The sequence below is a fragment of the Bradyrhizobium sp. CCGB12 genome, from assembly GCF_024199845.1.
Taxonomy (GTDB): domain Bacteria; phylum Pseudomonadota; class Alphaproteobacteria; order Rhizobiales; family Xanthobacteraceae; genus Bradyrhizobium.
The window spans coordinates 1649264-2094993 of record NZ_JANADO010000001.1 but is presented as its reverse complement, the minus strand read 5'-3'; the positions used below and the strand labels follow the sequence as shown (position 1 = coordinate 2094993).

Genomic DNA, 445730 nt, shown 5'->3' with positions numbered 1-445730 from the left:
TGGCGGGCGATCTCGACCTTGGCGTCAAGGTGATCGGCTCCCGCACCGTGCGCGAGCGCGATGGGCTCGCGATGTCCTCGCGCAACGTCTACCTCTCAGCGGAGGAGCGGCAGACCGCGACCATCCTCTACCGCGCCATGAAGGAGAGCGCGCGGCGGATCAAGGCCGGCAATGCCATCGCAGCGGCGATGGCGGGCGGCGCCGAGATGATCCAGGCAGCCGGCTTCGTGCTCGACTATTTCGAGGCACGCCATGCGGCGACGCTGGCGCCGGTCACTTCGCGCAAAGACGGCCCCTTGCGGATCCTGGTCGCGGCCAAGCTCGGCAGCACCCGGCTGATCGACAATATCGCGGTTTAGAGCAGCCCCAGATCGCGCAGCTCGCGCCGCATCGGCTCCGGCATCGCCGCGATCGAGCCGGCGGCGGACTTGCCGAGATCGGCCGGCACCGAATCCTCGGTGAGATAGCGCCAGCCCTGGAACGGGCGCATCGGCCGCGGCGATACCGAGATCACCTTCGGCTGCATCACGATCCGGCAGCGCCCGATGCCGTCCTTGTCGCGGAACGGCTCGATGCCGATGATCTTCTCCCGCGCGGCGATCTCGCCTTTGATCACCCAATAGAGCGAGCCGCCCGCCAGGATCTCGGCGTCGCGCTTGGGCACCATGCGGGTGATGTGGATGTGATGTTGCGGCAGACCCTTCTTCTTGGCGGTCTGCATCCGTTCGGCGATCCACTCCTTCAATTCCTTGACGGAGTCGCAGCCGACGGCGAGCTTGATCAGATGTAGCGGCATGCCCCAGCATTAGCCGGGCAGCCGCGCATTTGGAATGCCGATCTACTCGTTATCCGCAGCCGCGGGCGCAGCCGCCGAGGCCGGCGGCGGTGCGAGCGGAACCGGCGCGGCCGGTGCATGCGCAGCCTTTGGCGCCGGGGGCCGCTTCGCGGCCGGTGCCGCGGGAGCTGCGCCCTGAGCCGAGCTCGCGGCCGGCGCGCGCGGTGCTGCATTTGCGGCGGGCGCCGTCTGGCGTGTCGTCGCCGTAGGCTCCGGATTCATGATGCTCACCGGCGGCGTCGACGAGGCGCTCGGGAACTCGGCATTGGTCGGCTTGCCCGTCGGCATCGATGGCGGCAAGCCGGCAAGCGCACCGGTGGCCGGCATCGCCGGCGCCGTAGCGGGCGCGTTCCAGATCGGCGCATAGCGCGCAACCAGCGTGTCGTAGAGGTGGGAATCCATGTTGGCGGCGACCTGCTGCTGGTCGGTCAACGAGCGGAACGCAGCGCAATCGAACTGCGTGCAGCCGTCGCGCGCGACCAGCACATGCGCGACCAAGCCGTAGCGATCGCGCTCCAGCGATTTGCGCAGCACCTTCGTGTCGAGCGTGAGGTTCTTGTCGACGGTGGCGACGTCGCCGAGCGCGGTCAGCCGGTCGATCCTCGCCGCGGTATAGGAGACAGCCGCAGCCGCCGCGTCAGGCGCGCCGAACAGCGCCTTCTCGCAACCAACGGCGACGGCATCGCCGGCGAGATCGTCGAGACAGGACAGAGCCGGCAGACTCGCCGTCACTTGCGCCCGCACCTCGGCCGGGCCGCCCTGCCCCTCCGGTCCATAGACGCGCACGGTGGCCGCCCCGGCGATCGCGATGGATAGCAGCGTAATGACGGTCAGCGCGCCGTTGGCGACCGATCTGTCGGCGCGCAGCAGCGTGATCAGGAGGATCAGCCCGAAGAATCCGGCAGCCGTCAGCGTCATCCACATCGGGAAGGCCGGCGAGCGCCAGATTTGGTCGAGCGAAGTGGCCGATGCCCAGTTCATGCGCGACGTCCCTCACGCGAGCAAAGCGCGAATGGTCAAAGCGAGCACCGCGTGTCGGCAACTGCCCCCGGGCCCACCTTGTGAAGGTGAAGCGGGCCTTTTGACGGCGAGAGGATACAATTCACCGGGAGGCGCCAATACGCAGACGGCGTCAGTCTTCAAGAGAGCGCGAGCTGGCTTTCCTTGGCGACACGCTCGAAGGCTTCGGTCGAGCTCTTGATCCGGTACTGACAGTCGTCGCCTTCGGTCGGCAGTAGACGGATGACCTCATACGAGCCGCTGGCAGCCGGGCGCGCGATGTTGCTGGCCGTGAACAAGACGCGCGTTCCCACGGGGAATTTGTGCTTCAACACCCTCTCCATTACTCAAACAACGCCTGCCTCGCCCATGGTCCCACTGCGACGGCCGGCCGGAAACCCGGGCGCTGTATAGCACGCGGCCGGCCGTTTTGGCCAGCGTCATACCCGCATGGCAAGTACGTAATTCTTGCAGTCTTTTCAGAACGATAGACCCAGAACCGGCGGGCCGCCGGGGTCGCCCCTCCAGCGACGTGTCGCAGCTTCTGTCGCAGGGGTGGGAATCGACCGTAGCGGCCGGCTTGCAGCCCGAGCGCCGCCAACCGGACCGCGGACCGGCGCCCCCGGGTCAGAGCAGCGATCAGGCGTCCTCGAACTTCTCGATGCGAAGCGTTTCGGCGAGCCCGTCCCGGGTCCATTCCTGGAACGCCGGCAGCGCCAGCATCGTCTCCATGTAGGCCTTGGTCTCGGGCGTGACCTCGATCGCGTAGGTGCGGAAGCGGTGCACGACCGGGGCGTACATCGCATCCGCCGCACTGAAGCGGCCGAACAGGAACGGTCCATTGGTACCATACCGGGCCCGGCACTCGCGCCAGATCTCCTGCACGCGCGCGATATTGGCCTTGGCGTCCGCCGATAGCGCCACGGGACGCACCGGGCGGTGCAGGTTCATGCCGCATTCGTTGCGCAAGGCCATGAAGCCGGAATGCATCTCGGCGCACACCGAACGGGCATGGGCGCGCGCGGCGACGTCATCGGGCCACAGCTTCTTCTCGGGATAGCGCTCGGCGATGTACTCGATGATGCTGAGCGAATCCCACACGGTGACGTCACCGTCGACCAGCACCGGCACCTTGCCGGCGCGGCTGAAGGACAGGATCTGCTCCTTGTCGGCGGGATTGTCGGTGTAGAGCGGGATGAGGGTCTCCACGAACGGGATGTCGTTGGCGCGCAGTGCGAGCCAGGGCCGCATCGACCATGACGAGTAGTTCTTGTTGCCGATCGCGAGTTTCAGTGCAGCCATGTCAGCAGTCCTTCTCGAGACGTCCTAGAGCGAGCTGCTTTTAACGCCATCGCCTGCCGCCAATCAATCGTTGCTGCGCCTCGCCATGCGTGGCAATCGTTGCGGCCCGCAAGGAGACGGACATGAGCAGGCACTGGGTCGACATCACCGCCGTCGGCTTCTTCATCATCGAATGGCTGGTCTACGCGCTGACGCTTGAGCATTCGGCCTATGGCCGCGACAGCCTGTCGGCGCGGATGAACCGCTATCGGGAAGTCTGGGTGCGCCGGATGCTCGACCGGGACACCCGCATGGTCGACATGCAGATCATGGCCTCGCTCCAGAACGGTACCGCCTTCTTCGCTTCCACCAGCCTGTTCGCGCTCGGCGGCGCACTGGCGCTGCTGCACGCCACCAACGACGCCATCATGATCCTCAGCAAGCTGCCGATCGACCTCAGCACGTCGCCGGCAATGTGGGAGCTGAAATGTGTCGGCCTCGTGCTGATCTGCGTCTACGCCTTCTTCAAGTTCGCCTGGGCCTATCGCCTGTTCAACTATGTCGCGATCCTGTTCGGCGGCATGCCGCCTGCTGACAAGCGCGACACGCCGGAGGCCGAAGCCCATGTCATCCGCACCTCGCGCCTGTTCGAATCCGCCGGCCGCCACTTCAACCGCGGCCAGCGCGCCTTCTTCTTCGCGCTCGGCTATCTCGGCTGGTTCGTCAGCCCGTGGCTGCTGTTCGTGACCACGGCGGCGGTGGTGGTCGTGACATGGCGACGGCAGTTCGCGTCCAGTGCTTGGGCGGCGATGGCGCCGGAGCTGATGGATGGCGAGGAGATGCGGAAGCGCGGTCATTGATGCGCGTGTCCAAGGCCCGTCGGGCCGCGAACCTCCGGCCGCGTGCGACACCTCCGCTTACTTCCTGTGCATCGTCCCCGACCGGGAATCGAATCTGGCCACAGGCCGGTCCATCTGCCAGAGCTCGACGTCGCGGCCGTCGACGAGCCGCTCTGCAGAGCTGATCGCGGATTCATCGTCGATGCAATCCATCTGGATCAACCTTATTGGACGGTCGTGTCGACCCATGATCAATGCACGATAGGCGGACATCTTGATCTCCCGACAATGCGCGATGGCGCGCGTTCGTCCACAAGGTGACGCCGATGGCATTTGAATTCGATGGGGATCGTAGCGCCTGTTTGTAGGCGGAACATAAGTTGGGAGAAGCTCGCAGTGGAGGCTATGCCACTCCTATGAAACTGCGACCGCGCCAGTCTCGAAATCCTACCGGCTCCGGCGCCATATCCGCTCCGTCGCGCAAGCTCGCGCGGCATAGCGAACTGGGGGAAAACGATGTCTACCTCTGTGGTCGGCGACCGGATCATCGATCCAATGATGGCCATCGCAAACTGCTCGACGCGGCAACGCATCGTCGTGGTCGGCGCAAAGAGCATGGAATTGATGATGGAATTGCATCGCCGCGGATATCTGCTGGCGGCGGCGGCAGGCAATTGCGGCCTCCCCGCAGGTCAATATGAAGTCGCGCTCGTGGACTGGCGGCGGCGCACGCTCCACGCGCTCGATGCGACGATGGATTGGCTCGACGACTTCCTCGGCCCCCGCGCCGAGCTGGTGATCTGGCTCGATGCGCAGAAGACCGCCGCGAAGGAAGCCCTGCGTGCCGCAGTGATGAAGCGCGGCTTCGTCGTCCTGCAAGGCGCCGAGCACCCCTGCGGCAGCGTGGTTCTAGCGCGGCGCTCGCAAGCCGTTCCCGTTCAGCAGGCCGCCTGAGCACGCGCATCCACCGGAACTTCAAGGATTGATCGGATGCCGACATCAAAGATACGACGCGCCGTCATTCGCGAGTGGATGGCGCTTTCAGCAGCGGAGCGACGGTCCGCCGAACAGGCAGGCGCCTTTGCCCGGCGCGTCATCGAAAGGCACCGCCTGCCACGCAGCCGGCGAGCTCCGCACGCCGTGATCATGGCATGGCTGAAGCCACGTATCGGAAGGCCCTAGGAAACATCATGGGCTTCGCCGCACCCGCCCCATCCCGCCGGCCTACGACCCGCCGAAATCCTTTGGGCTGAACGGCAAATCCAACACCTTCCATTCCCCGTATTTGTCCGCCGGCAGCATCTTGTAGGGCTGACAGCTCTGGAGCGCGCTCATTGCGGACTTCACCAGGGCCACGCCCTTCGCGGACGGCGGAGCCGCCATGAGGATCGGCTCGCGCGCCAGCGTTCCGTCGGTCGCGAATACCGTGCGCAGCTTGATCTGCACGTTGTCAGCTGGGTCGACCCCGGCCGGCAGCTTGGCGCAGCTTCTCAGGTGGCGACGAAACTCGGCGATGATCTCGGGCGGCAGCTTGGCTCCGATCGAATCCCGGGCGTCGCCGCCATCGTCCTTGGAAGCGCCCTTCGGCAGCTCCGGCGGCAATGCGGGCGGCAGCCCGAGCATGACGCCGTATCTGACGGTGACGTCGGGTGCCGGCGCCTGATAGGCCGGCGGCGGCGCGGTCTGGGGCTGCTGCATCGCTTGTGACGGCGGCGGCTGTTTCGGTGGCTGCGGCATCGCCTGTAGCGGTGGTTGCGCCATCGGCTGAGGCTGGGCTTGCGGCGGAGGCTGCTGCGGCTGTGCATCGGCCTCGCGCGGTTTCGGCGGCGAAGGTTGCTGCTGCACCTCTTGCTGCGCAGAACGTTGCGGCTCGGGCGAAGCCTGCGGTGACGGCGACGGCGCGCCCTGCTGCTTGGCCGCAGGCTTGCCCGCCGCTTCGGACTTGTCGGTGAAATCCAGCTTGGGCAGTTTCAGATCGGGCGTCGGCTCCGGCGGCTTCTCCTTTGCCGTCTCCTTCGCCTCCTGCTCCTTGATCTCCTCCTGCACTTGCTCCGGCGTGACGATGTCGACGGCGACGGTCTCGGGCGGCGCGGCGTGGAACGGATGGACCTCGCTGATCAGGATGATCAGCCCCACCAGCGTCAGATGCGCGATCGCCGACGCCGCAATGTCCGTCCGTATGATCTTCCGCGGTTCCATCGACTGACTTCGGGTTGCCGCGCTGGTCCTAGCATAATGGAAGCCCCCCTCAATCCCATTTCGGCGCGAAGCCGAAGTCGGTCAGGCGTCCTCTGGGATTGGCGAGCGCGGCAATCCGGCCCATCTCGTCCTCCGACAGTTCGAAATCGAAGATCTCGATGTTTTCCGACAGGCGCTCGATGCGGGAGGTGCGCGGGATCGCAGCGACATTCTGCTGCACAAGCCAGCGCAGGCACACCTGGGCCGGCGTCTTGCGATGGGCGCGGCCGATCTCTGCGAGCGTCTGGTCGGTCTTGATGCGCCCCTTGGCGACAGGACTGTAGGCGACGAGGGCAAGCCCGTGCTGGTCGCAGGCCGCCCTCACCTTGGCCTGGCCCAGATAAGGATGATATTCGACCTGGTTGCAGGCGAGCGGCTCGGGCGACAGTGCAACCGCCTGCTCGATCAGCGCCACGGTGAAATTGGAGACGCCGATGTGGCGGGTCAGGCCCATGGTCTTGGCGTGCGAGAGCGCTCCAAGTGTCTCCGCCAGCGGCACGTGCGAATTGGGCCAGTGCAACAGCAGCAGGTCGACGGAGGGAAGCCGCAGGCGGGCGAGGCTCTCCTTGACCGAGCGCTCGAGATCGTGGGGCGCGAAATGGTTGGTCCAGACTTTCGTCGTGAGGAAGATGTCGTCGCGGCGCACGCCCGAAGCACGCACGCCGTCGCCGACTTCGCGCTCGTTGTCATAGACCTGCGCGGTGTCGATGTGGCGATAGCCGAGCCGCAGCGCCTGCTCGACCACGCGGGCGCAAAGCCGGCCGTCCAATTCCCAGGTCCCGAGCCCGATCGCCGGGATCCTGGCACCGTTGGCCTCGACGAACAGCATGAGGAATCCTCTCTGTTGCGGCAGCCCCAAATGTCATTATGGACCGGGCCAATAATGCTGCCAACGGGAGCCGCAGCGGTCGGACCGGATATTCACTGCAAGACTCACGGGAGGTGCGCGTCAGACCTTGGCGAGCGCCTGGAATACGGTCTCCGGCGCATGCGCGATCACGGCGAGCAACGCGCGAGCCGGTCCCCGCGGGGCACGCTTGCCCTGCTCCCAGTTGCGGATGGTCTCGACGGGGACGCCGAGCTTTGCGGCGAACTCCATCTGGGTCAGGCAGGCGCGGCGGCGCAGATCGCGCACCGCGAACGGGCCAGCCTCGCCTGGCGCGGCAGTGGCCGCAGGCTGGACCGGAAATTCCCGTCCGTCCCGCAATTCGACGATCCGTCCGTCCGCCTTCAGCCGCAACCGCATGCCCATTTCCCCAAGCGAAGGCGATGATGCGGCAGGTCGCTTAAGTTCGGATTAAAGATGATTGGCGGAGCCGTCATAATGACAATGGTGGTGAGAGCTACCTCAACCCGAACCAGAGCGTCGCAATGCCGAGGAAGGAGAAGAAGCCGACGACGTCGGTCACGGTCGTGACAAACGTGCCGGAAGCCACCGCCGGGTCTGCCCTGACACGGTCGAGCGCCATCGGGATCAGGATGCCGCCGAGCGCGCCGGCGATGAGGTTGCAGACCATCGCAAGCCCGATGACGATGCCGAGGCCGGGGATCTTGAACCAGGCCACGGCGGCGATGCCCGTGATGACCGCAAAGGCGAGACCGTTGACGAGGCCGACCAGGGTCTCGCGCATCACCACGCGCCAGGCGTTGAAGGAGCCGAGCTCGCGGGTCGCGAGCGCCCGCACCGCAACCGTCATGGTCTGGGTGGCGGCATTGCCGCCCTGGCTCGCGACGATCGGCGCCAGCACGGCGAGCGCGACCATCTTCTCGAGCTGCCCCTCGAACAGGCCGAGCACGGAGGACGCGAGGAACGCGGTGGCGAGATTGACCAGCAGCCAATTGAAGCGGCCGCGCGCGATGGTCAGAAACGTGTCCGACAGCTCTTCGTCGCTGGTGACGCCGCCGAGCGCCTTGAGGTCCTCGTCCGCCTCCTCCTCGATGACGTCGACGACGTCGTCGACGGTGATGACGCCGACCAGGCGGTCCTGGGTGTCGAGCACGGGCGCGGCCACGAGATTGTACTTGCCGAACATGCGCGCCACCTCCTCCTGGTCCTCCAGGACGGAGACACGGCGACGATCCTCGTCGGTGAGCTCGGTGAGCGGCACCGGGCGGCGGGCGCGCAGAAGCACGTCGAGCGGCACGGCACCCTGCCAGTGCTGATCCTTGTCGACGACGTAGATCTCGTAGAAGCGGTCGGGCAGATCCGGCGTCTCGCGCATGTAATCGATCGCCTGGCCCACGGTGAAATCCTGGGGCACTGCGATGAACTCGGTCTGCATCCGGCGGCCGGCGGAATTCTCCGGATATAGCAGGCTGCGCTCGAGCGCGACGCGCTCGCGCAGCGGCAGCTTCTCGAGGATTTCCTCCTGTTCCTCGGCGTCGAGGGTTTCCAGCAGCTCGACCGCATCGTCGGATTCGAGCTCGCGGACACCTTCTGCGACCGTCTCCGGCGGCAGCTCCTCGAGGATCTCCTCGCGCACGGCCTCGTCGACCTCGTTCAGTGCGGAGAAGTCGAAATCGCGCCCGGTCAGCTCGACCAGGCGGACACGGTCGTCAGGCTCCAATGCGCCGATCAGGTCGCCGAGATCGGCCTCGTGCAGTTCGGCCACGATCGCGCGCAGCTGCGCCGAGTCCCCAGCCTCGATCGCATGGGCGATTTCCTCGACGAATTCGTGACGAATTTCGCCGTCCTCGTTGCGCATCGGCACGTGGTCGAGTACCGAATCCGCGGCGGGAGGGGCACCGTCCATATGTTCATCCATGGCGCGCCTCGCCGGTTGACAGGTGGGATCAGATGGTCTGGGCTGACGGTCAGGCAATACCCACAAGGGAACTGCGAGCGCAATGACAAAGATGCGTCGGCCGGAATGGACATCCATGACCCTGGGCGCGCTGCTGGCGGGCCTCGTTGGCGCCACATCGCTTGAAGCCGCCGAGTGCCCGCGCAAGGACGCGCTCGGCACCGCGCGCGTGCTGGCCGTCGATGCCAAGACGACCCCGCGCGTGGGCCTGAAGAGTTTCCCTCAGACGCTGCCGCTCGCCGATCGCGAGGTCGTGCTGACCTTCGACGACGGGCCGAACCCGCCGACGACGTCGAAGGTGCTGGCGGCGCTGGCGCAGGAATGCGTGCGCGCGACCTTCTTCCTGGTCGGCCAGTCCGCCTCCCGGCATCCTGACATGGTCAAGCGCATCGCCCGCGAGGGCCACACCATCGGCCACCACACCTTCTCGCACCCGTACATGGCGCGGATTCCGTTCGAGAAGGCTAAGAGCGACATCGAGCGCGGCATCGCGGCCGACGAGAAGGCGCTGAATGGCGTGTCAACGACGACGCCTTCAACGCCGTTCTTCCGCTTCCCCTATTTCGAGTCGACGCCCGCGCAGCTCGACCTGCTCCAGGACCGCGGTATCGTCGTGTTCGGGGCCGACCTGTGGGCCAACGACTGGGAAGGGATCACGCCGGAGCAGGAATTGAAGCTCGTCACCGAGCGCCTGGCCGCGAGCGGCAAGGGTATCATCCTCTTCCACGACGCCCAGGCGCGCACGGCGGCGATGCTGCCGGCCTTTCTGCGGTATCTGAAGCAGAACGGCTATCGGGTGGTTCACGTCGTGCCGGGGGGTGCGACGCATAAGAGTGCCGACGCGCATTGATGCCGGAATGTCACGCCGGCGCAAAATGGGGTGATTTTGGCCCTATTAACACTCTGTTCATGCTACCCCGTGCAAATGAAGGGGGACTTTGCTTGGGAAAGGGTTCGTTGCACCTGAACCGTTTCCTGATGTCTCCGACCTATTAAGGCGGTAATCGCATATGGGGGCAGACGAAGGTTCATGATCGGAAGTAGCGTTGTTTTGCGGACGCGACCGTGGACCGTCCTTGGCCTGTTGTTGGGATTGCTGACCGCTTCGCCGGCGGCGCTCGCGGCCGACTGTCCCGGCCATCCGGATGCGCTCGGCACCTCCCGCACCCTCGTGGTCGATCCGCGCGAACATCCGCTGATCGGCACCATGCAGTATCGCGAGACGCTGCCGCTGAAGGACCACGAAGTGGTCCTGACCTTCGACGACGGTCCGCTGCCGAAATATTCCAACCAGGTGCTCCAGATCCTCGCCGACGAGTGCATCAAGGCCACCTTCTTCATCATCGGCCAGCAGGCCAAGGCCAACCCGGAAGGCGTGCGCAAGCTGGTGGCGGCGGGTCACACTGTCGGCACGCATAGCATGGACCATCCGCTGACATTCGACCGGATGCCGATCGAGAAGGCCGAGGCCGAGATCAACGGCGGCATCGCGTGGACTTCGGCCGCGATGACCGATCCGTCCAAGCTCGCACCGTTCTTCCGCATTCCCGGCCTGATGCGCGCCGAAGGCGTAGAGAACCTCCTGATCTCGCGCGGCATCCAGGTCTGGAGCGCCGATTTCCCGGCCGACGACTGGCGCCATGTGTCGTCCGATCGCGTCTATCAGCTCGCGATGCAGCGGCTGGAGGCCAAGGGCAAGGGCATCCTGCTGCTGCACGACATCCAGGCTCGCACGGTGGCGGCGCTGCCGAGGATCATCCGCGATCTCAAGGCGCGCGGCTACCGCATCGTCCATGTGGTGCCTGCGACCGCCGACCGGCCGGCAACGCCGACCACGCCGGTGGAATGGCTGCTGCATCCGCCAACGGAGACGACGCCGATCGCGCGCTGGCCGCGCGTGCCGAATTTCGTGTTCGCGCAGACCCGGATGCTGCCGGCGCCATCTCTTGCGGATCTCAATGCGCAGACCGAGCATCAGCCGCTGCTGCCACGCCGGACCATGGCGCAGGCGAATGTCGCGGCCACCCTGCCCGTCCCCGGCCACGACCTCTTTGCGATTCCCGAGGGTTCGGTCGAGGTGCTGCTGTCGACGACATTGTCGCGGCGCGCCGCGACGCGGATGGCGATGGCTGCCGAGAGGCCTCATCCGGCCAAGGACAAGGCAGCAAAGGGCAAGGCAGTGAGGTCACAGGTCAAGCCGCAGGGACACCGGACGGCGCACGCCGCGCATGGCACGCCGAAGCACGCTGCTGCGATCAATAGTGCCGTGCCGAAGAGCGCCGCGCCGCGTCCAACCCGCGTCGCCGGCGTGAAGAAGCGCGCTTAGAGCATGATCGGTTCTGATTGAATCAGAACCGATGCTGCAGATTTCTTATCTTGACGCGTTGTTCACGCGACCGCCAGGCACTTCGCCCGGATACGGCTCCTACTGCCGCATGATCGCGGCGACGCAGAGCAGCACGATCAGCGCCAGGAAGAACAGATCCATATAGGACTTCAGCTCGCCGTCGCGCCGCAGCCGCCCAACGTCGGCAACGACCTGCTTGCGTGCCGCGGTTCCGCCCGAGCCATCATTGATCGGGGCCTGAAGGCGCCGCGTCTCGGCCTCCAGCTTCTCGATCTTCTGGAAAAAGTAGAACGCGCGCAGCGTCGAGGCCGCGCGCATGGCGGCATAGACCAGCACCAGGATCGCCAGGATCGCGCGGTTCGGATACTTCTCCATGAAGTTCAGGCTGAAATAGACCACCGCCAGGAACGCGAAATTGGTGACGAAGCGGTAGACGAAGCTGAGAAAAACCATGCTGGCTCGAGCCTTGAAGGGTAGCGCGGGTCGTTGCGCATAGGAATCGGGGGCCCAGACCGGAACAGAACAGCGGCCTGGATGCCGTTCGGGCCCGTCTACGCGAAACTTATTTCGAGAAAGATACTATCGCGCCGCAACTTGCCGCCATTTAGCCACACGCGGCCATAATGCAGTCAGGCGCGCGCCGTCGGCCCATTTCCACCCGCAAGCCGCGACGGCTCAATGGCGATCTGGCGGAAGTCGCGATAGACTATCGAGCGTCGCCACATGTGGGGTCTGCCGATGCCGAAGAAGGGAATCACGGGCCACGACGACTGGGTTCTGACCGAGGCCCTCGCGACCGCGCTGGTCGCGCTGGAGCAGCTCGATGCAAAGCACCGGCCGAACGCGCATATGGACGACATCCGCAAGCTGCTCTCGAACGGCAAGGAGCCGGCGGCGGTGAGCCTGCACCTCGCCCAGGCCAAATGCCGCCTGTTTCCCGACCGCGATCCACTGGAGATCTACCGGGAATACGGCATCGGCGAGGAATATGGCTAAAGGAACGAGCTAGGGCCCGCCCGCGACCGATCCCGCGATCACCATGACCAGCGCGCCAAGATCGACCTTGCCGTTGACGGTCAGCTCCTCCGAGCGCTTCACATCGTCTGCGCCTTGGATCTTGAGCGCTTGCGGCCGGTCTGCGGCCTGCCGCTTCAGCTCGTCGACGATGGCGTCCTTGAGTTTCTCTTCCAGCATGGGCCTTGTCCTTCGCGGCATCGCGTCGATGTTGAGCGTTCCACGCAACCAAGACCACGTCGCGCACTTCGTTCCCAGTTCCGATCGATTGTGATGCGCTGGTCACTTCGGGTTCGGATCCGCAAGACCCGCGCCAGGCTCCTCGAGCCGCCCGCTCCGCGCGAGCCGGACGGCGTTACCCAGCGACCGCGCCGCGTTCATGATCTCCTGCTGGAATTCGCTGTCATCATCGAGGGCGCGATGCGAGGTCGCGTATGGCTCCATGTAGCCGACATAGCCGTCGAGCTCGGCGAAGCGGCCTGCCGAGATCAGCTGCATGTCGGTGAGCCAGTCGGACAAGGCGCGGCGCACGCCCTCGGCTCCGACCGCATCGCCATGGACGACGACGCCGAAATGACGGCCGGCGAGATGGCGCGGATAAGACCAGCCCTTCAGCTCCATCGCCTTGGCCTCCGTGGCCTTCTTGCCGTGGGTCGAGCTCGGATCGGGATTGCCGCCGTCGGCGCAGACCATGCGGTCGATCATCGCCTTGAGGCCGGTGGGCACTTGATACCAGTTCACCGGCGTCAGGATCAGGATGCCGTGGGCGGCGACCCACAGCGGGTAGATCTCGTTCATCCAGTCGCCGGTCTGTCCCAGCGAATAGTTCGGGTAGCAGCTGCACGGCCAGTGGCACAGCGGCATCGCGGTTCCGACGCAGGATTTGCAGGGGTGGATGTTCTTGCCGAACTCCGAGGCGAGCCGCGACAGATCGAGGATGTCGACGGCAAATCCCATCTCGATGAAAACAGGCTCGGCCAGCTTGACCATGCGCCAGGTCTTCGACATCTCGCCGGGACAGGTGTGCTCGCTTCGGGCCGAGCCGTTGATGATCAGGATGCGCGGCGTCTCGTTCGCATCGTCATGCCGTCGCTGCGCTTCCAGGATTTTCGCGCGCGCATCGAGCCAGTCGATGGCGATGTCGTAGTCGGGGTCGGAGAAACCTGCGCCCGCCTTGCGCGTCAGCGGCGCCTTGCGCGAATGGCTGTAGGCGTCCCAGGCGGCGCCGACGATGGCATCGAGCTCGCGTTGCAGCGATGCAAAGGCGGGATCGACAAATTGAGCTTTGTAACGCCGCTCGAACTCCTCACGCGACAGCTTGACGGGCGGCATCCCCTTGCGAACGTCGGCTTCCGTCATGCTGGCTCCTGCCGAGATCGGTACAGTCCGACCAACCCGGGGCGCTGCGCGCGGTTCCCATAGCTCTATTGCCGAGCCACCTCCTGCGGCAGATCGAAGCGCGCAATGCGCTGGTCGAGCCGCCACAGCTCGATGCGGTGGACCAGCACGAGCGCAGCGGCCTCGCGCTTGGCCTGCTCGTCGTTGTCGCATACGAGATTGATGCATCCGAACACGTGACCGTCCGGATCGATCTGGAACGCGCGATAGTGCTTCATGCTCCGCATCGTCATCCTCCTCGTCTTGGGTAGACGGGTGTGCTCAGCCAGTCCGTCAGGTTCGAGGTCACCTCGTTCTGCTTGGCGCGGCGCAGCAGCATCTCGCGCTCCTTGCCGGGCGGCAGGCTGAGCGCGCGCTCTCGGGCGTTCTCGGCGAAGGCCGTCAACCGCTCCTGGAGCGATCGGGTCTGTTTCCTGCGGTTACGTTTGGCGGTCATAGGACTTTCACGGCGGATTTCGAATGGAAGAAAGTGGGCCCCGGTGGGAGGTTGGCACCGGGACCCCAGTTCCTTGGGAGTCGCTTACCGGTCGGAACGGCCCAGGCCGGCAATGTCTGCAGCTTCCGCCGCAACTTGCGGTTCCAGCATTTCAAAAAGTTAAGAAGGATGATTTTGGGCCGCGTCTGCGTGGTGTCGCAGATGATTGGCTGGATACGCGATCGCGATCTCGCGGTGCAAAAGCACCCGAGCTGTGGCAGCGAGTTGCCCTCTTTGTGAAAGGGCGCAGGGAAGACCGGGAGCCGGCTGGCTCCCATGGACCGCTATGCCAAGAGCAGACTGCGTATGCTTCATGCACAGCGGAGAACAGGGCAACCGGAGCATCCCGGCCTTCCCTGCGCAGTGGTTGGAACGGCTTATGTCGCGCTCTCCCCGGGGAGCGATGCACTATTGCCCCCGTCGCCTTGCGGATGGCTGATGCTCGTACCCGGTCGGGCCGCTACATCACCGCAAGACTTGGCGCACAGACCCCGGGCGCCAGGACGACACGATTTGGCCGTACGCGGATCACACCGTTCGTGTGCGCGACGCCTTCGCTCACGGCTCTCCGCCCTGCGAAGTCCTTCGCGCCGATGTGGTCCACGTCCACCGCCGCCCGGCCCGCGTTCGTGACGATCGCGATACGCCCCTTTACCTTGGGCCGGAGTGAGTACAACATGCGCGATTTCCGAATTTCTGTAAAGGCGAATATTTTTGACGATAGGTCTTGACCGAGGGCTCGCCTGTTTTGCCCGTCGGGCAACGCAAGTTATTGTGGCGACGGCTACAGGCCAGCCATCCCAACAATTCCGCAGGAACCGAATTGCTGATTCGCTTGTTCATGACAGACTTGAAGGAGGATCATCATGGCGAAAGCAGCAAGGAAACGACCGGGCTCACCAATCGGCCGCAAAGGACCGCGCAAGGCAAATCCCGCGTATAAGCGCCGCGCGCGCCAGCCGTGGACGCCTGCCGACGTCAACAAGCTGAAGCAGCTCGCTAAAGGAAACACGCCAACCGGCGTCATGAGCCTCAAGCTCCAGCGCCCGGTCACAGCCATTCGCAGCAAGGCACAGCGCGAAGGGATTTCGCTCCGGCCGGTCAACCGCTCCCCCTACAACCGGAGAACCAAAGCCGCGAAGCGGCGTTGAAGGAAGGCACCGCCGGGTGACAACCGGACGCAACGGGGACGATGGACGTGGCGCTCATTTTTCCGGTTTCTGCCCACGACACCAGCGCATCGGTACGCGCCGACATCTAACCCGTTCCCGGCGCGTGCAGCCTGACGTGCTGCACTTACTTCATCTATTGCGGCGGCTGTAGCCCGGTGAGCGCAGCCACTCACTCATCTGAGAACCGTGTTCGCGAAGCCGCTCGGCTTCTGCCGCAATGCGCGTTTCCGGCGCATCCTTTTGTCCGACACGATGTCGCGTCAACGTGAGGAATTCTCCCTGTTCATGGCAGGGCGCGCCGTTGCGTTCTTCTCGGCTGGCTCGATCGCCAGTCCGGCATGATGCGAACAGTTTCTCGGCGTCGGGAAAAAGCGCGCTGCGAAAAGGCCTCGGCGCGCGGAACAATGGGAATGGTCGGCCTCACGAGGCCCTATTCTTCTCGATTGTCGCGAAGGGCCTTGATCTCCGAGCGCAACATCGCGCTTTCCATCACCACGCGGCGCGCCTCGCGCTTGGCATCATCAAGCTGATCTGCAGCCATTCTGTGCTGCACACGGAGGGTACGGCTCGCTTCGATCGCGCGTGCAGCGCGTGCAAACAGGGTGTCGCTCATTGACTGACGATACAGACTCCGGAGCACCCGCGCGTTTAAGTAAGTTACTCAAGACGAGCTATCTGCTCCAAATCATCTGCAACGACGCGACCCGGAAATCGTCGCCCGCACGAGCAGATTAAGGTCGACGCCGCCGATCACACCTGGTTTCCCATAGGCGAAGCATGCGGAAAGATGTATTCTCTCCTCATCACCGGCTGAGAGGCCATGCCGTAGGCGCTGGTGGCTGAGAGACCGATTGCGCTCCCGCCTGCATCGTCAGGGAGCGTTCCATGGCGCAATCCGTCTACTATTCACTGCAATCCGACGCGAAGCATACGCAACAGATGCGTGAGGACATCCGTGAAGCGAAGAAGGTGCTGACACTTCCGCAACCGGATACGTTCCTCGGCCGAAAGACCCACGAGCCCTTCCCAAGGCAAGGCCTTGTCAGCCCCGCCGATAAAGTTGCAGATAGCTCGGCGAGAACAACGCTGCGTCCTTGAGTGCATCGAGATCGGGAATGGTCAGCGCGCGGTCACGCAGCACGATCAGCCCCGAGGCACGCAGCTCCTGGATGGTGCGGTTGAGATGGACCACCGACAGACCGGTGGCATCGGCGAGGTCCATCTGGGTGATGGGCATGATGCAGGAATTGCCGTCGACCATCCCGACGGGACGAAGCCGCTCGAAGATCTCGCAGAACAGATGCGCGGCGCGCTCCAGAGCTGTACGGCGGCCGAGATTGATGGCCCATTCGCGCTGGACGGCGTTGTTGACCAAAGTCTCGCACCAGAGCGCTTCCGCAAGCGAGCGGTCGGCCGCCACGAGACTCTCGAAACGCGCCCGCTTGATCTCAGCGTAGACCGCCGGCGTCAGCGTCGCGATGGAATGGTCCATCACCGGGAGCAGAAATGCATGCGCGTCGCAGCTCTCCCCCGGAAAGATGAAATTGACGATCTGGCGCCGGCCGTCCTCGAGCGTCTTGTAGCGGCAGAGCCAGCCCGACAGCACGATGCGGACACTGTCGATCGGATCCCCCTCCGTGATGAGGTCCTCGCCTGAACCCGCGCGCTGCAGGCCTTCAAGCATGGCATATTCGAGTGATGCACGGGCCTCGGCCGACAAAGGCCTCAGCACGTTCAGCCGGCGAACGACCGGCTCCACAAGGCTGCGGTCGGTCAGCGACAACGACATCAGTCAGCCACCATCGGCGTATGGAACGTGCGCTTGCTCAAGGGGATGACGATCGTGCATTGCAACCCCGCGGGGCCGAATGCCAAATTGGTCTGCCCCTTGAACTCGAACGCCAGCGTGCGCTCGAGAAGCTCGGTGCCAAAGCCTTTTCGCGGCGGCGGCCGCACCTGCGGCCCACCCCGTTCGCGCCATTCGAACACCAGCTCCGCAGGGGCCGTGCTCTCGTCGAGGCGCCAGGAGGTATCGATGCGCCCGCTCGGTTGACTCAAGGCGCCGTATTTAAGCGCGTTGGTCGCGAGCTCGTGGATCGCGAGCGCGAAGGTCTCCGCGGCCTTGGGCTGAAAGCGAACCTTGGGGCCGGAGACCCGTATCTGCTCGCCTTCGTGGGCGTTGTAGGCCAGGAGCTCCTCGACCACGAGATATTCGAGATCGACGCCGCCTTCGGGATCGCGGGTCACCAGGGCCTGGGTGCGGGCGAAGGCGTTGAGCCGGCCGTCGAGATGAGCGGCGTATTCCTCGACGGTGGAGCTGGATTCCGCCGAACGGCGGGCGATCGACCGGACAACGCCGAGCGTGTTGCGGACGCGGTGCTGGAGCTCGGCCAGCAGCAGGCGCTGCCGCTCCTCGGCGCGGGTGATCGCGGTGACGTCGATGAAGGTCATGACGACGCCGGCGATGAAATTGTCGACGCTGCGATAGGGCAGGATGCGCACGATGTAGCGTGTGCCGCTGTCCGGTGCACTCAGCTCGCGCTCGACGCTTGCGAGCGTGCGAAGCACGCTGCGGACGTCATCATAGAGCTCCTCGATCGGGATGCGTGCCTTGATATGGGCGATGGGGCGCCCCGTATCGGTCTCGACGAGGTGCAGGACCTGCGTGATCGCCGGCGTGAAATTCATCACGCGCAAATCATTGTCGAGGAACACCGTGGCGATCTGCGTGCTCTCGAGGAAGTTCTTGAGATCGCTGGTGGCGCGCGTCAATTCCTGGACGCGGTGTGCCAGCTCACCGTTGACGGTTGTCAGCTCCTCGTTGACCGACTGTAATTCCTCGCGCGAGGTTTCGAGCTCCTCGTTCGCGGACTGAAGCTCCTCATTGAGCGACTGGTATTCCTCGTTGGAGGACTTCAGCTCCTCGTTGGTGCTTTCGAGCTCCTCGATGGTGGCCTGGAGGCGCTCGCGCGTAGCGCGTAGCTCACTTTCCAGACGCTCGACGTGCTCGGTGCGTACCAGCGCGTTGGGATTGCCCTGATCGACCTCGACCGCGCGAACGGGCCCGTCCTTGAACAGCACGACGAAATTGCGGTGGCCGCCGGCGCCTTCCTGGATCGGCTCGACAGTGATGTCTACGAGGACACGGTGGCCGTTCACCCCGAGCTGGACCTGTTCGGCATGGGCGGGCTCGTTGGTTTCCGCGGCGCGGCTGAGCGCTGTGCGCAATTCTAGTCTGAGGTCGCGGTGCACGAGCTGGAGCAGATCGAGCGTGGCCGTGCCCGCCGTGGGCTCGATGTAGCGGCCGGTCCTCCCGGAGAAATGCAGGATCTGGAAGTTGTCGTCGGTAATGACATAGGCCGGGGCGTAACGCTCCGCGATGCGCTGGGCGCGGCGCTCCAGCCCGACATCAGGGCCGAAGGAGCGCATCGGCGGCACTTCGACCGGCGCCCTGCCCGCCGAAGTCGTGATCGGAAATTCCGGCGGCAGTCGCGTTCCGGTCTCCAGCTTCTTGAAGATGCGGGCGCGGCGGTCGACCGGCGCGAACAGTTTCGGGTGCCGCGTCACGTTCTCGGAATTGCCGAGGAACAGATAGCGCTCCTGCAGCAACGCGAAATGGAACAGGGGGATCACCCGGTTCTGCAACTCGGCATTGAGATAGATGAGCAGGTTGCGGCAGGAGACGAGGTCGAGCTTGGAGAACGGCGCGTCCTTGATGACGTTGTGCTGCGAGAAGATGCACATCTCGCGCAGCTCCTTCACCACGCAATAGGTGTCGCCCTCGCGCACGAACCAGCGCGCCAGGCGCTCGCTGGTCATGTCAGCCTCGATGTTGGTGCGATAGCGACCGACGCGCGCGGTCGCCAGCGCCCGGCCGTCGATGTCGGTAGCGAAGATCTGCACCTGCGGCGGGGAGTCCATCCGCGTCATGTGCTCGCGCAGGAGAATGCCAATCGAATAGGCCTCCTCGCCGGTGGCGCAACCAAGCACCCAGACGCGCACCTGCTGGCCGGCGCCCTTGTTTTCGAAGATCTTCGGGACGATCTGCGTCTCCAACACGTCGAATTCGCGCTTGTCACGGAAGAACTCGGTGACACCGATCAGGAGGTCGTTGAAGAGAAGCTGCGCTTCGTCCTTGTCGTTGCGCAGGAAATCGACATAGGCGGGAATGTCGTCGATCTGGACCACTTGCATGCGCCGCTGCACACGGCGCAGGAAGGTGTTCTGCTTGTAGCCGTGGAAATCGTTGCCGGTCTTGTTGCGCAGGATGTCCGCGATGCGCGACAGCGAGGTCGCGGCGGCCGCCAGCACCTCGTCGAAGCCCTGCTTCTCGTCCAGCCGCCTGAGATGACGGGCATAGACCTGGATGTGTTCGGGAATATCTTCAGGCGCCAGCACGTAATCGGCGATCGCCGCCGGCGTGTTGGCGTCCTTGAGATGATCGGTCTCGTCGGCAGCGACCTTCTCGGCGATGGCGAGACCACCGTGATCCTTGAGCGTTGCGGTGCCCAGCGTGCCGTCGCCGCCGGTGCCGGACAGGATCACGCCGATCGACTGCTCGGCGCGCTCTTCCGCCAGCGACACCAGGAAGCTGTCGATGGTGGCGCGCTCGCCGGGCGCCTGCTCGGCCTTGCGGATCGCAAAACGGCCGCCCTGGATGGTGGTGATCATCGCCGGCGGACACAGATAGACGGTGCCGCCCTCGATCGCCTGCCCGTTGCCCGGGTCGGAGACTTCTCCTCCGTGGGCGTTTTGCACGATCCGGCGCAGCCGCGGCTCATCGAGGGCCTCGTGGTGTTGAAGCGCGAGCACGATGGCCTGATCGGCTCCCACGGTCAGCTTCGCAAAGAAGCGTTCGATACTGTCCAGAGCTCCGGGGGAAGCGCCCACGCCGATGACCAGCGGGGTCTTGGTCTGGCGTTCTCCTTCAACCGCTTGGTCGCCGACTTCATTCATGGCTCTGGTGGCTCTCGTTCGCTGGCCGGGAGCGACGGGCACCCCGGTCCCTGCAGATAGCAGAATTGGATATTACCCCAACAGATCAAAGGCAAAAATGTCACCAGGCGTCCTTTGATTTCCGCCATGACCGTTGTCAGTCCCTGCCGGGAGGTCCATACTCGGCCCGTAACGCTGGAACCCGCGATGCAGATCTCCGAAGAGCTCGCGGCTCTGATCAGCCGGGCCGAGGTCGCCACCGCGACCGCCCGCCGGCTACTCGACGAGAACGACCGCTGGCGCCGCAGCGCCGAGTGGCAGCTCGACTATCTGTTCGAGCTCAGCGCGGAGTTCAGGCGGCCGGTCAGCCGGCTTCGAGCTTTCCCGCCGCGACCTGCTGCTGGAGGTAATTGACGCGCTGCGCAATCAGGACGCGGTGACGTTCCCATTCGATCAGGGTCTGCTTGAGCAGGTCAACTAGCCGCTGCGCCTGGCGCGTGTCGTGGCCGCCGACCTGAAGTTCGCGCACACGATCTTCCTGGTCGCGGATGCGCTGCCAGCCCTCCTCGATATCCTGATCGGCCTTCACCAGAAGGCGCTGCTCTGCATCGAGCAGCCGGGCATTTTCGGCAACGGAGATGGCCATGGCGCAGCCTTCAAGCCTCCCGCTTGCGAACCGGAGGATCGAGCGACTGTAGCACGACGCGCCGGATCATGTCGGCATATTCGCGGTATTCAGCCGCACGCGCCTGGTACATCTCGGCAACCGCGAGGCGGCCGCTGCGCCGGCCATCGCTGGCCATGCGATGCACCAGCTCGGCCCGCTCCTCGATGATGCGCAGCGCGACCCGCAAGGCTTCATCCACCCGTCCTTCCTGCTCCTTGGCGAGCGCATCCGCCGTGTAGGCGTGTCCAACCTGACAGCGGAAGCGCAGCGGGCGCGCTTCCTTAACCTCGGACATGACGCCGCCGCATGCCGGGCAGGTCAGCGCGACGGGATCGGCGATCGAGACGAGTTTGTCGCTTCCGATCCGGTCGCCGGCTGCAATTTCGACCTCGAGCCTGATCTCGGGCGGGATCGGCAGAACGGCTCCGGCCTGCTCCCTGACGAGCTCGGACAGGACGTCGCCCATCGAGGCGCCGCGAACGCAGAGGTCGATGGTGGTCGCCTCCATCGCCCGCCGTGGCATCTCGTCGGAAATGGCGTCCGTGGGGTCCTGGACCACGGTCATCCCACCGCAGCGCTTGATCGCGTTGAGGCCGGCCGCGCCGTCGGACAACAGGCCACTCAGGAGGACGCCGATCACGCGCGGCCCGTGATAAAGGGCCGCCGAGCGGAACAAGGCGTCGATCGCTGGCCGCGCCAGGTTTTCGCGCGGGCCGCGCCCGAGAAAGATGCGATCTTCGGCCAGCAACAGATGGTGGTCCGGCGCGGCCAGATAGACCCGGCCCGGCTCGATCTTCATGCCGTTTTCGGCCTGCCGGACCGGAAGCGGGCCGGCATTGCTGGCAACCGTCGAGAGAATGCCGATGCCCTGCGCGGGAATGTGCAGGACGATGAAGACCGCAGCCGGCAGGTCTGCCGGCAGGCCGCCCAAAATCTGCTTCAGGGGCTGAGTGGCCCCGGCGGAGCCCCCGATGACGATGATGTCGCGGTTGCTCATGGAACCCGCCTTCGCTTGTATCGTTTGAACCAAGGCGGACCCCCGTTTTATGTTCCTACGGGGAAGGCTGGAGACACACCATGGCGATATCGCAGGCGTCGCGTCAGCAGACGCCTCTGACCGGGCGCCGCATTTTCGTGGTCGAGGACGAATATTACCTGGCCGACGACATCGGGAGGACCTTTCGCTCGCTCGGCGCGGAGATCGCAGGCCCCGTCGGCCATCTCGATGACGCGTTCAAAATCCTGCACGACGGCAGCATCCTGGATGCCGCCGTGCTCGACGTAAACATCCGCAGCGAGATGATCTTCCCGGTTGCCCGCGAACTGAAGGCGCGCGGCGTACCTTTCGTATTCACGACTGGATATGACAGGATCACCGTCGGTCCGGAATTTCAGGACGTACCGATGCTGGAGAAACCAATCGATTTGGCGGCCATGGCACAGAAGCTGGCCGCGCTTATCGCCGACCGTAGGAACTGACGCGCAGTGAGGCGTGTTCCTTCCCCGAGGACGGACCGAGGAACGCTCAATGATCTACACGCCGAATTCCGCGGCTGATGCGCAGTTGCTGGCCCATTCACACGAAATCGTTCGCGAGTCGATGGCCCTGTTGCGCAACAGCGATCATCTCGTGAGCGGGCAGCGCCTGCGCGATGAGCTGGAGCAGGAACGTCGCAAGCCGCGGCGCCGGAACATCGAGAGAGTCGGCCCGGCCACCAAGTTGCAGGCTCACAACTGATCGACGATCAAAACAAATGCGCAATAGCAAGCCAGGCGGTCACCGCCAGGCAGAGCACAACCGCGGCGTAAGGCAGCGCGACGCGCAATATTGCAGGCCTCCCCGCCTCAACTGATCATCATCCAGACGATTGCCACAGTCATCACCACGAATCCCGTGATCGCGGTCGCGACAAAGGCCTGTTCGATGCGGTCCATCGCCATCAGCCCCTTTTCCAGCCCACACAGTGTGACCGCGTCGGGGGCGCAGCGCATTAGGCTATGTGAATCGACCGCCACTTGGTCGGAAATATCTGGCAGCCGGCCGCGCACCTCAGAGATTGCGATACCGCAGCGCTTACGTCTTTGCCGTGCCGGGCTCGGCCATCTTGCGATGCTGCCTCGCCAGCATCTCGTTCGGCGTGACGTTCGCGACCGTGGTCTGGATCTTGTTCTTCAGCCCGGTGACGACGTCGGCCTCTCCGCGCAGCATCGCATCGAAGCCGGCCTTGGCGACATCATATGCGCCATCCTTCGGCTCGGTGCCGACCTTGGTGTCCATCATCCCGGCGCGGCGGAAGAATTCGGTCTCGGTGGCGCCCGGCATCAGGCAGGTGACGGTGACGCTGCTGTCACGCAGCTCTTCACGCAGCGCAAACGAGAATGAATCGAGGAACGCCTTGGAAGCATTGTAGACCGCCTGGAAGCTGCCGGGCGTGAAGCCGGCAATCGAGCCCGTGATCAGGATGCGTCCGGAATTGCGCCGGAGCATCTCGTTACCGGCGCGGTGGAGCAGATAGAGCGTGCCGGTGATGTTGGTGTCGACGACGCGCCTGATCCTCGCAAGATCCTGATCGAGGAAGGCCTTGCCGAGGCCTACGCCGGCATTGGCCAGCAGCGCGTCGATGGGCCGGTCGCCGACCGCGGTGCAGAGCTTGTCCACGCCCTCGGTGGTGGCGAGATCGGCCTCGACAGCCTCCACGCTGACGCCGAGCCGGCGTAGGTCGACGGCCACCCTCTCGATCGCGGGCTCGTCAGCCGCGATGACAAGGTTGAAACCTGCCTGGGCGCAGCATCTGGCGAGCTCCAGGCCGATACCGGTGGAGGCACCGGTGACGACGGCGAGTTGATTGGCGGGCATGGCACATGTCCTCGAGGGAAGATGATGACGCCCAATCGCTCGCCGGCTCTCTCGTTCCTATCTGCGAGGGCCGGTGCAATGCGAAGAATCTGCGCCCGGCGATAGCAACCATCGTTCATTCCTGGACTTACATGCCACGTGGTCGAGCCCGGAGGACGAAAGATGAAGGCGCTGGTTTGGCATGGGAAGGAGGACATCAGGTGCGACACCGTCACTGATCCCGAAATCCAGGACCCGCGCGACGCCATCATCAAGGTCACGAGCTGCGCCATTTGCGGATCCGACCTGCACCTCTTCCACAACTTCATCCCGGGCATGCTGCCCGGTGACATCATGGGCCACGAGACCATGGGCGAAGTGGTCGAGGTCGGCTCCGGCGTCGACGGCAAGCTGAAGAAGGGCGACCGCATCGTGGTGCCGTTCACGATCATTTGCGGCGAATGCGACCAGTGCAAGCGCGGCAATTTTTCCGTGTGTGAAACGACCAACCGCAAGCGGCATCTCGCGGACAAGGTGTTCGGACACGCGACCGCCGGTCTGTTCGGCTATACGCATCTGACCGGCGGCTATCCCGGCGGACAGGCCGAATATCTGCGCGTGCCCTATGCCGACGCCACCCACATCAAGGTGCCACCCGGCATCCCCGACGAGCAATTGCTGTTCCTCAGCGACATCTTCCCGACCGGCTGGCAGGCCGCCGTCCAATGCGACATCGAGCCGACCGACACGGTCGCGATCTGGGGCTGCGGACCCGTGGGACAGATGGCGATCCGCAGCGCCATCCTGCTTGGCGCCAACCAGGTGATCGCAATCGACTGCCTGCCCGAACGGCTCAGCATGGCTGAAGCCGGCGGCGCCACCACGATCAATTTCGAGGCCGAGAGTGTCCTCGAGCGATTGAAGGAGCTGACCGACGGCAAAGGCCCCGAAAAATGCATCGATTGCGTCGGCATGGAAGCGCACGTGATGGCGTCCCTGCCCGACACCCTGCTCGACCGCGCCAAGCAGATGGTGATGCTGGAAAGCGACCGGCCGCATGTGCTGCGCGAGATGATCTATGTCTGCCGGCCCGGCGGCATCATTTCCGTGCCGGGCGTCTATAGCGGCCTCTCCGACATGCTCCCGATGGGCGCCTTCATGAACAAGGGGCTGACGATGCGCACCGGCCAGACCCACGTCAACCGCTGGACCGACGACCTGCTCCGCCGCGTCGAGGACGGCGAGATCGACCCGTCCTTCGTCATCACCCACACCGTCCCGCTCGAACAGGGACCGGAGATGTACCAGGTGTTTCGCGACAAGCGCGATTCCTGCGTCAAGGTCGTGCTGAGGCCCTGAAGGAGCAAGCCATGTTTCATTTCTCCAACATCGTGCGCACCAAGGGCGATCCGAAAATCATCGAGGGCGGGCCGAGCCTGAAGCGGCCGGAAGACCAGCTCGCGCGCGCGCTCGGCTGGTTCAGCATCGGTGTCGGCGTCGTCGAGTTGTTCGCGCCGCGACGGGTCACGGAAACGCTGGGCATGGAAGGCCACGAGACGCTGGTCCGTGCCTTCGGCGTGCGCGAGATCCTCGCCGGGATCATGTCGCTTTCGGTCGACAAGAATGCCGGCCTGTGGGCCCGCGTCGGCGGGGACGGCCTCGATGCCGCCGCGCTGCTGTCAGGGCTGACGGCCGACAATCCCAAGAAGGGCAATATCGCGTTGGCGCTGCTGATGGTCGGGGGCATCGCCATGCTCGACTATCGCGCCGCGCAGGACACAAAACCACGGCGGCCGCCGCGCGAGGCCCGCCGCAAGCTGTATCCGAACCGCAGCGGTTTCCCCAAGGGCATCGAGAGCGCCAGAACTGCGGCAAGGCAGATCGCATCGCACGCCACGGGGGGACAATCCTGAAGGGGTGATCATCACGCTGGATCCCCGGTCATCACCCGAGGAACCATCCGCGCGTCAGGGAGTCTCATCAACGCTTCCGGCGCCCCCCTGCTGCCGGAGGCAAGTGCGCCCCGGCGCTTGTCCCCATCAGGCGTCGGGGTCGCAGTGTCAGCATGGAGGCTGACCATGGGCAAGATGAAGGGACTTCAGCAGCGGATCGTCGGCAAGGCGAAGCAAGCCGTCGGCGAGATCGTCGGTGACCAGGACCTCCACGAGGATGGCAAGGCCGAGGCGGAGCGAGGCCGCGAAGAGCAAGGCAAGCCGAGCGAGCTCAATCCGCTGAAGAAGCTCAACCAACTCACGTGAACGACGGCACACGATCAACGCTTGCCGATGCAGGCCCGTGCGTTGGCAGACGCGTCCCGCCGCCGACCAAGTCGCGGCGACGTTCGCGCTGGATTGCCGCGGCCGGCCTCGGCCTGATCAGCAGCACCTTCTCCACCATCGTCAGCCAGCTCTTCGCCGCGCGCATCGGCCGCGACGCGGCGGTCGACTGGATGACGGTTGCCACCATTCCCGCACGCGATTGGGCCATCAGCGCGGAGCCGTCGTGGAGCGCGATCCTTGCCGGAATCGCCTTCCACCAATGGGCCGATTTTTCCTGGACGCTGGTTTTCTTCGGCGTGCTCGGGCGCTGGACTGCCGACTTGCGGCCGCTGACGATCCTGCTGCTCGCGTTGCCCTGGGCCGTGTTCTCCTCAAGCATGGAATGGTTCGTGCTGGTGCCGCTGTTTCCGTTCTGGCAACCGCTGTTCACGCTACAGCAGCCTTACTGGATCGGGCTGCTCGTGCACGCCACGTCTGCGATGATGTATCCGCTGTTCGCCCGGCTGCGCTGGAAGAGCGGCGCTGCACCGGATCGCGACGTCCGTTTCACCAATGCGTGGATCAGCGGCGCGTTCGCGGCGATCGCCCTGATCGGGACGATCGCACTGTTCGGCGGCCACGGCTATGAACCGAGATGGGTGGGCCGCGACAGGAACGCGGACCAGACCTATATCCGCCATATGACCGCGCATCACGTTCAGGGCATCGAGCTTGCGCGCATTGGTGCGGAGCGCGCGCAGGATCCGCATCTGCGCAAGCTCGCCACGCTGATGATTGCAAGCCAGACCGGAGAAAGCCGGATCTTCGAGAACTGGTGGCTGAGCTGGTTCGATACCGAGATGCCGGATTGCAGCGCCGAGGAGCGCACCACCATGCCGGGCATGCTGACGCCGGTCGAGATGCGCCAGATCAGGACCGTCTCATCCGAACGGTTCGACGCGATCTTCGTCGAAGCGATGACGAGACATCACAAGGGTGCGGTCAAGATGGCCGACGGCATGTGGCACAGCCGCGGCGATCCACGTCTGCGCATCATGGCTCACGCCATTCGCCATGGGCAGCAGGGCGAGATCGCCCTCATGCAAGGCATGGTTGGCGCTGTCGCGGTGCGCACGGCTTTCCGCAACATGCTGAGCGACAACGTTAACTGACCGCCGATTGATGCTGTCGCGCCCCGCTCCTACTCCCGCCAGAACTCCGTCAACTCCTCTGCGGTCACCAGGTCGACCTGACCGTGAAAGCGGGTCCGGTACATCGTCATGAGCGCATCGTGCCCGACGTCGGACGAACTGCACAGCGCGTCCTCGACGATGACGACCCTGAAGCCGAGATCGACCGCGCTCAGAACCGTCGACAGCACGCAGACATCGGTCTCTGCGCCTGTGATCACGATTGTGCCGACGTTCTTTTTCGATCAGCAGGCTCGCGAGTGCGGGATTGCTGAACGCGGAATAGGCGGGCTTGTCGACGACGGCAGCCGGAGGAACGAACCGGCCCAGGGCTGGCACGAGGTCGAGACCGGAGGGCGGAAGATGCCTGCGGGTCGCCTGGCGCCAGCGATGGAAATAGCTCTGCCACTGTCCGGGACGATCTTCCGGATCCTGCGGCGTGATGAAGCGCGTGAAGATCGTTCTGGCCGGGTGGCATGACGCAATCGAAGCGATCGTCGGTAGCACCCGCTCCATCCAAGGCGTCGCCCAGAGACCGCCAGGGGCAAAGATGTTCTGCATGTCGATGCAGAGGTGAACGGCATCTCTGATTTCGGCAATCTCCGAGGCACTATCCCTCATCGTCCTCCACCGTCGGTTGCTTGGCCGCACGCCGTCAGCCGCGGCCGGCCCTCACCGACTGCAAATGCGTCCCGACGATCGCCGTTCCCGGAGGCCGGACGGAGCTGCAGCGTCGAATCGGAAGTCGCCTGGCGCCTGCGGAAAAGGAACGAACGTCGCGCGAGCTCCTGCACCGGAGCGGAGTCGACACATTCCGGCTCAACATCAAGAAAGCTGAGGGATTTCAATGCCAATGAGGCTTTGGTGCGCTCGGAGGGACTCGAACCCCCACGGTGTTACCCACTGCCACCTCAAGGCAGCGCGTCTACCAGTTCCGCCACGAGCGCTAGGAGATACCGGCCTGAGGTCGTTAGGCTGGCCGGATCAGCGGCCGCCGATCTAACAAATCCATCAGGGGGATACAAGCCTGCAAAGGCCCCGAATTCCACAAGCTTGGCAGGAAATCCCACTCACCCCGGATCGGCCCTATCGCGCGCCCGGGTCGCGACCGCGTACCCGGGTCGCTACCGCGTACCCGGCGTGCGCGGCAGCATCTGCTTGACCTCGACCGCGATCCGATTGCGGTCGACCAGCACGACTCCGGAGGCGACGGGCAGATTGTTGGCCAAAACCTTGACCTCGTCGGCCTCGGTTGCGTCCAACTCGATGATGGCGCCGCGTGAAAGACGTAATACCTGATGGATCGGCATGGTGGTCGTCCCGAGGACGACCATGAGATCCACGGTGACTTTATCGAGAGTGGGCACTGTCAGGACCGCCGCAACATGAGACTTGAGCCAAAGGACTTGGCATTTGCGCCTGCGATCATCACCACGTTATGGTTAGCCAATGGTTAATTCGTCTGAAAACCCCCGCCAAAACAGTCGCCAAGAGCTCGATTTGACGTCGTTTTCCGCGGCAGGCGGCGAGCCCGTCGAGTGGCGAATCTCGGACGCTCCGGTGCCCTATCCGGAAGCGGTTGCCGCCATGGAGGCACGCGTCGCCGCGATCGCCGCGGGCGAGGCGCCCGAGCTGGTCTGGCTGCTCGAACACCCCCCGCTCTACACCTCCGGCACCTCGGGCAAGGAAACCGACCTGCTCGATCCCCGCTTGCCGACCTTTGCCACGGGGCGCGGCGGGCAGCTCACCTATCACGGGCCGGGCCAGCGGGTGGCCTACATCATGCTCGACCTCAAGCGGCGCCGGCCCGATGTCCGCGCCTATGTCGCCAGCCTGGAGGAATTGATCATGCGCACGCTCGCCGCCTTCAACGTCCGCGGCGAGCGGCGCGAGGATCGCGTCGGCGTCTGGGTCAAGCGGCCTGACAAGGGACCGGACCACGAGGACAAGATCGCGGCGATCGGCGTGCGGCTGAAGCGCTGGGTCTCGTTCCACGGCATCGCCATCAATGTCGAGCCGGAGCTGTCACACTTCGCCGGCATCGTGCCCTGCGGCGTTGCCGATCCCCGCTACGGCGTCACCTCGCTGGTCGATCTCGGCCAGCTCGCGACCATGGCCGATGTCGACATCGCGCTCCGGCAGGCCTTTGAGGAGCTGTTCGGGCCGACCCGCGCGCTGCTGCCGGAAGCGGCCGTCTAGCACTTTTCTGTTCGAGGCCGACCGCGCGAGTTCTCCGCTCGCGACGGAATCGGCTATGCTTGTTTAGGTGCCGCCCACGCCTCCCCCCTCCGCCGGGAAAGCAGACCTCATGCCGGGTGATTGACCATCGGACCGACTGTTCGAGCGCCAGGCATAAGGAGGGATTGCGCTTTCTGCTCGCAATGGGAGGTTTTGACGATGAAGCTTTCTGCGCCGATCTATCATCTCAAGCGCAAGGCGAAGCGCCTGTCCCGCGAGGCAGGTATTCCACTCCACGATGCGCTGGACCGTATCGCCACGACGGAAGGGTATTCCGCCTGGAGTCTGCTCGCAGCGAAGGCTGCCGCAGTGACGCCGGCAAACAGGCTGTTTCCGCAACTCAAGCCGGGCGACATGGTGCTGGTCGGGGCGCGCCCCGGTCAGGGCAAGACGCTGATGAGCCTCGAACTCGCGGTGGAGGCGATGAAGTCGGGCCATCGCGCCGCGTTCTTCTCGCTCGAATATACCGAGAAGGACGTATTGGACCGTTTGCGCGTGATCGGCATCGATTCGGCGCAGTTCGACGAGCTGTTCGAGATCGATTGCTCCGACGCCATCAACGCCGATTACGTCGTCAAGCAGATGGCGGCGTCTCCCCGCGGCACATTCGTGGTGATTGACTATCTGCAACTGCTCGACCAGAGGCGGGAAAACCCCGATCTGACCGTTCAGGTCCGCGCGCTGAAATCCTTTGCGCGCGACAAGGGGCTGATCGTCGTCTTCATCTCGCAGATCGACCGGTCCTACGATCCCTCGATCAAGCCCTGCCCCGATCTCAGCGATGTCAGGTTGCCGAACCCGCTGGACCTGACGCTGTTCGACAGGACCTGCTTCATCAACAACGCCGAAGTTCAGTTCCGCGCGGCGAGCTGATGGCTTCAGGCCGCGGGTGAAATCATTCACCCGCGGCCTGCAACATCACGCCGCCTGCAGCGATACCTCGAGCTTGCCGGCGATATAGCGCCGCTCCTGGGTCAGGCCGCCAAAGCCGTAAGCGTCGCCCTTGACCTCGTCGACATGCAGGTAGGTCTCGGGATGCAGCGGGCCCAGGATTTCGGCCATGCGCCTGAACATCGCGGCGAGATAGGCGGCCTTCTCGTCCTTGGTGTTGGTGCCTTCGGTGACGTGGATGTCGATCCAGTAGCTGGCGAGCTTCTGCTCGGCGAGCGACTTGCCGCCCGCGAACCAATCGCCCGCATCGACCGATTTCACGATGATGGCGGTGACCTCCGGATCCTTGTGCAGGATTTTTGCGGTGAGCTCGGACACGGCGCTCGCGATGTCCGCCTTCAGCGAGGGCGACTGGCGCGAGGTGGTGTAGGACACGGTGATCAGGGGCATGGTGGTCCTCCTCAACATGCCGCGCGATCTGCGCGGCGTTGGTGAAAAGCTAGACCTCTCCGCTTCATTTTTGTATCTTATCATTGTTGATATCAGTGATAACCATTCATAATGACAGCGACACTCGACATCGCCACCATCAAAGCCTTCCTGCTGGTCGCCGACCTCCAGAGCTTTACCCGTGCCGCCGAGGCGCTCGGCACGACGCAGGCCGCCGTCAGCCTGAAACTTCAGCGGCTGGAGACCCTGCTGGGAAAGCGCCTCTTCGAGCGCTCGCCGCGCGCGGTCCGGCTCACCGCCGACGGCGCAAGCTTCCTCGATCGCGCCCGCGCCCTGATCGCGGCGCACGACCGCGCGCTGTCGGGCGAGGCCTCCGTTGCGCAGTCCCTCTCCCTCGGCATCTCCGATCACGCCGCCGGCCCTGAACTCGTGCCGCTGCTCGAACGCCTGCATGCGATGTCTGCGAATCTCACCCTCGCCGTCACCATCGGCTTCTCGCGCGAGATGCAGGATGCCTATGACGCGGGCGAGCTGGATGCGGTCATCGTCCGCCAGGAAGGCAGCCGCCGCGGCGGCGAGAAATTGGCCGAGGACGAGTTCGGCTGGTTCGCGGCAAGGCGCCTCACCCTGCCGAAGGGCGAGCCGCTGCCGCTCGCAACGCTCGCTCCGCCCTGCGGCGTCCGCGCCGTCGCCGTCCGCGCGCTCGACAAGGCCGGCATCGCCTGGCGCGAGCGTTTTGTCGGCGGCGGCGTGACAGCGGTGGTTGCGGCTACACTGGCCGGGCTGGCTGTTGCGCCACTGGCGCGACGGATTGCACCTCCGGGCCTGATGGATGTGGGACCTGCACACAAGCTGCCAAAACTCGGCAGCTCGAAGGTGATGCTGCATTCGAAGGTCAGTGACCCCACAAAACTCGCCGCACTGCGCACAATCGCAGCGACGTTCCGGAGCACGCCAGCCAGTTGAGACGTCGATCTGTCGGATCATCGCCCCGCCGATGACCCGCAGACCTCCCCGCTGACAACCAGTAGACGATTCCTGCCAGACAGCCTGCGGTGGCGAAGATGACAATTGGGGGAAGAACCCTCGGGAAGATGAGCGCCCCAATCAGGGCGCCGATCGAAGCTCCAGCACTGGCATAGAACACGACCGAACGTATGGCGAGCCATTCGCCAAACCATATGGCCATAGCAGCCGGAAGCCCAGACAGCAGACAGGTCAAGACCATGGTCAGCGGCAATCCGAACATGAGCATCATCACGACGAGTATCATGAGTTCGGCTGGGCCTCCGCCGAACAGGGCCACGCTTACGAGCACGAACGCGTCCAATGTGACGGTCGCGGCCATGCAGCCGCGAAGCCAGCCTTATATCACGCGAGACAGGGTATCATGAGCCATGACATCACCTCACAGGATCGCCTCGAACGCGCTGCGCAGCGTCTCGTGCCTGAACACAAAGTCGCGGCTCAGCGCCTTGTTCGGCAGCACGCGCTGGCCGCCGAGCAGAAGCTCGTCGGCGAAGCCGCCGCCGATCCGGCGCAAGAGGCCACCGGGAATACGGAACACGGCGGGCCGGTGCAGCCGGCGACCGAGCTCTTCCGTGAACTTTGCGTTGGTGACCGGGATCGGCGCGGTGGCGTTGACGGGCCCAGTGAGATCGGGCGTTGCCATCACGTAGGCGATCAGCCGGATCAGGTCGTCGCGCTCGATCCAGGACATCCACTGCCGTCCGGTGCCGATGGGACCACCGAGCCCGAACTCGAACGGCGTCAGCATGCGCGTGATGAAGCCGCCCTCCGTGCCGAGCACGAGGCCGATGCGCAAATAGACCACGCGCACGCCCAGCTCCTCCGCCGGCCGCGCCGCCTTCTCCCAGGCCGCGCAGAGCTCGTGACTGAAGCAGGTATGCGATTTGGCCGATTCCGTCAGCACCTGGTCGGCCCACAATCCGTACCAGCCGATGGCGGAGCCGCTGACGAGCACGTCGGGCTTGCGCTTGAGCCGCGCGATCAACTTGACGACCTCGCCGGTCATGTCGATGCGCGAGTCGATGATCTTTGCGCGCTTCGCCTCGGTCCACAGGCCGTTGCCGATCGGCTCGCCCGCGAGATTGACGATGGCGTCGATCTGCGTGTCCGCGGCAAGCTGATCGAGGCTGGTGATCAGCGTCACCGGCGGCGGCAACATCTCGGCCTTGGCGGGGTTGCGGATCAGCGCGATGACGTGATGCCCTGCCCCACTGAGGCTTGCGGCGAGGCGAGTGCCGATGAAGCCGGTGGCGCCTGATATCAGCACGGTCTTGCGGCCAGTGAGCTTGTCGACAAGCCCGGGCGCGGGAACGCTTCGCATGCGGCCGAGCCGGCGCATCGCCGCAAAATCCCTGACGCCGCAGAGCGCCGCCCCGACCGCGCAGGCGCTCGCGGCGATGCTGAGCGGGCCTTGATTGACGACGCTCACACCGAACGGCTGCATCGCCCAATCGATCAGCACCGGCAGCAGCAGGACCAGGATCGCGCCGTAGTTGATCGCGAGCAGCGTGTGATTGATGCGCTCGCTCGCGGGCAGCTTTCGGCTCAGATCCTCCTCGACGAAATCCATCAGCGTGATGACGATCTCGGCGACCAGCACCGCGACAATCAGCAGCGCCAGCACGCCATGAACCTCAAGCCAGCCGAGCACGAGGAACAGCAACGCATACAGCATGTTGCGGATCCCGTGCAGCTTCAGCTCGAAGCGCTGCGACGGACGCCAGGCCAGACGCTCGGTGAATTCGTGGTGATAGAAGGTGTCGAACACGCCCATCGCGATCTGGATGGCGATGAGCGTCCACAATAGCGGCGTCATGACACGGCCTCCCTGAACACGGCGGACTGGTGGATCAGCGCGCCGTAACGCGGATGAATGACATCGAGGGTGAAGCGGAAGGCGCCCTCGCCGAGATCGCGATGCGTCACCGTAAGATCGCCCGGCGTGAGCCATGGCGGCAGCGGGATCCACAGGCGTCCGAGCTGGAGCCCGTAGCCAGCGCTGCGAAAGGTCAGCGTCTGGTCCTCGACCGCGATGCGGAGCGCCATCGAGACGCCGAAGCCGACATATTCTTCGAGGCCGGTCGGGCCGGCGAAGCGTTTTGCAGAATGGATGACTTGCGGAAAGCCGCGCTTGCGCGCGCAGATGCGGGTCCAGGTCTGGCCGCCGGTCGCCCCGTCCTCGGTAACAGTCACGATCATCGGCACGCCGGTGTCGCGGCCGGTCGGCAATGGCCCGCCGATCAGCTTTGCTGCTTGCGCGAGCCACCAGCCGATGTCGCTGAAAGAGACCTCGTCGACGATTCCGACATAGACGACGCTGTCGCCGTCGGCGACGCGTTTGGAGAAGCGCCGCCAGGTCGCGAGCGGCAAGCGGCCCCAATCCTCGTCCGACAGCAGCGCGCGGAAACGGCGATCGTCGAGCAATCTTGTGTGAGTGGAGGTCGATGCGTTGGAGCCTGATAATCGAGCCGACGTCATCGCACCCTCCTCAATACTATTTGGCCTTGCCCAGCGGCAGCAGGTTGGCGATCTTCTCGCCAAGCCGCATCAAGGCAACCAGCCGCGGCCGCGGCACCTTCAGCATCTGCATGAACCAGTGGTCGGCGAGCTCGGTGAAGGCGAGCATCTCCTTCAGCCGTTTGCTCGCGACCGGATTGATGGTGGGATCGTCGGTAGCATCGGACACGCACGCCCTGAGCGCCACGATCGCCGGATCGATCTCCCGCTCCTTGCGCCGCGCCGCGATCCTGGCCGCAACCTCCCAGATGTCGGTCTCGGCTTCGTAATGGTCGCGGCGATCACCGAGGATCGGCACCCGCCGGATCAGGTTCCAGGCGAGCAGCTCCTTCAGCGAGTTGGAGACATTGGAGCGCGCCATACCGAGCGTGTCGGCGATGTCCTCGGCCGTCATCGGCGCCTCGGCCAGATAGAGCAGCCCGTGGATCTGGCTGACCGAGCGGTTGACGCCCCACCCGTCCCCCATATCGCCCCAATGCAGGATGAAGCGCTCGACGGCGGCCGGGAGTTTCTTCTTTCCGGTTATTTCTGTCATAACAGAAATATCTGACGATACTGCTTTCCTGTCAAGTGCGGACGGTTGATTTGCATACGGGCCAGCGATGTTTGCCTAAAAATGTCCCAGATCGGGGAACAATCCCGACCCTGCGACGTTTGTCCCCGTCGAGGCGGGGTTCGGAATGGTAAAAAAGTCCAGTCAGCAGAGAGACTTGTTCGAGAGCGAACGCAGTTTCCGGCTGTTGGTTGAAGGGGTGGCCGACTACGCCCTGTATATGCTCGATCCCACCGGGATCATCACGAGCTGGAACATCGGCGGCGAGCGCATCAAGGGTTATTCGCCCGGGGAGATCCTCGGCCAGCATTTTTCCCGTTTCTACACCGAGACCGACCGCGCCAATGGCAAGCCCGCACGGGCGCTGGGCATCGCGCGGGAAAAGGGCCGCTACGAGGAGGACGGCTGGCGCGTCCGCAAGGACGGCACGTTCTTCTGGGCCAGCGTGGTGATTGATCCGATCTATGAGGACGGCGAGCTGGTCGGTTTCGCCAAGATCACGCGCGACATCACCGAACGCCGCAATACGCAGATCAAGCTCGAGGCGATGCAGAAGCAGCTCGCCGAGTCCCAGAAGTTCGATGCGCTCGGCCAGCTCACCGGCGGGGTCGCCCACGACTTCAACAACCTGCTGATGATCATCAGCGGCAGCCTTCACATGCTGAAGAGAGGGGCCCACGACGAGGCCAAGCTTCAGCGTGCGATCTCCGCCATCGAGACCGCCACCAAGCGCGGCGCAGCACTGACCAACCAGCTCCTCACCTTCGCGCGGCGGCAGAGCGTCAATCCGCAGGCGGTCGACTTCGCCGAGCGCATCACGGCGATCCGCGAAGTGCTCGATGCCGGCGTCGGCAGCTCCGTGCGTCTGGCCTTCGACATCGGCCGCGACCTCTGGCCGATCAAGACGGACGTCTCCGAACTCGAGACCGCCCTGCTTAACCTCGTCATCAATGCCCGCGATGCGATGCCCGATGGGGGCACGGTGACGATCGGAGCGCACAACATCGCGCTCGACGAGCCCCCCCTCGCCGGCGACTTCATCGCGATCGACGTCACCGATACCGGGATCGGCATTCCCGACGACGTCCTCGACAAGATCTTCGAGCCGTTCTTCACGACCAAGCCGATCGGAAAAGGCACCGGCCTCGGCCTCTCCCAGGTGCATGGCTTTGCCCATCAGGCGGGCGGCACAATCAAGGTCACAAGCAGACTCGGCAAAGGGACCACCTTCACCATCCTCCTGCCGCGCGCAGACGAAGCGCCATCGCGCGAGACGGCGGGAGCATCGCCGTTCCGTGGCAGCGGCACGGTGCTGCTGGTCGAGGACAATCCCGACGTCGCATCCGTCAGCGTCGGCCTGCTGGAACAGCTCGGCTACAGCGTACGCAGGGTCGCCGATGCCGAAGCCGCGTTGCGCGAGATCGAGACGAACGGCGTCGACTTCGTGTTCTCGGACATCGTCATGCCCGGCAAGATGGACGGGCTCAGCCTCGCCCAGCACCTGCGCCAGATCCGCCCCGGTCTGCCGATCCTGCTCGCCACCGGCTACAGCGAGGTCGCCGCCGGCGTGCGCGGCGATTTCCCGATCCTGCGCAAGCCCTACGAGATTCACGAGCTCAGCGAAGCCATCGCCAAGCTGCCGCGGTGACTCACCTCTCCCGTAAGAACGGGGCGAGGGAGCGCACCTCCCGCGCGTAGAGGAGTTCGGCTCTCACACCGTCGGCAACACTGAAAACGCCTCCCCTGCCCGGCGCAGGTCCAGCTCATCGGCACCGGCGGTCTCGCTGGTGACGCTGTCCACACGCGAGGACGGCGGGCCGTGGCGGCACAGCGCCACCATGCCGGCAACGTGCTTTGGCATGCCTGCGAACAGCGCTTCGACGCTGCCGTCGCGGCGGTTGCGGACCCAGCCTTCCAAACCGCTGGCGGTCGCCTGGTACTCGACCCAGGCGCGGTAGCCGACGCCCTGCACGCGGCCGCGGATCACGACCTGGAGGATCGCCCGGCTCATGTCTTCAGCCCAAGAAAGTCGGCGCTGCGCGCCTTCACGTCGGCCTCGCGCATGACGCGGCCAGTCAGTTCTGCCGTGGGCAATCCCTTCAGCGCTTTCGGCGCCACGCCCTCACGCAAGGCCTTCTGAGTCTCGTATACGGCCTGCGTTGCAGCCGCGATCGGTGCATGACCCTGGAGTGCGATGCGCACGCGCTGGCCCTTGAGATAATCGATCGCGTTCAATTCGTCCGGCGCGCCACCGAGCACGATCGGCAGCTGCGTGGCGGATGAAATCGCTTCGAGCTCCGCGCGCGACTTGATGCCGGTGAAGAACAGCGCATCGACACCAGTCGCCTCATAAGCCCTGGCGCGGCGGATCGCGTCTTCGATCGATGTGATCGAGGCAGCGCCCGTGCGGCCCATGATGACCAGCGAGGGATCGCTGCGGCCGTCGAGCGCCGCCTTCATCTTACCTATGCCTTCCTCGAGCGGGATCAGCTGCGTCTTCGCCTCGCCGAACGACGCCGGCAGCAGCGTATCCTCGATGGTGAGGCCGGCGGCACCCGCCGTCTCCAGCTCCTGCACCGTTCGGCGCACGTTCAGCGCATTACCGTAGCCGTGATCGGCATCGACGAGGACGGGGAGCGCGGAGGCGCGCGACATCCGCCGCATCTGCTCGGCAAGCTCGGTGAGCGTGATCAGCGTGACGTCGGGGTCGCCGAGCACCGCGAGCGAGGCCACCGAACCGCCGAACATGCCGAGCGGAAAACCGAGATCCTCGGCAATGCGGATCGAGATGGCGTCGTAGACCGACCCCGGGTGAACGCAGGCCGCGCCCGACAGGATGGAACGCAGTTTCTCGCGGCGGGAACGAAAGGCCATGGTGTCCTCTCAACTGTTGCGACGCAGCCGCAACATACTCCGTCATTGCGAGCGCAGCGAAGCAATCCAGAATCTTTCCGCAGAGGCAGTCTGGATTGCTTCGCTGCGCTCGCAATGACGGTGTGTGTAGGGCCCGGCGAGAGCCCCACTCACACGCTCTACGCAAACTCCAAAATCAGCGCGTCCACCGCGAGCGTCGCGCCGGCGCTGGCGTGAATCTTCTTCACGGTGCCGTCCTGCTCGGCACGCAGCACGTTCTGCATTTTCATGGCTTCGACGACGGCGAGTGTTTCGCCGGCCTTGACCTCCTGCCCTTCGCTCACCGCGATCGAGACCACGAGGCCCGGCATCGGACAGAGCAGCTTCTTGCCGGTGTCGGAGGCCGTCGTAACCGGCATCAGCCGCGCGGATGTCGCTTCCGTTTCGGTCCAGACGTAGACCGGCACCTCGACACCCTGATGCGCGAGGCGGATGCCGTTCGCAATCGGCCGCGCCTGCACCGCGACGAAATGGCCGTCGATGGTGCCCTGCCAGACCGGATCGCCCGGCTTCCACGGCGACTGCAACAGATGCGAATTGCCGGCCTTGCCGTCGGCATCGATGAAGCGGATCGCGATCGCATCGCCCTCGCGGCCGACCTCGAGCAAAATCTCCTGGCGGTCGAGCCAGACCGCGCGGCGGCGCTCGCGCTGCACGACGCGCCCGCCCATCTGCCCCGAGATCTGCCGCTTGCGCTCACCGAGCACATGATCGATGGCGGCGCCGACCGCGGCGATGCGCCGCGCGACCTCGCCCTCGGGCACGCGCACCGCAAAACCCTTGGGAAATTCTTCGGCGATGAAGCCGGTCGACAGCCGGCCCTCGCGCCAGCGCGGATGATGCATCAGCGCCGACAGGAACGGGATGTTGTGCCTGATGCCGTCGACATAGAACGAATCCAGCGCGGTCGCCTGCGCCTCGATGGCGGCTGCGCGCGAGGGCGCATGCGTGACGAGCTTCGCGATCATCGGATCGTAGTGGATCGATATCTCGCCACCCTCCTGCACGCCGGTATCGTTGCGCACGGTGATGCCGTCCTGGCTCACTTCCGCCGGCGGGCGGTATTTCACCAGGCGCCCGATCGAGGGCAGGAAGTTGCGGAAGGGATCTTCCGCATAGAGGCGCGACTCCACCGCCCAGCCCGTCAGCGTGACGTCCTTCTGCGCGATGGCGAGCTTCTCGCCGGCGGCAACGCGGATCATCTGCTCGACGAGATCGATGCCGGTGACGAGTTCGGTGACGGGATGCTCGACCTGGAGGCGCGTGTTCATCTCCAGGAAGAAAAAGCTCTTGTCCTGCCCTGCGACGAACTCGACGGTGCCGGCGGAATCGTAATTCACCGCCTTGGCCAGCGCGACGGCCTGCTCGCCCATCTTGCGGCGGGTGGCCTCATCGAGCAGCGGCGATGGCGCCTCCTCGATGACTTTCTGATTGCGGCGCTGGATCGAGCATTCGCGCTCACCGAGATAGATCACGTTGCCGTGCTTGTCGCCCAGCACCTGGATCTCGATGTGGCGGGGATCGACGATGAATTTCTCAACGAAGACACGGTCGTCGCCGAACGAGGCCTTGGCCTCCGCCTTGGCGAGATTGAAGCCTTCGGCGACCTCGGCCTTGGAATGCGCGATGCGCATGCCCTTGCCGCCGCCACCGGCGGAGGCCTTGATCATCACGGGATAGCCGATCTCGTTGGCGATGCGGACCGCGTGCTTGTCGTCCTCGATGACGCCGAGATAGCCGGGCACGGTCGAGACGTTGGCCTTGGCGGCTGCCTTCTTGGATTCGATCTTGTCGCCCATCGCCGCGATCGCGCCCGGGTTCGGGCCGATGAAGACGATGCCGGCCGCCTCCAGCGCGCGCGGAAACGCCTCGCGCTCGGACAGGAAGCCGTAGCCGGGATGCACGGCCTCGGCGCCGGTCTTGCGGCAGGCTTCAACAATCTTCTCGATCACCAGATAGCTCTCGGCCGCAGCAGGCGGACCGATCAGCACGGCCTCGTCGGCCATCTCGACATGGAGGGCGTCGCGGTCGGCCTCGGAATAGACCGCGACCGTCTGAATTCCCATCCGGCGGGCAGTCTTGATGACCCGGCAGGCGATTTCGCCGCGATTGGCGATCAGAATGCGTTTGAACATGCTTTTCTTGAGTCTCGACCTTGGGCGGGACCCTTCCCTGGCCGTTGGGGCGTATGGGACGGGCCGTGTGGCTCCCGTGGTACATCAAAATGGGCCGGAGGCAACGGTCTAAATCCGGCCCACTCTGGCGTACCAGCGCAAGACCGAAACGGGCTTTGGAAAGGCGGCTGGCGGGCCCTGGGACCACCTACGGCTTCCGGGCCTTGACCACGTCCCGCACGAGGCCATGAACAAAGCCCAGTTTGGCGATCACCGCCGGCGACAGGATGAAGGGATAGAGATCGCGCAGGCCCATGGCGCGGTTGACGCTGTTCATGGCGAAGGTGAAGGGCAGCCATGCGTTGACCAGCGCCTCCACATCCCGCGCCTCGTACGGGCTGAAACGGATGCGCGCCGTCAATTCCCCGTCGCGGTCGACCTTGGGGCGGACCTCCATGCCGAACTCTGCAGCCATTTCCAACGTATCGACGATGTGGAGATAGTGCGCCCAGGTCTCGGCGAAATCCTCCCACGGATGCGTTGTCGCGTATGCTGAGACGTAATTTTGCTGCCAGTCCGGCGGCGCGCCCTCGGCATAGTGGCGCTGCAAGGCCTGGCCGTAATCGGCGGAATCGTCGCCGAACACGGCGCGGCATTCGTCCAGCTTGCCGCCCTCGCGCACCAGTACGTCCCAGAAATAATGTCCGACCTCGTGGCGGAAATGCCCGAGCAGCGTGCGATACGGCTCGCCCATCTCCAGCCTCCGCCGCTCGCGCTCGATGTCGTCGGTCTCGGTGAGCGCGATCGTGATCAGGCCGTTGTCATGGCCGGTCATGACCTTCTGCCCGCTGTGCGGATCATCGGCGAGGAAATTGAAGATCAGCCCATGCTCAACGTTTTCCTGCCGGGTCTGGAGCGGCAGCTTCCAGCGGATCAGGGAATAGAACAGCCGGTGCTTTGCCACCTCCAGCTCGCGCCAGCCGGCGAGCTGCGCCGGATCCGACAGATCCGGCACGATGCCGTTGTGGCGGCAGGCGCGGCAATAGCCGGTGCTGTCGTCCGCATCCGTCAGCCAGTTGCAGGCATCGTATTCGGCATTGCGGCAGAACATGCGGTCCTTGCCCTTGTCGGCCAGCGCCGCCCAGCCTTCCCCGTCGGGCTCGATCGCCGACATCGTCTCCCTCTCGGGGAGGAAGGCGACCCGATGGCCGCAGCGTTCGCAGGCGCGGTTCTCGAAATACAGAACGTTGCCGCAGGCCTGGCAGACAAAGAGCTTCAAGATTTAACCTCTTCGGAAAGGTACCAAATGAGCAAAGCGTCTGGTGCCTCGCAAAGACGCCTCCACAGCCTCATCGTTCCAATGTCAGGAACAAATTGCCAGACCCGGCGTTTCGTTCATACCCGCCGTGATGCGTTCGGCGGGCCTTTCCCTGCATATTCCCCTCTAAGCGATGGCCATCCCGCTCCGTCTGTGTGAATATTGGTCCGGCACGTGCGCAACCGCATCACAACGGCCGACGCCTTGAACGATCCCTTGCCCGAAACCATCGCCGCCGAAAGGCTGCGTCAGCACCTCGAAGACGTCGCGCGCGAACGCGATAACGCCTACCGCGCGCTTCAGGAGCGCGAGGCCGAGCTCGCACGCATCCAGCGCATCGGCAAGGTCGGCGGCGTCGAGGTCGACTTCCGCGAAGGATTCAAGAACCGCCGTTCGCCCGAATATCTGATGATCCACGGCCTTCCGCCCGAGGCCGCAGACGAGACGCATGAGGACTGGGTCAACCGCATCCATCCCGTGGATCGCGATGCGACCGTCAAACATTTCTTCGGGGCTCTCGCCGGAACGAGCGAGGACTACGCCGCCGAATACCGCATCATCCGTCCCAATGACGGTGATATCCGCTGGATCCGGGTCGTTGCCAAGATCGAGCGCGACGGGGACGGCCGCGCCCTACGGCTCGTCGGTGCCCACATCGACATCACCGACCAGGCGCTCGCGCGCGAGACGCTGCGCGAGAGCGAGGAGCGCTTCCGGCTGATCGCCGACAGCGCGCCGGTGCCGATCTGGGTGACCAAGCTCGATCGCAAGCGGTCCTTCGCCAACCGGGCCTATGTCGACTTCGTCGGCCTGCCCTATGACCAGGCCATCGACTTCGACTGGCGCAAGATCCTGCATCCGGACGACCTGCCGCATGTGCTGCAGCAATCCGTTCAGGGCGAAGCTTCGCTGAAGCCGTTCGTGCTGGAAGCGCGCTACAAGAACGCCAGCGGCGAATGGCGCTGGCTACGCTCGGAATCGCAGCCACGCTGGGATCCGACCGGCAAGCATATCGGCTTCATCGGCGTCGCCCATGACATCACTGTCGCCAAGCAGGCCGAGATCGAGCTCCGGCGGCTCAACGAGACGCTGGAGGAGCGCATCGCCGAGCGCACCGCCGAGCTCGAATCCAACGAGGCACGGCTGCGCGCGATCCTGGAGACCAGCAACCAGTATCAGGGCCTGGTCAATCTCAAGGGCGAATTGCTTTACGCCAACAAGACCGCGCTGGACGGCATCAGGGCGAGCTCTTCGGATGTGATCGGAAAACCGTTCTGGGAGACCCCCTGGTTCAGCGCGACGGAGGGCATCGGCGCGCTGGTGCGCGAAGCCTTCGATGCCGTGCTCAAGGGCGAAGCGGTGCGGCTGGAGATGCGGCTGCGGCTTCCCATCGGCGAGCGCGATTTCGACTTCGGCATGCGCCCCGTGCTCGACCGCCACGGCAACATCACCGGCGCCGTGCCCGAGGCGGTCGACATCACCGAGCGTCGGCGCGGCGAGGAAGCGCTGCGGCAGTCGCAGAAGATGGAGGCGATCGGCCAGCTCACCGGTGGTGTCGCGCACGATTTCAACAATCTCCTCACCATCATCCGGTCTGCCACCGACTTCCTGCGCCGCCGCGAGCTGCCCGAGGAGCGCCGCCGCCGCTACGTCGACGCCATCTCCGAGACCGTTGAGCGCGCCTCGAAGCTGACGGCACAGCTTCTGGCGTTCGCGCGGCGGCAGCCGCTCAAGCCGCAGATCTTCAATGTCGGCAGTCAGGTCGAGGGCGTCGCGCAACTGATCCGGCCGCTGGTCGGCGGCCGCATCGAGATCGCGGTCGAAGTTCATGATGCCGGCTGCTTCACCGTCGCCGACATCGCCCAGTTCGAGACCGCGCTGATCAACCTCGCCGTCAACGCCCGCGACGCCATGGAGGGCGAAGGCCGCCTCATCATCGCTGTGCGCAAGGTCCAGGGCATTCCGAGTCTGCGCGCACAATCGGCGCGCGGCGGCGACTACGTCGCCATCTCGGTCTCCGACACCGGCGGCGGCATCGCGCCGGAACATCTGGAGTCGATCTTCGAGCCGTTCTTCACCACCAAGGAGGTCGGCAAGGGCACCGGCCTCGGCCTCAGTCAGGCCTTCGGCTTTGCAAAGCAGTCCGAGGGCGACATCGCGGTGACCAGCGCGCGAGGCAATGGCGCGAGCTTCACCATCTATCTGCCGCAGGCGCAAAGCCCCGCGACAGACAAGGACGCCGCCGCGCTGACCTACGAGGCCGCGGCCACCGGGCGCGGCTATCGCGTGCTCGTGGTTGAGGACGACGACGAGGTCGGCCGCTTCTCCACCGAGCTTTTGGAGGATCTCGGCTACGTCGTGCGCCGCGTCGCCAACGCCAGTGCAGCGCTGACCATTCTCGGCGAGAACGAATTCGCCGTTGATCTCGTGTTCTCCGACGTCATCATGCCCGGCATGAACGGCGTCGAGCTCGCCGGCATCGTCCGCGAGCGCTATCCCGGCCTGCCGGTCGTGCTCACCAGCGGCTACAGCAACGTGCTCGCGGAGAACGCCCATCGCGGCTTCGAGCTGATTCAGAAGCCGTACTCCGTCGAGTCGCTCTCACGCATCCTGCGCAAGGCGATCACGGAGAAGCTGTCGGTGGCGCGGTGAATGTTCCTCCGCTGTCGTCCCGGCCAAGCGCCGATCAGGCAAAGCAGGCCGGCCACGCGCTGGATGCAGCCAACTTCTTCCTCGCCGACGTCCGCGACGGGCTCGGCCCGTATCTGGCCGTCTATCTTCTCACCGAGCAGCACTGGAACGAGGCGCGCATCGGCATCGTGATGTCCATCGCGACCATCGCCGGGATCGTGGCGCAGACGCCGGCCGGAGCGCTGGTCGACGTCACGCGGGCGAAGCGGCTCGTGATGGTCGTTTCTGCGGTTCTGGTGACACTCGCTTCGCTCTCATTGCCGCTGTTTCCGAACTTCCTGCCGGTCGCAATCTCGCAAGGCATCGCGCAAGCCGCCACCGTGGTCTTCCCGCCGGCGATCGCGGCCATCTCGCTTGGCATCTTCGGCCATGCCGCGTTTACCCGGCGCATCGGCCGCAACGAGACTTTCAACCACGCCGGCAACGCCGTCGCGGCGGCCATTGCCGGCATCTCCGCCTATTGGTTCGGACCGACCGTCGTGTTCTACCTGCTGGGCGCCATGGCGATCGCGAGCCTCGTCAGCATCCTGGCAATCCCCGAACGCGCCATCGATCACGATCTCGCGCGCGGGCTGCACGATGCCGATGGCGACGTCCAGCGCGACCGGCCTTCGGGCCTTGGCATGCTCCTGACCTGCCGCCCCCTGCTCGTCTTCGCGATCTGCGTGCTGCTCTTCCACCTCTCCAACGCGGCGATGCTGCCGCTGGTCGGGCAGAAGCTCGCGCTCCAGGACAAGAACATCGGGACGAGCCTGATGTCGGCCTGCATCGTCGCCGCGCAAGTGGTGATGGTGCCGTTCGCGATGCTGGTCGGCGCACGGGCGGACAGCTGGGGCCACAAGCGCTTCTTCCTGGCCGCATTGCTGATCCTGCCGATCCGCGGCGCGCTCTATACCCTCTCGGACAATCCGTTCTGGCTGGTCGGCGTGCAGCTTCTCGACGGCGTCGGCGCCGGTATTTTCGGGGCCATCTTTCCCGTCATCGTCGCCGACCTCATGCGCAACACCGGCCGCTTCAACGTCGCGCAGGGCGCGGTCATCACCGCCCAGAGCATCGGCGCGGCGCTGTCGACGACACTGGCGGGCCTCGTCGTGGTCAACGCCGGTTACAGCGCGGCATTCATCACGCTAGGCGTCATGGCGGCGATCGGTGCGGTCATCTGCCTTCTCGCCCTTCCCGAGACGCGTCAAAACGGAGATGGCGATCCGCGCCCCCAGGGGAAGACAGCGGCGTCCGCATCGGCTATCGCTGCCGAGTGAACCCATCCCTTTCCGAGACCTGAACCGTGCCGTCTGAAGCCATCTGGGCCTGGAGCATTGTCGTAGCCGCGACCTCAGGCGTCATCATCCGCCCGTGGTCCCTGCCTGAAGCGATCTGGGCCGTCCTCGGCGCTGGTTCTCTCGTGCTGCTCGGCTTTCTGCCGTGGCAGGACGCGCTGACAGGCATCGAAAAAGGCGTCGACGTCTACCTCTTCCTGATCGGTATGATGCTGATCGCCGAGCTGGCGCGGCTCGAAGGCCTGTTCGATTATCTCGCCGCGCTCGCGGTGGAATATGCGCGCGGCTCGCCGCAGCGGCTGTTCCTGCTGATCTATCTGGTCGGCACGCTCGTCACCGTGCTGCTCTCCAACGATGCCACCGCGATCGTGCTGACGCCGGCCGTCTATGCCGCGACGCGCGCGGCCGGCGCCAAGCCGCTGCCCTATCTGTTCGTCTGCGCCTTCATCGCCAATGCCGCGAGCTTCGTGCTGCCGATCTCCAACCCGGCCAATCTGGTCGTGTTCGGCGCGCGCATGCCCGCGCTCACCGAATGGCTCCGCCTGTTCGCCCTGCCCTCGGCGGCTTCAATCCTACTGACCTATGTCGTGCTGCGCCTGACCCAGCACAACGCGCTGAAGGAAGAGACGATTGCGCGTAGCGTGCCGCATCCGAAGCTTGGACGCGGCGGCAAGCTCACGGCAATAGGCATCGTGGCGATCGGCATCGTGCTGGTCACGGCATCGGCGCTGGACAAGCAATTGGGCCTGCCGACCTTCGTCTGCGGCGTGGTGACGGCGGCGATCGTGCTGCTGATCAACCGGCAATCGCCTTTGCCCGTGCTGAGGGGCGTCTCCTGGAGCGTGCTGCCGCTGGTCGGCGGCCTCTTTGTCATGGTGGAAGCGCTGGTGAAGACGGGCGTGATCGCGCAGCTGAGCGCGCTGCTGCACCAGGCTGTGGCGCAGTCCGTGACCAAGGCCGCCTGGAGCGTCGGCATTGCCACTGCGCTTGCCGACAACATCGCCAACAACCTTCCGGTCGGCCTTGTCGCCGGCTCAGTCGCCGCCAGCGATCATCTGCCCGCCGAGGTCGTCAGCGCGATCCTGATCGGCGTCGACCTCGGGCCCAATCTGTCGGTGACCGGCTCGCTCGCCACCATCCTCTGGCTGGTCGCGCTCCGCCGCGAGAGGATCAATGTGGGCGCCTGGCCGTTCCTCAAGCTCGGCATGCTGGTGACGCCGCCAGCCCTGATCGCGGCACTCGCCGCCGCGATCAGGTAGTGCGGGTTCAGTCGTTCTCGTAGCCGTAGACTTCCGGCAGGATGAAGATTGCGGCGAGCAATCCGATCAGCGGGAAGATCGCGACCATCAGCGTGGCATTGGCCTGTCCGATCGCGGCGAACACCGTCGGAAACAGGAAGATCGCCAGGAACGACGGCAGCTTCACGAACATGTAGGCGAAGCCGCTGGCGGTGCCGCGATACTTGGGCTTGGCGACCATGGTCGGGATCGTCATGCAATTCGACGCATCCCAGTAGTGGCCCCACAACATCGCGGCGGCCGCAAACGGCAGCAGGATCTTGTTGTCGGTGTAGAGCGCGAAAGCCGCGACCAGCAGCGCGGCCAGCACGATCGAGAAGCCCGCGATCGAGATGCCGCGGTGGCCGATCTTCGGCGTCAGCAGCGGACCGACCCAGCCCGACAAGGCGGCGAAGGAGAACAGCGCCATCGTCACCAGATTGATGCCGAGCACGCTCGACACGCCGACCATGACAAAGAGTACCGGCAGATAGAACGCGAAGGTCGAGAATTCGCTGGCTTGCACGAAGCAGGCGATCCAGCCGTAGATCGTCGCACGCCAGCGGATCGGATCCTTCTTGAGATCGGCGAGGAACGCGCGGGTCGAGACCTTCGGCACTTCGACGTCCCGGTCCGGCAGCATGTCGAGATTGTCGTTGAACATCTCGCGTGCGACCTGCTTGGCCTCGCGGTAGCGGCCCTTCTGCACCAGCCACACCGCCGTCTCCGGCACGTCGTGCCGCATGATCAGGATGATCAGCGCCGGCAGCGCGCCGAGGCCGAGCGTCACGCGCCACAGCATTTCGTGATTCATGTCGATCAGGAGGAAGATCACGATGACGCCGATGGTGAGGACCTCGCCGACCGCGAACATGAACTGCCAGCGGTTGCCCATGACCTCGCGCTCACCCCTGGCCATGGATTCCATGATGTAGGTGTAGCCGGTCGAGATATCAGAGCCGAGCGGAATGCCGAGCAGGAAGCGGATCACGATGAGCCAGGTGATATCAGGCACGAACGCCTGCGCCAGCGCCAGCACGATGAACAGCACCATCGTGGCCAGGAACATGACGCGGCGGCCGATCTTGTCGGACAGCCAGCCGCCGAGCAGCGCGCCGATCAGGGCGCCGCCCTGCGTGCCGGCCGCGGCCAGGCCCAGCATCAGCGGATCCGGATTGTACTGCTCCTTGATGAAGATCAGAACGAAGGCGATCGAATAGAGATCCCAGGCTTCGACCAGGATCGAGGCCATCATCAGCCAGCCGACCTTGTTGCCCTTGGGACTGTAGTTCGTGATGAGGTAGCGGACCGCGGCTTCGCTCGCGGTCGGTTGTGGCATCGCCATCGTCGACATGTGTGGTCCTCTCTTCAAAACTCTCTACGCGCCGAGCAGCGGCTCGATACTGCAATCGAGCAGGCGCGGGTCGATCCCCGCCTCCATCCCCGAGAACATCTCGCCCATGTAGTCGATCAGGGCATCGCTCGCCTTCACGGCCTCATCGACGCGGCGGTTGGCGACCGCTGCGAGGATGGCAAGATGATGATCGATCGTGCCTGACAAATCGGCCTGCCCCGGCATGAAGCGGTGATGGATGTATCCGATGCGGCGGTACAGCGTGTGCAGCGGCCGCAGCGTGTGCACCAGAAACGGCTCACCCGCCGCCTCCAACACCAGCGCGTCGATACGGCGGTCAATGCTGTTGAATTGGTCGAGGGTCAGGCTGGCGCGGCGCTCGCGCAGCAGCCGCTCGATGTGAAGCGCCTGGTTACGGTGCGACAGGCTGGCACGATCGGCCGCGAGGCGGATCACGAAGCGCTCCATGTCGCGGCGCAGGCCCAGCAGCATGCGCTCGCGCGCCAGATCGATCGGCGCGATGTGCAAGCCGTGGCGCGGACGGATGATGATGAGCGTATCGGCGGAGAGACGATTGACGGCATGATGCACCGGCGTGCGGCCGAAGCCGGTGATCTGCTGCAACTCCAGCATGGTCATGAACTGGCCGGGCTTGAGCTCGCAATGGACGAGGAGCTCCTCGATCCGCTGATAGGCCAGCTCGAAGAAGTTGAGGCGGTTGCGCCTGGCGGGCCTGCCCTCGCCGTCGCTTCTCACCACCTCGAGCGCGCGTTTGCGCCGTGCCATGTCGTCCTCCCATCCGCCGCGCTTTCGTTTGCGAGGCGGCGCCTTGTTTGTGGTATCCTTAAAACATGTTGTGATATATTACAAGCAGGCGTAAGACTGCCGCCAGTCCCGCCGGCAATGGCGGGCGCAGAAACGACAAACAAAGCGGGCGCTATGGGCCCGACGGGAGGATTGTTGCCGTGAAGATCACGTCGATCGAGACCCTGCGCACCGAGGAGTTCTCCAACGTCATCTGGGTGCGCATCCACACCGATAGCGGCGTGATTGGTCTCGGCGAAACCTTCTATGGCGCGGGCGCGGTCGAGGCGCAAATCCACGACACCTTTGCCGGTCGGCTGCTCGGGCGCAATCCCCTGCACATCGAAGCCATTCACCGCGACATGCTGAACCTGCCGATGGCGCAGTCATCCACCGGCGTCGAATATCGCGCGGCTTCCGCGATCGACATCGCGCTGTGGGACCTGTTCGGCAAGGTCTGCGGGCAGCCGGTGCACCAGATGCTCGGCGGCCTCTGCCGCGACAAGCAGCGCATCTACAACACCTGCGCCGGCACCCAATATGTCCGCTCGACCAATATCAGCCCGGTCGCCAACTGGAATCTCGGCGCCTCGAAAGGCCCCTATGAAGATCTCGACGGCTTCATGCATCGGGCCGACGCGCTCGCAGAAAACCTCCTGGAAAGCGGCATCTCCGCGATGAAGATCTGGCCGTTCGATCCGGCGGCGCAGGAGAACAAGGGCCTCTATATCACCGCCGCCCAGATGAAGCAGGCGATCGAGCCGTTCGAGAAGATCCGCAAGGCGGTCGGCGACAAGATGGAGATCATGGTCGAGCTCCACTCGCTCTGGAACCTGCCGACCGCCAAGCAGATCGCGCGCGCGCTCGAGCCGTACAAGCCGACCTGGTACGAAGACCCGATCCGGATGAACTCGCCGCAGGCGCTGGCCGAATACGCGCGCTCGACCGACGTCTGGGTCTGCGCCAGCGAGACGCTCGGCTCGCGCTTCCCCTACAAGGACATGCTCGACCGCGACGCCATGCACGTGGTGATGGCGGATCTGTGCTGGACCGGCGGCCTCACCGAGGGCCGCAAGATCGCGGCGATGGCCGAAACCTATCACCGCCCCTTTGCGCCGCATGATTGCATCGGCCCGATCGGCTTCATCGCCGCCATCCACATGTCGTTCAGCCAGCCCAACACGCTGATCCAGGAATCGGTGCGCGCCTTCTACAAAGGCTGGTACAATGAGCTCGTCACCACGATGCCAGTGATCAAGGACGGTTTTGTCTACCCGATGGAAGGCCCCGGCCTTGGCGTCGACCTTCTGCCTGATGTATTCGACCGATCCGATCTCACCGTGCGCCGCTCCAACGTTTGAGGATATTTTGAGATGAGCACCGCCCTTTTCGACCTTTCCGGCCGCACCGCGCTCGTGACCGGCTCCTCCCGCGGCCTCGGTCGCGCCATCGCCGAGGGCATGGCCAAGGCCGGCGCCAGGATCATCGTCAACGGCGTCGACCCCAAGCGCGTCGAGCAGGCCGTCGCCGAGTTCCGCGCTGCCGGGCACCAGGCCGAAGGTGCCGCCTTCAACGTCACCGACGAGCCCGCGATCGTCGCGGCCTTCAACGACTTCGACAAAAAGGGCATTGCCGTCGACATCGTCGTCAACAATGCCGGCATCCAGCACCGCAAGCCGCTGGTGGAATTCAGCACCGACGAATGGCGCAAGGTAATCGAGACCAACCTCACCAGCGCCTTCGTCATCGGCCGAGAGGCGGCCAAGCGCATGATCCCGCGCAAGCATGGCAAGATCATCAATATCGGCTCGCTCGGCAGCGAGCTCGCCCGCCCCACCATCGCGCCTTACACCGCCGCCAAGGGTGGCATCAAGAATCTGACCCGCTCGATGGCGGTGGAATGGGCCCAGCACGGCATCCAGGCCAATGCGATCGGCCCCGGCTACATGCTGACCGACATGAACGAGGCGCTGGTCAACAACACCGATTTCAACAACTGGCTGATGGGACGCATCCCGTCGAAGCGCTGGGGCAAGCCGGACGAGCTGGTGGGTGCCGCGATCTTCCTGGCCTCGGACGCCTCCACCTACGTCAATGGCCAGATCATCTATGTCGACGGCGGCATGATCGCCGCGATGTGACCCGCGAAACTCTGAGGAGCAGACCATGCGCGCCGTCGTCATTCACGCCCCGAAGGACCTGCGGATCGACAATTATCCCGACCCGGCGCCTGGTCCGGGCGAAGTCCGCGTCAAGATCGCCAATGGCGGCATCTGCGGCTCGGACCTGCACTATTACCATCACGGCGGCTTCGGCGTCGTTCGCATCCAGCAGCCGATGGCGCTGGGGCATGAGATCGCCGGCGTGGTCGCCGATGTCGGTGACGGCGTCACCAGCGTCAAACCCGGCACTCGCGTGGCCGTCAATCCGAGCAAGCCGTGCGGCCAATGCCTGCATTGCCAGGAAGGCATGCGCAACCAGTGCCTCGACATGCGCTTCCTCGGCAGCGCAATGCGCTTTCCCCATGTTCAAGGCGGTTTTCGCGAATTCATCACGGTCGATACGACGCAGGCCGTGCCGATCGCGGACAAGCTGTCGCTGGCGGAAGCCGCGGTCGCCGAGCCGCTGGCAGTCTGCCTGCATGCCGGCAAGCAGGCCGGCCCCCTCCTCGGCAAGCGCGTGCTGATCACCGGCTGCGGCCCGATCGGCGCGCTGATGATTTTGGTCTCGCGTTTCGGCGGTGCATCTGAGATCGTGGTGACCGATGTCGCCGAGGCGCCGCTCGCGGTCGCCAAAAAGCTCGGCGCCAGTCACGCCATCAATGTCGCGGCCAATGCCACCGCGCTCGATCCCTGGCGCGTCGGCAAGGGCGTGTTCGACACGCTGTTCGAAGCCTCCGGAAACCAGGCGGCACTCCGCACCGCGCTCGACGTCTTGCGGCCCGGCGCCACACTCGTGCAGCTCGGCCTCGGCGGTGAGATGACGCTGCCGATCAACTCGATCGTCGCAAAGGAATTGCAGCTCCGCGGCACCTTCCGCTTCGATCCCGAGTTCGAGCTCGCGGTGCGGCTGATGGGCGAAGGCCTGATCGACGTCAAGCCGCTGATCACAGCCACCATGCCGTTCGAGAACGCGGTCTCCGCCTTCGAGCTCGCCAGCGACCGCTCGCAGTCGATGAAGGTGCAGCTTACCTTTTGAGAGCGTCGGTGGCCTGCTGGCTCTCGATCAGCCGGTCCCTGACCAGTCGCACCGCGCCTCGTTTCCACGAATAGTCCGCGCCGAGGCGCAGGCCGCTGTCTCCGCGCGCCAGCACCGCACCGGTGCTGGCATCGCGCACCTGGAAACCGAGCGTATACTCGGTGCGGCTGACCCGCCGCACCACGCCGATCAGCGACTGATCCGCACCGAGCTTTTGTGCGATCGCCGCCTCGCAGCCGCCGCAATCCCGTAAGGCCCCCGCTTTCGCCGCCTCTCCGCCGACATCCACGATGCGATAGCGGCCGGATTGGCCGAGCATCTCGCGCACGCCGCCGGTGACCTCGGCCAGGTACGACGCATCTGACGCGGCCGAAGCGCCCGCTGAAGCGGCCGTCATGTCCTCGAGCTCGAAGTCGAACACGGCAAGCCCGACCGGCGCGGGCGTGCCGAGCGCAGCCATGACCTCGCGGGAGACAAAAATCTCGGCGCGCTCCCATGATTCATCATTGTCGCCGCGGAAGCTGTAGAGCTTGTCCATCACCAGCTTCTTGGCGCCGACGTCGATCACGGCGACCTTGGCCCATTGCACCAGCGTGCTCGTCTTCTGGATGCCGCCGATCACCTTGAACGTTGCACCGTCCTGGGCAGAGGGCACCAGCCGGAAGCGCTGGTCCGCCCCGATGTCCCGTCTGAGCGCGGCCATGAACGCCGACAGCCGCCGCTCGTGGGCCGCGGTCTGGTTGGCCGGCTCGGCCGACGTATCGGTATAGCTGAAATCGTCCATGGCAACGCCAATGGCGGCCTCGGCGTTGGCCGGCGAATAAACCAGGATAGAGAGGAGAAAAACAGAGAGAGCCAACCGGGAGCGGCGCATGAAATGGACCTCGTGGGATGGACGGTCTGACACATCTGGACGGACGGCCTGAGGCCAGGCAACCGTGACCTTCCCGACGAATGCCGGGAAAATTTCACGACGTTGCATTGCGGTAAGGCGGGAACGCTTCCCGCCGCTGGCGTTCTGCCCTTTAATGCGGGAGCAACAAACCCGTTCGCACCAGGTGCCCGCCGATGTGGAATCGCCCGAGGTTCGATCTCAAGGTCCGTCTGACGCTGCTCGTGGCCGCAATATCGGCCGCCTGCTTCGCGGTGATCTCCGCCTATTTCCTTGTTACGGCCGACCGCGCCGCGTATGCGCGCATCGACGGTATCGCCGCCATCGTGGCGAAGTCGCTGGAGCTGCAACAAGGCAAGGTGCCGTGGGCGGCCAGCCCGCGCTCGGACTTTCCGAACCTCGATCCCGTGTCGGCCTATGTGATGACGCCCGGCCTGTGTCTGGCGTTCCGTGGCGCGAGCGGCGACATCCTCCAGCGCTTTTGTAGCGGCGCGCCGCCGCCGGCAAGCCCGCCGCCGCAGCTCTTTGCAGCGTTCTTTCGCAGCCTGTTCGACCCCGGGCGCAAGGCAGCACGGCCCGTGATCGTGCGCGGTACGAAGCTCGGCGACGTCGTGGTCTCGGTCGATCCGGCCGTGCAGACGGCGGAGGCATGGCACGAGGCCGGCCGCCTGATGATCGCGCTTGCGATCGCGCTGCCGTTGTTGTGCGCCCTGGTCTACGCCGCGCTGGCGCGCGCGCTGCGTCCGACGCAGCTCGTGCGCGCCGGCCTCGAGCGCATCGCCGCTGGCGACCTCTCGACGCGGCTGCCGCCGTTCGACCTCGCCGAGCTGTCGGCCATCCGCGACGTCTTCAACCACCTCGCCGAAAGCCTCGACATCGCGCTCGCCGAGCGCAGCGAGCTGACGCGGAAATTGATCGCGCTCCAGGACGAGGAGCGCCGCCATCTCGCGCGCGAGCTGCATGACGAGTTCGGCCAGTCGCTCGCCGCAATCCGCGCGCTCGCCGCCTCCGCCCGCCAGACTGCGGCGCAGGACTGCCCCGAATTGCTGGGAGAATGCGACGGCATTTCCCGGACCGCGACCAGCATGATGGAGACGCTGCGCGGCGCGCTGTTCCGGTTGCGGCCGCCCGACGTCGACGAGCTCGGCCTCGTTGCGAGCCTCGAAGGCCTGGTCTCGGGATGGAACGGCCGCAGCCGCGGCCAGACCCGTTTCGATATCCGGTTCGAGGGCGCCTTCGAGAACGTACCCGCCTCCGTCAGCGCCAACCTCTATCGCATCGTGCAGGAGGCGCTCACCAACGCCGCCAAGCACGCGGGTGCGACGAAGGTCAGGCTGTATCTGACGATGGCCGAAAGTGAGATCGCGCTTGCGATCGAGGACGACGGCCGGCCGAGCGACGCGGCAGGCAAATCCGGCATGGGCCTGCTTGGCATGCGCGAGCGCGTCGCCGCGCTTCGCGGCCGGCTGAGCTTCGAGACCCGTCCCAACGGCTCGGCGCTCCGCGTGTTCATTCCGCTCACGGCCGCCGATCGGCAGGCGCTGGAGCACGCGGCATGAGCGCGGCCGACGCGACCATCTTGCTGGTCGACGATCATTCCGTCGTCCGCGAGGGCTATCGCTCCGTGCTCCAGAAGCAGCCGGGCTTGCGCGTCGTCGCCGAGGCGGCCGACGGCGCGGAGGCCTATCGTCTGTACAAATCCGAGGCGCCGGACCTCGTCATCATGGACCTCAGCATGCCCGGCATCGGCGGCATCGAGGCGGTCAGACGCATCCGGCAATGGGACAAGGCCGCGCGGATCCTGGTCTTCACCATGCACGAGAATGCAGGCTTTGCCGTGCAGGCGATCCGCGCCGGTGCGAGAGGTTACGTCACCAAGACCAGTCCGCCCGAAACGCTGGTGCGGGCGGTGAAGGACGTGCTGGCCGGCAAGATCGCCATCAGCCCCGACATCGACCACGAGCTTGCGCTCAGCCGCATCAGCGGCGAGAGCTCGGCCGCCGACGTGCTGACGCCGCGCGAATTCGAGGTGCTGCGGCTGCTGCTCGCCGAGAACACGACGGAAGAGATCGCCGAGACGCTGCATGTCAGCCCGAAGACGGTGGCGAACCTGCACTCGCTGATCAAGGACAAGCTCGGCGTCGGCTCCGACATCGAGCTGGTGCGGCTGGCGCTGCGCCAGGGAATCTTGACCGAGGTCGATCTTGGCGAGGCCTGATCGTCGTTCGCGTTACGGATCGAGTTTCGCGCCATCCGGCCCAAACGCTTCGACTGTGTCGCCGATCTTGAACGACATCATGTCACGTCCGACGAGCAACGGCCCCTTGTAGGCCGAGCGGGTGCGCAGGATAAGCGGCTCCTCGGGAATGTCGGGCGCCGGCTTTGCGGTGCCGAACACGATATGGGAATAGACGGCGAGCTTGGGCTTGGCCGAGGCAAAGATGCGGCCGGCCTCCTCCGGCGAGGTGTGGTGCGCCTGGATGTCCTTGTAGACGGGATTCTTGATCAGCAGCTCCGGCTCGATGACCGCGACCTCGTGGATCAGCAGGTCGGCGTCCTCGGCCGCTTTCGCGATGCGCTCATCGTACTTGGTGTCGCCCGACAGCACGACCTTGTGGCCACCATACTCGACGACGTAACCGAACGACGGCTTGATCTTCTCGCCGTGATTGACTTCGATGGCGGTGACCTTCACACCGTTGTTGTCGTACACAATTCCGGCCTCGATATCCCTAGCGTTGAATTCGATGGCCTTTGGGTCGAGGTGCTCGTCGTCGATGCGAATGCGGATGTCGGCGGCGAATGCCTTGGTCAGGTTTTCCGTCATCGCCACGGTGCCCTTGGGGCCATAGAGCTTCATCGGGCCCTTGCGCGAGGCCCATGGCGTGGCGAGCCAGCCGGTCAGCCACATGTCGGGAAGGCCCACGATGTGGTCGGAATGCAGATGCGTGATGAAATTCGCGGTGATCGCGCCGAGCGGGATCTTCAGCTTGTAGAGTTGCATCGTCGAGCCACGCCCGAGATCGAACAGCAATTTCTCGCTCCCCGCCTCCACCAGCGTCGACGCGCTGAAGCTGGTCGGCCGCGGCGTCGGCACGCCGGTACCGAGCAGCGTCACCTTGATCGGTTCGGCCGAGGCTGCCGCCGTGAACGCGAGCAGCACGAGGCTTGCCCGCAAAAGGGTCTTGAGCATGTCGTCCTTCCCTAGGGTATTGGATCGTTGCGGCGTGGCCGCGGTCGTTCGCGCGCGACCACGGAGTCCAGCCACGCGCAATTGAGCGGCGGCACACGCGGATCGGCGACGCGGACGCCGCGGGCGGCCGCATCGAGCCGCATGTCGCGCATGCGCTTGCGCTGCTCTTCCGGCATATGGAGCCGTTCGTGGCCCCACAGCGAGGGCCCATCAAAGGTCTCGTGCGGCTGCCAGGTCTCGGGATCGATGACGCGCCCGCCCCAGCCATATTCGATGAAGAAGCCGGAGGGCGTATTTACATAGAACGAGGTCATGTGGTCGTTGGTGTGCCTGCCCAGCGTGTAGGCGATGCGCCCCTCATCCATCTGCGCGAGATCATAGCCCTGCCCGACATCGTCGAGGCTGCCGAGCTCGACCATGAAATGATGCAGCGCCTTGCGCCCAGAGCCGACCATGGCAAAGGAGTGGTGGCGGCCGTTGACGTGAAAGAAATAAAGCCCGTAAGGCTTCAGTCCGAAATCGGAGACGTGGAAGCCGAGCACGTCGCGATAGAACGGCAGCAGCGGCTCGACGTCCTCAACATTGAGCACGACATGTCCCATGCCCATCGCGCCGGTGCGGAAACCCGAGATCGGGCGGCCCGGCCTGAAAGGCTCGCTCGCAAGCTCCGGCTTGCAAAAAGCCTCCAGCCGATTGCCGGCGGGGTCAGTGAACGCGATCAGCTCGGCAACATGCCGCTCGTCAGCGAGCGCGCGTGATCCACGGACCGCCTTGACGCCATGGCTTTCCAGGCGTCCGGCCAATTGGTCCAGTTCGGCGATCGCCGGAACTTCCCACCCCATCACCGCGAGCCCGGCATCGCTGCTGCCGTCGACGATCAGGCGCTGCTTGCGATCGTCCATGCGGAAGGCGCGCATCTTGCCGCCGCGATCGACCTGCTCCATCCCGAGCAGCCCGGTCGCCATCTGGCTCCACTGGTCGATCTGGGATGAGTTGATTCCGATATAGCCGAGCGCGGTGATTTCCATCAACGTCCTCCCAAAGGCATCGCAGCGCCGCACTGCGGCGAACTTGATACCGGCCGCGCGCGATCCTACGGTGGCGTCGCGCAATCGCTTCGCGTTCACAACGACGATAATCGCGAGGCTGTCGGTCGCAAGGGAGGAAATACGAAGTGTCCAAGGAGCGGACGCGGAACGGACAGCCCCGGCAGTCGGAGGGCGTGCGCGCCATCAAGCGCGGGCTGGACGTGCTGCATGAGGTCAACCGCTCCGGCGGCATCCGCGCCGGCGACGTCGCCCGCGCGCTCGACCTGCCCCGCCCGACCGTCTACCGCCTGCTCGAAACGCTGGAGGAACTCGGCTACGTCGCCCGCAGCGCCAGTGACGACCGCTTTCGCGTGACCCGGCTCGCGCTGAGCCTCGGCGATGGCTACGACCCCAGCGTGGTGATCTGTCAGGCGGCGGCGCCTTTTCTCGCCGAATTGAGCAAGACCCTGGTCTGGCCGGTCGATCTCTCCACTTACGAGAACGCCGCGATGGTGGTTCAGGAGACCACTCACTCTCGCAGCCCGCTCTCGATCGATCGCGGCATGATCGGCAAGCGCCTGCCGATGCTGCGGACCTCCGCGGGCCGGGCCTATCTCGCCGCCTGCCCCGCGCGCGAGCGCGACCTCATCGTCAGTCATCTCCGCCGCATCGACGAGGCCGACGACCGACCGTTCCTTGCTGAAGGTTATCTCGATCGCATGATCGAAGAGACTGCTGCGCGGGGTTACGCCATCCGCAGCGAGGGCGAATACAATCCCAAGACGGCGTCGATTGCGGTGCCGATCGTGCGGAATGGCGCCGTGTTCGGCTGCATCTCGATCATCTGGATCCGGTCAGCGCTCGGGATTGATGAGGCGGTGGCGCAGTTCGTGGGCCAGCTTCAGGAGACGGCCGCGGTCATTCCGGTTGAGGTGTAGGGGCCGTCCGCAGGGCGGACACTTGGCGCGGCGGCGTTGAAGCGGCGGCGTGGCTTGGGGAAGAGATATCCCCATGCAAGGTAAATTCGTCCCCGAAGAGTTTGACGTCGTGATCGTCGGCCGCGGCCCGGTCGGCGCCACGCTGGCCAACCTGCTCGGCCTTTGCGGTGTGCGGACCCTGGTGCTGGAGCGCGAGGCGCGGACCTATCATCTGCCGCGCGCGGTGCATTTCGACGACGAGTGCATGCGCGTGTTTCAGACCATCGGCCTTGCCGACGCGATCCTGCCGCAAAGCATCCTCAGCCCCGGGATGCTCTTTCTCGACGCCAATGGCCGCATGCTGCTGGACTGGTCGCGCCCGCAGACGGTTACGCCGATGGGCTGGAATCTCAGCTACCGCTTCCACCAGCCCGACCTGGAGGATGTGCTAATCGGCGGCCTAGCGCGTTGGCCGCACGTCACCTTGCGCAACCGCTGCGATGTGTTCGCGCTCGATCAGGACGAGGCCGGGGTCCGTGTGCGCTACGAGGACCTCTCGAACGGGAAGCTGACTGAAGTTCGCGCCGGTTACGTGATCGGCTGCGATGGCGCGCGGTCCCTCGTTCGCCGCTTCATCGGCTCCGGCATGGACGATCTCGGCTTCCACGAGCGCTGGCTAGTGATCGACGTGATGCTCAAGCGCGACCGCGACGACCTCGGCGATTACAGCCTTCAACATTGCGATCCACGCCGGCCGGCGACCTATGTCCGCGGCACCGGCACGCGCCGCCGCTGGGAGATCACGGTACTCCCCCACGAAGATTCGCAAGCTGTCGCTCAGCCGGCAAAGGTCTGGGAGCTGCTGTCGCGATGGATCACGCCCGAGGATGCCGAGATCGAGCGCGCGGCGGTCTACACTTTTCATTCCGTGATCGCGCAGCAATGGCGGAACGGTCGGCTGCTGCTGGCGGGCGACTCCGCGCACCAAACCCCGCCCTTCCTCGGCCAGGGCATGTGCGCCGGCATCCGCGATGCCGCCAATCTTGCCTGGAAGCTCGGCGCCATCATCCGCGACGGGGCTGCGCCCGATCTGCTCGACACCTATCAGAGCGAGCGGCTGCCGCATGTGCGCGAATTCATCGAGCTCGCCATTCGCCTCGGCGGCGTGATCAACACCAAGGCGATCGAAGCTGGCCTTGCCGCCGGCGAAGCCCGCGAGAACGCGCCGGTGAAGCTGGAGGTGAAAAAGCCCCTGCTCGGCCCTGGGCTCGCGCTGGGCGATCTGCCCCTCGCCGGACATCTCGCACCGCAATTCGAGCTGAAGGACGGCCGCCGCAGTGACGACCGGATCGGCTACAGCCATGTGCTGCTGGTCGAGAACACGGAGATGCTCTCGTCGCGTCCGGCTCACTCAGAGGCGGAGATCGAGATCCTGACCAGCGAGGACGCCGAAGGCATCGGCGACTGGCTCCACGAGCACGGCATCACCGCCGCGCTGGTTCGCCCCGACCGTTATGTCCTCGGCACCGCCCGCGACGACGCAGAGCTTGATCGGCTCGTTGCCGCCATCACGCCTCCAACCCACGTGCCGTCCGCGGCCTGACCGAACAATCTCTAAGGATATCTCCATGAAGCTGCTCTCTTTCATCGCCAACGGCCGCGCATCCTTCGGGGCCGTCAAGGACAACGGCGTCGTCGATCTCGGCACGCGCATGGGAGTCTGCACCACGCTGCGGCAGTTGCTCGAAACGGATCGCGTTGCCGAGGCGGCAAAGCTCATCGCGTCCGCAGCGCCGGATCATCCGCTCGACAAGATCATTTTTGCACCCGTCATCCCCGATCCCGGCAAGATCATCTGCGTCGGCCTGAACTACCGCGATCATGTCGCCGAGACCGGCCGCACAGTCACCGAGAAGCCGGCCCTGTTCGTGCGCTTCCCGTGCAGTCAGGTCGGCCATCTCCAACCCATCGTGAAGCCTGGGGTCAGCGACGATTTCGACTATGAGGGCGAGCTCGCGCTCGTCATTGGCAAGGAAGGCCGCCACATTCGGGCCGGCCGCGCGCTCGACCACATCGCGGGCTACTCCTGCTACAACGAAGGCAGCATCCGCGACTGGCAGCGCCACACCAGCCAGTTCCTCTCCGGCAAAACCTTTGCGGAAAGCGGCAGCTTCGGCCCATGGCTGGTGACCGTGGACGAAATACCCGATCCGTCAAAGCTCACCTTGCAGACACGTCTCAACGGCGCCGTCGTACAGGATACCACTACCGATCTCCTGATCACCGCCATTCCCGATCTGATCGCCTACATCTCGACGATCTGCCCGCTCGTCCCGGGCGACGTCATCGTCACGGGCACGCCGGGCGGCGTCGGCGCCAAGCGAACGCCGCCGCTGTGGATGCGCCCCGGCGACACCGTCGAGGTCGAGATCTCCCGCATTGGAACTTTGCGCAACAAGGTCATCGCCGAAGCGGCCTGACCGCGAGCACAAATCAATCAACGATAAACCAGGAAACGCCATGGCCTCGATCCCTAAGACATCCACCGCCATCCTTCTGATCACGCTGGCACTCGCAGGCTCCGCTGTGCGCGCCGAGATCAAGGGCGATGCGATCCGCATCGGCGTCCTCACCGACATGAACGGCATTTTTGCAACCGCCATGGGCCCGGGCTCATTCGAGGCAGCGCGGATGGCGGCGGAGGAGTTCGGCGGCAAGATCAACGGTAAGCCGATCGAGATTTTGCAGGCCGATCACCAGAACAAGCCGGACCTCGCGGCCTCGCTCGCCCGCAAATGGTTCAGCGACGGTGTGCAGGCGATCGCAGACGGCGGCAGCTCCGGCGCCGCGCTGGCGGTGCAGGAGCTGGTGCGCGGCAATGGCAAGATCTTCCTCGTCTCCGGCGCCGGCGCAAACCAGCTCACTGATGAAGCGTGCGCACCGAGCAGCGTACAATGGACCCAGGACGCCTACTCCACAGCGACTGCGGTGGTCTCCGGCATCATGCAGACAAGCAAGGATCCGTGGTTCTTCATCACCGGCGACTACGCCTTCGGCCATTCGATCGAGGCGACCGCGCGCGCTCGCATCACCGAGCTTGGCGGCAAGGTCGCCGGCAGCGTCAAGGCGCAGCTCGGCACGCCCGATTACAGCTCGTTCCTGCTTCAGGCGCAGTCGTCGGGCGCCAAGATCCTGGCCATCAACGTCGCCGGCGACAACGCGACCGCAATCAAGCAGGCGGAGGAATTCGGGCTCGCCGATCAGGGCATGAAGATCGTGCCGATGTCGTTCCAGAATGTCGATATCGAGGCGGTCGGGCTCAAGGCGACGCGCGGCGACCTCATCGTCACCTCGTTCTTCGAGGACGTCTCGCCTGCAGCGCGGAAATTCTCCGATGCCTTCTATGCCCGCCGCAAGGCGATGCCCTCGCAAATCCAGGCCGGCGTCTATTCCGCCGTGCGTCACTATCTGCAAGCCGTGAAGGACACCGACTCGGACGACAGCGCGGCCGTCATGGCCAAGATGAAGGCGACGCCGGTATCGGATGCCTATACGCCCAACGGTCGCATCCGCGAGGACCAGCGCATGGTACACGATCTCTATCTGGTGCAGGTCAAGACGCCCGAGGAATCCAAGGGACCGTGGGACTTCGTCAAGCTGGTCGCGACGATCCCGCCCGACCAGGCCTTTCGTCCGCTCGACCGCAGCAAGTGCAGCCTGGTCGGCAAGTAGAGCGCTTTCAAGCGAAGTGGATACCGGTTCGCGTCAAGAAAACGCGTCAAATAAGAATCCAGAGCCCCGTTCCGATCGGAACGGGGCTCTAGCCTTCAGGCGAGATAGCGCGTGAGATAGCCTTCCATGGCGTAGAGCGCGCAGAGCGCGAGGCTCGACCACACCGCGGCGCTGAAATACAAGAACATCCAGGTCAGCTCGCCCTTCCAGTGCGTGATGTCGTGGGTCACGACCCAGCGCGTCGAGACGTCATGCAGGCCTTCGAGGAAGCCCAAGAACTTGCCGCCCTCGGCGTGCCCCGCCCGCCAGCGGCTGAGATACATCGGCACGTCGACGGTGACGAGGAAGGCGAGGAAACAGGCGATGCCCACGATTCCGGCGATCAGCGCCCAGCGCACCACGCCCTGGAATTCCGGCATCAGCCGGCACAACGCGATGCCGGCGAGGAAGAAGGTCACCGCCCACAGCGAGTTCTCGATCGCATTGAAGAGGAAGTTGGTGGTCACCACCGCGTACCAGGAGAAGCACTCCGCGATGATGATGATCGGCACGATCACGAGCGCGATGTTCACCGCGGTCTCCGCACCCGTCATGTGACCTAGCTGATGCAGGATGATCGCCCATTGCGCGGCGAAGCAGACTTCGGCCACGGTTGCGACGGTGCGGCCGACGAAAACGCTCGACAGCCAGGTATCGAACAGACAGATGCGCTGCACGTCGGCGCGCGGCAGCACCGAGCGGAAGGCGCAGCCGAACACATAGGCGGCGCAGAGCAGGAACATCAGGCCGATATCCGAGCCGCCGCCGACGCTACCCGCAACCGTCGGGTAGAACTCGCGGTACAGCATGAACCAGACGAGGATGTTGGCAGCGCTGACCAGCGTCAGGGACCCCCACCACCACGCGAGGGGATTTGACCGTGCCTGCCACTGCAACATGAATCACTCCGCCGTAATCGATGTGACATTTAGCGGTAGCAATTCTGTCATAATTTGGTAGCACGGCGCGACAAAAATCTACGTTATGGCGCTGTCATAATTGCGCTGCGCGCTATCATAAACGCGAAGGCGACTGCTCTCCCCCACTCGTTTCCAAGCATATTCCGGGGCGCCTCTTGGAGGCCCCCGAAATAATGCGGAAAGCTTATTTCTTCATCCCGCCCACATAGGCCGCGAGCTTGTCCAGCGTCTGGTAGCCGTATTCGACGGCGCCAAAGCCGATCATGCCGTCGCGCTGCTCGGTGCTCGAGGCCAGCTGCCGCATCATCAGAACGGTCTTGCCGTTGCTCTGCTCGGCAAAGGTAACGGTGAAGCGGAACATGCCGGGATCCTCGTCCTGGTCGACGCCGTGATCCATCTCCATCAGCGAGGGCCGCTCGATGCGGCGGAAGCGCATGCGGTTCGGATAGACCGTGCCATCGGGGCCGATCATGTTGAAGCGCCAGACGCCGCCGACGCGCACGTCGATCTCGAAGGTCTCGACCTTGAACCCCTTCGGCCCGAACCATTGCGGCAGGTGTTTCGGGTCGGACCAGGCCTCGAACACGAGATCGCGCGGCGCGTCGATCACCCGCGACATCACGATCTCGCGGTCGAGCGACCATTGCGACAAGGCGGCATTGGCAGAATTCGTCATCACTCAGCACCTTTCCGTTTGGTTGTGCGGGACGACCGCCTGGCGGCCGCCCTCTCCTTCTCTTTCTTGAGCTTCATCACATAGGCTTCGAACCGGTCGAGCCGCGCCTCCCAGATCGCGCGCTGCTGCTGGAACCAGTCTTCGGCACCGAGCAGCGCATCCGGGCTGAGGCGGCAGGTGCGCACGCGGCCCGATTTCTCCGACAGCACGAGCCCGCTCGTCTCCAGCACGTTGATGTGTTTCATGAAGCTCGGCAGCGCCATGTCGAAAGGATCGGCGAGCTCGCCGACCGACGCCTCGCCCGCGCAAAGCCGCATCACGATCGCCCGCCGCGTGGGATCGGCGAGCGCGGAGAAGACCTGGTCGAGCCGGGATAATTGGTTAGCCATGAAGCTAACTATAGGACCACCGGCATCGCACGTCAATGATTGTTAGCTCATTAGCTAAGTTTAATTTGTGGCGCGTAGCCCGGATGAAGCGAAGCGCAATCCGGGACCTTTCGTGCTCTCGGCAGAAACCCCGGATTACGCTTCGAGGCTGGGCAAGTATTTGTTTGGGCGCGGCTTACGCGGCATATCGGAAAATTGGACGGATTTGGGCTCGGATTGGCGCTGGAGCGGGCCGTATCCGGGTGATGATGTCGGTGATGTCGGTGATGGCGTTGAGCAGCAAGAGTGCCAAATGCGGAAGCCGGCTTGCCAGATAGGCCATGAAGGCGTCGAGGCCGAGAATGCTGAGGACTCGGGAGAAATTGTAGCAAAGCGCCATCAGGCTCCATTCGCCACAGACTTTGTCGAAGCCGCGGACGAGGAAGTGGCGGTAGCCGGCCCGGCATTTGATGGTGCCGAAGGGGTGTTCGGCGAGTTCGGCGCGGCGGCGCATCTGGGCCTCGGCGCCCTGCATCCGCGCGCGATGCCGATCCAGCACCGCTTCATGCTCCCAGCGCTGGACGGTGCGCGTCGGGATCTTGACGGTGACACAGCGCGCGCGCAGCGGGCAGGCGTCGCAATCTGACTTGCGGCTGACATACCTGATCTCGATCCGGTTGCCGTTGGTCTTGCGACCGTCCGTGGGACGCAGCTGCTTGCCGGCGGGACAGCGATAGACATCCGCTTCGGCGTCGTAGGCGAACGCCTCATGGCTGATGCGATCCTGCGCTTCGAGCCGCGTGGTTCGCTTGGCCAGCGGAACGTAGGCGGCAATGCCGTTCTCCTCGCAGTCCTTGAGCGTATGGCCGTTGTAGTAGCCGGTATCGGCGAGAACCGTCAGCGTCTCGACGCCAAGCTCGTCCTTTGCGGCCTTGGCCATGTCGTAAAGCTGGCCGCTATCGTTGCCGTCGTTGACGACCTCGCTCGCCGCGATCAGAGCGTGCTTGTCGTCGACGCCGATCTGAACGTTATAGCCTGCCACCACCTGGCCGTTCTTCGACAACAGGCGGGCATCCGGATCGGTTCGCGACAGCTGCGTCTGCCCGCTCTCCTCCAGTCGTGCCAGATCGGCCTGCAAGCTGGCGCGCTTGGCCATCAACGCCGCCACCTCTTGTGCGAGGTCTCCGCCGCGACTGCCATCGCCTCCGCCATCCCGCCCCGCGGGTGGACGTTCCACCTCGGCGCTGTCGTTGGCCTCGAGCGTGGCACCATAGGCTTCAATATCCTGCTCGATCTCCGCCAGCCGCTTGGCGAGCTTGCGCTGCGTTTTGATGCTCGCCTTGCTGGCGTTGCCATCAAAAAACGCACCGTCGATCGCCACAACCTCTCCGCCAATCAGACCGAGTTCGCGCAGCATCAGCACAAACTCCCGGTTCACCGCCTTGAGCGTCTTCCAGTTCTCCTGGCGGAACTTGGCGATGGTGCGATAGCCCGGCACCAGGCGCTTCATCAGCCAGATCAGTTCCAGATTGCGCCGGGCTTCGCGCTCCAGGTTGCGCGACGACCGGATCCGGTTCAGGTAGCCATAAAGATAAAGCTTCAGCAGGTCGGCCGGGTCATAAGGTGGCTGTCCAGCCCCGCCGCTCGATCCGGCATGGCGGAAGCCAAGCTTCCCGAGGTCAAGCGCTGCAACAAAAGCCTCGATCACCCGAACCGGATTGTCGCCGGCCACATAATCTTCCACCCGCGCCGGCAGAAGGCTCGGCTGATCCCGCCTGACGCCGGTTTTGAAGGTACGATTCGTCATGCCGAATCCTACCTTCACTCGATGTTAGAATCTTGCCCAGTCTCGAAGCGCAATCCGGGCTACGAAACTACGAACAGCGATCCGCAAGGCGGGACCCACAACGCGCAATCGTGAATTGGGACGTCCGCCCCTTCACGCTAAGAAGGGCGTGAATCACATCATGCGTCAGAGCCGTGCCGTCTGTTGTTACCTCATCGCACCTCACCCGGCGGGCGCTCGCCCGGGCAGCGCTCGTTCCGCTCGCCCTTGCCTGGCCGCGCCGCGCCGCGGCGGATTCCGACATGATCGCGCAGATGCGCGACATCGTTGCCAACGAGCTCGCGCCGACCGCGACGCCGGAACATGCGGGCGGCCTTGCCGCCGCGCTCTATGCCGGCGGCCACGTCGAGTTCTTCAACTACGGTTTCGCCGATGATGCCGCCAAACGGCCGGTGACGTCGGACACGCTGTTCAATCTTGCCTCCCTGCGAAAGCCGTTCGAGGCAACCCTCGTGGCACTCGGCACGCTGCGCGGCGAGCTGCGGCTTGACGATCGCCTGCCGAAATACCTGCCCGAGCTGAACGGCGAGTACATCCGCCGCGTCACCGTCGGCGAGCTGGTCACGCACACCTCGGGGCTGCTGCTGCCGACCGACCATCCGCCCTGGCCGGACGAGCAGTTCAAGCGCGACCAGTTCATCGCCATGCTGAACGCCTTCGCGCCGGCCGCCGGCGTCGCACCCGGCCGGCAGCGAATCTACACCCATGCCGGCTACGTGCTGCTTCAGCTCGTGCTCGAGCGCCGCTACGGCACGCCGATCCGCGAGCTGATCCAGCACCGCATTCTCCGCCCGCTGGCCATGAATGCCACCTTCATCCCCGAGCGCGGCGAAGACAACCGCGCCGTCATGGACGAAGCCTGGATGCGGCGCGCGGTCCAGGGTTATTCGGATCAAGGCACGGCGATCGGCCCGATCGGCAACCAGCAGAGCTATTTTGACTTTCCCGGCACCGGCCAGATGTTTTCTTCGGCGCGAGACCTCGCGACTTTCGTTGCGGCCGCGGTCGACGGACGGGCGATCGATCCGCATCTGCGCGAAGCCCTACGGATGACGCAGCGCGAGGTCTTCCGTGTCGACGAGAAGTTCGGACAGGGCATGGCCTGGGAGAGCGTGCATCTTTCCGGCGTCACCGTCGTCGACAAGCCGGGCGGCCTCAACAACGCCTCCGGCTATCTCGGCCTCGTGCCGGCGCAGCGGCTCGGCATCGTCCTGCTCGCCAACCGCGGCGAGTATCCGCATGAGATGGCGCGCTACAAGATCCTGCCAAAGCTGGCGCGGCTCGTCGCTTCCTAGGACGCGGCTTCAAACCGAGCGCGTCAGCCCGCCGTCGACGCGGATGTTCTGGCCGGTAATGTAAGCCGCGCCGTCGGACGCGAGGAACGAGACCGTCGCCGCAACCTCCTCGACCTTGCCGTAGCGCTTCATCGGCACGCTGTCGCGGCGCGCATCCAGCTGCGGCAGGCTGTCGATCCAGCCCGGCAGCACGTTGTTCATGCGGACATTGTCGGCGGCGTATATATCGGTGAAGATCTTCGTGAAGGCGGCGAGCCCTGCCCGGAACACCGCCGACGTCGGAAACATCGCGCTGGGCTCGAACGCCCAGGCGGTCGAGATGTTGATGATGGCGCCGCTCTTCTGCGCCTGCATCACCGGCGTCACCAGCCGGGTGGGACGGATCACGTTGAGCAGATACGTATCGAGACCGGCATGCCACTGCTCGTCGGTGATCTCCGTGATCGGCGCGCGCGGGCCGTGGCCGGCGCTGTTGACGAGCACGTCGATCCGCCCCCATCTGGCCAGTGCGCCGTCGACGAGGCGCTTCAGGTCGTCATTGGACTTGTTCGAGCCGGTGACGCCGAAGCCGCCGAGTTCGGCAGCCAGGGCCTCGCCCTTGCCGGAGGACGACAGGATCGCGACGCCAAACCCGTCCGCTGCCAGCCGCCGCGCGGCCCCCGCGCCCATGCCGCTGCCGCCCGCGGTGACGAGTGCAACCTTCTCCGCCATGACCGATCATCCTCTGTGATACCGTTGAGGCGAGCCGCAGGCCCGGCCTATCATGAGGCCTTCTACCGCCGGACCCGCCGCCAGGTCCACCGCCGAGAGCATCCGTCATGAGCGATTTGCAGATCCGCAATTTACGCCCCGAGGAGATTGCCGTCGCCATCGACTGGGCCGCGGCCGAGGGCTGGAATCCGGGCCTTGCCGATGCCGCCTGCTTCGCGATCCCCGATGGGCAAGGCTTCTTCGTCGGCGAGATCGACGGCGAGCCGGTCGCGACCGTCTCCTGCGTCAATTACGACGACCGCTTCGCCTTCCTCGGCTTCTACATCGTACGCGCAGGTTTTCGCGGCAGAGGCCATGGCCTGCGCATCTGGAACGCGGCGATCGCGCATGCGGGCGCGCGGGTGATCGGGCTCGATGGCGTCGTCGCGCAGCAGGATAATTACAAAAGATCCGGCTTCCAGCTCGCCTACGCCAATATCCGCTATGGCGGCATCGTGGCCGCACCACCGAAATCGCCCGCCGAAATCGTCGCCCTCGACAAGATCCCGTTTGCAATTGTTGAAGCCGATGACGCCACCGTCTTCCCTGCCGCGCGCAGCGCCTTCCTGCGCGCCTGGATCAACACGTCAGGACATATCGGTCGCGCGTTGCTGCGCGACGGCAAGCTCGCCGCATGGGGCGTGATCCGGCCGTGCCGGACCGGCCACAAGATCGGCCCGCTCGTCGCCGACAATCGCGCGGCCGCGGAAGCGATCATGCAGGCGTTGCTGGCGAGCGCAGACGGCGGCGAGATCTTCCTCGATGTCCCCGCCGTCAATCGCGAGGCCATCGCGCTCGCGGGCGGGCTCGGGCTCAAGCCGGTGTTCGAGACGGCGCGGATGTACACGGGGCCGATCCCGCCGCTGCGTATCGACCGCGTCTTCGGCGTGACCAGCTTCGAGCTGGGCTAGCTCAGTAGCAGCGCATGATGTTGACGGTGTGCTCGATGCCGCCGCGGCCGGGCACCGTAACCTGCTCCGTCGGGCAGCTCGGCACATAAGGCCGGTCGGACGGCACGACGTTCGGCGGGAAGCGATGCGCCCAGTCCCAGGGAACGTCATAGGTGTAGGTGTAGCGCACATCGTTGGAGAGCGGCTGCGCCGCCTCGCCAAAGGGCTGGCTGTACGTCGCGCCGTCGTAGAAGAACCCGCCGCCACCGGGCCAGTAGACAAAGGCATTGTTGCGACGGTGGAACCGGGCCCCCGGCCCGATCGGCGCACGCGCCATTGCACCTGGAGGCGCGGCGGCCATTCCATGCGGCGCGCCGCCGCCGGGTCTGGCAAAACTGTCGCTGGGGCTAAGGAGCAGCGCGGCTGCGCCGAGGGAGGCGAATAGCGCCCCAAATGATCTGCCATGTGATCTGGACATCATGATACGCACCAACTCGTTTGGCTTCGCAGATAGCGGCTCCCCACCGCACGCTAGGCCGGGCTCTCGCCCGCCCGCAAACGTATAATTAATTATTGGTTAAGACACGCGATTAACGGGGAACATGGTGCGGCAGAACGCCCGGGATTCCCGTCGCATTCAGCCGTTTCGTTCCACAGCACGCGATTCATATCCAGTTGATCGGAGTTGATCGCGGGCCGGCCAACCCGTCCGGAACGCTCCCGCATTGCAACCGTTGGCCCCCGACACAAGCAAGGAGCATCTCCAATGCAGAACAAGTCAAAACTCCTCTGCCTGATCACGGCATCGCTCGTCGCGGGCACTGCGGCCGCCTCGGCACAGGGTTACGATTGGAACGGCCCGCGCGTGGGTTGGGACCGCACCGCGCCCGCCTACGAACCGGTTCAGCCTCGCGCGTATTATCCTGATGTCGCCGGGTCCTATGGCGCGCTCAACGGCAGCAACCATCCGACCCCGAGTTCGTCGCAGGGCGATGTCGGCCCTGAAGGCAACAACAACGGCACGCTGACCGGCATCTATCGCTGGTAAGGCCGCACGACACGAGGCCCACGGTCCCGCAACGGACGGTGGGCCTTCGTGCGTCAGCGGCCTTGCTGCTTGCGCAGCCAGTCGAGCATGTCCTGCGGATTGCCGGTGCCTTGCGACACGATCGCGGTGTTTCCGCCGCTGCGGCGGTAGACCGTCGTGCGTCCCGGCTCTTTCTCAATTCTGACTTCGGCCTGCGCGGGATCGCCGCTCTGCGTGATCACGGACGTGCCGTTCTCGTCCTGAACCACCGTGGTGTGACCGTCGCCGGCCCCGGCCGGCGCTGCCGCAACCACGCTCATGATCCCTATTCCGGATGCCAGCAGAAGCAACTTCATGTCACACCTCCATCATCGGCCGAACTGGAAGATCACCAGCCAGTTGAAACGCCCGAACTGCCTCACCGCTCCCGTGTTCATGTCTCCGATCTGGAGCAGGAGCGCGTTGGTGGAATTGCCGATCTGGGTGATCTCGGCGATGTTGCTCACGCCGGACTGACCGATCGCCGCATTGGTGGGGCCGCCGACCTGGGTCACGTTGGCATAGTTGCGCGTGCCGTTCTGGATGATGGTCGCGTCCACCGTCCCGGTCCCGCCGATCTGGATCACCCGCGCGATGTTGATGCGGCTGTTCTCCTCGATCGTAACAGGCTGAACGTTGTCGCCGAATTGCACGACCGTCTCGATGCTGACGTTCCGGTTGGTCACGCTGCGCTGGACGGATCCGGCCGACGCCTGCGTCGCCGCGCCGACGGCGCCAATCAACACGGCCAGCGCGAAGCTCCGCCACAACACCTGTCTGCCGCATCGCATCGCGCTTCCCCGTTCGTTGTCGACGCCGACGAGATCGCTCGCCCGTCACGGGCTGGTCTGGACGATGGTCGAGCCGTTGACCGCACCGAACTGCTTGACCACACCCGTATTCATGGAGCCGAGCTGCGCGACGAGGCTGGTCGCCGACTGGCCGGCCTGACCGACGAACGCGAAATTGTTCGTCCCGGCCTGACCGATCGATGTCGAATTGGTCCCGCCGAATTGCAGGACGCCGGTGGCGTTGTTGGTGCCGTTCTGGACCACGGTCGCGCTGGTGCTGCCACCGATCATGAACACGCCCGCCATGTTGAGCTGACTATTCTGGTTCAACACGACGGGCGGTCCACCGACCGACACGATGGTCTTGATGTCGGCCGTCTGGGCACCGGCCGAGCCTGCACCGGCCGAGCACAGGGCGAGCATTGCGGCAAATGCACTTCCCAAAGGATGTTTCATGACATGCCTCGCAACTTCAGACTTGCTCACGGAGCCTGCTGCAGAATCGTCGATCCGTTCAGGATCCCGAGCTGTCCGACACCGGCCACATTGTTGGCGCCGATCTGGCCGATCAGGCTCGAATTGGAGCCGCCGACCTGGCCGGCCACCGCGGTGTTGGACGCGGTCGCGGTGGTACCGCCCTGCCCGATCACCGAGGTGTTGACAGTGAGCAGCGATCCCGTCTGCAACGTCGTCGCCTGGTTGGTCGCGCCGAACTGCATCGTGGTGGCGCTGTTGCTGGTGGACCCGCTCTGCGAGATGAAGGAGCTGTTGATCGTGCCGAATTGCAGCACGCTGGCCGAGTTGGCGGCCCTTGCATCGACGGAGGTCAGCGCGCCGAGCGCCACGACCGTCGCAACGAGATAGGTGATCCGCATGTGATTTCCTCCGCGGGAATAGGCGGGCGATCGCGACTGCTCGACCGGCCCGATTGCGCTCTTGTCGGGAATGGCCCGAACGCACCGACCTGAGTGCGTCCGGGCAAACGGTCCGTGCTTCAGTGCGCCGTCTGCGAGACGGTGCTGCCGTTGGTGCCGAACACGCTGAGCTGGCCGACGCCGGCGGAGTTGTTCTGGAGCGCGGCAGGCCCGAACGAGTTCTGGGTGATTGCGCTGGTGTTGTTGCCGAACGCCACCTGGCCGGTGTTCGCCGTGTTCTGCACGCCGACCTGGTTCACCGTGCTGCCGTTGTTGAGCGAGGCCGCACTTGTTCCCTGCATCGTGGTCGCAGTGTTCACGAGGCCGAGCTGGCTGGTCGACGAGGTGGAGTTGGTGAGGCCGTTCTGCGAAACGCTCGAACCGTTCACGAGGCCGACCTGCACGGTCGTCGACGTGTTGGCGGCCTGCGCCGCGGAGGACAAAGCGAGCACGGCAACGGAAGCAAAAATAAATTTACGCATGGAGTATCCCTTTCTGGCGAAGTTGTCCGACTTGGTTCGGATGTCGTCTCGAAGGAGGCCGACATCGCAGGGATGACTTTGAACCGATCGTGCTCCATGCGACAGACTGTAGTTCATGCTAGTCGGTACGGACTAGACGTTGCGCGGTGTCTCGCCACACGACGAGCTAGATGAGCGATTGTCGGACGCCGGGGCGCGACGTCTCCGCTTCGCGCTCCATGCTGTCGATCAGTCGCACCACTTCGATCGGCGATCGCAGCTCCAGCTTTCGCATCATCCTGGCGCGATGCACCTTCACGGTCACCTCGCTCACGCCGAGCTTCGCCGCGATCTGCTTGGCGACGAGCCCCTCGGCCATCAGCAGCATGATCTCGCGCTCCCTCGCCGTCAGCGTCTCGACGCGCTGCCGAGCGTCGCGCACGGCGTCTTCGCGCTCCATTCGTCTGCGGTCACGCTCGATGCCATGTCTGATCGCGTCGAGGATCTCCTGCTCGCGAAACGGTTTCGGCAGAAACTCGACCGCGCCGCGCTTCATGGCTTCGACCGAGACACGGACGTCGGAATGGCCGCTGATGAAAACGATCGGAATGGCGACGCCCGTCTCGGCCAGCCGGCGCTGCAGCTCGAGGCCGGTCGGCGACGTGCCGGGGAAACGGACGTCGAGCACGAGGCACGAAGGTCCGCCTGAAATACTCTCCGCGAGGAACTCCTCGGTCGACGCGAACAGCTTCACCTGATGCCCGGTCTCCTCGCAGAGACTTCCTATCGCGGTTCGAATCTGCACTTCGTCGTCAACGACGTAAACTGTGGCTTGACCTGGCCTCATGGCAACGGACTCCCCGGCTTGGGCTCGATGAACAAGCAACGAGCAATCCATTCTTCTTGCAAACGAGATCAAGGTGCTTGGATGAATTCGCGGAATCGAACGAACAACGTCGGTCCGCCGGTCAACGTCTTACGGCCAACACACGCCGGAGACGAGTGAAGGCGTTCACACATCCGGCTTCGTGATTGCGGTGATTGGGCGACTTCGGGCTCGCCGGCGGAGGAACCATGGCGCGGCGAAATCGAGAATGCGGTCGATCGGTGCCGTCGCCGTGGTCTCGCCAATCGCGTCATGGCATTGCCGCCCATGCGCCGATACGAACGCCAGCTGATGCCGCTTCGGCCAGACCAGACGGAACGTTCAGCCAGCTTGTCGAGTTCGATACCGCGCGCATCATATCGATACGCTCGGTATGCGTTCCCTTCAAATCACGAAAGCGTCGCACCCACCGACTTTACTTCTGGATCGTCAGGCGCACCCGACCGTCGCCCCGGCAACGGCGACATAATGACAATCGATATTACTTTGGAAGATTTACAACATAGCGCGATCTTTGTCCGTGCCGCCAGCGAAGCCATTTTTCAAGAGGCGGGGTTTTTGATATGCGATTTGTGCCATTTATTGCCTTGCTCGGAACGTCATGCGGTCTCGCTGCGGTCTACGCCGCGGGGCCGGCCGTCATCACCGGCGCAGCGGAGAGCGCGGCAGGCAGGGCCGCCCGCGCCTTTGACTCGACCAGGCGGCTGCTCGTGCCGGTGGGGCGCGAGGCCGCTACCTTCGGGGCGGATGCGCCGATGTTCCGCTATGCCTCGATCCAGCGCGGCAGCATCGAGCAGACCGTCACCGTCACCGGCGCCCTCCAGCCGGTCAAGACGATCGAGGTGGGCTCTCAGTTATCCGGGCAGCTCGCCAGGGTCTATGTCGACTTCAACGACACCGTCGCTAAGGATCAGCCGCTCGCTTTGATCGATCCGCGCAGCTTTGCGGCCAAGGTCGACGAAGCCAGGGCTTCGCTTGCCGTCGCTAACTCGCTGGTCGACGTCGCGCGGGCCAAGCTCGATCGCGCCAGGATCGATCTGCAAAACGCCAGGGGCAGCCGCGATGTGCTCGCCGCCAAGCTCGAGAGCGCGCAGGCGGTCAAGTCCTCGGCGCAGAAGACCCTCCAGCGCAAGCTGGCGCTCCAGTCGCAAAACGTGGTGGCGACGACGACGGTCGACGACGCGCAGACGGAGTTCACGGCGCGTCTCGCCCAGGAACGCGAAGCCGAGGTGCTGATGTCCCTCAACTCCTACTCGGTCGATGGCGCGCAGGCCGACGTCCGCCGGATCGAGGCGGAACTGCAACAGGTACGCATGGCGGTGCCGGAGAAAGCGGCCGTTCTCGCCGCAGCGCAGGCCGATCTCGACCGCACCGTGATCCGTTCGCCGATCGACGGCGTCGTCGTCGGCAGGTTCGTGAACGAGGGCCAGACGCTCGCGGTCGGACTTGAATCGCGCACCACCTTCGTGGTCGCGCACCGCTTGGAGGACATGGAGATTCATGCGCAGGTCGACGAAGCCGATATCGGGCGCATCGCCCCCGGCCAGCGCGCCCATTTCACCGTCGACGCCTATCCGGACCGCCGCTTCGAGGCGGTGGTGCGGCAGGTGCGCAAGGCGCCGCAGACTCAGCAGCACGTCGTCACCTACACCGTCGTTCTCGCCACCTCCAATCTCGACGGCGCGCTGCTGCCGGGCATGACGGCCCTGGTGAAGATCGTGATCGAGCGGCAGGACGACGTGCTGAAGGTGCCGCTCGCGGCGCTGCGCTTCCAGCCTGCCGGCACGCGTCCGGACACCGCTGCACGCAGCAGCGTGTGGGTGCGCACGACAAGCGGCGCGCTCCAGCGTGTTGCCGTGACGGTCGGCGCGGCCGGCACCGAACAGGTCGCGCTCAGGAGCGGAGATCTGGTCGAGGGCAGCCAGGTCGCCGTCGGCCAGGCCATCCGTCCGGCAGGCATGGAATTTCTCGGGATCAGGTTCGGGTCATGACCGCCTCTCCGCCCCTTATCAGCCTCCAATCAGTCAGCAGGATCTATCGCACCGACGGCGTAGCCGTGGCCGCCGTGCGCAATGTCAGCTTCGACATCGCGCAAGGCGAGATCGTCGCCGTGATGGGACCGTCCGGCTCCGGCAAGTCGACGCTGATGAACATGATCGGCCTGCTCGACCTGCCGAGCGAGGGCGCAATCCATCTCGAAGGGACTAACGTCGCCGATCTCTCGGAAGATCGCCGATCAGCCTTGCGCGCCCGCAGCATCGGCTTCGTGTTCCAGTCCTACAATCTGCTCGCCCGCCACGATGCGATCGAGAACGTCGCGCTGCCCCTGGTCTATTGCGGCATCGGTCGCAGGGAACGTCTGGCGCGCGCCGAGCAGAGTTTGGAGGCCGTCGGCATGCTGCACCGGGCCCATCACTTCCCGCGGCAGCTCTCGGGCGGCGAGCAGCAGCGCGTTGCGATTGCGCGCGCATTGATCGCCTCTCCGCTGATCGTGCTCGCCGACGAGCCGACCGGCGCACTCGACAGCCGAACCGGCGCCGAGATCCTGGCGCTGTTCGCCGCACTCAACCGGACGGGCCAGACCGTGGTGATGATCACCCATGATCCCGGCATCGCGACACGGTGCCGGCGCACGATCCGCCTGCATGATGGCGAGCTCGTCAGCGACGAGACCCTGGTCCCGGTCCTGCCGAAACGGAGCGCTGCGTCATGACGATGCTTCAGGGCTTTCAGATCGCTCTGCATGCCTTGCGCCTCAATCCGCTGCGCAGCTTCCTTACCATGCTCGGCATCGTGATCGGCGTTGCCTCGATCGTGACTGTGTTCGCGATCGGATCCGGCGCGCAGCTTCGCCTCCAGGAGCAGATCCGCTCGATCGGCGCCAACGTGCTGATGATCACGCCCGGCGCGGTCTACCAGGGCGGCGTGCGGCTCAAGGACGGCAGCAAGCTGACGATGACCGAGAGCGACGTGCAGGCGATCCTCGAGCAAATTCCGGAGATCCAGGCTGCGGCCGGCTCGATCGCCGGAACGGCGCAGGTGATCCACGAGGGCAAGAACTGGAATACGACCATCAACGGCACGACAACAGGACATTTCATGGTACGCGACTGGCAGCTTGCGAGCGGGCGCTATTTTTCCGCGACCGAGGAGGCCGGCGCCGGCAAGGTCGTGATGCTCGGAAGCACGGTGGCCCGCGAGCTGTTCGCGCCCGGCGACGATCCGATCGGCGCGCAGATCAGGATCATGAAGGTGCCACTCGAAGTGGTCGGCGTCCTCGATCGCAAGGGACCGGCGCAGGACGACGTCGCTTTCGTGCCGCTCACCACGGCCAAGCTGCGCTTCCTCGGCAGCGCAAGCAACATCAACCGGGACTCGGTCGCCTACATCATCGCCAAGGTCGCTGCGGACGGCCAGATGGCGGGCGCGCGATCGGAGATCGAGAACCTGCTGCGGCAGCGCCACCGTGTTCCCTCCGGCCAGGAGGACGACTTCAAGGTCCAGGATCCCGCCGCCGCCATGGAGGCGCAGCAGGGAGCGATCCGCACCGTCGCGCTGCTGCTCGTCGCCATAGCCTCGGTCTCGCTGCTCGTCGGCGGCATCAGCATCATGAACGTCATGATCGTCTCGGTCACCGAGCGCACGCGGGAGATCGGAATCCGCCGCGCGCTTGGCGGGCGGATGCGCGATATCCGTCTTCAGTTTCTCTGCGAGGCACTCGTTCTCTGTCTGCTCGGCGGCGCCATCGGCGTCGCCGCCGGCGTCACGCTCTCGATGACGGTCGCCCGCATGGCCGGGTGGATCACCTCGATCGACGGTCAGGCGATCGGCCTTGCCCTCGTCTTCTCGATCGTGACCGGCCTCATCTTCGGTTTCTATCCCGCCCACAAGGCATCCAAGCTCAGCCCGATCGAGGCACTCAAGACGGAGTGAAACACATGCTGGGAGTGACCACATCCAACCCAAGATCAGGGAGGAGCCAGCCATGAGTCGGGATCCAAAGGACTCGATTGCACCGACACCGCGCGAGCGCGAGCTCATGATGCTGATCGCCCGGGGGATGCAGAACAAGAACATCGCCTACGAGCTCAAGATCTCCGAGAACACGGTGCGGGCGCACATCGGCAACATCATGCGCAAGTACCGTCTCCAGAACCGGACTCAGATCGCGATCATCTTCGCCCTGCACGCGGCGCCGCCATCGCTCCGGCGCGACCTCGCCAATGGTCGCGGCTATGCGAAGACGACAGCGCCGGCGTAGGCGCTCACGCAGGCGACGCTGGTGCCGACCGCGCCGGATTGACCGTTCCGGCCACAATCCCTTGCGTACGGGACGAGCGGGAGCCGGCCGGCTCCCGGTCTTCGCTGCGCCCTCTTCCATCGTGAGGCATTGAAGCAAGGCTAGGGCGAACAAGCCGCGAGGATACGGAGGCGTTTCTGCAATAGAAATGCCAGCTACAGAAGCATGTCGGGGCCACTTGCTCCGTCATTGCGAGGAGCCCTTGCGACGAAGCAATCCAGACTACCTCCGCGGTGGGATTCTGGATTGCTTCGCTGCGCTCGCAATGACGAGGAGGATGCAGTTGTGCGCTGAAACGACAATCTCGTGCCCCGGACGCTGTGCAGTGCATACCTCTCCGCCCTTGTAACAAAACTGTCATCCAGCGAAACTAAACGAAGCCGGGGGCCGCCGCCGCGGCCATTCGCCTCACCGCAGGGAGAGATTTGATGCGCCATTCACTGGTGTTGCTGTCCGCCGGACTGACAGTGTTGTCCACCGGACTTGCCTCCGCCCAGAACAACACGCCCCGCAACCTGATCCTGTTCATTCCAGACGGTCTTCGCGCGCTGAAGGTCACGCCGGAGACGGCGCCGGCGATGGCCGAGGTTCGCGACAAGGGCGTCAACTTCAAGAACCCGCATTCGCTCTTCCCGACCTTCACCATGGCCAACGGCTCGGCGATGTCGACCGGCCATTATCTCGGCGACACCGGCGTGTTCTCCAACACGATCTGGACCAACTACACCTCGGTGCCCGCAGGCGACACCGTGGTCCCCTTCATCGAGAACGACGCCGTGCTCGGCGACATCGACGAGCATTTCAAGGGCGACTATCTCAACGAAGAGACGATTCTGAAGATGGCCCGCGACAAGGGCCTGAGCACCGCGGCGATCGGCAAGGTCGGCCCGACCTACCAGTTCGACCACACCGACAAGCCCGAGAAAGCCGGCCTGCACTCGGTCGTGTTCGACGACTCCACCGGCGGCAAGAACGGCGTGGCGCTGTCGGACGAGATAAAGGACGCTTTGACGAAAGCCGGCTTGCCCCTCGCCACGCCGCCGCGCGGCGACAATTCCAAGGCCGGCGATGCCAAGACGCCCGGCACGACCGTGGCCAACGTCGCGCAGCAGGCCTATTTCGCCGACGTCGCCACCAAGGTGGTGCTGCCGATGTTCAAGGCCCGCAACAAGCCGTTCGTGCTGGTGTTCTGGTCGCGCGACCCTGACGGCAGCCAGCACAATACCGGCGACAGCCTCAACCAGATCAAGCCCGGCATCAACGGCCCGACCTCGATGGCCGGCATCAAGAACGCCGACGACAATCTCGCCCAGATCCGCAAGGCGCTGGACGAGCTCGGGCTTGCCGCCAACACCAACATCATGGTCCAGGCCGACCACGGCTTCTCGACCATCTCCAAGGAGAGCAAGACCAGCCCCTCGGCCAAGGTCAGCTATGACGACACGCCCAAGGATTTCCTGCCGATGGGCTTCCTCGCAATCGACCTTGCCAAAGCTCTCGACATGCCGCTGTTCGACCCCAACGACAAGAACGCGAAAGTCGACGGTAACAAGCATCCCAAGGCCGGCAACGGCGTGCTCGGCAAGGATCCGACCAAGCCCGATCTCGTCGTCGCCACCAACGGCGGCTCCGACCTGATCTATCTGCCGAACAAGGACAAGAAGCTGGCGGCGAAGACCATCAAGGCGCTGCTCGAGCAGGACTACGTCTCCGGCCTGTTCGTCGAGGACTCGCTCGGCCGCTTCCCTGGTACCCTCCCCCTGTCGAGCATCAATCTGCGCGGCAAGGCGGCGACGCCGACGCCGTCGATCGTCGTCAATTTCCGCTCCTATGCCAGCGATTGCGGCGAAGCGCCGACCAACTGCTCGGTGCAGGTGGCCGATACCGTGCTGCGCCAGGGCCAGGGCATGCATGGCAGCTTCAGCCGCGGCGACACCATGAACTTCATGGCCGCCATCGGGCCGGACTTCAAAGCCGGCTTTGTCGACGAGATTCCGGTCAGCAACGCCGACGTCGGCATGACCGCCGCCCAGCTCATGGGCCTGCGCAGCTCGCAGAATGGCGGCCTGGTCGGCCGCGTGATGTCGGAGGCCATGCCCAACGGTATCGTGCCGAAGGCCTATGCTGGCACGGTGAAGTCCAAGCCCGCCGAGGGCGGCCTGATGACCGTGCTGAACTTCCAGCGCGTCGGCAGCCAGCGCTATTTCGATGCCGCCGGCTTCCCCGGCCGCACGCTCGGGCTCGAGCCTGACGCCGGCAAACAAAAAACGGCGGGGAAATGACCCCGCCGCTTCATCGCGTCCTCGATTGAGGCGCGGAGATTCACATGCGCAAATCTTACATGCCGATGTCGAACACGTTCGGCAATTGGCCCGCCAGAGGCAGTGCGGTGGCGCCGAGGAAGGTCGCCACCATCGCCATCAGGCGGCGGTTGTTCTGGCGCTTGCCGCGCATCTGGCCGGCGATCCACTCCAGCATCTCGCTATTGACCTTGGAGGCATAGGACGGCGCCCAGCTCTCGATCTCGGTGTCGGCCGACAGCGCGACGCTGCGCGGCGGCACCTTCAGGCCCGAAGCGCTCGCGGCATAATGGGCGACCGCCTTGGCCAGCAGGTCGTCGAACCGGCCATTGTCGCTGCGTTCGGTCGCGGCCTCGTTGATCTCGAACAGCACTTCGGCCTCGGCGCGGCTGACCGGCTGATCGTTGACGGCAGTGGCGGTGAGGATGCGCGAGCACCAGGCGGTGTCATCGGCATCGAGCGAACGGGAGAAATGCACCCTTCCCTTGGTGGTCGGGCCTTCGCCCGTGATTACGCCGTCGCGCACGATGCTCAGCGCATGGGCCGCGGTATCGCGGCAGGACGGTTCGAGGGACGGCGACTCGGTAGGCTTAGGCGCAGCGGCAGACATAGTTCACTTCCAGATTTCTTCTGATCGGCCAGCATTTTCATGCCGACGTAAAGGGGTGGTTAACGATTCGATACGGGGATCGTGACTTTTCTAGATGGTTGCCAATTGGTCGCTGTCAGCACCGTTTCGGTTCTAGGATGCGACGGGCCGGCGTGATGGAAGTCATAAAAGGCTTTATCGGGGCGAGCGAGACCGTGTGACCCCGGGTGGAGATGTTTCGCCGCAGGTGCCGCTGTAACAAAAAGTTGCTAGGAAATCGGCCCTTCAAGGAAGGAATTCACATTTTACTTGAGCCGGTTCAGTCGCCGTTCACTTGACCTCGCCAAGCGCCTATACTGAGGCTGACGGCCAGAGATGAATTCCCTCGTAAATTCAACGCGATGAGGTAGAACCATGACACTTCCGATCGGTACCACTGCCCCCGACTTCGAAGCCGAGACCACCGAAGGGAAGATCAAGTTCCACGACTGGATTGGCAACAGCTGGGCCCTGCTGTTCTCGCACCCCAAGGACTTCACGCCGGTTTGCACGACCGAGCTCGGCGCTCTCGCGAAGTTGAAGCCGGAATTCGACAAGCGCGGCGTCAAGCTGATGGGCCTGTCGGTCGATCCGGTCGACCGCCATTCAAAATGGTCCGAGGACATCAAGGAGACGCAAGGCGCGGCTCCGAACTATCCGATGATCGGCGACACCGATTTCAACGTCTCGAAGCTGTACGAAATGCTGCCGGCTTCGACCTCGGGCGATCCCCTCACCCGCACGCCGGCCGACAACCAGACCGTCCGCAACGTCTTCATCATCGGACCGGACAAGAAGATCAAGCTGGTGCTGGTCTACCCGATGACGACGGGGCGGAACTTCCAGGAGATCCTGCGCGTCATCGACTCGCTCCAGCTCACCGCCAAGCATCGCGTCGCAACGCCGGCCGACTGGTCGCAGGGCGAGGACGTCATCATCGCGGGCTCGGTCTCCAACGACGAGGCCAAGACGATCTACCCGCAAGGCTGGAAGGAGCCGAAGCCCTACATCCGCATTGTTCCGCAGCCGAAGTGACTTTTTGCGAATAGCAACCACAGAAAGTCATCCCGGGGCGCGCGAAGCGCGAACCCGGGATCTCGAGAATCCGGGTTCGGTGCTTACGCACCGCCCCGGAATGACGACGTCAGCTCACACTACGCCGCGCGGACGCGGTCGAGGAAGCCGTCGACCTCGGCTTTGAGGTGCAGGCTCTCTCCCGACAGCACCTGGGCGGAGGCAAACATCCGGCTTGAGGTCTCGCCCGTCTCGCTGGCGCCCTTGGCGGCGTGACGGACGTTGACGGCAACATCGGCCGTGCCCGACACCGCGGCGCGAACGCTGGCCACGATGTTGTGGGTCGCGCTCTTCTGCTGCTCGACCGCAGCCGAGATCGAGCCCGCGATGCCGCTGATGCGCTCGATGGTCTGGCTGATCGCCTTGATGGCGGCGACCGATTCTTCGGTCGCGAGCTGCATGCTCTCGATCTGGTTCGAGATCTCATCGGTCGCCTTGGCGGTCTGGCCGGCGAGCGTCTTGACCTCCTGGGCCACCACCGCGAAGCCGCGACCGGCATCGCCGGCGCGCGCGGCCTCGATGGTGGCATTCAGCGCGAGGAGGTTGGTCTGCTCGGCGATCGAGGTGATCAGCTTGACAACGTCGCCGATGCGCGCGCCCGCCTCGGACAGCTGCGCGATGCGCTGGTCGGTCGCCTCGGCCTGCCGCACCGCCTCGGCTGAAATCTGGTTCGATTCCTGTACCCGGCGGGCGATCTCGGCGATGGATTGAGACAGCTCGTCCGAGGCCGACGCCGCCGAACGCACGTGCTCGGAGGCATTTTCGGAGGCCCCGGCCGACTGGGCCGACAGATCGGCGGTGGAACGTGCGACGTCGGTGAGTTGCCGCGCCGCGCGCTCGAACTCGCCTGACGATGTCAGCACCTTGTCGAGGATGCCGCCGACGCTGCCGCGAAACTCCTCGACGAAGCCGCGCAGCTCCGCCTTGCGCTGCTCGGCCGCAGCAGTCGTTGTCGCCGCCTGTTCGCTGCGCAGGCGCGCCCGCTCCTGCGAATTGCTCTTGAACACCGCGACCGTTCGGGCGATCTCGCCGATCTCGTCGGCGCGGTCCTCGCACTCGATCGCGACGTCACTCTGGCCGTTGGCAAGCGCCGTGAGCGAGCGCGTGACCGAAGTGAGCGGCCGGGTGATGCGGCGGACAACCAGCAGGGTCACGACCAGAACCAGAAGCGCGGCGAGCCCGGCAGCGGCGGCCATGCTCTCGATCGCGTGGGACAGCATGCTCTCGAACTGGGTCATCGGGATGCCGACATAGAGAATGCCGGCGACCTTGCCGGCCGCGTCCACGATGGGAAAATAAGCGGTCATGAACGACTTGCCGAACAGCGTGGCAGGCCCCTTATAAGCCTCGCCGCGACGCAGCGGCGCCTGCCCCGGATGATCGGCGGCAAGCTGGGTGCCGACGGCGCGGTCGCCATTCTCCTTCTTCACGTTGGTCGAGCGTCGCACGAACTGTCCGCTTGCATCGTCGAATACGAACAGGGTCGCATTGCCGCCGACATAGGACACCGCGCGATCGACGATGGCGTGATCCTTCAATTCGGGCATCTTGGGGATCTCGGCGCGCACAACCGCGCCATCCCTCATCGTGATCTTGATGTCTGGAACGGTCTCGGCAAAGGCCAGCGCCAGCGTGCGCAAATTGACATCGATGTCGCGCAATGCGCGATCATTGAAGGCTGATGTCAGCGACCAGTAGCCGGCGCCGACCACGAGCGCCGTATTCATCGCGATCAGCAGCACGGCACACAGGACCGCCTTGGTGCCGAGCTTGAATTGCGGCAGGAATTTCGCCGTTGGAAGATTGGACATGAATGGAATGACCCCCGTAATTCCTGCATATTCGTGCAATCGGCTTAGCGCCGCATTAACGACCGTTCGCATCGCCGCCCGCGGCTTGCTTTCCAATTGGTAAACGAGGCCCCTCTGACCACACCAACCGCGCCGCCCATCATCGTCTGGTTCCGCGATGATCTCCGCCTGTCCGACCACCCCGCCCTCCACGCCGCCGCCAGGTCCGGCGCGCCGGTCCTCTGCCTCTATGTGCTGGACGACGCGGCGGGGCGGACACCGGGTGGCGCGGCACGCTGGTGGCTGGCGCAGTCGCTGCGGGCGCTCGGAGCCGAGATCGCCGCGCGCGGTGGATCGCTGGTCCTGCGCAGGGGACCGGCGGCCAGGGTGATCCCCGAGGTGGCGCGGGAGAGTGGCGCTCGTGCCGTCTATTGGAACGGGATCGCGCAGGCACAGCATCAGGCAGTTGAGCGACAGCTCGAAGCGGCGCTGGCAAAGCTCGGAACGGATTCGCAAAACTTTCCCGGCGATCTGCTCGTCCCGCCCTCGGCGATCCGCAACAAGGAAGGCCGGGGCCTGCGCGTGTTCACGCCGTTCTGGCGACGCGTGCAGGCGCTCGGCGATCCACCGAAGCCCCTGCCCGCACCGAAGGGGCTACGTCCGGCTGCGAAGGTTGCGACCGATGCGCTGGAGACCTGGAAGCTCGAGCCGACCAAGCCCGATTGGGCGGGCGGCCTGCGGGAGAGCTGGACGCCGGGCGAGGCCGCAGCCCGCGCGCGCCTGCGCCATTTCCTCAAGCACGCCGCGTGCGGTTATGTCGGCGACCGCGACCGCCCGGACCGGGAGGGCACCTCACGGCTGTCGCCGCATTTGAGGTTCGGCGAGCTCAGCCCTCGCCAGGTCTGGCACGCCGCGCGGTTCGCCGCGGCGGAAGATCCGGCACTCGGGCGTGGGGTCGAAAAATTCCTGAGCGAGCTCGGCTGGCGCGAATTCTGCCGTCATCTCCTCCACGATCACCCCGACCTCGCCACCGAAAACCTGCAAGCGAACTTCGATGGCTTCCCCTGGGCGCCCGACAAAAAGGCACTCGCCGCCTGGCAGCGCGGCCGCACCGGCTACCCCATCGTCGATGCCGGCCTGCGCGAGCTCTGGCACACCGGCGTGATGCACAACCGGGTGCGGATGGTGGTGGCCTCCTTCCTGGTCAAGCACCTCCTGATCGACTGGCGCGACGGCGAGCGCTGGTTCTGGGACACGCTGGTCGATGCGGACGCCGGCAGCAATCCAGCCAACTGGCAGTGGGTTGCCGGCTGCGGCGCCGACGCCGCGCCGTACTTTCGCGTGTTCAATCCGCAGCTCCAGGGCGAGAAGTTCGATCCGGATGGAACCTACGTTCGGCGCTGGGTGCCCGAGCTGAAGGACCTGCCGGCGAAGCTGATCCACCAGCCGTGGCAGGCGACGCCGATCGAGCTTGCGAGCGCCGGCATCTTGCCCGGCAAGACCTATCCGCGACCGATCATCGATCATGCCAGGGCGCGCGAGCGCGCGCTCGCCGCTTACGCGAAGATCCGCAAAGGTTGAGCGTTGCTTTGACACAATTTCGAAACCCGCTATCGTCATCGCTCCGTTCAAACAATGGGGGACGATATGGACGACGAGAAGCCGATCACCGAGCAGGCGATGGACACGATCACCAGCGCCGTTGAAGCGACCAAGGACGCCGCAGTCATCGCCGTCAAGCAGGTGAAGAAGGCCGCCAAGAAGGTCGCGAAGAAGGTTGCGCCGAAGAAGGCGGCCAAGAAGAAAGCCAAGAAGGCTGCGAAGAAGTCCACGAAGAAGGCTGCAAAGAAGTCGTCCAAGAAGGCCGCGAAAAAGGCCACGAAGACGTCTGCGAAGAAGGCCGCCAAGAAGGCCACCAAGTCGAAGAAGAAGGCCAAAAAGGCCAAGCGCTGATCGCAACGCTCGGAGCTGTCTCCGGGTGCAGGCGCGCCCGGAGACCGTGCCGCCCTACCCTCACCGCTTGGCTGCGCGCCGGCCCGGATAATGCTTGCCCTTGGGGTCGCGGAATTCGCTGCGATGGCCGCGCCGGTCCTCGGCGTGGAAGCGCTTCCGCTTTTCCGGTGAGCCGAACTGCTTGATCACCCGCCGGCCGTTGACCTTCTTGATCACGTAGCCGCCCTCGGTCATCGAGAACGGCGCCTTCAGCGAACCCATGTGATCGAACTTGGTGCCGCGGGGATGTTCGAACGGCTCGAACCAGGACGGATAGACGAAGTTCGACATCGGAAAGCCGTTGACGAGGAATGCCTCCTCCTCCACGGCGTCGCAAACCTCATAGGCATATTGGGTGTGCCGGGTCTTTTCGGCCCACAGATTGGCCATGGGATCGAGCACCATCTCGAACAGCTCGTGCGATGCGGCGAGGCTGACCGGATCATCCTCACCCAGCGTCTTCAGGAATATCTTCGAGATCGGCTGTCCCCGATGTGTCAGTTCGTGTCGCCCGAGGAAGTTCTCGTGGGTGGCGTCGTCGAAATAAACCAATTGCCAATCGGTAGGTTTCGGCTTGCGGGTGACGTCGAGATCGATGGGGTAGCCCCAGACAGGGAGGAAATGCTCATCGTAGCATTTCTGGAGCGCGGCGGTGAGCCTTCCCATCATCCGCTCGCTCATCATCTCCTCTGCGTAATTGATGCAGGCAATCCGCACCGGCTTCATCGACCGGTGGAGCAGTGCACGCCTCGCCTTCTTCATGGATATCACCGCGCTGAAAAGAAATGGGCTCGAATACTCCATCCTAACACGGAACGGCCAACACACGTCACGGCTGTGCTCGCTGGAAACCGCTACGAGCGCCGATTGACTACGAAGACCGCCGCCGCGCACATCGCCATGCCGGCAATGGCAATTGCGTCCAGCTTTTCTCCGAACAGCAGATAGGCCATCAGTGCCGTGACCGCCGGCACCAGGTAGAACAGGCTCGCGACCGAGGTTGCCGCGGCGTGGCGGATCAGCCAGTACAATAGCCCGATCGATCCGATCGAGAGCGCCACGGCGAGCCAGGCGAGCGCGAGCACGAATTCGCGCGTCCAGTGCACCACGCGGTCTTCGAACAGGAAGGCGCCGATCGCAAAGAAAATGGTAACGGATACGTATTGCACGAGATTGCCGGCGCGCCAGTCGATGTGGTTGCAGTAGCGGCGCTGATAGAGCGTGCCGAGCGTGATGCTGATCAGCGACACCACCGAGGCGAGCCAGCCGAGCCCGGCTTCGCCGGTCATCGGGCGGTTGTGCAGGATCAGCACGACGCCGCCGAGGCCGAGTACGAGGCCGGCCCATTGCAGCGGCGTCACCTTCTCGCCGAGCCAGCGGTTGGCAATGGTCGAGGTCAGGATCGGCTGCAGGCCCGGAATCAGCGCGGACAGGCCGGCCGGAATCGAATGCGCGATCGCGATCGCGGTACCGCCGAGATAGAAACCGTGGACCAGGATTCCGGCGACCGCGCTATGGGCAATGCCGGTGGAATCAGGCCATTTCGGGCGCGTGACGCCAGCGATGATCGCCATCAGGCCGACCACGATCGCCATGCGAATGGCGAGATAGGTCAAGGGATCGGCGTTGTTGACGACGTATTTCGTGCCGATGAACCCGGTGCTCCAGAGCAGGACGAACAGGATCGGCGCAGCGCGGGCGGTCAGGGCTTCTTGATTGTGGTTCATTGCCGCCCTCCTTGCCCCATGGGGCCCTATGCGGCAATACGAATTTCCGGACGAGCAATGGTGCGCTGCGACGGGCAGCTGGAGCCGCAGCTCAGCCGCTCACCATTCTTCCGGACAGGGGTCGATGATCTTCCAGAGCTCGACCCCGTTCTTGATCTTCTTCATGTCGGTGGTGAGCCCGCCATTGCGGCGGATCCAGTCCTTCACCTTGTCAGGATAATAGGACATGAGGTCGGAGGTGCCCTCGGTGCTGGTGACCTTGATGCCGAAGGTGAAGGCCTTGTCGTAGTAGGCCTGGTGGAAGCCGAGGCTGGCGCGCGGCGTCACGCAGATCTTGTTCATCGGCACCATGCCGAGCACGAGCGTGCAGGCTGAATTGCAGATGCCGTCGATGATGACGCGCTCGCCCTTCTCGCGCACGCGCTTGTACTTGGTCTTGTACTCCTCGACATAGCCGCCGTGGTCGCGGGTGATACGCAGTTCGGCGCGCGCCGGCGTGGCGGCGGCGAGGCAAAGCAACAGCAGGCTCAGAAGCGTGATGCGCATGGCGACGTAGCGGCGAAAGCCTTCAGGAATGGACCGGCCTCGAAGGACCCTAAAATGATCCCTTGGGGCCCGCGACAGGATTCTTAACCGAATAGTCTTTGGTCATACTTGTGTGGGGAATTCGTTAAGCATCCCGAAAAGGCCAAAAATGGGCAGCTTTCGACCGCATATCCGGCAATTCCGTCACACCTACCCGGAAATCTGCGGGAATGGCCGTGATTTCGAGCCTCCAGACGATGCCTGACCGCCCGAAATTGCTATAAATGGCGTGACCTATTCGAGTGGGGTTCCGGAGAATCGAGATGAGCAAGTTGACGCTTGTAGCCGCGGTTGCGGCCCTGACGGCTGCAATCCTAGCCCCTGGCCTCGCGGAGGCGCGCGGACACCACCGGTACCACCGCTCCTACGCCAACCCGCTGCCCTATCCGATCAGCTATCTGCACAATTACGGACCCGGCATCACCCCCGGCACCTTCGCCTATTACGACGGCCCGTCGACCAACCACTGCTACCGCGGCGCGGCTGCCTATATCGGCCAGGACGGTCGCCGGCACCCCTGCTACTAAGACGCCGCGCACCCTGTGCGGGCGCGTCCCTAACTCGCGGCGCCCGACAGCAGCAATTGCTTCTCGATCTCGTAGACCGGCAGCTTAACGAGGTCCTTGCCGACCTCCCGCTGCAGCGCCTTGCGCACGACGCCGGAATAATCGGCGTGGATCATGCCCATCGCGCGCGGCAAGGCCACCATGGTCAAGGCCGAGGTCTCGCCAGCGCTAACGGCGGTACGCGATCAACGACGGCGGCGATGGCGTGCTGGCAGCTGCGAGCGCAAGAGCAGCATTGGTCAAACGCTCGAACCCGGGATCGTCTGGCGTCGTCAAGGTCACGCCCTGCGGCGGGCTCGCTGAAGATTTGTTCATCAGCATTACATTTCGGCTCCGCCACAATTTGATCAGAACATCATCGATACTCTGCGCCGCGTCAGCAGAGGAAGACATTATGAATCTCAAGTTCGGCCTCGTCGCCGCGTCCTTGTTCGGTGCCATCGCGGCATCGCCGGCGGCGTTCGCCATGCCCATCGCGCCCGCGCCTGCAACACCGCAGGTCTCCGACGTCGAGCAGGTCCGCATGGTCTGCGACGCCTGGGGACGCTGCTGGTGGCGCCCGAACTATTATGGGTATTACGCACCGCGGCCGTACTACGGCCCCCGGTATTACGGGCCGCGCTACTACGGCCCACGCTATCGCTACGGCTACCGCCGCTGGTAATGTCGAAGGGGCCCTCGGGGCCCCTTCGCTTTTGCAAGACCTTGGATCGCCCTGACCGCCTGTGCGGCCGGGCTGGAGCAACTCCAAAACTGATCTGGATCAAAGATGAAATCCTTCACTCCGTTATTGTACGGGGATGGCGGATTTGATCGTTTTCCGATGCCCTCAGACGGGCATGAATGTGCAGACGCATTTGGAGAAGGAGCGACAGGAGGGCCGGAGCTTTGCGTCCGTCGCCTGTCCCGCCTGCACGCGCCTCCATTTCATCGATCCCGCCTCCGGCCAACCGATGAGCCGGGAACGTTGACGGCACATTGATCTGCCGTGCCTCGTAGCATGATGTCCGCAATACTACGGCACGAAATCCGGTTTACTGACGCGGGATGTTTCGCCATTGATGGCGATATACCGATTTTCATTTGATTGTCACATTTCAGCAGCCGGCCAACACCCATGTTTTTCGACGACCTCACCCCGTCCTCCGTGCTCCAACTGATCGGCTTTGCCGACGTCGATGCGTTTCGGCCGATTGAGTCGATGGAGGACGCGAGAAGCATTCCGCTCGATGTTGCGAACTTCAAGGCGGCCCGCGCCGTCGTCTCCCTGCCGGCATGCCTCATCGTCGTGATGCGGTCGTTCGCGCGCATCCTCGATACCGCCTATCGGATGCCGGGCGGGATGGTGATCCTGTCGATGACCGACGACCTCAAGGCCAACTTCAAAGGTGTCGATCTCGACGCCCGCTTTTTCGTTGCGCTCCGCGGCAACGATGAGTGCCATTTCGTCGAACCCAAGACCAATCACTATGCGATGCTCATGTTCTCGCCCAACCTGAGAGACCGGGGCTGGTTCGATCACGCCGACGACTTGCGGGCTTATGTCGCGAACCGGCCCGCCCTGCTCCACGCACGGCAACTCCTGCTCGACATTTTGCGGACGGCATCGGTGCAGCCGCACCTGTTCGAAACCACCGAGGTCGCAGCCCATCTCCAGGAAGGCCTGCTGCTCGCACTCGACGATTTGTTTCGGATCGATCCACTCTCAGATCGGAGCGCCTCGGTCGGGAGCCAGCGGTCGATCAAGCTCGTGCAACGGATTGACGATTACGTCGCAGCCCATCCGACCGCTCCGATCTATACGGCCGATCTTGCTGGTGAGTTTGGCGTCTCGACCCGGACGCTCGGCGGCGCCGTCAGCAAGGTGCGCGGCATGAGCCTGCATCAGTACATTCGCCTCAAAAGGCTGTGGGCGACCCGCGCCCGCCTGCTCAAGGGCGGCGGCGCCACCGTCGCCACATGCGCGCGCGCCCAGGGCTTTCGGCATCTCGGCGAGTTCGCCGCGGCCTACCGCGCCACGTTCCACGAAGCGCCGTCCGACACGCTCGCACGGGGCCGACGAACCAGTTTTCCGGCGGGCTGATACCGCAAGCTCTTGCGACGGTTGCCGGCAGCGGCACCGCTTCGGAACGCATATGGGCTTAAGGGTCTCCGCGTCGCCGTGAGGAGCTGGAACCGTCGATCGGAACCCTATTTCTTGACCGGCTGCGTGAGCGGTTTGCCCTTTTCGACGACGAACACGTTGAAGGTCTTCGCAGGCGCGCTTGCCTTGTTGTAGGCCTCGTGAACGACGCCCGGCTCGTTGTGGTAGGATTGGCCGGCGGTGTAGGTTTTGGGTTCAGCGCCCTCTTTGCGACCGACCACTTCGCCTTCAAGAACGGTTGTGTATTCATCGCCAGGATGCGTGTGAACTCCTGTAGCAGACCCGGGAGGCCACTCGACCATGACTGACACCACTTCCTTGTCGGGCTGACCGGTCAGCGGCTCCTTTTGAAGGGGTGTCAGCTTGAGCGTGGGCGCCTCTCGCCCGTGTAGAAGGGTCGCCGGCGCGCAGAGGCCCGCGACCAGTACAAACGATAACAGCAAGTCAGATCGTTTCATTGGTGCCCCCGAAGAAAACTGGAGCGAAGCGTTTGCTCGCACGAGGTCAAGCGAAGCGTACCAAGTTTTGCGCTTCAGGTGGCACCACGGAATGCCGCCATGATGCCGCCGGACCCCGACGGACACCCGCCCTAATGCATTAGCCGCTGGTAGGGGCCGACTTGAGCGCCGGTGCAAACCGTTCAGAGAATGTTGCGGCCTTCGCATCCCGAGCTGCAGAAAGGGAGGCCGAGATGAACGCTGAACACCCCACGAATGCGACCGCCAGCAGAGCCGCGCCGAAAACCAGCTTGCGCATTTTACCCTCCATGGGACGTGAACACCGTCGACTATCGGAGGGCTTTGTTTCAGCGTCATTTCATATGGTGATCGAAATGACTTCGTGGCTGCGTTTCTCGGCCTAGCCGGGCCGGTGCGGCAGCCGCATTGGAACAGATTGCGGCCGATCTCACCTCGCTCGCATCTCGAGAGCAGACGCGATCGGGAGGCCAGGTCCGGCTTGCTTCGCAGTCACGTCCCAGAACCAAAAATCCGGGAAGCAACCTTTCGGAAGGCGCAGCCTAAGTCATTGATTTTACTGGCGCGCTCGGAAGGATTCGAACCTCCGACCCTCGGAATCGAAATCCGATGCTCTATCCAGCTGAGCTACGAGCGCCCTGGCCCAGCATTGGGCCACAACCGAGACGCACCGGACCGCTGCTGGCAGGTCAGCACATCGGGTGACGTTCGGATCGGTTCGAATTAGCAGAGAGGCTGGCCAATAAAAAGCCCCACCCGTCACATCGATGCAGGTCGAAGGTACCTCACCAGGTCGTGTTGAAGAGACCGAAGTGGGGCTGCTGCGCGACCATCATAGGCCGGCCCCACTGCTGCCCCCACTGCGGCGCCGGGTGCGCTCTGGCGACCTTGCGCTTGGGCTGAGCCGGCGCCTGCGGAAGCTGAGCCTGGGCTGGAGACGCCACGGGCGCCTGAGCCTGCTGGGCCTGACCCTTGGCATCGGCCTTCCTGGCCGCGGCGGTATCGGCCTTCGAGGCCGGCGTGAACTGGGCGAACGTCTCGCGCACCCGCGCCTTGGCCGACATGTCGGCGAGAGCGGCCGACGCGTTGTCCGCCACAGGCGGCTGGGGAGCCGCAACAGCGGCCGTCTTGACGGCGGGCGTGGCAATCGTCGGCTGGTTGGTATCGAGCACCACACGCTCAGGCAGATGGCGATCGGATCGGATCCGGATCAGTGGCTGGTCGTTGCTTGCGGTCGCAACAGCTTGCGCCACGGGCTCGGTCGGCAGCAAGAAATTCGCCGCGAACAACAGTGCGAGCAAAGCTCCACCGACAAAGATGAAATACCGAAAGATGGGCATTGGCCGCACTCCACCCCCCGCATCCCCGCGTGGGCTCTTCGCCTTAACAGGCGGTCATCTAATTGGTTCCTGGCCCAGCCGTTCGGTTCAAATGGCAACGCCAGGTTTTTTGGCCAAGACCCGCGTACAGTAACTTTTCTGCTACCGGAGAATGCGGGCCTTTATGCGCGGCGTGCTGCAACCAGCGTGCACTTGGCCTGATCGGCATTCACATTGACGACGCCGACGGGGATGCGCGCATAGGTCTTGCGGCTCTTCATGCTGACGGGGTCCGCCAGCACACGGCTGCGGTCGGTGAGATGACTGCCGTCGCGCCGCGCGAACGCGCAGACGATCTCGATATCCTTTACGGCATAGTCATTGTCGTTTCGCAGCGTGAACGTCACCAGCGCCTTAGAGCCGAGGCCGCCGCGGCGCCAGGTCTGCGATGAGATCCTGAGACGACCGAGGTCTGCCATTGCCGGCACTTGAGCTTCAGAAGCTAGCGAGGCTGCCCCCGCCGGATCGCCCGAAGGAGCCGTCTCGACCGCTGCCAGCTCCGACTTCACCTGCTCGGCGCTGTTGCCTTTGGAGAGAGGCAGCAGCATCCAGACGCCGCAGCCGACGATGATGGCCGCCAACAGCCACAACAGGCTTCGGCCAAATGAGACGCTCGCAATGGTCACGGCCCGCGCCAGTCGCTCGCCGCTTCCGGCGAAACGTCCCAACCCGATCCGGCCACGCCTAGCGTTCATGGTTGCATCACTGATAGCGGGCAACGCCCGTCCGATGATGGGTTGCGCCGCTGTTTACCTTAATCCGGAACACGAACTAAGGTTCCCGCGCAGTGGCGAATCGGCAAGGACGGTGGCGATCACCGGCCCATGCCGCTAACATGCGCTGCCATATCGAAAGACCGCGTTGGGAGAGAATGCAATGCCAGTCGTCACTTGGGATCACGTCCATCTGCGCAGCCCCGATCCGGAGGCCACGGCGGCCTGGCTGCGGGACATCCTGGGTGGAGAGGTCGTGCGGGCGCCCGGACGGATCGACGTGAACCTTGGCGGTGCCAGGATCTTCATCGCGCCGCTCGAGGGCGAAAGCCCTGTCAGCCCGCCGCCCCCGCATCCGCATCAGGGCCTCGACCATTTCGGCCTGACGGTGAAGGACATCGACGCCGTCGCCGCCGAGATCAAGGCCAAGGGCGTCACCTTCACGCGCGAGCCCACGACGATCCGGCCCGGCGTCCGCATTTGCTTCATCAGGGGTCCCGAAGGCATCTCCATCGAGCTGCTCGAGCGCGACAAGAAATACACCTGACGCGGTGCGAGCGGCATCAGGCATCGGCGCTCCAGCCGGACAAGGTCCCTTGTCTCTTCGCAAAGTCGTCGAACCAAGCCTTCAAATGGGTTTTGGCGAACTGACCGGGGGGACGAGATCGTCATGACAGCGTCACAGACAAGGTGGGACGATTGCTGTCCGCGGGACTTGGCAATCGGCAAACTGCCGCGTTGCGCCGGCGGACGCGCTTTGGCATAAAAGCTTTACCGGCTGCACCATTGGGCGAATGGTGGTCGGCCCACGGGGCGTAATGAAGAACGGCCTCTATTCAATTCACGTGAGCCTGCTCGATGGTCGAGTCGGCAAGGGCAGCGGCGTGATTCTTTTTCGCGACGGCCAGGTTCTTGGCGGCGATGCCTACCTTTATTACACCGGCAGCTACACGGTGAAGGACAACAGCTTCAAGGGCGAAGTGCTGGTCCAGCGCCATACCTCGCCGCGGGGCAACGACAATCCGCTGTTCGGCGGTCCCGCCCCGGTCGGCATCGGCGTCACCGGCACCTTCACGGAGACGCGCGGGGAAATGACGGGGACGGCGCTGGTCGGCAAGGCCAGCCTGATCTTCGGCGCGACGCTGCACAGGCTCGCCGACGTTGACTGATTACTCCGCCGCCTGCTCCAGCGGCGCTACACGCGGCAGGATCATCTGGATGCGCGTGCCGCCGCCCGGCTCGGAATCGAGGTCAAGCCGGCCGCCAAGCCGGTTGGTGACGATGCTGTAGACGATGTGCAGGCCGAGGCCTGTGCCGCCCTGGTCGCGCCGCGTCGTGAAGAACGGATCGAAGGCGCGACGACGGACGTCGAGCGACATGCCGCAGCCATTGTCGGAGAAGATGATCTCGACATTGTCCTTGCCGGACTCGCGCACCTGGATGTCGATGGTCCCCGGCCGTCCGTCCGGAAATGCGTGCGCCACCGAATTGAGAAACAGGTTGGTCAGCACCTGTCCGTACGGTCCGGGGTAGCTGTTCATGGTCAGATCCGGCTGACACTCGACGTTGAGCGTCAGATTGTGCTTGCGCAAGCCTGGCCGCAGACTCATCACCACCTGCTCGGTGAGGTCGCCGAGGTCGAAGCTGCGCTGGTCCGAATAGTTGCGGTCGGCTGCGACCTGCTTGAACGACTGAATCAGCTCGGCGGCCCGATTGAGGTTGGACACGAGCTGCGAGGACGCGTCGCGGCTGGTGTTGAGGAAATCGTTCAGCGTGGAACGACGCAGCTCGCCGCGCTCGACCTCGGACGTGAACATCGCGGTCTTGCGCTCCAGGGCGGATGCGACCGTGAGGCTGATGCCGACCGGGTTGTTAACCTCGTGCGCGACGCCGGCGACCAGGCGTCCGAGCGCGGCGAGCTTCTCCGCCTCGATCAGCGAGGCCTGGGTCTCGCGCAGATTGCGCAGGGCCGTCTCGGCGGATTCCTTGGCCTTGCGCATCTCCTGCTCGCCGCGCTTGCGCTCGCCGATGTCGAGCGCCACGGTGACGATGCGCTCGATCTCGCCTTCGGCATCGAGCAGCGGCAGCTTGTTGACGAGCCATTGCCGCATGTTGCCGGAGGCGTCCTTGTACTCCTCCTCGTAGAAGCCGAGGCCCTTGCGGAGCTTGAGCACCCTCTTGTCGCTCTCGTCGGACTTGGCCGCGCCGTAGCGCGACATCAGGTCGGCCGTGGTGCGGCCTAGCGCGTCGACCGGCTCGATGCCGAAAATGCCGGCCATGTAGCGGTTCATCAGCACGTAGCGCAGGTCGCGGTCCTTGACGTTGATCACCGCGGGCACGGTGTCGATGACCTGCTGGAGCAGGCGCCGGCCTTCGGCGATGGCGTCTTCCGCCCGCTTCTGGTCGGTGATGTCGCGCAGTGTGCCCTCGTAGCGAACGATGTTGCCCTGCTCGTCCCGCACCCCCGTGGCGCTGTCCGAGAGCCACAGGATGTCGCCGCTGCGCTGGCGCACCTGGTACTCGAACTCGCGCACCATACCGTCGCGCGCCATCAGCCGCTGATATTCGACGCGCGCCTCAGCATGGACGTAGATGGTATGGGCGATATCGTTGATGCTGTCGATCAGATGCTGCGGGCTGTCATAGCCCATCATCCGCGCCAATGCCGGATTGGCGTTGAGGAGGTCGCCGGCCGGCGTCGTGACGTAGATGCCGTCGACCGATCCCTCGAACAGTTTTCGGTAGCTCTCCTCGGCGAGGCGCTGCTCGGTGAGCGCCCGCACCGCCGCCTCGCGCGCCGTGTCGGCCTCCTCGAGCGCGCGGCGGAACACCTCGGCCGCCCGTGCGATGTCGCCGATCTCGTTGTCGAGATCGGCGGACGGGATCGACGCGTCTTTATGGCCCGCCGCAAGGGCGCGAATGGAGCGTGCGATCTGGGCCAGCGGACGGACCGTCCTGCGCACCACGAACAGCGCGGCGGCGATGCCGATCAGCACGCCGACCGTCCCGAGCGCGATGCTCTGCCACCGCGCTTCGGTCAGCGTGCGGGCAAAATCGCGCGACAGCACGTGGCCGCGCCGGTCGCTGACTTCGCGCAGCAATTCGGTGACCCGGCCGATCAGCCGGCCCTCGGTGCCCAGCACCTCGCGGTCGATGTCGGCGATCTGCCGCTCGCGGACGGCGACCGCCATGATGGCCTCGGCGTAATCGTTGACGGCCGCCCTCAGCTTGCCATCGGCGATGTCCATCGCCCGCATTCCCTCGGCGGCCTGCTCGGCCGCGGAGGGGTTGCGCGCGAGTAGCCCGAGCGCGATCCGGCTCTGCGCCTCGGACAGGCGGGAGGCCAGCTCGCGGTCCGCGGTGCCGGCGACGGCCGCATCGAACCGATCGCGCAGCGGCGGCAGGCCGGCAAGCAGCTGGGCGCGGCGGTCGATCAGGGTCGAGATCCGCTCCAGGCCGCTGCGATAGGTCGCAAGCCGCTCGGTGACCCCGTCGATCATGTCCTGCTGCTCAGGCGCGAGCTCGATGCGGGTCTTCTTCAGGATGTCGCTCAGCGTCGAGGCCGCCTCGCCGACCTGCTGGAACTGGGTGCCGGCGCCGGGATCGGTGACGAAGTCGCGCGCGGCAAGCCGCAGCTCGTTCATGCGGCGGTCGATGTCCTCGGCGAGGTCCCCGACGCTCTGGAGCCGCTGCAGCTCGGCGAAGGTGGTGTCGATATGCCGGATCGCGATCACGCTCGCGGTCGAGGTGACGATGATCACCGCCAGCACAAGCAGGAAGCTGCCGAAGGTGAGCTGGCCGATGGAGAGCGAGAATATTCGCTTTTTCTCAGGGGTCGGCGTCGATTCGGCGGACATTGGTGTTTGGGGGACCGGGCTGCTGGAAGCCCAATATACGACGTATTGCGCCCCCGGGGGAACATGCCTCGGACCGCCGAATATCGTTAATATCGGAGCCTGCCGCCCTGCTTCCATCTTGGACTATGAGCTTTTGACGCTGGCTGGCCGCCGGGCCGGGATCGTCATGGCGGCAACGCCGAGGACGACGCAGGCCAGCCCGAGCCAGGCGGTCCGGCTCAAGGTCTCGCCGAGGAAGGCGACGCTGATGGCAACCCCGATCGGGACGCGCAAGTAAGCCTGCGCGGTGGTCCCGACCGACCCCAGGGTCTGGATCAGGCGGAAATAGATCGCGAACGCTGCCGCAGTCGAGAACAGGGCGAGCGCCAGCAGCGCTAGTACGGAAGCCAGCGAGGGCGACAGCGTCCAGGGTTGCTCGAACACGAACGAGGCCGGGATCAGGACCGCCGCGCCCGCCAGCAGCGAGCCGGCGGCCGGTGCCATTGGATCGAGGCCCTTGAAGCTGCGGCCGAAGATCGCGGCGCAGGCATAGCAGATCGTCGCGGCCACGATCGCCGCCTCCGCGACGAGACCACTGCCGATGTCATGGAGGGCGTCGACGCCGACGATCAGCAGGATGCCGGCCATGCCGGCGATCACGCCGAGCAGCTTTCGCGGCGTCGTCGCCTCGTGGCGGGTGACGATTGCCGTGAGCAGGAAGGTGAAGATCGGTCCGGCCGAGTTGAGGATTGTGGCGAGCGCGGCATCGACATGGCGTTCGCCCCAGGCGATCAGCGTCCAGGGGATCACGCTGTTGAGCACGGCCTGGAAGGCGAAGCGCTGCCAGGTCACGGCGTCCGTCGGAATTCTGATGCCCCGCGCCCACATGACGGCCAGCAGCAAGAGGCCTGCGATCGTGGTGCGCGCCGCGATCAGCGTCATCGGCGGAATGGTGGCGACGCCGAGCTTGATGAAGGTGTAGGAGCCGCCCCACAGCGTCGCGAGCGCGAGCAGCAGCGCCAGCTCGACGGCGATGCTGGTGTCCTGCCGGTGGTCCATGCGTCGTGCCCCGTCCATTCGCGATGGACGGAACCTAGCGCGGACGCGACCGCCAATACTTCGTTAGATATCGAAGTGTCCTAGCCGACCGCGCCGACCTCGAACACCTCGCCATCGTAGCCGGCCTCGCGGGGAATGCGGAGCTGGCGGCCGGTTTCGGTCTTGGTCATCACAGGCATCACCGTGACGATGGACAGGCCGCGGGCATGCTCCAGCGCCGCGCTCACGCTGCCTTGCCTTGCAAGGCGGATCAGATTGCGCGTGGTCGGGAACGGCAGCTTGAAGCGGCCGCTCTCCCCGCCCTCCACCGCCTCGTGCGGCGAGACCCAAATCGAATCGGTGGACTCTCGGCCATCGTGGGCGCCGAGCTGATCGGGCGGTGCAGCGGCGAGGAAGAACCAGGTGTCGAACCGCTTCGGCATGCCCTCGGGCGTGATCCAGTGCGCGTAAGGGACCAGCGTATCAAGCGCGAGCTGGAGGCCGTTGTCGGCGAGAATGCTGAGGAAGCTGATCTTGTGCTCGTTCAGCGCAACGCGATGCGCTTCGGCGATCTCGCCGGCGCGCTTGGCATCAACAGGCGCGCCCGTCTCCTTCGACCGCGCCAGCAGGATGCCGCTCTCCTCGAAGGTTTCGCGGATGGCGGCTATCCGAAAACCGCGGTCGGCCTCGCTCAAGGCCTCGCCGCCCGAATAAAGGTCGGCGCGGGCGACGATCTCCTTGTCGCCGGCATCGACGCTGCCGCCGGGAAACACCAGCGCGCCCGAGTTGAACTCGATCTGATGATGGCGAACCATCATGAAGACTTCGACTTCCTGTGCGCCATCGCGCAGCAGGAGGATCGTCGACGCCGGGCGTGATGCTGATGTCTCGGCCATTCAATTAACCTGCGGCGCTGGATTGCGGGCCAAGGTTGGCGCGCTTGTCGAAACGGGCGACGCGCGACAGCAGATAATCGACCTCCGCCTTCGCAGCCGGCGTGATGATCGCGCCGGGCTTGCGCTGAGCGCTGGAGGCGATGATGCCGCGCTTCTGCAGCACGTATTTGCGCACGGTCAGGCCGACGCCGGGCTGCTGCTCGTAGCGGATCAGCGGCAGATGCGCGTCGAACAGATCATGCGCGGCATCGCGCTTGCCGGCCTTGGACAGGTTCACGACGTCGATCAGAAGCTCCGGGAAGGCGTAGCCGGTCATGGCACCGTCGGCACCGCGCTCCATCTCGAAGTCCAGGAACGTGCCGCCATTGCCGCAGAGGATCGAGAGCGGGCGGAGTGAGCCGTCTTTCTGGAAGCCGCGCAGGGTCGTGATCTTCTCGAGGCCCGGCCAGTCCTCGTGCTTGAGCATCACGCAATTCGCATTGTCCATGACGATCTTGCGGATCACGGCGGGGGTGAACACCACCGAGAGCGTCAGCGGATAGTCCTGCAGCACCCAGGGCACATCGGGGCCGATCGCCTCGGCCGCCTGCTTGAAATAGCCGACGATTTGATCGTCGGTGCGAAGCGACGGCGGCGGCGCGATCATCACGCCGGCGGCGCCCGCGTCCATCGAGGCCTTCGCCAGCGAGCGCATGGTAGCAAAGCCCGGCGCGGAGACGCCGACGATCACTTGCATCTTCTTGGCGCGCTTGACGTAGCGCACCGCCACCTGCTCGGCCTCGGCGGCATCGAGCTTGGGTGCCTCACCGAGGATACCGAGCACTGTGACGCCGTCGCAGCCGACCTCCTCGTAGAAATCGGTCAGGCGGTCGATCGAGCGCTCGTCGATCCGACCGTCATCGTGGAACGGCGTCGGCGCGATTGCGAAGGTGCCCTTGGCGTCGGCGGTGAGTTTCATAAGTCCCATATCCCTTTGTTCGTCATTCCGGGGCAGCTCGCAGAGCCGAACCCTGGTGCGCAATTGCGCACCTAGGAATCTCGAGATTCCGGGTTCACGCTTCGCGTGCCCCGGAACGACAGTGAATCAAAACCGCCGCGCGCCCATCTTGATCTGCTCCTCGGAGAAGAAGATCTCCTTGGCGTGATCGACGATGTCCTGGGCGTTCCAGCCCGTATGCGGCGGTTTCCAGCCTTCCATTTCCATCATCCGCATCTCGCGCACGCCGCGGGGCCCGGACACGCCCAGCACCTTGCCGGTCTGGTCGCCCGACAAATCGCTGACCATGTATAGCACGGCCGGCGCGATGCCGTCCGGCTCCAGCGCCGCGCCGGGGTTCTCCTTATAGCGGGGCAGGTCTGCGGTCATGCGGGTCAGCGCGCCCGGGGCCAGCGTCCAGATCCGGATGTTGTACTTCCGGCCCTCAATGGCCAGCACGTTGGAGAGGCCCCAGATGCCGCCCTTGGCCGCGCCGTAATTGGTCTGGCCGAAATTGCCGATCAGCCCTGATGTCGAGGAGGTGTTGACGATGACGCCGCCGCCGTTTTCCCGCATCCAGCGAAATACCGGCATGGTGCAACAAAAGGTGCCCTTCAAATGCACCTTGATCACCTTGTCCCAGTCGGACTCGGAGGCTTTTGCGAAGGTCTGGTCTCGCAAAATGCCGGCATTGTTGACGAGGATGTCGGCCCGGCCGAAATGCTTGATGGCATCGTCGAACACCGATTGGCCGCCCTCCATCGTGGAGATGTCGGCGCCGTTGGCAACCGCCTTGCCGCCCGCGGCCTTGATCGCATCCACGACTTGTTGCGCCATGGACTTGTCGGCGCCGGAGCCGTCGCGGGGACCGCCGAGGTCGTTGACGACAACGGAAGCTCCTTCCCGCGCGAACAGTTTTGCGTAGGCCTCACCGAGGCCCCCACCCGCGCCGGTGATCAGCGCAACCTTGCCGTCGAGTAGTCCCATGGTGGCTTCTCCCTGTTTGTTTTTCTTTCGCCTCTCCCCGCGTGCGGGGAGAGGCCTGAAATCAAGCGCAGCTTGATTTCAGGGTGAGGGGGAGCCTCCGCGCACTCAACTCTCACCGTCCCCGGGGAGACTCCCCCTCACCCCACCCTCTCCCCGCAAGCGGGGCGAGGGAGACCACGGCCCGTGCCCGCCTAACCCAGCACCGTCTTGCCGTTCTTGATCACAGTGACGCCGCGCGACTTCACCTTGGCTTCGAACGAGATCACGTTGCCGTCCTTCCAGAGATCCATGGTCACGGTCTCGCCGGGATAGACCGGCGAGGAGAACCGCGCGACGTGCTGGCGGAACGCGCTGGCGTCGTAGTCGGCATAGGTCTGGAGCACGCCGCGGCAGGTGATGCCGTAGGTGCACATGCCGTGCAGGATCGGACGCGGGAAGCCGGCCTTCTTGGCGAATTCGGGATCGGAGTGCAGCGGGTTGCGGTCGCCACAGAGGCGATAGACCAGCGCCTGGTCGGGGCGCGTGACGATGTCGATGGTCCTGTCGGGCGAACGCGAGGGAATCTTGTGCGGATCGGGCTGGGTCAGGTTCGGACCGCCGAAGCCGCCGTCGCCGCGGGCGAAGCGCGAGGCGACCAGCGTTGCCAGCTTCTCGCCCTTCTCGTTCTTCAGCACGGTCTGATGCGCGATGACGACGCCCTTGTCTTTGCCCTTGTCGTAGACCTCGAGCACGGAGGAATCGGCGGTGATGTTGGCGGCCACCGGCAACGGCTGATGGAAGGTGATGTCTCGCTCGCCGTCAACGACCATGACGCGGTTGAGATTCATCTCGCCCGGCCCCGAGCCCCACGCGGCGACGGAGGCGAAGGTTGGCACCACCTTCAGCGGCCGTGGCGTGAACGTGCCCTCGTTGACGAAGGCCAGCTCGTTCTCGTCCATGGGATCGGCGCCGAGGCCGATGCCGTAGGCGTAGAGCATGACTTCGCGATCGCTGTAGGAATATTTCTGGCCGATGTTCTTCAGGCCTTTGAGCTCTTCGTATCTGGCGGACATGTTATTTGTCTTCCTCCCCGAGTTTCTAATCCGCAAGCGGCGATGCTCGTTAATGTGCCCTCTCCCCTTGTGGGAGAGGGCGGCACCGCTCTTGCAACAAACTCACTCGGGTGAGGGGTTGGCCCCGCAGTGACACTTTCCGTGTGGAGAGAAACCCCTCACCCGGCAGCCTTCGGCTGCCACCCTCTCCCACAAGGGGAGAGGGTTACATCTGGCTTCGCGTCAGGCCGGCGTGAAGAACGGCAGCGGTGCGCCGTCGGTCGGCTTGAACACCACCTTCACCTTCTGGCCAATCTTGAGCTTCTCGAGATCGCAATCGACGAAATTGGTCTGCACCGACGGCCCCTCCTTCAGCGTGACATAGCCGATCGCGTAAGGACCGGTCGGCGACTTACGCATCAGGCTGTAGGTGTAGATCGTGCCTTCGCCCGACGCCTCCTCCCACACCGTCTTGTCGGAGTAGCAGAACGGGCAGATCGAGCGCGGGAAGTAGTGCGCCTCGCCGCACGCCGTGCAGCGCTTGATCATGAACTTGCCCTGCTTGGCCGCGTCCCAGAACGCTGCGGTCTCGGGGTTCGTCACTGGTGCCAGATACCTTTTCGCTTCGCTCATCACACGCGCTCCAGAATGGCCGTCGAGGCGGCGTGGCGAACACCCAGCAGTCCACCGGTGCCGTGGGCGATGGCGAGATCACAATTCTTGACCTGCACCTTCGGATGCGCCTCGCCGCGCAACTGCCTGACGGCCTCGATGATCTTGGTCATGCCGCCGCGGTTGACCGGATGGTTGCTGCACAGACCACCGCCATCGGTGTTGAACGGCAATTTGCCGACGCCGGAGATCAGATTGCCGTCGGCGACGAACTTGCCGCCCTCGCCCTTCTTGCAGAAGCCGAGGTCTTCGAGCTGCATCAGCACGGTGATGGTGAAGCTGTCATAGATCGAGGCGTATTTGATGTCCTTCGGCGTAATGCCGGCCTCCTCGAACGCGCGCGGGCCGGACCAGACGCCGGCGGAGTATGTGAGATCGAGATCCTTGCCGCCGCGCGGACCCTTCATCGCTTCGCCATGGCCGATCAGCTTGACCAACGGCTTCTTCAGGCTCTTGGCGATCTCGGGCGTCGTCACGATCAGTGCGCCGCCACCGTCGGAGACGACGCAGCAATCCATGCGATGCAAGGGATCGGAGATCATCGGCGAGTTCAAGACGTCCTCGACGGTGACGACGTCCTTGAGCATCGCATGCGGATTGTACTGCGCATGATGCGAGGCTGCGACTTTGATCCACGCGAGTTGCTCCGAGGTGGTGCCATAGTCGTGCATGTGGCGCATGGCACACATGCCGTAGGCATTGTGCGTGGTCGCACCGTAAGCGGACTCGAAATCGACCTCGGCGCCGGCCGCACGCGGCGGCATCACCCCGGTGCGCGGCTTGCCGGCCAGCGTGATCAGCGCGATTGAGCACTTGCCCGCTGCGATCGCCTCTGCCGCGTGGCCGAGATGGATGATGTAGGAACAGCCGCCGGTCTCGGTGGAATCGACGTGTCGGAGCTTCTTGGTGTTCAGGCCGAGATAATCGACCATCGGCCAGGCGCCGCCGGGCGCATCGCCCGCGCAAAAATAGCCGTCGACATCGTCCTTGCTGATCCCGGCATCGTCGATCGCGCCCTTGGCGACCTCGGCGTGGAGCTGGGCGGTGGATTTGTCCGGCGCATGCCGGGTCGGGTGCTCGTAGATCCCGGCAATGTAGGCCTTGCCCTTGATGGTCAAAACAGAGGTCTCCGCTCGCGTTTCTTCTTGCTCCGTTTTTCTGAACCGCGGTGGCCTGATTGGCAAGCGCGGAAATATTCCGTCGGGCGAGAGGGCAGCGGGTTGGCGCAAGTGGGGTTCATCGCTCTCCCGTCATTGCGAGCGGAGCGAAGCAATCCAGGAGTCTTTCCGCAGACACATTTCTGGATTGCTTCGCTCCGCTCGCAATGACGGGAGCGGCAGACAGCACCCTAACGGTGTTTTGCCCGACGGCACAAGTTCTTTTCTTTTTTTACGAAACAACCCCATGCACAGTAGGACGGTGGCTGATTTCAAAGAGAAAATCTTAGGGTGGGTTATGTTTCCCCAGCCCACAAATTTGCCGCCGCGGCTTCGTGACGGAATCGTAATATTCGAAAGCTATGCGCCCGCCCGCTACACGTTTATGTTGCAGGACAGAAGCTGCTCCGTTCATCCGGGCGCCCCGGAGACGTGGAGCGATCGGTGGAGCTGAGAATGCCCGACAACAAGCCGGCCGCCCCTCTCGACCTCTCCATCTTTGACAATCTTAATTCTCCAGCGGGACACGTGCCCACGGTCGCGCCGGCCCTGCAGTCCTTGGCGACGGCCGACCCTAGGCTGATGCCCGAACCGGCACCGGAGCGCCTGGTCGAGATTGCCAATCTCAGCGCGGCGGATTTGACGGCCGCCCAGACTTCGGCCGCGAAGGTGGATTTCCGCAACACCACGACGTTGCTGGCGCATGGTGACGGCGCGCTGGCGGCGATTGCCCAGACATCGCGGCAATTGTTGACCGGCGTCCGGCTCGAGGATGCCGGCGAGGTCGGACGAATTGCAGCAAGCGTCATCGACGGCGTCAACATCCTGCGAATTCAGGACCTGCAGGCCGAAGCGAGAGGCGACCAGCCAGTCGGCCGCAAAGGGCTGATCGGCAGACTGATCGGCGTCGTGGCCGATGCCCGCACCGCATTCGGCGGATTTTTGGAGAACCGCAAGAAGTTCCTTGACCTGATGGATGCCGAACAGGCCAAAGCGCGCAAGACCAAGGCGGATCTGACGGTTGCGGTCCAGCTGCTCGACCAGCAGGCACTGGCGGTGCGGCAAAGTCTCAACGATCTGAAGATCGAAATCGCGGCCGGCCAGCTCGCGCTCGACCGCGGTCAGTCCGAGCTGGAAGCGCTGCGGCAACATGCGGTCGGGACCGGCGACCCCACGGACGCCGCGGACGTGATGGAGTTTCGCTCGGCGGTCGCGAACTTCCGCGGCAAGATCGCCGAGATGCGCGAAAATCTCGTGGCCTCCGCGATGCTGATTCCGATCATCGGACAGAACAAAAAGGCCGCCGAGACCCGGATCATGAAAATATCCAACGGGATGCTGGTGGTGATTCCGCGCCTGATGGCGGTGGCAAGCCAGGCGGTGGTGCAAGTCGATATCGCCAAAGCCGCTTCCGAATCCGAGAAGCTGGACGAAGCGGCGCGGCAGATCACCATCCTGGCCTCGAAGGGCGCGCATGACGCCGCGACCAGCGCGGCGCGCAGCCTCGGCGGCGATCAGCGCAACATCGACGTGCTGGCGCAGGTCGCGGACGAAGCGATCCAGACCATGCACGAGGTCATCGAGATCGAGCGCGAAGTCGCCTCCGGCGACCGCGAACGCGAGGCAAAGCTGACCGCGATCCGCGACCGCCTCGTGCAGGGCATGCAGGGCGTGAACGCCGCGGCGGTGCGGCGGTGACCGAGAACATCAATTTCGACATCCACGCCGCGTGGCTGCGCCGGTTCAAGTCGGACGCCGAAAGCAATCTCCACGCCTTCGCGCTCAGACTCAAGGAAGCTCTGCCGGAGCTGGTGACGATCCACGAAAGCCGCGGCCTCTTTTCCCGTAGCGTGAAGACCAAAGGCGTCTCGGTCGAGCTCGGCGAGAAACGATACAATCTGGAGATTGACGGCGGCCGGCTGAAGGCCAGCATCGCCATGGTGGTCCATGGCGTCGTGCTCAACACCAAAAGCGTCGATCCGGCCGAATGGTTCGCGCGGCTCGCCGAGGAAACCAAGAAGGCCAGCGACTATGCGCGGGCGCTCAGCGGATCGCTCAGCGACTTCATGGTGAGCTGAAGTGGGCATTTTCGACATCTTCAAAAAGCCGGATGCCGAAACCATCGCACGGCGCGCCGCCCATGACGAACGCGTTGCCGACATCCAGGACTCGCTGCGCAGGCGCGACGTACCGAAGGCCATCAAGGTGCGGCTGGAAGGCGCGCGCAGCGGGCGCCGGCCCTGGACCGCCACGCTGACGCCGGCCGAGCTGCTGATTACGCGATCCCACGGCTTGCGGCCGATCGCGGCGATCTCGGCAACCTGCTGGCTGCATTACGGCTGGTCGTGGACCGAGGGCCACGCCGAAGGCTGGCACACGGCGTTGCGCCGGTTGAAGGAGGAAGCATGGACCGCCGGCGCCAACGCGGTCCTCGACGTCAAGATGCGCACGATCCCGCTCGGCATCGCGAACAGCATGGATTTCACGCTGGCCGGCACTGCGGTCCGCGTCGAGGGATTGCCGCAAAGCGATGACCCGATCGTCGCCACCGTCCCTGCCCTGGAGTTCGTCAAATTGCTGGAGGCCGACGTGGTGCCGACAGGCATTGCGATCGGCGCCTATTACGAATGGATGAACGACTGGCTCAACAACACGGACTTGACATGGATGGGCAACATCGAGTCCACGCGCCTAAGCGAGCTCTGGCAGCACGTTCGGCAGAGAGCTCATCAGGAGCTGCGGACCAATGCGTGCGCCCAGGGCAACGGCGTGCTGGCGCATCTCAATTTCAGCGAGATGTTCGAACGCGAAGGCCAGAACAAGCAGAAGCAATACCTCGCCCGCCACATCGTCGTAGCGACCACGGTCGACGCCCGGCGCGGCGCCACGATTCCGCACCAGGTGAGAATGGTCGTCGACATGCATGACGACCGCACGCCGCTGGTCGGCACCAGGCCACATCACCAATCTTACCGGTCCAATGAATCCGAGGGAGCCATTTGACATGACCGACGAGATGCCGGCGCACGCCAGGGAGCGCCTGAAGGGTTTGCGCAGCTCGGCGCATTCGACTGGCGTGTTCACCTCCGATTTTTCGGTCAACGAATTTCTACTGGTGCGCAAGGCCGGCTTCGAGCCGATCGGCCTATGCGTCGGCAGCTGCGTGTATCACGTCGGAATTCAGTACCGCAGCTGGAGCAAGAATCAGGAGCTCGATGTTCTCTCCAAGGCGATGTATCACGCGCGCGAGCTGGCGATGAGCCGCATGCGGGCGGAAGCGACCGCGATGGGGGCGGACGGCATCGTCGGCGTGAAGCTGACGATCAAGCGGCTGGAATGGGACGAGCAACTGCTCGAGTTCATCGCCATCGGCACCGGCGTGGTCCATGGCGAAGGCCATTCCGGATTCCGCGCGCATGACGGCGGTCCCTTCACCTCCGACCTGTCGGGACAGGATTTCTGGTCGCTGCTGCATTCCGGATATCGTCCGGTCGAGATGGTGATGGGAAGCTGCGTCTATCACGTCGCGCATCGCGGCATGCTGGCGGGCCTATCGAGCGTCGGCCAAAACGTCGAGCTCGAGAACTACACCTCCGCCATGTACGAAGCGCGGGAGATCGCCATCGACCGGATGCAGTACGAAGCCGAGGCCGCGCATGCCGAAGGTGTCGTCGGGGTCGATATCCACGAAGGCAGCCATGGCTGGCAGACCCATGTGATCGAGTTCTTCGCGATCGGGACGGCCGTGCTGCCGCTCGATCGGGAGATCGCCCCGGAGGCGATCCCCAATCCGGTCATGGTGCTGTCGGTGAACGATTGACCGCGCTCGCTCGCGCGCGATACGGAACGCGATCCGTCGCGTGGGCAAAGTGAAGTGTGCCCACGCCTTCCGGCATGATTTCGACGAGATGGTGGGCACGGCGCTTTGCGCCTTTGCCCACCCTACGAGACCGCTACTCCGCTGCGATCTGCCGCGGTGCCGGCGGCGGGTTCGCCAAGTCCGCAGCGAGCTGGGCGTAGCGGGTCTTGGCGTCGGCAACTGCCTTCTCCTTGACCGGGCCGTAGCCGCGGATGCGGTCGGGCAGCGAAAGCAGTTCGACGGCCGTATCGGCCGTCACCGGCGACAGCAGGCCGAGCACGGTCGAAACGTCCTTCTCGTAGCCGGCAATCAAATCGCGTTCGAGCTTGCGGTCGGCGCTGCGACCGAAGATATCGAACGGCGTGCCGCGCAGGAATTTGAATTTTGCGAGCACGCGGAAGGTCTTCAGCATCCACGGGCCGAAGGCGCGCTTCTTCGGGCGGCCGAGCGCGTCAACGCCGGATGCCAGGATTGGCGGAGCGAGGTTGAAACTGAACTTGAAGTCGCCCTCGAACTGGTCGCGGAGCTGCTGCTCGAAGGCGGCGTCGGTGTAGAGGCGCGCGACTTCGTATTCGTCCTTGTAGGCCAGCAGCTTGGCGTAGTTGACCGCGACCGCACGCGGCAGCGCCTCGCCATAGCCGCCCTTCACCGCGGCATCGCGGACCTGATCGATCAGCTTGCGATAGCGCTTGGCGAGACGAGTGTTCTGGTAGGCCGTCAGGTGCTTGGCACGATGCTCGATGACCTCGTCGAGCGTCATTGCGTCCAAGGTCTTCGGCGCAACAGCTTCATCCGTCCCCTTCAGCATGTCGGCGAGACGCTGGGGATCGGCGACGGCGAGGCGGCCGAGGCGGAAGGCTTCCTTGTTCATCTTGATCGAGACGCCGTTGACCTCGATCGCCTGCTCGATCGACTCTGCCGACAGCGGGAACAGGCCCTTCTGATAGGCGTAGCCCATCATCATCATGTTGGTGGCGATGGCATCGCCGAGCAGCTGCTCGGCCGGCTTGGTGAAGTCGAAGAACACTGAGTCCTTGTGCAGCGCCGTCTCCAGCACCGCGTTGAGCTTGCGGGTCTGGAAGTTGAAGTCGCGGTTGAGGATGAAATCGGCGGTGGGAATGACGTGGCTGTTGATGATGCCGCGGGTGCGGCTGGAGTCGCAGAGCGAGATCGTGTCCTTGGCGACCGCGACGACCTCGTCGGCGGCGAGCACGAGATCGGCTGTGCCGGTGACGATGCGCGAACAGGTCACCTCGGCCGGATGATCCGACAGGCGGACATGGCTGAGCACCGCGCCGCCCTTCTGCGCGAGGCCGGACATATCGAGGATCATCGAGGCCTTGCCCTCGATATGAGCGGCCATGCCGAGCAGTGCGCCGATGGTAAGCACGCCGGTGCCACCGACACCGCCGACCGCAATATTGTAGGGCTTGTCGAGTGTCGGGCGCGAGGCCGGTTCCGGCAGTGCGCCAATATCAGCAAGCTCCGCCGGCGCGCGGTGGCGCGGCTTGCCGCCATCGACAGTGACAAAGGATGGGCAGAAGCCCTTCAGGCAGGAATAGTCCTTGTTGCAGGAGGACTGGTTGATGGCGCGCTTGCGGCCGAACTCGGTCTCGAGCGGCTCGACCGAAATGCAATTCGACTGCACCGAGCAATCGCCGCAGCCTTCGCAGACCGCCGGGTTGATCATGACGCGGCGGGCCGGATCCTCCATCGTACCGCGCTTGCGGCGGCGGCGCTTTTCGGCGGCGCAGGTCTGCACGAAGACGATCGCGGATGCGCCCTTCACCTTGCGCAGCGTCTTCTGAACCGTATCGAGCTCGTCGCGATGCGCGGTCTTGACGCCGGGGGCGATCTCGCTCGCCGGATAGGCGTCGGGATTTTCGGAGACCAGATAGATCTCGCGGAGACCTTCGGCGTGGAGCTGGAAGGTGATCTGCTGCGGCGACAACTCGCCGTCGACATGCTGGCCGCCGGTCATCGCGGTCGCATCGTTGTAGAGGATCTTGTAGGTGACATTGGCGCCCGAGGCGATCGCCTGGCGGATCGCAAGGCTTCCGGAGTGGAAGTAGGTGCCATCGCCGAGATTGGCGAACACATGCTCTTCATTGGTGAAGGGCGCAACGCCGACCCACGGTACGCCCTCGCCGCCCATTTGGGTAAACGTCTCGGTGGAGCGGTCCATCCACAGCGCCATGAAGTGGCAGCCGATGCCAGCCATGGCGCGGCTTCCTTCGGGGACCTTGGTCGAAGTGTTGTGGGGGCAGCCGGAGCAGAAATACGGGGTGCGGGAGACAGGTGCGACCGCCTGCATCTGGGTCGCCTGGCGGCCGTTGAACCAGTCGGCCTTGACGCGGAGCATCTCCGCAATTTCAGGGTTGAGATTAAGTCGAAGCAGCCGCTCGGTCAGCGAGGTCGCGAGCGAGGCGACGCTGAGCTCGGCGGCGAAGGTGAGGAACCGCTTGTCGTGCTCATCCATCTTGCCGACGATGCGTGGGCGGACGTCGTCGCGCCAGTTGAACAGCTCCTGCTTGACCTGGTTCTCGACGATCTCGCGGCGTTCCTCGACGATGAAGATCTCTTCGAGTCCGACGGCGAACTGCCGTACCCCCTCCGGCTCCAGCGGCCAGGGCATGCCGATCTTATAGAGGCGCAAGCCGATCTTGGCGGCGACCTCCTCGGTGATCCCGAGCTCGCGCAATGCCTGGCGGACGTCCTCATAGCTCTTGCCTGATGCCATGATGCCGAAGCGCGCGTTCGGCGAATCCATGGTGACGCGGTTGACCTTGTTGGCGCGCGCAAAGGCGATCGCGGCAAAGCCCTTGTAGTCCTGGAGGCGGCGGTCCTGCTCGAAGCGGTCGTCGGGCCAGCGCAGATTGAGGCCGCCGGGCGGCAGCTCGAAATCGGCAGGGATGATGAAGGGCTTCATCTCGTCGGTGAGATCGATCTCGGCGGTGGTCTCCACCGTCTCCGTGATCACCTTCATGCCGACCCAGCAGCCGGAGTAGCGCGACATCGCGATGCCGAGCAGACCCATCTCGATCATCTCGTGGATGCTGGACGGATAGAGATAGGGCATCAGCGCCGACATGAAGGCATGGTCGGATTGATGCGGGACAGTCGAGGATTTTGCGCCGTGGTCGTCGCCGGCAAGACAGAGCACGCCACCGTTCTTCGCCGAGCCCGCGGCATTGCCGTGGCGGAACACGTCCCCGCAGCGGTCGACGCCGGGGCCCTTGCCGTACCAGATGCCGACGACGCCGTCATATTTGGCGCCGGGCGAGAGATTGAGCTGCTGCGAGCCCCAGACGGCGGTCGCCGCCAGATCCTCGTTCACGCCGGGTTGGAACTTGATGTTGTATTGTTCGAGATGTTTTCGCGCGGCGAAGAGCTGCTGGTCATAGCCGCCAAGCGGCGAGCCGCGATAGCCGGAGATGAAGCCGGCGGTGTTGAGGCCGTTGGCGCGGTCGCGCCGGATCTGGGCCATGGGCAGGCGGACCAGAGCCTGGATGCCCGTGGTGAAGACGTGTCCGGTGCCTTGCGTGTATTTTTGATCGAGACTGATCGGACCCTGGTTGATTCCCATGCTGTCCTCTTTCCAACGCCCTGTTCAGGTCTTGCCGCTTAAGTCGTTGCCTGCCCGTTGTTTTTAGCTAGGGCGCGCCGACCACCTCCGCCACTCTATGTCGGATATTTAACGCTCCGCATCACAATTCTGGACCAAAGGGAGCGCCGGGTAAAAATCGCAATTTCGTGGCCTGAAACACGCTGGGCATTTTCAATTTGTGTCACCATACCCCCGCCGTCGCGAAATGACGTGACGTCCCGCTGATGCGGCATGATGGCGATTGGTCGCAGGAGAGGCCTTCGATGCGGACGATTCTGGTGGTGATCGCGTTGTGCAGTGCGGTTGCGAACGCGGCCGTTGCCGCAGAGCCGTCGCCGGAGTTGATCGCCCATGGCAAGGCGCTGGTCGAGTCCGGCGACTGCGCGGGCTGCCACACCGCCGATCCGGCAAAGCCGTTCGCGGGCGGAAAGCGCATCGATACGTCCTTCGGTGCGATCTATACGCCGAACCTGACCCCGGACCGTGACTCCGGAATCGGCGCCTGGTCGGACGCCGACTTCACACGCGCCTTGCGCTATGGCGTCGCGCCTGATGGTTCGAACTATTATCCGGCGTTTCCCTATCCCTATTTCACGCGGATGACGAAGGACGACACGCTGGCGATCCGGGCTTATCTGGGGACGCTGGCGCCCGTCACCAGCCGCAACAAGCCGCCGGAGCTGCGCTGGCCGTTCGGCTATCGCGGCTTGATGCGGGTCTGGAACTATCTGTACTTCAAGCCGGGCCTGTTCGAGCCCGACCAGAGTCAGAGCGCCGCGTGGAACAGAGGCGGCTATCTCGTCACCGGTCTCGGCCATTGCGGCGCCTGCCATACGCCGAAAAACTATTTTGGCGCGGACAAGCAGGCGCAGGCTCTGTCCGGCAGCGAGGTCGGCGACTGGTATGCGCCAAGGCTCGATGGCGCTGCCCGCACCGGGCTGAAATCGTGGAGTGCCCAGGACATCACCGAATATCTGCAAAGCGGGCGCAACGCCAAGAGCCATGCCGGCGGGCCGATGGCGGAGGTGATCGTCAATTCGACCTCGAAGATGAGCGATGCCGACGTGCGCGCGATCGCGGTCTATTTGAAGGGCCTGCCTCCGGCGCGGCGCGAGACGATCGTCACGCCGCCCGATGATGCCGAGATGAAGGCCGGCCAGGCGGTCTACGCAAAGCTCTGCGTCGCCTGCCATGAGGCCGATGGCACCGGCAGCCCGCGGATCTACCCACCGCTGCCCGGCAATGCGCTGCTGCAATCGATCAATCCGTCCTCCACCTTGCGCATCATCCTCGACGGCGCCCACACCGTGACGACGCCGCGCGCGCCCAATACCGGCGAGATGCCGGCCTATGCCAAGCAATTGTCCGACGACGAGATCGCGGCGGTGACGAACTACATCCGCAACTCCTGGGGCAATGCAGGCCCGCTGGTGACACCGGCGCAGGTGGCGAAGGCGAGAAAGCAGGAGTAGTCCCCGTCATTGCGAGGAGCGCAGCGACGAAGCAATCTAGACACTCTCCGCGGAGCATCCCTGGATTGCTTCGCTCCGCTCGCAATGACGACGCTGATAGAGCGAGGCGAAAAAATAAGCCCTACTTCTCCTCATCTCCCGTGAAGACGAATTTCGGCATCTCCCATTTGTAGCGCACCGCGAGCAGGCGGAAGCTGAGGCCAAGCACGAAGGTCAGGATCGTCCAGAGCTCGGCGTTGAGCTGCAATCCAAACGCCGTCGCGTAGAACAGTCCCGTCACCACCGAGACGCTGGCGTACAGTTCGGAGCGAAACAGCAGCGGCACGTCGTTGCAGAGCACGTCGCGCAACACGCCGCCGGCGCAGCCGGTCACCATGCCGGAGACGATGACGATCGGCAGCGTCGCATCCATCTGCCAGGCAACGTCACAGCCGATCATGGTGAAGACGACGAGGCCGATGGCATCGAGCACGATGAAGGCGACCTTCAGCCGGTGCACGAGACGCGCGATCAGGATGGTGACCAAAGCCGCGCCGCCCGCCAGCGCGAGATAGATCGGCTTCTGCACCCAAGCCAGCGGATAATGTCCGAGAAAGAGATCGCGCAGCGTGCCGCCACCGAGCGCGGTGATGCAGCCGAGGAAGCAGACCCCTAGCCAGTCCATGCTGCGGCGTCCGGCAGCGAGCGCAGCCGTCATGCCCTGCGCGGCCACCGCAACCAGCGACAGGAAATGCAACACGCTATCAGTTGGTGGCAGGCTCCACATCGGCTTGTTCCCTCCTCCTGCCATGGAACTCCCGCGCGGGGTTCCCTGAGGAACAAGTTCCCGATTCCCGACGCGGAGGCAACATGCGACGAAAGCATTGGGGAACGCGGAACAGAATCTCGCATCCACGGGTTGTCCAGCCGCAATAAACGAGGAGACTAATGATGGCTGACGAGCGTTTTCCCAACGATCCGTATCGCCCGAACCTCGCCGACGATGAGTATGTCCGTGCGGCGCGCCGGGATGCCGAGCTTCAGGCCGATCCCGAGCTTGGCGAAGGCCCCGCCTCCAGCGGCAAGGTTGCATTGTTCGCCGTTGCGATCGCGTTGGTGCTAGGTGCCGTGTTCTACGGCTTGAACAATACCAGCACGACCAACCAGGCCAGCAACACGCCGGCCTCGCAGACCGCGCAGACGCAGCCGACCAATCCGGCGGCGCCTCCGGCCATGCGCGACGTGACGCCGCGCACCAACACCGAGCCGGGCGTGACCACGGGCGCGGCGCCGAGCAAGCCGGCTGCCCCGGCTCCGGATACCCCTGCTGCAAAGCCGGCGCCGGATGCACAGACTCCGTCTGACGGCGCGAAGTAACAGTTCGCAATGAGACGTGAGCGCGGCGGGACAATGTCCCGCCGCTCTTCGTTCGCCTAGCTGAACATCTTGTTGAGCTCGCCGCCGGAATAGCCGTTGCCGAGCTCGGCGAAGGTCCCCTGCTCTGCCATCTCCTTCGCCGCGCGCATGAAGCCGCCCCAGGCGGCGCGGGCGAGCGAGCCGCCGACGCTGATCCGGCGGACGCCGAGATCGGCGGCTTCCTGAAGCGACAGACCGGAACCGCCGATCAGGAGGTTGAACGGCTTCGGATGCACCGCCTTCACCACCGCGGCGATGTCCTCGCGGCTCTTCAGACCCGGCGCATAGAGGCAGTCGGCGCCGGCGTCCGCGTAGGCGCTGAGCCTGTCGATGACGAGCTTGAGGTCGGTGACACCCCACAGATAAGCTTCACACCGGCCGACCAGCAGCGTGCCGCTATCGCCGATCGCCTTGCGCGAAGCCTCGATCCGCTCGACCGCGAGCGCGCGGTCGTAGAGCGGCTTGGCCTTGTCGCCAGTGGAATCCTCGATCGACAGGCCGGCCACGCCGGTACGCACACAGCGCTCGACATTGTCGGCGACCTTGTCGGGCTCGACTGCAAAGCCACCCTCGAAATCCGCGTTCACGGGAATGTCGACCGCCGAGCTCAATGCTGCCAGATGCTGACAGACGTCCTCGACGGTGACACGGTTGTCGGCCTTGCCGATGGTCCAGGCAAAGCCCGCACTCGATGACGCGATCGCCTTGAAGCCGAGATGCTGCAACGCTTTCGCGCTGCCGACGTCGACCGGATTGGGCAGGATGAAACAGCCGCTCTCGTGCATCTTCCTGAATGTCGCGCGCTTGTCCGCGGTCGTGACGTGCATGTTTTTCTCCCCATGACGATGGCTCGCCGCAGAAATGGGGATGCGCAGCGACGACCGCCAGTGCGCCGCAGCTCGTGTGTTTCTTCGTCCACCAAAGATGGCGGCGGACTACGCTCGACGAACCGACCGCGTCAGGCCGGCTCGGGGACGTCCTCTCGTGAGGCCATATGTTGCTGGGCCGGCGAGAGGAAGCTTGCAAACACGTAACCGTCGAGAAGGCCGTCGCCTTCCAGGTCCACCCGCACCCAGGTCGAATCCAGGCTGCTGGTCTCGACGACGTCCAATTCGCTGCCGAGCGGAAGGGTCTTTTCCGAGGCAAAGTTCGTCCCCGGGCCGCCACGCAGCTTCAGGCCGCCGCGGGCCATCACGACGTAACGTCCCGGCGCCAACACCTCAGCGCCGTCGACCGTCCGCGACAACGTCAGAAAGTCGAAGATCTGCTCGCCGTAATATTTCCCGCTGTCATCCTTGTGGCCTTGCTTCAAACCTTTCGCCGGATTGAAGCCACCGGTGTTGTAGGCGATGGCGACCGCGCAGAATTCGAGATCAGTCAGGCTCGTCCTCGACTGAAAGCCGAGCTTCTTCAGCCCGCGCCTCAATTCCCCAAGGCATTGCGCGAGCGTATCGGCGAAATTCTCGTAGCGCCGTTCGAGAAAGTAGTCCGGATCGTCCTTGAAGAACTGAAGATCGCGCTGAAACACTCCAAATCCGTGGCAGAACTTGTCAGGATTGGCGACGGCACGCTCGTAGCCACGGACGAAGGCTGACATCTGCTCCAGGGCATCGCGTGCGATGTCGAACATCCCCTGCCCATTGGTCTCGGCCAGCAGGAGCGCCTTGTTGCGCGGGAAGGCTTGCCGTCCCCTGCCCGGCCCCTGGAAATCGATGGTGTCGCCGACGCAGAGCGCGAGGACACGATCGAGCGGAAGGTTCTTCTTGCGGAGCACGGACCAGATGTAGCCCGTTTCCTGGCACGCGATCGCAACGATCATGTCGACGTCCAGGGGCGTGCCCGGCAAGGCTGCCTCGATCTGCGTGCGAAAATGCTGCTTGAACCACCTGATATCGTCGACGCTCACCATGATGAACTCCGTCGCTGAACATGGAATCGATGGGCCTCGTCAGTCGTCTCAAGCCGGCGCAGCTTCGACCGCGGCGAGAAAGGCTGCAAAGACGTAACCGTCGAGCAGACCGTCATCCTCGAGATCGACGCGGACCCAGGCGGGATCGACGTTGGAGACGGCGACGACCTTCAGCTCGGTCCCAGCGGGCAGCGTTCTGTCCGACCCGAAATTCGTGCCCGGGCCACCACGCAGCTTCAGGCCGTCGCGCGCCATCACCGCGTAACGCCCGGGATGAATGGCTTCGTCAGCCGACGCCGGCGGCAACATGGGCCCTCCTCCATCCCAGCCATCCTGCGCCGCATCGCGCAACCATTGCGGGGCGGTGGCCGATCGGCCTCCGACCCCCCAGGTCAGCCTGTTGTGGTCGTTGACGGAGGTGCCGAAGCCGACGTGGATCGTCCGGTTGCCCATGTAGCCGACGCCTGCGCCGATGCCGATGGCGCCAGCTGCAGCCGCGGCCATCACGAAACGCAAGATGCCCGGCGGAGCCGCTTCGTCGGTGAACGTCAGCGCCTGACCACCGACGACGCATTGCAAATCGGCCGCGCGTCCGAGGTCGTGGCGGGTGGATCCGGTGCGGCGGGTGCCGTGACCGAGCGCATCCTGTCCGCCCGACGTAATCCGGATTGTGTCGACACCTGCAGCTTCAGCGGCGGTGTTCAACACGCTTCTCAGTTCATTCGTGATCGGCTTGTTTCGAATGGCAAGGGACGGAGGCCCAACAAAAATGGTCATATCAAACACCTCGCTCTGACGCTCGGCGCATTTTGACCGCCCATCAAAAGGGGCGGATTGAAATCAATTTCAAACTATCAACTGCACGCGCTCCAAATAAAATGACGAGCGCGGCATAGACATCTCACAACCTGTGCAAGATGTCCACCATAGATTGAATAGTGCTGGCGGCTAACCGGCGTCGTGCACCGCACGGCTGTCCTTCGGCGCCTCGTCTCGATCCGTCATGCCGTAGTCTCGGATGACGCTGGCGATGCGCAGATGATAGTCGGCGAATATCTTCGCCCTGCCCTTGGCCTGGGTGCGCCGATGTTCCATCGTGTTGCGCCAGGCCTCGACCGCCGTCTCGTCGCGCCAGAACGACACCGACAGGATCTTGCCCTTCTCGGTCAGGCTTTCGAAGCGCTCGACCGAGATGAAGCCGTCGATGGTTTGCAGCAGTGGCTTCAGGTCGGCCGCGAGGTCGAAATAGTCCTGGCGGTGCTCCGGCTTCGGCCAGACTTCGAAGATCACGGCGATCATGGGCGGTCTCCTGCGAACGATGTCGTGGCCTACAATACCACCTTACGCAGGAAGGTGCGCTCTTCTGCGAGAATGAACTTGTTTTCCTCGGCGAAATGAAAGTTCGCTATGCCTTCCGCGTCCTGCCGCAGCCGCGCACGATAGGCTTCATACGCCGCCAGACTCTCGAAGGTGATCAGCGCAAACGCAATGTTGTTGGTGCCCTCATGCGGCATGAAATAGCCGATCAGGTCACCGCCGCATTTCGGGATGATGGTGAGCCAGCGTTTCGAGTATTCCTCGAACTGCGCGCGCTTGAACGGATCGAGCTGGTAGCGGATGAAGACGGTGACGGACATGATGGCTCCTGTGTTTCCGCATCGTCGTTGCACAAACGCAATCACCGAAACCAGATCCTCACCCTGAGGAGCGCGGAACGCGCGCCTCGAAGGGCGAGGCCACCGGCCAGGCCTTCATCCTTCGAGACGCGCGCAAGGGCGCGCTCCTCAGGATGAGGAATCCGCGGTGGATTTTGCTTCGGCGTTCGTTCGCAACGACGATGTGGCAACACGCTACGCGCTTGCCCGACCGCGATGCTTCGGCTACCATCGAAGCATGAAATCAGGTCCCGACATCGCCATGGTCGCTTCGCTGGTCGGCGATCCCGCCCGCGCCAACATGCTCACCGCGCTGATGAACGGCCGCGCGCTGACCGCGAGCGAGCTGGCGCAGGAGGCCGGCATTACGCCGCAGACCGCGAGCTCCCACCTTTCGAAGCTCGAGGCCGGCGGCCTCGTCGAGCCGGAGAAGCAGGGCCGGCATCGTTATTATCGCCTCACCGATGACGACGTCGCCGGTGTGCTCGAGGGCCTGGCGGGGCTTGCCGCGCGGACCGGCCACATGCGGGTGCGCACCGGCCCGAAGGATCCGGCGCTGCGGCGCGCGCGGATCTGCTACGACCATCTCGCCGGCGATCTCGGCGTGCAGATGCTCGACACCATGCGGGCGCGGCAGTTGGTCAGGCAGAAGAAGCAGGAGATCGAGCTCACGGCCGAGGGCGAGCGCTTCCTCGCCAAGCATTTGCAGATCTCGCCTGATATGCTCACCCATCCTCGCCGGCCGGTATGCAAGGCCTGCCTCGACTGGAGTGAGCGGCGGCACCATCTCGCCGGCACGCTGGGCGCCGCGATGATGCAGCGCTTCGCCGAACTCAAATGGGCCGCGCGCGATGCCACCCCCGGCAGCCGCGTCGTGAATTTCACCCGCGCCGGCGAGAAGCAGTTCGCCGCGCTGTTCGGCGACGGGAAGGATTGATCACGCAAGCTGCGTGAAATCGCACGTTTGCGTGTGAATGGATGGTCTCGTCATGGTCGGGCTTGACCCGGCCATCCGCGCGTTTATGGCCTCCCTCATTCCGGGGCGGCTCGGCAGAGCCGAACCCGGAATCTCGAGGTTCCGGGCTCGCGCTGCGCGCGCCCCGGAATGACGGCTCCAAACACGAGACCCCCATGAACCGCATCCTCCCGGCCGCGCTCGCCGCAGTCCTCCTCACCGCCCCGCTCTCCTTCGCCAACGCTGCCGACACCGCGCCGCGCGAACCCTATGGCATCGCGCTCGAAGGCTTTGCCTATCCCTATCCCGTACACCTCCTGCCGCTGGTCAACGACGGCGAGCAGCTCAGCATGGCCTATATGGACGTGGCACCCGCGCTGCCGAACGGCCGCACCGTGGTGCTGTTGCACGGGCGCAATTTCCCGTCGAGCTACTGGGCGCCCGTGATCAAGATGCTGGGCGAGGCCGGCTTTCGCGTCGTCGTGCCGGACCAGATCGGCTTCGGCAAATCATCCAAGCCGGCCGGCGAGCTCCACTTCGACAATCTGGCGCGCAACACCATCGCGCTGCTCGATCACCTCAAGATCGACAGGGCCGAGATCGTCGCCCATTCGCTCGGCGGCATGCTGGGCGTGCGCATCGCCCGCGCCTACCCCGACCGCGTCGCCCATCTGGTGCTGACTGCACCGATCGGACTCGAGGACTACCGCCTCTACGTGCCGCCGACGCCGACGGAAAAGATGATCGAGACCGAGGACAAGCTCACCGCGGAGGGCTATCGCAAGCAGCTCCAGACCAACTACGCGATCAAGCTGCCGCCGGAGGCGATCACCCCGTTCATCGATGCCCGTTTCAACATCAAGGGCAGCCCTGACTATCCGCGCTGGCTGCGCGCCTTCGTCAACTCCGGCCAGATGATCTATCGCGAACCGGTGGCGCACGAGATCCCGCTCATCACCCTGCCCACGCTGTTCGTGATGGGCGCCGACGACCACAACGCGCCAGGACGACCGAACGCGCCGGAGGCGCTGCGCGCCAAGATGGGGCAGAACGCCGAACTGGCGAAGGCACTGGCCGCGAAGATGCCGAACGCGCGAGCCGAGGTGATACCGGACACCGGCCATCTCGTCTTCCTGGAGGCGCCGGAGAAGTACAGGGAGCTGGTGCTGGGCTTTCTTGGCCGCTAGAGCGTTTTCGAGCGAAGTGGATACCGGTTCGCGACAAGAAAACGCGTCAAAGCCAAAGAATCTAGAGACCATTCAGATTCATCTGAACGGTCTCTAGCGCCATCGCCGTCGCCTGAGGCCGTATGCGGGGAACGTTCATGCCGCATTCAGGTCATGATTGGCAGGTTTGGATCGCGACGTGTCGGCATGTTTCTCCAATTTTAACGTGTCGAATCGTATCTCTTGATTCATTGTGCGCCGCAAGCGCCATCCCCCTAAGCCTGCCCCAAGGACGAGAAGGAAGATCAAATGAAATATCTGTTCGCTGCCGTCATGCTCGCCAGCGCGGTCGTCGGTTTCAGCGAGGCGGCCAGCGCCGCCGGCGGCTGCGGCCCGGGCTGGTATCGCGGCGCCTATGGCGGTTGCCGTCCGATGCGCGGCGCGGTCGTCGTGCGTCCCGCCCCGGTGGTGGTCGCTCCGGCTCCGGTCGTCGTGGTGCCCCGCGCGCGCGTGTGCCCCTACGGCTTCCGCTGGTACGCCGGCCGCTGCCGTCCGATCTGACCCTTTCACATAGCAAAATGGCCGCGCGGCATGAGCTTGCGCGGCCATTTTCGTTTGGCGCCCCCGCCGACGATTCGTCCGCCATGGAAGGCGGAGCCTCCTCCAGAAACGAAACAGGGACCGCCAGCGGCGATCCCCGTCCCATCCGCGAACTGTCGCGACCTTACCAGTGATGACGGCGGTGCCAGCGCCGGCGATGCCGGCGCCAATGACGGTGGCCCCAGCCGCGATGGCGCCCATGCCAATGAACCTGCTCGGGCGTCAACTTGGCGGCTTCCTCGCTGGTGGTGACCGCGGGATGAGCGTCGGAATTGCCTTGCGGCATGCGGGCGGGATCACCGACCGGCTGCGGGGACAGCGGCGCGGCCTGCGCAGTCGCGGCAAAGGCAGCGGCTCCCGCCGTCACTCCCAATGCAAGTTTCAAAAAGTTCCGGCGCTCCATGATTTCTTCCTTCTTGGATCAGCGTGCCTGTGATGCAGAGGAAGTTTCGCGGTCGCGACATGAACCGAAGCTGAATCGCGCGTTCAGATTCCCGGACAATTCTTCGTAGCCCGGATGAAGCGAAGAGACTGGGCAAGATTCTAACATCGAGTGAAGGTAGGATTCGGCATGACGAATCGTACCTTCAAAACCGGCGTCAGGCGGGATCAGCCGAGCCTTCTGCCGGCGCGGGTGGAAGATTATGTGGCCGGCGACAATCCGGTTCGGGTGATCGAGGCTTTTGTTGCAGCGCTTGACCTCGGGAAGCTTGGCTTCCGCCATGCCGGATCGAGCGGCGGGGCTGGACAGCCACCTTATGACCCGGCCGACCTGCTGAAGCTTTATCTTTATGGCTACCTGAACCGGATCCGGTCGTCGCGCAACCTGGAGCGCGAAGCCCGGCGCAATCTGGAACTGATCTGGCTGATGAAGCGCCTGGTGCCGGGCTATCGCACCATCGCCAAGTTCCGCCAGGAGAACTGGAAGACGCTCAAGGCGGTGAACCGGGAGTTTGTGCTGATGCTGCGCGAACTCGGTCTGATTGGCGGAGAGGTTGTGGCGATCGACGGTGCGTTTTTTGATGGCAACGCCAGCAAGGCGAGCATCAAAACGCAGCGCAAGCTCGCCAAGCGGCTGGCGGAGATCGAGCAGGATATTGAAGCCTATGGTGCCACGCTCGAGGCCAACGACAGCGCCGAGGTGGAACGTCCACCCGCGGGGCGGGATGGCGGAGGCGATGGCAGTCGCGGCGGAGACCTCGCACAAGAGGTGGCGGCGTTGATGGCCAAGCGCGCCAGCTTGCAGGCCGATCTGGCACGACTGGAGGAGAGCGGGCAGACGCAGCTGTCGCGAACCGATCCGGATGCCCGCCTGTTGTCGAAGAACGGCCAGGTGGTGGCAGGCTATAACGTTCAGATCGGCGTCGACGACAAGCACGCTCTGATCGCGGCGAGCGAGGTCGTCAACGACGGCAACGATAGCGGCCAGCTTTACGACATGGCCAAGGCCGCAAAGGACGAGCTTGGCGTCGAGACGCTGACGGTTCTCGCCGATACCGGCTACTACAACGGCCATACGCTCAAGGACTGCGAGGAGAACGGCATTGCCGCCTACGTTCCGCTGGCCAAGCGAACCACGCGGCTCGAAGCGCAGGATCGCATCAGCCATGAGGCGTTCGCCTACGACGCCGAAGCGGATGTCTATCGCTGTCCCGCCGGCAAGCAGCTGCGTCCCACGGACGGTCGCAAGACCAACGGCAACCGGATCGAGATCAGGTATGTCAGCCGCAAGTCAGATTGCGACGCCTGCCCGCTGCGCGCGCGCTGTGTCACCGTCAAGATCCCGACGCGCACCGTCCAGCGCTGGGAGCATGAAGCGGTGCTGGATCGGCATCGCGCGCGGATGCAGGGCGCCGAGGCCCAGATGCGCCGCCGCGCCGAACTCGCCGAACACCCCTTCGGCACCATCAAATGCCGGGCCGGCTACCGCCACTTCCTCGTCCGCGGCTTCGACAAAGTCTGTGGCGAATGGAGCCTGATGGCGCTTTGCTACAATTTCTCCCGAGTCCTCAGCATTCTCGGCCTCGACGCCTTCATGGCCTATCTGGCAAGCCGGCTTCCGCATTTGGCACTCTTGCTGCTCAACGCCATCACCGACATCACCGACATCATCACCCGGATACGGCCCGCTCCAGCGCCAATCCGAGCCCAAATCCGTCCAATTTTCCGATATGCCGCGTAAGCCGCGCCCAAACAAATACTTGCCCAGCCTCGAAGCGCAATCCGGGGCCGACGTAGCGTCATGCAAGAATCCCGGATTACGCTTGCGCTCCATCCGGGCTACGATCGCAGCTACGTTCCGAACTCCTGCGCGAGCACCAGCGTCTCGCGCGTGCGCGTCACGTCGGGCCAGTCGCGGTTGAAGTCGGCCGTCAGGCGCTTCAACGCATCACCCTTCAGCATCGCAGCCAGCCTCGCCTCGTCATCGAACTGATACATGGCCTGGTGCAGCGAGGGATCGTCCAAGCTCCAGAACCGCCAGGCCTTGACTACACCGAACGCCTTCACCGCATCCGGCAGATGTTCCGTCTCGTACCATCTGTCGAACGCGGCGCGCTTGTTGGGATCGGCCACGGTGGCGCGGACGACGAAGTACGCTGATGGCATCGGATTTCCTCCTGTTGTTTGGCCTCAGCATACCCGGTTATAGTGGCAGCAACAAAAAGCCCGCGAGACGGATTTTTCCGTCACGCCAATAGGGAAGGAACGGCCATGCGCAGGATCATCTCAGGTCTCGTTGCGATCACCTGCTTGTGGCCTGCGGCCTCGCCCGCCGAAATCGTCCGCTTCGACATCCTGGAACGCGTGCCCGCCTTTGCCGGCCGCAGCTTCGGCAATGTCGGAACCTATGAGCGCATCACCGCGCGCGCGACCCTCGCGCTCAACCCGTCCGACGACCGCAACGCCGTCATCACCGATCTCGCACTGGCGCCACGTGGCGCCGACGGCAAGGTCGAGGCCACCGCTGACGTCGTGATCCTGCGGCCGAGCGATCCCGCGCATGGCAACGGCACGCTGCTGCTGGAGGTGCCCAATCGCGGCCGCAAGCTCGCACCGCAACTGTTCGACGATTCCGCGCAGCCCGGCGCCAACAATGCGGACAAGGCCGAGGACGCCGGCATCGGCTTCCTGCACCGCCAAGGCTACACCATGGTCTGGGTCGGCTGGCAGGGCGACATCTCCTCCAAGCCGGGACAGCTCGCGCTTGCCGCGCCGGTGCTGAAGGGCGTCACCGGCCCCGCGCGCGAAGAGGCAATCTTCGACAACACGACTAATCCGGCGCGCGCGACGCTGACCTGGCCGGCCGCCGATGCCGCCAGTCTCAACGTCACCGTGCGAGCGGCCTGGGCCGATGCGCGGCAGATGCCGCCCGGTCTCTCGGCAAAGCTCGTCGATCCCGTGACGGTGGAAATCGCCCGGCCCGAAGGTTTTGACGCCGGCGCGCTCTACGAGATCACCTACACCGCGCGCGATCCGGTGCCGCTCGGCATGGGCTTTGCCGCCGTGCGCGACGTCGTCAGTTTTCTGCGCCACGACGAGTCGCAAGCGAACCCGCTGTTGAGCGGCCTGCATCCGTCGGTCAGCCGCACCATCGGCTTCGGCGTCTCGCAATCCGGCCGCTTCTTGCGCGACTTCCTCTATCTCGGCTTCAACGAGGACCTCCAGGGGCGCATGGTTTTCGACGGATTGATGCCGCACGTCGCCGGCACGCGGCGCATGGCAACCAACGTCCGCTTCGGCCAGCCCGGCCGTAACCCGCGCCATCCGCAGGATCCGGCGTGGCAGGCCGATCTCTTCCCCTTCACCTATGCGAGCCTGAGCGATCCCTATTCCGGCAAGACCGACGGCCTCTTGCGCCGCTGCGCGCTCTCGGCGACCTGCCCCAAGGTGATGCAGACCGACAGCGAGCACGAATGGTGGGCTTCGCACGCCTCGCTGCTCGTCACCGATCTCGCCGGCAACCACCTCGACCTCCCCGACAACGTCCGCGCCTACATGATCGCAGGCACGCCGCATTTCGCCGAAGCTGCGGACGTGATGCGCAAGGGCGTGCCCGCGATGTCGCTGCCGCAGAACCCGATGCATGCGGGCATGCCGATGCGCGCGCTGCTCACCGACCTCAACGCCTGGATCAGCGACGGCACGAAGCCGCCGGCAAGCCGCATCCCGATGCGCGCTCACGGCACGCTGGTATCGGCGCAACGCGCGGTGCCGGCAGACATTCCCGGGCTGCCCTACGCCTGCATCCACACACTCGCCGCCTTCTCCGACCAGAGCGTGCTGCCGCCCAAGGAAATCGGCCGCTATCCCGTGTTCGTCCCGAAGGCGGATGACGACGGCATGGCCATATCAGGCGTTCGCCAGCTTGCGCTCGCCGTGCCGCGCGCGACCTACACCGGATGGAATCCGCGCGCGCAGGGCTTTGGGCCGACGGCTCTCTATCCCCTGCAGGGCACCGTGGTGCCGTTCGCGCCGACCGAGGCCGCACGAAAGGAAGTGCACGATCCCAGGCTGTCGATTGCGGAGCGCTATGCGGATGACGGAGCGTATGTGGCGGCGGTCCGACGCGAGGCCGCGCGGCAGGTGGCGGAGCGATTGCTGCTGCGGGAGGACGCGGAGCGCGCGGTTGAAGCGGCAAAGGAGGGCAAGCTGGCGAAGCTAGGCCAATAAGCGAAACCTGCCGGCCCCGTAGGTTGGGCAAAGCGAAGCGTGCTCACGTATTCTGTCGCAAGCCAAGAGATGGTGGGCACGGCGCAAACCCGCCTTTGCCCACCCTACGGCCTCTGCGCTTGGAGAAAAAACATCTCCTCCTGTCGGAATGCCCGCCCTTCATCCGTCCTCTGCCCAGACAGCACGGAGACACCGCATGCCTGACCTCACCCTGACCACCTTCGACTGGGTTCCCCCACCCCCGCGCGGCTTCGTGCGCGACCTCCGTGTGCGCTGGGCGCTCGAAGAAGCTGCCTTGCCCTATCGCGTCGCGAGCGTGCCGTTCGACGACCGGGGGCCTGCGCATCTCGCGCACCAGCCGTTCGGCCAGGTGCCGTGGCTGACCGATGGCGGGCTCTCGATCTTCGAGACCGGCGCAATCCTGCTGCATCTCGGCGAGCGCAGCGACAGGCTGATGCCACCAGATCCGCGCGGTCGCAGCGAAACGACGGAATGGGTGTTCGCGGCGCTCAATTCGGTGGAGATGGCCAGCCTGCCCTGGGCGCTGTCGAAGTTCATGGGCCATCCGACCGACACGGCGGCGTGGAAATTCGTGGACGATTTCGTCAAGCTTCGGCTCAAGCACATGGAGCCGGTGCTGGCGGGGCGCGAATGGCTGGCAAGCTCGTTCTCCGTCGCCGACATCCTGATGGCGGACGTGCTGCGCCTGGTCGATCGCTTCGACGGATTGGCGGAACATCCGGCCTGCCGCGACTACGTCGCGCGCGCCACGGCCCGTCCATCGTTCGCAAAAGCCCACCAGGACCAGATGGCGCATTTCGCCGCGGCCGATGCGGCACGCAATAGCCGACCATAGGTGGGTCGGGCGCCCCGCGACAAGCAGCGGACAGGCAGTGATGCGTCGGAGCGGGGCGCACCGGCTGTCATACTTTGTTCAAAGACCGGGCCGAAGATTTCGGACGCACTACGAGGCGGGCTGGGTCGTCCTGCATGGATCAAATCCATCAAACCAGAGGAGACAGCCATGGCAACCAAAGTAAAACCGGTTCCCGAGGGATACCACACCGTCACGCCCTATCTCGTCGTCGATGGTGCGGAGAAGATCATCCACTTCATGAAAGACGCTTTTGGAGCCCAACCGGTCTTCGAGCCGCTGATGCGGCCGGATGGCAAGGTTGGACATGCGGAGTTCAAGATCGGAAATTCCATCGTCATGATTTCCGATTCCTCGGAGCGCGCACAAGCAACATCCACGATGCTTTATCTCTACGTACCGAACGTGGATGCAGTCTATCAGCAGGCGCTCAAGGCCGGCGGCACATCGGTGATGGAGCCCGCCGATCAATTTTACGGCGACCGCAGCGGCGGCGTGACGGATCCGGCGGGCAACCGGTGGCACATCGGCACCCGTATCGAGGATGTATCTCCGGCCGAGCTTAAGAAGCGTGCGACGGAGGCCATGAAGCAGCAGAACAAGGCTGCTTAAGTGAAGTCACGCGCCGCGCAGGATGGGTTTCGATCAACCCATCCTGCGCGAACTCGACCGTTGCGCGCATCTAGTTCTGTGAACGCGTAAAGGGAACGAATCGCACGAGGGCAACGGCGCGCGTCGTCGTCTTGCCGGGTGCAATTTTTTCGACGATCGTGAGCTGCTGACTGGCGTAACCAGCTCCCACCGGCATAACGAGTCGACCACCCACGTTGAGCTGCTCGATCAACGGCGGCGGCGCATGCCCGAGCGCGGCCGTCACGATGATGGCGTCAAACGCACCGCATTCGGGCCAGCCATCGTAGCCGTCGCCGAGCCTGACGCTGACGTTGTTATACGCGAGATCTCTCAGTGTTTTCGTGGCGGTCTCGGCCAATTGCGGGATGATCTCGATGGTGCAGACCTTTCGCGCCAGGCGCGCAAGGATGGCGGCCTGGTAGCCCGAACCCGTGCCGACTTCGAGCACAACGTGATCGGGCGCGACCTCGGCCAACGCTGTCATCAGGGCCACGATGTAGGGCTGCGATATGGTCTGGCCTAGGCCTATCGGTACCGGGCTGTCGGCGTATGCGATCGAGCAGGATCGCTCAGGTATGAACAGATGGCGTTTGGTTTGTGCCATCGCCTCAAGCACCCTCTCCGGCAGGCCTTGCATACCCAAGCTACTTCCGGCGAACCGGGCATAGGCCCGGATGGTTTCGACCATGGCGGCGCGTTCGCGGACGCATTGGTCGTCCTGCGGGGTGCCCTGCGCGACCGCCTCCCACGCCGCGACAACCATGGCAAGCACGTGCAGCAAGACCTTCATGATCTCCTCCACGAGGTACGCAAATTTGCGGCGACCGCTTGCCCGCAACGAACGGAATCGATCGATGACCGGTATCCGGTCGCTACAGCTTGTAGCCGATGGTTCGCAGCAGGTCTTTCCGCCACGCAATGTCCGCGTCGGCCTCGACACCCAGCGGTGAGGCGCCATCCACCACGCCGAGCACGCCGCGGCCGACGTCGGTTTGAGCGACAATGACCTGTGTCGGATTGGCGGTCGCACAAAAGATGCGGCAGACCTCCGGCACCGCGCGCACGGCAGCCAGCACGTTGACCGGAAAGAATCCGTCACCCAGGAAGATCAGGAAAGTGTGTCCGGCGCCGATGGCCAATGCGTTGTCGCGCGCCAGCGTGAGAGCGGCTTCGTCGTTGCCCGACCAACGCACGAGCCGCTTGCCGGAGGCCTCGCAGAAGGCCAGTCCGAAGCGGATGCCCGGTACCGCGCCGACCAGCGCTTCGTGGAGGTCTTCCACGGTCTTGATGAAATGCGACTGGCCGAAGATGAAGTTGGTGGCGTCCGGCTTGACGATGGGCACCACGGTGAGTTCCATGGCTGCGCTCCTTCAAGGGTCCAACGCCAGTCATGGTAGGCCTGCGGCAGGCGATTGCAAGCCGCTTCACATCAGCTTCATGGGCGTATCAGCGACCAGACGAAGATCGATCCTGCCGATCAACTCCAGGCGGCGCACCTCCGCCGCGCTGATCGCGGAGTCGGTCTGCCGCAAGGTACTGACGTTCGAGCCCAGCGACACGATCCCGCCCAGCACCAGCGCGATCGACCCGAGCGCGGCGGTCTGACCTGTCCCGAGCAGGCCGAGCATCGTGACCACGAGCAGCGCCGCGCCGCCGCCGATCGCGATCTTGGACGCCAGGATGTATTTCCGGCATCGCTCGGCGATCTCGGCGAGCGCCTCGATCCGATCTTCGATGTCGGAGATTTCGTCGGTCGGATCGTCTTCGGTCATTGGATCAAGGATGCCAAATCAGAAGAAACCAGTAGCCCGCATGAGCGAAGCGAAATGCGGGACCAGGGACAAGACCCGGTGTCGCTACGCTCATCTCCATCTCACAACGGCAAATTGTCGTGCTTCTTCGCCGGCATTTCCGTCTTCTTGTCCTTCAGCATCGCCATCGCCCGCGCGATGCGCTTCCGCGTCGAGTGCGGCATGATGACGTCGTCGATATAGCCGCGCTCGGCTGCGATGAATGGCGACAGGAAGCGGTCCTCGTATTCCTTGGTTCTCGCGGCGATTTTGTCGGGGTCGCCGATGTCGCTGCGGAAGATGATCTCGACCGCGCCCTTGGCGCCCATCACCGCGATCTGGGCGGTCGGCCAGGCGTAGTTCATGTCGGCGCCGATTTCCTTGGAAGCCATGACGTCGAAGGCGCCGCCATAGGCCTTGCGGGTGATGATGGTGACCAGCGGCACGGTGCACTGCGAGTAGGCGAACAAGAGTTTCGCGCCGTGCTTGATCAGGCCGCCATATTCCTGCGCGGTGCCCGGCAGGAAGCCCGGCACGTCGACGAAGGTGACGATCGGGATGTTGAAGGCATCGCAGAAACGGACGAAGCGCGCCGCTTTCCGCGACGCATCGCTGTCGAGCACGCCGGCAAGCACCATCGGCTGGTTGGCGACGAAGCCGACGGTGCGGCCCGCGATGCGGCCAAAGCCGGTGACGATGTTCTTGGCGAAGGCGTCCGCGATCTCGAAGAAGTCGCCCTCGTCCACGACCTTGAGGATCAATTCCTTCATGTCATAGGGCTTGTTCGGATTGTCGGGGATCAGCGTATCCAAGGACATGTCGACGCGGCCGATGTCGTCGAAGCTCGGCCATTCCGGCACGCCATCGGTGTTGTTCGACGGCAGGAAGTCGATCAGGCGCCGCATCTGCAGCAGCGTCTCGACGTCGTTCTCGAAGGCGCCGTCCGCGATCGAGGAGCGCGTGGCGTGCACCGAGGCGCCGCCGAGCTCCTCGGCGGTGACCACCTCGTTGGTGACGGTCTTCACCACGTCGGGGCCGGTGACGAACATGTAGCTGGTGTTCTTCACCATGAAGATGAAGTCGGTCATCGCAGGCGAATAGACGTCGCCGCCGGCGCAGGGGCCCATGATGACGGAGATCTGCGGGATCACGCCCGAGGCGAGCACGTTGCGGCGGAACACGTAGGAGTAACCGGCGAGCGCGGCGACGCCCTCCTGGATGCGGGCGCCGCCGGCATCATAGAGGCCGATGATGGGCGCCCTCGCCTTCATCGCCATATCCTGGAGCTTTGTGATCTTCAGCGCGTGCGTCTCCGAGAGCGAGCCGCCGAACACCGTAAAATCCTTGGCGAAGACAAACGTCTTGCGGCCGTTGACGGTGCCCCACCCCGTGACGACGCCGTCGCCCGGCACCTTGGTCTTCTCCATGCCGAACTCGGTGGAGCGGTGCTCGACGAACATGTCGAACTCCTCGAACGATCCCTTGTCGAGCAACAGCTCGATGCGCTCGCGCGCGGTCAGCTTGCCGCGGGCATGCTGCGCCTCGATGCGCTTCTCCCCGCCGCCGAGCTTTGCGCCGGCACGACGATCTTCAAGGGCGTCCAGGATATGTTTCATTTGCTCCCGCCAGTTCTTAGCCTAAATGCGATTGCCGGGGTTCTAACACGGCATTTTGCGAGCCGGGAAGCGGCTTTCAGCGCCGCAGGGCTGCCCTGCCGCAGCGTGAAAGCGCAAGGAATTACAACGTTTTGCCTGGGAGACGACCATGGACGAGGAAGCTGCCGAGACCGGAGCTGCGACAGGCGGCGTCAACATCGTGCTGCGGCTGGAGGGCCTGACCCTGTTCTTGAGCATGGTGATGCTCTACGCGGCCTGGGGCGGCTCCTGGCTGGTGTTTGCCCTGCTCTTCTTCGCCCCCGATCTGAGCTTCCTGGCGTACCTCTCCGACGCGCGGTTTGGCGCGCTGGTGTACAACGCCGCCCACAGCTACATGGCCCCGGTGATGCTGCTGACGCTAGGCTTCGGCCTCGCCTCGCCCCTCACTCTGTCCATCGCCTTGATCTGGCTCGCCCATATCGGCATCGACCGGGCGCTCGGCTATGGCCTGAAATATTCGGCAGGATTCGGCTTCACCCATCTCGGCCGGATCGGCCGGCAGAGAAGCGCCTGATCCCCGCGCGCTGCCCAAAATTTGGTGACCCGGCCCGGTTGACCGGGCCAGCCGATTCAGGCTTGCTCCTAGCTCACGATCAGGCGCCGAATGTTGCGTGAGCCCAGTCGGTACGGCGGTGGTCATTGGCTCAAGCATCACGCAATCATCACTCAGATGTCCGCGACGGTCGTCCCCCTGCCGCCGAACTCATCGTCCGCAACCATCGACTTCCTGCGGCGCATGGCCAGCATGGTGTCGGGGCGGAACGGCGAGATGCTGCTGCGTGCAGCACGCCTTATCGAGTCGCTGGCACAGCGGGCGATGTCGGCCGAGCGGCTCTATCACGAGCAGCAGGACGAGAACACGCGCAGCACCGAGCTGCGCAAGGCCGCCGAACTCGCCTCCGACGCCATGGTCGGGCAGATCGAGGCGCTACGGGCGCAACTGGCCGAGGTCACCTCGGCCGCCGCCGCCGAACGTGCCGCCTTCGATGCCGAGCGCGGCAAGCTACTCATGATCATGCAGGATGCCGAAAGCCATATCGGCAAGCTAACGAATGAGCTCGATACGCTGCGCACTTCCGTCGACGGTTTCAACGAGACCGTGGTCTCCGTGCCGATCGAGGTGCTGCGGCTGGCGCGGACGCAGTTTGATTATCTGTCGAGCGGTTTTGCGAGACGTGGCGACGTGATCTCGCAGGCGATGAGCGAGATCGGCGGCTTTGCGATCGACCAGGCGCTGGCGCCGAAGAAGACGGCCGACAAGGCGTGAGGCATTCGAGGTCGTCATGCCCGGGCTTGTCCCGGGCATCCACGTTCTTTGCAGCAACTAAAGAATGTCGTGGATGGCCGGGACAAGCCCGGCCATGACGCTGAAGCCGATCGCCGCGTGTCAAATTGACAGCACGTAGGCCGGTTGGTCTACTCCATGAAAATCATAAGGGAGTATCCGATGCGAATGGCATTCCACGTCGCTGCCGCGTTGATCGCACTTTGCGTCTCAACCGTGCTCGCCAACGCACAATCCCTCCCCAAGGAGGTCGCCACGCGCGCCGAGATCTATCCGATCCCCTCGCTCACCCTCTCCGACCAGCAATTTCTCAGCGGCGATGCGGCGGCCGGCAAGCCGGTGACGGTCGCGGGCGAATTCCGGGTGGCCCAGGGCACCGGCAAGCTTCCCGTGGTGGTGCTGATGCACGGCTCCAGCGGAGTCGGCGCCACCACCGAAGCCTGGGTGCACGCGTTCAATGCCATGGGCATCTCGACCTTCGTGATCGACGGGTTTACCGGCCGCGGGCTGACGATGGTGGGACCGAACCAGGCGCTGCTCGGCCGGCTCAATCTGATCGTCGATATCTACCGCTCGCTGGAGATTTTGGCGAAGCATCCGCGCGTCGATCCTGATCGCATCGTGCTGATGGGCTTTTCACGCGGCGGACAGGCGACACTCTATGCAAGCCTCGCGCGCTTCAACAAGCTCTGGAACAAGTCCGGTATCCAGTTCGCGGCCTACATCCCCTTTTATCCGGATTGTTCGACGACATACCAAAGCGACGCCGAGGTCTCCGCGCGCCCGATCCGCATCTTCCACGGCGCGCCCGACGACTACAATCCCGTGAAGAGCTGCGAGGCCTTCGTCGAGCGGCTCAAGGCCGCCGGGCGCGACGTCGTGCTGACCGAATACCCCGACAGCGCACACGGGTTCGACAGCGGCCTGCTCGGTGTCAACGCCATCGCTGTATCCGCCAATGCGCAAACTGTGCGCAACTGCCACATCAGGGAAGGCGACGGCGGCGTGCTGATGAATGGCGATACCAACGCGCCCTTCTCCTACAAGGACGCGTGTGTCGAGCTCAACCCGCATGTCGGCGGCAATCCGAAGACTGCCGCCGAAGCGCGCAAGGCCGTGGAGGAGTTTTTGCAGGCGCTGTTCAAGCTGGGCTAGGCCGGAGCGACGGCTCGGCCTTCATGGTTCGAGACGCCCCGCATTGCCGGCTCCTCCCCATGAGGGGCAGGACGAAGCAATCCAGCGGAGATGTCTGGATTGCTTCGTCGCAAGAGCTCCTCGCAATGACGTTGGAGAGAGCAGCGCCGGCGCGGTAACGCTAGATCGCGCCGATCTCGGCAAGGCAGGCTTGCGTCAGCGGCATGCGCTCGCCGACGAGGCGCGGCTCCTTGCAATCCATGTTGAGGGCGAAAACGGTGTGGGCCTCACCCTTCTCGGCCCAGCCCACCATCCAGCCGAGCGACGGCTCGCCGCGCTCGGCACCGAGCAGCCCGGACTTGGCGCGAATGACGCTATCACCGACCTTGGTCACCGGCAGGATGTCGGCGACGAGGTCCTGGCTGCGCTTGCTGATCGGCAGCGCGCGGCGGCGCAGCCGGTCGACGAAGTCGATCTGCTCGACCGGATCGATGCGCAAGGCCCCGGTGAGCCAGAATTGGTCGATGCCGCCGCCGATGTCACGGTTGCCGTAGTCTAACAGGTCGACATACTTTTGCATGCGCTCCTGACCGACACGTCGCGCGATCTCCTGATAGACCGGCACCGCGCTGACCGCGATCGCACTGCGCAGCGTGTGATCCTTGTTCCAGGCCTCGATCGGGCGCTTGACGCCATCCCAGGGAAACACGTCCTTGTCGGGATCCGTGACCACACCGGTCTCCAGCGCAATCAGCGAGTTCGGAATCTTGAAAGTCGAGGCCGGCAGCTTCGCCTCGCCCGAGCGCTCCTTGTCGCTGGCGACGATCAGATAGTCCTCGACCTTGTAGCCGACGAACGTGCCTGACGTGCCGAGGTCGGTGAAGCGCTTTGCGAGGCTTTCGCGGATCTCGTTGCGCGGCGGGGCAACGTGGGCGAACGCACGTGCCGGCAGGGTGGCGGATGCGGCGAGAAGGCCGAGGGTGGAACGGCGGGTGAGCACAGGCGGAGTCCGTTGAACGATGAAAGTGACGGCTACAATGCCACCCATATCTGGTCAAACGATGACAGCGTGCTAGCGCCCCCGGCCTGACAATCGCAGCACGAATACCAGCACTTCGGCGACGGCCTTGTAGAGGTCCGGCGGGATCTCCTCGCCGAGCTCGACCTTGGAGAGCGCTCCGGCCAAAACCTCGTTCTCCTCGATCGGGATGTCATGGGCCTTGGCGATCTCGACGATCCTTTCGCCGATCGTGCCCTTGCCCTTGGCGACGACGACCGGGGCGCCAGAACCCTTCTCATAGTGCAGGGCAATCGCAAGCTTGGATGGGTCGCTCATGTGGCGCGATCCAGGAAATGGCCGGCGCGGGCCGGTGCCGGTTGCGGCGGCAGGCCGTCGCGGACCACGATGTCGCCGGGCTTGAGCTCGGCTCTCGTCAGTGCCTGGTTGAGTTCACCGATTCCGGCGCGGAGCTGCTGCGCCGTCGCCGGCCGCTCCGCCCACATCCGCACAAAAGTCTTGTCGCCGTTCAGCGTGATCAAAGCGTGCACAGGACCGGCCGGCTCGACATTGAGCGAGAAGCGCGCACGCCAGGCGCGCGTGGCGGGATCGGCGGATTCATTGCCGCCATCGCGCGAGATCTCGAACTGTGCCATCGCGGTGCCCTGCGGGGTTGCGAAGGGGATTTCGAAATTCCACTGCGGCACGGTCGGGTCGATGCGGTGGCCACTGGCATCGACGCGATCGGGGAGCGAGGCGACCTGGAGCAAGGTCTGCCGGGCGATCGCGGCATCGGTGTCGTCGAGCAGGCGGTGCACCGTGGTGGCCAGCGGCGTATCGGGCGCCAGCGACGGCGCGGCGATGGTCTGCGGCGCCGGCAATGCGCCGCGGAACGGCGGCGGCGTGGTCGCATGGGTGGCCGCCTCGAAGATGTGGCCATCCGGCACGGCCTTGTTGGAGCCGGGCACGTTGCCGATCATGCGCGGCAGGTTTTGCGTCATCTCCTGCAAGAGGCTGGCGGCAAGGCCTGCGGTCACGGTCCTGGGCATCGCGGCCTGCGAAGCGCCGGCGGCGGTATCAGCCAGTACGGCGGCCGCGAGCGTGGCACTGCGTGGCACTTGCTGCGGTTGGGCGATTTCAGCTTCGGTTGACGGCATTGCGGCCGGCACGGCACCGCCTGTTGCTGGAGCAGGCGCAGCGGCTTGCGCTGTGCCCGTGGCACTGGCCTGAGGCGTGGCGCCTTGTGCCTGGGGCGCGGTCCCTTCGAGCGTAGCCAGCGTCTGGCGCAACACCAGCAGCGCAGCTTTCAAATCGGGCATTGCCCCCGACGATGGCAGCGCGCCCGTGGCCAGCGAGGCCTCGAGGAACAGGCCGGATTTCTGAAAGGCAGTCTCGATATCGCCGCCATCGAGCCCGGCGTTGAGTGGCGTCTGCTGCGCCAGCACGTCCAGCACGGCCTGCTTCAGACCCGCCGGCAAATCGCTGCCGGTGACCACCGCGGCGAGATTGGCAAACAGCGGCGCCTGGCTGCCCTGCCTGGTCACGGCCTCGGCGGATGCCACGGTGACGGCAACCTGCTCCGACGGCGTCAGCGTATTGCGTATCGCGCTCGCGGACGGCGCCAACGGCGGGCTCTCCATCAGCAAGGCGGCGCGGGCCGTCAGCGTGACCTGATCGGGAATTGCCTCGCCTGCCCCGCCCATAACCGCGAGCCGGATGGCGCCGTTGTTCTGCGACACCGCGAGCTGGAGATTTTGCCCGGGCGACAGCGCCACTTCCGACATCACGTCCATCGAAAGGTTGGCGATTGCGATCCGCACCAGATTGTCGGCGAGCACACTCACGACTTTTGCGTCCACGACGCTGCCAGCCTGAAGCACGAGATCGGGCGTCGTCGCATCAGCCACGGGGCTGGCGGCACTAACCGGAAGGATCGAGTTGATCGGCGTCGGCATCTTGGAGGCCCAGGGACTACTGGTCCCACCCTAAGGCCGCCGTCGTAAACCTCTCGTTAAGGACCTTTGGCCACGAGCGGCTTTACCGCGGCCAGGACCGCCACGGCGGCGTCGAAATCCCGCGCGCGGACGGCCCGGCGGCTAGCTGCCTCCTCGTCCACGCCCCATTGGTCGGTGTTCCAGTCCTCATCGACATGGGCGGCGGCCCAGACCTGGCCGGCCTCCCGCGCGCCATGGACCAGGGCCAGCGCCAGCAACGCCGAGCCAGTCAGGGTGGTGATCATATGGAGCGCCGCGACCGACCAGGCATCCCCCGGCAGTGCGGCGCGCGCGGCCCTGACCGCCTCCTCCGGCTGCTTCACATGCATGATGCCCTCGGACAGGATGAAGTGTGCGCCCAGCGTCTGCGCGGCCCAGAACAGCACGGGGTCCCAATGCGCGGCCTCGCGGGCAACCAGCCCTTCGGGGTGCCCGGCACGATAGAACAGAAGATCGGTCTCGAAGTATTTTGCGAGATCGTCGACGACATCGTCGACGCGGTCGATCACGCCTTCGACCACGCTGTTGGCGATCCGCGTCAGCGGCATGGTCACGGGATCGATCGTCTCGCCCTGGGCCGCCCATTCGGCGGCCACCGCAACGGCGAGCTCGCGCGAGGGGATCACAACCTGGCGGCCGGAGGGCGTGCGGATCGGCTTACCGTCGAGGGTGATGGCGAAGCCGCCCTCGGCCTCCGTGACATCAGCCGCCTTGTAGAAGCGCTTGCGCAGCGGCGCGCGCGCGGACTGCCGGGCCGCCTCGCGTGGGTCGGGCGGGGACTGCCCCGCAGCTTCATCGAACAGTTCGCGCATGTCGGTTCTTCGATCCTGCTCTGCTAACCAAACTACGTGTGCCGTCCTGACGAAGCCAGGACGAGGATGCATGCTGCTAGTTCGCGCAACTGCGCGCATAAGTACCGCGATCGGCTGGGCCCAGTCCTGCGGCCGCCGCGTCGTCGAGGCACTTCGAGACGCGATCGCTGAACGAATTGCGCGGGAGCGGCTGATAGTTGTAGCGCGGCGGCGCGTCGAATTGCGGAATCTTCGGCACCTCGATCCTCGGCGGCGGTGGTGGTTGAGACAGCGGTGGAGCGAGCCGCGAGGCACCCGGCAGCACATATTGCGCGTGGGCGGCCTGCCCCACGAACAGCGCGGCCGCCAGCAAAAGACAGATCGAGAGCCGTGTCATGGGGGGACATGTCGTGGGTCTGTCGCCCCCATTCAACCCGACTATTCTTCAGGTGCGTTCTCGATCGGATCAAATCTGGCTGCATCGAGACCGAGCAGGTTCCACGACTGCTGCATGTGCGGCGGCAGTGGCGCGGTGGCATCGATTACGCCGCCGCGCGGATGCGGGATAACGATCCGGCGCGCCAGGAGATGCAGCCGGTTCTGCAGCCCGCCCGGCAGCTGCCAGTTCTCGATATTGAAATATTTGGGGTCGCCGACGATGGGATGGCCGATATGTTCCATGTGAGCGCGCAGTTGGTGGGTGCGGCCCGTGACAGGCTTCAGCGACACCCAGGTCAGCTTGTTGCCGGCGGTCTCGACCACCGCATAGTACGTCACCGCGTGGCTTGCGCCCTCGTCGCCGTGCTGGGCGATGCGCATGATGGTGTCGTCCTCGCTCTCCTCCTTCGCGAGGAAGGTCGAGATGCGGCCCTGCTTCGGCTTCGGCAGGCCCGGCACTAACGCCCAATAGACCTTTCGCGCCGACCGCGAGCGGAACGCGCCGGTCAGATGCGAGGCGGCAAAGCGCGTCTTGGCGATCAAGAGACAGCCCGAGGTCTCCCTGTCAATGCGGTGCACGAGGCGCGGCTTCTGGCCCTTGGAATCGCGCATCACCTCCAGCATCTGGTCGATGTGCCGCGTCATGCCGGAGCCGCCCTGCACGGCGAGGCCGGCCGGCTTGTTCAGGACGAGGACGTCATCGTCCTCGTAGATCGTCATCTCCTTCAGCGCCTTGAGTGTCTTCTGCGCAGCTTCCGAGAGCTCGCCGACGGCCTTCGGTGCGTCGAGCTTCAGCGGCGGAATGCGGACGCTCTGGCCCTCCTCCAGACGGTCCTTGCTGTCGACGCGCTTGCCGTCGACGCGCAGCTCGCCTTTGCGGACGACGCGCTGGATGTGGGAGAACGACAGGCCGGGAAAGCGCGCCTCGAGAAAGCGGTCGACGCGCATGTTGTTCTCGTCAGCCGTCACCGTGACGGTCTGCACCTTGGTCGGCAGCAGTGTCTCGACGGGCTTTTCCCGCGCAGGCTTTTCCACCGTAGCTTTGGGCGGACGCCGCTCGGCGCGCTCGCCCGCAAAGCGCGGCGGCTTGCTGCCGCCGGGCTTGCCACCCGGACGCAGGCCTGCGGTCTTCGCGCCGCGCGCCTGTTGCGGGCGCGCCTCCTTGCGCTCATCGCGCTCGCGGGGCTTGGGGTTCATTCTCTTGATGCGGCGGCTCATGGTTGACTGCCTAGCCCAAAAGCGCGCTTTCGTCACGACGAAATGGCAATTTGGCCTCAGCCACCTCGCTCCTTACGTAGCTTGGCCCAGTAATCCAGCCGCTTGCGGATCTCGCGCTCGAAACCGCGCTCGGGCGGGTCGTAGAAGGTCTGGCGTCCGAGGGCTTCTGGAAAGTAGTCCTGGCCGGAGAAGGCATCCGGTGCGTCATGGTCGTATTCGTAGCCGGAGCCGTACCCTTCCGACTTCATCAGCTTGGTCGGGGAATTGAGGATATGCTTGGGCGGCAGCAGCGAGCCGGCCTGTTTTGCCACCTGCATCGCCGTGCCAAAGGCGGTGTAGACCGCGTTCGATTTCGGCGCGGTGGCGAGGTAGACCACGGCCTGCGCGATCGCGAGCTCGCCCTCGGGATGGCCGAGGAAGTCGAAGGCATCTTTCGCCGCATTCGCGACGACGAGCGCCTGCGGATCGGCAAGGCCGATGTCCTCCACCGCCATGCGCACGACGCGGCGCGCGAGGAACAGCGGGTCCTCGCCGGCATCGAGCATGCGCGCGAGATAATACAGCGCGGCATCGGGATCGGAGCCGCGCACCGACTTATGCAGTGCGGAGATCAAATTGTAATGGCCGTCGGCGGACTTGTCGTAGATCGGCGCGCGGCGCTGCAAGATCTCCTGCAGCTGCGCGGCATTGAAAACCTCATCCGCCCGCGCCGAACGCCAGACCTCTTCGGCGAGCGTCAGCGATGCGCGGCCATCGCCGTCGGCCATGCGCACGAGCACGGCGCGAGCCTCCGCGTCGAGCGGCAGCTTGCGGCCCTCGACCGCCTCCGCATGCGCGAACAGTTTTTCGATCGCGGCGGCATCGAGCGAGCGAAACACCAGCACGCGCGCGCGCGAGAGCAACGCCGCGTTGAGCTCGAAGGAAGGGTTCTCGGTGGTGGCGCCGACCATGACCACCGTGCCGTCTTCCATCACAGGCAGAAACGAATCCTGCTGGGCGCGGTTGAAGCGGTGGACCTCGTCGACGAACAGCAGCGTGCCCTTGCCCATCTCGCGGCGGGCGCGCGCCGCATCGAAGGCCTTCTTCAGGTCGGCGACGCCGGAGAACACCGCGGAAATCTGCTCGAAATGCAGATCGGTCGCATCCGCCAGCAGCCGCGCCACCGTGGTCTTGCCGGTGCCGGGCGGCCCCCAGAACACCAGCGAACCGAGCGTGCGCGTCTCCAACATGCGCGTCAGCGCGCCGTCGGGGCCGAGGATGTGATCCTGGCCGACGACCTCCGATAATGCGCGCGGGCGCAGCCGGTCCGGCAGCGGATGCGGAGCCTCGTGGTCGAGCCCCGCCGCGGCAAAGAGGGTTGGCGTCTCCTGTGGTCGCTTCGGACTCATCCGCCCAGCGTGACGTTGATCTGCTGGCCGCCGCGCACCAGCGTGATGCGCCACACCCGTGGTCGTTCACCGGCGGCCTTCTCGAGGTCGCCGGTCTTGCCGATCTTCTGGTTGTTGACGGCCTGGATGATGTCGCCCTTCTGGAAGCCGACATTTGCGGCCGCGGTATCGCCGCCGACATCGGTGATCACGACGCCCTCGGTGTCGGCGTCCAGATGCAGCTCGTCGGCGACGGCCGGCGTAATGGTCGAGACCTTCGCGCCCTGGAATGGCGAGCGCGCGGTGACGACGAGCTCGTTGCGGCCGGAGTCGGGTGCGCTCTCAAGTGCCACGGTCAGCTTCACCGGCTTGCCGCCGCGCTGTAAGTCGATCTGCGCGGTGCCGCCGAGCGGACGGGTCGCGAAGCGGTAGTCGAAGGCGTTGGGATCATCGACGGTCTGGCCGTCGATTCCGGTGATGAGGTCGGAGGATTTCAGACCGGCCTTCGCCGCCGGGCCATTCGACACCACGCTTGCGACCAGCGCACCGGTCGGCGAGCGCAGACCGAGGCTCTCCGCGATCTCTGGCGTCACCGCCTGCAATTTTGCCCCCAACCACGGCCGCTTCACCGCCTTGCCGCCGCTCTTGGCGGAGGCAACGACGACGCGCACCATGTTGGCGGGGATCGCAAAGCCGATTCCCTGCGAGCCGCCGGAGCGCGAATAGATCGCCGTGTTGATGCCGGCGAGCCTGCCGCTCATGTCGACCAGCGCGCCGCCGGAATTACCGGGATTGATCGCCGCATCGGTCTGGATGAAGAACTGGTAGTCGGTGATGCCGACCTGCGTGCGCGCGAGCGCCGAGATGATGCCGTGGGTCACGGTCTGGCCGACGCCGAAGGGATTGCCGATCGCCAGCACGACGTCGCCGACCAGCAATTCGTCGGAATTGGTGAAGTCGAGGGTCGGGAATTTCTCCTTGGTGTCCTTCAGTCGCAGCACCGCGAGATCGGTGCGGGAATCCTTGAGCAGGATCTCCGCCTCGAACTCGCGCTTGTCCGACAGCGATACTTTCACCTGGTCTGCGCCCTCGATGACGTGCACGTTGGTGACGACGAGGCCGGAGGCATCGACGATGACGCCGGAGCCGAGCGAACGCTGCATCTGCTCGGGCTGCTGGCCGGGCACGCCGAAGAAGCGGCGGAAGATCGGATCGTCCAGCAGCGGATTACGGTTCTGCACCACCTTGGCGGCATAGACGTTGACGACCGCCGGCTGCACCCGCTGCACGATCGGCGCATAGGACAGCCGCAGCTCGGCCGGCGACGACGGGACGCGGCGGTCCTGCGCAGCGGCCGGATTGAAGTGGGCTGAAAACGCTATGCACAATGCCGTGATGACGGCGGCACGGATCGATCGAAACATTCCTACCTCTCGGAAAAGACGCCGGAATATAGGCGCGTTCGCCCCTCAATAGAAGGCCGCCCGGCGGCAATATTCACCCCTTCCGGGTGTCACCGGAATGCAGCCTCCGTGCGAAATCGCAAATCCGTCCGGCGCGACAGATTGGCATGACGCACATCATCCAGCATTCTACCCAATGGTGGATTCGGTTGCGGCGAATTTGCACCAGTGGGAACCGCGCAACCGCAGTGCAGCGTCGCGGGGCAGTCATCGATCATACCTAGGCTCTCCCGTTACGACTTGGGGAAGTTCGTCAAAGGATGGAGTCATGACATGAGCAGGACAAGATTTGCGGCCACGGCGATTGGACTCGCCGGTGCGCTGGCGGCCTCGCAGGCCCAGGCCCAATCGGCAAGCAGCAGCGAGCAGGAGATCGCGCTGCTGAAGCAGCAGTTGAAGATGCTGGAGCAGAAGCTCGACAAGCTCCAGAGCCAGACCGCGGCGAACACGGCAGCCACGGCGAAAACCAGGGCCGAAGCGAAAGCCGAGGCCAAGGCCGAGGCGCGCTCGGAGGCAAAGGCCGTGGTTGCCAACGCCAATGCGGCGATCCCGGTGAAGGGCCCGGCGCCCGCCTCCGGCGTGGTCGTGACCATGCCGAACAACCGGCCGACCATTTGCACCGCCGACCAGGCGAACTGCGTCGCCATCACCAGTCGCCTGCACTGGGATGTCGGCGGCTATGACTATCGTCCCAACACCGCGGGCACCGTGCCGCAGAAGCTCGACAGCGGCCAGAACGTTCGCCGCGCGCGCATCGGCGTCACCGGCAAGTTCTTCCACGACTGGAACTTCGCGCTGGTCTACGACTTCGGCGGTTCGTCCGACGGATTTGGCGGCACCGCACCGGGATCACTTCCGGGCGGCGGCGTCTCCGGCGTCGAGAACGCCTATCTCAGCTATACGGGGTTGAAGCCGTTCGGCGGCAAGATGGCCATCGAAGGCGGCATCATGGACCTGCCCTACACGCTCGATGAGGCCACGAGCTCCAATGACATTATGTTCATGGAGCGAGCCTCGGCCGGCATCGTCGCTACCAGCATCGCCGCAGGCGACTTCCGCTCGGCCATCGGCACACGCTGGTACAACGACGTGTTCTGGGCCGGCGCCTACGTCACCGGTCCAACCACGGGCGCGATCCATTCCGCCTCCAGCGTTGCGCCGAACGGCACCACCGAGCAGTATGGCGCGGTCGCCCGCGTCGCGGGCCAGATCGTCAGCGGCAAAGACTATTCGGTCCATCTTGGCGGCAATGCCGAATGGCTGATCCAGCCGACGCGCAATCTGGTGACGGGAGCGCAGACGGTCACGCTGAACGATCGTCCGGAACTGCGCATCGACCCGACGGTCCTGGCGACGACCGGCGCGATCGCCAATGCGTCGGGGGCGCAGGTCTACAGCGTCGAAGCAGCGGCGACCTACGGGCCGCTGATCCTGCAAGGCGAGTATTTCTGGTACAACGTGGACCGCGGCGCCAATACCGGCCTGCCGCCGCTGGGCGCGCCGAGCCTCAAATTCCAGGGCGGCTACGCGCAGGCCGGCTACGTGCTGACGGGCGAAGGCCGGACCTATAACGCGGCGAATGCGGCCTATGGCGGCGTCAAGCCGGCGCATCCGTTCTCGCTCGACGGCGGAGGTTGGGGCGCTTGGGAGATCGCGGGACGCTTCTCCACGATCGACCTCAATGATCAGCTCGGGACCGCCACCGGCATCGCCGGCGGCCGCCAGACTGTCTATACGCTCGCGCTCAACTGGTACGTCAACGGCAATGTCCGCTTCATGCTCGACTATCTGCATGGCGACATCTCCAGGCAGGCTTCAGCGGTCTCGAGTGCCAACGTCGGCTCGAAGTTCGATGCCGTCGCGATGCGCACGCAGTTCGCGTTCTGACACGATCGCTTCCGGGAGCGGCGAGGTCCGCTCCCGGACACTTACGCCGCGCGTTTCGGCTTCTTCACGACCACCGGCGGCGGCGCACAGGACAGCCGCTGCTGATGGCTCTCGCCCCAGGCCTTCAGGATATCGATCACGGGCCTGAGGCTCTCGCCGAGCTCGGAAAGGCAGTACTCCACCCGCGGCGGCACTTCAGCATAGACCTTGCGGATGACCAGCTTGTCCTCCTCCAGCGCGCGAAGCTGCTTTGTGAGCATGCGCTGGGTGATGCCGGGCATCCGGCGGCGCAATTCGCCGAAGCGCTGGGTGCCGCTCTGGAGGTGGTAGAGGATCACGCCCTTCCATTTGCCGTCGATCAGGTCCAGCGTCGCCTCGACCGAGCAGCCCGGGCGCCGGGCAAAATTGCGCCGTTTCATGCGTATTTTTCCCAATAGTATCCAAACAGGGACTATATCCCCGAATTTACAGTACTTGCCAAATCGGAGCCAGAGCGACAGTTAGGGCGGCGGGCGAACAAAGCCATCTGATGGAGACAAGCCATGAAGGCCGTCGGCTACAAGAAATCGCTTCCGATCGAGGACGCGGATTCACTGATCGATTTCGAGACCGCAAAACCAGAACCTGGCGGGCGCGACATCCGCGTCGCCGTGAAGGCGATCTCAGCCAATCCGGTCGATTACAAGGTGCGCAAGCGCGCAGCTCCGCCCCAGGGCGAGACGAAGATCCTCGGCTATGACGCGGCCGGCGTGGTCGACGCCGTCGGCCCCGACGTGACGCTGTTCAAACCGGGTGATGAAGTGTTCTACGCAGGTTCTATCCTGCGCCAGGGCACCAACTCGGAATACCATTTGGTCGACGAACGCATCGTCGGCAACAAGCCGAGGAGCCTGTCGTTCGCGCAAGCAGCGGCTCTTCCCCTCACCTCCATCACCGCCTGGGAATTGCTGCTCGACCGGCTCGGCGCAGTGCCGGGCAAGAGCGTCGATCCGCGCACGCTGCTGATCACCGGCGGCGCAGGCGGCGTCGGTTCGATCCTGATCCAGCTCGCGCGTCGCCTCACCGGGCTGACGGTGCTCGCCACCGCAACGCGGCCGGAGTCGCAAAAATGGTGCCTCGATCTCGGCGCGCACGCCGTAATCGACCACGGCAAGCCCATGAAGGAGCAGATCGAGAGCCTGAAGCTGCCGCCGGTAGCGCTGGTGGCGAGCCTCACCTTCACAGACCAGCACTACAAATCGATCGCCGAGTTCATGGCGCCGCAGGGCCGGTTCGGCCTGATCGACGATCCGCCAGAGTTCACCATGAGCACGTTCAAGGGCAAGGCGATTTCGGTGCACTGGGAATCGATGTTCACGCGCTCCTCGTTCCAGACACCTGACATGATCGCGCAGCATCAGCTGCTCAACGACGTCGCCGACCTCATCGACAAGGGCGTCCTGCGCACCACGCTCGACCAGACCTTCGGCACGATCAATGCGGCCAACCTCAAACGCGCCCACGCGCTGCTCGAAAGCGGCAAGTCGCGCGGCAAGATCGTGCTGGAGGGGTGGTAGCAGAGACTTCGTAGGGTGGGCAAAGGCGCACTCGCGCCGTGCCCACCATCTTTCCGACGCACGCAATCAAAATGGTGGGCACGCTTTCGCTTTGCCCTACGGCATCTTATCCTGCGGACGCGCCGCCCGCTCGATGAAGCCCTTGGCGAGCGCGTGATAGATGCCCTCCTCGCAGATCATTCGCGAGGTCGCATGCGCGATCAGCGCGGCCGCCATCAACGGCACGACCATGCCGTGATTATCGGTCATCTCGGTCACGATCACGAAGGCGGTGATCGGCGCCTGCACCACGCCGGCGAAATACGAAACCATGCCGAGCAGCATGATCGCGCCGAGCGGCGCATCGTGGAAGAAGGCGGCGACGTTGCTGCCGATGCCGGCACCGACCGCGAGCGACGGCGAGAAAATGCCGCCGGGAATGCCGCTGATCGCCGCAAAGGTGGTGGCAAGAAATTTGAGGGCGCCGAAGTCCTGCGGCAGCGGCGCGCTGTGTTCCAGCGCCGCCTTCACCTGCTCATAACCTGTGCCATAGATCGTATCGCCGGATACCAGACCGCAGATCGCGACGGCAAGGCCGCAAGCGAATGCGAACCACAGCGGATGGGCCTTGATCGCGCGTCCCACAGGATTCCTAGAACCGCGCGCCATGGCAATGACAATGCGGCTGAACAAGCCGCCCGCGAGGCCACCGGCCACACCGCAGATCGGAACGGCCAGCCAGTCGGCGCCACGCGCCAGCGACATCGCGCTGCTGCCGAAATAGGAGTAATTGCCGGCGAGAGCGAGCGAGGTCAGGCCAGCCGCGATGACGGCCGCAATGATCAGGCTGGATGTGCGGGTCTCGAAGGCGCGGCTCATCTCCTCGATGCCGAAGACGATGCCGGCCAGCGGCGTGTTGAAGGCTGCGGCGACGCCAGCGGCAGCGCCAGCCAGGATCAGCCCGGGCTGGCGACGCGGCGAGACGCGGCCCAGCGCGAACATGATGGAAGCACCGACCTGCACGGTCGGCCCTTCCCGCCCAACGGAGCCGCCGCACAACAGCCCGAACAGAGTGAGGAGCACCTTTCCGATCGCGATTCGGATCGAAACGAGGCTCTCTCGCGCATTCTGGTCGGTCAGATGCCGCGCCGCGATCGCCTGCGGGATGCCGCTGCCCTGCGCGTTCGGGAACAGACGGATGGTCAGATAGGCCGACAGCATGAAGCCGAGCGGCGTCACCGCCAGCACGGCATAGCGCGACTTCGAGAGCAGCAGCGCAAAGGCGTGCTGAGCGAGGTCGGCAACTTGCGCCAGCGCCACCGCTGTGGCGCCGACCCCGATCCCGCCGAGCAGAAAGATCGCTTGCCGCTGCCATCGCGCGGATGTCAGCCTGAACAGACGTTTATGGCGGGTCGAAAGGGGCCAGAGCATGGAGACCCTGTTTTAGCCGGTCCCACGCTGAATTGAAGGGGCAAGTGGGTAGATCAGCTAGGCCGGAACCACTCCCTCCACGAACAGCAGCCGCCGCTCCAGCGCCGTCTGCCGCAACTTCAGCGCCTCGGCATATTCCGGCGAAGCGTACCATTCTTTCAGCCTCGCCATCGACGGGAATTCGACGATGACGATGGCCCTCGGCGGCAGATTGCCTTCGGCGAGTTCGGCCTTGCCGCCGCGAACGAGATAACGGCCGCCATACTGCGCGATCGTCTTCGCGGCGAGCGCGCGATAAGCTTCGAATCCATCGGGATCGCGCATCTCGACTTCGGAGATCACGTAGGCTGCCATTTTCGCTGCCTCAAGCAATCGTATTGACGATGCCGCCCTCGGCCCGCAACGCCGCGCCGTTGGTCGCGGACGCCTGCTTGGACGCGACATAGACCACCATGTTGGCGATCTCGTCGACGCTGGCGAAGCGTTGCAGCAGAGAGCTCGGGCGGTGCTGCTTGACGAAATTGGCGGCGGCCTCGTCGACCGACTGGCCGTTCTGCCTGGCGAGATCCTTCACGAAGGTCTCGACGCCCTCCGACATCGTCGGCCCAGGCAGCACGGAATTGACGGTGACACCAGTACCGCCCGTGAGCTGCGCGAGGCCGCGCGCGACCGAGAGCTGGGCCGTCTTGGTCATGCCGTAGTGGATCATCTCGACGGGAATGTTGAGCCCGGACTCCGACGAGATGAAGACGATGCGGCCCCAATTGCGCTTCAGCATACCTTTCATGTACGCGCGCGACAGCCGCACGCCGCTCATCACGTTGACCTCGAAGAAGCGGGTCCAATCCTCGTCAGAGATGTCGAAATAATCCTTCGGCTCGAAGATACCGGCATTGTTGATAAGGATATCGACCTCGGGAAGCGCCGCCACGAGCGCCTTGCAACCAGCCGAGGTCGAGACGTCGGCGGCGATACCGCGGACTTTGGCGCCAGCCCCTTCCAGCTTCCGGACGGCGGCATCGACCTTGTCCTGGCCGCGGCCATTGATCACGACGCTGGCGCCGGAGGCAGCGAGGCCCTTGGCGATGGCCTGGCCGATGCCGGCGGTGGAGCCGGTCACCAGGGCGGATTTACCGGAAAGGTCGATGTTCATGTAGTATCTCCATCTGATCTATGACGGGGATATCGGACGCGGCGGATCGGGGCGCAATCGGTGCTCACCAATCAGTGAGACGGGGAGAACTGCTCCGGCGCCCTGGCCTCGCCCAGCCCTGTCCCGATCGCTGCTGGAACGATTATTGCTAAGTCAGATCGCCCTCCTATTGCTCATTTGAACAAGGAAGATCCATGCGATGAAAAGAACGGCCCTCACTGTTGCGCTCGGGTTGCTCGGTCTGATCGGCGGCCACTCGCTTGCGCATGCCCAAGCGGTCTATCCCGAAAAATCGTTGCAATTGATCGTCCCCTTCCCGCCCGGCGGCGCCTCCGACGTGGTTGCACGCATCATCGGCAGCGAACTGGAGACGCGGCTCGGCAAGCCCGTGATCATCATAAACCGTCCCGGGGGCGGCACCACGATCGCAGCAAAGGAGGTCGCACGCGCGGCGCCTGACGGATACACCCTGTTCTTCAGCTCGAACTCGAGCTTCACGCTGCCGGCGGCCGTGAAGGAAAGCGTGCCTTACGACGCAGCCAAGGATTTCGAGCCGCTCGGCCAGGTCGGCAAGATCACGCTTGCGCTGGTTACCTACAAGGACAACCCGATCAAAGACGTGGCTGCGCTCGTCACTGAGGCGAAGGCCAATCCCGACAAGCTGTCGCTGGCGTCATTCGGCGTTGCGACCGTCTCGCATTTTGCGGGCGAGCTGTTCAAATCGGACGCCGGGATCAGGATGGTCCACCTGCCCTACAAGGGCAGCGCGCCGGCGATGAACGACCTCATTGGCAAGCATATCCAATATCACGTCGACACGGTCATTGCCGTCAAGCCGCAGATCGAGGCCGGCACCGTCACAGTGCTCGCCGTGTTCTCGGCCAAACGCACGCCCTTCCTGCCCGACGTGCCGACGCTCGCCGAGCTCGGCTATGGCAACATCGACTTCGCATCCTGGGGCGCGGTGGTCGCTCCCAAGGGCCTGCCGCCGGCCGTTCGTGACAAGCTGACGGCAACCTTGGAGGAGGCGATCAACAGCCCATCCGTGGCCGAACGCTTCGCCGCGGTCGGCTTCGAGCCCGGTTTCAAGCGATACAGCGACTGGACCAGCGCCATCGGCAAGGAGACCGCCGAAATGAAGGAGATCGCGCAAAAGGCGGGGATCAAGGAGGAATAATCCTCTCGACGCGTCCCACTCCAGGAAACAAAAACGGCGCCCAAGGGCGCCGTTTTCAATTCATTTCTGCTCGGTGGCTTACGCCGCCTCGGCTTCCTTTTCCTGCACCGGACCGGAATCCTGGCCCTTGGCATCGACGTCGCGATCGACGAACTCGATCACGGCCATCGCGGCGTTGTCGCCGTAGCGGAAGCCGGCCTTGATGATCCGGGTGTAGCCGCCCTGGCGGTCCTTGTAGCGGGTCGCGAGCGTGTCGAAGAGCTTCTTGACCATGTCGACGTCGCGCAGCTCCGCGATCGCCTGGCGGCGCAGCGACAGGCCGCCCTTCTTGCCGAGGGTGACGAGCTTCTCGACGATCGGCCGAAGCTCCTTGGCCTTGGGCAGCGTGGTGACGATCTGCTCGTGCTTGATCAGCGCGGCCGCCATGTTGGCGAACATCGCCTTGCGGTGCTCGGCCGTGCGGTTGAGCTTCCGATGAACCTTGCCGTGACGCATGTGTGTAGTCCTTACGTTAAAACTGCCGCGACGGTTCGTCGGACATGTTGCTCAGGTGGGCTGCCTGCGTTCGCCCAGATAGCGAGTAGCAAATGGCGAGTAGCATTCGCTATTCGCCATTCCCCATTCGCCAAACTCAGTAATGATCCTCGAAGCGCTTGGCGAGCTCGTCGATGTTCTCCGGCGGCCAGCCCGGCACTTCCATGCCGAGGTGCAGACCCATCTGGGCCAGCACTTCCTTGATCTCGTTCAGCGACTTGCGGCCGAAGTTCGGAGTGCGGAGCATTTCGGCTTCGCTCTTCTGCACGAGGTCGCCGATGTAGACGATGTTGTCGTTCTTCAGGCAGTTGGCCGAACGCACCGACAGCTCGAGCTCGTCCACCTTCTTGAGGAAGGCCGGGTTGAAGGCGAGGTCCGGGATGATCTCCTGGGCGACTTCCTTGCGCGGCTCTTCGAAGTTGACGAACACGTTGAGCTGATCCTGCAGGATGCGGGCGGCGTAAGCCACGGAATCATCCGGCGAGATCGCGCCGTTGGTCTCGATCGTCATGGTCAGCTTGTCGTAGTCGAGGATCTGGCCCTCGCGGGTGTTCTCGACCTTGTAGGAGACCTTGCGGACCGGCGAGTACAGGCTGTCGACCGGGATCAGGCCGATCGGCGCGTCCTCGGGACGGTTGCGCTCGGCGGGCACGTAGCCCTTGCCGGTCGAGACCGTGAACTCCATGCGGATCTCGGCGCCCTCGTCGAGCGTGCAGATCTGGAGGTCCGGGTTGAGCACGGTGACGTCGCCGACGGTCTGGATGTCGCCGGCGGTGACGACACCCGGGCCCTGCTTCTTCACGACCATGCGCTTGGGGCCTTCGCCCTGCATCTTGATCGAGATGTCCTTGATGTTGAGCACGATGTCGGTGACGTCCTCACGGACGCCCGCGATCGAGGAGAACTCGTGCAGCACGCCGTCGATGTGCACCGACTGCACCGCCGCGCCCTGGAGCGAGGAAAGCAGGATGCGGCGCAGCGCGTTGCCGAGGGTCTGGCCGAAGCCGCGCTCGAGCGGCTCGGCGACGATGGTCGCGAAACGGTTCGAGTCGCTGCCGGGCGTGACCTGGAGCTTGTTCGGTCGAATCAGTTCTTGCCAATTTTTCTGGATCGTCACTGTTTCACCCATACAGGCCAGTCAATTTGAAAACTCAAATACTGGCGTTGGAGAAAGGCCGCAGATCATTCCCGCGGCTTCGCAAAAAAACATCGCGGGCGCCGATGCGCCCGCAACTTCGTATCAAACGCGACGACGCTTGCGCGGACGGCAACCGTTGTGCGGGATCGTGGTCACGTCACGGATCGAGGTGACGGTGAAGCCTGCGGCCTGGAGCGCGCGGAGTGCCGACTCACGGCCCGAACCCGGACCGGCGACTTCGACTTCCAGCGTGCGCATGCCGTGCTCCTGCGCCTTCTTCGAGACGTCTTCCGCGGCAACCTGCGCGGCATACGGGGTCGACTTGCGCGAGCCCTTGAAGCCCATCGTGCCGGCGGAGGACCAGGCAATCGTGTTGCCCTGCGCGTCGGTGATGGTGATGGTCGTGTTGTTGAACGACGAGTTCACGTGCGCGACGCCGGAGGCGATGTTCTTGCGCTCACGACGACGAACGCGGGTGGCTTCCTTGCCCATTGAGTACCTTTCCTGGAGATCTCAAACGCCGCCGTAATGCCAGCGGCTACACCTGTGGAAGCGAATGGTGAGTAGCGAATGGCGAATAGGGAAAATCCTACTCGCCATTCGCCATTCCCTATTCGCGAGTTTACTTCTTCTTGCCGGCGATGGCCTTGGCCGGACCCTTGCGCGTACGCGCATTGGTGTGGGTACGCTGACCGCGCACCGGCAGACCGCGACGATGACGCAGGCCGCGGTAGCAGCCGAGGTCCATCAGACGCTTGATGTTGATGCCGACCTCACGACGCAGGTCGCCCTCGACGAGATAGTCGCGGTCGATCACTTCGCGGATCTGGAGCACTTCGGCATCGCTGAGCTGATTGACGCGACGATCCACGGGGATCTTCACCTTTTCGAGGATCTCACCAGCGATCTTCTGGCCGATGCCATGGATGTACTGGAGCGCGATCAGCACGCGCTTGTTGGTCGGAATGTTCACGCCGGCAATACGGGCCACGGCCTTCTCTCCTGTTGCCGATCCCTCGTCAGGAATCGGGCTTTAAGTGCTTATGTTTCTCGGGCAGGTGTTCACAAACGCGAACACGACGCCCACCCCTGGTCTTCCTGGGGCCCGGCATCGTTTGAAACTATCCGACTTGGATGCGGGGCTTATTAGGGGATTCAGGGGGCTTTCGTCAACCGCTGCTAGCGTTTGGCTCGCTTTTTCGTGACCTTTTTTGCGGCCTTTTTGGCACCCTTTTTGACAGCCTTCTTGGCGGTCTTTTTCGCTGCTTTCCTGACGGTCTTCTTGGTCGCCTTCGTCGCCCCCTTCACGGCCTTCTTCGCCGGCTTTTTGGCGGTCTTGGCCGATTTAGCTGCCTTTCTAGCCGATTTCGCCGGCTTTTTGGCCGATTTCTTGGCTGCTTTGGCCTTCTTGGACGGCGCGGCCTTGGCCGCGCTGCGGGCATGCGTCTTGGGCTCGACCGCCCCCAGCGCCAGGAGCTGGCGGTGAATGGCGCGGGTAACCTCGTCGATGGCCATCATGCCGTCGATGGTGGAAAGCTTCCGCCGCTCGGAATAGTAGTGAATCAGGGGTTCCGTCTGGCTGCGGTAGCTGGCGAGGCGCTTGGTCAGGACCTCCGGGGTGTCGTCGACCCGGACCTCCTCCCCGCGCTCGCGCATCTGAGCGACGCGGGTCTCGACGCGGTTCAGGAGCGCGCTCTCGTTGACGCGGAGCTCGATCACCGCATCGAGCTTGAGGTGCTTGTGCCTCAGCAGCTCATCCAGCGCCTCGGCCTGCGGTACCGTGCGCGGGAAGCCGTCCAGGATGAAACCCTGCTTGGCGTCCGGCTGGTCGATCCGGTCGGAGATGATCCCCACCACCACATCGTCGGGCACGAGGGCGCCGCTGGCCATGATCTCCTTGGCCTTCAGCCCAACCGGCGTTCCCGCCGCAACGGCGGCGCGCAGCATCTCGCCGGTCGAGAGCTGGACGATGCCATAGCGCTGCACCAAGAGTTGCGCCTGGGTCCCCTTGCCCGACCCCGGCGGTCCCAGCAGTATAATTCTCATCGGCGTACGCCCCCCGGATTGGTGAGCGATACGTCGCGCACCTGTGTTTGAAGATCAAGAACAGTGCAAACCATAATCGACGCCGCACCGCTACCCATATCATAGGGGAGCGAATGGCCGGACGCCAAGAAAGCCTTTGAAATCAGAGATTGCGTCGACGTGGGAGCAGCTCTCCCGATGCGACCAAGCGATCGGCTGATCGCCTCTTCGGACGCCGCGCGTTGCTTGCGCGGCGAATCGGCGGCGCAGTCGCGCCGCCTTTGGCGGACGCCGCGTTCAGCGGCGGCGACCGCGCAGCTTCGACTTCCGGATCAGGCCTTCATACTGATGCGCCAGCAGATAGCCCTGCACCTGCGCCACCGTGTCCATGGTGACGCTGACGACGATCAGCAGCGAAGTGCCGCCGAAGTAGAACGGCACCGAGGCGTAGGAGATCAGGATTTCCGGGATCAAGCAGACGATCGCGAGATAAATCGCACCTAATACGGTGATGCGCGACAGCACGTAGTCGATATATTCGGCGGTGCGCTCGCCCGGACGGATGCCCGGAATGAAGCCGCCATGCTTCTTCAGATTGTCGGCGGTCTCGGTCGGGTTGAAGACGATCGCGGTATAGAAAAAGGCGAAGAACACGATCAGCGCCAGATACATGATCAGGAACAGCGGGCGGCCGTGGCCGAGCTGGGTGGTGATCCACTGGAACCATTCCGGCCCGCTGCCCGCATTGAAGTTCGCAACCGTGGTCGGCAGCAGCAGCAACGAGGATGCGAAGATCGGCGGGATCACGCCCGAAGTGTTGAGCTTGAGCGGCAGATGCGAGGACTGGCCCTCGAACATCTTGTTGCCGACCTGGCGCTTCGGATACTGGATCAGCAGACGACGCTGCGCGCGCTCCATGAACACGATGAAGGCGATCACGGCGACGGCCATGATGATGACGACCAGGATCAGACCGGTCGACATTGCGCCCTGACGGCCGAGCTCGAGCATGTTGGCGAGCGCCGCGGGCAGCTCGGCGACGATGCCGGCGAGAATGATCAGCGAGATGCCGTTGCCAATGCCGCGCGAGGTGATCTGCTCGCCCAGCCACATCAGGAACATGGTGCCGCCGGTCAGCGTGATCGCCGTGGACAGGCGGAAGAACATGCCGGGGTCGCTGACGACATTGCCGGCGCCTTCGAGGCCAACCGCGATGCCATAGGACTGGAACGCCGCCAGGATGACGGTGAGGTAACGGGTGTACTGGTTCAGCGTCTTGCGGCCGGCCTCGCCTTCCTTCTTCAGCGCCTCGAGCTGCGGCGAGACGGTGGTCAGGAGCTGGATGATGATCGAGGCCGAGATGTACGGCATGATGTTCAGCGCGAAGATCGCCATGCGGTGGATGCCGCCGCCGGCGAACATGTTGAACATGCCGAGGATGCCGCCCGCCTGGGAGCGGAACACCTGCTCCCAGATGTTGGGATCGATGCCGGGCAGCGGGATGTAGGTCCCGAGCCGATAAACCAGCAGCGCACCCAGGGTGAACCAGATGCGCTTCTTCAGTTCGTCGGCCTTGGCGAACGCACCGAAATTGAGATTGGCTGCCAGTTGTTCCGCTGCAGAAACCATCTTGGACTTTCTCCCGCCGCCTATTGCGCCGTCATGCCCGCGGCCGGGCTACTTTAGCGGACGCCGGACATTATCTGGGGCTCGGCTTCGATAAGTCCATCGTCCCGCGTGCGTAAAGGCCCGCGGGGCGCGGGCCAATGACGCAGTTGTTACGCCGCCTCGCCTTCTTCCTTGGCAGGGGCGAGGATCTTCACCGAACCGCCGGCCTTCTCGACCGCCGCGATCGCGGTCTTGGAGGCGCCGTGCACTTCGATGTTGAGCTTGGACTTGAGCTCGCCGCGGCCGAGCAACCGCAGGCCGCCCTTGGCGCGGCGCAGCACGCCGCCCTTCACCAGGGCCTCGACGTTCACGACGCTGCCGGCGTCGATCTTCTTGGCATCGACCGCTTCCTGGAGCCGGTCGAGATTGATCTCGGCGAACTCGACGCGGAAGATATTGTTGAAGCCGCGCTTGGGCAGACGGCGATGCATCGGCATCTGGCCGCCTTCGAAACCCTTGATGCGCACGCCCGAACGCGCGGTCTGGCCCTTGCCGCCGCGGCCGGACTGCTTGCCCTTGCCCGAACCGATGCCGCGGCCGACGCGCATGCGCTTCTTGCGCGAGCCGGCGTTGTCGGCGATATCGCTGAGCTTCATCGCCCTTCTCCTTGTGTATTGCGCACGATCTTCACCGAAAACCGGGATCGTGCGCCGCTTCTTACTTCTCGTCGACGATGCGGACGAGATGGTGAACCTTCTCGATCATGCCGCGGACGGCCGGGGTGTCCGGCAGTTCGCTAGTGCGGCCGATCTTGTTGAGCTTGAGCCCGATCAGCGTCGAACGCTGCGAGTGATGGCGGCGGATCGCGCTGCCAGTCTGCTCGAGCTTGATCGTCTTTGCGGCCTTGGCCATGGGAGTCTACTCCGAAAAGCTTCCGTTAGTCGGCAGCCGCCTCGGCGTCACCGCCGATACGACGGGACTGGAGGGTGGACACCTTGATGTTGCGGCGGGCAGCGACCGAGCGCGGCGAGTCCTGATGCTTCAGCGCGTCGAAGGTCGCGCGAACCATGTTGTACGGGTTCGACGAGCCGATCGACTTCGCCACCACGTCCTGGACGCCGAGCGTCTCGAACACGGCGCGCATCGGGCCACCGGCGATGATGCCGGTACCGGCCGGGGCGGCACGCAGGTAGACACGGCCCGCGCCGTGACGGCCGGCGATGTCGTGATGGAGCGTACGGCCCTCGCGCAGCGACACGCGGGTCAGGTTGCGCTTGGCGGATTCGGTCGCCTTGCGGATCGCCTCAGGCACTTCGCGCGCCTTGCCGTGACCGAAGCCGGCGCGGCCCTTCTGATCGCCGATCACGACCAGCGCCGCGAAACCGAAGCGCTTGCCGCCCTTGACGACCTTGGCCACGCGGTTGATGTGAACGAGCTTGTCGACGAACTCGCTGTCGCGCTCCTCGCGCTCCCTGCGTTCACGTCCGCCGCCGCGTTGATCGCGTCCACCACGTTGTTCGCGTTCAGCTGCCATGGTTTTTCCAATCCTTCAGAGGCTTGCGCCTCAATCCTCAAATTCTGTTAGAAGCTCAGCCCGCTCTCACGCGCTGCATCGGCAAGAGCCTTGACGCGCCCGTGATAGAGATAGCTGCCGCGATCGAACACGACTTCCTTGACGCCCTTCTCGGCGGCGCGCTCCGCCAGCAGCTTGCCGACCGCCTTCGCCGCATCGATATCGGCGCCGGTCTTGCCTCCGTCGCGCATCGACTTCTCGAGCGAAGAGGCAGAGGCCAGCGTCTCGCCCTTCAGGTCGTCGATGACCTGGGCGTAGATGTGCTTGGACGAGCGGAACACCGACAGACGCGGACGGCCGCCACCGGAGCGGCGCAGCTTCAGCCGCACACTCCGCTTGCGCCGGGCATTCGTAACCTTGGCTTTGGACATGACCGGCTCCGTTACTTCTTCTTGCCTTCCTTGCGGAAGATGAATTCGCCAACATACTTCACGCCCTTGCCCTTGTAGGGCTCCGGCGGGCGATAGGCGCGGATCTCGGCCGCAACCTGGCCGACGCGCTGGATGTCGCTGCCGGTCACCGTGATCTCGGTCGGCTTCGGCACGGCGATCGTGATCCCTTCCGGGATCTGGTAGATCACGTCGTGGCTGTAGCCGAGCGCGAGCTGCAGGTTCTTACCCTGCATCGCGGCGCGGTAACCGACGCCGGTGATCTCGAGCTTCTTCTCGAAGCCCTTGGTGACGCCTTCGACCAGATTCGCGACCTGGGCGCGAGCGGTACCGTACAGCGCGCGAGCGCGGTTGGTCTCAGCCCGCGGCTTGACCTTGATCTGGCCGCTCTCGAGCTTCACCTCGACGTCGTCATGGACGACGAACTGAAGCTGGCCCTTCGGCCCCTTCATCTTGACGGTCTGCCCATCGACGGTCGCGGTCACACCCGACGGAACCGCCACAGGCCTTTTGCCAACACGTGACATGGATCAAAAATCCTTCTCAGAACACCGTGAAGAGGACTTCACCGCCCACATTCGCGTCGCGCGCGCTGTGGTCGGCCATGATCCCCTTCGGCGTCGACAACACCGAAATGCCGAGCCCGTTGTTGACCCGCGGCAGGTTCTTCACCGAGGCGTAGACGCGACGCCCGGGCTTGGAGACACGTTCGATCTCGCGGATGACGGGCTCGCCGTCGAAATACTTCAGCTCGATCTCGATCTCGCTGCGGCCCGAGGAGTGCTCGAGCGTGGCGTAGCCGCGGATGTAGCCCTCGGACTTGAGGACCTCGAGCACGTTCTCGCGCATCTTCGAGCCAGGCGTGGAGACCTTGGTCTTGGAGCGCATCTGCGCGTTGCGGATACGGGTGATCAGATCGCTGATTGGATCGTGCGTAGACATCTAAACGACCCTCCTTACCAGCTCGACTTCACGAGGCCCGGGACCATGCCCTTGGAGCCAAGGTCGCGCAGAGCGATACGGGACAGCTTGTTCTTGCGATAGTTCGAGCGCGGGCGGCCCGACAGCTCGCAGCGCAGGCGGATGCGGGTCGCCGACGAGTTGCGCGGCATTTCGGCCAGCTTCAACGTCGCAGCGAAACGCTCCTCCATCGGCAGCTTCTTGTCGGCGATGATCGCCTTCAACCGCTCACGCTTGGCGGCGGCGTTCTTCACCATCCGCTTGCGCCGGTTGTTCTTCTCGACTGAACTCTTCTTTGCCATGCTTGGCTCCTGGGTATCCGCGTTTGAGAGGCTTTAGGTCAGCGTCTCACTGCCGGAACGGGAAATTGAAAGCGGTCAACAAGGCCCTCGCCTCTTCGTCGGTCTTGGCCGTGGTGCAGACGGTGATGTCCATACCGCGGGCTTCCGTGACCTTGTCGAAGTCGATCTCGGGGAAAATGATGTGCTCCTTGATGCCGAGCGAGTAATTGCCGCGGCCGTCGAAGCTCTTCGGGTTCAGGCCGCGGAAGTCGCGGACGCGCGGCAGCGCGACCGTCACCAGGCGATCGATGAACTCGTACATGCGGGCTTTGCGCAGCGTGACCTTGCAGCCGATCGGCTGGTTCTCACGCAGCTTGAAGGTCGCGATCGCGATGCGCGAATAGGTCACGATCGCCTTCTGGCCGGCGATCTGGGTCAATTCGGCAGCGGCGGTCTCGGCCTTCTTGCGGTCGTTGACGGAATCGCCAACGCCCATGTTCAGCACGACCTTGTCCAGACGCGGAACCTGCATCACGTTCTCATAACCGAACTTCTCGGTCATGGCCGTGCGGATCTTCGCATCGTATTCCGCGCGCAGGCGCGGCGTGTAAGCGGCCTCAGCCATCGATCTCAGCTCCCGAGCTCTTGGCGATGCGGACCTTCTTGCCGTCCGCCAGAATCTTGAATCCGACGCGGGTCGGCTTTCCGTCCTTGCCGACATACGCGATGTTGGACAGTTGGATCGGCGACTCCTTCGAGATGATGCCGCCCTCCTGGGCCTGCGTCTGCTTCTGGTGACGCTTGACCATGTTGATGCCGCGCACGAGCGCCGTGCCGGCGTCGGGGCGCACCTCGAACACCTCGCCGGTGCGACCCTTGTCGCGACCGGTCAGCACGACGACCTTGTCGCCCTTGCGGATCTTCGCAGCCATCACAGCACCTCCGGCGCGAGCGAAATGATCTTCATGTGGTTCTTGGCGCGCAGCTCGCGCGGCACGGGCCCGAAGATACGGGTCCCGACCGGCTCGGCCTGGTTGTTGATCAGGACGGCGGCGTTGCGGTCGAAGCGGATGACCGAACCGTCGGCGCGGCGAATGTCCTTGCGGACGCGCACCACGACGGCCTTCATCACGTCGCCCTTCTTCACCTTGCCACGCGGAATCGCTTCCTTGATCGAGACGACGATGATGTCGCCGATCGTGGCGTAGCGGCGCTTGGAGCCCCCGAGCACCTTGATACACATGACACGGCGTGCGCCAGAATTGTCGGCCACGTCGAGGTTGGTCTGCATCTGAATCATTGATGCACCTCGTCCTCTTTCTCTTTGCGCCAGCCCAGCCGGCGCTCAACATTTCCCTGAAGTCAGTCGGCTAAAGCCAACAGATCAGGCGCTTTTCTTGTGCTCGCCCCGGATCACGACCCAGCGCTTCAACTTCGAAATCGGCTTCGATTCCTCGATCCACACCACATCGCCCGGCTTGAACTGGTTGCTCTCGTCGTGCGCGTGATAGTTCTTCGAACGGCGGATCGTCTTCTTGTAGATCGGGTGCGTGAAGCGGCGGTCGACGCGCACCACGATGGTCTTGGCTTGCTTGTCGCTGACGACCACGCCCTGCAAAGTACGTTTCGGCATCTTCGTAAGCCTCTTACTTCTTCTTCGCGCGCGTCTGCGCGGCGACGGTCTTGATCCGGGCGATGTCACGGCGGGCCTCGCGCAGGCGCGAGGTGTTCTCGAGCTGCCCGGTGGCGCGCTGGAAGCGCAGGTTGAAGCGCTCCTTCTTCAGATTCAGGATGGCGTCATCCTGCTGGTCGGGGCTCATCGCACGGATGTCTTCGATCTTCATCTGGGCCATGGCCATTACTCCGCAATGCGCTCGACGAAGCGCGTCTTGATCGGCAGCTTGGCGGCCGCCAGGGTCAGCGCCTCACGTGCCGTCTGGGTGTTGACGCCGTCGATCTCGAACAGCACCCGGCCCGGCTTGACGCGCGCGACCCACAGTTCCGGCGAACCCTTGCCGGAGCCCATGCGGACTTCGGCCGGCTTCTTCGAGACCGGAACGTCGGGGAACACGCGGATCCAGACGCGGCCGGCGCGCTTCATGTGGCGGGTCAGCGCGCGGCGGGCGGCTTCGATCTGGCGCGCGGTGACGCGCTCAGGCTCGGTCGCCTTCAGGCCGTACTGGCCGAACGCCAACGTCGCGCCCGAAGACGCAACGCCGTGGATGCGGCCCTTATGCGCCTTCCGGAACTTCGTTTTCTTAGGTTGCATCATGGCTTTAAGCCCTCAAATTCCTGTGCTGGCTTAGGCTGCAGCCGCGTCGCGGCGCTGACGGCCACCACGATCACCACTGCCGCCCGTCTCGCCCTCGGCCATTCTCTTGTCCTGGGCCATCGGATCGTGCTCGAGGATCTCGCCCTTGAAGATCCAGACCTTGACGCCGCAGGTGCCGAAGGTCGTGAACGCGGTCGCAACGCCGTAGTCGATGTCGGCGCGCAGCGTGTGCAGCGGCACGCGACCTTCGCGGTACCACTCCATGCGCGCGATTTCCGCACCGCCCAGACGTCCCGAGCAGTTGATGCGGATACCTTCCGCGCCGAGACGCATCGCCGACTGCACGGCGCGCTTCATGGCCCGGCGGAACGCCACGCGGCGCTCGAGCTGCTGCGCGATCGACTCGGCCACCAGCGTCGCATCGAGCTCCGGCTTGCGGATCTCGACGATGTTGATGACGACGTCGGACGAGGTGATGTCAGCAACCTTCTTGCGCAGCTTGTCGATGTCCGCGCCCTTCTTGCCGATCACCACGCCCGGGCGGGCCGAGTGGATGGTGACGCGGCACTTCTTGTGCGGACGCTCGATCACGATGCGGGCAACGGCCGCCTGCTTGAGCTCCTTGTGCAGGATCTCGCGGATCTTGACGTCCTCGTGCAGCAGCTTGCCGTATTCCTGCTTGCCGGCGAACCAGCGGGAATCCCAAGTCCGGTTGATGCCGAGACGCAGACCGATCGGATTGATCTTTTGACCCATCGTGTTCTCCTGCGCCCTTAAGCCGCTGCTTCGGCTTCGACCTGACGAACGATGATCGTCAGCTGCGAAAATGGTTTGTAGACACGGCCCGAACGGCCACGGCCGCGGGCGGCAAAGCGCTTCATCACGAGGCCGTTGCCGACGAAGGCCTGCGCCACGACGAGATCGTCCACGTCGAGGTCGTGGTTGTTCTCGGCATTGGCGATAGCCGATTCCAGGCACTTCTTCACGTCGACCGCAATCCGCTTGCGCGAAAACTGCAGGTCGGCGAGCGCAGCAGCCGCCTTCCGGCCGCGAATGAGCTGGGCGACCAGGTTGAGCTTCTGCGGGCTCACCCGCAGCATCCGGGCGACCGCCTTGGCCTCGTTGTCGGCGAGGCTCCGTTCGCGCTTAGGTTTGCTCATCGTTTAATCCTCAAGCCTTCTTGGCTTTCTTGTCGCCGGAGTGGCCATGGAAGGTCCGGGTCGGCGAGAACTCGCCGAACTTGTGACCGACCATTTCCTCGTTGACGGCCACCGGCACGTGCTTCTGACCGTTGTAGACGCCGAAGGTCAGACCGACGAACTGCGGCAGGATCGTCGAGCGACGGCTCCAGATCTTGATGACGTCGTGACGGCCGGACGCACGCGCGGCATCTGCCTTCTTGAGCAGAGAACCCTCGACGAACGGGCCTTTCCAGACTGAACGAACCATGTCCGGCGTTCCTTACTTCTTCCGCTTGTGGCGGCTTAGGAGAATGAATTTGTTAGTCGACTTGTTGGTGCGGGTCTTCTTGCCCTTGGTCGGCTTGCCCCACGGGGTGACCGGGTGGCGACCGCCCGAGGTACGACCTTCACCACCGCCGTGCGGATGGTCGATCGGGTTCATCGAAACGCCGCGGTTATGCGGCTTGCGGCCCAGCCAACGGTTGCGGCCGGCCTTGCCGATCGAGGTGTTCATGTGATCCGGGTTCGACACCGCGCCGATCGTGCCGCGGCAACGGCCATGCACGAGACGCTGCTCGCCCGAGTTCAGGCGGATGATCACGTAGTCCTGGTCGCGACCGACGAGCTGGGCGTAGGTGCCGGCGGAACGAGCGAGCTGGCCGCCCTTCCCGATCTTGACCTCGATGTTGTGGATGATCGTGCCGACCGGCATGTTGCCGAGCGGCATGACATTGCCCGGCTTCACGTCGACGTAGTTGCCGGCGATGATGGTGTCACCCACGGCCAAGCGCTGCGGCGCCAGGATGTAGGCCTGCTCGCCGTCCTGATACTTGATCAGCGCGATGAAGCCGGTGCGGTTCGGATCGTACTCGAGCCGTTCGACGGTCGCGGGGACGTCGATCTTCTCGCGCTTGAAATCCACGGTGCGCAGCGTCTTCTTGTGACCACCGCCGCGGAAGCGCACGGTGATGCGACCGGTGTTGTTGCGACCGCCCGAGGAGTGCTTGCCCTCGGTGAGCGCCTTGACCGGCTTGCCCTTGTAGAGGGCCGAACGATCGACCATGACCAGCTGGCGCTGGCCCGGCGTCGTGGGATTGAATTTCTTCAGTGCCATCGTCGTACGACCTTACAGACCGGTGGTGACGTCGATCCGGTGGCCCTCTTCGAGGGTCACGATCGCGCGCTTGGTGTTCGACTGCGAGCCGAGATTGCCGCGGAAGATCTTGGTCTTGCCCTTGCGGACCAGCGTGTTGACGCTCTTGACCTTGACGTCGAACAGCTTCTCGATCGCTTCCTTGATCTGCGGCTTGGTCGCCTTCGCGGCCACCTTGAACAGCACCTTGTTGTGCTCCGAGGCGATCGTCGCCTTTTCGGTCACGACCGGCGACAGGATCACGTCGTAGTGGCGAGGCTCGATGTTCTTCGTCATTTGAAGCGCGCCTCCAGCGCATCGATGGCGGCCTTGGTCAGAACGAGCTTCTGACGGCGCAGGATGTCATAGACATTGATGCCCTGGATCGGCAGCACGTCCATGTTCGGGATGTTGCGGGCCGCGGCGGCAAAGCCGTTGTTGAGCTCGGCGCCGTCGATGATCAGCGCATTGGTGAGCCCCAGGCCCGAGAAGTGACCGAGCAGCGCCTTGGTCTTGGCGGCTTCCAGCGCGGCCTTTTCGATCACGACGAGATCGCCGTCCTTGGCCTTGGCCGAGAGCGCATGCTTCAGCGCGAGCGCGCGGACCTTCTTCGGCAGATCGGTGGCGTGCGAACGCACCACCGGACCGAAGGCACGGCCGCCGCCGCGGAACTGCGGCACGCGGGCCGAGCCGTGACGAGCACCGCCGGTGCCCTTCTGCTTGTACATCTTCTTGCCGGTGCGCCAGATCTCGGCGCGTCCCTTGGCCTTGTGCGTACCGGCCTGGCGCTTGTTGAGCTGCCACTGCACGCAACGTGCAATGATGTCCTGGCGCGGCTCGAGGCCGAAAATGGTGTCGGAAAGCTGGACCGAGCCGGCTTCCTTACCTTCGAGGGTGGTGACCTTCAATTCCATCTCACGCACCCTCCTGCTGGGCCGCAGCCTCGGCTTCGCCACCAGCAACCTTGAACTTGCCGGGCTTCGGAGCTTCCTTCGGCAGCGGCTTCTTGACGGCGTCGCGCACGCGGATCCAGCCGCCCTTGGAGCCGGGAACGGCGCCTTCGACGAGGATCAGGCCGCGCTCGACATCGGTCTGGACGACGCGAAGGTTGAGCGTGGTGATGCGGTCGACACCCATGTGGCCGGGCATCTTCTTGTTCTTCCAGGTCTTGCCGGGGTCCTGACGGCCACCGGTCGAACCGATCGAGCGGTGCGAGACCGACACGCCGTGGGTGGCGCGCAGACCGCCGAAGTTCCAGCGCTTCATACCGCCGGCGAAGCCCTTACCGACCGAGGTGCCGGTGACGTCGACGAACTGCCCGACGACGAAGTGATCCGCGAGGATCTCGGCGCCGACGGGGATCATGGCGTCCTGGGAGACGCGGAATTCCTCGACCCGACGCTTCGGCTCGACCTTGGCGACCGCGAACTGACCGCGCTCCGCCTTGGGCATGTAAACGGTCTTGCGGCTGCCAGAACCAAGCTGGAGCGCGACGTAACCGTTCTTCTCTTCGGTGCGGTGGCCTACGACCTGGCAATTGCCGAGCTTCAGCACGGTCACGGGGATATGTTCGCCGGCCTCCGTGAAGACCCGCGTCATCCCGACCTTTTGTGCGATCACTCCGGAGCGCATCGGCTTGCTTCCTGTTCTTTCTGTTCGCTTGCGCGAACGGGATCCAAAAATCTTAGAGCTTGATCTCGACGTCGACACCGGCGGCCAGGTCGAGCTTCATCAAAGCGTCGACGGTCTGCGGGGTCGGATCGACGATGTCGAGCAGGCGCTTGTGAGTGCGCATCTCGAACTGTTCGCGGCTCTTCTTGTCGACGTGGGGCGAACGGTTGACGGTGAACTTCTCGATGCGGGTGGGCAGCGGAATGGGTCCGCGGACCTGCGCGCCGGTGCGCTTCGCCGTGTTCACGATCTCACGGGTCGACGTATCGAGGATACGATGGTCGAACGCCTTGAGACGGATACGAATGTTTTGGCCGTTCATTGCCGAATCTTTCTTAGTGAGTGGCGAGTAGCGAATAGCGAATAGAACCTATTCGCCACTCGCCATTCCCTATTCGCGTTGTTACTCGATGATCGAGGCGACGACGCCGGCGCCGACCGTGCGGCCGCCTTCGCGAATCGCGAAGCGGAGCTTCTCTTCCATCGCGATCGGCACGATCAGGTGCACTTCCATCGCGATGTTGTCGCCCGGCATCACCATCTCGGTGCCTTCCGGCAGGTGCACGACACCGGTCACGTCGGTGGTGCGGAAGTAGAACTGCGGACGGTAGTTGGTGAAGAACGGGGTGTGACGACCGCCCTCTTCCTTGGTGAGGATGTAGGCCTCAGCCTTGAACTTGGTGTGCGGCTTGACCGAACCGGGCTTGGCCAGAACCTGACCGCGCTCGACGTCCTCGCGCTTGGTGCCGCGGAGCAGCGCGCCGATGTTGTCGCCGGCCTGACCCTGATCGAGCAGCTTGCGGAACATTTCGACGCCGGTGACGGTGGTCTTCTGGGTGGCGCGGAGACCGACGATCTCGATTTCCTCGCCGACCTTGACGACACCGCGCTCGACACGGCCGGTCACCACGGTGCCGCGGCCCGAGATCGAGAACACGTCTTCAACCGGCATCAGGAACGGCTGGTCGATCGGACGCTCCGGCTGCGGGATGTACTCGTCGACGTTCTTCATCAGCTCGAGGATGGCGTCGTGGCCGAGCTTCTTGTCCGAATCTTCGAGAGCGGCGAGCGCCGAACCCTTGATGATCGGGATCTTGTCGCCCGGGAATTCGTACTTGGACAGCAGCTCACGGACTTCGAGCTCGACGAGCTCGAGCAGCTCCGGATCGTCGACCATGTCGCACTTGTTGAGGAACACGACGAGCGCGGGCACGCCAACCTGGCGAGCGAGCAGGATGTGCTCGCGGGTCTGCGGCATCGGGCCGTCAGCAGCCGACACGACCAGGATCGCACCGTCCATCTGGGCGGCGCCGGTGATCATGTTCTTGACGTAGTCGGCGTGGCCGGGGCAATCGACGTGGGCGTAGTGACGGTTCGGCGTCTCGTACTCGACGTGAGCGGTCGAGATGGTGATGCCGCGCGCCTTCTCCTCCGGCGCCTTGTCGATCTGGTCGTACGCGGTGAACGTCGCGCCGCCTGCTTCGGCGAGAACCTTGGTGATCGCCGCGGTCAGCGACGTCTTGCCATGGTCGACGTGACCGATGGTGCCGATGTTGCAGTGCGGCTTGTTACGTTCAAACTTTGCTTTGGCCATTTGACTCTCCGTTCAATCGTCAGCTTGAGACCGACGACAATCAGGCAAACTTCTTCTGGACTTCTGCCGACACGTTGGCCGGCGCTTCTGCGTAGTGGTCGAACTGCATGGTGAAGGTCGCGCGCCCCTGGCTCATCGAGCGCAGGTTATTCACGTAACCGAACATGTTCATGAGCGGCACCATCGCGTTGATGACGTTGGCGTTGCCGCGCATGTCCTGACCCTGGATCTGACCGCGCCGGGAATTCAGGTCGCCGATGACCGAGCCGGTGTAGTCTTCCGGGGTCACCACTTCGACCTTCATGATCGGCTCGAGCAGGACGGACTTGCCCTTCTGCAGCGCTTCGCGGAATGCCGCGCGCGACGCGATTTCGAAGGCGAGCGCCGACGAGTCGACGTCGTGATACTTGCCGTCGACGAGCTGAACCTTGACGTCGACCACGGGGAAGCCCGCGACCACGCCAGAGCTCATCACGCTGTTGAGGCCCTTTTCGACGCCGGGGATGTATTCCTTCGGCACCGCACCGCCGACGATCTTGGATTCGAACTCGTAGCCCTTGCCGGGCTCGTTCGGCTCAACCACGATCGACACTTCCGCGAACTGACCGGTACCGCCGGTCTGCTTCTTGTGGGTGTACTTGACTTCGGCCTTCTTGGTGACGCGCTCGCGGAACGCAACCTGCGGCGCGCCGATGTTGGCGTCGACCTTGTAGGTACGCTTGAGGATGTCGACTTTGATGTCGAGATGGAGTTCGCCCATGCCCTTGAGGATGGTCTGGCCGGACTCCTGGTCGGTCGACACGCGGAAGGACGGATCCTCCGCAGCGAGCTTGGCCAGCGCCACGCCCAGCTTCTCCTGGTCGGCCTTGGACTTCGGCTCGATCGCGATCTCGATGACCGGCTCGGGGAATTCCATCTTTTCGAGGATCACCTGCTTGTCGGGATCGCACAGCGTGTCACCGGTGCGCGCTTCCTTCAGGCCGGCCAGCGCGACGATGTCGCCGGCATAGGCTTCCTTGATGTCTTCGCGGTTGTTCGCATGCATCAACAGCATGCGCCCGATGCGCTCCTTCTTCTCGCGGGTCGAGTTCACGACACCGGTGCCGCTCTGCAGAACGCCGGAGTAGATACGGCAGAAGGTGATGGTGCCGACGAACGGATCGTCCATGATCTTGAACGCGAGCAGCGCGAGCGGCTCCTTGTCGTCGGCCTTGCGCACGACCTCGTTGCCGCGGTCGTCGGTGCCCTTGATCGCGGGCACGTCGATCGGCGACGGCAGATAGTCGACGACGGCGTCGAGCAGCGGCTGAACGCCCTTGTTCTTGAAGGCCGAGCCGCACAGCACCGGATAGAACGCGCCGGTCAAGACCGCCTTGCGGATCAGCCGCTTCAGCGTCTCTTCATCCGGCTCCTTGCCGTCGAGATAGGCGGCCATGGCGTCGTCATCGAGCTCGACGGCGGCTTCCACCATCTTCTCGCGGTACTCCTTGGCCTGCTCGACGAGGTCTTCCGGAATGTCGACATAGTCGAACTTCGCGCCGAGCGACTCATCGTTCCAGATGATGCCCTGCATCTTCACGAGGTCGACGAGACCTTTGAAGTTGTTCTCGGCACCGATCGGAAGCTGGATCGCGATCGGCTTGGCGCCGAGACGATCGACGATGTCAGCCAGACACTTGAAGAAGTCGGCGCCGGTCTTGTCCATCTTGTTGGCGAAGACGATGCGCGGAACCTTGTACTTGTCGCCCTGGCGCCAGACGGTCTCGGTCTGGGGTTCGACGCCCTGGTTGGAGTCGAGCACGCAGACGGCACCGTCGAGCACGCGCAGTGAACGTTCGACTTCGATGGTGAAGTCGACGTGGCCGGGAGTGTCGATGATGTTCAGGCGCTTGCCGTTCCAGAACGCGGTGGTCGCAGCCGAGGTGATCGTGATGCCACGCTCCTGCTCCTGCTCCATCCAGTCCATCGTCGCGGCACCTTCGTGCACTTCGCCGATCTTGTGGCTCTTGCCGGTGTAATAGAGGATGCGCTCGGTGGTCGTGGTCTTGCCGGCATCGATATGCGCCATGATACCGAAATTGCGGTAGTTCTCTATGGCATGAACGCGAGGCATGGGTTGTTCCTTAGATTCCGTGTGTCGCCGTTACCAGCGATAGTGCGAGAAGGCGCGGTTGGCTTCCGCCATCCGGTGCACATCTTCGCGCTTCTTGACGGCGTTGCCGCGGTTGTTCGAGGCGTCCAACAGCTCAGCCGAGAGCCGCTCGGTCATCGTCTTCTCGTTGCGCTCGCGCGCGGCCGAGATCAGCCAGCGGATGCCCAGCGCCTGGCGACGGGTCGAGCGAACCTCGACCGGAACCTGGTAGGTCGCGCCGCCGACGCGGCGGGAGCGAACCTCGATCGTCGGCATGACGTTCTCGAGCGCCTGCTCGAACACGCCGAGCGGGTTCTGCTTGGTCTTGGATTCGATGATACCGAACGCACCGTAGACGATGCCTTCGGCGACCGACTTCTTGCCGGCGTACATCACCGAATTCATGAACTTCGTGACGATGATGTTCCCGAACTTCGGATCCGGGAGAACTTCGCGCTTTTCCGCTGAGTGGCGACGAGACATAGGCCTGGTTCCCGCTTACTTCGGACGCTTCGCGCCGTACTTCGAACGACGCTGCTTACGGTTCTTGACGCCCTGGGTATCCAGAACGCCGCGGAGGATGTGGTAGCGCACGCCGGGCAAGTCCTTGACGCGGCCGCCGCGGATCATGACCACCGAGTGCTCCTGAAGGTTATGGCCCTCGCCGGGGATGTAGCCGATCACCTCGAAGCCGTTGGTCAGGCGCACCTTGGCGACCTTACGAAGCGCCGAGTTCGGCTTCTTCGGGGTCGTGGTGTAGACGCGGGTGCAAACACCACGCTTCTGAGGCGACTGCTGCAGCGCCGGCACCTTCTTGCGCGACTTCTGCACTTCCCGCGGTTGAGCGATCAGCTGGTTGATCGTCGGCATCCTGGCCTTACCCTTTGTTCTGCCGCGGCCCCTTTCAGGTCCGCTGTCTTGCCGCGGCCCGTTGCCGGGACCGCAATTTTTTTCGAGCCACCCGCCCGACTGGGCCGCCCTGCGCAGATCAATCCGCGCAAAGCGAAATTGCGCCAACCGCTCCATCAACGAGCGGAAAGCGCTTCGACGCCACAGAGGACCGCAGTATTGAAGCCGATCAGCACAATGCCGCGGCCCGCGCACTGAGGTCATGCATCCGAGTTCGATCTCAAGAGAACGTGCTCAAGAGAACTAAAATCGCACTGGCATTGCCTAGCTATGATCGACAGCGTTTGAGCGGCATTCGTCGAGGTTGGTGCCCGCCTTTGCGACCCCTTGTGGATCAAAATCCTTGGGGATCAAACGGGTGGCCCGTTCCGACGTTGGCGATGCTCACCGCCTGTCGTTAAGTGAGGCGCTTTCTATAAGTGAGAATCGCTCAAGTCAAGGTGAAACGACAGTCACAAAGCGCTTCAGGCGCCTGTCAAAATCGGCGTCTTCGCCGCCCCGCCGCGCCTTCCCGATATGGGTGCAGAACGCCGGTTCCGCCAGCTTCAAAACCATTTTTACCCGGGTTAAATATACTTTTATGTCGAAAATCCTTGGCGGTAGTCCGGCCGAAACACGAATCCGCGGCCTGCGCGGACCTCCAAGCTCGACGATACCCGCCTCGCGGGCATCGCTGCGGCGGCGCTGACCGATCTATGGACGGCCGCCCCGGTCCTCCAAAAGGCAAAAAAAATCCGCCTGCCGCGTGGCCGAGGTCTCACACCCCAGGAATTAACGCATCCCGGGGCGGCAAAGAATCGGGACGAAGCATTCCCGCCGGCGCCTGACGTCGCCGCTCAATCCTCGTCCTCGTCGTCCTCATCATTCTCATTGAGGTCGTCTTCGTCTTCATCCTCGTCGTCATCGTCGCTGTCGTCGTCCACGTGAGCCACAGCGCCATGCGGCTGATGGATCTGATCGTTCCACAGCTTGCGATAGCTGCCGTTCGCGGCGAGCAGCTCGGCATGGGAGCCGCGCTCAATCGCCTTGCCCCCTGAGATCACGATGATCTCGTCCATCTCGACCACCGAGGTCAGGCGGTGAGTCGACCAGATCATGGTGCGGCCCTTGGCGACCTTCAGCAGCGTGCGGTTGATCGCGGCTTCCGTGGTCTGGTCGAGCGCCGAGGTGGCTTCGTCCAGCAGCAGCACGGACGGATTACGGATGATCGCGCGCGCGATCGCGATGCGCTGACGCTGGCCGCCCGAGAGCGTATCGCCGCGCTCGCCGACCGGCGTATCGTATCGCTGCGGAAGGCTCATGATGTAGCGGTGGATCTCGGCCTTCTTGGCGGCCTCCTCCACCTCTTCGTCGCTCGCCCCCTCCTTGCCAAGCCGGATGTTCTCGCGGATCGACATGTTGAACAGCATGTTCTCCTGGAACACCACCGCCATGCTCTGGCGCAGTGAGTCCAAAGTCACCTTACGGACGTCGACGCCGTCGATGGTGACGCGGCCTTCGTCGGGCACGTAAAGCCGCAGGATCAGATTGAGCAGCGTGCTCTTGCCGGAGCCCGAAGGGCCGACGATGGCGATGCGCTTGCCGGCGTTGAGCTTGAGGCTGAGATTGTCCAGCACCGGCGTCTGGCTGCCTTCGTATTGGAACGTGACGCGGTCGAAGGTGATGTCGTTGGTGATGCGCGGCAGGTCGGGCGCACCGGGCCGATCGGCAGCGCGCGTCGGCTCGTCGAGCAGTTCCTGGATGTGCCGGATCGCGGCGGCCGAGGAGATCGACACCGGGACGAAATGCATCACATGGGCGATGTTGTAGGAGACCTCCCAGAACGCGCTCTCGAATGTGACGAAGGTACCGATGGTGATCTGCCCCTTGGTCGCCAGATACGCGCCGATCGCGAGCACGACCAGATGCAGGAGCAGCACCGAGATGGTGACCGTCCGCTCCACCATCGTCGACAGGAACGCGGCCGAGGCGATCTTGTTGCGCGTCTCGTCGTTGCGGAAGCGGAAGAAGCCGAACATCTTGCGCTGCAGGCTGAACGCCTTGATGACGGCCTGCGCCGCCACGTTCTCCTGCACCATGCCGAGCAGCGCGCTCTCGTTCTGCTTCTGCTCGTAATTGGCCTGCACCGCCTTCGGGGTGAGGATGCGCGGGCCGATCAGGGTGATCGGGAACACGAGCAGCGCGACCACGGCGAGCTGCCAGTTCAGGAACAGCATCAGGATGATGCCGGCGATCAATTCCAGGAACGGCAGCGCCGCGCTGTTGGCAAAGGTCTTGACCGAACCTTCGAAAGCCGAGAGGTCGACCGAGAAGCGCGACAGGATCTCGCCGCGTTTGGTACGGCCGAAATAGGCCGCCGGCAGGTCCTGGACATGCTCGAACAGGCGCTTGCGGACGTCCGAGATGATGCAGGCGGCGAGCCGCGCATCCCAGCGCTCGTACCAGACCGCGACGATCGAGGTGAAGATGCCGGCGACCGCGAGCACGCCGAGGATCTTGTAGAGCGCCTGGAAGTCCTCCTCGCCGAGCGCGTCGTCGATCAGGTACTTCAGGCTGAGCGGCATGATGACGTTGAACAGCGTCTCGACGAAGACGCCGAACGCCACGTACGACAGCATCCGCTTGTAGTTGGTCAGATAGGGCCGGACGAACCCGACAATGGTAGCGAGCGCGCCGGCAGCCTCGCGCGCGGTAAAGACGACGAGGTCCTCGTCCTCATCGTCGTCATCGAGCTCCAGCTCGTCCTCACCCTCGTCTTCGTCGTCCTCGTCGTTTTCGAGGTCCGGCTTGGCGGCGGCGGCGAGCTTGTCGTCGAGCTCGGCCGCCTCTTCCGCGGCAACCTTCTGTTTGTCGGGCGGGAGGGGCTTGGACGCCATGAAACCAACCGATGCTGACGGCCGGCATGACCGTAGAGAAAGCAGGAATAGCGGCAACCGCCATTGCACCGATTCTATGCGATCAAGATGAATTCGGCAAAACAATTGGCGAAGCCGGTGGGCTCCGCGGCTAGCTAGTCGTCGTCGTCGTCCTCGTCCTCGTCCTCGACCTTGTCGAAGAAGGAATAGCGCAAGCTGTCAGCGTCGGCGTACCACTGGCCCGGCCCCTTGTTGGCGGCGAGCGTCGCCTCCCAGAGCGCATCGGTGCAGTCCTTGCGGTGCATCGACAGATCGAAACCGTTGCCGAAAAACAGCTCGGACCATTCCCACCAGGTGCCGAGCTTCTTGACCCCGCGCAGCAGGTCGTAGCGGTCGATCGTTGCAGAGGCCATGTCCGAGGTGATCGAGCCGAACACGAGGCCGGTCTTGACCACGCGATTCAGCTCGCGGATCGCGCGGACCACCTGCTTCGGAGAAATGTGGCAGAGGCTGGTCTCGAACACGAAGTCGAACGCACCGTCCTTGAAAGGCATGTCGGTGATCGAGCCGAGCTTGTTGTACTTCTTCAGCACCTTTGGCGTTTTGGCGTGGATGGCGCGGTTGTTCTCGATTCCCCAGGCGTCGATGCCGCGATCGCGCAGCGCACCGACCAGCTCGCCGCTGGCGGATCCCGCGACCAGCAGCTTGGTGCCCTTCGCATTGCCCCAGACGATGCCGATCAGCCTGGTGAGATAATCGGGGTCGGTGAAGTGGCGCCACGCCTCGTGATAGGGACCGAGGCCGCGATAGTTCTCGAAATAGTCGCGATCGATCTTGTCCGAGAGCGGCTTGCCCTCCTGCGCACGCTCGCGGCGCAGGCGCATCATCTCGGTCAGGATGATATCGGTCGCCGCGTCAGAGGAGTCGAGCAGGCCGTTCAGCGTCGAGTCGAATAGGTAGTCGCCGACCACGACGATGCCGGGATGCTCCTTCGGCTCGGGCCGGTGGTTGGTCATGACGTCTCGCACCGGCAAACCGCCCGGCAGCGCGTTCACCGACGACAGCCAGCGGTGGATCTTGCCTTCCACGAAATGCGAACGCGCATCGCCGAGCGCGGCAGGCAGCGACTTCAGCGCCGCGTCGATCAGTTCCTGGTCCGACAGATTGGCAAAGGCCAGCGCGTCGGAGCCGGGAATGAGCCAGTTCAAGACGCCGTGCTTGCCGACGTCGTGGCGCGCGCCCTCGTTGTAGACGCAGCAGCCGCCGAAGGCCTCCGACATGAACCAGGCGCCGGGAATCTTCTCACCCCAGAACGGCTCGTCGAACAGGATCGAAACACGAAGATAGTGCGCCGGACGGTCGAAAAAGGAGACGTGCTTGACCATCGACTTGCGAAGCTGCTCGCCTTCCCAGCCGACGGTGGCGAGCCAGGAATGCGGCAGGCAGACCAGTACGAGATCGAAATCGCGCGTCTCCGGCCCCTTGCCGTTCATCATCCTGAGCTGGTAGCGCCCGGTCGGCGCCTTGCCGACGGTGAGCACCCGGTGATTGAGCTGGATGTCGGCATTGACCTCCGATTGGAGGCACTCGATCAGCTGCTCGTTGCCGTTCTGGATGGAATAGAGGCCGATATAACCGTCGACATCCATCAGGTAGTTCTTGAGCGCGTTGAGGCCGTTGGTGTTGTGGCTCTCGGTGGCGATGTCCGAGCGCGCCATGACCTTGAAGAAACGCTTTGCCGTCTCGTCCTCGACCTCCTCGTCGAGCACCTGCTCGGCGGTCTTGTAGGCCCAGGGGTTCTCGTTGTCGTGCGCGCCGACGCCCTCGTAATACTCGATCGGCGACATCAGCTCGGCGCAGCGCTTGCGGAATGCCTCGATCGCGGCCGCGGTTTTGGCGCCGTATTTGCGGCGCATGCCGGGGACGTCGTTGAGAAGCTCGCCGCCGAATTGCACCTGCTCGGCGTCCATAGGAATGGTCTGAAGCCCGAAATGCTGGATCAGCTCACGCAGCGGATCGGGTCCGGTCATCGAGTAGTCGTAGATCTCGGCAACGCCGGCCTCGTACATCGCCGGTGCGGAATCGAATTTGCGCGTGACGATCTTGCCGCCGAGCCGGTCGGACGCCTCGAAGATGGAGACGCGGCAGAGGTCGCCGAGCTTGCGCTTCAGATACCAGGCGCTCATCAGCCCGCCGGGGCCGCCGCCTACGATTGCAAGATCAAGCATGTGAGTTCCGTGGTCTCCGGCCCTGCCCCCGTCACGGGACCACCGGTCTAAGCTCTCCTAGCAAAAGCGCTTTTGCGCCTGAAGGAAAGATGAACAAAGGCTGATCCTGCATCGCAGCAAGCAAAGATAGCAGCAAAAAGGCCGGCAAAAGCCGGCCTTTTCATTGTCCTCGGTATTCTTACGGATGAACCATCATTCCGCCGGCGGCAACGCAGGAAGCTCCGCTTCCGGCGCGGGCGACACGACGGCCGCCTGCTTCTCGCGCTCGTCCAGGATCAGCTTGTCGCGCTTCATGGCGACTTCGCGGATCTTGGCCATGGAGGCGCCGGTGCCCGCCGGGATCAGCCGGCCGACGATGACGTTCTCCTTGAGGCCTTCGAGCGGATCGACCTTGCCGTTGACCGCCGCTTCCGTGAGGACGCGGGTGGTCTCCTGGAACGAGGCCGCCGAGAAGAACGAACGGGTCTGGAGGCTCGCCTTGGTGATGCCGAGCAGAACCGGCGTTCCCGTGGCGGGCTTCTTGCCCTCTTCCTTGGCCTTCTCGTTCAGCGCGTCGAACTCGATCTTGTCGACCTGCTCGCCGGAGATCATGTCCGTGTCGCCCTGGTCGGTGACTTCCACCTTCTGGAGCATCTGACGGACAATCACCTCGATGTGCTTGTCGTTGATGAGCACGCCCTGGAGCCGGTAGACCTCCTGGATCTCGTTGACCAGATAGGCCGCGAGCTCCTCGATGCCCTTGACCGCAAGGATGTCGTGCGGCGCCGGATTGCCTTCGACGATGAAGTCGCCCTTTTCGACGACGTCGCCGTCCTGAAGGTGGATGTGCTTGCCCTTCGGGATCAGGTACTCGCGCGCCTCTTCGGTCTTGTCCATCGGCTCGATCGAGATGCGACGCTTGTTCTTGTAGTCGCGACCGAACCGGATGGTGCCCGCGATTTCGGCGATGATCGCCGCATCCTTCGGACGCCGGGCCTCGAACAGTTCCGCCACCCGCGGCAGACCGCCGGTGATGTCACGCGTCTTGGCGCTTTCGGTCGAGACACGGGCGAGGATGTCACCCGGGTTGACCTTGGCTCCGACGTCGACCGAGAGAATGGCATCGACCGACAGCATGTAGCGGGCATCGCCGCCACGGGCGAGCTTGAGCACCTTGCCGTCCTTGCCCTTGACCACGATGGCCGGACGCAGGTCCGAGCCGCCGCGGGTCGAGCGCCAGTCGATGACCACGCGCTTGGCGATACCGGTGGCCTCGTCGAGCGTTTCCGAGATCGACTGCCCCTCGACCAGATCCTCGAAGCCGATGGTACCTTCGACTTCGGTGAGGAGCGGACGGGTGTAGGGATCCCACTCGACGATGCGCTGGCCACGCTTGACCATATCGCCTTCGTCGACGTGCAGGCGCGAGCCGTACTGGACGCGATGCGTCGCACGCTCGGTGCCGTCGGCATCGACGATCGCCACCACCATGTTGCGCACCATCGCGATCAGGTGACCTTCGCTGTTGCGGGCGATGGCCTTGTTCCTGATCACGATCTTGCCGTCGAAGTTGGCTTCGACGAAGGACTGCTCGTTGAGCTGCGCCGCACCGCCGATATGGAAGGTGCGCATGGTGAGCTGGGTGCCCGGCTCGCCGATGGACTGCGCCGCGATGACGCCGACCGCTTCGCCGTGGTTGACCGGCGTGCCGCGGGCGAGGTCGCGGCCGTAGCACTTGCCGCAGATGCCGTTGACGAGCTCACAGGTCAGTGCCGAGCGGATCTTCACCTCCTGCACACCACCCTGCTGGATGGCGTCCAGATGGCTCTCTTCCATCAGCGTGTCGCGCTTGATGATCACCTTGCCCGAGCTGTCGCGGATGTCTTCGCAGGCCGTGCGTCCGAGGATGCGCGAGCCGAGCGAAGCAACCACGGTGCCGGCATCGACGATGGCGCGCATCTTGATGCCGAGCTTGGTGCCGCAGTCGGACTGCGTGATGATGCAGTCCTGCGCCACGTCGACGAGACGGCGGGTCAGGTAGCCGGAGTTCGCGGTCTTCAACGCCGTGTCCGCGAGGCCCTTGCGGGCGCCGTGGGTCGAGTTGAAGTACTCGAGCACCGAGAGGCCTTCCTTGAAGTTCGAGATGATCGGCGTCTCGATGATCTCACCCGACGGCTTGGCCATCAGGCCGCGCATGCCGGCGAGCTGGCGCATCTGGGCCGGCGAACCGCGGGCACCGGAGTGGGCCATCATGTAGATCGAATTGATGTCGGCGTCGGCTCCGCTCGCCGTCTTCTTGGTGGCGGAGATCTCCTTCATCATCGCCTTGGCGATCTCTTCGGTGGCCTTCGACCAGGCGTCGACGACCTTGTTGTACTTCTCGCCATGGGTGATCAGACCGTCGTTGTACTGCTGCTCGAAATCCTTCGCCAGCGTACGGGTGGTGTCGACGATCTTCCACTTGCCGTGCGGTACGACCATGTCGTCCTTGCCGAACGAGATGCCGGCCTTGAACGCGTTGTAGAAGCCGAGCGCCATGATGCGGTCGCAGAAGATCACCGTCTCCTTCTGGCCGCAGTGGCGGTAGACCTGGTCGATCACGCCCGAGATCTCGCGCTTGGTCATCAGCTTGTTGATGATCTCGTACGAGATCCGCGGGTTCCTCGGCAACAGATTGCCCAGCATGACGCGGCCGGCGGTCGTCTCGATCCAGCGCTTGGAGACCTTGCCGGTCTCGTCCATGCCTTCCCACCGGTACTTGATCTTGGTGTGGAGGTGGATGACCTTCGCGTGCAGCGCGTGCTCGAGCTCGGCCATGTCGCCGAACACCTTGCCCTCGCCGGGCAGGCCTTCGCGCATGATCGAGACGTAGTACAGACCGAGCACGATGTCCTGCGACGGCACGATGATCGGCTGGCCGTTCGCCGGATGCAGGATGTTGTTGGTCGACATCATCAGCACGCGCGCTTCCAGCTGCGCTTCGAGCGACAGCGGAACGTGCACGGCCATCTGGTCACCGTCGAAGTCGGCGTTGAACGCCGAGCAGACCAGCGGGTGAAGCTGGATCGCCTTGCCCTCGATCAGCACGGGCTCGAACGCCTGGATGCCGAGGCGGTGCAGCGTTGGTGCGCGGTTGAGCAGCACCGGATGCTCGCGGATCACCTCGTCCAGGATGTCCCAGACCTCGGGCCGCTCCTTCTCGACCAGCTTCTTCGCCTGCTTCACGGTGGTGGACAGGCCCTTGGCGTCAAGCCGCGAATAGATGAACGGCTTGAACAGCTCGAGCGCCATCTTCTTCGGCAGGCCGCACTGATGCAGGCGCAGCTCGGGACCGACCACGATCACCGAACGGCCCGAATAGTCGACGCGCTTGCCGAGCAGGTTTTGGCGGAAGCGGCCCTGCTTGCCCTTGAGCATGTCGGCGAGCGACTTCAGCGGACGCTTGTTGGCGCCGGTGATGACGCGGCCGCGGCGGCCGTTGTCGAACAGCGCATCGACCGCTTCCTGAAGCATGCGCTTCTCGTTGCGGATAATGATGTCGGGCGCGCGCAGCTCCATCAGCCGCTTCAAGCGGTTGTTGCGGTTGATGACGCGGCGGTAGAGGTCGTTGAGGTCAGAGGTCGCGAAGCGGCCGCCGTCCAGCGGCACCAGCGGACGCAGGTCCGGCGGAATCACCGGGACCACGGTCATGATCATCCATTCCGGCTTGTTGCCGGAGTGGCGGAACGCTTCCACGATCTTCAGGCGCTTGGCGAGCTTCTTGTGCTTGATGTCGGAGTCGGTCTCCTGCATCTCCGCACGCAGGGACAGCTCGAGCTTCTCGAGGTCCATGCCCTTGAGCAGTTCGCGGATCGCTTCCGCGCCGATCATGGCAGTGAAGGAATCCTGGCCGTACTCGTCCTGCGCCTTCAGATACTCGTCTTCCGACAAGAGCTGACGGTCCTTCAGCGCGGTGAGACCCGGCTCAAGCACGACGTAGTATTCGAAGTACAGGATCCGCTCGAGATCCTTCAGCGTCATGTCGAGCAGAAGGCCGATGCGCGAGGGCAGCGACTTCAGGAACCAGATGTGGGCGACGGGGGCGGCGAGCTCGATATGGCCCATGCGCTCGCGCCGGACGCGCGACAGCGTGACCTCGACCGAGCACTTCTCGCAGATGATGCCCTTGTACTTCATGCGCTTGTACTTGCCGCACAAGCACTCGTAGTCCTTGATCGGCCCGAAGATGCGGGCGCAGAACAGGCCGTCGCGCTCGGGCTTGAAGGTACGGTAGTTGATGGTCTCCGGCTTCTTGATCTCACCGTAGGACCAGGACAGAATCTTCTCTGGAGACGCGATCGAGATCCGGATCTGGTCGAAGACCTGAGCCGGCGTCGTCGGGTTAAAGAGATTCATAATTTCTTGGTTCATCGTCTTCTCCTCGCGTGCCGGTCGCCTCCGGCCGCAAATTCGAAAATCACTCGAGCGGGGCGCCCTGCCCTCAAGGCCTCAGGCGGGGCGCCGATGCCCGGCCGCGAGGGCCGGGCATGAAAGGTCGAATTACTCGGCCGCTTCCGACGTCGGCGCCGGTCCCACCTTGGAGTTGTGCAGGTCGACGTTGAGGCCGAGCGAGCGCATTTCCTTGACCAGCACGTTGAAGGATTCCGGAATACCGGCCTCGAACGTGTCGTCGCCGCGCACGATCGCCTCGTACACCTTGGTACGGCCGGCGACGTCGTCCGACTTCACCGTCAGCATCTCCTGGAGCGTGTACGCCGCGCCGTAAGCCTCGAGCGCCCACACCTCCATTTCGCCGAAGCGCTGGCCGCCGAACTGCGCCTTGCCGCCCAGCGGCTGCTGGGTGACGAGAGAGTACGGACCGATCGAACGCGCATGAATCTTGTCGTCGACGAGATGGTGCAGCTTGAGCATGTAGATATAGCCCACCGTCACCTTGCGATCGAACGGATCGCCGGTGCGGCCGTCATAGACGGTCGACTGCCCCGAAGCGTCGAGACCGGCGAGCTTCAGCATCTCCTCGATGTCGGCTTCCTTGGCGCCGTCGAACACCGGCGTCGCGATCGGCACGCCGCGGCTCAAGTTATGGCCGAGTTCGATCAGCTCGTTGTCGTTGAGCGTCTTGATCGTCTCGTCCTCGCCGTAGACCTTCTTCAAGGTTTCCTTCAGCGGCTTGATGTCCTGCTTCGACAGGTACGCATCGACCGTCTGGCCGATACGCTTGCCGAGGCCGGCGCAGGCCCAGCCGAGATGGGTCTCGAGGATCTGTCCGACGTTCATGCGCGAGGGCACGCCGAGCGGATTGAGCACGATGTCGGCGTGCGTGCCGTCTTCGAGGAACGGCATGTCCTCGATCGGCACGATCTTCGACACCACGCCCTTGTTGCCGTGGCGGCCGGCCATCTTGTCGCCGGGCTGGATCTTGCGCTTCACCGCGACGAAGACCTTGACCATCTTCATCACGCCGGGCGGCAGTTCGTCGCCGCGCTGAAGCTTCTCGACCTTGTCGAGGAAGCGCTGTTCCAGCCCCTTCTTCGACTCGTCGTATTGCTTCCGCATGGCCTCGATCTCGGCCATCAGCTTGTCGTTCGGCGAGGCGAACAGCCACCACTGCGACTTAGGGTACTCCTCGAGCACCGCACGGGTGATCTTGGTGTCCTTCTTGAAGCCCTTCGGACCGGCAATGCCCTGCCGTCCCTCGAGCAACTCGGCAAGTCGGTTGTAGACGTTGCGGTCGAGGATCGCCTGCTCGTCGTCGCGGTCCTTGGCCAGACGCTCGATCTCTTCCCGCTCGATCGCCAGCGCACGCTCGTCCTTGTCGACGCCGTGACGGTTGAACACGCGCACTTCCACGATGGTGCCCTGCACGCCCGGAGGAACGCGCAGCGAGGTGTCGCGAACGTCGGAGGCCTTCTCGCCGAAGATGGCGCGCAGCAGCTTTTCTTCCGGCGTCATCGGGCTTTCGCCCTTCGGCGTGATCTTGCCGACCAGGATGTCGCCGGCGCGCACTTCCGCGCCGATGTAGACGATACCGGCTTCGTCGAGGTTCTTCAGCGCTTCTTCCGAGACGTTCGGAATGTCGCGGGTGATTTCCTCAGGTCCGAGCTTGGTGTCGCGGGCCATCACCTCGAATTCTTCGATATGAATTGAGGTAAACACGTCTTCCTTCACGATCCGCTCGGAGAGCAGGATCGAGTCTTCGAAGTTGTAGCCGTTCCACGGCATGAACGCGACGAGCACGTTCCGGCCGAGCGCGAGCTCGCCGAGATCGGTCGACGGACCGTCGGCGATGATGTCGCCCTTCTTGACGATGTCGCCGACCTTCACCAGCGGACGCTGGTTGATGCAGGTCGACTGGTTGGAGCGCTGGTACTTCATCAGGCGGTAGATATCGACGCCCGACTTGGTCGGATCGAGATCTTCCGTGGCGCGGATGACGACGCGGGTGGCGTCGATCTGGTCGATCACGCCCGAACGGCGCGCCGCGATCGCGGCGCCCGAGTCACGCGCAACCACACCTTCCATGCCGGTGCCAACGAACGGCGCCTCGGCGCGAACCAGCGGCACCGCCTGGCGCTGCATGTTCGAGCCCATCAGCGCGCGGTTGGCGTCGTCGTTCTCGAGGAACGGGATCAGCGCCGCGGCCACCGACACGAGCTGCTTCGGCGACACGTCCATGTAGTCGACCTTGTCAGGCGTCACCGGCAAGACTTCGCCGGCGTGACGGCAGACCACGAGGTCTTCGGTGAAGCGCCCCTTCGGGTCGAGCGGCACGTTGGCCTGCGCGACCGTGTAACGGCCCTCCTCCATCGCCGAGAGGTACACGACCTCGTCGGTGACGCGGCCGTCTTTCACCTTACGATAAGGCGTCTCGACGAAGCCGTACTTGTTCACGCGCGCGAAGGTCGCGAGCGAGTTGATCAGGCCGATGTTCGGACCTTCCGGCGTCTCGATCGGGCAGATGCGGCCGTAATGCGTCGGGTGCACGTCGCGCACCTCGAAGCCGGCGCGCTCGCGGGTCAGACCGCCCGGTCCGAGCGCCGAGAGGCGGCGCTTGTGGGTGATCTCCGACAGCGGGTTGGTCTGGTCCATGAACTGCGAGAGCTGCGAGGACCCGAAGAACTCGCGCACGGCGGCAGCCGCCGGCTTGGCGTTGATCAGATCCTGCGGCATGACCGTGTCGATGTCGACCGAGGACATGCGCTCCTTGATCGCGCGCTCCATGCGCAGCAGGCCAATGCGGTACTGGTTCTCCATGAGCTCGCCGACCGAGCGCACACGGCGGTTGCCGAGATGGTCGATGTCGTCGATCTCGCCCTTGCCGTCGCGCAGGTCCACCAGCGTCTTGATGACGGAGAGGATATCTTCCTTGCGCAGCGTGCGCTGGGTGTCGGGCGCATCGAGGTCGAGGCGCATGTTCATCTTGACGCGGCCGACCGCGGAGAGGTCGTAGCGCTCGGCGTCGAAGAACAGCGACTGGAACATGGCCTGCGCCGATTCCAGCGTCGGCGGCTCGCCCGGACGCATCACGCGATAGATGTCGAACAGCGCGTCCTCGCGCGTCATGTTCTTGTCGGCCGACAGCGTGTTGCGGATATAGGCGCCGACATTGACGTGGTCGATGTCGAGCAGCGGCAGCTCCTTGTAGCCGTGCTCGTTGAGCGCCTTCATCAGCTTGTCGGTGATTTCCTCACCGGCCTCGGCATGGATCTCGCCGGTCTTCGGGTTGACGAGGTCCTCGGCGACGTAATTGCCGACCAGTTCCTCATCGGCCATGCGCAGCGCTTTCAGCCCCTTCTCCTGGAGCTGACGGGCAGCGCGGACGGTGAGCTTCTTGCCGGCCTCGAGCACGACCTTGCCGGTGTCGGCGTCGATCAGGTCGTTGATGGTCGAATAGCCGCGGAAACGGTTGGCGTCGAAAGGAACGCGCCAGCCTTCCTTGGTCCGCTTGTAGAGAATCTTCTTGTAGAACGTGGACAGGATCGCCTCGCCGTCGAGCCCGAGCGCGAACATCAGCGACGTCACCGGAATCTTGCGGCGACGGTCGATACGCGCATAGACGATGTCCTTGGCGTCGAACTCGATGTCGAGCCAGGAGCCGCGATACGGGATCACGCGGGCGGCGAACAGCAGCTTGCCCGAGGAATGGGTCTTGCCCTTGTCGTGGTCGAAGAACACGCCGGGCGAGCGGTGCATCTGGGAGACGATGACGCGTTCGGTGCCGTTGACGATGAAGGTGCCGTTCATCGTCATGAGCGGGATGTCGCCCATGTAGACGTCCTGCTCCTTGATGTCCTTCACCGACTTCGCGCCGGTTTCCTCGTCGATATCGAACACGATGAGGCGCAGCGTCACCTTGAGGGGAGCCGCGAAGGTCATGCCGCGCTGGCGGCACTCGTCGACATCGTATTTCGGCTGCTCGAACTCGTAGCGGACGAATTCCAGCATCGAGGTGCCCGAGAAGTCGGAAATCGGAAACACCGAGCGGAACACCGCCTGCAGACCCTCGTCGAGACGGCCGCCATGGGGTTCGTCGACCATCAGGAACTGGTCATAGGACGCCTTCTGAACCTCGATGAGGTTCGGCATCTCGGCAACTTCCTTGATGTGTCCGAAGAACTTGCGAACGCGTTTGCGACCGGTGAATGTCTGCTGCGCCATCGTGGCCTCTCATTTCGTCGCCCGCTCTGGGCGCGCCGTCCGGAACGCGGCTGCCGCCGCTCCCCGGGTTGAATTTTTTTCGAACCCGCCTTGGGGGTCGGAAGCTCAGTTTCAGGGTGGGAATGTCCTGAATCTGTTCTTCAGACCTTCAAAACGCAAAACGACGCGCGGGGCGCAGAAGCGCGCCCGCCCGTCACAACGATCGTCTTCACGGACTGCAAAAGCCCGAAATAGCCTGCTCTCCCAACGGCTTACAGGGAAATCCGGCATCCCTGCCCACCGCGCTTTCGTGCTGCCGACCCGATATGGGGCGACAATAGTGGAGATTCGAGGGGTAAACCCTCAAATCCCCACACTTTTTCGTGTTCGGCCTGCGTCGGGACGTTCCGTCGCACGCCTTTTGCATCTAGTCCACCCCGTGATGAGGAGCGGACCAAGATCCCGGGCCGCGCTGACGCCGCCCGGAACCTGGCCAGTAAGCTTTGCTTACTTGAGCTCGACCTTGGCGCCAGCCTTCTCGACCTGCGCCTTGATCTTCTCGGCTTCTTCCTTGTTCACGCCTTCCTTCAGCGGCTTCGGAGCACCCTCGACGAGGTCCTTTGCTTCCTTCAGGCCGAGACCGGTGATGGCGCGGACTTCCTTGATGACCTCGATCTTCTTCTCGCCGGCGCTGGCGAGAACGACCGTGAACTCGGTCTTCTCTTCCGCCGGAGCGGCAGCAGCGCCACCACCAGCCGGGCCGGCCACGGCGACAGCCGCGGCAGCCGAAACGCCCCACTTCTCTTCGAGGAGCTTCGCGAGTTCGGCAGCTTCGAGCACGGTGAGGCTCGAGAGGTCGTCAACGATCTTCTGCAAGTCAGCCATTGTTCAGTTTCCTTGAGTGTAAGTCTGGTTCGGGTTTGAGTTTTGCGAAGGGCGTCAGGCCGCTTCGCCCTTTGAGGCATGAGCCTGGATCACGCGCGCGAGCTTGCCCGCGGGCGCGTTGGCGAGCTGGGCCAGCTTGGTCGCCGGGGCCACGATGAGGCCGACGATCTTGCCGCGCAGTTCGTCAAGCGACGGCAGCGAGGCAAGCGCCTTCACGCCGTCGACATTCAGGACGGTCTTGCCCATCGAGCCGCCGATGATGACGAACTTTTCGTTCGCCTTGGCGAATTCGATGGCGACCTTCGGCGCCGCTACCGGATCGTTGGAAGTCGCGATCACGGTCGGCCCCTTCAGCATGGGGCCGATGGCAACGACGTCAGTGCCTTCAAGAGCAATTTTGGCGAGACGGTTCTTCGAGACCTTCACCGAGGCGCCAGCCTGCTTCATCTGCATACGCAGCTTCTGCATCTGGGCGACGGTGAGGCCGGAATATTGAGCAACGACCGCGACGCTCGTGGTCTTGAAGACCCCGTTGAGCTGTTCGACCGCTTCCTTTTTTGCCGCTCGTTCCACAGCAAGCTCTTTCCGGTTGGCGGTCATCGCGAGAAGCGGGACCGCCGGGTTGCACCCATCGCCCCACCCAAAACCTGAACCTCGGGGCCAAAACCCCCAGGACACGCGCCGGGCGAGACGACAATTCAAAGCCTGCCCTCCGGGAGCCCATGAGGCCCACGGCGTGTCGAGGTCCGAACCAGACCCGTTTCGTAAAGCCAGCCCTTGAAGCTGGATACGAAGTGAAATCCGGTCTTCACCCGTCTATGCAGGCCATGCGATTAAGCCGTTGAGAAATCGAAATTTCCGCGGGCGCCTGCAGTCTTGGACAGGACAAGGCCAGCCGGCGAACCGCCTGACCCCTGCCCGCACCCCACCAACCGATGAATTTTCCTTCCTTTTCGGGCAAATCCTTGCGGACGTCCTGAAAAGGAATGAACTCCTGCGTGTCGGGTTTTCGGAATGCGTGCACGAACGCGCCCGCCGAGGCCGGCGCGTCCGGAAGCGGTTCTTTAACCGCTCTCTGCCGGCTTGCCAAGAGCAAAATTCACACCAGTTCCAATCCGTTGCCGGCCGGGCTTGAACCCGCGCAAAGGGTGCGTTCCGGCAGAAGGGTTAGCGAAGCCTTTTCGCCCGACAGCGCATCGGAATGCACGCATTACGGATTGGACAAGGCTTCTCATCTACAGGTTGAGCCAACCTTCTTCTGGGGAACAGGTTCGACAGCAATGATCCGGCACGTCGCCACTCTTCTTCTCGGTCTCGTTGCGCTTGCAGGCATCTATGTGTTGTTGCTGAACTTACCGCATTTGATGGGCGGATGGTTCGGACTTTTGGGCGTCTTAGTTCTGGCCCTCATGCCCGGATACCTGAATTTCCCTTGGCTCGTTGCAATCAGCGGGATGGCGATATTCGGGATCTATCGGAAACTTCCGGGTCTAACCGTCGCACCGCTCCTGTTCTTTGCAGCATGGTACTGCGCTTCCGTCTGGAACCGGCACGAGTTCGCCAGGGAGGTGGATCAGTCACTCTTCAGCCGTCCGGTGCCGGCCGAGCTACGCAGCATGCGGACGCTCACCATCGTGGGTCCGGGGGAGCCGTGCTGCGGAAGCACCACGCTCCTCGTTGACCACGCCATCGACAGCTTCGTCCATGCTCAGACCGATAAACAGGGCCGCGTTGGTGCAATTCATGCGACACAGCTTGCAGCGGCCAAGGATTGCGATGCCGACGAGTTGCTCCGCTCCAGCCAGTTGCGCAGCTCTGGACGCACCGATCAGTGCCTGAAGACCACAACTCTGGCTGCCGTTCCGGACGGCCTCGTGATCCGCACCCAGCCCGCGGAGCCGCTTCTCGGCGACGGCTGCTGCAACACCGGCACTATCAGCGTCCGACAGGATGGCGAAGAACGCGTTGCGGCGACGTGGCGCTACGGCCGGCAATCCGTTCTGAGTTATCTGCCGTTTCTTGGCAACAACCCTCACCCAACGCCGCTCTGGACGTACGCCTCGGTCGGGCCACGTCAGTCGATTCAAGTGGGGGGACCCGCGTTCTCGGGCGAGGATCTCGCCGCCGCCGCCTATGGAATTGACTGGAAGGCGCCACTGAAATTCGTCGAAACGAGCAACGTCGAGCTCTCCCAGCGCGCACAGCAGCTGGCCCTCACGAAAAATCCGTTCGGCGCGCTCGATATCGCCCTTCAGGTTCAAGGCAGCGGGTACGTTGATGACGAGATCATCGGAGTCGCGGCGCGATTCGTCCAATGCTGCGATGATCAGAAGCTCTACAAATTCTGGTCGCGGCTCAACCGCGACGACAAGCGCAAGTTCGTCGAAGACATCATTGCGCTCATCAGCAATCCGATCGTCGACGGCAGCGACCACACCCAGGCGCGATTCCAGATTCGAATGCACCGTGAAGAGCTTACGGCCTACATGCCACAGGCCGAGGCAATCTTTGCCACCCGGCGGGATCTTCAGATATGGCAATACGAAATGGCATTGCGTCTCGCGCACGACGATCAGCTGCGACTTGGGTCCGGGAGCTATCTCTCCGAACAGCAACAGCGTTTCCGCTTGGTCCAGGACGATGCGAGCGACGCGTTCACGCGACGCGCAATCGCATTCAAGCGAGTCTATTTTTTCCGCACGGCCGCTAGGCGGCTTTCACCCAATAGGGCAGCGGCCTGCCCTCGAAAAACGCGGTCAGGTTCGCCAGGACACAGCCTTGCATGGCGACGTGCGAGTCCAGCGTGTGGCCGCCGATATGCGGCGCGAACACCACATTGGGGAGCGCGGTCAGCGCGTCCGGCGCGTGCGGTTCCTTCTCGAAAACGTCAAGGCCGGCGCCGGCGATGGTCTTGTCGGTCAAGGCCACGACCATGGCCTTCTCGTCGATCACCGAGCCGCGAGAGATGTTGACGACATAGCCATCCGCACCGAGGCGCTTGAGGATGTCGGCGTTGATGACGTGCTGGGTGTCGGCCCCGGCCCGGACCGCGATCATCAGCACGCTGCACCAGTCGGCCAGCGCCTCCAGCGACGGGAAATATTGGTAGGGCAGATCGTACTTGGTGCGGCTGAAATAGCCGACCTCGCTCTCGAAGGCGGCGCAGCGCGCGGCGATCTTTCGGCCGATCTCGCCCATCCCATAGACGCCGATGCGACGGCCGGGCATGCCGGCCTGCGGGCGCATCATCGGCGAGGGTTTTGACGCGGCCCAGTCGCCGCTGCGGACGTACTGGTCGGCGACCAGGATCCGCCGCGTCGTCGCCAGCATCAGGGTCATCGCGATATCGGCGACCGAAGCCGCATTGGCGCCCGGGCTGTGACCGACCGCGATGTTGCGCGCGGCGGCCGCCTTGAGGTCGACGCCGTCATAACCGGTGCCGTAGCAGACGATGGCGCCGAGTTTGGGAAACAGGTCCATCGCCTCCGCCCCGAGCGGCGTGCCGCCCGCCGTCAGCACCGCGCGGATGCCGGCGAGCTCTTCGGCCGGCAACACCTCGCGTGCCGGCTTGCCGCCGGTGTCGAGCAGTTCGAACCGCTCGGCGAAGCGCGCCATCATCGTCTTGGGAAAGCGCGAATAGATCAGGACCTTGTCAGCCATTGTTCTTGTTTCCGGTGAGAGCCTTCACAAACGACGAGGGGCGGAATCGGTTGCCCAATTCCGCCCCTCGCCTCATGCAATTTCCAAATCTTAGCCGAGAATGGTGCCCGGCTCGACCTTCACGCCGGGGCCCATCGTCGAGGACACCGCAACGCGCTGGATGTAGGTGCCCTTGGAACCGGCCGGCTTCGCCTTCGAGACAGCATCGGCCAGAGCCTTGATGTTCTCGACCAGCTTCTCCTCGGAGAACGAGGCCTTGCCGACGCCGGCCTGGAGGATGCCGGCCTTCTCGACACGGAACTCGACCGAGCCGCCCTTGGCGCCCTTCACCGCACCGGTGACGTCCATGGTCACGGTGCCGATCTTCGGGTTCGGCATCAGGCCGCGCGGGCCGAGCACCTTACCCAACCGGCCGACCAGCGGCATCATGTCGGGGGTGGCGATGCAGCGGTCGAAATCGATCGAGCCGTTCTGCACCTTCTCGACCAAGTCCTCGGCCCCGACGACGTCAGCACCCGCAGCCTTGGCTTCATCAGCCTTGGCGCCGCGGGCGAACACGCCGACGCGGAGCGTACGGCCGGTGCCGTTCGGCAGGGTCACGACGCCGCGGACCATCTGGTCGGCGTGACGCGGATCGACGCCGAGATTGATCGCGACCTCGATGGTCTCGTCGAACTTCGCTTTCGCGCGTTCCTTGACCATCTTGATGGCGTCCGCGAGCGGATAAAGCTTTTCGCGGTCAACACCTTCGCGGGCTTTGTTCAAACGCTTTCCAATTGCCATGACCGCTTACCCCGCAACTTCCAGACCCATCGAGCGGGCGGAGCCCTCGACCATCTTCATGGCCGACTCGATGGAATCGCAATTCAGATCCTTCATCTTCTTCTCGGCGATCTCGCGCACCTGCGCCTTGGTCACCTTGCCGGCCTTGTCACGGCCCGGCGCCTTCGAGCCGGACTGGATCTTGGCAGCCTGCTTGAGGAAGAAGGACATCGGGGGTGTCTTCATCTCGAACGTGAACGAACGATCGGCGTAGATCGTGATCACGACGGGAATCGGGGTGTTCTTCTCTTCCTTCTGGGTCTGGGCGTTGAACGCCTTGCAGAACTCCATGATGTTGAGACCGCGCTGACCGAGCGCGGGACCGATCGGGGGCGAAGGATTCGCCGCACCGGCCGGGACCTGAAGCTTCAGGTATCCGGTCACTTTCTTTGCCATGTATCACTCCTGTTGTGCCGGCATGTCGCCGGCGGTTTCAGGTTCGTGGTCGGGAACCCGAGCGGCTGGCAACCGCCCTCGTCCTCCCACGGCCTCTTGTCGCGCAAGGCCTGAAGCCTCACGCCTCGTCCGGTCAGACCTTTTCGACCTGACCGAATTCCAATTCGACCGGCGTGGCGCGGCCGAAGATCGACACCGCGACCTTCACGCGCGAGCGAGCCTCGTCGATTTCCTCGACGACACCCGAGAACGAGGCGAACGGGCCGTCGGCCACGCGCACGTTCTCGCCGATCTCGAACGAGACCGACGCCTTCGGCCGTTCCACGCCCTCCTGCACCTGGTGCAGGATGCGCATGGCCTCGGCCTCCGAGATCGGCATCGGCTTGTTTTCCGCGCCGAGGAAGCCGGTCACCTTCGGCGTGTTCTTGATCAGATGGAACGCCTCGTCGGTCAGCTTCATCTTCACCAGCACATAGCCCGGGAAGAATTTGCGCTCGGCGTCGATCTTGCGGCCGCGGCGCACCTCCGTGACCTTCTCGGTCGGAACCAGTACCAGCTCAAACAGCTCCTCGAGCCCGCGCTGCTTGGCCTGCTCGCGGATCGATTCGGCGACCTTCTTCTCGAAGTTCGAATAGGCGTGGACGATGTACCAGCGCTTGTCAGACAATTGAGCCGTTGCTGTTGCCATCAGTGAATGCCCAGAAGGAAAGTGATGAGATAGCGGATGATCTGGTCGGCGGCGAAGAAGAAGATCGAGGCCACGGCGACCATGACGAACACCATGATGGTGGTGATCGTGGTCTCACGACGGGTCGGCCAGGTGACCTTGGCGGTCTCCGAGCGCACTTCCTGCAAGAACTTGAACGGGCTGACTGCCATCGTTTGATGTCCAACGTCCGTCGCAAGACGGCTACTGATTTCAAAGGGATCCGAACAGCCGCCTTTGGCCCAGCCCTCGTCTGAAGGATGAGCCGGAAACCGGGCTCGATTGTTCGGGGATTTCAAAGCCGCGCCGGAAATCCGCGTCTAACGGGCCGGCTGCGAGTGCCGGGTAGATACTGCGGATGGGGCCAAAGGTCAAGATACAGGGGCGTCGCACAGGGAAGCCGGCGTCCTCGGCGACGTTTCATACCCCAAGGAGGATCAAGGGCTTATCCACCCGCTCCCTCGGAGGCGAGATCTAGCCTCCGCCCGGGACCTCCCCGACGGACCCTCGCGGCTCAGTCGGCCCGGTCGACCATGGAAATACCCGGCAACGGCACCGCGAATTTTCCGCCCTCGGCGAAATAACGGGCATGCTTGGACCGGATCGGGTCGACGTAACGCCAGGCGAAGACGACGACGAACGCCGGTTTGCGCTCATACAGGGCCGCAGGCGGCAGGATCGGGATGTCGTACCCCGGTCCGGCCATCACATTCCCCTTCTTGGGGTCGTCGTCCACAAGGAAGTCGATCTTGTTCTCAAGGCCGAACTGCGGCAGCAGCGTCGTGGTGCCGACCGAGACGCCGTAACCGGCGACCAGCTGACCGCGCGCATGGGCGGCATCGGCCATCGCGACCAGTTCGTCACGGATGGCGGCGATCCTCTTTACATAGGGCGCATAATAGGCCGGCTGATCGACGCCGAGCCGGTCCTCCTCGGCGATGAACCGCGCGACCTCTGCCGACGGCTTCTTGGCACCGCCGGCGCGCTGGACCGTCACACGGATCGAGCCGCCCTTGGTCCAGATGTGCTGGACGTCGATCACTTCCATGCCGAGACGGGCGAAGAAGCGGGTCAGCGGCTTGATGTTAAAATAGGACAGATGCTCGTGATAGACGGTGTCGAGCAGGTTCTTCTCGGTGACGTCGACGCCGTATTGCGTTTCGAAGACGAACAATCCATCCGGCGCGAGCACGTCGCGAACCCCGATCACCAGCGGATCGAGATTGTCGACATTGGCGATCATGTTGTTGGCGATCACGACGCTCGCCGCACCGTGGCTCTGCAGGATGCGGTGCCCGATGGCATCGGTGAAGAAATCGCCGATGGTCTCGATCCCAGCTTCCGTCGCACACCGCGCAATGTCGACGGCGGGATCGACGCCCAACACCCGCATGCCGCGCTCTTTGAAGAAGCCGAGCAACGACCCGTCGTTGCTGCCGAGCTCGACGACCAGCGAGCCCGGCGCGACACCGAAGCGGCTGACGACGTCGTTGGCATAGCCCGCGAAATGCTCCCGCAGGCCGAGCGAGAGCGAGGTGGTGTAGACGTAGTTGCGGTACTGGATCTCCGGATTGCCAACATGGAGAATCTGGAGGTGGCCGCAGTCCCTGCACAGATGCAGCGCCATCGGCACCGCAGCCCGGAAGACCGGATCGTCGACGCTGGCGTCCGGCACCTGGAAGTTCGGCGTGCCAATGGGCATGCCTGCCATCGGGACGACGAGTTCCTGCTTGTCCGAGTGACAGAGGCGGCAGGTATGGCGGACGTAGAACAGGTTTTTCATCATGGAACCGGAAAATGAGATATGCGAGCGAGTGAGGCAATCTCACCCCGTGAAGACCAGATCGGCAATGGGCTGAAGCGGGTCATGGGTGGCTCGAGACCTCCTTGCCCTGCCCCAGCGCGAAGCTGGACGCCTCCTCCTCCGCCGCCTTGGCGGCCTTGTCCGCCGAATACGCGCCGCGCTCCTGACTCGCCAGCCAGATCACGCCGCCGACGAGCCCGATGATCACGCTGATGGCGCCCAGCAGGAGCGAAACCGACAGCGCCTCTTCGGAAGGCACGCCCGCCAGGCCGAGGCAAGCGACCATCGCCCCTTCGCGAACGCCCCAGCCGCTGATCGAGATCGGAACGGCCGTCAACAGCACCACCGGCGGAATCAGGATGCCCGCGTCCAGCACGGAAAGCTGCGCTCCGACGCCACGCGCCAAGGCGTAGCAGGCCGCCGCCGTCACGAGATGGATGAGGAGCGCCGATCCGAACAGCAAACCACGGCGCTCGGATTGCAGGAGAAGAAACCTGACCAGCGTTCCGAACCGAACGAAGCTTGCAATCGCGGGAATCGCAGTGAGGCGCTTCGGCAGACGGTCGAGCGTCAACAGGACCACGGTGCCGGCGACGCCCGCCAGCGTCAGTCCGCCGATAGCCAGGAGCGCGGCCTGATTGGACACGCGCGAGAGCAGGAACGGCAATCCGGCCACCATCAACGCGATCAGACCGATCAGCGCCGTGAAACGGTCTGCCGCAACGCCCTTGACCGCCTCCGGCCATTGCACGCCGCGCTGCCGCAGCAGCCACATCCTCACCGCATCGCCACCGACTGACGACGGCAGCACCTGATTGAACCAAAGGCTGATCATGAGGATCCGCCAACCAGCAAGCCAGTCCAGCGACACGCCGAGCGCGCGCATGATCAGCTCCCACCGGCCGTTGAGCACGAAGGTCTGAAAGAAAATCAGCGCCAGGGCGAGGACGAACAGGAGTGGATCGACGGAGACGAGATGATTGCGCAACTGGCCCAGGTCGAGACCGCGCGCGATGTAGACCAGCACCGCGACCGACAGCAGCAGCTTCACCGAAAACAGGGCCGCCTGCTTGAACCGCGACTGCATCGGGCGCCTGCCTCAGGATGCCGGATATTCCGCGCGACCGATGACGAGGTCGATCGCGGCCATCATCCAGAACTGGTGCGTGGTCTCGACAATATTGTAGCTGCGGCTGTCCACCCAGAAATTGACGTCGCCGAGATTGCGCAGGGGATTGTCCGCGTTCATGCCCGACAACGTGATCACGTCGAGCTTCATCGTCCGCGCTTGCGCAACCGCATTGAGGATGTTCTTCGAGCGCCCCGACGAGCTGATCGCGACGAGACAGTCGCCAGCGCGGGCGCTCAGCCGCACGGCGTGCGCGATCCAGTCCTCGAACCCGTAGTCGTTGGCAAGGCACGACATCATGCTTGCATCGCTGAAGCAGAGCGCAGGTACGGACGCATTCTTCGCCAGATCGATCGCCAGATGCGAGGCGATGCCGGCGGAACCGCCATTGCCGATGAAGATGACGCGACCGCCCTGCTCACGCGTGCGCAACCAAGTCGCGCGCGTGGCGGAGATCCTGGCAAAAACAGCGTCGTCGACCGCGGTCGCGCGATGCAGGCGCCCCATATAATCGGCGAGGAAAGCCTTGTGATCGGGATCGACGGACTCGGCAGGCATGGGCTGGTGGCTCGACTGCAACATGACGGCCCTGATACCGGCTATTACCAGGGATTGCAAAGGTATACTGCTTGCAAAAGCCGCGAGCGGCTGGTAGTCGGCTTTTCGGGTTTCACTCGACATTGGCGACGCCCGCAGGGCATTCGCACTACGGATGTTCCCTATGAAGTGCATCGTTACTGGCGGCGCCGGTTTCATCGGCAGTCACCTCGTCGATCGCCTCCTCGATGATGGCCACGAGGTGATCGCACTCGACAATTTCGTCATCGGACGTCCCGAAAATCTTGCGTCGCGCGCCAAATCGGACCGGCTCAAGATCGTGCGGGCCGACGTCACAGAGCCCGACTCGATCAAACCGTATTTCCACGGTATCGACTGGGTCTTCCATCTCGCGGCCCTGGCCGACATCGTTCCCTCGATCGAATCCCCGATCCCGTATCACCGCGCCAACGTCGACGGCACGGTCAACGTTCTCGAGGCTGCGCGGCACGCGGGCGTCAGCCGCTTCGTCTATGCGGCGTCGTCGTCCTGCTATGGCATTCCCGACGTCTATCCGACGCCGGAGAGCGCCGAGATACGGCCGATGTATCCTTACGCTCTCACGAAGAATCTCGGCGAGCAGTGCATCATGCACTGGTGCCAGGTCTACAAGCTTCCGGCCGTGGCGCTGCGCCTGTTCAACGTGTACGGGCCGCGCCATCGCACCACGGGCACATACGGCGCCGTGTTCGGCGTGTTCATGGCGCAGAAGCTCGCCGGCAAGCCATTCACCGTGGTCGGCGACGGCGAGCAGACGCGCGACTTCACCTTCGTCAGCGACGTCGCCGATGCCTTCGTGACCGCCGCACGTTCCGACGTCTCGCACGAGATATTCAACGTCGGCTCGGACAACACCTACAGTGTCAATCGGCTGGTCGAGCTTCTCGGCGGCGACAAGGTCCACATTCCCAAGCGTCCCGGCGAGCCGGATTGCACCTACGCCGACATCACCAAAATCAAGCGGATCTTGAAATGGACGCCGAAGGTGAAATTCGAGGACGGCGTCGCGACGATGCTGAAGTCGATGGACCAGTACAGGGACGCGCCCCTATGGACTGTGGACAAGATCGCCGACGCCACCAAGGACTGGTTCAGATATCTCGGTGATGGCAGCGATGCGGCATCCGGCACGCCGCAGAAGGCAGGGCGTTGAGCAGACTCGTTCGACCTCAGCGTCCCTTCCACCAACCGACCATTTCCGGGCCGGCCAGGCCGACCCGCCCTTTGGATAATTCACATGGGTAATGCTTCGACTGACAAGCAGGCCGTCCATCCGGCACCGCATCAGAAGATCAAGACGATCGAGGAACTCGGCGAGATCGCGCGGGCGGCGCAGGCCGAAGGCCGAACCGTTGCGCTCTGCCACGGCGTGTTCGATCTCGTGCATCTTGGCCACGTCCGCCACATCCTGGCGGCGCGCAACGAGGCAGACGTGGTCATCGTGACCGTCACCGCCGACCGCTTCGTCAACAAGGGCCCGGGCCGGCCGATCTTTCCGGAGAGCATGCGCGCCGAGATGCTGGCCGCGCTCGGCACCGTCGACTGGGTCGGCATCAACCTGACATCGAGCGCCGAGCCGATCCTCGATACCGTGCGCCCCGACATCTACGTGAAGGGGTCGGACTACGAAAACCCCGAGGATGATGTCACCGGCAAGATCACCACCGAGCGCGATGCCGTCGAACGCCATGGCGGCCGCATCGTCTTCACGCGCGACGTGACCTTCAGTTCGTCGTCGCTGATGAACCGGTACTTCGACATCTACGATCCGCCTCTGCGCGACTACCTCCAGAAGGTCCGCGAAGGCGGTGGCGCCGAACGCCTGCTGAAGCTGATCGACAAGATCCAGGACATGCACGTCGTGCTGGTCGGCGACACCATCATCGACGAGTACCAGTACGTCACGGCGCTCGGAAAGGCTTCGAAGGAAAACATCGTCGCCACCCTGTTCAAGAATGGCGAGCAGTTTGCCGGCGGCGTCATTGCCGCGGCCAATCACGTGGCGAGCTTCTGCAAATCGGTCGAGATCGTCACGACGCTGGGTGGCAAGGATTACCCTGAAGAGTTCATCCGCGCGCATGTCCGCCCGAATGTCACGCTCACGCCGATCCGCATTCAGGGCCGCCCGACCACCCGCAAATTGCGGTACGTCGAGTTGGGCTATCTGCACAAGCTTTTCGAAGTCTACACCATGGACGACACGCCGCTCGACGAGACCGAGCGCAAGGAGATCGACCGTGTCACCGCCGAGCGCGTGCGCGGCGCCGACGTGGTCATCGTCACCGATTTCGGTCACGGCATGATCGCGTCCAGCACGATCGACACGCTGATCGCCAACTCCAAGTTCCTGGCGGTCAACGCCCAGAGCAATAGCGGAAACCACGGCTACAATCTGATCACGAAGTATCCGCGCGCCGACTACGTCTGCATCGACGCGCCGGAAGCACGCTTGGCGGCCACCGACAAGTTCAACGACATCGCGTCGGTGATCCAGAACGGCCTGCATGCCAAGATCGATTGCGACAACATGATCATCACCCACGGCTCCTTCGGCTGCTACCCCTTCTCGTCGAAGACCGGCGTCGCGCGCGTACCCGCTTTCACCAAGACCGTGGTCGACACGGTCGGCGCCGGCGATGCCTTCCTGACGATTACGGCACCGCTGGTGGCAGCCGGCGGCAATATCGAGGACGTCGCCTTCATCGGCAATGCGGCAGGCGCAATCAAGGTCGGCATCGTCGGCCACCGCAGCTCGGTCGAAAAGGCGCCGCTGGTCAAATTCGTCACCGCGTTGTTGAAGTGACGCGAACGGGAAAATCTGGAGAACGACAGTGATTGGTCAGAAATGGAATGTGATGGTCACCGGTGGCGCCGGCTATGTCGGCAGCGTTCTGGTTCCCCAGTTGCTGGCGGCGGGCCACAAGGTCACGGTGCTTGACCTCTTCATGTACGGCGATGACGTCTTCAACGCCGTTCGCGACAATCCGAACCTGCGCCTGATCAAGGGCGACATCCGCGATGAGGCGGCGATCAACGAGGCCCTGCGCGGCACCAATGCGGTGATTCACCTCGCCTGCATCTCCAATGACCCCTCGTTCGAATTGGACCCGGGGCTCGGAAAATCCATCAACTACGACTGCTTCCGGCCGATGGTGCGTGCCGCGAAGAAGGTCGGCATCAAGCGCTTCATCTATGCGTCCTCGTCGAGCGTCTATGGCATCAAGGACGAGGCCGAGGTGACCGAGGAGCTGTCCTGCGAGCCGCTCACGGATTACTCGAAATTCAAGGCGATGTGCGAGACCGACCTTGCCGACGAAGCCGCGTCCGGATTCGTCACCTGCACGGTTCGTCCGGCTACCGTCTGCGGCTACGCTCCGCGGCAGCGGCTCGACGTCGTCGTCAACATCCTGACCAATCTGGCGGTCAACACCGGCCGCATCCGCGTGTTCGGCGGAACGCAGAAGCGGCCCAATCTGCACATCGAGGACATGTCAGCGGCCTATCTGTTCCTGCTTCAGCAGGATGACGCGAAGATCGACGGCAAGACCTACAACATCGGCTACGAGAACCACTCGCTGATGAAGATCGCCGACATCGTCAAATCGGTGGTTGGAGACAACGTCGACGTGGCCGTCGAGCCGACCGACGATCTGCGCTCATACCACGTCTCCTCGGAGAAGATCCGCCGCGAGCTGGGATTTGCGCCGACGCACACGATCGAACAGGCCGTGTCCGGACTCGTGGACGCCTTCAGGGGCGGCCGCCTGCCGAACTCGCTCAACGATCCTCGGTACTTCAACATCAAGATGATGCAGAACATCAGCCTGAAGTGAGCGGCGTGCGGATCGGCATCGATTTCGACAACACGATCATCTGCTACGACAAGGTCTTTGCCGCCGTCGCGCGTCAGCGTGGGCTGGTGCCTGAGGGGTGGGAGGGATTGAAGACCGACGTGCGGGATCATGTGCGGTCCCGCGCGGGCGGCGAGCTTGCCTGGCAAGGCCTGCAGGGCTTCGTCTACGGCAAGGGAATTGGCGGCGCCGAAATCTACCCGGGCGTCCGCGAGTTCCTCGGAGCGTGCCGCGAGGCCGGCGCAAACGTCTATATTGTCAGCCACAAGACGCAGTTCGGCCATCAGGACCCCGACCGCGTCGACTTGCGCGACGCCGCGCGCGGCTGGTTGCGAACCGCAGGCCTGACCGACACCGCCGAGGCGACGCTGGCCGCGGGCAACATCTATTTCGAGGATACGCTTGCGGCCAAGGTGGAGCGGCTCGCGAGCCTGGGGCTTGACATCTTCATCGACGATCTCGTCGACGTCTTCGAGCAGCCGCATTTTCCGAAGACGACGCGATCGATCCTGTTCACGCAGTCGCGGCCCCCTCACCCCGCCCATTGCGAGCCGGTCGCGACCTGGGCCGATATCCACCGCGGAGTATTCGCGGCATGAGCGAGCCGGACATCAGCGCGCAGGATGCGGTCTCGATCGGCAGCCGCTTGGCCGGAGCGCGGGTCGCGGCTGCGCAACCGGCGCGGTCCGGCGGCAACAACCGGGTGTTTCGGCTCGAGATGGCGGAGGGACCGCCGCTCGCCCTCAAGCATTATCCATCCGACGGGCGCGATCGCCTCGGACAGGAATATGATGCGCTCTCGTTTCTGTCTCGCCACGGCATCACATCGACACCGCGGCCGATCGCAAAGGACGCGAATGCGTTCTGCGCGATCTATCAATGGTTCGACGGCGATTCGGCGGTGCTGCGCCCCCGGGACGACGATGCCGACCAGTTGGCCGACTTCCTGATCGAGCTTCAGAAGCTGCACAACGCCGAAGGCGCGCAGACTTTGCGAAACGCATCGGCCAGCATCTTCTCGCCCGAGGCAGCCATCGCCCAGTACGAGCAGCGCCTGGACGGGTTGAGGCGCGCATCGCAGGATCAGCCGGACCTGCGTGCGTTCATGGACGGCAGCCTGGTTCCCAGCACTGCCATCGCGATCCGGCAACTTCGTCGGCGCTATGCGGAACTGGGCCGGGATCCCGCAGCGGACCTGGCACCCACCCATCGCGCATTGAGCCCATCGGATTTCGGATTGCACAACGCGCTGCGCGCCGACGACGGCAGACTGCGATTCATCGACTTCGAATATTTCGGCTGGGACGATCCCGTCAAACTCGTGTCCGACACCGCGATTCACCCAGGCAGCGATCTGCCCGAAGCCAGTGCGAACCGATTGATCGAACGGCTCTCGCGTGCCTTCGAAGCTGGGGATGACGCGTTTGCGATCCGCCGTGACGTACTGTATCCTGTGTTCGGGGCGATTTGGTGCCTGATTGTCCTGAATGCCTATTTGCCGGAAAGCCGCTCCCGGCGTGCCCTGGCTGCGCAAGGTGGCGATCTGACGGTTCGCCTTGCCGGACAGCTCGACAAAGCCCGCCGGCTCCACCAAATGATTTGCCAACGTGATCCAGATCTCACCCCACGCTGAAGCCGCCCTCACCTGCACGCTGGACGAGCGCAGCCTTTATTTGCGCCGCCTGGTACTCGGTTCTGTCCGCTCGGCCGGACGCGGACATGTCGGTCCCGCGCTGTCGCTGATCGAGATGGTGCGCGTGCTCTATGACGACGTGCTGCGGATCGATCCGAAGGACCCGCGCGATCCCAACCGCGACCGCGCGATCCTCAGCAAGGGACACGGTTGTCTGGCGCTCTATGCGCTCTTGGCCGATCGCGGCTTCTTCCCCCTGTCGGAGCTCGACGGCTTCTGCGGTCCCGACAGCATTTTGGGCGGACATCCCGAATACGGCATGGTGCCGGGGGTCGAGGCGTCGACCGGCGCGCTTGGCCATGGCCTGTCGATCGGTGTCGGCCTCGCGCTCGCCGCACGCATGCGCGAGCGCACCTACCGGACTTTCGTGCTGCTCGGCGATGGCGAGATCAACGAGGGATCGGTGTGGGAAGCCGCCATGGGCGCGGCCAAGCACGGGCTCGACAATCTGGTCGCGCTGATCGACTGCAACAAGCTGCAGAGCTACGGCCCGACCGACTACGTCCTGCCGCTGGAGCCGCTTGCGGACAAATGGCGCAGCTTCGGCTTCGCCGTGCAGGAGCTCAATGGCCACGACGTCGGCACCCTGCGCACCGTCCTGAAGCAGGTTCCGACCGTTCCGGGCAAGCCCACCGCGATCATCTGCCATACCGTCAAGGGCAAGGGTCTGCCGGCGGCAGAGTCCAACGCCGATTGGCATCACAAGAACAAGCTGACCGACAGCGAGCTGGACGCCATCCGCGTCGCCGTCGGCGATTTTTGATCGGCTCCCCATGCGCAACACAGCCATGAACATGGTCCACAAGCTCGCCGCGCGCGACGAGCGAGTGCTTTACATCGGCTCCGATCCAGGCGCGGGCACCTTGCGCGCGATGAGCAAGGAGTTTCCCAAGCGCCATCTGATCGAGGGCATTTCGGAAGCGCACATCATCGGCATGTCGGCAGGACTCGCGATGGAGGGCTTCGTGCCCTACGTCAACACCATCGCGACCTTCCTCACCCGGCGCTGCTACGAACAGGTGGCCGTCGACCTCTGCCTGCACAATCTGCCGGTGCGGCTGATCGCCAATGGCGGCGGGCTCGTCTACGCGCCGCTCGGTCCGACCCACCAGGCGATCGAGGACATCGCGATCATGCGGGCGCTGCCGAACATGACGGTGGTCTGCCCGTGCGATGCCGACGAGGCGGCGCGCATGATGGAGCAGACGCTCGACTGGACCGGCCCGATCTACATCCGGCTCGGCAAGGGCGGCGATGCCATCGTCTCCAAGGCCGAGCACGGCTTCGAGATCGGCAAGGCCATCCTGATGCGGCCGCCGGGCGACGTCCTCATGGTGACCACCGGCATCATGCTGCAGCGGGCGCTGGCCGCAGCCGACCTGCTGGCCGCACAAGGCATTCGCGTCGGCATCCTGCACATGCATACGGTGAAGCCGCTCGATACCGAGGCGCTGCTGCAGGCGATCCGCGGCACCAGGCTCGTCGCGACGCTCGAGGAGCACGTACCCTCCGGCGGCCTCGGCAGCGCGGTCGCGGAGGCGCTGATCGACAAGCTCGGTTCGGGTCTGCCCGCGATGCTGCGGCTGTCGCTGCCGGACCGCTTCATGCACAATTATGGTTCGCAGGATTCGCTGCTGAAGAAGCACGGCCTTGCCCCCAACGCGATCGCGACCTCGATCGAGCGCGCGCTTGCCGCCTCGCACACCTCCTCTCCTCAACTTCATTCCACCTGACGGGTCACATGTACGACGTTCGATATTCCTATCTGCTCGAGCAATTCGCCGACCCCGCTCCGATCCTGGCCGAGATCGGCCGCCTGGTGGCGACCGGTGATTTCACTCTTGGCAAGCCGGTCGCCGAATTCGAGCGTCGCTTTGCCGAACTGATCGGCGTGCGTCACGCCATCGGCGTCGGATCCGGCACCGACGCGCTCAAGCTGCCGCTCAAGGCGCTCGGCATCGGCCATGGCGACGAGGTCATCACGGCCGCCAATACGTTCATCGCCACCGTCGGCGCCATCGCTGAAACAGGCGCAACGCCCGTGCTGGTCGACTGCGACGATTCCTTCTGCATGAACGTCGACCAGGTCGAAGCCGCCATCACCAAGAAGACCAAGGCGATCATGCCGGTTCAGCTGACCGGCGAGGTTACCGACATGGGCAAGCTGATGGCGATCGCCCAGCGCCATAATCTGCCCGTCGTCGAGGATGCCTGCCAGGGCATCCTGTCCGAGTTTGCAGGGAAGCGCTCCGGCACCCACGGCATTGCGGCCGGCTTCTCCCTGCATCCGCTCAAGAACCTCAATGTCTGGGGCGATGCCGGCGTCGTCGTCACCAATGACGACGGGATGAACGAGCGGCTCCGCCTCATCCGCAACCACGGCATGAAGAACCGCGACGAGATCGCGATCCTCGGCTGCAATTCGCGGCTGGATTCGCTCCAGGCGGTGGTCGGCAACTGGCTGATCGGCCAGACCAGCGAGATCACGCGGCGCCGGATCGAGAACGCGGCCTACTACGATGCGGGCCTCGCCGGCTTGCCCGGCCTGCGCATCCCGCCGCGCCGGCCCAACGTGAAACACGTCTACCACCTCTACATGGTGTTCGCCGAGCGCCGCGACGAGCTCTACAAGCACTGTCTGGACAACGGCATCGAAGCCAAGATCCACTACCCGATCCCGCTGTATCAGCAGGAAGGCCTCAAGCATCTCGGCTACGCCCCCGGCACCTTCCCGGTCACCGACCGCCATGCGAAGGAAGTCATCAGCTTCCCCGTGGACCAGCATCTGACGCGCGCGCAGCAGGATCGCGTCATCGAGACCGTTCGGAAGTTCTGCCATGGACGCTGACACCGGCCGCCGCCGCATCGGTTACGTCAATCTTCCCGCACAATTCGAGGAAGAGCGCACCGAGATCATGCAGGCGGTCGAGGGCGTGTTCTCCCGCGGCGACTTCATCGGCGGCGCCGCGGTCGGGAAGCTTGAGGAAGAGCTGTCCGCCTATCTCGGCTCGCCGCGTGTGGTGACGCTGAACTCCGGCACCGATGCGCTGATCCTCGCCATGCGGGCGCTCGACATCGGTCCCGGCGACGAGGTCATCACCCCGCCGAATTCGTTCGTGGCATCGACCGCCGCGATCATCGCGGTCGGCGCCACGCCCGTCTTTGCGGACGTGCTGCCGGACCAGAACATCGATCCGGCCGCGGTCGAGGCCGCCGTGACCCCACGGACCAAGGCGATCATGCCGGTGCACCTGACCGGGCGCATGGCCGACATGAACCCGCTGATGGCGATCGCCAGCAAGCACGCACTCGCCGTGATCGAGGACAGCGCGCAGGCCGTCGGCTCGACCTATGACAGCCGCATGAGCGGCACCATGGGAACGTTCGGCTGCTTCTCCGCGCATCCGCTGAAGAATCTCAATGCCGCGGGCGACGCCGGCTTTCTCGTCACGGCCGATGCCGAGCTCGCCGCGCGCATTCGCCGTCTGCGCAACCACGGCCTGATCAACCGCAGCGACGTCCAGGAATGGGGCATCGTGTCGCGGCTCGACACGCTTCAGGCCGAGGTGCTGCGCATCCGCCTGCGTCACTTGCCCTCGGTGATCGAACGCCGGCGGCGCAACGCCGCGCAATACCGCGCTGAGCTCGCGGGCCTCCCCCTGTTCATTCCGCCCTGCCGGAACATCGAGTTCAACACCTTCCACACGTTCGTCGTGCAGACCGACCGTCGCAACGACTTCCAGAAATATCTGGCCGACAAGGGGATCGAGACCGCGATCCATTATCCGGTACCGATCCACCTCCAGCCCTCGGCAGCGCATCTGGGTCACGGCCGTGGCGCGTTTCCGGTGACGGAGCGGCAGGCAGACCAGATCCTCACGCTCCCGATCAACCAGTTCCTCTCGGCCGCCGACATCAGCTATATTTGTGCGACCGCCCGGGAGTATTTTGCATGATCGATACGGACTTCCTCCAGGCCGACGAGCAGGCGCTGGCGCAACGCTTCATCGACAACGGCTTCGTCACGACGCCCGCCGATGACCGCGCCGGGCTCGACCGGATCCAGCGGCGCGCCGCAGAACTTGCCGCGGACTATCTGAAGCTGCCGCACAGCAACGACCCCTACGCGATGCTCGACACCATCCACACGCGCGTGAGCGTGGACGATCTCAACGGCCTGCGGCTCCACGTCTTCAACGGTCTCAATGCCGAGCCCTGGTTCCGGCCGACCTATTTCCGCCTGGCGCGCTCGACGATCGAGACCATCGTCGGCAACGAGCTCTGCATGCAGCGCCGCGTCAATCTCAGCATCCAGATGCCCGGCGACGATTCCTCGCTGCTCGCGACGCACTCCGATGTCTGGTCGGGCGACTCGCCGTTCGAGGTCGTGGTGTGGGTGCCGCTGGTGAACGTCCACCGCACCAAGGCGATGTATCTGCTGCCGCCGTCCCTGAACGGCGACATGCAGGACCGGATGGCGAGCCTGCGCAGCGCCGAGGAGCTGTACAAGACGATCAAGCCGCACGCGACCTTCATCGAGATTCCCTACGGTCACGTGATGCTGTTCAACCAGACCCTGATGCACGGCAATCGCATCAACGAGGAGCCCGGCACGCGCTGGAGCATGAACTGCCGCTTCAAGAGCATCATGTCGCCCTACGCGGACAAGCGCTTCGGCGAGTTCTTCGAGCCGATCCTGCTGCGCCCGGCGACACGGGTCGGCATGCAATACAAGCTGCCGGGAGGCTTCCATGGCTGAGCGAGCCGGCCATCGCGGCTATATCGGCGCCCGGCCGCTGAACGGCAGCCGCACCCCGCAGCACGTCCAGAACATCGTGATCCGCGACTACGCGCGGCGGAAGAACCTGCAATACCTGCTCAGCGCCGTCGAGCACATCATGCCGGGCAGCTACATGGTGCTCGAAGACATCGTGGACGAGCTGCCCCGCCTGAACGGCCTGATCCTCTACAGCATCTTCATGCTGCCGCCCGACGAGGCGCGCCGACGGGAGATCTACGACCGCGTGCTGCGCGAGGGCTGCGATCTGCACGCCGCCGTCGAGGAGATCACGCTGTCCTCGCGAGAGGGCATCCAGGCGGTCGAGGATATTCTGCTCGTCAACAAATACGCGACCATCCTGTGACGATGACACGGAACGGTTGACGATCATGGCCGAGATCAACCTGCTTCAGCCGATGCACGCCTCGACCAAGCGGAACTACGTTCAGCGGGTCGTCGAGCACGACAAGGCGGAATCCGCGACCGTGGCACGGCAATGGGGGCGTGATTACTGGGACGGCGACCGCCGCTATGGCTATGGCGGGTATCGCTACGACGGACGGTGGCGTCCGCTCGCCCAGACCCTGATCGATCGCTACGGCATCAAACCTGGCATGAGCGTGCTCGATGTCGGCTGCGGCAAGGGTTACCTGCTCTACGAATTCACCCAGCTCGTCCCCGACGTGACCATCGCCGGCATCGACATCTCCGACTACGGCATCGCCAATGCCAAGGAGGAGGTGCGGCCGCAGCTCAAGGTCGGCAGCGCCGTCGAGCTTCCCTACGCCGACCACAGTTTCGACCTCGTGGTCTCGCTCGGCGTGCTGCACAATCTTCCGCTCGAGGATGTCTTCCGCGCCGTGACGGAGATCGAGCGCGTCGGGCGCGGTGCCTCAAAATATTTGATGGTGGAATCGTTCCGCAACGAGAGCGAGAAGGCCAACCTCCTCTACTGGCAGCTCACCTGCCTGAGCTTCCATGGTCCGGAGACGTGGGCCTGGATCTACGACAAATGCGGTTATCGGGGCGACCATGGGTTCATCTTCTTCGAATGAAGCCGGCCTGCACCGGCCGACCTCGCTGCGCGCGCAAAATCCGGAAGTGTATTATTCGGACGATGCCATCGTCACGGCGGACGACGCCACGATCGCGGAACTGAAGCGCATCGCCGCAGGCAACCCGCGTCTCCGCAGCCGACTGTGCACCCATCCCGATCCCTCGTCGGGCCTGCACGAGATGCTGATCGTGCATCATCGCGAGGCCTATGTCCGGCCCCACAAGCATTTCGGCAAACCGGAGTCCTTCCACGTCATCGAAGGCAAAGCGCAGGTGGTGATCTTCGAGGACGACGGGCGGATCCGCGACGTGCTCGAGATGGCGCCTTACGGCCAGGGCAAGCGCTGCTACTACCGGATGCCCGAGCAGGTGTTCCACTCGATCCTGATCACCTCGGAGTGGCTGGTGTTTCACGAAACCACCGCCGGCCCGTTCGATCCTTCCCGCACCGCATTTCCCGACTGGGCCCCCGATGGCAGCGACGCTGCCGCTGTCGAGGTCTACGTCACAAGAACTGGTACGCTCGCGGCGGAGCATCTGGCGAGAAGATAGACTTCGACCGCTATCGCTGCTTGACTATGCCGCCGTGAATGATCGAGGACGACACCAGCCGATGAAGCGGCCTGCAAAAGCACTGGCTACTCTGGCCAAGTTCGCCGTCTCGATCGGGATCCTGGTCTTGCTCCTGCGCAGCCAGGACTTGTCGTCCCTGAAAGCGGACCTTCTCGCCGTCAAATTGAATATGCTGGCGCTTGCGGTGTTGCTGCTGTTCGCCCAGACCTTCATTCTCTGCCACCGCTGGATCCTGATCCTCCGCGCCATGAGCGTGCCCCTGGGCTGGCTGGCGGGCTGGCGTATCCTCATCATCAGCACCTTTTTCAATCAGGTGCTGCCCGCGGGGGGTGACGCGGTCCGGATCTGGATGCTGCGGCGGAATGGTGTGCAATGGTCGCAAACGATCGGCAGCATCGTGGCCGATCGCTTCCTGGCACTGCTGGCGCTCGGGGCCGTCATATTGGCAGGAATGCCGTTTCTGCTGCCACGGATCCGTGACAACTCGCTCGTCTTTGCAATCGTCATCGTTCTCGTATTTGCGTGTTTCGGCCTCGTCGCCCTTGTCACGCTGGAACGCTGGCCATCTCGCATGATCGCCGCTCTGCCGGCCCGGGTCGTGGAATTCGCGATGCTGGTCAGGGCTCCGCTGCTGGCGGCCGAAGGCCGCGGGATGCTGATTGCAGCCGCCATTGTCATCAACCTGATTATGGTCACGGCCTGTTACGTCCTTGCGATCGGCCTCGACGCGCCGCTCTCCCCGCTCGACGCATTCGTTCTTGTTCCGCTTGTCATTCTATCTTCTGCGGTTCCGATCTCGATTGGCGGATGGGGCGTGCGAGAAGGCGCAATGGTTGCCGCGCTCGGCCTGGTCGGAATCGCTTCCGACAAGGCACTCGCAATATCGGTCTTGCTCGGTCTCAGCGGCCTGATCGTGGGACTGTTCGGCGGCCTGGTGTGGCTGGTCGCACCGGAGCGCGCCAGTTTCAGCAAGGTCCGCGCAGGGGCCGGTGCCGAACGGACTGACGCCGCGCCGGTTTAGCAATGGGCAACAGCGGACAAGATCAAGCTATGGCAGCAGCCAAGGTGCACCTGCCCACCACCCTCGGCCTGACGTTCTCTCTCATCAAGCATGAACGCGCTCGGCTCGTGGACGAATGCTTCGTCGGCGCGGCCACGTTGATATTGATGGGACTTGGACTTGGCGCCCTCTCGCTCCTGTATCCGCAAATTGTTCTCGGATTTGCGATCGTAGTTCTGCTATGGGATACCCTCATCTTCAGAATATCGCTGAAATTTCCGGTAACCATTCCCGCTGATCGCGGTGCTGGCCGCCGAGCATCTGGCCGGACGCGGCTTGGACTAGGGCTATGACCGACTTTGCCAGTTCCGACCATTTTCGCTCGAAAACCGACCTGGGCACCACGACTTCCCCATCGCGCGGCCGATTAGGCATTGGATATGTTTGGGTGGGTGCGGTTCTCGCTATTGTTGCGAGCCTGCCCGCACTATTCGCGCGTGAGGTCTTCGGCGACGATTGGACGGTTTACTACATCTATTGGACTGAAGGCGCAGGCGGCCTTGCTCGCGTGCTGTGGGAAGCAGCCCATGCCGGTTTCGCGATTCCCATGACGCTGTTCGTCGTGGCTCTGCCCGGCATGCCCGAAGTCGCCGCGCGGCTCGGGGGGCTGAGTTGCCATCTTGTGAACGGCATATTGCTCTACGCCATCTTCTTCAGATCGCCGCAAACGAGGCAGATCGCGGCACTCTTCACGGCCCTCTTCCTACTCAGCCCGTTCTATGCAATTCGCCTGACGCAGAATGCTATCTATGATTTCTTCCTGCTCTTCTATTTGCTGTCCTACGAATTGACCCATTCGAAGGTACGGGCGCTTCGATGGGCCGCACCGTTCTGTCTGCTTTTCTCTTTGTCTCTGGAGACCTTGATCGCCTGCGAGCCACTTCGCGTCGTGCTGGCCCGATCTGCTGACGAACGATGGACGCGGACGCTTGCGCGGCTCGCGCCGTTCTGGCTGGCCGTCGCAACTGTCATCGTGCTGCGGCTCACGATCCTGGGAAAGAGCGGTCACTACTCCGGACAATATGGCTTCGTGCCTGACTTTGCCGTCGTCGGCAACGCAATATCGGCTCATCTCATGGCCTTCCCGCGCGGCCTCGCCTACGCCTATTCCCGCGGGTTCGCCCTCCTGGGACGTCCTGTTTCCAGCATACTCACATTGGCCGCGGTCGTCGGTTTCGTGCTGTTCTCTTCAACCGCATTGTGGGCGCCCTGGGTACTAAGGAGCCGCAGCTCGACCCAAAGTGCGAAAATGCTGCTGATGTTGGGAGCCGCGATTGCCGTCATTGGCGCCCTGCCCTACGCACTTGCCGGAGTTTATGGCGACGTGGCGCGGGGGGAGTCGAGACTGCTCTTTCCCTCGCAGCTTGGCATCTTGATTCTGATGGCGACTGGTATACAGGCGATCCCGGGATTGCGCGTACGTGCAGCGGTCGCAGGCGGCGTGATCACGATCTTCGCATTGTCGTTGGCTCATGATTCCAAATGGCTGCTGTATGACGGGTTGTTCACTGGAGACATGCTGCGGCAAACTCGAGCAGCCTTGCTCGCCGATCCCGAGCCAAAGGTTGTAAAGCTCCAAATCGAAGATGCCTATGTCCTCCCATTCCGCTCGCGATGCCTCGGCGGCAATGACATGAACGTGGCACAGACGATCTTGCGTGACCAAAATCGAGCGCGATCGTTTATCTACACCGATTTCTGCGGCGATTTTACCAATCCCAGCTTCGTTGCGGGCGGCAACTGCTCGGTTTCCTACCTTGAGATCTTTCCTTGCCCCCCACGCCGCGAGACTTGGCGCTACCACGCTGCGCCGGGAATTCCGCGGCCCGACGACATTGGCTTCGTCGAGCTTCTGACCGCGATCTTCAAAGAGAACCCTTCAGCCACAGAAGGCCGCGGTGAACTGATGCAGTTGAAGGACGGAGAGACGGCCCCTTTGGCAAGAGCCGAGTATCGGCCACCTTGCGACCGGCCAGGCGTCCGTGCGGCGGCCTGGTTATTGGCTCTGCCCTCACCCGCGTGTGAAGATCCGGCCTCCGGAGCTCGGTAGACCACGCGACAGGGTCTCCCGGACGCTAGTCGATTCCATCGTCGTCCCCCTTGCTCTACCGGTCCAGCTCGATCTTAAGCACTCAGCTGGTTCATCTTCGAGGGTGACGGCTGCCGCGGTCCAAGACTCAGCGACGGAACGGGTGCGCTCGCCACCTGAAATCTGGTGAAAATAGACATCCACGCTATCAGCGATTGAGAGCTTCGCTGTCGGTAATTCCCGACGCGAACATACAATGCTGGAAGGCAACCATCGGGTTCGCGGGATTGTTCAATAACGCTGTAGTGGTAGAAGCGCAGGGCAAATAATTGGGGACTGTGGATCCAAGAGTTCTCTCCCTGACGTTCCTGATCGAATGCTTCCGTCCACTAGTCCTGTACGGCACGGGATGGGGAAGCACGCCCATCAAATGGGACCTTAGCTGGAGCACAATGTACAATCTGCCGCTCCAGATCGTTCGCCAGTTTTCAGCCGGGATGGCAACCGACGTTCCAAAAGGCCTCCGGTGGCGCAGTGGCAGTTGCGACCGTCCCTGCGCTGCTATTCGTGCAGGACAGGAACAATCCGCACCTCTATGGTCTGCGATCATACGCAACTTATCCCAGCCTTCTGAAATGGCCGTTCGTGTCTACGCCTCCCGCCGTGTGGCGGGAGGACTTTGACCAAATCACAGAGACTGAAACTAGGTTCATCCAGGACAACACCAAACCAGACGAACGAGTCCTGGTCATCGCCTTCAGGGATTGGGCCTATCTAGCGCAGGCCCATCGGGCGCCAGAAGCCTCTTTTATGCCGCTCCTCGTGCGGCGCGAAGAGGCTGCTTTTACGACAGCATCGTCGACCGCCGACCTGAGTATGCCCGTGTCCACGAGGCCATGGAAAGAATCAAGCGAGATTTCGTGGCCGTGGAGACGAAGGGTAATTGACACTCTATGAGAGGCGGCCTGACCGCGGTCGCACCTACGGCCCCTGAGCCCGGACATAAGCAGCCGTGGCCGCGTCCCGACCGACGGACGGCGGCACGTCTTGCAAGACCTCCCGACGACTGCTACCTGCTTTGATTGAGAACGCATCGGCCGGAGGACTGCTCGCGCACCCTGGATTGGATGTATCCGGGACCGTTTCGTTGCCGGTAGCCCCCGGGTTCACTGAAAATCGCCCGCCGGACCAGCCCCCACGCGAGATTAACCCGTGACCGACCATTGCCGCCTTTGCCATTCGACCAACCTGCGACCGGTCATCGACCTCGGGCAGATGCCGATTGCACATCGGCTTCGGCATAGCCGAAACGAGCAGGAGGAACGGTATCCGTTCGAGGTGCTGGCATGCGGCGAGTGCGGCCTGCCGCAGATCGTCAAGCCGATCGACCCAGACATCCTGTATCGGCAGTTCAATTACAATTTCAGCAGCTGGAAGCCGGAACCGCATCAGGCGGACGAACTCGACACCATCGCGAAATTCTCGCAGCATCAGTCGGTGTTCGAGATTGGATGCAACGACGGCCTGTTCATGGACAAGCTGCGCGAACGCGGCGCGAAGGTCTTGGTTGGCGTGGAGCCCAACCCCGTGTCGGGCAAGATCGCCGGCGAACGCGGCATCAAGGTCTATTCCGATATGATCAGCCCGGCGCTGTGTCACGACGCGGTCGCCGCGGCCGGCAAGTTCGACCTCGTCGTCTCGCGCCAGGTGCTGGAGCACATCGTCGACTTCGAGAATTTCTTCGACTGCGTGAAGATCGCGCTGCGCGACAACGGGCTGCTGTTCATCGACGTGCCTGATTTCGCTCCCGGCTCGACGGCCGGAGACCTCTCCGTTCTCTGGGAGGAGCACGTCAGCTATTTCACCGAACCGACCCTGCTCACGCTGCTGGCGCGCCATGGCTTCGAGGCGGTGTCCGTGAAGAAGTACAATTTCAGCGGCGGCAGCCTTGCCATCGCAGCCCGCCGTGCCGCGCGCGACGTGACGCCGCCGCCCGCACCATCCGGCATCGGCGAGAAATTCGGTCAGCGCGCGAGGGAGTACGGCGCGCGCCTCCGCCCGATCCTCGCCAAGGCCCGGGCGGGCGGCGCCGAGATCGCCATCTACGGCGCCGGCTGCCGCGCCTGCACCTTCACCAATGCTCACGAGCTGGCGGATCTCGTCGACCTCTCGGTCGACGACCAGAAGGAGCGCCAGGGGCTGTTCCTGCCCGGCACCGGCATTCCGATCCGCTCGCCCGAGGACCTCGCCGGCAACTCGGATCCGCTGATCTGTCTTCTGGCCGTGAACCAGGAGAACGAAGCCAAGGTCAGCAGCCGGCTGCGCGAAAGCGTGAAGCGGCCGCTGCACATCGTTTCGATCTTCGCGCCCTCCGACATCTGGAGCGAGCTCGATCGCCTCGAGGCGGCCGCAGAGTCGCGGCATGGCTGAGGACAAGCTCTTCAACTATTACGAACGTCAGGACGTCCTGCCGACGTTCGGGAATTTCAAGTCGTCCGCCGAACTCGGAGCCTATGCCGGCCAGCGGCGCGAGCTTTTTGCGGACAAGCTGGTGCTCCCGCCGCCGCTGTTCCGCGATGCCGAGGTGCTCGAGTTCGGTCCTGATTCCGGCGAGAATGCCCTGGTGTTTGCCGGCTGGGGCGCGAACATGACGCTCGCCGAGCCGAACCGGCACGCGCACGAAAAAATTCAGGCCTACTTCGCGCATTTTGGCCTGACTGCGCGTCTACGCGAACTCGCGTTGTCCGATGTCGAAGGATTTCGCAGCGATCGTCGTTTCGACATCATCGATGCCGAAGGATTCATCTACACGGTGCAGCCGAGCGAAAAATGGCTCGGCATCTTTCACCGGTTGCTCAATCCGGACGGATATGCCGTCGTTTCCTACTATGAACGTTACGGCGGCTTCTTCGAGCTCGCGCTCAAGGCGATCCATGCGGCCGGCAAGGCGTTGACGGGCCGCCCCGCGCTGGAGATGGCGAAGATGCTGTTCGAAGCGAAATGGAACAGCATTCCGCACACCCGCAGCTTCGATTCCTGGCTGATGGACGTGCTCGAAAATCCCTTCGTCCGGCACCGGTACTTCCTCGACGCCGGCGCCTTGTGCACGGCGGCGCATGAGCAGGGGTTCGACATCCATTCGGCGTGGCCGGCCTACCGCGACAGCCTGGATGTCTACTGGCACAAGAAGGTCCTGTCCGGTGACGAGAAGCTGCGGCGGGCGGCGCGCCATCTCGGCCGCAGCCGTCTGAGCTTCCTCGGCGGACGGAAGCTCTATCTGGTCGGCAGCAGCGAAGCCGTCGACGCGATCTCGGCATCGATCGAAGCGCTGGTACTCGATGTCAATAGCATGATCGACGATCCCTTCGGCGACTGCCTGCCGCGGGTGATCTCCAGTCTCGCGCTATTGCGCGAAACGATCCGGACGACGGACATTCTGGCCGACGATGCTGCCGATATCGACGCCATCATTGCGACCCTCGACAGTTTCCATCGCATCTTCGGCGCAATCGGGCGGCGGGATGCATCCGCCGTCACCGCCCTCACCCAATCCGACCCGGCATTCATCAACACCTGGGGTCAGCCGGCGCATTTCCTCGCCATCCGGAAGCGCTTCGAGGGATCGTAGCCAGTGAGGCCAGGCATTGGCATCATCGGGACGGGCATGGTCGGCCAGATGTGCCACCTCGCCAATTTCGCTGCCAATCCCGCCTGCCGCGTCGTCGCGATTGCCGATCTACGGCCCGATCTGGCAGCCGCCGCGGCGCAGAAATTCGGCATCTCGCGGGTCTACGGCACGCATCGGGAACTGCTGGCGGACAGCGAGGTCTCCGCCGTCGTCGTCGTGACGAAGCGTCGCGCCACCGGGCCGATCGTCCTCGATGCATTGAACAGCGGCCGGCACGTGCTGTCGGAGAAGCCGATGGCCTACACTGCGGTTCAGGCCAAGACGCTGGTCGAAGCTGCGCAGCAACAGGGCATCATTTACAGTATCGGTTACATGAAGCGTCACGACGCCGGCGTGGCACGCGCGCTGGTGGAGCTATCGCGCATTCGTGCAGACCAGTCGCTCGGCCGGATCGTCGGCGCGCGCGGCTGGTGCTTCGGCGGCAGCACCGGCGGATCGCGCGACACTTTCGTCATGACCGGCGAGGCCCGGCCGGACGGACTGGTGCTCTGGCAGGATGGTCCCGACTGGATGCCGAGCGCGATGCGACCCGGCTACGACAATTTTCTGAACGTCTTCAGCCATATCATCAATCTGGCGCGTTACGTGCTCGGATCTGCGCCAAACCTCACCGAGAGCAGCGTCGAGACCTCCGGAGCCGCACGCCTGATCCTCGACTTCGACGGCGTCTCGTGCACGCTGGACCTGGTGAACGGATCCGAAGGGGCTTGGCGCGAAGGGCTGACGATCAATTTCGAGCGCGGTGCTCTGACCATCGAATTGCCCGCCCCCTTTGCCGAAGAGGAGGCAGAGGTCATCCTCGAGCACGATGGACAACCGACGCGGCTGGTGCGTGAAAGCAGCTGGGCATTTCGACGCCAGGCCGACGCCTTTGTCTCTGATATGGTCGAACGCCGGTTACCCCTGGCCTCCGGCGCGGACTCGGTGATCGACATCGTGCTTGCAGAGGCAGCCTGGAAGCGGCGAGCTAGCGGCTAGGCGCGGCGTCCTTCCTTGCGCCGTCGAGCGGCGTGACGCCAGCGATCGGCCCTACCTTGATCGTGACGTGTGCAAGTTGAGCCAGAAACTCTGCAACGTCACAGCGCGCGAGAAACCGGCACGCGTAGTACTTGCGCACCAAGGTCTGGTTCGGCGCGGCTCCAGGGCCCGGCTGGAGCGAGATCGTCGCCTGCGAGCCCGACGGATCGAAATGATGGAAAGCACTTCCCGTAGCCGTCCGCGCTTCCTCCATTTCCTGGAGGATGGAGGGTCGCTCGGCAATCAGACTAAAACCGAAGAAGGGCTGATTGCCCCAGGCAAGGCGCAGCATGCCGGTGACCTCGGCGAGGCCGAATGGCACAAACCGTGACGGGGGATTGTAGAAGCCGTCATCAAGCGCATAGACCGTCGCAGGGGGCTGGACCCGGCCGGCGAGGTCGCGCGTGAGAGCCTCTTGCTTCAGCATTCTTGCCTGCAAGAAGACGTAGTCGGTCCACAGCATGCCGATCGACAGGATCGTCCCCAAACCGAACACGGCCGCAAAGGCAACGCCGGCGCTGACCCAACGTTCGGCCTGACGCTTGAACGCGAGAAGCGTCAATGCCGACGGCAGGCCGAACATCAGCAAATGACGGCTCTCGTAAAAATGAGTAGAGGAAGGCAGCAGGCCTGAGATCAGATAGGGCGACGACAATGCGAGGAACAGAACCGCGGCGAGCAGGAGCGGCAAGGCCCTCGCGCTTCTTGACGCAGTCGGCTCCGCACCGGGACGGAGCAGCAGCACGACAATGCCGACGAGGATCGCGGCCGCGATGAAGGGCGCCGGCGCCTGTATCGCCGCCCGGACCGCGTGGGCCAGGACGTCGCTGTAGCCGGTGACGACGAACGCCCCCCATCCCTTCACCAATTCGCCGAGCGTCGGGAAATGGGCGTTGTAGTGCTGCGCGTACACGCCGATCCGCTTGAACCAGATACTGAGCGTGCCCCAGTAGACCAGCGGAAGCACCACCAATTCCGGATAGCTCAAAACGCAGCGCCAGGCTGCAAGCCACGCGCGGCGCACGAACCCATGGGCGGCGCCCGCGCCGCGCCACACCGCGACGAACAGACCGAGCATCACGAAAGCTTAGAGCACGATCGTCGAGTTGAGCGCGAAGCTCAGAAGGAACACGAGCGCACAGGCCAGGCGAAAGCAGCGCGCGACGCAGACCGCGCCGAAGGCGAGCGTCAGCAGCCATGCAGCCACGAACGAAAGCCCAAAGCTGAAGACATACACCGCGTTGGCCTTGCCCGCCCAAAGCTGATAGCCGGGATAGGTCCAGACGATCACCGCAAGGCCGAGCGCTTCGGCGCGATCGAGCAAGCCGAGCCGCGTCGCCGTCAGCACCAGACACGTCGCGCCGAAGAGAATTCCGGCAAACGCGAGCGACACCATCACGGCAACCGGCGCGCCCGTCCAGTTCGCGAACGCGTCGTAACTGTAGAAAATCGGATGGCCGGCGCCGTTCAGCAGGAAATCAATGTCGATGAAATAGTCCGGACGTGGCTTGAGCACCAGCCAGTCGTCCATGAAGAGGCCGTCGTTGAGGGGCATGGGCGCATGCGCAACCAGCAACGTCACGAGGAGAACGGCTATCGCGCGCAGCGACGGGGATAAGCTCAGACGGGAGAGGACCGGCATCGCCGAAGAATTCGCACGCCCACGTAACCGCCGCAAGAGCGGGATGACAGCCTCTCCCTTGACCGGAAAAAAACGACCTCCTATAGACTTTTTACTCTGGCTGGCCTGAGAGGCGTCCGGGACGAATTTCTGTAATGAACATGCTACCGGGCCCGGCGCAAGCCGCTGCGATTTGTCTCAGCATCGCGTTGCCATTGCTATTGCTGGGCTATGCGCGCATCGCGGCCACTGGCGGGTCCGGCCGCCGCTTTCGGCTGGGCTGCATCAGCGTCGTCGTTCTTTTTGCGATCGCCTGCATCGCGCTCCCCGGTCAACGCCGTCTCGACGACGTGCTCGGCGGTCTCTTCTTGTTGGCGACAGCGATGATGTTTTGCTACATCCTGTTCAGCCTGCTGGCTTGGGGCTTCACGCTGACGTTGCTCACGGCACTGGTCAAGGCCGGACGCCCTCTCACCTTAGAGCAATGGGCTGCGGCCTACATGCAGGGCGGCGATCTCGGCACGTTCACGCACAATCGTCTGAAACTCCTGATTGGCTCGGGGTTGGTGGTGACGGCAGACGGCAGGTTGGCGCCGACACCCAAGGGGGTGGCGGTTGCGCATCTCGTCAAGCTGGTTCGTCTGTCGACGGGCCTTGGGTGAGCAGCACCATGTCTTACCTTGTCGGATTGATCGCCGTCGTCGCCTTCGCCGTGCTGTCGCCTGCCCTGCAACTCATGGCCCGCGCTTTCGCGTGGTCGCTTTCATCCGTAATGCTGCTCGCGATCGCCGCGGTCGTCGCGCATGGTTTCGGGGTGGTGCTCGGCATTCTCGTCGTTCCGCAGTTCCACTACTGGGACGCCGCGTCGATTTTCGGATTTTGCGTCATGGCCTATGTTTTCGCCTTTGGCGCAGTCTACAAATCGGTGTCGCTGGACATCCTGCTCGGCCTTATGGGCCGGCCGGAACGAAAAGCCCCACTTTCGGAGATCATCGAGCAGCAGGTTCCAAATCTGTTCCAGGGACGAACCAAGACTCTGGTTGACGGCGGCCTGGTCGAACAGGTCGGCACGCTCTATGCGGCGACCGCGGCAGGCCGGAACATGGCGAGCCGCATCGGGCGGCTGCGCCACGTCTTTGGCATTGGCGATACTAGCCTCTACGATTTTTCCGATTAGTTGCGCGAATTACACACTCGCCGGCTTCGTGTCGATTATGGGGACTACTAGCGAGCCTCTTATTGTTCTCTCCGCTCGGATCACCTAGAGTTGTGACCGGGGTTCCAACAGCAAGTGTGACAGTAGCGGCGGGCGTGCGATGACACCTTCCAGGGCAGCAAAAAAGCTTACCATCGTCATCCCTGCACTGAACGAGCAGGACAAGATCGCCGATACCATCGACGGCGTGCTCCCGCTCGCCCGCGAATTGCTCGACGATTTCGAGATCTTCCTGATCGACGACGGCAGCACGGACGCCACCGGCGCGATCATGGACGAGTTCGCGGCCGGCGAACCGCGCATCGTCGTGCATCACAACCCCGAACGGCGGGGTGTCGGTGCCGGCTTCGAATATGCCCTGTCGCGCGCGAAGTTCGATGCCATCACCCTCATTCCAGGCGACCACGCCTTTCAAAATGAAGGCATCGCCAGGATGTTCAAGGCGGCAGGTGCCGCCGATATCGTCATCACCTATCGCGACAACCAGTCGGACCGCTCGGTCAACCGCTCGCTCCAATCGCATACGCTGCGGTTCATCCTGAACTGCCTGTTCGGCTTCTGGCTTTCCGACTACCACAGCATGATCGTCTACCCCGTGAAATGGCTGCGCCAGATCGCGGTCAAGGCCGACGGCTACGGCTATCAGATCTGTGCGTTGATCTCGCTGCTTCAGCTCGGCCTCACCCACGTCCAGGTGCCGGTCAGCCTGAACGCGGAGCTCAAGGGGTCGTCCCGTGCCCTGCGGCTGCGCACCTATTTCGAGCTCGGGGGGACCATCCTCTCGCTGCTCCGCGGCGTTCCCATCCGCAACGTCGATCTCAGCCAGGTCCCCGCCAACGCCGAACGCTCCCCGGCGCGCTAGGCGGGCCCCCCGCGAACGCAGGAGCTGGCTCGGCCGCGCCGATTGCGATTCGCAAAACGGGGGTGCTCGTCCCTATTCCATCAGCATCTGATGTAAGTGATTGATTTTACTGGCAGGAGTGGCAGGGCTCGAACCTGCGACCCCCGGTTTTGGAGTTCGGCAACCGGCGTCCGCTCCTGTCATGTTCAATCCCGGGAAGGCTTGATTTATCCAGCGTTTCCTCGATTGCGGTCCCAAGCATTCCCGCCCTAATCCTTCGCGTTGGGTAGCAAAATGGTAGCAACCGGTGGCTCGGCGTGCTGCTGGGCCGTTCGCCCTGTCTATGGGCAGTCGCACGGGGAGCCCGGCGGCGTCATCGCTCGTGGCTGCTCCGATCTCAAGCGGATGAAGTGCCCCTGAGATGTGCCCGAAAGACGCGACGGGCGCTGGACATCGAGCCTCGTCAGCGGAGCTTCGAGCCCACCCCTAAGTTGGGGCACCGCGCAGACGCAATTTAGGACAATCTAGGTGGAACCCGAAGCCGGGCGAGTGCTTGACGCAGCGCCTAGCCTCGACAACTAGGCACTGCAATATTCCCCGACGAGGCCCCAGCCGCCGCCCGGCTCAGGCCTTTCTCGTGGATACCCGCAGAGGGGAATTGGGACACTAGGTATTTTTCTTCAGGCTCGGACAAACTTGATGGTCTGGATCCCACCAAAGAACGCGCAAAATGGCAACGTCCTTGACGCCCCATACGCGCGTTGGGCCGGTCATCCGGACAGAAAACAGAACTTCAACGTGCGTCATCTTCAAACTAGATAGCCTGTCGCGCGCCTCTTTACACAACTGATCGAGATCGACGGAATGTGACCCAGAGGGTCCATCTATTTCCGCCCAAGTCATGCTTTCGTAGTCGTGCAGCTTGGGGATTACAGCGCGCGCCAGATCACTGGTCAATATCTTTGACCAGCCAAATGGACCGTCCCAATCGATTTGATCGAAGCGCCAACAAAACTTTTTAGCAGCAATGATTGCTGCTAGCTGACCATCGCGGGGGACCTTATTGGGCCCCGCAATATTGAAAGCCTTGCGGGGCTGCTTTTTTCCCATGCGCTATTACGCCGCGGGCGGAAGGGATTCATAATACGCCGCCATAGCCTCTTGCGTGATTTCGCGCTGACACGATGCCCCGGACGGGAGATCGCCACGAGCATCCTTCCAAGGAGACTCTGCGTGCGTGAGATCGCTCAGCCACTGAGGTGACTTGTCGCCATAGTAGCTCAGTACGCCATCAATAGTTTCTTTGGCGTCCTTGTCGAGCTTATCAGGGTCGCCGTACTTGATGTCCGAGACCATGAATTGCCCGCGATGCTGCGCGTACAAATCGGGGCACACTGGCCCGTTCGCCCAAGCCTCAATACGTTCGTTGAACATCGGACGCCCGTCCCAAACCAAGGACCAAGCCTGAGAGTAATAGACGAGCTTCTGGAGCTTCCACGCCGAAACGGTACCCTGTTTTTTCAGGATGTACTTGGCGACGTCACAAACATGGCTCATGGCGTCCTCCTTTTCCGACTCGAACGTACTTGTCTCACTTGGCTGCCATAACACGCCTAATAAGTAGTTAAACGTGGCTGATTTGCAACACCTGTTGTAAATCATCTAGCTTATGCTTACCCCTGAATTACCTTGCCGTTTAATGCGCACGGGGCGGTTCGGCTCCAGCGGGAGCACCGCATCAATCAAGCCCCCAATCGTCCAGACGTGATCCGCGGCACCTAAGGCGACCGCAGGCGTGCGCCGACGCCTCTGGACGCGCCAGGGTTAAAGAGCGCTAGGGCCCTCTCCATCGGGACCGACCAACCGCCCGCAAACGGTGGCTGCTGCAACAAAGGAGACGCCCGCCAGCGTGAATCGGCGGGCTCGCAGCAGATCACATGTCCTTTTCCAACGCCCGGAGTTGCTTGGCCGCCATGGCACCGAGATCCGCGCCCGCAATGACCAGACGCTTACTGAGTGCATGCAGATCGCCCGCCAACGCTGTAGTGCCTACTCAGGCCGGCAAGCCTGTAGGCAGGAGTTTCCAAGCTCCGCTCACCAGTTCAACTGATTTGGTTAAGATCCGCCCCTTTGGGGGCGCTTCGGCGCGCCTGGGGTTGCTCTCGACCGCTGGTTGCGGTTGGATCACCGCGGAGGAGAGCAATGACGACCGAAAAACCACAACTTGCCACCGAGGCACCCAACATCACACTCGCTGAATTTTTCGAAAGTGTCCCGCCTAACACCCGCACGACGATTGCCGATCTCTATCTCATCGGCCATCGCTCAAATCCATCTAGTGGACCTGTGTACACGTTCGATCTGCCCGGCATTCTCATCCACTGCACAGACGACATATGCAACGGGCCAAGGATTCACAGGGCAGTGAGCGATGGGTCTGTCACTATTACTGGCGGCATCAGCCATCGATTCCTAGAATTCCTCTGTTCGAATTGTCGAAGGCAGCGGAAGATGTTCGCCGTGCGGTTGTTCGCGATCGGCACCGAGAAGCACGGTCAAGTCACGAAACTTGGGGAATTTCCGCCATACGGCCCCACAACGCCGACTCGGCTTCTGAAGCTGCTCGGTGATGAGCGAGAGGTATTTCTGCGAGGAAGACGATGCGAAAATCAGGGTCTCGGCATCGGAGCCTTCAGCTATTATAGACGTGTTGTCGAGAACCAAAAGAATCGGATCATCGATGAGATCCTCAAAGCCTCCGTAACTCTCTCGGTAACCAAAGAAACCGTGGACCTCTTGGAGCGGGCCAAAAACGAAACTCAATTCAGTAACTCGGTTAGCCTTGTCAAAGACGCAATCCCGCAGGGCCTTCTTATCAAGGGCCATAATCCAATCACGCTTTTGCACACAGCGCTCAGTGATGGCTTGCATGCTCGCTCAGATGAAGACTGCCTCGAGATCGCGCACGACATCCGTGTCGTACTAGCCGAGCTGGCGGAAAAACTCAGCGAGGTTATGAAGGACGAGGCAGAGCTCGATACCGCCGTCTCGCGATTGCTTAAGCCAAGAGATACCAAATGAATCTCCCCAACGAGGACCCTTCATGATTTCCGAAGCCATGGCAGGCGTAAGCGCACTTAAAACCGCGCTGGATATGACGAAGGCGCTCAAAGACATTAATGATGCCACCATTCGCAATTCGGCGGTGATTGACCTTCAGGAGAAAATCCTAGCGGCGCGCGAGGCGCAAACGGCGCTCCTGGAGCGCATAGGCGAGCTCGAAAAACAATTGGCTGGCTTTGAAAAATGGGAAGCTGAGAAGGAGAATTATCAGCTTACCAAGATTTATGACGACACATTCGCTTACGCGCGTAAGCCGGATGCTGGTGGCACCATTCCACCTCATTACATTTGTGCAAACTGCTATGAAAATCGAAAGAAGTTGATACTGCAGAGATCTGATGCCGCTCATGTAACCTGTTCAGAATGCAACAGTCGACTTCGTTTCGATTCCGATATGGCAAGACGGTTCAATAGACCAATCAAATACGGTCCCGGCTCCCCGTAGCGCCGGTCAAGCAATAAAACTCAACTCCTCGCCGCACCGCTCACCGATAGCTCGCCGGCTTCGACCGCCCGCGCTCGTCGTAACGCTTCCCGCCGATGTGGACTTCGATGCGAAGTCGAAAACCAGCCGCCGCCGCTCACATGAAAAAGCCCGGCGGTTAGGCCGGGCCCTATCCTTTTTGCGCCCCGGGGAAGCCTATCGCGATAGCTCTTCTGCCCGCTCTTCCGCATCGAATTCGGCGCGGTTGGGATGGAGGGCGTGGAAAAGCTCTCCTCGTCGATGGCTTATGGAATCGGCGAGTTCGACGATTTTATAGCCAAGCCTAGAGAACAGGACGGACGTGTCTGCATCAAGTGTATCGGCCACGCGAGCAGTGATATGCCCGTAGTCGACGAGGGATGTAATATCGTCCTCCATGGCACGCGATCAGCTTCGGTCATGGGGTATTGCCATTGCGGCCACCACGTCGCGCTGAGCGCCGATCGCTGGCGGGACGACGTTCGACTGTCCGACATCGAGCCACGTTTCGTCTGTGATGGATGCGGCCACCGCGGCGCTGAGGTTCGCCCCGACTTCGACCGTGGTGATGGACGACTTGCCATCATGGGCCACCGGACCAGCACGCGGGAATAGCGATCAACTCAGATCGAAGTCAGAGGTGCAATCCGATGATAAACCGGATGGCTAAAAACGCGCCTCCGGCGACAATAGCCGTCGAACCAATCGCGAAAACGACTCTCCAAGTCTCGTCCAATGTTCGCCTCGTACAGAATCGCCCCCCGTGGGGACCCCAGCATCGGGCCGGGGGGCATAATGATGCTGGGGCCTCCGGACAGGCTTTGGCCGCAAGTGCCGCCACCGCCGACCACAATTCAGCCGTGTTGCCCCGGTTCCGCTCTCGCCTTCGATTTCTCGCGGCCCTGTGTCCGGACTGCGACACCTGCGTCTCGCCTAGCGCTCAAGGCGTCTTGGCTCAGTCAACAGACGCTACAGATCCGCGGCGATCTCGATGATTAGCTGCGGCAGGTTGCTGATGCTATGGGTGCGCGGGCGCCGCTTGGCTGTAACGCAAAGTATAGGTTGAAATGTGTTAGGGTTTGGAGGCCGGCCTGGGAGTCGATGCAATGAAGTGGAGTGACTTCGTTAGTGCCACACACTGCCATGCCGTTTGGTTATAGATTAGTTGGCGCAGTCTTGCTCTTGGCTGGCAATGCCGCATCGGCCGCCGAGTTGCAGGTAAATGGATTTCCTACCGACGCCGAGTTCTTTCCGATTGGCGTTTGGAGCCAATCGCCCGCTCGTGCTGCCGGTTACAAGGCGATCGGGATCAATACGTTCGTTGGATTGTACGGGGGCCCCACCGAGGCACAACTCGCCGCGTTGGCGCAACAGGACATGCTCGCTGTTGCCGAGCAGAATGACGTCGGGCTGAACTCCCCTAATCGACACGTCATCAAGGCATGGATGCAGGGCGACGAGCCAGACAATGCACAACCCCTTCCATTATTAGGATGGCATGTAACCTGTATCCCAGCAAACAAAGTTGCTCGCCGGACCCGAGAGATGAAGAGCCGCGACGGAACGCGACCGGTGATGATCAACTTTGGACAGGGTGTGACCAATGAATTCTGGCGTGGCCGCGGTTTATGCAATGGCGACCAAGGCTACTACAATGTCGCGATGCAAGGTGCCGATATCGTCTCGTACGACATTTATCCCATTGGCTCCGAGACCCCACAGGTCAAAGGTAAGCTGGAATATGTTGCGCGCGGTGTCAGCAATCTGGTGAAGCGCGCCTCCCCAGGTCAAAGTATATGGATGGCGCTTGAGACGACGGCACTAGATCCAACTCGTCGGCCGACAGCGGCGGAAGTTCGGGCGGAGGTCTGGATGGCATTGATTCATGGCGCAACGGGAATTTTTTATTTTGTGCATGAGTTTAAGCCGACTTTCCGGGAAGACGCCATCTTCCGTTACCCCGACATCGTGGACGAGGTCACGAGAACGAACCAATTGATCAAGTCTCTCTCGCCAGCGTTGAGGAGTCCAAGCGTTTCCGGGGCTATATCCGTGAGCTCGCAGGTCCCGATCGCAACCATGGTGAAGGTGTATAAAGATACAACGTATATTTTTGCCGTAGCGATGCAGAACGCTCCGACGACAGCACGGATCACGGTCAATGACGTTCACCAGTCCAGTGCTCGCGTTATCGGCGAGGCTCGGAACATATCCATCTCGCAAGGTTCATTCGAAGACCAATTTCAAGGCTACGGCGTACATCTTTATCAAATACCATAGCATGCCATTACTTCCTCAGGATCTCGCGAAGGTCGGCGGGGCGCGCTCAACCATAGTGGAACACGAGCCAAAAGAGGAAGGCGGTGACTGCTATCAGGGTGAAGGCGACGGTCGGGCCCTGCACTCGGTCGCTGATGGGCGGGCCTTGCGCTTGGCCCCGGGGTTCATCTCTCAGCCTTGCTCTCATTGGGGTTGCCGCTTCCATAGCGATGTGACCAGATTGCTCGCCGACGTCCAAGCTGTCGACGGGTGCTCAACGCGGAACACGGCCTCCGCAGGACGGTTGAACGGAGGCAGATTGATATACACGCCAGACCCGAACATGTTTCGGATCTGTGACCCACGCGGCTTGTCTAGATTTGGCGCCATCAACCGATGGTCTGCTGGGACGTGCTCAGTGATCAAGACATAGCGCGCCGAGGACTTCTCGATGTTGGCCAAGGCGAGCGCAATGTCGGCATTCGACAAGTGCTGGAAGACCTCGCGGATCGTAATCAGGTCTGCGGGCGGAAGCGGATCGACGCAGAGGTCGAGGCGTCGAAATTCGACGTTCTTGAACGCGCTGTGCCGCACCTTGTTTACGCCGATGATGACATCCGAGATGTCGGTGGCGATGTAGCTCTCGACGCAGTCGCAGATCTGGCTTCCGATGCTGAAATCGCCGCAGCCGCCATCCAGGACGGTGCGTACGCCTTTCTCTTTCGCAAATCGCTTCACGAAGTCGATGTAGGCCGCCGCGTGCGGGCCGCTCGAACCGTAGCCGGAAAGCTTGTCGGGGCCGCCCCACATGTTGTCCCGATAGATCGTATCGAAAACTTCGGTGCGGCTCAGATTACGCAGCCTCTTCTCTCGGACCCAGATTTTGGTTCGCCACCAGGTCCGGTACGCGGGGGCGGGGAGGACGCGTTTAAGCAATGGCTTTAGGTAAATGCCCATCATTAAATCCTCCGAGATTTAATCGTTCGGGCGAGCCAAGCAACTGTTTTAAAAGCAAATTCTGGGCATAGGCCCACGCAAAGTATCAATTGCAATGTTGAAGCAGCGAGCACAACAACTGGCGGAAAGCCATCCGGTGATCTGTGGCCATTGTCGTCGCGGCGCAGGCGGGAACCTTGCGATAGATCAACAGATGGTTCGCCGCATTGAGCAGCCGTGGGGGCGGCAAGGGTCGGTTTATTGGGTTAAGAGTCTGCGCGTCTACCAGCCACATGCGATTGAGATATACGCCCCGCTGCCCGACAAGGGCGGTGGGGCTTTTTTTGCGTTTCAGGGCAAGCGAAAGGCGGTTCCTGTCAGCCCGTCCTTCGCGTCACGCGCGTGGCTAACTCCAGAAGGCGCTCAATTTCAAGAGCCTCGGCCCATTTCAGACGCGCGAGCTTTTCGTGCTCCTTCGCCTCGCAAATGAGCTGATCTGCTTTCGCGCGGTCGTTAAGAATTCGCTGTCCCTGCTCCTCCAAGACTTTACCTCCCCAAGGTTCTTCGGGCGTCCTCCGTGTGGTGCCAGCGCAATCTCCTCCTTGCTCAGGCCAGAAAAGAGGCGTTTCCAAGCCTCTCTGAAGGCCGTTTTGGCAGCGTCGAAGCTCTCGGCTGCCATTGGGAGCGGGTACCAGCACGGCTATCGCCCATTCGGGGGCGGTTTGGTTGAACCATGGCCCTCTTGGGAACAATGGTTGGGGCTACGGCGGAGGTGATGGCAGCCCGAACGGCAACTCTGACAAGGATCGCTGAGCGCTGATCGAAGAGGCGTCGACGATCATCCTTGGCTAAGCCGTAAGCTGAGCGACGGAAAGCGCTTGGAGGGAAGAGTATACGGGCTACTTGTTCGGGCCTGACGGGGACATTGTGCAACGCGTAAGGCTGATCTGCGCGAGCGAGGAAGCCGCGAAGCAACGAGCTCAGCAATTGGCGGCAAGCCATGCGGTTGAGCTGTGGCACGACGCGCGGAAGATCGCGAGATATCCAGCGCGCCTACTAAGACAGCCACTCCCACTTGTGGATGGAGCGACGGGTTTTAGTCGTGCCCCTTCTTTTCCTTCTCATCTCCGCCGCTGCCAACGCCCGAGGAGATCTTGTTGCCGCCGCCCTGCCCAGATCGCGAGCCGCCATCGCCGGAATGTGCGACCTTCGATCCCTTTCCGCCGGCAGCGCCCGGGCCACCTCCACCGGAGCCGCCCCCTCCTCCTCCGCCGCCTGACGAATGTTCTTTGTTCGAGTGCTCCTTGGTCGAGCCATCCCGATCATTGTCGAAGACCGAACCAGTACGCCCGCCACCGCCACCGCCGCCACTCCCTTCGGCGGGGCGTCCGCCAGAATGTGCGATGGCTGTTGATGTCAATGATGTCGATAACAGCAGGGTCATCGCTGGCGGGGTTACGGCAGCAAACCTACCGCACGTCTTCAAGAACTCTCGGCGATCGTCTTTTTCTTCTATCTTAGACATGTTGCTTCCCCTTCGAGACCAAGAGCATATTTAAATTAAATCGCATTAAATAAATTTACACTTGTTAATTTGTTCCACGAAAAGTCGCGTCTTTCACCGATGGGGACCGGGCATCTGTGGTGACCACAAAAGGGCGGCCTCAGCCGGGCAGCGGCTGAGGCCGTTGGGGGGTCTGCTCCGGTTCAGGGGGCGGGTGACACCGGAGCAAAGATCTAATTCGCGCGATTGCCACTTGTTACCAACGCGTAAAGTTCTCGACCTGGCCACCGCCGCCAAGCAAGTCCCTTCAGGCCTGACTGGATCCACGAAGTAAAGCATGACGGCTACCGGATGCTGGTCGTCCGGGAGAATGAGCGCGTGCGCCTCCTCTCTCGCAACGGTACGGACTGGACGAAGCGCTATTCTTGGATCGCTGAAGCGGCGCTTAAGAACCGGCAGAAACGCTTCGTTGTCGACGGCGAGGCGATCATCCTCGGGGTCGACGGCATCTCTGATTTCAATGCCCTGCACAGCCGCAAGCATGACCACGAGCTCCAGCTCTACGCCTTCGATATCCTCGCCATGGGCGGCTATGATTTGCGGTCCCTGCCACTCCACCTGCGCAAAGCAAATCTGCAGCAGTTGTTGGCGCGCCGGCCGGACGGGATCAGTGTGGCACGTTTCGAGCGGGGCGAGATGGGGCCGGAACTGTTTCTGGCCGCATGCCGCATGCCTGGAGGGTCTAGTCTCCAAGCACCGCGATCGGCCGTATCGTGGCGGCCGGCAAAAGCACTGGGTCAAGGTGAAGAACCGGCTGCATCCCGCGATGGGAAGAGAGTTATGAAAATTGGTCCGTTCGAGCTAATTAATGTACAGATAGTCCAAGTATTCCTTGCGAATCCGGCCAGGATTGAGAAAAGCATGCAATGCGCGCCTAATTAGGCCGCGCCGAACGGCCTCAGCATCCGAGCCAGCCCCGGAAAGTGCTTGAGGCCGTTTTGCTATTTCCTGTCACGAACTTGTGGCACAGCCATTGCTAGGGTAGCGCCAACTGGGATTTCAGCGCTCAGTTTGAGAATGAAACGCTGCCGGGACAGGCATTTCGAGCCCGGCAGCGTTCTATTTTGAGACGAGTGGGACAGCCACTCAGCGGTACACTTCGGGCATTCAGAACGCTGTAGAGCTTGGCCAGCAAAAGACTGCCCTTGTCGCCCAACAGGCCAGCCTGACCAGCCCTCGCATGACGAGAAGCCGGATCAGGCGCATTCGCCGTCCGTCGCGCACCAGATCGACGGCGCCGCGAAGGCTCGCCGCTGATCCATTTGCCGATCAAGCGATCCCAAGGCTGGGCTCATCGTCAACGTCCGGTCTTGCGGCCATCGTGCTTGCCCTCCACGTCGGTCAGAGCTCGGCGTCGCCATCAGACGCTCCATGCGGACGGCTAGAGCATGGGCACAAAGTCGCGAGAGGTCATCTGGGCGGGCCGGATCATGGGTGCAAATCCACGCACAGGGTGGCCGAGAGCGCGCCCAGGAAGCCATTCGCGAGGGCGATCGGGCGGAGGCCGAAGCTTGATCCGTCCGCATGGAGGCTACGGCGGCCCTGCCCAGCCCTCCCAGACGATCGGCCAATGCCTCCACGGCGGCCTTCCTTGGCTGGAGGTCGAGTGCGCACCCGATGTAAAACGCGGGCCAGTCTGCCGCTTGACGCCATCCGCCGGCCTCGCGATACGCCGCTCTGGAAATTGGAAGCGTCCCTTAAGTACCGGTCATGCCGCACCACCCGCTACGCGCCGCCCGCCAGGATGATCAAGCTAACAGAGACGAGGCAGATCACGCCCTATAAATAGGTCCACCCCAGCGGGAGCGTTGGAATCATGCCCCAGTTCGCCGCGCAACAGCCGATCCGAGGCGGCGGCCCGCCAGCTCGTCGAGCTCGCGGCAAGTATCGAGCCGGTTCAGGACGGCCGCATTTACATCGAGAAAATCAATGCGCCGTTTCTCTATACCTTGAAGGGTAGCGGCCCGGAGTTCGGCGCCGGGGTTCGGTCGAGCGCGGCTGGATGGAGCTGCACGAGAGCGGGACCTATGTGCGGCTGAAGACGACGGAAAGAATCTGTTCGTGCAGAACGCCAAATGAGGGGTCTCAGTTCATCTTTTGGCGTACCTTTCTGATGATCTCCCCGAGGTCGGCGGCGTACTCGTCGATGACGGCACGCCCCGTCCCCGACTTGCTTTCTTACCCTCGGTCTGTTTGTCGCTCGGCAGGGTCTCCTGTTGCCGGCGCGCGTATGGGAGCGATTTCCGGACCTCCGCATTCAGGCTGGGGGCTACCACCCTAGCCTGGACGTTATTCTGCCTCCGCAGATCCTATTAAAATAGGCGATTTCAGAGCGCCTCGTCATAGCGAATTTGCCCCAATCCTACGCACCGGGGCATTTGAGTCTGTCCACACCCACGAGCGGCAGTAGCCTTTGGCGAGATGCGCGAGATGGGACTGGGCGGCGTCCCGGTCTATTGCCATTGCGGGCATCACGTTGCGCTGAGCGCTGATCGGTGGTCGGATGATGTTCGATTGTCCGATATCGAGCCACGTTTCGTGTGTGACGGATGCGGCAACCGCGGCGCTGAGGTTCGCCCCGACTTCGACCGTGGTGATGGACGAGTTGCCATCATGGGCCACCGGACCAGCGCGCGGGAGTAGCGATCAATTCAGATCGAAGTCAGAGGTGCAATCCAATGATAAAACGGACGGCAAAGAAGGAGCCGGCCGCGACAACAGCCGTCGCACCAACGCGAAAACTACTCTCCAAGTCTCCAATGTTCGCCTCGCACAGAACGCCCCCCGTGGCGGCCCCAGCATCGGGCCGGGGGGCGTGATGATGCTGGGGCCTCCGGACAGGCTCTTGCCTCGTGGGACTGAGGCCGTCACCAGCAACACAAGCAGATCTCCGACTCGCTGTTCCTTGATTGCCGAATATTCCCGGATGTGTGCCCAAATTCACACAAATAAGAGAAAGGCCGCAGGCGCCGGTCTGGAACGGCTCCCGCGGCTCCGCACGATCGGCGTGGCACCCAAATGCTAACACGGGCGCCTCCCCTCTATCGCGCGTTTCTCTAAAACGGCAGCATAAGAACCGGCGAGGCTCGAACTATTTTCCGGCAATACGATCAGGTTTTGCATGTCGCTGCAGGTCATTCTGTGGAAGGTTGGTCGAGGGACGCCGGCGAGGACGTTGGCCCACGACCTGGAGCGCCGGGTCGGCGGCGCGGGACACGAGATATCCGACGCCCTCAAGGACTTCATCGAGGCGCAGCTCGGTCGTAAGATCGGCGTGGAGCGGCCTTTCCACTGCACAGTTGATGGTTGGCCGCGGGGAACGCTGCCGACCCAGGAACATTGTGGCTTTTGCCAACTTTACCCGACGCCCTTGGGCGTCGCCCAAGGGCAAGCCTCAAGGCCCCGGCTCATCCCCCATTTGGGGCTGGGGCCTTTTTGATGACCCTCAAATCTCAGCGTTCTGTCCGCAAATAAGGACTGAACTCGGGCGTCGGCTGCAAATCCGGAGCGGCATTCAAGGAGAGTGATGCTGCACCTCGCGGATACCGGGATGGTGTTTTCGAGTTTCCGAATATGTGCCAGATAGATGCGCTTAACACGAGCGAAACGGCGACTAGGATCAAAAGGTCGCGGACCATGATGTCCTCCCTTTTCGCTGATCAAATAGAGGAATAGCCCAAACGTTCCTAGGTGGGCCATTTGCCGTCAGCCGGAGATGGCAAACGTGCGGTAGGACGTGCCGCCGCGGCGTTCGACGTTTCCAGAATCGGATCTCTCATGAGTGAAGCTGGCGCGCGTGCGTGGTGCAAATCTGGTTACGGAACCGCCGCGCAAGCACCACGATAATCGCGAGGGCGATCATGTTCACGAGCTGCGTAATCGCGAACACCACATCGCCTATGGTGATCGAATGACCGAGAAAGAGCGCCGACGATAACATCCACAGCGCGTAGGCGCGCGCGCTGATTCCGGCGGAGCATTGCTCACTCCAGAGGCGCCAAATCTGAGGGACGTATGCGCCAATGACGAGCCCTGTCCCAAAATAGCCGATGAGGAAGGAGTGCTGTTGCGAAAGCCACGTATGCAACGTGTTCATGATTGCCTCTTCAAACAGGAGGAAGAAGCCACCGACTTATACAGCCCTCGGAAGAGCATTGCGAATGCGCTTTTCGCAGAACCTCAATGAGGGTTGTGCAGCTCAGTCGCGGTCCCGTGATCGATTCAGCTCCAAGGCTTTGCTTTGGCTCGCGGCTGACAGCCAGCGATTTGCTGCACTAAAGCAGTGCGCGCGGTCGACGGCGCGTCGAGCTCTGTCAGAGGTAGAGCAGTCGTTTTGGTAGTCGGATGGTCGCCGGTTCAGGTCCGGCTGCAGACTCCTCGCTCTGAAGTTCTCGCGATTGACCCGCAGCCCGTCGCCTGCCGTCGCCGGTCCGGCCGAGGATGCAAGCGCCGCCTCTGAGGGAACTCCTCAAAAAGAAAACATCAGCCTGATCACCAAGACCGTCGAAAAGGCGCCCAGGGCCATGACAGCAATTTTGAAGTGAAGATCATTATCCGACAGCGCCGTCAGCCCTCGCCCACTGGGAAGAACCCAGTGGCTCTTGGAGAAAACCACCGGGCCGATCCGCCGATCAAGACCATTCCAATGGCTGTCAGGCTGGATTAATGGCGCTGGCGCGTCTGTTCGAATCCCGACAAGCCCTATCGGTCTAGCCGTACGTGTGGCCGACAAGCCACGTTACAGGAAACGCGCGGCGAGCTGTCTACATCCCAAAATCCGCCAGCCCGTTCAACTTCGTCCGGCACAAAATACTCCAGCCCGCCGGGGGACGAGCTGGAGCAAAGTCTTAGCAACAGGCGCCTTGCGAAGGATGAGCGCAAGACTGACGTAGAAACTCTTCTCGGTCGCTCAGTTCCCAAAGCCATTCGACATATTTGACCGGCATATCAACGTTCTAATCTATTGATTGGTGATCAGCTCTGGAGCATGGCAGCGCGCAATGACAGAACAAGAAAACGACGACCGACGCGAGTTTCTGAAGGCCTGCGGTAAGTTCGCTGTCGTCACTCCGCCGGCTATGGCGGCCTTGCTTTCGACGTCCCTTACCAGCACGGCTATCGCCCATTCGGGCGGCGGTTTGGTGAACCATGGTCCTCGCGGCAACAATGGCTGGGGCAACGGCGGAGGTGATGGCAGCCCGAACGGAAAACCCGACAAGTATCGCTGAGCGCTGCTCGACCGACGATCATCCTTGGCTTGGCCGTAAGCCGAGCGACGGGAAGGCGCTTCGATGGAAGAGTATACGGCCTACTTGTTCGGGCCTGACGGGCATATTGTGCAACGCGTCAGGCTGTTTTGCGCGAACGAGGAAGCCGCTAAGCAACGAGCCCAGCTATTTACAGAAAGCCACACCGTTGAGCTGTGGCAGGAGTCGCGGAAGATCGCGAGATATCCAGCGCGCCTCAACTAACAAGGTCACTCCCCCAAGTCTCTGCGGATGGGAGTGAGGGCCTTCAGTCGCGCCCCTTCTTTTCCTTCTCATCTCCGCCGCCGCTAAAGTCCGAGGAGGTCTTGTTACCGCCGCCCTGTCCAGACCGCGACCCGTCACCGCCGGAATGTGCGACCTTCGACCCCTTTCCGCCGGCCGCGCCCGGCCCACCTCCGCCGGAGCCGCCCCTCCTCGTCCTGACGAATGCTCTTTTTCTCCGCCCGAGGAATGCTCTTTGTTCGAGAACGCGACCGGTGATGATCAACTTTGGACAGGGTGTGACCAATGAATTCTGGCGCGGCCGCGGTTTATGCAATGACGACCAAGGCTACCACGATGTCGCGATGCAAGGTGCCGATATCGTCTCGTACGACGTTTATCCCGTCGGCTCCAAGACCCCACAGGTCAAAGGTAAGCTGGAATATGTTGCGCGCGGTGTCAGCAATCTGGCGAAGCGCGCTTCCCCAGGTCAAAGTATATGGATGGCGCTTGAGACGACGGCACTAGATCCAACTCGTCGGCCGACAGCGGCGGAAGTTCGGGCGGAGGTCTGGATGGCATTGATTCACGGCGCGACGGGAATTTTTTATTTTGTGCATGAGTTTAAGCCGACTTTCCGGGAAGACGCCATCTTCCGTTACCCCGATATCGTGGATGAGGTCACGAGAACGAACCAATTGATCAAGTCTCTCTCGCCAGCGTTGACGAGTCCAAGCGTTTCCGGGGCCATATCCGTGAGCTCGCAGGTCCCGATCGCAACCGTGGTGAAGGTGTATAAAGATACAACGTATATTTTTGCCGTAGCGATGCAGAACGCTCCGACGACAGCACGGATCACGGTCAATGAGGTTCACCAGTCCAGTGCTCGCGTGATCGGCGAGGCTCGGAACATATCCATCTCGCAAGGTTCATTCGAAGACCAATTTGAAGGGTACGGCGTGCATCTTTATCAAATACCGTAGCACGCATTACTTGCGGAGGTCGGCTGCGTATTCCTCAATGATCTGACGCGCCGCATTCCTCGCGATGGGGCGGCGATGATCTCCGGTCCCTGCCCCTTCACATGCGGAAGACGAATCTCGAGCAGCTACTGGCGCGGCGTCCTGACGGGATCAGCGTGGCTCCCTTCGAGCGAGGCAAGATCGGTCCGGACCTTTTTCAGCCGCATGTCGATGGGGCTGGAGGGCCTGGTCTCCAAGGACCGCGATCGGCCGTATCGTGGTGGCCGACAGAAGCATTGGATCAAGGTGAAGAACCGCAGCCATCCGGCCATGGAGCGCGAGCTGTGACGGAGGAAGGCAAGCCAACAGGCTGGCAGCCCCCAGGGCGAAAGCGATCATTTCATCCGCTGTCCCATCTGCGGCGAGATGCTTGACATGCGAAAGCTCGGCGAGGTGATAGAACATCTGCATGGTCAAGAAATCGAGGAAGAACCGACACACCACTGATCGGGGAATGTTCATGCCTTGCACGCGATGCGACGACACCCTGTGGGTCTGTGAGAACCACGCCGATCGGCCATGGGATGGCCCTCGTGCCTGCGGCTGCGGCGGGGCTGGCGCGCCGTGCCCAATCTGTAACGCGACCAGCCCCGACGAACTGCCCCTGCTGCCGAAAGGCTTCGAAACCAGCTTCGCATCGACAGGGACGATGCGGCCGTTGCTCAGAGGAAAGCCTAGAAAGCCTTGAGGGCCCGCAAACGTGAACCGACAAGACGTCGCCAACTGAGCGCGGCCTCAATTCATCTTGCGGCGTAGCTTCCTGATGATGTCGCGGGGATCGGCCGCGTACTCCTCGATGATCCAGCGCGCCTCGTCCGATCGCCACGGCTTGGCTTCCTTACCATCGGTTTGTTTGAGCGCTGACCTAACTTCAAGGCAGCCGCCACGGCGCTCTGATAGGAACCCCCATCCTGCCCCGTGTTTGATCTGCATGCGCTTCAGGCGCCAGGCTATCTGTTGTAGCCGGGGCGGCCCCAGCCCTGGGTCCCTGATCCAGGCCTGGGGTCGTTCTTTTTGTAGCCTGGCTGGAGGCTCCGGAACGTGGGTCCTTACGAGCAGCTTGATCTATACATCCGCGAAGAACAGGTGATCTCTCTTGGTTGAAGCCCCAGCCGCCGACCCGACTGGGGCTTTCCTTTGCCAAAGAGGCCGCCCGCGTGAACCAGTGGGCAGACCACCGCTAAATTCCCCGGGTCAAAGAAAAACCCGCCGGCGTGCGAGCCGACGGGTTCTCAATGCCCATGCATACCGCGGTACTCGTCACCAATCCGCGATGCCTTGACTGTACTTATCAGCCGTTGACGATGAGTTACCTCGCCTAGAGTGAACCGGCGGTGTCACAAAGCTGTGGCATGGCCATTGCACAGTCGAAACCAACTGGGATTTCAGCGCTCAGTTTGAGAATGAAAACGCTGCCGGGACATGTATTTCGAGTCCGGCAGCGTTCTATTTTGAGACTAGTGAAACACTCGCCAGCCGCTGTGCGGGCGGCCTGACGATATGTTCGTCGCCTCTTTTTGAACCGGCGTCCTGAGTCCTTCGGCCTGCGGCATGGGTCTTGATGGCATCGCGCCTCCAAACGGCGCGACGGGCGCATAGTGCTGGACCGTCCAAGGTTTGGGTCAACAGCATGGTCGCGCTGACGGCTGGCGAGTGCCTTGGAGGCGCTATGGTCGCTTGGGAACTGACGAGACTGCATCTCGTTAGAACAAGCCTTGCCTGCGGTAACAAAACTGCAAGGAACTGACTTGGCCTCAGCCGTCCAGACAGCGGCTGAGGCCTTTTCGTTGAGGCCTCTAGACTCCCTTGTTGAACTTTACGGCGCTTAGCCCTCGATGGGAGCACGCGAAGCTGAAGGGAGCGCGCTTGGTATGCTATCGCGGTGGGCAGGATCCATTGAGCTTCCACGCCGCTCCCTGATCGTTCCGGTAGACATGCGCAGGTTTGTTGCGCTGTTTAGATCATTCTGCCGCCTTCAGGCCCTGCTCAGTCGGCTCATAGCGCTGCCCGTGCTTCACTAGCCAGCCGCCTTCAACCATCTTCTGCGCCAATCCGAGCGAGCATGCAGGTTGGCTGCCACCCAGGTGATATACGCCATCCCGACGTTCGACCAGAAAGCCATAGACGCGCGCCAGCCGTAGCGGCTTGAGCATGCCGGGAATGAGAATGACGGAGTTGGTCATTGCTCCACAAGCGCGCGCCCTCATGAACGTTCCTGAGCGCAGCCGATGACGGTTCCTATTGAGGGAAACCCCGGCTATCAAAGCGGTGGCCTGCCGGAGAGGCAACGATGCATCGCGCGACCCTATCTGAAGTGAGCCGGTAAGGGCTCTAGGTTGAGCTCCTCGAACATCCTTTGCTGCGTTTCTGTCAGAACGGCCGGTACGACGTCTGCCGTCCAGCCTCCAAGGATAGGGCCATCGGCCAAGCCTTGCACTGCGGGCATGGCGGAAGGTAGCCACATGGCAACATAACGCGCCTCCTTTCTCTGTCCTGCTGTCAGCGGAACATCGAAGGTGGCGGGCTCGTTCCAAAGGCTTGCTTTGTGCTATTTGAGGGCAGACGCCGCGCCCTTCGAATGTCGGCTTTGGTCGAGTTGCGTATGAGTCAGGCGCGTCAGGCGCAGTGCTAGTGCGACGGTTTGTCCGCGTTAACTTTTGCAATGGGCGCTTGTAGCCAAAGCCTCTAGCCTTGTTCGTCAACAAGGGTGACGCGATGGGATTGAAGCGCCGCGGTTCATGCTGCATGTCCGGGATCGACATCCCTCGGCGTCGTATTCTCTCGCTGAGGGGTTATCTTCGCCGGGCTCTCTTTGCAAGAGAAACCGCGGGGACCGAGCTCTTCGCGTTGGACATCATCTTCGGAGCGCTCGGGTTCGACTCCATTGATCGGCTTGTCAGGCATCACGGCTTCCCGCGCGCCCTTGCGTCAACGGTCCGGCTTCCTTAAACGAATCTGCCGTGCCTCTAAAAAACCCTAACGCTATCGCGGCCCTCGTATCGGCTCTCAGGCTCGTCCACGGAGACGAAGTCGCGCGAACCATGCTCCTCGAGCGTATGAGCCTTGCCATGCTGATGGACGCGATGTTCTCCGCACCGATAGCGCATCGCGATGCCGTTCGATGCGTTGCGACTGCCTTAGATGACTTCGCTATTACACCAGAACTTGGCCCGGTCTGGCACCTTCGCTACCTGTACGATGACCAGCCCGGCTCGTTTCGCGTCATCGATATGGAGATAGCCACGCCATCCGGTACGCTGTCCAGCAACGACCTTTGGCTTCGACTACCCGTCTAACTGCCTCGCAGCCTCGCTAACGTCCTCCGAACGACCATTAGTGAGGGCGTGCCGCCCCTTGTGCCGGGACGCTCAGCCGACCGGCCCTGAAAGCCTATCAAGGCCCGCTTCAATGGCCGCGATATCCCTACTAGACCTGCGATGACCCGCAGTCGAAGCCCGTGCTCCCTTCAGGTTGACCGCCTGCTACCGCGATTGCACTGCAATGAGTGGCAAACTTAACCGGATGGTCCCGGGACGTAAATCCTCGGTTGGTCCCGTCGCACGGCGATGAACTCCCGTCGTCGTCTTTCGATTGCGATAGGGAGCACTCAACAATAGCTGGAACATGGCTCGAGCCGCCATGTATTGGGCTGCGGTCCGGCTGCGCTCGTCGCCGGCCGACAGAGGATTCCTGGATTGCTCTGAAACAGTCCACCGCCAAGTGCGGCCGCGCTTGCAAATCGAGAGATCGAAGAGAGCAAAGTCGCCGAAGACCATGGTTCGACCACCTTCAAGAAGCCCTAACAATAGACAACAAACATTACAATTTTGAAAGAACAACTTCAGCTAGGGCAGAGTCCGCGAACTCAGTTCACCCGCGAGGTGTCCGAAAGCGCAACCATTGGCGCAACGATCTTTGGTAGTTATCTGTATAAAATGCGACCGACTACTTCCCGACGCGGATGTAGAATTCTCTTAGCTTATAACCTTGCACTTTCGCTCGGAAACGGCACACATGCCCTCTCCTACCAATAAGATCGCGCTCTTCATCGACGGGGCCAATCTCTACGCGACGGCGAAAACTCTGGGCTTCGACATCGATTACAAGCGCCTGCTGAAGGAGTTTCAGAGCCGCGGGACGTTGTTGCGAGCCTTCTATTACACCGCGATCATCGAGGATCAGGAATATTCCTCGATTCGCCCGTTGATCGACTGGCTGGACTACAACGGCTACACCGTCGTCACCAAGGCGACCAAGGAATTCATCGATGCCTCCGGCCGCCGCAAGGTCAAGGGCAACATGGACATCGAGCTTGCCGTAGACGCCATGGAGCTCGCTGAGCACATCGACCAGATGGTGCTCTTCTCGGGCGACGGCGATTTCCGCTCGCTGGTCGAGGCCGTCCAGCGCCGCGGCGTGCAGGTCACCGTGGTCTCCACCATCGCGAGCCAGCCGCCGATGATCGCCGACGAGCTGCGCCGCCAGGCCGACGTCTTCACCGATCTCGTCGAACTGCAGTCCAAGCTCGGCCGCGACCCTTCCGAACGCCCTGCCCCCCTGACCGCGAACCACGAGGCCGTCTGCCGAAGTTTTTACAAGAGTCGAAAGGGAATGACCCACCGGAGTGAGTCGGTGCTGCTGTGTCGGGTGAGTGCAACGGTTTAAACGGCCTTCCGATTTCGAGATCTCAAGCGCGCTCTACCCGCCATAAAGGCGTACGCGCGAACTTCTCGCCTCTGAGGGACGACTACCCAGCAGGCGCCACCGGATCGGCCCCGGGAACCTGTTGGCGATGCTCAAGGCGCGCTCCTCGCCCGTCTCGAGAGCTATTTTCTGTGCCAGCATAACGTCACCCTCGACCAAGCCACCCAGCGGAACAAAGCACCACCCGCTTCCGAGCCGCCCGTATTCGTCGATCTCGTTGACGTTACCGGACGTTCCCCGCCGAATGCGGTACCGCCTCCCGGTATCGCATCCTACGACGTCGAAGTATCCCCTCTTATAAAAATCGGCCCTTTGCTCGGGCGAGAGCCAAGAGCGCAGAAGTCGCATTGACCGACCCTGAATCGTTTTCTCGTCCTTAGCTGCTTGATACAACGTGCTCACAGCCAAGCTTCGCAGGCTCCAGCGGCCGACAGGACCAGACTTTCTCTTCACTGGATGATCATCCGCCGACAAGCCGCGGGAAGAACAACGTCTCTTCCGCGGTCGGATCGAACGTGGTGATCCTGGTTGCCTCACCCGGGCCCGTTCGCACTGCCGCGGTATAGCCTTTGCCGGTAAATTCCAGGAAAAGCCTCTCCGCCTCCGCCAAGGCATTTGCATTGGAGTTGTCGAAGAAGTGTCGGCTATCGCCGCTGTGATCCATCACGATTTGCGTTGCCATGCTGAGGCTCCCAATTGGATTTGAAAGGAATGTGGAAGCCGAGATCTCGTTCCTAATTTCGCAAACGCAACACGACCGGCAGCCACTTTAGCTAGGTGATTGCCGTGAAACAGTCCGCTTTCAATCTGAAGCGCCGGGCCGCAGGCATCACAATAGTCGGTGCTTTATCTTTTGCGCATACGTACTGGGAGCGCGTCCTGCGCATACTTGTTGAGTCTCTCAGCCTCTGCATCGGCCGTTGAGTGCGACAAGCCCGTCAGAGGTTTTCCATTCGGTCCCATTGCAGGTTGATGCGTTGCAAGATCCAGTACGCTGAAGCGACCCGTCCGCGGGCTCTCATACCAAACGTGGTAGCGACTTCTTTGCTCCATCAGGCCCGATTCCCCCCCGCGGGGATGGTTGGTGGCAATCACTGGCTAGAGAGTGGTCGGCCCGGCGACCCGGAGCGAGCGCGTCCGAGCTCCGCGGTACAATGGATGAAAACTAGGGCGCCCCGTTGTGAAGCAGCTTGCGCGGTTTTGCTCCGCCAACACTACCAACCCTGTGCCGCGCAATCTCGGCACCGGGGGCGTCAACCACGATTACGACCGTGCCCGCACCGCGGTCACATTCGGGATCGCTGGCGATGTCCCGAGCAACACGGGCGCCGTATTGGACCGCCAGTTCAGCAGAGCCAAATAACTCTCCCACCTCGTCCGTCTGTGTCTCTCCGTTGTGGAAGATCGGAAAATAGTAGCGCTGCACCGTGATGCCTCCGTCCTTAGCGGTGGCGATCATGCGCCCATCCGGGACGGGCCGCACCTGTCGAAAAGGACAGGGCAACGCGGCCTAATCGGCCTTTTTAACAAGCTGGCGCTGCATCGCTCGCGTGTCGGCCGATATGGATAGAATTAGTTCGTTGTCAGCCAAGGCGGCTGGGTCCTCTCATTGAGAAAAATGAGTTGCTGTGGCGAGTTGCGGGTCTGAAACCTTTGGCGGATAGACCCCCAAGTTTCGCTGTGGCTATCCTGCTCCATAAGCCAGGAAGACGCCGATCGGTTTCGGGGCGAGGCTGAAGAATGCCGCCGGCTAGCCGCGCAAGCTGCGAGACAGGAGGACAAAGAGGCCTGGCTCAAACTTGCCGCCGATTGGATCGCACTGGCAAACGGCGCCTTCCTGCACAGACAGTGTTGAGCGTGCATGCGACCACGAAGTTCCGTGCTCTGCAACTGAACTTACTTTCGCCGGTTGGGGCTTATCAGGCATATATCGGCGAGCGATATAATGACGCTGCACCGCCGAAGAGTGAAGCAAACCCGCTCCCTTGACGAACGAATGGCCGAACAGGCAGCCAAGCTCAAAGACAGAGCCGATCAGTTGCCCGCCGGCGCGGAGCGCGAAAGCTTGCTTAAGCGAGCCATGGTTGCCGAGACAGGCGCGCATCTGGTCGATTGGATTCAGTCCCCCGGTTTGCAGCCGCCGAAGTGACACCAACCTCACTGGCGATGCTAATCGAGATCCAAGCCGATCTTGCGGAGCTTAGGCGACTAGTCCACGAACTGCCTCCGGAAACTGCTCGGATTTTGCAAATCTTCGCGGACCGGATGGAAGCCCGTGCCCGGGCAATGGACCAGATGACCTAAAGGTCGCGTTTCCCGGGGGCCTGAAGGGAACGCACCGCGACGACGGAGGACTCGACGAAAGCATGTTCGTTGACCAAACATTGCAGTTGCGTCAGCTCATTAATTACGCTTCGCTCTTCCTGCTACTTAGATTGATTATTGCCGCCGGATTTTCCCGGGTATGCGATGAAGTACATTTTGTTTGCGCTCGGCAGCTGGGCGCTGCTCAACCTGCTCTATGTTTTTATCGTGATCCCGCCCCGCAAGGGAAGACATTTGCCTGCTTCGCTCGCCCGAACCCTCGCTGGGATCAAGAAGTTCGTACAGCGCGGAAGGCAACCACCTTCCTGAAGGGAATTGACCGTGCGGAGCCTCGCAGTTTTGATCGCCGTGGCGCCTGTCTGCTTCCTGTGCGATGGCAGTGGCAAGCTGTCGTTTGTCGGTAGCTGGCCGATTTGTTTGTTGAAGTCGTCGTTGGGCAAAGTTTCTCCCGGGGTTGCGCACTACGCGCCATGTTGTTAGACCGCGCCCTCAACACTGAAGGAGCGCCGGTTTGGCCAAAAAGACAAAAGCAGTTCGCCGCGAGTGGTCGCCCGCGGATTTGCGGACGCTGAAAAAGCATTCGAAGGATCGGACGCCCGTCGCGAAGATTTCAAAGGAAATGAAGCGAACCGTTGGCGCGCTCCGTCAGAAAGCGCTCAATCTTGGAATCGGATTGGGGCACCAGCGGTAATTGAAAACTCCACCGATTGCATCCGGCCACCAGATTTCGATATTGATTTAACATCCATCTGACTGGATCGGGGTGCAGACTATCGATTGTGCGATGGCGGCGGCCTGCACTTGCCCGAGGTCGAGGGCTCGCGGTCCGCCAGCCCCGTCGGCGAGCTCTCCCCTCGGGCAACCAAACTGACGTACTCAAAGTTTAGAGCTACTGTGACTTAGATGACATTGTGACTCGGCTGACTCGCGGTAGGTTAAACCTGTCGGGGCTGGACCTAGTCAAGAAAGAACCTCACCCAGTTAGAGGCGGTTGAAATCTTGCTGGCTAAGGGTAGTCACGCAAGCGGCGGTGTGAAGCGGCACTGGACGATGTCCAGTTTAATTGCCAACAACGGTGAGCCAAGGCCGAGTATTCCAATGGCGGACTACGCTTCGCTATCTCCTCACGATTTCAGCGCAGGCGGATGGAGCCTGACAGGCGTGCTTCCCTAATGCACATCCGCGCGCTCTCTATTGACTCGTTTCGCGAATGGGCAAATCCTTCCAACGACGCAGTTTGCCATTGCCAATCTCAGCAGTACGAATTCGGCGCCCTGGCCTTTATCGGGCGCCATCTGACCAAATTTCTTTCTGAACAAAAACGGAGGGGCCGATGCGCGCGCTCGCCTTGAGAACCGTCTCTCTGCTTGCCCTCACTATCATGGGCTCGATCTCCGCCTCGCCTGCCGCACGCGCGGACGACGGGACCGACGAGCAGTTTGGCAAGGTTCACTTCCAGACGTCCTGCAACGAGGTGGCGCAGCGCCGCTTTGACCGCGGGATGCGCTATCAGCACTCGTTCTGGTACCGGCCCGCGAAAGAGATTTTCGAGGAGACGTTGCAGGCCGATCCGGAGTGCGCGATTGCCTATTGGGGCATTGCGCTGAGCCTCTTGTACAATCCGCATTTCCCCGCGCCGAAGGAAAACCTCGCCGAGGGTCTCGCTGCGCTGCAGAAGGCCAAGGCGATCGGCGCCAAGAGCGAACGCGAACGCGACTATGTCGACGCGCTGCTGGCCTTCTATTCGGGCGATGAAAAGACGACGTTTGGCCAGCGCGCGCAGGCCTATCTCAAGGCAACCGAAGCCGTCGCCGCACGCTATCCCGATGATGACGAGGCGCAGATCGTCTATGCGATTACATTGAATGTCACGGCGTCACCGAACGACAAGTCCTATTCCAACCAGCTCAAGGGCGCCGCCATCCTGGAGCCGATCTTCAAGCGGCAGCCGCGGCACCCCGGCGTTGCGCATTACTTGATCCACCTCTACGACTATCCGGCGATCGCAGAGCAAGGTCTCGACGCTGCCAAGCGCTATTCCGAGATCGCGCCAGCGGCGCCGCACGCCTTGCATATGCCATCGCACATCTTCACGCGCGTCGGCTACTGGAAGGAATCCATCGACGCCAATAGCCGTTCCGCCAAAGCTGCCAAGGAGGGCAAGGACCCCAGCGAGCAGCTGCATGCCGATGACTATATGGTCTACGCCCTGCTTCAGCTTGCGCAGGACAGCCGGGCCCGCGACGTCATCGCGGATATGATCGCCACCGCGGGCTACGCGCCGGCCGTCCGCGCCGGCCCCTACGCGATAGCGGCCAGCCAGGCGCGCTATATGGTCGAGCGCGGCGATTGGCACGGCGCCGCCGCACTGAAGGTCGAGCCGAGCCGGTTTGCCTATGTCGATGCGATCACCTATTTCGCCCGCGCCCTCGGCGCCTCGCGCTCCGGCAATCCCGATGCTGCAACGGCGGACATCGCCAAACTGGCGGAGCTGCAGGACAAGCTGCTGCAGGACAAGGACGCCTATTGGGCCGAGATCGTCGACATTCAGCGGCAAGTCGCCACAGCCTGGCAGCTCAATGCCCAGGGAAAACAGGCGGACGCGTTGGAAGCGATGCGCCTTGCCGCCGATGCCGAAGACAAGACCGAAAAATCCATCGTGACACCGGGACCGCTCGCCCCGGCACGCGAGCTCTACGGGACCATGCTGCTCGAACGCGGCATGGCGACGGACGCATTGGCCGCGTTCGAAAGCACCATGCGCAAGGAGCCGAACCGCTTTGGCGCGACGATCGGTGCCGCTCACGCCGCCGAGAAGGCGGGTGACGCCGTGAAGGCCCGCCAATACTACGCGAAAGTTGTCGACATGGCGCAAAATGGCGACTCCTCACGTGAGGACCTCGCGGCCGCACGAAAGCTCATGGCTCAGAATTAGCAAAAATTGCCGTGGCATCTTCCATGCGCTTGACAAGTAAATTCGTCGCGATCAGCGCAGCCGTCGTACTGCTCTGCGTAGCCGCTGCTGTCTGGATATTGCGTTCCGGCGAACCGGCACGCGCTACGGCAGCAACCGGCGAGATCCACCCGGTATGGACGGAAACCAACTGGCCTTTCGGCGCAGATCCCTGGGGGAAAGGAAAGGCGTTCCGTTGCAAGGCCGAGGATTGCGGTGGCGAGATCCAGCTCTACGTTCGCGCCAAGCTCGGCTTTTGCAATTGTGTCACGGGCGTCGCCGATGACGGCGACCTCGAGCAGATGGGCGACCTGGCACTGATTGGCAAGGCAACGCCGATCGGTGCCGGCCGAGAGATCATCGTCGGCCCGATGCGCGGCCGCAGCCGGGCCTATCGCGTCGAGAAAAATCGCAACGCTGCGCTCTCTCTCGCTTACAATCAGCGCTGCGACATGGTGGCCGCGACGGCTTTGGTTGGACCGGGCGCGCCTGCGTCGCTGGAGCCGGCGGTGCTGGCGTTCCTCAATAGCGACCGCATGTTGAAATGGGCCGAGATCGCGTTAGGGTTATAACCGGAGCGATTTGTCTTCTCTCGTTCGCAGAATCAGAGGACGCGCTAGTCTCCGTCAAGAATAGCGTGCCTTAACGAGGCGTGCATGGTCGCGCATACGCACTCGTGCCGCTTCGATGTCCGCTAAGGGGCCACACGCCGACATCGGTCGCAGCCCGAGCGATATCTGCTAAGGGCCCAATAGGAGACCTCACCCAAGTGGCAGCAATGGCCGGCCCAGTGTCCGAACGTCAGTTCTTCGCAGGTGTCGAAATCTTCTCCATGACGTCGCTCACGGTAAAGCTTGCTGCTTTGGCGCGTGGCGGGAAATCCCTGAAGCTGTCGATGTATCGCGCGACAACGGCTTGTGCTGGGACCAAGAGGAACGTCCGATCAATTAGCCAACTGCCGTATTTGATGCTGTCGTCGCCCTTCTCGAAAGGATCGGAACGCAAGTTGTAGAGCTTGGGTCCACGGAGCTTAGTGAATTGGCCGGTCCAAGGGCCCATCGGGGCTTTCGGAGTCAACTCGGTGTTTTGCTCCATGAAAGCCACTTTCCAGTTGTCTACGCGCAGCGCCATCAAGTCTCCGTCGTCACTCCAATACAGGAACTCGTTGCGGGGCGATTCATCCACTTCACCTTTGAGGAACGGTAGCAGGTTGTATCCATCGAGGTGAACCTTGAAACTCTTGCCATTGAGTGTGTGGCCCTTTTTCAGTTTCTCGACAAGATCAGGCTCGCCGGCCATAGCGGCAAACGTCGGGATGAAGTCTTCGTGGGCGCAAACGTCGTTTATGGTCGTTCCTGGCTTGATGACGCCGGGCCATTTGATGAGACACGGTACCCGGAAGGCACCCTCCCAATTGGTGGCCTTCTCACCGCGGAACGGCGTCGAACCGCCGTCGGGCCAAGTAAAGGCTTCGGCGCCGTTATCAGTGGTGTAGACCACGATGGTATTGTCGGCGATGCCCAGATCATCGACTAGCTTCAACAGCTCCCCAACATGACCGTCAGTCTCTACCATGCCGTCAGGATAGATGCCGAGGCCAGTCTTTCCATCCGACGCGGCCTTGAGATGTGTGAAGACGTGCATCCGGGTCGAGTTGAAGTAGCAGAACCACGGCCTGTTGGCCCGATGCTGACGGCCAATGAAATCCTTGGCGCCGGCAAGGAACTCCTCATCGACCGTTTCCATCCGTTTCCTATTAAGCGGACCAGTGTTCTCGATCTTGCCGTCGGCGGTCGCTTTCAGCACGCCGCGAGGCCCGAACTTTTTTCGAAATTCCGGATTCTTGGGATAATCAGGATTCTCCGGCTCCTCCTCGGCGTTGAGGTGGTAGAGGTTGCCGAAAAATTCGTCGAACCCATGGGCGGTCGGCAAATGCTCGTCGCGATCCCCGAGATGGTTCTTGCCAAATTGTCCGGTGGCGTATCCGTAGGTCTTCAGAACGTCGGCGACGCTCGGATCAAGCGGGCCAAGCCCAAGCTCCGCGCCGGGCAGGCCAACCTTGGTCAGGCCGGTGCGCACCGGCGTCTGTCCGGTGATGAAGGCGGCGCGCCCAGCGGTGCAGCTCTGCTGACCATACCAGTCAGTGAACATCGCGCCCTCCTTGGCGATCCGGTCGATGTTCGGAGTGCGGTAGCCCATGATCCCGTGGTTGTAGGCACTTACATTGAACCAGCCAATGTCGTCGCCCATGATGAAGAGAATGTTCGGCTTGCGGCCTGACTGTGCGGCCGCTCCCGGTGCCGTTGAAGGGGCGGCTTGCTGGGCTTGCGCGTTCTGGATTGGCGTGGTTGCAGCCAGCGAAGCCGCGGCAAGTGTTGTGCCCGCCATCAAAATGTTGCGACGGCTGATATTGCTGCTCGGCTTGTTTCGATCCCTGTCCATGGGTCGGTTCCCTTCGGTTGGCCTCGCGTATTTTGATCCGTAAGAAACATCCGTTGCCCTCTATCGAAGATTGTCCGGAGGCGACGAAGTCTATTGATTTAGGTCAACGAATGTCGCAGTTGGGTCAAAATCGGTCCTGCTATCGCTCCGATTGAACGAACGCCCTTAGCGAAGCAGGAATTTGGATTGAAGGAGACTGAGGTCTGCTTCGGGTCAAAAGCAGCGGTTCAAGCGAACGATCGTGTGGCGTCCGGTTATCCCCAGACTGCCGACCTGGCCTGCCGCTTTCGTGTTGTTTAGCTCAGGGCCAGATTCGGAGAGCGCACGTCAGCAAATTGAGTCCCGCCATCCGAACCTCGCGGGGGCGGGCCGATGCTTCGGAGAAGGCCCAAGAGGAAGCGCTCACTCATTGATCACTTCATCGGCCGATGTTAGCAGAATATCTGGAACCTTTAAGCCAAGAGCCTTCGCTGTTCTTAGATTGATCACAAGGTTGAACCTCGTCGGCTGTTCAACAGGAAGCTCTGCGGGGCTCGTGCCCATTCAGGATGCGTGAAACGAGGAAAGCCGACCGGCGATAGGCCGCACGGATATGCGGTCCGTAAGAGACTAGCCCCCCAACTTTTGGGAAAGAATCGGCAAAACTCATAGTTGCCAATTTGTTTTCTAGGGCAAAGGCGGCGATCTGTTTTCCTCCGACATCAAAAAGCGGGTTGCTCGTAAGAGCGATCGCTTGCGATTTGGTTTGCACCGCTAAGGCAATGCCAGCTTCGAAGTCTCTTTCCGTTCGTAGCCCGATCAACTCAAGACCAAGCCGTAGCTTTGCTGCGGCAGCCTTCAGAGGTTTGACCGAAAGCGGGGACGTCGCGTCGTCGGGATTGAAAAATACAGCCACCCTGCTCAGAGCAGGATCAAGTTCTTTTAGCAGCTCCAGCCGCTTGGCACTCGCTTCTGCGGTTAAGATGCTTAGTTGCCCAGGTCCATTGTCGCTCAGGAACGAAGCAAAGGTCTCTGATGGTCTTAGAAGCGTCGGGAACGTATTGTATTGCCCCGTTGGAGTGGATTAGATCGACGTTTCCGAGCCAGTCGGCCGCCTCCTCAATCCGCTCGAAGAACATCAGCCTGTTAGTGGCCAGCTCCTTCGCGCGCCGGACCATGGCTGGCGTCTCAACAACTGCCCACCGAATTTCAGGGGATTGCCGGCGCGCGACCTTGTAATGCAGCCCCGCGCCCCCGCCGAAGTCGAGAACCGTATTCAAGCCTTGGACTAACGGCCAGTTGCCGCTGGGCTTGTAGTTGATCGACTTGAGCAAGATCGTTTCGACGAGCTCTGGGTTCTCGTACCCTTCGATGACCTCTCGGGGCGGGAACAGCTTACGCTTTACTCTTTGGACGAAGCTCATAACGAGTGGGTCCGGCACACTTTTCGATAGGTTCTGAGCGTCTACCACAATCAGGAACATTCTGAAACAATACCGCTGAGTAGGTCTGTGACGCTGGCGGAGGCATTCAGGCGCGTCGGTTTCGAACCGCAGCCCCGCTAATTCGCGGCTGTCGTCAGCACTCTGCACCAGCGCTGGAAGAACCTCAGTGGTCCGGCCTTGATGAGCATGAACGCAAGGTCAGCCACCGGTCAGCCACCCAAGACCGTGCTTCCATAACCACGCTAGGCCGGCTGAAGAGGCCACGGACGCCAGTCCCGCCCAAAACCAAGAGCGACCACGCGCGGCGCTGATGGACCGCAGATACAAAAACGCACCCAGCAGCGGCCCGTAGTTCTTACGGAAGTCTCCGTTGAGCTTGGCGATCTTTGATAGATCGGACGACACCTCAACTTCATCGGCCATTAGCTGGTCCTCTCATGGTTGGAGCCAGCGCCTTATGAACCACTGTTTTGCCCGACGGAGCAATCGAAATTTCGGGATATCGAAAATATTCTTCAGGCTGCCGGTCCTTGACCAACCCTTTGGCACGACGTCGCCGGACCTCTCTAGGGCTAGCGGCTTGCCTCCTGCCCCATTCGCCGGAATCTATCTCGCATGAGCACCAAGTCGCGAGAAGTCATCTGGGGCGGCCGGATCATGGGCGCGAAGATCCACGCCCAGGGAGCCCGCGAGCGTGCCCAGGAAGCCGCTCGCGAGGCCGACCGAGCGGAGTCGGAAGCTTGGTCCGTTCGCATGGAAGGCTACGGCGGCCCTGCCCAGCCCTCACCCACAATCGGCCAGTGCCTCAACGGCGGGCTTGCCTGGCTGGAGGTTGAGTGCGCCCGGTGTAAGACCCGCGCCAGTCTTCCGCTGGACGCCATTCGGCGGCCTCGGGATACGCCGCTCTGGAAGCTGGAAGCATCCCTCAAATGCCGCTCCTGCCGCACCCCCCGCTACGCGCCGCCGGCCCGCATGATCAAGCTAACGCAGACAAGGCAGATCACGCCCTATAAATGGGTTCACCCCAGCGAAGAGCGTTGAAGCAACCCATGACCAAGTTTGCAGTCGCACGGCCCTACGCCGATCCGGAAGCCGCGGCCCGGCAGTTGATCCAGCTCGCTGCCAGCATTGAGCCGGTTCAGGACGGCCGTATCCACATCGAGAAGATCAACGCACCGTTCCTCTACACCCTGAAAGGCACCGGCCCGGAGTTCGGCGCCGGCATTCGATATGCAGTCGAAGAAGGCTGGTTCGATCTGCATGAGAGCGGGACCTATGTGCGGCTCTTGAAGACAGGGCCCGCTACGATTACGGACTGAGTCTATCGGCGGTGCATGCAGGCGTGCACGTATTCTTTAAAGGCGGGATCTTTCTTGGCTTTGACAATGCCAATCGCGCGGGCCTCGTCGCGGCACATTTCCTTTTTCTCGACGATTTCCGGATGTCTCGCCGCCTTGCACTGGAAGCGGAACGGTCCCGGTGGATATTGCCGGCAATTTTGCGCTTCGGCGACGACGACTAGGCCGCCGAGAACTATCGAAGCGCCAATCAGTCTTCTGATCATGGGGCACCCGATCCGAAAGCTATTTTGAGACGCACTGCCCTGAAATGTCGCCGCCGAGAAACGGCCCCAGCAGAACGTCAACGCCGTGGGTAATGGGGTCTCCAGGGGCCTGAGAAGTATAGGGAAAAACTGGCAATCCGGTCTGTCTGATTCCGCACATACGCGGTATAGTTCCAGCTCAGGAACGGACCTACCGCAATGAAAGACATGCAAGTTCAGCTGGAAAAGCTCCGCACCGATGCGGCCGAGTGCGCCTTGATCCGCGATCTGGCAACTGAACCCAAGAAGCGAGAACTGTTCAGAAGGCTGGCCGCCCATCTGACAATTCTGGCCGAGGAGGTTGAACGCGCCATTGCTGCCTCGGGACCTGAGGTGAAGCGGAGGGAATGACCGAGGCGAGGGTCGGCCCACGGCCCCGCCAACGCGACGAGCAGTAAGGCCGCCGTCCATTGATCTAGCTCAAACGGTATCGGCGTCCACGGCCTTCCATCGAGCCATGCCCGACCCCGAAAGACAGACCGAGGGTAAGGAAGCCCCGCCATCGCGCTTGGATGAGGGGCGGCGCGTGGTCCAGGAGTACGCCGCCGAGCTGCGGGAGATCGTCAGGAAGTTGCGCCAGCGCCTGCTACAGTAAGGCCGCCTCGGTTGGCGGCCTCTTGTCGGCTCACGCTGTGCCGAGTGGTCTATTTCGATTTTCTGGCGCATAAACGGGCATGCCAGAATCTCATCATCGATCCTGTCAGTGCGGCGCGGTCTATAGCCGAACCGAGGCGATGGCTCCCGGTCGGCAGATCGCCAGCTTCGAGTGCTCGGTCTGTGGCGTGACCATGGAATCCTGGAACACCGCTTGGGTGCCCACCTATCGATTGATTGCCGGTCCCGTTCGACTTCCCAGCCCAACTAGCAACTAGCAACACGCCGCCGGATTAGCCATGATGGCAGAGTCGTTCGGCAATTCATTCACTATCGTTGAAGTGACCTCAGACGACGCGCCGAGGCCAACGAAGCAGATGTGGCTAGCCTTAGCCAAGCCTACGCAGGCGTTGACGTTGGTCCTCGCGGCTGTCCCCGAGGGATGGACGGCGGAAATTGTGCCAGCCGTTCTCACAGAAAAGCAGCAAAGGTTGTTCGAGGAGCTCAACCTAGAACCTGGCGAGGTTTACCAGCTCCTTCCAGAGTAAGGCCGCCGCCAACTGAGGCGGCCTTACTTCATGAGTATCATCAGCGCGACAATGACGATGGGGGCCGCACCCGCCACGACGATACCCGCTTCTATCGCGCGCTCCCGCCACATGAAGCCAAAAGTAGCATATGCAACCTTTGAGTGGTAGCAGGAGGGCTTACTCGATGAAGCGGCCTTCCTCTGTCGAAAACTGCACGGCCACTGTGGCGAACTGTGGCTGCCCTACTGCTTTCTAATGCGCTCTACCGCGACCGTGAACCGCACCCGCGTGACAGGCCCAGCGTCGTCCCGAACCTCAATGGTAGCTTCGCCTGGGGCGACCAGCCGCTCCAAGCTTTCGCGAGTCGCATCCGCCATAGCCCGTGCTAGGGCACTCGCGAAGAGAAACATTGGACGACGGTAGTTGTCCGGAATCAACTTCGGCATTTGGGATCGGTACTATGGCCATTGCCGGGGCTGGCATTTCATGGGTCGCTGAAAGGCGACCCCTTTCGATTTAGATACCCGCAGACGGAGAATTAGGACACTAGACTTGAAATAGGCCGCCAGCTCAGGCGGCCTCACCTCATCTTTCTCGATCCAATATTGATGAAATAGAGCGGCCTCCGCGCTTCGTCCATAACCTCTAGCGACCACTCTTGGCCGGGGCGATATTTCCCATCGATATCGTTAAGCAGCGCGCCAGCGAATTTCGTTGCCTCACGCCATGCCGCGTCGTCGTCGGGCAATTCCTCGCCTAAATCATCGGTGCTTGGCTGGACATCGTGGACGTTGAAAAAGTATCTCGGCATTGCCGATTAACACACGTTAGTCGCCGGCAGTTCCTAAAATCACCAGCTACTCTGCCACATCTCGGACGGTGCGGATTTGCTCGGCGCGTTCGGCTAGTTCTTCGTAGCTCTTGGCGACCCTACGCAAGCTTTCCTTGATCTCGGGATGCTTGCAGTTGTCGGCCTTCACGTGAAACTCTTCCGCTCGCATCTGCCAATAGCGAGGCGGGTGCATACGTTCGATCCCATGGCCAATCCTCCAAATTGGTCCCTCCATTAATGGGCGTGTCGTCCAAGTGTTCCGCGCTCACTCGAAGCGGAGTCAGGAAGCTTCTTCAGCCTTAGGATGCATCGCCAATTTTTGGGCCGCGTATTGTTCGGCTAGATTGTCGAGGGCTGCGGTGGTTAGCTTGTCGCCCACCCGCTCAGCAATCCTTCGATAGTGCTGAAGCTTTTCATCCAGCTGAGTGCATCTCGCGCACATGGCCGTCGCCTCTCTGGGGAGGCAATGATTATGTTAATGAGTTCCCTAAGTAATTTAAGCCACTCGCAAAAATCAAATTAGGGCAACGTTCCGGGAAGTCAGTACAAGGCTCGCCAGCCCGTACGGCCGCCACGCGAGGTGCTTTACTCCTGACGATCCAGCTTGGGCGGCGGCTCGTGCGTCTTACGCCCAAGGAAAGTGTCAGGCGGCGGTGCCGTAGAAGCTGCCGCGCCTTCTCCGTCATCTCACGCATCTGCTCGGCTTGCTCGTGATCAATAGAGGTAGGACGATAGATCCGCATGGCGACGCTCCCTGTTAGGCAGGCGGGAGCGCGATCGGTCTCTCAGCCACCGACGCCTACGGGCAGAGCCTCGGCCGGTGATGCCGATACAACTACCACAAGTCACCTTGGCAAAATTGAACTTTCGCGATCAGCCATTCTGCCAAGGCTTTGTATTCACGAGCCATTTGCAGCAGCTCCAACTTGGTGGCTGGTGTTGTCGTGATGGCTGCCTGATGACGGCACTGCGTTTCAAGCGAACGGTATGATTCGGACGACAGAGGATGCATCCGGCATATGTGGACCCATATCCCGGTTGGGACCATCACCTGTGTTACTTAGTGAACACTTCCTCAGGGGAATTAGGAGATATCTCAACTCAGGCTAGGGACACGGCCGCTAGCAGGGTGCAAAGTCCGCCAGCGTGAACGAGGGCGCCCACTGAGGCTTCCCTACTCCTTCGCGGCTTCCGAGATCATGGCTTCTAACTCGACGACAAGGACCCTGTAGCGAGCGACGATCCTGTCAAAGAAGGCGCGCTTTCTATCCGACTTCGCTGCGTCCCTCAGCTCTTCGCATCGGCTGATCTGCTCACGAAGGATCGCGAGATGTTCCAGCATGTCTTTCATTGAGCGCTCCCTGTAGGGAAACGTTACCGGCAAATTGGACACCTGCAAAAACATTCCGAGAAGGCCGCCAGCGTGACGAGAGGCCGCCGCCCGCGCGGCCTTACTGGAGGACGCTCAATAGCAGCCCGGCAACGAAAACGACGAAGCCGACGGCAGCAATGCCCAAGCAAACGCGCGCGTGGAATGAGTAGGTCTCGACCTGAGGGTCTTGGATCATGGGCCTCACTTCGGCGGCTGCAAGCCGGGCGACCGCAGCCACTCGCTCACATGCGAGCCTGTCTCGCACCGGCGGGCCTTCCGCAGAATTTGCTCCCGCTCCATACCTGGTGGAACTTTCTTGGCTTCCTCGCGCAGCCGGATAGCCTCTGCTCCGAGACGCTCTTCCAAGGTTTCAGTCTGCTTGAAACGACGCCGACGCTGGGTCATGGCGCGCCCCTTTCCGTTAGAGAAAGGCGGGAGCGCAATAGGCGTTCTCATCACCGATAAATGCCAACTGCCGTGCGGTGGTGAATTACAGCTAACGGACGCGCAGAGAGGTTTCTTCCACAAACGTTAAGTTTGAAGTTCTGGCATTCACCAAACGACTCTCAGGAGACCCGGCGGCCTATAAAAGCTTCCCCAGATTCACATATGCTAATGCATCTCTAAGGGTGAATGCTCTCCCTGCTATGGCAAACTGGAGCATGCTTCATTGGCTGACCAAATTCCGTTACAAAGTCGATATTTCGTGCGAATGGGCGGCAAAGGCTGGGTTGTCTACGATCGAGAACGCAAGGGCCCAGCACTAATCGGGTCGTACATGGCGGCCAATTTGACCAGGGAGCGAGCTGATCAGTTGCTACGTTCGCTCACGTCCTCGCACGCAAACGACAGAGGCCCGCCAGCATGAAAGAAGCCGCCAACTGAGGCGGCCTCACTTCTTTCTGAGCAAAGCGGCCTAGTCCAGCTCGATGCGTCTGCTCGAACACCCGGGATTTTTTGGACACGGCGCGGGCCGCAGCGATCGACTTCGCTGCGGTATTCGTCTTTAGTTGGCTTCCGCACATAATGCTCAAAGGCGTAGTCGCCGGGGTCCTCGGTGAGACGATTGTCGCGGTGTCGTAAGTTGCGGGAACGAAGTCGCCAACAAAGAGATTGAGATGTCGGTCTGTGGCGCGACACTCTCACGCCATCCACCCGGAACGGCCCATTGACCGATGCGCGCGTCGGCAATGGGCCGGTTTTCGTCAGACCGTCTAGTTGGCACGTTATGCCTATCGAAATCTACCGCGGCCATGTGCTTGATCCAGATCAACTGGAAGCACTCCGCCTTCAGCTCGAGAACTTCGCCACCATCGACGAAGTCGATCCCGAGCTGCGCGGCATCATCGAGCGCAACTGGCCCCACCTGGCAGCGAAGCTGCCGCCAGAAGACGCTTGAGAGGAGCAAGCAGTCCCTGAGGGAGTGGACGGGGATCAAGCGCGGCAACCTCCGCGAGGTAGCCGGCTCACGAAAATCGGGTAATCTTTGGGGTGCCTACTGCAGTCCATTTGGCAGCCCTGAGTTACCCTCATGAAGGACATGCTAGCGCAGGCGGAAAAGCTTCGAACGGAGGCAGCTGAGTGCGCGCTCATTCGCGATCTTGCCACCGAGCCTCACAAACGAGAATTGTTCAGTCTGTTAGCCGAGCACCTCAACCGCCTCGCGGCGGAGGTCGAGAAGGCGATTGCATATACCAAGCAAGCAAAGGGGGGTCACTGGCGACAAGAGCCTGGAAGCCGAAGGCAAGATGGATAAGGCCAAAGGCTCCGCACATAACGCCGCGGGCGACGTCAAGGATGCGGTCCGCGATGCGGCTGATGCTGCAACGAAATAAACCAAAGTAGTGCCGCGCCTCACTGCGCGGCAGTACCGTGGCTTGTCGCAATACCGTTCGATGCTTGAAGAAAAGCTATCAGTGGTTCTTTGAGCCGGTCGACCATGTAGTGCGACCCTGCCAAGGTAAAGTGGGTCGGATCCCAGTACAGCCAGTGTCCTTCATGGAAAACCACGCAGGTGGTGTCGCATATGTAATCTATAGGCTTGATCAATTCTACACGGTTTCCAAGGCGCTCGCTGACACGAGACAGCATCGCGTTAATGGCCTCGCCCATCGCCTCGACGCTTGCTCTCGGTACTGGCGGACAAGGGGATGGCGGAGTGTGGCCTAACGGACCTTGCAACAGCCTTGGACGATTTATCTCGCAGCTGGCCGGCACCTGTGCACCTACCAGCAGGATGCGTCTGTCTCGAGCAAGCTCGTTCAGTGTCCTGAAAAGAGCATGTTCCAACTTCGTGAAAGATCCGACGTTGCGAGACCAAGAGCCTTCAACCTCGTACTCGAGAATTGCGTCGTCATAGAGATCCCAGCGCTGCACCCATATGATCGGGCGTGAATTGCTCCTCAGCAACTCAAGCGATTCATCGCGCACCATCTTGCAAGCCTCTCGCCTACGGTTCTTCATCTCCAACCCGAATAAAATTGGGCAGCCCGCGGATCCAACAGATTGGATGTTACCTCGCATGGTCCGCACCAATGGCAGCAGGCCAGCAAGATACATTTCAGCGTGAGAGTCGCCGACTAGTTCGATAGTTGGGGGATCGCTCGTTATCCCCTCGACGTTCTCGCTGACGGAGGGACTATCAAGGCGTCCGTCAGCGATGACGCTAGCCGGCAATCTCCAAGCAAAGCCTTTTGAAACAAATGTGAGGTGCGTGACGGCCACAATCGCAACGGTGACGATGCTGAACCTTGTAAGGACTATCCAGGGGCCCGGCCCTACGGGGCCGACCACAATAAACCGAAGCTCGACAAATCGGTACATCATGGCCGCGACGAGCAGCATGCTTACTAACATGGATACGGTCCCGAGCGTCGTATCTACAGCGTCGCCAAAGATGAACCGGCAATAAAAAATGATCGGCCAGTGACAGAGATACAACGAATAGGAGATCGTTCCGACAGTCATTAATGGAGGCAATCGCAGCGCGCGAGAGACGAAGGTCGTGTCTCCAGCCATGATAAAAGCCGCGGCTCCGAGACAAGGCAGGAGGACCAGTAGCTCTTGCCTTATAGTATCCGGACGGAGCAACAGCGCACTACCAATGATCACAACCAGGCCGCCAGCCGACAGCAATTCGCGTGATGCCCGTCGGCCAGTGGATTGATCAACGAAGAGAACCAAGGCGCCGCAGCCGAACTCAAAAATGCGGAAGGGCATCAGGAAGAAAGCGGCGGAGCTGTCGATGGGCCCGATCCACGCTGCCGCCATGAAAGATACAATGGAGATGAGCGCAATCGCTGACCTGAGACAATTGACACGTGCTGCTGCGATCAGAAGCGCAGGCCAGAGCAGATAGAATTGCTCTTCGAGCGACAATGACCAGCAGTGGAGAAGAGCAAGCTCGTCCGACTTTGCTGCAAAGTAATGACTAGCTTCTTTCCAGTATTGGATGTTCGCGATTGAGAGCAACGCGTGCGTGCACTCCTTGGCAATGTCGAGAAACAACAGCGGAGCCGACCACAGCGCCCCAACCAGATAGGTCAGAGCGACCGTCAGGATCAGGGCTGGATAGATGCGCCTTGTGCGTCGCAGATAAAAAGCGCCGAACGAGAAGCGGCCCGCCGCCTCGTCTCGCAGAATGTTGCGAGTGATCAAATATCCAGAGATGACGAAAAAGACATCAACGCCGACGAACCCGCCTTGAAAACCTGGTACTTTCAAATGGAAGAGCAAAACGCTCAGGACAGCGATCGCTCGAAGCTGAACGATCTCCCCGCGGAACTTCATTCCCTCCGAACTCATCCCCAATGAGCCACCCGAAGCTGCTACATTTCCAAACATTTCTGCTGGATTGCAGCCTATTACCTGACGGGATTTCGGAGTGTAAACCCCAATTTTAGTCCCGAGCGAGCCCCAAGCCGAGCTGGACGGGCACGAAGCCCGTCATTGCTGGCCATGACCCGTTCGAAGCGAACCCGCCGCGGCGCAGGCGCCTCTCCCCTAGCGGCTTTGACGCATCCCTTGAGAGGAACCTAGGGCTGGCTCTCTAGGGCTAACGGCTTCGCTCAAGGCCGATTCGGCGCGATCGTGCGTCGCGCCCCCGCATCATTCAAATTCCGCTGTCCGGCGACCGCAGGGCGCAGGCGAAAGGCATTCCTCCAAGCGCTCGGGCTGCACGCCATTCATGGGCTTACTAGGCGTCATTCCGTTCCTAGGGCGTGTACTCATAAATCTATCTTGCAGCTTCTGGCATAGCTTCGTCCGCACCGCCCAAGTAAGCGGACATTGGATGCGCAGATCAACAGGTCCGCTAAGGGCCACAACCGGACTTGAGCATCCTACTGTCTCGGTTGAACTTTGAGCTGCGGCCTCGCTCTCGGCCGCCGCGATGATGGCAAACCTAAGCCGAGTTGACCTTTGAGATGCTCTATCGGCAGATCCTCACCGGCAACCCACAGCTTGAAGTCGACGTCCATCATGTCTTCCTCAAGTGCGGCGGCATCGCCGCCAATGCCAATTAGCAGCCGTCGCTTGGGCGGCTCGGTGATGATGGTATGCAGCGTTTGGGCGTTGCCATAGTTATGGAAAGCCGGCGAGGCAGAGAAGTTCAGCGCCTTGAAGGTCTGTTCAGCGGTGAGTTCTCGTGCAGCCCAGTTTTCAAGCGGCGGCAGCCTGCCAATCGAGTGCGCGGGGCGGCGGTTCAGGCGCCTTAGTTGCGGCGACTGGAAATGATTGGTGCAGGCGAGCCAGTCGCCACGGCGAACGACTACCGCCCCAGCTCCTGCTTCCACCACGGCAGCCACACCACCAGCGTCGAGCAGGGAATAGTTGTACTTCATGGCGTGAGGCAGTCGACGCAGGAGATCGATTGCCTCCGCGGTGGTCGCGCAACTGTCGAGCACCCGCCTGACCAGCAACGTGCTGGTGAGACCGGGGAATCGCGGGAGCACCTTTACCAAATGCAAGCCGATGGTAAGCCCGTGTTCGTTCATGCCGTCCAGGCGCCCAGTTAACTGGTGACTGCCGCCGATACTGGCGTAGCTGCCGCGGACTTGCACGAGAGCAAACCGCGCCTCATACCCCCGTGGCCGGAAATCATAGTTGCGGCCATACACGCCACCGCTCATGATCGCCGAGCAACCGCCGGTCGGCATGCGCAAGCCATCGTTACCGAAACAAAGGACCGCTTGCTCCATCGGGATATTGAGCCGTTCCGCGATCCCGCCGATCTCCTCCCAGAGGTCGGGAGCATAACTTCTGAACGCACGCTCCTCGTTGCGAATCTTGAACCAAGACGGCAGCTGCACCTTCTTGCGGAGAAATGCCTTACCCTTGCGCGTCACCGCAAGGGCACCAGCCTGCGCGCGGCCGACCTCATAGGGCGTGCCGCGGCATTGCACAAAGCTGACGCGGAGCGTCTTGGCAGCGGACGGCATCTTCGTGCCTCATGGGATCGGACGCGCAGGCTATGCCTCTATCGATAGCCTTAAGCGGCTGCAAGCCGCTTGTTGAACGCAGCACACCTGCCCACAGCCGCGCGGCCGCCTTGGGTCATAAGCGGCGGTGGCCGCCGGGGGGCCAAGTGTCTTGTGTACCTCCCTTAGCCGACATCTCGATGGTTTGAGCGCCGGACACGCAATGGATTATTCCGGCGCAGGCAAAATGGCCTTTGACATGACGATCGTCCGCTCCTCGCCATAAAATTCTTCTCGAACGACCGTGAAGCCCCACTTCGCGTAGAAGGGCTGCGCCGTAATTGAAGACTGCACATCCAACGTGGGGACTGATTTACCGATCGCTGCGCTTTCGACCGCGGCCATGAGCCTAGTCGCGACGCCGCGGCGCTGAAAGTCAGGGTGGACGAAGACAGATTTTACAACATGACCGCTGAGGCTTGCCGTTCCGACGACGCGCCCGTCGACAAAAGCGGTGAAGGCATGCCACGTCTCGAGACTCGCCGCGACTTTGTCGGGCAGCGTTAGAACCAGGCGATCGATCACGGACGCCGGATAATCCTTGGCATTGGTTTCGCACAACGCCCGTAAAACGATGTCGTGGACGGCACGCGCATCATCCGCCGCAGCACGCCTTATCGTGATTTTCTTCCCCGGCATTGCAGTCTCCTTCATCGTTGAGCCGGGAGATAGGCATAAAAAACCCGCCTCCTCGGCGGGTGCACGAACCATATGGACGCGCGCTAACCCGCCATCGAATGGCAGGTGCTAAACTTGATCGAATTGCGCGTGCAGTCATTGTTCATTGACGAACAATGCCATTGCTCGGAGAGGTTGTCCAGCCACAGCTATGTCTGCTGTGGGTCAGTTGCTCCCTTTAAGCCCGCCCTCCGGTCAGGCCCGGTTAGCCCCCAATAGCAGACATAAGCGATTTATGAGTACACGCCCTAGCCTTGTACCTTCAGATCCCGGATTCGGATCTCAGCCGCCTCCTTCGAAGTAACGATCTCCGATTCATCTGGCACCCGCGCCATCGCGCCGAGTCTCTTGAGTTCGACGAGTTGTTCTGGGGTGGGCTTTTCCATTTTCGATTCCTCGACCGCCTGCACGACGTCTCGTCGTCAAACACGTCCAGCAGCTGGTTTATGGTTCGCTCGCAATCGCTGGGGCCGGGCTCAACATACCGGGCCAGAATACTTTGAGCCTTTGAAAAGGCCTTCGTAACTCGCTGTTCCGGATTCATAACCGGTACTCCACTGAACTCGAGAGAAAACGCGGCTAGGATCGGCGCGTTCCTTTGGAGAGTCCCTTGAACGAGCTGGCCCGAAGAAGTCCTTCCGAGGTGATGTCCCGGTATTCGACGTCGGCAAAAAACTTGGGCTCCACCCAGGTTGCCTTTGGTTTCCTGAGCGTCTTGGTGAGCTTCTGTTTTGGGCTTACCACAGTTTCGAGCGCCTTGCGGATCTGGCTCGAGGTGGTCCTGCTCCAACCGGTGCCAACCTTGCCCATGTAGACGAGGTCTTTCCCTTCCTGTTTTCCAAGGTAGAGAGCGGCCACACCCGTGGGGTCCTTGATGAATCCCACGACCGGGAATTTTCCGCGCTGGACCGCTTTGATCTTGAGCCAGGCTTCCGTGCGTTCCGAGCGGTATGGAGCATCGGCCCGCTTCGACACGATGCCCTCGTAGTTGAGTTTCGCGGCCGCCTCGAACATCGCCTGTCCATCACCGTCATGGTGCTCGCTGTAGAGGATCGGCGGATCGAGCATATCGATCAGCTCTTTCAAACGTTCCTTGCGGTATAGCTGGGATTTGCCGCGGAGGTCCTCTCCGTTATGGTGCAGGATGTCGAACGCGTAGAACAGCATTCGGTCCTGACGGCCCTTCGCAAGATCTGCTTGCAGCTCCGAGAAGTTGGTTCGCCCCTCATGAACTACGACAACCTCGCCGTCGAAGATCGTCCGGCTGCGCAACCTGAAGGAGCCGGCGATGTGCGAAAAGCGGTGGGTCCAATCGTGCCCGTTTCGAGTGAAGATTTTTGTAGCACCGCGATCTACATGCACCTGAACCCGGTAGCCGTCGTATTTGATTTCGTGAATCCACTGACCACCTGAAGGAGCATTGTCCTTCAGGGTCGCCAGCTGGGGTTTAATGAACCCCGGCATCAACGCCTTGGTACGCTTTGTCACTACACAACTCATAAAATTCCCGCCGACAGCCTGGACGCCAGCGGCGGGCAGTCAACCTACCCTACTCACACCAAATAATGTCATCCGCAAACTCATGGTTCCTCCAAAGACGGACAGCGCACATTCAACGTAATGCCGAACGTCAAACCGCCCGGCGGCAGCGATATACCTGCCCTCCGATGTCACGACGGCATTCGGCTAGTTAAGGTTTTTGCGGCCGACATCATCTTCTTTAGGCACTTAGCTCTGCCCTGTCAGTTTAGTCGGGTTCCCGCCGCGCGAATGGTGTCGATGAACAGCTTCGCGGCCCGGTTCAAACCAATCCGACCACCACGTCCTCTAGCTCCAAGCTCGTATCGCTAAGAAAGCGCGCACGAAGGCTGAGGCGGATTTTGCCGCGTGGCTCATGATGGCCAACCTCGGTGGTTTCAACGACCTGCCGTCCAGCGCCCAAAGCTTTCTGACTATCGAACTCGGCTCGAGACAATGAACGAGGCGGAGTCCACGGCCCTAGCCGTTCGCGAGGTCTCCAGCGCTTATTACAGCGAGATGGGAGGCATAGGCGCAGCGCCGGAACCAAAGGCTCGGACGCCGACGACAGAAAGTAAAGTCGTGCGGTCCCAGAGACTAGCACTACTGTGGCAGATTGTTAATTTTGTCCCGTTTTATAGGATTCCCGAATCGAAGACCCGACAGCGGATGTGTCCTCTGTATGTTGCGGGACTGATCGGTCCAGGCGATCGCCTCAATCCCGTCAAGGCTGCGCGCCATTCGACGACGCCAATGACCCGAAAATCCCTCCCCGCACTGCTGATTTTCGCGAGCGTGGTGGCACTGGTCGTCGCATTCAGATTGCTAGCGCAATAAGACCCCCCGCGGATTGTGTGCAAACTCCGCTTTCCCCGAGAGCGACTAAATAGAGGACATCGTGCACTTCTCATTTGGGTCGTTTGAAAAAGACTGGCAGTATTCGTTGTAAAGGCTCCGTCGCCGATGTGGCCGAACTGCTCTACCGGTCTCTATGCGAGCTTCGGGGTGGGCATCGGGATCGGCTTGGCCATCTTTCGAAGGTTCCGCGCGGTGGCTGCGAGAATGACCCGCGCGCCATTCTTGGCCGCCACTGAATCGATCGCGTTCGTGATCAAGTTCAGAAGCGCTTGCTGCAGCTGGGTTCGATCTCCTCTTACCCGCGGTAACTGTGCATTCGGCTCGGCTTCGACCAATATCCGGTGTCCCTGCAGATTGTCGCGCGTCAAGGCGAGGGCTTCGCCGATGAGGTCGTTGATGTCGAGCGACGTTCTGTTTCGGCCGTCCTTCTTGAAGATCGTCCGAATGCCATCGATTATCGCTCCGGCACGATGGCCATCAAGGCTGATCTCTTTGAACGACGCCTTCGCTTTTTCGAGATCGGGCGTCGTGCGCTCAAGCCAGTGCAAGCCGGCCTCGGCATTTATAACCATCGCCGAGAATGGTTGTTTGACTTCGTGAGCGATCGAAGCCTTATCCCCTGTCATCAGCCGCGCCTCGCGCTCGCGACGTTGCGCCAAAAGCGCGCGGAGCAGCCGCGCATAAAGCGTCGTTATCTCGTACACCAAGACAAACAGCACAAGACTGCCGGACAGGACCCCAAAGATCCGGCCGGTATACTAGGTAACGCTGAAACGGCCCGGACTGGGAAGTGAAATCAAACATATCTCTATCACATACGCGAACATCAGCACCATCAGCCACAGATCAAGCACTGAACGTCGCCGCGTCCAGAGAACAATGATCGCAAGGACGCTCAACAGCGCCGTGAATCCGCCGATATAAGGCCAGAGAGCCGAAAGATGGACCGTATCGAGCATTATGCTGGGCAATATTTCGTGCCCCGCGGTGACAAGCAAAGCCGCTGCGCACACGCCCGCGGTCAGAGCCATACTCAAAAGGATGGCCAGATGCGCGGGGCCCTGCCACAACCGCTTGGTTGGATCGGCATCCTTCAGGAGGGCATAGGCGATTACGAAGACAGGGAAACCGGCGTGCCACAGGGTGTAGAGCCACCGTGCTCTGGAGCCTGGCGCCAAGCAGGCCACCTGGCGCGAACACGCCCGGAAAGGTCAGCATCCACGGGATTAACATAAGCGCAGTGAAGAGATATCCACTCGCGATCGCGAGGAGTGCACGCGAACGCAGGATGGAGAAATGTGCAAACAGCAGGACAGCGGTGATCGAATCGTTCACGAACATCGCCGTGGCATAAGCCGGGATGAAGGCGTCGATCCGCGCCAGTTGAACCCTCGCGAGGGGCCCTGCCGTGATGAAAAATGCGACAAGCAAAACCAGCACGACGCCAAGCGCGAGCCGCTTTTGCGCCAGGCTCGGCGACAGGTTCGAGAGGATAAAGTGCTGTTCCACTGGGGCGGCTGCTGCGTTCACCATCGGAGCGCCTGCGTTCCGCGCTAGATGTTCCGATCTGATTTAACAGATCCGCTTTGGAATTTCTTAGCGCCGCAAAATAGGGCGAAACTAAACTGTCCAGCACAAGATGGGCGTGGGAGAAGATTGCCATGACCGATCGCCTCAAGTGCCTTTGTTCCTACTGCCGCAAGCCATTTTCGAAAGAGCCTCCCGCCTGAAAAGCGGATTTCAGGTGCAATTCCCGAACTGCATGAGGCTGATCACCTTCGATACAAGCTCCGAAGACGCGAACATTCGACGCCACCTAAAGGTCGCGCGCGAAAACAGACTGGCGGCAGAAGCCGCAATTCTGATGGCGAGGGATGGCAACTCAAACGCCGACGCGCGAATAGCTTCAGCGCAAGGCGATCTGCTGAACAGGCATAGATTGGTTGCCGAGCCGGAGCGCGTCCGAGCTCAGCACTCGACCCATCCGGCATTGCTATCGGCAGGGTGCATCACCGAGCGCGGCCTCGCTGAATTGCTAAAGCCGCAGGCTCTCTGAAAGGGCAGCGTTGTTGCCGAATACATAGTGAAGCGGCCCAGTGCCAGCGCTGGAACAGCGAAAAAGGTTGCGGCGCGATTCAATCGCCTCCCTACTTCTCTACCTGAGGGTGTTTGGCACCCCCACAATTCCTGGAGTTTGAGCGCGAGGACCTAGCCCCGGGGCGATCGCTTCGTGGGCGCCACTACGCGGACTATGCATGCTTCCGTATAGACCGACGCGCGCGGCTGGTCCAAGCTCGAATACCGGCTCGGTGGGAGGAGTGCAGTGCCGGCGGCCAGTTAATTGTTCAATTTTAGGGAGGTAATCATGGCTTTTGATTATTCAGTCCAGATCAGCGATCCAGATAATCTGGCTGCCGGTCAGCAAAAGGCTCTCCTCAAGAACCTCGATGCAGCCATTGCGAATTGGGCGCGCTACATCAGCGGCGCTGGGTCGGTCGATGTCCAATTGATCATCGATCCAAGGCCGGACTTCAGAGCAGCCTCCGCCAGTGCGACAAATATTGCAATCGGCCAATTCGACGGCAAAATGCTGGTCCGGGAAGGCGTTCAACATGAGTTGCTTACTGGCATCGATCCCAATGGCGATGCTCCTGACGCGTTTATAACTGTTGGGGCGGAATACCTGTCGAATCGTATCTGGCTCGATCCGACGCCATTTTCCAGAAACCTTCCCGTCCCCTTGGACAAGAACGACGGCGTTAGCCTGTTCATGCACGAGTTCGGCCATGTTCTCGGGATGAATGGGTTCGGCGAAAAGAACGGTGAACTCACTGGGACCACCGCCAGTGTCTATGATAGCCACGTCACCTTCGAGGGCGGGCTCCCGTTCTTTGCGGGCGCGGCTGCCGAGCAGCTTTATGGCGGGCCCGTGCCTCTCTCAGGCTCTGACGCGGACGAGAATACGTACACACATTACGGTCACGAGTCCGCCGACGAGCTCGATCTTGCCTTGATGCAGGGGAATACGTTCTTCTTCCTCGGCCAGCGATACTATGTCGACAACGTCGATCTTGCCATCATGCAAGACATGGGCCTCTCCACTAGCCACCAGACGGAGAGCCGTCGGGACGACTTCAGTTCTGGGTTTGCAGGAAATGACGTCTTCAGGACCGGACGGGGCAACGACACCTTGAAAGGGGCTGGAGGGGATGACGGTCTATATGGTGGCGTTGGAAACGATCGCCTGAGCGGAGGAGACGGTGAGGATCTCGTTGTCGGAGGCAAGGGAAACGATTGGCTCAGTGGCGGCGCTGATGCCGACACTTTCGTTTTCGGGAAAGGCAGCGGCAAGGACCTTGTGATTGACTTCGAACTCGGCGTCGATCGAATCCGGCTCGAGGATGAGGCGTCGGTCCAAAAGGTTCGCGAACGTGACCTCAATGAGGACGGCGTACTCGACACCGTATTGAGGCTGAGTGGCGGTAGCGTTGTGGAACTCTTGAGCGTGCATGGCGCGCATCGCGATGACCTGCTTATCTAAGTCTCACCGCCGGGACGCCTCCAGGTGTACGTTCAAGACATTCGGCTCTCGCATCGTGGGCTCGGCGGTGCGGCCCTCTCCATCGAGCTGACGGGCCGTAGTTCGTCTCGAGTCTCCGACCAACTCTGCCCGTTGAGCATGGTGCTTTGGGCAGTCATTCGTAGCTCGTCCCCGTAGCTAGCCACGCGAGCCTTATGCGGACCGCCGGAAATTACCGACAATGCCTTGGCTATTTCGGTTTGGGGGAGCGGTGATCCGCCACCGGTAGCCGTCAGCGGCGTGCGTGATGTGATTGTCTCACTGATGTGACCGTCCCATGCAGCACTTAAGCTTCGAGAACATAGCGCGTCTCAGCGCGCGGCGGTGAGACAAGCACGCATAGATGTCGACGAGATAGCCTATTACTTTGATTTTTGCTTCGTATGTGCCCAGACCTGCTCGAAGGCGATCTCCTTACCGATCAGACGGCAGTAGGCTTTGTGAAAAAGGCCCTGGTAAGTCGGCTGGGCGCTCAACCAGGCTACGTTGCCTCCGGAGCTCATGACACGCGCCTTCAATGATCTTGGCGGCTCGGGCCGAGACACCTCGAGCTTTCCCGCCGCGTAAGCTGCTGCACATTGAGAAATAAAGCTTCGGATCAGCTTCGCTTCAGCTATATCATCCTCTTTTGATTGCCGCTCTATCTCTTTCTGAGTTGGCATCCTGTCATTGTCCCGCCGCTTTAACGGTTTCTGAGCCATTTTCGACCCGGCCGGATCTGAAGATGTCCATTGGAGACCGTCGCTTCCCGCGCGTAGGATGGTGCCCCCTCCCGAATACGTATCTCTCCTGCTCATCTTACCTTCCCCAAGCCGCACTCACGTTGGACGACAACTCACCAATTTTGCGACCTTCGGATCGTATACGTAGCCGGTAATCGTCCCATTCTTGATACGATCAACGGCTTCATCGACCACAAACAGCGGCACAAGAAACCACTCGCGCGGGATCACCGGGTTACCAAATCGATCCTTGGTCTCGATGTCGAGCCGCGCGGCATCGAAGATGCGGTGGATCAAGTTTTCGAGCTTCGTCCGGTTGATGTTCGATAGTTTATAGGTCGCGGCAATTTCCACATCGGCGAGCAGAAACGTTGGGTCGCGCTTCGCGTTCGCAATCCGCTTGGTAACATCACCGCCGGTCACACCGATCTTGTGCAACACGTCGCGATGCTGCGCGATAGCAGGGTTGTTGGACTTGCTACGCAGCACATAAATCGTGCCGCTGGCCAAATCGCCGTCTTCGCTCTCGACGGAAAACAGCGGCCCTGCCGTGGGGTCAGTGATGCGCCGGCCCGCCTCATCGCGATGGAGGGCACGTTGCAACGAGCGCAATAGAACGTCGCTCTCGGTGCCGTTGTCGTAGATCACGCGCAACCGGCTGTCGCGACGGTCGTACTCGGTCACAAATTCCTTTCCGACTCCCGCGACATAGGCAATCTGGCCACCGACGATGAAAAACTCGCCCTCCTTGATCTCAGCCATCGTCTGGAACCGCCGCGTCTGGCGTATGCCGGCATCGAGGTCTTTCCTCACCCGAACGAACAGCGGCTTAAAATTATCGAAGTCCTCACAGGGGGTGCGGTTGGCGATTTCCTCGGCCGCCCGCTTGTCGGCGGCGGTGCGCACATGGCGAAGCTCTGTAATGTCGGACGCTCCGCCCATGCCTTCCAGTTCGGCAAGCAATTCATCGTCATCGATCGATTCGACTGGCTCGGTGGGAGGCGTCACCGCGGCTGCCAGGAGGCCCTCCTTGTCAAGCGGGGCGAGAAGTGAATGGCATTCTTCCAGCCCGCGCAACCGGTCGAGGCGCACGGCATAAAGCCGCTCGAAAATGTCGTTGCTCTCGCCATGCGCTGGCGCGCGGCCGTGAGCTTCGGCGAAGCGCTGAATTTCTTCGAAGCCGGCGATAATGCGTTCCTCGCGTGCGCTACGGCCGCCTTTCTTGTCTTTCGGAGCGAAATCGGCGAGGTCCGCCGCCAGTTCGTCAAGATCGAGGTCATCCGTCATAGCGGCCCTCCTTCTTGAAGCGCATGAATGCAACGGCGCCCTCGGCCATGCGTCTTTCCCAAGGGTCCTGGGCGTCGATGGAGGGGAGCCGGCCGCGCTCCTTCTTGAACCGGGACGCGCGGACAGCAAGCTCCTTGGCTTCCTCCGGCGTCAGGCTGGTGCGTTTAGCCGCAATGGCCGCGGCGACCTGTTTCAGGCTGCCCTCGCTCATGGTCTTGGCGAGGATGGCATAGGCTTCGCCGAACGGATTGATCCGCTCGATGAGATCGATATCGAGTTCGCGAACGTCCATCGCGAATTTCCGTACCCCGTCGATGAGCGCAGTGTTGGCGCTCGGCTGGCCATCGTCGCGGGCGCCGGCCCCGTCGCCGCCAAGCGCAATCTGCTTGGCCTTTTGCGTGATGTTGAGTGCGGCGATGGCGTGCTGACGCACAGCCTCCTGATCTTCCTCGTCCAGTTCGGGATACTTGTCCTTGATGATTTTCCCCATGCGCACCTGCGTCAGTTCCTCGGGGATCAGTTCCTCATCGAACAGCCCGCGCTCAATGGCCGTCTTATCCTGCACGAACGCGGCGATGACCTCATTCAGATCCTCGGTGCAGATGCGCGCGGCCTCCTTGCTTTTTGGTTCGGCAAGGCCCCTGATCTCGACGTGAAACTGGCCGGTTTCCTCGTTGAAGCCGACGTTGCCCTTGCTCAGATCGTAGCCGCCCTCGCCATAGTCGAAGCCTTCGACCGGGCCGCTCTGCGGATTCTTCGGCGTGAAATTGAAGCGTGGCGCAAGTACCTGCTCCATCAAGAGGCTGGCGGCGATGGCTTTCAGAGTATCGTTGACCGCCTCCGCAACAGCTTCCTCAGACGCGTCCGGCTCGGCGATCAAATTGGTGAAGCTGGCGCGGGTCTTACCCGGCGCGTCACGGGTCGCGCGGCCGATGATCTGCACTATCTCGGTGAGGCTGGATCGATAACCGACGGTCAGCGCGTGCTCGCACCAAATCCAGTCGAACCCCTCCTTGGCCATGCCTAACGCGATGATGATGTCCACATGGTCGCGGTTGTTCTTCTGCGCGGTGTTCTTCAGCGCAGCCGAAACTTTGTCGCGCTTCGCCGGTTCGTCATCGACAAGATCGGCGATGCGCAGGACGCGACCGTCCGGCCGGTTGACCAGCTGGAAGCCGGTCGCAGGGTCGATGCCTTGCCACTCGCCCAACGCCTCGATGATGTGTTCCACCTCCTTAATCTTATCTTTCGTGCTCTCACGCGAATTGACGCTTGGGATATGGATGATGGTCTTCTCATTCGGGTCAAGGACGCTCAGTATGTCGTCGGCATACGAACCAGAGTAGAAGAAATAGCCAATGTCGAGTTGCTTGAGATATTCATAGCCGTTGAGTTGTTCGTAGTACGTGTAGGTCACGGCGTCGAACTTAGCCTCATCCTGGGGGGCCAGCACTGGCACCGCGTCGCCCCGGAAGTAAGAGCCGGTCATAGCGACGATATGCGCCTTGTCGCGGGCGATGAACGCGCCAAGGTGTTGGCCGAGCTTGCTCTCCGGGTCGGCGGAAACGTGGTGGAACTCATCCACCGCGATCAGCCGGTTGTCGAACTTCTCGACGCCGAACTTGTCCACCGCGAAGCGGAAGGTCGCGTGGGTGCAGACCAGGACCTTATCATCGCCGTCGAGGAAGGCGCCGAGGGAATTAACCTTGCCGCCGTTGTCGGAGCCGGGTGCGTCGCAGAGATTCCATTTGGGCGTAACGATCCAATCGGCCGAAAAGCCGTATTTGGTCAACGGCTCGTCATGGAAGCTCGCGCCAATGGATTTTTCCGGCACGACGATGATGGCTTGCTTCAATCCCTGATTGGCGAGCTTGTCGAGGGCGATGAACATGAGCGCCCGGCTCTTGCCGGATGCCGGCGGCGACTTAATGAGCAGATATTGTTCGCCGCGCCGTTCATAGGCGCGTTCCTGCATCGGCCGCATGCCAAGCGCGTTGGCCTTGGTAGATGAACCGTTTCGGGCATAGGAAACTGAAACGGAAGGAACGGCTTTCTTATAGTCGGTCACGAGCTTCCCCCCGCTCTTTTCTTCTTCGTGGCCGCCCCCGGCAACGCAATCATTTTGGTGTAAAGCTCGAACAGCTTCTCCAATCGCTCCGTGTCGTTGCGGAAGCGGCGGCCGATATAGATGCGCTCAAGCACTTCGTCGTTACGCTCATGAGCCTCGCGCAGGTCTTGGGGCATCTCTTCCGAATCGTAGAGATCCGCGATGGTTGCCGGGAAATGCGCTTCGCGGGCCAACAGGATGTCCTCAGCGCAGCGGGTGAGGTCGGCCTTGTTCTTTTCGGTCAGAGGGGGAACAGGAAAACTGTGCCAGCCAAGCGTGCTCGAATACGAATAGCGGGATTCTAGCTTTCCACAAACAGTGTCCAGCCACACCAAATGCAATCGCGCTGACAATAATGAGAAATTGTAGAGCGGTGCATCGTAGATGGCGAATGCACGGCTCGAGACGATTGCACATTCACTTGAGAAGCCAATAGGGAAGCCCTCCCTACCTTCAGATGAAACGGAAGGAACAATGATAGAGTGCTTTTGGGCAACATCCTGAATTTGGCGAAAGCGGTGGGCTATGGTTGCTGCAGATCGTGTCTGCGCAGCTGTGCTTGCGCTCCGAAAGGCAGCAACCTTCTCAATTCTCTCCAAAATAGATGGCAATGCTATTGCCTTTTCACGAGCATCGTCATCTACCCAGATGCAGTAGCGAACCTGCCCCTGCAACATTTCCTGTGACCCCAAGAGTTGCCTTACAAATACTGCAGCTCTAGGTTCGCGAGCAACTAGTGCGTCTTTTTCGTCTGGCGCTAACAAAAGATGGCCGCCATCTGAAGGTTTATTCCCCCAAACCATCTTAGCATGTGGACCCAAAGGAGAAGCGCGACCTTCAACGATGGTGCGTGAACCACGCGTCAAGTAGGGACTAATGCAGTCTACCTCGCGAGCCTCAACGCTGCCGTCTGCCCCAACGGTGTAGATAGTACGTTTTCCGGGAAACCTTGTTAATCCAACCACTACCACGGTTACGCCTGCGTTATTTCTCGCAAGGTTGGACCAACGAAATGAAGTGTGTGCAAATTTTATCTCTTGTTCAAAGGAAAAAATGACAGGCCACAAAATAGAGGCACCTTGACCTTGGCATATTGTATTGACTGCAACAAATGCAGATTCGGACGGAGTGTGACGACTATATGCGGCGGCCTTTAAGAACCAAGCCGTTACGTAATTGAGGCTCTTCCAAGAGCTTGTCTGTTCTTCAAACAAACTCCTCAGATCATTTTTTTGTTCTGTGGATTGATCGTTTGTCCAAACATACGGCGGATTGCCACAAATGTACGTCTCGCCACCTTGATTTTCAAAATCGATCTCGGCCTGATTGACTGGCGCCTCAAACAGGTCGTCCGCGTGATGCTTCACACCTGTTCCGGTTGGAGGGCAGATGCTCAACCAATCGAGTCGCAGGGCGTTTCCGCAAGTGATCCAGTTCTGCGCGTCGAGTGGAAGGAAGTCCTGCAAGGCTTCCTTCTGGCCGCGATACAGCACGTCACACTGAAACTCAGCAATGATGAGCGCAAGGCGCGCAACCTCGGCCGGAAAGTCACGCAGCTCGATGCCACGAAAATTAGTGAGGGGGATTTCCGTGCGTCGGTCGGCCTGGCCGCGCTTCTTGTTGATCTCGGCCTCAATAGCGCGCATTTGCTTGTATGCAATGACAAGGAAATTGCCGGACCCGCAAGCTGGATCGAATACCCTGATCTTAGCCAGGCGGTTGCGCAGATTTAGAAGCTTGCGGGGATTGTCACCCGCCTCCTCAAGCCGCGCGCGGAGATTGTCGAGGAACAGCGGATTCAGGACTTTTAGGATATTCGGCACGGACGTGTAGTGCATGCCGAGCGCGCCGCGCTCCTCGTCCTCCGCCACGGCTTGGATCATCGACCCGAAAATGTCCGGGTTGATTTTGGTCCAGTCGAGCCTGCCGATGTGCAGGAGATAGGAACGGGCGATCTTGCTGAAACGCGGCGTGTCCACGCTGCCAGAGAACAGTTCGCCGTTCACGTAGGGAAATGCGTCGGCCCATCGAGGGGTCCCGGCGCTCGCTCGGGCCTCTCGCTTCGTGTTCATCGCGCGAAACAATTCGCCGATCACCTCATGGGTGTTCGAAGAATCCCGCTCACTCATTCGCGCGATTGTGTCGGTGAACAGGTCTTTGCCGCTGAAAATGTCGGTGTCCTCGGCGAAGAAGCAGAAGATCATCTGCGCTGTCGCGTGAGGCAATTCCCGTGGCTCGGCACCGTAGCTTTTGATCTTACAGTTTGGCGTCCCGCTGAAAAGGATTGCCCGCTCAGCCGCTTAGCTGCTTTTGCTCGGAGGAGCCCCGTTCCGCCGATGTCTGGAGCGGTCCCTACCCTCGTAAGCCTTTCTGATGAAAGCGAACCGACGCACAATGTAGTTGGCACCGCCGACATATATCTTGTTCATATCTATGCCGTACGAGATCAGACCACCCGATTCAACGGAGTCGCGAAGTGGATATATTGCCGGAATCCCGCACTACCCGAAGAGGGCTGTTAGATGAGCGCGTAAGAGAGCAATCAAACGCTCGATATTAGAGCTGTCGTCGCTGGGGGCTTCATCGCTGCTCCTTCGCGGCGAGCTCGAACGTATCTCGGTGACGCTGCGACGCGCCGCGACGCGCTCGACCACATTTTTTGACCTTGCCGGAGGCCACAAGGCGCCGGAGCGCTCGGCGCACCGACACGACCTCCGACGCGCTCGGAATCTTCCACCCCGGCCTCACCATCGGCCCACGGAAACAGAAGGTGCAGCTCGCAATTTCCGCAGCGTTCAAACGACTGCACCGCTCGAGGACGGCTAGGATCGCTCGCCGCAGTCCTTTGGGACGAAAAGGGAACTTATTCCTGTGGCGCGGGCCATACATTATGGGGCCTCCGATTGACAAGGAAACCGGGATTTTGAGAATCCGGAATATGCAGAAATGCAGCGCGCGTCCGGCGCGCAGTGGCGCATCCCGCCAAAAGGTACCTTGAAAAAATCGCGCGAATTCTGCGGGCTTGCGGTGGCCGGTGCGCGTTGTTGTTCTCGACCACCGAAACACCGGCCAGCGATTGAACACGCACACACGATGGCCATTGAGCGCGGTTATGCGGCTTCTGGTACGAGTTCGGCTCAGCCGGTAAGCGCAGGCTCCTGCCCTTGCCTCCTTCCTTCGGCCGAAGGCTGGATCTTTCCGCTTGCTGGGGCCTGAGAGAGCGCCCGAAGCCGGAGGCCGGCGTCCCTTGGCGCCGAAACCGCAATGGTCATCGACCACCCTCCCCGAGTGGCGAGCCTGGGGAGTACAGGATGCGGCTGCGCCGGGTCTTCGGCCTTCGCGCCGTTGGCACGCATCCATGGGGCCATCCTGTTTCTGGGAATCGATTAATGCGTCGACCAGTGACGCGCGTGACGCATCATGACGCGTCTTCCGCATTACTCTTATGCGCGCGCGTGTATTTCCGTAAAAATAGGAAAATGCGTCACAACGCGTCATGCGTCACCAATGCGTCACTGAGGCTGAGCCGCACGCCACGAAAAAACCGGCTGGTTCCGGAGCGACCGCGCTTGAATCCTCGTTTCTCCATTGCCGTACCGAATGCCTTGTGGCTACCAGGCTTCTCGCCAGACTTGACGGCAAATGACTTCCACGAGTCATAGAGGAGAGATGTGCTTGTCGCTGCGGCCGGATTGACTGTCTCGCAGCAGGCGGCTAGCCAATGTCCGAATAGATCCTGTTCTTCGAAATATTCGGCCGTTGCTTCCAGAACAATGCCCGGTCGGACCAAACCGCTACGTTGCCAGTCAAGGCAGCCGTCGATCATCCAACGAAGGATCGCTGGCCATTCAGATCGAAGCCTATCCATTAGATGTGGATCGGGGCGCTGCGGCTTGTGCTCGAAGGGAATGATGTTGAATCGCCGCCTCGTTGACGCATCCACATTCTCGAGGGTGGGTTGATGATTTCCGATGATCGTCAGTTTGAAGGTTGGCTGGAAGGTGAAGAAGTTTCCGCGCATGAAGCGCGCGGTAATGGGATCACCACCAGTCAGTTGTTTGATCCTGTTCTCGGCCCAGGCCCGCCCCTTCTCAGTTTCGCTTGCCGTTACCAAGCGCGCTCCTCGCAGCATGGCGAGTTCAGCCGGATGCCGATCGTGCTGGCTCGCGGTGAAGGTGTCCGGCGGTGCGACAGCCGCATAGTTAGCCATTATGCCGTTGACGGTGTTTACGAAAATGCCCTTGCCGTTACCGCCGTCTCCGTGACCAAAGAATAGCGCGTGCTCTGAAATGTCCCCGGTCAGACAATAGCCGGTCCACTGCTGAAGGAAGCGGGCCAGGCCATCGTTGCCATTCGTTGTTTCATAAATGAACTGGCGCCACTGCGGGCAGTCGGCGGTGTTGGCCGGACCAATTGCCGTCACTTTCGTTATGCCATCGTCTGGTTCGCCGGGACGAAGGCGCCCCGACCTCAGATCGACTGTGCCTTTCGGAGTACCTAGGAGAAACGGATTGAGGTCCCACCTCTCCGAGGTTACCGCGAGCGCTGGATCGCTCCTTGAAAATCGATCCACCCCCGACGCAAATGCCGTCTTGCGGATTTCCTTGAGGTCCCTGGCTTCGCCCTTTTCGCTGACCTCGCGGGCCAGCACTCTCACGAACTCGAAGGCGGCTTTGGTTTCGTCCCGCTGCCAATGTGTTTCGCGCCAGCAATACCAGCCCTCGGTGTGGTGACAATAACGAAGGCGGCCCGCAAAGCGGCGTGCAAAAACGCGGGCGATGCCATCCTGGGTAACGACCCGTTCAAGCTCCCGTACTTCAGCAACAACGTCGTCCAGATTCAACGCAGGACGTGCAGTATCGACAGCATGAGCCAAGTGCGGTTTGACATTCATGCGCGCACCGCCGAGCTGCCCACCCGATCTAAGCGCAACCAAAGCTCGCGCGCGAGCTCGTGGAGCCGCTGCTCGATCTCGTCGCCCTGGACGCCATAAGATTCGAGCCGCTCCCATTCAATGCCGAGCGTCTCGATCATGGCATCGCGCGTCGTCCTGTTAGGACCCGCGCGAAACACTTCTTGCGCCAAGCGTTGGACCAGACCTCGATGGCGATGCAGTGGGAAGGCGTGGACATGAGCGATCATAGGCTCAGCCCTCCCCGGTCCAAACGGCGTTTCGGGCCTTCAGGACAGTGTCGTAAACGCCTATGGTCGTTCGGTCGTGTCTGATCGCCTCGAAGGTCTTCCCGTGCCGAACGGTCCAGCCTAGGTGATGCCGGCCGCTATAGACGGACTGTGCGTCGGCTGGGATCTCGGCGCAGTTGTGGCTGGTGCTCATGGGAGGCCCACCTCTGTTGCCCAGATAAACCGGCCGGAAACGGCGTTGTTGTCCCGGCGGAAGGGAATGGGCGCGTTGCTTGTCGGTGGGGCGGACGGACCTTCTCAACCCGAGCAAGCGACGAAGGGTCTCGGCCTGCGAGTCCGAGGGGAGATCGTCCAGGCGTAGGAAGCCCTCGGGGTCACCATCCTGCGTGACGACCAAGCCTAACATTGACTTGGCCGCTTCCCAGCGGCGTTTGCTCTCGCGCGCCAGGTAGACGTACATCGCGGTGCCGTCCGACGAGATGTGTCCGCGGCGGCCGACGATGTTCCAGTCGCCACACGGATCGCGGCTCAACGGAGTCTTCGCCACATTGAGAGCGCCGACTACGCCAAGCAGCAGTTCGCGGTCGGCTTTGTGATGGGCGGCGCTAATCACTATTCGAGTCCCAGCTTGCGACGCAGCGGCGCGGTGACGATGGCCTTCTTGTGCCCGAGGCTGATCGACTCGATGTCGCCGCGCTGGAGGGCGGCGTAAACGGCATTTTTTCTGAGCGGGAGGATGCCCGAAGCAATCAACTCCGCAGGTGTGATGGTCGGGCGGCTCAACAAGTCTCTGATTTCACTCGGCGACATTTAGGGGTCCTTTTGTTGCTGAAGAGACGCGCCCTTGCGCAGAGCGCCTCGGCACGTTGTCCACAGTCACAATGTATATTGCCGCTCGACGCTTTTTCCCATACAGTGCGAGTACACGAGGTTTACATTTGTATACAAAAATAAAGGTGCGGAATGGGCAAGCCAGCGATACGTAAGAGGCGCCCGGGCGGAGGCCGAAAACCGTCCCCAACCGCTAGGGCCGGCGCTCCTCTATCTGTCAGGGTCGATGCGGAGACGCGCGCCGCACTAGAGGCCGAAGCCGCTACATCGGGCATGAAGCTCTCTAGGGTGGTAGCGAGGCTCCTCAAGGAGGGGATTGAAGATCGCGGCTATCAGCCCACTGGCCCGCTGCGCGCACTCGGCATCCTAATCGAGAGCGTCGAACGCTCGAGCCGCCTCTATGCTGGCGACGGGAGGGTCCGCGAGTGGAATTCCGATCCGACTGCTTTTGAGGTTTTTCGCCTTACCGTGGCGAAGCTTCTCGACAAGCTCCGCCCCCCCGGTGACATCGACAGATCGGCCGATGGCCCGCTCGTTGGCCAAGCGCCCGAGGAGCGGGCGGAGGTCATCTTCCGCCAAATTTGGGCGGATCTACTGACTGCCACTCCACCAGTCACAACGAAGGAGATGATTGAATATTACGGCCATTACGGGCCCGCATCGCGTGAGGCGGTCGCCTCGTACGGCGAGGTGTCTAGGCGCTCGCACAGAGCCGAACGCGTCCGCAAAGATCTAAGCATCCAGAAATGGGAGCCGGAGAAATGAAAGGACACGTCAGAGAACGCGGTGCCGGTCACTGGTATGCCGTCATCGATAACCGCGATCCCAAATCGGGAGCACGCAAGCGGAAATGGCACTCCTTGCCCAACTGCACCGGCAAGCGCCAGGCCCAAGTCGAGTGCGCCAGGTTGGTCTCCGAGCTGAAGGGCGGGACTTATCTCGACCCTTCAAAGCTGACGGTCGGTCAATGGATCGACCAATGGATAGAAGCTGGAGCACCGGGCCGACGACAGAAGAAGCCCAGCCAGCGAACCTTGGAGCGATATGGGCAACTGCTGCGCACGCATATCAAGCCCGCGGTCGGTAGTCGGCTGCTGCAGAAACTGCAAGCAAGCGAGATTGACAAGCGATACGCCGATATGGCGGAAGCCAAGACGATTTCCCCGCGTACGCAGCATCACGTGCATATCGTCTTCGGTGCATGCCTAGCGACCGCTCACCGCAAAGGCCTCCTCCTCGTCAATCCAATGACGCGCGTCGAGCAAATCCCGAACCCGGACGGGCACGTCTATGAGACGACGGAGGACGGTCCCGATCTAGACGACGACATCGGCGAGGGCTTGACCGAGGCAGAGCTGCGGACGCTGGTGGCGGGCTTCGAAACCACCAATCAGTATTCGACCGTCGTGCTGGCGGCCGCCACGGGTGCCCGCAGAAACGAGTTATTGGCCCTGCGCTGGACCGACCTTGATATCCAGAAGAAGACCCTCCGCATCGAACGGGCCCTCGAGCAGACGAAAAAATTCAAGATCCGGATCAAGCCGCCGAAGACGAAACGGGGGTTGCGCACGATTGATCTGGACGACGCCACGATCGCCGTTCTCCTGAAACAGAAGGACCGCCTTCTGCGAATTATGGCGGGCATCCCGAAGGGAGTCGCCGACGTCGATCTATCGCTCGTGCGCCTGCCCGGGGCGGCCCTCATGTTTCCGGCCTTGTTCGGTCCCGGCCGGAGTGTGTCATTTACGACTCCGCGCGACCCGCGAAATTTTTCAAGAGAATTTGCGGATCGAGTCGGAGAGCTTGGTTTCAGCAAGACCCGTTTCCATGACCTGCGGGGCATCCACAGCACCGCTCTCCTCGATGCCGGCATCCCCGTGCACACGGTTGCCCAGCGGATCGGCGACGATCCTGCCACCCTGCTGCGGAGCTACACAAAACGAAAACGCCTGAAGCAGGCCGACGAAAAGCTCTCCAGCACCATCACCCAACTAGCGGCCGGATTTCTCGGTGCCGGAACGATTAGGTAGCAAAGCGGTAGCAGCGCCCGCTTGGGCGGTAAGGAAGTTCGTCTAAGGCGTTGATTTCATGGCAGGAGTGGCAGGGCTCGAACCTGCGACCCCCGGTTTTGGAGACCGGTGCTCTACCAATTGAGCTACACTCCTACAGACCCTGCGTCGCCTTAGGATCAGGGCCGCTTTCAAGCACAGGGGATGGCCGCTTTGCAAGGGTGAACCGCGCCGGCTTCGCTTGTTTGTACCGGAGTTTTTGGGCCACAGTCCGTTCCCGATAATCAAGAGCAACCGGGAGTGCCCATGACCGCTACAGCGACCGCTACAGCCGCCGCGCAGGCCACGATCGCGCCGCAGACCCCGCCTTTACCGGAAGCCCGCCCCGAGACGCTCGGGCTGTCGCGGCCCCGCCTCCAGGCCATGTCGGACGCCTTCAAGCGCGAGATTGACAAGGGAACCGTTCCCGGCGTCACCGTGCTGGTGGCCCGCCGCGGTCAGATCGGCTGGTTCGAGGCGTTGGGACGGCAGAGCCCGACGGCCGCCGCGCCGATGGCACGCGATTCGATCTTCCGGGTCTTCTCGATGACCAAGCCGATCGTGTCGGTCGGCATCATGGCGCTGGTCGAGGACGGCCACCTGCTCCTCGGCGATGCGGTCGCCAAGTTCATTCCGGAATTCGCGGAACAGAAGGTCGGCGTGGTCAGCGGCGGCAAGCTGGACCTGGTTCCGCCCCGGCGGCCGATGACGGTGCAGGACCTGCTCCGCCACACCTCGGGCCTCACCTATGAGCACCAGGGCGATGGTCCCGTGCACAAGCTCTATCAGGAGTCTCGCGTCCGCAGCCGCAAGATTACCAATGCCGAGCACGCCGCGCTGGTGGCGAGCTTCCCGCTGGTCTGCCATCCCGGCGACGAGTTCAACTACAGCCGCTCCACCGACATCCTCGGCCGTATCATCGAGGTCGTCAGCGGCAAATCGCTCGGCACGTTTCTGACCGGGCGCATCCTTGCGCCGTTGCAGATGGCCGAGACCGGCTTTGCGACATCAGGGGCCAATTCCGGCCGCCTCGCCGAACCGTTCGGGGCCGATCCCTGGACCGGCGACAAGGTCGCGCTGTTCAACATGCTCGAGCAGCCGGTGATGGAGTCCGGCGGCGGCGGGCTGGTCTCGACCACGATGGACTATGCCCGCTTCTGCCTGATGCTGCGCAACGGCGGCACGCTTGATGGCAGCAGGATCATCGGCCGCAAGACGCTGGAGCTGATGGCCTCCGATCATCTCGGGCCGCACGTTGTGACCAACGGCACGCTGCTGTCGCCCGGTCACGGTTTTGGCCTCGGCTTTGCGGTCCGCCGCGAGGCCGGCATCGCGCCCTTCCCCGGCAGCGTCGGCCAGTATTTCTGGAGCGGCATTGCGGGCACGTTCTTCTGGATCGACCCGAAGGAGGACCTGTTCGCAGTGTTCATGAGCCAGGGTCCGGGCCAGCGCGACTATACGCGCACGCTGGTGCGGGACCTGGTCTACGCCGCTGTGGATTAGACCTGAAGAGTCATTCCGGGGCGGTCCGGAGGACCGAACCCGGAATCTCGAGATCCCGGGTTCGCGCTAAGCGCGCCCCGGGATGACGCTCTATCGCGTCAACTAATCGTCGCGCCGCCGTCGATCACCAAGGTCTGGCCGGTCATGAAGTCGCCGGCCTTCGATCCCAGGAACACGGCCGCGCCCGCGATCTCGTCGGGGATGCCGATGCGCAAGAGCGGCGAGCGCGAGGTCGAGGCCTTCAGGTTCTCCGGGTTGTCCCACAGCGCCTTCGCAAAATCGGTCTTGATCAGGCCGGGCGCGATGCAGTTCACGCGGATATTGTGCTTGCCGTATTCGCAGGCGAGATTGCGCGCGAGCTGCATGTCGGCGGCCTTGGAGATCGCGTAGGCACCGAGGATGGTCGAGCCTTTCAATCCGCCGATCGAGGAGACGATGATGACCGAGCCGTCCTTGCGCTCGATCATCTGCGGCACCACCATCGAGATCAGCCAGTTGTTGGCGACGATGTTGTTGTCGAGGATCTTCCTGAACTGATCGTCGGAGATGCCGGCGAGCGGACCGTAATACGGGTTCGACGCGGCGTTGCAGACCAGCACGTCGATCTTACCGAAGGCGCGGTTGCTCTCGTCGACGAGATTTTGCAGATTCTCCTTCGACGAGATATTGGCGGCGATCGCGACCGCGGTGCCCTTGCCGAATCTGTCGTTGATGCCCTTCGCCACCTGTTCGCAGACGTCGGCCTTGCGCGAGGAGATCACGACCTTCGCGCCGTGCTCGGCCATGCGCTCGGCGATCGCAAGCCCGATGCCGCGCGTCGAGCCGGTGATGACGGCGACTTTTCCCTTCATGTCGAACAAGGTCATGTTTCTCTCCCAGAGTACGATTTGATTTGGTTTGAAGCTTACGCCCTGTCCGCACGAGCGAACAACGGCTTCTCAGGCGAGCTTCTTGACTTCCGGTCCCGCCGGCTGGTGCATCGCCGCGTGTGCAGCGTCGGCGATCCAGGGCTGCTGGTTCACCATCGGCAACCGCCAGACCGTACGCTCGGGGCTTGCGAAATGATCGAGCCGCGTCACCGATACGTTGTCGATATCGAATGCGAGCCCCTGCTCCGGCAGGTCACCGAGCGCGAGGCCCACCGCCGCCTTGATGGTGCCACCATGTGCGACCGCAATGACGTCCTGCCCGGCCGCCTCATGGTTGATCCGCTCGATGGTGCGACGCGTGCGGTTGTAGAGATCCATGAAACTTTCGCCGCCGGGCGCGGGCTCGTTGATATCGGCGAACCAGCTGGTGCCGACGGGACGGCTCGCGATGAACTCTGCGCGGTTCATGCCTTGCCAACGGCCGAGATTCTGTTCGGCGAGATCCGCTTCCCATGTCATCGACGCAGGCTTTGGGAAGCCGGCCGCCCAGATCGCGGCGGCTGTCTGATGCGTGCGCATCAGGTTGCTCGAATACCAGACCGCCTTGCGTGGCAGCACCTTGGCAACAGCGTTGAACACGTAGCTATCGCTGGTGTCGCAGGCGATATCGGACTGTCCGTAGATGTTGCCGCCGTCATTGCGCACTGGCGCGTGCCGGACCCACCACCACCGTGTGACGACCACCTTTGGCTTGTCTGCGGTTGCCATCGAAACCCTTCCATCCCGTTTGATGTCGCTGTACGTCAGTAGCGAGCGTGTCTCAAGACACTTTACCGTTTGAAATCTTGTTTGAAATTCCGTCGTGCGGCAAGGGCCGTGCACGAGCCAAAGGGAGAAGCGCATGGGCCGCCTGCAAGGCAAATCCGTCATCATCACCGGCGCCGGCAGCGGCATCGGCCGCGCCGCCGCACTTCTGTTCACCCGGGAAGGCGCAAAGCTGATCGCGGTCGATCGCACCGAGGCGGTGAAGGAGACCGTCGACGAGATCAGGAAAGCCGGCGGTGTCGCGGAAGCCATGGTGGCGGACGCGGGCTCCGAGAAAGACGTCATCGCCGTCATCGACACGGCGGTGAAGACGCACGGCCGGCTCGACGTGATCTGGGCCAATGCCGGCGTCTCCGGCGGGCTCGTTCCGCTCGCCGAGCAGACCGTGGAGCACTGGCAGGAGATTCTGCGCGTCAATCTGATCGGGCCGTTCCTCGCGGTGAAATACGCCATGCCGCAAATGGTCAAGCAGCAGGCCGGGGCGATCGTGCTGACCGCATCCGTCGCAGGCCTCAAGGCCGGCGCCAGCGGACATCCCTATGCCGCGAGCAAGGCCGGCGTGATCAGCCTGGTGCAGACCACCGCCTATTCGCTCACCGGCACCGGTGTACGCATCAACGCGGTGTGCCCGGGCCTGATCGAGACCGGCATGACCAAGCCGATCTTCGACCGCGCCAAGGAGCGCGGCACCCAAGACAAGATCGGCCAGCTCAACCCGCTCAAGCGCCCCGGCCAGCCGCACGAGCTCGCGGCGATGGGACTGTTTTTGGCCAGCGACGAGGCCTCGTATGTCAACGGCCAGGCGTTTCCGGTGGATGGCGGCCTCACGGCATCGATGCCGTATACGGGCAAGCCGGTTTAGCAAGGGCGGTCTCCGTATCGCTCGGTGTCGCAGCATCCCTGATGTCGTCCTGGCGAAGGCCAGGACCCATAACCACCGACGCTCGTGGTTGCGCCCGGGTGGTGGCCACATCGTGCGAGACGACGCTGACCGGGGTAATGGGTCCTGGCTTTCGCCAGGACGACGTTGGGGAGATATCGCGCTCAACGGCCTCAAGAGCGTCATTGCGAGCGCAGCGAAGCAATCCAGAATTCCTCCGCGGTGACAGTCTGGATTGCTTCGCTGCGCTCGCAATGACGGAGCAAAGAGCATCGGCGTCGCTTCTGTAACTCGCATCTTCATTGCGGACACGCCTTCTCATCCTCGCGGCTCATTCGCCCGAGCTTTGCATCGATGCCTCACCCCCAGTGAAAAAGGGCGCAGGGAAGACCGAGTGCCGGCCGGGCACCCACGGTCCACTGTGCGAAGATAGCAACAAGAATTTGCACAGCGGCATACAGGTGTAGCCAGGACATCCCGGCCTTCCCTGCGCAGTGGTTGGAACGGCTTATGTCGTGCTCTCCCCGGGGAGCGATGCACTATTGCCCCCGTCGCCTTGCGGATGGCTGATGCGTGTACCCGGTCGGGCACAACACTTCACCGCAAGACTTGGCGCACAGACCCCGGGCGCCAGGACGACACGATTTGGCCGTACGCGGATCACACCGTTCGTGTGCGCGACGCTTTCGCTCACGGCTCTCCGCCCTGCGAAGCTTTTCGCGCCGATGGGACCCATGTCCACCGCCGCCCGGCCCGCGTTCGTGACGATCGCGATACGCCCCTCTTCCTTGGGCCGGGTTGCGGCGACAGATACGCCGTTTCCGAATTTCGGTAAAGTAGAATATTTTCGACGACGGGTCTTGACGGGCATGTTGAGTGTTTTGCCCGTCGGGCAACGCAAGGTCTCGTAGTGGCAAACCCGGACTACGATGCGAGCGCCACGATGCACAACGCGCTCGCCACCACCGACGCCACCGTCCGCACATGGTTCCAAAACACCCAGTCCTTCAGATAGGCCGCCCACACCGCGCCCGCCTCCGGCGCTGACGGCTGCACCGCGGCGAGTGCGTTGTTGAGCGGCACGTTGAATACCATCGTCACCACGAACATGCCGATGACGTAGAGGCCGCCGCCGGCGATCATGCTCACCGCGCCCGGCTCGCCCAGCCGCAATGCGCCCATCATCACCAGCGCCGCGCCCGCCACCGTCGTGCCGAGGAACAGCGGCATGAACAGCGAGCGCACGATGTCGACATTGATGGCGTTCATCGCGGCGATGCCCGCGGCCTGATCAAGGCGGCCGAACGCAGTCATGATGAAGGTCGAGAAGGCCAAATAAATTCCGGCCATCAGGCCGCAGCCCAGGGCCGAAAACCAGAGCAGTCCGGTCGTGAAAAACTGCCGCATGCCGCACCCCGCTAAACACGATGACCTCTCGTATTTGATAAAGGCGATAAACTCACTTATTTCTGACGTCAAGTGCGGATGGCGGGAATCAGGGATGCCGGAACGAGCAGGCAGGACGGACAAAGCGACGCAGGCGGCCGGACGGCGCTCACCGCTGGTGCCGACGCAGGCGCGCAGCCGGGAGCGCTTCGAGCACATCCTGACGGCTGCGAGCGAGATCTTGACGGAGAAGGGCAGCGACGCCTTCCGGATGAGCGACATCGTCGCGCGCACCGGCATCGCCTTCGGCTCGCTCTATCAATATTTTCCGGACAAGAGCGCCGTGATCGGAACACTCGCCGAGCGCTGCAACGCCATCGGCCGCGACTGCGTCCAGCGCGACCTCGCCGAGATGAAGAAGCTGTCGGATTTGCACACAGCGCTCTGCCGCATCACCGACGGTTATTACCAAATGTTCCGCGAGCATCCCGTGATGCATCACATTTGGCAGGCGACGCAGGCCGACCGGACCCTTCAACAGATCGACGACGAAGACGTCGCGTTTCTCGCCGGCCTCTTGCGCGATGCACTCCAGCGCGTCGCGCCGAAAGCCCCTGCCCCTGCGCTCACCGCTTTCGCACGGCTCGCGATGATCCAGGTCGCCGCCGCAGTTCGCCACGCCATCGCCTTGCCACCGGCCGAGGCACGGCGGATGCTTGACCTGTTCAAACGCATGCTGCCGAAAGATCTATCCGCGCTCGGCTGAGGTTCGACGCAGCACCGGCGGGATTTGCCCGACCCGCCGCCGTGTTGGTATGCTTCATGCAAGAAACCTCGGCCTCCGCAATCCCCCGACAAGAAATGACAATGCCAAACCCGATCTTCCCGAGCTCCAGAACCGATCGCATCCGCCACCTTCTCGCCGACCTCGTCGGCTTCGACACCGTCAGCGATCGCACCAACCTGCCTCTGATCGCCCACATTGAGAGCTATCTCACTTTCCTCGGCGTCAAGGGCGAGCGCATCGTCGACGAGACCGGCCAGAAGGGGTCGCTCTGGGTCACGATCGGACCGGAGGACCGCCCTGGCTTGGTGCTGTCAGGCCACACCGACGTCGTGCCGGTCGTGGGCCAGGACTGGAGCCACGACCCGTTCAAGCTGGTCGAGCGCGACGGCAAGCTCTATGGCCGCGGCACCACCGACATGAAGGGCTTTGTCGCGGTCTGCCTCGCCATGGTGCCGGAGATGCTGGAGGCGAAGCTCGCAACGCCGATTCATCTGGCGATTTCCTATGACGAGGAGATCGGCTGCGTCGGCGTGCGGCCGATGCTCGGTGAGATCGCGAAAAAGAAAGTGAGACCGCTCGGCGCCTTCATCGGTGAGCCGACCGAGATGAAGGTCATCATCGGCCACAAGGGCAAGCACGGCGTGCGCGCCACGTTCCGCGGCCTCGCCCGCCACTCTTCGATCGCGCCCGACGGCGTCAACGCGATCGAATATGCCGCCGAGCTGATTGTCGAAATCCGCCGCCGTGCGGTGAAGCTCGCAGGCGAGAGAGCGACGGACAGCCTGTACGACGTTCCTCACTCGACGCTGCTCACCAGCATCGTGCATGGCGGCGCCGCGCTCAACATCGTGCCCGATACCTGCGCGATCGAATTCGAATGCCGCGGCATCGGCATCACGGAATCGCGGGAGGTCACCGATGCGATCGTCGCGTGGGCCAAGGCCGAGCTCGAGCCGGCGATGAAGGCGGGGCATCCGGACTGCGGCATCGATTTCGAGGAGATCCTCGACTACCCCGCGCTCGACACCGCCGCCGACGCTGCGATCGTCACGCTGGCCAAGAGCCTTGCGGGGCGCAACGACCATGCCAAGGTCGCCTTCGGCACCGAGGCGAGCCTGTTCGCCAGCATCGCCGATATCCCCTCGGTGGTGATCGGCCCGGGATCGATCGCGCAGGCGCATACGCCGGACGAATTCGTGGAGATCGCGGAACTGGAGAAATGCGCGGGGTTTGTGGAGAAGCTGATCGCTCATTGCGCGAAGGCGTAGCGCGTGGCGGGCCCGGCCTTGCGGACCCGCCTCCGACGCCCAACGTTCTCCGAGCTGATGCTAAGCCGCGCGGACCTCGCTCAGGAATTGCGCTACTTCGGCCTGCAGCCTGCTGCTCTCGGTGGCCAGCGATTTGGCCGAGGCCAGAACCTGCGATGACGCCGCGCCGGTCTGCTGCGCGCCGGCATTGACCTTGGTGATGCTGCCGGAGACCTCGCGGGTGCCGTCCGATGCCTTCTGCACATTGCGCGCGATCTCGGTGGTCGCTGCGCCCTGCTGCTCGACCGCAGCTGCGATCGTCGTGGCGATGCCGGATATCTGCGAGATGGTGTCGCCAATTTGCTTGATGGCGACCACGGAATCGTTCGTCGCGCTCTGGATTGAGGTGATCTGGCCGCCGATTTCTCCCGTCGCCTTCGCAGTCTGGGCCGCCAGTTCCTTGACCTCCTGCGCCACAACAGCGAAGCCGCGACCGGCGTCTCCGGCACGGGCGGCCTCGATGGTCGCGTTGAGCGCCAGCAGATTGGTCTGCTCAGCGATCGTGGTGATCAGCTTGATCACGTCGCCGATCCGGTTCGCGGCATCGGATAGCGTATTGATGCGGTCATCGGTGGCACGGGCTTGTTCGACGGCCGCCGCCGCGATCCTAGTCGATTCCTGCATCTGCCGGCTGATCTCGTGGATCGAGGCGGTGAGTTCGTCCGTCGCCGAGGCCACCGACTGCACGTTGGTCGAGGCATTCTCGGACGCTCCGGTCACCACGGCCGCCAACTCCTGGGTGTGATCGGCCGTTCTAGTCAGCGTGCTGGCGGTCGTCTCCAGCTCGGAGGAAGCGGTGCTGACGCTGCCGACGATCTGGTGCATCGTCTGTTCAAAGCGCTTGACCAGACCGTCGAGCAGATTGGCCCGGCGATCCTTCGCCGCCCGCTCGACCTCTTCCGCGCCCTGCAAGGCCCTGGCGCGCTTCAGGCCATCGCGGAACTCCACCATCGATTGCGCGATGATGCCGATCTCATCGCGACGCTCGGTCTCTTCGATCGCGACATCCAGATCGCCGGCCGCTAGCGCTCTGGTCGTATTCTCGATTTTAGACAGGCTGCGAACCACGAAGCGGTACATATAGGTGCAGAGCATCAGGACAGAGATCACCAGCAGCCCGATGGAGGCCAGCGAAGCGGTTCGCCACAGCGCAGCCCGCGACGAGGCATCGTCGATTCTCGCCTGGGTTCGCTCGTCCAGCATCACGAAGAAGCGATCGATCGGCTCCATGATCTGCGACTTGAACTTATGATAGGTCTTCGAATGCAGCAGCTCGATCGCGCGCGCGCGATCCGGCGCGGCAAGCGGCTTGCCGTTCTTGTCCTTGCCCTCGACCAGGTTCATCGCTTCGACTTCGAGATTAACGAGACCGTCCGAATTCTTCTGTGCCTGCTCAAGCTGCCTGAATTCGTCATCCGTGAATCCCTGCCGCTTCATCAGCGTCGAGAGGGCAGCCGTCTCCGCATCCGGGCGCGGCTTCGTCGCTCCACCTGCGACGAAGTCCCAGTAGATGCGGTGATAGGCTTGCGGCCGGGGCTTTTCGCCGTTGCGGATGCTGAGGATATCGAGATATTGCGCCTTGTAGGCGGCATCGCCGGTCACGACGTAAGTCCGCCCGAGGCGGGTCAGATCATCGGAGCTCTGGCGGAGTTCGTCGGCCAGCAGGTAGGAGCGGTAGCGATTGTCATAGGCGGCCGCTTCGTCCGCCGATGCACCGCGCGATTTCATGATCGACACGGCGGTCGTCATTCCCGCAAGCACTGAAACGCTACTTAGAATGATGAACGTCGTCCTGATCGTCGGCATCAGCGCCCCCTCGGCTCTCCGTGAAACCGGGAAAAGCTAGCAAGCAGGTCTTTATCGCCCGTAAAATTCCGGCACCGTACTTTCCCGTGAGCGCTTGTAACAAATGTTAATCTCGTCAATCGAAGGACGACGAGTTCTTGCGAAGAAGCAATCCAGGCTTTCACCGGGGGAGATATTCTGGATTGCTTCGCTTCGCTCGCAATGACGGTGGCAGGAGTTCGCCGCGTCATCGGCGTCATGCCTGGCTTGACCGGGGCATCCAGTACGCCGCGGCTTCCCGGTGCAAGCGCTAACGTCTCTGGAATGCTGGATTGCCCGCGGCGCAAGTGCGCACAAGGCGGGCAATGACACTGGTCTGTGGAAGCAGCTCTACCCAAAGCAAAAGGCGCGGCCATCGGCCGCGCCTCTTTGGTCCCTACACCGCCCCCGCCTTCTGCGCGTACTCCCATGAGGCCTTTGACAGCGGCACGGTGCGCTTGGCGGATTCGAGCGCCTTGGCGTTGGCGGCGGTGCCGTCGCGGATGCGGCCGGCGATTCCCTGCGTGATGCCGGCGAGACGGAACAGATTGTAGGAGAAGTACCAGTTGAGATCCGGCACGTTCATCTTGGTGACGTTGCAATAGATCTGCGCGGCCTCTTCGAGGCTCGGGATGTTGAGCGCCTTGATATCGACGCCCTGCAGGCCCGGCATGATCCACTGCATCAGCAGATAGGTGAAGTCGGCCATGGGATCGCCGAGCGTCGACAGCTCCCAGTCCAGCACGGCCTGCACTCGCGGTTCCGTCGCGTGGAAAATCATGTTGTCGAGGCGATAGTCGCCATGGACGATCGAGACGCGCGCCTGCTCCGGCACGGTCTTCGGCAGCCATTCGGCGACCTTCTCGAACTCCGGAATGTGCTGGGTTTCGGATGCCCGATACTGCTTGGTCCAGCGGTCGATCTGCCGCGCAAAATAGTTGCCGGGCTTGCCGAAGTCGCCGAGGCCGATCGCAACCGGATCGTACATATGGAGCTGCGCGAGCGTCTCGATCTTGCTGGTGAAGATCTTTCGCCGCGCATCGGCATCCTGGCTCGGCAGCGTCGGATCCCAGAACACCCGGCCCTCCTCCATCGACATGATGTAGAAGGCGGCGCCAATGACGCTGTCGTCCTGGCACAGCGCGTAGGCGCGCGCGACCGGAAAGCCCTGTTTTCCAAGGGCTGCAATGACGCGGTATTCGCGATCGACGGCGTGCGCGGAGGGCAGCAATTTGCCGAACGGCTTGCGGCGCATCACGTAGGAGCGGTTCGGCGTGTTCAGCCGATAGGTCGGATTGGACTGGCCGCCCTTGAACTGGAGGACGACCAGCGGGCCCTCATAGCCTTCGACGTTGTCGCGCATCCAGCCCTCGAGACGCAGCTCGTCGATACGATGCCGCTCCTCGACCGGCTTGGTGCCCGAGAACTCTTCGTCTTTCCTGACGCCGTCAGCCACGGTGACGCTCCCTCTTCAGTCCTGACCATTGCAGGTCGAGCATGATCCTAATCGGTAACCGCTGACGCACTTGCGTCAAGCGGTCACCCATGCGGATCGTGCCCTGTCGCTTCTTCAAGTCGGGACCACCAAACGGCGCTCCCTCCTGATGACTTGCTCAACGACTTGGAGAGTTTGCATACTTCCGAAGTTCAAGTCTGGCAATGGCGCGGTTGTGCACCTCGTCCGGACCGTCGGCGAGACGGAGCGTGCGGATGTGGGCGTAGTCCTTGGCAAGGCCCGCCTCGTCGGAGACGCCGGCGCCGCCAAACGCCTGGATCGCCTGATCGATGATCTTCAGCGCCATATTGGGACCCGCGACCTTGATCATGGCGATCTCGGCCTGCGCGGTCTTGTTGCCGACCTTGTCCATCATGTCGGCGGCCTTGAGGCACAGCAGGCGGTTCATCTCGATGTCGGTGCGCGCCTCTCCGATACGCTGCTCCCACACCGAATGCTCGATGATCTTCTTGCCGAACGCGGTGCGCGAGGCGAGCCGCTTCACCATCTTCTCCAGCGCCTCCTCGGCCTTGCCGATGGTGCGCATGCAGTGATGGATGCGGCCGGGGCCGAGACGGCCCTGCGCGATCTCGAAGCCGCGGCCTTCGCCGAGCAGGATATTCTCCTTCGGCACCCGCACGTTGTCGAGCAGCACCTGGGCGTGGCCGTGCGGCGCATCGTCGAAGCCGAACACCGGCAACATCTTCTCGACCTTGATACCAGGCGTGTCGAGCGGAACCAGGATCTGCGACTGCTGCTGGTGCTTGGCCGCCTTCGGATCAGTCTTGCCCATCAGGATCGCGATCTTGCAGCGGGGATCGCCGACGCCCGACGACCACCATTTGCGGCCGTTGATGACGTAGTGATCGCCGTCCTTCTCGATGCGGGTCTCGATGTTGGTCGCGTCAGACGAGGCCACCGCCGGTTCCGTCATCAGGAAGGCGGAGCGGATCTCGCCGTCCATGAGCGGACGCAGCCATTTGCGCTTCTGCTCCTTGGTGCCGTAGCGCATGAACACTTCCATGTTCCCGGTGTCGGGCGCGGAACAGTTGAACACTTCGGACGCCCAGGTGATGCGGCCCATCTCTTCCGACAGCAGCGCATATTCGAGATTGGTCAGTCCCGCGCCGCGGAATTCATCATCTTCATGCTCGTTCGGCGGCATGAACATGTTCCAGAGACCTTCGGCCTTCGCCTTCTTCTTGAGGTCCTCGAGCACCGGGATGACCTTCCAGCGCTCGCCGCTGCGATCCTGCTCATCATAGACCGGCACCGCCGGGCGCACGTGCTTGGCCATGAAGGACCGCACGCGCTCGAGCCATTCCTTCTGCTTGGGGGACAGATCGAAATCCATGGGACGCTCCTCGTCTTGCTTTGCAAACCCGTTTTGTACCGGACTGTCCTCCCGCCGCGCGCGGCCCGCAAGCGCGAATGCGCGTGCTTACGGCCGCTTCGGAAAGATCGCGAGTTGCGAACCTGTCCCGATTGCGGATTGACATTCTCCGGCCTTCAAACGATAGTTTCATACAAGTGTTTGAATTGCAACTCCCCTCATCCAGGGCACTCCGCTCATTCAGGGCACTCATGGCCAGCGATCATACGAGGTCTGCCATTCTTGCCGCCGCCGAACGGCTCTATGCCGATAGCGGCTTCGGCGACGTGACGCTGCGCGACATCGTCGCGGAGGCCAACGTCAACCTCGCCGCGGTGAACTATCATTTCGGCTCGAAGGACGAGTTGATCGCGGAATTGTTCGTCACGCGCTCGATCGCGACCAATCGCGAGCGCCTGCGTCAGCTGAAGGCCGCCGAGGAGCAAGGTGGCGGGCGCGCGCCGATCGAGGCGATCCTGCGCGCCTTGGTCGGCCCGCCGCTGCGCGGCTGTCTCGGCCCCGAGAACCAGCGCTCCACCGCGGCGCGCTTCATGATCCGCGCCTCGATCGAATCCGTGCCGCCGATCCGCCGCATCAAGAACCGCGAGATCGACCACTTGCGCAAATTCGCCGGCGCGATGCGAAGATCGCTGCCCGACCGCAGCGACGTCGAGATCTACTGGGGCCTGAATTTCGCGCTCGCGATGGCGCACCACACCATCCGCGAGAGCGAGCGGCTGACGAAGCTGTCGGATGGCAAATGCGACCTCGACGACGTCGAGGACGTCGTCGCGCGCGTCGTCAGCGTGGCGACGATGGCGCTGACGGCGGCAAAGGCCGAGGCGAAAGCGCCGGCGCGAGCGCTGGCGCGGGACGCGCGCTAGTCTCACATCATCGCGATGCAGTCGATCTCGACATCGAAGGGGCCGAACCATTCCGGCGTGCAGACGAAGATCCGCGCCGGCGGATCGTGCGGGAAATAGCGCGCATAGACTGCGTTGAAGGCGGCGAAGTGTTTCGTCGAGGTGCAGTAGACGTTGCACTTCATCACGTTGTCGAGGGAGGCGCCGGCCGCCTGAAGGCACAGCTTCATCTGCTCCATGACGAGCTCGCTCTGCCGCTCGATCGGAACGGAGGCGATCTCGCCCGTCACCGGGTCGAACGGCGGCAGGCCGGCGACGAAGATCATGTTGCCGGCGCGCGTCACCGGCGAGGTCGGCGCCTTCCAGCGGTCGAGGAATGTCGAGATCGGTTCGACGCGGAGCGCTTCGCGTGTCATGGCGGCCACCTTCGGTTCGAGCGAGACGAGGCCTGACTACATCATATGGAAGCCGGCATGCTTCGCTTAAGCCCGAAGTGTGGTTGCGGGGGCTAGGCCCGCTGTGGCATCTCCTCGGCCTCTTCCTTGGCCAGCAGCAGCAGCATCTCGATGCCCATCTCGCCTTCCTGCGGCGAGCGGATGAACTTGATCTCGTCGGCACTTTGCCGCAGCGCGGCAACGATGGCGACCGCCTGATTGGCGGTCGCCGCCTCGGTCGCCAGAACTGCCGTCTGGTCCTTCGCCTGGAACCCGATCGTGTAGGACATTCACTTCCCTCCCGAACTCAAGTGGAGAGATCGAAACAGAGTCTCGCGCGAAACGGAAGCCTGTGAGACTACGGACCGCGATTATCTGGGATTGCGCGCAAGCTTCACGCAAGGCCGGGCATCGCGTCTGGCGGGACGTGCCGGCTAGCCGCGCCTTGCCCTTCGCTTTGGCGCGGCACGCCTGGTCTTCTTCGCCTTGGCTTTCTTCTTGGTCTTCTTGGCCTTGGTTTTCTTTACCTTGGCTTTCTTGACCTTGGCTTTCTTGGCCTTCTTCGCCCTGGTGGCCCTGACTGCCCTTGGCTCCGACGTGGGCTGGGCTGCCGCGACCTCAAGAGCGGCGACATTGGGGCCTGTGTAAGGCTTGCCGCTCTCGAACAGGCTCCTCACCTGGCCAAGCGTCAGCCCGAGTCGAAGCTGGTAATGTGGCATGTCACGGAAGCTGGTCCAGTCGCCGCCCCATTCCAGGTCGCCGCCACGCGCCAGTTCCGCGAGCTTCTTGTAGGTCCTCGCTTCGCTGGTGGTGTCACCGGTGAGATAGTGACCATCCTTGAAGATGCCCACGTCCCACGCAATCGCGAAATTATGATTGCTTTGCCCGCCCTTCGCATTGGTGACGATGGGACCGGGGCTTCCGCGCCCCTTCCTGTAAAGCAGGTCCTGCTCGGCATAGGTCCGCGTGCCCGAGATGATCCTGACGTCAAAGCCCGTCAGTTGCTTCGCCCGAGTCAGGAACCCGCGCGCCGCGCGCTGGGTCTGCGGCAGGAGCGTCCGGATGTTTCCCTCGGAACGGGATTCGAAAGCGCCGAGCTCGGTGGCGATGCTGCTGAATTCGGCCGCGAACGCCTCATCGGCTGCCTCGACCTCCGCGGTCCATCGACCGTTCAGCGCGCCGCCATAAAATCCACTCACCGAAAGCACGCGCTGATAGAAAAGAATATCGTCTCTGAAAAGTGGGGCACTCATATCCGCCTCCATGCGGGAAAAAATTCGTCGCAATGGAGGGGATGATAAACCTCAAGTTGAGTTTCGGACAAGCAGGAACCAAGCGTCCCGCCGCCGCGATTTTCCGCGGCAAGTGCGGCCTTGCGAGCCGCGCGCCGCTTCGTCGAAGCTAAATGATGCCCTGCTGCTTGAGCGTCTCGATCTTGCCGGCATCATAGCCGAGCTTGCCGCCGAGCACTTCCTGCGTGTGCTCGCCGAGCAGCGGCGGCGCGCGGTAGTCCTTGATCGGGGTCTGCGACAAAGTGAGTGCGTTGCGGACCAGCGAAAGATCCGGCTCGAAGGGATGGTCGACCCTCACCCGCATGCCGCGCGACTGGACGTGCGGATCGGAAAACACCTGCTCGAAATTGTTGATCGGCCCCGACGGCACACCGGCCTCCTCCAACTTTTCCAGCCAGTAGGCCACCGGCTGCTTCAGGAACAGGCCGGCGAAGATCGCCATGATCTCCTTGCCGTGCACGACGCGGTCGTTGTTCTTGACGAAGCGCTTGTCGGCGGCGAGCTCGGGCTCGCCGAGCACGGCGCAGGTACGCTGGAACTGGCCGTCATTGCCGACCACCAGCATCAGCTCGCCGTCGGTACAGCGGAACACGCCGGCCGGCATGCCGCCATTGCCCCAGGTGCCGCGGCGCGGCGGCGTCTTGCCGTTGACGAGGTAGATCTGGAGCCAGTGCGACAACGACGCGATGACAGTGTCGAACAGGCAGACGTCGATGTGCTGCCCCTCCCCGCCATTGGCGTCGCGATGATAGAGCGCCGAGAGAATCCCGATCGACGAGTTCATGCCGGTCATGTAGTCGACGATGGAGGGACCGACCTTCATCGGGCCCTCGCCCGGCTCGCCGTCGATATGGCCGGTGACGCTCATCAGGCCGCCCATCGCCTGTAGGATCGCGTCGTAGCCGGCGCGCGGGGCGTAAGGCCCGGTCTGGCCGAAGCCGGTCACCGAGCAATAGATGATGCCGGGATTGATCGCCTTGATCGATTCATAGTCGAGGCCGTAGCGCTTGAGATCGCCGACCTTGTAGTTCTCCATGAAGACGTCGACATCCTTGGCGAGCTCGCGGATGATGGCCTGCCCCTCGGGCTTGGCGATATTGACCGTGACCGACTTCTTGTTGCGGTTGGCGCAGAGGTAGAACGAGTTGTTGTTGTTCGCCTTGCCCTCGGGATCGCTCAGGTAAGGCGGGCCGAACGCGCGCGCGTCGTCGCCGGTGCCCGGCCGCTCGATCTTGATGACCTCCGCACCAAGGTCCCCCAGCATCTGGGCCGACAAGGGCCCGGCAAGCACGCGGGTGAGGTCAAGGATCTTGATGCCTGAAAGCGGCAAGGCCGACATGTAGATTTCTCCCGGGAACTGAATATTGGCGCGGCGGCGAGATCGCGGGCCGCGCTCCCTGCGGATACACCATTTTGACGCACGGAGCACTGCATCTGGGGCATACGGCCATCCCCTGCCCCGGTAGCGAAGTCGCCCGCGCCGGCCAATTTCCGCTCTGCGAATATTGGTCGGTCAGGTCGCAGCAACCGCGGCCGCCTGCGGCCGCCGGCGGCTGAGCAGAACCAGGATCATTACGGCCGCGCAGGAGAAGGCGAAGGTGAGACCGAGCGCACCGCGGCTGCCGAACTGGGTGAGCAGGCCGGCAAGAACGGGCGGCGAGATGGCGGATGCGAGATTGAGCGGCATCGCGATCATCGACGATGCCTTGGCGAACTCGGCCTGGTCGTAGAAGACGAGCGGGATCGTCGCCCGCGCCACTGCCATGGCCCCGCTGCCGGCGCCGTAGAGCATAATGAAGACCGCGACCGCCCAGGTCCTCCCCTCGCTCAGCATCAGGAGCAGCATGGCCACGGGCAGCGCCATGCCGGCGACCAGCCCGGTCGTGATCCCGTCCCACCGTCCGCCGCCGAGGAAGTCGAGCCCGCGGGCACTGACCTGGATCACGCCGAGCATCGAGCCGAAGGCGATTGCCTGTGCCGGAGCCAGTCCCTCGGCCCGCAACAGCTCAATGAAAACGGCGCTCAGGCCGAACGTGACGAAGGCGTTGAGTGTGATCGCGGCGACGACGAGGCCGAACGTGCTCCGCGGAATTGACGACGCATTGGATTGCTTGGCGGGAGCGGAGCCGCCCTCCTTCGCGACGGCCCGGCGCGGAGTTGCGAAGGCATAGAGCGGAAGCGAAACCAGGATCAGCATTGCGGCATAGACCAGACACGTCCCGCGCCAGCCGAAATGTCCGCTCAGAAACGACGTGGTCGGCCAGAAGATGCTGCCGGATAATCCCGTCACCAGCATGAGCGCGCCGATGGCGCTCTTGGCCTGTCGGCCGGCAACTTCGTTGAGCAAGATATAGGCACCGGTGGACAGCGTCGCGCTGCCGCCCATGCCGAGGATAACCCAGGCGACGAAATAGAGCAGCGGCTGATGGGCAAGCGACAGAACGAGGTAGCCCGGCACGGAAACGATCGTGCCCACCATCATCGTCTTGCGCGCGCCATGCCGCGCAAACACCTTGGCGAGCCAGGGCGCACACAGCCCCATGGTGACGTAAAGCGTGGAGGTGCCGGCAAACACCATCGGCAGGCTCATGCCGAGATCGGCGGCAAGATCGCGCCCGACGATGGGCGGAAGCCCGATCGTGCCCCATCCAATGAGCTGGGTGATTGCAAGCACCAGCAGGACCCCGATGAGCCTGCCGTCAGATTTCAAGAACCGCATTCCGATCGTCGCCTGCCCCAGCTTCATGCCTGCGCGCAGACACGTCATAGCGGGAGTTTTGGCTGAGCGAAATGCCGTCCGCCGAATGGCAGAACGCGGCCGGGAGCATGTCAGCAGGAGGCAGTAGCCCCTACCCTGCGAGCCCGAGCAGGGATCGCGCCTCGGCCGCGGTGGCGACGCGCCGGCCGTGGCGCGCGACGGCCTCGCAGGCGACGGTCACCAGCTCCGCATTGCTGGCGGCGAGGCGCGACTTGTCGATCCTGATATTGTCCTCGAGCCCGGTGCGAACCGCATCGGCGCCGCGCGACAGCGCCCAGCCCATGACCTCGGCTTGATGACGTCCGATCCCCGCGGCGGTCCAGGTCGCCTGCGGGATCAGCCGCTTCAGCTCTCCCAGGAGGATGTCGAGGACATGCTCGTCCGCGGGCATGGCGTTCTTGACGCCCATGACGAACTGCACGTGCGGACGCGCATCCATCAGCCCCGCCTCGATCAGGCGGCGGGCCCCATGGATATGTGACAGATCGAAGATCTCGATTTCCGGCCGGATGCCGTTCGTCTTCATGCCGGTGGCGAGGGTCTCGACCAGGGTGGCACTGTTCTCGTAGACGATCGTCGGAAAGTTCACCGAGCCCGTGGACAGCGAGGCCATGTCCGGCTTGAGATAGAGCGACGATCCCCGCGCCGAGGGATCGCGGCCGCGCCCGCCGGTCGAGAACTGAACGATCATCCCCGGGCAATGCTTTTTGATCCCCTCCTGCACGAGCGCAAAACGCTCGGGGTCGGAGGACGGGCTCTCGTCATCGTTGCGGACATGGATATGGGCGAGCGTGGCGCCGGCCGCGAAGGCCTGGTGCGTCGACTCGATCTGTTCGGACGGCAGGATCGGCACCGCCGGATTGTCCTTCTTGCGCGGAACGGAGCCGGTGATAGCGACAGCAACGACGACGGGGTTCATCCCTTGACCTCATGATGATCGCGCTCGCGCGCACCAGGTTCGAGTAGCCAGTTACTTAACGCGGCGAGCCCTGCCGCTGCAAACATCATCGATCGCAGCGGCATGGCTCCTCACATTCAAGTCAGGATGGAATTGCGGCCGCGCCGCTCGCCGCCTCCGCGCGCTGCCGCTCATAGTCTGCCCGCGGCATCGGAACGGCCTTGGGATTGCCGAGATCGTCGATGCGGATCCGATAGGTTTCCCGGGCCGTGACGGCCGCCAGCGCCGCGATGACCGTGATGCCGAAGGCGATCGCCCCCACCGTCAAGGGAATGTTGGCCGAGCCGGGAGGCGCCACGGTCGCAAACAGCGCCGGAAGCAACGCGGTGATGGTCGTGCCGATATTCTGCGAGATCGCCATTGCCGACACCCGGGTTCGCGTCGGAAACAGCTCCGGGTAGAAGCTCGGGAAGATCGCGTTGTAGCCTTGGTAGACGACGCCCCACATCAGGAGCGACAGCAGGATCGCCAGCGGCACGTTCCTGATGCTGATGGCATAGAGATAGCCGAAGGCGAGCAAGCCGGACAGAAGCGCGCCCACGATGATCGGAGGCCTGCGACCGACCTTGTCGGAGAGATTGCCGACGAAGGGGATGACGAACACGGCCAGCATGTTTCCGAGGACCGGGATCCAGAGATAGACGTCCTTGGCAAAACCGATGCCATAGGCCGGCTGGACCGCGTAGGCCGCACCGAAGATGGTCGCAACGACCGGAATGACGTTCATCAGGGCCATGCAGATGACCCTGAGCATGTCGCGCCAGCTCAGCTTGATGGCCTCGACGATGGGCGCCCGCGGCGTTTCTCCCCGCTCGCCCTCTCGGGCAAAGGCAGGAGTTTCGTCGACTTCGCGACGAATGATGTAGCCTGCGACGATGACGAAGAAGCTGAGCAGGAACGGAATCCGCCAGCCCCAGCTGTTGAAGGCGTCGGTCGGCATATAGGCCGCCAACGGCAGGAAGACGGCTGCCGCGAGGATTTGTCCGGCCTGGACGCCCTGAAGGGCGAAGCTGGCATAGAAGCCGCGCCGGCCGAACGGCGCATGCTCCAGGATCATCGAGCTGGCGCCGGAGATTTCACCGGCAACGGCAAATCCCTGCACGAGGCGCAAGGCGACGAGCAGGATCGGCGCCAGGATGCCGACCTGCTGATAGGTCGGCAGAAAACCAACGGCCATGGTCGAGATGCCCATCAGGAACATGCAGACGATGAGTACGGTCTTGCGGCCATGGGTGTCGCCCCAATGTCCGAGGACGAAGGCGCCGATGGGACGAGCCACATATCCAACGCCATAGGTCGCCAGCGATGCGACAATGGCGACGGTGGGATTTTCCGACGGGAAGAAGATTTGCGGGAAGATCAGAGAAGCGGCAGTCGCGTAGATGAAGAAGTCATAATATTCGAGAGCCGAGCCGATCCAGCCGCTGGCAGCAGCCTTCCTGGACTGACTCATGTGAGGGATCGCGCGAGTCGTGGTCATCTCAGAAAATTCCTCCACTGGGTTTGCTGATGTCCCTTGGCGGGCTTCGCTAGAAATTGGACAGCACTATCCCGCCGCTGTGCGGGGTATCCGCGAGCGCTCGTCATTGCCGATAGTGTCTGATTGGTCGCGACAATAGGCTTTCGCCGGGCTAACACAATTACCCAGTTATGCGATAAACCTAACATGATGTTATCTAGGCGCGGACGCTCCCGGCAGCGGCCATGCGCGCGAACCGGCTCGACATGCCGTCGCGGGGAATCAAAAAGGCTGCTTGAATGTACGCGCCGACTGCCCGCGCGGTGCGGGCGGCTGATCGTGCGACGCAGCTAAAGCGGAATGGCTTTAAGTTGAATTGATTGGCCGCGGGCTCTTTCCGACCTCTCCCGCTTGCGGGAGAGGTCGGCGCGGAAGCGCCGGGTGAGGGCTCTCTCCACACAGGGGTTCTCGCTTGCGGAGATACCCCCACCCCAGCCCTCCCCCGCATGCGGGAGAGGGAGCGCATCTCCTCCGTTGCAGCAACAAACCTAATCTCATCGTGCTCTAGCTGCCGAGCGCGCTCTCGCCGGCCTCGCGCCCGGGCACGCTGACGTGGACTTCGTGTCCCTCACGCAAGGCCAGGGACGCTGCCGCGACGGCCGACTCGAACGCGGCTTCCTTGGTGGCGTATCTGCTCTTGACGTCGCCGTCATGCAGCACGCCCCATTCGTCCTGCACCGGCACGATGGCGTATTGAGCTAGGCCCATTGTCCAACTCCTTGGCGTTCAGAAACCGTCTGCCCGACAACGCGCCGACGCGCTTAACGTTGCGTCAGCTGCGGATGGGTCGCGGTCACCCGCCACACCGTGTTGCCGCTGTCATCGGCGATCAGCAGCGCGCCTGATTTGTCGATGGCTACGCCGACGGGGCGGCCGCGCGCCTGGTTGTCGCTATTGAGAAAGCCAGTCACGACGTCCTGCGCCGGCCCGTTCGGCTTGCCGTCCGCGAACGGCACGAACACGACCTTGTAGCCGTTCAGCACCTGTCTGTTCCAGCTGCCGTGCTCGCCGACGAAAGCGCCGTTGCGATAGGCGGCCGGCAGGCTGGTGCCGGTGGAGAAGGCCATCCCGAGCGGGGCGACATGCGAGCTCAGGGCATAGTCCGGCACGATCGCCTTGGCGACGAGATCCGGCCGCTCCGGCTTGACGCGGGGATCGACGTGCTGGCCGTAATAGCTGTAGGGCCAGCCATAGAAGCCGCCATCCTTCACCGACGTCATGTAATCGGGGACGAGATCGGGACCGAGCTCGTCGCGCTCGTTGACCACCGTCCACAGCGCGCCGGTCTGCGGCTCGAAGCTGAGGCCATTCGGATTGCGCAGGCCGCTTGCGAAGATGCGCCAGCGGCCGCTAGCGCGGTCGACCTCGAGAATGGCGGCACGGTTGTGCTCAGCCTCCATGCCGTTCTCGGTGATGTTGCTGTTGGAGCCGACGCCGGCATAGAGCTTTGAACCGTCGGGGCTCGCGACCAGGCTCTTGGTCCAATGATGATTGATCGGCCCGCCCGGCAGCGGCGTCAGCACCGTGCCTGGCGCGGTGATCTTGGTGTCGCCCTCGGTGTAGGGATATTTGACGATCGCATCGGTGTTGGCGACGTAGAGATCGTTGCCGACCAGCGCGACGCCGAACGGCGAGTTGAGATGGTCGAGGAAAACACTCTGCGTATCCGGCACGCCGTCGCCATTGCTGTCACGCAGCAGCGTGATGCGATTACCCGGCCCGGTGTCGCCGCCGCCCGATGTCGCCCAGGACTCGATATACCCCATCACGAATTCCTTGGGCCGCTTGATCGGAGCCCCCTTCGGCGCCTTGGACTCCACCACCAGTACGTCGCCATTGGGCAGCACGTAGAGGAAGCGCGGATGCTGCAAGCCCGTCGCGAACGCCTTGGCCTGCAAACCCTGCGCGACGGTCGGCGTCTCGTCCTTCTTCCAGCCGACGATACGGGCGATGTGGACCGGCGGCAGCAGATATTGCTGGATGTCCGGTAGCGTCGGATTGGCGCCGATTTGCGCCTTCGGATCGCCGCTGCCGTCATTGCAGCCGGCAAGGCACAGCAACGAAGAGCACAACAGCGCGCGGACAATCGAGGACTTCATCGCGCAACTCCCACACCGTGGCGATAGACCATGGCCCAGCCGAGCCAGCCGGTGACGGGCAGGATCAGCACGGTGATCGCAGAAAGCACGAGCCCGGTTGGCCACACCGAGGTCCAGGCATCGCGCATGTGAATCATCGTGTTGAAGATCGCGAGGATCAGCGCCACGGCATTGCCGATCAGATGCGGCCAGGCCGGCGGCTGCGCCCTCACCAGGCGGTTGCCGAGGAAATCAGTGAGGCCCGCGATGGCCGCGAGCACCCCGAAGATGACGCCGACCAGCAGAAGCCAGGCGGAAAAATCCGCCCACATGATCTCGGCGCTGGCGACATAGGCGATGTCGGTCAGCAGCGCGCCGATGAAGCACGCGATCGGGATTGGCACCAGCATCGGATGAATTGGATGACCCGCGATCTGCGCGATGGAGCGCACGCGCACGTCGTCTTGCACGGTGGACCTCATGACTTTCGCCCTGCCCGACCGGCCAACTCATGCGTGGAGTGAAGGTTCCTGCAACCGCGCGATGCGCAGGGCGATCGCATATGATCCAAAATTGATCACGGGCGCAGCGGCTGCATTGCGCTCGCAGTCTTGGCCGCGCGCACCAGCTGAAGGAACTCCGAGCGATAGCCGTAAGGATCGTCGCCGCGCGCTGCCGAGGCGATACGCAGCACGTCGTCATAGCCGAACTGGCCGGTATGCTTTCCGCCACGCAAGATCTCGCCGAACGCGGCCACGCTGGTTGCGAAGCGGGCATCGAGCGGCGCGTCCTCGAAGCGGCCATGCTCCGATGCGCGATCGACCGGTGTGCTGATCAACATGCTGCGATCCGATCGCGGCAGCTTGTAACGGATCTTGACGAAGGCGTATTCGGCCGGCGACGCGCCGTTCGCTGGAGCTTGCGCACCATATCGAAGATCGTCGACCAGCCGAGGCCCGCCGACGGGCACGATGTCGTAGAGCGCCGTCACGGTTTGCCCCGAGCCGACGTCGCCGGCATCGACCTTGTCGTTGGCGAAATCGTCGCGATTGAGAAGTCTGGTCTCGTAGCCGATGAGCCGATATTCGGCGACCGCTGCGGGATTGAACTCGATCTGGATCTTCACATCCTTGCCGATCGGAAACAGCGTCGAACTCGCCTCTTCGACCAGCACCTTGCGCGCCTCGTTGATCGTATCGATGTAGGCAGCCACGCCATTGCCGTTCTGCGCCAATGTCTGCGCCAGCGCGTCGTTGTAATTGCCGGCACCGACACCGAGCACGGACAGGAAAATGCCCTTTTCCCGCTGGCGCTCGACGAAACTCTTCAATTCGCCCTGGTTCGTGATCCCCACATTGAAGTCGCCGTCGGTCGCGAGGATGACGCGGTTGACGCCGCCGGCGTCGAAGTTCTGCGCCGCAAGCGTATAGGCCTGCCTGATGCCTTCGGCCCCGGCCGTGCTGCCGCCCGCCTCGAGCCGATCAATCGTCGCGAGGATCTTCGCTTTCTCGGAGACGGAGGTGGGCTCGAGCGCCGTGTCGGCATTCCCGGCATAGGTCACGATCGCGATGCGGTCCTCGGGTTGCAGCTGGGTGACCAGCATGGCAAGCGACTGTTTCACGAGCGGCAACCGGTTCTGCGGCTGCATCGAGCCCGACGTATCGATCAGGAAGACGAGATTGGCGCGCGGCCGGCTCGTCTGTTGCAGCGCATATCCCTTGACGCCGATGCGGATGAGCTTGCGGCCTTCCGCCCAGGGGTTCGGAAACACGGCAACGTTGGCCCGGAATGGCTCGTTCGCCGATGCGGGCGCTTCATAGGCATAGGGGAAGTAATTGATCAGCTCCTCGGTCCGGACGGAGGCGGCCGGCGGCAGGATGTTGCGGTTGAGCTGTGCGCGGACGAACGCGTACGACGCCGTATCGACGTCGATCGAGAATGTCGAGACGGGCACATCGCGCGCGACCTTGAAGGCGTTCTCCGGCGCATTCGCAAACTTGTCGCGGCCGACAGGCTCGTGTTCGCGCTGGCTGTGGTCGCGCAAGACGTCGACCGGCGCCGCCTGACGCACAGATGCTGACGGCGACATGCGCGTGCCGCCGTCAGCAGTGATGCCATGGCGGCTGCGCGCGTCACCAAACGGAATGAGACCCCGCACCTGGTCGGGCGCCCTCGCGGAAAATGCCTGAGGAGCGGCCCTGCTGGCGACCTGGCTCTCCGCGTGCGGTCTGGCGGGAGGCGGCGCCGCCGTAACCGCAGGCGCGGCGGCTTCCTGGATGGGCTTTGCGGCCGGAGAGGCTTCGACCGGCGCTTGCGGCCGGGCCGGGCTGTCGCTTTCCTTCTTTGCCTGCACTGTCGAAGGAGCCTGAGCGACCTCGTTGCTCGCCAGCTTCTGTTCGATGGGTGCGGCGACGTCCTGCGACGACCGCATGAGATGGAGATAGGCGCCCGTCCCGGCAACAACGCAGGCCAGGCTGGCAGCCAGGAAATATCGCGTACGACTCATGACAGACCTCTCGCGCGACCGCCGCAAGGGCGCGACGGTTCGCTCGATGAGACGGATGTCGGTCGGAATTCCTTGGCCGTTCTCGGCACTCTTTTGATCGAAGCGCAGCAACGCCTGTTGCACGGCAGCGTCGCGTACTTCTGCCGCCGGCGGCGGAGGATCGGGCAAACGCATGCTGTTGGGATCAGAACTCATCGCCAATGTCCTTTGCGAGACCCGCCTGCCGCCTCACCTCGTGCATGCGGCCGGAGATGGTCGATTCGGAGACCCCGAGGGCCGCGGCGGCCTCCGCATGCGTCATGCCTTCGCCGGCCACGAGCACGACCGTTTCCCGCAGCAGCGGCGAAAGCCGCGCCAGCTCGCTCGCGAGCCAGCTGCGACGAAACAGATCCCGGCCATCCGGCGGCGCCGCCATGTCGGCCAGAACGGCAAGATGGCCTTTGAAGCGCGTGAAGGTCGAACGGCGCCGATGATGGTCATGGCAGGCGTTGCGCACGATGCCGACCAGCCAGGTCGTGAACTTAGCCTCACCTCTGAACGAAGCGATCCGTTCCACCAGCGCGCAGCAAACGTCCTGGCAAATATCCTGCGCGTCGGTCCGGGAGCCGGTCATGCGCCACGCAACGCGGTGCATGAGGTCGTAGTGACGCCGCAACAGGGCCTCGAATGCGGCCCGGTTGCCCTGCGTGGCCAGACTGACGAGGTCGCTGTCCGTGGGGCCGCCGTCCGGCGGCTCCGTCACCTCTGCCGTCGTGAGCTGAATGGTGCGCCCCATACCCTGTCCTCACGGCCGACGGGATTGAGCGACGCAATGGGGATCGTCACCCAGTCCTGCGGCCGGTCCCGTCCATGACCGCGATCGCAAGCGCTTTACCATAGCAGTTCCACCCATAAGCCGGGGCGCCGGAAGGAGATTTCCGGGCATTCACGCCTTCAGACGAACGAGACGCCGGAATCCTTGGCCAGGTTTGAAAAAATTTCGGGAGTTCAGGCGGCGCGAGGCGGCAAAGCGGGCATTCGGAGCAGTTGAGACCGCCGTCCGGCCGTGTTAGGGAGCCTCCGATGCGGGTGTAGCTCAATGGTAGAGCAGCAGCCTTCCAAGCTGAATACGAGGGTTCGATTCCCTTCACCCGCTCCAATGATTTCAAAGATTTGGCGAGAGGGCCTGGATATCCATCCCGGCAAATCGGCTGCATTACACGTCCTGATGCTTAATGGTTGTCGCGTCCAACCGGACCGCGCCATGTCGAACGCCGCACCCGTTCCCACCTCCGGCGCCGCCCCTTAACAGTGGCGGCCTTACAACCTATATTGAAATCTCCCGAAACCAACGAAAGGAGGTGATCCAGTGTCTTATCTCAAGCGCTGTCACCTCGCTGGGATCGCCCGCTAAGCCCTACTCTAGCAAGGGCTTGGCATCGGGGCGCTCTCAGCCCTGGACCAGCGAGCAAGAAATCGGGCGCGACGGGGCTTCCCCGCCGCGCCTTTTCTTTTGTGGATTTGCCTTGGAGCAGGCACGGCGCGATCGGCACACCTTTCCGCATCATGCTTCAGAAACCGAAGATGTTGAGCACGCGCGGGCGTTTGCCGCGCCGGCTCTCCACGATCCGCTCGCCGCCATTCTCGGCCGAGCTGCCGTAATAGCGGTGATGGCCGGCCTCGTCGTGCAGATCGGCCGGCTCCGATTGTCCCGTCCGTCGCGCGTCGCAGATGATCTTGCAAACGGTCTTGATGGTGTGACCCGACATTGCCGCCTCCAGCGAAAACCTTGTTGTTGTGGTCATCAGTCGCGACCGGTTCCGGCAGCGTTCACACGGCAAGGCCGCAATCGGGTTTCAGGACGGTTTCGTCGCTTGCCGGCCACGTAATATTTTGCTTTCCCGATTGTCGGCGCGGACGGCCGTGCTACGTCCTTGGGACCTGCGCAGAACAGAAACGAGGTGACGATGCTCTATGCCATCCTGGCCTATCACGTCGAAGACGAGGTCATGTCCTGGACGCCGGAGGAAGACGCCGCGGTCGTGGCCAAGGTCATCGAGGTTCAGGCACCCCTGAGGGCAAGCGGCCAGTTTGGACCGGCCGCCCGTCTGGATGAGACCCGTAAGGCCCGCACCTTGCGCGGCCCCGGTGCGGGCATGGTGCTGGACGGCCCGTTTGCCGAGACCAAGGAGCAGCTTCTGGGCTTCCATTTGATGGAATGCGCCACCGAGGACGAGGCGATCGCGGCGGCGCGGAAGCTGCGCGCGGTCAATCCGACTGCGGTCTACGAGATCCGCCCGGTCAAGCTTTACGTGCCGGCCGATGGGTTCGGCGCGACGTAGAAGCGCTGGATCAGGAGCCCGCCGAAGGCGATGAACCACACGAAGGGTGCGATATGCGGCGCAAACGCCGCAACGATCGTGCCCGGGATGAACATGGCAAGCGGAAACATCGAGGCCATGATCTCGCGGCCCCAGCCGCGCAGGATGGTCCACCACAGCCAAGCATTGAGGCCGGCGATCGCGGTCAGGTGCAGGCCGTAGAGCACCGCGACCGCGCTGCTCATGCTGTAGTTGGTGTAGAGGCCGTTGGTCACCGGCAGCAGCACGATGGAGAGCAGGAAAAACAGATTGAGGATCACCATCCCGCGGCTGCCGACGGGCTGGCGTGCCAGCCGGCGGTGATGGCTGATCCAGAACACCCCGGCGATGATGAAACTGAGCGCAAAGCCGGCGAGCTTGCCAGAATAGACCCGGGCGAGATCGTTCCAGTCGGGCGCGGTGGTGAAGACCGCGGCCTTGGGCAGGTCGTAGGCCAGAAGCGTCATGGCGACACCAAAAATGGTGTTGCTGAGCGATTCCAGCCGCCGCATCTCGAACTGGTCGGACTTGAGCTCGGTCATGCCGGGTGCGCTTTTCGGGCTGGAACCTTGGGCCGTCTTCCCCCTAAATCTTAATTCCAGCTCCGTCCAGCTGCATTGCGATTCGCGACGGGATCGCCGACTCTTACCCTTTCACCGGGGCGATTCGTGGCGACATATCTGGACACGCTCAATGCGGAGCAGCGCCGCGCCGTCGAGCATGGCGTGGCCGACGGTGCGACCGTTGGCGCCCCCCTGCTCGTCATTGCCGGTGCCGGCTCCGGCAAGACCAACACGCTCGCCCACCGCGTCGCGCATCTGATCGTGGCAGGCGCCGATCCGCGCCGCATCCTGCTGATGACGTTCTCCCGCCGCGCCGCGGCCGAGATGGCGAGCCGGGTGGAACGTATCGCCCTCAAGGTGCTGGGCGAGAACAACGCCGCGATCATGCGCGATGCGCTCACCTGGGCCGGCACCTTCCACGGCATCGGCGCGCGCCTGTTGCGCGAATATGCCGAACGGATCGGCGTCGATCCCGCCTTCACCATCCACGACCGCGAGGATTCCGCCGACCTGATGAATCTGGTCCGGCATGAGCGCGGCCTGTCGAAGACCGAGAGCCGTTTTCCGGCCAAGGGCACTTGCCTGTCGATCTATTCGCGCTGCGTCAATGCCGAGATGGAGATCGAGAAGGTGCTAGGAGTGCACTATCCCTGGTGCGCAGGATGGGCGGCCGAGCTGAAGGGCCTGTTCGCAGCCTATGTCGAGGCCAAGCAGGCCCAGCACGTGCTCGATTACGACGACCTCCTGCTCTACTGGTCGCAGATGATGAGCGATGCGCTGATCGCCGAGGAGATCGGCGGCCGCTTCGATCACGTCCTGGTCGACGAATACCAGGACACCAACCGCCTGCAATCCTCGATCCTCCTAGCGCTCAAGCCCGACGGCCGCGGCCTCACCGTCGTCGGCGACGACGCCCAGTCGATCTACTCGTTCCGCGCCGCCACCGTGCGCAACATCCTGGAGTTTCCGCAGAGCTTCTCGCCCCGCGCCGAGATGATCACGCTCGACCGCAATTACCGCTCGACCCAAGCTGTGCTGGCCGCCGCCAACGGCGTCATCGGCCTTGCGCGCGAGCGCTTCACCAAAAACCTCTGGACCGACCGCACGTCCGGACAGAAGCCGCAGCTCGTCACCGTGCACGACGAGGCCGACCAGGCCCGCTACATCGTCGAGGAGGTGCTGGCCAACCGCGAGCAAGGCACGCTGCTCAAGCACCAGGCGGTGCTGTTCCGCACCTCCTCGCATTCGGGGCCGCTGGAGATCGAGCTGACCCGACGCAACATCCCCTTCGTCAAGTTCGGCGGACTGAAATTCCTCGACGCCGCGCACGTCAAGGACGTGCTGGCGCTGCTGCGCTTTGCTGAGAACCCGCGCGACCGCGTCGCCGGTTTCCGCATCCTGCATCTGTTGCCGGGCATCGGCCCCGCAACGGCGCAGCGCGTGCTCGACCAGATGGCTGACAGCACGGACCCGCTGCACGCGCTGGGCCAGCTTCCGGTGCCGGCGCGCACCGGCGCCGACTGGACCGACTTCGTTCGCACCGTCGAAAACCTGCGCTATTCGGAATGGCCGGCCGATCTCGAACGCGTGCGGCTCTGGTACGAGCCGCATCTTGATCGCATCCACGAGGATTCCGAGACGCGCCGCGCCGATTTGATGCAGCTCGAGCAGATCGCGAGCGGCTACGCGTCGCGCGAGAAATTCTTGACCGAGCTCACGCTCGATCCGCCGGATGCAACCAGCGACAAGTCCGGTCCCCCCTTGCGCGACGAAGACTACCTGATCCTCTCCACCGTCCATTCGGCCAAGGGCCAGGAGTGGAAGTCGGTGTTCGTGCTCAACGTCGTCGACGGCTGCATGCCCTCCGATCTCGGCGCCGGCACCAGCGCCGAGCTCGAGGAGGAGCGCCGCCTGCTCTATGTCGCGATGACGCGCGCCAAGGACGATCTCCACCTTGTCGTGCCGCAGCGCTTCTTCGTCCACGGCCAGGCCGCCAAGGGCGACCGCCACGTCTACGCCTCGCGTACCCGCTTCATCCCGGAGCAGCTGGTCTATCTGTTCGAGCGCACCGCCTGGCCGAAGGCCGCCACCGGCGCGGCCCGCACTGCCGCGCAGGGCCCGAAGATCGACATCGGCGCGCGGATGCGGGGGATGTGGCGGTAGAACGGCTTGTTTTGACGCGTTTTCTTGACGCGAACTGGTGTCCGCTTCGCTCGAAAACGCTTTAGGCGTTCAACCTGTCGAACTGGACCTTGCCTGCCTTCATCACCAGCGGGATGCGCTCGCCCTGGCCGAGCAGGCAGGCGACATCGCGTAGCGGGTTGCCGTCGACCACCAGCAGATCGGCGATGGACTCGGGCGCGATACGGCCGAGCTTGCCCTCCATGCCGAGCACCTCGGCGCCGATCAAAGTTGCGCTGGCGATGACGGCGCGCGGCCCGAGAATCTCGGCGCGGATGCGGAATTCGTCGCTCTGAAGACGCTGGGATGGCCCGAGCAAATCGCTGCCGAAGCCCATCTTCACGCCGGCGTCGCGGTAGATCGCGAGGGACCGCAGACCAGCGTCGCGGACATCGGCGATCTTGGCCACGCTCTCGGGCGGCAGTCCATATTGGGCGCCCTCGTTGGCCAGCGCTTCATAGGTGACGAGCGTCGGCACCACATAGGCGCCCTTCTCGGCCATCAGGCGCGCAGTCGGAGCATCGACCAGATTGCCATGCTCGATCGTGCGCACCCCGCAGCGAACCGCGCGTTCGATGGCAGCCGCGGTGTAGGCATGGGCGAGCACGTAGGTCTGGCGCCCGCCCGCCTCCGCGACGATGGCGCGGATCTCGTCCTCGGAGTAGCCGAAGGCGCCGACCGGATCGGTCGGCGACGCGACGCCGCCGGACGCCATGATCTTGATCTGGTCGGCGCCCATCTGCAGCTCCTCGCGCGCGGCCTTGCGCACGCCATCGACGCCGTCGGCAACGCGCGCCAGCGCGCCGACACGCACGCAGCACGGACACGGCGCGTCGCTCGCCAGATAGTCCGAGCGCGCCCGCATGTCGCCGTGGCCGCCGGTCTGGCTGAGCGCGCGGCCGGAGACGAACAGCCGCGGGCCGTCGGTGAGGCCGGTCTCGATCGCCTGCTTCAGCGCATGGCCCGCACCACCGGCATCGCGGACGGTGGTAAAGCCCCGCCGCAGCATGCCGCGCAGCAGCAGGGTCGAGCGCAGCGTCACCAGCACGTTCGGCATGTGCACCTGCTGTGACAGGTTGAGCTCGACCGCCACCGCATGCACATGCAGGTCGATCAGGCCGGGCATCAGCGTCTTGCCCTTCAGGTCGATCGTGCGGTCGGCTGCGGCCTGGAGCGGCCGGTCGGAGACCTCCTTGATCACATTATCCTCGACCAGCACGTGATGCCCCTCCAGGAGGTCGGGCTGGAGCGGATCGAGCAGAGCGGCATTCTTGAAGAGCGTACTGGGCATGATCGTTTCCTGTCTGGTCAGGACTTATCCGATGAAGAGTTGGCTGTCGTCAGCAGCGCGGGTAGCGCGAGCTGGGCAAAGGGAAGACAGGCGGCGACGTCGTCCTCGCCGTACCAACCGGCCTCATGGAGCAGGTTGAGCGAGCCGAGCGTGCGGCCGCGCCAGCGCACGGGCATGTTCAGCACGCTCTCGCAGCCGAGCGAGGCGATCAGCTCGTGGTCGGGAAACACGCTGCGCAGATCATCGCGCGTCCGGCCGACATAGGCCTCGCCGCGATCGAGAACGGCCTCGGTCCACGGTCCCGGCGCCAGACGCTTGCGTCCGCCGGTCGGGTACGGGCCCGGGAGATTGGAATAGACCCGCGCCGCTTCGCCGCTATCGCCGTCATAGGTCAGGATCGTGAACAGCTTGTGCCCGATCGCCGACCTCGTGGCTTCGTCCAGCGCCGAGAATAGCGCAGCCGGCTGATCCACCCTGCCCTGCGCCGCGGCGACGGCGTAGAGCCAGGGATCGGGCTTGCAGGGATCGGGCTTGGGTCTGGTCCGAGTCACGCCACTTCACCCGCTGCAATCTCTTCCAACGAGCGGCCGCGCGTCCGCACGCCCATCAGAACGACGGTCACCGCGCCGACCAGCAGCACGCTGGTGGTGATGCCGAACACGCCGGCAAAGCCGAAATTGGGATAGAGATAGCCGACCAGGATCGGCGAGACGATTGCGCCAATGCGGCCGATCGCCGAGGCGAGGCCGGCGCCGGTGGTCCTGACCGGCGTCGGAAACACTTCCGCCGTGTAGGCGTAAACGCCGGCATAAGTGCCGTTCATGAAGAACGACAGGCAGATGCCCGCGAGCATGATCTGCTGGTCGCTCTGCGCGAAGGCGAGCCCGAGCGCGCTGGCGCCGCCGAGCACCATGTAGGACGCAATGGTCGCCTGGCGGCCGATGCGTTCGTTGAACCAGGCGGCGCTGAAATAGCCGGGTATCTGCGCGCAATAGATCGCGATCGAATAGGCGAAGCTCTTGGTGATGCTCATGCCGTTCTGGACCAGAAGGCCGGGAATCCAGACGAAGAAGGAATAATAGCTGAAGGTGATCGCGAGCCACATGATCCAGGTCATGATGGTGATGCGCGCCTGCCGGCCGGCGAGCAGCGCGGCGAAATTGGCCAGCAGCGTTCCCCCGGCGACGGGCGCGCTGACCGCCTCGACGATCGGCTGCGGCAGCACGTGACCCTCACGGGCAAAGCCGGCTTCGATACGGTCGAGCACCGCTTCGGCTTCCTTCTGCCGGCCCTGGCTTTCCAGCCAGCGCGGCGATTCCGGCAGCGCCCTGCGCCACCACAACAGCATCACGACCGGCACCGCGGTGATCACCAGCACGATACGCCAGCCGTTCTCATAGGCGGGAACGATGAAGTAGCCGAGCAACGCCGCCGCGACGAAACCGAAGGAGAAGAAGCCGGCCAGTGAGCCGGTGAAGCTGCCCCGGAAGCGCCGCGCCACGAACTCGGCGAGATAAGGCGCGATGATCGCGCTCTCGGCGCCGGTGCCCATGCCCGCGACGACGCGGGCCGCGAAGAAGGACGACCAGCTGTCCACCGCCGCGCTGACGATGGACGCGGCACAATAGAGCGCCAGCGCCGACATCATCACCGCCCGACGGCCGATCAGATCGCCGAGCGTGCCCGCCAGCAACGCGCCGAACAGGAAGCCGATATAGGTGCTGCTGCCGAGCACGCCGATCTGCACGCTCGACAAGTTCCAGGTCGTGCGCAGCACCGGCAGGATGAACGCCAGCACGGCTGCATCCATCGCGTCGAACATGTAGCCGAGCCCGCCCATCAGCAGCAGATGCGTGTGGAAACGTGCGAATGGAAGGCGCTCGATGCGCGCCGATATCATCGACATGAAAGTCCCCGTCAGTCTGGCGGCCCGGCGCTCCGCGTGTCGCTATGGGGAACCATAGACAAAGAGATATTATCGTCATAATTTATAATTATGATCTAGTACATCACTGTGGTGAATGTTCTGTCGTTCCGCTCGCTCGACCTCAACCTGCTGAAAGTCTTCGAGGCCCTGATGACCGAGGGCAGCGTCACGCGCGCGGCCAACGCGCTGCTGATGACGCAGCCGGCGGTCAGCAACGCGCTTGCGCGCCTGCGCGACGCGCTCGGCGATCCCCTCTTCGTCAGGTCCGGCACCGGCATCCGTCCGACCCAGCGCGCCGTCGTGCTGTGGGAGCCGATCGGCGAGGCGCTCGAAAGCGTCCGCGGCGCGCTCGACGAGCAGGTGTTCGATCCGCGCCGCGCGCAGACCGAGTTCAGCCTGTCGATGTCGGACTATGTCGCCTCGCTGGTGATGCCGAACCTGCTCGGTCATCTCGCCAAGGTCGCGCCCAAGGCGCGCGTTCATACCGTTCCCAACACCATTCTGGAGATCGCCGACCAGCTCGAGGACAACAGGGTCGATTGCGTGCTCAGCGTCTACGTCAACGAGGCGCAGCAGCCGGCCGCCATTCGCTCACGCTCGCTGTGGACGGTCGACTACGCCTGCTTCATGCGGCGCGGCCATCCCCTCGCGGCGATGAAGCGGCTCGGCACGCGCAGCTTCCTCAACGCGGGGCACGTCGATGTGAGCCTCGCCGGCAAGACCCTGCCGTCCTACGATCTTTTCCTGGCCTCTCGCGGGCTGTCGCGCAATTTGGTCGCGACCGTCAATCACTACAGCGCCGCCTACGAGGTCGTGCGCCAGTCCGACCTGATCGCCGTACTGCCGAGCGACCTGCGCTCGCAATCCCGCCACGCGCCGTTCCTGCACGCCATGCCGCTTCCACTTCGCGCGCCGACGCGCATCGTCAGCCTGTTCTGGCACCAGCGCAACGACACCGTGCCGGCACAACGCTGGCTGCGCGAGACCCTGGTCGACATGTTCGCCGAGGCCGGCTGACCGCGGGCACGGGCTCGACATCATTCAAAAAGGGAAACGATGGGTTTCTCGGAGCAGCATTGCTGCACCTGCCTCAGCGGCCTAGCTCCACCGCAAACGATCCCTTCCCGTAAATCGCAAAAGCCGCGCCCGCAGAGACCCCATCAATGACCGCACCGCTTCAATTCGGACTGGATACGTTTGGCGACGTCACCAGGGACGCCTCCGGCGCCTTGCTTCCCCACGCGCAGGTGATCCGCAACGTCATCGACGAAGCCGTGCTGGCCGACGAGCTCGGTCTCGACTTCATCGGCCTCGGCGAACACCACCGCGCCGATTTCGCGATCTCCTCGCCCGAAGCCGCGCTCGCAGCCATCGCGGCGCGCACCAAGCGCATCCATCTCGGCTCGGCCGTGACGGTGCTGAGCTCAGACGATCCCATCCGCGTCTTCCAGCGCTTCGCCACGCTGGATGCGCTCTCGAACGGGCGCGCCGAGGTGATCCTCGGTCGCGGGTCCTTTATCGAATCCTTTCCGCTGTTCGGCTTCGACCTGCGCAAATACGAAGAGCTGTTCGAGGAGAAGCTCGACCTGTTCGCAGCGCTATTGTCGCAGAAGCCGATCAGCTGGGAGGGCAAGCTGCGTCCGCCGCTGCGGGATCAGCTGGTCTATCCGCCGGTCGAGAACGGCACGCTGAAAACCTGGATCGGCGTCGGCGGCAGTCCGCAATCGGTGGTGCGTGCCGCGCATTACGACCTGCCTTTGATGCTCGCAATCATCGGCGGCGATCCCGCGCGCTTTGCGCCCTATGTCGATCTCTATCACCGTGCGTTCAAAGAGTTCGGCCGCCCGGCCCAGCCGATCGGCGTGCACTCGCCCGGCTATGTCGCCGAGACCGACGAACAGGCACGTGAAGAGCTGTGGCCCGATTACAAGGCCATGCGTGACCGCATCGGCAAGGAACGCGGTTGGCCGCCGATGGGCCGCGACGAGTTCGTCAGCGAGGCCGAGCACGGCTCGCTCTATGTCGGTTCGCCCGAGACCGTCGCGCGCAAGATCGCGAAGACGGCCAAGGCCCTCGGCATTTCGCGGTTTCAGCTGAAGTATTCGGCGGGACCATTGCCGCATGAGAAGCTGATGACGAGCATCGAGCTTTATGGGCGGAAGGTTGTGCCGATGGTGCGGGAGATGATGGGGTGACTCGCGCTTAGAGCGAGTCCGCCTACGCCCTCCGGGCTAGGGCGGGACAGCCTTCGCTAGCTACGCGTGACGGCGATTTGGGCTGGCTTGCCCAGCCGTAGCTCGCGAAGCGAGCGAAGGCTGGTGGGGGAGGCAGGACTCGAACCTGCGAAGCCATGAGGCGGCTGATTTACAGTCAGCTCCCTTTGCCACTCGGGACACTCCCCCGCTCGACGGCAGCACAATCGGGCCGGACCTTGCCGGCGGACCGAAGACGGCCATGGAACGTGAAGGCCGCGACAGCCCGGATGGGGGCGCGACCGGGCGCGTTTATGGGCGATGCGGTGGGGCAAAGTCAACCGAGGCGAACAGCTAAAATCGCCCTCGCGGGCACCCAAATTGCCATATTCCGGGACCCGTGACACAAGCGGACCCATGAAGGATCGAAAATTCACCCCCAAGGGTCCCCGCGGTGGGGCTAAGCCCTTCAACAGGCCCGGAAAATCGGCTGGCCGCCCGGCCTGGCGCGACCGCGATTCGCACCCCGACGGGCCGGTCATCCTCTATGGCTGGCACACTGTCACGATGGCGCTCGCCAACCCTGCGCGCCGGATCCGCAAGCTGACGCTGACCGAGAACGCAGCGAAGCGGCTTGCGGACGAAAATATCGAAACCCGCGTCGCCCCCGAGATCGTCCGGCCCCAGGAGATCGACCGGCTGCTCTCGCCCGACGCCGTGCACCAGGGCCTGCTCGCGGAGGCCGATCCCCTGCCCTCACCCGACCTCGAGACGCTGAAGCAGGAAGGCATGGTGCTGGTGCTCGACCAGATCACCGATCCCCACAATGTCGGCGCCATCCTGCGCTCGGCGGCAGCCTTCGCGGTGAAGGCGATCGTCACCACCGCGCGCCACAGTCCGGAAGCAACCGGCGTGCTCGCCAAGGCTGCCTCCGGCGCGCTGGAGCTGGTACCGATGGTGACCGTACAAAACCTCGCTCGCGCGCTGACCACGCTGAACGAACTCGGCTTCCAGACAGTCGGCCTCGACAGCGAAGGCAGCGAGGACCTCTCGGACGTCGCGCTGCGCGAGCCGCTCGCGCTGGTGCTCGGCGCCGAAGGAAAGGGTCTGCGGCAATTGACCCGCGAGACCTGCAGCGTCGTGGCGCGGCTCGACATGCCCGGCGAGATCAAGAGCCTCAACGTCTCGAATGCCGCCGTGCTCTCGCTCTATGTCGGTGCGAGCCGGCTCGGGCTGATGAAGCGGTAGTGCCATCGCGCCCGCTTGCATGAAATCCGGGCGCGAATGCCTCCGCGTCGTCATGGCCGGGCTTGTCCCGGCCATCCACGCCTCGCTGCGCCGTTCAAAGAACGTGGATGCCCGGGACAAGCCCGGGCATGACGGCATCACGTGGGTCCGTGAACGCGATCCAAAAAGCAAAACGCCCGTCCGCATCACGCGAACGGGCGTCTCGTTGGTTCAACCGATCAGAGATCAGTAATAGCGGCGCAGCACGCGATGGCCGCCGTAGTACGGCGCGTGGCGATGCGCGTAGCCGTAACGCGGACCATAGCCATAGTGCACGCGCGGCAGATAGCCGTAGCGCGGGCCGTAGCCGTAGCGATACGGACGGTAGTACGGGCGGGGAGCCACGGCCGCACGATAGCCATAGCCATAGCCGTAATTGGCGGGCGCGACGACCGCGTCTTCACGGTAGGTCGGATACGGCGCGAAGGCGCCCGGGCCGGTGTAGGTCGGACCCTGGTTGACGTAATAGTACTGCGTGGCCGGATCGGCGAGGCGCTCATAGGCGCCATAACCATAGCCGTAGCCGCCGCAGCCGGTGTTGCAGCCCGAATAGACCGGCGCGACCGGCGCGCAGGTGGTGAAGCCGCAGGCCGCGGCGGGCGCGGTGGCCGCGAACATCACGGCAGCCGCCGCGACCAGTCCCGAAATCATTTGACGCATTACTCTCTCCTGTTGATTTCCGTTTTTTGGAATTACGTTTCTCAACCCGGCGGCTTGCCGGGTATCTCTGTGTGCGGCCGCGGCCGCGGCCGCGGCGGCCTCGGGCGGTCGTTGATTTCAGGCGCGTAGATCACCGGCGGCGGATCGACGGGCACGTCTATCTGCGGCGGCAATGGCGCGGACGACGCGCCCCAGCTCTGGTGGTAGCCCTCGGCGGGTTTTGGCAATTTGCGGTTCGCGGGCGGCTCGACCTCGAGCCGGCCGTAGCCGGGCCGCAGGCCAAGTGTCGGGTAATAATGGCCGACGTCGTCGGGCTGCCGCTCGGCGATATAGCGCCCGCCATAGATCGTGGGCTGCACCTGCTGGTTCTTGCCAAGGCCCCAGACGCCCTCGACCACCGCATAGGACGCGTCGATGTTATTGATGATGATCGGCACGCCGGGACGGCCGGGAACGACGATCTCGAAGCCGCCGGCAAACGCCGTCGCGGGCAGTCCGATCAAGAAGGCGGCGAGCGCCACGGCGCGCATGAGGAGACCCCGGTTATCCGGCGACAACCTATCCGATCGCGACCCAGAGAGGGTTAAGGCCTGCTCACCAATTTCCGGTAAGCCTAATGTGCTGGGATTTCGCGCCGCTCAAATGCTCCAGAGCGAGCTAGCGAAGCGTTAACGGCGTCGCGCTCACCGAGCGGAACTATGCCCGTAAGCTCACATCCGTGTGACCGTTCCACTGTGAAAATCGAGCGGTTTCACCGGAACGTCCGGCGCGCTCGACATTTAGCCCCCGTCAATCACAACGGGAGCCAACAACCATGAATATCAAACTCCTCGGCGCCGTCGCGATCGCGACCACCACGCTCGCGGCCCCCGCGATGGCACAGACCGTGGTCAATAATCCCGCCCGCTGCTCGGCCCAATTCCCCAATGCCAGCTGCCAGAACCTCGGACCGGCAAACACGTATACCGACAGGGATTATCGCCATCGTCGCATGTCGTACCGCCAGACCAACAATGGCGACTGGAATAACGACTGGAACAGGAGCCGCACCGGCTTCTGGCCGACTGATGTAGCCGCCGGCGTGGCTGGCGCTGCGATCGGCACCGCGGGCGCGATCGCAACCGCTCCGTTCCGCGCCTGGGACAATTCCTACGCCTACGACAATGGCTGGAATAATTCTTGGGACAATCGCGGTTGGGACAACCGCAGCTGGGACACCCGCACCTACGCCGAGCGTAATGGTTTCGTCTGTACGCCCGGCACCTGGTTCAAGGGCGCAGACGGCCGCCGGCACATCTGCCAGTAAGCGGCCTATCTCGAACGTGACACGTCAGGCGGCCCCAGGGCCGCCTGATTCATGTCTTGCGATGACGCTCGCGGTTCTGGCACTTTCCCATCAAGTCTGATATTGCGGCCCGCACGGGTGGACAGCGTCGGCATGTGCCGGCCCCTGCCTGCTCCTCCAGGCGTCGCCGGCTTAGCTCAGCGGTAGAGCAGCGGTTTTGTAAACCGAAGGTCGGGGGTTCAATCCCCTCAGCCGGCACCAGCGCTCGATGCACCTTCCTCAGCTTGAAATCTTCGGCACGGTGCCTCGTTGCAGATGCTCGATGCCGACGCCTGTGATCTCGAGCCACACATGTTTCGATTGCTCGAACACTGATTTGCTCGGCGCCGGAAATTTCGGGTCCGCGATCGCGCCGACAGCAACGCCAATCATTCCGGGGAACTTGTCGGGCTTCCAAAAAACCGTCGAGCCGCAATCCGAGCAAAAATAGCTGCGGACCTTGCCGCCGCTCTCGCCCGAGCGAACATATTCCTTCGGCGCTCCTGAGATCTTGACGACCTCGACCGGATAGAAGGCACCGACGCCGAACGGCGCGCCGGTTCGGCGCTGGCACTCGATACAGTGACAGGCGGCCACGAGGCTGGATGGTCCCGGAAGCGACAGCGCGACAGCGCCGCAACTGCATCTGGCGTCGATCATGGACCCTCGTTCTCACTCCTTCCCCACTTCGAACGCCAGCAGCACGTTGCCGGCAACGCCGCTCCATTGGCCGTAGCCGGAATTGGTGTAGAGCATGCCGCCGGCGATGACGGGTCCGGGGCCGTCGATCGCGCCGCCATGGGCCGGGACGCCGTTCACGGCCTTGAAATCCTGCACGGTGTCGAACTCCCACAACAGCTTGCCATCGGCGGTATCGTAGGCACGCAGGAAGCCGCTGACGCCGCCGGAGAATACGACACCCGGGATCAGGCTCACCGCCGCCGACAGCGCGGGGCTGCACTGCGGGCGATCGCCGCAGGCGACCGGCGGCACCTCCATCGCGATCTTTCCGCTCGCGAGGTCGAGGCCGAACAGGCCGCCCCCTTGCGCGGGTTCGAGTTGCCGCGTGCCGTCGCGGGTAAAGCGCACGTCGGAGTTCGCGACATAGATGCGATCCTGATCCGCAGCCGAGCCCCATTCGCTGCCACCGAGCGGACCGCCCTTGCCGATCCGCGTCTGCCACAGGATCTTGCCGCCGTCATCGGGATCGAGCGCGTGCACGACGCCAGATTTCTGCGCGATGACGAGCACGCGCCTGCCGTCGCGCAAGGTCACGAGGATCGGCGACTGGCCGAAATCGTGATCGGGTCCGTGATCGTCAGGACAATTGGTCCTGTCTACGCCGAAGCACGCGACGACGAATGCATCCTTCGGCGTCGCCTGCTGCTTCCAGAGCAGTTTTCCCGTCGCAAGATCGAAGGCGAGGATCGCGTCACTCATTTCCGACGGCGGATCCGAATAGGAATTGCTGGTCGCGACATAGATCGCGCCGCGCTTCACGTCGATGGTCGGCGCCGACCAGATCGCGGCACCGGACGGACCGAAGAGCTGCGTACCCCGCGCATTCTTGGCGGTCGGCTGGGGCACCTGGGGAATCGTATAGGCCTGCCAGACCGGCTTGCCGGTCGCAGCCTCCAGCGCCACTACGCTGCCGCGGAAGGTGCAGCATTCGTAGGAGGGTTGCGAGCCGGCAACCTCCTCGATCGAGGAGACCGGCACGTAGAGCACGCCGGAATGCATCACCGGCGCGCCTGTGATGCGCGCGGCCGCGTGCTCCTCGACCTTCGTCTTCCAGATCAGCGCGCCGGTCAGCGCGTTCACGGCATAAGCATTGGCGCGCAGGTCGCCGAAGAAGATCGCGAACTGATCGGTGCCGGCAAGCGGCGCAAAGCTGATCGCGGCGCGCACCGCCGCATCGGTTGCGAAGGTCCACAGCGTGCAGCCGCTTCGCGCGTCGAGCGCATGCACCTTGCGGTCGGTGCCGCCGATGAACAGCAGGCCGCCCACGATGGTCGGCGGCGCAAAGGACACCGAGGCGCCGGGAAATGCATAGGCCCATTTCAGCCTCAGGCGCGGCACCTCTCCTGCGGTCAGCCCCGCCATGTCTGCCGGCTGGAAGCGGCTGTTGCCGGCGTCGACGCCCCATCCGTTCCAGTGCGGCCCGTCGAGCGGCTCCGGAAAGCCGCTGACCGGCTGCGTGCAACGGCCCTGCGTGTCGGCCGTGCTGCCACCGATTGCGGTCTTGCCGGTGACGAAGGCCGCAATCGCGCGGCGTTCTTCGTCGCTGCGGTCCCTAGCCATCGTCGCCATGCTGCCAGAGGTCAGCGTCCCCAGCACCTGATCGAACGACATCGCTTGCATGGCGCTACGGCCCGGCACACGGCTCTGGGCATCGCCATCGTGACATTGCGCGCAATGCGTGGCGTAGAGCGCGGCGCCGTCTTGCTGTGCTGCCGCCGGAGCGCAGCACGAGATCAACAGGGCGGCCAGGACAGCACTCGCTCGCATGACGTGCTCCAGCATGATCGCGTTACACAACCCAAAGTGTAGCGGCGGAGCGATCACCGAAGCAATGGACGTTCCGTCCGCGCCTATCACACATCCGTGGCAATGCGGACACGATCGGGCAACTGGTCAAGCCGCCAGAGCCCGAGGCTCTTGTCGCGCCAGCCGCCGCCGCCCTCCCCGCAACGCTCGTTGATCAGCGCGCGCGGCGCCGGCCAGTCGAACGGCGCCTTCTCCATGTTCAGCGCCCGCCAATCGCCGTCCTCGCAATCCCGGTTGCCGTCCCATTCGGGGAAGGTGGTAACCAGCAGGAAGCGCGCACCGCTGTCGCGGAAGCCGGCGACGGCGCGGGCGATATTGTCGAAGCTCAAATGAACCAGGCAGTCCCGGCAGAGAATGACATCCGCGCGCGGCAGCGTATCGCGCGTGACGTCGGCAACGAGAAACCGGCCGGACAATTCGCCGCGCGCCACACGCTGGTTGTTGGTCTCGATCAGCGACGGCACGATGTCGATGCCGGTGTAATTGAGATCGAGCTTGATGCGGCCGATCCACCCGGCATCGCCGCAGGGCGCATCCAGCAGCGAGCGCGCGCCGAGCCGTTGCAGCAGTGGCGGAAGCGCCTCCCGGATCGAGGCCGTCGCCGGGTCCTCCGAGCCGAGGCCGGAGACCGAGCTCGTGGCGCCCCACAGGTTCGTCCGCTCGATCCGCTCGAACCGCGCGGCGAGATCGAGGCCCTCAAAATGCTCGCGATCGGCGAGGAAACGCTCGTGAGCGAGCACCGGTGGACGTTGGGTGATCATGGGGCTGGGCGCGAGTCAAAATTCCGTCGCAACCTTATCATACAGCCTCGGGCGCCATCTCCGAAATCTCCCTTTCGTGAGCACAGCAATGATCACCCGACGAACGGTGCTGACCGCCATTTCCGCGCTGCTAACGCCCCTCACGGCGCACGCCGCGCCGAGCGAGGAGTTCAGCGTCACCTCCGGTCGCGACAACCTGGCGGTATCGCGCCACGCGGCGGCAACGGCCGGGAAACGCCCCGCCGTGATCGCGCTGCACGGATCGCGCGGCATCGAGCTCAGGGCGCGCGCCTACGAGCGGTATGTTGAGGCGCTGACCGCCAAGGGCATCGACGCCTATCTTCTCCGCTACATGACACCGGCCGATACGGCGGCGCTGACGTCAAAGTCGAGCACGCATGAGAGCCGCGATGCCTATTACGCCGCGCGTTTCGACGGTTGGGCCGATACGGTCTCCGCCACCGTGACGGCCATCCAGGGTCGACCCGAGAGTTCGGGACATCTCGGCCTGCTGGGCTTCTCGCTGGGCGGCTACATCGCCGCCGACGCCGCCGCACGCGACATGCGCATCACCGCGCTCGCCGTGCTCTATGGCGGCATGCCCGACGCAATGGTCGGCAAGGTCAAGCACCTGCCGCCGCTCATCGAGCTGCATGGCGAGGAGGACCGGAACGTGCCGATCGCCAAAGGACGAGAGCTCGTCCAACTCGGCAAGGCCGCCGGCGCCGAAGCCGAGTTCGTGCCCTATCCAGGCAAGGCCCACGGCTTTGATTTCTCCGATACCGACCCGGCGACGCCAGATGCGATCGAGCGCGTCACACGGTTTTTCCAGCGAAAGCTCGCCGCCTGACCGAACGGCGCAGCAGGAACGAGCACACGGATTGGACCGGCGTTCGACATGAGATAGCATGCAGCCGACATGCGTCCCACCACAGCCAGAGAGAAGGCCAAAATCGCCGCCGGCGCGGCGACGGCCGTCGTCATGACGGCCGTGCTGTTCGTGCTCGCGCTCGGTTTGCTACTGGCGCGATAGGAGACGCGGCGGACGAGCGCCGGCGCTTACGCGGCGCGCACCGTCCGCAGGAATTTTCCGACTTCGTCCTTCAGCCGGTTGCTGTCACTCGCCAGCATCTTCGCAGTCGAGAGCACCTGCGAGGAGGCCGAGCCGGTCTCGGCGGCGCCACGCTGCACGTCGGTGATGTTGGAGGAGACCTGCTGGGTGCCGTGGGCGGCCTGCTGCACGTTGCGCGAGATCTCCTGTGTCGCGGCGCCCTGCTCCTCGACGGCCGCGGCGATCGTCGAGGACACCTCCGACAGCCGCTCGATCGTCGCGGAGATGTCGCGGATCGCGTCGACGGATTCCTGGGTCGCAGTCTGGATGCCGGAAATCTGCTGGCTGATCTCGCCGGTCGCCTTCGCGGTCTGCTCGGCCAGCGTCTTGACCTCGGAGGCAACGACCGCGAAGCCGCGGCCCGCTTCACCGGCACGGGCCGCCTCGATCGTGGCATTCAACGCCAGGAGGTTGGTCTGGCCGGCAATGGTGTTGATCAGCTCGACGACATCGCCGATGCGCGTGGCCGCGACCGAGAGCTCGCTGACCCGCTCCGTCGTGGTGCGGGCCTGGGCGACGGCTTCGCCCGCCATCCGCGCCGATTCCTGCACCTGCCGGCTGATCTCGTTGACCGAGGAGGACAGCTCTTCCGTGGCCGTCGCAACCGACTGCACGTTGCCGGTCGCTTCGCCCGACGCGACCGCAACGACCGAGGTCAGCTGCTGCGCGCGCTGCGCGGTGGTGGCCAGCGTCGAGGACGACGCCTCGAGCTCGGTGGAGGCGGATCCGACGGTGTCGATGATCTCGCCGACCGCGCGTTCGAATCCATCGGCCAGGTTGACCATGTCACGGCGACGCTGCTCGGCAGCCTGCTTCTCGGCTTCGATCTGCGCGGCCTTCAGGCGTTCCATTTCCAGGGCGTTGGTCTTGAACACTTCGACGGTCCCGGCCATCTCGCCGATCTCGTCGCGCCGATCCTTCTCGGGCACCTCGGTCTTGAGATCGTTGCGGGCGAGCCCTTCCATGGCGAGCTTGAGACGAGCAATGGGCCGAGACATCGCATTGAGGCCGATGAACAGTGCTATCGCGATGCCCAGGATCAAGCCGCCGGCACTGACGCCGATCACGGTCCAGGTCGCGGATTGGGCGTCGCGGTTGATGGCCGCCTTGCGCTTGGCAACCGCCTGGGCGCTCTCGGTCACGAACTGGGCGATGCGCGCCAGCGCCGCATCCATCACCGGATCGCACTCCTTGTGCGCGCGTTCCGCGGCCCTGGCATTATCCTCCGTGCTGCTGGCCTGCGCGCCGGCCCGGAGCACCGGGTCGCAGCTGGCGAACACAGCCTTCAATTGCTCCCCGATGCTCTTGATCTGGCTCGCGCGCGACGGATCGTCCTGCTCCGCGACATCAAGGAATTGATGGATTTCGTCGCGGTTCTGGTTCGCGATCTTGAGACGATTGGCGTTACCCGCCTCGGTCGCCTCGGTGAAGACCGCGTAGAGCGCGGCATGATAGGTCTCGGCGCGGCGCTGAGCCCGCGTCAGGTTGAGCGCCGAGGATTGGGCGGCGGAGAGTTCGGCAAATCCGTCGACCGTCGCGGAGAGTTCGCGCGCCCCGAAGCCGGCGACGGCGAGCATCGCGCAGCCCATGACGGCCACGATCAACGCAACCTTCCAAACGATTTTCAGATTGTTCAAAAAGCTCATCCCCAGCCTTCCCAATGATTTCTGTCGAGGCGTAATCCCAGCACCGTGCATTGGAACCGGCGGACGTTAAGATTTGATGCCACTTGACCGGGGTAGTCTTACGGAAAAATAACCTTAAGGTGCCTCGCCGTAAGCTTCGTGTAAGCTTCGGCCGACTTCGGCGGCGATCCGGACTTTCCCAGATGCGGAACCGAGCCCCGGCATCCGCCGTTGTCGATCCATGCGGATCAAGGAAGAAAACCGAAACATGCTTTTGCTGGCGACGGTGGCGCTATGCTGTGGCGTCGTGGCCGGCACATTGATGCTGTTCGAGCCGGTGCTTGGGCAGGCCCCGCAAAAGCCGGTCGCCGCGCGGGCGATGATCGACGACACGGCCCGGACACCAGTTCGGGTTGTGGGCGCGCCGTTCGAGCCCAACGTCAATCCGCGCGAGCGGTAGCAATCATCTCGGCGATGCCTCCGTGCCCTGCTCGGGCCGGCCACGGGCACGCGCCAACTCCTCGACGAACGCGATCACCTCCGCCCGCTTGTCGGGCGGCAACGACAGGAACGCTCGGACGAGCCTCAGGCCCTCCGCCTCGTCCACCCGTTCGTCTTGGGCAACCATGCGCCCAATGTCGGATGATCGGGAAAAATATGCAATGACTTTGCGAACAACCTTGATTCAGCCCAGCCGCTTTGCTGGAATGGGGCGCGGCTGAGGTGGATCATGAGTTGGATCAGAGAACGCGACGCGCTGATCGCGCAGACAGTGGCCTTCGTCCAATCGGTGACCGGCAGGAAGGATGACGCCCTTCAAGACGGCGGGCCTTCGGATTCACCGGCGGCAACCGTCGAGATCGTCGCCGTCGAGGCGCTCGAGGTCGAGCCGCCCCAGCCTCTTCTGCCGCCCCAGCCTCCTCCACAGCCTCAGCCTGTCCAGCTCACGCGGGCAAGCGGCGATTTCCGCAGCGAGATGCAGAGCCGGATCGCCAACTTTCGCAGGCATCAGGAGCGGTTCGAGCGCGAGCGCGAGGAGTATTGCGCGGCCACCCTGAGCAAATTGCGTGCTGCCATCCACGACGGCTCCCCCCGTCCACCGGCCAAAAAGTAGGGCCGGCGCGCCAACAGGGCTTACAGCCAGGACCACACCAGCCAAAGATTGGCCGCGCAGGCGCCAAACAGCGCCAGCGTCAGGGGCAGAAGCATGTGCCCGCAAGAGGTTTTCAGGTCGCTCGTCATGGCCGAAAACATCCGCTGATTCCGGCCGGAGAGTCCCAGGGATTCTTTTTTTTGGGATTCAGGACTCGTTTACGACTCAGGGCCCCCGCGCCCCGATCACGGCGCGGTGATCGGGGCGCAGGCTGGGAACCCCTCACCAGCAAAGCCGTTAACGGGCTTTCCTGGAGCGGGATGGAATGCCCTACGCCCTGTTCTGCAATGACGCCCAGATCAGCAAGGCCTATCCTGATGAATCCGACGTCTGGAAAATGGCACAGCGAAGCGGCCTCGTCGTGGACATCTCCGGGGACGATGAGCGGCCGGGACCGCGCCGGGTACTCGACAACGACTACGAGATCAGGCCTTGCCGGGCAGCCCAAGGCGAGGACCCCGTCAAGAACAAGGCGGAGGCCGAGTGGGCGTCGAGGATGGAGCTTGAGCTGAATTCCTGAGGCCCGGCCGCGGGAAGCCACGAAGCCAAGTCTCGAAGCCAACTCTCGAAGCCAAGTCTCAGGGGATCGCGGTCGCGAGCGACGCCTGTTCGCCCGGCAGGGTCACACAGGCTTTCCGGCGATGCAGCCCGCGGATCGCGCCGGTGACCTTCATCACCTTGCCTGACGGACATGAGGCGTCCTTGACGAAGGCTACCTCATAGGGGGACAGCACCAGAGGCTCGGATTTGAGGATTGTCTGTGCAGAGCACGGCAGGCAGGTGAAGCACGAGAACACCACTGCCGACACCAAGATACGCATGTCCGTCGTCCCACCAGCCCGTAATTCTCATATAACGCGTTCCAGAGCGCGAGTTCCGTAAATTGCAAAAATTATTTTTGCTTTACCTCGGCCCCATGACGCGCGTGAGAAGGCGCGCCAGCTCTGTTTGCAAGCAAATGATGCGCCAGATGGTTCACGCAAAGCAAACAAAAGGCTCGCAAGACGGGCAAAAGAAAGGCCGGCGAGGGCCGGCCTTTGCCAGATCCTGGGCGTTGGCGGCAGGTCAGTAGCGCGAGGCCGCCGGACCGCCCCAGCCGAACCGGTAGTTCACACCGACCTTGACGGTATGCTCGTCCTCCCGGCCGCGAACGCCGACGATGTCGGCCGGACCGGAGGTGAAGGTGGTGCTGCCAAAGTTGTAATACTGGTACTCGGCCTTGGCCGACCAGCTCGGCGCGAACATGTATTCGAGGCCGGCGCCGACAGTATAGCCGTCCTTGCTGTTGCCGGTGGTGGTGAAGGTCTGCGGCACCCCGGCGATGTTCACGCCAAGGCCGTTATTGCGCCAGGCATAACCGCCCTTGGCGTAGAGCAGCGTCGGTCCCCAGGTGTAGCCGATGCGACCGGTCACCGACCCGAGCTGGTCGGTGTTGGACGTCACCTGCGTGCCCAGCGGGAACGTGACGCCGTTGTTGTTGGTCGGCAGCCAGGAATACTGGGCCTCGATACCCACCACCCAGTTGGGCGCGAACTGATAGTCGAAGCCGCCCTGCACGCCGCCGAGGAAGCGGGCGTCGCTCGACTGGAAGCTGCTGTCGCCGGCAAACGCGCCGCCGACATGGCCGCCGATGTAGAAACCGGTCCAGTTGTAAATCACCTGCGGCGGCGTATAGGCCGGCGCCTTGGTGTAGGGGCGCGGCTGCATGTCGGCTGCAGCCGCGGGCGCGGCCAGCGCCAACAGAGCAACTGCACCGAGCAAGATAGACTTCATGATCATCCCCGTTCTTTCAAATTCGACCCTCAGCAAACAACGTGGCGTGAATTTGGTTGCTTCGCGGCGATGCCGGAACGTTGATCGTTACTTACTGTGACAGGGTGGCAACAACGCGATTTTGTTCCGTCCCGTCGCCTTGCATCGGCTGCTCTCGTCGCCCGCACAGGGCCTGCCGTAGCAATTTGTCGCGAAACGAAACCACCCCGTTCAAAGCTCGCCAAAATGTGATCCAGCGGCTCCGGCGCCGTCCGTCTTAGCACGCGGCGATGAAGGCGGGATTTGCGCTACCGCGTCATCTTTTCAAGTTCCGGAAAGGGTGCGTAAACCGCACCGGCGCAGAGCTCGCTCGTCCGGTCGACGACGCGGTCGCCCCGCCCGTTGACGAAGATCGCGGCGCGCTCGCGCATGCCCTTGTAGCTGCCATCGGTCTCGCGCGGGGTAAAGTGCAGACAGCTCACGTAGAACTGCCGCCCACCTACCTCGCGCAGCACCGGATCGGCCATGCCGGCGTCGCGCACGCCGACCGGATTGTTCAGATAGCTGCGCATCAAGGCCAGCGTGTCGCTGCGGAAATTGTCGGGAAACGGCTGCGGCCCGCCGGCCTGGGTCCCGCCAAACACAGTGGGACGATCACCGTCACTGCCGAAACATGCCGCAAGCGCCAACGGCAACGCCAGGATCACCGCACATCTCGTCAATCGCCCCACAGGCCCCGCTCTCCGCTCGATCAGATCAGGAGATGTTCTAGCCCCAAGCCTGCACGAAGGGAATTCGCCAGCAGCGGCGCAACAGCGCACCGGCCCGCCACCGCGCCTCGGGCTTCCGCACGAGGCAGGGCGAACGGACCGGGCCTGAATTCCGCGCGCGGCGGCGGGGCAATGCCAGGGATGCCGCCGCGCGGGATCAGTCGTCAGTTGCGCTTGTCTGACGTCGCCGGCTTGGTCACGTCCGGCTGCGCCTTCTGCGACTCCTTGGCCGAGACCTGCTTGTTGTGATGGCGATGCTTGCGCACCGTCTTGTGCGCGTCGGGCGTGACGGCGGCGTTGGCGTTCATCGCGCTCGACTTGCTATACACCTTGGCACCGGCCTTGACGTCGGCAGCCTTGACGTCAGCACCCTTGGCGTCGGCCTTGACGCCGGCATCCGGTTCGACGGCAGTGTTCGCCGCCTTGGTCTGGCTCTGGTCGGCCTTGATCACCGGCGCGGTGGTGGTCTTGCCGGGTTCAGTGGCGAAGGCCGGGGCTGCGATCACGGAAGCTGCGAGCAAGGCTGCGGAAATGGTCTTCAACATGGTGGTCTCCTCTTGGAAGGATCTCGAGGCGGCGCCCTCTCGCCCCTCTTCGATCGTGGGTGGGAGCCTAGGGACTGCGCACTGAACCCGGTCTGAAGGCCGTTGCAGGCTTCCGTTCATCTCGATGACAAGTTTGTCATCTGCGGCAGGACGAATAGATCGTGCGAAGCGGGAATGTTTTTGCCCCATGGGTGTTCCGGTCTTCGGGCAATCGTGTAGGATCGCCACGTTCCATACGGGAGAACATAAATGCGAAGACTCTCAATGCTTCTTGTGCCGGGGCTGGTCTCGATGGCACTGGCGGCCGGGCCGATGCTGACCAGCGCATATGCCGCTGGCAGCGATGAACCTTCGTCGCCGCCGAAGTCGGACACCTCGACCAAGAAGGGCAAGAAGAAGAGCTCATCCGTCAGCGATCCCAAATTCCTGGCGGCCTATCGCACCGCCTACACCACGATCTACGACCGGCACGACTACACGGACGCGATCGAGCAGCTGAAATCGCTCAAGCGTGACGACGTCGCCGATGTCGCCAATTTGATCGGCTATTCCTATCGCAAGCTCGGCGATTATCAGTCGTCGAAGACCTATTACGAGCTGGCGCTCAAGGACGATCCGAACCACGTCCGCACCTGGCAATATTACGGTCTCTGGCAGCTCGAGCAGGGCAACCGCGAACAGGCGCAGTATCATCTCAACAAGATCGCCTCGCTCGCCGGCACCGACAGCTCCGAATATCGCTCGCTTGCCGCCGCGCTCGACAAGCCGACCGGCGCGACACTCGTCTACTAGAGACATCGCATCTTCGAACGAGTGGACGGGCACAACCTCAGGGTTGTGCCCGTTCCGCTTTCTCGGCTAGCTTTGCGCACCAAATCTTCCCCTCGCAAACCGGTAGCGCAATGGACAATTGGCTGCGATCCGCGATCGACTACATCGGGTCCTGGATCGAATTTCAACAGACGACGGCCCAGCAGCCGGGCGTCATCATCGCCTTCGCCCATCGCGGCGAGGTCGTCGCCGAGCATGCGTTCGGCCTTGCCGATCTCGACACGGGCGAGAAGCTCACCCCGCGCCATCGCTTCCGCATCGCCTCGCATTCGAAGAGCTTCACCTCCGCCGGCATCATGAAGCTGCGCGAGCAGCGCAAGCTCCGGCTCGACGACACGATCGGCCAATATGTCGGCGGCCTGCATCCGCGCGTCGCCGAGACGACGATCGCGCAGGTGCTCTCGCACACCGCAGGACTGACGCGCGATGGCGCCGATTCCGGCCAGTTCATCGACAGCCGCCCCTATCTCGACGCCAGCGAGCTGCTTGCGGACTTGAAGCTGCCGACCGCGATCGAGCCCGGCACGCGCTTCAAATATTCCAATCACGGTTTTGGCCTGATCGGCCTCGTGATCGAGGCGGTGACGAAGGAGCCCTACCCCGTCTGGATCAAGCGCGAGATCATCGAGCCGGTCGGCTTGCGCGAAACCGAGCCGAACGCGCCGCTTGCCAAGGGCACTCCGTTTGCGCGCGGTCATACGCGAAAGCTGCCGTTCGGCGAGCGATGCGTGATCCCCGGCGACAATCCCGCGCACGCATTGGCCTCCGCCGCGGGCTTCGTCGCGACCGCCGGCGACACCGCGCGCTTCTTCGCGCAGCTCGCGCCTAATGCGAAAAGGAGCGTGCTCTCGGTCGCGAGCCGCCGCGAGATGACGCGACACCATTGGCGCGTCCCGCAGAGCTTCGAGGGCCATTACGGCCTCGGCGTCAATGCCGGCAAGACCGACGGCTGGGATTGGTTCGGCCATGGCGGCGGATTCCAGGGCTACATTTCCCGAACCTGCTCCATCCCTGATTGCGAACTCGCGATCAGCATCCTCAGCAACTCCATCGACGGCGCGGCGCCGTTCTGGATGGACGGCGCGATGCAGATCCTGCGCGTGTTCAAGACCCGCGGCGCACCGGACCGGCGCGTGCGCGAATGGATCGGCCGCTGGTGGACGATCTGGGGTGCGACCGATTTCGTGCCCGCGGGCAACCGCGTCCTCGTCGCCAATCCGCAGTTCAACAACCCATTCATGGATGCCGCCGAGATCGAGGTCACCGGCCGCGACGCCGGCAAGCTCGCCTGGGCTGCCGGCTACTCCAGCCACGGCGAGCCCGTCCGCCGCATCCGCGACAAGCGCGGCAAGGTCAGCAACATCTGGATCGCGGGTGCCAACGTGAAGCCCGAGCGCGTCGTGGCACGCGAGATCGCACGGCGGTACAAGCCGCGCAAGCCTTAGCTCAAGCATGATCTTGTCGGAAAACCGCTACGCACTTTTCCGGATCATGCCCTACTCCCTGACCAGCGCCTCGACTTCACTCCGCAACGCCTGCCGTGAGCCATCGCGCGAATAGAACATGTGGCCGCCGGGATAGACGACGAATTTCACGCGCTGAGTCGCGAACGCCGGCAGCTGGTCGAGCGCCCGCTTCGTTCCGAAATAGGGCGTGGCGAGATCGAACAGGCCGTGCGCCACCAGCACGTTCAGCTTCGCATCGGTGGCGAGGATCTGGCGCAGCTCCGACACCGATTGCGGCGGGTTGATGCCCCGGCCGAAATCCCAACGGCCTTCGACGGCGCCGTTCAGGACTTCATAGGAGCCGTCCGGCCGCCAGTTCAGCTTGCGCGTCAGCACGTCGACGGCAGCACTCGTCAGCGGCGCCTGGAGCGCATCGCCCGAGGGATCGCCGAAACGCGAGCTGCTGGAATCCGGATATGGATCGAAGCCGCGCACGGAGGCATCGTAACGTCCCGTCACCTTGCCGTTCTTGCGGTCGAGTTCGCGGCGGAATTCACTGATGTCGAAGCGGCCGGCGAGCCTACGGCTCACCGCCTGGTCGATGCCGGTGAGTTCGGCGACCTTGTCGGCGAGACGATTCGTAGCTTCCTTGTCCGCCTCGCCCTTAACGAGGTCAGCCAGGAATTCACCGCGCGCGTAAGCCTCGACGTCGGCGAGATCGGCGCGCTTGACCGGGCCCTTGGCCTCGCGCGCCACCGCGGCATAGCTCGGCAGCGTCGCGACATATTGCAGGAGGCTCGTGCCGGTGAACTCGCGGAAGTCGAGCAGCGGCGACACCAGGATCAGTCCCCTGACGCCGACGCCGTGCTGAAGCTGCAACTGGCGCACGACCTTCGGCCCGCGAATACCGCCATAGCTTTCACCCGCGACGTATTTGGGCGAGACCAGCCGGTCGTGCTTCTCGAGCCAGCGGCGGATCACGAGCGCGATCGAGTTGACGTCGCCGTCGACGGAATAGAACGACTTGCGCGCATCCTCGCCGCTGGTAACGAAGCGGCTGTAGCCCGTGCTGACGGGATCGATGAAGACGAGATCGGTGAAGTCGAGCCAGGTCTCCACGTTCGGCTTCACCTCGGGCGAAGCCGACGGCGACAGGGCTTCGCCATCAAGCGGCAGCCGCCACGGCCCCGCGGCGCCGAACTGGAGCCACGCCGAAGACGCGCCCGGCCCGCCATTGAACAGGAACGTCACGGGGCGCGTCGCGCGGTCGGCACCATCGAGCGCGTAGGACGTGTAGGCGATGTCGGCCAACGGCTCGCCCTTGCCGTCGAACACGCGGATCGAGCCGGCGGTCGCGACGAAGTTGATGATACGGCCGGGCAGATCGAGCGTCTGCTTCGTGGTCGAGTCCGCAGGCAGGCGATGTGCTTCAGTGTTCGATGGCGAGGTCTGCGGTGTGTTTTGCGCGCCACTACCGCGTCCGGCTTTCTGTCCCGTCGGCCCCGTCGTATCGGACCGCGGCTGCGGCGGATCATCCGCGCGCGCAAATCCTGCGAGCGCGAAAGTCGACACCGCCAGCACCAGGATCACGCGGCGGAGTGCCGGCACATTCATGATCATGATCGTCCTCCCTGCCCGGCTGCGAGAGCCGGTGAGGCCGAAAGCCTAGCGCGAAATTGCGACTGTTTGGGGAATCATCGGACCGGCGCCCCCCCGAAGCGGCCGATCGGGCGCGAAACGCCCCGATTTGTCCTCGACCCGGCCGTCACCCGTTTGCCTTGAAGTGCGGTCGTCCTCGACAATCGAGGCCCAGGTCGTATAGACGAGCCCGGCGGAACTTACTCGAGCCAGCGGGCCTGCCCGACAAGCCATGACCAAGCCATCGCGATACGACCGGATCGCCTTCGTTGCCAGCCCGAGCAGCGAGGCCCAGACAGCCTTCAATCAACTCACCGGGCAGTATGGCAATTGCGATCCTGACGAGGCCGACGTCGTGGTCGCGCTCGGCGGCGACGGCTTGATGCTCCAGACACTGCATCACCACATGCGTACGGGAAAGCCGATCTACGGCATGCATCGCGGCACGGTCGGCTTCCTGATGAACGAGTACTCGGCGCACGATCTCCGCGCGCGGCTCGAAACGGCGCATGAATCCGAGATCAATCCGCTCCTGATGCGCGCGACCGACGTCAACGACCGTGTCCACCTGCACCACGCCATCAACGAGGTCTACCTGTTCCGCCAGACCTCCCAGGCTGCGCGCCTGCGGATCCTGATCGACGAGCGCGAGCGCATGCCCGAGCTGATTGCCGACGGCATCATCGTGGCGACGCCGGCAGGCTCGACCGCGTATAATCTGTCGGCGCAGGGGCCGATCCTGCCGATCAACGCGGCGCTCCTGGCACTGACGCCGATCAGCGCCTTCCGGCCGCGGCGCTGGCGCGGCGCCCTGTTGCCCAATACCGCCTATGTCGTGATCGAGGTGCTGGAAGACGACAAGCGCCCCGTCGCGGCGGTCGCCGACCACGAGGAGGTGCGCAGGGTCCGGCGTGTCGAGGTGCTCTCGGACAAGAGCATCTCGATGCGGATGCTGTTCGACCCCGGCCACAGCCTGGAAGAGCGGATTCTGCGCGAGCAATTCGGCTACTGAGCCCCGGGCAGGCCCTCCCGGGAGGCGCTCGCAACCCTTCGTTAACCCTCGCCACGATATGGTTAACGAAGGTTGACCGCTTTGGCCCGGGCGTCATGTTCCGTATCGACTTCAACAAGCTGCGCTTCCTCGTCTGCGACGACAATCCGCACATGCGCCGCATTCTGCGGACGCTGCTGCATTCGTTCGGCGCGCGCGAGGTCTACGAGGCCGAGGACGGCGCCACGGCGCTGGAAATGTACAGCCATTACGTCCCCGATATCGTCATCACCGACTGGGCGATGCCGATCTTCGACGGGCTCGAGCTCGCGCAGATGATCCGGCAGCCGGAATCCAAGGGCAACCCCTACGCGCCGATCATCATGCTGACCGGCCATTCCGAGAAGCGCCGCGTGACGGTCGCGCGCGATGCCGGCGTCACCGAATTCCTGGCCAAGCCGATTTCGGCCAAGGGCCTCTATCAGCGCATCCTCAACGTGGTCGCCAATCCCCGCCCCTTCATCAAGACCAAGACCTATTTCGGCCCGGACCGGCGCCGCAACACCAACTCCGCCTATATGGGCCCGGAACGCCGCGTCGGCGAAAAGCACGAGGTGCTCCAGCAGCCCTCGCTGCTCGACAAGGCCCGCTCCTCCATCTAGCGCAACGTCTCACACGAGGCAGGCATCATGGCGAAGAACAGCGCAAAGGACATCGAGGTCACGGCCTTCGCCACGCATCAAATCATCACGCAGCCCAACCCGCTGCGCAAAGTTCTGCGCCGCGTCGAGGAAAAGGACATGGACGATCCGGTCGCCCGCGCCGAGCAGGCGCTGGCAGGCCTGTCCGGCGAGTTCAAGGACTGGATGACGATCGAGGTCCAGAGACTGTCCGCAGCCTGGACTGCCGTGCAGCAGGATGGATTCACCAAGAAGCTGCGTGACGAGCTGTTCCACGCCGCACACGACATCAAGGGGGATGCGGCGACCTTCGGCTTTGCTTCGGCAGCGGGGATCGCCGAGAGCCTGTGCCGTGTCATCGAGCATGCCCCAGACCTTTCGAAGGTCCCGGCCGAGCTGTTCACGCACCACATCAACGCGATCCTCGCCATCGTGCACGAGAACACCAGGCTCGACAGCATCAGCGTTTCCGCCGAGCTCAGCCGGCGCCTGCGCAAGATCGCCGACGAATATCTCGCCCACGTCAACCGCGACCGCCCCGAGCATCTCGAGGTGATCCTGGCGCCGAGCATCGCGCCCGCGGAGTAAGGGCTCTCTCCTCTCGTCATTGCGAGCGCAGCGAAGCAATCCAGAGTCTTTCCGCGGAGGGATTCTGGATTGCTTCGCTGCGCTCGCAATGACGGAGCTTGGGGCTTCGACACGAATGGAATCGTAGGGTGGGCAAAGCGAAGCGTGCCCGCCATTCAGCTCGGATTACACAGACAAATGGTGGGCACGGCGCTGTGCGCCTTTGCCCACCCTACGGCACCTGACTATGCCGCGATCAGATCATCATAAACCGGATCGATCGCGTCGTCCGCGACGAGCTCGTCGCAGAACAGCCGCGCCTCTTCGCGCGCGGACTCGGTGGCGAAGCGGCGGAGCAGGACCATCAGCGGCTCGGTGGCGCCGCGGTCCGTCTGGCAATGGGTGAGCACGCGCTCGACCATGCGCCGGCGCAGCCGCGCCGCACCGTCGTCGCTGTCGACAAAGCCCTGCTCGTGGCAGGCTTCGAGCGCGACCTGGAATGCCGCGAACGTCGCCTCGGGCAATCCGGCGCGGCGGAGCAGCGCGTGCAGGCTATTGCCGCCGCGGTCGTGCAGCAGCGCCGAGACGCGCGCCAGCGGCAGATCGGCGAGTTCAGCGAGGGCCGCGTCGAACAGGTCGAGATTGTTCGACAGCAGCGCGCGCAGGATCAGACCCGCCGTGAGCTGGCCGGTGATGCGCAGGTGCCGCACCAGGCCCTGCATATCCTCGCCACGCGAGCGCGCCGCGATGTTCATGGTGGAGCGGTCGCGCGCCTCCGTCGTCATGCGCTCGGCGCGGTCGGCGCTCAGCCAGTTGCGGGCGACGACGAACTGGGCCAGCGTCTCCGACAGCTTGGCCACCAGAGCCGCACGCGTCGCGGCCGGCAATTCGTCCAACATCAGCATCGCCTCGCGGATCGCGGCGAGATGGCCGTGGCGCTCGACAATACGGTCCCAGGAGAACGGCGCGAGCTCGGCATGGGGATTTTCGATCAGCTCCAGCGCTGCGGCCGCACAGCCGACCTCGGCGATGGCAGCGCCGACCGACACGGGCAGCGCGATACGGCGGGCGACCGCGCATTGCACCTCGTCATTGCCGGTCGCGACGATGTCGACGAGATCGGCATCGATCAGCAGCGGGGAATGTTCGAGCACGGGCAGCGCGACGGTCACCTGGTCCGCCGACAGCACCCGCACGATTGCGGCCGGCGCCTCGGTGCTGCGCGCAAACGCCTCGGCCATCGCTTGCCGCACCAGCGGAGAGGGATCGTCGAGCAACATCAAAAGCGCGCCTTCGGCGGCGACGCGGTCGTCATGAGAAAGGTCCGAGATCAGCCAGGCCCGGGCCAACGCCCGTGTCGCTTCAGCCCGCTCGCCGGCGGGGGCCGTCCTGATCCAATTGATGAACTGCCGAACAATCATGCTGCTTCCGGCTTACACAACAAACGAGATTGGTGACGGCTCGTCACCTGCAATACAAAATAAACCACGACGCTTAACAAAGCGTTCACCATAACTGGCTGGTTTTATTGACGTTTTGTTAAGGGAACAAAGCCGCTCCGTGCGCATGCTCCGGACGCGGCGCATCACTTGCGCATAGCGCGGCAGATCCGGGAGACGAGAGCGCGTATCAGCTCGAGAACGTGCCGCTGCGATCGCTGAAGAGATCGAGCGGCTGCGGCGGCCGCACATCCGGCGTCGCCGAAGCGACTGACGTCAGCGAGGCGTTGTTGCCCCACAATTTCTGCACGGTGGTCGAGACCGGCTGCGTGGCGTCGCCGGGCTGATAGATCGAACGAAACACCGGTGTGCTCGGCGCATTGTCCGCGAGCGTCGTTGGCGACGTCGCACCGACGGGCGTTACGGCGCGTGTATTCGGGAAGGTCTGGAGATAGGCGGCGTTGTCGATCACCGGCACGGTGGGCTGCACGCCGTTGGCGCTCACGACCTGCGTGGTCGAGGGCGTATCTCCATACATCGCCATCGCGCTGCGCGTCGATTTCGCGTTGGCCGCGCTGGCGTAGCGCGCGTCCAGTACCGAGTAGACTTCGGAGACGCTGCGGGCGCGGCCGTCCTTGGCGTAGAAGATCGAACGGTTGGCCGCGGCCGCGTTGGGAAACAGCCGCGCACCGACGGCCTGCGGATTGTCCTCGGCATTGGCGATCAGTTTCGCAGCGCCGCCGACGCCCATGAAATGGGCCATGTAGAGTTCGCTGTCGCTCGGCCTGCGCCCGAGCAGGCCGGTGAGCTTGAAGCTGTTCGACTGCGTCAGCGCCGCCGCCATGCTCGATGCCGCCTCCGGATCATCGCGCAGCTTCATGATCGACCGCTTCTGCACGGGATCATCGACGGTGTAGGTGCCCGACGCGGTCTTCGTGATGGCGTCGGCGTAGCTGCCATAGCCGAGCTGGGCACCTGCCTCCTTCACCGTGCCGAGCCAGGTCTGGTCGATGAACTGGTAGAGCCCTTGCGCGGACGAGGTGGTGGCACCGGCCGTCGGATTGAAATCCGATTCCATCTTGGCAGTGGTCAGCATGTACTGGAAGCTGACGCCGGAAAGGTTCGAGGCCTGCTTGATCGCACCGGCGACGCGCGCCCGCGACGGATCGAGACCGGCCGTCTGCGTCGCACTGAAATTGTCGACCGACATGATGAAGTGCTCGCCCCGCGCGGCGTTGAGCGGCGCCGGCAATTCGGCGCCCTGTCGTCTCACCGTGGGACAGGTATGGTTAATGTGCGGTTAATTGGGTGCTCCAGCCCCACCCCGAGTCATTCCGGGGCGCACCGCAGGTGCGAGCTATCCATTCCACCGCGCGTGATGCCGCGCGATGGATTCTCAGGTGCGCAATTGCGCACCGTAGCTCGCGCTACGCGCGCCCCGGAATGACAGCTTGCTACTTCTTGTAAACAGCGTCCGGATCGAACAGCAGCTCCGCATCGACAAAGACGAGCTTGGCGCCTCCGCCTTCCCCCTCGACCTTGCGATAGAAGCAGGACCTCCGCCCGGTGTGGCAGGCCGCGCCGATCTGCTCGACGCGGATCCAGATGGCGTCCTGGTCGCAATCGGTACGCATCTCGATCACGCGCTGGGTCTGACCCGAGGTCTCACCTTTTCGCCACAAGCCATTGCGCGAGCGGCTGAAGTACCACGCCTCGCCGGTCGCAACCGTCTTGCGCAGCGCTTCCTCGTTCATGTGGGCGACCATGAGCACGTCGCCGGTGGCGACGTCCGTCGCCACGCAGGTCACGAGCCCACCCGCATCGAACCGGGGCTGGAACGAGAGACCTTCCTCGATCTCATGGGAGTGAGCGGACACAAGACCCTCGCCAGAGCATGACCCGGAAAAGTGCGCAGCGGCAAGGTCAGCGCTGCAGGCCCCGCACCAGGGACAGGAAACGGGCCTGCTCCGCCGGATTGTCGCGGAACATGCCGGTGAAGCGGCTGGTGAAGGTGGAGGCGCCATGCTTGGCGACGCCGCGCACCGACATGCAGGTATGCTCGGCCTCGATCAGCACCGCAACGCCGCGGGGCTTGAGGACCTCGTCGATGGCGGCCGCGATCTGCGCCGTCAGGTGCTCCTGGGTCTGGAGCCGGCGGGCAAAGATATCGGTCAGGCGCGCGAGCTTGGACAGGCCGACGACGCGTTCCACCGGCGTATAGGCGATGTGCGCCTTGCCGTAGAACGGCATCATGTGATGCTCGCATTGCGAGGTGAACTCGATGTCGCGCACCAGGACGAAATCATCATAGCCCGCCGTCTCGCCGAAGGTGCGATCCAGAACCTCGGCCGGGCATTGGTGATAGCCCTGATAGAGCTCGTCGAAAGCCTCGACCACGCGGCGCGGCGTATCGAGCAAGCCTTCGCGCTCAGTGTTCTCGCCGATATAGGCGAGCAGCGTCCTCACCGCCGCTTCCGCCTCGGCACGCGCCGGGCGCGGCTGGTCGGCGCGGACGGCGGCCGCGAGGAATTCGGCAGGATCAAGCTCTGCGGGGCGGCTCTCCGGCTGCCGGTCTGAAGGCTTGTTGGGGCGGATGGATTTGATTGCAGCGTCCATATCGACTCCGTTCGACGGCCTCAACGGCCGGAGTGTCACCGGCAGACGGGGCGGCAAGCCGCCGGACGCCTGAAGAGAACAACTGAACCTGGTGGAAGAGATCCTCACCACCAACGCGGGCCACAGGGTCTGGGCCACCCCGCTGGACTGTTTTTCCGCAGGTTCCGCCCTTATATAGGACCATGGACGGCGCCCGCCAAGGCCGATCCGGTGCGGAAGTGTTGGACTCCATCACATGCTGAACGACATCTATAACAAGCGGATCATCGAACTGGCCGGGAATATTCCGCGCCTCGGGCGGCTGTCGGACCCCGATGCCTCCGCCACCGCCCACTCCAAGCTGTGCGGCTCGACCGTGAAGATCGACCTCAAGATGAACGGGGACACCGTCACCGACTTCGCCCATGACGTGAAGGCCTGCGCCTTGGGCCAGGCCTCTTCATCCATCATGGCAAGCCAAATCGTCGGCTCGACTGCGAGCGAACTCCGTGAGTTACGCGAAACCGTTCGCAAGATGCTGAAGGAGAACGGTGCGCCTCCTCAAGGCAAATGGGAAGAGATCAAGTTCCTCGAGCCGGTCCGCGACTACAAGGCGCGCCATGCCTCAACGCTTCTCACCTTCGACGCCGTGGTCGATGCCATCGGCCAGATCGAAGCCAAGGCGAAGCAGCCGGCGGCAGCGCAAGGCTGAACATTCGGCGCGTCATTCCGGGGCGTCGCAGAGCGACGGACCCGGAATCTGGAGATTGCAGCGCGAGATTCTCAGGTGCGCAATTGCGCACCGTAGTTCGCGCTGCGTGCGCCCCGGAATGACTGCCGAGATTTCAGAGCTTACTTCTGCGCCGCCGTAGCCGGTGCTGCGCCCGTCGGCACCAAGGCTTCCGCGGTCTTGGTCGACTTGGCAGCCTGCTCCGGTTCCGCACCGAACCTGGCCTGCGTCTTCGGCCCAAGCTCCGCCATTGCCGGCGCGGAGATGTCCACGTGTGGCAGCACGTCAGCCACGAGGTCCGTCGTGACGAGATTGGTGAGCTTGAGCTCGCCGGCGTCAAGCTCGTGCAAATCTTCCCACGGCGGCACGCTGAGCGCGAGCGACAGCAGATCGCCGGCGCCGCCCATGTCGAACGTGTATTTGGCGAGCCGGCCGATGTCGCGCTCCACGATCATCAGGTCCTGCGCGCTATAGCTCGCGGCCCTCGCATCGTCGGCGCGATCGCCCATCCAGATCTGGTGAACCCGGACATGAGCGGCTTCCGGCACGTAGCGCTTCTTGCCGGCCAGCAGAAGGAACACGCACATGGATTCGCAATAGGCTTCGGGCGCGACCGCCGGACGGGCGCCCTGCCCGCCGCGGTTCTGAAGACTGATGCCGACGGTGGTCAGGAGGCCGAGATTGCGGAAGCGCCGACCGAGGGTGATCGCATCGTTGACCGAACCGCCGCTGGAATCGAGCACGACGGTGGCGCCCCCAAGCTGGCGTCCGCGCGAAAACTCCTCGAAATCCTTGGGCGTATCAGCGGTGATGATGCCGACCGCGCTGACCCAGCCGCGGCAATTCGGCTCGCAAGCAACCCAACTGAACTTCATCGGCAGCTTGCGCTCTTCGAGGGCCGCACCGGCCCGGGCCGACGATCCGAGTGTCGCGACGGCACCGGCCAGCACGACTCCACAAGCGGCGGTTCCCACCAACAACCAGCCGCGAAGGTTGAGCGACTTCAGAAGTTTCAAACTGATCCCTTCCCCAAGCCCATTGGCGCGATTATCCCCGCTTCGCGCTCGATGAGTCCATCATACAGTCGTATGTTTTCACGAGTGTCATAAAAATGGTATCCGGGGGAATACAGCTCGTCTACACGGACTTGCTGCAGTGCTCCCAAAAAGCACGTAAAATATGGCGCGAAAACAACACCTTGCTGTTCCCTGCGTCGGAACCGGGCAATACTTCGCTTAACGTCGCGGCAAAGCGCACATGAAGCATTCAGCCTGCGACCACTGTTCCAATCCCGTCGCGAGCGCAGTTCGTCTGCCGCGTCGATTCGGCCGCGCGCTGATCTGGCTCTATCGGCACACGCTATCGCCGCTCGTCGGCTACAATTGTCGGCACCTGCCGACCTGCTCGATCTATGGTGACGAGGCGATCGAACGGTTCGGACTCTGGGGCGGCGGATGGATGACGCTCGCGCGGCTGCTGCGCTGCAATCCCTTCGGCACTTCCGGGATCGACAATGTGCCGCTCACACCACCACACGGTGCGCGCTGGTATCTGCCCTGGCGCTACGGCCGCTGGCGCGGGGTCAATGCACCCTGAGTTTGTGCGGTGCTTTTTGCATCGCTGTCCTGACTGGAACCGGAACTCTCACCTCGCATTGATGTGATGCTCCCATCGGGAGGAAACAACAATGCGCTGGAAAATCAGCCCTCATTTTCACCTCGGGCTCGGGCCAAATCCTGGTCGCAGAGGCCATCACGACCGCCGAACCATGGATCTGCTCGCGATTGTCGCCCTGCTGGCGCTCGTGCTCGGCTCCGGCTGGTATCTGGCGACGAGCCTTGCGACGCCGCCGAGCACGACGGCATTCATCGTGCCGAGCCAGAGCGTGCACTGGTAGCTATCGGAACCAGAAGAAACGCCCGGACTGCGGCGGGATCGACTCGGGCGGGCGCAGCCGCTTCGGACGCGGCGGCTTCGGCGGCGGCTCGGCGAACGAGGTGGTTTCCGTCGCCGGCGCGGCCTCGCTGCCCGGCACCTTCACCGACAGCAACAGGTTCGACTCGTGCGTCCGCCAGCGATAGCCCACGCCGAAATCGATCGGTTGGGCGCGCGTGAACAGTTCGGCGTAGCGCTCCTGATAGCGGCCGGGGAATTCGTCGATCGGTCCGAGATAGCGGCCGAAGGGGAAGAACCGCCATTGCCGCGCATTGTAATTCGCGAGCGGAATGCCGGAATCATCCTGGATGATGGTGGCGCTGTTGGCGAGCAGCCAGTCGCGCACGACGGTGAAGTTGCCGGAATGCAGCAGATAGGACGCGCTCTTGAGCAGGCTGTTGCCGGGGCCGAGCGTCTCGCAGAATTTCAGGAAGCCAGCCGCGCGTGCGCCGGAATTGGAAAGATCCGTCGAGAAATAATACAGCGTGCGCGCTTCTCCATCGCTGCCGGCAAAGGTGATGCGGACACCGCGCGTCGCGTTCCGTCCCGGATTGTCGTTGCCGACATGTATCCCACCCTTGTCGTCGAGCGCGACCATCTCGACATTGCGGATGGTCTTGCCGGAACGAGCGAGGAAGACATAGAGGATCGGCAATGTGCCGTTGACCCGATTGGCGTGCAGGTCGACCTTCATGTGCTTGGTGATGAAGAAGGAGAAGCTCAGGATCGAGCCGAGCGAGCGCTCGACATTGTAGAGCGCAGCGCCGACCGCACTGCGCGGCAGCCGCGTCAGGTCAGGCACCGCGCCGACAGGCTCGAGCGCGCCGAGCACATAGGTGCTGGCCTTGGCATAGAAGGTGTTGGCGTAGAGGAAATCCGGACCGCTGAAGAGGTAGAACATGGTCGGCCGGGGCGCGGCGAGATTGACATCGGCCCAGGTGCGGATCTTCGAGAGCTGCCGCTGCTCGAGCTGGGCGAAGGCGCCGTCGAAGAACTTTGCGTGACGCTGCCAGCCCGGGTCCGTCGTGAGCGGCACCAGCGGCGAGTCCGCCGAAGGCTGCATGCCCGCAAGGAAGCGCGCGGTGTCGTCAAAGGTGACCTCCGCGGCATGCGTGGACGAGACGGCCATGGCCAGCAGGGCAAGGGCGACAGCCGCAGTTCTCAGGGGTCGGAACATGTCTATTCGCGATGTGGTGAAGCGGCAGCGGCGACCGGCCGCCTGCGGAAAACAGCATAAATCAACAGGCCCGAGAGCATGACGAGCATCCCCGACAGCGACTGCAGCGGCCGCTCGGTCAAGAGGTAGTACATCATGAAGGCGGTCACGAGCAGGAAAACCAGCGACGTGAACGGGTATCCCCAGGCGCGATACGGCCGTGGCAGGTTGGGATCGGTGATGCGGAGCTTGATGACGCCCGCGACGGTGAAGAACGAGCAGAACAGCAGCGCGAACTGGATGAAGTCGAGCACCGCCTCGAAGCTGCGCGTGAACAGCAGCAGGGTCGCGACGGCAAGCTGAAACAGGATGGCATAGGCCGGCGCACCGTTCGCCGACCTCTGCGAGAACACGCGCAGCGCCGGAATGTCCTCGCCCATCGTCATCATCACGCGCGGGCCGATCCACATCATCGCGCTGATCGAGGAGATCAGGCCGACACAGATCATCGCACCGACGATCCGGCCGCCGAGGCCGCCGAAGATGGCACTGCCGGCAACGCTGGCGACGTCGAGCTGGCCGGCCAGCGCGCTGACCGGCGTCGAGTAGAGGAACACCGCGTTCAGGGCGACGTACAGGACGAGCACGATCATCGTCCCCACGAGCAACGCGCGCGGCAGGCTGCGCTGCGGCGTGTTCATCTCGCCGATGATATAGGTCGCAGCATTCCATCCCGAGAACGAATACATCACGAAGACGAGCCCGATCGCGAAAGGCGCGCTGACGATGTGGGCGAGATCGCCCGGCTGCGGCGTGAAGGCGATCTGCTGCGGCACGCCGATGACGAAGCCGGCCACCAGGAAAGCCACAATCAGCACGACCTTCAGAACCGTCGAGATCAGCTGGAACGTCGCGGAGTGCCTGACGCCGGTCAGTTGCACGAGCGAGACCAGCCACACGACGCCGATAGCAAGCGGGATCGGCGGCAGATCGGGCACGACCGATTTGGCGTATTCGCCGAACGCCATCGCGGCGAGCGCAACCGGCGCCGCAAATCCTACCGTCGCCGACACCCACCCGGCGAGAAAGCCGAAGGCGGGATGATAGGCCCGGCCGAGGAAATTGTACTCGCCGCTGGAGCGCGGAAACATCGCGCCCAATTCGCTGTACGAGAACACCCCACACAGCGCGACGATGCCGCCGACCGTCCAGAGCAGCAGGATCGAGAAGCCGGACGGGATGTCCTTGACCTGGAAACCGAGGCTGGTGAAGACGCCGACCCCGATCATGTCGGCAACAACGATGGCGGTCGCGACCGGAACGGAGACCCCCGCCCCGCTTCCGATCAGCCGGCCAATCCAGGGCGCGGTACCCGCATTTGATGCCGTCATCGGGGTCCTCAAGCCTCCGGCGTCACGCCTCGTGTGAAGCATTGGGCAGATTGATTCAGTCAATTCAAGCAGGGTTAACAAGGGATAAATGAGGCAAACGAAACAGGTATTTCGACACCTTTTTATGTATGGTCTTGGGCAATAAGCCCCGGGAAACCCCGGACAATCCTGTTCTTCTCCCCCACAATCACGACACGATTGCATGGTCCCTTTGAGCGTTCCGGATGTGGGGAAGTTTCTCCGACGCTTAACGTCGCCTAAACGCCAGTCGGCTCAATTGTTCTTAGAAATTGCCGAAGGACGTGACTTAAGAGACGTGACTTAAGGGCGTGACTTGGGGTCATGGGTGGATGGTCGGGGCCGTTCCGAAACTGAGAGCTGACACGCGTGGCGACCGGACGACCTCCGGCGCGCGCAGTCGTGTGCTCCAGGTCGGTCTGATCTCGGCCTTGGTGCCGCTGTCGCTCACGCTGGCTCAATGCGGCAGGGCGCCCAATCCGGCGGCGCTCGCGGCGAACTCGCAGGCCAACGTGCAAGTGGTCGCCAAGACCAATACGCAGGTGGCAAGCGGCGACACGTTCGAGGATCGCTTCCCTGCCCCGCAGTTTAGGGAGCGCTTCCCCTCGGCGAGCGAGAGTTTTCTGCAACGGCAGATGTCGGACTTCTCGCCCAAGCGCGCCGTGCAGCAGCCGCAACCGGAGCAGGCGCCCTACAAGGTGGCTTCGCTCGAGCCGCAGGTCCCCTACAAGCGTCCGCCCCGCGAGGACCTGACGACGCTCGTCAGCATGAAGTCGTCGGCCTTCCCCTATTTCGGCAACAACCCTGCCTCCGACGCCCCCTTCCTCAACATATCCAAGGGCGACCGCCGCGGCCACCGCAGCTATTCGGGGCGCATCTACTGGCAGGACGAAACCTACAGCGACAACCGCGTGCTGGTGCACGTCCCCGAGCATTTCGACGTTCGCAAGCCGGGCGTGATCGTGGTGTTCTTCCACGGCAATGGCGCCACGCTCGTGCGTGACGTGCGTGACCGGCAGCTGGTGCCGAAACAGATTACCGATTCCGGCGCCAATGCCATCCTGCTCGCGCCGCAGATGGCGGTGGATGCCGCCGATTCCAGCGCCGGCAAATTCTGGCAGGCGGGCGGCCTCAAGCGCTTCATGGAGGAGTCGGCCAACCATCTGGCCCGGCTCACCGGCGATCCCAACAGCGCGCGTGCCTTCGCCAACATGCCGATCGTGATCGTCGGCTATAGCGGCGGCTTCCTGCCGACGGCCTGGAGCCTCGAGGTCGGCGGTATCAGCGACCGCGTCCGCGGCGTCGTGCTGCTCGACGCGGTCTATGGCGAAATGGACAAGTTCGCCTCCTGGATCGAGAGCCACCGCTCAGGCTTCTTTGTCAGCGCCTACACCCGCTACACCGCACGGCGCGATCGCGAGCTGATGAGCATGCTCAGGCAGAAGGGCATCAGCGTCTCCGAGGACATGGACGGGCCGTTGCGGCCCGGCAGCGTGGTGTTCGTGGAGACAGGCGAGGGTATCACCCATCGTGACTACGTGACGCGGGCCTGGACGCGGGATCCGCTCAAGGACGTGCTGGTGAAGATGTCGGCAACACCCTCGCTCGCGCTCACGCGCGTGGCCTCCACCAATCCATCCGCATCGAGCCGTTAGAGCGTGTTCGAGCGAAGTGGATACCGGTTCGCGTGAAGAAAACGCGTCAAATCAAGTATCTTGCGATATTTGCCAGCCGGTATTCGGCGGCGCTGTCTGCAATCTCTAAAGCGTTGATCAAAATGTGATGTTGAATGGCCAACATCCCCGCAAGCCACCGGATTTGCTTCCGCCAACAACGACCCTAATTTGCCTGCCGAGTTGCAGTCTGGAATTCAGTGGGGACAGGTAGTGCGTCAGGGTTTGTACAAGGCCGACTTCCACACGGTTCACGGAACCGGCTGCGGCATCATCTATGTGACCGATGGCAAGATGCGCGGCGGCAACTCCGCGTTCGCCTTCATCGGCACCTACACGGGCGAAGGCGACACCATCAAGGTCAAGATCTCCACGCAGCGCTATAACGACGACCCGACCTTCAAGGCACTGTTCGGCCTCGACCGGGTCACGCTGACGCTCACCGGCCGGGAGGACGGCGACACCGCGGAATTCGAAGGCAATGCGCTGCAAGTGCCGGGCGTTGCCTTCAGGGCTGTCCTGAGCCGGATCAGTGACTGAGCATTCGCCCGGTCAGTTCTTGGCTCGTCAGTTCTTGGGCAGCTTCGGAATGCTCTCGGCAAAGCCGTTGAAGCAGGCCAGCCGCTCATCCTCTTCCTTGAAGAAACGGCAATCTGCGTAGCCCTTGGCCTTTCCCGGCTTCGGCTTCGGTGCCGGCGGGATCACGCCGTCGTAGCAGTTGAGGCGGTCCTTGGTGCCGTCATCGATCTCGAGGCAAGCCTGGAGCCGCACCGCGATCGATTGCGGCTTGCCCTTCGGGGCGGCGGGTGGCTTGGCCTGAGCCTCTTTGATCCCCTTCGGCTTGACCTGCACCAGCGGCTTGTCCCCCACCATCGGTGGCTTATCGGCTTGCGCAAATGCGGAGGCTGAATAGAGCACCGCGGCAACCGCCAGAATCATCCTCATTTCAGTCAACTCTCTTTGGTCCCCATGACCGGCGTTCTAGCGCCCTCACGCGCTGTTTGCCAAGCACCTTGCGCACAGGAAACCGCGGGATTCAGGCCGGTGCGGCAGCAGCCGGCCGGGTCAGAACCACCAGGATCAGCGCCGATACGACGAAACCCACCGCCACGAAGCCGAGCGTGTGCAGGAGCTCGCGAGCGAACAGCAGTCCGCCGATGGCCGAGCCGACCGCCTGGCCGACATAGAGGACGGACGTGTTGAGGGCGACGGTCGCCGATGCCAGCGACGGCGCGGCCGCGACCAGCCGCACCTGCTGCATCGAATTGGTCGAGGCAAAGCCGAGGCCCCAGACCGCGACCGCGCCCGCCATCAATGCGAGCGTGCCGGCGCCGAGTGCCCAGCCGCTGATCCCCGCGAGCAGCAGGGAGGTGAACAGCAGCGAGGTACGGTAAGGCCCGGAGGTGTCGACGATGCGGGTCGCGATGGCGACGCCGAGGAAGCCGCAGATGCCGTACAGCGCGAACACCATGCCGATGGCATCGGGTCCGGCGCCGGTGAGCTTCTTGAGCAGCGGACCCATGAAGGTGAACACCACGAACTGCCCGGACATTTGCAGCATGGTGATCGCAAGCAGAAGCAGAATCGTCTTGCTGCGGCCGACCTCGGCCCAGGTCTTGATATCCACCGGCGTGCCTTTCAGGTTCGCCGGCAGACGCAGCATCAACAACAGGAAGCTGATGCAGCCAAGCGCGCCGATCTCGCCATAGGCCGCGCGCCAGCCATAGCGGCTGGCGATGAAAGTGATCAGAGGCAGGCCGACGGCGGCCGCCAACGACCAGCCGAGGAAGATGTAGGCAATCGTGCTGCCACGCCGCTCTGCCGGCACGATCAGCGCCGCCGTGCCTGCGGCCTGCGGCGTATAGAGCGCGCCGACTGCAAGCATCACCAGACGGATCGCCAGCAGGCTCGCATAGTCGGGCGCGAAGGCCGAGGCGAGATTGCCGATGGCAAGCACGGCCAGCGTCGTCGTGAGCAGCGTCCGCCGATCGATGTGGCTAGTCAGCCAGGCCGTCAGCGGCGAGCCGATGCACAGCGTGATCGCGCCGAAGGTGATCAGGAGCCCGGCCGCATGGATGCTGACGTCGAGGCCGGTCGCCAACTCCGGCAGCATGCCCGCCGGTGCCAGCACCGAGCAGCCGGTGACGATGTTGCCGAGCATCAGGGCGGTTGGCGCGAAACGGCCGGCGCGGGGTTTTTCCATGCAGGTGCATGTAGAGCGGACGTCCCGCCAATGAAAGGGCCTTTACGAAATAGTTGGCGCGGACACCGGCTATGCGCGCGGATTTTCTTGGAAATGCCCGATTGCACAGGCCGAATCGCCTGATATATCGCTCGTTCCCGCTTACCTGCGCTCGTTCGCAGGAGTGAGCTTCAGGAGAAAAGCAATGACCGACCAGCCCAAGTCCGAATCCGGCTTCCAGTACTCCCTCAGCAATCTGAAGCCCGTGACCCCCGCCGCCAAAGTCACCCTCACCTTCCCGGACGGCGCCCGGCGCGAATACGACAAGAGCATCACCGGCCTCGAGATCGCCAAGGGCATCTCGCCTTCGCTGGCCAAGCGCACGGTCGCGATGGCGCTCGACGGCGTCATCGCCGACCTCGACGATCCCATCGAAGCCGATGCCAAGATCGAGCTGATCAACCGCGACGATCCGCGCGCGCTCGAGCTGATCCGCCACGACTGCGCGCATGTGCTGGCCGAAGCCGTGCAATCGCTGTGGCCGGGCACCCAGGTCACCATCGGTCCGGTGATCGAGAACGGCTTCTATTACGACTTCTTCCGCAACGAGCCGTTCACCCCGGAAGATTTTGCCGCGATCGAAAAGAAGATGCGCGAGATCATCGCGCGCGACAAACCTTTCACCAAGGAGGTCTGGGATCGCGAGAAGACCAAACAGGTGTTCCGCGACAAGGGCGAAGCCTTCAAGGTCGAGCTGGTCGACGCCATTCCCGGCAACGAGCCGATCAAGATCTATTATCAGGGTGACTGGTTCGATCTCTGCCGCGGCCCGCACATGACCTCGACCGGCAAGGTCGGCAATGCCTTCAAGCTGATGAAGGTGGCCGGCGCCTATTGGCGCGGCGACAGCAACAACCCGATGCTGACCCGCATCTACGGCACGGCCTTCGCCAAGCAGGAGGACCTCGACGCTTATCTCAAGCAGATCGAGGAAGCCGAGAAGCGCGACCACCGCAAGCTCGGACGCGAGCTCGACCTCTTCCATTTCCAGGAGGAAGGTCCGGGCGTCGTATTCTGGCACCCGAAGGGCTGGACCATCTTCCAGCAGCTGATCGCCTATATGCGGCGGCGCCTGACCGGCGACTACAGCGAGGTCAATGCGCCACAGATCCTGGACAAGGCGCTGTGGGAGACCTCGGGCCATTGGGGCTGGTACCGCGAGAACATGTTCGCGGCGCAGTCGGCCGGCGATGAGGCCGAGGACAAGCGCTGGTTTGCGCTCAAGCCCATGAACTGCCCCGGTCACGTGCAGATCTTCAAGCACGGCCTGAAGAGCTATCGCGACCTGCCGCTGCGCCTCGCCGAGTTCGGCGTGGTGCACCGCTACGAGCCGTCCGGCGCCATGCACGGCCTGATGCGTGTGCGCGGCTTCACCCAGGACGATGCGCACATCTTCTGCACCGAGGACCAGCTCGCCGAGGAATGCCTGAAGATCAACGACCTGATCCTGTCGACCTACGCCGACTTCGGCTTTACCGGCGATCTCACCGTGAAGCTCTCGACCCGGCCGGAGAAACGCGTCGGCACGGACGCGATGTGGGATCATGCCGAGCGCGTGATGGCGACCGTGCTGCGCGAGATCCAGTCGCAGAACAATCACATCAAGACCGAGATCAATCCGGGCGAAGGCGCCTTCTACGGCCCGAAGTTCGAATATGTGCTGCGCGACGCCATCGGCCGCGACTGGCAGTGCGGCACCACGCAGGTCGACTTCAACCTGCCGGAGCGCTTCGGGGCATTCTACATCGACCATGACGGCGGCAAGAAACCGCCGGTGATGGTGCACCGCGCGATCTGCGGCTCGATGGAGCGCTATATCGGCATCCTGATCGAGCACTACGCCGGCAACTTCCCGCTCTGGCTCTCGCCGGTGCAGGTGGTGGTCACCACCATCACCTCCGAAGCTGACGAATACGCCAAGCAGGTCGTCGAGCAGGCGCGGCGCGCCGGGCTTCGGGTCGAGATCGACCTGCGCAACGAAAAGATCAACTACAAGGTCCGCGAGCACTCGCTGGCCAAGATCCCGGCGCTGCTCGTGGTCGGCAAGAAGGAGGCCGAGACGCATTCGGTCTCCGTCCGCCGCCTCGGCAGCGACGGCCAGAAGGTGATGACAACGCAGGAGGCGATCGCGGCCCTCCTCGAGGAGGCCACCCCGCCGGACGTCCAGCGGGCGCGTGGTGCCGTCTGATCCCTGAAATCGATCTAAACTCGCTTCCGGTTGCGGGCGTGCATGCCTATCTCGGGTCTGCACGCCCGCCGACCAGCTGAAGAGGATATCGCAGTGCCAGACGCCATTGAACTTCTGAAGACCCGCCGCTCGGTCAAGCCGCGCGAGATGACCGGACCTGGCCCCTCCGCAGCCGAGCTCGAGACGATCCTCACCATCGGCGCACGCGTGCCGGACCATGGCAAGCTGGCGCCCTGGCGCTTCATCATTTTCGAGGGCGATGCCCGCCAGCGCGCCGGCGAGGTGATCGCGAAAGTCTTCACCCGGAAGAATCCCGGCGCGCCTGCCGCCGACGTCGAGACCGAGCGCAAGCGCCTCACCGACGCGCCGCTGGTGATCGGCATCGTCAGCTTCACCAAGCCGCATCCGAAGGTGCCGGCGTTCGAGCAGGAATTGTCGGCGGGCGCCAGCGCCATGAACATCGTCACGGCCGCAACCGCCCTCGGCTACGGCGCCTGCTGGCTGACTGGCTGGTTCGCCTTCGATCGCGACGTGCTTGACGGACTCGGCCTCAAGCCGGACGAGAAGCTCGCCGGCCTCGTCCACATCGGCACGCCGACCAAGCCGAGCGAAGACCGTCCGCGACCGTTCCTTTCGGAAATCGTGACGCGTTTTTAATCGATGTCTTGTTGACGCCCTCAACGTCTTGCGGCTTTGATCCCGGCGAGGGAGGAAGTCCGGATGAGACGGCGTGAATTTCTGCTCGGAGCCGCGATGCTCGCCGGCTCGATGGCGCGAGGCCGCGCCGCAGACATCCCCGCCCCGTCGCCCGATGGGCTCGACCGCATCACGGCCTATTTCGACAACGAGGTGACGAGCGGCCGGCTGCCGGGCGCCGTGATCCTGGTCCAGCAGCACGGCAAGCCCGTCTACCTGAAGACATTCGGCCTGCGCGACACCAGGACCGGCCTTGCGATGACGCCCGACACGATCTTCGCCATCCACTCGATGACCAAGCCGATCACGTGCCTTGGCGCGATGATGCTGATCGACGAGGGCAAGCTCGCGCTCACCGACCCCGTGTCGAAATACGTCCCCCTCTTCGCCGACACCAAGGTGGGCATGGAGATCACCAAGCCCGACGGCAAGCTGGAACTCGATCTCGTCCCGCCGGTCCGTCCCGTCAACATCGAGGACCTGCTGCGGCACACTTCGGGCATCAGCTACGACTATATCGGCGGCCAATGGGTCGAGCAGGCCTACAGGGCCGCCAACATCTTCGACGGTCCCTTCAACAACAGGGAGTTCGCCGACCGGATTGCGAAGCTGCCGCTGGCGCGGCAGCCGGGCACGTTGTGGCGCTACGGCCATTCCACCGACGTGCTCGGCGCCGTGATCGAGATCATTTCCGGGCAGACGCTCTACGCATTCCTCAAGCAGCGCATCTTCGATCCGCTCGGCATGAGCAGCACCAAATTCGTACTGGCGACGGAGGACGAGCTGGCGCGGATGGCACGGCCATTGCCGAACGATTTCATCCTGCTCGCTGGCGAGCGCGAGCGTCTCGACCATCCTGAATGGCAGTCCGGCGGCGGCGGGCTGCTCTCGACCATCACCGATTATCAACGCTTCGCGCAGATGCTGCTCAACGGCGGCGAGTTCGAGGGCAAGCGTTATCTGAGCCCTGCTGCGTTCAAGGCCATGACGACCGACCACATAGGGCCAGGCTCCGGCGTCGGACGCGACTATTTCTATTTCCCGGGCGACGGCTTCGGCTATGGCTACGGCATTGCGGTGCGCACCGATCCCGGCAACGCGAAACCGCCGCCGCCGGGCTCGCTCGGCGAGTTGAAATGGGACAGCGGGAGCGGCACCTATTTCGGCGTCGATCCCAAGCTCGACATGGTCTATCTCATGATGCAGCAGACCCAGAACGAGCGCAGCCGCATCACGCCTGCGTTCAAGGCGCTGGTCTATGACTGCTACCCCGAAGGACTACGCCGCCCGTGAGGTGCGTTGGCCGAAATCGGCGAGCAGCTTTGCGATCTCGGCGGCGGGCCGCGCCGCGCTGAACAGGAAGCCTTGCACCTCGTTGCAGCCTTCGGCGCGCAGCCAGTCGAGCTGGTCCTCGGTCTCGACGCCTTCCGCCGTCGTGGTGATGTTGAGGCTGCGGCCGAGCCCGGAGATCGCGCGCACGATCGCGCTGCAATCGGGCCGCTGCGCCAGATCCTTGACGAAGGAACGGTCGATCTTGATCTTGTCGAAGGGAAAGCTGCGGAGATAGCTGAGGCTGGAATAGCCCGTGCCGAAATCATCCATGGAGATGCCGACACCCAGCTCGCGCAACTGATGCAGGATGGCGAGGTTGGCCTCGGTCTCCGCCAGAAAGATCGACTCGGTGATTTCGAGCTCGAGCCGCTTCGGCGACAGGCCGGACTGCGCCAGGGCCGAGATCACGACCTGAACCAGATTGCGGCTGCGGAATTGCGCCGGCGAGAGATTGACCGCGACCTTGATGTCGACGGGCCATTTGACGGCTTCGGCGCAGGCCTCTCGCAGCACCCATTCGCCGAGCTGGGTGATCAGACCGATGTCCTCGGCAACCGGAATGAACTCGGCGGGCGAGATCATGCCCTTGTCGGGGTGACGCCAGCGCAGCAGCGACTCGAAGCCGGAGATGCGATCGGAGGCGATCGACACCAGCGGCTGATAGTGCAGCTCGAACTCGCCATTGGCAAATGCACGGCGCAGATCGAGCTCCATGTCGCGGCGCTTCTGTGCCTGGAGGTCCATTTCGCGCTCGAAGAAGTGGTGCACGCCGCCGCCGTCGGACTTCGCCCGGTACAGCGCCATGTCGGCGTTGCGCATCAACTCCTCGGACGTCGTGCCATCACCTGGTGACAGCGCGATGCCGATGCTGGCGCCGATCACCATTTCCTGGCCGTCGATGTCATAGGGCGCCTTCAGCATGTCGATCAGCAGGCTCGCACAGGCACTGGCCTCGTTCGGCGAGACGTCGGCCGCCAGGATGACGGCGAACTCGTCGCCGCCGAGCCGGGCCGCCAGATTGGCACCACGGACCGCGGTGGTCAGTCGTTCGGCGACCTGCTTGAGGAGGCGGTCGCCCGCCGGATGCCCGAAGGAATCGTTGATGTTCTTGAACAGATCGAGATCGATGTAGAGCACACCGACCCGCTTTCCCCCGGTCTGGTCGAGTGCTTGCTTCAGCCGCTCCTGGAAATATTCGCGGTTCGGCAGGTCGGTGAGCCCGTCATGGTGGGCCATGTGGGCGATCCGCGCCTCGGCCTTGCGACGCTCGGTGATGTCGACCACGGCGACCAGGTAGCCGTCGCGATCATCGAAGGCGACGCGTCGGCCGAAGGTGAGCACCTCGATCTCGCTGCCGTCGGCGCGCAGATGCCGCCAGTTGCGCGAGGAATGATAGGCTTCGCCGACGCGTTCGAGCGCCTCGGCGTGGCTCTCCCACTCGTCCTCGGGCCAGATCTCGTGCAGCTTCATGCGCAGGAAGCTGGCGCGGCTGTAACCGTAATGCTGGACTGCGGCGTCGTTGACGTTGAGGAATTGCTTGGTCTGCGCGTCGAACACCCACATCGGCATCGGGTTGTTATCGAACAGCAGGCGGAACGAGGCGTCGCGCCGCTTCAAGGCGGTGACGTCGGAGATCGTCAACGAGGCCACGTCGGCGAAGGCCGTGGCGCCGAGGCGGAGATGCCGTCCGTCGGTCTCGATCTCGAGCTGCTCGCCGCGGCCGCCCGAGACGGCCTTGAGCAGGAAGCCCATGATCTCGGGTGCGGCGAGCAGCGTGCTCCCCTCACTGACCCGCCGCCACAGCAGGCTTCCGGTTGCGGCCTTCAGCAGCACGCTTGCGCTTTTATTGTGGTGCACGATCTGGAGATCGAACGGCTCGCCTCTTGCGTCGCGCAGCGTCGCCAGCGAAACCACCGCATCGTCGGTCGCGGAGAAAATCGCGTCGAGGAGATTATATTGCGTCCCGCGCTCGTTGATGTAGGCGCCGACCAGCGTGGCGCCCCAGCGCGAGGCGGTCGGCAGCGCCAGCAGATCGTAAGTCCTGACCATGCCGTCGCGCACGCAATGCGCGCTCGCATGATGCGGTTGTCCCGTTGCGAGCGCGATCGCCGCTGCTTCCGTCAGCGCCGTGGCGCAATCGGGTGACAGCTCTGCGACGGGAATGTCCCAGCGCTCCTCGCCGAGCCATTTCTGCACGTAACGTCCACGGCGCGACAGTTCGAGCGCGCCGTCACCCCTCAGCAGCGCGATATGGTCGGCGAGCCGTCCAAGGCTGCCGAGCATCACGTCCTCGTAGCGCGGCAGCCGTTCGCCCGGCTTCAACGCGGCACGCCATTTGCGTTGAAGCACCGGGATGTCATCGAACATTTCGGCGGCCGGTTTTCCCGGCATCTTCTTCGCGGCACTCATGGCAGTCCCCAACGCACTATCCCGGCGCATCCAATGCAGGTGCACTTAACGGCGTGTAAAAAGCCTGCCGGCGCAGGTTCGGTTCGGTGATTATGACAGTTTTAAGTCAGGTGTTGGTTAGTGCGTGTTAGAGACTATGACGGTTGCGTTTCGACGCGCGCCGAGCGCTGGCGACAGCGCCGCCGCGTCCCCGCTTACGCCAGGACGACGTTGGGAAGTTTACCCACACAACTGCATCAACCTCGTCATTGCGAGCGCAGCGAAGCAATCCAGAAATGCATCCGCGGAAAGACTCTGGATTGCTTCGTCGCAAGGGCTCCTCGCAACGACGGAGTGTGGGGTGGCACGATCGCTCATCATTCGCATCTCTATTGCAGACACGCCTTCGCATCCTCGCGGCTTGTTTCGCCCGAGCTTTGCCTCAACGCCTTGCCCTCAAGTGAAAGAGGACGCAGGGAAGACCGGGAGCCGGTTGGCTCCCATGGACCGCTATGCGAGAAGCAGGTTGCGCTACGATGCACGGCGGAGAACCGGGCAACCGGAGCATCAACGGACCCTGACGGGCATGTTGGGTGTTTTGCCCGTCGGGCAACGCAAGGTCTCGTAGCCCGGATAGAGCCGACGCGCCGGGCTCAAGCGGCTCGACCCCTCTAGTCCTCGCTCGAGGCGGCGGAGCGGTTGGGCAGATGTGCCTGCGACAACAGGAAGAACAACGCGCGCTCGCCATGATATTTGGCGGCCGGCCGGGTGCGCTCGAAGCCGTCGGCAAATATCCTGCCGGACTGGTCGCACACTTGCCATCGCCAGCCGAACCGCTTGCGCCTCGTGAGGATCACTTCGAACATGCCGACGGGCTTGGCCCCCTGCTCCTGCCGGTCTCGCAACGAATACGCCTGCTCCGGCCTCCCCCGTTAGAGAGATGCCCGACATATAACGCAGCGGGATGGAAAGAGAATAAAATTGATTATCGGAAATGGGTATCGTCCACCGGCTGTGTTGAAAGCGCAAGGCTTGGAATAACCCATCACGACAGGTGTTTCTTCACATCCGACAGGTGTCTTGGTAGCGCTTGCGGGCGGTATTCAAAGCAGAATACTGCGGTCCCTGGGCCTTCTGTTACTCGCACGCATAATAATAGACGGTATTTAGAGATGGGTTAATTGTGCGCGGGATGAGAAGCATTGTGCCGAACGCAGGTCCAGCGTTTCGCCCCGGGCGACATCGCCGCTCGAGCGCTACCGCGCGACGACTTCGACTTCACCGTCGACGCCGTTCACGACGTTGAAGCCACGCTCGTAGACCTTGCCCTCGTTCTTGGCGATGGCGCGGTATTCGCCTTCGCAGAGCACCACGCGCGGGAAGGCGCCGATCGATTCCTTGATGACGTCGCCGCCCGGTGTCAGCACCGACCAGGCGGTGTTGGCGAGCGCTTCGCCGCCCCTGTCGCTGACGAGCTTGAGCGTGATCACGGCGGCGCGGTGGGTGATGGTGACGTCGGTGAGCTTGCCGGCCTGGACGCGAATGTCCGAACGCACGACCGAATTGGCGTCGCCATAGTTGGAGATGATGTAGTAGGTACCCTCCGGGATCAGCACGACGTCGCCGGCGGCGACGTTGGGCACCAGCGAGGCGCGCTCGCCGGATTCGAACTGGCTGCCCTTGTAGATCGCGAACGAGATCTGGTTCTGCGGAATACGGCTGGTGCCGACGCGACCCTCGATGCGCAGGCCCCCGGCCGGCAGCACGAACGATTCGCGGTCCGTCTCCGCCTTCAGGCTGACGGTGCGCACCGCGCTGACGAGGCCGAAGGCGACGTGCACGACGTAATTGCCCGGCGGCAGCACGATGTTGGGCGTGGCGTTGCGGTCCTCGCGGATCAGCTTGAAGGTGCCGTTCTCGTCGGGACGGTCGGCGAACACGCGCCAGACGAGGCCGCTGTTGATCGCGGGAGAATCCTTGCCGTATTTCGCGGTCAGCGACAGTACGCCCTGGCCGGGCGCGGCCGCGTTGAGTGGGGCGGCCGGCGGCACGGTCGTGACCGCGGGCGGCGGCATGCTGGGCGTCGCCGGTTGCATCAGGGTCGGTGGCAGGCTCGGGGGTCCCGCGCCCGGCCCGGAGGGCGGTGCGAGATTGATGGCGCTGCCGGGGTCAGGCACCGATGCGGGGGGGACCGGGGGCGGACGGTCGGAGAAAAGCTGCGCCTGCGCGGCGTTTTGACCTGGAACTACGAGGCAGGCGGCAAGGATCAGCGCCGGCAGCAGCCGAACGCCGCGCCGCCATCCGATGATGCCGTCACCCCCGTGTGTCATGCCCCTGCTTTTCACCGAAAACGCGGCAAATTCAAGCCTCGGAACCCCCAGGAAATACGGTTCTATGGAACCCGGCTGACGGCTGCGTGATTGGGCTGACGACAACGCCCCTCGCCACACTGCTGCCCCCTGCGTCCCGAACGGTATAAACCATGGTTCGCCCTCGTTATGGCGGAGCGGAAGTACGGCGCCTACTCTGGTGGGAGCGCTGGCCGGGGTAGGAGAGTATCGGTGCTGGACATGTTGAAGGGGCGGAGCGCCAACGGCTCCAATAGCGAGAAGGCCGGCGAAAAGGTCGGCCTCGGCAGCATCCGCCGGCCGGTCATTGGCCTCGCCCTCGGCGGTGGCGCGGCGCGCGGCTTCGCCCATATCGGAATCCTGAGAACCCTGATCGCCAACGGCATCGTGCCCGACGTCGTGGTGGGCACCTCCATTGGCGCCGTGGTCGGCGGCCTCCATGCGGCTGGCCGGCTCGATACGTTCGAAGAGTGGGGACGCAGCCTGCAAGGCATGCGCAACATCCTCGGCTATCTCGATATCCGCCTTAACGGCTCCGGCCTGCTCGGCGGCGAGAAGCTGGCAACCCGTCTTGAGGCGGCGGTCGGACAGGCCCTGATCGAGGAGCTTCCGATCAAGTTCGCCGCCGTCGCGACCGAGGTTCGGACCGGCCACGAGATCTGGCTGACGCGTGGCCGCGTGGTCGACGCGATGCGCGCCTCCTATGCGCTGCCCGGCATCTTTGCGCCCGTGCTGATCGGTGACCGCTGGCTGGTCGACGGCGCGCTGGTCAATCCGGTGCCGGTCTCCGCCGCTCGCGCGCTCGGCGCGGAAATCGTCATCGCCGCAAATCTTTCCAGCGACATCTTCACCCATTCCACGACGATCTATTCACACGGCGCGATGCCCGCGCCAGTCGCAGTCGTATCCGAGGAGCCGACGACCAAGCGGCGTTTCCCGCGGCTCTTCTCGCCAGAGAAGACCATGAAGCGCGAATTCTTCGGCGGGGGCGGACGACCCGGCATCTCCTCGGTGATGGTGGATGCCTTCAACATCATGCAGGACCGCATCACGCGCGCCCGCCTTGCCGGCGATCCGCCCGACCTGTTGATCACACCGCGGGTCGGCCATTTCGGCTGGTTCGACTTCCATCGTTCCGAGGACTTGATCGCGCACGGCACACGCGCCGCCGAGCGCGCGCTGGAGTCGATCCAGGAGGCGATCGAGGTGCTCGCGCCGGCGCCCACCGGCAGCGCACCCAAGGCAGACGAGTGAAGGCAGTCGAGTAGCGGCCGCCTAGGCCGTCTTGATGTAGTCGCGCAGGGCTTCCTGTTCGGACTCGTATTCCTGGACGCGGCGCTTGACGATGTCGCCGATCGAGATCAGGCCGACCACCTTGCCGTTGTCGATCACGGGCAGATGGCGGAATTTGCCTGTGGTCATCATCTCCATGAGCTCGGCGACCGTATCGGTCTCCTTGCAGGTGACGACCTTGCGGGTCATGACCTCAGCGACCGGCTCTTCCAGCACGCCGGCACCGCGCTCGCCGAGCACGCGCACGATGTCGCGCTCGGACAGGATGCCTTCGAGCCGGCTCTGATTCATCACCAGCACCGCGCCGATCTTTTTCTCAGCCAGCAGCTTGATCGCGGCCGACAGCTTGGCGTCGGGCTCGACGCTCATGATCTGGTGGCCCTTGGTGTTGAGAATGGAACGTACCGTCATTGTGGCCTCCCTGAATCGGAGCCGTCCGCCCTTTGGCGGTCGGACTTGTTCGCGAGTCTTCAACTAACAGTTTGGGGCGCCGGTTTCACGCTCAGGCGCTTTGCGAAGCATCGTCGCTAACGACGTGTCGCTTCGGAACATTCTTCCCGGGAATGATGGATGAATTCAGGCCGCGCCGCAAGCGCCGCTTCAAATATGATCTGAAACGTCCCGTGATGACGCATCCGCAGCATCGCTTCGCACGCGCGGCACGGGATCGAACAGCGCGAACAGCAGGAGCCCGGCGAAGAAGCCGCCGATATGTGCCTGCCAAGCCACGCTCGTGGTCTCGGAGTCGACGCCGATCGCGCCGACGCCGAAGATAATGTTGACGCCAAACCACACCGCGAGGAAGCCGACCACCCGCCCGTCGCGCAGCGCGCGTGACAGCGGCAGCGCCGGAACCTTCGCGGCGGTATCGGCGTCCGAACGGCTGAACGACAGGAAGCTGCCGCGGGCGAACGCGAAGCGGATCGCCGCCGCCATCGCCCCCGACACCGAGGCCGAGGCGCCGATCATCGGCGCCACCGCATGCTCATGGGTGACGAGATGGGCGAGCGCGCCGGCCGCCGCCGTCACCGCCAGGAACACGAAAAACCTGATGGCGCCAAAGCGCCGCGCCAGCGCGCTGCCGAACGGCAACAGCCAAAGCACGTTGAAGCCCAGATGGGTCAGGTTGGCGTGCAACAGCGAATAGGTGACGAAGGTCCAGACCTTCGCACCCGCCCCGCCCGGGATCTGCAAGTTGAGCAGCGAGGAATCGTAGCGCTTCGGGATGAAGCCGAAGACGTCGATGGTCCAGTTCTCGATCTCCGGCGGCAGCAGCACCCGCAGATGGATCAGTGCCAGCAGGGCGATATAGGCGGTCAGTGCCCCGGGCAGCGTCAGGATCGGCTCGCGCGGAGGCTCGTCATGGACGGCCGGCAGATCCGGAGAATCCTGCGGAGAATTTGGCGGGGAATCCAAGGCAGCTTCGCTTTCAGGCGCGATCGGAGCAATAGGCTTGGAGATAGTCGCCTTTGCCGGCCTTGCGCAAGTGCACAAAAGGAAAAGGCAGGGCCCTGGGAAAGCCCTGCCTATCCGTGTCGGACTTCCGATACCCCTGGGATCAAGGTGTATCCCCACCCCTCCCGCGGTCCCGTGACCAAACTGTTTGACGCCCAAAGTACAGGCCTCGCCGAGAACCTGGAAAAACCGGCGGGGCTTGCGACCGCGATCACCATAACAGGCGGGCCACCGACGCAAAGCGCATAGTTAATTTAACGTTAACGACGCAAAGACAGCTCCCGGGGGGCCAAAAACGCCCTCGCGGCATGGACGCTGCAAATCCCCTCCTGCACAACAGCCAAAGGGATCGCGGGTGCACTGAAGCGGGACAGGTTTGTCCCGTGAGGTTGCGCCCCGGGGTAAGCGTTCAGTCATGAAACATCCGTCGAGCCGCGCGTTCTTCGCGTATTGGGACAAGCAGCGCGGCACGGCGCGGGCCCCTGATCGGGCCGACATCGATCCGGCCGCCGTGCGCGACCTGCTCGGTGACATCTTCGTGCTGTCCTGCGAGCCAAACCTCGGCTTCCCGTTCCGCGTCGCCGGCACGCGCGTCTGCGCCCTCGCGGGGAGCGACCTCAAGGACCGGAGCTTTGCGGCCCTGTTCAACGAAGCCAGCCGCGGCGAGATCGAGGAGATCACCACAATCGTCGCCGACGAGACGCTGGGCGCGATCGCCGGCGTCACCGCCGCACGCGAGAACGGCAGCAAGGCGCATCTCGAGTTGCTGCTGCTCCCCTTCAATGCCCGCCCGCATACACCCGTCAGCGTGACCGGCGTGCTGGCGCCGTTCGACGACGAATGCGGTACGCTCGGTGCCTTCACCCTCACCTCCTGGCGCTATCTGCATCAGCCGGAAAAACTGCTGCCGCGCGCGATCCGCAAATTGCAGATCGCACGCGGGCTGATGGTGTATGAGGGATTGCGGTAGGAGCGGCGCCGGATGCGCAGCTTCGCAACCGGCGAGCTCCGAAGTCCGATTGCGGTCCGAGACCTTCGCGTGCGGGCTTGCCAATCCGTCGGCGGAACCTTAACTTTCAGGAAGCGTTTGTTTCGACGCGGCCCGGTTGGTGAAGATGCGTTTGCCGGGCGTCCGTCCAGGGACGATTCCCGTGATGGAGCACGCGACCAGAGTTGGTAATCGAGTGCTAGCTGCGTTACCGCCGGCCGATTTCGCTTTGCTTGCACCTCATTTGCGAAAAGTACCACTCCAGCACGACGCAGTCCTGGTTCGATCAGGCGACAAGATCGAGCACCTCTATTTTCCCTGTAGCGGCGCGATCGCGCTCATCATGGAGTTGCCGAACGGACAGACGGCCGCAACGGCCGTGATCGGCAACGACGGTGCGGTCGGGCTCATGACGGCGCTCGGCCCGACCCGGTCACCCCTGACCGCGGTCGTCCGCGTGGCCGGGACCGCGCTGCAGATCTCGCCCGCGCGACTTTACGCTGCGCTCGAACGCAGCCCAGCGCTCGCAACTGCGGTTCAGATTCTCAGCCGGGCGGTGATGACGCAATTCCTGCACGTCGCTGCCTGCAATGCGCTGCACTCCGTCGAAGCGCGCCTCGCCCGCTGGCTGCTTCACATTCACGATCGGACGGATGGCGGTGACGTCCTGCCCCTGACGCAGGAGACGCTGTCGGAATTGCTCGGAGTCCGGCGCACCACGGTCACACACGTGGTGAGCGCACTTCGTACATCAAGGGCGATCAAATCCAACCGGCGTGGCCAGCTCGAGATCGACAGGCATCGACTCGAGGTCATCGCCTGCGAGTGCTACAAGGTGATGAGCCGCAGGATCGATCGGATCGTTTCGCAGGATGCGCCAAGGCTCATTCACGCCGCACCCGGACGGTATGGCTCCCCCCCGGACCTCCCGTTCGCCAAGACCGACTCGTAAACCCAGGCCTCTTTGGCGAACCATTCGTGTGTCGCAGCGCACATCCTGCAATAGGTGCGCGAAAAGAATACCGCGCTGCACCGAAATCTCTCGCGATCCATTTCGATGCCCGTCGGAATGGCATTTCCGGTTTCCGGGCACTTGATCATCACCATACCCATCCTGATGTCCTCCAGCTTTGCATCATCTCAACGATGAGCGGGCCGCAACCAGCTGGACGGCGTCTCTTCTTGCGAAGACACTCATCCAGCCGATCCGCGCGGCCAACGCTTTCGATTCAAGCAGCGCTACGCAAGACCCGGTTGAAACCCTGCTTGATCGGCTCGGCCGTTTCGGTCGCGACCTTCTGGGCAAGGTCCCAGATTTCGCGGTTCTGGGCCGAGGTTGCTTCAAACATCTTGCGGCTGTGGGAGGTGGAGAGGTTTACGACATCGGCAAACGACCTCGCGTCGGCAAGCTGTGAGAAGAATTCCAGCGTGGAGGTCGTATTGATGTGGGATATTTCGATGACCTTGGTGCCGTAATCGGCGGCACGCTTGGCATTGGTCGAGCAGGCATCGCAGAGCACCGCGGTGACCTCCTCGGTCGTCGCCTTCATCCGCGCAATATTTGCCTGGGCCCGCGCCGCGCCCTGTTCGGCGAAATTGCCGTAGATCGTCTGCATGTTGAAGAACGGGACGTCGAACTGGAGCTTTGTGCTTCCGTTGGCTCCTCCGTTCTGCGGAGCGGCATTCGTATCGGCTTTCACATTGGCATCACTCACGGGCATTCATCCTTTCAAGCGAAACTAGACAATGAAGACTTCCCGAGCATGTCCAAGTGCGTGCCGCACCAGGACACCAGTGCTCCTACCTTTCAGTGCGGTGGGATTGTTGCTGCGGATAACCGCCCCCGCCCCCTTGCAGAGCCAACTATGACCGACGAAAGTAGAAGGTTCAGTTCGGTTTCGGACTCTCCAAACAAAATTTATTGAGGTCATGCGGCGAAGCGCTGCAGGCCGCATTTTGCATCTTTGAAATAGTTGCGGCCGGATGCGGCAACTCGGAATCCAGCGCCGAAACTCTTGCTGCGAGGCAAAAGGCCGCGCTTGCGACATGACCTTTTTTGCCGGATTTGCGTCATTCCCGCTGCCGGTCCGAGCGGCTAGCTTCCGCCGCGTGAGACAATGACGATCGGGTGACATCATCATGAGCTGGCGCATTCTGGCGTTGAGCGCTCTCGGCTGCATGGCGCTGCTCGTAGCCATCGGCGGAACCTGGCTGTTGCTCCTGCCCGGCTCGCCGGCACGGGGAAGCGCGCCTGCAATCTCACGCGACGAGGCCGAGGCGACGCTCGCCGCACTGAAACCGCCGAAACGAAAGCGCCCCCTGATCGCCATCGTCGGCATCAACGACATGAGCGAGACCACCGACTATCTGATGCCTTACGGCATCCTCGCGCGGGCGGACGTCGCCGACGTCCTCACCCTGGCGACGCAGCCGGGGCCCGTCACGCTCTATCCCGCCCTCAAGGTGCAGCCGCACGCGACGATCGCCGAGTTCGATGCCGCGCACCCCGACGGAGCCGACTACGTCATCGTGCCAGCGATGACTCCCGAAAACGACGCTACGGTGTTGCAGTGGATCAGGAGCCAGGCTGGCAAGGGCGCGATCGTGATCGGCGTCTGCGTCGGCGCCAAGGTCGTGGCCAACACCGGGCTGCTCGACGGCAAGCGGGCCACGACGCATTGGTATTCCGTGGGCGACCTTCGCAAGCACTCCGAAATCCGCTACGTGGCGGATCGGAGGCTCGTCGTCGACCGGGGCGCGGCAACGACGACCGGCATCACCGCGTCCATGCCGATGGCCCTCACCTTGGTCGAGGCGATCGCCGGCCGGGCCAAGGCCGAGGCGGTCGCCCGCGACATCGGCCTTGCGGCGTGGGATGCACGCCACCGCAGCGACGCGTTCGGCTTCACGCGGCCCTTCGCGCTGACGGCGATCGCGAACTCGCTCGCATTCTGGAACCGCGAGCAGCTCGGTATCGCGCTGACGCCTGACGTCGACGAGGTCTCGCTCGCGTTGATCGCCGATGCATGGTCGCGGACCTATCGCTCGCGCGCCCTCACCCTCGCCGCCACGGCGCAGGCGCAGACGAGCCGCGGAGGCCTCGGCATCCTGCCGGACCGGATCGCGGACGATTGGCCGGCGAAGCAGACGCTGCCGGCCGCGGTCGCATTGCCGCCGGCGCAGGCCCTGGACGAAACGCTGCGTGCGATCGGCGCGCGCTATGGATCCCGCACGGCCGACTTCGTTGCGATGCAGCTGGAATATCCGAGATAGCCGATCGCGATGTGGGGCCCGATGCGTCGCTCCATCGAGATGAGCGACGCGCCGGCGGCTTGCGCAGCGGTCCGTTACGGCATCGCCAGATGCCACGCCCCATTCAGGAAGCCGTCGCCGGTGACGTCGCCGGGCTTCTGGTCCTTGGCGAAAGTATAGAGCGGCTTGCCCTTGTAGGCCCATTGCCTGGAGCCGTCATCGCGCGTGACGATGGTGTAGCCCTCGCCGGGCGCGTCGCCGGCTTCGGCCTTCAGCACCGGCCAGTTCGTCGCGCACGGGCCGTTGCAGGCCGACTTGCCGTCCGCATCCTTGTCGAAGGTATAGAGCGTCATGCCCTTGGCGTCGGTGAGCACGGGGCCCTTGTCGGTCTTGCCGGTCTTGGTCGGCGGCGCCGCGAAGGCGGCGGGAACGATTGCGAGCGATGCGGCGAGCGTGAGCGCGAGGCGGATCGGGGTCGTGGCCATTGTAACTCCTGTCATGCAATTGGCTTGCATGGGTAGGACGCCGCACGAGGCGTGATATTCCTGAGACGGCGACAACGATATTTTTCGCGGCGCGCAGCGTCGCGGCGGAATAAACTGGAATGAATGAGACGGAACGACAGATCGACATGAGCAAGCCGCATTGGCGTCCCGCGCACGCGTCCGACCTTGCTGCGATCAGCGCGATCGCAGCGTGCATCCACCCCGATCTGTTCGAGCGCCCTGACGTGTTCGCGGAAAAGATGCAGCTTTGTCCCGATGGCTGCCGCGTGCTCGCCGGGGCCGAAGGGATCGTCGGCTACGGGCTCGCGCATCCCTGGAAGCAACATCAGATTCCGCCGCTCGACGGCTTCCTCGCAAGATTGCCCGACGATGCGGACTGCCTCTACGTGCACGACGTCGCCGTGCTGCCGGACGCCCGCGGTGGTGTTGCGCGCGCCTATATGGCGACGATCGAGCAGCTCGCGCGCTCGTCAGACATTGCGGCGCTCGCGCTGGTCTCAGTCTATGCCACGCGACCGCTATGGGAACGTTTGGGCTTTCGGCCCGTCACGACTGATGTGCAATTGTGCGCAAAGCTCGCATCCTACGGCGACGGCGCGACCTACATGCTCCGCAATCTCGCTGCGGCGTGACGTCCCTCCCCAGTCGCGCTCACGCGGGCGTGAAACGCCCCGCTCGAACCGGCTTCCGCCACCTTCCGTCGAAGAACCGTGCGGACCGTTCCGGTCTCGCCAACCGAGACTGGAGACGTTCCATGAAGCTCACATTGTCGAAAGTTGCCTTGATCGCATTCGTTGCGACCACCGCATTCACCGCAACCGGTGCCAACGCCGCGCAGTACCGGACCTACGGCTGCGAGTTCGCCTTCTTCGAGGGCTGTGGCCGCTTGATCGAGCAGGCGCCGAGCCAGGGCGGCGGCCGACGCGTCGTTCGTCTGACCCATGACACCTCGCCCACCTACATGAAGCAGATCGACCCCCGCTACAGTTCAGCGATGCGCGATGCCGGCGGCGGCGGAGGTGGAGGCGGCGGAGGCGGCGGCGGAGGCGGCGGCGGAGGCGGCGGTGGTGGCCGCTGAGCCCACGCCAAACGTTTCGGATGATGTCGCCGGTGCAATCCGGCGGCATCATGCCTGTCTGAGCTGAACGGCGAAGTTCACCCTCGCCGCTTCTTGCTTGCCTTCTTTCCCGGCGCGCCCTTCACAGGCCACGGCGTGACCGAAGGCTCTGCGTGACCCGGCTTGTTCCGATGCTTCTTTTTCTTTCCGAAAGACGGAGCGTCGTCAAATTTCGGTCCGCGCTCGCCAAGTGCTTTGCCGCGTGGTTTGAATTCACGTGCCTCGCGCGGGCGATCGTCGCGGCGTGCGCGATGATCGCCGTCACCGCTCCCGCGCCGGGGCGCATGTGACCGCTCCTCCGACGGAACCTGGCGTTGCGGCGCATCCGCCATCGGCTCGATGCGGATGCTGTCTTCCTTGTCCGGACGCTTGATCTTCGCCGCGAAGGATTCGGCGACGCGCTCGGAGATCTCGAACTCCGTGGTGGTGTCCATGATCTTGATGGCGCCGATGTCGCGCTTGTCGATGCCACCGCGGCGGCAGATCATCGGCAGCAGCCAGCGCGCCTCCGCATTCTTGCGCCGTCCGATGGCGGCGCGAAACCAGACGCTGGCCTCCGCCATGCCGTGCTTCGACGACGCTTTTCCGGACTTTGAACGAGGCTTGGCGGGACGATCCTCGCCGCCTTCAAACCTGTCGCGTCCGCGATCGTCGCGCGGCCCGCCGCTGCGCTCGCCAGGATCGATGATGTCCTCGGGCGACGGCAGCCGCGCCCGATAAAGACGCGCGAGCGCCGCGGCGATATCCTCGGGCGAACGTTCGGCCAAGAGCGCCTGCGCCAGCACGAGGTCGTCGGCGGTCGTCTCCTCGGTGAACAAGACGTCCTTCATGCGCGCGTGATCGAGCTTGCGGATTTCATCCGCCTGAGGCGCCGTCCCCCAGACCGCATCGATCCCGGAGAGATTGAGCAGCAACTCGGCGCGGCGCCGTCGTGCCGGCGGCACCAGGAGGACGCTTGTGCCCTTGCGTCCCGCGCGGCCGGTGCGGCCCGAGCGGTGCTGCATGACCTCGGCGTCATTGGGCAAATCGGCATGGATGACGAGGTCGAGGCTCGGCAGGTCGATGCCGCGGGCGGCGACGTCGGTCGCGACGCAAACGCGGGAGCGGCCGTCCCGGAGCGACTGCAGCGCCATGGTGCGCTCGTTCTGCGTCAGTTCGCCCGACAGGGCAACCACGGAAAAGCCGCGCTCGAGCAGCGCTGCCTGCAAGTGCCTGACGGCATCGCGCGTGCTGCAAAATACCAGTGCGCTCGGCGCCTCGTGGAAGCGCAACACGTTGACGACCGCATGCTCGACGTCGGCGGGCGCGATCCGGATCGCACGGTACTCGATATCGGCGTGGCCGCCTTCGTCACCGGCGACCTCGATCCGGAACGCGTCGCGCTGATATTGCCTCGCCAGCGCGACGATGCCGCGCGGGAACGTCGCCGAAAACAGCAGGGTGCGCCGCGTCTCCGGCGTGGTCTCGAGGATGAACTCCATGTCCTCGCGAAAACCGAGATTGAGCATCTCGTCGGCCTCGTCGAGAACGACCGCCTTCAGTTCCGAGATGTCGAGACGGCCGCGGCGCAAATGATCGCACAGCCGTCCGGGCGTACCGACGACGATGTGAGCGCCGGCCGCAAGCTCGCGCTGCTCGCGCCGCGGATCCATGCCGCCGACGCAGGAGACGACGCGCCCGCCGGCATGCCCATAGAGCCAGGCGAGCTCGCGCTGAACCTGCAAGGCCAGTTCGCGCGTCGGCGCCACGATCAAGGCGAGCGGTGCACCGGCCTGCTCGAACCGCTCGGCCTCACCGAGAAGATTTTTCGCGATGGCCAATCCGTAAGCGACAGTCTTGCCGGAGCCGGTCTGGGCCGACACCAGAAGGTCACGGCCTGTGGCTTCGTGCGCAAGCACGGCGAGCTGGACGGGGGTCAGGGAATCATAGTTCCGCTCGGCCAAAGCGCGGGCGAGCGGCGGGGTCAGGGCCGGAAAAGACACGAGATGGGAAACCTTGGTTAATTCAGGCGCGGAACGGTGAACCGGCGGACCTGAGCTGCGTGCGCGGCAACGGCCCGGCCGCACGCTGGATTTGATCTGGGCGCTCTTTACGCCAAGTGCTCTGAAATCACCATGCCTATGATGCATGGCTTGGTGGAGAAGGCCGCGCCTGAAGGTTGCAGCGGATTTTTGCGGCCACCTCCGTTAGACTGAGCCCCGACCCGCTCCAAAGGGGATGACCGCGTGACGTCTTCCGTCAAACGCGCCTGCGGCGATTGCACACTCTGCTGCAAGGTGATGGCCATCGAGGCGCTGGCCAAGCCGGTCAATGCCTGGTGCCAACATTGCGGGCCGGGCCGCGGTTGCGCGATCTACGCCGGGCGGCCCACCGAATGCGAGGACTTCGCCTGCTTGTGGCTCGCGAGCGATCCCCTCGACGAGCGCTGGAAGCCGAACCGGTCGAAGCTGGTCCTGACGACGTCGGAGGACGGTATCGAGGTTCGATGCGACCCGGGCTTTCCCGACGCCTGGCGCAGGGATCCCTACGCCGGCGAGATCCGCGCTTGGGCGGCGGAAGGCGAGACCAACGACATGACGGTGGTCGTCATCATTGGCCAGCGCATGATCCTCATTACGCCGGATCGCGAATTCGACCTCGGCATCGTGGGACCGGATGAACGCATCGTGCGCGAGCTGGACGGCACGAAGGTGGTGGGCGCGACGGTGATGAAGGAGAGCAATTGATGCCGGCCCTTGTCGCGTCGGAAATTCGATCCCAAATCGTGCCTCACGGAGAAACCAAACTGGAGGTCACATGACCGACGGAATATCGCTTGCCGACAAGCTCGCGACCTTTAGCGATTTCTGGTCGCCACGCACGATCACGTCCTTCAACGATTGCGACGTGATGGTGGTGAAGGTGAAGGGAGAGTTCACCTGGCACAAGCACGACGATACCGATGATTTCTTTCTCGTCCTGAAAGGCAGTCTGGACATTGAGTTGCGCGATCGCACCGTGACGCTCGATCCGGGCGAACTCTATGTCGTGCCCAAGGGCGTTGAACATCGCCCGGTGGCCCGCGAGGAGGTTCATCTTCTGCTGATTGAGCCGACCGGTACCCCGAACACCGGCGACAAGGCGACCGCGGCGGCGCGCAAGCTCGTATAGCGAGCAAAGCGCCTGGCGCGCCCTAATCCCTGGAGGCCGCCAGCTTGCTGAAGCTACCGACGAGCTTGGCTTTTGCGCGCCCAACGGTGTCCTTGACCGCGCGGGCCAGGGCTCGGATGGCGCGCCAGGCTTCGGTCGCCTGCAGCCACGCTTTCGCCGCTGCGTATTTTCCGTACGCCCAGGCAAAGGCGGGGATTCGCATCAGCTTGTCGCGCGTGAGATGAAACAGGCGCTCGACCAGCACCAGCTTGAGCAATTCGCCGACAATGAAGGTCACAGCACCGCTCAGGACCTGACCGGTTGCGGCGAGGTACGCGGCAACCGGCTTGATCGGCTCCAGAATAATGACGGGCACGGAGAACAAGGCGAGAGACGTATAAGGCGGCAGCGATTTGATCCAGGCGCGCAACCGCCTGAATTCGAAATGCCGCCCGATCCAGCGCGCAATCGGCATCGCCACGGCCATGAAGACCGCATCGACCAGGAAATAGATCGCAGCCAGGATGTAAGTGACGGGTTTCAGGATTCGTTTCACGGTACCTCTCCCGCGAAGTGAAAGCCGGAACTTGGGCCTAAGTTTCACCGCAGAGTGAAGAGATCGCGGATTCCCGATGGAACTCTTTGGGCCGTTCAAATCTCCGCGTAGACCTCCAGCAGATTGCCGTCGGGGTCGCGGAAGAACAGCGTGCGATGGCCAAACTGCTGGTTCGTCGGCGGCGACAGCAGCGCCACACCCTGGCGTACCAGCTCGTCGGCGCACGCATCGACCTCGGCTACGGACACCTTGAAGGCCAGTTGCAGCGAGGCGCTGCCCGCGGGCGTCGGCGCGTCTGCCGCGGTCCGGCTCGGTATCGCCAGGGCAAGCGTGTTGCTGCCGAGGCCATACTCGATCCAGTTCGGCGAGAGCTCGCGCAGCAGCGGAAAGGCGAGAACGTCCTGGTAAAAGAGGCGCATCGCGGCCATGTCGCGCACGAAGACAACAGTGTAGTCGATCGCACGAATGGCGCGGAAGGGGGAGCGGCGGCTTGGGTCGGATGTCTGTTCGTTTGTCATTCCATCGCTCATTCCAAACTCTGACCCGTAGCCCGTATGGAGCCGTAGCGGAATGCGGGATCGGCCACCCCGGATACGCTGCGCTCCACCCGGGCTACGGATCGTCTATCGCAGCAGCCCACCACTATAGCGCAGCTCGTACAGCGGTGTGCCGTCATGCCGCGCGATCATCTCGATGCCATGGAAGCGGTCCAGCGCACCTTCCACCTCATTACGATAAATCATGCCGGCCTGCTCGAACAGGCGCGGTCCGCGATACGGCTCATCGACTGATACGCCCAGCAACGCCTCGCGCAGGAATTTGTAGATCTCGAGAAACGTGTCCCGGTCGGTGATCTCCGCACGGGCGCCGCCGCTGTAGCTCATCGACCAGATGGCGCGATCATCGCGCGATATGGTCTCCTGTCCAACGAAAAATCCCATTCCGAAATAGATGTCGCGATAGGTATAAGGCGCCGCATGATGCTCGAGCTGTTTCGAGCCGGCAAGCAGCGGCGTGGCCACGCTGGCGTCGTCGTCCAGTCCCGCATAGGTGCGCCGCTTGGCTTCGACCAGGAAAGCCGCGAGATCGTGAAGGACGGAGGACATGACCTACTCCACCAGCTCCGGCCACGGCACGATGGTCGACTTCACCGTCTTCATCGCCATCGCATCCCTCACCGCCTGCGCGACGCCCTCTTCCGTGAACGGATAGATCGTCTGCATCTTCAGCCAGGGATACTTGTCGCGGGTCCGGTAGAGCATGTCGACGCCGAGCGGCAGATCGTTGCCAGTGAAGCCCCAGGATCCCAGCACGTTCAGGTCCTTGGTGCAGATCCGGTGCCAGGAGGTCTCGATCGAGCCGGCGTCGGTGAACTGGCCCATCTCGACATAGGTGCCGCCGTCGCGCAGCATCTCGATGCCTTCAGGGCCGGCGGTCGGATGCCCCGAGCAATCCATCACGAGATCGGCGCCGAAGCCGCCGACGATTTTCCGCACGCGATCGATGCGTTCCTGCGGCGATTTGATCTCCTCGATGTTGACAGTTGCCTCCGCGCCGAACTCGCGCGCGAGCTTGAGCCGCGGCTCCTCCGGCGCGCCGACACAGATGACGCGCCCTGCTCCCATCTCCTTGGCGGCCGCGACCGCGAGAATGCCGATCGGGCCTGAGCCCTGGATCACCACCGTGTCGCCCCAAGAAAAACCGCCTGCCCGCGTGGCGCGGTTGAACGCGCGGATGCAGGAGGTCAGCGGCTCCGACAGCGCACCCAGGCGCAGCGACATGTCGTCGGGCAGTTTGTAGATCTTGGTGCCCGGCAGCATCTCGAGGTCGACATAGACGTATTCGGCCCAGCCGCCCCACATGTGAGGCGCCTTGTCGAAGCCGAGATAGCGGCCGTAATAGACCGGCGTCAGGCATTTGTTCGCGGTCTGCGGATAGTGGATGCAGTAATAGCAGCGTCCGCAGGGCATCAGCGGCGGGATCATCACCTTCGAGCCGACGGACAGCGGCTTGCTCATAAAGTCTTCGGTGAACTCATCGCCACATTCGACGATGACGCCGCCGAGCTCGTGCCCGAGCGTAAACGGCCAGGGCAGCGGCTTCGGCCAATGGCCCTTCAGAATGTGCAGGTCGGTGCCGCAAACCCCGCAGGCGCCGACCTTGATCAGCACGGCCTTGCGGCCGACCTTCGGCCACGGCACGGTGCGGATGACGGGCTCCGAGCCCGGCCCTGCGTGAGTGCAGACGCGGATCTGGTCCATGGCTGTTTCCTCGCTGCCCGTCTGTTATGATTGATTGGTGCGGGCTGGGGCGAAGGGTATGTGAGATGGGCGCGCGTGCCAAGCGGCCAGCCTGTACCCCGCATGCAGCGAAGCGTAATGCGGGGACAGCCACCCCGGATCAGCTTTCGCTCCATCCGGGCTACGAGGACAACGCCGATGCTGCGTGACTATCGGGACGACGATGCCGAAGCCATCGTCCGCGTCGCGCTGGCCGCGTTCGCGGAGTTCAAGCAGCATTATTCCGACTGGCCCTTGTTTACGAGCCATGTCGCGAAGATGCCGGAGCTGGCCAAGACCGGCGAGATGATCGTCGCCGAGGATGACGGCCGGATCGTCGGCGCCGTAGCCTATGTCGGTCCGCAAGCGCCGAAGGCGGCGTTCTTTGAGCCGGCCTGGCCGGTCATCCGCATGCTGGTGGTCGATCCGGCCGCGCGCGGGAAAGGCATCGGGCGGCAGTTGACGGAAGAATGTTTGCGCCGCGCCGACGCGACCAGGCACGCGTCATCGCACTCCACACGACGCCGATCATGACGGTCGCGCTGCCGATGTATCTGCGGATAGGATTTGTGAAGGTGCGCGATGCGCCGGATATTTTGAGCGTGCCGTACGGGGTGTATGTCAAGACGCTGGCCTAGGGACCGCACACGCATATCTGCCGCATGCTTCCCCCAGTCATCGGGCTGCGATCGAAATCCCCAAAGCGTTCGATGAGGCGCAAGCCCCCCGAAGCTATCAGCAGTGGCATCTCTTGCGGGAAGATGCTGCGCATCCGCAACGGCACCTGCCAAAAGTCCTTCTCGGTCTCGCTCGACCAATACCATTCCACGTGCCTGACCTGGGTGAGCGGATCGTATCTTGCGGTCTCCTCCACGGTGATCGCGCCAAGCCCGTCGTGGACCACCGTGCCGATCAGTTCGCGTCTGTCGGGGTCTACGTTGAGCATGGCGATATTGGGCAAGAACGCGTCGAACACCAGCCGGCCGGTCGGCGACAGATGCCTGCCGACCGATTCGAAGAAACCTTTGAAGTCGTCGAGGCTATGCAGGTGCAGGACCGAGTTCATGGCGACGATGACGGTGTCGAAGGTCCGCCCGCCGAGATCGAAATCGCGCATGTCCAAATGGACGAAGCCGGGCTCGACCGCGTGCCGTCCGGCGTGATACCGCGCGCGATCCAGCATCGCGGAAGACAGATCGCCTCCAAGGACGTCAAGGCCCGCCCGCGCCAGCGGAATGGTCAGGCGGCCGCTTCCGCAGGCTAGATCAAGCACGCGTCCGCCACGTTCGCGCGCGATCTCCACGTAAAAGCGTTCGAGCGTCGGGTCCGGCGAAGCCATCAAGTCGTAGAGATCTGGGCGATCGTAGAGGCAGCTCTGTTCCATGGGGGGCGATCGTAGTGGATAATCTTGTGACCTGCACGAGGGCTTGTCCGCCCTGGCCCAATCAGCGAAGGCGGAAAAGAATACGGGACGGCAGTCCCGATGTCGCTGCGCTCCATCCGGGCTACATCCCTGCCACAAACGCCGCCCGCACCTCGGATGACGGTAGAGTGTGTGCCAGCAGTGCATGGCAGATGCCCACGCGCACCCAATTGTCTTGAGCGCTCATTAACGAGCGTGTATGGCCGGATGAAGTCTCACCTCGGGTAACCCCTTGAACCCCCTTCCCCAAAATCCCGTGGCCGCGTCCGGATCGTTCGCGGCGATGAAGTCCGTGCCCTATCGCCTCCAGTTCGTCTCTTACGTGCTGGCGATGATGGCCGACAATATCGAGCATGTGATCAGCTACTGGGTGGTGTTCCAAAAATTCCATTCGCCGACGCTGGGCGGTTTTGCCGTGCTGTCGCACTGGCTGCCGTTCCTCTTGTTCTCGGTGGCCGTCGGCGGGCTTGCCGATCGGTTCGATCCGCGCCGCATCATCCAATGCGGCATGCTGCTGTTCATCGTGGCATCCGCCGGATGGGGCTTCTTCTTCATCACCGATACGATCCAGATGTGGCACGCGATGCTGCTGCTGGTGATCCACGGCTGCGCCGGCGTGTTGTGGCAGACGCCGAACCAGCTTTTGCTCTACGACCTCGTCGGCCCGGCCGATCTGCCGAGCGCGGTGCGGCTCAACGCGATGGCGCGCTATCTCGGCATCCTGGTCGGGCCTGCCGTCGGCGGAATCATCATGCTGACGCTCGGCACCTCGCACGGCATCATCTTCAACACGCTGTTCTATCTGCCGATGCTGCTCTGGCTGTTCTGGGCGCCGATACGGGACAAGAGCGTCGCCGTGCGGCGCATCGCGGTCCGCGGCCTTGCGGATATCGTGCTGACGATGCGCGCGATCGGCACGCAGCCCGTGCTGTCGGCGATGACGTGGCTTGCCGGCCTCACCTCCTTCATGATCGGCAACGCCTATCACGCCCAGATGCCGGGCTTTGCCGGCGATCTCGGCCATGGCGATCCCGGCGTCTCCTACAGCGTGCTGCTCGCGGCGGATGCAGCCGGCGCGCTGCTCGCCGGTATCGCGCTGGAATCCTGGGGACGCCTCAAGGGCACGCCGCGCACGGCGATCACGCTGGCGATGCTCTGGAGCGTGGCGCTGCTCGGCTTCGCCGTGGTGCATATCTATCCGGTGGCGATCGTGCTGTTGTTCTTTGCCGGCTTCTTCGAGCTGTCGTTCAACACCATGGCGCAGGCGCTGGTGCAGCTGAACGCCCCGTCCGACATCCGTGGCCGCGTCGTCGGCCTCTACAACATGGCCGGGCTCGGCATGCGGGCCTTCCAGCGGCATAACCGTCGGCGTAGCAGGTGCGGCGATCGGCATTCACTGGTCGCTCGGCCTGTCGGCCGCCGTGCTGCTGGCGCTGCTATGCCTTCTGCATCAACGCGGGGCGAAGAAGACGTAAGGACGCGAGCCGGTTGACTCCGGCATCTCCCCACCGCACCCTCGGCGCAGAGGCTTGGGAGATGAAGCGATGCGCAATCGCTGGGGTATTCTCGCGATCCTGTTTCTCGTCCGGCTCACCATCGCGTTTCAGTTCCAGAGCGTGGCCGCCGTCGCGCCGCTGCTGCAACAGACGTTTGACGTCGGCCTTTCCGATATTGGCATGCTGATTGGGCTCTACTTCACGCCGGGTGTCGTGCTCGCGCTGCCGGGCGGCGCGATCGGGCGGGCTTTCGGCGACAAGCCGATTGCGATCGCCGCACTGCTGCTGATGACGGCGGGCAGCCTCGTCATGGCCACCACCGATCTCTGGGGCTGGCAGATGGCGGGCCGGCTCGCCTCTGGCGCCGGCGGTGTGCTGCTGACAGTGCAGATTACCAAGATGTGCACCGACTGGTTCGCCGGCAAGGAGATCGCAACCGCGATGGCGATCTTCGTCAACTCCTGGCCGACGGGCATTGCGATCTCGCTCCTGGTGCTGCCGGCGATCGGCACCGCCTATGGCGCGGGCGCCGTATTCCTCGCCGCCGGCGCACTGACGGCGATCGGCATCGTGCTGATCATGTTCTACCAGCCGCCGCCGGACGCGACAGCCACCGCAACCAGCTCCTCGCAGCTCGATCCCCTGGCGCTGCTGGCGGCGATCGTCGCGGGCATGATCTGGGGCCTCTTTAATGTTGGCTTCGCCATGATCTTCTCGTTCGGGCCGTCCCTTCTGGCCGAACGCGGCTGGAGCATTGCCGCGGCGGGCTCCGCCATCAGCCTCGTGCTGTGGCTCTCGGTGGTCTCGGTGCCGGTCGGCGGATTGTTTGCCGACCGGACCGGGCGGCCGCTGACGCTTGCGGTCGCGGCGAGCCTTTTGGTCGCGCTGCTGGTGGCCTGGCTGCCCCGATCAGACGCGGTGATCACGATCCTCGTTCTGATCGGCCTGGCCAGCGGCATTCCGGCCGGCCCAATCATGAGCCTGCCGGCTCGCGTGCTGGCGCCGCAGACAAGGGCGATCGGCATGGGCGTGTTCTACACACTCTTCTATGCCGCGATGATGCTGGGCCCGGTGGTGGCCGGCCGGCTTGCCAAATCGGCCGATACCGCCGCGGTCGCGCTCGATCTCGGCGCGCTGACGGTGCTGGCCTGCCCGCCCTTGATGTGGCTTTTCGAGCGCATTGTGTCTGTCCGTGTCCGGCGCGCCCGATCCTAACGCGGCATTAACCCTATGCACCTTAGGGTCGTGCCGGACTCCGCCCGGGCGGGGGGTCGGGTGTTGAAAATGGCGTTGGCGAACAAAAAATTTCTTCCGGCCGCCGAGGAGCGTCGGCGTTTCCAGCGGGTAAAAGTGCACCTGCTCGGCCGTTACATGCTGCCCGACCGCCGCGAATTCCCCTGCCAGGTGATCAACATGTCGCCGGGCGGGCTGGCACTGCTGGCCCCCGGCATCGGCAATGTCGGCGACCGCGTCGTCGCCTATCTCGACCATATCGGCCGGGTCGAGGGCAAGATCACGCGCATCATCGACAATGGCTTCGCCATGACGATCGGGGCGACGCCGAGGAAGCGCGACAAGCTCGCCGCACAGCTCACCTGGCTCGCCAACCGCGACATCCTCAATTTGCCGGAGGACCGCCGCCACGACCGTATCGTGCCGCGCAACCCGATCGCGGTGCTGACGCTCGAGGACGGCACCAAGATGACCTGCCGCATCATCGACCTCTCGCTGTCGGGCGCCGCCATCGCAGCGGAGAACCGCCCGCCGCTGAAATCGACGGTTTTCCTCGGTCGGGTCCAGGGCCGCGTGGTCCGAAACCTCGAAGACGGCTTCGCGCTGGAGTTCATGCACGAGCAGCCGATCGAGACACTCGAAGAGAGCGTTACCGCGCGGTAAAGCGCGACGGCGTCAAAATCACTGTATTTCCAGCCTCAAGGGCGGCCTCCGCGATGCGGACGCCGCCTTTTTCATGCGTTGCGGTCGCCCCCCGCGGGTTAACGCAAGGGGTGTACATGCGCGCAAACAACCGTTCCGCCAGCGTTTGCGCGTTAATAGATAAAATTTGAATCAACTGCAGTCATTTCAAATTTTATGAGAATTCGATTCAAGTATAGATCGAATTCGCTGCGCATTTTACTTGCATTCGTCTCGACTTGACTTGGCCGATTTAGCGGCAACTCAAAAGCTCCATGCGAAATGTGGTCCCAACAAGAAACGGGGGCCGCAATGTTGGACTTCAGGGGACAGGGGAAAGGGCTGGCGCTGGCCGCCATGCTCTTCGGGATCGGCGCAGCAGCGCAGGCCGGCGAAAGCCGACTGCTCTATGCGAGCCTCGGCGATACCACGCGTGCGCCGATCGGCTGGGTCGAGTTCTGTGCGGACAATACCGCTCAGTGCCAAGGCGGGCCGACGCAGGCACGCGACATCGTGATGTCGCAGGCTGCATGGCGCGACCTCGTCAAGGTCAATCGCTGGGTCAACGAGACCGTGAAGCCTTTGACCGACCAGGAGCACTGGGGCGTGATCGAGAAGTGGTCGCTGCCGACGGACGGTTACGGCGACTGTGAAGACTACGTGCTGTTGAAGCGCAAGATGCTGATCGATGCCGGATGGCCGCGCGAGGCCCTGCTCATCACCGTCGTGCGCGACAAGAAGGGCGAAGGCCACGCGGTGCTGACGGTGAAAACCGACAAGGGCGAGTTCGTTCTCGACAATCAGAACGAGAGCGTCGTTGCCTGGACGGAGACCGGATACCGCTTCGTCAAGCGCCAGTCGCAGAACGATCCCAACGTCTGGGTCTCGCTCGGCGATACCAAGCCGGCGGTCTCCACCGCCAGCGCGAGAGATTGATAGGAACGAGACAACGAGTTACGCGACCCGGTCACATCCCCACCCCTCCCCGTCCCAGACCGGTTCGCGCGCGCCCAGGCTTCCCCCAAAGCCTGGGCGCAACTTTTTTGGGGCACGCGCGCGCGATCGGTCCTGCTAGGCTGACACCCACGGCACGCGCGCGGCGGTGAAATCGCGCCACGTGCCTTGCAATGACGGCTGGATGCCGATCGAGGCGCGTGCCTGCCAGCCGGCGATGGCCGCGGCGGCGACGGCGCTATCTGGCTCGGCAGCGAGCCCGTCGAGCAGCGATGCCGTGACCGCCATGTCGTTGAAGGCGCCGAGCTCCTCCTGCAAACCGGCAAGCCGGCGCGAGAAGCGTCTTGTGGACTTGCGATCCTCATACAGCGGCAGCAGGAACTCGCTGAGATAGCGCAGCCGTTTGGTCGCGAGCCGCACCCGGTGCAGCTCTTCCGCCGAAAGCGACTTGAAGCGGCGACCGCGCTTGAGCACCTTCGCATATTGCTCCGACAGAACCCGCTGCGCGAAATTGACGGCCGGTTCGGCGAGCCGGCCGAGGTCTTCGGCAGCGACATCGCTGCGCCAGCCCCGCGTCTCGATCCAGTTGCCAAGGCCGATCAGGAATACGGCGCAGCGGCGATCGGCGAGCGCATGATGCGCCTTGCGATACGCGTTCGACTGGCGCTTGGCCGCAGCCCGACCGAGCGCATCGAAGCCGGCGACGGAAGGACAGGCCTTCGCGATCGTCGGCAGGGTCTCGAGCCCGAAGACATCCCAGTCGCGCGCGGCAGACAGGTCCTGCGCCAGCCATTTGGTTTCCGAGCGCAGCGCGTCGAGATTGCTGAGTGCGCCGACCGATCGCATCAGATCGAGCGCCGAGCGGAGCCGGCGCAGCGACACACGCAGCTGATGCACGCCTTCCGGATTGCGGCCATCTTCGGCGGCCGGCAGCGACTGAAGCAGGTGCAGGAAGCAGGATCGCAGGATCGTCGCAAGGGCTTCATCGAGCGAGACCGACGCATCGAGGCGAAGTTTTCGCGGGCGTCGGGCCGACGGCGGCGCGCCGGCGGCAAGATCGAAGCCGCGGGCCGACTTGGTACGGATGGACGGTTTCACCACCCCGTGCTCCGCCAACCGCAACGCGATCTCGTAAATCGAGCTCGCGCTGCCGCTCTTGAGCTCCAGCTCGATCTCGCTAACCGGCGTCGACCGGCCGCCGGCCGTCAGCTCGCCGTGGTCGAAGGCGACCTCCACCGTTCCCGACGGCAGGTCGACGATCCGCGCGTGGCGATGGATGTCGGCGGTGAAGACCGCTTCGAGCGGCTGCGCTTCGAGATCGCTGCGAAGCTTCTCGGGAATGAAGGGCATCGCCAAAGCAAGATCGGGCGCGAGCGAGGGGACGCTCGCCTCCCACTCGCCACGACGCAGCGGATCATCCGCGGCATCGGTCTTCACGGTCTGTACGAAGCGCGCGCCGATCTGGCGCACGCGCAGGCTCAGGCCGTCGCGCCGAAGTGCGCGTTCAGGCGTGTCGTAGTAGACGGACTTGAGATGCTTTCGCGAGCCCTTGTTGCGCGCGTGCGCCGCGATGACAGGCGCGGCGTTGAAATGCGCCATGCGATCGGCATCGACGATGAGCTTGAGCTCGATTTCGCCGGCGGGCCGCGCGGCGACGGTCGACTGAGCTGGCTCCGGCGCAGGCGTCGCATCCTGCGATGGCGTCTGATCGATCACAGCGCCCTCGACGATCGCAGGTTCCGCGGCGACGTACTCGCGCTGCCTCAAGAAGCCGTCGACGACTTGCGGTCTCCTGTTGGCCTTCGGGACAAGATTCCCATCCGGCGCGCCCGGAGTCTTGCCGGCCGGTATCGAGTCTGACTTTAGCATTTGCCGTGACATGACAGTTTGATGACAGAGCGCAGCATATAGCCGGTAAGGCCATCGAGGAATAGTCACGTTACGTCGCGGCGCATCATCGTCCACATGCGACATATTGGACGCAAATATCGAGGAGGACTGTCATAATTCGACTTGGCGTGACGAATTAAATTGCCGCCGCCTGCAACAGGTGATCGAATTGATAAGCGAATCTCGCGTTGTTCGAAACCGAGATGAACGCGTCAGCGAGCTTGACTCATGCTAGCCGAGAAATTCTTTCTGGTCCTGGAGACGCTTAGAAGCCACGCCTCCGATGACAGGCCCGAGATTGTGACAAGCCGCGTGCAGGCTGCCGCGGCGTTGGAGATCGCAAAGGGCTTGCTGCACAAGGCGCCGGTTCCCGACCATCGGGACTAGAAGCGGTTCTATGTCGTAGGTCGCATATGCGCGCGTCAGCGCGCAAAACCGTTCTTGTAGATTTTGCCGCCCTTCATGATCACCACGAAATTCTTCGCGGGATTTTCGATCAGGGCAATATTGTCGAGCGGATTGCCGTCGACCAGGAGGAGATCTGCGAGCGCGCCCTCCTCGACCACGCCGAGCCTGCCGGGATAGGGATTGCGCGGACCGGAGAGGCCCAGCAGTTCGGCGTTCGTCGACGTTGCCATGGTCAGTGCTTCGGCCGGCGTGTACCAGCGCGTCAACGCGGCCAGCATCGAGCCCTGCTTGTCCGCCAGCGCCTTCGAGAACAGCACGTCGGTGCCGAACGCGGTCTTGATGCGGTACTTTTTCGCCAGCGCATAGACACGGTCGGTGCCGGCAACCACCTGCCGCAGCTTATCCTGCTCCGCTGGTCCCAACCCAGCCGCGGCGGACAGATCCAGGAACGGCTGCGTGCTGAGCCAGATTCCCTTCTCGGCGATCAGCTTCGCGCTTGCCTCGTCCATGAGATGACCGTGCTCGATGCATCTGACGCCGGCTGCGATCGAGCGCTGGATCGCGACCGGCGTGTAAGCGTGCGTGGCGACATAGGTGCCCCAATTGTCGGCGGCCTCGACCGCCGCGCGCAGCTCCGGCTCGGTGAAGGTGGAAACATCGAGCGGACTGAAGGGCGACGCGACGCCGCCGCCCGCGGTGAGCTTGACCTGCGATGCGCCCTGCATGAGCTGCTCGCGCGCGCGCACGCGGACCTCGTCGGGGCTGTCGGCGACCATGCTGCCGCCGATCCGCTCCATGCGGCTGAGCATGCCGCCGATGGTGCGCGGCAGATCGGAGAGCTGCCGGAAGTCGCCGTGACCGCTGGTGACGGTGATGATGGCGCCGGACGGATAGATGCGGGGACCGACGACAAGGTCCTCGTCGATGGCCTGCTTGAGGCCGAAACTCGGCCCGCCCATGTCGCGCACGGTGGTGAAGCCGCGCATCAGCGTCGCGGTGGCCTCAGCCGCCGCAAGCAGATTGTTGTAACCGACATCGCCCGCAAGCGCAGCCATCGGCGTCGGACGCACCAGCATCGTATGCCAATGCGCGTCGATCAGCCCCGGCATCAGCACGCGGCCGCCGCCGTCGATCACCTGACTGGCGGCCGCGATATCCGCGGTCGAGATCTTCTCGATCTTCCTGTCCCTGACGAGGACATTGGACGCGGCCGAGAGCGTGCCGTTCTTCCCGTCGAATATCCTGACGTTGCGGAACAGGACGGCGGAGTCCTGCTGGGCCGGCGCAGGCAGCGCGCTACAGAGAAGCACCGCAAGCATCACCGCGAGTCCGGCTCGCGTCTTCAATCCCGACATGACCATTCTCCGTGGCGCTACGCGGGTCTGGCCGCGGGCAGCCAGGCGAAGGTCAGCCACCCGATGCCGTGGGACAGAAGGTCGATGCCGAGCAGCAGTCCAAGGACCCAGATCCCCGTCATCGGAAAGCCCGTGAGGATGACGAGCCCTGCCAAAACCCCGAACAGGCCAGATGCGACCATGATCCCGCCGCCCTGCTGCCACCGGCCGAAGCCAATCAGCATGCGCACAACGCCGGAGATGAGCAGCGCAAGGCCGAGCACATAGGTGAGCAGCAGCGCGCCGGTCAGTGGCTGGCTAACGAGGATGATGCCGAAGGCGATGTAGAGAATGCCGAGCACCACCTGCCAGAGGAAGCCGCCCCAGCCCTTGGTCCAGAACGCGTGGAATATCTCGAAGGCGCCGGTGGCGATGGCCATCCAACCGATGAAGAGCGCGCTGACCACGGTGAAGAACGCGACGTCGCCCAGCACCATGAGTCCCGCGAACACCATGAAGAGACCCAGCAGGACGCAGACCCAGCGGGATGGTTGCGGCAGGCCGGTTGCGCCCATCGGCGCGCTGTGATCGTAAGTCGTCATGACGTCCTCCTTCGATTATCTCCAGCGCCAGCCGCAATGGCGGCGGCCGCGATGCCACCAGCACTCCCAGCGCCGGCGTCGCCGATGCCATGACGGCGGCCGGTGCGGTGGTCGATGCGGCGGACGATGCGGCGGTCGATGGCTCGGTGCCGGCAACGGACGGGCATTTTGGGCAAAGTCGCGACCGGCGCCGTCACGTCTGGTCGGAGCTGGGGCATCGGTCCGTTCCAACTCCGGCAACGCAGCTGCGTCCTGCGGCCACAGGCTCACGCCGGCGCCCGCGAGGATCACGCCTCCCAACAGTGCGCGCAGCGCATCGCGGCGATCCATCTCACTCGTCAATCTCATGTCCGGGGTTCTCCTTCGGGAAGTCCCTGCCCTATTTCAACTCACGTTTTTGCAGCGGACTCATCGCTCGGGATTTCGCCCGGCAGATAGTCTGGAAGACGCCCCGCCGGGATGATCGCGATCAGGGCGAGCCCCGCCATGATCAGGAGCCCGATCTTCAGCGCGCGCAGTCGCGCCTCGGTGTTGACGCGGACGGCCTCCGTGACTTGCTCCGGCGTGCCGCTGGTGCGCTCGAGCACAGTGCGCAGGCGATCGTTGCTGACGAAGGTAATATTGCCGAGATCGACCTGGGCCTGAAGCTCCGGCGTCAGCACCGGACTCGCCGTGATCTTGCCGAGCGCGATCGTGCTGAGCAGGCCGACCAGAAGCGCCCCGGCCACCGCGGTCCCGACCGCGGCGGCGAGGTTTTGCGACGTGCCGCGCAAGGAGCCGACGTCTCCGGCCAGTGCCTTCGGCGATGCCGTCACCAGCACGTTGAACAGCAAGGTCACCAGCGAGCCCTGGCCGATGCCGAACAGGACCAGCCCGAACAGCACGGGGACCTCGCTCCAGTCGTTGCGCACGACGAAGGCGAGCCAGACCAGCGCGATGGTGCAGAACGCAAAGCCGTAGCGGCCGATCTGGCGCGGCGTCAGCCGTTCGTAGACATTGACGATCAGCATCGCCGAGAAGAAGACCGTGAGGTTGAACGGCATCATCGCAATCGCGGTCGCGAGCGGCGAACGCCCCTGCACGATCTGGATGTAGAGCGGCACGGTGAAGTTCAGCGCAGCCTCCAGCGCGACCACCGCGAACAGTGCAAAGACTGCGCAGCGCTCCTGCGGCGAATCCACCACCTCCAGCGCCAGCAACGGCGTCTTGCCGCCGGCCTGCCGCCGATGCGTCCAGAGCAGAAACGCCTGGCCCAGCACGATCCCAAGCACGATCATGACCGGGGCAGGCGAAACGCCGAGCAGGTCGAACGGCGCGTTCGGCGTCGCAACGGCGAGGCCCCAGCCGTTCAGGTTGTTGAAGCCGAAACTGATGAGGATGATCGCGCTTGCGGCGAGCGCGACGCCGACGAGGTCGATCTGCACATCGCTCCGGCCGCGATCCGGCTTGAGCCGAAAACTCATCAGGAAGACGATGGCGGAGGCCGCGATCAGGATGCCGAACGCGGGCCGCCAGCCGATATAAGTCCCGAACACCCCACCGATGACGAAGGCGAGCACGCCGGCGGCCGCACGGGCCGAACCAAGCGCGCCAAGGGCAGTCGCCTGCTGACGGCCGGCATAGTTCTCGGCGATCAGCGCCACGAGCGAGGGCACGATCACCGCGCCGGCAGCGCCGCAGAGCGCCTGCGCCGCAATCATGACCGCGGCTGAGGGGCTGAATGTCATCATGAGTTGTGAGACCAAGAACAGCACGACCGCACCGCGGAACACCCGCAAGGCGCCGAAGCGCTGGGCGAGTTTCGCACCGAGCATCACGAAGCCCGCAACGAGCATGGAATAGGCTACGATACCGGTTGCGACCGTGGTCGGCGCCACGCCGAAGCTTGCGACCATTCCGCCCATCGCCACCGGGAGCGAGGCAACATTGAATGACATGATCATCTGACCGAGCGCGATCGCGATCATGGGGACCCATGACGCACGCTCTTCCCCGTGAATGCCGCCGATCGAGATTGTCTGTGTGGCCATGACGTCCTCCGGCTTGATCGGCGTTGCCATCGGTCAGGCCGAAGCCCGCCGATCTCTTCAGCATTCATGGCTCAGGTTGCGATACGAACAGATCCATGCCGAGCCGCTGCGACAAGAACTTTGCGGCGAGCTGTCCTCGCACGCTGTTTCCAGCGGCGTCGAGCGGCGGTGCAAAGGTGCCGAAGCCGCCCTTTCCCGGAGACACCGCGACGATGCCGCCGCCGATTCCGCTCTTGCCGGGCAGGCCGATGTCGTAGAGCCAGTCGCCCGAGGTCTCGTAGAGGCCGGCCGTGATCATCACGGCGAGCGCATAGTGGCAGACCGAGGCTTCGACCACGCGCTGCTTCGTGACCGGATTGACGCCGCCATCGGCGAGCGTCGCGCCCATCACCGCGAGATCCCGCGCGCTGACGTTCAGCGAGCATTGCCGCGTGTAGAGATCGGTCGCTTCCTTTGCGTCGCAATAGATGCGGTCATAGCTCTCCAGCAGCCGCGCGATGCTGCGGTTGCGGAAATTGGTCTGCGACGCTGACGCATAGACGTCTTCATTGAGAGGCAGCTTACGACCTGCGAAGCGCGACAATCCGTCATGGATGAATGCCCACCGCGCCGCAACGCTGGCGCCCGGTGCGAGGCTGGTTGTCGCAATCGCACCGGCATTCACCATCGGGTTGGTGCGGCCGCTGCCCTGCTCGATCGCGGCAAGCGAGTTGAATGGAAGCCCGGTCGCATTCGCACCGAGCCTGGCGCGCGCCTCTTCCGGCCCGATGGTCTCGCAGACCAGCGCGAACAGGAACGGTTTTGACACGCTCATGATGGAGAATTCGTACTCGACGTCGCCGGCACCGTAGACCTGCCCGCTGTTTCCGACGACACAGACCCCGAACAGCTCGCTCGGCACGCGGGCCAGCGCCGGGTAGACCTGTGAGTTGGTTCCGTCATGAATTGACTTGAATCGCCGCTGCGCCTCGTTCACCAGCGACTGCACGGTCTCTGGACCGGGCAAGTGACCTGTAGAGACGTAAGCTGTCTCTCGTTCGTCAGCCAGAGGTAGCGCCATGGCCGCACTCCGCAGAACGGATTCAACTGCTGTCGGCTCCGTTCTAGAACTCGACGCTTACGCGCCAGTTGATTCCGATGTCCGAGACGAGTCAATTTGCAACCATAGGGCGATTTTGCATCTCAGCCATACGGCTCCAAGAGGAATCCAGCGACAGCGCGATGAAGCAGGACTTTTTCGACAAGTACGTAAGCACTACTGTCTCGCTTGCGTCGAACTCTAATCAAAAAGCCGAAATCGCGTTCGACAAGTGATCAACGCGAGATTGCAGACGCCTTGCACGAGAGTACGATAGCTCGCGGTCCGCGACGGAAGATGATGGGCGCCAGGGCGCGACCTGACAGGCCGCATATCAAGTGACGAGGCTTAACATGGTGGCACAAACGAGTGACGGACATGTCCTGCTGGTCAAGAAGCTCGGCGGGCTCTTCGCAATCATCATCGGATGCCTGCTGACCGCGGTCGGCATGACCTTCGAATCCGACGGCACGACGTTCTTCGGCGTTCTCTTCCTGGTGCTTGGCATTGGCTTGCTCGTGCTGAAGATCATCAGGCGAAACGAACGATCTTCGTTGCCATAGCCGGCTCGCGCGCGGTTCGCTCACGCGCCAACCACGTCCGCGAGCCGCAGCTCGTCGGCGGCGGGATACTTCAAGCCTGGCCGCACCTTCCTACGGGACTGCCGCTCACTCCGCGGCTTCAAGATTGGCGGGCTTGTCGACCTCGCCGAGCGGCGAAACAGCTGGGCCGTTGAGCGCGGTGCCGCGGGTGCAAACTGCGACCCGTGGCACGGGCAGTCCCAACACTGCTCCAGCGCATTCCAGTGCACGACGCAGCCGAGATGGGTGCAGCTTGCCGAATGCAGTTGCAAATGTCCGTTCCGGTCCCGGCACGCCGCGATCTTTTTCAGGCAGCTGCGGACAATGCGCCCCTCCCCTGGCCGCAGACGCAGACGTTCGACGGCCGCGAGCTCACTCGCCGTGATGCCCTGTCCAGAGTCGCCGCTGACGAGGAAGAGCTGCTCCTCGCCGGGGCTGCGGCCAATGAAGGCGACGGCAGAACGAGGGTTCCTGCCTGCTCCACTACCTGCCCCGCCGAGGGAAAACGCCCTTGCGGTCCCCACGTCCATTAGGAACCTTCATCGCGCTGGCGCTTAAACCGGCATGGCAAATCCATCACCCGGGATGCGCAGGGCATTGCGTCAGGCTCAATTGTACGGCCATTTGCTGGTCCGAAACGACAGGCTGTACTACCCAGGGGGCAACAATCCGGTCTGCTCGGTACAGCTTGCGCGTGAGATGGTCAGGTCAGGGCTGATGACAAAGCGAAACGGCGACTACGAGATCACCCCGGAGGGACGGCTCGCCGCAGAACGCGAGTTCAGCCACTGAATCGGGGCCGCAGCTCCGGCTGCGATCCTCCTGGCGCTCGCGATCCGTTCGGGTCAGACCCCAAGCACGTCCGCGAGCCGCAGTTCGTCGGCCGCGGGATCTTTCAGGAACAGCTCGGCCTCGATCTCGGTCAGATGTGACAGCATTTGCGCGCGCGCGGCCTCTCTGTCGCGTTTTCGGATCGCGGCGACGATGCCGGCGTGATGATCGGTACCGCAGGCCGGGGTGTCGTGACGGCGGTAGAGCAGGATGATGAGCGAGGAGCGCGCGATCAGCTCCTTGAGGAAACCGAGATAGATGCTGTGGCCGCTCATCTCGGCGACGAGACGATGAAACTCGCCGGAGAGCCGCACCGAGGCGCGTGCATCGCCTCGAATCTCGGCCTCGCGCTCCTCGCTGAGATGTTGCTGGAGGCGATCGAGCCAGGCTCGTGAAACCGCTTCGCAGGCATGGTCGACGATGGTGGGCTCGATCAAGCGGCGCGCCTCGAACACCTCGCGGGCATCCGCGGGCGTCGGGCGCGCGACAAAGGCGCCGCGGTTCTTCTCGATGTTGACGATGCCCTCATGCGCCAGCTGCTGGAGCGCGGTACGGACCAGCGTACGGCTGGCGCCGTAGATGTCGCCGATCTCGTCCTCGCCGAGTTTCGTGCCGGGGAGCAGGCGGTGCTCGAGGATCGCCGCGGTCACGCCCTCCCTGATACGGCTGACGCGATCGCTCGCGTCCGGCGCGTCGGATTTCGGGCGGGTCTTGGCAGCCATGGACATCGGGCTCGATCGACAACGTTCGGCTGCGAATGTTAGTCGACGAGCTGTATCCAATCACAGGCGAAACTTTATACAATTGTCGCCCGTTTTGTGTGCAGACAGCTGCACAGCGGGCGGGCAGCCAAATGCGCCGGATTCGATCTAACGATCTGACTCCGCTGCACAGTTTATGAAATTTGATCGAACGCGGGCTGTTGGCACGGACCTTGCGGAGAGAGGCGGGAAACATCGCCCTCCCTTGGACACGCCATGGCCACTCCCGCCGCTCTCGAACTGGTCGCCGTCACCAAGCGCTACGACAGCACGCTGGCGGTCGATAACGTCAACCTGAGGATCCCGGCCGGCACCTATTGCTGCCTGCTCGGCCCCTCCGGCTGCGGCAAGACCTCGACCCTGCGCATGATCGCGGGCCACGAGGCGGTGAGCGCCGGCGACATCATCCTGGGCGCGCAGAATGTCACCGACCTCGAGCCCGCCAAACGCGGCACGGCGATGATGTTCCAGTCCTACGCGCTGTTTCCGCACCTCACCGTGCTCGACAATGTCGCCTTCGCCTTGAAGATGCGCGGCATCGACAAGCCGACGCGCCACAAGCGTGCCGGCGAATTGCTCGAGCTGGTCGCGATGAGCCAATATGCGGGCCGTCTCCCGGCGCAACTCTCCGGCGGCCAGCAGCAGCGCGTGGCGCTCGCCCGCGCGCTGATCACCGAGCCGCAGATCCTATTGCTCGACGAGCCGCTTTCCGCGCTCGATCCGTTCCTGCGCGTCAGGATGCGCGGCGAATTGAAGCGGCTCCAGCGCGAGCTCGGCATCAGCTTCATCCAGGTCACCCACGGCCAGGAAGAGGCGATGGCACTGGCCGACCACATCGTGGTGATGAACCACGGCAGGATCGAGCAGCAGGGCTCAGCCCGCGACATCTTCCACCATCCCCGCACCGAGTTCGTGGCGCGCTTCATCGGCGGTCACAATGTGCTGAGCGATGCCGGCAGCCTCATCGCCGTGCGTGCCGACCAGCTCGGCATCGTGCCGTTCGCCGACGGCGCGTTTGGCGCACCGGCTCTTTTGACCCAGACCGAGTACCAGGGCTCCTACATCGCTGTCTCGCTCACGCTCGAGGACGGCACCGCCCTGTTCTCCCACGTTCCCGAGGCCACCTTCGACGTCCATCCGTTCCGTCCGGGCGATCGCGTGCTGGCCACCTGGGATCCCGCTAAGGCGCAACGCCTGCAATAGCGCCGATCGATCACTGGAATGCGCAACAGAGGAGTGACTGATATGACCGAGACCACCAGGACGAAGGGCGTCAGCCGCCGCACGCTGCTCAAGGGCACCGCTGGACTCGCCGGCCTTGCCGCCGGCTCCGGCGCCATTACCGGCTTTCCCTATGTGAAATCGGCGGAAACGAAGGTGCTGCGCTATCTCGGCACCGCCGTGAACGAGGGCGACGACATCTCCAAGCAGTGCCTGAAGGACACCGGCATCAAGATCGAATACATCACCGCGACCACCGACGACGTCACCAAGCGCGTGATGACCCAGCCGAATTCCTTCGACGTGCTGGACACCGAATATTTCTCGCTGAAGAAGATCGTGCCGTCGGGCAACATCCTCGCCCTCGACGCCAGGAAGATCAAGGAATTCGACAACATTACGCCCGTCTTCACCAAGGGCGAGACGCCCCACGGCAAGAAGATCGGCGGCCAGGGCACCGCGCCCTGGAAGGTGCTCTATCTCGAAGGCAAGGACTCCAAGAAGTTCGCGACCTCGGCGACCGAATTCGTGACGCTGATCCCGACGGTCTACAACGCCGACACGCTCGGCATCCGCCCCGACCTGATCAAACGTCCCATCAGCTCGTGGTCCGAGCTGCTCAATCCTGAATTCAAGGGCAAGGCCTCGATCCTTAATATCCCCTCGATCGGCATCATGGACGCCGCGATGGTCGTGGAAGCCTCCGGCAAATACAAATACGCCGACAAGGGCAACATGACCAAGGAAGAGATCGATCTCACCATGAAGGCGATGACCGAGGCCAAGAAGGCCGGCCAGTTCCGTGCCTTCTGGAAGGACTTCAACGAGAGCGTCAATCTGATGGCCTCGGGCGAGACCGTGATCCAGTCGATGTGGTCGCCTGCGGTGACGAAGGTTCGCTCGATGGGGATTGCCTGCACCTTCCAGCCGCTCAAGGAAGGCTATCGCTCCTGGGCCTCGGGCTTCTGCGTCTCCAAGGGAGTCTCGGGCCCCAAGCTCGAATGGGCCTATGAGTTCGTGAACTGGTTCCTGTCCGGCTATGCCGGCGCGTATCTCAACCGCCAGGGCTACTACTCCGCCGTGCTCTCGACCGCGAAAGCCCACATGCAGCCCTACGAGTGGGCTTACTGGATGGAAGGCAAGCCGGCCGAGAAGGACATCAAGGCGCCCGACGGCTCGCTGCTGGAGAAGGCCGGCTCCGTGCGCGACGGCGGCTCCTATGAGGACCGCATGGGCGGCGTCGCGTGCTGGAACGCCGTGATGGACGAGAACGACTACATGGTCCGCAAGTGGAACGAGTTCATCGCGGCGTAATCGACATGTCGGAAGAAGTCCTGCAACAGGTGACCCCGGGCTTGATCCCGGGGTCGGGCACAGCACGCGCCGCGAAAGTGACGCGCCTGTCGCCCTCCTTCATCTCCTGGCTTCAGGCCGGGCCGATGATGCTGGTGTTTCTCGCCTTCTTCCTCATTCCGCTGGTGTTCGTCGTCATCGTCTCGTTCTGGGACTACAACGAATACCAATTGCTGCCGGCCTTCTCAGGCCGCGGCTACACCGACACGTTCGAAGGCTGCATCGCGCAACTCCCCGATCTCTGCACGATCGGCAAGACCTATCTGAAGACACTCAAGCTCTGCTTCATGGTCTGGGCGATCACGCTCTTCATCGGCTTCTGGGTCGCCTACTTCCTCGCCTTCCACGTCAAGTCGAAGACCTGGCAGATGGGATTGTCGCTGCTCTGTACGATCCCGTTCTGGACCTCCAACGTGATCCGCATGATCGCCTGGATTCCGCTGCTGGGCCGCAACGGCCTCGTCAATTCCGGCCTCGTCAAAACGGGCCTAATCAACCATCCCGTGGAATGGCTGCTGTTTTCCGAATTCTCCGTAGTGCTGGCGCTGGTGCATCTCTTCACCTTCTTCATGGTGGTGCCGATCTTCAACTCGATGGTGCGTATCGACAAATCGCTGATCGAAGCCGCCTATGACGCCGGCGCGACCGGCTTCCAGACGCTGGTCAACGTCATCATTCCGCTCGCCAAGCCCGGCATCGTGATCGGCTCGATCTTCGTCATCACCATCGTGATGGGCGACTTCATCACCATCGGCGTGATGGGCGGCCAGCAGATCGCCGCCGCCGGCAAGATCATCGAGACGCGGGTCAACGCGCTGCAGTTCCCCGCAGCAGCGGCCAACGCCGTGATCCTGCTCGCCATCACCTTCCTGATCATCACCATGATGTCACGCATCGTCGACATCAAGAAGGAGCTGTAGAGCATGAAGGAGGGACGCCCGCGCTCTTTCTACGTGCTCGCGATCTTCTTCGCGGCCTATGTGCTGTTTCTCTACGGCCCGATGATCGCGATCTACGTGCTGTCGTTCCAGGGCCCGCAGGGCGGCCTCACCTTCCCGATGAATGGCGTGTCGACCTTCTGGATCGCAAAACTGTTCCAGGGCACCGGCATCGTCGATCTCGGCGCGGCCTTCCGCCGCTCACTGCTGCTGGGCGTGATCGTGATGATCGTCACCGTCGTGCTGTCGGTCGCCGCCGGCATGGCCTTCCGCCGTAAGTTCAAGGCGCAAAGCATCCTGTTCTACTCGGCGATCGCGAGCCTGATCGTGCCCTCGATCATCACCTCGCTCGGCATCTCCCTCGAATTCCGCATCATCGACGATCTGATCAAGGCGCATTGGAACGAGAACTTCGAGACCTCGATGGGCCTGCTCACCTCCGGGCTTGGCGCACATTTGACCTGGACACTGCCGTTTGGCCTTTTGATCATGTTCGCGATCTTCAACCGCTTTGACCCGCGCCTCGAAGAAGCCGCGCGCGATCTTGGTGCGACACCGTGGCAGACATTCCGTCACGTCGTGCTGCCGATCATCCTGCCATCGGTGATCGGCATCGGCCTGTTCGGCTTCACGCTGTCATGGGACGAGCTCGCCCGCTCCAGCCAAGCGATCGGGGCCGTGAATACATTGCCGCTCGATCTCCAGGGCCTCACCACCACCGTGACGAACCCCGATATCTATGCGCTCGGCACCGTGATCTCGGCCGTCTCATTCACGGTGATCACCCTTGCGCTCGGCACCATCCACATGCTCAACAAGCGGCAGGCGGCCAAGGGCTCGGACGCCGGCAAGGGGCTTGTCTGATCGCGATGCGACTGCACATCGTCAATCCCAACACCACCGCGTCGATGACGGCGAAGATCGCCGCTGCGGCGCGCAGCGTCGCGCTGCCCGACACCGCAATCGACGCGCGCCAGCCGGCGATGGGCCCGGTTTCGATCGAGGGATTTTACGACGAGGCCTTCGCCGTGCCCGGCATGCTCGGTTGCATCCGCGAGGCCGACCGCGAGGGCGCAGACGCGCACATCATCGCCTGTTTCGACGACACTGGCCTCGATGCCGCGCGCGCGGCCGCGAAAGCGCCGGTGATCGGCATCGGCGAAGCCGGCTTCCACATGGCGAGCCTGATCGCCGCGCGCTTCGCCGTGGTGACGACGCTCGGTGTTTCCGTCGTTCCGATCGAGCACAACTTAAGGAAATACGGCCTCGCCGAACGCTGCGCCCGCGTCCGCGCCGCCGAGGTCCCGGTGCTCGCGCTCGAGGAGCGCAATACGGAGGCCGTCGGCAAGATCTCCGCGGAGATCACCGCCGCAATCCGCGACGACCGCGCAGAGGCCATCGTACTCGGCTGCGCCGGCATGGCCGATCTCGCCGGCGAGCTCGCCTCCACGCACGGTCTCCCGGTGGTGGACGGCGTTGCGGCGGCAATCACACTGGCAGAATCAGTGGTGCGGCTGGGCCTGAAGACGTCCCGGCTCGGCCCCTATGCGGCGCCGCGGCCGAAGTCCTATTCCGGGCCGTTTTCGCCGTTTCAGCCGGAAGCCTAGTCACCTCGCTTTCGGGCGACGTTCCCTCGGCACTCTTGACCCGCACGCCGGAGCGCCAAGAGCCTTGTCCATACCTTTTTTGGGCATCAGCCTCTTTTTGGTCCCAATTGTTGCTAATCAGTAACACTTTCGGGACATCCCGGTCGCCCTTTCGGGCTGCTGGTCTTCGCCACTCACCAAGTTTGAATTTGGATTTTGTCAGCGATGATCGATCTCGCACAGGACGCGCCGTCCAATCCCCTCCGCCGTGGGGCCCAGCCGATCGCGCTGACCGCCGCCGCCCTCCTTTTGCTGGTCGCCGGGGTGACCTCGATTGCGATCTGGCGCACCTATACCGGGGCAGCTCCCGAGACCGACCGGGTGGTGGCATCGCGGCAGCTTCAGGCCCGTACGGCACAGGTGTCCGAGCAGCTCGTCGAGAAGACCAAGGGGCTGGAAGCGACCCAGCAGGAATCGATCGACCAGCTCCAGCTCGTCCAGGACCAGCTCCAGACCATGAAGCGGCTGATGGCGGCGCAGCAGGCCGACACCAAGCGCCTGTCCGAGCAGGTGGCGTCGCTGAACGAGTCCATCGACGGCTTGCGGCAGTCCTTTGCCAGCGCCCGGACCACCGAGGCTGAAACCCCCTCGGTTACCCGAAGGAAACCGGCACGGCACCGCGCCTATGCCAACGCACGCAAGCGCACGCGCGGCTGAGCGGTTACGGCTCGCCGCCGCTTTATTTTTTCGACTTGTGAACTGGATCACATTCACCCGTATGATTCCGCGCGATGCTCGCGGTCACCGGATGGCGTGAGCCGATTTCAATGTCCGGGGCTGGCAAGGTCGTTGACGGTATACTGCGTCAACGGCCTTGTTTTTTGGTCGGTCCGGCCGATCTTCCCGTCTCACTCGCAGACGTCGACGTTGCGGTATCGCCATCCCGAAGGCGTCATCACGCGCTTCCGGACGACGTAGCAACCGCCATAACCATCGTTATAGCCGGCACCATAATAGGTTGGGCCACCGTAATAGGGATAGCCATAGCCATAACCATAATAACCGCCGTAGTAGCCGGCGCCGGCGAGGCCCGCCCCGATCGCGACACCCGGCCAGAAGCCGCCGCCACGCCAATAGCCACCGTGGCCCCAGCCACCGCCGTGCCAGCCGCCACCACCGTGTCCGAAGCCGCCCCGCGCCTGGGCCGCTTGCGGCACCGACAACCCGACTGCCGCGACGGCCAGCGCCGTCATCATCATCTTGCGTAGCATCACTTGATCCTCCGCGTGGACACGCTCCACGCTTCAAAGCAGGACCAAGCTAGCGTTCCTTGGGCACTCCTGACAGCCACACTGTCTCACTTCCGCGCGAGCCTTAGCAGCCGCGGCAGATGCTCTTCATCTTCTTGTCGAGCAGCCGGTTCTCGGAACTGACGGTGGCATCCGCGGGCCCGGAGCCGGTGCCCGTGGTGACCCCGGCGCCCGGACCGGAGGATTGAGCCGTACCAAGGCTGTTCGTACCGGGCGGCGGAGCCGGCGAGTTGGCGACGCCTCCGGTCGAACCCGTGGAAGTCGACCCCACAGAACCGCCGGTCGATCCGGTAGAGCCGCCGGTCGCCTGTGCGAACGATACGGCCGGCATCGCCGCGAGTGCGAAGATCACGACCATGGTCTTGATTGAACCTGTTGCGGACGGTCTGGCAGCCATCGGAAATTCTCCTTTGCCGGTCAACCGCTGCGATGAAGACGAGTTCCGGAACAAACGCCGTCACATCAGCTTGACAGCGAGGAGGCCAAATCACGATGACCGATCGCGACCCCTTTGCAGAAGGCGAGCGCGCAGCGCGCGAAAGCATCCCGGCTGAAGCCAATCCGTACTCAAACGGCAGAGACGAGCATGCGCTCTGGGCCGCCGGCCACGAGAAGGTCGCGGGCGCGATCGAGGCGCGCGAGTCCGAGGGAAGCTGACGCTCCCTTCCGGATGCGTCGGCCTCTCAATCGATCCGCTTCAAGCCCTTCTTGAAGCGCGGGCCGTTGGCCACATAGAACCTGGCCGCACTCCCCATCTTCTGGACCTGGGCATCGTCGAGCGTGCGGATCACGCGCGCGGGGGAGCCGATGATCAGCGAGCGCTCGGGGAACTCCTTGCCCTCAGTGATGACGGAGCCGGCGCCGACGATGCTGTTGCTGCCGATCTTTGCGCCGTTCATCACGATCGAGCCCATGCCGACGAGCGCACCCTCCTCGATGGTGCAACCGTGCAGGATGACGTTGTGACCGACCGTGCAGTTCCTGCCGATGACAAGCGGGAAGCCGAGATCGGTGTGGCAGGTCGAGCCGTCCTGCACGTTGGCGCCCTCGCCAATCTCGATCCACTCATTGTCGCCGCGCAGCACCGCGCCGAACCAGACGCTCGCGCCGGGCTTCAGGCGCACGCGGCCGATCACGGTGGCGGTCTCCGCGATGAAATAATTGCCGTCGGCGGGAAGGTCGGGCGCCTGCCCGTCGAGCTCGTAGATCGCCATGGAGGTCTCCTGTCAGGATGATCCTGGCATAGCGAAACGACGGCCTGGACGCAAAGGGCCCTCCGCCGGGCGGTCCCGCCGAGCGTCAGCCCAGGACGCCGGCCGCGCGCAGCGTCATCAGGAAGAATGTGCCGCTCATCATGCTCCAGAAGCCGGCGATGACGGTCGCCATCATCACGAACTCGGCGCGGCGGCTTTCCACCCGCAGGCCGCGTAGCGTGTTGCGCATGATGATGAAGGGCGCGGCGAACACCAGGAACGGCACCGCCGCGAAGGTCTTGGGCGCGACGCCATCCTGCAACAGGCCGAATCCGGCGGGACGCTGCGCGACCGCCTGGTATCCGTTCACGAGCGCGCCCGCGAGCGCGAAACCGATGCAGATCGAGAAGAAGGTATTGAGAGCTTCAGGTGTCATCGGAACGGTCCGCCCTTACGCAACGCCAGCGCCTTCCTGTGACAAATCGTGCCGGTTAACGCTACATTATCCTTAAGAGAAGGTTAACGCCGGCGGCCAGCCTGCGCAGGGCGCTCCCCCTTTCCCCGCAGCCGGGAACGCTCCGCGAAATCGCCGACGCATGGCATATTCGCCGCTGATTCGTCGGCCAGCGGCCGACCTCCGCTCTCTTGCGCTAGCTCATGACGGTGTTTTCGGCAGCCTCCCCTCACTCTTCCCGGACACGCCCCCGTGCGCACGTCGTTCCGATCGTGCTCGGCGCCGCGGCTGCGGCATGCGCGGTGGCGCTCGTCGCCTACCTGCTGTGGCCGACCTGGGGCACGCGCGGGGCAAACGCCCCGGACAAGCTGCCGGTGAGCGTCGGCGGCACGCTGTTCAACCTGCCTGCGACGGCGATCCGGATGAAGATCCAGCGTCACTCCGGACCGCAGGAGCGCATCGACCTCGACTTCCTCTATCCCTCGCTGGAACCGCCGGGCGCACCGAAGCACGTCACCGCCGACACGGTGGAGACGGCGGTGCAATCAATCGATCGTATCTTCCTGTCGATCGCGGCTCATCACGATGCGCTCGCACCCGAGCAGCGAACAGCCACGATCTATCCGCGCTATCTCGACCAGGCCGCAACCCAGCCCGAGGAAGGCCTGACGATGCGGATGTTCCGCTCCGATACGCCCTACGGCAGCGAAGATCTGTATTCGGCCGCAAGCCCCGCGCTGGCCGCGCGCTGCACCCGCGATGCGGCGACACCAGGCATGTGTCTCTCCGAGCGCCGCGTCGGCGGCGCCGACCTCACCTTCCGCTTTCCGCGCAGCTGGCTGTCACAGTGGCGGGACGTGGCGGAGGCGATGGAGAAGCTGACGGCGCAGCTGCGTGGGCCGAAGGGATGAGCGCGGCCCTCTCGGCCCGGCCGCGAAATCGGCTGGACTGGAGCCTTCAAAATAAAAACTCCGAAAACAACCCCATGCACAGTAGCCAAGCCTCGGCAGCATCAAGCTTTTTCGTATTTTTCGAAATCGACTTGACCCGTCGGGCAAAACAGCGGCATGATGCCATCATGCGGTGATGGGCCGACTCGTGACGAATGGGTCCTGGCATCCTGTCGAAGGGTTGAACGCCCGGGGCGGGACCGCCCCTGGCGTTCACGCCGGCCGCATGCTGGATCAATCGACAAAGGACGGAATGGGATGGGTGTTAGCCAGATCCCTCAGCCTGCGAAGCCGCGCAGGATCGACGGAAGCGCTTGGGCCGGCACGCAAAATCTCCGCAACTTCGCGACCGAGTTTCCTCGTCTCGGTTACGTCAAAGCCGCGAATCGTCAATGCGACGCTACCGAAGCGGAAAGCGGTACGCGGCTCGCCAGCTTGCCCCGGCGCACGCATGGCGTTGCCGATGACACCATAAGCACCGAGCCCCGCCACCAATTCCGGCTGGGTCCAGCTTTCACCGGTGTAGGCCATGATCATGTGCGAGTCCGTGCCTCCGGTGTAGAGCTCGACGCCGCCCTCCTCCAGGCTCGCACCAAACGCCTTTGCATTCGCGACGACGTCACGCATGAGCTGCGCAAAGGCCGGGCGGGTGATCATGTCCATCTGCACCGCCCGCGCCGCGATCATATTCGAGGCTGCCGGGCCTTGCAGGCCGGGATAGACGGCGGCGTCGATGGCGGCGCCGAAGCGCTCTTTGGCGAAGACAAAGGCGCCGTTGCGCGGTCCGCACAAAGTCTTTTGCGTCGAGCTCGTGGACACGTCGGAGAAGGGAACGGGATTGGCATGGAGGCCGACCGCGATCAGCCCCGCGACATGGGCAATGTCAGTGAAGAGGAGCGCACCGACCTCGTCGGCGATGGTCTTCAATCCCCCAAAGTCAATCTCGCGCGGATACGAGGATGGGCCGGCGAGCAAGACATGTGGCCTCGTCTTGCGTGCAAGGTCGCGGGCCTGATCCAGATCGACCGCGCCGGTACGGGTCACGCCGAACGAGACCACCTCGCGGTTCGCGCCCGTGATATGGCGCATGGCGCCGTGGCTGACATGGCCGCCGGCGAGTTCATCGAAGGTCAGCAGCCGCGCGCCTTCGGGAGGCAGGATCGCGCGCAGGACGGCGACATTGGCAATGGTCGAAGACAGCGCCTGCACGTTGACGTATTCGGCGCCGAAGATCGCCTTCGCCCGATCGATCGCGAGGTTCTCGATGGCGTCGAGTTCTTCGCAATTGGCGACGCTCCGCCGGCCGGGCAGTCCCATCGGCGCGCGGTTGACGAGATGGGTCCCCTCGATCTGCCGCAGGCCGAGTGGCGCATAGGAGGCGGAAGCGATCATGTTGAGGGACAGCGCTTCCCTCTTGCGGTCCTGATCGATCAGCGCGACGACGTCAGCGCCGGCCTGATGGGCATCAGCACCAAAAAGACTGTGCCAGTTGACGTCGGTCGGATGGGCTTGAGCGGTGCCCGGCGCAAGTGACATATGTCATCCTCTTTCTAGGTGAATGGAATTCTGGACTCGCTCCGCGAGCTCTGGCGCCTTCGTCAGTGACGAAGCACGCGCGAGAGAAAGGTTCGGGTTCGTTCGTGCGTCGGCCGGTCGAATATCTCGGCCGGCGTGCCGATCTCCAGGATCCGTCCGTGATCGATGTAGACGACGCGGTCGGCGACCTCGCGGGCGAAACCCATCTCGTGGGTCACGATCATCATCGTCATGCCCTCACGAGCGAGCTCGCGCATGACGTCGAGCACTTCGCCGACCATCTCGGGGTCGAGCGCCGAGGTCGGCTCATCGAACAGCATGATATGCGGCTCCATCGCCAGCGACCGGGCGATTGCGACGCGCTGTTGCTGGCCACCGGAGAGCTGGGCCGGATTCTTGTGGGCGTGGTCGCGCAGCCCGACCCGCTCGAGAAGGCGCAGTGCGTTCGCCCTCGCCTCCTCCGGCTTGCGGCTGCGAACTCGGATCGGCGCAATTGCGACGTTGTCGATCGCGCTCATATGCGGGAACAGATTGAACTGCTGGAACACCATGCCGACGCCCTTGCGGATCCTGGCCAATTCCTTCTCGCCGCCGATCGCGCGATCGGCCTCCGTCGGCATGTTGAAGCCGTCGACGGTCAGGCGCCCGCTCTGGTACATCTCCAGACCGTTGACACAGCGGATCAAGGTCGACTTCCCCGAGCCGCTGGCACCGATGATGACGACGACTTCACCGCGCCCGACGTCGAGATCGACATCCTTCAGAGCATGGAACGCACCAAAGGACTTGTTGAGGCGGCCGATGCTGACGATGACGTCGCGCGATGTCGTGGCCACTGGAATCTGGACGGCGTTCATCGTGATCCCCTTGCGAGATGGGCTTCGAGGCGGCGCGACGCGTAGGTGATCGCCCCGCCGATGGCGAGATAGACAGCGAACAGGAAGACGTAGATCTCGTAGGTTCGACCGCTGTTCTGTGGATCGGCAAGGATCATCTGTCCGGCGCGCAGGAAATCGGTCAGGCCGATGATGAAGACCAGTGTCGCGCCGTTGAAGATGTCGAGGATCTGTCCGACCAGCGACGGGACGACAACCCGCAGCGCCTGCGGCAGAACGATGTCGACATTGAGCGTCCAGCTGCTCATTGCGAGCGAACGCGCTGCCTCGATCTGCGCCCTGGGGACCGCTTGAAGTCCGCTGCGGACATATTCGGCGACATAAGCCGCGAAGAAGAGAGCAAAACCGGCCATGCCGCGCAGCAGGCCCGGCACGGACGTATCCGGCGCCAGCAGCGGCACGATGATCCAGATCCAGTAGACGACGAGGATCAACGGCACCGACCGCATCGTCTCGATATAGGCGGTCGAAATCAGGCGCAGGCTGGTGATGCGGCTTTGTCGTCCAAGCGCGAGCAGGATCCCGAAAGGCAACGTCAGGATCGAGACCGCGATCGTCAGGACAACGCTGAGCAGCAGACCGCCCCAGACCTCGAACCCCGGCGGCGAGAGCACGACGAAGATTGCGACGACGCCTGCAAGCAGTCCGGACAGGACGATGCGCTGGTCCACGGCCGAACGATGGACGCCGCCCCATGCGGCAATGCCAAGCGCAGCGCAGGCAACCGCGAGCCCGCCGGAATGCACGTCGATCGCGACCGCCAGCACCGCCGCGATCAGGACCGCCACCAAAGCGACGACCGTCAGCGCCGCTCGCCCTGCGCGGACCGAAAGGCCGAGGCCCGCTCCGAACATCGCGCAGAGCGTCGCGACGGCGAACCAGGCCCGCCACAACTGGTCGGCGGGATAGATGCCGGTCATCAGCACCTTGAAGCTGCCGCCGACGACTTGCCAATGCGCCTGGACCAGCGCCCAATAGCCAAAGGCATAGACAGCCCAGGCCAGCGTCGGGATGACGACAAGCGACAGCGCGGTATCGAACGGCTTGGCGAAGAGATTGCGATGGACCCACCGCAGCGCGACCGTGCTCATCGCTCCCTCCGTCCATTGACGCGCGCGTTGACGCCATTCACGCAGGCGCTGATGATCCAGCTCAGCGCGAGGTAAGTCAGCATCACGATCACGACGCCTTCGAGGTTTCGTCCGGTCTGGTTCGAGACGGTGCCGTAGACGTTGAACAGGTCAGGGAAGCCGATTGCGATCCCGAGCGAGGTGTCCTTGGTCAGGCTGATATATCGGTTGGCGAGGGATGGCAGGACGATCCTGAAGACCTGCGGAAGGATGATGTCGCGCAGCGTGTGGGAACGCGACAATCCGAGCGAGGCAGACGCCTCCCATTGCCCCTTCGGCAAGGCCTCGATTGCGCCGCGGACAATCTCGGCGACATAGGCGGAGCTGTTGACGACGATCGCGATGAGAAGTGCCGTCATTTCCGGTGAAATCGCAAAGCCTCCGCGCGCGCTGAACCGCGTCGCGACCGGCAGGTCGAGGCCGAGGGGGAAACCGGCAAAGGCAGTTGCGATCAGGACTGAGAGCGCCGCCGCCAAAAGGATCAGCCGGAGTCGCAGTCCGCGCAGAGCAACGCAAGCGACGACCAAGGCGAAGGCGATGGCGAGCAATCCCCAGGAACCGACGCTAGCGCGCTCGGAGATCACGAGGCCAGGAAAGAACACACCCGAACGACTGGCAAGAAGGCCGCCGAACCAATTCGAAGCAGCGTTGGCGGGGGGAAACCGCAGGACCACCGCGAAGTACCAGAACACGATCTGGATCAGCAGCGGTGTATTGCGTATGGCTTCGACCAGTCCAAAGCAAAGCTTACGCACCAGCCAGTTGGTCGAAAGCCGGCCGATGCCGACCAGCGTCCCGAACATTGTGCAGAGGACGATCGCCGAAAGCGCGACCTTCAGCGAATTCCATAGACCCGCCAGCAGCGCCTGGAAATTGCTATGGGAGGGAGAGAAAAGCTCCAGAACCGGCCAGTTGCCCCCACGTGAAGGGACGAAGCCTTCACTGAGGCTAAAATTCGCGACATTGCCGAGATAACCGAACGAGAACTGGATGCCCTTGCGAGCGAGTGCCTCGCGGACCGCGAGACCAAGCCAGATGACCAGGCCGGCCACCACGATCACGATCGCGGCCTGCAAGAGCCATTTGGACGCGATCAGCAGGCTGCGACGCGCCGGCGGGATGCTGTGATATTCGGCGATCTCTGTGCTCACGACGCCCTCCCGGGATCGAGGCGAGCCATTCGGCTCGCCCCTGACCATGTGGCTCAGTTCCACGGAGGCGAGTACTCGGCGCCGCCCTTGGTCCACATCGCGTTGGGCGTGCCGGCACGATCGATGAAGTAAGGCGTCTTAGATCCGAGATTGCGGTCGTAGATCTCGCCGTAATTGCCGACGGACTTGATCATGCTGGCGACGAAATCGTCGGCGACACCAAAATCCTTGCCAAAGCCGTCTTTCACGCCGAGGAATTTCTGCACGAACGCGCTCTCGTCCTTCATCCTGTCGGCAAGATTGGCTGTCGTGATGTCCCATTCCTCCGCCTGGAACAGCGCGAACGTGGCCCAGCGCAAGAGGTTGCGCCACCTGGAATCGTTGGCGATGACGAACCCGGCGAACGGCGACTTGTTGAGGGTCTCGGGCAGGATGGTGAAGTCGTCCGGCTTGGGCGAGTTGCCGCGCCAAGCCGCAAGCGCAGATTTGTCCGTCGACATCGCGTTGCAGCGATCGCTCTGAAGCGCACCAAACAGCTTCTCGAGATTTTCGAAGGTGAGAACCTTGGTCGTCTTGAAACCGCGCACGCGGACGAAGGCGGCGAGCGTGGCTTCGGTGCCGGAGCCCTGCGTCGTGCAGATCGTCGCGCCGTCCAATTCCGCAACGGATTTCACACCGGACGCCGACTTCACCATCATGCCGGTGCCGTCGTAGAAATGGATCGGCAGAAAATCGATACCGATCGCGGATTCGCGCACGGGCTTGACGGTCGTATGTGCAAAGACGACGTCGGCCTGTCCGGTCTGCAAGGCGTTGAAGCGGCTCTTGTCGGTGACGATGACGAAATTGACCTTGCTTGCGTCGCCGAGAACCGCCGCCGCCATGGCGCGGCAGAAATCGGCATCGAGCCCTTCGATCTTGCCGGTCTTGGTGTTGAGGTAGCCGAAGCCAGGGGCCGTGTTGTCGGTGCCGCAATTCAGGACGCCGCGCTGCTTGACGTTGTCGAGGACGGTGGCGGATGCGCCTGATGTCCACAGCGATGCCGCAGCGAGCGCAGCGACCAGAAATTTGGAACGAGCCATCCGAGAATCCTCTCTCCCTGTTGTCGTCGACAGACGCATCTCAGCCGGGCTTGGGATCTGCTCCTCTTGTAAGGGGGCCCGAACTGCTCTGGGAATGAAGGCTACAGGCGCAAAACAATTCTGGTCTACTTAATTAATTTTGCGATATACATTAGAAGATGTGCATGGTTGTCTTCTGGGGATTTGTTGGAGCTAACGGATGGATTTCGCCCGACTCCGCACGCTTCGTGAGCTTTCGCTGCGAAAAACAATGGCAGCGGTGGCCGAAGCCTTGCTGATCTCTCCGTCGGCCGTTTCGCAGCAAATCGCACAGCTCGAGGACGAGACCGGGGTTGAACTGGTGGAACGCAGAGGCCGCGGCGTACGGCTGACGCCGGCCGGGCAGCGACTGGTGGACCATGCCGGGCGGGTCATCGGCATCCTGGAGGAAGCGAAGACCGACCTTGCGGAGCTGAAGAAGACCGTCGCCGGCGAATTGCGCGTCTCGGCATTTCCCTCCGTCGCCGCATCTCTCATTCCGCCGACGATCCGCGCGATGTCGGCTCGCTTCCCCGATCTGGCGACGATATTCGAGGAGCTGGAGCCCGACGACAGCCTGGCCGCCCTGCGCGCGTGGCAGACGGATGTCGCGATTGTCGACGACTTGACCACGTCGGCGAGCCTCTCGGAGACGCAGGTCGAGATGCTGCATCTTCTGGACGACCACCTTCACGTCATGCTGCCGCGCGACCATCCACTGGCTGAGCGGCCTCATCTCACCTTGCCCGAGCTTGCCACGGAGCGATGGGTTCTCGACACGACGTCCGCCACCTATTCGGACGTGATCGTCGGCGCTTGCCGCAATGCCGGCTTCGATCCCATGGTCAACGCCCGCTGCCACAGTTTTGAAGTGGTCAGGGCGATGGTCGAGGCGGGCTGCTCTGTCTCGATCAATCCGGGGCTACGCGGGCGTGATCATATCGGCAGTTTGCGCCTCAAGGAGATCCGGCCGATCATCACACGGCGGATATTCGTGGCGTTTCGCACCGGTGAAAGGCGCAATCCGGCGATCGCCGAATTCGTCGACGAGCTTCGAGCCGTGGCGACGTCGATGACGGCTCAGCGCTGACGGTGCAATTGCGCGGGCTGCGCGGCCAGGCCCTGCACCTCGCTTGCGTGCAAGCAAAGCTCATCGATGCGCAAGGCGTGACCCTCGCGGATGCCACCGCACGGCTGCGCATTCTTGTGAAGATGTAGAGCCTCGAGGCGGACAGTTCAGACGCTTGCCGCGTCGCGATTGTCCCAGCGATAGCTCGGCAGATCCAGCCTGTCGGCAAGGTCCCGGCCGACGACGAATCTTGCCGCGCCCGGCAAGGAGAAGGCTCTGATGACCTGATTTCGAAACCACAATCCCGGTCGCGTCCTCGGCGCAAATGCCGCCGCGAAACGCTCCGCTCCGCGCTGCTTGGCGCCGATATAGTTGCGAAGACGAGCCTCATAGGCGCGAAAGGCTTCGTCGTGGCGCCCACCCGCGCGCAACAATTCTCCGGCGAGGACGTAGGCAGAGATCATGGCCAAGGCCGAGCCCTGCCCGGCAACCAGCGACACACAGAAGGCCGCATCGCCAATCAGGGCAATGCGGCCTCGTGACCAATTGTCCATTTTGATCTGGCTGACGCGGTCGAAATACAGCTCATTGGTGCGATCGAGTTCGTGAAGGATCGCCGTCCACTCCCAGCGCGCACAGCGATAGACCTCGCGCAGCTGCGCCTTCTGCTCGGCCAGCGTGGCAGGCCATCGCGCGGTGCCGTCAGCGAAAATGCAGACGAACAGCGTGCGATCGTCGTGCAGCGAGAAACGCCCGATCATGCGACCGGGCTGCCCGTACATCAGATACACGTCGTCGTCGCGTCGGGGATAACTGCGCGCTTCGAACGCAGCGACGCCGTAGCCGAGATGTCTTTCCAAAGCCTGCTGCGGTCCGAACGCCAGGCGCCGCACGGTCGAGTGGAGACCGTCAGCCCCAACGACGAGATCGAAGCGACGCTCCCCGCCGCGCCGAAGCTGAACCCGGACGCCCCCGGGCATTTCCTCGAGGGCGACGATCTCATCATCAAAAATGACCTCGGTGGAGTGACCGACCGTCTCGAAGAGCAGGCGCGACAGGTCGCTTCGCGCGAGGGTGACGTAGCGTCCGCCGGTGAGCTCGTCGAAAACTCTGGTGCCGAAGCCGGCGACGCGCCCACCGTCATCGCCGACGATGCGCATTTCCCGCGCATGGTAGCCGGCCTGCTCAATCGCCGGCAAAATTCCCATGCGCTCGGCAATGTCATAGCCGAGGCCCCAGAAGTCGATGACATATCCGCCGCTGCGAAGCGACGGTGCACGCTCGACCAGCGTCGGCGCGTAGCCGGCACGCTTCAGCCAATAGGCGAGCGTTGGTCCCGCGATCCCCGCCCCGGAAATCAGCACTGTTCGCATGAAAGAAATATGGGAAGAGCGGCGATCGATTGCACCGCCGCGTCAACCATCAGTTGGTGAGAGCGGAAGTTCCGCTTCACGCAACCCGGCACTATTCCTGATCGACGAGATCGTCCTCGAGGATCGCCATCTGGAACTGGAACGAGCGATCGTCGTCCTCGTCATCGACGAACAGCACGCCGATGAACTCTTCGCCGATATAGACCTCGGCGGAATCGTCCTTCTTCGGCCGCGGCACGACGCGAATCTTGGGATTGCCGAATACGCGCTTCAGATACGCGTCGAGCTTTCTCACTTCCTTGACGTCCACGGCAAGTCTCCAATCGAAATCTAACGTGGCGGGGTTTTAGGACGAGACGCGACGAACCGCCAGCATGAATTCCCGAGAATATTGGGGACGATCGGGGCCGGAAAATCCCGCCCCGGCTCCGGTCAAACGAATATCAAAGTCCCATCGCGTTGATCATCTGATCCATGGTGCGCGAGGGCTCGGCGCAGCCGGCTTCGCCGACGATCTTGGCGGGCACGCCCGCAACCGTGACGTTGTGCGGGACAGGCTTGACCACGACGGAGCCTGCGGCAATGCGCGCGCAATGGCCGATCTCGATATTGCCGAGGATCTTTGCGCCGGCGCCGATCAGGACGCCATGGCGGATCTTCGGATGACGATCCTCGTTCTCCTTGCCGGTGCCGCCGAGCGTGACGCCGTGCAGGATCGAAACATCGTCCTCGATCACCGCCGTCTCGCCGCAGACGAAGCCGGTGGCATGGTCGAGGAAGATGCCGCGTCCGATGCGCGCGGCCGGATTGATGTCGGTCTGGAACACCGCAGATGCGCGACTCTGGAGATAATAGGCGAAGTCCTTGCGGCCCTTCAGAAAGAGCCAGTGCGCGAGGCGATGGGTCTGGATCGCGTGGAAGCCCTTGAAGTAGAGCAAGGGATCGATGAAGCGCGACGTCGCGGGATCGCGGTCGTAGACGGCGACGAGATCGGCGCGGAAGGCGTTGCCGAGATCGGGATCGTCGCGGAGTGCCTCGTCATAGGTCTGCCGCACCAGATCGCCCGACAGCGCGGAATGATCGAGCCGGTCGGCGAGACGGTGAATCACGGAATCCTCGAGGCGGCTGTGATGCAGCACCATCGAATAGATGAAGGTCGCAAGCTCCGGCTCGCGATGGACAATGTCCTCCGCTTCGCCCCGGATCCGGTCCCAGATCGGATCGAGCGATGCGAGCTTTCCTCCCGGATTGACCTGATGCACTGCCATGGAATCTGCTCTTTCGAATTGGCTCGTCTTGTTGGTCCTATAGCACAGTCTAGGCGACAAAGTCCCGACGGGCTTGCCTGAGAGTGAACAGTGCCTTGCCTCACGAAAGCGAGCCAAAGCATTGATACGCAAGACTTTCTTCTGACGCCCCAAGCGGCAAGGTCGGCTCAAGGTGGTCAGAGTTTTGCCAAATTCAAGCCGGGCCACGTCAAACTATTGGTGAATTCTCCCCCCAAGCGTTATTGCGGGCATGATCCGAACGGGGGCACAGCAGATTTGAGCATCACCACCGACCAACTGCGCGCGCGCGCCGCTGATACGCTCTGGCTGCGGCTGGCCGCAATGGCCCTGCCCCTGCTGATGATCGCGCCGGCGTTCTGGAACGGCTATCCGTTGTTGCAATGGGATACCGGCGGCTATCTGGCGCGCTGGTACGAAGGCTATCTCGTGCCGAGCCGCTCCACCGTGTTCGGCCTCTACCTGCACTATGGCGAGGGTTTTGGCTTCTGGATCAACCTCGCGGTCCAGTCGCTGGCGACGCTGTGGCTGTTGCAGCTCAGCCTGCGCGTGCTCGGCCTGATGCAGACCTTCCGCTTCGTCGCAATCAGCCTGCTCCTGATCCTGTCGACCGCCCTGCCCTGGCTGGCGAGCATGCTGCTCACCGACATCTTTGCTGGGCTGTCGGTGCTGTCGCTGTTCCTGCTGGTGATCGGGGGACGCCGCACCTCGGTGCTCGAGAAAATCGCGCTGTTCGTCTTCACCGCCTTTGCCGCCGCGACCCACAGCGCGACGCTCGGCGTGCTGCTCGGCCTGTGCGCCGCCGGCTGGATGGCGCGGCCGCTGCTCGGACCTCGCCTTCCGCTGGCGGGATTGGCGCAGGCGAGCCTCACCATCGTCGTGGGCGGCCTGATGCTGGTGTCGGCAAACCATGCGCTGTCGGGGCAATGGGCCTGGACGCCCGGCGGCTATGGGGTCGCCTTCGGCCGCATGATGCAGGACGGCATCGTTGCGCGCTATCTCAACGACCATTGTCCACGCGAACACTACAAGCTCTGCCCGTATCGCAACGAGCTGCCGGCGAGCGCCGACGAGTTTCTGTGGGGCAAGAGCATGTTCAACACGCTCGGCCGCTTCGAAGGCATGAACGGCGAGATGGGCTACATCGTCGTGCATTCGCTCGCCGACTATCCGGCCTTGCAAGCCGGCGCGGCGCTGCGGGCAATGGGCCAGCAATTGCTGCATGTCGCGACCGGCGAAGGCACCAAAGGCTGGATCCCGCACACCTACGGCATCATCGAACGTTACATACCTTCGCAAGTCGCGCCGATGCGCGCGGCGCGACAACAGCACTGGGCCGTCAATTTCGACGACGTCAACTGGCTGCATGTCCCGGTCGCGCTGGCCTCGATGGCGGCGCTTGTCGGGCTGCTCATGCATGCGCTCGCCAAGCGCCGGCTCGACGATCTGACGCTGCTGGCGGCAACCGTGACGCTGGCGCTGCTCGGCAACGCCTTCATCTGCGGCGTGATCTCGGGTCCACATGACCGCTATGGCGCGCGGATGGTATGGGTCGCGACCTTCGTGGTGCTGACGGCCCTGTTTCGTGCTATCGGCGACGACGCGGCGGACGAGACCTCAGCCGCGGCGTGAGAGGAAATCGAGCACGCCTGATTTGTAGACCTTGTCGCCGACCGCCCGCATGTGATCGCGGCCGGGGATGTCGAGCACCTGCGCGCCCGGAATGATGGCGCCGAGTGCGCTCGCTGAGCCCGCGACATCGTCGGCGGTGCCGACCGCGATCAGCACGGACACGTCGATGCGTGCCGCCTCCGCCCTCGTCATGAGCTCCCGCGTGCCGCGCAGGCAGGCGGCGAGCGCGCGGCGGTCCGAGCGGGTCTGATCGGCGAAGGCACGAAAGGTGCGCCCCACGGGATCGGTGACGTCGTCCAGCGAGGGCGCCTCCAGCGCCTTCGCGACGTTCTCGCCAGGGCCGGTGCCCTCGATCAGGCCGCCGATGCCGATGCCGCCGAGGATCGCCGAGCGCAGGCGCTGCGGCTCGTTGAGCGCGAGCCACGCCGCCATCCGCCCACCCATCGAATAGCCCATGATGTCGGCCTGCGGGATGGCGAGATGATCCATCAGCGCGAGCACGTCGCCGGCCATGACCGGGATCGAGTACTGCTGGGGCTCGTAGAGCTTCGCACTCTCGCCGTGGCCGCGATTGTCGAGCGCGATGACGCGGCGGCCGCTCTTGCGCAGTTCCGAGACCCAGGTCGGATAGACCCAGTTCACGTTCTTGCTGGAGGCAAAGCCGTGCACGAGAATGATCGGATCGCCCTCGCCTTCGTCGAGATAGGCAATTTCAACGGCGCCGTTGTGGAAGCTCGGCATCATCAGTTCCGCAGATCTTGAGGGGGACAAGTCGATCTTAGAGCATGATCCGGAAAAGTGTGCAGCGGTTTTTCCGCGCGAGAAACGCGCAACGCGTTTGCGCGGAGATCATGCTCAAACAATGGCCTGAAGCGCCGGATTATCTCGATTTCATCGCGCTTTAGGCCCTGACGGCTGCATCCGCCAGAGCGGCCTCGGCGGCGATTTGCGCCCGGCGGAGCCGCCGCGCGCGCCTGCGATCGCACCAGGCCTGGGTCAGGCGCTCGGTGGTGGCCTTGATCGAGGACAACAGCCCGAACAGCGTCAGTGCCGCACCGAACAGCCAGAGCGTCAGATCGAACGCGCCGCCGATGAGGAGCAGCGCGCCGCGGCCAAGCAGCTTCATGATGGCGCGGGTCTTGCCGCCCTGCGCTGCCGCGAGGCGGGCTGCGCGCGCGACGTCCTTGGGACCTTCAGCGATCCGCAACGTGTCCATCGCCCCGCGCGTGCCGGTCTTTTCGGCGACGCGTGTCACGTCCTTGCCGAGCCGAACCAGCGCGCCGGCCTTTTCGGCCCGGAACGCAGCCTTGATCGCGCTGACGGTCTCGCCCGGCCGGAGCACTGAACCCTTGGCGACCGCGTTTTGAAGCATCGGCGTGTCGACGACCTCGCGCGCGGAGCGGCCGGCCCATGCGGCAAGCCCCTCGCCGAGCCGCCCCACCTTGCGCGCGTCCTTCACCAGCGTCAGCCCGGCGCGCACCGGCGCCGCACCACCGACAGAGACATAGGTTGCCGCGGTCACCGCAAGGCCCGCCGCAGCAAGCCCCAGCACGAGGCGGTCGGTATCCTCGCCCATGGCGAGGTGCTTGCCCTCCCGGACGACGTCCCTGATGTCGCCGAACACGAAGAGATCGCCGGCCACCGTTCCCGACAGGCTCGCGACGTCGTCGGCATTGCCGGTGACGAGACCCGTGGCAAATCGCTTGGCGAAATGGGAGGTGGAATTCTCGGCCTTGACCGCATCGCTGACGCGATTGAGGAGGTCGTCCGGCAGCGCAATGTTGCGATCACGCGCGAGCGCGACGAAACTGTCGGCGAGGTCGGCATCACCAGCGGTGAGTGCGGCCTCGATGTTGTCCTGAACCAAGCGATCGTTCTGCCGCAGCAGCGCGTCGAGCTTGAGCTCGGAGAGCACGGCCGGATCGCCCTGCGCGGCCAGGATCGCACCGGCCTCGCGGGCCTGCGGTGCTACCTGCGCGAGCATGAAGCTGCATGCCGCGACACCGGTCAACGCTGTGATGATTCGCAACCACTTCATGTGGAAAGCCTGGATGCCCCTGGGATCGCTTGCGGCCGATAATTCGTCTTTCGTCCCAATTTCTCTCGTCCACACACATAGTACGCCAAAATTGCGACACAACGTCCCCGACGAAAGAAGGGCTTCTCTCAAGCCGCAAGATTGTGTCGAATTTGCACGAGCAAATGAGCATGGGGCAATTGCAGACCTTTTCGGTTCCGCTGGACTAGCAATCATCTGCACCCGACAGTATGGTCCGCGGCGCCTTAAAGATGCCGCGTCAGTTCTTGATTGTGTCTGCCGCCATTGCCACTCCAGGATGAACTACGATGTCCGACCATGTCGTCCCGCACTTCCATAACGATGCCGGTGTTCCCGTCATCGAGATCGGCTCGCAAGAGTTCATGTGCGTGGGCGCCAATCCTCCGTTCGATCATCCGCACGTCTTCCTCGACCTCGGCAACGACAACGAGATCATCTGCCCCTATTGCTCGACGCTGTACCGCTTCGCGGCCGACCTGAAGGCTGGCGAAGCCCGCCCGCCGGAATGCGTGCTGAAGGACAAGGTGGCCTGACCGGTCCCATCGGTCAGGGGTGGCGCTCTCCAGAACGATTGTCATCGCCGGTGCCGGCATAGGTGGACTGACGGCCGCGCTGGCGCTCGCGGCCTGCGGCTTCCGCATCGTCGTGCTGGAAAAGACCGAGCGCCTCGAGGAAGTCGGCGCCGGTCTGCAACTCTCCCCCAATGCCAGCCGCGTGCTGGTCGAGCTCGGCCTGGCCGAACGCCTCAAGCTGCGCGCCGTGACCCCGGAAGCGGTCTCGATCATGAGCGCGCGGACCGGCGGCGAGCTCCTGCGCATGCCGCTCGGCGAAGCCGCCGCCGCGCGCGCCGGTGCCCCCTATTGGGTGGTGCACCGCGCCGACCTGCAATCCGTACTCGCCGGCGCCGTCTCCGACCATCCCGACATCGACCTGAAGCTGGGCGCCACCTTCGAGGACGTCGCGCCTCACGCCAAGGGGCTGACGGTGGTCCATCGCAGCGGCACGATCCGCCGCAGCGATCTGGCCAGCGCATTGATCGGCGCCGACGGCATCTGGTCGACGGTGCGCCAGCATCTATTTCCCGAGGTGCAGCCGCGCTTTTCAGGCCTGATCGCCTGGCGCGGCACGATCGATGCCACGCAGCTGCCGAAGGATTACACCGCGCGCCGGGTGCAGCTCTGGATGGGGCGCAATGCCCATCTCGTGGCCTACCCGATCGCAGGCGGACGCCAGATCAACGTGGTTGCGGTGCTGCCGGGCACCTGGAACAGGCCGGGCTGGAGCACGCCCGGCGATCCGCGCGAGGTCATGGAGGCCTTCGACGCCCCGCGCTGGCCGCCGTCGGCGCGGATGATGCTCGCCACGGTCGACACCTGGCGGAAATGGGCGCTGTTCGGCGTGCCCGACAGCTGCCCCTGGAGCAAGGGTCCGGTCGGGCTGCTCGGCGATGCCGTGCACGCGATGCTGCCGTTCGCAGCGCAAGGCGCCGGCATGGCGATCGAGGATGCCGCCGTGCTCGCCCGGCATTTGAGCGTCGAGGCGGCCGAGAGCTCCGCGAGCATCACGGCCGCGCTGACGCAATACGGCCGTGCACGCCAGGCGCGCGTGCGGCGGGTGCAGCGTACGGCGCGGCAGCAGGGCCGCATCTATCATTTCAGCGGGCCGCTCGCGATCGCCCGCGATCTTGCGATCCGCGCACTCGGACCGGACCGCATGCTGGCGCGGCAGGACTGGATCTACGATTGGCGGCCGTGAAGCGTGCGCCGTTGTGGCGGCTCAGCGCACGGCGCTGCCGGATCTCGGGGCGGGCTTGATGTCCGGCCGCTGCGGAGCCGAGGCTACCGGCGCGGCATTCGGCGGCGTTTCCCGGCACCTGTTGCGCCGCCAGGCGTCCTCGACAAGTTGCGACTGGCCCCGCACCGCGACGTAGTCGTTGCGATAGGCAAGCTCGGCCACGACCGCGCCACCTGCGCCGGTCTCGGCCTTGTCCATCAACCTCTGCAAATCGGCCGTGCGGGTGGCGAGCATCTTGCGCTCACCTTCCAGCTGCTTGCAGTCGTACAATTCGTATTTGCCGGGATCGGCGAAGGCCGGCGCGACCGTCTCGCTCATGCCGGCGCAACCGGACAGCGCGACGCCAGCCGCAAGCGGTGCGAGGAGCGCGCCGAAGCCGCGCAGAAAGCGGAAAAACGAAGCAGCCATGCCGGATGAATAGTCCCCGTGGATTGAGAATGCCTAAAGCAACAACAGATGTCCGGATTGAGGCTTTGCCTTGTGCGCCCGGCTCGCTTAAGGAAGAACCACCATCCGGCCCGCGAAACGCGCCAATTCCAGACGGCCGGCTAGGACTTAAGTGATTGATCTCGTTGGATCAAGCGGGCATGGCGGAATTGGTAGACGCAAGGGACTTAAAATCCCTCGGCGCGCAAGCGCTGTGCCGGTTCGACCCCGGCTGCCCGCACCACTGATTTCAAGGCGTTAGCAGGCCCCCTCGCCGCCGTCGAAATCGCTGGGTCAATCAAAGGCCACGCCGTCGACCAGAACTCGGTCACCGCTGCCAGGACGTAAGACCCCGAGACCAAAAATCCAGCTCATCTCAAATCGATCGAACAACAGGTGCACTTGATAAGAATTCCAACAGGTCATCCCGCGGCCGTCAATTGATCAATGGCATATTGGCAGGTCGCAAGCGGTCGATCGCGATCATAGACCGCGTGGCTACCAAACAATCCTTGGTGTTGGGATGCAGTTGATCGACCGCAGGAATTCGACGGCCGGCGATGAACTCATTGATGATCGCCTGCGATACAGCCCGGGGCGAGCGATTGCTCAAGGCGGATGCCAAGGAATACCCTGACTCGGCTCCTCGTGGGCGGCAGCAGAGCTGCCCGCACCATCGGAGCTGACTGTACAGCGGATGCCGCAGTCTACAACTGCGTTCCTTTTCGTCTCGGGCGCCGACAATTTCGAGTCCCGCAGCGGCTCAGATGGTCACATTCCGCTCTGCGCGTAGCTCCTCAAAGACCTTCGTGACCGGCAGGTGAAACGGCAAATCCGTATTGGTGTGGTGCCAACGGAGGGGGTACGGCTTCTCGATCGGGATTCCCGGCGTCGAGTTGAGCGCACCGAAACCATCGATCGTGCCCATCACGTCGATGATTTTCCTGTATCGGGGCGGCATCGCGACCGCCGCAGACAGCGTGACAATCCAGAACTTGTCGCCGGGAATGGCCTGCTCGATCGCCGGCAACTTCTTCAGCTCGTAAAGCGCCTCCGAGATCACCAAATTGCCCTTGGAGTGTCCAGTCACCAACGAGAAGCTGAACCGCTTATCGCTCAGCAACGCCATGACCATCCTGGTATCCAGGCTGACGCGACCGAGTTCGACCGGTGACGTCGGCGGGCTGAGAGTCTCGGGCCGGTTGAGCGCCCGGCTCATGTCGTCCAACCCCTCGAACTGATGGCGCAGGCGGTTGAGGGTGCCGAACCAGAACCAGCCGCCGAGCGCCTCGGTCAGGAGATCGGCAAGCCCATAGCCTGACACCACCGCGGCAACCACCACCTTGAACGCGTCAGCGACATTCCGCGCGAATGCAGCCGCCCCCAGCGCCGAGCTGCCGACGCCAGCAACGGCGAGGATGCGGACATCCGCGCCTCCGGCAGTCGCGAAATCTTCCACGGTGTTGCAGAGCTGGAGAGGCCCGGCGCCGGACGGCGGCACGATCAGGATTGTGCCCTCGCGTGCCAGCCAGGGTGCCGTTTCGCGGGCCTCCTCATGGGTCACCTTGCCGATGTCGTAGAAGATTGCATCGAGAACCGCGTTCCTGCGGCGGAATGATTCCAGGGCGGCCTCGCGCAAGGGCGTCCGGGACTCGAATATTTTCTGGAGGCTGTTGCGGCCGAGTTGGGCCGTCGCGAGCGAGCGTTGCGTAGAGAGCATCACCGGTTCTCCCGAGCCATTCGATCGAAAACCACGGTAGCAAGAATTTCGCCACCTTGGGTGGTATCGTCGCCCTCCCGGCAGCAAGATCCGGAACCGCCTTGCGCTCACGACACCTGCCGCTCATGCAATGATCCGTTTACCACACCGCCCTTCCCGTCCGGAACTCGCGTGGCGCAACCTTTACTCAGCCTTAGGTCGTCTTCCCCTAAATCGAACGATGTCTGCCGCCTGTCGATGCAGACCCAGGGACATGCAGGGCCTGGAGCGGCTGGCTGCAATGGTGAGAGCTCCGATGGACGCGCGCGAGAATTGGTCCCGATCCGGGATTGCCGGAGCGCCCGCAGCAATCGGGCGTCGCCTGCACGGGTTCGAGGTCTACCTCTTCCTGATCGCTTTCCTCGGCGTGTTCTACTTGTCGAACGGGCCGCTCCTGCTCGGCCATTACGACCTCGGCTGGCACGTCGCCGCCGGAGACCTGATCCGGGAGCGAGGCGAAGTGCCGTTTCAGGATCCGTGGGCGTTCACCCTGGGCGACAAGCGCTGGTTTAATCTGTCGTGGCTGTGGGACGTGATTGCCAGCGTGCTGTACCAGCACACGGGCTTTGCCGGCATCGTCGCCATGGTCGTCGCCTCCGGCATGATCATCGCGGGATATCTGACCTTCTGTGGCCTGAGCCTCAGCGCATCGGCACCTGCGGTCTGCATTGCGGTCTTCGCCGCGTGCCTGCTCTACCCCTGCTACGAGGCGTCGCCCAACATGTACCTTGCGGCATCCCCGAACATCGCGACCATGCTGTTCGCGGTCATCTTCTACGCCGAATGCCTGCGACGGCGATGGTTCCTGTTGCCCGTGATGATGGTGCTCTGGGTCAATCTGCATGGCGGCTTCATGCTGGCCTTTCCCATCATCGGCGTCTTCTGCAGCGTCGCCCTGCTCCGGCGCGACTGGGCGAACTTTCGGAATTACGCTTTCGCGAGCGTCGGGTGCTTCATCGCGATCTTCGTCAATCCGCTGGGATGGCATGTCTATGACGGCGTGACGGCGACGCTGGGTCACTTCGTGCAGGCCGATATCGGCGAATGGCGCTCCTATTGGCAGAACATGGTGATGCCGGGGAGCATTCCCGGCATCGTCTATGCATTGACCTTCGTCGTGCTGGAGCTGCGCGACCGAAGCGCGGCGCGCGTCCCCCTGGAGGCGCGCGTTCTGGCGTGGCTCTTCCTGGGGCTCGGTCTCTATCAGTTCAGGTACACCGCGTTCTTCTTCATCTTCGCGAGCGTCCCGATGGCGCTTCACATCGACCGGCTGCTGCCTGCGCGCCTTGCACGGTTCGACGTCCAGCGCGCGATGCTGGCGGCAGGCGTCGTCGGCGTCCTGCTGCTGCCGCTCACCTTCCTGCAGGTGAGACCGGCGCTGGCTCTGCCCGACATGCTCTCGGAAGAGGATGCCAATTATCTCAAGGCGCATGCCGCGCACGCCCACCTGCTCAACCACTGGAATATCGGCGGGCTGCTGATCTTCCGGACACAGGGATCCGTGCCCGTGTTCGTGGACGGCCGCGCCGCGACCGCCTATCCGGACGATTTATTGCACGACTATCTCAAGCTGGTCCGGTGGGAGATCGACGCGGCCACCTGGGACAAGGTGATCAGCAAATACGGGATCGACGCGGTGCTCTGGGTCAGAGGCCACGAGCAGCTGCGACAGTTCCTCGTTGGCGAGAGGGGCTGGAAAGAGCAATACACCGGCGCCTATGTCAGCCTCTACACCAGGCAACAGGCCGCTTCCTCTAGCGCGCGATGAGATCCGGATCCTGCGACGCCACTTGGCCTGGCGCCTCACGCGGCAGCAGGAGCCAGAAGCAGATCAGCGCGATCGTGAGCTGACCGAACCCTCCCATGAAGGTGATGCCCGAGACCGACGCCAGGGTCGGGATGGCGACGGCGACGGTCAACACCGCCGCCATCGTCGCCGCAGGCAGGCTGGTGATGAGAATTGCGGCATAGAGCGCGACCTCGAAGAAGGCATATTCCTTCAGCCTGGGCGCGCAGAGATAGAGCGCGTACATCGTGAGCACGGTGATGCGCATCGCCGCATCGGGATGATTCATCAGCCAGTCGTCGAGCGCACGAAGCGGCGAGGCCCTGCCGGACAAGCGCCGCGGCCCGACCATGCGCCACACGGAGATGGTGAGCGGCGCCAGCACCAATGCGATCGCGATCAGACCATAGAGCACGGCGACGATAGGCTTGCTGCCGGCGAGCCCGACGCGGTCAGCAAGCGTGAGCGAGAGGAAGAGCAGCGACGGATTGACCTCGTTTCCCGGCGCATGCTGTCCGGGGATCTGGCCGAAGATCGCGCTCAGCCAGCTCCTCGACAGCTCCGGGTAGACCAGCAGCGAAGCCAGGATCGGCAGCGCGAACATGCCGGCCGCCACCGCGATCAGCAGGAGCTTGCGACGGCGCGGCTGCGGCAGGAAGTAGAGCGCGGCGAGGACGGGGAAGAACACCAGCTTGAACGAGGTGACGAGGCCGAGCACGGCCGCACCGGCAAGCTGCGGCACTGGGCTTGCGGACGGCGCGGGACGCAGCAGCAGCGCAAGCGACGCGGCGGTCAACAGGCCGCTCAGGATCGCAAAATTCCCGGTCGCCATGATCCATTCAAAGCCGAGCAAGCCGCCCAGCGCGAACACGACGCGCAGCGCAGCATCCTGAAGGCCCGAACCGGCCCTGCCGAGACCGGGCAGCAGCAGCGCACAGAGCAACGCCAGAACGAGATAGATCGGCTTGTAATGCGCGACCAGAAACCCGCCGGCGCAGAGCGGCCGAAACGCATCGAGGGTGACTGGAAGATACGGATAGGACAGCTTGGTGTCCTTGAGGTTCTTGACGAAATAGGGATCGAGCCCCTCGATATGCGCCTCGACGGCTGCACAATTCACGCGCGCGTCCCAGCCGAACGTGTCGTCCATGCCCATGTCGATGGCGACAGCCGTGGCGACCAGGACGGCCAGGGCCAGGATGAGGCGGGTCATCCAGCTCTTTCCCGAGGCACCGGCGGCAAAGGTCCGTCCGGCTTCGGCATCCGCGGACGCGGCGACATCGGTCATGATTGCATGCCTTCCGACTCGAGGCGGGTCGGATCAGCGCGGAAATCGAGCAGCAGGATCCAGAAGCATGTCAGCGAAGCGATAAGAAGGATGAAACTGCCCTCGAGCGTCGTCCCCACCAGCGAGATCAGCGCCGGAGCGAGGAGACCGACCGACAGACATGCGGCGAGCGCCATCGCCGGAAGATCGACGATGAGGATGGCGGCATAGAGCGCGAGCTCGAAGAAGGCATATTCCTTGAGGCGCGGCGAGCTGAGATAGAGCGCAAACATGGCAAGCACCGTGATGCGCACGGCCGCGCGGGGATGATCCATCAGCCAGCGATCCAACCGCATCAGAAGCGATTCCCCTCCCCGCGCCGGCTGGCTCGCGGCCGCGCGCATCACGGACTGGGCGAACGGCACCAGTACGAGCGCGAGTGCTGCGAGCGCGTAGGTCGCGAACATCGCCGGCTTGCTGGCACCGAGCCCGGCGTGAACCAAGAGGTCCCGCGCCAGCAGCAGCAGCGACGGATTGATCTCGAAGAGATCGACGAAGTGCTGGTCGGCGATCTTGCCGGCCATCGCAAGCTGCCAGCTCGCGAACAGGTCGGGATACCCCAGCCTCGATATCAGGATCGGCAATGCGAAGCCGAGCGCCGCCACCGCGATCAGCGCCAGCTTGCGGCCGCGCGGCAGCGGCAGGAAATAAAACGCGGCCAGCACGGGGCAGAACACCAGCTTGAACGAGGTCACGAGGCCGAGCAGTGCAGCGCCGGCAAGGCGCAGAGGAAAGCTCGAATCCTCTCCGGACGGAGGCGGACGAAGCAGGAGCGACAGCGCGATCGCGGTCACGACGCCGCTCAGGATGGCAAAATTCCCCGACGCCTGCACCCACTCGAAACCGACGAACGCGCCGAGCGCGCAGAGCACCCTGAGCGCGACGTCGCGCGCGCTCGTGCCCGCCCGGCCGAGCCCGGGCAAAAGGAGGCCGCAGAGCACGGCGAGGACGAGAAAGATGCTTCTGTAATGATCGACCAGAAAGCCGCCCGCGCACAGGGGACGGAAGACGTCCAGCGTCACCGGCAGATAGGGATAAGAGAGCCTGGTGCCCTTCAGGTTCCTGACGAAATAGGGATCGAGCCCTTGGGCATGCGCATCGACCGCCGCGCAATTGACCCGGACGTCCCAGCCATATTTCACATCGAGCGTGGCGTCGTTGGCGAGATTGCCGAGCACCAGCAGTGCTGTCAGCGCGATCAGGCAGGCAAGCCAGATGTTCCGCCTCGCAGCCGTGTCGGCCGCGGGCTCCAACCATCGTGCTGCACCTGATATCTCGGACACAGGCGGGTACCCTGTTTGGCTTGGTTTCTCTCGGCGCCGCTGTGGTGCCTCATTATCTCAGGCGCACCGTGGTCAGGATGCGTTTCGATTTCATCCTGCCGGACGGATCCGGCCGCGCCGGCGGTGATCTTTAGGGAGGGATGGTGAATCACTGGTTTCCGGCCAGCGGGCGATTGCGCGATCTGCGGAGCCCGACCGGCAAGGAAGGTGGCTTCTCATCAATTCTTGCCTGCCCGCCCCGCCTGACAGCCATCCCGAAACAAGGGTTGTGCAACGCAGCATGGGCGTGGATAAAGCTCTCGATTTCAGAGGTGAGCTTCTTGTCCGACGTCAATGCCGACGATTGGGTGTCCTCCGGACACCGCCCCATGGGTTTTCCCGAATTCGTCATCGTGATCGCGTCCATCATGGCGCTGAATCCGCTTGCGATGGACATGATGCTGCCGGCGCTGCCCAACATCGGCTCCGCCTTCAAGATTCCCGTCGCCAACCATCTTCAGCTGGTGCTGTCGACCTTCCTGGTCGGCTTCGGCGCGGGCCAGTTCGTCATGGGCCCGTTGTCGGATCGCTATGGCCGCCGTCCGGTGCTGCTCGGCGGCATGGCTGTGTACGCGGTAGCGAGCGTGCTGGCAGTCGCAGCGCCCTCGTTCGAGACGCTGCTGCTGGCGCGCGCGCTGCAAGGGCTCGGCACCGCGGCGACGCGTGTGATCGCGACCTCGATCGTGCGCGACTGCTATGTCGGCCGCCGCATGGCGAGCGTGATGTCGCTGGCGATGATGGTGTTCATCGCTGTACCCGTGATCGCGCCCTCGTTCGGACAGGCGGTGCTGCTGGTGACGGCATGGCGCGGCATCTTCGTCGTGCTGATGCTCTATGGTCTGCTCGCGCTCGCATGGTGCGTGCTCCGGCTGCCTGAAACTCTTCCCGAATCCGAGCGCAGATCGCTGGCGCCCGCCGACGTGCTCGCGGCCTTCCGCCAAACCGTGACCAACCGCCAGACCATCGGCTATGCGACGGCCGCCGGCAGCGTCATCGGTGCCCTCTTCGCCTACGTGTTCTGCGCCCAGCAGGTGTTCACCGGCATCTATCACCTCGGCCACTACTTCCCGCTCGCTTTCGCCGCGATCGCGGCCGGCACGGCCGTGGCCGGCTTCCTCAATTCACAGCTGGTCGGTCGGCTCGGCATGCGCGTGATCTCGCACGGCGCGCTGACGCTCTATACCGTTGTGGCCGGCGTGATGCTGCTAACGGAAATCCTTGGCGTCCTGCCGCTATCCCTGTTCATGGTGCTCTCGGCGCTGATGATGTTTTCGTTCGGCATGATGGTCGCGAACTTCACCGCGCTCGCCATGGAACCGCAGGGTCACATCGCCGGCACCGCCTCCTCGCTCTACGGCTCGATCACGACGCTGATCGGAATCGTGGTCGGCATGGCAATCGGACAGAGCTTCGACGGCACGCTGCTGCCGTTCTCGGTCGGCTTCTTCCTGTCGACGCTCGCAGCGCTCGCGATCGTGCTGGTGGTGGAAAAGGGGCGGCTGTTCAAGCCGCATCATCGCCCGATCGGTTAAGGAACTTCCCGGCGGCCCCGATGTTGTACTGCAGCAATTCGAGAGACCGCTGCAATGGAACTAGACCACCGAGAAGACCACCGCGACGTGGAACGGGAGAAGCCGGAACATTCCGAGCCGATTGAGCCCGCCACGTTCACGACGCCCTTCGCCAGCGAAGGGCTCGAACAGCTGCGCGACAGCCACTGCTGAGTACGACGCCTATTCGCCGGCCCGCCTGCTGGCGCTAAAATCATCCGCAGCGCTCTCGGGCGCAGCGTCGCTTCCACGCGGCGGCACCATCAGCACGACCACCTCCCGCGTCAGACCAGGCCTGCCCCACAGCGACGCCTGGACGGTGAACTCGCGCCTGACGAAGTGTCCGGCCCGGGAGGACACCCATTCCATCCATCGCCCACAATAGTCCTGGCCGCGGAAACAGAGCGCGGCCCAGCCGCGGTCGAGCGTCGCCTTGCGCGGCAGGCCCCAGCTGTATTGATACTCAAACGGCCGCGCATAATTCGGATGGTCGGGGCTGTAGAACGCCGTCGCAAACGCCAGCGCATCGTCACCACTCACGGCGCTCAGCGGCTCTCCCGTCAATTCGCGCCATTCGCGCGTCAATTCGTTCGCCGCCTGCGCGTAGAAATTCCGGCCCTCTTCATAGCCGTGATTGTTGCGATAGACGGCGTGGATCGGCGCTGCGACCAGGACGGCGGCAAGCGCAGCGCCAGCCGTGATCACCGTGACATTGACGGTGTAAAAGCGCTCGATCGGATAGCGCGTGCCGCAGACAATGAGCACGACGAAGAGGAACAGCCCCTGCAACGCCCATAGCGACGGCAGATCCGTTCCCATCACGAGCGAGGTCAGCACCGGCAGAACGATCGTGCCGATCGCAATGTAGAGGAGAAGCCGCAGGCCCGAACTCATTGCGGCGAAGTCGGCCGGAAACTGTTTCAACCGCGTGCCTGCGATGAGCACCCAGAGCACAGCCGACACGCTCATCGCCGCCGCCAGCCCCAGCAGGAAATTCCTGGCCTCACCGATCGAGCTCGCGGTGTTGCCGTTGGCATGCGCCAGCGCATAGGTGAAGGTCGATGCGCCCGTCGTCGCCAGCCACCAGACGTGTGGCGACAGCACCGCGAGCCCGGTGGCGACCGAAATCCAGGGCGACGCGGAGCTGAAATAGGCGCGCCGTGCCGGATGCGCCAGCGCGGCAATTGCAAGGCTCGTGACGAGAAAGATCGAATAATACTTGCCGACCATCGCCAGCGCCGTCGTGCATCCCACCGCGATCGCCCATGATGCGGCGCGCGTCTCGAATGCGCGCAGGAAGCACCAGGTCGCCAGCGGCCAGGTCGCGAGCAGCACTGCATTGGCATTGAAGCGCTGGGCGTGGAATTGGTAGGCCGGTGTCAGCATCAGCAGCAAGAGCACCAGGACGCGCTTGTGCCCGGTCACGAATTGACGGGCGACCAGATCGACGAAGAACAGCGCGAGCCCGGCATTGGTCATCGCCATCAACTGGAGCGACCAGTCGCTCAGTGGAAAGACAAAGGTCCACGCTGCAGCGACCCAGCCCATCAGCGGCGGATGCTTGTGATAGCCCCAGGCGAAATGCCGCCCCAGCGTCCAGGCCTCGAGCGTATCGGGGTGCAGGCCGCCCCCGGCATAGGCGACGACCAGATAAAGCGTCCAGATCGCAACGAAGCACGCGATGAGAAGCGGCACGGCCCAGCCCGCCTCGACGCCATCGAGCCAATTCAGGAAAGGCCGGCGCCATTGCGCCGGCGCGCGATCTGACCTTTCGGCCATCGCCTGGAGTGCAAAATCGATCGGCAAGGGAATCAAATGGGACAAGGAAAGTGATGCGCGGTGACGGCACATCTATTTGAGGATTGAAGCAAATAGCAATGATTCGAAACTGGAAGAGTTAAAAGCTGACGCGAGGCTGACAAACGACAACGGCGCCACTGGGACAGCGGCGCCGTGTAACGATTGGAATGAAAGGCGCGTTGACGCCTCGCTTTACTCGGTCTTGTCGATGTTCCAGAACACCGGGGTCGCCGGACCGTCGAGCACGCCGGTGAGCGACTTGCGCCAGGCGCTCGGCGCCAGATACTGGCCGAGCGGGATGTAGATCACCTGGTCATAGGCTTCCTTCTGGATCTCGGTCGCGATCTTCTTCTGATCGTCGAGCGAGGCGGCGCGAACGAAGTCGTCCTTGAGCTTCTCGATCTTGGCGTTTTCCGCCCAGCCGAACCAGCCCTTCTTGCCCTGACCGCCGATCGAGAGGTTGGCGATCGGGTTGGACACGTCGGCGCTGACCCAGTTGGTGAAGAACATGTTCCAGCCGCCTTCCTTCGGGGGCTTCTGGCTGGCGCGACGGCTCACCACCGTCTGCCAGTCGGTCGCCTGCGCGTCGACCTTGAAGCCGGCCTCGCGGAGCAGCTGCACCGCAACGGTCGGCTGCGCCTTCAGCGTCACGACGTCGCCGGGCACCATGACCACGACGGGGGTGCCGTCATAGCCGGACTCGGCGAGCGCCTTCTTGGCTTCCGCCATGCCGTTGCCCTTGACCAGCGATTCCGAGCCAACGTCGGTGGCGAACGGCGTGTCGCAGATGAAGAACGCACCGCAGATCTTGTAGTACTTGGGATTGCCGACGAGCGCGTCGAGCACGTCCTTCTGGTTCATCGCCAGGAGGGCTGCGCGGCGGATCTTCGGATTGTCGAAGGGCGGATAGAGGAAGTTCATACGACCAAGGGTCTGATAGCCGAACTTGTTCAGCACCTCGGTCTTGAGCTCGGCATTGCTTTCGAGCACGGGCAGCAGATCCCACGGCGGCACTTCCATGAAATCGATGTCGCCCGACTGCAGCGCGTTCACCGCGGTCTGCGAGTCCGGCATGGTGATCCACTCGACGCGGTCGACCTTCACCACCTTGCCGCCGGAGGTCCAGTTCGCCGGCTCCTTGCGCGGCACATAGTCGGTGTTCTTGACGTAGACCGCCTTCACGCCGGGCTGGAATTCGCCCTGCACGAACTTGAAGGGACCCGAGCCGATCTGCTCCGGGATCTGCTTGTCAGGCGGCGTCTCGGCGAGGCGCTTTGGCATCATGAAGGCCACGCGCGAGGACGGCTTGCCGATGGAATCGAGCACGAGGCCGTAGGGCTCCTTCAGCTTCAGCGTGATGGTCTTGGCATCGGTCGCCTCGAGGCTCGCGGTGACGTCCCAGAGCTTCTGGCCCATGCCGTCGACCGCGGCCCAGCGCTTGAGCGAGGCGACGCAGTCTTCCGCCGTCACCGGCGCACCGTCATGCCACTTCAGGCCATCGCGCAGCGTGAAGGTGTAGGTGAGCTTGTCGTCGGAGATTTTCCAGTCCGCCATCTGAGGCTGGATCTTGAAGTTCGAATCGGTGGCCAACAGCGTGTCGTAGACCATGTAGCCGTGGTCACGCGCGATGTAGGCCGTGGTGAAGATCGGATCGATGATGCGCAGATCCGAATGCATCACCGCCGTGATCGTCTTGCCGGCCGCAAGCACTGGCGAGGCCAGCGCGGTCGAAAGCGCGACGACCGACAGCGCAAGTTTGGAGGCGAACGCGCGAGGCCCCCGGCGCATGAAGTTGAACATGGAAAGTTTCTCCTGACGTGAAACTGTTCAAAGGCAGATTATTGGTTGAGCATCCGGTTCGTTCCTTGGGCGAACTAACCTCATGCAATGCCTTTATCTTTTCGAGACTTGCAGACAGTGCCGAGCGCGTCAATCCGGTTTCGTCGCAAGCCCTCGCGGCGTGCGCACGGGCTCCACAAAGATCGGTTTGGCTCTACAACACTCTTCGCCTGTCCTGTCCGCGCCAATGCAATGCGCGTTCCATTTTTCGAAGCCCGAGAGACATCAAGATGAATCCAGCCAATCTTCCCTTCGATTCCGAGGCAATGCTCGAGGGCCTGCGGACGTGGGTGGAATGCGAGAGCCCGACCTGGGACGCAGATGCCGTGAACCGCATGCTCGATATCGCAGCGCGGGATATGGCAATCATGGGTGCGACGATCGAACGCATCGCCGGCCGCCAGGGCTTTGGCGGCGTGATCCGCGCGCGCTTTCCCCATCCAAGGCAGGGCGAGCCGGGCATCCTGATCGCCGGGCACATGGATACCGTCCACCCCGTCGGCACCATCGAGAAGCTGAAATGGCGGCGCGAAGGCAACAAGTGCTACGGCCCCGGCATCTACGACATGAAGGGCGGCAATTATCTCTCGCTGGAAGCGATCCGGCAGCTGGCGCGCGCCGCCTTCACCACGCCGCTGCCGATCACCGTGCTGTTCACGCCGGATGAGGAAGTCGGCACGCCCTCGACCCGCGACATCATCGAGGCGGAGGCCGCGCGCAACAAATACGTGCTGGTGCCCGAACCCGGCCGCGCCGACAACGGCGTCACCACCGGACGTTATGCCATCGCACGTTTCAATCTCGAGGCGACGGGACGGCCGAGCCACGCCGGCGCGACGTTGTCAGCGGGACGCTCGGCGATCCGCGAGATGGCCCGGCAGATCCTCAACATCGACGCCATGACCACGGAGGACTGCACCTTCTCGGTCGGCGTCGTGCATGGCGGGCAATGGGTCAATTGCGTTGCCACGACCGCCACAGGCGAAGCGCTGTCGATGGCCAAGCGCCAGGCCGATCTCGACCGCGGCGTCGAGAGGATGTTGGCGCTGTCAGGCACAACCAATGATGTGACCTTCAAGGTCACCCGCGGCGTGACGCGTCCGGTGTGGGAACCCGACGCCGGCACCATGGCGCTGTATGAAAAGGCTCGCGGCATCGCCAAGTCGCTCGGCGCAGAACTGCCCCACGCGAGCGCCGGCGGCGGCTCCGACGGCAATTTCACCGGCGCGATGGGGATCCCGACGCTCGACGGCCTGGGCGTGCGTGGCGGCAACGGCCACACGCTCGAAGAGTATATCGAGGTCGAAAGCCTGGTCGAACGTGGCCGGCTGATGGCGGGGCTGCTGGCGACGCTGGAGTGAAATCCGGGGACACCGCCGTCATGGCCGGGCTTGACCCGGCCATCCATGCCTTTGCCATCTGATCCGAAGAAAGACGTGGATGCCCGGGTCAAGCCCGGGCATGACGACCATCCAAGGTTCCGACCCGGATGGCACGGGAATTGCTGAAATGTTAGGCTGATGGCAGGCTGACCAAAGGCCATGCCACGATTTGACTCTAATCCAACGGATCCCACTTGCTCGGATATCTCGTTCGCCGAATCTTCGCCGCCGTGCCCGTGATGGGCGTCGTCGCGCTGTTCGTCTTCCTGCTGCTCCGCCTCACCCCCGGCGATCCCGCCGCGATTCTCGCCGGCGACAACGCAACGCCGGAGCGGCTTGAGCGCATCCGCACCTCGCTCGGCCTCAACGAGCCGCTGATCGTGCAGTTCGTCACCTGGGTGAACAAGCTGCTGCACGGCGACCTCGGGACATCGCTGATCTCCAATTTGCCGGTGCTGAAGATGATCGGCCAGCGCGTCGAGCCGTCGATCTCGATCGCGCTGTCGACCATCATCCTCGCCGTCGTCGTCGCCGTTCCCCTGGGCGTGATCGCGGCGTGGAAGCACGGCACCTGGATCGACCGCTTCGTGATGGGTCTGTCGGTACTCGGCTTCTCCGTGCCGGTGTTCGTGGTCGGCTACGTTCTGATCGAAATCTTCGCGATCAATCTGCGCTGGGTGCCGGTGCAGGGCTTCAAGAGCATCTCGAACGGTTTCGGGCCGTTCTTCGAACGCATCATCCTGCCGACCTGCGCGCTCTCCTTCATCTACATCGCGCTGATCGCGCGTATGACGCGCGCGGCGATGCTCGACGTGCTCGGCGAAGATTACGTCCGCACCGCACGCGCCAAGGGCATTAACGAGGTCGCGGTGATGATGCGGCATGCGCTGCGCAATGCGGCCGTACCCGTGATCACCGTGATCGGCACCGGCTTTGCGCTGCTGATCTCCGGCGTCGTCGTCACCGAGAGCGTGTTCAACATCCCCGGCATCGGCCGCCTCACCGTGGATGCGGTGCTGGCGCGCGACTATCCGGTGATCCAGGCCATGATCCTGCTGACCTCGCTGATCTATGTCATCGTCAATCTCCTGATCGACGTCGCCTATACACTGCTCGATCCCCGGATCCGGTACTGAGGCAAGGGTAAGAACAAATGTCGGTCGATAGCCTTCCCCAGTCGTCCATTCCGATCACGTCGCCACTGCGGCCGCGCTTCGGATTCCTCACCTCGACGCCGATTATCGCGGCCGCTACGGTCTGTCTTGCGCTGATCGTGCTGATCTCGATCCTGGCGCCGTTGATCGCGCCGCATGATCCGATCCAGCTCGCACCGTCGCAGCGGCTGAAGCCGTCGTCGGCGCAGTTCCTGCTTGGCACCGACGCCTATGGCCGCGACCTGCTGTCGCGCGTCATCTATGGCGGCCGCATCTCGCTCCTGATCGGCATCGGCTCGGCGATTCTCTCGGTCGCCATTGGGCTCGTGATCGGTCTTGTCTCCGGCTTCTTCAAGCTGGTCGATGCCGTGATGATGCGGATCATGGACGGCCTGATGGCAATGCCGAGCATCCTGCTCGCGATCGCTGTGGTGTCGCTCTCCGGTGCCAGCCTCTGGACCGTGCTGATCGCGATCACGATTCCGGAGATCCCCCGCGTGGCGCGCCTGGTCCGCTCGGTCGTGCTGTCGGCGCGCGAGGAGCCTTACGTCGAGGCGGCGATCTCGGTCGGCTCCAGCCTGCCGAAGATCATGTGGCGGCATCTGATGCCGAACACGATCGCACCGCTGATCGTCCAGGGTACCTATGTCTGCGCCTCCGCGATCCTGACCGAGGCCATCCTCTCCTTCCTCGGCGCCGGCATCTCGCCGGAGACGCCGACCTGGGGCAACATCATGGCCGAGGGCCGGCAGTACTTCCAGCTCAAGCCGTCGCTGATCTTCTGGCCGGGCCTTTTGCTCTCGATCGCCATCCTCAGCATCAATCTGATCGGCGATGCCGCCCGAGACGCCCTCGATCCGCGCATGAAGCAGCGGGAGGGGAAGTGATTTGTCTCGCCGGCCCCGCCCCTTGTTCCGTCATTGCGAGCGAAGCGAAGCAATCCAGTCTGCATCCGCGGAAAGAGTTCTGGATTGCTTCGTCGCTACAGCGCAAAATTGCTTCGCAATTTTGTCGCGAGCTTCCTCGCAATGACGTCGGAGTGACCTGATGACCAACACCATCCTCGACATCAACAACCTCGTCGTCTCCGTCGGCAAGAAGCCGGGCGCGCCGAAGATCATCGACGGCATCTCGATCCAGGTACGCGAGCGCGAGACGCTGTGCCTCGTCGGTGAAAGCGGCTCGGGCAAGTCGGTGACCTCCCTCACCACGATGGGCCTGTTGCCAAAGGGCACGCTGGTGCCGACTGGCGGCAGCATCAAGCTGGTCGGCGAAGAGCTGCTCACCGCGACCGACCGCCGCCTGCGCCAGCTGCGCGCGACACAGATGGCCATGATCTTCCAGGAGCCGATGACCGCGCTCAATCCGGTGGTGCCGGTCGGCCGCCAGATCGACGAGGTGCTGCGCGCCCATACCGATCTCGATGGCAAAGCGCGGAAGAAGCGAATCCTCGACATGATGGATCACGTCCGCCTGCCCCAGGTCGAGCGCATCTTCGCCTCTTACCCGCACCGCCTCTCCGGCGGCCAGCGCCAGCGCATCATGATCGCCATGGCCCTGGTGCTGGAGCCGAAGCTTCTCATTGCGGACGAGCCGACCACCGCGCTCGACGTCACCACACAGAAGCAGATCCTGACCCTGATCCGCGACCTCCAGCGCGACCACGGCACCGCCGTGCTGTTTATTACCCACGACATGGGCGTGGTGGCCGAGATCGCCGATCGCGTCGCAGTGATGCGGCAGGGCCGCCTCGTCGAGACCGGCCCGCTCGAGACCGTGTTGCGCAATCCGACCATGGAGTACACCCGCAACCTGCTGGCGTCGGTGCCGAGCCTGGTGCCGCGGCCGCCGCGCGAGGAGAGCCGCGAGCCTGTCGTGCTCGAAGCCAACGACCTCGGCAAGGTCTACAAGGAGCGCGCGTTCTTCGGCAAGGGCCGAGAGGTCGTCGCCGCCGACAAGGTGACGCTGACGCTGCGCAAGGGCCGCACGCTCGGCATCGTCGGCGAAAGCGGCTCGGGCAAGTCCACCGTCGCACGCTGCATCGTGCGCCTGATCGACCCGACCTCCGGCGGCGTGCGTCTCGCCGGCCGCGAGATCGCCGACATCTCGCGCCGCCTGCTCCAGCCGCACCGGCAGAAGATCCAGATCGTGTTCCAGGATCCCTACCGCTCGCTCAATCCCCGCATCACGGTCGGGGAGAGCATCGCGGAAGGTCCGATCAATTACGGCGTGGCGCACACCGACGCGATGAAGCGGGCGCGCGAGCTGCTCGAACTCGTCGGCCTGCCGGCCGATGCCGTGTCGCGCTACCCGCACCAGTTCTCCGGCGGCCAGCGCCAGCGCATCGCCATTGCCCGTGCGCTCGCGCTCGATCCCGACGTGCTGGTCGCGGATGAGGCGGTCTCCGCGCTCGACGTCTCCGTACAGGCGCAGGTGCTGGAACTGCTCGATGAGATCCAGAAGCGGCTCGGCATCGCAATCCTGTTCATCACCCATGACCTTCGCGTCGCCGCGCAAATCTGCGACGAGGTCGTGGTGATGCAGCACGGCCGCGTCGTCGAACAGGGCCCCGCCGCCGAAGTGCTGACGCATCCGAAGGAGGCCTACACCAAGGCGCTGCTGGATGCGGCTCCCGGGCGCGACTGGGATTTTGCGAACTTCCGGCCGGTGTCGGAGGGCGTGGCGGCGACGGTGTAACAACACCCACCGCCGTCGTCCCGGCGAACGCCGGGACCCATGCCGCGGAATCTATCGATCTCGTGCGGCGCTTATCCCAAACGACCAGCCTTCGCCAAACCACTCCCTGGGGTTATGGATCCCGGCCTTCGCCGGGACGACACCGAGAATGTGGTTGGCGGAGCGGCTCACATACTCACCGCATCCGCAGCATTCCCAAAACGGCTTGACCCTATGCATGGCGCGATTGCTTCCCGCCTTGCTCTCGCAGCAAGGCCAAGGCTAACGTCGCGCACTCTTGATCGATTGGACTGGAATTGATGACACGTATCGCCGTCGGCGGCTTCCTGCACGAGACCAACACCTTCGCTCCGACGAAGGCGACGTTCGCGGACTTTCAGCATGGCGGCGGCTGGCCGGCGATGACTGAAGGTGCCGACGTGCTAAAGGTGATGCGGCGCATCAATGTCGGCCTCGCCGGTTTCGTCGACAGCGCCGAGGCCAACGGCTGGGAACTCATTCCGACAATCGCCTGCGGTGCCAGCCCCTCGGCGCATGTCACCAAGGATGCCTTCGAGCGCATCGTGAAGGTGTTGGTCGACGGCATCGCAGCCGCCGGACCGCTCGATGCGGTGTATCTCGACCTCCATGGCGCCATGGTAACGGAGCATCTCGACGACGGCGAAGGCGAAATCCTGGCGCGCGTGCGCCGCGTCATCAACCAGGATGTACCGCTGGTCACGAGCCTCGACCTCCACGCCAACGTCACGCCCGAGATGATCGAGCATGCCGACGCGCTGATCGCCTACCGCACCTATCCGCACATCGACATGGCCGAGACCGGCCGCGCCTCTGCGCGCCATCTCGCACTGCTCCTGAAGTCCAAGCAGCGCTTTGCGAAAGCGTTCCGCCAGTTGCCGTTCCTGATCCCGATCAGCTGGCAATGCACCAACGACCAGCCCACCAGAGGCATTTATGAGAAGCTCGCAGAACTGGAGAGCGATGCGGTTCCCACGCTGTCCTTCGCGCCGGGCTTCCCCGCCGCCGACTTCCGCGATTGCGGGCCGAGCGTATTCGCCTATGGCAGGACGCAAGCCGACGCCGATCGCGCGGCCGATGCGATCGTCAAGCTGATCGAAAGCCACGAAGACGATTTCGACGGCAAGATCTGGTCGCCCGATGACGGCGTCCGTCATGCCATGGAACTTTCGAAGACCGCGAGCAAGCCGATCATCATCGCCGATACCCAGGACAATCCGGGCGCCGGCGGGGATTCCGACACGACCGGCATGCTGCGTGCACTGGTGCGCAACCGGGCGAGCGCGGCCACCGGCGCGATCTACGATCCCGTCTCGGCCAAGGCTGCGCATGAAGCCGGCGTCGGTGCCAGCGTGACGCTGTCGCTTGGCGGCAAGTCCGGCATCCCCGGCGACGAGCCCTACCGCGAGACTTTCGTGGTCGAAAAGCTGTCCGACGGACGCTTCATCGCGCCCGGCCCTTATTATGGCGGCCGCGAGATGGAGATGGGTCCCTCCGCGTGCCTGCGCATCGGCGACGTCCGCGTCGTCGTCTCCTCGCACAAGGCCCAGCTCGCCGATCAGGCGATGTACCGCTATGTCGGCATCGAGCCGACGCGCGAGAAGATCCTGGTCAACAAGAGCTCGGTGCATTTCCGCGCCGATTTCGAGCCAATCGCGGAAAAGCTGATGATCTGCGCCGCGCCCGGCGCGATGCCGGCCGATACCGCCACCCTGCCCTGGACGCGCCTGCGGCCGGGCATCCGCATCAAGCCGAACGGCCCCGTTTTCACGCCTCCCTCACGCTAACCGGACAAAACACATGCCCACGATCGAACGCATCGACGGCTATGCCGACGAACTCACTGCCATCAGGCGCGACCTCCACGCCCATCCCGAGATCGGCTTCGAGGAAGTGCGCACCTCCGGCATCGTCGCCGACAAGCTGAAGAGCTGGGGCATCGAGGTACATCGCGGTCTTGGCGGCACCGGCGTGATCGGCGTCATCAAGGGCAAGGGTTCGGGCGGCAAGCGCATCGGGCTGCGCGCCGACATGGACGCGCTGCCGATGGAGGAGAACACCAATCTGAAATGGAGCTCGAAAATCCCGGGCCGCTTCCACGGCTGCGGCCATGACGGCCACACCACCATGCTGCTCGGCACCGCCCGCTACCTCGCCGAGACCAGGAATTTCGACGGCACCGTGCACCTGATCTTCCAGCCGGCCGAGGAAGGCCTTGGCGGCGCTCGCGCCATGATCAAGGACGGCCTGTTCGAGAAATTCCCGTGCGACGAGCTCTACGGCCTGCACAACGCGCCTGACCTCAACCATGGCGAGATCGCGATCCTGCCCGGCCCTGCGATGGCCAGCGCCGACTTCTTCGATCTCCGCATCACCGGCTATGGGGCGCACGGCGCAATGCCCGAGCGTTCCAAGGACGCGGTGATCATCGCGACCACGCTGGCGCAGGCGATCCAGACCATCGTAAGCCGCAACGTCGAGCCGCTCCAGGCTGCCGTCGTGTCGATCACACAGATCCATGCGGGCTCCGCCTACAATGTCATTCCCGGCGACGCGCATCTTTGCGGCACCATCCGCACCTTCTCGAAGGAAGTCCGCACCCTAGTCAGCGAACGTATCCGCACCATCTGCGCCGGCATCGCAAGCGCCTATCAGTGCGCGATCGACGTCGATATCCGCGACACCTTCAACGTGCTGGTCAACCAGGTCGAGCAGTCCAAGGTGGTCGAGGACGTCGCACGCACAATCGTCAACCCCGCCAACGTGATCACCCGCACCCAGCCGAAGATGGGCAGCGAGGATTTCGCCGACATGCTGGAGACCATTCCCGGCGCCTATTTCTGGGTCGGCCATGACGGCTCGGTGCCCGTGCACAATCCCGGCTTTGTGCTCGACGACAAGATCCTGCCGATCGGCGCCAGCATGTTCGCCCGCATCATCGAAACGCGCATGCCGGTGGGCTAGCAATGCAGAAGAAGAGCGTCGAGGAGGCGGTCACCTCGCTGCACGATCTGTCCGCGGTCGATCTGATCGCGGGCTATCGCGCAAAACAGTTCTCGCCGAGCGAGGTGCTGGACGACGTGCTCGCGCACGTCGCGGCGTGGGAACCGCATCTGAAGGCGCTCTATGCGTTCGATCCTGATAGCGCGCGCGAGGCCGCCAAGGCCTCGACCGCGCGGTGGACCGGGGGCGAGCCCTCCGGCGCGCTCGACGGCGTGCCCGTCACGGTGAAGGACAACATCGCGACCAAGGGTGTGCCGGTGCCGCTGGGCGCGGCCAGCGTGAAGCTGGTGCCGGCCGAAAAGGACGCCCCGCCCGCCGCCCGGCTTCGCGAGGCTGGCGCGGTCATCTTCGCAAAAACCACCATGCCCGATTATGGCATGCTGTCCTCGGGGCTCTCCAGCTTCCACGCGCTCGCGCGCAATCCCTGGGACCTCTCCAAGAATCCCGGTGGCTCCAGCGCGGGCGCAGGTGCGGCCGCTGCGGCCGGCTATGGCCCGCTGCATCTCGGCACCGATATCGGCGGCTCGGTGCGCCTGCCTGCGGGCTGGTGCGGGCTCGTGGGGTTGAAGCCGAGCTTCGGCCGCGTGCCGATCGATCCTGCCTATGTCGGCCGCGTCGCCGGTCCGATGACCCGCACGGTCGACGACTGCGCGCTGATGATGAGCGTGATCGCAAAGCCCGACCGGCGCGACGGCATGAGCCTGCCCGCCGAGCCCCTCAACTGGAAGGGCCAGGAAAAATCGCCGCGCAAATTGCGCATCGGGTTGATGCTCGATCCCGGCGTCGGCCTGCCGCTGGACAAGCCGGTGCGCGAGGTCGCCGTGAAGGCGGCCAAGGCATTCGAATCCGCCGGCGCCGTCGTGACCGAGGTCGACGGCATCCTCACGCGCGAGATGCTCGACGGCCTCGACAATTTCTGGCGTGCGCGGATGTGGGACGATCTGTCAAAGCTGACGCCGGCCGAGCAGGAAAAGGTGCTGCCCTATATCTTCAAATGGGGCGAGTCCGGCGCAAAGCTGGCCGGCCTCGACGTCCTCCGCGGCTTCAACCAGACCATGGCGATCCGTGCCGCGGCAGGAAAGCTATTCTGCGAGCTCGACTACGTGATCTCGCCGACCGCGCCGAACGTGAACTACGCGGCGGAATGGGCCTCGCCCACCAACGATCCCATGAAGCCGTTCGAGCACATCGCCTATACCGTGCCGTGGAATATGTCGGAGAATCCAGCGATTTCCATCAACGGCGGCTTCGACGCCAAGGGTTTTCCCATCGGCGTGCAGATCGTCGGCCGTCGCTTCGACGATATCGGCGTGCTCGGCATGGCCAAGGCCTTTGAGGGCCTGCGCGGCCCGCAACGGCCCTGGCCCAAGCCGCCGGCGAAGTAAGACGCTCTTCTCATCCCGGGGAGCGTGCCCTTTGGGCGCAAGCCCGAATGACTCGGGACAGGCATCATGCGCGAGCCTCTTGCTTACCCTCCTCTGGAGGGGGAGGGTCGGCTCACATAGAGCGTAGCGAAATGTGAGACGGGGTGGGGTGACGGTCTCTCCGCGTCCGACGGTGCCCGAGAGGAGAGATCACCCCACCCCGCTCGCGCTACGCGCGATCGACCCTCCCCCTCCAGGGGAGGGTAAGAAACTCAAGCCCTCTGCCATCTGCGCAGCGAAAAACTCAAGGAAGGAAACCACCATGGCGTATGTGACGATCAAGTACGAGGTCGCCGAGCAGATCCTGACCATCACGCTGAACCGGCCCGACAAGCTCAACGCCTTCAACGCGCAGATGCAGGCCGAGCTGATCGACGCGTTCGACGCCGCCGACAAGGACGACAATGTCCGCGCCATCATCGTGACAGGCGCCGGCCGCGGTTTTTGCGCGGGCGCCGACCTGTCGTCGGGCGCCGACACTTTTGATCGCGACGCCCGGCGCGGACCGGTGAAGCGGTTTGCCGACGGCAAGGTCGACTACAGCGATCCGCAGGTGCGCGACGGTGGCGGCCAGGTGACCTTGCGCATCTTCAAGTGCCTCAAGCCCGTCATCGCCGCGGTGAACGGCCCGGCCGTCGGCATCGGCGTCACCATGCAGCTCGCGATGGACATCCGCATCGCCTCGGACGCCGCGCGGTTCGGCTTCGTGTTCTCCCAGCGCGGCATCGTGCCGGAGGCAGCCTCGAGCTGGTTCCTGCCGCGCATCGTCGGCATCTCGCAGGCGCTGGAATGGTGCTATTCGGGCCGCGTCTTCCCGGCGCAGGAAGCGCTTGCGGGGCGCCTCGTCAGCAAGGTCGTAGCGCCGGACGATCTGCTGCCCACCGCCCGCGCGCTCGCCAAGGAATTTGCCGCGAAGACCGCGCCGGTCTCGGTCGCGCTGATCCGTCAGATGATGTGGCGCATGATGGGTGCCGACGATCCGATGGAGGCCCACAAGGTCGACAGCCGCGGCATCTATACACGGGGCCGCTCGGACGACGTGAAGGAGGGCGTGGTGTCGTTCCTGGAGAAGCGTCCGGCGCAGTTCAAGAACAAGGTGTCCAGCGATATGCCGGACTATTTCCCGTGGTGGACGGAGCGGGAGTACAAGTGACTTCGTAGGGTGGGTTAGCCGAAGGCGTAACCCACCTCTTTCGTATCCGCGGTCACAGAAGTGGTGGGTTACGCCATGCGGACTGCGCTTTGCGCAGCCGCAGGGCTAACCCACCCTACTTTCTCACTCCATCACCAGCGCCACCCGGCCGATCGCCTTGCGGTCGAGCAGCAGCCGCATCGCCTTCGCATAGTCCTCGAGCGGCAGGCGATGCGACACGTTCGGACGGAGCTTGCCCTCTTCCGCCCATTGCAGCAGCGCTTCCAATCGCACCTCGCCGAGCGCGGGATTCTTCCGCACCGCTTCGCCCGCGCGAACGCCGAGCACATTTGCGCCTTTGATCAGCAAAAGATTGGTTTTCGCCGAGCCGATGCCGCCCGTAAAACCGATCACCAGCAGCCGCGCGCCCCAGGCGATGCAGCGCATCGAATCCTCAAAGACCTGACCGCCGACGGGATCGAACACGACGTCGGCGCCGCGACCGTCGGTGATGCGCTTGACGGCATCGCGAAACGGCTCACGGTCATAACGTACGAGGTGATCGGCACCGCGCGATTTCGCAATGGCGAGCTTCTCGTCGCTGGAGGCGGTCGCGATCACGGTCGCGCCCAGCATCTTGCCGATCTCGACGGCGGCAAGGCCGACGCCGCCACCGGCGCCATGCACCAGCAGCACCTCACCCGGCTCGACCCGGCCACGATCGATCAGTGCGTGATAAGCCGTGCCGTGGCCGGCGAGATAGGTCGCTGCCTCCGCATAGTCGAACGTCGACGGCATCGGCGTGAGCTGCGCGGGCGTGACGACCGCTTCATCCGTGAATGAGCCATGGCGCATCTTCACGATGACCTTGTCGCCGACGGCAACGCCCCTCGCCTCTGTGCCGACCTCCGTGATGTCACCGGCGGCTTCCATGCCCGGCGTGAACGGCAGCTCCGGCTTGAGCTGATATTCACCGGCCGCCATCAGCACATCCGGAAAATTCAAGCCAGCGGCACGGATCGCGACGCGCACCTCGCCCGGCTTCAGCGGCTGCGACGGAAACTCCTCGAGCCGCAACGTTTCGGGCGCGCCGAGCGCGCGGCAGACGACGGCCCGTACCATCAGGCCGCGCTCGCCCTGCTGCGCAGCAGCGCCTCGCGGATCAGCGGCAGGCGGTCGTTGCCGAAATACATGTCTGTCTTGCCGACGAAGATCGTCGGCGAACCGAAGCCGCCGCGTGCCACCACCTCTTCGGTGTTGGCCTTGAGCTGGTCCTTGATGCCCTGTTCTGCGATGCCGGCAAAGAATTTCTGCTCGTCGATGCCCAGCTTCTTGCAGATCTCGGCGAGCACCGCGTCCTGCGAGATGTCCTTGTCCCCGCCCCAATAGGTCTCGAACACGGCGGTCGCGAACGGGACCATGTCTTTTCCCAGCCAGATGCAGCCGCGCATTGCCTTGACGCTGTTCACGGGAAACACCGTCGGCGGCATCTTGATTGCGAGCCCCGCCGAGCGCGCCCAGTCCTCGAGGTCCTTCTTCATGTAGCGCGCCTTCAGCGGCACCGGCTTCTCCCGCTGCGCATAGACGCTTGGATTGACCGTGTTGAAGATGCCGCCGACCAGGATCGGCCGCCAGGCGATCTCCGCGCCGAGCTCTTTCGCGAGCGACTGGATGTTGTGGAAGGCGAGATAGGTCCAGGGGCTGGAACAGTCGAAGAAGAATTCGATCATGGCGTTTCCGAATCCGGCGTCGCGGGTTTCAAGACGACTTTTGTTGTTCTGTACGTCGACGTTAAGACATGGCAGGAAAGGGCGCAACACAACCCGCCGGGAGGGCCGCCATGCTGTTTCCAACCACGATCGCCGGCTCCTTGCCGAAGCCGGAATGGCTTGCCGAGCCCAACATGCTGTGGGCGCCCTGGAAGTCGCAAGGCGAGGAGCTCTTGCGCGCCAAGCGCGACGCGACGCTGATCTGGCTTAAGGTCCAGGAGGACGCCGGCATCGACATCGTCACCGAGGGCGAGCAGTCTCGCCAGCATTTCGTGCACGGCTTCCTGGAGAAGATCGAGGGTATCGACTTCGCCCACAAGGTCGAGATGGGCATCCGCAAGGACCGCTACAAGGCGATGGTGCCGCAGGTGGTCGCCCCACTCCGGCTCAAGGGCCGCGTTCATGCCGACGAGGCACGCGTTGCGCGCTCGCACACGAAGAAGAAGCTGAAATTCACCCTGCCCGGCCCGATGACCATCATCGACACGATTGCGGACCGCTATTATGGCGATCGCGTCAAGATGGCCTTTGCCTTCGCCGAGCTCCTCAACGAGGAGGCTAAGGCGCTGCAGGCCGACGGCGTCGATCTCGTGCAGTTCGACGAGCCCGCCTTCAACGTCTACATGGACGAGGTCAACGACTGGGGCATCAAGGCGCTGGAGCGCGCGGCGCAGGGCCTGACCTGCGCCACCGCCGTGCACATCTGCTACGGCTACGGCATCAAGGCCAACACCGACTGGAAGGAGACATTGGGCAGCCAATGGCGGCAATACGAGCAGATCTTCCCGGCGATCGATGCGAGCCCGATCCAGCAGGTCGCGATCGAATGCCGCAATTCGAAGGTGCCGCTCGACCTGCTGGCGCTGCTCAAGACCAAGATCGTGCAGGCCGGCGTGATCGACGTCGCCAGCGACACGGTGGAGACGGCCGAGGACGTCGTGAAGGTGATCGACTCCGTGTCGAAATTCGTCCCCAAGAACAACATCATCGCCACCACCAATTGCGGCATGGCGCCGATGCGGCGCGAGATCGCCGAAGCCAAGCTGATGGCGCTCGGCGCCGGTGCCGCGATGGCGCGCGAGACGCTGGGGTGACGGCAACGGACGCGCTAGGGCAACGCCGTCGGATGCAGCACTGGCGAATAGCCCGCGTTTAAGGTGCGCAGCGTCGAGGGCGGCGTCAGCAGCGCCGCCTTGTCAGGCTCGCGCTCGACCGCACTATAGCCCGCCGGCGACCACCGCAGCGCCCTTCCCTGCGTCACCAGGAAGCTCTCCTCGCCCTGCTGAACCATCGCACCTTCGGGAAGCTGCTCTAGCGGCATGAGCAGTGCGTGCAGCCGTTTCCCGCCGAGATCGAGCCGCTCGTGATGCAGCACCGTGTCGATGTCGTGCATGCGGACGCCGTGCACGCGATTGCCCTTCTCCCATGCGGTTCGGAAGCGATTGGCATCGTCGCGGCGGCAATAGAAGCAGGGGCGATGTCCGGCGGCGAGCGCAGTGGCCTCGTCCAGGAAGAACAGTTCGGTCCAGCTTCGCTGCGCCATCACCTCGCGCCGCCGACCGCGGAATTCGCAGGTACAGGTGAGCCATGCCGGCGACGACCAGCGCTTCTTCAACAGTGTCTTGGTCGCGGGATCGTGGATGATGCCGCGATTGCCCGTGAACAGGCCGCGGTGCGGCGTGGCGATGATATCGCCTGTCGGCGTGACGCGGTTCTGCAGGGGCATGGCGGCCTCCGCCCGACATTGCGAGAAACCCGCGACGCTGGCGATGAAGCAATCCAGATTATTTCCGCGGATGCATTTCTGGATTGCTTCGCTTCGCTCGCAATGACGGGGACGACTATGCGGCCCCGTCGCGAAGCGGCGGGTGGTAGGACAACGCGGTGTCCCAGGGGAAGAAAATCCAGGTATCCTGCGACACTTCCGTAATGAAGGTATCGACCAGCGGACGACCCATCGGCTTGGCGTAAACGGTGGCGAAATGCGCATCGGGCAACAACTCGCGCACCAGCTTGCCGGTCTTGCCGGTATCGACGAGGTCGTCGACGATCAGGAGGCCCTTGCCGGTGCCGCCGCCGAGCTTCATCGCCGCCTCGGAAATGCCCTTGAGGACCTGGAGCTCGCCCTGCTTGTTGTGGTCGTAGCTGGCGATGCAGACCGTATCGATCACGCGCACGCCGAGCTCGCGCGCCACGATCGCGGCCGGCACCAGACCGCCGCGGGTGATCGCAATCACCGCATGGAACGGACCGACCTCGTTGAGCCGCCAGGTCAGCGCCCGGCAATCCCGGTGGAACTGGTCCCACGAGACCGGGAAGGCCTTGCCCGCCCGCTCCTGCGCGCTCAGTTCCGGTGCTTCACCAACCATTGTCGTCTCCTGCTTCGTAACACGTCCGGCAAGCCGGGCTCCAAAGCATGATCCGGAAAAGTGTGCAGCGGTTTTCCGGCAAGATCATGCTCGAATAAGACGCTAAAGTGCCCGCTGGGCAGGCGCTTTAGCGGGTGATGTTCAATCCCGCCAGCATGTCCTTCACCGCGGCCATCGCGGCTGCGAGCTTATCCGCATCGCGCGAGCGCACCACCAGATTGGTGTTCGGCTTTTGCTCCTCGTCCATGAAGGGATAGCTGCCGATGATGGTGTCGGGGTGTTCAGCGGCGATCGCCCGCAGCGGGCTGCCGATGTCGCCCTCCCGCGCATTGGCGCGGACCGATTCGGAGAGCATGCGCACGCCCGATTTCAGCTTGGGCGAGACGATGTCCATCATCGCCTGCATGATCGAGGGCACGCCCGCCATCACGATGACATTGCCGATCTTGAAGCCGGGGGCAAGGATCGTGGCGCTCTGGATCAGTTCGGCCCCGTCGGGGATGCGGGCCATGCGCAGGCGGGCCTCGTTGAGGTCCTGCTGGCTCCAGCGCTCGCGGAAGCGGGCGACCACTTCCGGATGATGGTCGATGCCGACGCCGAAGGCCTTGGCGACGCTGTCGGCGGTGATGTCGTCATGCGTCGGGCCAATGCCGCCAGTGGTGAAGACATAGGTGTAGCGATGCCGCAGCGCATCCAACGCGGCGATGATGTCGGCCTCGTCGTCGGAGACGACCCGGACTTCCTTCAGGTCGATGCCGATATTGGTCAGGTATTCGGCGATGAAGCCGATGTTCTTGTCCTTGGTCCGGCCGGACAGGATTTCGTCCCCAATGACCAGAATGCCCGCCGTGACGATCTCGCTCATAAAACTGTCCCTCACCTGTCGCGCCGACTCTGCCGAGGTAACGCGTTGAAGTCACGCGGTTTTGCTGCCGAAATAAGCAGTACTCAGCCATTTTTTCAGGCAAGCCGCCGTTCATCCTCGGCAAATGCCCATCCTCCATGCTTATCGCGCTGGCCCGCCCCTTGCTACCACATGAAAGTCATGCACTCTTGCCGCATGGCCACGGACGTTACGGTCTTCACCAAGGCCTGGCGGCCTGTCCAATGGCGCAACGCCTTGCGGAGACAAGTCGGGATCTATGGCAGTCGCGTTTGATGAAATGAATATTCCCGGTGGGGACCTTCGCCCTGCCTATCAGGAGCTGGCGCGCTGGCTCAAGGAGACGCCTCCCGAGGCGCTCGAATATCGCCGTCAGGAGGCCGAGCTCCTTTTCCGCCGCATCGGCATCACCTTCGCAGTCTACGGGGACTCAGAATCCACCGAACGCCTGATCCCCTTCGACGTCATTCCGCGGATCATGTCCGGCAAGGAATGGGCGCTGCTGGAGAGAGGCCTGAAGCAGCGCGTCAAGGCGCTCAACATGTTCCTGCGCGACATCTATCACGGCCGCGACATCCTTCGCGCCGAAATCGTGCCTGACGACCTGATCTTCCAGAACCCGGTCTTCCGTCCCGAGATGAACGGCCAGCAGGTGCCGCACGACGTCTACGTGCACATCGCCGGCATCGACATCGTCCGGGTCGACGCCGAAGACTTCATCGTGCTGGAGGACAATGCCCGCACGCCCTCCGGGGTGTCCTACATGCTGGAAAACCGCGAGATCATGATGCGGCTGTTTCCGGATCTGTTCGCTCGCCACAGGGTGGCGCCGGTCGAGCGCTATCCGGACGAGTTGCTCGCGGCCCTGCGCTCGGTCGCGCCGCAGAGCGCCTCGGGCGAGCCGACGGTCGCCCTGCTGACGCCGGGCGTCTACAACTCCGCCTATTACGAGCACTCCTTCCTTGCCGACAAGCTCGGCATCGAGCTGGTCGAGGGCCGCGACCTCATCGTCAAGAACAACGAAGTGTTCATGCGGACGACCGAGGGCATAAAACGCGTCGACGTGATCTATCGTCGTGTCGACGACGACTTCCTCGATCCCCTCACCTTCCGCCCTGACTCCGTGCTGGGCGTGCCCGGGCTGATGTCGGCCTATGCGGCCGGCAACATCACGCTCGCCAACGCCGTCGGCACTGGCATCGCCGATGACAAGGCGATCTACTCCTACATGCCCGACATCGTGAAGTTCTATCTCGGCGAGGAGCCGATCCTGAAGAACGTCCCGACCTGGCGCTGCCGCGAGCCAAAGGACCTCGCCTATGTGCTGGACAACTTAAGCGATCTCGTTGTCAAGGAGGTGCACGGCTCCGGCGGTTACGGCATGCTGATCGGCCCGGCTGCGACGAAAGCGACGATCGAAGCCTTCCGCGAGAAGCTCAAGCGCGAGCCGGAGGGCTTTATCGCACAGCCGACGCTGGCGCTTTCGACTTGCCCGACCTGCACGGCGTCAGGCCTTGCGCCGCGCCACGTCGATTTGCGGCCCTTCGTGCTCACCGGCAGCAAGCGCACCACGATCGTGCCGGGCGGGCTGACACGCGTCGCACTGCAGGAAGGCTCCTTGGTGGTCAATTCCAGCCAGGGCGGCGGCACCAAAGACACCTGGATCCTGGACGAGTAGACAGATGCTGTCGCGTACCGCCGAAAACCTCTACTGGCTCGCCCGCTACGTCGAACGGGCCGAGTATCTCGCGCGCACCATCGATGCGACGCTGCGCGTCACCGCGCTTCCCGCCGCCTATGTCGGCAAGACCAACGAATGGGACTCGGCGCTGCTCACCGCCGGCGTCGCCGCAAGCTTCTATCAGCAATATGAGGAAGCCAACGAGCACAACGTCGTCGACTATCTCTCGTTCTCGGCGGACAATCCGTCCTCGATCAGAAACTGCATCGAGGCCGCGCGGCTGAACTCGCGCTCGGTGCGCACCGCACTGACCAGCGAGATGTGGGACACCATCAACTCCGCCTGGATCGAGCTCCAGGCGGTCTGGAGCAAGGGCACCTCAACGCGCGAGGACCTCGCGAAATTCCTGCGCTTCGTGCAGGAGACCTCGCTGCGCTTCGACGGCTCGGCCTATCGGACCATGCTGCGCAATGACGCCTACTGGTTCTCGCGGATGGGCGTGCATCTGGAGCGCGCCGACAACACCGCGCGCATTCTCGACGTGAAGTATCACGTGCTGTTGCCCGAGGAGGAGCATGTCGGCGGCCCGCTCGACTTCTATCAGTGGAGCTCGATCCTGCGCTCGGTCTCGGCGCTGACGGCCTATCACTGGGTCTATCGCGAGACGCTGAAGCCGTGGCTGATCGCGGATTTGCTCATCCTCAACGACACGCTGCCGCGGTCGCTGGCAAGCTGCTACGGCAATCTCGTGCGCAACCTCGACCAGATCGGCGTCGCCTATGGCCGCCAGGGCCCGGCCCAGCGCCACGCCCGCGGCATCCGCAACCGGCTGGAACACAGCAATATGAACGACATTTTCCAGCATGGCGTGCATGAATTCATTCAGGAATTCATCACCGACAATTCAAGGCTGGGCGAAATCATCACAAGGCAGTATCTGATCTAGTCAGGACCTAACCACTCACCCTTCGTCATTCCGGGGCGATGCGAAGCATCGAACCCGGAATCTCGAGATTCCGGGTCTGGCGCTCGGGCCGCGCTTCGCGCGGTCCCGCCGCGCCATCCCGGAATGACCGATCCAGAAGCACCATGCGCCTGCGAATCCAGCACACCACGACCTATCGCTACGAGCCGCCGGCCACGAGCGTGATCCAGATCCTGCGCATGACGCCCGGCAGCCATGACGGGCAATATCTGGCGGAATGGCAGATCGACGTCTCGACCGACACCAAGCTCGACACCCACGAAGACGCATTCGGCAACGTCACCCACGTGCTGTCCTGCGGGCCGGTCGGCGACATCAAGATCACCGCCGAGGGCCTGATCGAGACCCACGACACCGGCGGCGTGCTGCGCGGCACGGACGAGCGGTTTCCGGCCGGCATGTTCCTGCGCGCAACCGACCTCACCTCCGTCAATCCGGCAATGGCGGCGGTTGCGCGCCAGTTGCGCAGCGAGGCCGAGAGCGACACGCTTGGCTTCCTGCACACGTTGATGACCGAGATCAGCGATCACATGACTTTCGACGAGGACCCGACCACCAGCGGCACCTCGGCGGCCGAAGCCTTCGCGCTCAAGCGCGGCGTCTGCCAAGACTACGCGCACATCTTCATCGCCTGCGCCCGCAGCGGCGGCGTGCCGGCGCGCTTCGTCTCCGGGCACTTCCTGCGCTCGGACGGCACGGTGCATCAGGATGCAGGCCACGCCTGGGCCGAAGCCTACGTGCCCGATCTCGGCTGGGTCGGCTTCGATCCCGCCAACAGCATCTGCGCCACCGACGCCCATGTCCGCGTCGCCATCGGGCTCGACTATCTCGGCGCAGCGCCGGTGCGCGGCACCCGTTATGGCGGCGGCACGGAGACGCTGACGGTGGTTGTCAAGGTCGAGCAGGCCGGCCGCGCCGGGCAGTCGCAATCTCAGTGGCAGAGCTAGGCGCCGCTGCATCTCCCTCACGAGGCGTTGCCGACCAACCGCACGAGCCGTGCTACAATCGCACGATCAGACCAGGCCTGCGAGGTAGCCCATGGCGACTGTGAAACTGCTTTCGGACGATGAGCTCTCCAGCGAGGCCCGCGCCGTTTTCGACGATATCCGCAACGTCCGAAAGTCGGATTTCGTCAACAATTTCTGGCGCGCGCTGGCGCATGATCCGAAGACGCTGCGGCGGACCTGGGAGAGCATCAAGGAGGTGATGGCCCCCGGCGCGCTCGACCCCAAGGTCAAGGAGATGCTTTACGTCGCGGTTTCGATCGCACATGGCTGCAGCTACTGCATCCATTCCCACACCGCCGCCGCACGGGCCAAGGGCATGACCGAGGCCGAATATGGCGAGCTGCTCGCGATCGTCGGCATGGCCGCGGAGACGAACCGGCTGGTCACCGCGCTCGGCGTGCCCGTCGACGAGGCGTTTCTCGTCGATGCCGCGGATTGAGGTGGGTAGTCGCAGCGGCAAAACTCATATGTCATTCCGGGGCGCGACGAAGTCGCGAGCCCGGAATGACGGCCTTGCCCCCGGGAATCGGGGGTTGGACCGGCCCCCGAAATTGGCTAGTAATTCCGCGCAAACGCGTTCGGGGACTGGAAATGACCTATTGTTGCGGAATCCTGGTTCGGGACGGTCTGGTGATGATCGCCGATACCCGCACCAATGCCGGCCTCGACAACGTCTCGACCTTCCGCAAGCTGCACATCTTCTCCAAGCCCGGTGAGCGCATCATGGCGATCGCCAGCGCCGGCAATCTCGCCATCAGCCAGTCGGTGCTGTCGACGCTGACCGAAGGCTTGGAAGACCCCAACACGGGCGAGGTCGAGACGCTGATGAACGCGCCGACCATGTTCCAGGCGGCGCAGCGCATCGGCCGGGCGATCCGGGCGGTACACGCCACCGAAGGGCCGGCGCTGAGATCCGAGGACGTCTCCTTCGACGTCTCCTTCCTGTTCGGCGGCCAGATCAAGGGCTCCCGGATGCGCCTGTTCATGATCTACACCGCCGGCAATTTCATCGAGTGCACCACCGACACGCCCTACTTGCAGATCGGCGAGCACAAATACGGCAAGCCGGTGCTCGACCGCGCCATGCACTATGACGTCGAGCTCTACGAGGCACTGAAGACCGGCCTGATCTCGATGGACTCGACCATGCGCTCGAATCTCGGCGTCGGCCTGCCGATCGACGTGCTGGTGGTGCGTAGCGACGCCTGCGAGGCCGATCTCAATCACCGCATCGAGGCCGGCGAGCCCTATTTCCACGATCTGCGCTCGCGCTGGTCGGCAGCGCTGCGCGCGGCGCATCAGAACATTCCACGCCCGCCCTACAAGAACGAAAAAGAATCCAAAACCTGACAGCTAAGAGAAAAGGCAGGAAACGATGAGCGAAGCAAACAAGATCGCATTGGTGACGGGCGCTGGCACCGGCGTCGGACGTGCGGCGTCGCTGGCGCTAATGAACGCCGGCTTCACCGTAGTGCTCACAGGCCGCCGGCTCGACATGCTCGAGGAGACCGCGAAGCTCGGCCCCGCGGGCAAAAGCCTCTGCGTCACCGCCGACATGACCAAGCCGGATTCGATCGCGGCGCTGTTTGACAAAGTGAAGGCGACCTACGGCCGATTGGATGTGCTCTTCAACAATGCCGGCATGGGCGCACCCGCCGTGAACTTCGAGGATCTCAGCCTCGAGCAGTGGCAGGCGGTGGTGAACACCAACCTCACCGGCCCGTTCCTGTGCACCCAGCACGCCTTCCGCATCATGAAGGACCAGAACCCGCGCGGCGGTCGCATCATCAACAACGGCTCGATCTCGGCGCATGCGCCGCGGCCGTTCTCGGCGGCCTACACCTCGACCAAGCACGCCATCACCGGCCTCACCAAGGCCTCCAACCTCGACGGCCGCATGTACGACATCGCGGTCGGCCAGGTCGACATCGGCAATGCCGCAACGCCGATGACCGACCGCATGGTCAACGGCCCAGGCGTGCTGCAACCGGACGGCACCACCAAGCACGAGCCGCGCATGGATGCCAAGGCGGTCGGCGATGCCGTTGCCTACATGGCGAGCCTGCCGCTCGATGCCAACGTGCTGACCATGACGGTGATGGCGACCAAGATGCCGTTCGTCGGACGGGGCTGAAATAAAACGCGAAAACAACCCCATGCACAGTAGGCTTCGTGGGGTTGTGACGTCCTCGGCAATCCGGATGACGTCGGCTAAATCGCCGCGCTGCCTCCGCAATCGTCATTGCGAGCGCAGCGAAGCAATCCAGACTATCGCTGCGGCAAGATTCTGGATTGCTTCGCTGCGCTCGCAATGACGCGGAGAGAGCGGAGGCCTACTCCAAGCTCTGCACCTGGCGCAGGCTCGGGAACAGCTTCATCCAGAGCAGCGCCACCGCAACGGTGGCAACGCCGCCGAGCACCGCGGCCGGCATCGCGCCGAGCAGTGCGGCTGCCACCCCGCTCTCGAACTGGCCGAGCTGGTTGGAGGCATTGATGAACAGGAAGTTCACCGCGCCGACGCGGCCGCGCATCTCGTCCGGCGTTGCGAGCTGCACCAACGAGAAGCGGATCACGACGCTGATCGTATCGGCCGCTCCCAAAATCGCCAGCGCGAGTACCGACAGCCACATCCAGGATGACAGCGCGAACACGATGGTGGCGAGGCCGAACACGATCACAGCCTGGAACATGCGCAAGCCCACGTGACGCGAGATGGCGTGACGGGCCAGCACCATGGTCATCAGGAGTGCGCCGACGGCAGGCGCCGCACGCAGCACGCCGAGCCCGACCGGGCCGGCCTGGAGGATGTCGCGGGCATAGATCGGCAGCAGTGCGGTGACGCCGCCGAACAATACAGCGAACAGATCGAGCGAGATGGTGCCGAGGATCGCCGGATTGCCGCGGATGAAGCGGACGCCGGCAAAGATGTTGTCCGAGCTCGTTCCCTCCTTGGCCACCGCCTGCGGGCGCGGCCGGATGAAGCCGGTCAGGATCATCCCAAAAATCCAAAACAGCACCATCACCGCATAAGCGAGATGCGGCGCGACGGCGTACGCAAAGCCGCCGAGCGCCGGCCCCGTGATGGTCGCAACCTGCGCCGCGCCACTCGAGATCGCAGTGGCGCGCTGGAGCGAGCCCTGCGGCGCGATCAGCGGCAGCAGTGCCGCCGTGGTCGGGCTCTCGAAGGCGCCGGCGATGCCGAGCACGAAGGTCGCGATGAAGATCTGCACTTCGCTGACTGCGCCGAGATAGGTGATGAGGGCCAGATAGAGCGCGGTCGCAGCTTCCACGAGCTGGCAGAGCTGGACCACGCGCTTCCGCTCGTAGCGGTCGGCGGCATGGCCGGCGACGAATACCAGGAGTGCGGTGGGAAGGAACTGCACAAGGCCGACCATACCGAGGTCGAAGGCCGAGCCGGTGAGATCGTAGATCTGCCAGCCGATCGCGACCGCCGCGATCTGGCTGGAAAAGCGCGACAGGCTGCGCGACAGCAGGAAGAACAGGAACGCCCGGTGGGAGAGGAGCGCGCGGGCACTGACTGGCGGATGTCCGGATATTGGCTGCTCTGGCATCGCCTGTTGGATCGTCTTTTGGGTCACCCTCGGACCGTCCGCCCCCTGATCTCGACGTGCCCCCGCGTGACTGAGGCGGACCGGCTTGTCAACAGCGGGAGGCCCCCCGCATGTCCCGGCATTGCCTTTGCACCGCAGGCGCGGCCATAATCATTGAGGGTTTTGGGGACATCATGCTGCGCCTGCAATCGGCACTCGGCATTTTCGCATTGCTGCTGATCGCGTTCGCGTTGGCAGAGAATCGCCGTGCGGTCTCGTTGCGGCAGGCGGCGATCGGCCTCGTCGCCACCTTCGTCACCGCCATCGTCCTCCTGAAGCTGCCGATCGTCGCGCGCGCCTTCGGCGCCATCAACGACGCGGTCGGCGCGATCTCCGCGGCCTCGCGCGCCGGCTCCTCCTTCGTGTTCGGCTATGTCGGGGGCGGTCCCCTGCCCTTCGATCTGAAGGTGCCGGGCGCCGATTTCATCCTGGCATTCCAGGCGCTGCCGATCGTGCTGGTGATGAGCGTGCTGACGACGCTGCTGTTCTATTGGCGGGTGCTGCCGCCTGTCGTGCGCGGCATGGCCTGGCTGCTGGAGCGCACGCTCGGTGTCGGCGGTGCGGTCGGGCTGTCGACCGCCGCCAACATCTTCCTCGGCATGGTCGAGGCGCCGCTGTTCGTGCGGCCATATCTGAAGCAGATGACCCGCAGCGAGCTGTTCCTGGTGATGACCGGCGGCATGGCGGGCATCGCCGGCACCGTGCTGGTGCTCTATGCGACGCTGCTTGCTCCCCTGATCCCTGATGCCGCAGCGCATTTCGTCATCGCCTCCGTGCTGGGCGCGCCGGCCGCAATCCTCGTCAGCCTGATCATGGTGCCAGAGACATCCGACAGGCGCACCGGCGGCGCGCTGGAAGACCCCGAGATGGAGGTCTCCGGCACGATGGATGCGATCGTGAAGGGCACCAGCGCGGGAATCGAGCTGCTGATCAACATCGTTGCCATGTTGCTGGTGCTGGTGGCGCTGGTCTATCTCGTCAATGCCATCCTTGGCCTGTTGCCTGATATCGGCGGCGCCGCGATCTCGCTTCAGCGCCTGCTTGGGCTCGTGATGGCGCCGGTGTGCTGGCTGATGGGGTTGCCGTGGGACCAGGCAGTGACGGCCGGCAGCCTGATGGGCACCAAGACCGTGCTCAACGAGCTGATCGCCTATGTCGATTTCTCGAAACTACCGCCTGATGCGCTCGACCCGCGCTCGCGCCTGATCATGCTCTACGCGATGTGCGGCTTCGCCAATTTCGCCAGCCTCGGTATCATGATCGGCGGCTTAGGGGTGATGGCGCCGGAGCGGCGCCAGGAGATCAACGCGCTCGGGCTGAAATCGATCGTGTCGGGGACGTTGACGACGTGCCTGATGGGGGCGGTGGTGGGGGTGCTGGCGTAGGCTCTCTCGACCGTCATTGCGAGCGGAGCGAAGCAATCCAGAAATGTATCCGAAGAGACAGCCTGGATTGCTTCGTCGCAAGAGCTCCTCGCAATGACGCGTGGAGAGATGTGTGCGCGTTTCCGGCAGCGCCTACGCCTTCAACTCCACCGTCCGAAACTCCGCAGGCAAGATCACCTCCAGCAGTTCGACGTCGTCCGAATAGTCCAGGATCATGTGCTTGATCTTCGGCGGCTGGGTCCAGGCGCTACCTTCCTTCATCAGGGTCTCGCCCTGGCCGTCCATGTAGGTCTTCACCCAGCCCTTGAGCACGTAGACCATCTGGAAGTCGACGTCGTGGAAGTGCAGTTTTGACACTTCAGCCGGATCGCAGGGGCCTTGCAGGCGGATGACATGCGCCTGCGCGAGGCCGTGGGTTGCGTCGGCGATGCCGAGGTCGCGGTATTTTGCGTAAGTGCGTAGGCCGTCGGCTTTGAAATCCTCTTCGCGATGATGACTGACTGCGATGCGCTGCTTGGGACGAGCGGGCTTTTTCGGCGCGCTCTTGGCGGGCGCAGTGCGCACCTTCGCCTTCACCGCCTTGCGCGCAGAGGATCGCGCCGCGGCCTTGGCGCCGCTCCGCTTCTTCACCGCGGTTTTCGTTGCGGGTCTTGATGCTTTTTGCCTGGCCATTGTCTGCCTCCCTGATCTGAGCCGCGCCCGCCGAATGGGTAGACCCGAAGACAGACTATCCAGTCTTGGACGAGGCAGCAATTGCGACGCTTAGGGATAGTAACTCGACGACCCCATCGATCGTAGCTTGTCCCAGGCTGTCGTGGCGAAGGGCCATCGTCTCGTATTGGTTCTCGCGCTGAATTAGTCTCGCCGGGAGATTCCGGGGGATTGATTCATGGGCAACAGCGTAGGTCAACGTGCATTTCAAAAGGCGCGGCTTCAGAAACGACAAAAAGCCGAAGTCCTGCCAATGCTCGGGCACGCGCTCCAGCTGCATAAGATGGGGCTTCTCCCCGAGGCCCAGACTGCCTATCGGCAACTCCTGCAGCTTGCGCCCAACCAATTCATCGCGCTGCATATGCTCGGCACTTTGGAGTCTGATGCGAAAAACTATCAGCAAGCCGAGATTCTGCTGAACCGAGCGGTTGCCGTGGATTCGCGATCTGCCGAAGCTCATATGAGCCTGGGCGTCGCGCTCAACGGGCAACGACGCCACGAGGAGGCCCGCGAGAGCTATCGAAAGGCCCTCGCCTTGCGACCCGACTACGCCCTGGCCCTATCCAATCTCGGCAACGCGAACGTGGCCCTTGAACTTGTCCAGGATGCGCTCGAGAGCTACGACAAGGCGCTCGCCCTCGACGCAAGCCTTTCTGAAGCCCACAACGGCCGGGGTTGGGCACTCTGCCGTCGGCGCAACTATGATGAGGCTCTCGCAAGCTTGAACCGCGCGATATCGATCAAGCGTGACTATCCCGCGGCGCTGGCGAACCGCGCGGTCGCGTTGCGGGAACTTCAGCGTTTTGACGAAGCCCTGGCAGACGGCAATCGGGCAATCGCGCTGGCCCCCGACGACGCGAATGGGTGGCTCGCGCGGGCCAGTGTCTTGCTCGCAATCCAGCAGATTGCCCAGGCATCGCACGATTGCGAGCAGGCCCTCGCGATCGCTCCCGATTCCATTCAGGCTCACCTGGTGCTGGGCCTTTGCCTCGCCGGACTTGGCCGGGTCGACGAAGCCCTCGCCAGTTTCGACAGAGCCCTCGACATCCAGCCTGACCTCCAGAGCGCGATCTCCAACAAGATATTCACGCTCGATTTTGCGGGGGATGCCACCGTTGAGCGGCATCAGCAGGCGCGGCAGGTGTGGTGGGAGCGTGTCGGCGCGAAGATCGCGTCAGAAGCGTCGGGACCGCACGACAACAGCCGCGAGCCGGATCGCCGTCTGGTGCTTGGCTATGTCTCGTCGGATTTCAACGCGCATTCGGCCGCGTTGATTTTCAAGCCGGTCCTTCAACACCATGACCGGGCACAGTTCGAGATCGTGTGCTACGCCTGCTCGTCGAAAGTGGACGCTACGACCAGCGAATTTCGGGAGATCGCGGATCGCTGGCGCGACGCTTCGCAATGGACCGAGGATCGCCTCGCCGCCGAGATCCGCGCCGATGGCGTCGATATCCTGATCGATCTGTCCGGCCATACCAGGGGAAACCGCCTCGGCGTGTTTGCGCGCAAGCCGGCACCGATCCAGGTCCATGGCTGGGGCCACGGCACCGGCACCGGGCTGCCGACGATCGATTACCTGTTCTCGGACCCGGTCGCAATTCCTCACGAGGTTCGGCATCTGTTTGCGGAGACCGTTGTCGACCTGCCGTGCTTTGTGACGCTGGCGCCGTTGCCGGCCGGGATCGCGCGGGCGCAGGCGCCGGCGATCTCGAACGGCTTCGTCACATTCGGCGTCTTCAACCGCATCAGCAAGATTTCGGACGAGGCGGCGGAAGCCTGGTCCAGGGTTCTCGAGCGGGTGCCGGGTTCGCGACTGCTGATCAAGGATGTTGCGCTGGACGACCGGCTGGTCCGCGAGAATTTGCTGGCGCGGTTCGAGACTTGCGGATTGCCGGCCGAACGCGTCGATCTGCTCGGCGCCACCTTGCGAAGCGAGCATCTGGCGACGTTCAATCGCGTCGATATCTGCCTCGACCCGTTCCCGCAGAATGGCGGCGTCAGCACATGGGAAGCCCTGCAGATGGGCGTGCCGGTGGTCGCGAAACTCGGCAACAGCCTGCCCAGCCGTGCTGCCGGCGCCATCCTCACGGCGCTTGGCCTGCCGGACTGGGTCGCCGATAGCGAAGAGGCCTATGTCGAAATCGCAGTTGGCCGTGCGGCTGAGATCACCGACCTCGACAGATTGCGCCGCGAACTGCCCGGACAGATCGACGCTGCAGCCGCCAGCAACCCAGTCTCATACGGGCGAGCAGTGGACGACGCCTATCGCGCGATGTGGAAACGCTATTGCAACGGCGGCATCTGATCTCTGCTCAATGCAGCCGAAACACGCCATCCACGGCCCGCAGCTCGGCCGGCTTGATCAGCTTCGAATGCGCGACTGTGACCGAATGGAGCGGGCCGTCTAGCTTTTCCTGCCAGAACGCCAGGAAATCCTTCAACGCCGGAAATTTCGGAAACATGTCGTAGTTCTGCCAGACGTAAGTCTGGAGCAAAGAGGGATGATCGGGCATCCGATAGAGAATTTGCGCCGTCGTCAGCCCGTAACCCGCAAGCTGTTTCCGGAAATCATCGGAAACGCCCCCACTCCGCACGCCCATGCCAACCTCCTTTGCAGGAGCGCATTCAAGGGGCGGCCTGGTCGGTGTGCGCCTTACGAGCCACCCGGAATCGATGCGCTCACATGAGAGAAATGTGACGCAAACTGACAATCCATCTCAAGCCCAAAAGTTTAACAAGCTGTTGAAATTCAATGCATTAGCAGCAGATGGGACACCGTGCTAATACTGGCGCGGCCTCGGTTAACGATGGAAAAGAAATTCTGGCAGTCCGCGCTTCCGGGTGCTGATTTTTCTGCTAGAAGCCCTTGCCCCCGCAAAATTCCTGTCCTATTTCAACCTCGCCCGTGCTAGCACTCGCGGGCATCGATTGCTAACAATCTGAAAATATCAACTCGTGCAAATGGTTAGGAGGACTGCATGAAATTCCGTCCGCTTCACGACCGCGTCGTGGTCAAGCGCATCGACGCAGAAGAGAAGACCGCTGGCGGCATCATCATTCCCGACACTGCCAAGGAAAAGCCCTCACAGGGTGAAGTCGTCGCCGTTGGCCCGGGTGGCCGCGACGAAGCCGGCAAGCTGATCCCGATCGACCTGAAGGTCGGCGACCGCGTGCTGTTCGGCAAGTGGTCCGGCACCGAGGTCAAGATCGACGGCGTCGATCTCTTGATCATGAAGGAAAGCGACATCATGGGCGTCCTCGACGTCCCCGCTTCCAAGAAGAAGGCGGCCTAAGAGCCCCTCTTTCCCTCCAGTCACACATCTCAAGGAAAATTCCAGATGGCAGCCAAAGAAGTCAAATTCTCGGTTGAAGCGCGCGACAAGATGCTGCGCGGCGTCGACATCCTCGCCAATGCGGTGAAGGTCACGCTCGGTCCGAAGGGCCGCAACGTCGTGCTCGACAAGTCGTTCGGCGCTCCCCGCATCACCAAGGACGGCGTCACCGTCGCCAAGGAGATCGAGCTCGAGGACAAGTTCGAGAACATGGGCGCCCAGATGGTGCGCGAAGTCGCCTCCAAGTCCGCTGACGCGGCCGGCGACGGCACCACCACCGCGACCGTGCTCGCGGCCGCGATCGTGAAGGAAGGCGCCAAGTCGGTTGCCGCCGGCATGAACCCGATGGACCTCAAGCGCGGCATCGACCTCGCGGTCGAAGCCGTGGTTGCGGACCTCCAGAAGAACTCCAAGAAGGTCACCTCGAACGACGAGATCGCCCAGGTCGGTACCATCTCGGCCAACGGCGACGCCGAGATCGGCAAGTTCCTCTCCGACGCCATGAAGAAGGTCGGCAACGAGGGTGTCATCACCGTCGAGGAAGCCAAGTCGCTCGAGACCGAGCTCGACGTCGTCGAGGGCATGCAGTTCGACCGCGGCTACATCTCGCCGTACTTCGTCACCAACGCCGACAAGATGCGCGTTGAGATGGAGGACGCCTACATCCTCATCAACGAGAAGAAGCTCTCCTCGCTGAACGAGCTGCTGCCGTTGCTCGAGGCCGTGGTGCAAACCGGCAAGCCGCTGGTCATCGTCGCCGAGGACGTCGAAGGCGAAGCCCTCGCGACCCTCGTCGTGAACCGTCTGCGCGGCGGCCTCAAGGTTGCGGCCGTCAAGGCTCCGGGCTTCGGCGATCGCCGCAAGGCCATGCTGCAGGACATCGCGATCCTGACCGGCGGCCAGGCGATCTCGGAAGATCTCGGCATCAAGCTCGAGAACGTCACGCTCAACATGCTCGGTCGCGCCAAGAAGGTGATGATCGACAAGGAGAACACCACGATCGTCAACGGCGCCGGCAAGAAGGCCGACATCGAGGCGCGCGTGGCCCAGATCAAGGCGCAGATCGAGGAGACCACCTCGGACTACGATCGTGAGAAGCTCCAGGAGCGTCTCGCCAAGCTCGCGGGCGGCGTCGCGGTGATCCGCGTTGGCGGCGCCACCGAGGTCGAGGTGAAGGAGCGCAAGGATCGCGTTGATGACGCGATGCATGCGACCCGCGCGGCCGTGGAAGAAGGCATCGTTCCGGGCGGCGGCGTCGCCCTGCTCCGTGCCTCCGAGCAGCTCAAGGGCCTGCGCACCAAGAACGACGACCAGAAGACCGGCGTCGAGATCGTGCGCAAGGCGCTGTCGGCCCCCGCTCGCCAGATCGCGATCAACGCCGGTGAAGACGGCTCGGTGATCGTCGGCAAGATCCTGGAGAACAAGGCCTACAATTACGGCTTCGACTCCCAGACCGGCGAATATGCCGACCTCGTCAAGAAGGGCATCATCGACCCGACCAAGGTGGTCCGCACCGCGATCCAGAACGCTGCCTCGGTTGCGGCGCTCCTGATCACCACGGAAGCCATGGTCGCCGAGCTGCCCAAGAAGGGCGGCGCTGGCCCCGCGATGCCTCCGGGCGGCGGCATGGGCGGCATGGACTTCTGATCCAGCCGATCAGGCAAGCGACGAATGCGAAACCCCGGCAGCGATGCCGGGGTTTTTGTTTTTGATGATACACGCCAACGTGGTAGTCTGGGTCATTCCGAGGCGCGACGAAGTCGCGAGCCCGGAATCAATTGCACCACTTGCTCATGGCCTATTACGTCTACCTCCTCGCCAGCAAGAAATACGGCACGCTCTACATCGGCGTGACGAATGACATCATCCGCCGCATCCATGAACATAAGAGCAGAGTCGCCGCAGGTTTCAGCAAGCGGTACTCCGTCGACCGGCTGGTTTGGTTCGAAATCTACGAGGATCCCGTCACAGCCATCACGCGCGAGAAGGAATTGAAGAAGTGGCGACGGGAATGGAAGATCCGGCTTATTGAGGAGCAGAATCCTCAGTGGATCGATTTGTATCAGCAGATTACGAACTGAGATTGCGGATCAATGGATTCCGGGCTCGCGCCCAAGAGGGCGCGCCCCGGAATGACGGAGGAGAGACCTTGGCCTCACTCCACCTTCCCGAGCCGCTCCATGTGCGGCTCGCCGTCTTCGTCGAGCGACCAGAATATCCGCGTCACCTTGCCGACGAGATTGTCCATCGGGATGAATCCCATCGCCGGCATGCGGCTGTCGGAGGAATTGTCGCGGTTGTCGCCGAGCACGAAGAAATGGCCTGATGGCACGGTGAAGACGCCGGTGTTGTCGAGATAGCTATTGTCGACGCAGTCGTAGGTCTCGTAGGACGCGCCGCTCGGCAGCGTCTCGCGCCAGCGCTTGACCTTGACGCCGCCATCGACACCGCAAGCGTTGTTGGCGAGCCCGTTCGCGAGCGCGACGCGCGTCACCGGTCTTTCATTGAGGAAAAGCTGCCCCTGGCGCATCTGGATGCGGTCGCCGGGCAGCCCGACCACGCGCTTGACGTAATCGACCGAAGTGTCTTTCGGCGTCCGGAACACGACGATGTCCCCATGCTTCGGCTCGGCGGCGAAGATGCGGCCCGAGATCCAGGTCGGCGAGAAGGGGAAGGAATAGCGGCCGTAACCATAGGCATATTTGGCAGCAAAGACGTAGTCGCCGACCATCAGCGTCGGCGCCATCGAATTGGAAGGGATGTTGAACGGTTGATACAGGAAGAAGCGAAACAGGAATGGCGGCGACCACAGCACCGGGATCAGGAAAATCAGGATGATGATCGCTTTCCATTCCCGCGACTGCGCCGACGACCGCGCCGGCGGCGGGATCGCTTCCTGAAGAATGGTCATGCAGCTGCCCTGATGAAATCGGTGTCGGCGCGAGATTACGCAACTCTTGCGCGCGTGCAATCCCCGCTCCGTGATCTTGGTCGCACTGGCGCGGCCAGGCGTTCACCGCAAGGCAACGCAACGGATATGTGAAGGGCCGCCCTTGGGCGGCCCTTCGGTTTCACGCGCTCTCGGGCGCCTTCAGGCGCACGAGCCGGGTCAGGAGAGCATCGAGACCCTCGCCGTTGCCAGCGTGGAGATCGATGCGGCCGAC

457 protein-coding genes, 7 tRNA genes and 8 pseudogenes (2 of these 472 running past the window's edge) are annotated in these 445730 nt (G+C 63.5%); 199 read left to right on the top strand and 273 right to left on the bottom strand.

Translation table 11 applies throughout. The annotated features are described in order from the left end of the window. Positions 1 to 359 carry the 3' portion of a pantoate--beta-alanine ligase gene (gene panC, locus NLM27_RS10070; protein WP_254143169.1) on the top strand. Its footprint begins 493 nt before the window's first position, so only the last 359 of its 852 coding nucleotides appear in the window; its start codon lies beyond the left edge, outside the window; it ends in the stop codon at positions 357 to 359. On the opposite strand, the gene NLM27_RS10065 is transcribed toward panC, so the two are convergent. The 4 genes from NLM27_RS10065 to NLM27_RS10050 form a co-directional block, all read right to left on the bottom strand. Beyond that, positions 356 to 796 carry a DUF1489 family protein gene (locus NLM27_RS10065; protein ID WP_254143168.1) on the bottom strand — a complete coding sequence of 147 codons (441 nt, stop codon included), beginning with the start codon at positions 794 to 796 and terminating at the stop codon, positions 356 to 358. The two genes, panC and NLM27_RS10065, sit on opposite strands and share 4 nt — an antisense overlap. A gap of 42 nt (positions 797 to 838) precedes the next feature. Continuing rightward, on the bottom strand, positions 839 to 1816 hold the full coding sequence (locus tag NLM27_RS10060) for a hypothetical protein (protein WP_254143167.1): 978 nt from the start codon (positions 1814 to 1816) through the stop codon (positions 839 to 841). A 158-nt stretch (positions 1817 to 1974) separates the two neighbouring features. Continuing rightward, complete coding sequence (locus NLM27_RS10055) at positions 1975 to 2178, bottom strand: hypothetical protein (RefSeq protein ID WP_100233081.1); 204 nt, start codon at positions 2176 to 2178, stop codon at positions 1975 to 1977. 295 nt (positions 2179 to 2473) lie between these two features. Then, entirely contained in the window at positions 2474 to 3136 is a 663-nt protein-coding gene (locus tag NLM27_RS10050; RefSeq protein WP_254143166.1) for a glutathione S-transferase family protein, read from the bottom strand. A 122-nt stretch (positions 3137 to 3258) separates the two neighbouring features. On the opposite strand from NLM27_RS10050, the gene NLM27_RS10045 reads away from it, so the two are divergent. Continuing rightward, positions 3259 to 3975: a DUF599 domain-containing protein gene (locus tag NLM27_RS10045; RefSeq protein ID WP_254143165.1), complete on the top strand. Its 717-nt coding sequence runs from the start codon at positions 3259 to 3261 to the stop codon at positions 3973 to 3975. Between the two features lie 57 nt (positions 3976 to 4032). On the opposite strand, the gene NLM27_RS10040 is transcribed toward NLM27_RS10045, so the two are convergent. Then, positions 4033 to 4227 (bottom strand): hypothetical protein, encoded by a 195-nt coding sequence (locus tag NLM27_RS10040; RefSeq protein ID WP_254143164.1) that lies wholly within the window; start codon positions 4225 to 4227, stop codon positions 4033 to 4035. A gap of 243 nt (positions 4228 to 4470) precedes the next feature. Here NLM27_RS10040 and NLM27_RS10035 point away from each other — a divergent pair, with 243 nt between their 5' ends. After that, the gene (locus NLM27_RS10035; protein WP_254143163.1) at positions 4471 to 4908 is read left to right on the top strand and encodes a hypothetical protein; all 438 of its coding nucleotides are present in this window, start codon (positions 4471 to 4473) and stop codon (positions 4906 to 4908) included. 270 nt (positions 4909 to 5178) lie between these two features. Here the strand turns inward: NLM27_RS10035 and NLM27_RS10030 are convergent, their stop codons facing one another. The 4 genes from NLM27_RS10030 to mgtE form a co-directional block, all read right to left on the bottom strand. Beyond that, complete coding sequence (locus NLM27_RS10030; RefSeq protein ID WP_254143162.1) at positions 5179 to 6153, bottom strand: hypothetical protein; 975 nt, start codon at positions 6151 to 6153, stop codon at positions 5179 to 5181. 49 nt (positions 6154 to 6202) lie between these two features. After that, on the bottom strand, positions 6203 to 7021 hold the full coding sequence (locus tag NLM27_RS10025) for an aldo/keto reductase (protein WP_254143161.1): 819 nt from the start codon (positions 7019 to 7021) through the stop codon (positions 6203 to 6205). 120 nt (positions 7022 to 7141) lie between these two features. Then, the gene (locus tag NLM27_RS10020) at positions 7142 to 7444 is read right to left on the bottom strand and encodes a DNA-binding transcriptional regulator (RefSeq protein WP_254143160.1); all 303 of its coding nucleotides are present in this window, start codon (positions 7442 to 7444) and stop codon (positions 7142 to 7144) included. 91 nt (positions 7445 to 7535) lie between these two features. Then, positions 7536 to 8957 (bottom strand): magnesium transporter, encoded by a 1422-nt coding sequence (mgtE, locus tag NLM27_RS10015; RefSeq protein WP_254143159.1) that lies wholly within the window; start codon positions 8955 to 8957, stop codon positions 7536 to 7538. 115 nt (positions 8958 to 9072) lie between these two features. On the opposite strand from mgtE, the gene NLM27_RS10010 reads away from it, so the two are divergent. Both NLM27_RS10010 and NLM27_RS10005 read left to right on the top strand, forming a co-directional pair. Next, the gene (locus tag NLM27_RS10010) at positions 9073 to 9846 is read left to right on the top strand and encodes a polysaccharide deacetylase family protein (protein WP_254143158.1); all 774 of its coding nucleotides are present in this window, start codon (positions 9073 to 9075) and stop codon (positions 9844 to 9846) included. Positions 9847 to 10026: 180 nt separating this feature from the next. Then, positions 10027 to 11322: a polysaccharide deacetylase family protein gene (locus NLM27_RS10005; RefSeq protein ID WP_254143157.1), complete on the top strand. Its 1296-nt coding sequence runs from the start codon at positions 10027 to 10029 to the stop codon at positions 11320 to 11322. 99 nt (positions 11323 to 11421) lie between these two features. On the opposite strand, the gene NLM27_RS10000 is transcribed toward NLM27_RS10005, so the two are convergent. After that, positions 11422 to 11796, bottom strand: a complete 375-nt coding sequence (locus NLM27_RS10000) for a hypothetical protein (protein ID WP_254143156.1) — start codon at positions 11794 to 11796, stop codon at positions 11422 to 11424. A gap of 285 nt (positions 11797 to 12081) precedes the next feature. Between NLM27_RS10000 and NLM27_RS09995 the strand changes: the two genes are divergently transcribed. After that, on the top strand, positions 12082 to 12339 hold the full coding sequence (locus tag NLM27_RS09995) for a hypothetical protein (RefSeq protein ID WP_254143155.1): 258 nt from the start codon (positions 12082 to 12084) through the stop codon (positions 12337 to 12339). 9 nt (positions 12340 to 12348) lie between these two features. On the opposite strand, the gene NLM27_RS09990 is transcribed toward NLM27_RS09995, so the two are convergent. From NLM27_RS09990 to NLM27_RS09970, 5 genes are all read right to left on the bottom strand, one after another. Next, positions 12349 to 12537: a hypothetical protein gene (locus tag NLM27_RS09990; protein ID WP_254143154.1), complete on the bottom strand. Its 189-nt coding sequence runs from the start codon at positions 12535 to 12537 to the stop codon at positions 12349 to 12351. Positions 12538 to 12639: 102 nt separating this feature from the next. Further along, a complete protein-coding gene (locus NLM27_RS09985; protein WP_254143153.1) occupies positions 12640 to 13716 on the bottom strand; it encodes a flavodoxin family protein in 1077 nt (358 codons plus the stop codon). 65 nt (positions 13717 to 13781) lie between these two features. Further along, a complete protein-coding gene (locus NLM27_RS09980; protein ID WP_254143152.1) occupies positions 13782 to 13982 on the bottom strand; it encodes a hypothetical protein in 201 nt (66 codons plus the stop codon). Between the two features lie 2 nt (positions 13983 to 13984). After that, positions 13985 to 14191 (bottom strand): hypothetical protein, encoded by a 207-nt coding sequence (locus tag NLM27_RS09975; RefSeq protein WP_254143151.1) that lies wholly within the window; start codon positions 14189 to 14191, stop codon positions 13985 to 13987. A gap of 499 nt (positions 14192 to 14690) precedes the next feature. After that, complete coding sequence (locus NLM27_RS09970) at positions 14691 to 14909, bottom strand: hypothetical protein (protein ID WP_254143150.1); 219 nt, start codon at positions 14907 to 14909, stop codon at positions 14691 to 14693. 187 nt (positions 14910 to 15096) lie between these two features. Between NLM27_RS09970 and NLM27_RS09965 the strand changes: the two genes are divergently transcribed. Both NLM27_RS09965 and NLM27_RS09960 read left to right on the top strand, forming a co-directional pair. Then, on the top strand, positions 15097 to 15381 hold the full coding sequence (locus tag NLM27_RS09965) for a hypothetical protein (RefSeq protein ID WP_254143149.1): 285 nt from the start codon (positions 15097 to 15099) through the stop codon (positions 15379 to 15381). A gap of 207 nt (positions 15382 to 15588) precedes the next feature. Further along, positions 15589 to 15744: a hypothetical protein gene (locus NLM27_RS09960; protein ID WP_254143148.1), complete on the top strand. Its 156-nt coding sequence runs from the start codon at positions 15589 to 15591 to the stop codon at positions 15742 to 15744. 88 nt (positions 15745 to 15832) lie between these two features. Here the strand turns inward: NLM27_RS09960 and NLM27_RS09955 are convergent, their stop codons facing one another. From NLM27_RS09955 to NLM27_RS09945, 3 genes are all read right to left on the bottom strand, one after another. Then, positions 15833 to 16015, bottom strand: coding sequence for a hypothetical protein (locus NLM27_RS09955; protein WP_254143147.1), 183 nt, complete (start codon positions 16013 to 16015; stop codon positions 15833 to 15835). A 429-nt stretch (positions 16016 to 16444) separates the two neighbouring features. Continuing rightward, complete coding sequence (locus tag NLM27_RS09950) at positions 16445 to 17191, bottom strand: Crp/Fnr family transcriptional regulator (protein WP_254143146.1); 747 nt, start codon at positions 17189 to 17191, stop codon at positions 16445 to 16447. After that, on the bottom strand, positions 17191 to 20358 hold the full coding sequence (locus NLM27_RS09945) for a CheR family methyltransferase (protein WP_254143145.1): 3168 nt from the start codon (positions 20356 to 20358) through the stop codon (positions 17191 to 17193). Before NLM27_RS09945 ends, NLM27_RS09950 begins: the two co-directional genes overlap by 1 nt. A gap of 186 nt (positions 20359 to 20544) precedes the next feature. On the opposite strand from NLM27_RS09945, the gene NLM27_RS09940 reads away from it, so the two are divergent. Beyond that, complete coding sequence (locus tag NLM27_RS09940; protein WP_254143144.1) at positions 20545 to 20751, top strand: hypothetical protein; 207 nt, start codon at positions 20545 to 20547, stop codon at positions 20749 to 20751. Here NLM27_RS09940 and NLM27_RS09935 read toward each other — a convergent pair. Both NLM27_RS09935 and NLM27_RS09930 read right to left on the bottom strand, forming a co-directional pair. Next, positions 20702 to 20983, bottom strand: a complete 282-nt coding sequence (locus NLM27_RS09935; protein WP_254143143.1) for a hypothetical protein — start codon at positions 20981 to 20983, stop codon at positions 20702 to 20704. The two genes, NLM27_RS09940 and NLM27_RS09935, sit on opposite strands and share 50 nt — an antisense overlap. Positions 20984 to 20993: 10 nt before the next feature. Then, the gene (locus NLM27_RS09930) at positions 20994 to 22001 is read right to left on the bottom strand and encodes a chemotaxis protein CheB (RefSeq protein ID WP_254143142.1); all 1008 of its coding nucleotides are present in this window, start codon (positions 21999 to 22001) and stop codon (positions 20994 to 20996) included. 80 nt (positions 22002 to 22081) lie between these two features. Here NLM27_RS09930 and NLM27_RS09925 point away from each other — a divergent pair, with 80 nt between their 5' ends. Together NLM27_RS09925 and NLM27_RS09920 are read left to right on the top strand one after the other, a co-directional pair. Then, positions 22082 to 22483: a response regulator gene (locus tag NLM27_RS09925; RefSeq protein ID WP_254143141.1), complete on the top strand. Its 402-nt coding sequence runs from the start codon at positions 22082 to 22084 to the stop codon at positions 22481 to 22483. 49 nt (positions 22484 to 22532) lie between these two features. Beyond that, positions 22533 to 22742 carry a hypothetical protein gene (locus NLM27_RS09920; protein ID WP_254143140.1) on the top strand — a complete coding sequence of 70 codons (210 nt, stop codon included), beginning with the start codon at positions 22533 to 22535 and terminating at the stop codon, positions 22740 to 22742. Between the two features lie 336 nt (positions 22743 to 23078). Here the strand turns inward: NLM27_RS09920 and NLM27_RS09915 are convergent, their stop codons facing one another. Beyond that, a complete protein-coding gene (locus NLM27_RS09915) occupies positions 23079 to 23861 on the bottom strand; it encodes an SDR family oxidoreductase (RefSeq protein WP_254143139.1) in 783 nt (260 codons plus the stop codon). Between the two features lie 162 nt (positions 23862 to 24023). On the opposite strand from NLM27_RS09915, the gene NLM27_RS09910 reads away from it, so the two are divergent. The 4 genes from NLM27_RS09910 to NLM27_RS09895 all read left to right on the top strand — a co-directional run bounded on the left by NLM27_RS09910 (position 24024) and on the right by NLM27_RS09895 (position 27270). Further along, positions 24024 to 25199 carry a zinc-dependent alcohol dehydrogenase gene (locus tag NLM27_RS09910; RefSeq protein ID WP_254143138.1) on the top strand — a complete coding sequence of 392 codons (1176 nt, stop codon included), beginning with the start codon at positions 24024 to 24026 and terminating at the stop codon, positions 25197 to 25199. Between the two features lie 11 nt (positions 25200 to 25210). Further along, positions 25211 to 25753 (top strand): hypothetical protein, encoded by a 543-nt coding sequence (locus NLM27_RS09905; protein WP_254143137.1) that lies wholly within the window; start codon positions 25211 to 25213, stop codon positions 25751 to 25753. 165 nt (positions 25754 to 25918) lie between these two features. Next, complete coding sequence (locus NLM27_RS09900) at positions 25919 to 26098, top strand: CsbD family protein (RefSeq protein WP_254143136.1); 180 nt, start codon at positions 25919 to 25921, stop codon at positions 26096 to 26098. A 92-nt stretch (positions 26099 to 26190) separates the two neighbouring features. Further along, positions 26191 to 27270 carry a DUF305 domain-containing protein gene (locus NLM27_RS09895; RefSeq protein ID WP_309144795.1) on the top strand — a complete coding sequence of 360 codons (1080 nt, stop codon included), beginning with the start codon at positions 26191 to 26193 and terminating at the stop codon, positions 27268 to 27270. Between the two features lie 29 nt (positions 27271 to 27299). Here the strand turns inward: NLM27_RS09895 and NLM27_RS09890 are convergent. The 3 genes and pseudogenes from NLM27_RS09890 to NLM27_RS09880 form a co-directional block, all read right to left on the bottom strand. Beyond that, positions 27300 to 27909: pseudogene (locus NLM27_RS09890) on the bottom strand (cysteine hydrolase family protein). A 241-nt stretch (positions 27910 to 28150) separates the two neighbouring features. Next, positions 28151 to 28235, bottom strand: a tRNA-Leu gene (locus NLM27_RS09885). Positions 28236 to 28412: 177 nt separating this feature from the next. Beyond that, on the bottom strand, positions 28413 to 28655 hold the full coding sequence (locus NLM27_RS09880; RefSeq protein ID WP_011088012.1) for a FliM/FliN family flagellar motor switch protein: 243 nt from the start codon (positions 28653 to 28655) through the stop codon (positions 28413 to 28415). Between the two features lie 82 nt (positions 28656 to 28737). Between NLM27_RS09880 and lipB the strand changes: the two genes are divergently transcribed. Beyond that, positions 28738 to 29487: a lipoyl(octanoyl) transferase LipB gene (gene lipB / locus NLM27_RS09875; RefSeq protein ID WP_254143134.1), complete on the top strand. Its 750-nt coding sequence runs from the start codon at positions 28738 to 28740 to the stop codon at positions 29485 to 29487. A 198-nt stretch (positions 29488 to 29685) separates the two neighbouring features. Continuing rightward, the gene (locus NLM27_RS09870) at positions 29686 to 30399 is read left to right on the top strand and encodes a DNA helicase (protein ID WP_254143133.1); all 714 of its coding nucleotides are present in this window, start codon (positions 29686 to 29688) and stop codon (positions 30397 to 30399) included. 45 nt (positions 30400 to 30444) lie between these two features. Here NLM27_RS09870 and NLM27_RS09865 read toward each other — a convergent pair whose 3' ends face one another. Further along, positions 30445 to 30867, bottom strand: coding sequence for a 4-oxalocrotonate tautomerase family protein (locus NLM27_RS09865; protein ID WP_254143132.1), 423 nt, complete (start codon positions 30865 to 30867; stop codon positions 30445 to 30447). A gap of 111 nt (positions 30868 to 30978) precedes the next feature. Here NLM27_RS09865 and NLM27_RS09860 point away from each other — a divergent pair, with 111 nt between their 5' ends. Beyond that, positions 30979 to 31833, top strand: coding sequence for a LysR family transcriptional regulator (locus NLM27_RS09860; protein ID WP_254143131.1), 855 nt, complete (start codon positions 30979 to 30981; stop codon positions 31831 to 31833). Positions 31834 to 32275: 442 nt separating this feature from the next. Here NLM27_RS09860 and NLM27_RS09855 read toward each other — a convergent pair whose 3' ends face one another. From NLM27_RS09855 to NLM27_RS09845, 3 genes are read right to left on the bottom strand one after another with little or no spacing between them, the layout of a single operon-like run. Then, complete coding sequence (locus NLM27_RS09855; protein WP_254143130.1) at positions 32276 to 33712, bottom strand: TIGR01777 family oxidoreductase; 1437 nt, start codon at positions 33710 to 33712, stop codon at positions 32276 to 32278. After that, a complete protein-coding gene (locus NLM27_RS09850; protein WP_254143129.1) occupies positions 33709 to 34374 on the bottom strand; it encodes a DUF4166 domain-containing protein in 666 nt (221 codons plus the stop codon). The genes NLM27_RS09855 and NLM27_RS09850 overlap by 4 nt, the downstream gene beginning before the upstream one ends. Positions 34375 to 34390: 16 nt before the next feature. Further along, positions 34391 to 34948: a GbsR/MarR family transcriptional regulator gene (locus NLM27_RS09845; protein ID WP_254143128.1), complete on the bottom strand. Its 558-nt coding sequence runs from the start codon at positions 34946 to 34948 to the stop codon at positions 34391 to 34393. Positions 34949 to 35093: 145 nt separating this feature from the next. Between NLM27_RS09845 and NLM27_RS09840 the strand changes: the two genes are divergently transcribed. Then, positions 35094 to 36614: a PAS domain-containing sensor histidine kinase gene (locus NLM27_RS09840; RefSeq protein ID WP_254143127.1), complete on the top strand. Its 1521-nt coding sequence runs from the start codon at positions 35094 to 35096 to the stop codon at positions 36612 to 36614. A 63-nt stretch (positions 36615 to 36677) separates the two neighbouring features. Here the strand turns inward: NLM27_RS09840 and NLM27_RS09835 are convergent, their stop codons facing one another. From NLM27_RS09835 to NLM27_RS09820, 4 genes are all read right to left on the bottom strand, one after another. Continuing rightward, positions 36678 to 36977 (bottom strand): acylphosphatase, encoded by a 300-nt coding sequence (locus tag NLM27_RS09835; protein WP_254143126.1) that lies wholly within the window; start codon positions 36975 to 36977, stop codon positions 36678 to 36680. Further along, positions 36974 to 37840 (bottom strand): oxaloacetate decarboxylase, encoded by an 867-nt coding sequence (locus tag NLM27_RS09830; RefSeq protein ID WP_254143125.1) that lies wholly within the window; start codon positions 37838 to 37840, stop codon positions 36974 to 36976. The genes NLM27_RS09835 and NLM27_RS09830 overlap by 4 nt, the downstream gene beginning before the upstream one ends. Positions 37841 to 37998: 158 nt before the next feature. Beyond that, on the bottom strand, positions 37999 to 40014 hold the full coding sequence (locus NLM27_RS09825) for an acetyl/propionyl/methylcrotonyl-CoA carboxylase subunit alpha (protein ID WP_254143124.1): 2016 nt from the start codon (positions 40012 to 40014) through the stop codon (positions 37999 to 38001). Positions 40015 to 40201: 187 nt separating this feature from the next. After that, positions 40202 to 41272: a putative zinc-binding metallopeptidase gene (locus NLM27_RS09820; protein ID WP_254143123.1), complete on the bottom strand. Its 1071-nt coding sequence runs from the start codon at positions 41270 to 41272 to the stop codon at positions 40202 to 40204. 213 nt (positions 41273 to 41485) lie between these two features. On the opposite strand from NLM27_RS09820, the gene NLM27_RS09815 reads away from it, so the two are divergent. From NLM27_RS09815 to NLM27_RS09805, 3 genes are read left to right on the top strand one after another with little or no spacing between them, the layout of a single operon-like run. Further along, a complete protein-coding gene (locus NLM27_RS09815) occupies positions 41486 to 43963 on the top strand; it encodes a PAS domain S-box protein (protein ID WP_254143122.1) in 2478 nt (825 codons plus the stop codon). Beyond that, the gene (locus NLM27_RS09810) at positions 43960 to 45261 is read left to right on the top strand and encodes an MFS transporter (RefSeq protein WP_375142241.1); all 1302 of its coding nucleotides are present in this window, start codon (positions 43960 to 43962) and stop codon (positions 45259 to 45261) included. The genes NLM27_RS09815 and NLM27_RS09810 overlap by 4 nt, the downstream gene beginning before the upstream one ends. A 26-nt stretch (positions 45262 to 45287) precedes the next feature. Beyond that, positions 45288 to 46538 carry an arsenic transporter gene (locus NLM27_RS09805; RefSeq protein ID WP_254143121.1) on the top strand — a complete coding sequence of 417 codons (1251 nt, stop codon included), beginning with the start codon at positions 45288 to 45290 and terminating at the stop codon, positions 46536 to 46538. A 7-nt stretch (positions 46539 to 46545) separates the two neighbouring features. Here NLM27_RS09805 and NLM27_RS09800 read toward each other — a convergent pair whose 3' ends face one another. Together NLM27_RS09800 and NLM27_RS09795 are read right to left on the bottom strand one after the other, a co-directional pair. Then, the gene (locus NLM27_RS09800) at positions 46546 to 47910 is read right to left on the bottom strand and encodes an MFS transporter (RefSeq protein WP_254143120.1); all 1365 of its coding nucleotides are present in this window, start codon (positions 47908 to 47910) and stop codon (positions 46546 to 46548) included. A 24-nt stretch (positions 47911 to 47934) separates the two neighbouring features. Beyond that, positions 47935 to 48696, bottom strand: coding sequence for a GntR family transcriptional regulator (locus NLM27_RS09795; protein WP_254143119.1), 762 nt, complete (start codon positions 48694 to 48696; stop codon positions 47935 to 47937). 179 nt (positions 48697 to 48875) lie between these two features. Between NLM27_RS09795 and NLM27_RS09790 the strand changes: the two genes are divergently transcribed. The 3 genes from NLM27_RS09790 to NLM27_RS09780 are packed head-to-tail and all read left to right on the top strand — an operon-like array spanning position 48876 to position 51912. Continuing rightward, positions 48876 to 50075 (top strand): mandelate racemase/muconate lactonizing enzyme family protein, encoded by a 1200-nt coding sequence (locus tag NLM27_RS09790; protein WP_254143118.1) that lies wholly within the window; start codon positions 48876 to 48878, stop codon positions 50073 to 50075. Positions 50076 to 50087: 12 nt separating this feature from the next. Beyond that, on the top strand, positions 50088 to 50855 hold the full coding sequence (locus tag NLM27_RS09785; protein WP_254143117.1) for an SDR family oxidoreductase: 768 nt from the start codon (positions 50088 to 50090) through the stop codon (positions 50853 to 50855). Between the two features lie 25 nt (positions 50856 to 50880). Beyond that, the gene (locus NLM27_RS09780) at positions 50881 to 51912 is read left to right on the top strand and encodes an L-idonate 5-dehydrogenase (RefSeq protein WP_254143116.1); all 1032 of its coding nucleotides are present in this window, start codon (positions 50881 to 50883) and stop codon (positions 51910 to 51912) included. Here the strand turns inward: NLM27_RS09780 and NLM27_RS09775 are convergent. Further along, a complete protein-coding gene (locus tag NLM27_RS09775) occupies positions 51902 to 52786 on the bottom strand; it encodes a DUF3280 domain-containing protein (protein WP_254143115.1) in 885 nt (294 codons plus the stop codon). The two genes, NLM27_RS09780 and NLM27_RS09775, sit on opposite strands and share 11 nt — an antisense overlap. Positions 52787 to 52980: 194 nt before the next feature. Here NLM27_RS09775 and NLM27_RS09770 point away from each other — a divergent pair, with 194 nt between their 5' ends. Continuing rightward, on the top strand, positions 52981 to 54363 hold the full coding sequence (locus tag NLM27_RS09770) for a sensor histidine kinase (protein ID WP_254143114.1): 1383 nt from the start codon (positions 52981 to 52983) through the stop codon (positions 54361 to 54363). Next, entirely contained in the window at positions 54360 to 55022 is a 663-nt protein-coding gene (locus tag NLM27_RS09765) for a response regulator transcription factor (RefSeq protein WP_254143113.1), read from the top strand. The genes NLM27_RS09770 and NLM27_RS09765 overlap by 4 nt, the downstream gene beginning before the upstream one ends. 12 nt (positions 55023 to 55034) lie before the next feature. Here NLM27_RS09765 and NLM27_RS09760 read toward each other — a convergent pair whose 3' ends face one another. Together NLM27_RS09760 and NLM27_RS09755 are read right to left on the bottom strand one after the other, a co-directional pair. Continuing rightward, positions 55035 to 55997, bottom strand: a complete 963-nt coding sequence (locus tag NLM27_RS09760) for an MBL fold metallo-hydrolase (protein ID WP_254143112.1) — start codon at positions 55995 to 55997, stop codon at positions 55035 to 55037. Between the two features lie 11 nt (positions 55998 to 56008). Further along, positions 56009 to 57025 carry a VOC family protein gene (locus tag NLM27_RS09755; protein WP_254143111.1) on the bottom strand — a complete coding sequence of 339 codons (1017 nt, stop codon included), beginning with the start codon at positions 57023 to 57025 and terminating at the stop codon, positions 56009 to 56011. Positions 57026 to 57171: 146 nt separating this feature from the next. On the opposite strand from NLM27_RS09755, the gene NLM27_RS09750 reads away from it, so the two are divergent. The 4 genes from NLM27_RS09750 (at position 57172) to NLM27_RS09735 (ending at position 61674) form a co-directional block, all read left to right on the top strand. Next, on the top strand, positions 57172 to 57963 hold the full coding sequence (locus NLM27_RS09750; RefSeq protein WP_254143110.1) for a DNA-binding transcriptional regulator: 792 nt from the start codon (positions 57172 to 57174) through the stop codon (positions 57961 to 57963). Between the two features lie 73 nt (positions 57964 to 58036). Further along, positions 58037 to 59545: a bifunctional 3-(3-hydroxy-phenyl)propionate/3-hydroxycinnamic acid hydroxylase gene (locus NLM27_RS09745; protein WP_254143109.1), complete on the top strand. Its 1509-nt coding sequence runs from the start codon at positions 58037 to 58039 to the stop codon at positions 59543 to 59545. Between the two features lie 25 nt (positions 59546 to 59570). Continuing rightward, positions 59571 to 60422: a fumarylacetoacetate hydrolase family protein gene (locus tag NLM27_RS09740; protein WP_254143108.1), complete on the top strand. Its 852-nt coding sequence runs from the start codon at positions 59571 to 59573 to the stop codon at positions 60420 to 60422. A 40-nt stretch (positions 60423 to 60462) separates the two neighbouring features. After that, on the top strand, positions 60463 to 61674 hold the full coding sequence (locus tag NLM27_RS09735; protein ID WP_254143107.1) for an ABC transporter substrate-binding protein: 1212 nt from the start codon (positions 60463 to 60465) through the stop codon (positions 61672 to 61674). A gap of 95 nt (positions 61675 to 61769) precedes the next feature. Here NLM27_RS09735 and NLM27_RS09730 read toward each other — a convergent pair whose 3' ends face one another. From NLM27_RS09730 to NLM27_RS09715, 4 genes are all read right to left on the bottom strand, one after another. Next, positions 61770 to 62612 carry a hypothetical protein gene (locus NLM27_RS09730; protein WP_254143106.1) on the bottom strand — a complete coding sequence of 281 codons (843 nt, stop codon included), beginning with the start codon at positions 62610 to 62612 and terminating at the stop codon, positions 61770 to 61772. 205 nt (positions 62613 to 62817) lie between these two features. After that, positions 62818 to 63309 carry an SRPBCC family protein gene (locus NLM27_RS09725; RefSeq protein WP_254143105.1) on the bottom strand — a complete coding sequence of 164 codons (492 nt, stop codon included), beginning with the start codon at positions 63307 to 63309 and terminating at the stop codon, positions 62818 to 62820. Next, complete coding sequence (locus NLM27_RS09720) at positions 63309 to 63698, bottom strand: helix-turn-helix transcriptional regulator (protein ID WP_254143104.1); 390 nt, start codon at positions 63696 to 63698, stop codon at positions 63309 to 63311. Before NLM27_RS09720 ends, NLM27_RS09725 begins: the two co-directional genes overlap by 1 nt. A gap of 175 nt (positions 63699 to 63873) precedes the next feature. Further along, complete coding sequence (locus tag NLM27_RS09715) at positions 63874 to 65484, bottom strand: IS1182 family transposase (protein ID WP_254142551.1); 1611 nt, start codon at positions 65482 to 65484, stop codon at positions 63874 to 63876. 281 nt (positions 65485 to 65765) lie between these two features. On the opposite strand from NLM27_RS09715, the gene NLM27_RS09710 reads away from it, so the two are divergent. Then, entirely contained in the window at positions 65766 to 66818 is a 1053-nt protein-coding gene (locus tag NLM27_RS09710; RefSeq protein ID WP_254148785.1) for a serine hydrolase, read from the top strand. Between the two features lie 9 nt (positions 66819 to 66827). Here NLM27_RS09710 and NLM27_RS09705 read toward each other — a convergent pair whose 3' ends face one another. Continuing rightward, positions 66828 to 67529 (bottom strand): SDR family oxidoreductase, encoded by a 702-nt coding sequence (locus NLM27_RS09705; protein ID WP_254143103.1) that lies wholly within the window; start codon positions 67527 to 67529, stop codon positions 66828 to 66830. Positions 67530 to 67636: 107 nt separating this feature from the next. On the opposite strand from NLM27_RS09705, the gene NLM27_RS09700 reads away from it, so the two are divergent. Continuing rightward, on the top strand, positions 67637 to 68479 hold the full coding sequence (locus NLM27_RS09700; protein WP_254143102.1) for a GNAT family N-acetyltransferase: 843 nt from the start codon (positions 67637 to 67639) through the stop codon (positions 68477 to 68479). A gap of 1 nt (position 68480) precedes the next feature. On the opposite strand, the gene NLM27_RS09695 is transcribed toward NLM27_RS09700, so the two are convergent. Next, positions 68481 to 68939 (bottom strand): hypothetical protein, encoded by a 459-nt coding sequence (locus tag NLM27_RS09695; protein WP_254143101.1) that lies wholly within the window; start codon positions 68937 to 68939, stop codon positions 68481 to 68483. Between the two features lie 285 nt (positions 68940 to 69224). Here NLM27_RS09695 and NLM27_RS09690 point away from each other — a divergent pair, with 285 nt between their 5' ends. Continuing rightward, positions 69225 to 69506, top strand: a complete 282-nt coding sequence (locus NLM27_RS09690; protein WP_254143100.1) for a hypothetical protein — start codon at positions 69225 to 69227, stop codon at positions 69504 to 69506. A 53-nt stretch (positions 69507 to 69559) separates the two neighbouring features. Here NLM27_RS09690 and NLM27_RS09685 read toward each other — a convergent pair whose 3' ends face one another. The 6 genes from NLM27_RS09685 to NLM27_RS09660 all read right to left on the bottom strand — a co-directional run bounded on the left by NLM27_RS09685 (position 69560) and on the right by NLM27_RS09660 (position 72537). Beyond that, positions 69560 to 69841: a hypothetical protein gene (locus NLM27_RS09685; RefSeq protein WP_254143099.1), complete on the bottom strand. Its 282-nt coding sequence runs from the start codon at positions 69839 to 69841 to the stop codon at positions 69560 to 69562. A 12-nt stretch (positions 69842 to 69853) separates the two neighbouring features. Further along, positions 69854 to 70315 (bottom strand): curlin, encoded by a 462-nt coding sequence (locus tag NLM27_RS09680; RefSeq protein ID WP_254143098.1) that lies wholly within the window; start codon positions 70313 to 70315, stop codon positions 69854 to 69856. Between the two features lie 45 nt (positions 70316 to 70360). Next, positions 70361 to 70771, bottom strand: a complete 411-nt coding sequence (locus NLM27_RS09675; protein WP_254143097.1) for a curlin — start codon at positions 70769 to 70771, stop codon at positions 70361 to 70363. A gap of 26 nt (positions 70772 to 70797) precedes the next feature. After that, complete coding sequence (locus NLM27_RS09670) at positions 70798 to 71190, bottom strand: curlin (protein ID WP_254143096.1); 393 nt, start codon at positions 71188 to 71190, stop codon at positions 70798 to 70800. A 119-nt stretch (positions 71191 to 71309) separates the two neighbouring features. After that, entirely contained in the window at positions 71310 to 71711 is a 402-nt protein-coding gene (locus tag NLM27_RS09665; RefSeq protein WP_254143095.1) for a curlin subunit CsgB, read from the bottom strand. Between the two features lie 166 nt (positions 71712 to 71877). Beyond that, positions 71878 to 72537 (bottom strand): response regulator transcription factor, encoded by a 660-nt coding sequence (locus tag NLM27_RS09660; protein ID WP_254143094.1) that lies wholly within the window; start codon positions 72535 to 72537, stop codon positions 71878 to 71880. A gap of 602 nt (positions 72538 to 73139) precedes the next feature. Between NLM27_RS09660 and NLM27_RS09655 the strand changes: the two genes are divergently transcribed. The 5 genes from NLM27_RS09655 (at position 73140) to NLM27_RS09635 (ending at position 79158) form a co-directional block, all read left to right on the top strand. Beyond that, positions 73140 to 74567 (top strand): efflux RND transporter periplasmic adaptor subunit, encoded by a 1428-nt coding sequence (locus tag NLM27_RS09655; protein ID WP_254143093.1) that lies wholly within the window; start codon positions 73140 to 73142, stop codon positions 74565 to 74567. Next, a complete protein-coding gene (locus NLM27_RS09650) occupies positions 74564 to 75289 on the top strand; it encodes an ABC transporter ATP-binding protein (RefSeq protein WP_254143092.1) in 726 nt (241 codons plus the stop codon). Before NLM27_RS09655 ends, NLM27_RS09650 begins: the two co-directional genes overlap by 4 nt. Continuing rightward, positions 75286 to 76509, top strand: a complete 1224-nt coding sequence (locus NLM27_RS09645; RefSeq protein ID WP_254143091.1) for an ABC transporter permease — start codon at positions 75286 to 75288, stop codon at positions 76507 to 76509. The genes NLM27_RS09650 and NLM27_RS09645 overlap by 4 nt, the downstream gene beginning before the upstream one ends. 52 nt (positions 76510 to 76561) lie before the next feature. Further along, the gene (locus tag NLM27_RS09640) at positions 76562 to 76837 is read left to right on the top strand and encodes a response regulator transcription factor (RefSeq protein WP_254143090.1); all 276 of its coding nucleotides are present in this window, start codon (positions 76562 to 76564) and stop codon (positions 76835 to 76837) included. Between the two features lie 467 nt (positions 76838 to 77304). Continuing rightward, a complete protein-coding gene (locus NLM27_RS09635; protein WP_254143089.1) occupies positions 77305 to 79158 on the top strand; it encodes an alkaline phosphatase family protein in 1854 nt (617 codons plus the stop codon). Between the two features lie 55 nt (positions 79159 to 79213). Here NLM27_RS09635 and NLM27_RS09630 read toward each other — a convergent pair whose 3' ends face one another. Next, the gene (locus NLM27_RS09630) at positions 79214 to 79786 is read right to left on the bottom strand and encodes a hypothetical protein (protein ID WP_254143088.1); all 573 of its coding nucleotides are present in this window, start codon (positions 79784 to 79786) and stop codon (positions 79214 to 79216) included. 393 nt (positions 79787 to 80179) lie between these two features. On the opposite strand from NLM27_RS09630, the gene NLM27_RS09625 reads away from it, so the two are divergent. Continuing rightward, on the top strand, positions 80180 to 80839 hold the full coding sequence (locus NLM27_RS09625; RefSeq protein ID WP_129272345.1) for a peroxiredoxin: 660 nt from the start codon (positions 80180 to 80182) through the stop codon (positions 80837 to 80839). A gap of 119 nt (positions 80840 to 80958) precedes the next feature. Here the strand turns inward: NLM27_RS09625 and NLM27_RS09620 are convergent, their stop codons facing one another. After that, the gene (locus NLM27_RS09620; RefSeq protein ID WP_254143087.1) at positions 80959 to 82689 is read right to left on the bottom strand and encodes a methyl-accepting chemotaxis protein; all 1731 of its coding nucleotides are present in this window, start codon (positions 82687 to 82689) and stop codon (positions 80959 to 80961) included. Positions 82690 to 82803: 114 nt separating this feature from the next. Between NLM27_RS09620 and NLM27_RS09615 the strand changes: the two genes are divergently transcribed. After that, the gene (locus tag NLM27_RS09615; protein ID WP_256570171.1) at positions 82804 to 84249 is read left to right on the top strand and encodes a deoxyribodipyrimidine photo-lyase; all 1446 of its coding nucleotides are present in this window, start codon (positions 82804 to 82806) and stop codon (positions 84247 to 84249) included. A gap of 66 nt (positions 84250 to 84315) precedes the next feature. After that, a complete protein-coding gene (locus NLM27_RS09610) occupies positions 84316 to 84621 on the top strand; it encodes a histone (RefSeq protein ID WP_254143086.1) in 306 nt (101 codons plus the stop codon). A gap of 60 nt (positions 84622 to 84681) precedes the next feature. Here NLM27_RS09610 and NLM27_RS09605 read toward each other — a convergent pair whose 3' ends face one another. From NLM27_RS09605 to NLM27_RS09595, 3 genes are all read right to left on the bottom strand, one after another. Then, positions 84682 to 85422, bottom strand: a complete 741-nt coding sequence (locus NLM27_RS09605) for a hypothetical protein (RefSeq protein ID WP_254143085.1) — start codon at positions 85420 to 85422, stop codon at positions 84682 to 84684. 92 nt (positions 85423 to 85514) lie between these two features. Beyond that, positions 85515 to 86387, bottom strand: a complete 873-nt coding sequence (locus NLM27_RS09600) for a DMT family transporter (RefSeq protein WP_254143084.1) — start codon at positions 86385 to 86387, stop codon at positions 85515 to 85517. Positions 86388 to 86486: 99 nt separating this feature from the next. Then, complete coding sequence (locus NLM27_RS09595) at positions 86487 to 86933, bottom strand: hypothetical protein (RefSeq protein WP_254143083.1); 447 nt, start codon at positions 86931 to 86933, stop codon at positions 86487 to 86489. Between the two features lie 302 nt (positions 86934 to 87235). Between NLM27_RS09595 and NLM27_RS09590 the strand changes: the two genes are divergently transcribed. Further along, entirely contained in the window at positions 87236 to 87499 is a 264-nt protein-coding gene (locus NLM27_RS09590) for a hypothetical protein (protein WP_254143082.1), read from the top strand. A 29-nt stretch (positions 87500 to 87528) separates the two neighbouring features. On the opposite strand, the pseudogene NLM27_RS09585 reads toward NLM27_RS09590, so the two are convergent. After that, positions 87529 to 87714: pseudogene (locus NLM27_RS09585) on the bottom strand (host attachment protein); the annotation flags it as partial. Then, complete coding sequence (locus tag NLM27_RS43975) at positions 87707 to 87859, bottom strand: hypothetical protein (protein WP_375142240.1); 153 nt, start codon at positions 87857 to 87859, stop codon at positions 87707 to 87709. The gene NLM27_RS43975 and the pseudogene NLM27_RS09585, both read right to left, overlap by 8 nt. A gap of 73 nt (positions 87860 to 87932) precedes the next feature. Here NLM27_RS43975 and NLM27_RS09580 point away from each other — a divergent pair, with 73 nt between their 5' ends. Further along, positions 87933 to 88202, top strand: a complete 270-nt coding sequence (locus tag NLM27_RS09580; protein WP_254143081.1) for a hypothetical protein — start codon at positions 87933 to 87935, stop codon at positions 88200 to 88202. A gap of 453 nt (positions 88203 to 88655) precedes the next feature. Continuing rightward, positions 88656 to 89621, top strand: coding sequence for an AraC family transcriptional regulator (locus NLM27_RS09575; protein WP_254143080.1), 966 nt, complete (start codon positions 88656 to 88658; stop codon positions 89619 to 89621). A 107-nt stretch (positions 89622 to 89728) separates the two neighbouring features. Here the strand turns inward: NLM27_RS09575 and NLM27_RS09570 are convergent, their stop codons facing one another. The 5 genes from NLM27_RS09570 to NLM27_RS09550 form a co-directional block, all read right to left on the bottom strand. Beyond that, the gene (locus tag NLM27_RS09570; protein ID WP_254143079.1) at positions 89729 to 90139 is read right to left on the bottom strand and encodes a cupin domain-containing protein; all 411 of its coding nucleotides are present in this window, start codon (positions 90137 to 90139) and stop codon (positions 89729 to 89731) included. A 139-nt stretch (positions 90140 to 90278) separates the two neighbouring features. Further along, positions 90279 to 90437 carry a hypothetical protein gene (locus NLM27_RS09565; protein ID WP_254143078.1) on the bottom strand — a complete coding sequence of 53 codons (159 nt, stop codon included), beginning with the start codon at positions 90435 to 90437 and terminating at the stop codon, positions 90279 to 90281. Between the two features lie 280 nt (positions 90438 to 90717). Further along, positions 90718 to 90794: transfer RNA gene (locus NLM27_RS09560), tRNA-Arg, on the bottom strand. 148 nt (positions 90795 to 90942) lie between these two features. Further along, positions 90943 to 91497 carry a hypothetical protein gene (locus tag NLM27_RS09555; RefSeq protein ID WP_254143077.1) on the bottom strand — a complete coding sequence of 185 codons (555 nt, stop codon included), beginning with the start codon at positions 91495 to 91497 and terminating at the stop codon, positions 90943 to 90945. Positions 91498 to 91658: 161 nt separating this feature from the next. Next, the gene (locus NLM27_RS09550; protein ID WP_254143076.1) at positions 91659 to 92231 is read right to left on the bottom strand and encodes a hypothetical protein; all 573 of its coding nucleotides are present in this window, start codon (positions 92229 to 92231) and stop codon (positions 91659 to 91661) included. Positions 92232 to 92412: 181 nt separating this feature from the next. On the opposite strand from NLM27_RS09550, the gene NLM27_RS09545 reads away from it, so the two are divergent. Then, positions 92413 to 92796, top strand: a complete 384-nt coding sequence (locus NLM27_RS09545; RefSeq protein ID WP_254143075.1) for a VOC family protein — start codon at positions 92413 to 92415, stop codon at positions 92794 to 92796. A gap of 271 nt (positions 92797 to 93067) precedes the next feature. Further along, entirely contained in the window at positions 93068 to 93418 is a 351-nt protein-coding gene (locus NLM27_RS09540; RefSeq protein ID WP_254143074.1) for a GrlR family regulatory protein, read from the top strand. Here the strand turns inward: NLM27_RS09540 and NLM27_RS09535 are convergent, their stop codons facing one another. The 8 genes from NLM27_RS09535 to NLM27_RS09500 all read right to left on the bottom strand — a co-directional run bounded on the left by NLM27_RS09535 (position 93419) and on the right by NLM27_RS09500 (position 102803). Then, positions 93419 to 96106 carry a PAS domain S-box protein gene (locus NLM27_RS09535; protein WP_254143073.1) on the bottom strand — a complete coding sequence of 896 codons (2688 nt, stop codon included), beginning with the start codon at positions 96104 to 96106 and terminating at the stop codon, positions 93419 to 93421. A gap of 123 nt (positions 96107 to 96229) precedes the next feature. Further along, positions 96230 to 97144: a DMT family transporter gene (locus NLM27_RS09530; RefSeq protein WP_254143072.1), complete on the bottom strand. Its 915-nt coding sequence runs from the start codon at positions 97142 to 97144 to the stop codon at positions 96230 to 96232. An 80-nt stretch (positions 97145 to 97224) separates the two neighbouring features. After that, entirely contained in the window at positions 97225 to 98019 is a 795-nt protein-coding gene (locus tag NLM27_RS09525; RefSeq protein WP_254143071.1) for an NUDIX hydrolase, read from the bottom strand. A gap of 4 nt (positions 98020 to 98023) precedes the next feature. Next, complete coding sequence (locus NLM27_RS09520) at positions 98024 to 98977, bottom strand: dihydrodipicolinate synthase family protein (RefSeq protein WP_254143070.1); 954 nt, start codon at positions 98975 to 98977, stop codon at positions 98024 to 98026. Positions 98978 to 99103: 126 nt separating this feature from the next. Further along, complete coding sequence (locus NLM27_RS09515) at positions 99104 to 99982, bottom strand: SDR family oxidoreductase (RefSeq protein ID WP_254143069.1); 879 nt, start codon at positions 99980 to 99982, stop codon at positions 99104 to 99106. Between the two features lie 191 nt (positions 99983 to 100173). Continuing rightward, positions 100174 to 101034, bottom strand: a complete 861-nt coding sequence (locus tag NLM27_RS09510; RefSeq protein WP_254143068.1) for a MaoC family dehydratase — start codon at positions 101032 to 101034, stop codon at positions 100174 to 100176. Positions 101035 to 101256: 222 nt separating this feature from the next. Then, entirely contained in the window at positions 101257 to 101646 is a 390-nt protein-coding gene (locus tag NLM27_RS09505) for a Zn-ribbon domain-containing OB-fold protein (RefSeq protein ID WP_254143067.1), read from the bottom strand. Continuing rightward, a complete protein-coding gene (locus NLM27_RS09500; protein ID WP_254143066.1) occupies positions 101646 to 102803 on the bottom strand; it encodes a thiolase domain-containing protein in 1158 nt (385 codons plus the stop codon). The genes NLM27_RS09505 and NLM27_RS09500 overlap by 1 nt, the downstream gene beginning before the upstream one ends. 495 nt (positions 102804 to 103298) lie before the next feature. Here NLM27_RS09500 and NLM27_RS09495 point away from each other — a divergent pair, with 495 nt between their 5' ends. The 4 genes from NLM27_RS09495 to NLM27_RS09480 are packed head-to-tail and all read left to right on the top strand — an operon-like array spanning position 103299 to position 106662. Further along, the gene (locus NLM27_RS09495) at positions 103299 to 104540 is read left to right on the top strand and encodes a toxic anion resistance protein (protein WP_254143065.1); all 1242 of its coding nucleotides are present in this window, start codon (positions 103299 to 103301) and stop codon (positions 104538 to 104540) included. After that, positions 104537 to 104920, top strand: coding sequence for a hypothetical protein (locus NLM27_RS09490; RefSeq protein WP_254143064.1), 384 nt, complete (start codon positions 104537 to 104539; stop codon positions 104918 to 104920). The genes NLM27_RS09495 and NLM27_RS09490 overlap by 4 nt, the downstream gene beginning before the upstream one ends. A 1-nt stretch (position 104921) precedes the next feature. Continuing rightward, a complete protein-coding gene (locus NLM27_RS09485; RefSeq protein WP_254143063.1) occupies positions 104922 to 105845 on the top strand; it encodes a heavy metal-binding domain-containing protein in 924 nt (307 codons plus the stop codon). A gap of 1 nt (position 105846) precedes the next feature. After that, the gene (locus tag NLM27_RS09480; protein ID WP_254143062.1) at positions 105847 to 106662 is read left to right on the top strand and encodes a heavy metal-binding domain-containing protein; all 816 of its coding nucleotides are present in this window, start codon (positions 105847 to 105849) and stop codon (positions 106660 to 106662) included. A gap of 133 nt (positions 106663 to 106795) precedes the next feature. Here NLM27_RS09480 and NLM27_RS09475 read toward each other — a convergent pair whose 3' ends face one another. Then, a complete protein-coding gene (locus NLM27_RS09475; protein WP_254143061.1) occupies positions 106796 to 110287 on the bottom strand; it encodes an indolepyruvate ferredoxin oxidoreductase family protein in 3492 nt (1163 codons plus the stop codon). A 284-nt stretch (positions 110288 to 110571) separates the two neighbouring features. Here NLM27_RS09475 and NLM27_RS09470 point away from each other — a divergent pair, with 284 nt between their 5' ends. Next, the gene (locus NLM27_RS09470; protein WP_254143060.1) at positions 110572 to 111780 is read left to right on the top strand and encodes a cytochrome c; all 1209 of its coding nucleotides are present in this window, start codon (positions 110572 to 110574) and stop codon (positions 111778 to 111780) included. 121 nt (positions 111781 to 111901) lie between these two features. Here NLM27_RS09470 and NLM27_RS09465 read toward each other — a convergent pair whose 3' ends face one another. Then, positions 111902 to 112546 (bottom strand): trimeric intracellular cation channel family protein, encoded by a 645-nt coding sequence (locus NLM27_RS09465; RefSeq protein WP_254148783.1) that lies wholly within the window; start codon positions 112544 to 112546, stop codon positions 111902 to 111904. Positions 112547 to 112710: 164 nt separating this feature from the next. Here NLM27_RS09465 and NLM27_RS09460 point away from each other — a divergent pair, with 164 nt between their 5' ends. After that, positions 112711 to 113136, top strand: a complete 426-nt coding sequence (locus tag NLM27_RS09460; protein WP_254143059.1) for a hypothetical protein — start codon at positions 112711 to 112713, stop codon at positions 113134 to 113136. Between the two features lie 56 nt (positions 113137 to 113192). Here the strand turns inward: NLM27_RS09460 and NLM27_RS09455 are convergent, their stop codons facing one another. From NLM27_RS09455 to NLM27_RS09435, 5 genes are all read right to left on the bottom strand, one after another. Further along, positions 113193 to 114002: an oxaloacetate decarboxylase gene (locus NLM27_RS09455; RefSeq protein WP_254143058.1), complete on the bottom strand. Its 810-nt coding sequence runs from the start codon at positions 114000 to 114002 to the stop codon at positions 113193 to 113195. A 131-nt stretch (positions 114003 to 114133) separates the two neighbouring features. After that, on the bottom strand, positions 114134 to 115084 hold the full coding sequence (locus NLM27_RS09450) for an SH3 domain-containing protein (protein WP_254143057.1): 951 nt from the start codon (positions 115082 to 115084) through the stop codon (positions 114134 to 114136). 48 nt (positions 115085 to 115132) lie between these two features. Further along, on the bottom strand, positions 115133 to 115861 hold the full coding sequence (locus NLM27_RS09445) for an SH3 domain-containing protein (RefSeq protein WP_254143056.1): 729 nt from the start codon (positions 115859 to 115861) through the stop codon (positions 115133 to 115135). Positions 115862 to 116032: 171 nt separating this feature from the next. Continuing rightward, complete coding sequence (locus NLM27_RS09440) at positions 116033 to 116383, bottom strand: antibiotic biosynthesis monooxygenase (RefSeq protein WP_254143055.1); 351 nt, start codon at positions 116381 to 116383, stop codon at positions 116033 to 116035. Between the two features lie 29 nt (positions 116384 to 116412). Then, complete coding sequence (locus tag NLM27_RS09435) at positions 116413 to 116721, bottom strand: NIPSNAP family protein (protein WP_254143054.1); 309 nt, start codon at positions 116719 to 116721, stop codon at positions 116413 to 116415. A gap of 256 nt (positions 116722 to 116977) precedes the next feature. On the opposite strand from NLM27_RS09435, the gene NLM27_RS09430 reads away from it, so the two are divergent. The 3 genes from NLM27_RS09430 to NLM27_RS09420 all read left to right on the top strand — a co-directional run bounded on the left by NLM27_RS09430 (position 116978) and on the right by NLM27_RS09420 (position 119421). Then, positions 116978 to 117676 (top strand): winged helix-turn-helix domain-containing protein, encoded by a 699-nt coding sequence (locus tag NLM27_RS09430; RefSeq protein WP_254143053.1) that lies wholly within the window; start codon positions 116978 to 116980, stop codon positions 117674 to 117676. 194 nt (positions 117677 to 117870) lie between these two features. Continuing rightward, the gene (locus NLM27_RS09425; protein WP_254143052.1) at positions 117871 to 118881 is read left to right on the top strand and encodes an alpha/beta fold hydrolase; all 1011 of its coding nucleotides are present in this window, start codon (positions 117871 to 117873) and stop codon (positions 118879 to 118881) included. A gap of 288 nt (positions 118882 to 119169) precedes the next feature. Next, positions 119170 to 119421: a GCG_CRPN prefix-to-repeats domain-containing protein gene (locus NLM27_RS09420; protein WP_254143051.1), complete on the top strand. Its 252-nt coding sequence runs from the start codon at positions 119170 to 119172 to the stop codon at positions 119419 to 119421. 163 nt (positions 119422 to 119584) lie between these two features. Here NLM27_RS09420 and NLM27_RS09415 read toward each other — a convergent pair whose 3' ends face one another. Next, a complete protein-coding gene (locus NLM27_RS09415; RefSeq protein ID WP_254143050.1) occupies positions 119585 to 119863 on the bottom strand; it encodes a twin-arginine translocation signal domain-containing protein in 279 nt (92 codons plus the stop codon). Positions 119864 to 120031: 168 nt separating this feature from the next. Here NLM27_RS09415 and NLM27_RS09410 point away from each other — a divergent pair, with 168 nt between their 5' ends. Then, a complete protein-coding gene (locus NLM27_RS09410; protein WP_254142551.1) occupies positions 120032 to 121642 on the top strand; it encodes an IS1182 family transposase in 1611 nt (536 codons plus the stop codon). A 110-nt stretch (positions 121643 to 121752) separates the two neighbouring features. On the opposite strand, the gene NLM27_RS09405 is transcribed toward NLM27_RS09410, so the two are convergent. Continuing rightward, positions 121753 to 122067 carry a hypothetical protein gene (locus NLM27_RS09405; RefSeq protein WP_254143049.1) on the bottom strand — a complete coding sequence of 105 codons (315 nt, stop codon included), beginning with the start codon at positions 122065 to 122067 and terminating at the stop codon, positions 121753 to 121755. A gap of 105 nt (positions 122068 to 122172) precedes the next feature. On the opposite strand from NLM27_RS09405, the gene NLM27_RS09400 reads away from it, so the two are divergent. From NLM27_RS09400 to NLM27_RS09390, 3 genes are all read left to right on the top strand, one after another. Continuing rightward, positions 122173 to 124131 (top strand): alpha/beta hydrolase domain-containing protein, encoded by a 1959-nt coding sequence (locus NLM27_RS09400; RefSeq protein ID WP_254143048.1) that lies wholly within the window; start codon positions 122173 to 122175, stop codon positions 124129 to 124131. Positions 124132 to 124327: 196 nt separating this feature from the next. Continuing rightward, positions 124328 to 124987 (top strand): glutathione S-transferase family protein, encoded by a 660-nt coding sequence (locus tag NLM27_RS09395; protein ID WP_254143047.1) that lies wholly within the window; start codon positions 124328 to 124330, stop codon positions 124985 to 124987. A 168-nt stretch (positions 124988 to 125155) separates the two neighbouring features. Further along, positions 125156 to 125617 carry a glyoxalase/bleomycin resistance/extradiol dioxygenase family protein gene (locus NLM27_RS09390; protein WP_254143046.1) on the top strand — a complete coding sequence of 154 codons (462 nt, stop codon included), beginning with the start codon at positions 125156 to 125158 and terminating at the stop codon, positions 125615 to 125617. 70 nt (positions 125618 to 125687) lie between these two features. Here NLM27_RS09390 and NLM27_RS09385 read toward each other — a convergent pair whose 3' ends face one another. The 4 genes from NLM27_RS09385 to NLM27_RS09370 all read right to left on the bottom strand — a co-directional run bounded on the left by NLM27_RS09385 (position 125688) and on the right by NLM27_RS09370 (position 129044). Next, entirely contained in the window at positions 125688 to 126428 is a 741-nt protein-coding gene (locus tag NLM27_RS09385) for a protein-L-isoaspartate(D-aspartate) O-methyltransferase (RefSeq protein WP_254143045.1), read from the bottom strand. An 82-nt stretch (positions 126429 to 126510) separates the two neighbouring features. After that, entirely contained in the window at positions 126511 to 126996 is a 486-nt protein-coding gene (locus NLM27_RS09380; protein ID WP_254143044.1) for an adenosine-specific kinase, read from the bottom strand. Between the two features lie 66 nt (positions 126997 to 127062). Then, complete coding sequence (locus NLM27_RS09375; RefSeq protein WP_254143043.1) at positions 127063 to 127410, bottom strand: hypothetical protein; 348 nt, start codon at positions 127408 to 127410, stop codon at positions 127063 to 127065. 101 nt (positions 127411 to 127511) lie between these two features. After that, a complete protein-coding gene (locus NLM27_RS09370) occupies positions 127512 to 129044 on the bottom strand; it encodes an acyl-CoA carboxylase subunit beta (RefSeq protein WP_254143042.1) in 1533 nt (510 codons plus the stop codon). 148 nt (positions 129045 to 129192) lie between these two features. On the opposite strand from NLM27_RS09370, the gene NLM27_RS09365 reads away from it, so the two are divergent. The 3 genes from NLM27_RS09365 to NLM27_RS09355 all read left to right on the top strand — a co-directional run bounded on the left by NLM27_RS09365 (position 129193) and on the right by NLM27_RS09355 (position 131523). Beyond that, on the top strand, positions 129193 to 129597 hold the full coding sequence (locus NLM27_RS09365) for a DUF4260 domain-containing protein (RefSeq protein WP_254143041.1): 405 nt from the start codon (positions 129193 to 129195) through the stop codon (positions 129595 to 129597). Between the two features lie 156 nt (positions 129598 to 129753). Further along, positions 129754 to 130350, top strand: coding sequence for a hypothetical protein (locus NLM27_RS09360; protein WP_254143040.1), 597 nt, complete (start codon positions 129754 to 129756; stop codon positions 130348 to 130350). A gap of 180 nt (positions 130351 to 130530) precedes the next feature. Beyond that, entirely contained in the window at positions 130531 to 131523 is a 993-nt protein-coding gene (locus NLM27_RS09355; RefSeq protein ID WP_254143039.1) for a dienelactone hydrolase family protein, read from the top strand. Positions 131524 to 131683: 160 nt separating this feature from the next. Here NLM27_RS09355 and NLM27_RS09350 read toward each other — a convergent pair whose 3' ends face one another. The 8 genes from NLM27_RS09350 to NLM27_RS09315 all read right to left on the bottom strand — a co-directional run bounded on the left by NLM27_RS09350 (position 131684) and on the right by NLM27_RS09315 (position 139731). Continuing rightward, positions 131684 to 132550, bottom strand: coding sequence for a penicillin-binding transpeptidase domain-containing protein (locus NLM27_RS09350; protein ID WP_256569948.1), 867 nt, complete (start codon positions 132548 to 132550; stop codon positions 131684 to 131686). 24 nt (positions 132551 to 132574) lie between these two features. Continuing rightward, entirely contained in the window at positions 132575 to 132838 is a 264-nt protein-coding gene (locus NLM27_RS09345; protein WP_254143037.1) for an EscU/YscU/HrcU family type III secretion system export apparatus switch protein, read from the bottom strand. Beyond that, positions 132835 to 134454: a flagellar hook-length control protein FliK gene (locus NLM27_RS09340; RefSeq protein ID WP_254143036.1), complete on the bottom strand. Its 1620-nt coding sequence runs from the start codon at positions 134452 to 134454 to the stop codon at positions 132835 to 132837. Before NLM27_RS09340 ends, NLM27_RS09345 begins: the two co-directional genes overlap by 4 nt. A gap of 56 nt (positions 134455 to 134510) precedes the next feature. Continuing rightward, positions 134511 to 135305 carry an ATP12 family chaperone protein gene (locus tag NLM27_RS09335; RefSeq protein WP_254143035.1) on the bottom strand — a complete coding sequence of 265 codons (795 nt, stop codon included), beginning with the start codon at positions 135303 to 135305 and terminating at the stop codon, positions 134511 to 134513. Between the two features lie 76 nt (positions 135306 to 135381). Continuing rightward, the gene (locus NLM27_RS09330; protein ID WP_254143034.1) at positions 135382 to 135681 is read right to left on the bottom strand and encodes a hypothetical protein; all 300 of its coding nucleotides are present in this window, start codon (positions 135679 to 135681) and stop codon (positions 135382 to 135384) included. A gap of 41 nt (positions 135682 to 135722) precedes the next feature. After that, the gene (locus tag NLM27_RS09325; RefSeq protein ID WP_254143033.1) at positions 135723 to 136940 is read right to left on the bottom strand and encodes an RluA family pseudouridine synthase; all 1218 of its coding nucleotides are present in this window, start codon (positions 136938 to 136940) and stop codon (positions 135723 to 135725) included. A 56-nt stretch (positions 136941 to 136996) separates the two neighbouring features. After that, positions 136997 to 138328 carry a replication-associated recombination protein A gene (locus NLM27_RS09320; protein ID WP_254143032.1) on the bottom strand — a complete coding sequence of 444 codons (1332 nt, stop codon included), beginning with the start codon at positions 138326 to 138328 and terminating at the stop codon, positions 136997 to 136999. Further along, positions 138325 to 139731, bottom strand: coding sequence for a DegQ family serine endoprotease (locus tag NLM27_RS09315; RefSeq protein WP_254143031.1), 1407 nt, complete (start codon positions 139729 to 139731; stop codon positions 138325 to 138327). Before NLM27_RS09315 ends, NLM27_RS09320 begins: the two co-directional genes overlap by 4 nt. 312 nt (positions 139732 to 140043) lie before the next feature. Between NLM27_RS09315 and NLM27_RS09310 the strand changes: the two genes are divergently transcribed. Further along, on the top strand, positions 140044 to 141657 hold the full coding sequence (locus NLM27_RS09310) for an OprO/OprP family phosphate-selective porin (protein ID WP_254143030.1): 1614 nt from the start codon (positions 140044 to 140046) through the stop codon (positions 141655 to 141657). Between the two features lie 41 nt (positions 141658 to 141698). On the opposite strand, the gene NLM27_RS09305 is transcribed toward NLM27_RS09310, so the two are convergent. Continuing rightward, positions 141699 to 142076, bottom strand: coding sequence for a helix-turn-helix domain-containing protein (locus NLM27_RS09305; protein ID WP_157329219.1), 378 nt, complete (start codon positions 142074 to 142076; stop codon positions 141699 to 141701). 123 nt (positions 142077 to 142199) lie between these two features. Between NLM27_RS09305 and NLM27_RS09300 the strand changes: the two genes are divergently transcribed. After that, entirely contained in the window at positions 142200 to 143213 is a 1014-nt protein-coding gene (locus NLM27_RS09300; RefSeq protein WP_254143029.1) for a zinc-binding alcohol dehydrogenase family protein, read from the top strand. Between the two features lie 96 nt (positions 143214 to 143309). On the opposite strand, the gene NLM27_RS09295 is transcribed toward NLM27_RS09300, so the two are convergent. From NLM27_RS09295 to NLM27_RS09285, 3 genes are read right to left on the bottom strand one after another with little or no spacing between them, the layout of a single operon-like run. Beyond that, positions 143310 to 144623 carry a chloride channel protein gene (locus NLM27_RS09295; RefSeq protein WP_254143028.1) on the bottom strand — a complete coding sequence of 438 codons (1314 nt, stop codon included), beginning with the start codon at positions 144621 to 144623 and terminating at the stop codon, positions 143310 to 143312. Positions 144624 to 144680: 57 nt separating this feature from the next. Continuing rightward, positions 144681 to 144977, bottom strand: a complete 297-nt coding sequence (locus NLM27_RS09290) for a DUF1330 domain-containing protein (protein ID WP_254143027.1) — start codon at positions 144975 to 144977, stop codon at positions 144681 to 144683. A 10-nt stretch (positions 144978 to 144987) separates the two neighbouring features. Further along, positions 144988 to 145776: an SDR family NAD(P)-dependent oxidoreductase gene (locus NLM27_RS09285; RefSeq protein WP_254143026.1), complete on the bottom strand. Its 789-nt coding sequence runs from the start codon at positions 145774 to 145776 to the stop codon at positions 144988 to 144990. A gap of 199 nt (positions 145777 to 145975) precedes the next feature. Here NLM27_RS09285 and NLM27_RS09280 point away from each other — a divergent pair, with 199 nt between their 5' ends. Further along, positions 145976 to 146953 carry a tripartite tricarboxylate transporter substrate binding protein gene (locus NLM27_RS09280; RefSeq protein ID WP_254143025.1) on the top strand — a complete coding sequence of 326 codons (978 nt, stop codon included), beginning with the start codon at positions 145976 to 145978 and terminating at the stop codon, positions 146951 to 146953. A 78-nt stretch (positions 146954 to 147031) separates the two neighbouring features. On the opposite strand, the gene rplQ is transcribed toward NLM27_RS09280, so the two are convergent. The 46 genes from rplQ to NLM27_RS09050 form a co-directional block, all read right to left on the bottom strand. Beyond that, complete coding sequence (rplQ, locus tag NLM27_RS09275) at positions 147032 to 147448, bottom strand: 50S ribosomal protein L17 (protein ID WP_080137232.1); 417 nt, start codon at positions 147446 to 147448, stop codon at positions 147032 to 147034. A gap of 136 nt (positions 147449 to 147584) precedes the next feature. After that, the gene (locus NLM27_RS09270; protein ID WP_247279372.1) at positions 147585 to 148616 is read right to left on the bottom strand and encodes a DNA-directed RNA polymerase subunit alpha; all 1032 of its coding nucleotides are present in this window, start codon (positions 148614 to 148616) and stop codon (positions 147585 to 147587) included. A gap of 111 nt (positions 148617 to 148727) precedes the next feature. Then, positions 148728 to 149117, bottom strand: coding sequence for a 30S ribosomal protein S11 (rpsK, locus tag NLM27_RS09265; RefSeq protein WP_007603045.1), 390 nt, complete (start codon positions 149115 to 149117; stop codon positions 148728 to 148730). Between the two features lie 130 nt (positions 149118 to 149247). Continuing rightward, positions 149248 to 149616 (bottom strand): 30S ribosomal protein S13, encoded by a 369-nt coding sequence (rpsM, locus tag NLM27_RS09260; protein WP_008549231.1) that lies wholly within the window; start codon positions 149614 to 149616, stop codon positions 149248 to 149250. A gap of 188 nt (positions 149617 to 149804) precedes the next feature. Then, positions 149805 to 150671 carry an adenylate kinase gene (locus NLM27_RS09255; RefSeq protein ID WP_254143024.1) on the bottom strand — a complete coding sequence of 289 codons (867 nt, stop codon included), beginning with the start codon at positions 150669 to 150671 and terminating at the stop codon, positions 149805 to 149807. 276 nt (positions 150672 to 150947) lie between these two features. Continuing rightward, positions 150948 to 152279 carry a preprotein translocase subunit SecY gene (gene secY, locus NLM27_RS09250; protein ID WP_091894740.1) on the bottom strand — a complete coding sequence of 444 codons (1332 nt, stop codon included), beginning with the start codon at positions 152277 to 152279 and terminating at the stop codon, positions 150948 to 150950. Positions 152280 to 152428: 149 nt separating this feature from the next. Further along, the gene (rplO, locus tag NLM27_RS09245) at positions 152429 to 152914 is read right to left on the bottom strand and encodes a 50S ribosomal protein L15 (RefSeq protein WP_074116733.1); all 486 of its coding nucleotides are present in this window, start codon (positions 152912 to 152914) and stop codon (positions 152429 to 152431) included. Between the two features lie 61 nt (positions 152915 to 152975). Further along, on the bottom strand, positions 152976 to 153170 hold the full coding sequence (gene rpmD, locus NLM27_RS09240) for a 50S ribosomal protein L30 (protein ID WP_011088137.1): 195 nt from the start codon (positions 153168 to 153170) through the stop codon (positions 152976 to 152978). Positions 153171 to 153195: 25 nt separating this feature from the next. Next, positions 153196 to 153792: a 30S ribosomal protein S5 gene (gene rpsE, locus NLM27_RS09235; RefSeq protein ID WP_014494507.1), complete on the bottom strand. Its 597-nt coding sequence runs from the start codon at positions 153790 to 153792 to the stop codon at positions 153196 to 153198. A 47-nt stretch (positions 153793 to 153839) separates the two neighbouring features. Continuing rightward, positions 153840 to 154202 (bottom strand): 50S ribosomal protein L18, encoded by a 363-nt coding sequence (gene rplR, locus NLM27_RS09230; protein WP_007603036.1) that lies wholly within the window; start codon positions 154200 to 154202, stop codon positions 153840 to 153842. 11 nt (positions 154203 to 154213) lie between these two features. Beyond that, positions 154214 to 154747, bottom strand: a complete 534-nt coding sequence (gene rplF, locus NLM27_RS09225) for a 50S ribosomal protein L6 (RefSeq protein WP_254143023.1) — start codon at positions 154745 to 154747, stop codon at positions 154214 to 154216. Between the two features lie 16 nt (positions 154748 to 154763). Continuing rightward, entirely contained in the window at positions 154764 to 155162 is a 399-nt protein-coding gene (gene rpsH / locus NLM27_RS09220) for a 30S ribosomal protein S8 (protein ID WP_018322269.1), read from the bottom strand. A 14-nt stretch (positions 155163 to 155176) separates the two neighbouring features. After that, positions 155177 to 155482, bottom strand: a complete 306-nt coding sequence (gene rpsN, locus NLM27_RS09215) for a 30S ribosomal protein S14 (protein ID WP_018647251.1) — start codon at positions 155480 to 155482, stop codon at positions 155177 to 155179. Positions 155483 to 155528: 46 nt separating this feature from the next. Next, entirely contained in the window at positions 155529 to 156086 is a 558-nt protein-coding gene (rplE, locus tag NLM27_RS09210; protein ID WP_011088141.1) for a 50S ribosomal protein L5, read from the bottom strand. Beyond that, positions 156079 to 156393 (bottom strand): 50S ribosomal protein L24, encoded by a 315-nt coding sequence (gene rplX, locus NLM27_RS09205; protein WP_007603031.1) that lies wholly within the window; start codon positions 156391 to 156393, stop codon positions 156079 to 156081. The genes rplE and rplX overlap by 8 nt, the downstream gene beginning before the upstream one ends. Further along, on the bottom strand, positions 156393 to 156761 hold the full coding sequence (gene rplN, locus NLM27_RS09200) for a 50S ribosomal protein L14 (RefSeq protein ID WP_008549246.1): 369 nt from the start codon (positions 156759 to 156761) through the stop codon (positions 156393 to 156395). Before rplN ends, rplX begins: the two co-directional genes overlap by 1 nt. An 84-nt stretch (positions 156762 to 156845) precedes the next feature. Continuing rightward, positions 156846 to 157094, bottom strand: coding sequence for a 30S ribosomal protein S17 (gene rpsQ / locus NLM27_RS09195; RefSeq protein WP_008549247.1), 249 nt, complete (start codon positions 157092 to 157094; stop codon positions 156846 to 156848). A gap of 13 nt (positions 157095 to 157107) precedes the next feature. Then, positions 157108 to 157314, bottom strand: a complete 207-nt coding sequence (gene rpmC, locus NLM27_RS09190; protein WP_011088144.1) for a 50S ribosomal protein L29 — start codon at positions 157312 to 157314, stop codon at positions 157108 to 157110. Between the two features lie 5 nt (positions 157315 to 157319). After that, positions 157320 to 157733, bottom strand: coding sequence for a 50S ribosomal protein L16 (rplP, locus tag NLM27_RS09185; protein ID WP_018647247.1), 414 nt, complete (start codon positions 157731 to 157733; stop codon positions 157320 to 157322). 30 nt (positions 157734 to 157763) lie between these two features. Further along, positions 157764 to 158489: a 30S ribosomal protein S3 gene (gene rpsC, locus NLM27_RS09180; RefSeq protein WP_130212057.1), complete on the bottom strand. Its 726-nt coding sequence runs from the start codon at positions 158487 to 158489 to the stop codon at positions 157764 to 157766. 17 nt (positions 158490 to 158506) lie between these two features. Beyond that, positions 158507 to 158893, bottom strand: a complete 387-nt coding sequence (gene rplV / locus NLM27_RS09175) for a 50S ribosomal protein L22 (protein WP_028137020.1) — start codon at positions 158891 to 158893, stop codon at positions 158507 to 158509. Positions 158894 to 158903: 10 nt separating this feature from the next. Beyond that, positions 158904 to 159182 carry a 30S ribosomal protein S19 gene (gene rpsS, locus NLM27_RS09170; protein ID WP_008136357.1) on the bottom strand — a complete coding sequence of 93 codons (279 nt, stop codon included), beginning with the start codon at positions 159180 to 159182 and terminating at the stop codon, positions 158904 to 158906. Between the two features lie 12 nt (positions 159183 to 159194). Next, positions 159195 to 160028, bottom strand: coding sequence for a 50S ribosomal protein L2 (rplB, locus tag NLM27_RS09165; RefSeq protein ID WP_254143022.1), 834 nt, complete (start codon positions 160026 to 160028; stop codon positions 159195 to 159197). Between the two features lie 12 nt (positions 160029 to 160040). Beyond that, positions 160041 to 160343 (bottom strand): 50S ribosomal protein L23, encoded by a 303-nt coding sequence (locus NLM27_RS09160; protein ID WP_211386655.1) that lies wholly within the window; start codon positions 160341 to 160343, stop codon positions 160041 to 160043. Further along, positions 160340 to 160960: a 50S ribosomal protein L4 gene (gene rplD, locus NLM27_RS09155; RefSeq protein WP_020508797.1), complete on the bottom strand. Its 621-nt coding sequence runs from the start codon at positions 160958 to 160960 to the stop codon at positions 160340 to 160342. Before rplD ends, NLM27_RS09160 begins: the two co-directional genes overlap by 4 nt. A 1-nt stretch (position 160961) precedes the next feature. Continuing rightward, positions 160962 to 161678, bottom strand: a complete 717-nt coding sequence (gene rplC, locus NLM27_RS09150) for a 50S ribosomal protein L3 (protein ID WP_074116742.1) — start codon at positions 161676 to 161678, stop codon at positions 160962 to 160964. Between the two features lie 52 nt (positions 161679 to 161730). After that, positions 161731 to 162039, bottom strand: a complete 309-nt coding sequence (gene rpsJ / locus NLM27_RS09145; protein ID WP_002712302.1) for a 30S ribosomal protein S10 — start codon at positions 162037 to 162039, stop codon at positions 161731 to 161733. A gap of 81 nt (positions 162040 to 162120) precedes the next feature. Continuing rightward, positions 162121 to 163311 carry an elongation factor Tu gene (tuf, locus tag NLM27_RS09140; RefSeq protein ID WP_074116743.1) on the bottom strand — a complete coding sequence of 397 codons (1191 nt, stop codon included), beginning with the start codon at positions 163309 to 163311 and terminating at the stop codon, positions 162121 to 162123. A gap of 40 nt (positions 163312 to 163351) precedes the next feature. Then, positions 163352 to 165424: an elongation factor G gene (fusA, locus tag NLM27_RS09135; protein WP_254143021.1), complete on the bottom strand. Its 2073-nt coding sequence runs from the start codon at positions 165422 to 165424 to the stop codon at positions 163352 to 163354. A gap of 30 nt (positions 165425 to 165454) precedes the next feature. Next, a complete protein-coding gene (gene rpsG, locus NLM27_RS09130; RefSeq protein ID WP_008136420.1) occupies positions 165455 to 165925 on the bottom strand; it encodes a 30S ribosomal protein S7 in 471 nt (156 codons plus the stop codon). A 15-nt stretch (positions 165926 to 165940) separates the two neighbouring features. Next, positions 165941 to 166312, bottom strand: coding sequence for a 30S ribosomal protein S12 (gene rpsL, locus NLM27_RS09125; protein ID WP_007603006.1), 372 nt, complete (start codon positions 166310 to 166312; stop codon positions 165941 to 165943). Between the two features lie 875 nt (positions 166313 to 167187). Beyond that, positions 167188 to 169227, bottom strand: coding sequence for an ABC transporter ATP-binding protein (locus tag NLM27_RS09120; protein WP_254143020.1), 2040 nt, complete (start codon positions 169225 to 169227; stop codon positions 167188 to 167190). Between the two features lie 134 nt (positions 169228 to 169361). Next, entirely contained in the window at positions 169362 to 171434 is a 2073-nt protein-coding gene (locus tag NLM27_RS09115; protein WP_254143019.1) for an FAD-dependent oxidoreductase, read from the bottom strand. 192 nt (positions 171435 to 171626) lie between these two features. Further along, positions 171627 to 175823 carry a DNA-directed RNA polymerase subunit beta' gene (gene rpoC / locus NLM27_RS09110; RefSeq protein ID WP_254143018.1) on the bottom strand — a complete coding sequence of 1399 codons (4197 nt, stop codon included), beginning with the start codon at positions 175821 to 175823 and terminating at the stop codon, positions 171627 to 171629. A gap of 129 nt (positions 175824 to 175952) precedes the next feature. Continuing rightward, a complete protein-coding gene (gene rpoB / locus NLM27_RS09105; protein WP_254143017.1) occupies positions 175953 to 180071 on the bottom strand; it encodes a DNA-directed RNA polymerase subunit beta in 4119 nt (1372 codons plus the stop codon). A gap of 486 nt (positions 180072 to 180557) precedes the next feature. After that, positions 180558 to 180935 (bottom strand): 50S ribosomal protein L7/L12, encoded by a 378-nt coding sequence (gene rplL / locus NLM27_RS09100; RefSeq protein ID WP_254143016.1) that lies wholly within the window; start codon positions 180933 to 180935, stop codon positions 180558 to 180560. A 54-nt stretch (positions 180936 to 180989) separates the two neighbouring features. After that, positions 180990 to 181508 carry a 50S ribosomal protein L10 gene (gene rplJ / locus NLM27_RS09095; protein WP_140976519.1) on the bottom strand — a complete coding sequence of 173 codons (519 nt, stop codon included), beginning with the start codon at positions 181506 to 181508 and terminating at the stop codon, positions 180990 to 180992. A 1034-nt stretch (positions 181509 to 182542) separates the two neighbouring features. After that, positions 182543 to 183550 carry a hypothetical protein gene (locus NLM27_RS09090; RefSeq protein ID WP_254143015.1) on the bottom strand — a complete coding sequence of 336 codons (1008 nt, stop codon included), beginning with the start codon at positions 183548 to 183550 and terminating at the stop codon, positions 182543 to 182545. A 91-nt stretch (positions 183551 to 183641) separates the two neighbouring features. Beyond that, positions 183642 to 184595: a 2-hydroxyacid dehydrogenase gene (locus NLM27_RS09085; RefSeq protein WP_254143014.1), complete on the bottom strand. Its 954-nt coding sequence runs from the start codon at positions 184593 to 184595 to the stop codon at positions 183642 to 183644. A gap of 90 nt (positions 184596 to 184685) precedes the next feature. Then, positions 184686 to 185378: a 50S ribosomal protein L1 gene (rplA, locus tag NLM27_RS09080; protein WP_014494487.1), complete on the bottom strand. Its 693-nt coding sequence runs from the start codon at positions 185376 to 185378 to the stop codon at positions 184686 to 184688. 6 nt (positions 185379 to 185384) lie between these two features. Then, on the bottom strand, positions 185385 to 185813 hold the full coding sequence (rplK, locus tag NLM27_RS09075) for a 50S ribosomal protein L11 (protein WP_006611824.1): 429 nt from the start codon (positions 185811 to 185813) through the stop codon (positions 185385 to 185387). A 133-nt stretch (positions 185814 to 185946) separates the two neighbouring features. After that, on the bottom strand, positions 185947 to 186501 hold the full coding sequence (gene nusG, locus NLM27_RS09070; protein WP_007602985.1) for a transcription termination/antitermination protein NusG: 555 nt from the start codon (positions 186499 to 186501) through the stop codon (positions 185947 to 185949). After that, on the bottom strand, positions 186501 to 186692 hold the full coding sequence (gene secE / locus NLM27_RS09065) for a preprotein translocase subunit SecE (protein WP_007611620.1): 192 nt from the start codon (positions 186690 to 186692) through the stop codon (positions 186501 to 186503). Before secE ends, nusG begins: the two co-directional genes overlap by 1 nt. Positions 186693 to 187033: 341 nt before the next feature. Continuing rightward, complete coding sequence (locus NLM27_RS09060) at positions 187034 to 188302, bottom strand: class I SAM-dependent methyltransferase (protein ID WP_256569947.1); 1269 nt, start codon at positions 188300 to 188302, stop codon at positions 187034 to 187036. A gap of 82 nt (positions 188303 to 188384) precedes the next feature. Continuing rightward, positions 188385 to 189410, bottom strand: a complete 1026-nt coding sequence (locus NLM27_RS09055; protein ID WP_254143012.1) for a lysylphosphatidylglycerol synthase transmembrane domain-containing protein — start codon at positions 189408 to 189410, stop codon at positions 188385 to 188387. Positions 189411 to 189422: 12 nt separating this feature from the next. Beyond that, the gene (locus NLM27_RS09050) at positions 189423 to 190010 is read right to left on the bottom strand and encodes an SIS domain-containing protein (RefSeq protein ID WP_254143011.1); all 588 of its coding nucleotides are present in this window, start codon (positions 190008 to 190010) and stop codon (positions 189423 to 189425) included. 163 nt (positions 190011 to 190173) lie between these two features. Between NLM27_RS09050 and NLM27_RS09045 the strand changes: the two genes are divergently transcribed. From NLM27_RS09045 to NLM27_RS08955, 19 genes are all read left to right on the top strand, one after another. Continuing rightward, positions 190174 to 191202 (top strand): SDR family oxidoreductase, encoded by a 1029-nt coding sequence (locus NLM27_RS09045; protein WP_254143010.1) that lies wholly within the window; start codon positions 190174 to 190176, stop codon positions 191200 to 191202. 84 nt (positions 191203 to 191286) lie between these two features. After that, positions 191287 to 192852: a PfkB family carbohydrate kinase gene (locus NLM27_RS09040; RefSeq protein WP_254143009.1), complete on the top strand. Its 1566-nt coding sequence runs from the start codon at positions 191287 to 191289 to the stop codon at positions 192850 to 192852. A gap of 28 nt (positions 192853 to 192880) precedes the next feature. After that, positions 192881 to 193882: an NAD(P)-dependent oxidoreductase gene (locus NLM27_RS09035; RefSeq protein WP_254143008.1), complete on the top strand. Its 1002-nt coding sequence runs from the start codon at positions 192881 to 192883 to the stop codon at positions 193880 to 193882. Between the two features lie 5 nt (positions 193883 to 193887). Then, the gene (locus NLM27_RS09030; protein ID WP_254143007.1) at positions 193888 to 194499 is read left to right on the top strand and encodes a hypothetical protein; all 612 of its coding nucleotides are present in this window, start codon (positions 193888 to 193890) and stop codon (positions 194497 to 194499) included. Then, a complete protein-coding gene (locus NLM27_RS09025) occupies positions 194496 to 195533 on the top strand; it encodes an aminoglycoside phosphotransferase family protein (RefSeq protein ID WP_254143006.1) in 1038 nt (345 codons plus the stop codon). Before NLM27_RS09030 ends, NLM27_RS09025 begins: the two co-directional genes overlap by 4 nt. Further along, positions 195508 to 196356, top strand: coding sequence for a 1-deoxy-D-xylulose-5-phosphate synthase N-terminal domain-containing protein (locus NLM27_RS09020; protein ID WP_254143005.1), 849 nt, complete (start codon positions 195508 to 195510; stop codon positions 196354 to 196356). Before NLM27_RS09025 ends, NLM27_RS09020 begins: the two co-directional genes overlap by 26 nt. A gap of 10 nt (positions 196357 to 196366) precedes the next feature. Further along, positions 196367 to 197326 (top strand): transketolase family protein, encoded by a 960-nt coding sequence (locus NLM27_RS09015; RefSeq protein ID WP_254143004.1) that lies wholly within the window; start codon positions 196367 to 196369, stop codon positions 197324 to 197326. An 8-nt stretch (positions 197327 to 197334) separates the two neighbouring features. Further along, positions 197335 to 198441 (top strand): DegT/DnrJ/EryC1/StrS aminotransferase family protein, encoded by a 1107-nt coding sequence (locus NLM27_RS09010; RefSeq protein WP_254143003.1) that lies wholly within the window; start codon positions 197335 to 197337, stop codon positions 198439 to 198441. Further along, a complete protein-coding gene (locus NLM27_RS09005; RefSeq protein WP_254143002.1) occupies positions 198431 to 199549 on the top strand; it encodes a DegT/DnrJ/EryC1/StrS aminotransferase family protein in 1119 nt (372 codons plus the stop codon). The genes NLM27_RS09010 and NLM27_RS09005 overlap by 11 nt, the downstream gene beginning before the upstream one ends. Next, the gene (locus NLM27_RS09000; protein WP_254143001.1) at positions 199546 to 200352 is read left to right on the top strand and encodes a sporadic carbohydrate cluster 2OG-Fe(II) oxygenase; all 807 of its coding nucleotides are present in this window, start codon (positions 199546 to 199548) and stop codon (positions 200350 to 200352) included. The genes NLM27_RS09005 and NLM27_RS09000 overlap by 4 nt, the downstream gene beginning before the upstream one ends. Further along, complete coding sequence (locus NLM27_RS08995) at positions 200345 to 200737, top strand: LIC12192 family sporadic carbohydrate cluster protein (RefSeq protein ID WP_008549438.1); 393 nt, start codon at positions 200345 to 200347, stop codon at positions 200735 to 200737. The genes NLM27_RS09000 and NLM27_RS08995 overlap by 8 nt, the downstream gene beginning before the upstream one ends. Before the next feature lie 25 nt (positions 200738 to 200762). Further along, positions 200763 to 201428, top strand: a complete 666-nt coding sequence (locus NLM27_RS08990; protein WP_254143000.1) for a class I SAM-dependent methyltransferase — start codon at positions 200763 to 200765, stop codon at positions 201426 to 201428. Continuing rightward, entirely contained in the window at positions 201406 to 201981 is a 576-nt protein-coding gene (locus tag NLM27_RS08985) for a WbuC family cupin fold metalloprotein (RefSeq protein ID WP_254142999.1), read from the top strand. The genes NLM27_RS08990 and NLM27_RS08985 overlap by 23 nt, the downstream gene beginning before the upstream one ends. 61 nt (positions 201982 to 202042) lie before the next feature. Further along, entirely contained in the window at positions 202043 to 203023 is a 981-nt protein-coding gene (locus NLM27_RS08980) for a lysylphosphatidylglycerol synthase transmembrane domain-containing protein (protein WP_254142998.1), read from the top strand. Positions 203024 to 203052: 29 nt separating this feature from the next. Beyond that, positions 203053 to 203355: a hypothetical protein gene (locus tag NLM27_RS08975; RefSeq protein WP_254142997.1), complete on the top strand. Its 303-nt coding sequence runs from the start codon at positions 203053 to 203055 to the stop codon at positions 203353 to 203355. Beyond that, complete coding sequence (locus NLM27_RS08970) at positions 203352 to 205112, top strand: hypothetical protein (RefSeq protein WP_254142996.1); 1761 nt, start codon at positions 203352 to 203354, stop codon at positions 205110 to 205112. The genes NLM27_RS08975 and NLM27_RS08970 overlap by 4 nt, the downstream gene beginning before the upstream one ends. Before the next feature lie 1191 nt (positions 205113 to 206303). Beyond that, positions 206304 to 207521, top strand: coding sequence for a methyltransferase domain-containing protein (locus tag NLM27_RS08965; RefSeq protein ID WP_254142995.1), 1218 nt, complete (start codon positions 206304 to 206306; stop codon positions 207519 to 207521). Continuing rightward, positions 207514 to 208719 carry a class I SAM-dependent methyltransferase gene (locus tag NLM27_RS08960; RefSeq protein WP_254142994.1) on the top strand — a complete coding sequence of 402 codons (1206 nt, stop codon included), beginning with the start codon at positions 207514 to 207516 and terminating at the stop codon, positions 208717 to 208719. Before NLM27_RS08965 ends, NLM27_RS08960 begins: the two co-directional genes overlap by 8 nt. Before the next feature lie 3 nt (positions 208720 to 208722). Beyond that, entirely contained in the window at positions 208723 to 209757 is a 1035-nt protein-coding gene (locus tag NLM27_RS08955) for a Gfo/Idh/MocA family oxidoreductase (RefSeq protein ID WP_254142993.1), read from the top strand. On the opposite strand, the gene NLM27_RS08950 is transcribed toward NLM27_RS08955, so the two are convergent. Both NLM27_RS08950 and NLM27_RS08945 read right to left on the bottom strand, forming a co-directional pair. Next, positions 209747 to 210874 (bottom strand): hypothetical protein, encoded by a 1128-nt coding sequence (locus NLM27_RS08950; RefSeq protein ID WP_254142992.1) that lies wholly within the window; start codon positions 210872 to 210874, stop codon positions 209747 to 209749. The two genes, NLM27_RS08955 and NLM27_RS08950, sit on opposite strands and share 11 nt — an antisense overlap. 9 nt (positions 210875 to 210883) lie before the next feature. Continuing rightward, entirely contained in the window at positions 210884 to 211351 is a 468-nt protein-coding gene (locus NLM27_RS08945; RefSeq protein WP_254142991.1) for a hypothetical protein, read from the bottom strand. Between the two features lie 227 nt (positions 211352 to 211578). On the opposite strand from NLM27_RS08945, the gene NLM27_RS08940 reads away from it, so the two are divergent. The 3 genes from NLM27_RS08940 to NLM27_RS08930 all read left to right on the top strand — a co-directional run bounded on the left by NLM27_RS08940 (position 211579) and on the right by NLM27_RS08930 (position 213495). Then, positions 211579 to 212079, top strand: coding sequence for a hypothetical protein (locus tag NLM27_RS08940; RefSeq protein ID WP_254142990.1), 501 nt, complete (start codon positions 211579 to 211581; stop codon positions 212077 to 212079). A gap of 26 nt (positions 212080 to 212105) precedes the next feature. Next, positions 212106 to 212594, top strand: a complete 489-nt coding sequence (locus NLM27_RS08935) for a hypothetical protein (RefSeq protein WP_254142989.1) — start codon at positions 212106 to 212108, stop codon at positions 212592 to 212594. A gap of 139 nt (positions 212595 to 212733) precedes the next feature. Further along, positions 212734 to 213495, top strand: coding sequence for a glycosyltransferase family 2 protein (locus NLM27_RS08930; RefSeq protein ID WP_254142988.1), 762 nt, complete (start codon positions 212734 to 212736; stop codon positions 213493 to 213495). 645 nt (positions 213496 to 214140) lie between these two features. Here NLM27_RS08930 and NLM27_RS08925 read toward each other — a convergent pair. After that, positions 214141 to 214584 carry a hypothetical protein gene (locus tag NLM27_RS08925; protein WP_254142987.1) on the bottom strand — a complete coding sequence of 148 codons (444 nt, stop codon included), beginning with the start codon at positions 214582 to 214584 and terminating at the stop codon, positions 214141 to 214143. 6 nt (positions 214585 to 214590) lie between these two features. Then, complete coding sequence (locus NLM27_RS08920) at positions 214591 to 215031, bottom strand: Panacea domain-containing protein (RefSeq protein ID WP_254142986.1); 441 nt, start codon at positions 215029 to 215031, stop codon at positions 214591 to 214593. A 645-nt stretch (positions 215032 to 215676) separates the two neighbouring features. Here NLM27_RS08920 and NLM27_RS08915 point away from each other — a divergent pair. The 4 genes from NLM27_RS08915 (at position 215677) to NLM27_RS08900 (ending at position 219340) form a co-directional block, all read left to right on the top strand. Continuing rightward, positions 215677 to 216555 (top strand): hypothetical protein, encoded by an 879-nt coding sequence (locus NLM27_RS08915; protein WP_254142985.1) that lies wholly within the window; start codon positions 215677 to 215679, stop codon positions 216553 to 216555. A gap of 22 nt (positions 216556 to 216577) precedes the next feature. Continuing rightward, entirely contained in the window at positions 216578 to 217042 is a 465-nt protein-coding gene (locus NLM27_RS08910) for a hypothetical protein (protein WP_254142984.1), read from the top strand. Between the two features lie 258 nt (positions 217043 to 217300). Next, on the top strand, positions 217301 to 217675 hold the full coding sequence (locus NLM27_RS08905; protein ID WP_254142983.1) for a hypothetical protein: 375 nt from the start codon (positions 217301 to 217303) through the stop codon (positions 217673 to 217675). 528 nt (positions 217676 to 218203) lie between these two features. Next, a complete protein-coding gene (locus tag NLM27_RS08900; protein WP_254142982.1) occupies positions 218204 to 219340 on the top strand; it encodes a hypothetical protein in 1137 nt (378 codons plus the stop codon). 183 nt (positions 219341 to 219523) lie between these two features. On the opposite strand, the gene NLM27_RS08895 is transcribed toward NLM27_RS08900, so the two are convergent. From NLM27_RS08895 to NLM27_RS08885, 3 genes are all read right to left on the bottom strand, one after another. Next, positions 219524 to 220279 carry a class I SAM-dependent methyltransferase gene (locus NLM27_RS08895; RefSeq protein WP_254142981.1) on the bottom strand — a complete coding sequence of 252 codons (756 nt, stop codon included), beginning with the start codon at positions 220277 to 220279 and terminating at the stop codon, positions 219524 to 219526. A gap of 353 nt (positions 220280 to 220632) precedes the next feature. Next, positions 220633 to 220797 (bottom strand): hypothetical protein, encoded by a 165-nt coding sequence (locus tag NLM27_RS08890; RefSeq protein WP_254142980.1) that lies wholly within the window; start codon positions 220795 to 220797, stop codon positions 220633 to 220635. Between the two features lie 554 nt (positions 220798 to 221351). Beyond that, the gene (locus NLM27_RS08885) at positions 221352 to 221780 is read right to left on the bottom strand and encodes a hypothetical protein (RefSeq protein ID WP_254149060.1); all 429 of its coding nucleotides are present in this window, start codon (positions 221778 to 221780) and stop codon (positions 221352 to 221354) included. Positions 221781 to 222110: 330 nt separating this feature from the next. Here NLM27_RS08885 and NLM27_RS08880 point away from each other — a divergent pair, with 330 nt between their 5' ends. The 3 genes and pseudogenes from NLM27_RS08880 to NLM27_RS43965 all read left to right on the top strand — a co-directional run. Further along, positions 222111 to 222701, top strand: coding sequence for a DNA ligase (locus NLM27_RS08880; protein ID WP_254142979.1), 591 nt, complete (start codon positions 222111 to 222113; stop codon positions 222699 to 222701). A gap of 506 nt (positions 222702 to 223207) precedes the next feature. Beyond that, a pseudogene (locus tag NLM27_RS43970) lies at positions 223208 to 223608 on the top strand (hypothetical protein). A gap of 19 nt (positions 223609 to 223627) precedes the next feature. Beyond that, positions 223628 to 223863: pseudogene (locus NLM27_RS43965) on the top strand (hypothetical protein); the annotation flags it as partial. A gap of 1731 nt (positions 223864 to 225594) precedes the next feature. On the opposite strand, the gene NLM27_RS08865 reads toward NLM27_RS43965, so the two are convergent. Then, positions 225595 to 225915 carry a PQ-loop repeat-containing protein gene (locus NLM27_RS08865; protein WP_254142978.1) on the bottom strand — a complete coding sequence of 107 codons (321 nt, stop codon included), beginning with the start codon at positions 225913 to 225915 and terminating at the stop codon, positions 225595 to 225597. A gap of 301 nt (positions 225916 to 226216) precedes the next feature. On the opposite strand from NLM27_RS08865, the gene NLM27_RS08860 reads away from it, so the two are divergent. From NLM27_RS08860 to NLM27_RS43770, 4 genes are all read left to right on the top strand, one after another. After that, the gene (locus NLM27_RS08860; protein ID WP_254142977.1) at positions 226217 to 226363 is read left to right on the top strand and encodes a hypothetical protein; all 147 of its coding nucleotides are present in this window, start codon (positions 226217 to 226219) and stop codon (positions 226361 to 226363) included. A gap of 456 nt (positions 226364 to 226819) precedes the next feature. Further along, positions 226820 to 227047, top strand: a complete 228-nt coding sequence (locus NLM27_RS08855) for a hypothetical protein (RefSeq protein ID WP_254142976.1) — start codon at positions 226820 to 226822, stop codon at positions 227045 to 227047. Between the two features lie 518 nt (positions 227048 to 227565). Further along, positions 227566 to 228270: a hypothetical protein gene (locus NLM27_RS08850; protein WP_254142975.1), complete on the top strand. Its 705-nt coding sequence runs from the start codon at positions 227566 to 227568 to the stop codon at positions 228268 to 228270. A 204-nt stretch (positions 228271 to 228474) separates the two neighbouring features. After that, the gene (locus tag NLM27_RS43770; protein WP_309144740.1) at positions 228475 to 228597 is read left to right on the top strand and encodes a hypothetical protein; all 123 of its coding nucleotides are present in this window, start codon (positions 228475 to 228477) and stop codon (positions 228595 to 228597) included. 447 nt (positions 228598 to 229044) lie between these two features. Here the strand turns inward: NLM27_RS43770 and NLM27_RS08840 are convergent, their stop codons facing one another. Continuing rightward, complete coding sequence (locus NLM27_RS08840) at positions 229045 to 229242, bottom strand: hypothetical protein (protein WP_254142974.1); 198 nt, start codon at positions 229240 to 229242, stop codon at positions 229045 to 229047. A 1028-nt stretch (positions 229243 to 230270) separates the two neighbouring features. Next, complete coding sequence (locus NLM27_RS08835; protein ID WP_254142973.1) at positions 230271 to 230492, bottom strand: hypothetical protein; 222 nt, start codon at positions 230490 to 230492, stop codon at positions 230271 to 230273. An 885-nt stretch (positions 230493 to 231377) separates the two neighbouring features. On the opposite strand from NLM27_RS08835, the gene NLM27_RS08830 reads away from it, so the two are divergent. Both NLM27_RS08830 and NLM27_RS08825 read left to right on the top strand, forming a co-directional pair. Then, entirely contained in the window at positions 231378 to 231605 is a 228-nt protein-coding gene (locus tag NLM27_RS08830) for a hypothetical protein (RefSeq protein ID WP_254142972.1), read from the top strand. Positions 231606 to 232323: 718 nt separating this feature from the next. Beyond that, a pseudogene (locus NLM27_RS08825) lies at positions 232324 to 232937 on the top strand (NYN domain-containing protein). Positions 232938 to 233007: 70 nt separating this feature from the next. On the opposite strand, the gene NLM27_RS08820 reads toward NLM27_RS08825, so the two are convergent. From NLM27_RS08820 to NLM27_RS08810, 3 genes are all read right to left on the bottom strand, one after another. After that, the gene (locus NLM27_RS08820; RefSeq protein ID WP_375142239.1) at positions 233008 to 233466 is read right to left on the bottom strand and encodes a hypothetical protein; all 459 of its coding nucleotides are present in this window, start codon (positions 233464 to 233466) and stop codon (positions 233008 to 233010) included. A gap of 7 nt (positions 233467 to 233473) precedes the next feature. Further along, positions 233474 to 233695 carry a hypothetical protein gene (locus NLM27_RS08815; RefSeq protein ID WP_254142971.1) on the bottom strand — a complete coding sequence of 74 codons (222 nt, stop codon included), beginning with the start codon at positions 233693 to 233695 and terminating at the stop codon, positions 233474 to 233476. 483 nt (positions 233696 to 234178) lie between these two features. Further along, positions 234179 to 234472 carry a DUF6894 family protein gene (locus tag NLM27_RS08810; RefSeq protein ID WP_254142970.1) on the bottom strand — a complete coding sequence of 98 codons (294 nt, stop codon included), beginning with the start codon at positions 234470 to 234472 and terminating at the stop codon, positions 234179 to 234181. Positions 234473 to 234958: 486 nt separating this feature from the next. Here NLM27_RS08810 and NLM27_RS08805 point away from each other — a divergent pair, with 486 nt between their 5' ends. The 5 genes from NLM27_RS08805 to NLM27_RS08785 all read left to right on the top strand — a co-directional run bounded on the left by NLM27_RS08805 (position 234959) and on the right by NLM27_RS08785 (position 238863). Next, positions 234959 to 235162 (top strand): hypothetical protein, encoded by a 204-nt coding sequence (locus NLM27_RS08805; RefSeq protein ID WP_254142969.1) that lies wholly within the window; start codon positions 234959 to 234961, stop codon positions 235160 to 235162. Between the two features lie 320 nt (positions 235163 to 235482). Next, a complete protein-coding gene (locus tag NLM27_RS08800; protein ID WP_254142968.1) occupies positions 235483 to 235647 on the top strand; it encodes a hypothetical protein in 165 nt (54 codons plus the stop codon). Positions 235648 to 235849: 202 nt separating this feature from the next. Further along, entirely contained in the window at positions 235850 to 236029 is a 180-nt protein-coding gene (locus NLM27_RS08795) for a hypothetical protein (RefSeq protein WP_254142967.1), read from the top strand. Positions 236030 to 236671: 642 nt separating this feature from the next. Continuing rightward, on the top strand, positions 236672 to 238273 hold the full coding sequence (locus tag NLM27_RS08790; protein WP_254142966.1) for a hypothetical protein: 1602 nt from the start codon (positions 236672 to 236674) through the stop codon (positions 238271 to 238273). A gap of 23 nt (positions 238274 to 238296) precedes the next feature. Continuing rightward, the gene (locus NLM27_RS08785; protein WP_254142965.1) at positions 238297 to 238863 is read left to right on the top strand and encodes a hypothetical protein; all 567 of its coding nucleotides are present in this window, start codon (positions 238297 to 238299) and stop codon (positions 238861 to 238863) included. Between the two features lie 229 nt (positions 238864 to 239092). Here NLM27_RS08785 and NLM27_RS08780 read toward each other — a convergent pair whose 3' ends face one another. The 4 genes from NLM27_RS08780 to NLM27_RS08765 all read right to left on the bottom strand — a co-directional run bounded on the left by NLM27_RS08780 (position 239093) and on the right by NLM27_RS08765 (position 242580). Next, positions 239093 to 240733: an arylsulfatase gene (locus NLM27_RS08780; RefSeq protein ID WP_254142964.1), complete on the bottom strand. Its 1641-nt coding sequence runs from the start codon at positions 240731 to 240733 to the stop codon at positions 239093 to 239095. A 511-nt stretch (positions 240734 to 241244) separates the two neighbouring features. Further along, positions 241245 to 241628: a hypothetical protein gene (locus tag NLM27_RS08775; protein ID WP_254142963.1), complete on the bottom strand. Its 384-nt coding sequence runs from the start codon at positions 241626 to 241628 to the stop codon at positions 241245 to 241247. Positions 241629 to 241644: 16 nt separating this feature from the next. Further along, complete coding sequence (locus NLM27_RS08770) at positions 241645 to 242196, bottom strand: hypothetical protein (RefSeq protein ID WP_254142962.1); 552 nt, start codon at positions 242194 to 242196, stop codon at positions 241645 to 241647. Between the two features lie 159 nt (positions 242197 to 242355). Next, a complete protein-coding gene (locus tag NLM27_RS08765; RefSeq protein ID WP_254142961.1) occupies positions 242356 to 242580 on the bottom strand; it encodes a hypothetical protein in 225 nt (74 codons plus the stop codon). 192 nt (positions 242581 to 242772) lie between these two features. On the opposite strand from NLM27_RS08765, the gene NLM27_RS08760 reads away from it, so the two are divergent. Next, complete coding sequence (locus NLM27_RS08760; protein ID WP_254142960.1) at positions 242773 to 243198, top strand: hypothetical protein; 426 nt, start codon at positions 242773 to 242775, stop codon at positions 243196 to 243198. Positions 243199 to 243206: 8 nt separating this feature from the next. Further along, positions 243207 to 243476 (top strand): hypothetical protein, encoded by a 270-nt coding sequence (locus NLM27_RS08755; protein WP_254142959.1) that lies wholly within the window; start codon positions 243207 to 243209, stop codon positions 243474 to 243476. Positions 243477 to 243478: 2 nt separating this feature from the next. Here the strand turns inward: NLM27_RS08755 and NLM27_RS08750 are convergent, their stop codons facing one another. Continuing rightward, positions 243479 to 243721 carry a hypothetical protein gene (locus NLM27_RS08750; protein ID WP_254142958.1) on the bottom strand — a complete coding sequence of 81 codons (243 nt, stop codon included), beginning with the start codon at positions 243719 to 243721 and terminating at the stop codon, positions 243479 to 243481. Between the two features lie 198 nt (positions 243722 to 243919). Between NLM27_RS08750 and NLM27_RS08745 the strand changes: the two genes are divergently transcribed. Then, positions 243920 to 244111: a hypothetical protein gene (locus NLM27_RS08745; RefSeq protein WP_254142957.1), complete on the top strand. Its 192-nt coding sequence runs from the start codon at positions 243920 to 243922 to the stop codon at positions 244109 to 244111. A 542-nt stretch (positions 244112 to 244653) separates the two neighbouring features. Next, a complete protein-coding gene (locus NLM27_RS08740; protein WP_254142956.1) occupies positions 244654 to 244902 on the top strand; it encodes a hypothetical protein in 249 nt (82 codons plus the stop codon). A gap of 562 nt (positions 244903 to 245464) precedes the next feature. Here NLM27_RS08740 and NLM27_RS43960 read toward each other — a convergent pair. The 3 genes from NLM27_RS43960 to NLM27_RS08735 all read right to left on the bottom strand — a co-directional run bounded on the left by NLM27_RS43960 (position 245465) and on the right by NLM27_RS08735 (position 247067). Continuing rightward, positions 245465 to 245695: a hypothetical protein gene (locus NLM27_RS43960; protein ID WP_375142238.1), complete on the bottom strand. Its 231-nt coding sequence runs from the start codon at positions 245693 to 245695 to the stop codon at positions 245465 to 245467. Positions 245696 to 245741: 46 nt separating this feature from the next. Continuing rightward, complete coding sequence (locus NLM27_RS43540; RefSeq protein ID WP_256569946.1) at positions 245742 to 245864, bottom strand: hypothetical protein; 123 nt, start codon at positions 245862 to 245864, stop codon at positions 245742 to 245744. A 1026-nt stretch (positions 245865 to 246890) separates the two neighbouring features. Further along, positions 246891 to 247067 (bottom strand): hypothetical protein, encoded by a 177-nt coding sequence (locus NLM27_RS08735; protein WP_254142955.1) that lies wholly within the window; start codon positions 247065 to 247067, stop codon positions 246891 to 246893. A gap of 1189 nt (positions 247068 to 248256) precedes the next feature. On the opposite strand from NLM27_RS08735, the gene NLM27_RS08725 reads away from it, so the two are divergent. From NLM27_RS08725 to NLM27_RS43955, 3 genes are all read left to right on the top strand, one after another. After that, on the top strand, positions 248257 to 248487 hold the full coding sequence (locus NLM27_RS08725; protein WP_254142953.1) for a hypothetical protein: 231 nt from the start codon (positions 248257 to 248259) through the stop codon (positions 248485 to 248487). Positions 248488 to 248619: 132 nt separating this feature from the next. Continuing rightward, positions 248620 to 248844 (top strand): hypothetical protein, encoded by a 225-nt coding sequence (locus NLM27_RS08720; protein WP_254142952.1) that lies wholly within the window; start codon positions 248620 to 248622, stop codon positions 248842 to 248844. After that, entirely contained in the window at positions 248837 to 248923 is an 87-nt protein-coding gene (locus NLM27_RS43955) for a hypothetical protein (protein WP_375142315.1), read from the top strand. Before NLM27_RS08720 ends, NLM27_RS43955 begins: the two co-directional genes overlap by 8 nt. A gap of 19 nt (positions 248924 to 248942) precedes the next feature. Here the strand turns inward: NLM27_RS43955 and NLM27_RS08715 are convergent, their stop codons facing one another. The 7 genes and pseudogenes from NLM27_RS08715 to NLM27_RS08680 form a co-directional block, all read right to left on the bottom strand. Then, positions 248943 to 250877: an acyltransferase family protein gene (locus tag NLM27_RS08715; protein ID WP_254142951.1), complete on the bottom strand. Its 1935-nt coding sequence runs from the start codon at positions 250875 to 250877 to the stop codon at positions 248943 to 248945. Positions 250878 to 251428: 551 nt separating this feature from the next. Next, positions 251429 to 252526, bottom strand: coding sequence for a C45 family peptidase (locus NLM27_RS08710; RefSeq protein WP_254142950.1), 1098 nt, complete (start codon positions 252524 to 252526; stop codon positions 251429 to 251431). 207 nt (positions 252527 to 252733) lie between these two features. Next, the gene (locus NLM27_RS08705) at positions 252734 to 253204 is read right to left on the bottom strand and encodes a GNAT family N-acetyltransferase (protein ID WP_254142949.1); all 471 of its coding nucleotides are present in this window, start codon (positions 253202 to 253204) and stop codon (positions 252734 to 252736) included. 287 nt (positions 253205 to 253491) lie between these two features. Then, positions 253492 to 253629 carry a hypothetical protein gene (locus NLM27_RS08700; RefSeq protein ID WP_254142948.1) on the bottom strand — a complete coding sequence of 46 codons (138 nt, stop codon included), beginning with the start codon at positions 253627 to 253629 and terminating at the stop codon, positions 253492 to 253494. A 193-nt stretch (positions 253630 to 253822) separates the two neighbouring features. Beyond that, entirely contained in the window at positions 253823 to 254731 is a 909-nt protein-coding gene (gene ligD, locus NLM27_RS08695; RefSeq protein ID WP_375142237.1) for a non-homologous end-joining DNA ligase, read from the bottom strand. 1019 nt (positions 254732 to 255750) lie between these two features. Then, complete coding sequence (locus NLM27_RS08685) at positions 255751 to 256338, bottom strand: sensor histidine kinase (protein ID WP_254142947.1); 588 nt, start codon at positions 256336 to 256338, stop codon at positions 255751 to 255753. Between the two features lie 39 nt (positions 256339 to 256377). After that, positions 256378 to 256960, bottom strand: a pseudogene (locus NLM27_RS08680) (MASE4 domain-containing protein). Here NLM27_RS08680 and NLM27_RS08675 point away from each other — a divergent pair. The 3 genes from NLM27_RS08675 to NLM27_RS08665 all read left to right on the top strand — a co-directional run bounded on the left by NLM27_RS08675 (position 256916) and on the right by NLM27_RS08665 (position 259160). Continuing rightward, positions 256916 to 257176 carry a hypothetical protein gene (locus NLM27_RS08675; protein WP_254149059.1) on the top strand — a complete coding sequence of 87 codons (261 nt, stop codon included), beginning with the start codon at positions 256916 to 256918 and terminating at the stop codon, positions 257174 to 257176. The pseudogene NLM27_RS08680 and the gene NLM27_RS08675 sit on opposite strands and share 45 nt — an antisense overlap. 205 nt (positions 257177 to 257381) lie before the next feature. Then, the gene (locus NLM27_RS08670) at positions 257382 to 257675 is read left to right on the top strand and encodes a hypothetical protein (RefSeq protein ID WP_254142946.1); all 294 of its coding nucleotides are present in this window, start codon (positions 257382 to 257384) and stop codon (positions 257673 to 257675) included. A gap of 309 nt (positions 257676 to 257984) precedes the next feature. Further along, entirely contained in the window at positions 257985 to 259160 is a 1176-nt protein-coding gene (locus NLM27_RS08665) for a calcium-binding protein (protein WP_254142945.1), read from the top strand. Positions 259161 to 259561: 401 nt separating this feature from the next. Here NLM27_RS08665 and NLM27_RS08660 read toward each other — a convergent pair whose 3' ends face one another. From NLM27_RS08660 to NLM27_RS08625, 8 genes are all read right to left on the bottom strand, one after another. Beyond that, entirely contained in the window at positions 259562 to 259861 is a 300-nt protein-coding gene (locus tag NLM27_RS08660) for a hypothetical protein (RefSeq protein WP_254142944.1), read from the bottom strand. A 156-nt stretch (positions 259862 to 260017) separates the two neighbouring features. Then, the gene (locus NLM27_RS08655) at positions 260018 to 261208 is read right to left on the bottom strand and encodes a GIY-YIG nuclease family protein (RefSeq protein ID WP_254142943.1); all 1191 of its coding nucleotides are present in this window, start codon (positions 261206 to 261208) and stop codon (positions 260018 to 260020) included. Beyond that, positions 261198 to 263276 carry a DEAD/DEAH box helicase gene (locus NLM27_RS08650; protein WP_254142942.1) on the bottom strand — a complete coding sequence of 693 codons (2079 nt, stop codon included), beginning with the start codon at positions 263274 to 263276 and terminating at the stop codon, positions 261198 to 261200. The genes NLM27_RS08655 and NLM27_RS08650 overlap by 11 nt, the downstream gene beginning before the upstream one ends. Then, positions 263273 to 265519 (bottom strand): DNA methyltransferase, encoded by a 2247-nt coding sequence (locus NLM27_RS08645; RefSeq protein WP_254142941.1) that lies wholly within the window; start codon positions 265517 to 265519, stop codon positions 263273 to 263275. The genes NLM27_RS08650 and NLM27_RS08645 overlap by 4 nt, the downstream gene beginning before the upstream one ends. A 1280-nt stretch (positions 265520 to 266799) precedes the next feature. Then, a complete protein-coding gene (locus NLM27_RS08640; protein ID WP_254142940.1) occupies positions 266800 to 268209 on the bottom strand; it encodes a phage/plasmid primase, P4 family in 1410 nt (469 codons plus the stop codon). Beyond that, entirely contained in the window at positions 268206 to 268457 is a 252-nt protein-coding gene (locus NLM27_RS08635; protein ID WP_254142939.1) for a hypothetical protein, read from the bottom strand. Before NLM27_RS08635 ends, NLM27_RS08640 begins: the two co-directional genes overlap by 4 nt. A gap of 4 nt (positions 268458 to 268461) precedes the next feature. Continuing rightward, positions 268462 to 269070, bottom strand: coding sequence for a hypothetical protein (locus NLM27_RS08630; RefSeq protein ID WP_254142938.1), 609 nt, complete (start codon positions 269068 to 269070; stop codon positions 268462 to 268464). After that, positions 269070 to 269267: a hypothetical protein gene (locus tag NLM27_RS08625; protein ID WP_254142937.1), complete on the bottom strand. Its 198-nt coding sequence runs from the start codon at positions 269265 to 269267 to the stop codon at positions 269070 to 269072. The genes NLM27_RS08630 and NLM27_RS08625 overlap by 1 nt, the downstream gene beginning before the upstream one ends. 294 nt (positions 269268 to 269561) lie before the next feature. Between NLM27_RS08625 and NLM27_RS08620 the strand changes: the two genes are divergently transcribed. Together NLM27_RS08620 and NLM27_RS08615 are read left to right on the top strand one after the other, a co-directional pair. Beyond that, complete coding sequence (locus NLM27_RS08620; protein ID WP_254142936.1) at positions 269562 to 270053, top strand: hypothetical protein; 492 nt, start codon at positions 269562 to 269564, stop codon at positions 270051 to 270053. Continuing rightward, the gene (locus NLM27_RS08615) at positions 270050 to 271318 is read left to right on the top strand and encodes a site-specific integrase (RefSeq protein WP_254142935.1); all 1269 of its coding nucleotides are present in this window, start codon (positions 270050 to 270052) and stop codon (positions 271316 to 271318) included. The genes NLM27_RS08620 and NLM27_RS08615 overlap by 4 nt, the downstream gene beginning before the upstream one ends. A gap of 59 nt (positions 271319 to 271377) precedes the next feature. On the opposite strand, the gene NLM27_RS08610 is transcribed toward NLM27_RS08615, so the two are convergent. Beyond that, positions 271378 to 271453: transfer RNA gene (locus tag NLM27_RS08610), tRNA-Trp, on the bottom strand. A gap of 150 nt (positions 271454 to 271603) precedes the next feature. On the opposite strand from NLM27_RS08610, the gene NLM27_RS08605 reads away from it, so the two are divergent. Further along, positions 271604 to 272839, top strand: coding sequence for a serine hydrolase (locus NLM27_RS08605; RefSeq protein WP_254142934.1), 1236 nt, complete (start codon positions 271604 to 271606; stop codon positions 272837 to 272839). 98 nt (positions 272840 to 272937) lie between these two features. Here NLM27_RS08605 and NLM27_RS08600 read toward each other — a convergent pair whose 3' ends face one another. Together NLM27_RS08600 and NLM27_RS08595 are read right to left on the bottom strand one after the other, a co-directional pair. Continuing rightward, positions 272938 to 273705 carry an SDR family NAD(P)-dependent oxidoreductase gene (locus NLM27_RS08600; protein WP_254142933.1) on the bottom strand — a complete coding sequence of 256 codons (768 nt, stop codon included), beginning with the start codon at positions 273703 to 273705 and terminating at the stop codon, positions 272938 to 272940. A gap of 72 nt (positions 273706 to 273777) precedes the next feature. Beyond that, positions 273778 to 274476 (bottom strand): histidine phosphatase family protein, encoded by a 699-nt coding sequence (locus tag NLM27_RS08595; RefSeq protein WP_254142932.1) that lies wholly within the window; start codon positions 274474 to 274476, stop codon positions 273778 to 273780. Positions 274477 to 274609: 133 nt separating this feature from the next. Between NLM27_RS08595 and NLM27_RS08590 the strand changes: the two genes are divergently transcribed. Continuing rightward, positions 274610 to 275395 (top strand): SDR family NAD(P)-dependent oxidoreductase, encoded by a 786-nt coding sequence (locus NLM27_RS08590; protein ID WP_254142931.1) that lies wholly within the window; start codon positions 274610 to 274612, stop codon positions 275393 to 275395. Positions 275396 to 276337: 942 nt separating this feature from the next. On the opposite strand, the gene NLM27_RS08585 is transcribed toward NLM27_RS08590, so the two are convergent. Then, complete coding sequence (locus NLM27_RS08585) at positions 276338 to 276820, bottom strand: DUF1772 domain-containing protein (protein WP_254142930.1); 483 nt, start codon at positions 276818 to 276820, stop codon at positions 276338 to 276340. Between the two features lie 94 nt (positions 276821 to 276914). Between NLM27_RS08585 and NLM27_RS08580 the strand changes: the two genes are divergently transcribed. Beyond that, complete coding sequence (locus NLM27_RS08580) at positions 276915 to 277565, top strand: TetR/AcrR family transcriptional regulator (protein ID WP_254142929.1); 651 nt, start codon at positions 276915 to 276917, stop codon at positions 277563 to 277565. 101 nt (positions 277566 to 277666) lie between these two features. Continuing rightward, complete coding sequence (gene argE / locus NLM27_RS08575; protein ID WP_254142928.1) at positions 277667 to 278854, top strand: acetylornithine deacetylase; 1188 nt, start codon at positions 277667 to 277669, stop codon at positions 278852 to 278854. Positions 278855 to 278914: 60 nt separating this feature from the next. On the opposite strand, the gene NLM27_RS08570 is transcribed toward argE, so the two are convergent. From NLM27_RS08570 to NLM27_RS08560, 3 genes are all read right to left on the bottom strand, one after another. Beyond that, on the bottom strand, positions 278915 to 280699 hold the full coding sequence (locus tag NLM27_RS08570; RefSeq protein ID WP_254142927.1) for a methyl-accepting chemotaxis protein: 1785 nt from the start codon (positions 280697 to 280699) through the stop codon (positions 278915 to 278917). Positions 280700 to 281114: 415 nt separating this feature from the next. Then, entirely contained in the window at positions 281115 to 282173 is a 1059-nt protein-coding gene (locus tag NLM27_RS08565; RefSeq protein WP_254142926.1) for a phosphotransferase, read from the bottom strand. A gap of 157 nt (positions 282174 to 282330) precedes the next feature. After that, positions 282331 to 283566: an acyl-CoA dehydrogenase family protein gene (locus NLM27_RS08560; RefSeq protein WP_254142925.1), complete on the bottom strand. Its 1236-nt coding sequence runs from the start codon at positions 283564 to 283566 to the stop codon at positions 282331 to 282333. A gap of 230 nt (positions 283567 to 283796) precedes the next feature. Between NLM27_RS08560 and NLM27_RS08555 the strand changes: the two genes are divergently transcribed. Beyond that, positions 283797 to 284468 carry a TetR/AcrR family transcriptional regulator gene (locus NLM27_RS08555; RefSeq protein ID WP_254142924.1) on the top strand — a complete coding sequence of 224 codons (672 nt, stop codon included), beginning with the start codon at positions 283797 to 283799 and terminating at the stop codon, positions 284466 to 284468. A gap of 2 nt (positions 284469 to 284470) precedes the next feature. On the opposite strand, the gene NLM27_RS08550 is transcribed toward NLM27_RS08555, so the two are convergent. The 12 genes from NLM27_RS08550 to NLM27_RS08495 all read right to left on the bottom strand — a co-directional run bounded on the left by NLM27_RS08550 (position 284471) and on the right by NLM27_RS08495 (position 296767). Then, positions 284471 to 284863, bottom strand: coding sequence for a RidA family protein (locus tag NLM27_RS08550; RefSeq protein WP_254142923.1), 393 nt, complete (start codon positions 284861 to 284863; stop codon positions 284471 to 284473). A 92-nt stretch (positions 284864 to 284955) separates the two neighbouring features. Next, positions 284956 to 285171: a hypothetical protein gene (locus tag NLM27_RS08545; RefSeq protein ID WP_254142922.1), complete on the bottom strand. Its 216-nt coding sequence runs from the start codon at positions 285169 to 285171 to the stop codon at positions 284956 to 284958. A 144-nt stretch (positions 285172 to 285315) separates the two neighbouring features. Next, a complete protein-coding gene (locus tag NLM27_RS08540; protein ID WP_254142921.1) occupies positions 285316 to 286134 on the bottom strand; it encodes a M15 family metallopeptidase in 819 nt (272 codons plus the stop codon). 148 nt (positions 286135 to 286282) lie between these two features. Further along, positions 286283 to 287512, bottom strand: a complete 1230-nt coding sequence (locus NLM27_RS08535) for a CaiB/BaiF CoA-transferase family protein (RefSeq protein ID WP_254142920.1) — start codon at positions 287510 to 287512, stop codon at positions 286283 to 286285. A 174-nt stretch (positions 287513 to 287686) separates the two neighbouring features. Then, complete coding sequence (locus NLM27_RS08530) at positions 287687 to 288892, bottom strand: MFS transporter (protein WP_254142919.1); 1206 nt, start codon at positions 288890 to 288892, stop codon at positions 287687 to 287689. A 130-nt stretch (positions 288893 to 289022) separates the two neighbouring features. Beyond that, positions 289023 to 289850, bottom strand: a complete 828-nt coding sequence (locus NLM27_RS08525) for a 3-keto-5-aminohexanoate cleavage protein (protein ID WP_254142918.1) — start codon at positions 289848 to 289850, stop codon at positions 289023 to 289025. Positions 289851 to 289971: 121 nt separating this feature from the next. Further along, positions 289972 to 291369, bottom strand: coding sequence for an MFS transporter (locus tag NLM27_RS08520; RefSeq protein WP_254142917.1), 1398 nt, complete (start codon positions 291367 to 291369; stop codon positions 289972 to 289974). Positions 291370 to 291912: 543 nt separating this feature from the next. Continuing rightward, on the bottom strand, positions 291913 to 292116 hold the full coding sequence (locus NLM27_RS08515; protein WP_254142916.1) for a hypothetical protein: 204 nt from the start codon (positions 292114 to 292116) through the stop codon (positions 291913 to 291915). A gap of 53 nt (positions 292117 to 292169) precedes the next feature. Further along, positions 292170 to 293507 (bottom strand): sorbosone dehydrogenase family protein, encoded by a 1338-nt coding sequence (locus tag NLM27_RS08510; protein ID WP_254142915.1) that lies wholly within the window; start codon positions 293505 to 293507, stop codon positions 292170 to 292172. Then, the gene (locus tag NLM27_RS08505) at positions 293504 to 293968 is read right to left on the bottom strand and encodes a DUF2231 domain-containing protein (protein WP_254142914.1); all 465 of its coding nucleotides are present in this window, start codon (positions 293966 to 293968) and stop codon (positions 293504 to 293506) included. The genes NLM27_RS08510 and NLM27_RS08505 overlap by 4 nt, the downstream gene beginning before the upstream one ends. Before the next feature lie 95 nt (positions 293969 to 294063). Next, positions 294064 to 295992 carry a VWA domain-containing protein gene (locus tag NLM27_RS08500; RefSeq protein WP_254142913.1) on the bottom strand — a complete coding sequence of 643 codons (1929 nt, stop codon included), beginning with the start codon at positions 295990 to 295992 and terminating at the stop codon, positions 294064 to 294066. 184 nt (positions 295993 to 296176) lie between these two features. Further along, positions 296177 to 296767, bottom strand: a complete 591-nt coding sequence (locus NLM27_RS08495; RefSeq protein ID WP_254142912.1) for an RNA polymerase sigma factor — start codon at positions 296765 to 296767, stop codon at positions 296177 to 296179. A 289-nt stretch (positions 296768 to 297056) separates the two neighbouring features. Here NLM27_RS08495 and NLM27_RS08490 point away from each other — a divergent pair. Further along, positions 297057 to 297130, top strand: a tRNA-Gly gene (locus NLM27_RS08490). Positions 297131 to 297542: 412 nt separating this feature from the next. Here the strand turns inward: NLM27_RS08490 and NLM27_RS08485 are convergent. Beyond that, entirely contained in the window at positions 297543 to 297740 is a 198-nt protein-coding gene (locus NLM27_RS08485; protein ID WP_254142911.1) for a hypothetical protein, read from the bottom strand. A 198-nt stretch (positions 297741 to 297938) separates the two neighbouring features. Here NLM27_RS08485 and NLM27_RS08480 point away from each other — a divergent pair, with 198 nt between their 5' ends. Further along, positions 297939 to 298313 carry a YciI family protein gene (locus NLM27_RS08480; protein WP_254142910.1) on the top strand — a complete coding sequence of 125 codons (375 nt, stop codon included), beginning with the start codon at positions 297939 to 297941 and terminating at the stop codon, positions 298311 to 298313. On the opposite strand, the gene NLM27_RS08475 is transcribed toward NLM27_RS08480, so the two are convergent. Next, positions 298280 to 298873 carry a TMEM175 family protein gene (locus tag NLM27_RS08475; RefSeq protein ID WP_254142909.1) on the bottom strand — a complete coding sequence of 198 codons (594 nt, stop codon included), beginning with the start codon at positions 298871 to 298873 and terminating at the stop codon, positions 298280 to 298282. The genes NLM27_RS08480 and NLM27_RS08475 overlap by 34 nt on opposite strands. A gap of 126 nt (positions 298874 to 298999) precedes the next feature. Between NLM27_RS08475 and NLM27_RS08470 the strand changes: the two genes are divergently transcribed. Further along, positions 299000 to 301057 (top strand): ATP-dependent helicase, encoded by a 2058-nt coding sequence (locus NLM27_RS08470; protein WP_254142908.1) that lies wholly within the window; start codon positions 299000 to 299002, stop codon positions 301055 to 301057. Positions 301058 to 301118: 61 nt separating this feature from the next. On the opposite strand, the gene NLM27_RS08465 is transcribed toward NLM27_RS08470, so the two are convergent. The 3 genes from NLM27_RS08465 to NLM27_RS08455 are packed head-to-tail and all read right to left on the bottom strand — an operon-like array spanning position 301119 to position 304272. Continuing rightward, a complete protein-coding gene (locus tag NLM27_RS08465; protein ID WP_254142907.1) occupies positions 301119 to 302366 on the bottom strand; it encodes an amidohydrolase family protein in 1248 nt (415 codons plus the stop codon). A 17-nt stretch (positions 302367 to 302383) separates the two neighbouring features. After that, on the bottom strand, positions 302384 to 302917 hold the full coding sequence (locus tag NLM27_RS08460) for a GAF domain-containing protein (RefSeq protein WP_254142906.1): 534 nt from the start codon (positions 302915 to 302917) through the stop codon (positions 302384 to 302386). Further along, positions 302914 to 304272, bottom strand: coding sequence for an MFS transporter (locus tag NLM27_RS08455; protein ID WP_254142905.1), 1359 nt, complete (start codon positions 304270 to 304272; stop codon positions 302914 to 302916). The genes NLM27_RS08460 and NLM27_RS08455 overlap by 4 nt, the downstream gene beginning before the upstream one ends. Positions 304273 to 304383: 111 nt before the next feature. Here NLM27_RS08455 and NLM27_RS08450 point away from each other — a divergent pair, with 111 nt between their 5' ends. Further along, positions 304384 to 305310, top strand: coding sequence for a LysR family transcriptional regulator (locus NLM27_RS08450; RefSeq protein ID WP_254142904.1), 927 nt, complete (start codon positions 304384 to 304386; stop codon positions 305308 to 305310). Positions 305311 to 305456: 146 nt separating this feature from the next. Next, positions 305457 to 306488: an LLM class flavin-dependent oxidoreductase gene (locus NLM27_RS08445; RefSeq protein ID WP_254142903.1), complete on the top strand. Its 1032-nt coding sequence runs from the start codon at positions 305457 to 305459 to the stop codon at positions 306486 to 306488. Positions 306489 to 306609: 121 nt separating this feature from the next. Here the strand turns inward: NLM27_RS08445 and NLM27_RS08440 are convergent. Then, positions 306610 to 306695, bottom strand: a tRNA-Tyr gene (locus NLM27_RS08440). 207 nt (positions 306696 to 306902) lie between these two features. On the opposite strand from NLM27_RS08440, the gene rlmB reads away from it, so the two are divergent. Beyond that, positions 306903 to 307733 carry a 23S rRNA (guanosine(2251)-2'-O)-methyltransferase RlmB gene (gene rlmB, locus NLM27_RS08435; protein WP_254142902.1) on the top strand — a complete coding sequence of 277 codons (831 nt, stop codon included), beginning with the start codon at positions 306903 to 306905 and terminating at the stop codon, positions 307731 to 307733. Positions 307734 to 307958: 225 nt separating this feature from the next. Here rlmB and NLM27_RS08430 read toward each other — a convergent pair whose 3' ends face one another. Together NLM27_RS08430 and NLM27_RS08425 are read right to left on the bottom strand one after the other, a co-directional pair. Continuing rightward, positions 307959 to 308432, bottom strand: a complete 474-nt coding sequence (locus tag NLM27_RS08430) for a hypothetical protein (protein WP_254142901.1) — start codon at positions 308430 to 308432, stop codon at positions 307959 to 307961. Positions 308433 to 308473: 41 nt separating this feature from the next. Further along, positions 308474 to 308962: a hypothetical protein gene (locus tag NLM27_RS08425; RefSeq protein WP_254142900.1), complete on the bottom strand. Its 489-nt coding sequence runs from the start codon at positions 308960 to 308962 to the stop codon at positions 308474 to 308476. A gap of 284 nt (positions 308963 to 309246) precedes the next feature. Here NLM27_RS08425 and NLM27_RS08420 point away from each other — a divergent pair, with 284 nt between their 5' ends. Further along, complete coding sequence (locus tag NLM27_RS08420) at positions 309247 to 309738, top strand: hypothetical protein (RefSeq protein ID WP_254142899.1); 492 nt, start codon at positions 309247 to 309249, stop codon at positions 309736 to 309738. A gap of 165 nt (positions 309739 to 309903) precedes the next feature. Next, a tRNA-Thr gene (locus tag NLM27_RS08415) sits at positions 309904 to 309978 on the top strand. Positions 309979 to 309996: 18 nt separating this feature from the next. On the opposite strand, the gene NLM27_RS08410 is transcribed toward NLM27_RS08415, so the two are convergent. The 3 genes from NLM27_RS08410 to NLM27_RS08400 form a co-directional block, all read right to left on the bottom strand. Beyond that, complete coding sequence (locus NLM27_RS08410) at positions 309997 to 310416, bottom strand: GFA family protein (protein WP_254142898.1); 420 nt, start codon at positions 310414 to 310416, stop codon at positions 309997 to 309999. Between the two features lie 12 nt (positions 310417 to 310428). Beyond that, a complete protein-coding gene (locus NLM27_RS08405; RefSeq protein ID WP_254142897.1) occupies positions 310429 to 312264 on the bottom strand; it encodes a PQQ-binding-like beta-propeller repeat protein in 1836 nt (611 codons plus the stop codon). A gap of 86 nt (positions 312265 to 312350) precedes the next feature. Then, complete coding sequence (locus NLM27_RS08400; protein WP_254142896.1) at positions 312351 to 313064, bottom strand: class I SAM-dependent methyltransferase; 714 nt, start codon at positions 313062 to 313064, stop codon at positions 312351 to 312353. 88 nt (positions 313065 to 313152) lie between these two features. On the opposite strand from NLM27_RS08400, the gene NLM27_RS08395 reads away from it, so the two are divergent. Then, on the top strand, positions 313153 to 313914 hold the full coding sequence (locus NLM27_RS08395; protein WP_254142895.1) for a dienelactone hydrolase family protein: 762 nt from the start codon (positions 313153 to 313155) through the stop codon (positions 313912 to 313914). Between the two features lie 209 nt (positions 313915 to 314123). Here NLM27_RS08395 and NLM27_RS08390 read toward each other — a convergent pair whose 3' ends face one another. Next, on the bottom strand, positions 314124 to 315821 hold the full coding sequence (locus NLM27_RS08390) for a methyl-accepting chemotaxis protein (protein ID WP_254142894.1): 1698 nt from the start codon (positions 315819 to 315821) through the stop codon (positions 314124 to 314126). 220 nt (positions 315822 to 316041) lie between these two features. On the opposite strand from NLM27_RS08390, the gene NLM27_RS08385 reads away from it, so the two are divergent. Further along, complete coding sequence (locus tag NLM27_RS08385; protein WP_254142893.1) at positions 316042 to 316260, top strand: hypothetical protein; 219 nt, start codon at positions 316042 to 316044, stop codon at positions 316258 to 316260. Between the two features lie 3 nt (positions 316261 to 316263). Here the strand turns inward: NLM27_RS08385 and NLM27_RS08380 are convergent, their stop codons facing one another. Beyond that, the gene (locus NLM27_RS08380) at positions 316264 to 316428 is read right to left on the bottom strand and encodes a hypothetical protein (protein ID WP_254142892.1); all 165 of its coding nucleotides are present in this window, start codon (positions 316426 to 316428) and stop codon (positions 316264 to 316266) included. Positions 316429 to 316530: 102 nt separating this feature from the next. On the opposite strand from NLM27_RS08380, the gene NLM27_RS08375 reads away from it, so the two are divergent. Further along, positions 316531 to 316914: a hypothetical protein gene (locus NLM27_RS08375; protein ID WP_254142891.1), complete on the top strand. Its 384-nt coding sequence runs from the start codon at positions 316531 to 316533 to the stop codon at positions 316912 to 316914. A gap of 304 nt (positions 316915 to 317218) precedes the next feature. Beyond that, positions 317219 to 317473, top strand: coding sequence for a hypothetical protein (locus NLM27_RS08370; protein ID WP_254142890.1), 255 nt, complete (start codon positions 317219 to 317221; stop codon positions 317471 to 317473). A gap of 58 nt (positions 317474 to 317531) precedes the next feature. Here NLM27_RS08370 and NLM27_RS08365 read toward each other — a convergent pair whose 3' ends face one another. From NLM27_RS08365 to NLM27_RS08350, 4 genes are all read right to left on the bottom strand, one after another. Continuing rightward, positions 317532 to 317774: a DUF6719 family protein gene (locus NLM27_RS08365; RefSeq protein WP_254142889.1), complete on the bottom strand. Its 243-nt coding sequence runs from the start codon at positions 317772 to 317774 to the stop codon at positions 317532 to 317534. 244 nt (positions 317775 to 318018) lie between these two features. Beyond that, a complete protein-coding gene (locus NLM27_RS08360; RefSeq protein ID WP_254142888.1) occupies positions 318019 to 318726 on the bottom strand; it encodes an outer membrane protein in 708 nt (235 codons plus the stop codon). A 287-nt stretch (positions 318727 to 319013) separates the two neighbouring features. Continuing rightward, on the bottom strand, positions 319014 to 319409 hold the full coding sequence (locus NLM27_RS08355; RefSeq protein ID WP_254148780.1) for a hypothetical protein: 396 nt from the start codon (positions 319407 to 319409) through the stop codon (positions 319014 to 319016). A 230-nt stretch (positions 319410 to 319639) separates the two neighbouring features. After that, a complete protein-coding gene (locus tag NLM27_RS08350; RefSeq protein WP_254142887.1) occupies positions 319640 to 320020 on the bottom strand; it encodes a His-rich protein BRANT in 381 nt (126 codons plus the stop codon). A 249-nt stretch (positions 320021 to 320269) separates the two neighbouring features. Between NLM27_RS08350 and NLM27_RS08345 the strand changes: the two genes are divergently transcribed. Together NLM27_RS08345 and NLM27_RS08340 are read left to right on the top strand one after the other, a co-directional pair. Next, the gene (locus NLM27_RS08345) at positions 320270 to 320812 is read left to right on the top strand and encodes a lipopolysaccharide assembly protein LapB (protein WP_254142886.1); all 543 of its coding nucleotides are present in this window, start codon (positions 320270 to 320272) and stop codon (positions 320810 to 320812) included. Between the two features lie 110 nt (positions 320813 to 320922). Beyond that, positions 320923 to 322296 carry a serine hydrolase gene (locus NLM27_RS08340; RefSeq protein WP_254142885.1) on the top strand — a complete coding sequence of 458 codons (1374 nt, stop codon included), beginning with the start codon at positions 320923 to 320925 and terminating at the stop codon, positions 322294 to 322296. Positions 322297 to 322347: 51 nt separating this feature from the next. On the opposite strand, the gene NLM27_RS08335 is transcribed toward NLM27_RS08340, so the two are convergent. Continuing rightward, a complete protein-coding gene (locus NLM27_RS08335) occupies positions 322348 to 323916 on the bottom strand; it encodes a S10 family peptidase (protein WP_254142884.1) in 1569 nt (522 codons plus the stop codon). Positions 323917 to 324166: 250 nt separating this feature from the next. Here NLM27_RS08335 and NLM27_RS08330 point away from each other — a divergent pair, with 250 nt between their 5' ends. The 3 genes from NLM27_RS08330 (at position 324167) to NLM27_RS08320 (ending at position 326193) form a co-directional block, all read left to right on the top strand. Then, positions 324167 to 324946 carry an NAD kinase gene (locus NLM27_RS08330; protein ID WP_254142883.1) on the top strand — a complete coding sequence of 260 codons (780 nt, stop codon included), beginning with the start codon at positions 324167 to 324169 and terminating at the stop codon, positions 324944 to 324946. 95 nt (positions 324947 to 325041) lie between these two features. Next, on the top strand, positions 325042 to 325587 hold the full coding sequence (locus NLM27_RS08325) for a response regulator (RefSeq protein ID WP_008549760.1): 546 nt from the start codon (positions 325042 to 325044) through the stop codon (positions 325585 to 325587). Between the two features lie 27 nt (positions 325588 to 325614). After that, entirely contained in the window at positions 325615 to 326193 is a 579-nt protein-coding gene (locus tag NLM27_RS08320) for an Hpt domain-containing protein (protein WP_254142882.1), read from the top strand. Positions 326194 to 326417: 224 nt separating this feature from the next. On the opposite strand, the gene NLM27_RS08315 is transcribed toward NLM27_RS08320, so the two are convergent. The 4 genes from NLM27_RS08315 to folE form a co-directional block, all read right to left on the bottom strand. Continuing rightward, positions 326418 to 327593: a DUF2336 domain-containing protein gene (locus NLM27_RS08315; protein WP_254142881.1), complete on the bottom strand. Its 1176-nt coding sequence runs from the start codon at positions 327591 to 327593 to the stop codon at positions 326418 to 326420. Positions 327594 to 327801: 208 nt separating this feature from the next. After that, positions 327802 to 328863: a transglycosylase SLT domain-containing protein gene (locus NLM27_RS08310; RefSeq protein ID WP_254148779.1), complete on the bottom strand. Its 1062-nt coding sequence runs from the start codon at positions 328861 to 328863 to the stop codon at positions 327802 to 327804. A 202-nt stretch (positions 328864 to 329065) separates the two neighbouring features. Then, complete coding sequence (gene hisI, locus NLM27_RS08305; protein WP_254142880.1) at positions 329066 to 329488, bottom strand: phosphoribosyl-AMP cyclohydrolase; 423 nt, start codon at positions 329486 to 329488, stop codon at positions 329066 to 329068. Positions 329489 to 329534: 46 nt separating this feature from the next. Next, entirely contained in the window at positions 329535 to 330227 is a 693-nt protein-coding gene (gene folE, locus NLM27_RS08300) for a GTP cyclohydrolase I FolE (RefSeq protein WP_254142879.1), read from the bottom strand. A gap of 235 nt (positions 330228 to 330462) precedes the next feature. Here folE and NLM27_RS08295 point away from each other — a divergent pair, with 235 nt between their 5' ends. Then, positions 330463 to 330918: an iron-sulfur cluster assembly scaffold protein gene (locus tag NLM27_RS08295; protein ID WP_254142878.1), complete on the top strand. Its 456-nt coding sequence runs from the start codon at positions 330463 to 330465 to the stop codon at positions 330916 to 330918. A gap of 140 nt (positions 330919 to 331058) precedes the next feature. Here NLM27_RS08295 and NLM27_RS08290 read toward each other — a convergent pair whose 3' ends face one another. Beyond that, positions 331059 to 331952, bottom strand: a complete 894-nt coding sequence (locus NLM27_RS08290) for a hypothetical protein (RefSeq protein WP_254142877.1) — start codon at positions 331950 to 331952, stop codon at positions 331059 to 331061. A 241-nt stretch (positions 331953 to 332193) separates the two neighbouring features. On the opposite strand from NLM27_RS08290, the gene yidD reads away from it, so the two are divergent. Beyond that, positions 332194 to 332532, top strand: coding sequence for a membrane protein insertion efficiency factor YidD (yidD, locus tag NLM27_RS08285; protein WP_254142876.1), 339 nt, complete (start codon positions 332194 to 332196; stop codon positions 332530 to 332532). Positions 332533 to 332623: 91 nt separating this feature from the next. Beyond that, positions 332624 to 332833, top strand: a complete 210-nt coding sequence (locus tag NLM27_RS08280; RefSeq protein ID WP_254142875.1) for a hypothetical protein — start codon at positions 332624 to 332626, stop codon at positions 332831 to 332833. Here the strand turns inward: NLM27_RS08280 and NLM27_RS08275 are convergent, their stop codons facing one another. Beyond that, entirely contained in the window at positions 332834 to 334048 is a 1215-nt protein-coding gene (locus NLM27_RS08275) for a hypothetical protein (RefSeq protein ID WP_254142874.1), read from the bottom strand. Positions 334049 to 334050: 2 nt separating this feature from the next. Continuing rightward, complete coding sequence (locus NLM27_RS08270) at positions 334051 to 335418, bottom strand: APC family permease (RefSeq protein WP_254142873.1); 1368 nt, start codon at positions 335416 to 335418, stop codon at positions 334051 to 334053. Positions 335419 to 335768: 350 nt separating this feature from the next. On the opposite strand from NLM27_RS08270, the gene NLM27_RS08265 reads away from it, so the two are divergent. Together NLM27_RS08265 and NLM27_RS08260 are read left to right on the top strand one after the other, a co-directional pair. Continuing rightward, entirely contained in the window at positions 335769 to 337091 is a 1323-nt protein-coding gene (locus NLM27_RS08265) for an alpha/beta hydrolase (protein WP_254142872.1), read from the top strand. A 231-nt stretch (positions 337092 to 337322) separates the two neighbouring features. After that, on the top strand, positions 337323 to 337649 hold the full coding sequence (locus NLM27_RS08260; RefSeq protein ID WP_254142871.1) for a GrlR family regulatory protein: 327 nt from the start codon (positions 337323 to 337325) through the stop codon (positions 337647 to 337649). 27 nt (positions 337650 to 337676) lie between these two features. On the opposite strand, the gene NLM27_RS08255 is transcribed toward NLM27_RS08260, so the two are convergent. Next, positions 337677 to 338054 (bottom strand): hypothetical protein, encoded by a 378-nt coding sequence (locus tag NLM27_RS08255; RefSeq protein WP_254142870.1) that lies wholly within the window; start codon positions 338052 to 338054, stop codon positions 337677 to 337679. A gap of 91 nt (positions 338055 to 338145) precedes the next feature. Next, the gene (locus NLM27_RS08250) at positions 338146 to 339312 is read right to left on the bottom strand and encodes an MFS transporter (protein WP_254142869.1); all 1167 of its coding nucleotides are present in this window, start codon (positions 339310 to 339312) and stop codon (positions 338146 to 338148) included. A 184-nt stretch (positions 339313 to 339496) separates the two neighbouring features. On the opposite strand from NLM27_RS08250, the gene thrS reads away from it, so the two are divergent. The 3 genes from thrS to NLM27_RS08235 all read left to right on the top strand — a co-directional run bounded on the left by thrS (position 339497) and on the right by NLM27_RS08235 (position 343528). Next, positions 339497 to 341539 (top strand): threonine--tRNA ligase, encoded by a 2043-nt coding sequence (thrS, locus tag NLM27_RS08245; RefSeq protein WP_254142868.1) that lies wholly within the window; start codon positions 339497 to 339499, stop codon positions 341537 to 341539. A gap of 93 nt (positions 341540 to 341632) precedes the next feature. Further along, positions 341633 to 342196 (top strand): nitroreductase family protein, encoded by a 564-nt coding sequence (locus tag NLM27_RS08240; RefSeq protein WP_254142867.1) that lies wholly within the window; start codon positions 341633 to 341635, stop codon positions 342194 to 342196. Positions 342197 to 342259: 63 nt separating this feature from the next. After that, the gene (locus NLM27_RS08235; protein WP_254142866.1) at positions 342260 to 343528 is read left to right on the top strand and encodes a serine hydrolase; all 1269 of its coding nucleotides are present in this window, start codon (positions 342260 to 342262) and stop codon (positions 343526 to 343528) included. Here the strand turns inward: NLM27_RS08235 and NLM27_RS08230 are convergent. The 3 genes from NLM27_RS08230 to NLM27_RS08220 form a co-directional block, all read right to left on the bottom strand. Continuing rightward, complete coding sequence (locus NLM27_RS08230; protein WP_254142865.1) at positions 343514 to 345976, bottom strand: bifunctional diguanylate cyclase/phosphodiesterase; 2463 nt, start codon at positions 345974 to 345976, stop codon at positions 343514 to 343516. The genes NLM27_RS08235 and NLM27_RS08230 overlap by 15 nt on opposite strands. Before the next feature lie 650 nt (positions 345977 to 346626). Then, positions 346627 to 346860, bottom strand: coding sequence for a hypothetical protein (locus NLM27_RS08225; RefSeq protein ID WP_254142864.1), 234 nt, complete (start codon positions 346858 to 346860; stop codon positions 346627 to 346629). Between the two features lie 351 nt (positions 346861 to 347211). Continuing rightward, positions 347212 to 348285, bottom strand: coding sequence for a hypothetical protein (locus NLM27_RS08220; protein ID WP_254142863.1), 1074 nt, complete (start codon positions 348283 to 348285; stop codon positions 347212 to 347214). Positions 348286 to 348516: 231 nt separating this feature from the next. Here NLM27_RS08220 and NLM27_RS08215 point away from each other — a divergent pair, with 231 nt between their 5' ends. Further along, positions 348517 to 349557 carry a patatin-like phospholipase family protein gene (locus NLM27_RS08215; RefSeq protein WP_254142862.1) on the top strand — a complete coding sequence of 347 codons (1041 nt, stop codon included), beginning with the start codon at positions 348517 to 348519 and terminating at the stop codon, positions 349555 to 349557. Between the two features lie 21 nt (positions 349558 to 349578). On the opposite strand, the gene NLM27_RS08210 is transcribed toward NLM27_RS08215, so the two are convergent. Together NLM27_RS08210 and NLM27_RS08205 are read right to left on the bottom strand one after the other, a co-directional pair. After that, the gene (locus NLM27_RS08210) at positions 349579 to 350007 is read right to left on the bottom strand and encodes a CBS domain-containing protein (protein ID WP_254142861.1); all 429 of its coding nucleotides are present in this window, start codon (positions 350005 to 350007) and stop codon (positions 349579 to 349581) included. 189 nt (positions 350008 to 350196) lie between these two features. Beyond that, the gene (locus NLM27_RS08205) at positions 350197 to 351012 is read right to left on the bottom strand and encodes a rhomboid family intramembrane serine protease (protein ID WP_254142860.1); all 816 of its coding nucleotides are present in this window, start codon (positions 351010 to 351012) and stop codon (positions 350197 to 350199) included. A gap of 454 nt (positions 351013 to 351466) precedes the next feature. Here NLM27_RS08205 and NLM27_RS08200 point away from each other — a divergent pair, with 454 nt between their 5' ends. Further along, positions 351467 to 352021 carry a PAS domain-containing protein gene (locus tag NLM27_RS08200; RefSeq protein WP_254142859.1) on the top strand — a complete coding sequence of 185 codons (555 nt, stop codon included), beginning with the start codon at positions 351467 to 351469 and terminating at the stop codon, positions 352019 to 352021. A gap of 145 nt (positions 352022 to 352166) precedes the next feature. Beyond that, entirely contained in the window at positions 352167 to 352991 is an 825-nt protein-coding gene (locus tag NLM27_RS08195; RefSeq protein ID WP_254142858.1) for a Crp/Fnr family transcriptional regulator, read from the top strand. 277 nt (positions 352992 to 353268) lie between these two features. On the opposite strand, the gene NLM27_RS08185 is transcribed toward NLM27_RS08195, so the two are convergent. Beyond that, complete coding sequence (locus NLM27_RS08185; RefSeq protein WP_254142856.1) at positions 353269 to 353760, bottom strand: phasin; 492 nt, start codon at positions 353758 to 353760, stop codon at positions 353269 to 353271. Positions 353761 to 354178: 418 nt separating this feature from the next. Here NLM27_RS08185 and NLM27_RS08180 point away from each other — a divergent pair, with 418 nt between their 5' ends. Continuing rightward, the gene (locus NLM27_RS08180) at positions 354179 to 355312 is read left to right on the top strand and encodes a DJ-1/PfpI family protein (protein WP_254142855.1); all 1134 of its coding nucleotides are present in this window, start codon (positions 354179 to 354181) and stop codon (positions 355310 to 355312) included. A 74-nt stretch (positions 355313 to 355386) separates the two neighbouring features. Here the strand turns inward: NLM27_RS08180 and NLM27_RS08175 are convergent, their stop codons facing one another. Further along, positions 355387 to 355776 carry a hypothetical protein gene (locus NLM27_RS08175; protein ID WP_254142854.1) on the bottom strand — a complete coding sequence of 130 codons (390 nt, stop codon included), beginning with the start codon at positions 355774 to 355776 and terminating at the stop codon, positions 355387 to 355389. Positions 355777 to 355922: 146 nt separating this feature from the next. On the opposite strand from NLM27_RS08175, the gene NLM27_RS08170 reads away from it, so the two are divergent. Together NLM27_RS08170 and NLM27_RS08165 are read left to right on the top strand one after the other, a co-directional pair. Next, on the top strand, positions 355923 to 356429 hold the full coding sequence (locus tag NLM27_RS08170) for an N-acetyltransferase (RefSeq protein WP_254148778.1): 507 nt from the start codon (positions 355923 to 355925) through the stop codon (positions 356427 to 356429). 122 nt (positions 356430 to 356551) lie between these two features. Next, complete coding sequence (locus NLM27_RS08165) at positions 356552 to 356875, top strand: hypothetical protein (protein WP_254142853.1); 324 nt, start codon at positions 356552 to 356554, stop codon at positions 356873 to 356875. 77 nt (positions 356876 to 356952) lie between these two features. On the opposite strand, the gene NLM27_RS08160 is transcribed toward NLM27_RS08165, so the two are convergent. After that, a complete protein-coding gene (locus NLM27_RS08160; protein ID WP_254142852.1) occupies positions 356953 to 358896 on the bottom strand; it encodes a DEAD/DEAH box helicase in 1944 nt (647 codons plus the stop codon). A gap of 243 nt (positions 358897 to 359139) precedes the next feature. Between NLM27_RS08160 and NLM27_RS08155 the strand changes: the two genes are divergently transcribed. Together NLM27_RS08155 and NLM27_RS08150 are read left to right on the top strand one after the other, a co-directional pair. Beyond that, positions 359140 to 359640, top strand: coding sequence for a hypothetical protein (locus tag NLM27_RS08155; protein ID WP_254142851.1), 501 nt, complete (start codon positions 359140 to 359142; stop codon positions 359638 to 359640). A gap of 70 nt (positions 359641 to 359710) precedes the next feature. Continuing rightward, positions 359711 to 360064: a cupin domain-containing protein gene (locus NLM27_RS08150; RefSeq protein WP_254142850.1), complete on the top strand. Its 354-nt coding sequence runs from the start codon at positions 359711 to 359713 to the stop codon at positions 360062 to 360064. Between the two features lie 22 nt (positions 360065 to 360086). Here the strand turns inward: NLM27_RS08150 and NLM27_RS08145 are convergent, their stop codons facing one another. From NLM27_RS08145 to NLM27_RS08130, 4 genes are all read right to left on the bottom strand, one after another. Continuing rightward, positions 360087 to 360599, bottom strand: coding sequence for a hypothetical protein (locus NLM27_RS08145; RefSeq protein WP_254142849.1), 513 nt, complete (start codon positions 360597 to 360599; stop codon positions 360087 to 360089). 95 nt (positions 360600 to 360694) lie between these two features. Beyond that, a complete protein-coding gene (locus tag NLM27_RS08140; RefSeq protein WP_254142848.1) occupies positions 360695 to 361129 on the bottom strand; it encodes a VOC family protein in 435 nt (144 codons plus the stop codon). Between the two features lie 93 nt (positions 361130 to 361222). Continuing rightward, complete coding sequence (locus NLM27_RS08135) at positions 361223 to 361705, bottom strand: DUF5680 domain-containing protein (protein ID WP_254142847.1); 483 nt, start codon at positions 361703 to 361705, stop codon at positions 361223 to 361225. Positions 361706 to 361708: 3 nt separating this feature from the next. Beyond that, a complete protein-coding gene (locus NLM27_RS08130; RefSeq protein ID WP_254142846.1) occupies positions 361709 to 362860 on the bottom strand; it encodes a zinc-binding dehydrogenase in 1152 nt (383 codons plus the stop codon). Positions 362861 to 363037: 177 nt separating this feature from the next. On the opposite strand from NLM27_RS08130, the gene NLM27_RS08125 reads away from it, so the two are divergent. Further along, positions 363038 to 363412: a GNAT family N-acetyltransferase gene (locus NLM27_RS08125; protein ID WP_254142845.1), complete on the top strand. Its 375-nt coding sequence runs from the start codon at positions 363038 to 363040 to the stop codon at positions 363410 to 363412. Between the two features lie 100 nt (positions 363413 to 363512). Here NLM27_RS08125 and NLM27_RS08120 read toward each other — a convergent pair whose 3' ends face one another. Continuing rightward, on the bottom strand, positions 363513 to 364217 hold the full coding sequence (locus NLM27_RS08120) for a bifunctional 2-polyprenyl-6-hydroxyphenol methylase/3-demethylubiquinol 3-O-methyltransferase UbiG (protein ID WP_254142844.1): 705 nt from the start codon (positions 364215 to 364217) through the stop codon (positions 363513 to 363515). A gap of 367 nt (positions 364218 to 364584) precedes the next feature. On the opposite strand from NLM27_RS08120, the pseudogene NLM27_RS08115 reads away from it, so the two are divergent. From NLM27_RS08115 to NLM27_RS08100, 4 genes and pseudogenes are all read left to right on the top strand, one after another. After that, positions 364585 to 365776 (top strand): annotated as a pseudogene (locus NLM27_RS08115) (MFS transporter). A gap of 69 nt (positions 365777 to 365845) precedes the next feature. After that, on the top strand, positions 365846 to 367012 hold the full coding sequence (locus tag NLM27_RS08110) for a CynX/NimT family MFS transporter (protein WP_254142843.1): 1167 nt from the start codon (positions 365846 to 365848) through the stop codon (positions 367010 to 367012). A gap of 69 nt (positions 367013 to 367081) precedes the next feature. Next, on the top strand, positions 367082 to 367693 hold the full coding sequence (locus NLM27_RS08105; RefSeq protein ID WP_008565596.1) for a PilZ domain-containing protein: 612 nt from the start codon (positions 367082 to 367084) through the stop codon (positions 367691 to 367693). 330 nt (positions 367694 to 368023) lie between these two features. Beyond that, positions 368024 to 368647, top strand: coding sequence for a transglutaminase-like cysteine peptidase (locus NLM27_RS08100; protein ID WP_254142842.1), 624 nt, complete (start codon positions 368024 to 368026; stop codon positions 368645 to 368647). A 135-nt stretch (positions 368648 to 368782) separates the two neighbouring features. On the opposite strand, the gene NLM27_RS08095 is transcribed toward NLM27_RS08100, so the two are convergent. Then, positions 368783 to 370534 carry a CYTH and CHAD domain-containing protein gene (locus tag NLM27_RS08095; protein ID WP_254142841.1) on the bottom strand — a complete coding sequence of 584 codons (1752 nt, stop codon included), beginning with the start codon at positions 370532 to 370534 and terminating at the stop codon, positions 368783 to 368785. A gap of 249 nt (positions 370535 to 370783) precedes the next feature. Between NLM27_RS08095 and NLM27_RS08090 the strand changes: the two genes are divergently transcribed. Continuing rightward, the gene (locus NLM27_RS08090; protein ID WP_254142840.1) at positions 370784 to 370942 is read left to right on the top strand and encodes a hypothetical protein; all 159 of its coding nucleotides are present in this window, start codon (positions 370784 to 370786) and stop codon (positions 370940 to 370942) included. A 35-nt stretch (positions 370943 to 370977) separates the two neighbouring features. Here the strand turns inward: NLM27_RS08090 and NLM27_RS08085 are convergent, their stop codons facing one another. The 4 genes from NLM27_RS08085 to glsA all read right to left on the bottom strand — a co-directional run bounded on the left by NLM27_RS08085 (position 370978) and on the right by glsA (position 375989). After that, positions 370978 to 372318, bottom strand: a complete 1341-nt coding sequence (locus NLM27_RS08085; RefSeq protein ID WP_254142839.1) for an amidohydrolase family protein — start codon at positions 372316 to 372318, stop codon at positions 370978 to 370980. Between the two features lie 17 nt (positions 372319 to 372335). Then, positions 372336 to 372899 carry an HdeD family acid-resistance protein gene (locus tag NLM27_RS08080; protein WP_254142838.1) on the bottom strand — a complete coding sequence of 188 codons (564 nt, stop codon included), beginning with the start codon at positions 372897 to 372899 and terminating at the stop codon, positions 372336 to 372338. A 389-nt stretch (positions 372900 to 373288) separates the two neighbouring features. Next, a complete protein-coding gene (locus NLM27_RS08075) occupies positions 373289 to 374929 on the bottom strand; it encodes an MFS transporter (RefSeq protein ID WP_254142837.1) in 1641 nt (546 codons plus the stop codon). Positions 374930 to 374993: 64 nt separating this feature from the next. Then, entirely contained in the window at positions 374994 to 375989 is a 996-nt protein-coding gene (glsA, locus tag NLM27_RS08070) for a glutaminase A (RefSeq protein WP_254142836.1), read from the bottom strand. A gap of 371 nt (positions 375990 to 376360) precedes the next feature. On the opposite strand from glsA, the gene NLM27_RS08065 reads away from it, so the two are divergent. Further along, the gene (locus NLM27_RS08065) at positions 376361 to 376570 is read left to right on the top strand and encodes a hypothetical protein (RefSeq protein WP_254142835.1); all 210 of its coding nucleotides are present in this window, start codon (positions 376361 to 376363) and stop codon (positions 376568 to 376570) included. A 105-nt stretch (positions 376571 to 376675) separates the two neighbouring features. Here NLM27_RS08065 and NLM27_RS08060 read toward each other — a convergent pair. Next, positions 376676 to 377037 (bottom strand): annotated as a pseudogene (locus NLM27_RS08060) (Rieske 2Fe-2S domain-containing protein); the annotation flags it as partial. Between the two features lie 396 nt (positions 377038 to 377433). Next, a complete protein-coding gene (locus tag NLM27_RS08055; protein ID WP_254142834.1) occupies positions 377434 to 378141 on the bottom strand; it encodes a GntR family transcriptional regulator in 708 nt (235 codons plus the stop codon). A gap of 255 nt (positions 378142 to 378396) precedes the next feature. Here NLM27_RS08055 and NLM27_RS08050 point away from each other — a divergent pair, with 255 nt between their 5' ends. From NLM27_RS08050 to NLM27_RS08025, 6 genes are all read left to right on the top strand, one after another. Beyond that, complete coding sequence (locus tag NLM27_RS08050) at positions 378397 to 379383, top strand: ABC transporter ATP-binding protein (RefSeq protein WP_254142833.1); 987 nt, start codon at positions 378397 to 378399, stop codon at positions 379381 to 379383. A gap of 42 nt (positions 379384 to 379425) precedes the next feature. Further along, positions 379426 to 380715 carry a PotD/PotF family extracellular solute-binding protein gene (locus NLM27_RS08045; protein ID WP_254142832.1) on the top strand — a complete coding sequence of 430 codons (1290 nt, stop codon included), beginning with the start codon at positions 379426 to 379428 and terminating at the stop codon, positions 380713 to 380715. Continuing rightward, complete coding sequence (locus NLM27_RS08040; protein ID WP_254148777.1) at positions 380715 to 381674, top strand: ABC transporter permease; 960 nt, start codon at positions 380715 to 380717, stop codon at positions 381672 to 381674. The genes NLM27_RS08045 and NLM27_RS08040 overlap by 1 nt, the downstream gene beginning before the upstream one ends. 3 nt (positions 381675 to 381677) lie before the next feature. Then, positions 381678 to 382556, top strand: coding sequence for an ABC transporter permease (locus tag NLM27_RS08035; protein WP_097658565.1), 879 nt, complete (start codon positions 381678 to 381680; stop codon positions 382554 to 382556). A gap of 5 nt (positions 382557 to 382561) precedes the next feature. Next, positions 382562 to 383299 (top strand): aspartate/glutamate racemase family protein, encoded by a 738-nt coding sequence (locus tag NLM27_RS08030; protein ID WP_254142831.1) that lies wholly within the window; start codon positions 382562 to 382564, stop codon positions 383297 to 383299. A 204-nt stretch (positions 383300 to 383503) separates the two neighbouring features. Then, on the top strand, positions 383504 to 383995 hold the full coding sequence (locus tag NLM27_RS08025) for a hypothetical protein (RefSeq protein ID WP_254142830.1): 492 nt from the start codon (positions 383504 to 383506) through the stop codon (positions 383993 to 383995). A 191-nt stretch (positions 383996 to 384186) separates the two neighbouring features. Here the strand turns inward: NLM27_RS08025 and NLM27_RS08020 are convergent, their stop codons facing one another. Both NLM27_RS08020 and NLM27_RS08015 read right to left on the bottom strand, forming a co-directional pair. Further along, positions 384187 to 384549, bottom strand: a complete 363-nt coding sequence (locus NLM27_RS08020; RefSeq protein ID WP_254142829.1) for a hypothetical protein — start codon at positions 384547 to 384549, stop codon at positions 384187 to 384189. Between the two features lie 103 nt (positions 384550 to 384652). Further along, a complete protein-coding gene (locus NLM27_RS08015; RefSeq protein ID WP_254142828.1) occupies positions 384653 to 384985 on the bottom strand; it encodes a hypothetical protein in 333 nt (110 codons plus the stop codon). Positions 384986 to 385080: 95 nt separating this feature from the next. On the opposite strand from NLM27_RS08015, the gene NLM27_RS08010 reads away from it, so the two are divergent. Next, entirely contained in the window at positions 385081 to 385245 is a 165-nt protein-coding gene (locus NLM27_RS08010) for a hypothetical protein (protein WP_254142827.1), read from the top strand. Positions 385246 to 385271: 26 nt separating this feature from the next. On the opposite strand, the gene NLM27_RS08005 is transcribed toward NLM27_RS08010, so the two are convergent. Beyond that, on the bottom strand, positions 385272 to 385802 hold the full coding sequence (locus NLM27_RS08005; RefSeq protein WP_254142826.1) for a gamma carbonic anhydrase family protein: 531 nt from the start codon (positions 385800 to 385802) through the stop codon (positions 385272 to 385274). An 85-nt stretch (positions 385803 to 385887) separates the two neighbouring features. Beyond that, positions 385888 to 386217, bottom strand: a complete 330-nt coding sequence (locus NLM27_RS08000) for a DUF6949 family protein (protein ID WP_254142825.1) — start codon at positions 386215 to 386217, stop codon at positions 385888 to 385890. Positions 386218 to 386438: 221 nt separating this feature from the next. Between NLM27_RS08000 and NLM27_RS07995 the strand changes: the two genes are divergently transcribed. Further along, a complete protein-coding gene (locus tag NLM27_RS07995; protein WP_254142824.1) occupies positions 386439 to 387146 on the top strand; it encodes a hypothetical protein in 708 nt (235 codons plus the stop codon). 273 nt (positions 387147 to 387419) lie between these two features. On the opposite strand, the gene glyA is transcribed toward NLM27_RS07995, so the two are convergent. The 5 genes from glyA to NLM27_RS07970 all read right to left on the bottom strand — a co-directional run bounded on the left by glyA (position 387420) and on the right by NLM27_RS07970 (position 392980). Next, entirely contained in the window at positions 387420 to 388721 is a 1302-nt protein-coding gene (gene glyA, locus NLM27_RS07990; protein WP_254142823.1) for a serine hydroxymethyltransferase, read from the bottom strand. A 62-nt stretch (positions 388722 to 388783) separates the two neighbouring features. Continuing rightward, positions 388784 to 389578: an amino acid ABC transporter ATP-binding protein gene (locus NLM27_RS07985; protein WP_256569943.1), complete on the bottom strand. Its 795-nt coding sequence runs from the start codon at positions 389576 to 389578 to the stop codon at positions 388784 to 388786. Further along, positions 389575 to 390708 carry an amino acid ABC transporter permease gene (locus NLM27_RS07980; protein WP_254142822.1) on the bottom strand — a complete coding sequence of 378 codons (1134 nt, stop codon included), beginning with the start codon at positions 390706 to 390708 and terminating at the stop codon, positions 389575 to 389577. Before NLM27_RS07980 ends, NLM27_RS07985 begins: the two co-directional genes overlap by 4 nt. Continuing rightward, positions 390705 to 391898 (bottom strand): ABC transporter permease subunit, encoded by a 1194-nt coding sequence (locus NLM27_RS07975; RefSeq protein WP_254142821.1) that lies wholly within the window; start codon positions 391896 to 391898, stop codon positions 390705 to 390707. Before NLM27_RS07975 ends, NLM27_RS07980 begins: the two co-directional genes overlap by 4 nt. Positions 391899 to 391951: 53 nt before the next feature. Next, a complete protein-coding gene (locus NLM27_RS07970) occupies positions 391952 to 392980 on the bottom strand; it encodes a transporter substrate-binding domain-containing protein (RefSeq protein WP_254142820.1) in 1029 nt (342 codons plus the stop codon). 199 nt (positions 392981 to 393179) lie between these two features. Here NLM27_RS07970 and NLM27_RS07965 point away from each other — a divergent pair, with 199 nt between their 5' ends. Further along, positions 393180 to 394088: a LysR family transcriptional regulator gene (locus NLM27_RS07965; protein ID WP_254142819.1), complete on the top strand. Its 909-nt coding sequence runs from the start codon at positions 393180 to 393182 to the stop codon at positions 394086 to 394088. A gap of 146 nt (positions 394089 to 394234) precedes the next feature. Here the strand turns inward: NLM27_RS07965 and NLM27_RS07960 are convergent, their stop codons facing one another. The 3 genes from NLM27_RS07960 to cysE all read right to left on the bottom strand — a co-directional run bounded on the left by NLM27_RS07960 (position 394235) and on the right by cysE (position 396708). Then, a complete protein-coding gene (locus NLM27_RS07960; RefSeq protein WP_254142818.1) occupies positions 394235 to 395440 on the bottom strand; it encodes an FAD-binding domain in 1206 nt (401 codons plus the stop codon). A 91-nt stretch (positions 395441 to 395531) separates the two neighbouring features. Then, positions 395532 to 395750 (bottom strand): DUF3126 family protein, encoded by a 219-nt coding sequence (locus NLM27_RS07955; RefSeq protein WP_007602550.1) that lies wholly within the window; start codon positions 395748 to 395750, stop codon positions 395532 to 395534. Between the two features lie 133 nt (positions 395751 to 395883). Beyond that, on the bottom strand, positions 395884 to 396708 hold the full coding sequence (gene cysE / locus NLM27_RS07950; RefSeq protein WP_254142817.1) for a serine O-acetyltransferase: 825 nt from the start codon (positions 396706 to 396708) through the stop codon (positions 395884 to 395886). 276 nt (positions 396709 to 396984) lie between these two features. On the opposite strand from cysE, the gene NLM27_RS07945 reads away from it, so the two are divergent. After that, on the top strand, positions 396985 to 398358 hold the full coding sequence (locus tag NLM27_RS07945; protein WP_254142816.1) for a hypothetical protein: 1374 nt from the start codon (positions 396985 to 396987) through the stop codon (positions 398356 to 398358). Here the strand turns inward: NLM27_RS07945 and NLM27_RS07940 are convergent. Continuing rightward, a complete protein-coding gene (locus tag NLM27_RS07940) occupies positions 398344 to 399099 on the bottom strand; it encodes an alpha/beta fold hydrolase (protein WP_254142815.1) in 756 nt (251 codons plus the stop codon). The two genes, NLM27_RS07945 and NLM27_RS07940, sit on opposite strands and share 15 nt — an antisense overlap. 160 nt (positions 399100 to 399259) lie before the next feature. Further along, positions 399260 to 400396 carry a hypothetical protein gene (locus NLM27_RS07935; protein WP_254142814.1) on the bottom strand — a complete coding sequence of 379 codons (1137 nt, stop codon included), beginning with the start codon at positions 400394 to 400396 and terminating at the stop codon, positions 399260 to 399262. Between the two features lie 308 nt (positions 400397 to 400704). Here NLM27_RS07935 and NLM27_RS07930 point away from each other — a divergent pair, with 308 nt between their 5' ends. Beyond that, the gene (locus tag NLM27_RS07930; protein ID WP_007602543.1) at positions 400705 to 400950 is read left to right on the top strand and encodes a zinc-finger domain-containing protein; all 246 of its coding nucleotides are present in this window, start codon (positions 400705 to 400707) and stop codon (positions 400948 to 400950) included. A 19-nt stretch (positions 400951 to 400969) separates the two neighbouring features. Continuing rightward, a complete protein-coding gene (locus tag NLM27_RS07925; protein WP_254142813.1) occupies positions 400970 to 402172 on the top strand; it encodes an FAD-dependent monooxygenase in 1203 nt (400 codons plus the stop codon). 21 nt (positions 402173 to 402193) lie between these two features. Here the strand turns inward: NLM27_RS07925 and NLM27_RS07920 are convergent, their stop codons facing one another. Next, positions 402194 to 402619 (bottom strand): twin-arginine translocation pathway signal, encoded by a 426-nt coding sequence (locus NLM27_RS07920; protein ID WP_254142812.1) that lies wholly within the window; start codon positions 402617 to 402619, stop codon positions 402194 to 402196. A 173-nt stretch (positions 402620 to 402792) separates the two neighbouring features. Between NLM27_RS07920 and NLM27_RS07915 the strand changes: the two genes are divergently transcribed. Further along, positions 402793 to 402881: transfer RNA gene (locus NLM27_RS07915), tRNA-Leu, on the top strand. Between the two features lie 192 nt (positions 402882 to 403073). Here the strand turns inward: NLM27_RS07915 and NLM27_RS07910 are convergent. After that, entirely contained in the window at positions 403074 to 403250 is a 177-nt protein-coding gene (locus tag NLM27_RS07910) for a hypothetical protein (RefSeq protein WP_254142811.1), read from the bottom strand. Positions 403251 to 403400: 150 nt separating this feature from the next. Further along, positions 403401 to 404357, bottom strand: a complete 957-nt coding sequence (locus tag NLM27_RS07905; RefSeq protein WP_254142810.1) for a hypothetical protein — start codon at positions 404355 to 404357, stop codon at positions 403401 to 403403. Positions 404358 to 404652: 295 nt separating this feature from the next. Between NLM27_RS07905 and NLM27_RS07900 the strand changes: the two genes are divergently transcribed. Next, on the top strand, positions 404653 to 406164 hold the full coding sequence (locus tag NLM27_RS07900; protein WP_254142809.1) for a hypothetical protein: 1512 nt from the start codon (positions 404653 to 404655) through the stop codon (positions 406162 to 406164). On the opposite strand, the gene NLM27_RS07895 is transcribed toward NLM27_RS07900, so the two are convergent. Then, positions 406151 to 407470, bottom strand: coding sequence for a hypothetical protein (locus NLM27_RS07895; RefSeq protein WP_254142808.1), 1320 nt, complete (start codon positions 407468 to 407470; stop codon positions 406151 to 406153). The two genes, NLM27_RS07900 and NLM27_RS07895, sit on opposite strands and share 14 nt — an antisense overlap. Next, positions 407467 to 408792 carry a hypothetical protein gene (locus tag NLM27_RS07890; protein ID WP_254142807.1) on the bottom strand — a complete coding sequence of 442 codons (1326 nt, stop codon included), beginning with the start codon at positions 408790 to 408792 and terminating at the stop codon, positions 407467 to 407469. The genes NLM27_RS07895 and NLM27_RS07890 overlap by 4 nt, the downstream gene beginning before the upstream one ends. Positions 408793 to 409112: 320 nt before the next feature. On the opposite strand from NLM27_RS07890, the gene NLM27_RS07885 reads away from it, so the two are divergent. Both NLM27_RS07885 and NLM27_RS07880 read left to right on the top strand, forming a co-directional pair. Beyond that, positions 409113 to 410363, top strand: coding sequence for a multidrug effflux MFS transporter (locus tag NLM27_RS07885; protein WP_254142806.1), 1251 nt, complete (start codon positions 409113 to 409115; stop codon positions 410361 to 410363). Between the two features lie 54 nt (positions 410364 to 410417). After that, positions 410418 to 410555: a hypothetical protein gene (locus NLM27_RS07880; RefSeq protein ID WP_254142805.1), complete on the top strand. Its 138-nt coding sequence runs from the start codon at positions 410418 to 410420 to the stop codon at positions 410553 to 410555. A 9-nt stretch (positions 410556 to 410564) separates the two neighbouring features. Here the strand turns inward: NLM27_RS07880 and NLM27_RS07875 are convergent, their stop codons facing one another. Together NLM27_RS07875 and NLM27_RS07870 are read right to left on the bottom strand one after the other, a co-directional pair. Beyond that, positions 410565 to 412160, bottom strand: a complete 1596-nt coding sequence (locus tag NLM27_RS07875) for a glycosyltransferase family 39 protein (protein WP_375142236.1) — start codon at positions 412158 to 412160, stop codon at positions 410565 to 410567. Positions 412161 to 412373: 213 nt separating this feature from the next. Next, the gene (locus NLM27_RS07870; RefSeq protein WP_254142803.1) at positions 412374 to 413981 is read right to left on the bottom strand and encodes an ABC transporter substrate-binding protein; all 1608 of its coding nucleotides are present in this window, start codon (positions 413979 to 413981) and stop codon (positions 412374 to 412376) included. A 269-nt stretch (positions 413982 to 414250) separates the two neighbouring features. Between NLM27_RS07870 and NLM27_RS07865 the strand changes: the two genes are divergently transcribed. The 8 genes from NLM27_RS07865 (at position 414251) to NLM27_RS07830 (ending at position 424851) form a co-directional block, all read left to right on the top strand. Next, on the top strand, positions 414251 to 415381 hold the full coding sequence (locus NLM27_RS07865) for a M20/M25/M40 family metallo-hydrolase (RefSeq protein ID WP_254142802.1): 1131 nt from the start codon (positions 414251 to 414253) through the stop codon (positions 415379 to 415381). 215 nt (positions 415382 to 415596) lie between these two features. Next, positions 415597 to 416538, top strand: coding sequence for an ABC transporter permease (locus tag NLM27_RS07860; protein WP_254142801.1), 942 nt, complete (start codon positions 415597 to 415599; stop codon positions 416536 to 416538). A gap of 17 nt (positions 416539 to 416555) precedes the next feature. Continuing rightward, the gene (locus NLM27_RS07855; RefSeq protein WP_254142800.1) at positions 416556 to 417443 is read left to right on the top strand and encodes an ABC transporter permease; all 888 of its coding nucleotides are present in this window, start codon (positions 416556 to 416558) and stop codon (positions 417441 to 417443) included. A gap of 160 nt (positions 417444 to 417603) precedes the next feature. Beyond that, positions 417604 to 419253, top strand: a complete 1650-nt coding sequence (locus tag NLM27_RS07850) for an ABC transporter ATP-binding protein (RefSeq protein WP_254142799.1) — start codon at positions 417604 to 417606, stop codon at positions 419251 to 419253. A gap of 299 nt (positions 419254 to 419552) precedes the next feature. After that, a complete protein-coding gene (locus NLM27_RS07845; protein ID WP_254142798.1) occupies positions 419553 to 421058 on the top strand; it encodes a M81 family metallopeptidase in 1506 nt (501 codons plus the stop codon). A 13-nt stretch (positions 421059 to 421071) separates the two neighbouring features. Next, positions 421072 to 422235 carry a M20 aminoacylase family protein gene (locus tag NLM27_RS07840; protein WP_254142797.1) on the top strand — a complete coding sequence of 388 codons (1164 nt, stop codon included), beginning with the start codon at positions 421072 to 421074 and terminating at the stop codon, positions 422233 to 422235. A 2-nt stretch (positions 422236 to 422237) separates the two neighbouring features. Continuing rightward, positions 422238 to 423659 (top strand): amidase, encoded by a 1422-nt coding sequence (locus NLM27_RS07835; protein ID WP_254142796.1) that lies wholly within the window; start codon positions 422238 to 422240, stop codon positions 423657 to 423659. Between the two features lie 301 nt (positions 423660 to 423960). Continuing rightward, on the top strand, positions 423961 to 424851 hold the full coding sequence (locus tag NLM27_RS07830) for a crotonase/enoyl-CoA hydratase family protein (RefSeq protein WP_254142795.1): 891 nt from the start codon (positions 423961 to 423963) through the stop codon (positions 424849 to 424851). 123 nt (positions 424852 to 424974) lie between these two features. Here NLM27_RS07830 and NLM27_RS07825 read toward each other — a convergent pair whose 3' ends face one another. Continuing rightward, positions 424975 to 425952, bottom strand: a complete 978-nt coding sequence (locus tag NLM27_RS07825) for an NADPH:quinone oxidoreductase family protein (RefSeq protein ID WP_254142794.1) — start codon at positions 425950 to 425952, stop codon at positions 424975 to 424977. After that, complete coding sequence (locus NLM27_RS07820) at positions 425952 to 426560, bottom strand: 2-hydroxychromene-2-carboxylate isomerase (protein WP_254142793.1); 609 nt, start codon at positions 426558 to 426560, stop codon at positions 425952 to 425954. Before NLM27_RS07820 ends, NLM27_RS07825 begins: the two co-directional genes overlap by 1 nt. A gap of 110 nt (positions 426561 to 426670) precedes the next feature. Here NLM27_RS07820 and NLM27_RS07815 point away from each other — a divergent pair, with 110 nt between their 5' ends. Next, positions 426671 to 427693, top strand: coding sequence for a methionine synthase (locus tag NLM27_RS07815; protein WP_254142792.1), 1023 nt, complete (start codon positions 426671 to 426673; stop codon positions 427691 to 427693). A 14-nt stretch (positions 427694 to 427707) separates the two neighbouring features. Here the strand turns inward: NLM27_RS07815 and NLM27_RS07810 are convergent, their stop codons facing one another. The 3 genes from NLM27_RS07810 to NLM27_RS07800 all read right to left on the bottom strand — a co-directional run bounded on the left by NLM27_RS07810 (position 427708) and on the right by NLM27_RS07800 (position 429833). Further along, positions 427708 to 428325: a hypothetical protein gene (locus tag NLM27_RS07810; RefSeq protein WP_254142791.1), complete on the bottom strand. Its 618-nt coding sequence runs from the start codon at positions 428323 to 428325 to the stop codon at positions 427708 to 427710. 115 nt (positions 428326 to 428440) lie between these two features. Continuing rightward, complete coding sequence (gene gpt, locus NLM27_RS07805) at positions 428441 to 428968, bottom strand: xanthine phosphoribosyltransferase (protein ID WP_254142790.1); 528 nt, start codon at positions 428966 to 428968, stop codon at positions 428441 to 428443. 127 nt (positions 428969 to 429095) lie between these two features. Beyond that, on the bottom strand, positions 429096 to 429833 hold the full coding sequence (locus tag NLM27_RS07800; RefSeq protein ID WP_254142789.1) for a molybdopterin-binding protein: 738 nt from the start codon (positions 429831 to 429833) through the stop codon (positions 429096 to 429098). Positions 429834 to 430110: 277 nt separating this feature from the next. Between NLM27_RS07800 and NLM27_RS07795 the strand changes: the two genes are divergently transcribed. The 6 genes from NLM27_RS07795 (at position 430111) to NLM27_RS07770 (ending at position 435658) form a co-directional block, all read left to right on the top strand. Beyond that, a complete protein-coding gene (locus tag NLM27_RS07795; RefSeq protein WP_254142788.1) occupies positions 430111 to 431529 on the top strand; it encodes a circularly permuted type 2 ATP-grasp protein in 1419 nt (472 codons plus the stop codon). Between the two features lie 4 nt (positions 431530 to 431533). Continuing rightward, complete coding sequence (locus NLM27_RS07790) at positions 431534 to 432478, top strand: alpha-E domain-containing protein (RefSeq protein WP_254142787.1); 945 nt, start codon at positions 431534 to 431536, stop codon at positions 432476 to 432478. A gap of 143 nt (positions 432479 to 432621) precedes the next feature. After that, on the top strand, positions 432622 to 433464 hold the full coding sequence (locus NLM27_RS07785; RefSeq protein WP_254142786.1) for a transglutaminase family protein: 843 nt from the start codon (positions 432622 to 432624) through the stop codon (positions 433462 to 433464). Positions 433465 to 433555: 91 nt separating this feature from the next. After that, complete coding sequence (locus NLM27_RS07780) at positions 433556 to 433963, top strand: carboxymuconolactone decarboxylase family protein (protein ID WP_254142785.1); 408 nt, start codon at positions 433556 to 433558, stop codon at positions 433961 to 433963. 152 nt (positions 433964 to 434115) lie between these two features. Continuing rightward, on the top strand, positions 434116 to 434874 hold the full coding sequence (locus NLM27_RS07775) for a proteasome-type protease (protein ID WP_254142784.1): 759 nt from the start codon (positions 434116 to 434118) through the stop codon (positions 434872 to 434874). A gap of 25 nt (positions 434875 to 434899) precedes the next feature. After that, positions 434900 to 435658, top strand: a complete 759-nt coding sequence (locus NLM27_RS07770) for an SDR family oxidoreductase (protein WP_254142783.1) — start codon at positions 434900 to 434902, stop codon at positions 435656 to 435658. 199 nt (positions 435659 to 435857) lie between these two features. Here the strand turns inward: NLM27_RS07770 and NLM27_RS07765 are convergent, their stop codons facing one another. Then, on the bottom strand, positions 435858 to 437096 hold the full coding sequence (locus tag NLM27_RS07765) for an MFS transporter (protein WP_254142782.1): 1239 nt from the start codon (positions 437094 to 437096) through the stop codon (positions 435858 to 435860). Positions 437097 to 437269: 173 nt separating this feature from the next. Here NLM27_RS07765 and NLM27_RS07760 point away from each other — a divergent pair, with 173 nt between their 5' ends. Next, complete coding sequence (locus NLM27_RS07760) at positions 437270 to 438520, top strand: NupC/NupG family nucleoside CNT transporter (RefSeq protein ID WP_254148775.1); 1251 nt, start codon at positions 437270 to 437272, stop codon at positions 438518 to 438520. A 132-nt stretch (positions 438521 to 438652) separates the two neighbouring features. Here the strand turns inward: NLM27_RS07760 and NLM27_RS07755 are convergent, their stop codons facing one another. Continuing rightward, positions 438653 to 439192 (bottom strand): cupin domain-containing protein, encoded by a 540-nt coding sequence (locus NLM27_RS07755; protein WP_254142781.1) that lies wholly within the window; start codon positions 439190 to 439192, stop codon positions 438653 to 438655. A gap of 217 nt (positions 439193 to 439409) precedes the next feature. On the opposite strand from NLM27_RS07755, the gene NLM27_RS07750 reads away from it, so the two are divergent. Then, complete coding sequence (locus tag NLM27_RS07750) at positions 439410 to 441539, top strand: tetratricopeptide repeat protein (protein ID WP_254142780.1); 2130 nt, start codon at positions 439410 to 439412, stop codon at positions 441537 to 441539. Between the two features lie 7 nt (positions 441540 to 441546). Here the strand turns inward: NLM27_RS07750 and NLM27_RS07745 are convergent, their stop codons facing one another. After that, positions 441547 to 441834, bottom strand: a complete 288-nt coding sequence (locus tag NLM27_RS07745) for an usg protein (protein ID WP_254142779.1) — start codon at positions 441832 to 441834, stop codon at positions 441547 to 441549. A gap of 378 nt (positions 441835 to 442212) precedes the next feature. Between NLM27_RS07745 and NLM27_RS07740 the strand changes: the two genes are divergently transcribed. The 3 genes from NLM27_RS07740 (at position 442213) to NLM27_RS07730 (ending at position 444647) form a co-directional block, all read left to right on the top strand. Then, the gene (locus NLM27_RS07740) at positions 442213 to 442527 is read left to right on the top strand and encodes a co-chaperone GroES (protein ID WP_014494241.1); all 315 of its coding nucleotides are present in this window, start codon (positions 442213 to 442215) and stop codon (positions 442525 to 442527) included. 45 nt (positions 442528 to 442572) lie between these two features. Further along, positions 442573 to 444213, top strand: a complete 1641-nt coding sequence (groL, locus tag NLM27_RS07735) for a chaperonin GroEL (RefSeq protein WP_254142778.1) — start codon at positions 442573 to 442575, stop codon at positions 444211 to 444213. Between the two features lie 146 nt (positions 444214 to 444359). Beyond that, complete coding sequence (locus NLM27_RS07730) at positions 444360 to 444647, top strand: GIY-YIG nuclease family protein (RefSeq protein ID WP_254142777.1); 288 nt, start codon at positions 444360 to 444362, stop codon at positions 444645 to 444647. A gap of 74 nt (positions 444648 to 444721) precedes the next feature. Here the strand turns inward: NLM27_RS07730 and lepB are convergent, their stop codons facing one another. Next, positions 444722 to 445477, bottom strand: coding sequence for a signal peptidase I (lepB, locus tag NLM27_RS07725; RefSeq protein WP_254142776.1), 756 nt, complete (start codon positions 445475 to 445477; stop codon positions 444722 to 444724). Between the two features lie 160 nt (positions 445478 to 445637). Beyond that, positions 445638 to 445730: the 3' end of a slipin family protein gene (locus NLM27_RS07720; RefSeq protein WP_309144794.1), read on the bottom strand. Its footprint extends 1059 nt past the window's final position; only the last 93 of its 1152 coding nucleotides appear in the window; its start codon lies beyond the right edge, outside the window; the stop codon is at positions 445638 to 445640.

Excerpts from the sequence above, each read along its gene's own strand:
- NLM27_RS10065 (WP_254143168.1), bottom strand. The coding sequence starts at position 796 with ATGCCGCTACATCTGATCAAGCTCGCCGTCGGCTGCGACTCCGTCAAG.
- NLM27_RS10060 (WP_254143167.1), bottom strand. The coding sequence starts at position 1,816 with ATGAACTGGGCATCGGCCACTTCGCTCGACCAAATCTGGCGCTCGCCG.
- NLM27_RS10055 (WP_100233081.1), bottom strand. The coding sequence starts at position 2,178 with ATGGAGAGGGTGTTGAAGCACAAATTCCCCGTGGGAACGCGCGTCTTG.
- NLM27_RS10050 (WP_254143166.1), bottom strand. The coding sequence starts at position 3,136 with ATGGCTGCACTGAAACTCGCGATCGGCAACAAGAACTACTCGTCATGG.
- NLM27_RS10045 (WP_254143165.1), top strand. The coding sequence starts at position 3,259 with ATGAGCAGGCACTGGGTCGACATCACCGCCGTCGGCTTCTTCATCATC.
- NLM27_RS10040 (WP_254143164.1), bottom strand. The coding sequence starts at position 4,227 with ATGTCCGCCTATCGTGCATTGATCATGGGTCGACACGACCGTCCAATA.
- NLM27_RS10035 (WP_254143163.1), top strand. The coding sequence starts at position 4,471 with ATGTCTACCTCTGTGGTCGGCGACCGGATCATCGATCCAATGATGGCC.
- NLM27_RS10030 (WP_254143162.1), bottom strand. The coding sequence starts at position 6,153 with ATGGAACCGCGGAAGATCATACGGACGGACATTGCGGCGTCGGCGATC.
- NLM27_RS10025 (WP_254143161.1), bottom strand. The coding sequence starts at position 7,021 with ATGCTGTTCGTCGAGGCCAACGGTGCCAGGATCCCGGCGATCGGGCTC.
- NLM27_RS10020 (WP_254143160.1), bottom strand. The coding sequence starts at position 7,444 with ATGGGCATGCGGTTGCGGCTGAAGGCGGACGGACGGATCGTCGAATTG.
- mgtE (WP_254143159.1), bottom strand. The coding sequence starts at position 8,957 with ATGGATGAACATATGGACGGTGCCCCTCCCGCCGCGGATTCGGTACTC.
- NLM27_RS10010 (WP_254143158.1), top strand. The coding sequence starts at position 9,073 with ATGACCCTGGGCGCGCTGCTGGCGGGCCTCGTTGGCGCCACATCGCTT.
- NLM27_RS10005 (WP_254143157.1), top strand. The coding sequence starts at position 10,027 with ATGATCGGAAGTAGCGTTGTTTTGCGGACGCGACCGTGGACCGTCCTT.
- NLM27_RS10000 (WP_254143156.1), bottom strand. The coding sequence starts at position 11,796 with ATGGTTTTTCTCAGCTTCGTCTACCGCTTCGTCACCAATTTCGCGTTC.
- NLM27_RS09995 (WP_254143155.1), top strand. The coding sequence starts at position 12,082 with ATGCCGAAGAAGGGAATCACGGGCCACGACGACTGGGTTCTGACCGAG.
- NLM27_RS09990 (WP_254143154.1), bottom strand. The coding sequence starts at position 12,537 with ATGCTGGAAGAGAAACTCAAGGACGCCATCGTCGACGAGCTGAAGCGG.
- NLM27_RS09985 (WP_254143153.1), bottom strand. The coding sequence starts at position 13,716 with ATGACGGAAGCCGACGTTCGCAAGGGGATGCCGCCCGTCAAGCTGTCG.
- NLM27_RS09980 (WP_254143152.1), bottom strand. The coding sequence starts at position 13,982 with ATGCGGAGCATGAAGCACTATCGCGCGTTCCAGATCGATCCGGACGGT.
- NLM27_RS09975 (WP_254143151.1), bottom strand. The coding sequence starts at position 14,191 with ATGACCGCCAAACGTAACCGCAGGAAACAGACCCGATCGCTCCAGGAG.
- NLM27_RS09970 (WP_254143150.1), bottom strand. The coding sequence starts at position 14,909 with ATGTTGTACTCACTCCGGCCCAAGGTAAAGGGGCGTATCGCGATCGTC.
- NLM27_RS09965 (WP_254143149.1), top strand. The coding sequence starts at position 15,097 with ATGGCGAAAGCAGCAAGGAAACGACCGGGCTCACCAATCGGCCGCAAA.
- NLM27_RS09955 (WP_254143147.1), bottom strand. The coding sequence starts at position 16,015 with ATGAGCGACACCCTGTTTGCACGCGCTGCACGCGCGATCGAAGCGAGC.
- NLM27_RS09950 (WP_254143146.1), bottom strand. The coding sequence starts at position 17,191 with ATGTCGTTGTCGCTGACCGACCGCAGCCTTGTGGAGCCGGTCGTTCGC.
- NLM27_RS09945 (WP_254143145.1), bottom strand. The coding sequence starts at position 20,358 with ATGAATGAAGTCGGCGACCAAGCGGTTGAAGGAGAACGCCAGACCAAG.
- NLM27_RS09940 (WP_254143144.1), top strand. The coding sequence starts at position 20,545 with ATGCAGATCTCCGAAGAGCTCGCGGCTCTGATCAGCCGGGCCGAGGTC.
- NLM27_RS09935 (WP_254143143.1), bottom strand. The coding sequence starts at position 20,983 with ATGGCCATCTCCGTTGCCGAAAATGCCCGGCTGCTCGATGCAGAGCAG.
- NLM27_RS09930 (WP_254143142.1), bottom strand. The coding sequence starts at position 22,001 with ATGAGCAACCGCGACATCATCGTCATCGGGGGCTCCGCCGGGGCCACT.
- NLM27_RS09925 (WP_254143141.1), top strand. The coding sequence starts at position 22,082 with ATGGCGATATCGCAGGCGTCGCGTCAGCAGACGCCTCTGACCGGGCGC.
- NLM27_RS09920 (WP_254143140.1), top strand. The coding sequence starts at position 22,533 with ATGATCTACACGCCGAATTCCGCGGCTGATGCGCAGTTGCTGGCCCAT.
- NLM27_RS09915 (WP_254143139.1), bottom strand. The coding sequence starts at position 23,861 with ATGCCCGCCAATCAACTCGCCGTCGTCACCGGTGCCTCCACCGGTATC.
- NLM27_RS09910 (WP_254143138.1), top strand. The coding sequence starts at position 24,024 with ATGAAGGCGCTGGTTTGGCATGGGAAGGAGGACATCAGGTGCGACACC.
- NLM27_RS09905 (WP_254143137.1), top strand. The coding sequence starts at position 25,211 with ATGTTTCATTTCTCCAACATCGTGCGCACCAAGGGCGATCCGAAAATC.
- NLM27_RS09900 (WP_254143136.1), top strand. The coding sequence starts at position 25,919 with ATGGGCAAGATGAAGGGACTTCAGCAGCGGATCGTCGGCAAGGCGAAG.
- lipB (WP_254143134.1), top strand. The coding sequence starts at position 28,738 with ATGGTTAATTCGTCTGAAAACCCCCGCCAAAACAGTCGCCAAGAGCTC.
- NLM27_RS09870 (WP_254143133.1), top strand. The coding sequence starts at position 29,686 with ATGAAGCTTTCTGCGCCGATCTATCATCTCAAGCGCAAGGCGAAGCGC.
- NLM27_RS09865 (WP_254143132.1), bottom strand. The coding sequence starts at position 30,867 with ATGCCCCTGATCACCGTGTCCTACACCACCTCGCGCCAGTCGCCCTCG.
- NLM27_RS09860 (WP_254143131.1), top strand. The coding sequence starts at position 30,979 with ATGACAGCGACACTCGACATCGCCACCATCAAAGCCTTCCTGCTGGTC.
- NLM27_RS09855 (WP_254143130.1), bottom strand. The coding sequence starts at position 33,712 with ATGACGCCGCTATTGTGGACGCTCATCGCCATCCAGATCGCGATGGGC.
- NLM27_RS09850 (WP_254143129.1), bottom strand. The coding sequence starts at position 34,374 with ATGACGTCGGCTCGATTATCAGGCTCCAACGCATCGACCTCCACTCAC.
- NLM27_RS09845 (WP_254143128.1), bottom strand. The coding sequence starts at position 34,948 with ATGACAGAAATAACCGGAAAGAAGAAACTCCCGGCCGCCGTCGAGCGC.
- NLM27_RS09840 (WP_254143127.1), top strand. The coding sequence starts at position 35,094 with ATGGTAAAAAAGTCCAGTCAGCAGAGAGACTTGTTCGAGAGCGAACGC.
- NLM27_RS09835 (WP_254143126.1), bottom strand. The coding sequence starts at position 36,977 with ATGAGCCGGGCGATCCTCCAGGTCGTGATCCGCGGCCGCGTGCAGGGC.
- NLM27_RS09830 (WP_254143125.1), bottom strand. The coding sequence starts at position 37,840 with ATGGCCTTTCGTTCCCGCCGCGAGAAACTGCGTTCCATCCTGTCGGGC.
- NLM27_RS09825 (WP_254143124.1), bottom strand. The coding sequence starts at position 40,014 with ATGTTCAAACGCATTCTGATCGCCAATCGCGGCGAAATCGCCTGCCGG.
- NLM27_RS09800 (WP_254143120.1), bottom strand. The coding sequence starts at position 47,910 with ATGTCGACGATGGCGATGCCACAACCGACCGCGAGCGAAGCCGCGGTC.
- NLM27_RS09795 (WP_254143119.1), bottom strand. The coding sequence starts at position 48,696 with ATGGCACGGCGCAAACGCGCGCTCGAGGTGGTGAGAAGCGACGGCGAG.
- NLM27_RS09785 (WP_254143117.1), top strand. The coding sequence starts at position 50,088 with ATGAGCACCGCCCTTTTCGACCTTTCCGGCCGCACCGCGCTCGTGACC.
- NLM27_RS09780 (WP_254143116.1), top strand. The coding sequence starts at position 50,881 with ATGCGCGCCGTCGTCATTCACGCCCCGAAGGACCTGCGGATCGACAAT.
- NLM27_RS09775 (WP_254143115.1), bottom strand. The coding sequence starts at position 52,786 with ATGCGCCGCTCCCGGTTGGCTCTCTCTGTTTTTCTCCTCTCTATCCTG.
- NLM27_RS09770 (WP_254143114.1), top strand. The coding sequence starts at position 52,981 with ATGTGGAATCGCCCGAGGTTCGATCTCAAGGTCCGTCTGACGCTGCTC.
- NLM27_RS09765 (WP_254143113.1), top strand. The coding sequence starts at position 54,360 with ATGAGCGCGGCCGACGCGACCATCTTGCTGGTCGACGATCATTCCGTC.
- NLM27_RS09760 (WP_254143112.1), bottom strand. The coding sequence starts at position 55,997 with ATGCTCAAGACCCTTTTGCGGGCAAGCCTCGTGCTGCTCGCGTTCACG.
- NLM27_RS09755 (WP_254143111.1), bottom strand. The coding sequence starts at position 57,025 with ATGGAAATCACCGCGCTCGGCTATATCGGAATCAACTCATCCCAGATC.
- NLM27_RS09745 (WP_254143109.1), top strand. The coding sequence starts at position 58,037 with ATGCAAGGTAAATTCGTCCCCGAAGAGTTTGACGTCGTGATCGTCGGC.
- NLM27_RS09740 (WP_254143108.1), top strand. The coding sequence starts at position 59,571 with ATGAAGCTGCTCTCTTTCATCGCCAACGGCCGCGCATCCTTCGGGGCC.
- NLM27_RS09735 (WP_254143107.1), top strand. The coding sequence starts at position 60,463 with ATGGCCTCGATCCCTAAGACATCCACCGCCATCCTTCTGATCACGCTG.
- NLM27_RS09730 (WP_254143106.1), bottom strand. The coding sequence starts at position 62,612 with ATGTTGCAGTGGCAGGCACGGTCAAATCCCCTCGCGTGGTGGTGGGGG.
- NLM27_RS09725 (WP_254143105.1), bottom strand. The coding sequence starts at position 63,309 with ATGACGAATTCTGCCAATGCCGCCTTGTCGCAATGGTCGCTCGACCGC.
- NLM27_RS09720 (WP_254143104.1), bottom strand. The coding sequence starts at position 63,698 with ATGGCTAACCAATTATCCCGGCTCGACCAGGTCTTCTCCGCGCTCGCC.
- NLM27_RS09715 (WP_254142551.1), bottom strand. The coding sequence starts at position 65,484 with ATGACGAATCGTACCTTCAAAACCGGCGTCAGGCGGGATCAGCCGAGC.
- NLM27_RS09710 (WP_254148785.1), top strand. The coding sequence starts at position 65,766 with ATGATCGCGCAGATGCGCGACATCGTTGCCAACGAGCTCGCGCCGACC.
- NLM27_RS09705 (WP_254143103.1), bottom strand. The coding sequence starts at position 67,529 with ATGGCGGAGAAGGTTGCACTCGTCACCGCGGGCGGCAGCGGCATGGGC.
- NLM27_RS09700 (WP_254143102.1), top strand. The coding sequence starts at position 67,637 with ATGAGCGATTTGCAGATCCGCAATTTACGCCCCGAGGAGATTGCCGTC.
- NLM27_RS09695 (WP_254143101.1), bottom strand. The coding sequence starts at position 68,939 with ATGATGTCCAGATCACATGGCAGATCATTTGGGGCGCTATTCGCCTCC.
- NLM27_RS09690 (WP_254143100.1), top strand. The coding sequence starts at position 69,225 with ATGCAGAACAAGTCAAAACTCCTCTGCCTGATCACGGCATCGCTCGTC.
- NLM27_RS09685 (WP_254143099.1), bottom strand. The coding sequence starts at position 69,841 with ATGAAGTTGCTTCTGCTGGCATCCGGAATAGGGATCATGAGCGTGGTT.
- NLM27_RS09680 (WP_254143098.1), bottom strand. The coding sequence starts at position 70,315 with ATGCGATGCGGCAGACAGGTGTTGTGGCGGAGCTTCGCGCTGGCCGTG.
- NLM27_RS09675 (WP_254143097.1), bottom strand. The coding sequence starts at position 70,771 with ATGAAACATCCTTTGGGAAGTGCATTTGCCGCAATGCTCGCCCTGTGC.
- NLM27_RS09670 (WP_254143096.1), bottom strand. The coding sequence starts at position 71,190 with ATGCGGATCACCTATCTCGTTGCGACGGTCGTGGCGCTCGGCGCGCTG.
- NLM27_RS09665 (WP_254143095.1), bottom strand. The coding sequence starts at position 71,711 with ATGCGTAAATTTATTTTTGCTTCCGTTGCCGTGCTCGCTTTGTCCTCC.
- NLM27_RS09660 (WP_254143094.1), bottom strand. The coding sequence starts at position 72,537 with ATGAGGCCAGGTCAAGCCACAGTTTACGTCGTTGACGACGAAGTGCAG.
- NLM27_RS09655 (WP_254143093.1), top strand. The coding sequence starts at position 73,140 with ATGCGATTTGTGCCATTTATTGCCTTGCTCGGAACGTCATGCGGTCTC.
- NLM27_RS09650 (WP_254143092.1), top strand. The coding sequence starts at position 74,564 with ATGACCGCCTCTCCGCCCCTTATCAGCCTCCAATCAGTCAGCAGGATC.
- NLM27_RS09645 (WP_254143091.1), top strand. The coding sequence starts at position 75,286 with ATGACGATGCTTCAGGGCTTTCAGATCGCTCTGCATGCCTTGCGCCTC.
- NLM27_RS09640 (WP_254143090.1), top strand. The coding sequence starts at position 76,562 with ATGAGTCGGGATCCAAAGGACTCGATTGCACCGACACCGCGCGAGCGC.
- NLM27_RS09635 (WP_254143089.1), top strand. The coding sequence starts at position 77,305 with ATGCGCCATTCACTGGTGTTGCTGTCCGCCGGACTGACAGTGTTGTCC.
- NLM27_RS09630 (WP_254143088.1), bottom strand. The coding sequence starts at position 79,786 with ATGTCTGCCGCTGCGCCTAAGCCTACCGAGTCGCCGTCCCTCGAACCG.
- NLM27_RS09625 (WP_129272345.1), top strand. The coding sequence starts at position 80,180 with ATGACACTTCCGATCGGTACCACTGCCCCCGACTTCGAAGCCGAGACC.
- NLM27_RS09620 (WP_254143087.1), bottom strand. The coding sequence starts at position 82,689 with ATGTCCAATCTTCCAACGGCGAAATTCCTGCCGCAATTCAAGCTCGGC.
- NLM27_RS09610 (WP_254143086.1), top strand. The coding sequence starts at position 84,316 with ATGGACGACGAGAAGCCGATCACCGAGCAGGCGATGGACACGATCACC.
- NLM27_RS09605 (WP_254143085.1), bottom strand. The coding sequence starts at position 85,422 with ATGAAGAAGGCGAGGCGTGCACTGCTCCACCGGTCGATGAAGCCGGTG.
- NLM27_RS09600 (WP_254143084.1), bottom strand. The coding sequence starts at position 86,387 with ATGAACCACAATCAAGAAGCCCTGACCGCCCGCGCTGCGCCGATCCTG.
- NLM27_RS09595 (WP_254143083.1), bottom strand. The coding sequence starts at position 86,933 with ATGCGCATCACGCTTCTGAGCCTGCTGTTGCTTTGCCTCGCCGCCGCC.
- NLM27_RS09590 (WP_254143082.1), top strand. The coding sequence starts at position 87,236 with ATGAGCAAGTTGACGCTTGTAGCCGCGGTTGCGGCCCTGACGGCTGCA.
- NLM27_RS43975 (WP_375142240.1), bottom strand. The coding sequence starts at position 87,859 with ATGCTGATGAACAAATCTTCAGCGAGCCCGCCGCAGGGCGTGACCTTG.
- NLM27_RS09580 (WP_254143081.1), top strand. The coding sequence starts at position 87,933 with ATGAATCTCAAGTTCGGCCTCGTCGCCGCGTCCTTGTTCGGTGCCATC.
- NLM27_RS09575 (WP_254143080.1), top strand. The coding sequence starts at position 88,656 with ATGTTTTTCGACGACCTCACCCCGTCCTCCGTGCTCCAACTGATCGGC.
- NLM27_RS09570 (WP_254143079.1), bottom strand. The coding sequence starts at position 90,139 with ATGAAACGATCTGACTTGCTGTTATCGTTTGTACTGGTCGCGGGCCTC.
- NLM27_RS09565 (WP_254143078.1), bottom strand. The coding sequence starts at position 90,437 with ATGCGCAAGCTGGTTTTCGGCGCGGCTCTGCTGGCGGTCGCATTCGTG.
- NLM27_RS09555 (WP_254143077.1), bottom strand. The coding sequence starts at position 91,497 with ATGCCCATCTTTCGGTATTTCATCTTTGTCGGTGGAGCTTTGCTCGCA.
- NLM27_RS09550 (WP_254143076.1), bottom strand. The coding sequence starts at position 92,231 with ATGAACGCTAGGCGTGGCCGGATCGGGTTGGGACGTTTCGCCGGAAGC.
- NLM27_RS09545 (WP_254143075.1), top strand. The coding sequence starts at position 92,413 with ATGCCAGTCGTCACTTGGGATCACGTCCATCTGCGCAGCCCCGATCCG.
- NLM27_RS09540 (WP_254143074.1), top strand. The coding sequence starts at position 93,068 with ATGAAGAACGGCCTCTATTCAATTCACGTGAGCCTGCTCGATGGTCGA.
- NLM27_RS09535 (WP_254143073.1), bottom strand. The coding sequence starts at position 96,106 with ATGTCCGCCGAATCGACGCCGACCCCTGAGAAAAAGCGAATATTCTCG.
- NLM27_RS09530 (WP_254143072.1), bottom strand. The coding sequence starts at position 97,144 with ATGGACCACCGGCAGGACACCAGCATCGCCGTCGAGCTGGCGCTGCTG.
- NLM27_RS09525 (WP_254143071.1), bottom strand. The coding sequence starts at position 98,019 with ATGGCCGAGACATCAGCATCACGCCCGGCGTCGACGATCCTCCTGCTG.
- NLM27_RS09520 (WP_254143070.1), bottom strand. The coding sequence starts at position 98,977 with ATGAAACTCACCGCCGACGCCAAGGGCACCTTCGCAATCGCGCCGACG.
- NLM27_RS09515 (WP_254143069.1), bottom strand. The coding sequence starts at position 99,982 with ATGGGACTACTCGACGGCAAGGTTGCGCTGATCACCGGCGCGGGTGGG.
- NLM27_RS09510 (WP_254143068.1), bottom strand. The coding sequence starts at position 101,034 with ATGTCCGCCAGATACGAAGAGCTCAAAGGCCTGAAGAACATCGGCCAG.
- NLM27_RS09505 (WP_254143067.1), bottom strand. The coding sequence starts at position 101,646 with ATGAGCGAAGCGAAAAGGTATCTGGCACCAGTGACGAACCCCGAGACC.
- NLM27_RS09495 (WP_254143065.1), top strand. The coding sequence starts at position 103,299 with ATGCCCGACAACAAGCCGGCCGCCCCTCTCGACCTCTCCATCTTTGAC.
- NLM27_RS09480 (WP_254143062.1), top strand. The coding sequence starts at position 105,847 with ATGACCGACGAGATGCCGGCGCACGCCAGGGAGCGCCTGAAGGGTTTG.
- NLM27_RS09475 (WP_254143061.1), bottom strand. The coding sequence starts at position 110,287 with ATGGGAATCAACCAGGGTCCGATCAGTCTCGATCAAAAATACACGCAA.
- NLM27_RS09470 (WP_254143060.1), top strand. The coding sequence starts at position 110,572 with ATGCGGACGATTCTGGTGGTGATCGCGTTGTGCAGTGCGGTTGCGAAC.
- NLM27_RS09465 (WP_254148783.1), bottom strand. The coding sequence starts at position 112,546 with ATGTGGAGCCTGCCACCAACTGATAGCGTGTTGCATTTCCTGTCGCTG.
- NLM27_RS09460 (WP_254143059.1), top strand. The coding sequence starts at position 112,711 with ATGGCTGACGAGCGTTTTCCCAACGATCCGTATCGCCCGAACCTCGCC.
- NLM27_RS09455 (WP_254143058.1), bottom strand. The coding sequence starts at position 114,002 with ATGCACGTCACGACCGCGGACAAGCGCGCGACATTCAGGAAGATGCAC.
- NLM27_RS09450 (WP_254143057.1), bottom strand. The coding sequence starts at position 115,084 with ATGGTGAGCGTCGACGATATCAGGTGGTTCAAGCAGCATTTTCGCACG.
- NLM27_RS09445 (WP_254143056.1), bottom strand. The coding sequence starts at position 115,861 with ATGACCATTTTTGTTGGGCCTCCGTCCCTTGCCATTCGAAACAAGCCG.
- NLM27_RS09440 (WP_254143055.1), bottom strand. The coding sequence starts at position 116,383 with ATGATCGCCGTGATCTTCGAAGTCTGGCCGAAGCCGGAGCACCGCCAG.
- NLM27_RS09435 (WP_254143054.1), bottom strand. The coding sequence starts at position 116,721 with ATGTCCGTCACCGTCTTCATCCGCTACCAGCTCGATCCGTTCAAGCGC.
- NLM27_RS09430 (WP_254143053.1), top strand. The coding sequence starts at position 116,978 with ATGAAATCAGGTCCCGACATCGCCATGGTCGCTTCGCTGGTCGGCGAT.
- NLM27_RS09425 (WP_254143052.1), top strand. The coding sequence starts at position 117,871 with ATGAACCGCATCCTCCCGGCCGCGCTCGCCGCAGTCCTCCTCACCGCC.
- NLM27_RS09420 (WP_254143051.1), top strand. The coding sequence starts at position 119,170 with ATGAAATATCTGTTCGCTGCCGTCATGCTCGCCAGCGCGGTCGTCGGT.
- NLM27_RS09415 (WP_254143050.1), bottom strand. The coding sequence starts at position 119,863 with ATGGAGCGCCGGAACTTTTTGAAACTTGCATTGGGAGTGACGGCGGGA.
- NLM27_RS09410 (WP_254142551.1), top strand. The coding sequence starts at position 120,032 with ATGACGAATCGTACCTTCAAAACCGGCGTCAGGCGGGATCAGCCGAGC.
- NLM27_RS09405 (WP_254143049.1), bottom strand. The coding sequence starts at position 122,067 with ATGCCATCAGCGTACTTCGTCGTCCGCGCCACCGTGGCCGATCCCAAC.
- NLM27_RS09400 (WP_254143048.1), top strand. The coding sequence starts at position 122,173 with ATGCGCAGGATCATCTCAGGTCTCGTTGCGATCACCTGCTTGTGGCCT.
- NLM27_RS09395 (WP_254143047.1), top strand. The coding sequence starts at position 124,328 with ATGCCTGACCTCACCCTGACCACCTTCGACTGGGTTCCCCCACCCCCG.
- NLM27_RS09390 (WP_254143046.1), top strand. The coding sequence starts at position 125,156 with ATGGCAACCAAAGTAAAACCGGTTCCCGAGGGATACCACACCGTCACG.
- NLM27_RS09385 (WP_254143045.1), bottom strand. The coding sequence starts at position 126,428 with ATGAAGGTCTTGCTGCACGTGCTTGCCATGGTTGTCGCGGCGTGGGAG.
- NLM27_RS09380 (WP_254143044.1), bottom strand. The coding sequence starts at position 126,996 with ATGGAACTCACCGTGGTGCCCATCGTCAAGCCGGACGCCACCAACTTC.
- NLM27_RS09375 (WP_254143043.1), bottom strand. The coding sequence starts at position 127,410 with ATGACCGAAGACGATCCGACCGACGAAATCTCCGACATCGAAGATCGG.
- NLM27_RS09370 (WP_254143042.1), bottom strand. The coding sequence starts at position 129,044 with ATGAAACATATCCTGGACGCCCTTGAAGATCGTCGTGCCGGCGCAAAG.
- NLM27_RS09365 (WP_254143041.1), top strand. The coding sequence starts at position 129,193 with ATGGACGAGGAAGCTGCCGAGACCGGAGCTGCGACAGGCGGCGTCAAC.
- NLM27_RS09360 (WP_254143040.1), top strand. The coding sequence starts at position 129,754 with ATGTCCGCGACGGTCGTCCCCCTGCCGCCGAACTCATCGTCCGCAACC.
- NLM27_RS09355 (WP_254143039.1), top strand. The coding sequence starts at position 130,531 with ATGCGAATGGCATTCCACGTCGCTGCCGCGTTGATCGCACTTTGCGTC.
- NLM27_RS09350 (WP_256569948.1), bottom strand. The coding sequence starts at position 132,550 with ATGGGTGGCATTGTAGCCGTCACTTTCATCGTTCAACGGACTCCGCCT.
- NLM27_RS09345 (WP_254143037.1), bottom strand. The coding sequence starts at position 132,838 with ATGAGCGACCCATCCAAGCTTGCGATTGCCCTGCACTATGAGAAGGGT.
- NLM27_RS09340 (WP_254143036.1), bottom strand. The coding sequence starts at position 134,454 with ATGCCGACGCCGATCAACTCGATCCTTCCGGTTAGTGCCGCCAGCCCC.
- NLM27_RS09335 (WP_254143035.1), bottom strand. The coding sequence starts at position 135,305 with ATGCGCGAACTGTTCGATGAAGCTGCGGGGCAGTCCCCGCCCGACCCA.
- NLM27_RS09330 (WP_254143034.1), bottom strand. The coding sequence starts at position 135,681 with ATGACACGGCTCTCGATCTGTCTTTTGCTGGCGGCCGCGCTGTTCGTG.
- NLM27_RS09325 (WP_254143033.1), bottom strand. The coding sequence starts at position 136,940 with ATGAGCCGCCGCATCAAGAGAATGAACCCCAAGCCCCGCGAGCGCGAT.
- NLM27_RS09320 (WP_254143032.1), bottom strand. The coding sequence starts at position 138,328 with ATGAGTCCGAAGCGACCACAGGAGACGCCAACCCTCTTTGCCGCGGCG.
- NLM27_RS09315 (WP_254143031.1), bottom strand. The coding sequence starts at position 139,731 with ATGTTTCGATCGATCCGTGCCGCCGTCATCACGGCATTGTGCATAGCG.
- NLM27_RS09310 (WP_254143030.1), top strand. The coding sequence starts at position 140,044 with ATGAGCAGGACAAGATTTGCGGCCACGGCGATTGGACTCGCCGGTGCG.
- NLM27_RS09305 (WP_157329219.1), bottom strand. The coding sequence starts at position 142,076 with ATGAAACGGCGCAATTTTGCCCGGCGCCCGGGCTGCTCGGTCGAGGCG.
- NLM27_RS09300 (WP_254143029.1), top strand. The coding sequence starts at position 142,200 with ATGAAGGCCGTCGGCTACAAGAAATCGCTTCCGATCGAGGACGCGGAT.
- NLM27_RS09295 (WP_254143028.1), bottom strand. The coding sequence starts at position 144,623 with ATGCTCTGGCCCCTTTCGACCCGCCATAAACGTCTGTTCAGGCTGACA.
- NLM27_RS09290 (WP_254143027.1), bottom strand. The coding sequence starts at position 144,977 with ATGGCAGCCTACGTGATCTCCGAAGTCGAGATGCGCGATCCCGATGGA.
- NLM27_RS09285 (WP_254143026.1), bottom strand. The coding sequence starts at position 145,776 with ATGAACATCGACCTTTCCGGTAAATCCGCCCTGGTGACCGGCTCCACC.
- NLM27_RS09280 (WP_254143025.1), top strand. The coding sequence starts at position 145,976 with ATGAAAAGAACGGCCCTCACTGTTGCGCTCGGGTTGCTCGGTCTGATC.
- rplQ (WP_080137232.1), bottom strand. The coding sequence starts at position 147,448 with ATGCGTCACGGCAAGGTTCATCGGAAGCTCAACCGCACGGCCGAGCAC.
- NLM27_RS09270 (WP_247279372.1), bottom strand. The coding sequence starts at position 148,616 with ATGGGTGAAACAGTGACGATCCAGAAAAATTGGCAAGAACTGATTCGA.
- rpsK (WP_007603045.1), bottom strand. The coding sequence starts at position 149,117 with ATGGGCAAGGAAGCCACCCGCGTTCGTCGTCGTGAGCGCAAGAACATC.
- NLM27_RS09255 (WP_254143024.1), bottom strand. The coding sequence starts at position 150,671 with ATGAGAATTATACTGCTGGGACCGCCGGGGTCGGGCAAGGGGACCCAG.
- secY (WP_091894740.1), bottom strand. The coding sequence starts at position 152,279 with ATGGTTTCTGCAGCGGAACAACTGGCAGCCAATCTCAATTTCGGTGCG.
- rplO (WP_074116733.1), bottom strand. The coding sequence starts at position 152,914 with ATGAAGCTCAGCGATATCGCCGACAACGCCGGCTCGCGCAAGAAGCGC.
- rpmD (WP_011088137.1), bottom strand. The coding sequence starts at position 153,170 with ATGGCCAAGGCCGCAAAGACGATCAAGCTCGAGCAGACTGGCAGCGCG.
- rpsE (WP_014494507.1), bottom strand. The coding sequence starts at position 153,792 with ATGGCAGCTGAACGCGAACAACGTGGTGGACGCGATCAACGCGGCGGC.
- rplR (WP_007603036.1), bottom strand. The coding sequence starts at position 154,202 with ATGTCCAAAGCCAAGGTTACGAATGCCCGGCGCAAGCGGAGTGTGCGG.
- rplF (WP_254143023.1), bottom strand. The coding sequence starts at position 154,747 with ATGTCACGTGTTGGCAAAAGGCCTGTGGCGGTTCCGTCGGGTGTGACC.
- rpsH (WP_018322269.1), bottom strand. The coding sequence starts at position 155,162 with ATGTCTACGCACGATCCAATCAGCGATCTGATCACCCGTATCCGCAAC.
- rpsN (WP_018647251.1), bottom strand. The coding sequence starts at position 155,482 with ATGGCAAAGAAGAGTTCAGTCGAGAAGAACAACCGGCGCAAGCGGATG.
- rplE (WP_011088141.1), bottom strand. The coding sequence starts at position 156,086 with ATGGCTGAGGCCGCTTACACGCCGCGCCTGCGCGCGGAATACGATGCG.
- rplX (WP_007603031.1), bottom strand. The coding sequence starts at position 156,393 with ATGGCTGCGAAGATCCGCAAGGGCGACAAGGTCGTCGTGCTGACCGGT.
- rplN (WP_008549246.1), bottom strand. The coding sequence starts at position 156,761 with ATGATTCAGATGCAGACCAACCTCGACGTGGCCGACAATTCTGGCGCA.
- rpsQ (WP_008549247.1), bottom strand. The coding sequence starts at position 157,094 with ATGCCGAAACGTACTTTGCAGGGCGTGGTCGTCAGCGACAAGCAAGCC.
- rpmC (WP_011088144.1), bottom strand. The coding sequence starts at position 157,314 with ATGGCCCAGATGAAGATCGAAGACATCCGTGCGATGAGCCCCGACCAG.
- rplP (WP_018647247.1), bottom strand. The coding sequence starts at position 157,733 with ATGATGCAACCTAAGAAAACGAAGTTCCGGAAGGCGCATAAGGGCCGC.
- rpsC (WP_130212057.1), bottom strand. The coding sequence starts at position 158,489 with ATGGGTCAAAAGATCAATCCGATCGGTCTGCGTCTCGGCATCAACCGG.
- rplV (WP_028137020.1), bottom strand. The coding sequence starts at position 158,893 with ATGAGCAAACCTAAGCGCGAACGGAGCCTCGCCGACAACGAGGCCAAG.
- rpsS (WP_008136357.1), bottom strand. The coding sequence starts at position 159,182 with ATGGTTCGTTCAGTCTGGAAAGGCCCGTTCGTCGAGGGTTCTCTGCTC.
- rplB (WP_254143022.1), bottom strand. The coding sequence starts at position 160,028 with ATGGCACTGAAGAAATTCAATCCCACGACGCCGGGCCAGCGCCAGCTG.
- NLM27_RS09160 (WP_211386655.1), bottom strand. The coding sequence starts at position 160,343 with ATGACGAAGAACATCGAGCCTCGCCACTACGACGTGATCCTGTCGCCG.
- rplD (WP_020508797.1), bottom strand. The coding sequence starts at position 160,960 with ATGGAATTGAAGGTCACCACCCTCGAAGGTAAGGAAGCCGGCTCGGTC.
- rplC (WP_074116742.1), bottom strand. The coding sequence starts at position 161,678 with ATGCGCTCCGGAGTGATCGCACAAAAGGTCGGGATGACGCGGGTCTTC.
- rpsJ (WP_002712302.1), bottom strand. The coding sequence starts at position 162,039 with ATGAACGGCCAAAACATTCGTATCCGTCTCAAGGCGTTCGACCATCGT.
- tuf (WP_074116743.1), bottom strand. The coding sequence starts at position 163,311 with ATGGCCAAAGCAAAGTTTGAACGTAACAAGCCGCACTGCAACATCGGC.
- fusA (WP_254143021.1), bottom strand. The coding sequence starts at position 165,424 with ATGCCTCGCGTTCATGCCATAGAGAACTACCGCAATTTCGGTATCATG.
- rpsG (WP_008136420.1), bottom strand. The coding sequence starts at position 165,925 with ATGTCTCGTCGCCACTCAGCGGAAAAGCGCGAAGTTCTCCCGGATCCG.
- rpsL (WP_007603006.1), bottom strand. The coding sequence starts at position 166,312 with ATGCCGACGATCAACCAGCTGATCGCTCAACCGCGGGAAGTGCAGAAG.
- NLM27_RS09120 (WP_254143020.1), bottom strand. The coding sequence starts at position 169,227 with ATGGCGTCCAAGCCCCTCCCGCCCGACAAACAGAAGGTTGCCGCGGAA.
- NLM27_RS09115 (WP_254143019.1), bottom strand. The coding sequence starts at position 171,434 with ATGCTTGATCTTGCAATCGTAGGCGGCGGCCCCGGCGGGCTGATGAGC.
- rpoC (WP_254143018.1), bottom strand. The coding sequence starts at position 175,823 with ATGAACCAAGAAATTATGAATCTCTTTAACCCGACGACGCCGGCTCAG.
- rpoB (WP_254143017.1), bottom strand. The coding sequence starts at position 180,071 with ATGGCGCAGCAGACATTCACCGGTCGCAAACGCGTTCGCAAGTTCTTC.
- rplL (WP_254143016.1), bottom strand. The coding sequence starts at position 180,935 with ATGGCTGACTTGCAGAAGATCGTTGACGACCTCTCGAGCCTCACCGTG.
- NLM27_RS09085 (WP_254143014.1), bottom strand. The coding sequence starts at position 184,595 with ATGGCTGACAAGGTCCTGATCTATTCGCGCTTTCCCAAGACGATGATG.
- rplA (WP_014494487.1), bottom strand. The coding sequence starts at position 185,378 with ATGGCAATTGGAAAGCGTTTGAACAAAGCCCGCGAAGGTGTTGACCGC.
- rplK (WP_006611824.1), bottom strand. The coding sequence starts at position 185,813 with ATGGCAAAGAAAGTGACCGGATACCTGAAGCTTCAGGTCCCGGCCGGT.
- nusG (WP_007602985.1), bottom strand. The coding sequence starts at position 186,501 with ATGGCAACAGCAACGGCTCAATTGTCTGACAAGCGCTGGTACATCGTC.
- secE (WP_007611620.1), bottom strand. The coding sequence starts at position 186,692 with ATGGCAGTCAGCCCGTTCAAGTTCTTGCAGGAAGTGCGCTCGGAGACC.
- NLM27_RS09060 (WP_256569947.1), bottom strand. The coding sequence starts at position 188,302 with ATGAAAAACCTGTTCTACGTCCGCCATACCTGCCGCCTCTGTCACTCG.
- NLM27_RS09055 (WP_254143012.1), bottom strand. The coding sequence starts at position 189,410 with ATGCAGTCGCGGTTCAAGCAGGCGGCCCTGTTTTCGGTGAAGCTGCTG.
- NLM27_RS09050 (WP_254143011.1), bottom strand. The coding sequence starts at position 190,010 with ATGCCTGCCGAGTCCGTCGATCCCGATCACAAGGCTTTCCTCGCCGAT.
- NLM27_RS09045 (WP_254143010.1), top strand. The coding sequence starts at position 190,174 with ATGAAGTGCATCGTTACTGGCGGCGCCGGTTTCATCGGCAGTCACCTC.
- NLM27_RS09040 (WP_254143009.1), top strand. The coding sequence starts at position 191,287 with ATGGGTAATGCTTCGACTGACAAGCAGGCCGTCCATCCGGCACCGCAT.
- NLM27_RS09025 (WP_254143006.1), top strand. The coding sequence starts at position 194,496 with ATGAGCGAGCCGGACATCAGCGCGCAGGATGCGGTCTCGATCGGCAGC.
- NLM27_RS09015 (WP_254143004.1), top strand. The coding sequence starts at position 196,367 with ATGCGCAACACAGCCATGAACATGGTCCACAAGCTCGCCGCGCGCGAC.
- NLM27_RS09010 (WP_254143003.1), top strand. The coding sequence starts at position 197,335 with ATGTACGACGTTCGATATTCCTATCTGCTCGAGCAATTCGCCGACCCC.
- NLM27_RS09005 (WP_254143002.1), top strand. The coding sequence starts at position 198,431 with ATGGACGCTGACACCGGCCGCCGCCGCATCGGTTACGTCAATCTTCCC.
- NLM27_RS09000 (WP_254143001.1), top strand. The coding sequence starts at position 199,546 with ATGATCGATACGGACTTCCTCCAGGCCGACGAGCAGGCGCTGGCGCAA.
- NLM27_RS08995 (WP_008549438.1), top strand. The coding sequence starts at position 200,345 with ATGGCTGAGCGAGCCGGCCATCGCGGCTATATCGGCGCCCGGCCGCTG.
- NLM27_RS08990 (WP_254143000.1), top strand. The coding sequence starts at position 200,763 with ATGGCCGAGATCAACCTGCTTCAGCCGATGCACGCCTCGACCAAGCGG.
- NLM27_RS08985 (WP_254142999.1), top strand. The coding sequence starts at position 201,406 with ATGGGTTCATCTTCTTCGAATGAAGCCGGCCTGCACCGGCCGACCTCG.
- NLM27_RS08980 (WP_254142998.1), top strand. The coding sequence starts at position 202,043 with ATGAAGCGGCCTGCAAAAGCACTGGCTACTCTGGCCAAGTTCGCCGTC.
- NLM27_RS08975 (WP_254142997.1), top strand. The coding sequence starts at position 203,053 with ATGGCAGCAGCCAAGGTGCACCTGCCCACCACCCTCGGCCTGACGTTC.
- NLM27_RS08970 (WP_254142996.1), top strand. The coding sequence starts at position 203,352 with ATGACCGACTTTGCCAGTTCCGACCATTTTCGCTCGAAAACCGACCTG.
- NLM27_RS08960 (WP_254142994.1), top strand. The coding sequence starts at position 207,514 with ATGGCTGAGGACAAGCTCTTCAACTATTACGAACGTCAGGACGTCCTG.
- NLM27_RS08950 (WP_254142992.1), bottom strand. The coding sequence starts at position 210,874 with ATGCTCGGTCTGTTCGTCGCGGTGTGGCGCGGCGCGGGCGCCGCCCAT.
- NLM27_RS08945 (WP_254142991.1), bottom strand. The coding sequence starts at position 211,351 with ATGCCCCTCAACGACGGCCTCTTCATGGACGACTGGCTGGTGCTCAAG.
- NLM27_RS08940 (WP_254142990.1), top strand. The coding sequence starts at position 211,579 with ATGCTACCGGGCCCGGCGCAAGCCGCTGCGATTTGTCTCAGCATCGCG.
- NLM27_RS08930 (WP_254142988.1), top strand. The coding sequence starts at position 212,734 with ATGACACCTTCCAGGGCAGCAAAAAAGCTTACCATCGTCATCCCTGCA.
- NLM27_RS08925 (WP_254142987.1), bottom strand. The coding sequence starts at position 214,584 with ATGGGAAAAAAGCAGCCCCGCAAGGCTTTCAATATTGCGGGGCCCAAT.
- NLM27_RS08920 (WP_254142986.1), bottom strand. The coding sequence starts at position 215,031 with ATGAGCCATGTTTGTGACGTCGCCAAGTACATCCTGAAAAAACAGGGT.
- NLM27_RS08915 (WP_254142985.1), top strand. The coding sequence starts at position 215,677 with ATGACGACCGAAAAACCACAACTTGCCACCGAGGCACCCAACATCACA.
- NLM27_RS08910 (WP_254142984.1), top strand. The coding sequence starts at position 216,578 with ATGATTTCCGAAGCCATGGCAGGCGTAAGCGCACTTAAAACCGCGCTG.
- NLM27_RS08900 (WP_254142982.1), top strand. The coding sequence starts at position 218,204 with ATGCCGTTTGGTTATAGATTAGTTGGCGCAGTCTTGCTCTTGGCTGGC.
- NLM27_RS08895 (WP_254142981.1), bottom strand. The coding sequence starts at position 220,279 with ATGATGGGCATTTACCTAAAGCCATTGCTTAAACGCGTCCTCCCCGCC.
- NLM27_RS08885 (WP_254149060.1), bottom strand. The coding sequence starts at position 221,780 with ATGTCTAAGATAGAAGAAAAAGACGATCGCCGAGAGTTCTTGAAGACG.
- NLM27_RS08880 (WP_254142979.1), top strand. The coding sequence starts at position 222,111 with ATGCTGGTCGTCCGGGAGAATGAGCGCGTGCGCCTCCTCTCTCGCAAC.
- NLM27_RS08865 (WP_254142978.1), bottom strand. The coding sequence starts at position 225,915 with ATGAACACGTTGCATACGTGGCTTTCGCAACAGCACTCCTTCCTCATC.
- NLM27_RS08855 (WP_254142976.1), top strand. The coding sequence starts at position 226,820 with ATGACAGAACAAGAAAACGACGACCGACGCGAGTTTCTGAAGGCCTGC.
- NLM27_RS08850 (WP_254142975.1), top strand. The coding sequence starts at position 227,566 with ATGATCAACTTTGGACAGGGTGTGACCAATGAATTCTGGCGCGGCCGC.
- NLM27_RS43770 (WP_309144740.1), top strand. The coding sequence starts at position 228,475 with ATGTCGATGGGGCTGGAGGGCCTGGTCTCCAAGGACCGCGATCGGCCG.
- NLM27_RS08840 (WP_254142974.1), bottom strand. The coding sequence starts at position 229,242 with ATGCAGATCAAACACGGGGCAGGATGGGGGTTCCTATCAGAGCGCCGT.
- NLM27_RS08835 (WP_254142973.1), bottom strand. The coding sequence starts at position 230,492 with ATGACCAACTCCGTCATTCTCATTCCCGGCATGCTCAAGCCGCTACGG.
- NLM27_RS08830 (WP_254142972.1), top strand. The coding sequence starts at position 231,378 with ATGCTGATGGACGCGATGTTCTCCGCACCGATAGCGCATCGCGATGCC.
- NLM27_RS08815 (WP_254142971.1), bottom strand. The coding sequence starts at position 233,695 with ATGGCAACGCAAATCGTGATGGATCACAGCGGCGATAGCCGACACTTC.
- NLM27_RS08810 (WP_254142970.1), bottom strand. The coding sequence starts at position 234,472 with ATGATCGCCACCGCTAAGGACGGAGGCATCACGGTGCAGCGCTACTAT.
- NLM27_RS08805 (WP_254142969.1), top strand. The coding sequence starts at position 234,959 with ATGACGCTGCACCGCCGAAGAGTGAAGCAAACCCGCTCCCTTGACGAA.
- NLM27_RS08800 (WP_254142968.1), top strand. The coding sequence starts at position 235,483 with ATGAAGTACATTTTGTTTGCGCTCGGCAGCTGGGCGCTGCTCAACCTG.
- NLM27_RS08790 (WP_254142966.1), top strand. The coding sequence starts at position 236,672 with ATGCGCGCGCTCGCCTTGAGAACCGTCTCTCTGCTTGCCCTCACTATC.
- NLM27_RS08785 (WP_254142965.1), top strand. The coding sequence starts at position 238,297 with ATGCGCTTGACAAGTAAATTCGTCGCGATCAGCGCAGCCGTCGTACTG.
- NLM27_RS08780 (WP_254142964.1), bottom strand. The coding sequence starts at position 240,733 with ATGGACAGGGATCGAAACAAGCCGAGCAGCAATATCAGCCGTCGCAAC.
- NLM27_RS08770 (WP_254142962.1), bottom strand. The coding sequence starts at position 242,196 with ATGTTCCTGATTGTGGTAGACGCTCAGAACCTATCGAAAAGTGTGCCG.
- NLM27_RS08765 (WP_254142961.1), bottom strand. The coding sequence starts at position 242,580 with ATGGCCGATGAAGTTGAGGTGTCGTCCGATCTATCAAAGATCGCCAAG.
- NLM27_RS08760 (WP_254142960.1), top strand. The coding sequence starts at position 242,773 with ATGAGCACCAAGTCGCGAGAAGTCATCTGGGGCGGCCGGATCATGGGC.
- NLM27_RS08755 (WP_254142959.1), top strand. The coding sequence starts at position 243,207 with ATGACCAAGTTTGCAGTCGCACGGCCCTACGCCGATCCGGAAGCCGCG.
- NLM27_RS08750 (WP_254142958.1), bottom strand. The coding sequence starts at position 243,721 with ATGATCAGAAGACTGATTGGCGCTTCGATAGTTCTCGGCGGCCTAGTC.
- NLM27_RS08745 (WP_254142957.1), top strand. The coding sequence starts at position 243,920 with ATGAAAGACATGCAAGTTCAGCTGGAAAAGCTCCGCACCGATGCGGCC.
- NLM27_RS08740 (WP_254142956.1), top strand. The coding sequence starts at position 244,654 with ATGATGGCAGAGTCGTTCGGCAATTCATTCACTATCGTTGAAGTGACC.
- NLM27_RS43960 (WP_375142238.1), bottom strand. The coding sequence starts at position 245,695 with ATGCCGAGATACTTTTTCAACGTCCACGATGTCCAGCCAAGCACCGAT.
- NLM27_RS08735 (WP_254142955.1), bottom strand. The coding sequence starts at position 247,067 with ATGAAAGACATGCTGGAACATCTCGCGATCCTTCGTGAGCAGATCAGC.
- NLM27_RS08720 (WP_254142952.1), top strand. The coding sequence starts at position 248,620 with ATGAAGGACATGCTAGCGCAGGCGGAAAAGCTTCGAACGGAGGCAGCT.
- NLM27_RS43955 (WP_375142315.1), top strand. The coding sequence starts at position 248,837 with ATGGATAAGGCCAAAGGCTCCGCACATAACGCCGCGGGCGACGTCAAG.
- NLM27_RS08715 (WP_254142951.1), bottom strand. The coding sequence starts at position 250,877 with ATGAAGTTCCGCGGGGAGATCGTTCAGCTTCGAGCGATCGCTGTCCTG.
- NLM27_RS08710 (WP_254142950.1), bottom strand. The coding sequence starts at position 252,526 with ATGCCGTCCGCTGCCAAGACGCTCCGCGTCAGCTTTGTGCAATGCCGC.
- NLM27_RS08705 (WP_254142949.1), bottom strand. The coding sequence starts at position 253,204 with ATGCCGGGGAAGAAAATCACGATAAGGCGTGCTGCGGCGGATGATGCG.
- NLM27_RS08700 (WP_254142948.1), bottom strand. The coding sequence starts at position 253,629 with ATGGAAAAGCCCACCCCAGAACAACTCGTCGAACTCAAGAGACTCGGC.
- NLM27_RS08675 (WP_254149059.1), top strand. The coding sequence starts at position 256,916 with ATGTGCAAACAGCAGGACAGCGGTGATCGAATCGTTCACGAACATCGC.
- NLM27_RS08670 (WP_254142946.1), top strand. The coding sequence starts at position 257,382 with ATGAGGCTGATCACCTTCGATACAAGCTCCGAAGACGCGAACATTCGA.
- NLM27_RS08665 (WP_254142945.1), top strand. The coding sequence starts at position 257,985 with ATGGCTTTTGATTATTCAGTCCAGATCAGCGATCCAGATAATCTGGCT.
- NLM27_RS08660 (WP_254142944.1), bottom strand. The coding sequence starts at position 259,861 with ATGCCAACTCAGAAAGAGATAGAGCGGCAATCAAAAGAGGATGATATA.
- NLM27_RS08655 (WP_254142943.1), bottom strand. The coding sequence starts at position 261,208 with ATGACGGATGACCTCGATCTTGACGAACTGGCGGCGGACCTCGCCGAT.
- NLM27_RS08645 (WP_254142941.1), bottom strand. The coding sequence starts at position 265,519 with ATGATCTTCTGCTTCTTCGCCGAGGACACCGACATTTTCAGCGGCAAA.
- NLM27_RS08640 (WP_254142940.1), bottom strand. The coding sequence starts at position 268,209 with ATGAATGTCAAACCGCACTTGGCTCATGCTGTCGATACTGCACGTCCT.
- NLM27_RS08635 (WP_254142939.1), bottom strand. The coding sequence starts at position 268,457 with ATGATCGCTCATGTCCACGCCTTCCCACTGCATCGCCATCGAGGTCTG.
- NLM27_RS08625 (WP_254142937.1), bottom strand. The coding sequence starts at position 269,267 with ATGTCGCCGAGTGAAATCAGAGACTTGTTGAGCCGCCCGACCATCACA.
- NLM27_RS08620 (WP_254142936.1), top strand. The coding sequence starts at position 269,562 with ATGAAGCTCTCTAGGGTGGTAGCGAGGCTCCTCAAGGAGGGGATTGAA.
- NLM27_RS08615 (WP_254142935.1), top strand. The coding sequence starts at position 270,050 with ATGAAAGGACACGTCAGAGAACGCGGTGCCGGTCACTGGTATGCCGTC.
- NLM27_RS08605 (WP_254142934.1), top strand. The coding sequence starts at position 271,604 with ATGACCGCTACAGCGACCGCTACAGCCGCCGCGCAGGCCACGATCGCG.
- NLM27_RS08600 (WP_254142933.1), bottom strand. The coding sequence starts at position 273,705 with ATGACCTTGTTCGACATGAAGGGAAAAGTCGCCGTCATCACCGGCTCG.
- NLM27_RS08595 (WP_254142932.1), bottom strand. The coding sequence starts at position 274,476 with ATGGCAACCGCAGACAAGCCAAAGGTGGTCGTCACACGGTGGTGGTGG.
- NLM27_RS08590 (WP_254142931.1), top strand. The coding sequence starts at position 274,610 with ATGGGCCGCCTGCAAGGCAAATCCGTCATCATCACCGGCGCCGGCAGC.
- NLM27_RS08585 (WP_254142930.1), bottom strand. The coding sequence starts at position 276,820 with ATGCGGCAGTTTTTCACGACCGGACTGCTCTGGTTTTCGGCCCTGGGC.
- NLM27_RS08580 (WP_254142929.1), top strand. The coding sequence starts at position 276,915 with ATGCCGGAACGAGCAGGCAGGACGGACAAAGCGACGCAGGCGGCCGGA.
- argE (WP_254142928.1), top strand. The coding sequence starts at position 277,667 with ATGCCAAACCCGATCTTCCCGAGCTCCAGAACCGATCGCATCCGCCAC.
- NLM27_RS08570 (WP_254142927.1), bottom strand. The coding sequence starts at position 280,699 with ATGCCGACGATCAGGACGACGTTCATCATTCTAAGTAGCGTTTCAGTG.
- NLM27_RS08560 (WP_254142925.1), bottom strand. The coding sequence starts at position 283,566 with ATGGATTTCGATCTGTCCCCCAAGCAGAAGGAATGGCTCGAGCGCGTG.
- NLM27_RS08555 (WP_254142924.1), top strand. The coding sequence starts at position 283,797 with ATGGCCAGCGATCATACGAGGTCTGCCATTCTTGCCGCCGCCGAACGG.
- NLM27_RS08550 (WP_254142923.1), bottom strand. The coding sequence starts at position 284,863 with ATGACACGCGAAGCGCTCCGCGTCGAACCGATCTCGACATTCCTCGAC.
- NLM27_RS08545 (WP_254142922.1), bottom strand. The coding sequence starts at position 285,171 with ATGTCCTACACGATCGGGTTCCAGGCGAAGGACCAGACGGCAGTTCTG.
- NLM27_RS08540 (WP_254142921.1), bottom strand. The coding sequence starts at position 286,134 with ATGAGTGCCCCACTTTTCAGAGACGATATTCTTTTCTATCAGCGCGTG.
- NLM27_RS08535 (WP_254142920.1), bottom strand. The coding sequence starts at position 287,512 with ATGTCGGCCTTGCCGCTTTCAGGCATCAAGATCCTTGACCTCACCCGC.
- NLM27_RS08530 (WP_254142919.1), bottom strand. The coding sequence starts at position 288,892 with ATGCGGTTCTTGAAATCTGACGGCAGGCTCATCGGGGTCCTGCTGGTG.
- NLM27_RS08525 (WP_254142918.1), bottom strand. The coding sequence starts at position 289,850 with ATGAACCCCGTCGTCGTTGCTGTCGCTATCACCGGCTCCGTTCCGCGC.
- NLM27_RS08520 (WP_254142917.1), bottom strand. The coding sequence starts at position 291,369 with ATGACCACGACTCGCGCGATCCCTCACATGAGTCAGTCCAGGAAGGCT.
- NLM27_RS08515 (WP_254142916.1), bottom strand. The coding sequence starts at position 292,116 with ATGGGCCTAGCTCAATACGCCATCGTGCCGGTGCAGGACGAATGGGGC.
- NLM27_RS08510 (WP_254142915.1), bottom strand. The coding sequence starts at position 293,507 with ATGAAGTCCTCGATTGTCCGCGCGCTGTTGTGCTCTTCGTTGCTGTGC.
- NLM27_RS08505 (WP_254142914.1), bottom strand. The coding sequence starts at position 293,968 with ATGAGGTCCACCGTGCAAGACGACGTGCGCGTGCGCTCCATCGCGCAG.
- NLM27_RS08500 (WP_254142913.1), bottom strand. The coding sequence starts at position 295,992 with ATGAGTCGTACGCGATATTTCCTGGCTGCCAGCCTGGCCTGCGTTGTT.
- NLM27_RS08495 (WP_254142912.1), bottom strand. The coding sequence starts at position 296,767 with ATGGGGCGCACCATTCAGCTCACGACGGCAGAGGTGACGGAGCCGCCG.
- NLM27_RS08485 (WP_254142911.1), bottom strand. The coding sequence starts at position 297,740 with ATGTCGGGTCACACCATCAAGACCGTTTGCAAGATCATCTGCGACGCG.
- NLM27_RS08480 (WP_254142910.1), top strand. The coding sequence starts at position 297,939 with ATGCTCTATGCCATCCTGGCCTATCACGTCGAAGACGAGGTCATGTCC.
- NLM27_RS08475 (WP_254142909.1), bottom strand. The coding sequence starts at position 298,873 with ATGACCGAGCTCAAGTCCGACCAGTTCGAGATGCGGCGGCTGGAATCG.
- NLM27_RS08465 (WP_254142907.1), bottom strand. The coding sequence starts at position 302,366 with ATGCCCAGTACGCTCTTCAAGAATGCCGCTCTGCTCGATCCGCTCCAG.
- NLM27_RS08455 (WP_254142905.1), bottom strand. The coding sequence starts at position 304,272 with ATGTCGATGATATCGGCGCGCATCGAGCGCCTTCCATTCGCACGTTTC.
- NLM27_RS08445 (WP_254142903.1), top strand. The coding sequence starts at position 305,457 with ATGACCGCACCGCTTCAATTCGGACTGGATACGTTTGGCGACGTCACC.
- rlmB (WP_254142902.1), top strand. The coding sequence starts at position 306,903 with ATGAAGGATCGAAAATTCACCCCCAAGGGTCCCCGCGGTGGGGCTAAG.
- NLM27_RS08430 (WP_254142901.1), bottom strand. The coding sequence starts at position 308,432 with ATGCGTCAAATGATTTCGGGACTGGTCGCGGCGGCTGCCGTGATGTTC.
- NLM27_RS08425 (WP_254142900.1), bottom strand. The coding sequence starts at position 308,962 with ATGCGCGCCGTGGCGCTCGCCGCCTTCTTGATCGGACTGCCCGCGACG.
- NLM27_RS08420 (WP_254142899.1), top strand. The coding sequence starts at position 309,247 with ATGAATATCAAACTCCTCGGCGCCGTCGCGATCGCGACCACCACGCTC.
- NLM27_RS08410 (WP_254142898.1), bottom strand. The coding sequence starts at position 310,416 with ATGATCGACGCCAGATGCAGTTGCGGCGCTGTCGCGCTGTCGCTTCCG.
- NLM27_RS08405 (WP_254142897.1), bottom strand. The coding sequence starts at position 312,264 with ATGCGAGCGAGTGCTGTCCTGGCCGCCCTGTTGATCTCGTGCTGCGCT.
- NLM27_RS08400 (WP_254142896.1), bottom strand. The coding sequence starts at position 313,064 with ATGATCACCCAACGTCCACCGGTGCTCGCTCACGAGCGTTTCCTCGCC.
- NLM27_RS08395 (WP_254142895.1), top strand. The coding sequence starts at position 313,153 with ATGATCACCCGACGAACGGTGCTGACCGCCATTTCCGCGCTGCTAACG.
- NLM27_RS08390 (WP_254142894.1), bottom strand. The coding sequence starts at position 315,821 with ATGAGCTTTTTGAACAATCTGAAAATCGTTTGGAAGGTTGCGTTGATC.
- NLM27_RS08385 (WP_254142893.1), top strand. The coding sequence starts at position 316,042 with ATGCGGATCAAGGAAGAAAACCGAAACATGCTTTTGCTGGCGACGGTG.
- NLM27_RS08380 (WP_254142892.1), bottom strand. The coding sequence starts at position 316,428 with ATGGTTGCCCAAGACGAACGGGTGGACGAGGCGGAGGGCCTGAGGCTC.
- NLM27_RS08375 (WP_254142891.1), top strand. The coding sequence starts at position 316,531 with ATGAGTTGGATCAGAGAACGCGACGCGCTGATCGCGCAGACAGTGGCC.
- NLM27_RS08370 (WP_254142890.1), top strand. The coding sequence starts at position 317,219 with ATGCCCTACGCCCTGTTCTGCAATGACGCCCAGATCAGCAAGGCCTAT.
- NLM27_RS08365 (WP_254142889.1), bottom strand. The coding sequence starts at position 317,774 with ATGCGTATCTTGGTGTCGGCAGTGGTGTTCTCGTGCTTCACCTGCCTG.
- NLM27_RS08360 (WP_254142888.1), bottom strand. The coding sequence starts at position 318,726 with ATGAAGTCTATCTTGCTCGGTGCAGTTGCTCTGTTGGCGCTGGCCGCG.
- NLM27_RS08350 (WP_254142887.1), bottom strand. The coding sequence starts at position 320,020 with ATGTTGAAGACCATTTCCGCAGCCTTGCTCGCAGCTTCCGTGATCGCA.
- NLM27_RS08345 (WP_254142886.1), top strand. The coding sequence starts at position 320,270 with ATGCGAAGACTCTCAATGCTTCTTGTGCCGGGGCTGGTCTCGATGGCA.
- NLM27_RS08340 (WP_254142885.1), top strand. The coding sequence starts at position 320,923 with ATGGACAATTGGCTGCGATCCGCGATCGACTACATCGGGTCCTGGATC.
- NLM27_RS08335 (WP_254142884.1), bottom strand. The coding sequence starts at position 323,916 with ATGATCATGAATGTGCCGGCACTCCGCCGCGTGATCCTGGTGCTGGCG.
- NLM27_RS08330 (WP_254142883.1), top strand. The coding sequence starts at position 324,167 with ATGACCAAGCCATCGCGATACGACCGGATCGCCTTCGTTGCCAGCCCG.
- NLM27_RS08325 (WP_008549760.1), top strand. The coding sequence starts at position 325,042 with ATGTTCCGTATCGACTTCAACAAGCTGCGCTTCCTCGTCTGCGACGAC.
- NLM27_RS08320 (WP_254142882.1), top strand. The coding sequence starts at position 325,615 with ATGGCGAAGAACAGCGCAAAGGACATCGAGGTCACGGCCTTCGCCACG.
- NLM27_RS08315 (WP_254142881.1), bottom strand. The coding sequence starts at position 327,593 with ATGATTGTTCGGCAGTTCATCAATTGGATCAGGACGGCCCCCGCCGGC.
- folE (WP_254142879.1), bottom strand. The coding sequence starts at position 330,227 with ATGGACGCTGCAATCAAATCCATCCGCCCCAACAAGCCTTCAGACCGG.
- NLM27_RS08295 (WP_254142878.1), top strand. The coding sequence starts at position 330,463 with ATGCTGAACGACATCTATAACAAGCGGATCATCGAACTGGCCGGGAAT.
- yidD (WP_254142876.1), top strand. The coding sequence starts at position 332,194 with ATGAAGCATTCAGCCTGCGACCACTGTTCCAATCCCGTCGCGAGCGCA.
- NLM27_RS08280 (WP_254142875.1), top strand. The coding sequence starts at position 332,624 with ATGCGCTGGAAAATCAGCCCTCATTTTCACCTCGGGCTCGGGCCAAAT.
- NLM27_RS08275 (WP_254142874.1), bottom strand. The coding sequence starts at position 334,048 with ATGTTCCGACCCCTGAGAACTGCGGCTGTCGCCCTTGCCCTGCTGGCC.
- NLM27_RS08270 (WP_254142873.1), bottom strand. The coding sequence starts at position 335,418 with ATGACGGCATCAAATGCGGGTACCGCGCCCTGGATTGGCCGGCTGATC.
- NLM27_RS08265 (WP_254142872.1), top strand. The coding sequence starts at position 335,769 with ATGGTCGGGGCCGTTCCGAAACTGAGAGCTGACACGCGTGGCGACCGG.
- NLM27_RS08255 (WP_254142870.1), bottom strand. The coding sequence starts at position 338,054 with ATGAGGATGATTCTGGCGGTTGCCGCGGTGCTCTATTCAGCCTCCGCA.
- NLM27_RS08250 (WP_254142869.1), bottom strand. The coding sequence starts at position 339,312 with ATGGAAAAACCCCGCGCCGGCCGTTTCGCGCCAACCGCCCTGATGCTC.
- thrS (WP_254142868.1), top strand. The coding sequence starts at position 339,497 with ATGACCGACCAGCCCAAGTCCGAATCCGGCTTCCAGTACTCCCTCAGC.
- NLM27_RS08235 (WP_254142866.1), top strand. The coding sequence starts at position 342,260 with ATGAGACGGCGTGAATTTCTGCTCGGAGCCGCGATGCTCGCCGGCTCG.
- NLM27_RS08230 (WP_254142865.1), bottom strand. The coding sequence starts at position 345,976 with ATGAGTGCCGCGAAGAAGATGCCGGGAAAACCGGCCGCCGAAATGTTC.
- NLM27_RS08220 (WP_254142863.1), bottom strand. The coding sequence starts at position 348,285 with ATGACACACGGGGGTGACGGCATCATCGGATGGCGGCGCGGCGTTCGG.
- NLM27_RS08210 (WP_254142861.1), bottom strand. The coding sequence starts at position 350,007 with ATGACGGTACGTTCCATTCTCAACACCAAGGGCCACCAGATCATGAGC.
- NLM27_RS08200 (WP_254142859.1), top strand. The coding sequence starts at position 351,467 with ATGAAACATCCGTCGAGCCGCGCGTTCTTCGCGTATTGGGACAAGCAG.
- NLM27_RS08195 (WP_254142858.1), top strand. The coding sequence starts at position 352,167 with ATGCGTTTGCCGGGCGTCCGTCCAGGGACGATTCCCGTGATGGAGCAC.
- NLM27_RS08185 (WP_254142856.1), bottom strand. The coding sequence starts at position 353,760 with ATGCCCGTGAGTGATGCCAATGTGAAAGCCGATACGAATGCCGCTCCG.
- NLM27_RS08180 (WP_254142855.1), top strand. The coding sequence starts at position 354,179 with ATGAGCTGGCGCATTCTGGCGTTGAGCGCTCTCGGCTGCATGGCGCTG.
- NLM27_RS08175 (WP_254142854.1), bottom strand. The coding sequence starts at position 355,776 with ATGGCCACGACCCCGATCCGCCTCGCGCTCACGCTCGCCGCATCGCTC.
- NLM27_RS08170 (WP_254148778.1), top strand. The coding sequence starts at position 355,923 with ATGAGCAAGCCGCATTGGCGTCCCGCGCACGCGTCCGACCTTGCTGCG.
- NLM27_RS08165 (WP_254142853.1), top strand. The coding sequence starts at position 356,552 with ATGAAGCTCACATTGTCGAAAGTTGCCTTGATCGCATTCGTTGCGACC.
- NLM27_RS08150 (WP_254142850.1), top strand. The coding sequence starts at position 359,711 with ATGACCGACGGAATATCGCTTGCCGACAAGCTCGCGACCTTTAGCGAT.
- NLM27_RS08140 (WP_254142848.1), bottom strand. The coding sequence starts at position 361,129 with ATGAGCGATGGAATGACAAACGAACAGACATCCGACCCAAGCCGCCGC.
- NLM27_RS08135 (WP_254142847.1), bottom strand. The coding sequence starts at position 361,705 with ATGTCCTCCGTCCTTCACGATCTCGCGGCTTTCCTGGTCGAAGCCAAG.
- NLM27_RS08130 (WP_254142846.1), bottom strand. The coding sequence starts at position 362,860 with ATGGACCAGATCCGCGTCTGCACTCACGCAGGGCCGGGCTCGGAGCCC.
- NLM27_RS08125 (WP_254142845.1), top strand. The coding sequence starts at position 363,038 with ATGCTGCGTGACTATCGGGACGACGATGCCGAAGCCATCGTCCGCGTC.
- NLM27_RS08120 (WP_254142844.1), bottom strand. The coding sequence starts at position 364,217 with ATGGCTTCGCCGGACCCGACGCTCGAACGCTTTTACGTGGAGATCGCG.
- NLM27_RS08110 (WP_254142843.1), top strand. The coding sequence starts at position 365,846 with ATGCGCAATCGCTGGGGTATTCTCGCGATCCTGTTTCTCGTCCGGCTC.
- NLM27_RS08105 (WP_008565596.1), top strand. The coding sequence starts at position 367,082 with ATGGCGTTGGCGAACAAAAAATTTCTTCCGGCCGCCGAGGAGCGTCGG.
- NLM27_RS08100 (WP_254142842.1), top strand. The coding sequence starts at position 368,024 with ATGTTGGACTTCAGGGGACAGGGGAAAGGGCTGGCGCTGGCCGCCATG.
- NLM27_RS08095 (WP_254142841.1), bottom strand. The coding sequence starts at position 370,534 with ATGCTAAAGTCAGACTCGATACCGGCCGGCAAGACTCCGGGCGCGCCG.
- NLM27_RS08090 (WP_254142840.1), top strand. The coding sequence starts at position 370,784 with ATGCTAGCCGAGAAATTCTTTCTGGTCCTGGAGACGCTTAGAAGCCAC.
- NLM27_RS08085 (WP_254142839.1), bottom strand. The coding sequence starts at position 372,318 with ATGTCGGGATTGAAGACGCGAGCCGGACTCGCGGTGATGCTTGCGGTG.
- NLM27_RS08080 (WP_254142838.1), bottom strand. The coding sequence starts at position 372,899 with ATGACGACTTACGATCACAGCGCGCCGATGGGCGCAACCGGCCTGCCG.
- NLM27_RS08075 (WP_254142837.1), bottom strand. The coding sequence starts at position 374,929 with ATGGCCACACAGACAATCTCGATCGGCGGCATTCACGGGGAAGAGCGT.
- glsA (WP_254142836.1), bottom strand. The coding sequence starts at position 375,989 with ATGGCGCTACCTCTGGCTGACGAACGAGAGACAGCTTACGTCTCTACA.
- NLM27_RS08065 (WP_254142835.1), top strand. The coding sequence starts at position 376,361 with ATGGTGGCACAAACGAGTGACGGACATGTCCTGCTGGTCAAGAAGCTC.
- NLM27_RS08055 (WP_254142834.1), bottom strand. The coding sequence starts at position 378,141 with ATGGCTGCCAAGACCCGCCCGAAATCCGACGCGCCGGACGCGAGCGAT.
- NLM27_RS08050 (WP_254142833.1), top strand. The coding sequence starts at position 378,397 with ATGGCCACTCCCGCCGCTCTCGAACTGGTCGCCGTCACCAAGCGCTAC.
- NLM27_RS08045 (WP_254142832.1), top strand. The coding sequence starts at position 379,426 with ATGACCGAGACCACCAGGACGAAGGGCGTCAGCCGCCGCACGCTGCTC.
- NLM27_RS08035 (WP_097658565.1), top strand. The coding sequence starts at position 381,678 with ATGAAGGAGGGACGCCCGCGCTCTTTCTACGTGCTCGCGATCTTCTTC.
- NLM27_RS08030 (WP_254142831.1), top strand. The coding sequence starts at position 382,562 with ATGCGACTGCACATCGTCAATCCCAACACCACCGCGTCGATGACGGCG.
- NLM27_RS08025 (WP_254142830.1), top strand. The coding sequence starts at position 383,504 with ATGATCGATCTCGCACAGGACGCGCCGTCCAATCCCCTCCGCCGTGGG.
- NLM27_RS08020 (WP_254142829.1), bottom strand. The coding sequence starts at position 384,549 with ATGCTACGCAAGATGATGATGACGGCGCTGGCCGTCGCGGCAGTCGGG.
- NLM27_RS08015 (WP_254142828.1), bottom strand. The coding sequence starts at position 384,985 with ATGGCTGCCAGACCGTCCGCAACAGGTTCAATCAAGACCATGGTCGTG.
- NLM27_RS08010 (WP_254142827.1), top strand. The coding sequence starts at position 385,081 with ATGACCGATCGCGACCCCTTTGCAGAAGGCGAGCGCGCAGCGCGCGAA.
- NLM27_RS08005 (WP_254142826.1), bottom strand. The coding sequence starts at position 385,802 with ATGGCGATCTACGAGCTCGACGGGCAGGCGCCCGACCTTCCCGCCGAC.
- NLM27_RS08000 (WP_254142825.1), bottom strand. The coding sequence starts at position 386,217 with ATGACACCTGAAGCTCTCAATACCTTCTTCTCGATCTGCATCGGTTTC.
- NLM27_RS07995 (WP_254142824.1), top strand. The coding sequence starts at position 386,439 with ATGACGGTGTTTTCGGCAGCCTCCCCTCACTCTTCCCGGACACGCCCC.
- glyA (WP_254142823.1), bottom strand. The coding sequence starts at position 388,721 with ATGTCACTTGCGCCGGGCACCGCTCAAGCCCATCCGACCGACGTCAAC.
- NLM27_RS07985 (WP_256569943.1), bottom strand. The coding sequence starts at position 389,578 with ATGAACGCCGTCCAGATTCCAGTGGCCACGACATCGCGCGACGTCATC.
- NLM27_RS07980 (WP_254142822.1), bottom strand. The coding sequence starts at position 390,708 with ATGAGCACGGTCGCGCTGCGGTGGGTCCATCGCAATCTCTTCGCCAAG.
- NLM27_RS07970 (WP_254142820.1), bottom strand. The coding sequence starts at position 392,980 with ATGGCTCGTTCCAAATTTCTGGTCGCTGCGCTCGCTGCGGCATCGCTG.
- NLM27_RS07965 (WP_254142819.1), top strand. The coding sequence starts at position 393,180 with ATGGATTTCGCCCGACTCCGCACGCTTCGTGAGCTTTCGCTGCGAAAA.
- NLM27_RS07960 (WP_254142818.1), bottom strand. The coding sequence starts at position 395,440 with ATGCGAACAGTGCTGATTTCCGGGGCGGGGATCGCGGGACCAACGCTC.
- cysE (WP_254142817.1), bottom strand. The coding sequence starts at position 396,708 with ATGGCAGTGCATCAGGTCAATCCGGGAGGAAAGCTCGCATCGCTCGAT.
- NLM27_RS07940 (WP_254142815.1), bottom strand. The coding sequence starts at position 399,099 with ATGCCGAGCTTCCACAACGGCGCCGTTGAAATTGCCTATCTCGACGAA.
- NLM27_RS07935 (WP_254142814.1), bottom strand. The coding sequence starts at position 400,396 with ATGAAGTGGTTGCGAATCATCACAGCGTTGACCGGTGTCGCGGCATGC.
- NLM27_RS07930 (WP_007602543.1), top strand. The coding sequence starts at position 400,705 with ATGTCCGACCATGTCGTCCCGCACTTCCATAACGATGCCGGTGTTCCC.
- NLM27_RS07920 (WP_254142812.1), bottom strand. The coding sequence starts at position 402,619 with ATGGCTGCTTCGTTTTTCCGCTTTCTGCGCGGCTTCGGCGCGCTCCTC.
- NLM27_RS07905 (WP_254142810.1), bottom strand. The coding sequence starts at position 404,357 with ATGCTCTCTACGCAACGCTCGCTCGCGACGGCCCAACTCGGCCGCAAC.
- NLM27_RS07900 (WP_254142809.1), top strand. The coding sequence starts at position 404,653 with ATGGACGCGCGCGAGAATTGGTCCCGATCCGGGATTGCCGGAGCGCCC.
- NLM27_RS07895 (WP_254142808.1), bottom strand. The coding sequence starts at position 407,470 with ATGACCGATGTCGCCGCGTCCGCGGATGCCGAAGCCGGACGGACCTTT.
- NLM27_RS07880 (WP_254142805.1), top strand. The coding sequence starts at position 410,418 with ATGGAACTAGACCACCGAGAAGACCACCGCGACGTGGAACGGGAGAAG.
- NLM27_RS07875 (WP_375142236.1), bottom strand. The coding sequence starts at position 412,160 with ATGGCCGAAAGGTCAGATCGCGCGCCGGCGCAATGGCGCCGGCCTTTC.
- NLM27_RS07870 (WP_254142803.1), bottom strand. The coding sequence starts at position 413,981 with ATGTTCAACTTCATGCGCCGGGGGCCTCGCGCGTTCGCCTCCAAACTT.
- NLM27_RS07865 (WP_254142802.1), top strand. The coding sequence starts at position 414,251 with ATGAATCCAGCCAATCTTCCCTTCGATTCCGAGGCAATGCTCGAGGGC.
- NLM27_RS07855 (WP_254142800.1), top strand. The coding sequence starts at position 416,556 with ATGTCGGTCGATAGCCTTCCCCAGTCGTCCATTCCGATCACGTCGCCA.
- NLM27_RS07850 (WP_254142799.1), top strand. The coding sequence starts at position 417,604 with ATGACCAACACCATCCTCGACATCAACAACCTCGTCGTCTCCGTCGGC.
- NLM27_RS07845 (WP_254142798.1), top strand. The coding sequence starts at position 419,553 with ATGACACGTATCGCCGTCGGCGGCTTCCTGCACGAGACCAACACCTTC.
- NLM27_RS07840 (WP_254142797.1), top strand. The coding sequence starts at position 421,072 with ATGCCCACGATCGAACGCATCGACGGCTATGCCGACGAACTCACTGCC.
- NLM27_RS07835 (WP_254142796.1), top strand. The coding sequence starts at position 422,238 with ATGCAGAAGAAGAGCGTCGAGGAGGCGGTCACCTCGCTGCACGATCTG.
- NLM27_RS07830 (WP_254142795.1), top strand. The coding sequence starts at position 423,961 with ATGGCGTATGTGACGATCAAGTACGAGGTCGCCGAGCAGATCCTGACC.
- NLM27_RS07825 (WP_254142794.1), bottom strand. The coding sequence starts at position 425,952 with ATGGTACGGGCCGTCGTCTGCCGCGCGCTCGGCGCGCCCGAAACGTTG.
- NLM27_RS07820 (WP_254142793.1), bottom strand. The coding sequence starts at position 426,560 with ATGATCGAATTCTTCTTCGACTGTTCCAGCCCCTGGACCTATCTCGCC.
- NLM27_RS07815 (WP_254142792.1), top strand. The coding sequence starts at position 426,671 with ATGCTGTTTCCAACCACGATCGCCGGCTCCTTGCCGAAGCCGGAATGG.
- NLM27_RS07810 (WP_254142791.1), bottom strand. The coding sequence starts at position 428,325 with ATGCCCCTGCAGAACCGCGTCACGCCGACAGGCGATATCATCGCCACG.
- gpt (WP_254142790.1), bottom strand. The coding sequence starts at position 428,968 with ATGGTTGGTGAAGCACCGGAACTGAGCGCGCAGGAGCGGGCGGGCAAG.
- NLM27_RS07800 (WP_254142789.1), bottom strand. The coding sequence starts at position 429,833 with ATGAGCGAGATCGTCACGGCGGGCATTCTGGTCATTGGGGACGAAATC.
- NLM27_RS07795 (WP_254142788.1), top strand. The coding sequence starts at position 430,111 with ATGGCAGTCGCGTTTGATGAAATGAATATTCCCGGTGGGGACCTTCGC.
- NLM27_RS07790 (WP_254142787.1), top strand. The coding sequence starts at position 431,534 with ATGCTGTCGCGTACCGCCGAAAACCTCTACTGGCTCGCCCGCTACGTC.
- NLM27_RS07785 (WP_254142786.1), top strand. The coding sequence starts at position 432,622 with ATGCGCCTGCGAATCCAGCACACCACGACCTATCGCTACGAGCCGCCG.
- NLM27_RS07780 (WP_254142785.1), top strand. The coding sequence starts at position 433,556 with ATGGCGACTGTGAAACTGCTTTCGGACGATGAGCTCTCCAGCGAGGCC.
- NLM27_RS07775 (WP_254142784.1), top strand. The coding sequence starts at position 434,116 with ATGACCTATTGTTGCGGAATCCTGGTTCGGGACGGTCTGGTGATGATC.
- NLM27_RS07770 (WP_254142783.1), top strand. The coding sequence starts at position 434,900 with ATGAGCGAAGCAAACAAGATCGCATTGGTGACGGGCGCTGGCACCGGC.
- NLM27_RS07765 (WP_254142782.1), bottom strand. The coding sequence starts at position 437,096 with ATGCCAGAGCAGCCAATATCCGGACATCCGCCAGTCAGTGCCCGCGCG.
- NLM27_RS07760 (WP_254148775.1), top strand. The coding sequence starts at position 437,270 with ATGCTGCGCCTGCAATCGGCACTCGGCATTTTCGCATTGCTGCTGATC.
- NLM27_RS07755 (WP_254142781.1), bottom strand. The coding sequence starts at position 439,192 with ATGGCCAGGCAAAAAGCATCAAGACCCGCAACGAAAACCGCGGTGAAG.
- NLM27_RS07750 (WP_254142780.1), top strand. The coding sequence starts at position 439,410 with ATGGGCAACAGCGTAGGTCAACGTGCATTTCAAAAGGCGCGGCTTCAG.
- NLM27_RS07745 (WP_254142779.1), bottom strand. The coding sequence starts at position 441,834 with ATGGGCGTGCGGAGTGGGGGCGTTTCCGATGATTTCCGGAAACAGCTT.
- NLM27_RS07740 (WP_014494241.1), top strand. The coding sequence starts at position 442,213 with ATGAAATTCCGTCCGCTTCACGACCGCGTCGTGGTCAAGCGCATCGAC.
- groL (WP_254142778.1), top strand. The coding sequence starts at position 442,573 with ATGGCAGCCAAAGAAGTCAAATTCTCGGTTGAAGCGCGCGACAAGATG.
- NLM27_RS07730 (WP_254142777.1), top strand. The coding sequence starts at position 444,360 with ATGGCCTATTACGTCTACCTCCTCGCCAGCAAGAAATACGGCACGCTC.
- lepB (WP_254142776.1), bottom strand. The coding sequence starts at position 445,477 with ATGACCATTCTTCAGGAAGCGATCCCGCCGCCGGCGCGGTCGTCGGCG.